Raw genomic sequence first — 461,373 nt, 5'->3', positions numbered from 1 at the left:
GTTGCCATAATGCGCGCCCGGTTCAGCAGCTTCTTCTCCGCCAAGATCATCGCCAGGGTATACGGCTCCTCGCCCGTGGAGCAGGCAGCGCTCCACAGCTTAAGCGTACCCGGGTTCTGCTCGGTAATCGAAGGCAGGATCTTCTCTTTCAAAATTTCCCACCGGTTCGGGTTCCGCCAAAACTCTGACACGTTGATCGTCATCCTGTCCAGAAATTCATGAAACAGCGGCTTGTCCTTCATCATCGCTTCATAAAATGCCGCAAAGGTCGAGTAGCCCTTCTTGTTGCGCAGCGTCGTCAGCCGCCGTTTCATCTGCGCTTCTTTGTAATCCGCCAGATTAATTCCCGTGCTCCGCTCGATGCTGCGAACAAAGCCGACATAATCCTGGTCCTCCGGCAATAATCCATGTTCCGTCATCTTATCATCCTGTTACTGTAAATTATTATAATTTGCTTAACTTCCGCTTATCGGCTACAGCCAAGGAGCAAGCGTTTTCTCATATTGAACGAGCTCCGACTCATCGAAAAAGTTGGCGATCTCGCGCTTAGCGCTTTCAGGCGAATCCGATCCGTGGATCAGATTATGCGGCGTGTGGGAGGCGAAGTCGCCGCGGATCGTTCCCGGCTGCGCTTCCTTCACATTCGTTTTGCCGATGACCTGACGGGACAGGGCAATAATGTCATCGCCTTCCCATACCATCGCGAATACCGGTCCCGACGTAATAAAGCCGACGAGGTTATCGTAAAAATCCTTACCTTCATGCTCGGCATAATGGCGCTTCGCCTGCTCGTCCGATATCTGCAGAAACTTGCCCGCGACCATTTTGAAGCCTTTATCCTCCAAACGGCCGACAATGCGGCCGATCAGTCCCCGCTGGACACCATCCGGCTTAATCATTAAAAAAGTACGTTCCATAGCCCTCATCACTTTCCTCTCCTGCCAGGATATTGAACAATCTTATCATGCTCATGTGATGTTACATGTGTACCCTTATTTTAACAGAAAGCTTCTCGTGTCGATATGACTAATATGACCGCTTGGTTATAAAATGTGCGATATCCTTCAGCTGTTTTCTCGTCTTGATGTCCGGGAGGTCCGACAAGGCGTCAAGCGCCTTCGTAATATACCGGTCCGCCAGCGCTTCCGATCTGGCGATTCCGCTGCTCGACGTCACAAGCTTAACGGCCTCGGAGACATCGCACTGGCCGTTCATCGCATGAATGCGGTCCAGCTCCTTCAGCAGCGGCTCCCTGCGCTCGGGATCCTCGAGGGCATAGATGACCGGGAGCGTAATATTCCCTTGGCGCATGTCGCTTCCCGGCGGCTTGCCGATCTGCTTCTCGCTGCCGCACAGGTCCAGCAGGTCGTCCTGGATCTGAAAAGCCATCCCGACGTTGTATCCAAAACGGTACAGACTGGCAGCGATTCTCCGGTCCGCATCGGCAGCCAGCGCTCCAAGCTGGCAGCTGATCGCGATCAGAAGAGAGGTTTTGCGCCGGATACGCAGCAGATACCTTCTGACATCCTGCGAGACGTTAAAGAAATCACGGATTTGCTCCATCTCGCCGATAGACATCTCCACCATCGCTTTCGCCAAAATCTGATGAATTTCCGGCTGCTTTAGCCGGGTGGTCAAATCCAACGCTTTGCCATATATGTAATCACCAGTGTACATAGCGATCCGATTGTCCCATTTCGCCTTCACCGTCGGCTTTCCACGGCGCGTGCTGGCATCGTCGATCACATCGTCATGCACCAGAGAAGCGCTGTGAATCAGCTCCAGGGGCACGGCGACATGCTTCAGCTTCTCAATGTCATAGCTGCCGAACTTGCCGCCCATCAGAACAAATACGGGACGAAGCCGCTTGCCGCCCGCCCGGAGCAGATGCAGCGAGGTCTCCGTCAGTTCGGGACTGTCGCCTTCGACACTGCGGTAAAGCTCTTTTTCGATGACATCCATATCTTTTTTAAGAGTTCCGAATATATCAAATCGTTTCATTTCTTCACCCGCACGCTTCGTTTCTCATTCCACAGCTCCGGCACGACGACATGATCCAGCAGGCCGAGCTCATAAGCGAATTTGAAATATAAGCGAAGTCCTTCCTGTTGTCGTTCATCAAAATCGTAGCACAGGTTCGTAAAGTAATGCTTCCAGTATGCCGCGCTTCCCCCGATCCGGCTGACAGCCTCCTCAACGATCGGGGTCAAATCGCTCAAGCTCCGCCGCTTGCTCTCAAGGAACATATCGGCGATTTCCGCCATGCCCTCCGGGTTGCGCTCCACGGCGTCCCGGTTGACCGCCCAGACGGCAAACGTCATGCTGCACCCCGTCCAATCCTTCCACCACTGGCCAAGATCCGTTCTGTAATATTCCGTATTGCTCCATGAAGCCCGGATCGCATGATCGCCGATCAGAAGGGCCGCATCCGCTTGGGCCATCATTTCGGTCAGATCCGGCTCGCAGGTGATGTAGGAGTAAGTACCGCCGAGCGATTTCTCCAATAATATTTTCAATAAGTTGATCGACGTTGCCGACGTATTCGTAAGCGCGACTTTAGCTTCCTTCAGCTGCTGAAGCGGCACCTTCGTAAACAAGAAGATCGAGTTAACCGCCCCGTCCGCGCTCACGGATAAATCCGGCAGAAGCAGCAAGCGATCCGCTACCTCCGCATAGGCGAATGAGGATAATGCGCCGATCTGGATGCTGCCCTCGCGCATTCTCCGGTTGAGCTCGGCCGGAACGGCCGCGACCATATCCGCCGGCGTGCCGAGCGCTGCAGGATCCACGTAATGAAACACGGGCCAAGCGTTGGTATAACTGATCTTGCCGATGATGGTTTTGTTGTCTTCCCCCGGCATATTAGTCACCCCATCTTTTATACAAATGATGTTCGATTCTCAAGCTGTCCAGTACTTTGCCCACCATAAAATTCACGATATCATCGAGCGTTTGCGGCCCGAAGTAAAATGCCGGCATCGCCGGAATGATCTTCACCCCGAGCCGGGCCAGCGTCAGCATGTTCTCCAGGTGGATCGCATGCAGCGGCGTTTCCCTCGGAACGAGCACGAGCGGGCGCCCTTCCTTCATCATGACGTCGGCGGCCCGTCCCATCAAATTATCGGAAGCGCCGTGGGCCACGGAAGATAATGTGCCCATGGAGCATGGCATAATGATCATGCCCTCGACCAGATAGGAGCCGCTGGCGATGGTGGCCCCGATATCAGCGATCGGATGATAAACGATCTGTCCCTCGTACCCCCCGAAACGCTCGAGAACGGCAGCCTCCCGGCTCGCCGCTTCGAAGCCCATCTCCTCCTTCAGCACACGCCATCCGGCATTCGTAATGACGAGGTGAACGTCATATCCAAGCGACAGCAGGCTTTCCGTGAGACGCACGCCGTATATGCTTCCGCTTGCGCCCGTTATTCCGACAACCCAGCTTTTTCTCCGCACGGCCTCCATCACAGGTAACGCACCACCAAATCAATCAGAGTAAAGACGAACAGGACGATGCTCAGCGTGCTGTTCATCGTAAAGAAGGCGGTCTGCAGGCGGCTCATATCGTTCGGCGACAGAATGTAATGCTGATAGAACAGAATGCCAAGAGCGATAATCATCCCGATGAGATACCACCAGCTGAGCGGTGTGATGAAAAATAGAACGATAAAGCCGACGGCAGTAACGAAATGAAAGCCGCGGGCGAACCATAACGCGTGATGCAAGCCGAAACGGGAAGGGATCGAATACAAGCCTTCCTTCTCATCGAACTCCTGGTCCTGGCACGCATAGATCACATCGAATCCGGCCGTCCAGAACGCCAGCGCGACATAGAAGAGCAGTGCCTTCCAATCCACCTGACCTGTAACGGCGACCCAGCCTCCGAGCGGAGCAAGCGCGGTGGTCAAGCCAAGCACGACATGGCACAGCCAGGTAAAGCGCTTCGTAAAGGAATAAATAATAAGCAAAAAGATAGCGATCGGCAGCAGCCGGAAAGCAAACGGGTCCAGCTCATAGGTCGCCCAGAAAAAGACGGCGAACGATAAAATAATAAAAATGATGACTTCAAACGGCTTAAGCAGTCCAGCCGGGATGGCCCGTCCTGCTGTCCGCGGGTTTTTCGCGTCAATATATTGATCGGTTAGCCGGTTGAGTCCGAACGCGGCGCTGCGCGCTCCGAACATGGCCAGAAAAATCCATCCGATGTCTCCCCAGGAAGGCAGGTGATCGAACACCACGGCCGATCCCAGAATCGCCCCCATAAATGCGAAAGGCAGAGCAAACAAGGTATGCTCCACTTTGATCATTTCCAGATAAGTCCCAATTTTCTTAAACATTCCGATTCTCCTTGATCCCAATGTGTAAGGCTGCGATGCCACCAGTCAAGGGATAGGCCTGGACCTCCTTAAGTCCGGTCTGACGGAAAGCTTCGGCTAGCTCCTCTCTGCCGGGAAACAGCTTCAGCGAGTCGGGCAGCCATTTATACTGCTCATAGCGCTTCGCCACCAGTTGTCCCATGCGTGGCAGCAGTTGTTGAAAATAGAAATAATAAAGTCCTTTGAACGGCTGCCAGGTCGGCTTGGATAGTTCCAGACATACAACCATCCCGCCCGGCTTCACCACACGCTGCATTTCGCGAAGAACCTGCATATAATCCGGAACGTTCCGCAGTCCGAAACCGATCGTCGCATAATCGAATTGATTGTCCTCGAACGGCAGTTCCATCGCATTGCCTTGCACAAGCCGGATCTGCGTCTCAAGACCGTTTCGGGCAACCTTCTCCCGGCCGACCTTCAGCATCCCCTCGCTGAAATCCAGCCCGACTATGTGTCCAGTTTCACTTGCCTGGGCCATGCTAATCGTCCAGTCGCAAGTTCCGCAGCACAAGTCAATTGCGGTATCGCCCTGGCGCATATTCATCTTCTTCATCGTAAACCTGCGCCAGGCCTTGTGTCTTCTAAAGCTGAGGATATCATTCATCATATCGTATTTGCCGGCAATGCTCTCAAATACGGAATGAACATGCTCCTCTTTCGGCGTGCTGCCGTTACGCCGGGAACCCGGCGTCATCGTTTGTTTATCCACTGACATCACCTATCCTCCCCTTACAACAGACGAAACGGTGCCAAGTCGGTGCAGGAACGGCTCCAGCAAGCAGGTGTACGGGCAATCCCCAGACCGGCCCGCAAGCAGCTGCTGCAGGGTGCCCACCGTTTCCCGCAGCTTGTCCAGGAGCCGCTCGGCTGCCTTGTACTTCAGAATCAGCTTCTTCCAATCCTTCGGGTCCGCCTTCTTCTCGACCAGCAGCCTGCGTTCCTCTTCGCTTGCCGTTTCGATCAAGTGCCAATAACTGTAGCTCCATCTTCCCGAATCCGGAGAGACGCAGCGCTTCATCTCTTGAACCAGGGTTTCGCACTGCGTGAATTCCTTCAGCAGCGTTCTCCATGTCTCGTGAACCGATTTTTCAAGCAGGGGGGTAAAAGAAAGAAACAGCTGCATATTCAGCTGTACCGTTTGCCGTAGATATTCTTCAGAAGGCACCAGCGTATCTTTCATTTTGCCATACAGGTTCATTTTCATCACATTAACACTGCTTACCGCCCGGCTCAAAAGCGAGATGACCGCAATTTCGCCCTTCTGTGCAAGAAGCTGGTAAAACCGGCTGCTGAAGTAGTCCCCGGCAAGCACCTTTAATTGACGGGAGCGCATCATGGCCTCCCCTTGGTTGCCCTCGGCAACGTCGATGCTCTCATGCGTATCAAGACCCATCTGAACCAGCGAGGCGACCAGCGCGTATAATTCTTCGAGTCCGGCAATATTTCTTCCCGAGTCCTTCAAAAATATGTATAGCAAATGAACACGGGCGTCCGGAAAGTCCGGTAGTTCCGTGTGATTCTGGATCATATCATAATTTATATATTTCTCTGCCAGTTCTGGTACGCGATACGGTTTCATCCTCAGCCTCCGTGCACTTGATGTTCTATGGTCTATTGAGCCAACAATCCAATCTATTATAACACATGTTCCGGGCACGTACATGCCTGTCACTTACTATTTTAACCGTTTCACGGACTGCTGAACTGCTTCTGCCAAAGATTCGTAAAAGTTAAATTGAGCGAGGCAGCCAAGGATGGCGGCACATCGCCGTTTCGAAGCTGGCTCAGCGCTTCTGCGTAGCGCGGCTCCCAGGATTCTCTGTTCATATTCGAAGCAAGAAGCAGATACCGCTTCCCGCCCCAGCGATCGATCGCGATCACTCTCAAGTACAGCTGCCTCACATTATCCGTTCCTTCGAACGCGAAGGACATAATGCCGGCGATATCCTCATACACGTCGCCGACGTCCTCCCCGGGATCACTCAGCTTGATATCCATCGTCAGTGAGCCGTCATCATAATCCGCCCGGCTTATTTTAAGATGAAGCGGAAGATTCATCAGCGAGTCGACCAAGCCGGCATCCGTCAGCTCACGGCTGTGATAAGGGACCGCAGCGGTTACCGTCTCGATTTTTTGGCGCGCATGCGACTTTAACTCCAGCAGGATGACAAGCATCATGAAAGCGATCGCGGCCGGTACAAGCACAGCCCGTACAATTTGCCATTGCCTCATGTCGAATACCCCCTAGCTTTAGTTTCTTCCGCTCCTATTAAGTCCATACCTCATTGTATAAAGAAAAAAAGCAGGCTATGCCTGCTGCAAAAGAAAACAATAGATGAATGTTCGATGATCTTGCCTTTAGCCCTCATCGGTCATAGCGTTCTCGAATAACCTGCCCTAAAAATCAGCTGCCGGATTCGATCTTGCCGTGCTTCGTGATGATTTCAGCTTTGCCGCGGATTTTCACCGCAGATGTATGATCCGTAAATTGGGCGATGATGACTTCGCCTTTGTCCAGCTTCTCGGTATGATGAAACCGTGTGTCCTGTCCGCGCGTAAGGCCGATCACCTGTACGCCGTGATCCAGCGCCTTGACAACGAAATAATCGCCGTTTTGAACGTTCTCCATTCCCCAGACCTCCTCGCCGTAAATCTAAAAGAAAAGGCCGTGAACGAATTCACGACCTGTGCTCTTAGGTAATATGTAGAAATCTTTATTTGATTCCGTCTTTGAGCGCTTTACCAGGTTTAAATGCAGGAATTTTGCTCGCAGGGATTTCGATTTCTTCACCTGTTTGCGGGTTGCGGCCTTTCCGTGCGGAACGCTCGCGAACCTCGAAGTTGCCGAAACCAACCAATTGGACTTTATCCCCGTTTTGCAGTGCTTCGGAAATTGCATCGAAAACGGCATCAACCGCTTTAGTCGCATCTTTCTTGGAAAGCTCAGCAGATTCAGCTACTTGAGTAATCAGATCCGATTTATTCATTCTTTCACCTCCCTAACAAGGAATGTGCTCCACTTGCTATACACTGTTTCCGTTTTACCGCAAATTATACGTGCAATCGGGTATTTTCCCCTATTTCGCGTTTCGAATGCATGACGCGGAACAAATTTATAGTAATACAGCCATCTCATAATTTCAAGCGTTTTGCTTTAGCGGACCGGAGAAAACACGAAAAACAGCCGCTAATCGGGACTTTTGGCCCGTTAGCGACTGCGTTTTCACCACCATATTGGCGCTCACTTACAGAATGATTGCGATCAGACCGCCGGAGCCCTCGTTAATAATCCGCCCCAGCGTTTCCTGAAGCTTGTATCTGGCATTGTCCGGCATCATCGCGATTTTGCCCTGGATGCCTTCCCTTACGATGGAATGGAGGGACCGGCCGAAAATATCGGATTCCCAAATTTTGATCGGATCGTTCTCGAAGTCCTGCATCAGATAGCGGACAAGCTCCTCGCTCTGCTTCTCGGTGCCGATAATCGGCGAGAACTCCGATTCGACATCGACGCGGATCATATGAATGGACGGCGCGGTCGCTTTCAGTCTGACCCCGAAGCGGGTGCCTTGGCGGATCAGCTCAGGCTCATCCAGCGCCATTTCGGCAAGGGAAGGCGCGGCAATGCCGTATCCGGTCGTCTTGACCATCTCAAGCGCCTCTGCGAACCGGTCATACTCGCGCTTCGCATGGGAGAATTCCTGCATCAGCTGCAGCAGATGATCCTTGCCGCGGATTTCTACCCCGACGACCTCCATCAAAATCCGGTCGTACAATTCGTCCGGCGCGAAGAGGTCAATCTCGGCCACACCCTGCCCCATATTCATGCCGCTAAGTCCGGCCCGGTCGATAAAGTCATATTCCATGAACTGGCTTACAACCCGGTCGACATCGCGCAGACGGCGGATATCCTTCACCGTATCCCTTACCGAGTTCTCATAGTTGCTGCGCAGCCAATGGTTCTCGTTCAGCACCATGACCCAGCTCGGCAGGTTGACATTCACTTCATGAACCGGGAATTCATACAATACTTCACGGAGAACCCCAGTGACATCATCCTCGGTCATCGTGGCCGCGCTGAGCGTCATGACCGGAATATCATATTTCTCGGCCAGCTCGTTGCGGAGCTGCAGCGCCTCCTCGCTTCGAGGGCGGGTGGAGTTGATGACGACAACGAACGGCTTGCCAACTTCCTTGAGCTCCTCAATGACCCGCTCTTCCGCCTCGACATAGGAGCTGCGCGGGATTTCCGCGATGCTTCCGTCGGTCGTGACGACGACGCCGAGCGTGGAATGCTCTTGGATGACCTTGCGGGTTCCGATTTCGGCCGCCTCCTGGAACGGAATCGGCTCCTCGAACCATGGCGTGGAAATCATTCGCGGACCGTTCTCATCCTCATACCCTTTGGCCCCTTCCACGGCATACCCGACGCAATCCACCAGTCTTACGTTGACCTCTAATCCTTCCGTTACTTTGATCTGCACCGCATTGTTCGGTACAAATTTCGGTTCGGTGGTCATGATCGTTTTTCCTGCAGCGCTTTGAGGCAGCTCATCGACAGCTCTTACTCGATCCGCCTCGTTCGTAATGTTCGGGAGTACAACCGTCTCCATAAAACGCTTGATGAAGGTTGATTTTCCCGTACGGACGGCCCCGACGACACCTAAATAAATGTCCCCTCCGGTCCGTTCGGCAATGTCCTTAAAAATGTCCACTTTTTCCAAAAGAGATCCCCTCCTCAAATTACTCCGAAGGAAAAATGCTTTAAGAGCATCCGCTTCGTGTTCCACTCATAGCCAAAGCCATTGCAACAGATGAGCAGCTTTCACCTTTGTCGCCAGCAGTCCGCCGCCGTAGATTCCATGGGTTTATGGATGGAAACGGCAAAGCGGCGTAACTCGTACATGCATTTGGACTAGTAACATCTTATGTACCGGGTCTAAAAATATGACGGTTGCCCACGATGTCTCCGTCCATTTTTTTTGCTTTGATAGATACTTCTCTTAACTCGATCATGCTATGGGCAACCGGCATCATGCCCGCACGACTCTTTCAGATTATGTGTATGTCGCGATCTTGATAGATATTCCAATAGATTGGCATTATGGATAAACTTTTTGATCGATAGAAAAAGAGCATTCCCCAGTAGGTTAACCTACGAAGGGAATGCTCTATCGAATTATTCAGGATGCCGGCTGCGCAACCGGCTGTTGATTCATCCAGGCATACGGCACGGATTTCACCGGAACGAAATAGGATTCCTTCTCCAGGAAAACCCTTAAGTCCTCGCCTTCTTTCGGCTCAGAGCCATCCTTCTGGACGGCCTGCATAATATCGAAGGCATAATCGGCATACACCTTGCCTGCCTCATCCATGATGAAGGTCATCTCCTGGCCGGAGAATACGCTCATCAGCTTCAACGATTTGGCATCGGTCTTTGACAGGTCCACCGCCTTATAGCCGGGATACAGCGTCTCACCGGCCGGCAGGGCTCCGTCATTGCCCATTTTGTACAAATTGACGGCACGCTGTACATCGTTGACCGCTTGAACTGTTGTCAAATCCATCACCTTGACGGTCGGATCACTTTCTTCATTAATGATCAGAAAATAGCCGGTTCCTCCTTTTTCAAAGGCGGTCGCCGGGATTTGATCGATATATCCGCGGTTCTTCAGCAATTCAAGGTCTACCCGGTACTTCTCATAACGCGGCACCTCTGGCCCTGCCGTAATGATAGGCAGCACCCCTTGCTCCTTAAAGTAATCATCAACCGCGGATTGAATCCGCTTAACACTCTCTCTATAAGAAACTTTATTCTCGCCAGCTCCCTCGTCAGGATACAAGCATCCGGTCATCAGCAATGAGAACAACACCAGGACCAGGGCTGCAAAAAGGGGCTTTGCGCTTTCTGCAGCAGGAATCATCCGATTGATCCTATTCAAATCAACATCATCCTTCGCTTAAATAAAGTCATCCGCATCCCGGTTTCGTGCGGCCTCCAGCTGTTTGCGGATAGCCGCCTTCAGCGGATCCTCGGGAATGCTTACCTGTAAGTTTCCAGTGATCTTCGTCTGGCAGGACAGCCGGTAGCCCTGCTCCAGCAGGGCGGAGCCCAGCTTCCTCCGCTCCTTGTCCTCAGGGGGCAGGCACGACTCGCGCTGTCCCTCCGGTATGATTACCTTGCACATCAAACAGCCGGCTTTGCCGCCGCAGCGGGTCGGGATGCGCACGCCGGCCCGGCGGGAGGCGTCCAGCACGTTCGTCAATGGACGAACCTTGACCTTCTTGCCATCCGGCTGAAACAGCACCTCGTAATCCAATGGCTAGTGCACTCCTCTCCTGCCTTGTATGTATGGGGACCGTGCAGAGCACCATCGGCACTCAAATCAAATGGTGGAGCAGACCGCCCAAGGTCGAACGGTGCTGCAAGTTGAGCCTGTTCCGGGATAAGATCTTCGAGAGCAGCGGAAGATGCTCATCCGGGTTGAGCAGGATGGCTGCGGCAATCGCTTCATACCGGTCCGGCCTGGCTCGCAGCACATTGAATACCAATTCATGCGACAGCGGCATTAAACGGACAACCGTGCCCTGAATTCGATGCTCCGGCGCCGCATGATGCAGCAGCGGACCGATTTCCACACGATATTCGGATCCCCCCGTCATGACGGTAAAGCCACCCACCAGCTCGATAGATACGCCATGCCGACCATAGTGGCTCAATATGGAGGCATACATACCTTCTTGATCCAGGTGAGGCGCGTCTTCCGCCCAATCGGCAAGCGAGGCATGCAGCTCATGGACGCTTTCCGCATCCGTATAAATATCGATATCTCTCGGCGGCTTGTCCAGCTGTACGCCTTGGAGAAGCAAGCTGCAGCTTCCTCCAAGCACCCACGGCTGACCCGTAAGGTTCAGCTTGCAGACGGTCTCGTACAGCAGGCTCTCAAGCCCTGGCAGATCACTCAGCTTCATTCGGCACCCCTTTTACCATCTCGACGCGATCCTTTCCTGTTGTTAAATAATTGAAGCCAGTCCAATGATGAAGCCCACGATCATCATCATAAAGGCTACGAACGACAAACCTCCGCGTATAAACCCCTTGGTCTTGCTTCGCGCAAGCGTAACGACGATGACGGACAGAGCCATAATCAACAATGCGACAAGGGACAGCCACATCTTTTGCATCGGATCCATGTCACGAAACTCTCCATTCTCTCATGTAATATTCAACCTATTATACCATGAAAACCGCATCCGCTCATCCAAGCGCTGCCCAAAAAGCAAAAGCCGCCACCCGAGAACGGGCGCGGCTTCGGCGCCAAACACGCTTATGCGAACCTATTTGTTCATCATCATTTTCATCAAGGCTTCCATATTGCTCGGATTCATCCCGCTCTTCTTAACAGCTGCAATAATTTCCTGAACCGTATCTTCACTGACAGGTATATTCGCCATGGACGATACCTGCTTGATCAGCTGACGGAGCTGGGCTTCATTTTGCATGGTAGACGGTTTTACCGTACTAGCCAGCTTATTGACAGCCCCTGCAGAAATTTTTTTGCCGCTTTTTTTGTTAATCGCGTTCAAAACATCCTTGTGAAAGCTTTTGCTCATTTCCACCCCTCCTCCGGGCATCCTCAACTTAATATATGAGGAAGTCCTCGGATTGGTGAATAAGCTAGGTATGCCATTGCTCCCAAGTTTCGAGCGGCATCATTTCCATCTCGGTCTTCGGCCCGCGTCCCATCAGCCCTTCCACAGCGCTTCGAGGGTCGCGGTTTTCGAACAGCACGTGATATAACTGGTCCGCAATCGGCATCTGGACGCCGTACTTTTGAGAGATGGTATAGGCTGCCTTGGTCGTCCGAACGCCTTCCACAACCATCCCCATGGAGCTTAACACCTCATCCAGGCTCTTGCCCTGTCCCAGCATGGAGCCTGCACGCCAGTTTCGGCTGTGTCGGCTCGTCGCGGTGACGACGAGATCGCCGATTCCCGCGAGGCCGGCAAAGGTTAACGGGTTCGCCCCCATCTCCATGCCGACGCGCAGCATCTCCGCAATGCCTCTCGTAATCAGCGCCGCTTTCGCATTATCCCCAAAGCCGAGCCCATCGGACATGCCCGCTCCGAGCGCGATAATGTTCTTTAAGGCACCTGCCAGCTCAACGCCCAGCATATCCCGGTTCGTGTACACCCTGAAATAGGTATTCATGAATAAATCTTGAGCGGCTTCGGCCGCGTTCGCATCCGCGGAAGCCACGACTACGGTCGTCGGACACCGTCTTACCACCTCTTCCGCGTGGCTCGGCCCCGATAACACGACGATCCGTCCTTCCTCACAGCCGAGTTCTTCGGCAATTACCGTTGACATCCGCTTTAACGAATCGAGCTCGAAGCCCTTCGTTGCATGGATGACAAGCATCTCGTCATTCCAGTGCTCCTTAAGCTGCCCGGCAACCTCACGCATGGCTGAGGATGGAGCGACGATCACGACGGCAGCTGCCGATTGAACGGCTGCTTTCATATCGGTAGTCGCTTGTATATTGGAGGGGAGTGTGATCCCCGGCAGATACCGATTGTTGGTGTGTGATTCGTTAATCTCCCGAGCCTGCTCCTCCGTTCTGGTCCAAACCCACACTTCCCGGTTGTTGGAAGCGAGAACGCTTGCCAGCGCTGTTCCCCAGCTTCCAGCAACGAGAACGGCCACTTTGTCAGACAACGCGCTTTCCTCCTTTATCCTTGCCTTTACCGCCGGAGCCGAGCTTGTTCTCGCGGCCCTGTACGATCTTCACAATGTTGCTGCGGTGTCGCCAGAAGGCGAATATGCATATTATGAGACTTGTCCAAAATACCGGCCAAGGATACCCGGCAATCAGCAAAAATATCGGTGTAAGCACAACGAAAATAAGAGACCCCAATGAAACGTACCGGGTAAATACAATCGACGAAATGGCGATGATGCCTGCATAGAGCGCAGGCAGGAAGCACAGCGTTGCAAGCACGCCGATCGCCGTCGCGATGCCTTTGCCCCCGCGAAAGCGGAAATAAAGCGGCCAATTATGGCCAATTATGGCTGCAATGCCGCAAAGACCCGGCAGCCATTCATTGTCTCCGCCCAGCCACCGGCCAATCCATACGGCTGCAATGCCTTTGAGAACGTCGAGTGCAAGCACCAGGATTGCAGGTCCCTTTCCAAGGACACGAAGGGTATTGGTCGCCCCTGCGTTGCCGCTGCCGTGCTGCCGTATGTCGATTCCCTTGAGAAACTTGGCAAACAGCACGCTAAAGCTCACCGAACCCAATAAATAACATACAAGTATCGCTACGATCTCCAGAACCAAGCTATTCTCCCCTAACTCTCATCAGACTTTCTTCGTGTAAATATCCTGATGGGTGTACCTTCAAAATCAAATGCGGCCCGGATCTTGTTCTCCAGATATCGCTCATAAGAGAAGTGCATCAATTCCGGGTCATTAACGAATACAACCATCGTCGGCGGTTTGACCGCTACCTGTGTTGAATAGTTAATGCGCAATCTTCTGCCTTTGTCTGTAGGAGGCGGGTTGATCGCAATCGCATCGGAGATAACGTCATTCAGCAGATGCGTCTGGACGCGCAGCGAGTGCTGCTCTGCCACATGCTTGACTACCGGCAGCAGCTTATGCAGCCGCTGTTTGGTCTTGGCCGACAGGAATACGATCGGCGCATAGGTCATGAACAGGAAATGGTCCCGGATCTTGCGCTCGAACTGCTGCATCGTCTTGTCATCCTTCTCGACGACATCCCATTTGTTGACAACGAACAGGGAAGCTTTTCCGGCCTCGTACGCATAGCCGGCGATATGCTTGTCCTGCTCGATAATGCCCTCTTCGCCGTTAATCAGAACCAGAACAACGTCAGCCCGCTCAATGGCGCGCATGGCGCGCATGACGCTGTATTTCTCCGTCGTCTCGTACACCTTGCCGCGTTTTCGCATGCCGGCCGTATCGATCAACACATAACGCTGACCGTCCTTCTCGAATGGGGTATCGATCGCATCGCGGGTAGTGCCGGCAATATCGCTGACGATGACCCGCTCTTCGCCTAGGATGGCGTTGACAAGCGACGATTTCCCAACGTTCGGACGACCGATCAGCGCGACACGGATCACGTCCTCATCATAGTCGTCGTCCGCCAGATCCGGCAGGTTCTCAACGACCACATCCAGCAGATCTCCGATCCCGGTGCCGTGGCTTCCGGATATGCCTACCGGATCGCCGAAGCCAAGGGAATAGAATTCATAAATATCTTCAGCGCGCTTCAAATTATCCACTTTATTAACCGCGAGAATGACCGGTTTGCCCGACCGGAACAGAATCTGTGCCACTTCCTCGTCAGATTGCGTCACACCGGTCTTCGCATCGCACATGAAAATAATGACGTCTGCTTCTTCGATTGCCAGCTCAGCCTGCATCCGGATCGACTTCAAGATCATGTCGTCTCCGTCGATCTCAATTCCCCCGGTATCGATCACGCTGAACGCTTTGCCGTTCCATTCGGCGCTTCCGTATATCCGGTCTCGGGTTATGCCCGGTTTATCTTCAACAATGGCCAGTCTATCGCCGATCAGCCTGTTAAAAATCGTTGATTTGCCAACATTTGGCCTTCCGACAATGGCCACTACGGGTCTTGCCATATTCACTCCTCCTGTCAATTCTTACGATTATCATCATAGCAAAAATCGTTTCAATTGGCTAACCTTTCATATCATTTCTATTATGCTCTTCCCCATGTTACAACATCCGCTTGCTTTCGTCCCTAACAAAAACAAACGGCGAACCCAGAAATGTGGGTTCGCCGACTCGTTATGACAGGTCAATAGACCGTACATGACAATTTTCGGGCTTACTTGAACTTGCTCAGCTTATCGCCAAAGCGCTCTCCAAGCGTTACGCTCATACCCTGATTGTTCAAAGAAACGTTCGGGTTGTCTTTCAGGTCGATTTTAGGACCTTTGGACGGTTTTTCTGCTCTAGGAGCTTGTGCCGGCGCTTCCTCTGTTTCTTTAATGCTCAAGCTTACGCGCTGCTCGGAAGGATTGATGTCAAGAACTTTCACTTGAACTTCCTGTCCTTCTTTCAGCACCTCTTGCGGAGTTCCGATGTGCTTGTGCGAGATTTGAGAAATATGAACCAGGCCTTCTACGCCAGGAGCCAATTCAACGAATGCGCCAAAGCTTACAAGACGCTTAACGACGCCTGTAACGATGTCGCCGGTGTGGAATTGCTCGCCTGCAGTTTCCCAAGGTCCTGGGCCGGCAGCCTTGATGCTGAGGCTGATTTTTCCTTTTTCAGGGTCAACCTTAAGCACCTTCACGCGAACCTGATCTCCTTCGGACAATACGTCGGAAGGCTTATCCACGTGGTTCCAAGCGATTTCGGATACGTGAACCAGTCCGTCAACGCCGCCTACGTCAACGAATGCGCCGAATTGGGTCAGACGCTGCACCGTGCCCTCGAGCACTTGACCTTCTTTAAGCTCGGCCATCACCTTTTGCTTGTTGGCTTCGAATTCCTCTTCCAGAACGTCCTTCTGGGAAAGGATCACCTTGTTGTTCTCACGGTCAAGCTCCTTCACTTTTACGCGAAGCGTGCGGCCTTTGTAGTCGCTGAAATCCTCTACAAAGTGACGCTCTACCATGGAAGCAGGGATAAAGCCGCGTGCGCCAACGTCTGCTACAAGACCGCCCTTAACGACGTCTGCAACAGTCACTTCGAACACGTCTTGTGCTTCGAAATGCTTCTCCAGTTCATCCCAAGCGTTCTCGGCGTCGATTGCGCGCTTGGACAGAACAAGGCTTTCCTTGTCGTCGTTAATGCTGACAACCTTGCACTCAACCTCTTGGCCAACCTGAACCGCATCGGATGCGTTGTCCAGCTGTACAGAAGACAGTTCGCGAACAGGAATTACGCCGTCGTATTTATATCCAATGCTTACATAAGCCTGGTTGTCCTCCAATTTGACGATCGTCCCTTTCACGGTGTCCCCTTTTTTCAAGGATACGATTTGGTCGAGCTGCTCCTGGCTTTGCATTTCAGCAGACTCTTGATTTCTTGTTTCTTCCGACATGTCAAATAACCTCCTCAATTCAAACCCCATTTATTTAAACTCGCATAGGCGAAGTTCAAAACATAATTGCTGTAGTATCTTTCCATGAAAATGGCGCTTTTTATGCATCAAACCGATTCATCCGTTCACGGTCGGCTTACCGGTTGCCCGCATTTCATGGATTTTACTCATAATGATTTCAGTTGCGGCATCGAGCGCTTCCGGCGATTTGTCGCCTTCGAAACGGGATAAGTCTACGGGTGCTCCGTAAATGATCTTAACCTTCCGAAACAGCTTGTAATCTCCGATGATCGCCGCCGGAATGACCGTCGCGCCGCTCCGGAGCGCAAAGCTTGCCGCCCCCCGCTTCGCTGCCGTTGCATCCGAATTCCGGGTGCCCTCCGGGAAAATCCCCATCACTTCACCCTGACGCAGAATGGTCAGTGCGGTCTTGATCGATTCCTTGCTGACGCCGCCGCGCTTTACCGGAAATGCGCCAAGCTTGTCAATCAGCCATCCGAATACCGGAATTTTGAACAGCTCCGCTTTCGCCATAAATTTAACCTGGCGCTTCACGTGAATGCCGACCGAAATCGGGTCGCGCACGCTGAGATGATTGCTGCAGATCAGTACGCCGCCCTCGGAAGGGATATTATGTACGCCGACAGATTCAAACCGGTACAGAATAGCGAACAAACCGCGGACTACCGCTCTGCAAAAAACGTAAATCATGCCTTCCTCTCCCCATCCAATACAGTTTCGCAATATGAAAGAATCGCTTCGACCACCTGGTTGATATCCATATGCGTCGTATCCAGAACGATGGCGTCCTCCGCACATCGAAGCGGCGATACTTCACGCTCTGCATCGAGACGGTCGCGCTCTGCGATATCATGTTCCAGCTGTTCCAGCGTAATGCTCTCGTCGCGAAGCTCATTGAACCGGCGGAGCGCTCGCTCCTTGACGCTGGCCGTCATGAAGATCTTGAGTTCAGCGTCCGGTAGAACCGTAGTGCCGATGTCGCGTCCGTCCATGACGACGCCTTTCTGTGTCGCCATTTGCTGCTGCAGATGGACAAGTTTGGTCCGCAAGCCTTCGATCCGCGCATACTTGGAAACGGATGCACTCACCTGATGCAATCGGATATACGGTGTGACATCTTCCCCATTCAACAACACCATTTGGCCTGTTTCATGCGGTTTTAATTCAATCACCATATTTTGCGCATGTTGAAGCACTTTTTCGTGATTTTCTGCATCAATTCCTTGATTCAGCATAAACCAAGTGACCGCCCGGTACATGGCGCCGGTATCCACATAGATGTATTGAAGCCTGCTGGCCACCATACGTGCTACTGTGCTTTTACCCGCCCCTGCAGGACCGTCGATGGCAATATTGATTCTGTCCTGGTAACCTGTCCCCTGCATAACCAACGGGGCATTCCTCCTCAAACGTACGTCTCCAGCCCATCTGTCGCTTCTAGCATTTTTCATGAAACGGATCAAATGACAGATGATTTTAGAGAAAATAAGATAAGAAAGTGCAAGATTAGACTCATACCTTCTTAACCTTCAAGAAAAAAGCAGGCGCCTGCCTGCGACGTGAAAATTATACCACACTAGCTGGAGTGATGCAAAAGAGAAGGGGTGTTTCCCCCCATCCAATCGTTGACATTTTGCTCGTTTACGGGGACTCCCTCCATCTGCTGAACCGGCGAAATATAGGGCCTGGCAGGCTCATAATGCAGCAGCAGCTGCATGATCACCAAAGCTGCCGCGAGACCGATCAGCACGCGGAAGAGCAGCTTTCCGGCCAGCGCTTCCAGGGCTTGTCCGATCGAATCTTGCGCTTCACCGGGCTCCATTTCCCGCTGCCCCCTGATCGATTTGCTTTGCTCCTCGGTTATGACACAACATTCCTTCCATCATGAAATTTCCGGTAGTGTGCCACAGCCTGAACGAATATATGCATCCAGGCGGTCAGAGATTATCGATTTCGCAAATCAAACTGTCTCTCGAAGCAGTACCGGATCAGTTTTTGACGTTCCATGTCCAGAATCTGGGTGAATTTCATCATAACGATGCTCCGGCCCACGGGAAGCTCTTTCAACCGGACGACTTCACCTTCGAATGGGATATGCTCAACCGATCCGTTCTTATAGGGAACCAGAATCCAGCAATCCAGAAGATCCCCCTCTTTGAGCGACTGGCCCGGCTCCAAATAAAGCGAGATGCCGCCGCCCCCGACATCCTCGGTCTTGGTTAGAAACCGGGCTCCGTCCTTTGCCGTCACGGCTACTTCCAGCTCGGATTGTACCCGTAGGAAGCCTCTTCTCTGCACCTTCGTAATCTGGTCGGACTCCGGCTTCTTGATCCGCACCAGCTTGATGACGTCCTCATGGTGGCTCAGCACATAGGAATTAAAATAATTCTTTACACCGCCTTCGGTCAGAAAGTAAGCGGATATCTCATCGCCGATATAAAGCTTCTTCAGTCTTCCTGTTCCTTCTTGAAGGGGAACCTCCATATAAATCGATTCGCCGTCCATGTCGGAAATGCGGGATTTATACAAGACCTCGGCTTCCTTCTGATCCCCCGTATCGAGCTGGATATAGAGGACCTCATTGATCTTCGGATACAAAGCGCTCACCTACTATTTCTTCATAATCAATAATTCCCATTATATCACGGGCAGGCGGTCTTTATGGGATAATTTGAACGAATTTCGCGCGGTCTGTCGAGCCTTGTCCTTCCATGTTTCTCCATCATACAAAAAGCCGCCCAAGCAATGAAGCTTGAGCGGCCCGCCCTCAAAACGTCCGTTTGTTATCTTATCGAATTCCGGCTTGCGCGTCTTTTACGACTTCAACCGTCTCTTCCAGTCCGGTATCCGCATTGATATAGATCCGATACTGCGACCCGTTGATGCGCCCTCCAAATTCATAGCACAGCACATCCTCGTTGCGGTCGTTTTTGATTAACGCCTTGCGGTTGTACAGAATTTTGTACTCCGGGTTCAGCGTTTTCTTCGCTTGGGCGAGCTTCAGCTTAGGCTGCGGAATCTCGCGCTTGATCTGGTGCTCGTACACAAAATCGCTTGCTTGAAATCCGAGGACCTCCCCGTTGTCCATGGCTGAACGGACCGTGATCTTCTCCGGATAGATGAGAACGCCGTCCTCCTCACGCACGAAGGAGAAGTTCGCCATATTGTCATATTGGTCTGCGGACACCGCCGTCATATCGGTATAGCCTTTTCTAGCAAGAAAATCCTGTGCCTTATCGATGGCATCCTGCACGGAAACTTTCTTCGCGCCTACATTGCGCTCCTTCGTGTACGCGATCAGCTGGCCGCCCTTCTCGGTGAAGTCCATGCTGATCTTGTGGCCCCGGTTTTGATTCACATGAACGGTATAGGATGACCAATCGGTCCCCTTCCCGTTTTGGGTTACCCGTACCCTGGCGTTCCCGTCCGAATCCGAGAATTTCAGCGCTTTGCGTTTGACGTCCTCTGCGGAGACAGGCATGCCGGCCAATTGCTTCACGGACCTGCGGTCGTAAATGCTGCTGACCGAAGGGCCCCAGTCCAGCTCGGGATAAGCTTCGACCTTTTTGTCAACGGTTCTGAAGCCGTCGATAATGGAGTTGTCCTGCGTATTGTTCGACACGAGCGCAGTTTCGACATCCATCCAGCGCAGCCCGCTGGCAATGACCTTGTTCTGCACCGATTGAAGATCCTTCGTAATTTCACCGGAATTGGCGTAGAGTGTTTTGAGCGTCTTGACTTCATTTTCGCTCAGCGGCTCCTTCGTCAAATCACGAACGCCTGTCTTATAGGCGAAATTAGAGATGCGGGACAGGAATTCTTCCGTCTTGTTGAACGGCAGCAGACCCAGTGGCAGCTGGTTGATCTCATTTTGAGCTTCGCTCGTAATGCGCCAAACGTTCATGAGGCCTTTCCGGTGCATTCCCTGAGAAGTGGAGCTGACGGCGAGCGTATTCCCTAACTCGGTATGCAGCCGGTCCATATGATAGGACAAATCATGAAAGGCGCGTTGATACTGGTTTTCTGCATTAATCAATATCGCGTTCTTCTCTTTGTTCTCCTGATATCCCCACACCAAAGCCCCGATCAACAAAACGGTGGCGACAGGGAACAGAATCGCGCTAAGTCGTTTATACATGATGCGTTAGTCTCCTTTCTTCTACTCACTGCCGTTAGTTTGACTAGAAAAAAGAAGTCTTATGCATCGCTGTACGATCACTTCATGTTTTAGAAATCTTCCTCAATCTCGAAATGATCACGATTGTTGCATAAGCATTGCTTAAAGCCGGTCTCGATCCGGCCGTGCTCCTTCTTTCCGCGAAGAATGAAGCGCTCGCCGCAATCCTTGCACAAAATTTTCACCTTGATACGCAAAAAAGACACCTCCAGAGCTATATTGGCGTTTATGCCGTCAGCGTAAGCGCCTATAGCCCCAGTGTGTCCTTTTTGATTACGTGTTAATCTCTTCCTCCCGGTTGATGAAACGAAAAGGCGAGCGATTGTTTGCTCTGGAGATTTTCCCCATGCCTCCGTACCACAACAGTACCATCAGCGGAACGATAAACCAGATCCACGTATGCGTCAAGAGGTTTAAAATCAAATCATACAGTCCATGCCATATCCAAGGGACGATGAACGAAAGAGCCAGATAAAACCTCTTCCGATTCTCCCCTGAAAACCTGGCGTGCCCGATATAGTAGCCCATAATCACGCCAAACATGGCGTGACCGGACACCGGGAGCAGCGCTCGAAGGAACATGGGACCGAATGCAGCCTGGCTGTACCATGCGTACAGCAAATTTTCTACTGTAGCAAAGCCCAACGAAATCGCCGCAGCATATAGAATCCCGTCGTAAGGCTCATCGAATTCCGTATGGTTGAAAATAATGTGATACATGACAAACCATTTCAAAAACTCTTCAATGCCCGCAGATACGAGCAATGATTGGACAACCGGATGATCGCCGAGCCAAAGTATCATTCCCCGCTGCAGAATCATGACAGGAAACACGATCAGAACCCCAAGCAGAAATACCTTGATGACCATATGCAAAGGTTCCTGATCATACCTGTCCTTCAGGTAAAAATACGTGAGCAACGCGAGTCCCGGCGCCAAAGCCGACGCTATGATCGAGAACACCAGCACCAAATTTCCCCTCCGTTAGTTTCGAGCCTCTAGTCCGGCACTCACGCCCACATTGTATTAATGCTGACGCTGGAAGTGACTGCAAATAACCTCAATCGCTTGCTGAGGCATGATCTTCTTCCCGTACTCCTCCAGCATAGCCTCCGTTACCGAGGAGGATTCGCCGAATTCTGCCAGAACTGCAATGATCGCCGGCAACTTGTCGCTCTGAAGCTCCTCTGGCTCCAGATACAAAAACCATCTATCCATATAGTGATAAAGCGTACCTGCTCCGTCCACGAGGTCCTTCAGCATATGCGAAGCTTCAATGAGCACTTCGAAATCCTGGAACACATAGACGATTTTATCACTTTCATCCAGCGTTACTTCCATTTCATAAATCTCGTCCGGCATATCGTCTTCGGACAAGCCGCCGAAATGATGATCGTACTTCCCTCTCGTCACAATTACCACCATGCCCTGGGCAGGCAGTGCAAACACCTCAACGGCAAGCGGTCCGGTGGCATCAAATCCGAGCTCACTGTATGCCTGATCCATCATCTCTGTAAACAGGTCATAAACTTTAGGTATTTCCTGCCACATTTCTTCCTTCTGGATCCCACGCTCACTCAGATCGTCAAACGTGAGGAAAATCCGTATCTTATCTTGACTCAAACGTTCTATTTTCATGACAGGATCCTCCTAACGTATACAAAAGTTTATAACAAATTATGATGTCTGGATTATGACGTGATAAAAATGGTTTTATATAATTGATTTTATCATTTAATACCCGTAAATGCACGTAAATATGTAGTTTAAGAAAAAAGAATCATTCACAGGGATGGAAGGATGGTTTCCCCACGGAATGATTCAAAAAGAATTGCATCGTTTACAATCCCGGTAAGACGGTATGCGTTTCTTTCAAGATTTGCTCAACCTCTTGTTTCACGTCCGGATTGCTGCGGATAAAATCCTTCAGCTGCTTCAGGTTGGCAGCCTTCGAATTAGACGATGACGATACCCCTGCAGCTCCAACGGGATTAGCGGAATCATGTCGGCTTGAACTGGGACGCACGCTTTCTTGGCTTGAGCCATTGTTATTCCCGATTCCGTTTTGAATCTTGCTTAAAGCGGTGTCGGCGAAACGGCCAACATTAACGTCTTTCATCATCGAGGCAAGCGACAAACTGCCTTTGCGGGATATCATACGGCTTGCTACCGCACCGATGATTACACCGTACAGAAATGACGAAGTCTTCACAAATGATACCTCCTTCTATGTTAAACTCAGGGTTAGTGTTCTCGCGCCGGAGGCAACTCATGCTACATAAATACAGGAAAGAGAGATGGAATCATGGTTAAAACGACAACAAAGATCATCCTGCTGGCCTGCTGCATTCTGCTCAGCGCTTGCGGAAACCAAGGAAACGGCCAGAACCATAGCGTGCCCGCTGAATCAGGCAATCCGATTAAGCCAGATACGAAAACGGCTGAGCCGGTGACGCCTCAGGAACAAGAAGCCCCTCCTGCTGCCGCCGATAAGGAGTCGAGCGGAACTGCCGGCGGTACGAAAGTACCCGGCACTGCTGATGAACAAGCCAGCGAGCAGCCGGCAGCTGATGAGAAGCCGGAACTCAAGTATCATATGAATAAGGTGTACCGCATCGTCCCGAATGACGAATCCGTGCCTTCTAAGGTCGTGCTGCTCACCTTCGACGATGGACCGAAGGATGCGGACATGATCAACCGACTGATCGACACGCTGGACAAGCACCAGGCCAAGGCTATTTTCTTCGTTAACGGATACCGTGTAAAAGCAAATCCCGAGCTGCTCAGCATCATCCATGACCGGGGGCAGATCATCGGCAATCACGCTTGGGACCATATCGACTTGAAGCAGGAGAGCCAAGCAAAGGTCCGTCAGCAAATTGAAGATGTACAGCAAATTGTGAAGGATACGATCGGTACGGAGCCTGCGTTCTTCCGACCTCCGTTCGGGTCGGGCGGAGATGCCGTCAAGGATATCGCTTCAGAGAATGACTTGCTGTACATGACATGGTCGAACGGCTCGCTGGACTGGGAGAGCAAAAATAAAAACAAGCCCGAGGCGGTCATCAACAACGTGCTGGAGCAGCTCCATCCGGGCAGCAATATTTTGATGCATGAGCTTCCCTGGACGGTCGAAGCGCTCGACGATTTGCTGACCAAGCTGGAAGCCAAAGGTTATGGTTTCGTGGATCCCCGGACGATTGAGCCTCAGATCCGCTGATTACAACACAAAAAAAGCCTTCTTCTCCTTGCTTTATCTGGAAGGAAGAATGAAGGCTTTTTCACATTTTACGCAAAGTCAGCACATGGTACTCCGCCGGGCATAACAGCCGTAGAGGGATGTGCGAGGTTCCGAAGCCCCGGCTGATCAGCATGCGCGTGTCCGGAAGCTTCTCGCTTGCAGCCCTTGGGATCGAATACCAGCCGGACTTAAAGGATTTGTAGAAACGCTCGAGCCGGACCGCGCCCGCAAGCGGAAGCACGATTTGTCCGCCGTGCGTATGGCCGGCAAGCAGCAGATCACAATTCGCCTCTTCCCTGCCCTTAAGCCAAACCGGATCATGCACGAGCAAAATATGGTATTCGTCGCCGTGCAGGCTGCCTTTGAAATGGGAATAAGGATGCCGCTTGCTCTTAGGCTGGCGAATGCCGCTAAGGGAGACGTAGTCATTCCCGATCGTGATCCGGACCGTTTTATCGCTCAGCAGGGTCACGCCGGTTTCCTTCAGCACCTTCTTCACCGCATCCTTGCCTGCGTACAAATCGTGGTTGCCGAGGACCGCATAGACGGGTGCAACCCGCCGGAGCACCTCCATGTTATGCCTCAGCCTCTCCAGGGGAACGCCTCGCTCCGTAATGTCGCCGCCAAGCAGGACGCAGTCTACAGGCTGCAGCGCAGCCATCAGCTTCCGTTCCGACAACTCCCTCCGATGGATATCGGTCAGGAACAGAATTCTGAATCCGTCAAAGGACGCCGGGATTCGCTCCGTCACCACTTCTTCCTCGCGGACCCGGTAGCCCTTCGCTTCGGCGCTCATCCAGCCTAGAACACCGACTCCCGCTGCCGCAGCACCCGACAGACACAACCATATGCTCATAATAACTCCTTTATCAGCTCGCTTACGGGCGGCGCCCCGATCAGCCCCCACCACAGCAAGCTGGCCATCAATAAAATAAATATGACGATTAATGAGTTCACAAACCATTTGCTCATCCGAACACGGTAGGAAGAATATGTATGCGTTCGCCGCGGAGCTGTGGCTTCCTCCATGTTGTCCTGGGTGGCCGATTGCTTTCTGCGGGACCGTGATAGCCCTTCTTCCGCGCTGGCTGTGTATGTCCGCCGCTCTTCGGCCATCCTCGGCTTAGACCGGCTAAGCCCGGTATATTCGGTATATTCACCAGCATCCTGTCTTGTCGGCTTTGCTGCCGGCGATGGAGGCGAGACAGAAGATGCTTTGTTCTTCCGGCCTTTGTTTCGGCTCCGGTGTCTTTCCATTCTGCTAAGTTCGTTCATTCTCCTCTTTCCTCCGAAATCGAATCAGCATTCCCGAAATGAAATCGATCAGGAAATGGCACAGGATCGGTGCCCATAATGTTCCCGTATAAATATAGACAAGACCAAGACCGTAGCTGCTCAAGAATACCCAGCCGGTCGGAAGCCAATGCTTCAGATACCTGACATGGATCAATGCAAATAAAATGCTGGTCCAATATGGCCCGAATGCATGCTGAATCGCTCCCCGAAACAGAAGCTCCTCGCATACGGAAACGACGATCGCTATAACGATAATATGCCATACTGGCCGATTCCGGAACAGCATCTCGTTGATTCCCCCGTCATCCATACTGTCCTCGGACACAAAGCGGGATAGTATCAAATCCACAACAAGCATGGCCGCTGCAAGCCCCAGCCCCCAATACAGAAACTCCAGCTCCTTCGGCACAGCGAGAAGCGCCAGTGGGTTCCGGCCCTGGAACAAAATCCAGATCAGGCCGACAATGAGCGTGAGCGCTTGGGTCAGGTACAAATTAATAAGAAGAAGTCGGTCGTTTAGCTGGTGAGCTTCGATTCTTTTCACTCTTATTTTAAATTTTTTCATAGAAGTTGTGCCTGTCTTTCATCTTTGTATTTGAACGGTTCGATGCTTCTTCACCCTAAATCCGACAAATCCAGGGCTAACGCGAAATATGGCGGGCATATGCATCATAGCAAATTCTTGGCATGACATTCAAGGCTGCCGTAAGCATAAGACCGTTTATTGCCCTATTATACCGATGATCGCCACCTATTGACACAATGTAAAAGCCATGATACATTATGAAAAAATTAATCTCGTACAAAACCGATGATGGAAATAAGAAGCTGTTACGCCTGCAGAGAGCCGATGGTTGGTGAGAATCGGCGGCGGAAGGTTATTCTTGAGCGTTCCTGAGATATTTCGCTGAAATCAATAGTAGGCGCAAATCGGATGATTCCGTTACCAATCATGGTCTGATAAGACCGCTTGAGGCTGTTCGAGTTTACGGACAGCGAATAAGGGTGGCACCACGAATAACTCTCGTCCCTTACTACGGAGGTAGTATGCGGAGTCGGGAGTTTTTATATTTCCCGGTCCTTTGCTACGACACCGCGTCAATTGCTATAAGAAACCAAGCCTTACCAAACCAACGGTATAACGGATGCGCGTTAACCGGCGCGCTCCTTATTCAATATTTGCAGCACTATTTATAGAGAATTTAAGGAGGAAGTGAAACCATGTTTAAAGTTTTGGTATCGGATCCGATCAGCGATTTGGGGATCCAGCAATTGATGGATGCAGCCGATGTGCAGGTAGACAAAAAGACAGGGCTCAGCGAAGATGAGCTCACTGCCATAATCGGAGAGTACGACGGCCTTCTGGTCCGGAGCCAGACCCGCGTAACCGAGCGTATTATGAGTGCCGGAACGAAGCTGAAAGTGGTTGGCCGCGCCGGAGTCGGAGTGGATAATATCGACCTCGAAGCCGCCACGAAGCGCGGTATTGTTGTTATCAATGCTCCAGACGGAAACACGATCACGACCGCTGAGCATACGTTTGCCATGATGATCGCTCTGGCCCGCCATATTCCGCAGGCCTATGCCAAGACGATCAACGGCGTATGGGACCGCAAATCCTTCCTCGGAGTGGAGCTGCGCAACAAAACCTTGGGCGTTATGGGGATGGGCCGGATCGGCAGCGAAGTCGCAAAGCGTGCGAAGGCATTCGGCATGAATATCATGGCATTCGACCCGTTCCTGACCGAGGAACGCGCCGACAAGCTCGGCGTTGAGCTCGCATCCGTAGACAGCATTATCCGCAGCGCCGATTTCATCACGGTTCATACGCCGCTGACTCCGGAAACCCGTCATATGATCGCCCGCCCGCAATTCGAGGTCATGAAGCGCGGCATGCGCATCGTGAACTGTGCCCGCGGGGGGATTATCGACGAACGCGCATTGGTCGAAGCGATCGACGAAGGCATTGTGGCTGGAGCCGCGTTTGACGTGTTCGAGCATGAGCCGCCTGAAAGCGACCATCCATTCCTTAGCCATCCGAAGGTCATCGTCACTCCGCATCTTGGCGCATCCACCATTGAAGCCCAAGAGAACGTGGCCATTGACGTATCGGAGCAGGTCCTTCATATTTTGCGCAACGAGCCGTTCAAAAATGCCGTCAACTTCCCGCTTGTCGCGGCTAGCGTCATGAACAAGCTGCAGCCATACTTCTCCCTCGGCGAGAAGCTGGGCAGCGTAGCGGCTCAAATTACCGCTCATGCCGTGAAAGAGATTCATGTCGATTATGCAGGCGAGCTGGCGGAAGTCGATACCCAAGCACTCACCCGCTACATTGTGAAAGGCGTGCTGGAGCGTCATCTCGGCAGCGAAGTGAACATCGTCAATTCGATGCACTTAGCAAAGAGCCGCGATCTTCATGTTGTCGTTTCTCAAACTCCGAAAACAAAGGACTTTGCGAACCTCGTTACCGTAACGCTAAAAACGCAAAACGGGCAGGAACGCATCGTTGCAGGCACCCTGCTTCTCGGATACGGCGAACGGATCGTGCGTCTCGACAAATTCCCGGTCGACGTTTCGCCTGAAGGCCATCTGATCTTGATCTCGCACAACGATAAGCCAGGCATTATCGGGCGCGTCGGCACCCTGCTCGGCGAGAACGACGTGAATATCGCCTCGATGCAGGTCGGCCGGAAGGTCATCGGCGGCGAAGCCATCATGTGCCTGACCGTTGACAAAGACGTCCCTAAGGAAGTGCTCGTGAAGCTGACCGGACTTCCAGAACTCAATACAGCTCAACAAATCGTGCTCAGCTAATCCCTATGTTCCACGTTGAACAAGATTAGCCCACGAATTTCAACAAAAAACACGCTCCGATTGGAGCGTGTTTTGTCTTTTAGGCGTTCTTTTCCTAAGATTCTGCCGCATTGATAGGAATCGTCACCGTAAACACGGTGCCTTTCCCTACTTCACTAGCTGCTGTAATCGTGCCGTGATGGGCAGTCACGATGTTTTTGACAATAGCCAGACCGATCCCCGTTCCGACGGTTTCGCCGCGGACGCGGGCTTTATCGGCCTTATAGAAACGTTCAAACACAAATGGCAAATCCCCTGCAGGTATGCCGACGCCTTGGTCGGAGACGATCACCTGCAGCGCATCGCCCTTCGGCGCTTTGACCCGGTGTGCCTGGATCTTCACCTGCTTGCCGGACGGCGTATGCCGGAAAGCGTTGTCCAACAGGTTGGTCAGCACCTGCTCGAGCTTATCCTCGTCAGCCGATTCAAGGATGAGGTCCGAATGCAGGGATAGCTGCAGATCAATCTCCTGTTCCTTGGCTCTTACGGAGAACTTACGGTAGACACGCTCGCACAGTTCGCCTGCATCAACCTGCCGCAGCGACATCTCGGCGTGTCCCGCCTCCATTCGCGTCAGATCCAGCAAGTCCTTCACCAGACGGCCCATGCGCAGCGATTCCTCATGGATGACCTGGATCAGCTCCCGGCCTTCTTCAGGCGAAGCAGCCATCCCGTCGAGCAGCGCTTCGCTGTATCCCTGCATCATCGAGAGCGGGGTGCGAATTTCATGCGATACGTTGGCGATGAAATCGGTCCGCATCTTCTCCAGCTTAACCTGTTCGGTAATATCCCGGAGCACGACGACAGCGCCCCGTATCACGTCATCCGAATAGAGCGGTGCCATGTGGGCCGACCAGATCCCCTGGTTCACATGCAGATCCGCGCTCTGATCCCGGCCTTCGTTCACCGTGCTGTAGAACAGCTCGCTCAGCGGCTTAGGCATCACGTCCGCAGCCCAGCCGCCCCCTTGCAGATCATCATCCCATTCAAGTCCCTTCCAGGTCTTCATAATTTCCTGTCCGGGGGGATTGACGAGAATAACCTGCCCGTGGTTGTCAAACGTAATCACGGCGTCGCTCATGCTTCGAAGCACGCTGGACAAATGCTCCTTCTCGTGATTAAGATTGCGGATATTCGTCTCCAGCTCGGCGGCCATATGATTGAACGTATTCGCAAGCTCGCCGATTTCATCGCTCGTCACCAGATTGAGACGGGTTCCGTACTTGCCTTTGCGGATGTCATTGGCAGCCTCAATCAGCTGCTGCATCGGCTGAGTAATTTTCGTTAACAGGAAAAGCCCGAAAAAGGTCGTCATCGAGAATCCGATGATCGACACATACGTAAACAAACGTTTGATTGCACTGGAATTGGTGAAGGTCGTATCAATGTAGGGGAGCAAAAATAATCCTAGCGTCAACAGCACGCAGGCAACCAAGCACGTAATCGTGATCCACAGCTTGCCGACAAGCGATCTCCAGAAGTTCACGTTACTTCGGAACCTCCAGCTTGTAGCCTACTCCCCATACGGTTGTGATCATCGCGGCAGCTTCCGCCGATACCTTGTTCAGCTTCTCCCGCAGCCGCTTCACATGCGTATCGACGGTGCGCAGATCACCGAAAAACTCATAATTCCAAACATCCTTCAGGAGCTCTTCCCGGGAAAAGACTTTATCCGGCGACGAGGCCAAATAATGCAGCAGCTCATACTCCTTCGGCGTAAGGCTGATTTCCTGTCCCCCCGCCGTTACCCGATGGGCGTCGTGCTCAATGACAAGATGAGGGAAGACAATGCTGTTGCTCGGGTTGGATTCTTTGCTAAGGTAAGCCGTTGCCGAAGAGCGGCGCAGAATCGCCTTGACCCGATAGATGACCTCCCGCGGGCTGAACGGCTTGACGACATAATCGTCCGCGCCGACCTCGAAGCCTTGAACACGGTTGATTTCTTCTCCCTTGGCAGTCAGCATCAGAATCGGCGTCGACTTCACCTGACGAAGACGCGTACATACCTCGACTCCGTCCATACCCGGCAGCATCACATCCAATATGACAAGTCCGTAATCCTCACCCGTTGCCTTGCGAAGGGCAGTCTCCCCGTCTTCAGCCTCTTCAATCTCATATCCTTCCTTCTCCAGGTACATCTTCAACAAACGCCGAATACGCTCTTCATCATCGACTACGAGTATGCGGTTACCATGCTCAGACATTGACAGCAGCTCCTTCATTGTTATAGGGGAAAATCAGAACGGCCCTCGAATCGTAAGGGCCCTCCTGATTTTCTAATCCATTGCTATTAAACTTCATCTTAATCCGTTCCGGCATAGGAATGCAGACCGGCAATGATCAGGTTGACGCCAACCAGCGTGAACATCACGACGATAAATCCGATAACCGACAGCCAGGACGAGTACTTGCCCTGCCATCCGCGGGACAACCGCAAATGCAGGTACACGCTGTAAAAGAGCCACGTTATCAGCGCCCATACTTCCTTCGGATCCCAGCCCCAGAAGCGACCCCATGCAATCTCCGCCCAAATCATGGCGAAGATGAGCCCGCCCAGCGTAAATACCGGGAACCCGATCGCAATCGCACGGTAGCTGATTTCGTCCAGGTCATCCGGATTCAGCTTGTTCAGCGCAGGCTGAATGAACTTCGCGATCGGTCTACGGATGAACAGCCGCAGCAATCCATACAGGATGATGCCGCTCACCAGCGACCAGATCACAGTGTTGAGCTTCCTCCCCGCGTTCACGCCATGCATCCATGACGGAGCTTCGAACAGCGGGGATTTCATGCCCAGGAATGACTGCATGCTTTCCGTCTCGCTCTGATACGGAGCTACAATCGGAGGCATATTGTACTCCACTTTTACTATTTTACTGGTTTCCGTTTTAGGGTCAATCTGCGTCTGATTGAACACGGCTTCGTAACCGGCTGTGCGGAAGCTGTAGACCGACAAAATGAAGCCGAGCAGGACGACGATCGCGAACATGCAGAGCTCGAGCCAGCGCTGCTCCCTCCGCGCGCCTTTATCCGTAGCGGTGAAGTTGACCGTCCGCAGCAGGTGCATCAGACCAGCGATAAAGCCGACGGCGAAGAACGCATCGCCGAGCGCGGCCAGTGTGACGTGAATGCCGAGCCAATACGACTGCAGCGAAGGAATCAACGGCTGCACTTCCTGAGGGAACACGGCCGCATACGCCATAATGAGTATGACGAGCGGCAGCGCGAACAGGCCGAGCAGCGATTTTTTGTAAATAAAATACAGCACCAGAAATGCAATCATGATCGCCATGGACAGGAACGACATAAACTCGTACATGTTGCTCACCGGCACATGCCCGGAGCCTGCCCATCTGGTGAAGAAGTACAGCAGATGGCCGATCAGGCCGATCGATGCTGTCACGAATGCGATCTTGCCCCATTTGGCAAGATGGGCCTCGGGCTCCCGCTTCCGGAAGCGGCGTCCCATCACCGCAATGGCATACATGATAAACGATGCGCAATATAGCAAAAAGGACACAACAAATGCATCACCGCTAAAATCGATTAGATTCATGCTTGACTCCCCCTGTTATTCTCCAGCGACTTTTCGTCGACCTCGATATTCATCTGATTCAGGATGGCGGCGACTTCCCTGCGCAGACCGAACCAGTTCTTGTTCGTGTGGGCACCGAGCGTCAGCGTTCCGTCATCGACCCGCAGCCAAATCCGGCGATGATGGAAATAGAAGCCCATAACCAGTCCGATCATGCCGATAAATGCGCCCACCCAGATGAAAGGCATCGCCTTATCCACGCGGATGTTCAAATACGTCGTTGACTCCGCGAAGTCGACGTCATCCATGCTCAGTACGTCCAGCGTTACGAGATTCTCGCCTCCGGCAAGCTGCGCATTGATCGCATCCTGCTGGAACCGCTCCTTGTCGACCTGTTTCGGGAAATAGAAATATTGAATGCCGTCCGCCGGCAGGTTCGGTCCCTTGATCAGGAACAGGAACGCGGGTGCTTTCGGGTTCGGCGACAGATTGACCGGCTTCCCGTCGTCGCCGAGGCCGAAATCCGTAAACGTCTGCGTAAGCTTCAAGGTGTAATCCCCTGCCTTGTACTCTCTTACGGGATCCTTGATCGACAGATCGATCTTTCCATATTGTTCCCCGGTTTTGCTGCCAATCAACATCGGGGATACGGTTCGGAGAATCGGAGTCAAATCATAATCGAATTGATACGCCTTCAGCCCCTTGTAGTTAAGCGGGTGGTTCACCTCGATGTTATGGCGGGTGACCTCCTTAAGCTGCGGCTCTTGGCCCGGTGTATTGCAATTGGACTCGCACACATACAGGATCGCCTCCGTTTCGAATTTCTTAGGCAGCACCTTGCCCTTGCCTTTGAATTCATTCGGCATATCCTCTTCCGTATAGAACTCTACCTTGAATCCGTCATTCATCAGATAATAACTCGTGTTCTTGATGTGCACGGGCTCGCCTTCGGGAAATGCCATATGCTCGTCCATATGAAGGCCCGGCAAATTCCGTCCAAGGACAGCTAAAAGAAAAATGATCAGGCCGATATGGAGCACATACGGCCCCCATCGGCTGAACCGCTGCTTCTCCGCAAGCAGCGTGCCCCCGTCCGTGCGGACACGGTATCCTTTTTTCTTGATCAGCGGCTTCACCCGCTCAACCCACTCGGCACCGTCTTGTTCAACCGTCCCCTGGTACACCACCCGCTGGCGGGTCAGAAACGACATATGCTTTGGTATGCGCTGTCTGCTTAGCGCCTTGTACAGCGGCAGGACGCGGTCCAGGCTGCAGATGACCAAGGATGCGCCGATCATGACCAGCAGAAGCACGAACCACCAGGATGTATATGTATGGGACAGCCCGAGCAGATAATAAATATGCCCCAGCTGTCCGTACTCCTCTTTGTAGTAGACAGAGGGGTCAATGTTAAGGAATGTGCTCTCCTGCGGCAAGATGGTTCCGAGCGACGAGCCGATCAGCGTCAGCAGGATCAAATAGATCGCAACCTTCACCGAGGAGAAGAAATTCCAGACTTTGTCGATAAAGCCGGGGTTGGCTTTCTGCGAGCGGCGGGCCACCCCGTCATAACGCATTTCCAGGATCGGCTGGGCTTCTGCTTCCTTTGTCAGCGGTTTCCCGCAGGCTTCGCACAGGACGGTTCCGGGCGGATTCTGATGTCCGCATTCACATTTCGTGTTTTGGATCAAAGGCTTGGAACCTTCACTCATTTTGCTTTCACCAACTGTTCAATTTGTTTATCCAGTGTGTCCAGATCCAGCTCGCCGATACGAATATGGTGAATCTTCCCGGAAGCCGTCACGAAGAAGGTCGTGGGCATCGGGCCAACGCCGTAGCTGGCCACCGCATCCCGGTCCGGATCCATCAGGATCGGGAACTTCACGCCGGTTTGGGCCACAAAATTTTCAACCGTCATTTTGTTCTCGCCCACATTGATCCCAACGATTTCGACCCCTTGATCCTTCCACTTCTCCCACTGTGCCTGCAGCGCCGGCATCTCCCGGACGCAAGGCGGGCAGTAGGTCCCCCAGAAATTGATAACTCTGGCTTTGCCTTCGTATTCGCTCATGGTATGTACATTGCCATCCATGCCCAGAAGCTCGAAATTCGCCGCCTTCTCACCGACCTTAGGCACCTCGTCGGAGCCGAATACAACGGTTGCAACGGCGTACACGCCGATTAGAACGATGGCAAGCAGGATAACGATCTGAATGCTTTTCTTCGATTTGCCCATAGTGCAGCAGCTTCCTTTCTATGACTTTCATCATAAATGTGCAGGCGGGTGTGAACATCCTATGAACAATTATAACGAAATTCGTCATAAACGCCGCTCGCCATTTTGAATATTATGTGTCGGGTTACCGTTTTTTCTTCGGTTTACCGCCTGGTTTCGCCGCCTTGGCCATCTGCTGCAGCTCATTGACTTCACTTGGCGTCAAGTGACGGTACAGGCCCCGCTTCAGATTCTGAAGCAGCAGATCGCCGTACGCGATCCGCTTAAGCCGGATGACCGGATGATTGATCGCCTCGAACATCCGCCGCACCTGGCGGTTGCGTCCCTCGTGAATCGTAATGGTGATGACGGACTGCTTGTTGTCCGGGTCCACGTCGCGGTATTCGACTTCGGCCGGAGCGGTCATTCCGTCCTCCAGCATGATGCCCTGACGCAGCTTGTCCAGCTCGGTTCCGTGGGGCACCCCTTTCACCGTAGCCAGGTAGGTTTTCGGCACATGATACTTGGGGTGGCTGAGCAGATTGGCGAATTCGCCGTCATTGGTCAGCAGCAGCAGCCCTTCCGTATCGTAATCCAGACGGCCGATCGGGTAGACGCGCTCCTTTACGCCCTTGAGATAGTCCGATACGATCTTCCGGCCTTCCGGATCCGATGCGCTCGTAATAACTCCCTTTGGCTTATTCAACATTAAATAGACCTTTTTCTCATGCTTGATCGGTTTCCCTGAAACCGTAATGATATCTTGGTCGGGGTCGGCCTTCGTGCCGAGCTCGGTAACGGTCTCCCCGTTCACCTGCACCTTGCCCTCCAGAATCAGTTCCTCGCACTTTCGGCGGGATGCGACTCCGGCCTGTGCCATAATTTTCTGTAATCTCTCCATGTTCGATAGGTCACCTCATCCCTAATGATAACCATCGACAGGATAAATCACAAGCGCGTTCCACGGAAAATCCGCTCCAGGGCAGCTCTCTGCATGTGGAAACAGATATAACGGGGAAATATCATGCAGTCTCGAGAGCTCCATAATGATTTTGCTGGCGGTAAACAGCTGGCTCTTCTGCTCAAGGCTCATGAGCTCGTAGCGACGGTTGAAATTGCCTTCCAGACAGATATGAATCAGTTTATGATGCAGAAGCATCGGGGAAGACGTGACCGATCCGTCCGCATGTATTGTAAAATCGAACCTCACCCGCGGCTCCTGCTCGCATACGGAATGATGGATTACAAAGCCTTCGAATTCCATATCATCATCACCTCTGCCGCACAAATTTGATTCAGCAGTATATGACATTGCGGCCCCGGCGGTATAGGCGCGTGTTCCCTTATCAAAACAAAAAATCCCCGATTATCGCGCAGGCCACACGCACGAGAATTGGGGAAATGAAGCTGGTATAATTGCAATGTCGCTATCCAAATACGAGCAGACATACGGCGATTGCGGCAATAAACCCGACCAGATCCGAAAACAGTCCGACTTTTAGCGCATATCTGCCGTTGCGGATGCCAACCGCGCCGAAATAGACAGTCAGCACGTACAAAGTCGTATCCGTGCTTCCTTGGATCGTGGAAGCGATCCGGCCGATCATCGAATCCGGCCCATAAGCGCGGATCAGCTCGGTTGTATAAGCGAGCGATCCCGTCCCAGTCAGCGGACGAAGCAGGCCGAGCGGCAAAATTTCGCCCGGGACCCCGAGGGACTGCAGAAACGGGCCCGTCCATCCCACAAAGAACTCCAGCGCCCCGGATGATCGGAAGACGCTGATCGCCACCATCATCCCGACCAAATGGGGGATGATGCCGATTGCAGTGGAGAAGCCGTCCTTGGCTCCTTCCACAAACGATTCATATACCGGTACTTTGCGAGTATAGGCATAAAGCGGGATGAACGCGACCATAATGGGAATAGACCAGGCCGAGATGACGCTAATCCATGACAGCAATGTTCATCACCCTTTCATATCCGGATTCCTTCCAGTCCCGATTCCGGACGGCTGCTTCCGCCGAATCGTACGCCTTCTATACCATCTGTCGGCGAGAATGGCTGCCGCTGTCGCGATGGCCGTAGCCAGCAGCGTCGTTCCTACGATTTCGGCCGGATTTGCCGATTCGTAATTCAAGCGGATGGCAATCAACGTTGTCGGAATCAGCGTAATACTGGCTGTGTTAAGTGCCAGCAGCGTGCACATGGCCGGTGTCGCGGTGCCTTTATCCGGATTCAGCTTCTGCAGCTCCTGCATCGCTTTGATTCCCATCGGCGTTGCCGCATTGCCGAGACCGAATAAATTCGCGCTCATATTCGATAAGATATACCCTATCGCCGGATGGTCCTTCGGCACGTCGGGGAACAGAAACCGTACGACCGGTCCAAGCATGACGGCAACCTTCTTCAGAAGCCCCGAATCCTCGGCAATCCGCATCATGCCAAGCCAAAAGACCAGGATGCTGATCAGCCCGAAGGACACGGTAACGCCTGTTTGAGCTCCATCAAACACGGCTTTGGTCACCGCGTCGATATTTCCGTTCACAGCCGCAAAGCCAAACCCGATCAGGATCATCCCCATCCAAATCATATTGATCATAGCTCTTCTACGCCCCCGTTCTTTGACTCGCCGTATCGAGAGGAGTTCCCCTCTTAGCGAAATCTAATGATGATTGGCACGCACCAGATGCTTGAACACTTCGGCGGCCGATTGCCATAACGACAAGGCAGCTCCCTGCGCGGAGGCGCTCCTGGACTTCTGCAAGGCGGACGGCGGCTCAGGAAGTCTGGCGCCTTGCTCGTATACAGGAACTTTGCCGATGCTGACACCGTCCAGCAGCAGCTCGATGTGTCCTCTGAGTCCGAAGGACACATCCGGCGAGCCTTGCTTGTGAAGAACGAGCCTTTTGACTAGCCGGGTTTCCTCGTCATGGGTAAATGCATACTTAAACGTGCTTCCGGTAACGAGCGAGTAGCCTTGTATTTTTTGCCCTTTCTCGATAACCTGCTTCAGCGGAAAATGGTTGAAGCCGTAATCAAGCATGTTCGCATGGTCATTCCAATCATTGCCGTCATTGAGCGTAACCGCAGCAATCTGCTGACCGTTTCGCGTGGCCGAGCTGACCAGGCAGCGGAACGCTTTCTTCGTAAAACCGGTTTTAACGCCGTCAGCTCCTTCGTAGAGGCGCAGCATTTTATTTTTATTATCCCATTTGTAATCCCAGGACTCGTTCGGGTTAGGCGCCCGCTTGGTCGGTGTCTTCACGATTTCTTTGAACGTCGGGTTCTGAAGCGCATAGGCTGTCATCCTGGCAACATCATTGGCGGAGGAATAGTGCTCGTCATGATCCAGCCCGTGCGGATTCATAAAATGCGTGTTGGTTAATCCGAGCTCCTGGGCCTTCTGATTCATCAGCAGGACGAAGCCTTCCTCCGTCCCTCCCACATGCTCCGCAATGGCGGTGGCGGCGTCATTGCCCGAACGGAGCATTAAGCCATAGAGCAGGTTTTCCAAGGTCATCTCCTCGCCAAGCTTCAAGAAGAGGGAGGAGCCTTCCTTGGCAAATGCGTTCTTCGAAACCGTGACCCGGTCGTTCAGCTTGCCGTGCTCGATGGCTACAATCGCCGTCATGATTTTGGTAAGGCTGGCGATCCGCAGCCGCTCGTCCCCATTTTTGCTGTACAACAGCCTGCCCGATGTAACATCGATCAACGCGGCCGCCTGGGCGTGATTCGCCGGCCCCTTCTCATGATCCGCATAGGCAGGGCCGGCCGCGGCCATCAGACAAACCACCAGCAATATGGATAACAAGGACTTGCAATTCGTCCGTTTCATTTTCATTATTTTATCCTCCGGTGTTCAGAAATCTTGTACAAGTATATGTTGTCCCTCCAGAAAGTATGTCCACATGCAAAAATCCCCAGATCGCTTCATGCGAGAGGGGATTTGCTATGCAGCGCTTAGTACGTCGACCCGTTACCGCCACCGTTGGCATTGGCGTTGCTGCCTGATTGGAACATCGCTTGGATCTGCTCCAGCAAATACGGGGTCGCATCAATGATGCGCTCGAACAGATGCGTCTGATTGTCGAGCGGAACGATGTGGACGCCCTCCTTGCCTACGACAAGGAACGCAATCGGTCTGATGGATACGCCGCCGCCGCTTCCGCCGCCAAACGGGTGCGTGTATGAATGGCCATGCGTCCCGTCTGCGGGATGGCGGGTGCCTCCGGCTTCAATGTTGTAGTCGCTTCCGCCGGCCGCAAAGCCAAACGCCACTTTACTGATTGGCAAAATTACGCTGCCGTCAGGTGTGTTTACGGGATCGCCAACGATCGTATTCACGTCCACCATTCCCTTGATGTTCTCCATCGCGGTTTGCATCAAGCCTTGAATAGGGTGTTCTGCCATGATCTAACTCCTCCTTTCACCTTTAACACGCGAACTATGAATACCAGTCCAGCAACCATAGCTTTTCCGAAGGAGATTTTCGCTATGCAGTTCAGCTCTGTGGAAAAATGCGGCGGTCCGTTAAAGCGGGGTACGACATCGACGGCCGGCTTTTCCTCCATAATCAGGCGATAGGACAACCAGCCGAGCAGGGTATGTTTAACGGCGTGCAGCAGCCCGGAAGCGACGGCCGTATCGGCGGCATGCTCAAGGGCCACCTCCGTAGACCACCGGATGTCCCGGAGATGGACGTTTGCCAACGTCTGCCTCAGCCATTTCTTAAATCCTTTGGTGGCCATTATAGCTGTTGAATACTGCCGAAACCGAATGGTACGACTTTTTTGTCTCTGATCCGCCTGTTCATCCTGTCCAAATGTCATCCCCTGCTTGAAGACCGATTCTTGATTGAATTCAATGCCGCCGTTCGCCAGATGAAAGGGCAGATCATAGATCCGCTTGATCATGCCATAGACCATCTTTACCTCGGCATGGAGCTTGTATTCATTTTTTCGCATGACCATATCCAGCCGGACCGTCACGGCCGAGTTCAACACGATGACAGCCAGCACAATGAGCAGTACTACAAGTCCGATCGCAAGATAAATCCAAATGCTCACAACGTAACCCCCAGCAACGAGCTTGATATAATACATCCGCTTGGCTTAGTATGGCAAATCGCCAGGTAAATAATGCGAACCCGCTCACCTTCGTCCTCTCCTGTCACCGGGGATAATGAATGGATTGTGCTTCCCTTAGCCATTAATCTAGGATGGTGGTGGAGCAGATCGAACGGGGTGCTAATTGGAAAGGAACCTATGCAACGCAAAAAAATCCCGAGCCAACCTCCGCTCGGGATTCGAATTTTCGTATAGAACATCCGTTTATCGATCAATTCTCCACATCATCAAATGTCAGCTGATGACCATCCAGCTTATCAAACAGCATTTGCGTCTCTTCCTCGAGCGACTCGGCATCCTCAAATTGGGACGGCTCCGGCAAATCCTTAATGCTGGCGAGCCCGAAGTAATCGAGGAATAATTTCGTCGTGCCATACAAAATCGGTCTGCCGATCGCTTCCGCACGGCCCACCTCTTCAATCAAGCCTTTGGTGGTCAGCGTATGAATCGCCCGCTCGGATTTGACACCCCGGATCTCCTCGATGTCAACCCGCGTGATCGGCTGTCTGTAAGCGACAATGGATAGCGTTTCGAGCGCCGCCTGGGACAGGGAGGAGCGCGAAGGCGAGTATGCCAGACGTTCGAAATATGGCGCATGCTCCGCAAGCGTCGCCATTTTGTAGCTGCCGGCGATTTGGACGATCTGCAATCCCCGCTCCTGGCGCGCCCATTCCTCCTTCATATCCTCAAGCGCTTCTTCCACCAGCCCCGTGGACTGTTCCGTAATTTCAGCGACCTGCTTGACCGACAGGCCTTCCTCGCCCGCCAAGAACAGCAGTCCCTCAATAATCGATTTCAGCTTCGGATAATCCATCAATGCGTTCTTCCCCTCTCCATTCCATCACAATATCCTCGAAGAGCCGCTCCTGATAGCAAACGATCTGCTTCATCTTCATCAATTCCAAAATCGCCAGGAAGGTAACCACGATTTCATGCCGCTCCATCTCCTCATGAAGCAGCTTGGAGAACAACACCCTTCCTCCCGGCCCCGCTTGCTCGAGCGTATCGATCACCTGGCGAATCCGATCCTTAACCGATATTTCATCGCGCTGTATCCGTGCGTATGAAGTTCGTCTTACGGCTTTGCTTAAGGCTTTTTGGAATGCGCGGATCAAATCGGCAACGTGGAGCCCTTCGACCGGGTTTTCCTGGGCTTCCGGCATGTAGGGCGTTAAATCCTCCGCCTCTTTCGAGTAAATCATGCTCCGCTCCCATTCTCTCTCATGGAGATGCTGAGCAATTCCCTTGTATTTACGATATTCGATCAGCCGCTGAACGAGCTCCGCTCTCGGATCCACATCTTCCTCTTCGTAAAAATCAAACTCGTCCATCTCGATAACCGGAGGCTTTGGAAGCAGCAGCTTCGATTTAATAGACAGCAGCGTCGCCGCCATCACCAGAAATTCACTTGTAATTTCAAGCTCCAATTCCTGCATGTTGTGCAGATAGGCCATGTATTGTTCGGTAATCTCGCTGACGGGGATATCCTGGATGTCGATTTCCGCTCTATCAATCAGGTGAAGCAGCAGATCGAGCGGTCCTTCAAACGTCTCCAGCTTATATAATACGCTCACGGTGAATCCTCCCGCCATAAAAATAAAATGCAGTGCTCTGATGAAAAAGAGCACTACATTAAATAAGCACTATTTTAAGCTTTTCGTCAAGTTTGCCATTTCGATCGCCGCCATCGCGGAATCCCAGCCTTTGTTGCCAGCCTTCGTTCCGGCGCGTTCAACGGCCTGCTCGATGTTCTCCGTCGTCACGACGCCGAAGATGGTTGGCACGCCGGTCTTCAGGTTGATCGCCGACACGCCCTTCGCCACTTCATTGCACACGTAATCGTAGTGGGTTGTCGATCCGCGAATGACGGTGCCCAAGGTAATGATGGCGTCGTATTTGCCGCTTTCTGCCATTTTTTGGGCGATCAGCGGAATTTCGAATGCGCCCGGCACCCATGCTACATCCACCTCATCATCCTGCACGCCGTGACGCTTCAACGCGTCGAGCGCACCGCTTAACAGCTTGCTGGTAATAAATTCATTAAACCGGCCTACTACGATTCCGTATTTCAAGCCTTCCGATACTAAATTGCCTTCAAAAATGTTTGCCATGGTTATGGTCATCCTTTCAAATGGGAGTATTGTTATTGTCGATGCATGCTGCACTTTGCGCTCGATGAGCGCTCGTTGATGCGATTCTTGCATTGTCCGCTGCGCACCGGATGCTGCTTCCGATCGCTGTTGCCACCGGATTCCCTGAATGACTCACACACAAGGTAGGAATCCGACGGCAAAGGCGAACGCTTCGCTTCTCCTGCTGCATTCCGCCGCTCCGCTGGGTTCATTCAGGTAGCAAATACGGGCTGACTCTTCGAGCTAGTCGGCGTTTGCGAATGCATCATGGACCATTACGCTTGCGGAGTTGGGGATTCGTGCCCACCCTAAATTGGTGGGCGCGTTTCGAATTGTCCGCTGCGCGTCGGATGCAGCTTCCGATCGCTGTTGTCTCCGGATTCCCCGAATGACTCACACACAAGGTAGGAATCCGACGGCAAAGGCGAACGCTTCGCTTCTCCTGCTGCATTCCGCCGCTCCGCTGGGTCCATTCTTGTAGCAAATGCGGGCTGCTGCTTCGAGGCTCGTCGGCGTTGGCGAATGCATCATGGACCATTACGCTTGCGGAGTTGGAGATTCGTGCCCACCCTAAATTGGTGGGCGCGTTTCGAATTGTCCGCTGCGCACCGGATGCTCTTCCGATCGCTGTTGCCACCGGATTCCCTGGATGACTTACACACACAAGGTAGGAATCCGGAGGCAAAGGCGAACGCTTCGCTTCTCCTGCTGCATCCCGCCGCTCCGCTGGGTCCATTCAACGATGGGGGCGCGGGCAGCTGCTTCGAACTTTTGGCCGATGCGACGGAGGCATCATCGATTGAAGCAGAGAGCGATTATTTGAAAATCGTTTCCGCCGGGGCATTTCCCTTTACGAATTAGCGCTCTCGTTCTGCTCCAAATCGTCGAACTTCAGCATATGCCCAAGCTTAGCCTGCTTTGTATGCAGGTATCCGGTATTGTCCTCGTTCTCCGGCATCTGGATCGGCACCCGCTCCACAACTTCAAGCCCATATCCCTCCAGGCCCTTGATCTTCCGCGGGTTGTTGGTAAGCAGCCGAATCTTCCGAATGCCGAGATCCTTTAGTATCTGCGCTCCAATGCCGTAATCTCTTAAATCCGCCGGGAAGCCCAGCTTCAGGTTGGCATCGACCGTATCGAAGCCCTCCTCTTGCAGCTTATATGCCTTCAGCTTGTTGATCAAGCCGATGCCGCGTCCCTCTTGGCGCATGTACAGCAGCACGCCGTTGCCGGCCTCCTCGATCTGCCGCAGTGCGGCCTCGAACTGCGGGCCGCAGTCGCAGCGGTGGGAGTGGAAGACATCCCCGGTCAGGCATTCCGAATGGACGCGAACCAGCACCGGCTCATCGCCGTTAATCTGGCCTTTGACCAACGCTACATGCTCCTTGTTGTCGACATCGTTCGTGTAAGCCACCGCCTGGAATACCCCGTAATCCGTCGGCATCCGCACCGCCACTTCCCGCTGCACCAGCTTCTCCTTCTCATTGCGGTAATGAATCAGATCCTTGATGCTGATCAGCTTCATCCCGTGCTTCTTCGATATTTCGATCAGATCCGGCAGACGCGCCATGGTTCCGTCTTCCTTGATGACTTCGCAGATGACACCGGCAGGGTAAGAGCCGCACAGCTTCGCAAGATCGACAGCCGCCTCCGTATGACCTGCCCGGCGAAGGACGCCCCCTTCTTTGGCAATCAGCGGGAACATATGGCCCGGTCTGCGGAAATCCGCTGCGGTCGCATTCGGGTCCATAATGCCGCGAACCGTTACGGAGCGCTCATAGGCCGATATGCCGGTTGTCGTATCTTTATGGTCAATGGAAACGGTGAAGGCCGTTCCATGATAGTCCGTATTTTGGCTAACCATCGGTTTCAGATCCAGCTCCTGAGCCCGCGAGGGCGTCATCGGGAGACACACCAATCCACGCCCTTCCGTAATCATGAAATTGATCACCTCGGGGGTTGCCTTTTCGGCTAGAGCGATAAAATCCCCTTCATTCTCGCGGTCTTCATCGTCAACGACGATAACGATCTTCCCTTCCTTCAAATCCTGCAAAGCTTCTTCTATGGTATGAAAAGAAAATCGCTCTTCCATTCCTACTCCTCCTTCTCGTAAGTCTAAACGTTCGGGTCAATCTGATGCTTCGATCAAGCAAATCCGTGCTCGGCTAGATAATCCCGGCTGATCCCCGCTTTGCTTCTTCTGGAGCTGTTTCCTTCACTGCCGTAATTCAGCAGATGCTCGACGTATTTGCCCAAAATATCGCACTCGATGTTAATCGTATCCCCCGGTCCCTTATAAGCCAGCACCGTTTCGGCAAGCGTGTGGGGAATGATGGAGACGGTGAAGGAATGATCCGTCGTTCGAACGACGGTCAGACTGATTCCGTCCAGCGTTACGGACCCTTTCGGAAGGATATATTTGAACACATCGTCGTTCGACGGGGCAATTTCATAGACGACCGCATTCTGATCGGATCTCACGCTTCGAATCACGCCGACCCCATCCACATGTCCCTGTACGATATGACCGCCGAATCGTCCTCCGGCTGCCATGGCCCGTTCCAGATTGACTTTGCTTCCCGGTTGTAGCTGCTTCAGATTGGTGTTTCGATACGTTTCCGGCATGACATCGACGGTAAAGCTGTCTTTATCGATCGTTGTCGCGGTCAAGCAAACCCCGTTGACAGCAACACTATCGCCTAGCTTTAGATCATCCAGGACCTTGCTTGCCGAAATGCTGAGCACCATCGCTTCGCCTTGGCGGCCGATTCGTCTCATCTCGCCGATCTCTTCAATCAGCCCTGTAAACATATCCTATCCCTCCTTTCATTCAATCGTTTACGACTTCCATACCGGCTGGCCGGTCACATAAATATTGTCGCCAAGTCTTTGGGTCTCGAGTCCTGTCAGCTCAATCGCTTCGCTCATCAGCTCATACCCGCTGAACATATAGTTTCCCGGTGCATCGAACCCTCCAATAATCTTCGGGGCAATGAATTGGATGATGCGATCCACCAGTTTGTTCTCCAGCAAGCTTCCGCTTAAGGTTCCTCCTCCTTCAACCAGGATGGAGGCGATGCCCATGCGACCAAGCTCCATAAGCGCAGCCTGCAGGTCGACTCTCGGGCCGGGACCGCAGACCAGAATCTGCACCCCCCGTTCTTCCAGCGCGGTCCGCTTCGCCTTGTCGGCCAGCTCCGTGGCCAGCACGACTGTTTTGGCAGCGCCATCACTGACTACACGACAATTCAAAGGGATGCGAAGCTGCGAATCCACGATGATTCGTACGGGCTGAAGACCTTCAACGCGGAGTCTCGTCGTCAGCGACGGATCGTCCGCAATAACGGTGGCAACCCCTGCCATGATTCCCTGGTGTCGATGCCGGAGAGTGTGCACCAGCTCCCGGGACACCTCATTGGATATCCACTTGCTGTCGCCGGTCTTTGAGGCGATTTTCCCGTCCAGCGTACTGGCTGTCTTCAAGGTGACGAACGGCAGTCCGGTCGTAATAAATTTGTTGAAGGCTTCGTTCAACCGGACGGCCCGCTCTTCGAGGACGCCTGTCGTCACTTCAATGCCCGCTGCCCGCAGCATCTGCAGACCACGGCCGGCAACCAGCGGATTGGGGTCCTGGCAGGCGACAACGACCCGTTTAACACCTTCCGCTATGAGCCTCTCGCTGCATGGAGGAGTCGCTCCGTAATGGCTGCAGGGCTCAAGGGTTACATACACGGTGCTTCCGGCCGCCTTGCTCCCGGCCATATTCAGTGCATGGACCTCAGCATGCGGCGTTCCCCGCTCCAGATGGGCGCCGACGCCCGCAAGAGCACCGTCCTTCACGACGACACAGCCGACGACGGGGTTAATGCCGGTCTGGCCTTGCGCGCGTTCCGCCATATCCAGCGCAAGCGACATATAAAATTCATCGTTGACGACTTCCATGCTACCCAAGCCCCTTTCCAGAATAAAAAAGCCCTGTTTCAGGATAAGCGATTCATCCAAAACAGGGCGTAATAAACCAGTTCACTTTACGACATCATAAATAACCGTTAGTTCCGAGGTTCTCATATAACGTCCAAAGAAGCGGCGCTTTAAAAAGCACCCCCGCTCTAGAATCGTCATATGTGAAAAGCCTCACATAACGCATGACATCAGAAAGCTAAGACAAGAGATAGCTATTGTACATGCTCTCAAGTCCACTTTCGTTCCTTCTCCCATCCAGACTATACTGTCGGTCCCGGAATTTCACCAGGTCCACCGCATACGATAACGTATCCGGGTCACGGACTAAGTCGCAGCCGGAGCTGCAATCATCACCGCCGGTAGGGAATTTCACCCTGCCCCGAAGGATTCAATATGAAATTAGCTGTTGCTTACGATGAATCTTAACACTCCATAGGCAAAAAAGCAAGATAATTAACTCACTTTTATTTAGTCAGTAACTTTTTGGTTGTATAAATTCATATCCGTTGCAGGTTCGGGAGGAAATCGGTGCGCTCAACGAGAACCAAGTAATGCGGAGGATAAACCGTGAATTGTATAGGTTAAAGGAGATCATGTAAATGAAAACCTCGCTTAACATCATCGTAAGACCGACGGAAATCGATGTGAATGGTCATGTGAATAACGCCAAATATCTGGAGTACCTGGAATGGGGAAGAGAAGAATGGTACGAGGCGGGGAATCTGCACTACGATGTACTGAAAGGATTGGGTGTGCAGACTGTCACGGTCAACATTAATATTAATTACAGGAAGGAATGCAGGCAGGGAGAGCGCCTGAACATTTCAACCGAGTCTCACAAGCTTGGACTAAGCAGCTTTGTGCTGCTTCAGCAGATCCATAACACGGACGGGGAGCTTTGCGCCGATGCCGCTGTAACGATCGTGACGATCGATATCCGCACCCGCAAGAGCCGACCGGTTCCGGAAGAACTGCGGGCGTTGTTTCTACCGGCTTCGTCTTGATCTGGAGTAAACTAATTAGCGGCTATGCTTGCGGATAACCCTTCAAGGCCTCTGGGTAACTCAAAATTCCGCATGCGGATCCCTCCTACGATCCCTGTTATTCCCGGATTTCGTTGAATTGACTTCCCAATGCCGAAATCCGGGAATATAGGGGCACGCTTCGCTTCTTCTGAGGAATTCCGCCTGCTCCGTTGATTTCTGCCTTTTAAGGGTGTCTCCGTGTTGCAGTAACCCTAGTACACCGGCTTTGCACCTCTCATGAGCAGTCTATCACCGACGGCTAGGTATTGGACAGCCGCGCACATGCTGTCCGCCAGGAAGTTCCATACATGGCCGAACCCCACGCATAAAAAAACAGGCCCCCACAAGAGTGGCCTGTCCATCCAACACTTACATGTTACGCTTCGAATACTTCGACTTTTTCCATCTTGTCGCGGCCTTTAAAAGCATCGATATGCTCCATGCCTTCAACGACCTTGCCGAATACGGTATGCTGTCCGTCCAAGTGAGGCTGCGGCTCATAGCATACATAGAACTGGCTTCCGCCCGTGTTGCGTCCGGCATGCGCCATAGCCAGGCTTCCACGCTCATGCTTGTTCGGGTTGATCTCGCAATCGATCGTGTAGCCCGGTCCGCCTGTACCTGTTCCGTTCGGGCAGCCGCCTTGAGCGACGAAGCCCGGAATGACGCGGTGGAATACTAGACCGTTATAGAAGCCGGAATTCGCAAGCTTTTCAAAATTAGCAACCGTGTTCGGCGCATCCTTCTCAAACAGATCGAGCAGTACCTCTTTGCCGTTTTCCAGTGTGATTCTCGCTTTTTTTGCCATATCGAATATCTCCTTTCGATGTACATTCCCTAAGATACGCATTTCATAAAACATGCAAGTTCTAGTTTACTATGAAATAACTTGGGACGCAAAATGAACCCGCATCTTTAGTCTTACATACTGGGAAATCTCATCTTGAGGGGGGCTTCACGCTTAGATGCTTTCAGCGTCCATCGTCCGCGAAGGCTCCGTGGTCTGTAAAAAAGCCCAACCAAACCGATCAAGCGGTCTGGCGGGCTTTTAAAGGAATCGTCGAATCCTGGCTCACACCCTGTAAGGTGTTGGTTCTGCCGATCGAAACAACTTAGCTTGTAACGGTTTCTTTGGCAATCCGGGCAGAAACGACGTCATTGCTGATAATATCCTGGAGCGACTCGCGGCGAACGACAAGCCGGCTCTGGCCATCCTTAACAAAAACGACGGCAGGTCTGCGGATGCGGTTGTAGTTGCTTGCCATGGAATAGTTATAAGCGCCTGTGCAGGATACGGCCAGCAGGTCTCCCGTGTTAACCTTAGGCAGATCCAGGTCCCAGATCAGCATGTCACCGCTCTCGCAGCACTTGCCGGCAATCGAAACCGTCTCCTCTGGCTTCTCGTTTGCACGGTTGGCCAGAATGGCCTCATATTTCGATTCGTACAGGGCCGGTCTCGGGTTGTCAGTCATTCCGCCGTCTACGGCCACGTATTTCCGCACGCCCGGAATGTCCTTGCTGGTCCCTACCGTATACAGCGTGGTGCCTGCTTCACCCACGATACTGCGGCCAGGCTCTACCCAAATCTCAGGCAGCTTGCTGTCAATGCCGGCAAAATGGGTCTTCACCGCATCCGTAATCGCTTTAACATAGTCGGAAACATGAAGCGGGGTATCTCCGTCGACATAGCGAATTCCGAATCCGCCGCCAAGATTGACAACCTTGAATGTGATGCCCAGATCTGCTTTGACCTTCGCCGCAAATTCGGCAACGCGCCCAACGGCCATCTGGAATCCTTCGACTTCGAAAATTTGCGAGCCGATATGGGAATGGATGCCGATCAATTGAATGTTATTCTGTGCCGCGGCCAGCTTCACCGCTTCAAACGCCGAGCCGTTTCCGATATCGAATCCGAATTTGGAATCGGTTTGGCCGGTCGAGATATATTCATGGGTATGCGCCTCAACGCCCGGCGTTAAACGAAGGAGAATGTTCACCTTCCGGTTCTTCTCGGCCGCGATCGCCTGCAGCATATGCAGCTCGACTACATTGTCCACGACAAAGCAGCCGATTTCGGCATCAATGGCCATTTCGATTTCTTCAGGCGTCTTGTTGTTGCCGTGAAAATGGATCCGTTGTACCGGAAAGCCGGCTTGCAGCGCCGTGTACAGCTCCCCGTCGGAAACGACGTCCAGCGACATCCCTTCCTCCTCAGCGAGCTGGCACATGGCCATCACGCAGAACGCTTTGCTGGCGTACGCGACTTGAAACTTCAAACCGGAAGCCTTAAAGGCTTCAATATATTCCCGGCAGCGATTCCGGACCGCTTGCTCGTCCACAATATATAGAGGCGTACCGTACTGGGCTTTCAAATCGGATGTGTCGCATCCGCCGATCTCCAAACGTCCCTGTTCGTTAATCTTGCTGGTACCGTGTAGAAACATGCTTACAATTCCTCCGATCGCTTTATCAAAAATAGGATAATCGAATAATTGTTCACAGTATAGCAGACAACGAAACGTAAGCAAAATGGATTTTTCAACACATCATTTGTGTTATTATCAATGCCTTCCTTTGGAATTCATTTCAGTCCCCATTTTGGTGTGATCCCTCGTCTTGTTGAGGGCCGGGCGTCTCGTTGACGTCAGCAGCGGTTTACGGAATAAAATCTCGCCCATGGCCTTTGCACTAAATGGTATAAACGGCCATAAGTACGACGAGTTATAGGAGCGATGCGTCGTCAAGGATAGAATCAGCAGCGTGCTGCCGATCACGAACCCTTTCACACCAAACAGCGCCGTCGCTACGAGCAGGACGAGCCGGACCATCCGGTTGGCGAGCCCGAGCTCGTAGCTCGGCGTGGCGAACATGCCGATAGCTGCAACGGCCATATAAAGCACCACCTCATTGACGAACAGCCCGGTCTTGACGGCAATATCGCCGATCAGAATCGCAGCGATCAAGCCCATGGCCGAGGCGAGCGGCGTCGGCGTATGAACGGCCGCCAAACGCAGCAGATCGACGCCGAATTCGACGATCAGAAATTGCCCGATAATCGGAATTTTGGCATTCTCCTGCGGCCCAAGGATATCCAGCGCCGGCGGCTTCAGCTCCGGATGGACGACAAGCAGCATCCAGAGCGGGAGCAGGAACATCGAGGCGAAGATGCCGCCAAAGCGGATCCATCTTAAATAGGTGCCCATAAACGCGGTTTGCCGGTTCTCTTCGGCATGCTGGCATAAATCGAAGAAGGTCGTCGGCATAATCATTACGCTGGGCGATGTATCGACCATGACGACGATCCGTCCCTCCAGCAAGTGGGAGGCTACCACGTCCGGCCGTTCCGAGTATCGGACGAGCGGGTACGGATGCCAGCCCTTATTCACGATTGCTTCCTCCAGCTGCTTGTCGCCAAGCGGCAGCCCTTCGAGATCAAGCTGCTTTATTTTCCGGCGAATCGCTTCTACCTGCACGCGATCGGCAATATCGTCGATAAAGAGCAGGCTCACATCCGTCTTGGTCCGTCTTCCTACCTTCATCGTCTCCACATGAAGCCCCGGGTCGCGGACCCGCCGCCGCACGAGATTGATATTGGTTACGATCGTCTCCGTGAACCCGTCCCTAGCTCCACGAACGACGCGTTCAACCGCCGGCTCTTCAAGCCCGCGCACGGGATATTTCCGGGTATCCAGCAGGATGGCGGTGCTAGCGCCCTCGATGAACAAGGCGCAGATTCCGCATAACACGTCATTGATCACCTTGCTCAGCTTCGACACCTGTTCAACCTGGACATGAGGAATATACGCCTTCATTATGTCGTTCAGCGCGTGGCCGTCCCTGACATCCTCCGGCGTCAGGTAGGTAAGACGGGTTAAGATTTCGGAAACGATGACGTCATTCGTGAAGCCGTTTAGGAACAAAAGCGCTGCCGGCCTTCCCGCAAAAGTCATCTCGCGGATGATGACGTCAAAGGAAACGCCGTAGCCCATCACTTCCTTCAGCGTCTCTTTCAGGACGCTGATCTTCTCCGGCACCCGATCCTCGCCCTGCCAGTATATGACCGATTCCTCCGTGCTGTCCGAGGTTTCCGCATTTCTCTTTTCCTTAAGCGCCTCCTCCTCCAGCTCCTTGATTTCGGATGGCGGGATTACCGGGATGTCCGGTTCTATGCCTTCGTTATAGGTTGTATTCTCGTCCATTCTATACCTCCTGATCGAGTAACTATCATTGATTGTATATAAGCCAATCGAACAGCGAGCCGGCGACCTTTCCGGCAACCATCGCCATCAGCAGCCCGAATAAATAACCGGTTAAACGAAGCCGCTTCGCCAAAATTGGCAGAACATTCAATACTTCCGTCAGTGCTGCTGCCAGCATGCCGATGAAGATGCCGCACATCAGCCCGATGATCGTGCTCACAACCGGCCCGAGCGGAACCGACCAATGCCAGAAGTCCGCAAGCGTGCCGATAAAGGAGCCGGAAATCAGCGCTCCCTCATACCAATGGACCCGGTGATAGGTCGAGGTTAACTGGGACAGCCGCGGGATGATATCGAGCACGATGATCAGGGCAATGACTCCGCCTCCGACCGCGATCCCCCCTGCCACGCCAAGCACGCACGTAAATATTCCCTGGAGCATCGAGGTCATCATGATTCATTCCCGCGCCCTTCTGCCGCCTTATTCATTTTCCGATACTCTTCGGCCACGACATACTGGTCCAGGTTTTCCTGATACAGATACATTTCGACTTCCAGCGGTGTCGGCTCCTCGTTCCACTTTTTCTTGAACAAATGATTGAAGAATACCGTCATGCCGAACCCAAGACCAAGGGAATAGGCAATTTGGAACAGGTAAGGATGCTCATCCCTTTCTCCCGTTACCATCTCGACTATTCGGATCTGCACCTCGAGCATATTGACGTCCGCATGGAAATTCATAATCGTAAGCGCCGACCCAAAAAACAGCAGCAGCCAAACGAGCGGGAACCACAGCCTGGAGCTTCTGCTCTCCGGTCCGGTGAGCTCGAGTAGCGTATGGTGGTTGCCCATCGGCTCGATATGCACGTCCGGAATGAGCTGCCGGATCCTCGGTATGATCTGGATCAAGTCCATCACCATCCGATTGCCGTCCATGTCCTTCGGCTGCACGAGGGGAAGGGCGGCAAGCCGTTCTTCCCATTCCGGATCGCAGACGATGAAAGCGACATCGCCAAGCTTGACGGTTTGGTCTTTCGGAATACGTATGCGGCTTCGCAGCTGCAGAAACACCGTCGGAGTGGGATTGACCTTCATCCAAAAACACTCCTTTACTGCTAAATTACCGTTAGTATGGGAAATCGCTGTGGATTCTACTCCATTTCTCCAAAAAGACTGCGCCCTCAAATGATCCAATAATGCTGCATTCACAAAGAAAGGAGCATAGCCTATACCTCTTCGCGAGCACGAAAAAGCGCCTCTCCATTTCGAAAGAGGCGCTCGTATCGAGCACACAGCATACCGGAATCGGCAATTGCGCTACTGCGCGATTTCATTCCGAATGCTCTGCAGTATTTTTTTCTCCAGCCTCGACACCTGTACCTGGGAAATCCCGAGCCGGCTGGCCACTTCCGATTGCGTCTGATCCCGGTAATACCGCAAATAAACGATAAGGCGTTCCCGTTCGGTCAAGCTTCCGATCGCTTCATTCAAAGCCAGCTTGTCGAACCAGCGCTCCTGCGAATCATCGGCTATCTGATCCATCAGCGTAATCGGATCCCCGTCATTCTCGAATACCGTTTCATGAATGGAGGTCGGCGGCTTGTTGGCTTCCTGGGCAAACACCACGTCCTCCGGCGTTACCCCCAGCTCCTCGGCAACCTCCTTCACCGTCGGCAGACGGTCGAGCTGCTTGGACAGCTCGTCCCGCTTCTTCCTGACTTTATTGGCCATTTCCTTGAGGGAGCGGCTGACCTTCAAGGTCCCGTCATCCCGCAGGAAGCGCTGAATCTCCCCGATAATCATCGGCACGGCATAGGTAGAGAACTTTACGTCATAACTGAGATCGAACTTGTCCACGGACTTCAGGAGACCGATACAGCCGATTTGAAAAAGATCATCCGGCTCATACCCCCGGTTCATAAACCGCTGAACGACAGACCAGACAAGCCGAATATTACAATTGACAAGCGTATCCCGGGCAACATGATCCCCGTTTTGGCTGAGTGCAATGAGTCGTTTGACCTCCGCGTCGTCCAAATAAGTCTGCGAAGTTTTTTTCACATCGGCATCCATTTGTCCAACCCCTAATTATATAAAGCTTTCTTAGATTCGATCCTCTTTTTCATTTTGATCGAGGTGCCGCTGCCCGGCTGGCTGACCACTTCAAATTCATCCATGAAGTTCTCCATAATCGTGAACCCCATACCGGATCGCTCCAGCTCAGGCTTGGACGTGTACAGCGGCTGCTTGGCCATTTCCAGATCCTCGATGCCTCTGCCGTCATCTTCAATACAGAGGGTGATGATATCTCCGTCAATCGAAGCTTCGATCTTCACGATCCCCTCCGGATTGCTGTCATATCCGTGAATGATGCAGTTGGTCACCGCTTCGGATACGACCGTCTTCAGGTCGCTCAGCTCATCCATCGTCGGATCCAGCTGGGATATGAACGCTGCCACGGCAACACGGGCAAAGGATTCGTTTTCCGACTTGGCGGCAAACTGCAGAGTCATAAAATTATGCTGCGACTTACCTTCACTCATGACACTACCTCCAAACCCGAGAGCGCCGTACCCTCGTTCTCATAGATCGGCATGATCTTGAACAAGCCCGACATTTCAAGCAGACGATAAACCTGCGGTTTGACGTCGCAGACCGCCATCTTGCCGCCTTTTTGCTTGATGAATTTATAGCGTCCCAGAATGACGCCAAGACCCGAGCTGTCCATAAACTCCAGATCCTTCAAGCTTAGCACCAAGTGCTCCGTTTGCCGCCGCTGGATGGCTTCATCCAGCTGAAGACGAACCGAATCGGCCGTATGATGGTCGAGTTCCCCGGACAAACGAACGATCAGCACATGCCTGTGATGCTCCATATCAACATGCAGATTCATGTTTGCTCACTCTCCTCCCTGACATGAACAAAGATTTCTACAATGGAAAAAGACTTTCCTGCTCCCCGACAAAACTAGAAGAAAACTCCTATCAATCTACATGAAACAACTTGCCTGTCGTCCGTTTAAAAAGCTTCCAGAATCCGGCTTTCTTCACCTCGACCGGTGACGTCAGTTCAAATTCCTTCACCAGCGCGTCCCCTTGGTAAACCGACAGCTTTCCGATCACTTGCCCGGCGGCAACCGGAGCCTTCAGACCTTCGGTCCATTGAAGCTCATGCCGGATATCCTCGGTTTTCGCATTCTTTTTGACCAGCACGTTGTACTCTTTGTCGGCCTGAATGGTAATCTCCGGCACGCTGCCCTTCTGCACCTTCAGGACCCCGAGCACTTCACCCGGCTTATAAATGGAATGCATCGCATATTGGGAGAAGGCATAATCGAATAACCGGGACACTTCATTGTTGCGCGTCTTCGTATCCGGAGCTCCCATCACCACCGCGATCGTGCGCAATCCGTCCCGCTTGGCCGTTGCCGACAAGCAAAATTTGGCCTCCGAGGTATAGCCGGTTTTCAAACCGTCCGCCCCCGTGTAAAAACGGACCAGCTTGTTCGTATTGACCAGCCAGAACGGCTTTGGCGTATCCTTTCGCAAATAATCCTGATAGGCGCCGGTATACTTCGTGATTCCCTCGTATTTCAGCAGCTCGCGGCTCATCAGGGCGATGTCATGCGCCGAAGTATAATGGTTGTCTGCCGGCAATCCGTTGCAATTGACGAAATGCGTATCCTTCATCCCGAGCTCCGCCGCTTTCTCGTTCATCAGCTTGACAAAGGCTTCCTCCGTGCCTGCAATCTTCTCTGCCATCGCAACGGAAGCGTCGTTGCCGGATGCCATAGCGATCCCCTTGAGCATTTCTTCGACGGTCATTTCTTCCCCGGGCTCGAGGAAGATTTGGGATCCCCCCATCGAAGCGGCATACTCGCTGGTGCGAACCTTATCGGTTAACTTCAAACGTCCTTCGTCGATCGCCTCCATCGTCAGCAGCATCGTCATAATTTTTGTGATGCTGGCCGGAGGCAGCTTATCATGGCTGTTTTTTTCGTAAATGATGGTTCCGGTATCCGCATCAAGCAAGATGGCGGAACGGGCACTAGGCGCCAGCTCCCCTTGGGATGATCCGCCGGTATTACTGTTTTCCTCGGCATAGCTTGGAACTGCCGCACTGGACCATCCAACAATGAAAGCAAACAGTCCAGCGATTAACGCTTTTTTCAATTCCGTCCCCTCCTGACACTCGTAATGGCATCCCGTACGTATACGGGTCTCTCTAACCATTGTCGTCAGGTTGGAAACAAATTATTCCAGTATTTAGGCTGGATGCAAAAAAAGACCCGTACTAAACGACAGCGTTATTCGCCTCGCAAGTACAGGTCTTCTGTTCTTCCGTAAGATGGATTACATTTTCGGGATAATCGCCATGACCAAACCGAGAAACTTCTCTCGTACCTTCTCCGTGGTCTCCATTACCTCGTCATGGGAAAGCGGCTGATCCAAAATTCCCGCTGCCATGTTACTGATACAGGAAATGCCAAGCACCTCTAGTCCGGCATGTCTTGCTACGATCACTTCGGAAACGGTTGACATGCCAACCGCGTCGGCGCCAAGGGTACGCAGCATCCGGATTTCGGCCGGCGTTTCATAGGTTGGACCCAGCAAGCCGGCGTAAACCCCTTCTCTGAGGACAACGCTCTGGCTCACGGCAATTTCCTTCGCCAGCTGCCGCAGTCTGCGGCTGTATGCCTCGGACATATCCGGGAACCGGACGCCCAGCGCCGGATCATTAGGTCCGATCAGTGGATTTTTTCCCGTCATATTCAGATGATCCGAGATCAGCATGAGATCTCCCGGCTCGAAGGACGTGTTGATGCCGCCGGCCGCATTGGTGACAAGCAGGCTCTGCACCCCAAGTTCCTTCATGACCCGGACAGGAAAGGCAGTCAGCTCGGGGCCGTAGCCCTCATACATGTGAAACCGGCCCTTCATCAGCACGACGCTTCGGCCGTGAATCGTTCCCAGCAGCAGCTCGCCTTCATGACCTTCAACCGTCGATACCGGAAAATGCGGGATGTCTTGATAGTTGATCGATACCGCATTCTCCATCAGATCCGCCAGGACGCCAAGACCCGAACCCAGGATGAGACCTACCTCGGGCTTGACGTCATGCTGCCGGCGGATATATTCCGCCGCTTCTTTAATGCTTGCTTGGTTTACTGAACTCATCTCGTTCTCTCCTAACTGTATGGTTATCGATTATGATTTGCAGTTCATATGCAAAGCTGTCTATATTCAAGCCCTGGGATGAAAGTGGTCGTACACTTCCTTCATGCTCTTCTTGGCCGATTGGTACATGCCCGTCGTGGAAAGTGCCGAATGCCCAAGCATTTCCTGTACCGAGCGCAGGTCAGCTCCGTTCTGCAGCAAATGGACCGCAAAGGAATGCCGGAGCGTGTGAGGCGTGATCTCTTCCTCGATACCGGCCGACTTGCCGTATTTCTTGATAATTTTCCAAAAGCCCTGCCTCGACAGCCGTTTGCCCTGCGTATTCAGGAACAGTCCGTCTTCCCCATCATCCTTGAGCAGCTTGTCCCTCATTTCATGGACATAAAACTCCACATGCCGGGCAGCGGTTCTTGTGATCGGCAGGATCCGTTCCTTACCCTCACCTGCCGCGCAGCGCAAAAATCGCATCCGTAGATCCACGTCGGCCAGGCTCAGCGACACTAGCTCCGAAACCTTAATTCCGGAGGCATAGAGAAGCTCGAGCATCGCCTTGTCCCTTGCCCCTTGCGGAGAATCGCAATCCGGAGCCGCCAGCAGCTTGTCTACCTGCTGCTCCTCAAGAGCCTTAGGAGGCCTGCGCTCCGGCTTGGGCGATTCCAGCAGCAAGGTGGGATCCTGGATGATGACGGCCCGGCGGACCAAATACTGAAAAAAAGACCGGAGCGACGCGATGCAGCGCAGCTGGGTCGAAGCCGCCCTCCCCTGCTGGCGCATTCGGCCAAGGTATATTCCGAGCAGCGCACGATTAACATCCCCTGGTTCCGTGACGTCCCTCTCGGCCGCAAACGCGATAAAGCTGGTGATGTCCGTCCGGTACGACTCAATCGTTCGCGGCGACAATCGTTTTGACTCTTCCAAATATTCTAAGTATTCATCTACATATTGAAGCATCGTTTCCACCTGACCCTGCATGCCCTTTGGAACATCTACTCGCCATACCAGTAATATAAACGGAGACGTTCCATCGGCGAATATCTAGCATCTAACGTGCTCTCCGGCTGAAATGCCTTTACGGCATGACCGGACGGCGTACGGTAAGGGTCGGATGGGGTTAACCAGTCTCCCACCCATCCAAGGATATAATAGAAAAACATCGTTAACAGGGCGAACATGGAAATGAAGCGGATCCATGCGGCGATTTTGCGGATCGATATAATCATGATCATGCGTCCCCCTTGTGTTCTTTGTACGCTTGAGCCCGAAAGCTCGTCACATTAAGACTATGATACCGGGCCGGCATATATACCGGCATCCGATAAGGGGCAAAGCGCAATTCGGCACGATTCCCGCCTGAATCGAGTATGTACTCATGTCCATTTCCTACCCAAATGAAAAGCCCTCCCGGCTGTATGCGTTAAAGAGGGCTTTGCCGTGATGAATCACCACGCCATATGATGTTGGTTATAAGTTAAGATTTATCAGGGTCGTTCTTGCCCTTCTCCTTGCAACGGTAGCATATGCCGTGGAAATCAAGCCGATGGTCGTGCACGGTGAAATTGAATTCGCGCTCCAGTCGTTCCTCTAAGGGACCGAGCCAATCCTCGCGTATTTCATCCATGCTTCCACATTGAGTGCATATTAGATGATGGTGATGATGTTTCGAAGTATCTGTTCGAAGGTCGTATCTTGCGACACCATCGCCGAAATTGATCTTCTCTACGACATGAAGCTCACTCAGCAGCTCCAGGGTACGGTATACGGTTGCCAGACCGATCTCCGGAGCTTTCTCTTTCACGAGCATAAATACATCTTCTGCGCTAAGGTGGTCGTCTTCATTCTCCAACAACACGCTAACCGTGGCTTCCCGCTGGGGCGTTAATTTGTAACCTTGGGATTGCAGCTGCTGCTTAATTTTGTCGATCCGCGCTTCCATCGTTTCCCTCCCCCTTGGAAATCACTGCACGTCATTGTCACTTCCTTCATTATAGGGGGATTTGACAAACAAAGTCAAACGCTTTTACTCTCCGCTAAAACACGCGGCATTACAGCAGCATCGGGGTTACCCACTGCATCATCGCCGGCGTTACCCACGTCTCAAAGGACGAAATGCACAGCGCCAGAACCACCATGCAGAGCGTTATCAGTGCATAGGATGTCAGCGGCCGTACCATGCTGCCTCCGCGATGCATCAAAAATCGATTTCTGATGATATATAGGGAGAACGAGATGGCTGCAACGCTGCACATCATCAGCATCGGGATAATGACCAGGTTTTGCGGCGCGATGGATACCAGTGCGAATAGCAGACCGGTCCACGAGTATTGCCCAACCAAGTATCCGACGGTAAAGCCGATCAGCACTCCCTTCAAAAAATCCAAAATGAGAATGCCCGGCAGGCCGATCACCGACAAGCCTAAAATCCATATTAGTCCGATCCATTTCAGATGAAGACCCGCTATGCTCCAGTAGGAGGACTGCATCATGGTTTCGTTGCTGTCCTGCACGTTAATGAAAAAATGGTTCAAGTGCCTGGCCATGTCCTGCTGCTGCTCCAACGACAGCGCATTGACCATCAGCGCCCCGAAGAGCACGCCGACCAGAAACAAGACAGCAACAAATACATAGAGCGGTGTCTGATCCTTTAACGTCTGGCGGAATGATTGCATAGAATAGAGTCTCCTTTCCTGTCTCTACTCTACTCTATGATCCCCTCTCGAATTCTATGACTGGAAGAAAGGTTCCGGGGACGGACCTCGGCGTGTCCTTACTTCATCACCTTGCCATAGGTGCCTCCACCGCCCGAGGACAGGGCCAGCGTTCCGTTTCTTGCCTTGACAATGCTGGCTGCAAGCATCTCCCCGGCGACCTCCGCAAGCTCCGTTTCGGTGGCTTGATGAAGAATCGCCATTTCGGTCCCGAAGGCGGCCAGCAGCTTCCCCATAGCCGATTTGCCGAGGCCGGGGATGAACTCAAGCGGAACCTGATAATGGTATGGCGGCCGGGTCGGCGGTATGCGCGGATCCTCCCGGTCTGCAATATCAAGGATCCGGTCAAGGACGCCCTGGATGAGCTTGGTGCTGCCGCAGTACGGGCATCTTGGCGGCCCGGATTCGGCAGCTAAGTGCTCCTGATCGAGGATGCTCTCGCATCCGCCGCAATAGGTCCGATGGTATTTCCCCAGCTTCGGGTTCAGGCCGTAGTTCGCCGACACCCTCCGCCCTTCCTTCATCTGAAGCGCCATTTTGAATTCCTCGAACGATGGGCCGGCCAAATCAATCCGGTTGTATTCCCTTCCGATCTTCCCCAGCGAATGCGCGTCCGAATTGGTCAGAAAGGTGTAGCGGTCGAGCTCGCTGATCAATCCCGCCATCGAGGAATCGGCGCTGAGACCAAGCTCGATGCCTGCAATCCCGTCAAGATCAAACACATCGCTCATCCGATCCGCCATGCTGCCGTACAGCCCTTTATGAGGCGTAAATACATGCGCGGGAATGAGCAGGCCGCCGCGGCCGATGATTTCCTGCTGCAGCTCCCGCGGAGACACATAGATTCGCTGCGAGCTAAGCTGGACATTTTTCATATAGCGGGACATCCAGTCCGTGAACTCGCGCATGGTGCCCAAATCCGGAAAATACGCAAGCACATGCGCCGCTCCCAGGCCCGGCTCCCGTATTTCGATCTCGCTGCCGAGAAGAATGACCGTATCCCGGTAGGCGATGCCCCCGCCCTCGATTTCTTCCATGACTCCGCTGTCCAGGCAGCGGGTGATATCGTCCTGCACGGAAGGAGAGTGGCAGTCGATAATGCCGATCATCCGGATGCCTTTCCGTTCGGAGGCTTCCGCCGCAATGTTCTCGAACGTCAGGTTGTTGCTTGCGCTAATTTTGACAGCTTGTCCGCTGTCCGTTCGGCCGATATGAATATGCATATCGCAATAGTAGCTGTGCAGGTCCTGCTGGAAGTCAAGCTTCTTACCCGAACTCATGTCAGATCGTTCCCGTCATCGTATACATTTTCCATGCATACACCGCCAGAATCGTTTTGGCATCGCTGATTCTTTCTTCTCTTATAAGATCATAGGCTTCCTCCAGCGTGACTTCCATCAATTGGAGAAATTCATCCTCATCCGGGTTCATGGCTCCACTCACAAGATCTTCGGCCAGATAGAGATGAATGATTTCGTCGGCAAAGCCCGGGGACGTGTAAAAGGAGTGCAGCTTGCGAATCGAACCGCATGCATAGCCCGTCTCCTCCTGCAGCTCCCGCTTTGCAGCTTCCATCGGCTCCTCGCCGCGCTCCAGCTTGCCGGCGGGAATCTCCACCTCGCAGCGCCCCAGCGGCTGCCTGAACTGGTCGACGACCAGCATTTTATCCCCTTTTAACGCAAGGACCGCTACGGCACCAGGATGCCTTACGACTTCCCGCGTTGCTGTCTGCCCGTCCGGAAGGCGGACGGTATCCACCTGAAGGGAAATGATCTTCCCGTCGAATACAGGCTGCGTCGATATTGTCGTTTCTTCCAGCATTTTATTTGAAGCTTCGCGGTTGCTGCTGCCGGTCACGTTCATAGATTTAGCCTCCTTAAGTTTAAAAACGGCATGACTGCCCATGCTATTGCATAAGGTGTATTATATCAAAATTTCCGAGAAAGAAGGAACGCGTGATGAAGGGCTATCAAGGGGAGCATTCGATTCATATGGTGGGACGAGCCTGGCAGATCCGCATTATGCTCAAGCAATGGCAGAATCAATGGGGGCCAGAGGCAACCATCATGGATATTATTACCGCCAAGAGATTGAATAAACACGCAAGCGCCCGGCATTACTAGGACTTTAGACTCTTTTTTCGACTTTTTTCTCTTTTTTTCGAATTTCGACCATGACTTTCACACCGGAACCTGTGTTATTACATTGGGAGGCTTCGACATGCGACATATACCATTTATTGAAACCGAACCAATTACAAGCCCGCCTTCAACGATCTATGAACGCGGGAAGTGGTACGAAAGACGCGGATATCTTGAGGAAGCGCTTGTGAGCTTCAGGGAAGCGGCGCTATCCTCTCCATTGAATAGAGACCAAGGGGCCCAGACCGAATGGAAAGATTCGGATCTGATCTGGCTTGAGTATGGTCTATTAAGCATGCGTCTTCGTTCTTTCCAAGATGCGGAGAATGCATTTCGGACCGTTCTATCGAAGAAGGGAGCATATGCACAGGAGGCCTTGAACCAGTGGGCTGCCCTCCTCCATACGCAGGGAACGGCAGATCCCGATATTTACGCTTCCCTTGCGCGGGAAGCAGGAGGCTGCACGAATTCGGAAGCAATGCTGGGCAAGGCGCTATATTATATCGGCTCCTATTCGATTGCCGCAGAATGTCTCTCTCGCCTTGACCGTTTAACCCATGAACAATGGCATATGTACATATGCAGCCTGATCCGGAGCGACCGGATCCCCGAAGCGCTGCAGCTTATGAACCAAGGCAACCAGGCGGGTCGCGGGGAAGGGCTGAATGAGCTTACGGACCGGAAGAGCAAGCATCGGATCATTCAGCTTCTCTGTGAACGGAAGCTGAAGCGTACGCAGCTGGAAGCCAGTCTCAGCTTGACCGAGCGAATCGAATGGGCTGACATCGCGGTATCGCTCGGCATGATCGATGCGGCCGAGGAATTGCTGGCTGAATATGGCGACCATGCTTATTATGCACTGATTTGCCTATTATATCAGGAAGGATATAAGTCGCTTGCAGCGGCAAAAATCCATGCGCTCGAAGAACTGCCCCTGCAGGACCCGGGCCTGTACAGCACCGATCTGATTTTTGTAGCTGCCGAGCGTCTGTACGACCAAGGCTCCTATGAAGAGTCCGCGAAGTTATTCGCGCAGCTTCGCAGCCATCGGCCCTCATATACTGCGGCAAGATTCGGCGAAGCGGCCTGTTATTTGCAGTCCACCCTGATCTCGCTCTCCGGAAGGCTGGAAAGAGTGTATGCTTCGGCTGAAGCCAGAACAGAAATCGAGGCATATCTGGGCAAAATTAATGCGGCCCTGCACGTGGTCGAGAGCACGGGGTGGCACACGTCCTGGTCCCCGGCACAGCAACGGAACGACCCCTTTGAGACTGAACGCTCGCTGGTCAATTAGCGCTCATGTAAAGACCATGTAAAGACTTCCTTCGCTCGAAAGAAGCTCTGAAATATAAAAACGCTCCACGCTCCTTGAGTCGAGGCGATGAGAGCATTATAAAAAGTCCGCAGCGGGTGATGCCCGCTGCGGACTTTATTGGTATTAGGATTTTGCTGTTTCTTGCACGATGGCCACAACGATCTGTGCGGCTTTTTCCAAGTCCTCGGCCTTAATCCGTTCCTTGGTTGTATGAATGTCGCGATACCCGATCGCCAGATTTACGGTCGGAATGCCGAGTCCGTTGAAGATGTTGGCATCACTGCCTCCTCCGGACGTAAAGGTATCCGCCTGCATGCCAAGCCCGCGGATCGCCCGCTGCGCAAGCTGCACGACTGCATCATGCTCATTAAAGCTATATGCGGGATACACAATCTCGCTAATAAACTCGCAATTTGCATTGTACTCCCGAACCGTGGTTTCAAGCGCTTCGCGCATATCGCCAACTTGCTTATCCACCTTCTCCTGCACGATGCTTCTCGCTTCGGCGTCGATCTCCACGTAATCGCACACGATGTTGGTAGCTCCGCCGCCTTGGAATTTGCCGATGTTCGCTGTCGTTTCTTTATCGATGCGCCCGAGCTTCATTTTGGATATCGCTTTGGAGGCGACTTGGATGGCACTGATGCCATCCTCCGGATTCACGCCGGCATGCGCCGATTTCCCCTTAATAATCATCTTGATCTTTGCTTGGGTCGGAGCGGCAACGACGATGGAACCCAGCTCTCCGTTTGAATCGAGCGCAAACCCCATCTCTGCTTCCAGGTATTTCGGATCGAGCGCACGAGCGCCGACCAAACCGGATTCCTCGCCGACGGTGATGACGAATTGAATCTGGCCATGCGGAATCTTGTTCTCCTGGATCACCCGGATCCCTTCGAGTAAAGCGGCGATTCCGGCCTTATCGTCCGCGCCGAGAATCGTCGTCCCGTCACTGCGAATCCAGCCGTCTTCCCCGAGCGTCGGCTTAATTCCCCGGCCGGGTGTAACGGTATCCATATGGCAGGTAAACAGTACCTTCGGCGCTTTCTCCGCGCCTTCCGCCTTCCAGGTTATGATGAGGTTGCCTGCTCCGTGCCCGGTCTTATCCTTTGCGTCGTCTTCGACGACCTCGAGGCCAAGGCTTCCGAACTTTTCCTTTAATACGCCGGATATCGCCTCTTCATGCTTCGTTTCGCTGTCCACCTGAACCAGTTCCATAAACTCTTGAATGATTCGTTCTCTTGAGATCACTGGACTTCCCTCTCTTTCGCAGTTACGATACAATGGACTTATAGCCTTCCAAACGGAATAAATGCTGCTATAATGATGTACATCATTAAACTTTTTCAAAGGAGCTGCACCATGCAACGTAAAAAATGGTTTCGAGTTTTTATCTATCTCATGCTGATCGCCATGATCGGATCCACGCTGCTTATTGTCCTGGAGCCCCTTCTTTTACGTTAAGCGACAGCTTATGTCCAGACTTTATCCGGCCAATGCGCCTTATAGGAAAATACCTTGGTGAAGTAGGGCACGATCTCCCGCGCTACTTCCTCGACTTCGAAGGTGCGGCCGGTGCAATCCTCCAGCGATGTCACGCCATATTCCTGAATCCCGCACGGAATGATTCCCGTGAAGCCGGATTCGGCGATGCCCGCTTTAATGTTAAAAGCGAAGCCGTGGCTCGTGACAAATCCCCGGTCATGCCGGCGCTTGTTGAATTTCACGCCGATCGCGCATATTTTGCGGTCGCCGACCCACACGCCCGTATACTCCGGCTTGCGGCCTGCTTCGATTTGGTGCGCGGCCAAATAATCGATAATGACCTGCTCCACGCTGCGGAGGAATCCGTGCAAATCCAGCCCCTTGCCGCCTTCAAGCACTAAGAGCGGATACCCGACCAGCTGTCCGGGTCCATGATATGTAATATCCCCGCCACGATCGATCTCGAACAGGCCAATGCCCTTCTTCTCCAGCTCTTCCTTGCTGAGCAGCAAATGCTCCGGATGACGCTGCGAGCCTATCGTATAGGTAGGCGGATGTTGGAGGAGCATCAGGCTTTCGTGACGCTCCCCTTTGTCGATTTCCGCTACATGGAGCTTTTGCAGCTCCCAGGCCATGCCGTAATCGAGCATCGGCGTGTACGAGACATTTAACGGTTTCGTCATTGTGCTCACCCTTCTCTCCACTGGGGTCCAATATCCGAATGAATGCCATGATCACAACAGCCCGTGAGCATATGCACGGGCGTTTACAGGTGTTGCTTAGTCGATTTACAGATGTTACCACCAAGAATTGTTCCAACTCAGTACAGCTTCGTATCCAGGCTGAAGCTCTCCAGGTTGTCCTTAACCCGCTGCAGGAACCGGCCGCAGATGACGCCGTCCAAAATGCGGTGATCCAATGACAGACACAGGTTCGCCATGGAACGGACTGCGATCATATCATTGATCACGACCGGTTTCTTCACGATCGATTCGAACGTCAGGATCGCTGCCTGCGGATAGTTAATAATCGGGTAAGAAAGGATGGAGCCGAAGGAGCCCGTATTGTTTACCGTAAAGGTACCGCCCTGCATGTCATCGAGAGTCAGCTTGCCTTCGCGGGTCTTGCGCGCAAGCTCGTCGATCTCTCTGGCAAGGCCGGCGATATTCTTCTGGTCAGCGCGTTGGATAACCGGTGTAAGCACCGAATCCTCCGTACCTACGGCCAGCGACAGATTGATATCCCGTTTGACAACGATTTTATCGACAGCCCAGAAGGAATTCATGATCGGGTAATCCTTGATCGCATTGACAACCGCCTTCAGCAGGAATGCCAGATAGGTGAGATTGACCCCTTCCTTCCGTTTGAATTCATCCTTCAGTTTGTTCCGCAGCAGCACGACGTTGGTCACATCCACCTCGATCATGGTCCAGGCATGCGGGATTTCGGTGACGCTTTGGCGCATATTTCTCGCAATCGCATTACGAATCGGCGTAACATCAATAAAATATTCCGAGCGCCCGTTTTCCATGCCTTCCACTTCGATGGTCGGGATCTTCGGCGTTTCGGTCAAGTGAAGCCCGGAATGACGCACATCCGGGATGGGCGTTCCGGGCGGCGGCGTCGGTGCGGCAGGCGTCTGGCGCTGCATGCCTTCGAACGGCGAAGCTGATCGTTGTGCCGCCGTCTCGGCTTCATTCGAGACCATGCCGGAAGCTGCGGTTGCGGCAGCAGCCGGTCGTCCCTGCCCGATATAGGCCAGAACGTCTTTACGTGTAATTCTGCCGCCCATTCCGGTGCCTTGTACCTGGTTTAAATCAATTTGGTGCTCTGCCGCCAGGCTTTGAACCGCAGGAGAGTACCGGTGACGCATGGATTCTCCTTCCGCCGAAACCGTACGGCTTGGGGAAGCCTGTGCGGGATAGCCCGAAGGCTGAGCGGATGGCGTACGCTCCGGAGCAGCCGCGGTAGCGATCCGGCAAATAACTTCACCTACGTTCACCGTTTGGCCTTCCTGTGCCAACCATTCTCCCATCACGCCATCCATCGTCGACGGAATCTCGGCATTCACTTTATCCGTGATGACTTCGCAGATCGGTTCATACTGCTCGATCGGATCCCCCGGCTTCTTTAACCACTTGGCAATCGTTGCGGAAACTAGGGATTCCGCGAGCTGAGGCATCGCAACATCGGTTAATTTCTGATTATCGGACATGCTCACAACTCCCTGTTCTTAGTAAAGCGCCAGCTGACGCATGGATTCTTTGACTTTATCTTTGTTCAGCATAAAAAACTTCTCCATCGGCGGACTGATCGGCATCGCCGGCACATCCGGACCGCATAAACGCATAATCGGCGCATCCAGATCGTACAGACAGTGCTCGGCAATGATCGCCGCTACTTCAGCGCCAACACCGCCGGTTTTGTTGTCCTCATGCACGATCAGCACTTTCCCCGTCTGACGGGCCGCATCCATAATCGCCTGCTGATCCAGCGGCTGCAAGGTGCGCAAATCGAGCACGTGGGCGGTGATGCCCTCTTCCTTCTCCAACTCCTCGGCAGCCTGCATCACGAAGTGCAGCGGCTGACTATAGCCGATCACCGTAATGTCGGCCCCTTCCCGAAGCAGATTCGCCTTCCCGATCGGTACGACGTAATCGTCATCCGGAACCTCGCCCTTGATCAGCTTATAGCACTTTTTATTCTCGAAGAACAGGACCGGATCCGGATCGCGTACCGCTGCCTTCAGCAATCCCTTCGCATCATACGCCGAGAAAGGGGCGACGATCTTAAGGCCCGGTGTCCCGACGAATATCGATTCCGGACACTGGGAATGGTACAGGCCGCCGAAGATTCCTCCTCCGATCGGCGCCCGGATAACCACGGGACAGCTCCAGTCGTTATTCGAGCGGTAACGGATTTTGGCTGCTTCACTGATGATCTGGTTGGTCGCGGGAAGCATGAAATCCGAGTACTGCATCTCCGCGATCGGCTTCATGCCGTACATGGCGGCTCCGATGGCTACGCCGGCGATCGCCGATTCCGAGAGCGGGGTATCCATCACGCGCATTTCTCCGAACTGTTCCATCAGGCCTTTCGTTGTGGTGAAGACGCCGCCCTTAACGCCAACGTCCTCGCCCAGCACGAATACCGATTCATCCCGCTGCATCTCTTCCTTCATTGCAAGTCGAATGGCATCAATATACTCCATTACCGCCATGCTTGAGCCCCTCCTTCATCACTGGCATATACGTGAAGAAGCGTATCTTCCGGCTTAGGGAATGGCGCATTGTCTGCGGATTCGGTCGCTTCTTTAATTTCCAGATTCAATTGTGCAATAAGATCCTGATCCCGCGCTTCATCCCATAATCCGCAATCGATCAGATAATTCTTGAACCGGACCACGCCGTCTTTCTTCCAGTTCTCTTCGACTTCCTCTTTCGTCCGATAAGCCAAATCGTTATCGGAGGTGGAATGCGGAGACAGACGATACATCATCGACTCGATCAGTGTCGGCCCTTCGCCGCGGATCGCCCGCTCACGCGCTTCCTTAACTGCTGCATATACAGCTAGCGCATCATTGCCGTCTACCCGAATGCCCGGGAAACCATATCCCAGCGCACGGTCGCTCACTTTGCCGCTGAGCTGCTTGTGAATCGGAACCGAAATCGCGTACTGATTATTCTCGCACATCAAAATAACAGGTAGCTTATGGACGCCGGCAAAGTTGCAGCCCTCATGGAAATCTCCCTGGTTGCTCGAACCTTCGCCAAACGTAACAAACGTAACAAAATCCTTCTTCTGCATCTTAGCAGCCAGCGCGATGCCTACCGCATGCGGAACCTGCGTTGTGACCGGGCTGGACCCTGTCACGATACGCAGCCGCTTGCTCCCGAAATGCCCGGGCATTTGCCGGCCGCCGCTGTTCGGATCCTCCGCCTTGGCAAATGCCGACAGCATGAGCTCTCGCGGTGTCATGCCTACAGCCATCACAAATCCGTAATCGCGGTAGTATGGCAGGAAATAATCCTTCTCCCGGTCGAGGGCAAAAGCCGCAGCGACCTGACAAGCCTCCTGTCCGATCCCGGATACGTGAAAATTAATTTTGCCGGCACGCTGCAGCAGCAGGTTGCGCTCATCGAACTTGCGCGCCAGCACCATATATTTGTACATGTCCAGAACCTGTCCGTCTGTAAGCCCAAGCTGTTCATGCCGATTGGTCTTCGAAGTCATCGTTTCTTGTTCTTTCATGGAGATCCCTCCTTTATCATGAGCCTCGCCCTCCAGGATCGGTGCAGTCGCACCGTCAACAGTAGCATATCAGAGCAAGTATTAAAACCTGGTACTAAGACTTGGCTTAATGTTATTATAATCCCTTTTTAACCAAAAAGAAATGAGGGATTCCACAAAGAATGCCTTTAGGCCTATAAACCGATCGATTTTCCGTCCACGGCCAGCATCGCTTCGCCTATGATTTCCGACAACGACGGGTGCGCATGAACCGCTGCTCCTACTTCCCAAGGCGTGGCATCCAGCACCTGCGCAAGTGCCGCTTCCCCGATCAGCTCCGTAACGTGCGGACCGATCATATGCACGCCCAAAATATCCTGCGTCTCCTGATCGGCGATCACTTTTACAAAGCCTTCCTGCGTCCCGTTGACCAGCGCTTTGCCGATCGCGGAGAATGGAAACTTGCCGACCTTGACCGCATGCCCGCGATCCCGGGCTTCCTTCTCCGTAAGGCCAACGCTGGCCGCCTCAGGACGGGAATAAATGCAGCGCGGAATCCACTCTTTGCGATAAGTCATATGGGCCTCGCCTGCCAGATGATTCACGGCCGTGATCCCCTCATGGCTGGCGGCATGTGCAAGCTGTAGACCGCCAATGCAGTCGCCGATCGCATAAATATGCGGTTCGGTCGTCTGCATGTTCGCATTCACGGCAATGACTCCGTTCTCCACGCGGACATCGGTATTTTCCAGGCCGATCTGGTCGGTATTGCCAACCCTTCCTACGGACATCAAAAGCTTGTCAGCGGTCAGCGTCCTGCTCTCGCCGTCATGCTCGAGAGTAATCGTAACGCGTCCTTCTTGAACCTCGCAGGTTTCGATCAGCAGCTTTGCGCCTGTCAGGATGTTGACGCCCCTTCCGGCAAGCTGCTTCTTAAGCTCCCGTCCGATCTCTTCATCCTCCGCTGGCACAAGATGCGTCGCCGCCTCGACCACGGTGACGTTCACGCCGAAATCATTCAGCATCGAGGCCCATTCCACGCCGATAACGCCGCCTCCGACAATGATGATGGATTCAGGGAGCTCCTCCATCTGGAGTGCATGGTCGCTGGTCAGGATATGTACGCCGTCCGGCTCAAGCCCGGGCAGATGACGTGGTCTGGAACCGGTAGCAATAATCAGATGGGTTGGAACGACCGTCTCCATCTCGCCGTCCGGAAGCTCCACAGCTACAGCCCCGCTCCGCGGCGAGAAGATGGAAGGCCCGATGACTCTCCCTTTTCCTTGGACCACGGTAATTTTATTTTTCCGCATCAAATATTGAACGCCTTGATACAGTTTATGAACGATGCCTTCTTTACGCTGCTGCACTTTGCCAAACGATAAACGGACGCCGTCTGACTCGATGCCGTAACGCTCGCTGTCCTTCATCTCTGCAAATAGCTCGGCGCTCCGAAGCAAGGCTTTACTCGGAATACATCCGCGATGCAGGCAGGTTCCTCCGAGCTTGTCCTGTTCAATGATGACCACATTTTTTCCAAGCTGGGCCGCCCGGATGGCTGCAACATATCCTCCGGTCCCCCCGCCAAGTATCGCTACATCACATGTAATTGCCACAATCGGCACCTCCAACATAAGTCCAGTTTCTCTCTCATTGTACTCTCTTTTTAGCTGAACACAAAATCGAAAGACACCTAAACCAAATAGACATCTCCTATGGAAAAAGGTATGATAAACGATAGAACTTTACATCAGTCTCAGGAAGGAATCTCCTTATGAAAATGATTATTTCCCGGTTTATCGCCATTCTTATATTGGTCGTTCCCGGCTTTATGGCGATGAAAGGCTTCTTAATGATGAAAGATGCGGTGTTCCTATATATCGCCGTCCATGGAGATGATCGCGTGACCGATCCCTCCTTCGGCTGGCTTCCATTTCTTGGCGGCCTTGCGCTCTTTGTAATCGGCATCGGCTTTCTTGGCGGCTGGATTCTGTTCCGTGACCGTAAGCGGAATTATGTCGGCCCCCGGTTTAAGAAGAAGCGTTCCGCACCGAAGCCGGGAACCTCATCCGGAAGCTGACGGAAGGCATGATCCACTGAGAAAAGGGGATGTCCTTGAGATCTATCAGATCTTTCGGGCATCCCCTTTAGCTAGTTCAACTTCGATTATGAACATTTGAGAATCGAAGTCTTCATTCCTTTTGGACTGACGTTCATATTACAGAATCAGAACCTAACTACTCCATTAGCGCATCCTTCAATTTGCTGGACATTCTCTCCTGCTTCGATACGGCCTTAAGCGCCGTCTTCCTCAGGTTCAGGTTCTGCTTGTAGGCCGTCTCAAGCTCCGCGTACATTTCGTCGATCAGCTTAGCAGCCTCGGGGGAGCATTTTCCGTCAGCCGTCAACTGCTGGATTCGCGCCTTGAAAGCTTCGATTTTGTCATTCATGCTGTTTCTTCCTTTCTGGATAGCCTCACCTGCGCTTATAAGCTACTTTAACCTCACATCGGTTGATAGCTCGGATATTAACCGGGGCATCCAATCCCTTAAATTCCAAAACCGGAAACCGGCTTCAGCCGCCTTCGTGTTGTCCATCGTCCAATTGTCCGGAATTCCGAACGGAGACATATGCTCAGGGGACGCAGACGGGATAAGCGGCGCCGATCTGCCGATCTCTTTCTCGATCATTCCCATAATCTCTCGAATCGTTATCGTTCCGTCAGAGCAGGCATTAATCGGCCCTTCGAACCGGGTTGTCCCTGCCCATTGGAGGAACTCGGCAGCCTCCTCCGCATGAATGAACGATATTTCCGCATCAGGCGCCGGCAATCCGATCGGCTCGCCGGCAGCCGCATGCTCGACATGGAACAGCAGCCGCTTGGTATAGTCGTCAGGGCCAAGCACGATCGGGAGCCGCACCGCCGTAACGTTCAGATTATGCCTCCCGAACAACACCGCTTCAGCTTGCCGCTTTCCTTCCTTATAGCTGTAGTCCTGCTGGTCGTTCATAATAATCGGATACCGGTATGGATCGAAATCCTCCTCGCGGAGCGAATGATCGGCAAAATCATAAACCGACAGCGTCGACGTGAGCACGTAATGGCCCGTTCGATCTGCAAATATATCGGCTGCTTGCCCGGCTTCCTCCGGCGTATAACATATATTATCATACACGATATCCCAATCCGCTTCACCGGCAGCCCGCTTCAGCGCGCCGGGATCTTTCCGATCCGCCGCAATCCGCCGCACATGCCGGCCGAACGGGTCCTGATGGTTGCCCCGCGTAAGAATGGTGACCTCGTCCCCGTTATCGATCAGGCGCTGGACCAGTCGTTTGCCAAAAAAACGGGTTCCGCCCAAGACCAATATATTAGCCATTGCATATTCCTCCCACACGATTTAATGAACCGAAAGTTCGCACTGTACCTTTGTTCTCCATTGCGGGGCGATATTCCTTCTAAGCTATCCGTTCAAGCTGCCGGTTTAGGCTGCTATCCCTTTATTAGCTATGTTTCGACAAGTATCGTCCAACGTCCATCGTCCAGGATAATCCTGCCCTTATCCTCTCGTTAATGCCCATTAAAACCAAAAAGCTGCCAGCATTCCATTGTACGTAGCAACGGATGTCTGGCAGCTCTTATTGTTCATGCAATCGAATCAGTCGGCGTTGACAAGCTTCGTATCCGGCCGCGGCACGCCGAAGTTCGGCGTACCGTCCTCGTTCCACCGGATCAGCTGTACCCGGGTATGGCGGTTCGGGTCATACAGCGGATCGCCTTCGATCTCTTTGTAGCTTCGCGCATGATAGACGAGAATATCCTGCGTGCCGTCTTCCGATACGGTGAAGCTGTTATGCCCGGGTCCATACAGTCCGTTGGCCTCCGAGGTAGCAAATACCGGCTCCGGCGACTTCACCCATGAAGTCGGATTCAGCAAATCACTGCTCTCATCCGCTGTTAACAACCCCATACAATAATTATGGTCAGTTGCACTTGCTGAATACGTCATGAATATCCGGCCGTTCCGCTTCAAGATCGCCGCGCCCTCATTGACCAGATATCCCTGCTTCTCCCAATCATATTCCGGCCTGGAGATAAGGACCTGCTCTCCCTTGAGTGTCCATGGATTCTCCATTTCCGAGATATACAGATTGGAGTTCCCGGGAATGCCGGGATCCTTCTGAGCCCACACATAGTACCGTGTACCGCGATGCTCGAACGTTGTGGCGTCCAAGGCAAAAGACTCCCATTTCGTCACGACCTGCCCTTTCTCGACCCACTCGCCTTCAAGGGGATTCGCAGCTTCATTCTCGAGCACAAACATGCGATGATCGAATAATCCGTCTCTAGTTTCGGATGTATGCGCAGCGGCATAATACACATACCATTTGCCGTCGATGTAATGAATTTCCGGTGCCCAGATGTTGGCGCTCATCCATCCGGTTTCGTGCTTCACCCAGATTGTCTTCCCCTCCGCTTCCGCCAAACCGGCGATGGTACGGGAGCGCCGCAGCTCAATCCGGTCGTACTCGGGAACCGAAGCCGTGAAATAATAATAACCGTCGGTATGCTTATAAATCCAAGGGTCCGCCCTCTGCTCGATGAGGGGATTGTTCAATTTCAATTCTGACATGATGATAACTCCTATCCAAGTATAATGATTTTTTATATTTATTGGCTGGGACCCAAAAGGTCTGTTTCCTTAGCCTTTAATCCCGGCATTCAGATTAATCGACTGCACAAAATACTTCTGGGCAAAAAGAAATAACAGCAAAGTCGGAATGATGGCCAGAATGGCCGACCCCATCAATTGCCCGATCATGCGATAATTTCCGTAAATATCCTGAAGCAGCAGCAGCCCCGCAGTAACCGGCATCTTCTCGACATCGGTATATACGATGACCGGCCAGAGGAAATCATTCCAGGATCCGGTAAAGGAAAACAGCCCGCACACGATCAGCACCGGTTTGATGAGCGGCAATATAACGGAATAATAGATCCGGAAATCACCGGCACCGTCAACCCTGGCGGATTCGTCGAGATCCTTCGGAATGCCTTTCATAAACTGGCGGACGAGAAAGATATTCCCCATTCCCGCAAGACCGGGAATAATCATCGCCCAGGACGTATTCACCCAGCCTAAGGCGTCAATGATTTTATAGGACGGGATGAGGTTAACGACGCCTGGAAAGAAGGAAATGCCAAGCAGCGTGAAGAACAGCGTGTCTCTTCCCTTAAAGTTCATACGGGAGTATCCGTAGCCCGTAATTGAAATCACGACAATGACCAGCAGTGTGTGCAGCGTCGCAATAAAGACCGAATTCATCAGCCAGCGCAGGATCGGCGCGGTTGACGTATTTTCCAGGATCGCAACATAGTTATCGAAGATCCAGTTCTCCGGCAGCAGCCGAAAACCGGTGGTTACGACCTCCGTTTGGGAACGGAAGGATGTCGTTATGCCGAAAATTACGGGAATGACCCATATGACGCATAGAACGATAAGAAACAAATAGGCTAAATATTTCGATATATTCAAGCTGGATGAGGATGACCGGACGCCTTTGCGGTTAGCCGCCCTTGGAGCCGTCTCCGCATCCTTCAACACCGGGTTCGACATGTACAGTACACCTACCTTTTAACGTTTGGCGTTAGATTAGCCGGCCGCAGTTTGCAAAGCGGCTATGAAGCATTCCGATTCATCACGTAATACTGGAATGCCGAGATGACGAGAATGACCAGTCCGAGCAGGACCGCCATGGCGGATGCCATACCGGCAATGGATTCCCCATGGCCGAAGGCAAGCTGACGGATGTACATCATCAACACGGTGGTGCTTTGTCTTGGCCCGCCGTCGGTCATCATTAACGGCTGCCCGAATACGTTGAACGCCCCGGCCGTTGTCATAACGAAGGTATAAATCAGCGGGAAACGGATCGACGGCAGGGTAATGCTTGAGAATCTCCGGATCGGCCCGGCTCCGTCCATTTCGGCCGACTCGTACAGATCCTTGGACACGCCGCTGATCGAAGCACGGTAGATGATCATATTGCCCCCAACTCCACCCCATACCGTGATTACGATGATAATAAGCCAGGCGTAAGGCTGATTGGCCGCCCATACCGTTTCGGAACCGAATAGATTGTTCGTAATGCCGAGCTGCTTGTTAAAGATCAAAGACCAGATCAGCGCTGCGGCTGAAATCGAGATCAAGCCGGGGATATACAGAATGGACTGCATAAGCCCTTTCATTTTCACCTTTTTATGCTCCAGCGCCACCGCGATCAAGAGCGGAATGACAATTAGAATCGGAACGCTTAAGACAACGAAAATCAACGTGTTCTTGATCCCGTTAAAAAACTGCGTGTAAAACGTAGACTCCGTATCGAACAAAATCGTTTTGTAGTTGGCCAGTCCGACCCAGACCGGATCATTGATGAGGTTCCACTGTGTGAATGATGCATAAATACCGTAGATGGTCGGCAAAAAAATAAATACGGCAAACAGAATCAAATGTGGACCTACAAAGAAATAAGGTGTCAGCGACTTCTTTTTCATACCCTTTCATTTCTCCTTTGGGAAAAGCAATGCGCCATGATCGGATGGCACATTGCTTTTTTGCTATCGGTTCATGCGCACGGCCTATTCCGCTGCCTTACTGCCCTCAGCGATTTTATCCTCGACGAACTTTTGCATCGTTTGGAGAGTTTCATCGATATCAACGTTTCCGCGCACGATATCTGCGGCGTACGTATCAACGGCTTCAGCTACGTAAGGGTAGTATTCGTAAGTATAAATGTACAAGGACTCAATTTGTTTATCGCTCGCTGTAAAGAAGGACTGGATGTATTTGTTGTATTCCGGATTTTCAATGACCTGCTTACTTGCGACGATCTGTCCTGCCTTCGCCCACTCCATCGAGTTCTGGCGAATAAACTCCAGGAACTGACCGATTCCTGCTTCCTTCTCATCCGTCCGTTTGTCGTTATTCAGCATCGCGAACAGATGCGAGGAAGCGCGGTTCGTGAACTTGTCCGCATTTGCGGAGTAGATGTTTGTCACGCCGAAATTCAGGTTCTCTACGGCTGCGTGAGCGGTCGAGCTCCAGGTTCCGTCTGTCGAGAACAGCACATTGCCGGATTGGAACATCAAGTAGCCGTCCTCGCCGAACGGTGTCATCAGACCGGCATCGGCAATCTTTTTAATCTCTTGGAACGCCTGCTTCATCACTTCCGTATTTACGGCCGGCTTGCCGTCCTGCTGAATGTCGCCACCGAGGTTCTGGATCTGTGCCAGCACCACCCAGCCTAACAAGGCATCGTTAACGACATAATCCCCTTCGTCCAGCTTACCTTGGAGCGACAGCATTTCTTCAATCGTTACGACATCATCGTCCAGGAAGCTTTCCACATTGTACTTCTTAAGCAAATCCTTGTTGTAGTACATCGCATTGCTGTGAATATCCAGGGGAACCGTGTACTGGGTGCCGTCGATATTGCCTGTGTTCCAAGCCTGCGGCAAATAATTCTCTTCCTTCAACTCTGGTTGCGCTTGCATAACACCGGTCATTGGCTCAAGGACCCCTTGCTTGACAAAGCCGGGAACACGATCCGCATGGATGATGGCCAGGTCGGGAACACCCTTGCCGGAGTTGAGAACCGTAGAGATCTTCGTATACATGTCTGATGTGATGACGTGCTTAACCTTATACTCCGGATTTGTGGCATTGTAGTCCTTCACCAGTTGATCCATGTACGCGCCGTCGTCCCCTGTGAGAGGCGTCCAGAAGGTTATCGTATTTTTGTCCCCGCTGCCGCAACCGGATAATACGGATACGGCCAACAATACAAGTATTAATGAAACCCCCATCTTTTTCTTCAACACGTTCTCCTCCTGTTACAATTCATTTCGTTAACCCTTTCATTCAAACGCTATGGAAACGATTAACTGTTGTCCAGTATACATGCACCTTGAAAACGGTGTCAATAACATTTCTATAAATGTAATTATATTATTTTCTATTTGATTAATGTTTTAGTTAATTAAATCATCATTATTTTGATTGATTATTTTGATTGATTTATGTACAGGTTAACCATAGTTGTGGTATCATTCATATTAGTTAAGAAAGTCAGGAAATGAAATCCAATTGAAAGAAGTGGGATCGATGCAGTTGGAAATAGACAAATCCTCTCTTGTCGTCTATGAAGCGCTGGCGAGCGAGGTTCGAATTCGGATTATCCAGCTTCTCTCCAAAAATAAAATGAACATCAAGGACCTTGCCCACGAGCTTCAGCTCAGCAGCGCGATTGTCACCAAGCATATCAAGAAGCTGGAGGATGCCGGAATCATCAAGACCGAGAAGGTGCCCGGAAAATCGGGTCAGCAGAAAATATCGATTTTGAAGGTCGATCATATCGAAATCAATTTTCCCAAAAAAATCTTTCATTCCTTCGCCTCTTACGAGACCTCGGTGCCGATCGGGCACTACACGGACTATGATCTTAAGCCGACCTGCGGTTTGGCAACCGATAAGGAATTTATCGGAAGAGTCGACGAACCGAAATATTTTATGGATCCGAAGCGCGTGGACGCGGAAATTCTATGGTTTACCGAGGGGTTCGTTCAATACAACATCCCGAACTTCCTCAAGAAGGACGAGAAGCTGCAGCAGTTCGAGATCAGTTTGGAAATCTCCTCTGAATTTCCGTTTTCCAATGACGTCTGGCCTTCGGACATTACGTTTTCGCTAAATGGCATCGAGCTCGGCACCTGGACGAGTCCAGGTGACTTTGCGGATACGAGAGGGAAGTTTACACCGGACTGGTGGCCGCACAATATTAACCAGTATGGGCTCCTGAAGACCATACGGATTACATCGCACGGCACTTATATTGACGGTGACCCGCTGTCCGCGATCTCCGTTCAGGACCTGGATACGACCTGTGACCGTTGGACCTTTCGGATCGAGGTTAAAGAGGATGCCGAGCATGTCGGCGGGGCTACGATCTTTGGCAAAAAATTCGGCAATCATGACCAGGATATCGAGTTTAAGCTCTACTATCTGTAATTATTGCCCGGGAAACGATGAAAAGAGGTTCTTCCTGAAGGTCTTCGGACCAAAGGAAGGACCCCTTTTTTGTTTCAAAGCTGTACTCTCGATGCCATAAGAAAAGCCCACAACACGATGTCCCTAGAACATAGAAAGGGACCCGGTTATGAGCTTCTCATTGGATGGTAAGGAAGGTTTGCAAAGTTCGTTTCGTATTTCAGCTTAAAAACATCCGATCGATAATGGCAATTGCTCAAGGTGAATACGGAAAGCTCAGGAGTTCGAACGAAACCGCATATCGGTTATCGAGACATACGAAGTCATGTCCGATAAAGGACTAACGGACACCGGTTCTAATCCCCGTCAGATTTCCGCGTTACACCATCATTTCAAGAGACCTTATGCTCGATTCTCAGCTTATCTGCAACCATCGCGATGAATTCGCTGTTGGTCGGCTTGGATTTGCTGATGTTGATCGTGTAGCCGAACAGATGCGAGATGCTGTCGATGTTGCCGCGCGTCCATGCAACCTCGATGGCATGACGAATCGCACGCTCCACGCGGGATGGCGTTGTCTTGAATTTCTCGGCGATGGCCGGATACAGCGTCTTCGTGATCGCGCCGAGAATTTCAATATTGTTGTACACCATCGTAATGGCCTCGCGCAGGTATTGATATCCCTTAATATGCGCAGGCACGCCGATTTCATGAATGATCGAGGTAATATTCGCATCCAGATTTTTGCCCTTGCCCATTGGTACGACATTGGATTTGACGTTCGTAAACGGCGTGCTGGACGACAGATTGCTTGGGGAACCGACCAGCTGGCGGATCCGGCTAGCCAGCACCTCCATATCGAACGGCTTCAAAATATAATAGGAAGCTCCCAATTGGACAGCCCGCTGGGTGATGTTCTCCTGACCGAATGCGGTCAGCATGATCACTTTCGGCTGCGGGGACAGATTCATATCACGAAGACGCTCAAGTACGCCGAGACCGTCCAAATGCGGCATAATAATATCAAGGATCAGCACATCCGGTACTTTTCCCGTTTCCTCGATCATGCTCAGTACTTCTTCCCCGTTATAAGCGATTCCGGAAACCACCATATCGGGTTGATCCGAAATGTATTCGCCGAGCAAATTCGTAAATTCACGGTTGTCGTCTGCCAATAATACTTCAATCTTTTGCAATTCGTGCTCCTCCTTTATCCGATCACTTAGGATTTTTTGGTTATTTTTCTTGTGTATATGGTTTTCGACAGACGGATTTAAATTCCTTCTGTCGAAAATTATTTTTTCTTTATTTTTTTTTGAAGTTGATTTATAATTAAATATTTTATTTCAAATTAATATGTATTTCGTCGTATTACGACAAAAAATCTCAAGGCATTAACCTGCCTTAAGATTTTGTGTTGGTTTTGATTCTGCAGAGGGTAGCACGCCGGAGTCCTGAAGCATCCACTCGATAAAGCAGCCGTAGCCGGATTTCGGATCATTCACAAACACATGGGTGACCGCCCCGATCAGCTTGCCGTCTTGAACGATTGGACTGCCGCTCATGCCTTGCACGATTCCGCCGGTCTTTTTGAGAAGCCTAGGATCCGTGATCCGGAGTACAAGCCCTTTTGTTGCGGGTGCATCCTGTTTGGAGACATGAACGATCTCAACGGTGAAACGCTCGACTTCCTGGCCTTCGACCACGGTCAGTATTTCAGCCGGCCCTTCCTTCACCTCGTGGGACATGGCGATTGGAATCGGCTCCGTGTACAGACCATGCTCCGGCAGATCCTTCATTTTGCCGAAAATGCCGAAATGGGTGTTGCGCTCAACATTACCAAGCACCTTGCCGTCTTTGGAAAAGGTCGCCCGTTTCTCGCCTGGTTCCCCTTCTTCGCTTCTTGAAATGGATGTGACATTGGATTGCACGATTTGCCCGCTCCCCACTTCAATGGGTGTCTGGGTATTCATGTCGGTAATGACGTGGCCGAGCGCGCCATACACCTTCTGGTGGGGGGCATAAAAGGTTAAGGTGCCCACCCCTGCAGCAGAATCGCGGATATAAAGCCCTAGACGCCAGGTTTTATCGTCCTCGTCGAAAGCAGGACTCAGCTTGGTCTTCATGACCTTGCCGCTGCGTTTGAACGTGATATCAAGCGGTCGTTTGGCTCTCCCCGCCTTCTCCACGATCTCGGCCACCTTCGTTACATCGGTCAGCGGTTTGCCATCCATGGCGGTGAGCAGATCTCCAAGCTTGAGACCTGCAGCTTCGCCGGGAGATACCTTTGCCCCGTTCGAAGCGCGAACGAGATGATGTCCGACCACCAGGATGCCGGAGGATTTAACCTTAACGCCGATTGTCTGTCCGCCAGGGAACACCTTCAGCTCCGGCATCACATTCACATGGACTGTCTTCAAAGGAATTTTACCGAATAATTTCAGGGTAACTTCTGCTGTGCCGCTTTGCTGGGGATATAGCTGGAGCGGCTGCTTTAATGATACTTGGAGCTTCGACGCCCGGGAGCCGTTTAACTGCACCACATCGGGACGATCGACTGAAGCGAGGGCTTGGACGGGCATCGCCACGTCCAGACGGGCCTGCCGGCCGGCAATCAACCTAAGCTCATCAGGCAATGACGCAAAAGATTGGACAGGCTCAGCAGTTCCAAGGTAACAAAGAAGGAAAGCAAGAACGAAACCGAGCAGTTTTCTCCTGAGGTTGGGCTTCAATGGCTGTCACGCTCCCTTTTTCTTCTTTCGCTTGACGAAAAGGTGGTCGCCAATTGCGTACCTTTAAGTTACCCTGCCCCCTGGCTTTTATAACTGTCAATCATTGACCCGAAGCCGTTCTGGAAGCCTTTTGCGCCGCCGCCAGATTGAGCATTTCCTGGGCATGATGAAGTGTCTTTTCGGTAATTTCGACTCCGCCGAGCATCCGTGCGAGCTCCTTGATCCGCCCCTCTTCGCTTAAATTCTGCACCTGGGTCATCGTTCTTGAAGATACGACCTTCTTCTCGATCAAGTACTGATGATCGGCCATGCATGCCACTTGCGGCAAGTGCGTGATGGAGAATACCTGGCATGTCTTGGCGAGCAGGAACAGCTTCTCCGCGATCGATTGAGCGGCCCTGCCGCTAACGCCCGTATCCACCTCGTCAAAGATCAGGACCGGAATTTGGTCATGCCGAGCGAAGATGCTCTTCATGGCGAGCATGATCCTGGACATTTCGCCGCCGGACGCAATTTTAGCGAGCGGGCGCAGCGGTTCTCCCGGATTCGCCGATATAAGAAACTCTGCTGCATCGATCCCTTGTTTCGTCAATCGGATTCGTTGTCCTTCATATTCGTAACCATCCGGCGCATCCTGAAGCTCCAGACGAACCTCAAACCGGGTTCGTTCCATTTGAAGATCCTTCAACTCACGCTCCACTTGGGTCGCCAAATCCCGCGCACACCGCTTACGGGCATCGCTCAACTTCTTGGCAGCTTCCAGAGCCACAGCGAGCAGCTCGTCCCGCCGTTTCTCCAATCCCTGGATAAATTCGTCCTTGTTCTCCAGCATGTCGGTTTCCTGCTGAATTCTCCCGTAGTATTCCAGAATTTGCTCCACATTATCCCCATATTTCCGCCGCAAACCGGAGATCATATCTAAACGAAGCTCGATTTCATTCAGCCGCTCCGGATTAAATTCAATGCCGTCCCGGTAATCCCGCAGCTGGAACACGGCATCCTCCAGCTGATAATAAGCGGATTGCAGCTGCTCCACGAGCGGCTTCAGCCCTTTCTCGTCATAGGCCGAGACATCTTCTAGCCGACTGAGCGCCCGGCTGACCGCCTCCAAGCCTGATGACCCGTACAGCAGCTCGTAGGCGCCTGCGACGGAGTCCATCATCTTCTCGCTGTGGGACAGCTTGACACGCTCCTCGGACAGCTCCTCGTCCTCTCCCGGCTTTAGCTGGGCCGCCGCAATTTCCTCCAGCTGGAACCGATACATGTCGAGCATCTGATATGCCTTTTGGCTCGTCTCTTGCAGTTCCTTGAGCTCCTGCTCCACCTTGCTGAATTCCGAATACAGCTCCTGGTATTTACGCTTGGCCGGGCCGATGATCTTCTCCCCGTACGTATCGAGCAAGCTCATGTGCTGTTCCGAACGCAGCAGGCTCTGATGCTCATGCTGGCCGTGAATGTTGATGAGCTTCTCCCCTACCTCACGGAGCATACTCAAGTTCACAAGCTGACCGTTAATGCGGGAGGTGCTTTTTCCTTGCGATGTCAGCTCTCTGCGGATCAGCAAATGCTCCTCGGTATCCGCCTCAATGCCTAAATGCGTTAGTGTTTGCCACACGGGATGTGCCGGGGGAAGATCAAACAGCGCCTCAATCTCCGCCTTATCGCAGCCGTACCGGATCAGATCCGCCGATCCGCGCCCGCCGGCAATCAGCCCAAGCGCATCGATGATGATGGATTTTCCCGCGCCTGTCTCCCCTGTAAGAACATGAAAGCCCGGGTAGAATTGTACGTCCACGCTCTCAACAACAGCCAAATTCCGAATGGATAACGTATTTAACATCCCTTTAACCCCCTAAACCCGTAAATCGGATGTATGCCTCGCGAAAACCAATCTTAAGAGATATAGCTTTTGATCTGAGATACAACGTGTTCTCCGTCCTCCTCCGTGCGGCATATCAGCAAAATGGTGTCATCCCCGCATATCGTGCCCATGATCTGGCTCCACTCCATATTGTCAAGGAGCACGGCTACCGAGTTTGCGGTGCCCGGCAAGCATTTCATCACAACCAGATTGCCGGCCCGGTCAATATATACGAAATTATCCACCAGCGCCCGCTTCAGCTTCTGCACCGGATTATAACGCTGATCCGTAGGCATCGAATATTTATACCTTCCGTCATCGGTCGGTACCTTGATCAGCAGCAATTCCTTAATATCTCTGGATATCGTAGCCTGCGTCACCTGAAAACCCTCGGCACGGAGAGCATCAACCAGCTCGTCCTGCGTTTCGATGTCCTGGTGGGTAATGATATCCCTGATTTTAATATGGCGTTGTCCCTTCATATTCGTAAGAGCCTCCCGAAATTTAGGTGTTGTATTCGTCATTTCCATTCCATTCCTCATCGGACCAATCCATGGTGAGTCGGTGCACTTCCTGCTCGTTCATATCTACATACAGGAGCCCGGCACACTCCGGGTACAGCAGCAGGTAAGGCATCAGCCGATCCCGGATACCCGCCCCTGTCCAGTCCACCGGCATCCGTTCACGTGCCAGTTTAACCATATACAGCTCCCCGTTGCTGCCGGATGCGACGTAATCAATGAATAGTCTGCTGCGAATCGGCTTGTGTCCCGTGTCAAACGACAGATTTACCTTTACTTTACCCCCGACAACCTCATATCCTTCCTGTTCAAGCAACCCAATGACTGGGTGATCCGGAATGCGGTCATTGATCGGGATTCCCGGGAGCAGGTCGGGCTGCGGTGACATCAGCCAGCGGTTGACCCTGTAGCCGATCAAGAGCACGATCACGATGCCAAGCAGCACCATCAACAATCCATCATAACGCTCATTCATCCTCTCACCTCGAATTTTGATATTCGCGGATGGGAACATAAATTCCTCTTTTTCAGCAAAAGAAACCCATCATTTCGATGAGTTTCCCGTGAATGTATGAGCTGCTTGCTTAACAATGCTGTCGATCCATTGATCCAGCTCGGAATGATCCATTTGCCGAACCGGTTCTTCCGTTTCAGCCGCGTCCTCCGGCTCAAGCCGCCAGTGGGCCAGGAATTCAATATTGCCTTCGCCGCCCGTGATGGGCGAGAAGGTCAGATTATACAGCTTGAATCCGATATCATCAGCAAAATGAAGCACCTGCGTTAGAACTTCCTTGTGTACTTTCGGGTCGCGGACAACACCGGATTTGCCGACCTTCTCCCGTCCTGCCTCGAATTGCGGCTTGATTAACGCTGCCACATCTCCGGGTCTGTCCAGAAGCGTCTTGAGCGTCGGCAAAATGATACGCAGCGAAATAAAAGATACGTCGATGCTGGCGATATCCGGCCGGGGGCCCTTCAGGTCCTCGGGTGTCATGTAACGGAAATTCGTCCGCTCCATGACACATACGCGTTCATCGTTCCGGAGCGACCAATCGAGCTGATTGTATCCGACATCGATCGCATACACGTAGCTGGCTCCGTGCTGAAGCGCACAATCGGTAAAACCGCCGGTGGATGAGCCGATATCAAGCATCGTCCTGCCCTTCATATCCAGACCGAAATGCGAGATCGCCTTCTCAAGCTTAAGGCCTCCCCGGCTTACATAAGGATGAACAGAGCCTTTTACTTTCAGCTCCGCCGTACGCGGGATTTTCATGCCGGCTTTCTCGATTCGCTCGGTTCCGGCATAGACGAGACCCGCCATAATGGCAGATTTGGCTTTCTCCCTGCTATCGTAAAATCCCTGCTCCACAAGCAGGACATCAACACGTTCCTTGTGAGATGATTCCATAAAACACTCCTGATGGTTTCTAAGACGTAAAACTTCTCTTCCCGAGCGTTGCCGTACGCGCAGATTTGAGGCTGCGGATTTCACTGCATACCGCCTCCAGCGTCAACCCGACCTCTTCCCGCTGCTCTTGGATGCTGCCGTGCTCAATGAACCTGTCCTCAATCCCCATTAACGAGACAACCGCGTCATGAATACCTTGCTCGGCAAAGTACTCCAGCACGCTGCTGCCAAGGCTGCCGGCCTGCGAAACCTCCTCCAGAACGATCATGCTCGTTCCGGACGCCGCCAGCTTCTTCAGCATATCGCCGTCAAGCGGCTTCAAGAAACGCGCATTCACAACCTCAACGGAAATGCCCTCCCGCTTGAGCAGATCGGCCGCTTCTTCGGCCAGCTGCACCATTGGACCGGCCGCCAAAATCGCGTAGCCCTCGCCGCGGCGGACTGTTTCCCATGTACCGATCGGGATCGGCTTGAGCTCCGGATCCAACGGAACGCCGCGGACATTGTTCCGCGGATAACGATAGGCGATCGGCCCGTCGTTATAGTCAAGCGCCGTCTTCATCATATGGCGAAGCTCATTCTCGTCCTTCGGCATCATGATGACGATGTTCGGAATATGGCGCATAAAGGCCACATCGTACACCCCTTGATGGGTCTCGCCGTCAGCGCCGACAAAGCCCGCACGGTCGATGGCGAACATCACGTTGGCATTGTGGCGGCAGATATCGTGGACGATTTGGTCGTATGCCCGCTGCATGAAGGTGGAATATACCGCAAATACCGGCTTCAAGCCTTCCATGGCCAGCGCGGCACAAAGCGTCGCCGCATGCTGCTCGGCAATGCCGACATCGATCATCCGGTCCGGGAACTTCTTGCCGAACGGAATCAAGCCCGAGCCGCCCGGCATTGCCGGCGTGACCGCAACGATGCGCTCATCCTGTTCGCCAAGCTCAACGAGCGTTTGTCCGAACACTTCCGTATACATCGGATTGCCTACCGCTTTCAGCACTTGGCCGGATTCGATCTTGTACGGCGTGATGCCGTGCCACTTATGGGAATCCGATTCGGCAGGGCGGTAGCCTTTGCCCTTAGTGGTTACCGCATGAATCAGCACCGGCCCGTCGACATTGTCGGCCTGCTGCAGCGTATCGATCAGCTTGCTCAAATCATGACCGTCCACAGGTCCCAAATACGTAAATCCAAGCTCCTCGAACAAAACGCCGGGAACCATCATATATTTGAGGCTGTCCTTCATTTTCTCCGCGGTCTTCGCCAGCTTGCCGCCGATTGCCGGAATTTTCTTGAGCAGCATCTCGACCTCGTCCTTCGCCCGCAAATAATAGCGGTCCGAGCGGATTTTGCTCAAATAGTTATGCATCGCCCCGACGTTCGGAGCAATCGACATTTCATTATCGTTCAGGATGACCATCAGCTTCTTCCGCTCATGGCCGATATGATTCAGGGCCTCAAACGCCATCCCGCCCGTAAGGGCGCCATCGCCGATGAGCGCGATTACCCGGTTGTTGTCGCCTTTCAAATCCCGCGCCATCGCCATGCCCATCGCTGCCGAGAGGGAAGTGCTGCTGTGGCCGGCTTCCCAGACGTCATGCTCGCTTTCCGCACGTTTCACAAAACCGCACAAGCCCTTGTATTTACGCAAGGTGTCGAATTTATCCATCCGTCCCGTCAATATCTTATGGACATAGGCTTGATGGCCCACGTCAAAAATCATCTTGTCACGAGGGCTGTCAAAGCAATAGTGCAAGGCCAGCGTGAGTTCAACCACTCCCAGATTCGGTGCAAGATGACCGCCGGTCACGGACAGCTTTTCAATCAGAAACTGACGGATTTGCACCGCCAGGTCCTCAAGTTCGTCCACCGACAGTTTTTTCAGTTGGTTGGGATGTTTGATATTTGGAAGCAGCACGAAGAATCTCCCCGCTTTCCTTGATAAAGTAAAGTTAGCAATTCATAAACCATGAAAGGCTGCGCTATCATCAGCCATTTAAAGACATTATATCACAAATAATCGGTGTGCAAGTAACCCCGCTCTAGTGGTCCCGAGCCAAGAGAAAGTCTGCAATTTCATGCAGTCTGGACGGGTCCGGAAAATTCCCTTCGGAAATGGCGCTCTTCGCTTCGGCGGTCAGACGCTCAACCTCCCGCTTGGAGGCTTCCAAGCCGATAAAAAACGGATAGGTCACCTTCTCCTGCTTCACATCGCTTTGCGTCGGCTTGCCGAGCTTGGCCTCATCGCCGATCAAGTCGAGGATATCGTCCTGGATTTGGAAGGCCAGCCCGATATGCTTGCCGAAGGAGCGAAGCGAATCGATCTGGGCTTCTGAACAGCCTGCTACCCGTCCTCCAGCCATGAGGGAGAACATGATCAGATCGCTTGTCTTATGCAGATGAATATACTCCAGCTGCTCAAGGCTGGTTAATCCCTGCTCTCCTTCCATATCGGCCACTTGGCCGCCAACCATTCCCCGGGGCCCGGCATATTCCGCAAGGTCCTCCACAATCGACAGCACCCGATCGGCAGGAATCCCGTGCTTGCGCGAGGACTGCACAATGCTGTAAAAAGCATGCGTCAGCAGCGCATCGCCCGCCAGAATCGCCGCTGCTTCACCGAACACTTTATGATTCGTAGGCTTCCCCCGCCGGAAATCATCATCGTCCATCGCAGGCAAATCGTCATGGATGAGCGAATATGTATGCACCATCTCAACGGCGCACGCCACCGGCAGAGCCGCTTCTCTGCTTCCGCCGGCTGCTTCGCAAGCCGCGATGACCAGCAGCGGACGCAGACGCTTTCCGCCTGCCATTAAGGAATACGTCATCGATCGATGAAGGGTTTCAGGAACTTTCCATCCCTCCGGAAAAAGGGCGGTAAGCTCGCTGTCCAGCCTGTCACAGATGTCATTCATATATTGCTGAAAAGGAAGTCTATTATTCACTCAATTCACCTGTCTCATCAAGTGCGCCGCCGAAGGGCTTGCGCTTGAGCTCCCCGCCTTCTTCGACGATCATCTCGATTTTCTGTTCAACCTGCTCCAGCTTTTGACTGCACATTTGAGACAGCTTCATCCCTTGCTGGAACAAGTCGATCGCCTTCTCCAAAGGGACGTCCCCGTCCTCCAGCTGCTCGACGATCTGCTCCAGCTGTGCCATCGCCTCTTCAAAGCTGATCTCCATCAAGTCTTTTGCCTCACTAGACACGTTCTTCATCCTCCTTTATTCCCCACACTTGACACTGCAGCCGGCCATCATTGACCCTCACTTGAACCAAATCGCCGAGCTGCACATCTTCCACTGATTTGATCAGCTTCTGTTCCTGCTCATCATAAACCAGGCTGTACCCTCGGGACATGATCTTAAGCGGACTAAGCGCATCCAGATGGCGGATCTCCGTCTGCAGCTGGGACAGCTTGGCTTTGCGGATCGATTGCATGGCAAGCATCAGGCGGCGTTTCGCCTGCTCCTTCCGCAGCGATGCCTGCTCGACCTGGGCGCGCGGATTGGATCTGATCAATCCCTGATGCAGCGACCGCTGGCGCTGACGGTAGAGCGACAGCTGCGATTTGAGCGTTCCTTGCAATCGGTAGGAGAGCATGTCCAAGCGCTCGGCATGCTGCAGCATGTAGCGGCGAGGATGGTTCAGCACCGGCGAGCGCTGAAGTCTCGCAAGGCGCTCCCGGCTTCGCTGAAGCCGCTGCTGAAGCCCTTGATTCAGCTGCCGCTGGCGCTGCACAATCTGTCCCTTCAGCTCCGCGCGGCTCGGAACTGCAAGCTCCGCAGCCGCTGTCGGCGTCGCTGCACGCACATCGGCTACAAAATCGGCGATCGTAAAATCCGTCTCATGGCCGACAGCCGAGATCACCGGAATATTCGATTGATGGATCGCTCTGGCGACGATCTCCTCGTTGAATGCCCATAGCTCCTCCAGCGAGCCTCCGCCCCGGCCGACAATGAGCACATCCGCTTCGCCAAGCTCGTTCATCGCACGGATTCCCTTAACAATGGAGGGTGCTGCCGACTTTCCCTGAACCAGGACCGGGTACAGCTGTACAGTCGCCTGCGGATACCGTCTCTGAATCGTTGTTATAATATCGCGAACAGCTGCCCCGGTCGGTGAGGTTATCACACCGATCGTCTTGGGATAGCTCGGAAGCGGGCGTTTAAGCTCCTGCGAAAACAAGCCCTCTTCCTCCAGCTTTGACTTGAGCTGCTCGTAAGCGAGATACAGGCTGCCGATTCCGTCCGGCTGCATCTGAATGGCGTAGAACTGATATTGACCGTCCCGCTCATAGACGGAGACATTGCCTCTGGCTATCACCCTCGAGCCTTCTCTCGGGATAAACGGCAAGCGCTGATTATGGCTCGCAAACATGATCGCCCGGATTCGGCTGCCTTCATCCTTCAACGTAAAATACATATGTCCGCTGGAATGATGCGTAAAATTCGAAATCTCCCCGCGAATCCAGACGTCGGACAGCCTGGAGTCGCCTTCCATTTTCATTCGAATATATCGGTTCAAATCCTTAACGGACAGGACGCGTCCCGGATCCACGGATTTCATATTATTCAATTCCGCTCAGCCGTTTGGCGGCCAGCAGCGTATTCTTCATCAGCATCGTGATGGTCATCGGACCGACGCCTCCGGGAACTGGCGTAATCGGACCCGAGATCTCCTTCACGCTCGCAAAATCAACGTCTCCCGCCAGCTTGCCGTTCTCCAGACGGTTCATGCCGACGTCGATAATGACGGCGCCCGGCTTGACATAGCTGGCGTCAATCATATTCGCCCGGCCGATGGCAACGACCAAAATATCGGCCTGCTTCGCGATTTCCGGCATGTTGCTCGTTCTCGAATGGCACATCGTCACGGTGGCGTTTTCCCGCTGCAGCAGCAGCGATACCGGCTTGCCCACAATATTGGATCTGCCGATAACGACGGCATGCTTGCCCGAAATTTCGACGCCTGTCCGTTTGATCAGCTCAATGACGCCCGCCGGGGTACATGGCAGCAGACTGTCATCCCCGATGACCAGGTTGCCCACATTGACCGGATGGAACCCGTCCACATCTTTTTCAACGGCAATCGCATCAATTACCGCCTTCTCTTGAATATGACCGGGGAGCGGAAGCTGAACAAGAATCCCGTGAATGGACGACTGCTTATTCAGCTTGTCCACCAGAGCTAGCACCTCTTCCTGGCTGGAATCGGCAGGAAGCCGGTGCACCTCGGAATAAAAGCCTAGATCGTGGCACGCCTTTTCCTTATTTCGGACATAAACATGGGAAGCCGGATCGTCACCCACCAGCACAACCGCCAAGCCCGGGCGCACGCCCTGTTTCGACAGCTGCTGCACCTCCAGCGCGATCCCTTCGCGAATTTCTTCGGATATCTGTTTACCATTAATGATCGTTGCTGCTGTCATCCTAATCTCTCCTCACTATGATTGAATGATCCGCCTGCCATCCTGGGCGTAGAATTATGATTGTTGCAACTTCGCTTTGACTTGATCCAGCTCCTGGATAATCCGGCCCAATACGCCGTTTACGAATTTACCCGATTCCTCGGTACCGAAATGCTTCGATAGCTCGATCGCTTCATTGACGGCCACCTTACCGGGCACGTCATCGCGGTATCCGAGCTCGTACACAGCCAGACGGAGAATCTGGCGATCCACGCGGGAAAGGCGGCTAACCTGCCAGCCTTTTAAGTAATGAGCGAGCAGCTGGTCAATCGTTTCCCTGGAATTCCATGTCCCGTTGACCAGCTGCAGCACATACTCCTTCATCTGAACCTCGTCGCCGATCACACGCTCCGTCTCATTCTCTTCGGCCGCCTCCGAGAGCAGCATCGATACAGCCTCCAGGCTGTCGACTTCGTTCATTTCCATCTGATACAGGCTTTGAACGGCGATCTCCCTAGCTACACGTCTTTTCATTTTGTTCCTCCTGTGGACCCTGCCTGAATCCATTTTTCTGATTAGTATTATCAATTTTCCATAAAGTTTTGACCAGTCTTTTGCAAAACTCGATTTTCAGCAGCTTATGAAAGCAATATATAGACGAGCTAAACCGTTAAACTCTTTATATATTGCTGATTGTACTTTAGATCTTCACCAAAATCCTCACAATAAAAAAACCTGTGAACCGCTGCTTTCTGCAAAAAAGGCATCATTAACCTGTCCTTTAGCTTTTTTGCCGAAAGAAGCATATCACAGGGTTCATTTAAACGGCCGCCAACGCTCGGACAACCAGCGCCCCCATTCCTGAAAGTGGAAGATGGAGCCTTGGTTCAAATCCTTGCGTTTGCCAAACGTATAGCCGATAAATACCACTAATGCAAAGAACAGCATATCCCAAAAACCGGATAATAGATAAATCAGTCCGCACACAAGACCGCCGGCGACACCGAAGATCCGCCCTCTGTGACTCTCCCATATTTCTTTCCAAGGCATTTGGGAAATTCACCTCTATTCCACGCGGCTCTTAAAGCTAGGCGCCTGAACCACGTTAGCGATATATACGGATACGGACGAGACTGGAATTCCCGTCGTCTCTTCAACGAAATCATGCACCTGCTTCTGCACCTCGGTCGTCAGCGCAGGAATGGATTCCTCGCCGTCCACCACGGCACGGATCGCAATCTCAAGCCCCGATTGGGACACCTTGATCCGGGACTTCAGATCCTTTACGCTTCGCACCTTGGAAGCTGCCTTCAGGCACAGATTTTCAATCGTTTCCACCGAAATCTGAATGTCTCCAAACTCCGTTCGCTGATCAATCGAATTCAGCGTGGAACGGTCGCGACGTACCGAAATGTAAAAGAACCGGATGCTGAGGAGAAACAATACGGCAGCAATGATAATCCCCGCCAGAACGAGCTGCTGCTCCTGGGCAAACGTCAAATGGTACGGAACCGCACCGCTTAACAGGAGGATGGCAACTACAGATATAACACCGATACTCAAGCTGTATATAAACAGCAGAAGTCTGTCCATGATTTTGGCCACGACCCGCACAGCCTCCTTAAATTAGATTAAACCCTCGACATTGCTGCCGGGGGCTATGAAATGATCCATTTTATTTCACGCGCTGCACCAGATCCAGATCGTCGTTCTTCTCGCTTGTCTTCATGAAATGAACATCATGAATATGTACATTGACCTCAACGACGGTAAGACCTGTCATATTCTCAATGGACCGCTTCACGTTGCGCTGGATTTCACCCGCTACTTCCGGAAGACGATGTCCGTACTCAACGATAACGGATACATCAACAGCCGCTTCGCGTTGTCCGACTTCTACCTTGACGCCTTTGGACAGATTTTTCCGGCCAAGCAGCTCAGCGATGCCGCCGGCAAAGCCGCCGCTCATTCCTGCAACCCCGCGGACTTCCACCGTTGCAAGCCCTGCGATAACTTCAATGACTTCCGGCGCAATCTGAATCTCACCGATATCCGTACGTTCAAATTCTGTAGTTGGCAATGTCTCAGCCATAGTCTCAACACACCTTTCGGGAATAAGTTTGCGGATGCTCGAGGGACTGCTTGAGGCATGCGCTCTTATTACTCATACTATACCATTCGGCCAAGTTTATGACAAACTTGGCCAAACGATTTATACCTCATTTTCTTCCAAAAACTTAATATCGAAATCGCCTTTGATAAAGGTTGGATGGTTCATCAGTTTTTGGTGGAACGGAATGGTGGAATAAATGCCTTCAATCTCGAATTCGGAAAGCGCGCGCTTCATCTTCGCAATCGCTTCGTTCCGAGTCGGCGCCCATACGATCAGCTTCGCGATCATGGAATCGTAATACGGCGAAATGGTATAGCCCGGATAAGCCGCGCTGTCCACGCGCACGCCAGGTCCTCCCGGCGGAAGGTAGAATTGAATCGTACCCGGTGCCGGCATAAAGCCTTTGTCAGGATTCTCGGCATTGATCCGGCATTCGATCGACCATCCGTTGATGACGATATCCTCTTGGGTGAAGCTGAGCGGATTCCCTTCAGCAACCGAGATCATCTCCTGAATCAAGTCAACTCCGGTTACCATCTCGGTTACCGGATGCTCCACCTGGATCCGCGTATTCATTTCCATGAAATAGAACTGCCCGTCCGGACCGAGCAAGAACTCCAGCGTACCCGCTCCGGAGTATTGGACCGCCTTGGCTGCGCGCACGGCGGCTTCTCCCATCCGGGTACGTACTTCTTCCGTAATCACCGGACAAGGCGCTTCCTCAACGAGCTTCTGTCTCCGGCGCTGAACGGAACAATCGCGCTCTCCGAGATGGACCGCGTTCCCGTGCTTGTCCGCAATAATTTGGATTTCGACGTGCTTCATGCCCGTCAAATATTTCTCCAGATAAACGCCGGCATTGCCGAAGGCTTTCTGCGCTTCCTGCTGGGCCGTCGTAATCTGCTTAATCAGCGCTTCCTCGTCCTCGGCGATCCGGATGCCCTTGCCTCCGCCGCCTGCGGTGGCTTTGATAATAACAGGATAGCCGATATCGCGGGCCAGCATAATCGCTTCGTTCAAATCCTCGATCAGCCCGTCTGAGCCAGGGATAACCGGTACGCCGGCATCCTTCATCGTCTGCTTGGCAACCGCCTTGTCACCCATGCGGTTAATGGCATCGGCAGACGGACCGATAAAGGTGATGTTGCAGGATTCGCAGATTTCGGCGAAGTCGGCATTCTCGGCAAGGAAGCCGTATCCCGGATGGATGGCATCGCATTCGGTCAATGTCGCCACGCTCATAATATTCGTAAAGTTCAGATAGCTGTCCTTCGATAACGTCGGACCGATGCAGTAAGCTTCATCGGCAAGGCGAACATGCAGAGAGTCCCGATCAGGCTCGGAATATACCGCAACCGTCGAGATGCCAAGCTCCCGGCATGCGCGGATGATGCGGACTGCAATTTCGCCGCGGTTCGCGATTAAGACTTTTTGAAATGTCATGAAGTAACCTCCTTCGGACTCATAAGACTCCCGCTCATGGCGAGTACAGCGTGCACTACTCCGGCTTCACCAGGAACAGTGGCTGCCCGAACTCGACCAGCTGGCCGTTCTCGACGAGGACTTCGACGATCTCCCCTTTAACCTCGGCCTCCAGCTCGTTCATCAGCTTCATCGCCTCAATGATGCAGACCGTTGTCTTCTCGGTTACCTTGTCCCCGGGGCTGACGAAAGAAGGCGCTTCAGGGGAAGGGGCGCGATAGAAGGTCCCTACCATCGGTGATACGATCTTATGTAATGAGCTGTTAACCTCCGCTGCTTCCTGTGGCGCTGCCGCGGCAGGAGCCTGGTTGATCGTGGCCTGCTGCTGTACAGCTTGCGGTGCCATGGCTTGAGGCGCAGGAATGTAGGCTTGCGGCGCTACTTGCTGAATAACGGCTTCGGCAGGGTTCGGCTTCTTAATGGACAAACGCGTGCCTTCATTTTCAATTTCCAATTCATGTACGGATGTTTCATCCACCAGCTTAATAAGCTCTTTAATCTCGTTTAATTTAAACATGATCAGTCGTTCACTCCTTCACTTTCTGTAGAAGCCCTGATTCGGACAGTCAGTCGATAGCTTAAAGTATTATATCACAATCGAGCGAAATAGAAAGAGTCCAGGGAAATCCCGGACTCCGCAATGTTTATCGTATAAAGGTGATTTATGTTGAAAAACAGCGGATGCTTTTACGGGGCAACATATTGAACCGTAACCTTATCCTGCGTTACTTTCAGCTCTTTCATGACGAGACCGACGATATCGGCGGCGCCTTTGGCGTCAAGCTTGTCGCTGAGCACGACGACATTGTATTTCTCGCTCTCTTCTTTAACGACGGCATTGCCGAATTGCTGCTGCAGCTGCGCCTCGATGTTGAGAATGATCTCCTCTTTTTCCTCCGCTTCTTTCAATTGCTCGGAAGCCTGTGCCGTCTCCTCCGGCTTGCTCTCATGGTTGTCGATCTTCGAAATCAAATCGTCATATAATTTCATGTTCTTCTGTTCCCGGTCCAGCTTATAGGCATCCAGCTGAGCTCGCGCCGAGGAGGCTTGGGCCGCTACTTCCTCCAGCACCTCCTGTTCGGTTTTGCCCCCTTGCGTGCTGCTTGTTTCCGCAGGCGCCTGTTCACCCTCTTTGGTCTCCGTTACCTTAGGCTCTTCCGCGCTGTCCTTGGTTCCGGCTTGCTCCTGCTCTCCTTGCTTGCCTTGCTCTCCTTCTTTGCCTTGATCTCCCTGTGCCGCTTTAGCCGGATCTTCGCTGCCGGTCTGTGCTCCAGTGTCCGTGCTCTCGGCATTCTGCTCGTTCGCGCCGGAATCTCCGTCGGTTCCTTCCTCGATCACTTCGTTTACAACCAGCTCGTCGCTTGTGCCGTTTGCGCCTTGGCCGGCTGCAGGCTTCTGGCCGTCAACCTGCGTGCTTTCGGCGACAGGCGGCGCTTTCGTGCCGGATTCATCCGTGAACAGATAGTACGCTGACAGGATCACCATTAAACTCAGCATCGAAACCAACCATATGGTTTGTCTTTTGTTATTCATTTGAACGTATCCTCCTTTGGAATAAAAAGCCTTGGTTTTGAGCCTCGTATGAGTTGCTCATTCGGGCGGTAAAACACTGCTACTGCTTTCGCGGGACAACCGATATGCGGTGGGACGGTACATTCAGCCCCCGCTGGATGGCATCCACGATCAAGTTCTTGACGATCTCGTTCTCTGCTCCCTTGGCTACGACGAGCACGCCCCGAACCTGCGGTTTAATCCGCTTAGTGACGATCGGCGTCTCTTTACCGGATGAATCATAAGTCACGATCTGCCCGTCGCGCTGATAGCTCGTGACATGGCGCCTGCCGCCGTTGGCATCGGTCTCCTCGGTCAGCTCCTGGGTGTCCTTGATGTCCTTCTGAACGACAAGCTCCTCCGTGGATTCCACGGTGACCATCACATCCACGGCACCAACCCCAACGATTTGCTCCAGCATCGTCCGCGTCCGCATCTCGAAATCCTGCTCGATGCTCTCAAACTCGCTGCTTCCGCCGGCGGGCTCGCTGCCCTGTCCGGTCGATACGGCCGCGGATTCCGGCGGCTCGCGGCCGATATTTTCATGATCCAGCTTCTTTACATTGACGAAGGAGTTGAACAGCATGATTGCGACGCCGATGAGACCGAGTATAATCAGCCAGCGGAAGGTCTGCATTTTTTTGGCTCCGCCGGCGCCGCCGCCAAGCCACTGTTCAAGCCGCTTCAGCCATTTTCCCATCATCTTCACCTCCGTTATAACTTTTTGTCATCCTGCCCATGCTCCGGCAAATGTATCGTTATCAGATCCGGGCTAAGATCCCATCTCTGGCTGATGTATTTGACGATCTGTTCCTCTCGTGCTTTGTATTCTTTGCTTACAGCCTCGCGCCCTTGAGACGGCGCTTGACTGCCATTGTTATCCGTTGTGCCGGACTCTAAATTTACTTCAATCGATTCGACAGGGGTTATCCCAATCGGCTCTTTCGCCCCGGAGCCCTCTTCGGAAACGGCAGCATCCGATGGTCCGCTTAGCTTCACATCCACGGAGCGGATATCCGCTCCCGTGTACGAGTCGTCCTCCGCCCGGGTTGCTGCCAGCACGACCTCAACCTCTTGTACCGCTTCTCCCGTCTCGGCTGCGATTTCCTCTTTCATGACGCGGGCAAGCTCGCTGCCGGCCCACTCCAGGCTCTGGCTCTGCTGCACATCCTTCAGCTTCTCGGCTTGGGCCAGAATGGATTCCAGCTGCATCTCCTGCGGGAGCCCTTTTTCCTGCCGCTCCAGTTCCTGGGCCAGCCGTTGTTCCGGCGGGTCTGTCAGCAAGCGGATGATCGGGCTGAGCAGCGTAAGTAGGATGATCAGGCTCAGAACCAGTCGCGCGTATCTCTCGAGTGCTTTCCCCGGAAGAATCAGGTCTACGAAAGCGGCGAAGAGCACGACCATGATGACATTTTTGAGCCAATCCGAAAGCCAGTCCATCGATCATCCCCCCTTACCTTGACCGGCAAGCCCGTCGTCACCGCATCATGACCGTTATATTGCCTGCGGTAAGCAGAATCGTAATCGCCAGGAAAAACATCATGCTCACGGCAGCCAGTGCGGCGAATACGTACAGCAGCGTCTTGCCGATCGCCTGCAGGCAGGTTGTGATCGGCGTGTCGCCCAGCGGCTGCATGACGGCTGCCGCCAGATTGTAGATCAGGGCAAGGGTCAAAATCTTGATCGCCGGAAATGCGCAGAGAAACAAGATGATGATGACCCCTGCCAAACCGATTGAATTTTTAACGAGCAGCGATGCCGAGATTACGGTATCTGTCGCATCCGCGAACATTTTTCCCACCACCGGAACGAAGTTGCCGGTTACGTACTTGGCCGTTCGGATCGTGACCCCGTCCGTCACGGAGCTCGTGATGCCCTGCACCGAGATGACGCCGAGGAAGACGGTCAGCATGACGCCCAGGAAGCCCATCGCGATGCCCCGGAGCAGATTGCCAAGCTGGGTCAGCTTGTACTTTACGGACAGCGAGCTGACCAAGTGCAGAAGCGCCGAGAAGAAGAGCAGCGGAAAAACGATCGTTCTAATCAAGGTTCCCACCGTATGTACCATGAAGATCACCAAGGGATGCGCGACCGAGACGGTCACCACATTGCCCATCGATGCCATGAGGGCAAAGAGCAGCGGCAGCATCGCCATCATGAAGTCGATCATGCCGGTGATCGCGTCTTTGGCGTAGCCGATCGCGACGCTGAAGCTGTTGACCGCAATGACCAGCACCACCATGTAGCAGATCGTGTACGCTACCCGGCTCACGGTGCCCTTCTCGAAGGCCGTCTGCAAGTTTTCCAGGATCAAGCTCATGATACTCAGCATGATGATCGTTACTAGCAGCTTTCCGTTATACAGCACCTCGTGCCAAAGATACTTTCCAAGGCCGGACATGATGCCTTTAAAGCTGAAGCCATCGCCGCCCGGAAGAAGCATTTCCATCAGGGACGGCGTCCTGCCCTCGGGAAAGAATCCGCCGTAATCCTTCATCAATTGCTCCCAATATTTCTCCACCTGCTCGGTCGGAAGCTGCTCCGTTTGCTCCGTTACCAAGTCCCCGGCAGGATTTTCGGCAGCGGCTGCAGGGGCGATGCTTATGAACATGCCGGACACCAGCAGCATGAGCTGCATTACGATCAGCCTGTATAAACCGGTTCTCCTCGATGATCCTGCATGTGCCACGCCCCTCCCTCCTTAATCATGCCGGGAGGAGCTTCAGGACCGTCTCGATGATGATCCCGATAATCGGTACAGCGAGTACCAATATGAGCACTTTTCCCGCCAGTTCTATTTTGGAAGCGATCGATTCCTGACCGGCATCCCTTACGATTTGCGCCCCCATTTCAGCGATGTAGGCTATCCCGATAATCTTCAGCACCGTTTTGAGATAGATCATCTGGACGCCGGAGTTCTCGGCCAAATCCTCCAGCATCCGGATCACGTCGCCGATCTTTCCGATCAGGAACAGGAAGATCATGACGGAGGTCGCCACGGCGAGCAGGAAGGCGAATAACGGCTTCTGGTCCTTGACGACCAGAATCAGTACGGTAGCGATAAGACCGAGGCCTACCACCTGGATAATTTCCATAAAGGTCCACCTACTGGAATAGAAAAATACTTTTGATTTCCTTAAGCAGATCATCGAGCAGCCTTACGACCATAAACAGCACCACCACAAAACCGATGAGAGTCACCCAGTGTGCCATATCCTCTTTGCCCATCTGTTTCAGGACCGTATGAATCATGGCGATGATGATGCCGATCCCGGCGATCTGGAAGATGGCGTTGACTTCAATGTTCATTTCCTTGGCACCTCGCTAAAAGATCAAAATGACGATCAATGCTCCAATTAACAGCCCCAGACTTTTGCTCATCTTTTCATATTTCGCCTGGTCATCCCTTGCCGCCTCTTCTTCATGCTTCAGCTGCTGGGCGGCCAGCGCAATATGCTTCATCTGGTCCTGCCTGTCACTGGTGCCAAGTACGCCGCCGAGCTGTTCCATCACTTCCCTCTCGGCGTTTCTCATGGAAGTCCGCTTCCAGTAATCCTCCAGAGCCTTGCGTATGCTGTCCTCTGCCGATAAGCCATAATCCGGCCTCATATACTGCGCGGCTTGGGCGAACAAGGATTTCAGTGGATCCCGGAGAGAGGCGCTGATTCGTTCCAGTGCATCCGGAAGCGGCGTAAAGCCATAGCTGATCTCGGTTTCAAGCCGCTGGAGCGCCAGTATCAGCTCCCGCAGCTGCCTTGGTCTGACCGCAAACTGCTGGGCCTGATAGAAGCCTGCGAGCGTTCCTGCACCAATGACGAGCAAAGCACCTACCAGTTTAAGCATAGGCATCACCGCCAGGCGGACCGCTGGCAGCGGACTGAAGCGTTCGCTGCCCTCCGTCATAAAGCTTGAACGACCTTGCATCCCCGGTGCGGCTGAGAACCGCGTACATTTCAAACATTCGATTCTCGATCAGTCCCGACAGAGCAGGACGTCCCCGCATGTCCTGGACGGAAGAGCCGTGAGCCGTGGCGATGACGCTTATGCCGGCATGGAGCGCCTCAACAACTGCCTCCGCATCCTCGGCCCGGCCGATCTCGTCCACAATGAGAACGTCCGGCGACATGGACCTGATCATCATCATCATGCCCTCTGCTTTGGGGCAACCGTCCAGCACGTCCGTCCTGGGACCGACATCGAACCCGGGAACCCCCCGCTGGCAGCCGGCGATTTCGGAGCGTTCGTCCACAATGCCCACTTTCATGCCAGGCCATCGAACGGTCCCTGCCCCCCACTGGCCATAGCTGATTTGCCGGGCCAGATCCCGAAGCAGCGTCGTCTTTCCATGCTGAGGAGGAGAAAGAATCAGAGTATGCATGACACGCTTGCGTTTGCGGTCCAGCAAATGCGGAAGCATCTCGTCGGCCGCCCCGCGGATCTCTTTGGCAATCCGAACATTAAAGCCGCTGATATCCCGAATATGCTCCACTTTCCCTCCGCTGAGAACCGTCCGCCCCGCCAGCCCGACCCGGTGCCCGCCGGGGATCGTTATGAATCCTTTCCGCAGCTCCTCTTCCATCGTGTAAAGGGAATGATTACTGATCAGATCCAGCAGCCTGTGTGTATCCTCCCGTGTTGGCTTGTACGCCTCCTCCGGCCGCAGCGTCAATCCGCCGTTTCGATCCAGGAAGTGGTATCTGCCCTGCGAATTGATTTCGAGGGGACGCTCTTCCCGGATTCGCACCTCCTCCACATGCTCCAGCAGCTCACTCGGCAAGTTCAGCAGCATTCGTTTGACGGATTCGGGAAACAGCCCCAGCCAATTCAGTGTCATATCAATTTCCCCCAAGTTGTCCTTTTTTGAAAATCTGCCTTCTGTTAAAAAGATTTCTTATCCCATGTGTATGCTTGTACCCTGCATTTATGACGGGAATCTATCATTTTTTTAAGATTCCGTATAAGAGGCAGGCAACCCCGCACAATATCCAGCCGATCTTCCCCCATGACAGCTTATCCGCCATACCTACAAGCCCGATTGTCGTGGTTAGGATCAGAATGAGCGGGCCGGTAAACGCTAGCGCGGAATTGACGGCGAGCGCTTTATCTACTTGATTCAGCCGCAGCATGACAATCGCAGCAACGATCTCGAGGCTGCCCGAGAACAGCCGAAGCGTTGCCATGCTGGCGACGAACTTGTCCAACATGAAGTTCTCCCTCCTTCTTCCATTGCGTGATGATTAAAAATATGCATTCATCCCCGAATTTATCTCTATTTTTTTATTTCATAGACACGAATCTCACAACAAAAAAAGACTGCCCCCGGGCATTTGCCCTTGAGACAGTCTTTGCTCTATGAACCGAACTAGAATGATATGAACTTAGCGGCGAACCTGCGGGCCTCCGACGCTTGCCTGCTGGTCGGTGTCCAGTCCATACGCCGTATGAAGTGCTTGAACGACGCCTTCGAGATTGCTTCCGTCAATCACGCAGGATACTTTGATCTCGGAGGTGCTGACCATCTTAATGCTGACCCCTTGACGGGAGATCACGTCGAACATTTGGGCGGCAACGCCAGGGTGGCTTACCATGCCCGCGCCGACGATCGATACCTTCACCAGATTGTCCTCGGAGGTTACGTCGCGGTACGGAAGCTCGCCACGGATCCGTTCGATGACGGACAAAGCACGCTCCCGGTCATGCAGGGATACGGTGAAGGAAAAGTCTGCTTCCCCGTTTTGGACACCGCTTTGTACGATGATATCCACGTCGATCCCTTCTTTGGCCAGTTCGCCGAACACCTGCGCCAGAATGCCAGGGGTATCGGCAACACCCATAATGCTGATTCTGGCAACGTTCTTGTCGAATGCGATACCGCTGACCACTACACCTTGTTCCATGCTCGTTTCCTCCTTAACAACCGTTCCCTCGTTATGATTAAAGCTTGATCTGACAACAAGCTTCACTTGATTGTGTTTGGCGTATTCAACTGCTCGGGGATGAAGCACCGCTGCCCCAAGGTTCGCCAGCTCCAGCATTTCATCGTATGAAATCTCAGGGAGCTTCCGTGCGCATTTTACTACGCGCGGATCGGTAGAGTATACCCCGTCCACATCCGTATAGATTTCACACACATCGGCCGAAATCGCTGCAGCCAGCGCCACCGCGGTCGTATCCGAGCCTCCGCGGCCGAGGGTCGTGATTTCGCCTTCTTCCGACATCCCCTGGAAGCCGGCAACGATGACAATATTTCCGTCATTCAGCGCCTTGTGCACGCGCTCCGGGGATATATCGGTAATACGGGCTTTGCCGTGGACGGCTTCCGTCCGGAATCCGGCCTGCCATCCCGTAAAGGACACAGCTTTGCGCCCTAGACTATGAATCGCCATCGAGAGAAGCGAGATCGAGATCTGCTCTCCGGTCGTTAACAGCATATCCATTTCCCGTGCGGGCGGGTTCTCGTTTAATAGTTTAGCTTGATCAATCAGATCGTCGGTGGTATCCCCCATCGCGGATACAACAACAACGCACTGATGGCCTTCATCCTGTTTCTCTACAATTCGTCCGGCCACGCGCTTCATGCGTTCTGTATCGCCTACAGAGCTGCCTCCGAATTTCATAACGTACAATGACAATGCCTCTTTCACTCCCCACATGATAATCAGTATGTACCAGTGCATTGGTTCATGGTTTCTCACTTTAAAACAGTATAATACGAAAGTAACACCCTCCGTCAAGGCTTTCGTCTGAAAGAAATGCCGCTCTGAGCGCCCTTCAATCTAGAAAATATAAAAAACTCCCGTACTTGACGTACAGGAGTCGCGTTGCAACAGAAGATATTGGCAGAGGCGGGGCGATTAGATCGTTTCGCCTAATAAGCCAGCCTTATGCGCGGGAGATGTATTTTCCTTCACGGGTATCGATCAGAAGCACATCGCCTTCATTGATGAACAGCGGAACTTGCACATTGAGGCCTGTTTCCACCTTCGCATTTTTTGTAGCGCCTGTCGCTGTGTTGCCTTTAATTCCCGGCTCGGTTTCCACTACCTTCAGCTCGACGCTGTTCGGCAGGTTGATCCCGAGAATTTCTCCCTGATAGCTGATGATGTTAACGTTCATGTTTTCCTTCAGGAAATTCAGTTCCCATTCCAGCTGCTCACTGGTCAAGCTGAACTGGTCATAGGTTTCGTTATCCATGAACACATGCTCCTGTCCGCTTGCATACAGGTACTGCACGCCGCGGTTGTCAATTTGCGCGCGTCCGATCGTTTCACCGGCACGGAATGTTTTCTCCACCGTGTTGCCGTTGCGCAAGTTCTTCAATTTGGAGCGTACGAATGCGGCGCCTTTACCAGGCTTAACATGCTGAAAATCCAAAACGGTAAAAATATCGCCATCCACTTCTACGGTTAATCCTGTTTTAAAATCATTGACTGAAATCACTGAATTTCCCTCCTAAAGGATACGGTTTGAATAATTCTTGTTCGTTGTTGCGGCCTTTCATTAGAGCACGGTGTAATCTTTGGACGAGCTTGTCAATATTTGAATACCCGTTTCCGTGATCACAATATCATCTTCAATACGGACACCGCCAAGACCCGGCAAGTAAATGCCCGGCTCCACGGTTACGACCATGCCCGGCTTCAAGATATCGTCGCTCGCCTTGGACAGTCGCGGCGATTCATGAACCTCCATGCCCAGTCCATGTCCCGTGCTGTGCCCGAAATACTCGCCATATCCGTACCGGGTGATGATGTCGCGTGCCAGCGCATCGGCCTCGCGTCCCGTCATGCCTGGCTTGATATGCGCAAGCGCGTGCAGCTGTGCTTCGAGCACGATGTCATAGATCTCCTTCAGCTTCGGATCCGGGCTGCCGAGGGCTACCGTCCGGGTCAGATCCGAGCAGTATCCATCCAGGAGTGCGCCGAAATCAAAGGTGACGAACTCATTGCCTTGAATCACCCGGTCGCTGGCAACGCCGTGCGGGAGCGCAGAACGTTCCCCGGAAGCGACGATGGTGTCGAAGGAGGAGGAAGTCGCGCCGCGGCTGCGCATGAACATTTCCATCTCCAGATCGATTTCGCGCTCGGTTTTGCCAGCTTGAAGCAATGTGAGCACATGGCTGAACGTTTCATCGGCCAAATCGGCAGCGCGCTGCATGATCTTCAATTCCTCGGCATCCTTGATGATACGGAGCTCCTCGACCAGACCCGATACCGGAACGAGGCTGATCGGTGCAAGCTGCTCCGTATAACCGGAATAAACCCCGTATGTAACATGGTCCTGCTCGAAACCGAGCGAGGCAATGCCTTCGGATTGAAGCAGTTCTTTTACGGTATCCATAACCTTCGCTCCGTGCTCAATGACCTTAAAGCCGGTCGCTTGCTGCGGAGCCTGTGTCATGTAACGGAAATCCGTCAGCAAATACGACTGTTCCTTCGTGATCAGCACATATCCTGCGGATCCCGTAAACCCTGTCAAATATCTGCGGTTGATCGGGCTACCGATCAGCATGGCCGACAAGCCTTTGGCCTCGAGCTTCTCGCGCAGTCCTGCTACTCGTTTGCTGCTCATTGTTCCATCTCCTCTCACCCATGCCGGGATCAAGCGGGTATCCAAACGCCGCTATGCCTCCCTGGTCTCCAGAATTTGTAAAAGGGCTGACAAGCCCAGCGTGTAGCTGGCCGCGCCGAAGCCCGCGATTTGACCGGCAGCAACAGGCGCAATGACGGAAGTATGACGGAATTCTTCCCTAGCATGAATGTTCGAAAGATGAACCTCCACGGTGGGAATCCGCGCCGAGCTGACCGCATCGCGCACAGCATAGCTGTAATGCGTCAGCGCGCCCGGATTCAGCAGTATTCCATCCGCCTGCCCGATCGCCTCATGGATCCGGTCAATGATCGCACCCTCGTGGTTAGACTGAAAGAAGGTAATCCCGATCCCCGCAGCATCCGCTTGCTTGCGCAAATTATCCTCGATCGCCTGCAGGCTGAGCGAACCGTATATCCCCGGTTCCCGGAAGCCGAGCAGGTTTAAATTCGGTCCGTTTATCACCCATATGGTTTTCATAGGGTTTCCCACCTTTTCGTCAAATAACCAAGTGCTATTTTACCATAGGCGGTATCGGATTGAGAAGTTTATTGTTTTTAACCCGTAACCTGCTTCGGCTCGCGCATCCGTTCGTCGGTAAATTCCTGGGCAGCCGTGTAACCGATAAAGAGTCCCCATAATATAAAAATGCAAAACTCGGATATGTTCGTATCCCACGTCAGCTTTTTAACCGGAGGAGTAAACCGGAGCCAAGGGTTGAGGGCGATATAAAGCACGATCCACCAAATGACGCCGTAAATGATGCCGGGCCAGGGACCTTTGAGCTTGCGGAAAAGAAACACGTAAATCAGCGAAGCGATAACGGAGAACGCGATAAACGACAGCCAGCCCGCAATCTGCCCCGCCGCGGTGACGAGAAACTCATGCTTGAAGAAGGGCTCCATCAAGAAGCCGGGCACCACCCTCGTGAATTTCAGCGTATAAAAAATCCATCTTACTGCTCCCCAAATCAGCCCAGCGTAATACCCCAGCTCCAGGGCGTACAAAAACGGATTCGTCACCTTGTTCTCCTGTCGAAATTGACCTTCGGTCATGTTGAATCCTCCTTCGCTTGGTAGTCGATGCTCATCTTCCCTTCTTTAGCAGATAGTATGCTCCGCTTCCCACGGGTCAATCCAACTAGAAATTACTTTCAAAATTCGATACAATAGTTAATAGAACGAAAAACATGTCAGGGAGGGTGAACTGGTTGTCCCAAAAGTCAACCCCGATCAGCTATGGAGGCCAAGCTGTAATCGAAGGCGTTATGTTCGGCGGCAAGCATGTCAACGTAACGGCCGTTCGTCGCAAGAATAATGAGATCAAGTTTCTAGAGGTGCCTCGCGAGGATAAGGAATGGGTACGGAAGCTGCGGAAGGTTCCGCTTCTTCGCGGCATCGTCAGTCTGATAGATTCCACCATCAAGGGCTCGAAGCATCTGAACTACTCCGCAGATGCATTCGCTGACGACAGCCTGGATCCGGAGGAGCGTGAGAAGCAGAAGGAGAAGGAAGAATCCGGCTGGAGCCTAAGCATGATCATCGGCGTTGCCGCGGTCAGCGTGCTGTCCTTTATCGTCGGCAAGCTGCTCTTTACCCTCGTGCCGGTTTTTGTTGAGGATTTCTTATTCGGGAATACATTTGATAACTATATCGTGCATAACCTGATTGAAGGTATCATTAAATTGATCCTGCTTCTTGTCTATCTATGGGCGATCTCCCAAACGCCGGTCATCAAGCGGCTGTTCCAGTATCACGGCGCCGAGCATAAGGTGATCAGCGCATATGAGGCCGGTGAAGAGCTGACCGTCAAGAACGTGCAGAAGTATACAAGGCTGCATTACCGTTGCGGCAGCAGCTTCATGATGCTGACCATCGTGCTCGGTGTCGTTGTATATTCGGTTGTCCCATGGGATACGATGACAGAACGGATCATCCAGCGAATCGCTCTTCTTCCGGTCGTGCTCGGCATTTCCTTTGAGTTCCTGAAGCTTACCAATGCCATGCGAGATATTCCCGTTCTCCGTTTCCTCGGTTACCCGGGGTTGTGGCTGCAGCTGCTCACAACTAAGGAGCCGACGGATGACCAAGTCGAAGTATCCATCGCATCCTTTAACAGAATGCGTGAATTAGATGCCCAATACGAGAATGTTCCCGTGTCGCAAACTGTGACAGGAAGTGTGCTGGATCCCGCGAAAGGGTGATGAATCCATGAGAAGGCATGCGATCATTTTTTGGACGGCTATCGGGTTAGCCGCAGTAGGCGTTTTGGGCCTGCTGATTAGCCCGAGCACAAGGATGATGGTGCTGATTCCGGCCATCATCGTCGCAATCGTCTATGTGCTGTACAAGTTTCCGCCCCGCCGCTTTAACAAGCGTCCGAAGGTGAAGCCGTCCAAGCGAACCGCGGCCAAGCTGGCGCGCAAGAGCCAACCGACGAGAAAAACAAGCCCATCCGCAACACGCAAACAGTATCCGTTCCAGGTCATCGACGGTCAGAAGGGCAAGTCTGACCCTTCCGATGATCTACCGAAATATCACTAGAAGCAAAAGCGCAGATTTCAAGGCTTCAGCAGCCTCGGAATCTGCGCTTTATTGTTTACTTATTCACATCTGTTCGGGTTTCCATCTTGAGAAGAACTGCGTGCCTGCCGTCAAGCCCGAATTGTACAGGTTCATGCTCTCCTCCTTGGTCAGGTGAAAATGGGTCGTGCCGATGCCAAGGGTCGGGATTTTGATGGTGCGGCTGCGGTTTTGCTGCTCGATATACCGCTCATCATGCGCCGACAGCATCGTCTCGAACATCGCCGTCAGCATGCTGAAGGGACCGTCAATTTCATGCGGTGAATTGCTGTTCTTCCCCACCATTTGAAAGCCGAGCACCGGCAGAGGCTTCGGGCCTCCTTTCGATTCACGGTCAAACAGCCACAGCGGAAAATTGCTAAGCAGCCCCCCGTCCACGATATATACAAATTGTTCGGCGAACGATTTCCCTTTAGCTGCTCTGCCTATGAGCCGAAGAATGACCGGGTCGAAAAAATAGGGAATGCTGCAGCTCATCCGCACCGCTTTGGCGACGGGAAACGTTGCCGGATTAATGCCGTATTGGCGCAAATCGTCCGGCAGCACCAGCAGTCTGCCGTTCGTAATATCCGAAGCAACGATGTAGAGCTTACCGGCCGGAATATCGGAGAAGGTGAATATGCCTTTGTCCAGCAAAATTTTTCGGATCCAGTTCTCCAGCGCTTCCCCAGAATACAGCCCCTTCTTGATCAACACCCTCAAAGCCGGTCCGATGATCTTTGCATTGAACACCGGTGCGCGCTGGAGGAAGGTATGAAATGGAGTCTCCTCAATGATCTTCCGGATTTCATCCGCTCGGTACCCTGCTGCAAGCACGGACGCGACGATCGATCCGGAGGACGTTCCGGCAACGCGGCTAAATTCGATCCCCGCCAATTCGGCTGCTTTAACAGCGCCGGCGAGAGAGATGCCCTTGACCCCGCCGCCTTCAAAAACCGCATTGATCTGCATACAGAAAATCCCCCGCCTCACATGGTCTAATGACTATGTATGAGGGCGGGGGATGATTCATACCTGTAGGACGTGCGCCAAATCTTATTTATAATATGATTGCAATTGCTCTTTAAGACCTAACGGATTGCTCAAAATGTTCTCCGCACGGAAGAAGATGCTGCCTTTGATCTCAGAAAATCCTCGATTGTACTTCAGCTGATTGATAATTTCCGATGCGCTCTGCCATCCGACCTCGGACGTCCCGAGCTTGTATGGGGCATGGCCGATCAACAGATCGACGCCCGTGCCTTTTACCTCGTTCACCCACCAGTCCACCAGCTTATCGTAATCAACCGTTGAATTGCTCATGCTCCAATAGATCTGCGGGGCAACGTAATCGATCCAGCCATTCTGGATCCAGGCTCTAACATCGGCATACATGCTGTCGTAGGCGGTTACGCCCGCTTTCGTATCGGACCCTGTCTTGTCCACGGAGGCGTTCCTCCACACACCGAACGGGCTGATGCCGAACTCGACGCCCGGCTTGGACTCGTGTATCGATTGGCCTAAAGAAGCTACAAAATCATTGATGTTCGCCCGCCGCCAATCGCCGATGTTCGTATACGAACCATCATTATACAAGCGGTAAGCTGCGTCGTCTTTAAAGGTCGTATTGGACGGATAGAAGTAATCGTCCAGATGCACCCCATCGATATCATATTGATCTACAACCTCCATGATCGTGTCGATAATATGTTGGCGCGCATCCGGAATTCCCGGATTGATGTACAGCTGCTTGCCGGTGTTTACGATCCAGTCCGGATGCGCAAGGGCGACATGGGACGGATCCAGCGACGCGGTCAGCACGTCGGTGTTGGCCCGGAACGGGTTAAACCACGCGTGGAAGTCCATATTCCGTTTGTGCGTCTCTTCGACCATGAAAGCAACCGGATCATAGCCCGGGTCCGCCCCTTGTATCCCCGTCAGCACCTTTGACCAAGGAACGAGCTCCGATGGATACAGGGCATCCCCGGCCGGACGAACCTGAACGTATACGGTGTTGATGCCGACTTCCTGGAGAGAATCCAGGAGCGCGATGTATTCTGCTTTCTGCTGTTCGCTCGTGCTCTTAGGCGACGGCCAGTCGAGATTAAATACCGTCGAAATCCAAGCTCCTCTTACCTCTTCGACCGTAGAGACGGGCGGGGGGGTAACCTCGGAGCCCGAGAAGAGCGAAATCCGCTGCGCCGATTGGTTCCACTCTACCTTCAAGCCAAGATTTTCGCTGATGAATCGGAGGGGTACCATAACACGGCTCTGCTTGATCTGAACCGAAGCGTCCAGCGCAACCGCTGATCCGTTCACCAATGCGGAGGTTTTGCCCGAGGTCAACTGCAGGGTGTTGCCGTCTTTACGGATCGTTACCGTCCGTTTGGACTGTTCCCAGACGACCGAAGCGCCAAGTCCTTCGCTGATGACCCGGGTCGGAACCATTGTCACGTTCACTTTTGGCAGTATGTATGGGGATACGTCACTTTCCAGCTTCACGCCGTCCAGCTGTATGCTGATACCAGCCGACTTCGCCTGTGCTGTGGAGACTACCGACGGGAGACATAATAGCAGCATGATCAATACAAGTAACCATCGCCGAAGCTTCATTTCTATTAATCCTCCGAAAATATGAAATTTGCAGGTAATGCTAACCTATGAACCCAACATCTTCAATATGCCTACCCGTTTAAAAAGACATCTGTCACAAGCGGACAGATGCCCCATTACGATTCGCTAACCAGTTCGTTATGAATGTCCCGCAGCTCCTGCAGCCGGTTCTCGTCCCGCTTGAAATACTCAACCAGCGTTTCGATACGCGTAATGGAATCCCAGCTTAAATGATGCTCGATTCCTTCAACATCCCTATAGATATTTTCATCCTGAACACCGATCATTTCGAGGAATTCCTCGAGCAGATGGTGGCGCTCCATGAGCCGCTTGCCCATCTTCTTCCCTTTGCTGGTCAGTACCAAGCCGCGATATTTTTCATATATCAAATATTCGTCTTTGTCCAGCTTCTGAATCATTTTCGTGACGGATGAGGGGTGAACCTCCAAGCCTTCGGCAATATCCGAAACGCGCGCATATCCCTTCTCGTCAATCAGTTTGTAGATGCGCTCCAAATAATCCTCCATGCTAGGTGTCGGCATCTTCTTCCCTCTCTCTTCTATAATTACATAACCTGTACCAAAACCTCAATTTACCTGCTCTTGTAATGATACATGTTTTTTAGACCTGTTGGCAAGTCCTGGCCCCCTGAATATCCCATCATTTACCAATATCCAAGAGCCTGGAGCCAAAAGGAGCCAAGCAGCATCAAAATTTCAGCCATTCAGGCGTAATGCCCTGCAGCCAAATTGTGATTTTGTACATTTGGTCCGTAAACAGCAGGATCCCCATCAGGATCATCAATATGCCGCCCACCTTCATCAAGATGCTGGAATACTTCAAAATCCACCGCGTCGATCCGATGAAAAAGGCCAGAATAAAAAACGGTACGGCAAAGCCCAGCGAGTAAGATGTGATCAGCGGAAACCATGTGCCGGGATCCGAAGCGGCAAGCGCGATAATCGCGGTCAGAATCGGTCCGACGCAAGGCGACCAGCCTGCGGCAAATCCGATTCCGAACAGAAAGGTTCCTATGTATCCGGTCGGCTTGGATTTAAAGTTGAATTTCCGGTCTTTCATCAAAAATCGGGGCTGGAAAATGCCGACCAGCATAAGCCCCATAACAATGATTAACAGCGCGGACAGCTGGCGGATCAGGTCCTGGTACTCCATGAAGAACTCCCCGAACAGCCCCGCTCCCCATCCAAGGGTGTAATAAACCGCCGAAAAACCAAGAATGAACGCAAGGGTATGCGTCATCGTCCGGAAGCGGACCTCCTTGCGGTTCTGCTCATTCTTCAAATCATTGACCGACATGCCGGTGATGATGGATAAATAAGACGGATATAACGGCAAGCAGCATGGAGATATAAAGGATGCGAATCCGGCTGCAAATGCGATGCCGACGTTAATATCAGCCATTGAATGTTAGACCTCCTTACGTCGTAAAACCCTTTTTGCCGACCAATGCGACGATGAGCAGGCCGATCAGCAGCAGTACAATCGTTGCTCCAGGCGCCAGGTTAAATACGCCGGCCAGCATCAAACCTCCGATGACGGCGATCTCCGAGATGACCACGGACAGAATGATCGAGCTCCGGAAGCTCCGTGCCAGCAGCAGGCTGATGGCAACCGGTATCGTCAGAAGCGCGGACACGAGCAGTGCGCCGACGATTTTGATCGCCGTGCTGACGACGAGCGCGGTCAATACCGTGATCACCATGTTCATCACTTTGACCGGCAGTCCGCTGACGCTGGCAGCGTCCTCCTCGAAGCTTAACAGGAAAAATTCCTTAAGCAGCAGGAAGACCACGGCAATGACGATAACGGTAACGCCGCCAACCATATATATATCCGTCGTATCCAAAGTGTAGATACTGCCGAACAGATAGCTCATGACATCCGTATTATAGCCCATTCCCAGCGTGAAGAACAGCGACGCGAGCGCTACGCCGCCTGACATGATGATCGCAATGGACAGCTCGGCATAGCTCTTGTACGCCTTTCGCAGCTTCTCAATCGCGAAGGATGCCGCAACCGCGAACACAAGCCCGGCAGCCAGCGGGTATACTTCAATCAGAAATCCGAGCGCAACGCCGGCAATCGTCACATGGGACAGCGTATCCCCGATCATGGACAGCCGGCGCAGCACAAGAAATATTCCGATGAGCGGTGCGGTGATGCCGATCAATATTCCCCCGACAAGCGCCCGCTGAAAAAAATCGCTTTGCAATATATCAAGCAATGACAACGTCTCCTTCTCTTGCATCCAATGAATTAATACCTAATTTAAACGAGAGAATGCTGAAGATCCTCGATCTCGCAGTTTTCGATCTCATGGGAATGCCGAACGAAAAACTGGATTTTTCCGTTATGCGATACCGGCGATTCTCCCAAATAATCCTTCACCATATCGAGATCATGCGTGACCATCAGAAAGGTCATGTGATGATGCGCATGCATATGGGTGATCAAGTCGAAAAAACCGGCCTGCGTCTCGGCGTCGATTCCGATTGTCGGCTCGTCCAATATGAGGAGATCCGGACGGTTGATCAGCGCGCGCGCGAGAAACACGCGCTGCTGCTGGCCGCCGGACAATGCGCCGATCCGCTTATCCGCAATATCCTGAATCCGCATAACCTCCAGGGCATCCTCGCATTTGCGGTGATCCTCGCGGCTGATGCGGCGGAACATCTTCTTACGGTTATATAATCCCGAAAGAACGACTTCCCGGACGGTAGCGGGAAAGAGCGGATTGAACGCATTTTTCTGCGGCACATAGCCGATGCGCTCCCAATCCCGGAATTTGCGGATCGGCTGGCCGAACAGCTCGATCGAGCCCTCCGCAGCCGGCAGAAGCCCGACGATCATCCGCAGCAAGGTGGTCTTGCCCGCTCCGTTCGAGCCGACAATGCCTACAAAGTCCCGCTCTTTAATTGAGAAATTCAAGTCCTTAATCACCTTCTGATCCCGGTAATTAAAGGATACATTATCGATTTGTATAATCGTTTGGTGGCAATCCTGTGCTGCCGGTTCCATAACCTGGCCGCCTTTCTATCTTTAAATTTTGCTATCAAAATTTATGCAGCTTTTATACCCTGTAATGACAGGAAGAAGAGGGGACTTAGCTCCCCCCTTCTCTATTATTGTAAGGCCTTCTTTAGATTTTGCAAATTTTTCTCCATAATCGTGAAGTAGTTCTCTCCGTTCTCCGCCTGCTCCTTCGTCAATCCCTCTACCGGGTTTAGGACAAGCGTCTCTACACCGGCCTCATTTGCAAGGGTCTTGGCCAGCTTATCCGACACAAGCTCCTCGAAGAATACGTAACGGAGTCCCTTTTCATTTACCGTTTTCGTCAAATTCACGATATCCTGCGCGCGCGGCTCGGCATCAGGGGACAATCCCATGATCGCGTGCTGCGTAAGCCCGTAGTCCCGGCATAAATATCCGAATGCTTGATGGGAGACGACGATGTCTTTCTTCGGAAGGCCGGACAATTGTTCGGTAAAATCCTGATCGAGCTTAGCAAGCTTATCCTTCAGCGCTTCATAACGCTGTTCGTACTGCGCTTTATGTTCCGGATCTGCATCGACCAGGCTGTTCTTGATATTCTCGGCCATGATCAAGGCTGACTTCGGGCTCACCCATGTATGAGGATCGGTATGATGGCTGGTTCCTTCGGCTGTGCCCGACCCTGCGGCATGCTCTTCCGCTGCGGCCTCTCCGGCCGCTTCATGGCTGTGTTCATGTCCAGCCTCGTCACTGGCTCCATGATTATGGCCGTCATCTCCCTCGGCATCAATCAGTTGAATGCCTTGGCTTACCTCGACGGCCCTCACCTCGGAATCCTTATTCAGTCCCTTGAGAAATGAAGGAACCCAGCCTTCAAATCCGGCACCGTTATATAGAAACAACTGGGCCTTGGAGGCATTGACCATGTCCTGGCTTTTCGGCGTCCAATCATGCGGCTCGACTCCGGTCGGCAGCAGATTAACGACATTAACCTCTTCACCGCCAATTTCCTTCGTAAATTCATATATGGGATAGAAGGTCGTTATGACATTGATTTTCCCTTCCACAATGCTGCCGCCGGATTTGCTGCCGCAGCCTGACACGATTAGCAGTGCCGACAGCAATGCTGCCATTCCCCATGTCCACTTCGCTTTCTTGTTCCTGCTCATGATTCCCTCACCCGCTCCGTTCTATCTAATCGTAAACATTACTAACAAGATTATAAGAGAAGAAAAACGAGATTGTCAACTACATCGTAACCGTTACTATTAATTTTTTGCTCATATCGTTCCTTCCATAGAAAAAAGGCGTACCCGTTAACAGGGTACACCCTTCTAACCTTCTTCATTCAATTTCAAGCGCTGATTATTTGACGATTGCGCCATTCGGCATACTCTCCGGCACCGTTGCGAGCGTGAGCTGATCGCCTTTCGAGGCAGCCAGGATCATGCCCTGGGACAGCTCGCCTCTGAGCTTCACCGGCTTCAAATTCGTCACACAGATGACCTTCTGCCCCACCAGCTCCTCCGGCTTGTAAAACTTCGCGATTCCGGACACGACTTGACGCTGTTCAAAGCCCAGATCGAGCTGCAGCTTTAGCAGCTTGTCGGCCTTCTTCACCGGCTCGGCTGCTGTAACCTGGGCAACACGAAGCTCGACTTTGGCGAAATCCTCAATGCCGATTTCCTCCTTCAGCTCCGGTGCTTCCTCGGCATCCGCAGCCGAAGCCGCCGGCTGCGGATCGTTCTTGGCTTCCTCAGCAGCCTTTGCACCGCCCGTCATCGCTTCGGCGATATAAGCGACCTCCTGCTCCGGATCGAGGCGAGGGAAGATCGGGTCGCCCTTCTGAAGCTTCGTTCCCGCCGGTATCGCACCGAAGTCGCGGCCGCTATCCCACGTTGTCAGATCTCCTTCCGAGAGACCGAGCTGCTCCCAGATTTTCTTCGGCGTCCGGGTCAGGAACGGCTGCAGCAGGATCGAGGCAACACGCAGCGTCTCCACCAAATGGCTCATGACGGATGCAAGCTCTTCGCGTTTGCTCTCATCCTTGGCCAGTGCCCACGGCTGGGTCTCATCGATATATTTATTGCTGCGGCTGACGAACTGGCTAATTGCCGTCAGAGCTACGGAGAACTCCATATTCTCCATCGCGGTCTCGACCTTATCATAGACCGCCTTAGCAGCTTCCTCGATGGATGAATCGTAAGGGGTCACGCCTGCCTTGAAGGCGGGAACCTCACCTTCGAAATATTTATATACCATCGCCACGGTCCGATTCAGCAGATTGCCGAGGTCATTGGCCAGATCCGAGTTCACCCGCTCGACGAAGCTTTCCGGTGTGAATGTGCCGTCCGCTCCGAAAGGAACCTCCCGCAGCAAATAATAACGGAGCGAATCCAGACCGTAGCGGTCGATCATCGTAACCGGGTCGACCACATTGCCTTTGGATTTGGACATTTTGCCGTCCTTCATCAGCAGCCATCCGTGTGCGAACACTTTTTTCGGAAGCGGCAGATCCAGCGCCATGAGAATGATCGGCCAGTAGATCGTATGGAACCGGACGATCTCTTTGCTCATCAGATGTACATCCGCCGGCCAATACCGGTCAAACAGCGAGCTGTCCTCCGAGCCGTAGCCAAGCGCCGTGATATAATTCAGCAGCGCATCGATCCATACGTAGATCACATGCTTCGGATCGCTCTTGACCTTGACGCCCCATTCATAGGTTGTACGGGAGACGGCGAGGTCCTCAAGACCCGGCTTGATGAAGTTGTTGATCATTTCATTCTTCCGGGATACCGGCTGAATGAAATCCGGGTGCTCCTCATAATACTGCAGGAGACGGTCCACGTATTTGCCCATCCGGAAGAAGTAGCTTTCCTCCTTCACGAGCTCAACCGGCCGGCCGCAATCCGGGCAGTTGCCGTTAACCAGCTGACGCTCCAGGAAGAACGATTCGCAAGGAGTACAATACCAGCCCTCGTACTCGCCTTTGTAAATGTCATCCTGCTTCAGCAGCCGCTCGAATACCTCTTGTACAACCGACGTATGGCGTTTCTCGGTTGTCCGGATGAAATCCTCATTCGAAATGTCAAGCTTCTTCCAGAGATCCTTAATGCCTGCCACGATGTCATCAACGAATTGCTGCGGCGTTTTGCCGGCTTCGGCCGCTTTCCGCTCGATCTTCTGACCATGCTCATCCGTGCCCGTCAAATAACGGACATCATATCCGCGCAGCCGCTTGTAGCGCGCCATCGCGTCGCCGGCCACCGTCGTGTACGCATGTCCGATGTGCAGCTTGTCGCTCGGATAGTAGATCGGGGTTGTAATGTAAAATGTCTTCTTGTCTGTCATTGTAATCCTTCCTTTGCCATGAAATGGAGATGCTCGAAACAACATAAAAAGCTCCCGTCCCAATGGGACGAGAGCTGATCTCACGTGTTACCACCCAATTTCCCCGCAACCTTTACAGGTTACAGGCTCATCTGCCGCTTCATTCGCGGACCGCCATTAACGCTGGCTCACGCCGCTCCTTTACGGCAGCCATCCTTGTTCAGCTGCACGCTCAAAAGCGGTTCCTCCAAGACCATTTTCCGAAATGCGCCAAGACCGGTTTGCAGCTTCCCCGGCTCTCTGGACATGGCGACAGCTCTCGTACTTATCTCTTCATTGGAAATCATTATAAGAAGGTTGATCAATAAGTTGTATCCATTTTAATCAACCATAACAACGAGTGTCAAGGTGTATCTTGCTCTTATGAACACAGCATGGGCAATTTCATAGAATTTATTCGCTCATCATCTGGCAGCTTGCAACCGCCTATTCCATCGGTGCCGGCTCCTCGCCCTTCCGGGGCGGGACAAGATCGATCCCCCCGGGATGAAACGGGTGGCATCTGGCAATCCGTTTAGCAGCCAGCCAGGAGCCCTTCAGAGCACCGTGAACTTCGATCGCTTCAAGGGCATAGGCTGAGCAAGTCGGATAGAAACGGCAGGTCGCCGGCTTTAATGGAGAGATGAATTTCCGATAGAAGTGGATCGGAACCTTCACCACCCGGCGTGCGGTGCTCATACCTGTTGCTCCTGCTTTCCTTGGCCCTTGGCCGCCTGTCCGCCGGCATCCGCCTTGCAGCAATCGCGGCAGTAGCCGAACACCTCGAATTTGTGCTGGACGACTTGAAAATCGTCCGGCGTGTCGGTCAGCTGCATCGGACAGAACGTAATCGGGTACGTTTTCTGGCATTGCAGACAGATCATGTGATGATGGTGATGATCCTCGCTGCAGCGCCCTCTGAATTTGATGCCTTCCTCAAACACAACCTGCTCCAGCAAGCCGAGCTCATACAGGACCCGCAAATTACGATATACCGTATCAAAGCTTAGCCCGCTGTACTTCCGGCCCATATATTCATAAACGTCCTTGGCTGTCAGATAGCCCTCATGCTCTCCAAACAATTTGGCAAGCGTCTTTCGCTGATCGGTAATGCGCAGCCCATGTTCCGACATGGCGTCAATAATCTGTTCCGTCGTAAGCATACGCAAGTGACCTCCTGTTCGTGTCAACTCCCTTAATAATGCCTGAAAAAACAGCCATCGTCAATGAAAGCGGTTATCCCTCCTGCCCGAACGTCGGTTTATGGCACTACGCTTGAGCCCGCAGCTGTATCCGCCATGAAGCCGGAAAGAGGCCGTCTTCGAAACCGTTATTTACGGTTCGAAAACAGCCTCCCCTGCACCAAAGAGCGGTCATGTTAGGATCGCTGTGCCCGGTGCTAACAACATTCATCGTTACAATTTCATCATCTTATCAGGATTCGTTCTTTAACTCGGGCAGCGGCTGCACAAGGAGATTGATCGGAAGGCTGCTTCCCGGCGCTGCCGTGAAGAGAAATTCCACCGTTTCCTCGTAGCTGCCTGTTCGATACAGCACGGCTGCATCGTTCGGAGCGGATACCGCTCCATTGCTCGTATTCGGCGTTTGAATAATCTTGCCGTTGACCATCATGGCACCCATGTATTTGCCGCCGCGCGGATTCAGCGTGATCAGCGTATTCGGCGCTACGCGGTGCAGCTTGATTTTGTACAGGACGCCGAAATTGCCGGCATTGGTTGTATAGGAGCCGTTAATCCCGTCGTATCCTTCCAGGTTCGGGTCATTCGTATTGTCCCCGATCGCAAGACGCCCCGGCTTGTTGCCTACAAGCTCGTAGGATTCGATGATTCTCGTCGAATCCGCATAGGATCCCCGATTATGCACACCGTCCGGCGACTGCAAAATCAGGTGAGGCAGCTTCTGGATCGGGTCTTTCGTTTCATCGATCATGATGACATCATAACGGATCGGCGCATCCGAATACAGGTCAGCGAGCATGGAAACAACCTGCCCGTTCTTCAGCGATTGGGCGCTTAGATCCTTCAGAATTACTCTGCTCTCCCCCGGAGCCATCGTGATGGACTGATAATCGGCCGATGACTGCATGGATTCCAGGTAACGAAGCACAGCCGCCTTGCCTGTTGCGGTCGGAATATTGATCGGTCCGCCCATGCCGGAATATTCGGTTGTCAGCCTTGTCGGTAAGCTGTTGATATTGGTGGCCACGACGTACATCTTCATATTTTTCCCGGTAGCGTTCATATGATGGATCATGAACCGGGTGCTGCCGTTGCCGGTCTCCCGATAAACGATCCCTTCCTGGTACACCGTCTCCGGCGAGTTGCTGCGGATCAGCATCGTCGGCTCGGAGCTTCGGGTAATCGGCAGCAAGTCCCAAGTCGGTACCACGGAGCCGTTGAATGAATAGCTATCGCCGATATCCGTAAACAATTGGTTGAACTGGTCTTGGGTATACAATACCTCGTTCGTCACGGTAATGACCTTCTCGTACGTGCTGGTCGCGCCTTTTTTATCCGTTACGATTAACCGGACTTTGTGCGAACCCGCGGTAAAGAACGCCTTTTCGTTATTTTCCCATTTGTAAGTCAGCTCATCGCCCGGGTCCTGGTCGTAGCTCTGGTCGATATAGGTGATTTTCTCACCCATCTTGTATTGTTCTTTGTCTGTCGTGAACATGGCGACCGGCGGCGTATTCGGTGCGAGGACCTGAATATTCAGCGTGTATGGATCGCTCCACTCGCCGCTTGAATCCTGAACCGAGTAGGTGACAGGGTAGGTGCCCGGCTGGCTAAACATCTCCTCCCGTCCCTCCCAGCGCTCATCCACAATGGGAAGTCCTGTCGGGGAATAGGCATTCGTCCGATACGTAACATAGGTCTCTCCGGCATAAATTTCGGCCGGCGACACGGTGAAGGACGCGATCGGCTTCGTGCTCAGGCTGAGTATAATGCGTTTGTTCGGCTGGTCCACCTTATAGGAAATATCCAGTGCCTGCGTAATGCTTGTCAGCGGTACCATGAACGTATTGTTGCTCTGATACGCAGGTCCCTTCATCGTTCTGCGTTCTCCGTTGACGGTGTACACGCTGCTGTTCGTTTTGAACCGAAGCTCGTCGCCGCCGCGGATAATAATCGTCTCCTTCGTCTTCGCGTCATAGGTAAGCTTAAGCCCTACCCGATTGACCAGCGATCGGATCGCGACGTAGGATACCCCCCGCTTTACGGCCATCGGCTGTCCGGCCTTATACATCTTGCCGCCTTGATACATAACGTCGCTGTTCATCATCAGGATCAGATCGTTAGGACCAAGATTCGGAAGGTTAGGCACCTGGCTGCCCCCGCTGCCGTCTCCCGGCTCAGGCTGCGTGCTTCCGCCGTCGCTGCTGCCTCCGTCTCCGCTGCCGCTACGGGACAGGTCAAGAATCACTTTCTTCTCGGATTGATTAACCGTATATGGAATATCAAGCGCTTGCGTAATCGAAGTTAATGGAACCATAAACACATTGTTGGAAATATAGGCCGGCCCCTTCATCGGGCGGACCTGTCCGTTTACTTTATAATTGCTGCTCCCTGTCTTAAAGCGGAGCTCATTGCCATCCTTGATGATAATGGTTTCCTTTGTCTTATTGTCAAAAGAGAGCTTAAGACCTGCACGCTCGACCATTGCCCGTACCGCTATATAAGATACGCCTTTCTTGACGGCCATCGGCTCCCCGGCCTTATAGCGCTGTCCGTTATGGTACATCACGTCACTGTTCATCAAAAGCACAAGCTCATTCTTGGAAGCCGGCGATGTTTCGGAGGTGCTCGATATGTTCGTATCGTTCCCGGTGTTACCGGAGCTATTCCCGGTCTCTCCCGAACCGTTCCCCTCTTCCTCTGCTTGCTGCTGATTCGCTGACTGTTTACTGTCTTGCTCCGTATCAACGGATGATGAAACTCCCTCGGCTTCATCCGGAATCGAATCCGCACTTTCTTGCTGTGCTGAATCCGTTTCTATTGAATCCGTTTCGACCGACTGTTCTTCTACTGACTGCTGTTCTGGCTGTACGTCTTGCTGATCCGTCTGCTGCTGCAGGCTTTGCTCACCTTGTTCCACCGCAGTGGACTGCAGCGTCGAACCGGCGGATTGGGCCGGAGCCGTCAAATCCGGTGATGCTGCCGCTGCCGGAACGGCTGCAAATACCTGTGCCGCAGCAAGGACGGTGATCAATGAGATTCTTCTGAAGTTCATCCTCTACTCCTTTAAAACTGCTTTATAGTCTCTACTGTCTCTATCAGACATACTATTAGACGCCATAAATCCTGAAAAGTTGCTATAAATGGTCAGGATAATAGTAAAACCGGAGCCCCCTCCAGGAGGATAGCTCCGGTTTTTCACGTGATTTAACGTTAATTATCGTGATTTAACGGTTTGCAACGTTCTGGTTATAGCTCCAGCCCAGCGGATAAGTCTCGCTGATTCCGACCGGGAGCCTGCCGCCCGGCTTTAGCTTACCGAGAAGCACATCCGCAGCGGCTTGCATGTAGTACGGTGTATTTTCATACGTGCACAAATACGCAGGAACCGGCGGGAGATCGATAAGATCGTACGGGTTGCGGGTCGCAACGACGATCAACGTTACGCCTTCGAGCGCGGACAGCCGCTCCACCAGCTTCTTCTGCCCCTCCGGAAGACGACTCTCGGAGGTATACGTAGCGACTACGATCTGCGTATAACCGCTCACCGCTTGAAGCGCCTGCTCTACCTCTTCATCGGTCATATTGGTGCCGACGCGCACATCATCCGCCTGGACCCCTCTACTTCTAAGCGCGTTGCCCAGCGTATAGCTCTTGCTCCATGCCTCATCAACCTGGGTTGCCTTAAGCAGCTCCGGCCAGATCACCGCTACTGGCTCCTCCGCCTGCAGCGGCAGCTGTCCCTCGTCCTTGACAAGCGTAATGCCTCTACCTGCAATATCGAACAGCAGCTGCTTCGTCTCCTCGCTCACCCGGGCTACGGGCTGAACCGGCAGCTCGGCTGCCAGCTTGGCATTACGCTCCTTCAAAGCCAGGATCCGGCCCACGGCAGCATCGATTTGCGCCATCGGAATTCTTCCGCTCCGGACAGCCTCGATGACAGCTGTAATCGCCGCGGTCTGCTCCGAGAGCGTATGGCTGACGAGCACACAGTCCGCCCCGGCCTGGATCGCGCGGATGGCGCCTTCCGGTATGCCGTATTCTTTGGAAATGGCGTGCATTTCCAGGCAATCGGTTACGATCAGTCCTTCGAAGCCCAGCTCCTCCCGGAGCAGTCCGGTCAACACCGCGCGGGACAAGGTGGCTGGCAGATCGCTCGGCTCAATCGCCGGAAAGCTGACATGGGCCGTCATAATCGCGTCTACCCCATGCTTGATCGCTTGGATGAACGGATACAGCTCCACCCGGTTCAAGCGCTCTCTGTCATGCGGAACCGACGCTCTGCCCAGATGGGAATCGACGCTCGTATCGCCGTGCCCGGGAAAATGCTTGGCCGTAGCGGATACGCCTTCTTCCTGATATCCTCTGATACTTGCCGCGCCAAGGGCTGCCACCGCTTCAGGATCCTCGCCGAAGGAACGCACCCCGATGACCGGATTGCGCGGATTATTGTTAACATCAAGGCAAGGGGCGAAGTTCATGTTTACGCCGAGGGAGCGCAGCTCGCGGGCTCCGATCCTTGCCACCTCATAGCAATCCTCCACGCTGCCTGAAGCGCCGAGCGCCATATTTCCAGGAATGCGGCTGATCCCGTCATGGTCAATGCGGGCAACCATGCCGCCCTCCTGGTCGATTGAAATCAACAGCGGGATGCTCTGCTTCTCCGCGGCCATGCGCTGGAGGGCTTCCGACAGCTCCGCAAGCTGCGGCAGGGTCTCCACATTGCGGCGGAAATAACAGATGCCGCCGATCTGATGCTGTTCGATCAATACTCTGGCATGCTCATTCGGTGTCAGCGCATTGAATCCGCAAATGAACATTTGTCCAACTTTTTGCTCCAAGGTTAAATCTGCTGCAGTCCACTTCATCGATTACGTACCTACTTTCTCTCATATTAGGGACTTCGCAGGCTAAGATGAAATCGAGCGCATGATGCATGAGCTGCCTGCAGCGTCCAGAATAAGTTCATACCGTTGCTTTGCCGGACATTTCCCGGAATTCGGACGGGGTCATGCCGGTCGCTTTCTGAAACACCTTCGTGAAATAGCGCCGCTCATGATAACCGACAAAGGAGCCGATCTGGGCAATGTTCTTATCACTGTTCACGAGGAGGAACTTGGCCGCCTCCATCCGCTGCTTCGTCAAATATTCGACAAAGGTCAGCCCCACGTGATTCTTGAACAGCAGGCAAAAGTAACTCGAGCTGATGCCCAAATGCTCCGAGAGCTCTTCAATGCCCAGGTCCTGCCCCATATTGGTATTGATATATTCCAGGGCGGAAGCGACCAGCTGCTCGGGCGTCTTCTTGGCGGTCTCCGGCCCCGGAACATCGTCGATCAGCGAAACGGTGCTGTAATACTTCTCTTTCGCCCTCTTCTTACGGATTTCCTCCCCGATCTCGCGCACCTTATTTTCCAGCTCGCCATAATGGATCGGTTTGCTGATATAATCCTTGACGCCGAGCTTAATCGCTTCCCTGGCATACTCGAATTCCTGATAGCCGGTAAGCAGTATGATTTCCGCGCGGCTCCCCTCTTCCCGAATTTTCGAAATGAATGTCAGGCCGTCCATCACGGGCATCCGAATGTCCGACAAAATCAGATCCGGCGTATACTGTTCGGCGATTTCCAATGCTTCCGTCCCGCTGCGGGCCAAACCGATCACCTTCATGCCCATCTCCTCCCACGGGAGCACCCTGTTCAGATTGTTCAAGATCGGAGCCTCGTCATCGACCAATAATACCTTCAACACGCTGCCCTTCCCCCCTATCATAATTGGGTATGACACATTGTATAACGGTGCCGCCGGGACGGCTCGAGCAGATAAACAGACCGTAATAATCGCCGTACTGAATGCGTATGCGGTCTGCTACGCTTCGCAGTCCAAGCCCGCGGCGTTCCTGATTCACCTTCAAATTCTGCAGCTTCGCCTGCTGCGACATCGAATCGTCATGCACCATATATTCAAACATCGACAGCTGCTCCGGGGTCATTCCAAGCCCGTTGTCCTCCACCCGGATGATAACATTGCCGAGTTCCTTCCATGCCGATATCCGGATGAGTCCCTTGTACGAGATTCCTTCAAATCCGTGCTGGATGCTGTTCTCCACCAGCGGCTGCAGCGTCAGCTTGAGGATGCGGCTGTGCATCAGCTCCTTCGGAATGTCGATTTCATAGTCGAACACATCCTCGAACCTGAACTTCTGGATCTCCAGATAGCTCTGCAGATGCTTGATCTCTTCCTCCAAAGTAATTTCTTCCTTGCCTTGTATGCTGATGCGCAGGATGCTCGCCAGCCGGTATACCATCTCGCTCACTTTGCGGCCTTCGTTTTGGATGGCAAGCACATTGATGGACTCCAGGGTGTTGAACAGGAAATGCGGCTTGATCTGCGCCTGCAGCACCCGCATCTCCGCTTCCGTCTTCTGCCGCTGCTCCTTCTTCACCTGCACGAACAGATCGTTGATCCGGTTCATCAGATTGTTAAAGCCTTTGGAGAGCAGCAGAAGCTCATCCTCGCCCTTCTCCTCGACTCTCGCATTCAGGTCTCCGTCCTCGACCCGGCGCATAAACCGGACAATGACGGCAATTGTCCCTGTAATCCGGTTCATGAACAGCCGGTTAAAGACGATTGCGGTGACAAGGCAAACGCCCATAATCACGAAGAACCACTTGGCAAACGACGTTACTTCCTGGGACAACGAGTTCCAATCGGTGAAGGAGACCAGATTCCAGCCGTAATCATTCAGGTGGTAAATGGAAACGATGTGCTCCTTCCCGTTGAACTTGGCCTTAAAGCTCTGGTAGCCTTGCTTGAACTCGACCTTATGCTTCATGTATTGTTTGATATTTTGTCCGTCCATGCTGTTCTCCGGATCAAACAGAACCAGTCCTTCATTATTCACGAGCATGAACGAGGTGTTTTGCAGATTGTTAGGTATCGTTAAATTGCGAAAGATCTCCTCGAACTCCCACTTCTTGATCTGGACGACCAATATGCCGAGCTTGCGCAGCGTCGTCACATCTTTGATCAGCCGAATCTGGGTAAATACCGGCTCTTCGCCTGTCAGCTCCTGAAATTCATGCGGGGCTAGCCACATGGGTCTTCCATTCAGCGCCACCACTTCATCATATAACGGGCTGCTCTTAAACTGGTCATACGGAAGCGTTCGGAAATTCTCTTTGCTGAAGATCGGAATCGGGGGAGACTCCCGGTTGAAATGATACAAAAAGGCATAGCTGATCGCAGGGTGGTTATATAGTAGATTTCGGAAGCTGCGCTGCCGGTCGTTCAATTTAAGCTGCTCCGCATTGGACTCCTTAATCAGGTTCTGATCGTTCGGATCCTTCGCATTCAGCGCCATTGCGAACACGGAGGTGGCAATCCCGTTGTCCGTGACGTATTCCATCTCCTTGAATACATTCAGAATGCTGTAGCTGATCGCCTTAAGCGAATATTCGGCTTGCTGGCTGTATTTTTCCTCAATCGAGTTATAGGTAATAAAAAAAGTAAATAGGCCCAGCAAAAACAACGGAATGATAATGAGTCCCAAAAAAGCCGTAAACAATTTGTTCCGCAGATTCATACGCATGCTCCCGCTTTCGTATTACCCCTTCACGCTTCCCGCGGTGACCCCTTCAATGATCTTCTCTTGAAGAATCGCATAGATGATCAGAACCGGCAGAACACTGAACACGATCCCCGCCGACATTTGGGCGTAGTTCATATTGTAAGCGTCCCTGAAACCGACCATCCCGACTGGAAGTGTTCGCAACTCGTCATTGGACAAGAAATAGTTAGCAAGCAAAAATTCGTTCCAATTCCCCAAGAAATTAATGATAAACACGGTTACGATAGCCGGAACGGTCAGAGGCAAGATAATTCTAGCAAACAAGCCCCCAGACCTCAATCCATCGATGACGGCGGCTTCCTCGATTTCTCCGGGCAGCGAGCGCATGAAGGCCGCAAGAATGATTACGGAGAAGGGAATCGCATTAGCCACGTAAGGCAGAATGAGCGCCATATGCGTATTCAGAATGTCCAATTGACGCATGATGCCATAGATCGGCAGCATCAAGGAGTTGTTCGGAATAAGCATGCCCAGCAGGATGCACTGAAAGAGGATGGCGCTGATCCGGTTGTAACGCATACGCGTAATGGCAAAGGCCAGCATCGCCGCGAACAGGATCGACAAGCATGCGGACAGCACGCCGATATACAAGCTGTTCCAGAAATACGTGCTGATCTTCGCGTTCACCCAAGCATTGACATAATTGTCGAGCACGAAGGTGTCGGGCAGCCCGAACGGATTGGCCGCAATCGACTGGTTATCCGTCTTTACCGACGAGAACAGAACGAACAGGAACGGATACAAAATGACGAGCAGGTAAGCCATCAGGAAAATATGCGGGATCAGTTTCTTCATCGCTCTCATTTAGTATTCAATCCTTTCGTTGCGGCGTGCGATCAGTACCTGATAGAGCGCGGTAATGATCATCGTAAAGACGAAGATCAGAACGGCAATCGAATTGCCGAAGCCGTGCTTAAAGCTCGTAATGGCATAACGGATCATATAGGTTGCCATGACGTCCGTCGAGCCGGCCGGCCCGCCCTTGGTCATTACCAGGATAATATCGGCTGCTTTCATCGCCCCGGCGATCGACAGCATGATGACAACGGAGATGATCGGCATAACCAAAGGGAGCGTAATTTTCATGGCTCGCTGCCAGCCGGTGGCCCCGTCGATTGCCGCCGCCTCATCCAGCTCCTTGGGAATGGAGATGATTGCGGCCAGCACCATCACAATGTAGAAGCCGGTCCATTGCCAAGCGTTTGTGATCAAGATCGAGAGCATCGCCCAGTTTTTGTCGGACAGCCAGTAGATCGGCTCCACGCCAAACAGCCCGAGGAGTTGATTCATCAAGCCGAAGTCCGGATTATAAATGAAGCCCCACAGAATGCCGATGACGGCCGTCGACATGATCGACGGAGCGAATACGGCGGTTTTGTACAGTCCTTTCAACCGCTTCACATTGGCGATAAGGAGCGAGAAGATGACGATCAGCGGAACCTGGACCAAACATGAGAAAAGAATGAAATAGACATTGTTCTTAACCGATTTCCAGAACGCGACGTCCGACATGGCCGTAGCATAGTTATCGAATCCAATATACTTCACGTCCTTGGAAATGCCGTTCCAGCTCGTAAAGCTGTTGTCAATCGCCGTATAGATCGGGTAAATGAAAAAAGCCAGGAACAGGATGAATGCCGGCAGGACGAACAAGATGTAGATCAGAGGATTTCTCAGCGCTTTATTCATAGTAACCTCCGTATTGATGTCTGTCGTTTAGGCGAAAAGGCACCCCCATGACAGCGGGTAGTGCCTTGACTCGCCTGCACTTGATTATTCCTCCGCAGCGTTGGCTGCTTCTTGCGCCGCTTGAACGTTCTCCAGCATCTTCTGAGCGTCAAGCTCGCCGCCGATTACCTGCTGGATGCCCATGCTCAGCGCGGTGTTCACGTCAGCCTGCACGAGCGCGTCAAAGGCAGGGAAGGATTTGCCGATCTCGCTGACCCCCTTGAAAATATCCTGCATAAGCGGATCGTCGGACGTCGAGTTCATCGTTTCCAGATCCATTTTCATTGCCGGAAGCACACCGTCTTCCTTCAGACCGCGCAGCTGCATTTCATCGGTCCACATGTTCTTGATAAATTCCTTGACGGCCTGCAGCTTACGCGGATCATTGGCCACTTCGGCCGAGAAGCCGTAACCGTTATTCGCATCCTGCATGACGACGACAGGGTCGCCCGCATTTACAGGCGGCAGGTTGAAATAACCGATCTTGCCGACCATATCGCCAGCCTGCTCCGGATCACGGAATACCGAGTTGGCCCATGAGCCGTCCATCATCATGATAGCTTCGCCGGAGAGAATCTGGTTTCTCATGTCCGCATACTCGAATCCGAGCTCGCCCTTCTTGAAATAACCTTTCTCCACCCATTCCTGATGCTTCTTCACGCCTTCGACCACTTTCGGATCGGTCCACTTCGTTTCGCCGGTCTTGAAGCCGTACGTCACTTCCGGTCCTGCGTAGTAGCTCCACAGGTTGTTGGTAGTCATCAGCGGAATCCACGCGTCCTTCGAGGATTGCGCAAACGGAATTTTGCCGTCCGCCTTGATCGCTTCCGCGATTTGCTCCAGCTCGGCCAGCGATTTCGGAACGGAGAGGCCTTTCTGCTCGAAATATTCTTTGTTATAGAAAATACCTTCGATGGAGCCACCGATCGGCAATCCGTAGATTTTGCCATCGTGGGTGAAAGGATCCAGCGTCGTAAATTTGTCTTTAATGCCAAGCTCGTCAAGGATTGGCGTCAGATCGAGCATCAGCCCTTCCTTTGCATATACGCCTGCGTCCGGGCTTCCGAACACATCGAACACTTCCGGCGGCTTGCCGGCGGCCATCTCGCCTCTAAGCTTCTCTTTGCGGTTCACCTCCGAATCGACGGCATCCAGCTTGATCTTCAGGCCAGGCACCGCCGCCTCGGTTTTGCTGACGACGTCGTTCAGCAGCGCAAGACGGAATTTCTTGGATTCGCCCACTTGCGTGTGGCGGATCGTAATCTCAAACGGTTCGTTGCCCGCTGCACCGCCCGTACCGCCTGACGGCTTCTCGGCTCCCTTGCCTCCGCAAGCGGACAACAGCGCAGACGAGACGAATAGAAGCGACATGAGTAATGCCAGACCCTTTTTCTTCATTGTCTTTGACCCTCCAAAAGGTTTGTTTGTTTTTGTTACATCTTCATTATAGAAAGCGATTCCATTCTCCGATAGGTCGACATTATTCTATCTTAGGGATAAAATCTTCCACAAAAAACAGTGACCCTTCCATATTCAGGAAAGGTCACTGTCATTTATCTTAACACATTATGTGGCATTAATTCTGCTATAAAGGGATACCGGACTAAGCAGCACCTCAGATAACTTCTCCAATCAACCGGTATGCGCGCGCCACTTCCTCCTCTGTCGGCGAAGGCACGCCTTCCAGCGGATAGGCCATCCCAAGCTCCTTCCACTTGTACACGCCCATTTGGTGATACGGCAGGATTTCGAATTTATCCACGCCCTTAAGCGTGCGTATAAACTGCCCCAGATCGGCAAGATCTTCCTCTTCGTCGTGGATGCCCGGAACGAATACATGCCTGATCCACATCTTTTTTCCGTGGTCCGACAACCATCTGGCCATCTTCAGCGTGCGCTCATTGGATTTGCCTGTAAGCGCGATATGCTTGTCGTCGCGAATATGCTTAAGGTCCAGCAGCACAAGGTCTGTATAATCCAGCAGCTCCGCAATTTTATCCGGTTCGTTGTACCCGTTACTGTCCAAGGCCGTATGCAAGTTCCAGCGTTTCTTCACTTCCTTGAACAATTCGGCCACGAACGGGTATTGCAGCGTCGGCTCCCCGCCGGAAACCGTCAGCCCTCCGCCTGAACCGCGGTAATAGCTTAAATACGGCTCGATCTCCCGGCATACCTCCTCCACCGTCATCTCCTGACCTTCGTGCAACCCCCACGTGTCCGGGTTATGGCAGTATTGGCATTTTAACAGGCAGCCCTGCATGAAGAGCACGAAGCGGATACCCGGACCGTCCACCGTTCCGAACGTTTCTATGGAGTGTACATGGCCTTTCAGCATGGGGCATCATCCTTTCTGTATCCGCTTTGTCATTCGGGACATTCTCCCGCTGCTCGTGTTCCGGCTCTACCGGCCAAGTTTCGTATTATGCCTTTATCGCCTATCATCACATCGAACCGTGGAAGGTCCGGTTGATGACATCCAGCTGCTGCTCGCGGGTAAGCTTGACGAAGTTGACCGCATATCCGGATACGCGCACCGTCAGCTGCGGGTAGTTCTCCGGATGCTCCATCGCGTCGATCAGCTGCTCTCTGTCGAATACGTTGACGTTCAAGTGGTGGGCGTCATCGCCAAAGTATCCGTCCAGCATCGCTACGAGATTGCGGATGCGGGTATCGGCGTCCTTGCCCAGCGCCTTCGGCACGATCGAGAACGTATTCGAGATACCGTCGAGGCTGTCCTCGTACGGGAGCTTTGCAACCGACGTCAGCGAGGCGAGCGCTCCCTTCTTGTCGCGGCCGTGCATCGGATTCGCCCCTGGCGCGAACGGTTCGCCCGCTTTGCGACCGTCCGGCGTCGTTCCCGTTTTCTTCCCGTAAACGACGTTCGACGTAATGGTCAGCACCGACTGCGTCGGCATGGCATCCCGGTATGCCTTGTGCTTGCGGATCATGCTCATAAACGATTCCACCAGCTCCACCGCGATGCTGTCCACCTGGTCATCGTTGTTGCCGTAGCAAGGGAAGTCCCCCTCGATCTCGAAATCCACGGCAATCCCCTGCTCATTTCGAATCGGCTTAACCTTCGCGTGCTTGATGGCGCTCAGCGAATCCGCCGCTACGGACAGGCCGGCGATCCCGCATGCCATCGTCCGTAAAATATCCCGGTCATGCAGCGCCATCTCGATCCGTTCATAGCTGTATTTGTCATGCATATAGTGGATGACGTTCAGCGTATTCATATAAAGCTTCGCCAGCCATTCCATCATCGGCTTGAACCGCTTCATGACCTCGTCGTAGCTGAGAACCTCGGCCGTGATCGCCGGATATTCCGGGCCGACCTGGGCGCCGCTCTTCTCGTCCTTGCCGCCGTTAATGGCATATAGCAGCGCTTTGGCCAAGTTCGCCCTTGCGCCGAAGAATTGCATTTGCTTGCCGATTCGCATCGCCGAAACGCAGCAGGCGATCCCGTAGTCATCCCCGTAAATCGGGCGCATCAGATCATCGTTCTCGTATTGGATCGAGCTGGTTTCGATCGAAACCTTGGCGCAATATTTCTTGAAGGCTTCCGGCAGCATCTCGGACCATAGGACAGTCAGGTTCGGTTCCGGAGCAGGTCCCAGATTATACAGGGTATGCAGGAAGCGGAAGCTGTTCTTCGTCACGCGGGTAACGCCGTTTACGGACATGCCGCCGATCGATTCCGTCACCCAAGTCGGATCTCCGCTGAACAGTTCATTGTAGTCCGGCGTACGCAGGAATTTTACGATACGCAGCTTCATGACAAAATGGTCCACCAGCTCCTGAGCCGTCTCTTCCGTCAGCTTGCCCTCGGCGAGATCGCGCTCGATGTAAATATCAAGGAAGGAAGATACCCTGCCAAGCGACATCGCGGCCCCGTTCTGCTCCTTGATCGCCGCCAGATAGCCGAAATACAGCCACTGGAACGCTTCCTTCGCCGTATTGGCCGGTTTGGAGATGTCATAACCGTGCATGGCCGCCATTTCCTTCAGCTCTTTCAGCGCCCGGATCTGCTCCGACAGCTCTTCGCGCAGACGGATAACCGGCTCATCCATCGCGTCCACTTCAAGCTCGGCCAGCTCCCTAAGCTTATCCTGCACAAGCGCGTCGACTCCGTACAAGGCCACTCGGCGGTAGTCCCCAATAATGCGTCCGCGTCCGTAAGCATCCGGAAGGCCGGTGATGATTCCGGCTTTGCGCGCTGCCCGCATTTCGGAAGTGTATGCATCGAACACACCCTGGTTATGGGTTTTGCGGATATGGGTAAACATATCCACGATGCCCTGCGGCATTTCAAAGCCGTACGCATTACATGCGTCAATCATCATCCGGATGCCGCCGAACGGCTGAATCGAGCGCTTGAACGGCTCATCGGTCTGAAGTCCGACGATCTTCTCCTTCTCTTTGTCCAAATATCCCGGCTGATGGGAGGTGATCGTCGACGGCGTATTCACATCAACGTCCAGCACCCCTCCGGCCTCACGTTCCCTGCGGGTTAAATCGGATACGATGTCCCAGAGAGCCTTTGTGTTATCCGTCGGCCCGGCAAGAAACTCCTCGTTCCCCTCATAAGGCGTTATGTTTCTGGCAATAAAATCGTTGACGTCGACTCTCCTATTCCATTTCCCTGACTTAAAACCTCTCCAGCCTGCATACTGCTCCATCACCGACATTTCGAATCCCTCCTAGTTTTAAGCTGCGGCCTGCGGCAATACGCCGGGAACCCTCCGCACCGCGGGAAGTCTCTGGCTTTCAGATTCAAGCCCTTAAATGTGATTTATTTCACTAATTGAGGCGCGCCGGTTCCGTCTTTTGCCCGCAAGCTGCATTTGTAAAGATCCGAGATTCATCTCGCTTATTTTGTACACCCTTATTGTAACCCTGGTGGATCTTTACATCTGTGATATAAGTCACAAGGATGCAGCTTTTCGTGACTTTTATCACCCAAATTTGCAGGCCGGGGTTGGAAACAAATATGCAGCCTTCTGCTATCGGCTGACGTGGCCGGCAGAAGGCTGCATCCATCCCTCTAGGGTTTACTTACCCTTCGTCTCGTATGGTTAAAACCGTCCATAGAACGCGTTGCGATATACATCCGCAAGCTCCGATACGAGCGGCAGCTTCGGATTGCTCGTCGTACACTGGTCCTCAAACGCACGGTCGGCTAGCTCGTCGACGCGATTCTCGAAATCCTGTGGATCAATGCCAAGCTGCTGGAACGATTCTTCGATGCCGAGCTTGGCATTCAATTCCCGAATCGCAAGGATCAGACTATTGACGCCCTCCTCCGTCGTCCTAGCCGGCAGACCGAGAATCCGAGCGATCTCGGCATACCGCTGATCAGCCACAAAATGGGTATATTTCGGCCAAGCGGCGAATTTTGTCGGCTTCTTCGCATTGTAGCGGATGACGTGCGGCATAAGGATCGCATTCGTCCGGCCATGTGCGGTATGGTACTGACCGCCCCATTTATGCGCAAGGCTGTGGTTGATGCCCAGGAACGCATTGGCGAAGGCCATGCCGGCCAGCGTCGAGGCATTATGCATTTTTTCCCGGGCCAGCTTGTCGCCGGTAAGCGCCGATTGCTCCAGATACTGGAATACGAGCTGAATGGCCTTGATGGCAAGCCCATCCGTATAATCGTTCGCCATGATCGAGACATAGGCTTCGATGGCATGCGTCAGCACGTCCATGCCGGTGTCGGCGACGGCGGTCTTCGGCAGCGTGTAGACAAATTCCGGATCAATGATCGCCACATCCGGCGTCAGCTCGTAATCGGCTAGCGGGTATTTGGTGTGCCCGGAAACTTTATCCGTGATTACGGCGAAGCTCGTGACCTCCGAGCCTGTGCCCGATGTGGTGGGAATGGCAACGAACTTCGCTTTCTGGCCAAGCTTCGGATACTTATACACCCGTTTGCGGATATCCATAAATTTCTGCTTCAGATCTTTGAAATCGGCATCCGGGTGCTCATAGAACAGCCACATCGCTTTCGCCGCATCCATCGGCGAACCGCCGCCGAGAGCAATGATGCAGTCTGGCTGGAACCTGTTCAGCATTTCGGTTCCCCGTTCAACCGTAGTCGTTGAAGGATCCGGTTCGACCTCCGAGAACACCTCGATCGATACGGGCGCTCTTCGCTGCCGCAAGTAATGCTCAACCCGCTCCACGTACCCGAGCTTCACCATCATCGGGTCGGTGATAATGGCAATGCGCGATATGCCCGGCATTTTGGCAAGATACTGGGTGGAGCCTTTTTCGAAGTATATTTTATCCGGGACTTTAAACCACTGCATATTCACGGTTCTGCGGTTCACCCTTTTCACGTTGATCAGATTAACGGCCGTTACGTTGGAAGAGGTTGCGTTGCGGCCATACGATCCGCACCCCAGCGTCAGGGATGGAAGATTCGTATTGTAGATATCCCCGATTCCGCCCTGCGAGGACGGCTGGTTCACCAGAATGCGGCAGGTTTTCATGCGGCTCGAGAACGCCCGGATCACATCCTCATTATGCGAATGAATGACGGACGTATGTCCCATCCCTCCGAAGGCGACCATTTCCTCCGAACGTTTGATGCCTTCCTGCGCGTTTTTGACACGGTAGCACGCCAGCACAGGGCTCAGCTTCTCCGCGGACAGGGGATAGCCCGGCCCGACGCCGTCCAGCTCGGCTACCAGAATCTTGGTGCCTGCCGGGACATCAAGGCCGCATTGCTCGGCAATCTTAACCGCCGGCTGACCGACGATCGCAGAATTGACCGCGCATTTGTCGGATATCATGGCCTTAGCCGACAGCTTCACGGTTTCTTCCTTGTTCATAAAATAGCAGCCGGCCGCCATCATTTTCTTCTTCACTTGCTCAAACACGGGCTCCTCGATAATGACAGCCTGCTCCGACGCGCAAATCATCCCGTTGTCGAACGTCTTCGATAAAATCAGGTCATTCACGGCCTGGTCGAGATCCGCCGACTTCTCGATAAAGCACGGCACGTTTCCCGGACCGACGCCGAGTGCCGGCTTGCCGCAGCTGTAAGCCGCTTTTACCATGGCGGAACCGCCGGTTGCCAATATGCACGCCACGTCCGGATGATGCATTAAAGCATGGGTCTTCTCCATGGACGGCTCCTCAATCCATTGAATGCAATCCGCCGGGGCTCCATGCTTACGCGCGGCCTCCAGCAAAATGGCAGCAGCCTCCCGGCTGCAAGCCTGTGCCGACGGATGGAATCCGAAAATGATCGGGTTGCGCGTCTTGATCGAAATCAGTGCTTTGAAGATGGTGGTTGAGGTAGGGTTCGTTACGGGGGTGATCCCCATGATGATCCCGATCGGCTCGGCGATCTTTTGGAACTGGTCGTACGGGTTATCCTCTATCACGCCCACCGTTTTGTCGTATTTAATATTGTTATGGATGTACTCTGTTGCAAACAGGTTTTTGATGATCTTGTCTTCGTATACGCCGCGTCCGGTTTCTTCGACCGCCATTTTTGCCAGCTGCATATGCTTCTCGAGCCCGGCCATCGCCATCGCATGCACGATTCGGTCGACCTGTTCTTGGTCCAGCTCCATAAACTGCGCTTGAGCCCGGTTCGCCCGGTCGATTAAGCCCTGTACGTATTGTTCAGCCGTTTGTTCTTTGACTTTGGTTTCTGCGGATGCTTTGGTTTCTCCAGATGCTTTGCTTACAGCCATCTCTCTCATCCTCCCATGATTTTCTGTTTGGTTGCTTTCGCGGTTGTTTATTGGTTTCTGTTGTCTACGGTTCGATCGTAACATAGCGTCTCATAATATTATGTGAATTATTTCACATAATATTGGTTCGGCTATATATTTTTATGATTCATGACATCCTCTTCGGAATTGGCTATCCGATATCTGTCGCGACCGGAGTGGCGCAAGGCCGAGAAAAGGTTAAGAGGATCCTCCCTATACGTGAACTAGATCACAAAGTTTGAAAATTCGCCACTATTTTCCTCCCAAATACCCTTTCAAGTGATTTTTTTCACGTTATAATGGAGGTAACAAATCATTCAAGATTGAACTGATCAAATTTAAAGATGTTAGGAGATACCGACATGAATACTGTAGACAACGTTTTAGAACTAGAAAGCTTAGGGAATATCCAGTGCTTCTCGGAACAAAATCGAAACCGTCTGCTGGTTACCATGAAGGAACGCGCCCTCCCTGAAGGCTCGCATTTGTTCTGGGAAGGCGACTTGGCCGACAAGCTTTACTATGTAAAGCAGGGACGGATCAAATTAACGAAAACGACCGATGAAGGCAAAGAGCTTATTCTATATATGTATCATCCGGGTGATCTGATCGGGCATGCCGATCCGTTCATCAGCAGCAACCACAGCTACTCGGCTGAAGTGCTGGAAAGCAGCGTGGTCGGCGTCATCGAGAACAAGGATCTGGAGCTGCTGGTTTGCCAGCATTGCGACTTCGCGATTGATTTCATGAAGTGGATGGGCGTCCACCACCGGATTACCCAGACCAAATTTCGGGATCTGATGATGTACGGCAAACCAGGGGCGCTGTGCTCGACGCTGATCCGTCTTGGCAATACGTACGGGCAGGAGCAGGCTGACGGAAGCACCTTGATCAACAAAAAAATTACCCATACGGACCTATCGAACATGATCGGAGCCACGCGCGAGAGTGTCAACCGCATGCTAAGCGATCTCCGCAAAAAAGAAGCGATCGAGTATGCAGGCGGGCTGATCGTCATTAAAGACTTGTCGATGCTGCAGGAAATCTGCCACTGCGAGCTGTGTCCGAAGGAAATCTGCCGGATCTAGGGTGACTTGGTCACCCTGCGTGGCATGCGCTGCGCCTCCACAAGTCCCTTTTCGGGACTTGTTTGCGCCTGTGGCGCGCTTTACGCTCCCCCAAGTCCCCTTTCGGGACTTGTTCACTGGCGCGGCTCCCTCTTCGATCCTCCCATCCCCACCGCCGTGCATAATCTGCCTGTCTTTGCCCACAATAATCCCTGTCTTTCCAAAACCATTTCAAAGGGAGTGTAACGCATGCGTGAAGGTTTGATTCCTGCTGTTCTCGGAACTGTAGTTTCTGCTTCAGGCGCCGCTCTGCTTTGCAGCAAGTATAAGCTTGCCGCAACCGGTATTCTTGGCTTCGGACTGGCCCATGTCGTGCTGGGTGCGATTGACCTGGTGGAACACCGGTAAGGATTTGGAGGACATTACGCGCAGCAATCCTGCCTGACATCTTCTGCCGCGAGGGACTTCAAGGCAAGAGACGGGCAGGGCTGCGCACTTTGCACTGCATACAAAAGCGGACTCCGCCCTTTGGCGTAGAGTCCGCTTTTTTACGTTACCGGATGTTTATATGAGACGCAATAGAAAAGATATCAGATTCGGCCTGCTTTAAACCCTTGGTGCACTTTGATTACTTCTACTTTTGTTATACTACAAGTGACTGTTTGAAATACTTGAGGCTACTTTTTAAAAACCCGGTATTTTCGTTTAGCCTGAAGCTTGCTGCTTCTTGCTTCCTTTCGGAGTCGAAATAAACCAATACGCGCTGCCGACAAACAGCCCGCCCCCAACAATATTGCCGAGCGTTACCGGAACCATGTTGCTGATCCAGCCGGCGACGGACACCGTCTCCGGATGTCCCGGCAGAATATTGGCAAGTGTAAGCAGCGTCATGTTTGCAACGCTGTGCTCGTAGCCCGTAGCAATAAAGGCAAACAAGCACCACCAGATCAAGATCAGTCTGGCAACCTCGTTTTTCGCTCTCATGCCCGTCCAGATGGCCAAGCAAACCAGCCAGTTGCACAGGATTCCCCGGAAAAACAGCTCCAAGAACGGGTCGTTCATTTTCTTAGCTGCCGCCGTAAAGATGAGGTGATCGGCCGGAATGCCCTTGAAAAGACCGGTGGCCGCAACCAGATAACTAAGCAGCACTGCCCCTGCTATATTACCGATGAACACGATCCCCCAGTTTTTAAGCGTATCCAGGGTGGTTGTTTTTCCGGATAACGTGCTCATGGTGAATACCATATGATTGCCGGTAAAAAGCTCCGATCCGGCGAATACGACCAGCGTCAGCGCGATGCCGAACGCAGCCCCCATAACGAGAGATTGAAACGGCGAGCCTTCCGCGGCGAGCGGAGCCCCCAGCTTAAATATCAGCACAATGCCGATGCCGACATAGGCGCCGGCAAGCATGGTTGAGACGATATAGCGCAGCAGGCTTTCATTCATCATTTCTTTCTTCTTTACCGCTGTCTGGACGACGGCTTCCACGTCGCTTGCGAACATGGGACAACACCTCTTATTCTGTCGGTTTGATGATGCGATGGAGAATTACCGCTTCGTGAGGCAAAGCTCGACCCTTCCTTCCCGTTCCCGGACAGGATAGGTTCGCACGTTCCCTGAATCGGGCGCCTGAACGTTACCTGTCGCCAGCTCGATTTTCCAATCGTACAGCGGGTCGTAAATATAATGCCCGGACAGTATTGCCTCCGCCAGCGGGCCCCCTTTCGGGTGCGGATTATGGTTGTCCAGCGCGAACCAGCGATGATCCGAGGTCCGGAAGACAGCGATCTCCTGATCTCCGAACTTAACGACTCTGCCGATCTGGGGCAGGAAATCCTCAGCCTGCCCGATAACTACGTATTGACCACTTTCCATATAGGATCAACCTCCATGTACAACGTTTGCCATGTATGCATGAGCACGAATAGCCGGACCAATATTCCGAAGACCCATGCAACTGTGAAACATCTCTATAAAAAACTTATAACATTCTGCTGCGCCGGAACATGCGACGCGTTTCTTACGTCAATCCGGTGCTTCAACTGCGATTAACCCATCCCCCAGGTCTGATCGAGCACGAGGCCATGACGCTGATCCGGCGTTTGGCCGAGTGCAGGCAGCGGTATAGACCTGCTTGCACGGCCCTGCTCACCCGGATACCGAACCAAGGGTTCAACGGGAATGTCTGGGGCGATAAGCGCTAGTGTACTCAAGTTACTCGCCCCATGCCGGACTCGCCCGAATCGCAGCGGCTATGTCGTGACGACCGGCTGCACGTCGCGGTACAATACATCCCGAAGCTTGTCATCTTCCAGCACTTTTTTCCAAGGATCCGACAGCTGCGACAACGCCAGCTCGATTCGCTCCACGAGCTCCTTGCGCTGTTCCGTGTTATGAAGGACCGCCTCGCGAATCGCCTCAAGACCAAGCCGTTCGACCCATTCCGAAGTCCGCTCCAGATAATTTCCCGTCTCTCGGTAATACTGCATGAGGGCTGCGCATATTTCGATCAGCTCTTCATCGGTCTTCACCTTGCAGAACGAATCAGCGAGCCGCGCCTTCGTTCCCCCGTTGCCGCCGACAAAGATTTCCCAGCCGCCGTCATTGCCTACAATGCCGATGTCCTTCGTGCAAGCTTCGGCACAGTTGCGGGGACATCCGTTCACCGCCATTTTGAATTTGGCCGGAAAGTCCAGCCGCTCGAACTTCCGTTCGAGGTAAGCGCCCATTCCCATCGAGTCCTGCGTGCCGAATCGGCAAAATTGCGAGCCGACGCAGGTCTTGACGGTCCGGAGCGATTTGGCATAGGCATAACCGGAAGGCATATCCAGCTCCTCCCACACCTTCGGCAAGTCCTCTTTCTTGACGCCGACCAAGTCCAGACGCTGTCCTCCCGTCACCTTGACGACCTTGACATTATACTTTAAGGATACGTCCGCAATTTTCTTCAGCGCCTCCGGAGTTGTCACGCCGCCGTACATACGAGGGACAACCGTATACGTGCCGTCCTTCTGGATGTTGGCGTTCATCCGCTCATTCACAAACCTCGACTCGCGCTCCTCCCGGTGCGTCAGCGGGTTCAGCATGGTCAGGTAGTAGTTTAGCGCCGGACGGCATTTCGAGCACCCTTCCGGATTGCTCCAATCCAGAACATGCATGACCTCTTTCGTGGTGGTCAAGCCTTTGGCCCGGATCTCCGCAACGATGGTATCCCGGTCGAGCGTCGTGCACGGGCAGATTCCCTGCTTGGCTGCCGTCGTAAAGCCGTCTCCCAATACGCTCTGGAGAATCTGCTCTACCACAGGCTTACAACCGCCGCAAGACCGCGTCGCCCCGGTGCATGCCTTGATCTCATCCACGGTGGTCATTCCCTGAACCGTGATGGCGTCCACGATCGCTTTCTTTGTCACGCCGTTGCAGCCGCACACGATTTCGTCGTCAGGCATTTGCGCGATGCGCGTCGCCGCGTCCGCCCCTTTTCCGGCACAGCCGCCGCCCATAATCGAGTGATAGATGTCGTCGGTCATCTGCGCCTTTTTTCGTATCAAAGACTGCAGATTGGCTGATTCGCTCACATCCCCGAACAAAATGGCACCAACGATCATTCCGTCCCTGAGCAGGATTTTCTTATAGGTTTTCTTCCAATCATCCTTGGCGAGAACAACGTCATGCTCCGGCTGCTCGATAAATTCCCCGGCCGAGAATACGTCTACTCCGCTAACCTTTAATTTGGTCGACACAATCGACCCTTCATAAGGAGGGGTGTCCACGCCGCATAACCGCTTGGCCAGCACTTGTCCTTGCTCGAATAACGGCGCAACAAGCCCGTAGCATACGCCGCGGTGCTCGCAGCATTCGCCGACGGCGTACACATCCTGCATCGAAGTTCGCAGATGGTCGTCCACGACGATGCCCCGCCGGACCTCGATCCCGCTCGCCTGCGCTACCTCCGTATTGGCACGGATGCCGACAGCCATGACGACCAAATCCGCGTCCAGCTCATCGCCGTCCTTGAAACGAAGACCGGTTACCCGCGTATCCCCCAATACCTCAACCGTCTGTTTTCCTAATAAAAAGCGGATGCCCTGCTGCTCAAGCTCATGCTGCAGCATCTGCGCCGCCACGGAATCGAGCTGGCTCTCCATAAGATCGTTCATCAGATGCACAACGGTCACGTCCATGCCGAGACTCACGAGGCCTTTGGCAGCCTCCAATCCCAGTAATCCCCCTCCGATGACCGCAGCTTTCCGGTACGTTTTCGCTGCCTGAAGCATCCGGGTGCAGTCGGCGATATTTCGAAAGCCGATAACGCCTTCTTTGTCGCTGCCGGGTACCGGCAATATGAAGGGCTTGGATCCCGTTGCGATTATGACATGATCATAGGGAACAGCCATCCCGTTGTCCGTCATGACAACCTTGGCGGCTTCATCAATCCGCTGCGCGCTTGTTCCCGTATGCAGCGTAATTCCGTTATCTTCATACCATTTCCAATCATTCAAGACGATGTCATCCAGCGTTTTGCTGCCTTCAAGCACATAAGAGAGCATAATCCGGTTGTAATTCGGGTGCGGCTCCTGGCCGATCACGGTAATATCGAATGCCCCGCTAAGCTTTAAAATTTGCTCGACCGTGCTGATTCCTGCGATCCCGTTGCCGATGACCACTAGCTTTTGTTTTTTTGCTGCTGGCATGGTTATTCCTCCCACACTGTATTGTTGCGTTATCCCCATCCAATCCTTTCAAATTGATTATATCGTCTTATGCCCGAATTATTTGTGATATATTTCACACTCTTAGTTAAAATTTTTAATACTCAGCAAAAATAACCCCGCCTCAACAGGAAGGCAAGGTTTCATCCTTTCGAATGCCTATATCATGCGGGCTTCCATGAACTCCCGTCTTCCGTTCGTTTTCAAATAGGGCATAATCCCCGCATATCCGGCAGCGTTCAGGTTCACTCCGGTCACCCAATTGCCTGCAAGCTCTTCCCCCTGGGCCCCGGCGATGACCACCGGTGCGGGAATCAGCTCCTGATACAGCGGAATCCCCGCCCGGATCGCCTTAAATGCTTTCCCGCTCTGCAAGAAGGGAATTGCACTGCTGTACGTAGGCACGAAATACTTGCCGATCACTTCAAGCTCCTCTCCGTCATAAAAGGGCTCCCCGCCTATAAACGGATGCAGCATGAGGATATTTTCATAATGCGACCAGATGAGCATCTGCAGCAATCGCCTCGCCCCGCTGCCTTCCAGTCTGTCTCCGATCTGCACGCCGTACTTCTCATAATCGATAAATTTCCAGCCGCGCGGACCCTTCACCCATTTCTGAAACATGCCTCCACCCTCTCCGCTCCGTCCGGGTTGATCTGGGCTTGTTCCTTTTAAAACCGTCAACCGCTCCTCAACGGCATGCTGGCCCAGCATATGGCGAGTCTTCTCCACAATATGCCTAACCTTGAGCGAAGCGTTTGCAAGCTCGGCGATGTCTTCTTGTCCATATTGAAAATAGGAAATATAACCGCGTTCCATCATTAAGATCGCCTCCTTCGACTGGCGTCAAGCGGATCTACTGACATCATATAAACGAACGGCGGGGTTGGTGCATGTCCGGTTAGGTTTTCCCGTTTTTTTCTTTCCAATCCCCCATCTAGCCGCATAAGAATAACGTCTACCGACGCACGCTCAAAGGAGACAGACCGCGTTTCGCGGTCGTTTCTCTTGTGATATCAGCCAGCAAATCCTCCGGAACGTTTATAGATCTGATATTAAATAAAAAAAGAACCCTGATATGAGTTGTTCTCATGTCAGGGTTCCGCTAGTGATGGGAACGCCGCCGATGGATCATTTCTCGACCCATTGTTCAGCCCAGGAAGCAATCTGCTCCATGACCGGGCGAAGCGCTTTGCCTTTCTCCGTAAGCTCGTATTCAATACGAACCGGCGTTTCGGGGTACACATGACGAATCAAAATTCCTTCGCATTCCAGATCCTTCATCCGCTCCGACAGCATCTTGTCACTCATGGACGGAATCAGATTGGAGATGTCTTTAAAACGCTTCGGACCGCTCATCAACGTCTGGATAATCAATCCGTTCCACCGTTTACCCAGAAAAGAAAACGCGGATTCAAAGCGGGGACACAGCGAAATGTTTGTAACTTCCATATCCTTTCACCTCTTTACGAAGTCACCTTGTGTTCAAAAAGTTATTCGTTTATCGTGAGATCGAAAAACTTACGATTAGTTAGTATGTTTCATTTTAACACATTTTCGGGAAGCTGAAAACCACCTGGCCCCTTTTTCCCATAAATTCAGCACTTATTCCGTTAATATCCGTGCCAAAATATCCAGATCGGATTCGATGGTCCGGGACAATTTTCGGTTATACAGGACGGCAGCCGGATGGAACAATGGAAAAATGTTATAGGTTTCCAGCGAAAATCGATAGCCGGCAGCGGGATTGTCACGTTCTGCCGCCTGCTGAACGGGCCCTTCGATCATTTTCCCGTGCAGCGAAGTGACGGTTTCATGGCTCCCGATCAACCGGTGCAGCGCAATATTCCCCATCGGGATCAGGAATTGCGGGCGAACCAAACGGATTTCCTCGTCCAGAATCGGCGCATGGGCCAAGATTTCGGCTTTCGTGGGCGTTCGGTTCGAACGGCTGACCACCCTTTCGCCGGAAGCCCGGGTGATGATGCGTTCCTTGAACGGTCGGCTCCTTACCGTGCTTGTAATATAGACCTCGCTGCGGGAGAGACCCAGCCGCTCCAAATAGGCGTCCATCTCCCGGCCGGCTTGGCCGGTAAAAGGCATGCCTTCCTGAATCTCGGTAGCCCCGGGCGCTTCCCCGACGAACATGACTTTGGCCGGCACGGCCCCACTCCCCAGCAAAAATCCTTCGACAGGCTCATGCGCAAGCCTGGATCTGCATAAGGCGATCGTCTCCGGACTTACAGGCGCGCTTCGGGTATCCTTCATCCGTCATCCCCTCCCTTGCACTCTCATCCGCGATGCGTGAAATTTCGATATTCTACCTAGTATTTAAAATACCCCATGCTTCAGTATATTGTATCCTTTACCCATAAAAAAATGAATGGCATCACTTCGGCTATAAAGTAGAAAACGAGCCGTTCAAGGCAGATGCCTTGCTCGGCTCGTTTTGCGATGATCGGGATTTATGCCAGCACCGGCAGCGGACGAACCGGCTGACTGTTGCCGAATGTCTGCTTGCCTGCTGTGGAGTAAGCCCAACGGATCGCGTTCGTAATGACTTTCAGCACTTCAGGGTTGTAGTAGGTCGGATACGTCTCATGCCCTGGACGGAAGTAGAAAATGTTCCCGTGGCCGCGCTTGAACGTGCACCCGCTGCGGAATACCTCGCCGCCTTCGAAGTTGCTGACAAAGACCAGCTCATCCGGTGCCGGAATATCGAAGAATTCCCCGTACATCTCCTCATGCTCAATGATGATCGGACCTGTAAGGCCCGCAGCGATCGGATGCGTCGGATTCACGCTCCAAATGATTTCCTGCTCTCCCGCCTCGCGCCACTTCAAATCGCAGCTTGTTCCCATCAGGGCTTTGAACGGCTTCGAAAAATGTCCCGAATGCAGGACGATCAGACCCATACCGTCCAATACCCGCTTGACGACCTTGCTGACGATTTCGTCGCTGACCTGGTCATGAGCCATATGCCCCCACCATAACAGCACATCGGTTGAGTCCAGTACATCATCCGTCAATCCGTGCTGCGGCTGATCCAGCGTTGCCGTGCGGATGATAAAATCCGGATTTTGCAGACCCTCCGCCAAAGCCGTATGGATCCCGCTTGGGTATACGGTGCGGACCTCATCGTGGATTTTCTCGTGTACGAACTCATTCCAAATGGTTACATTAAGCATGCTGCTGTTCCCCCTAATTGCGTATTCGCTTGCTGCTGTACGATGTTAGACCCACCACATTTCTCCAAGCGGCTCTTCGATCAGCACTTGCTGAAGGTTTTGCACGGCTTTGGAGAAGCCTTCCTCAACGGACATCAGTCCGTCTTCATGCTCAATGCTCACCACGTAGTCATATCCGACAAGGCGAAGGGCGCTCATCATATCGGCCCATTCCTTCACATCATGCCCGAAGCCGACGCTGCGGAACTGCCAAGCGCGGTCCAGCATATTCGCGTAGGACTGCATGTCGGTCAATCCGTGTTTGTTCACGTTGATCGGATCAATGCTGGTATCCTTCGCATGGAAGTGATGGATGGCTCCGGCGCGTCCCAGAATGTGGATCGCTTGAACAGGATCGATGCCCTGCCACCACATATGGCTCGGATCAAGATTCGCCCCGATCACTTCACCTGCCGCCTCGCGAAGGCGGAGCAGCGTTCCCGGCGTATGCACGGAGAATCCGCCATGAAGCTCGAGTCCGATTTTTACGTTGCGGTCAGAAGCGTATTTGCCCCACTCGGTCCAGTATGGAATGACTTTGTTCTCCCACTGCCAAGTCAGAATTTCTTGATAATCATTAGGCCACGGGGCTACCGGCCAGTTCGGATATTTGGCATCCTCGTGGTCCCCCGGACATCCCGAGAAGGTGTTAACGACCGGTACTTCCAGCTTCTCTGCAAGCTCAACGGTTTTAACGAATACGTCATGGAACTCCTTTGCTACCGCTTTCTGTGGGTGAAGCGGGTTGCCGTGGCAGCTGAGCGCGCTTATGATCAAGCCGCGGGATTCTACGGCATTCTTGAAGTTTTTCAGCGCAGTTTCGTTCTCGAGAAGCTCGGCCGGATTGCAGTGAGCATTGCCCGGGTATCCGCCCGTGCCGATCTCAACCGCCTTCAGGCCTTTGGAAGCCACGTAATCCAGTGCATCCTCAAATTTACGTCCGCTCAGCAATACCATAAATACGCCTAGTTTCATTGTATACCTCCTGTTTTTTCAAAAAGTATTAAGTATGTGGTGATCATTTAGAACTTAGTTGTCGAAGTAAACCGCTTTGCCGGTCTTCGCCGACTCATAGATAGCTTCCAAGATTTGCGTGACCACGAAGGCTTGCTCCGGCTTAACGACAGGATCCTTGTCTTCGATGATCGCTTCAAGCCACATTCTCGCTTCACGATCGGCATCGCTTTCGCTGGTGCCGGAATAGAATGCCACTCCGCCGGCGTTCAGGTCGATTTTCGTTTCGTACAGTCTGCTCATTTTCTCGCCGTTAATGCGAAGGCCGTCCTGCATATCAGCGCCGCCTTCCGTGCCGGCAAGAATCGTCTTGGCTTCCCCGAATTCCACCACGTTGAGCGCCCAGCTGGATTCCAATTGGATGGTTGCGCCATTCTCCATGGTGATGAAGCCGAATGCGGAGTCCTCGACCGTGAATTGCTTCGGATCCCAAGGACCGAAGGCGTTGGCTGCATTCTCGCGCTGTCCCAGCTTGTGGAAGGTCGAACCGAGCACGCTCTTCGGCTTGTAGTTGTCCATCAGCCACAGCGTCAAGTCAAGCGCATGGGTGCCGATATCGATCAGCGGCCCTCCGCCTTGCTTCTCTTCATCAAGGAATACGCCCCAGGTCGGAACAGCGCGGCGGCGAAGGGCAAGCGCTTTGCCGTAATAGATATCGCCAAGCTCGCCATTCTCGCAGATTCCCTTAAGATACATGCTGTCGTTGCGGAAGCGGTTGTTATAACCGATCGTCAGCTTCTTGCCCGTACGCTCCGCGGCCTCCAGCATCAGCTTCGCCTCGGCAACGGTCTTCGCCATCGGCTTCTCGCACATCACGTGCTTGCCGGCTTCCAGGGACGCTACCGTGATCTCGGAGTGGGAATCATTCGGCGTGCACACATGAATAACGTCGATGCTTTCGTCTTTCAGAAGCTCCCGGTAGTCGGAATAGACTTTGGCTCCTTCAGCGCCGTACTCGGCAGCCGCTTTCTCGGCACGCTCGACCAGAATGTCGCAGAAGGCAACCATCTCGGCCTGCGCCTGCTTTTTCAAGCTTGGCATATGCTTGCCGTTGGCAATCCCGCCGCAGCCGATAATACCGATTCGTAATGTTTTCGACATGTCCGTTTCCTCCCCTGTGAATTCATCTTAGAAAATAATGATAGCGATGGTGTAACGCTTACATTCGGTGATTGCGCGGGTGAAGCTCTTTCGCGCATGCGCCTTCATAAGCTTATATGCTTGCTTCATGACCAAGTGTACAGGATGATGGGCCGGGATTCCAGTTCACGATGGACTCATTGGACACAAAGGGACCATCGGCCCTCCTGGATGAAGCAAACCATATCATGGTCCTAAGCCTTTCAGGCCGTTATTCGGCGGATTCGGCCTGCTGCGGAGCCGGAAGGCTGCCGTAACGGTACGTGCTCTTCAGAACGATATGTCTTCCTTCGAGCGAGGACTGCTGGAACGACTGCATAATCTCCAGCACATGATAGGCCATACGGCCGCTGGAGCGATGGTCCTTCTGCTCATGAATCGATTGGATCATGTCGTTGATGCCAAGCCCGCGCTCGTTCGTGCCGCATTCAAAGACCGGTTCCAGCACTTCCCATGCGTCAGAGCCGTGTCTCTTCAGCTTCACTTCACCGTTGAAGAAGTTCGGATCGCCAAGGCTGAGCGTGCCCTGGGTTCCATAAATTTCGATCCAAGGCAGATTAGAACCGCCGAAGATATCGAAGCTTGTGATCATCGTGCCGATGGCACCGTTCTCAAAATCAAGCGTTCCCGCCAAATGCGTCGGCGTCTGCACGTGGATAGGCTTGCCTTGAAGCGGGCCCGAGCCAACCGTCCGATCCGGGATTTGGATGCCGGTCGAAGCGCTGACACGGCGTGCAGGACCAAGCAGCTCGACCAATGCCGATACGTAATAAGGTCCCATATCCATCATCGGGCCTCCGCCCGCAGCATAGAAAAATTCCGGGTTCGGGTGCCAGGCTTCCGGCCCGGATCCCATCATGAATGCCGTAGCGGCGATCGGCCGTCCGATCTTTCCGGACTCAATAGCCGCCTTGGCTGTTTGAACCCCGGAGCCAAGGAACGTGTCCGGCGCGCAGCCAACGCGAAGCCCCCGCTCATCGGCAAGGTTCAGCACCCGCCGGCCTTCCTCCAGCGTTATGGCCAGCGGTTTCTCGCTGTACACATGCTTGCCCGCTTCCAAAGCGGCGATATCCACATTCGCGTGGCTGGCCGGTATCGTCAGATTGATAATAAATTCAATGTCGGGCTGTGCGAGCATCTCCTCGACGGTATAAACATTCGGGATGTTGAATTCTTCCGCTTTCGCTTTAGCGTTCTCCATAATCAAATCGGCACATGCCACGATCTCGATCCACGGGCTGTTCTTCAAGTTCGTGAAGTAAATGCCGCTGATGTTGCCGCAGCCGATAATGCCTGCTTTCATTTTGTTCATCGATGTCACTCCTTGAGTGTAAGATGTGCCCCGGACTAGTACCATGGTATTCTTTAATGCTTTCGTTTAAAATGAATAATATGATCGAAACATGAACAATCTGGTCATTATTTTCTTCATTTCTTTGTGTGATTCAGAAGGGGACGTAAGCAATGGATTCCAATTTAACGAACCAAGTCGTAGCAGCCGATTTTTCATTTCATCGCAAGCCCTTTAACATGACGATGCCGGACGGATTTGACACCTACCTGATGCGGTGGCAGACCGACGGCCGCTGCCGGGCCCGCATTGATGACGAGCTTGCGCTCGTCGAAGCCGGCGATTTGCTGATTTTTCCTCCGGGCCAATTCTACGAGCTCCGTATTGACGATGAAGTCAATGCCATGGGAGAGCTGACGATTGAGAGCGGAGATTATCATATTTTTTTCAAGGGGCCTTGGGCGGATGCCTGGTGGAAATCGAAGAAGCGTCCTTCCAAAATCCGCGTCCCGATCGAAGAGCGGTACTTGAGCCTGTTCCGCCAGATCGTTCTGGAGCAGCGCCGGGTCTCGAACCCTTATCCGGAAATATCGGACTACACGGCTAGAATTCTCTGCCTGGAGGTCGACCGTCTGCTCTCCGAGCAGCCGACCACCACGCCGAAGACCTATCTGGCCTACCGCATGAAAAATTATATCGAAGAGAACGCATCCTCCATGTTCAAGCTGGAGGACGTCGCCGCGCATGTGGGCATCAGCGTTTCCCGAGCCGTGCACCTGTTCAAGGAAACCTTCGGAACCACCATCATGCAGTATACGATGGATGTCCGCCTGAACATGGCCAAGGAGAGAATCGTATTCAGCCCGCTGTCGCTGGAGGACGTCGCTGAAACGTCGGGCTTTGCCAACTACACCTATTTTCACCGGGTGTTCCGCTCCCGATTCGGCCAATCGCCGAAGCAGTTCCGGATGAACAGCCGGACGCCGACTTAAAGCAGCGATCGATTGCGAGCGACACAAAAAGGACCGGCCAAGGATTTGCTCCTTGCCGGTCCTTCCATTTTAGTTACATAGACGAGAAACGCGCTATCGTCCCTCAAGGGCTGCGATTTACGGCCGAGCGTCCCGCGCGGCCGCCGCTTCGGCAACGACCACTGCCAAATCGTCATTGCCGTACATCGACAGCACGCCAAGAACCGTCTGGTCCGGGATATCCCCAGCCTCCTCCTTCGGCACCGTCAGCTCCAGGACGCGGCCCAGCCGTTCGTTCTCCGGCTGTCCGGGATACGCCTTCCGGTACAGCTCCGCCGGATCCAGGCCGTGATTGACGCACCACTGCGCAAACACAAGGATCATCATATCCTCGTCCTGCCGGTAGGATTCCACGATCCGGTCTTCCATGGATTTTCCTTCAGCATCCATTCTCTCTCTCCCCCTCACCCGAGAAGCAGCCATGCCCATGGCCGCCTTCTACATCATGAGGACATTATAACGCTTCAAGGCCATGTAAACAAAGCGGGGGTTTAAATCGATTTCGTAATTACCTTATGCTTCCCAGCCGCCACTTTAAGGGATCAGCCGTCCGCGACAGGAAGGTCCCCGAGATGATTTCTTCTTTTACTGGCATTAGCTTTTCGGTCCGTCCATTTGTTTGTTATCATATTCCTATTCCTGTTGTCTGTTAAAGCGAGGTTATACATTTATGAAAACATGGAGCCGATGGATGATTCCCGCGATTTATGCCGGAATCCTCGCAGCCGGTCTTGCGTTCCGCCACGAGCTGCTGGATTGGCTTCAGCAGAACCGTTCCCTCCCGCTCATGACGCTGCTGGCCGCTCTTCTGGCCCTGATTCCCATCGTCCCCTATAAAGCCGTCATTGCCTTGCTCGGATACGCTTATGGTCCTGTATGGGCATCGATCGTTACATGGCTCGGTACGACGGCGGCGGCCTGCATCGTTTATTTTGGCGTTCGGACGCTGTACCGGGAATCCGGCAGGCGCCTGCTCGGCAAGTATAAGATGCTGCACGCCTTTACGGAAGCCGTGGAGCGGCATCCCTTTCGGGCGGTATTCCTGGCACGGCTGCTTCCGATCATCCCACAGATGGGTGTGAACCTATACGCCGGGGTTGCTTCGGTTCCGTTCTGGACCTTTACGGCCGCTTCGGCGCTCGGCAAGATCCCTGCAATAGTTCTGTATGCCTGGCTCGGAAGCGGCCTCGCGGACCGGCCTCTTCTGTTCGCCTTGCTAGCAGCAGCCATTATGCTGGCAGCAGCTTCCGGTCTGGTCCTTTACCGATACATGAAACGGCGCCGTGCGAACGTTTGACGAAATTTTGGTTTCACCGGGTAAAAAAGATTATAATAGAACATAAGGTTTCATCATCTTGTAATGAACGCATGGAGGGATAAAATATGGATAATCGTACAGCCCCAAGTCAACTGGCCACGTTTGCCGGAGGGTGCTTTTGGTGCATGGTCTCTCCGTTTGACGAACTGCCAGGCATCCTGAAGGTGGTGTCCGGCTATACCGGCGGCCACACCGAGAACCCGACCTACGAGGAGGTCTGCTCCGATACGACCGGCCATTACGAGGCCGTCCAAATTACGTATGATCCGGAGGTCTTCCCATATGAGAAGCTGCTGGAGCTGTTCTGGCAGCAGATTGACCCGACCGATGAAGGCGGGCAGTTCTATGATCGCGGAACGTCCTACCGTACCGCTATTTTCTATCATACCGAGGAGCAGCGCGAGCTCGCCGAGCAATCCAAGGCAGCGCTTGCGGCAAGCGGTAGATTCGATAAGCCGATCGTAACGCCGATTATTCCGGCCAGCACGTTTTACGAGGCGGAAGAGTACCATCAGGATTATTACAAAAAAAATCCGGGCCATTACAAGCGGTATCGTAAAGGCTCCGGCAGGGAGGATTTCATCGAGCGCCATTGGTCCGAGCCGATCGATAAAGAGGAGCTTAAGCAGCGCTTGACCCCGATCCAATATGAGGTCACCCAGAATAACGCGACCGAGCCGCCGTTCCGCAACGAGTTCTGGGACCATGACGGCGAAGGCATCTATGTGGATATCGTCTCCGGCGAGCCGCTTTTCAGCTCGACCGACAAATATGATGCCGGCTGCGGCTGGCCGAGCTTCACGCGGCCGATCCGCGAGCACAACATCAAGGAGAAGCTCGACCTTAGCCACATGATGGTGCGCACCGAGGTAAGAAGCAAGAAAGCCGATTCCCATCTGGGGCATGTGTTTGACGACGGTCCAGGGCCGAACGGCCTTCGCTACTGCATCAATTCGGCCGCGCTTCGATTCGTTCCGAAGGAGGATCTGGAGAAGGAAGGCTACGGCGAATACCTGCAGCTGTTTGAGAAGTAAGCGGGTCTTCGGTCTTTGCATCCGATTAATATCGGGCCCGACCGGGTAATATGACAGTAATCGAACATATAAATGGAGGGATTTCACGATGCCTTGGAGCAAGCATGACTATCCGCCGTCCATGAAAAACCTCGAGCCCCGGGTCCGGAACAAAGCCGTGGAAATCGCGAACGCCCTGCTGGAGGAAGATTACGATGAAGGCCGCGCGATTGCCATCGCCACGGCCAAAGCCCAGGAGTGGGACGAGAACCATCCGGATGAGAAGGAGTAGCCTGATGGTTTACGCTACCTATATCATTTATAGAAAAACAAGTCCTGAGAACGGGACTTGTTTTTTTTCATATTGGTTGTGTCTATCGAATCCCGCTAATATTCTAGGAAAAGCTAAACACTCACTACCCAAGCCACTGGTTTCATTCATGAAATGGAAATTAATCTGCTCGTATCGTGATTGTTTGGCCTGTTGGTTTATTCGAGAAGGGTCTGCTGAACTCACTGAAAATGAATTCCATCCCTTGGATTTGATCAGGAAGCGGCGGGGATATGATGTAGTTAAACGAGGAATGACCAGAGGTACTGCGTCCGGTATCCATGCTGCAGTCGTATTCATCCCCCACATATAATTCGAAATGCTTCAGTTCATATGATTGTTCCGATTCGTTTGTTACGTCCCAATCCATATTGAAGGTGACTACGCTTGCATTGTCATATTGCCGTACAGAGGTCACGGTATAGAAGAATTCCCCTTGTTCCACGGATTTCAGCACGGGAATATGCTTTCTGAATCCGGTCGGCTTTACGACGGGTTTAAAATATTGTTCGTTTAACAATGCACCAAACACCAATTTTAAATAATCCGGATAGAAATCATAATCAGCTGCCCATTTCTCTATGTATTCAAATGGCGGATAACCTGGATTTTGGTTTGAGAGCTTCTTACGTTCTTTTAGCAGCTTGCAAATTTGTTCATCAATGTGATAAACCCCCTCATCGTAATGCTCGGTAGGACGCTCAAATGGCATTCGTTTCATATTTGTCCTCCTATTCCATAATGTTTTGCCCCATATCGGATGTTCAGGATGAAGCTCAGGTTTGCCGCAGCTTTAGACCGGTCTTCTTTTTTATCGTAAGCAGACCAAGATCCGATCGGCATGGTTGTGTTTCTTATTCGGTGCAGTATTCGCATTTTCCTTGCCTCTAAGACGCCAATATAACGCCAGTACAAGTTAAACGGCCTTCCCCCCGATCACATTCAGGAAAAAGGCCGTTTTGCTTGTATGATGGATTCGCTTATTGAACAAGTGCATTTCACACTGGGGCTCAAGCATAGACCGCCCCTTCCTCTCGTACACCCAGATCATCACCGGCCGCTTACCGTATGCTGCGCAGGTTTCGGCGCAACGGCGGCTCGCTGGGAGCGCGCTGGCTTCGGGCCTTGCTTCTTGCCGGTTCTCTCCGTACCGAAGGTTACCGTCAACGTGATGATATGCCCCGCAATGGATACGGCTAATATGGTATACAAGGTTTCAACCAGCGGCATATAGAACAGGGAAAGGAGAAGCACGATCGCATCCATTAGGAAAAAGACCGTTCCTACCTTCAGTCCGCTCCATTCGCTGAACAGAACAGAGATCACGTCATCTCCACCCGTAGCTCCGCCGAATCGGAGGACGATGCCGGCACCAAAGCCGGTCAACACCCCGGACAGCAGCGCAGCTGCCAATAGATTATTCCCAAGATCGATGACGAGCGTCGAGTATCGCTCCATCAACGCGTAGAAGAGCGTGAACATGCTCGCTGCCGCAACCGTATGAATGATGAATTTTCTTCCCTTTACAAACCAAGCGATCAGCAATACCGGAATATCCATCAGGATCATGCTGAGCGCAGGCGGAATATCCAGCACATACTTGCCGAGCAGCGCCAGGCCAACAAATCCGCCTTCCGTCAAATGATTATAAAAATTAATGTGGTAATACGCAAATGCCATTAAAAACGTTCCGAACATCATCGCCGACATGGCGATAATCGACTCTTGATTTTTCCTCATACAGGATCCCTCTTGTCGTAGTAGATTGGTCAGACACAGGCCAATCTCTACGCAGAGGCAACCGTGAGGAGTTCATCCTTCGAACCATAGTTCCCATTCCTTTCGTAGAGACCGTCCTGGTCTTCAGACGTCCGACTTCGCTCTACGAAGGAAGCTATGTGTATGAGAGATCATAACGTTTCCAAATCGTCCTTTGGGGATTCGTCCTTCGGGGACTCATGGTATCCTGATCCTTTCTCTTTTAGTTGACTGCTAACAGTATTATAACACAAAAGAGCAGCAAGCTAAACAGACAGCATTCAATTAATGGAAATCACATAAACTTTTGTAAAAATCAAGCGGTTTTGATGCCTTCGATGCCGCCCCTCCCTTCTGGCAAAAATTATGGATTGCAGGAAGCATACGATTGGCATACCATGGGTATAATAGAACATATGTTCCCTGTTGAATCTATTGTTGAGGATGTGTCGCTCATGAAACGGTCGGCTCCCCCCCTTCCCACCCGGGAGGACGAAGCCCTCATTCAAGACTACATGCTGCATGCGGTCCTTGAATCCGTGCTTAAACGCGATATTCGTCTGCTGCCAACCCTCGAGCTCAAGCTGGCTGACCTGTATGCTCTCCTCCTCCGGCATGCCGGCAAAGACAACGCGGACCGGCTCTGGGCGGCCCGACAGCAGATGCGGCGCCGCGGCATACGCATCCTGGGCCGCAGCCGTACCGCCGCCGGATTCGAAATCAAGTATTTGTGCAGAGGATACGAGTGCATGCTGGCATTCGATTCGGCTGCCTTTATTCAGGATCTCGCTTCACGGATCGGGGCGGTATCCCAAAATCGTTTATAAGCCATACTAAGCTCCAAATACGGACAAGGCAGGAGCTTTTATGAAGAATATCTTCCATATCTATGCAGCCGATCTCAGGAGAATAACCCGAAACTGGGCCGCATCCGTCATCATTCTCGGGCTTGCGGTCCTTCCCTCGCTGTACGCATGGTTTAACATCCTTGCCTCATGGGATCCCTACGCCCAGACATCGGGCATTTCGATTGCCGTAGCCAATCTGGATAAAGGCACCACATTGCGCGATCAGCCGATTAATCTCGGTAAAGAAATCGTTGCATCCCTGAAAACCAACGAAAAGCTGGGATGGAGGTTCACGGAGGACAGCGAAAAGGCGGTTCAAGGCGTGCGCCGCGGCGATGACTACGCAGCCATCGTCATACCCGAGAATTTTTCAGCACGCATTGGAACCGTCCTTGGGGATGAACCGATCAAAGCCGAAATTCTGTATTATACGAATGAAAAGATCAATGCCATTTCCCCAAAAGTGACCGCACAGGGCGCATCGGGCGTCGTGGAGGAGATTAGTAAAAACTTCATCAAAACGGCCAACGGAACCATCTTTGAAATTTTCAACCGGCTGGGCATCGAAATCAAGAACGAGCTGCCGACCATTAACAGGGTCCGGGACCTGCTGTTCCGTTTGGAGGACAGTTTCCCTGAGCTGAATCAAGCGGTCAAGACGGCTGAAGAGGATATCAAGCTCGCCAGCCGCCTTGTTAAGGAGGCCGATGCCGCGCTGCCACGCCTCAAGGATATCGCGCAGACAGGAGAGCAGATGGCTGGGGCGCTGGCTGAATTTGCAGATCGCGCAGCCGAGGCCTCCGCTTCGCTTGATCCCGCGATCCGGCAGGATCTGGAGGTGCTCGAGCAAGTATCGGGTACCATATCGCAAGCCGCGGATGCGCTCGGGCAGACCGATATCGATCCCGAAGAGCTCAAACGCCGGATCCGAGCCGCCACAGAGCGGGCCAAGGTCGGATCAGAGGCAGCCAAGCGACTCGGCGCATTGTTCCAGCGGCTCGGCAGCATCTCCCCTGCAGCCGCCTCGGGGGCGGAACGGCTGAATGAAATCGCCGCTCGGCTTGCCTCCGCCGAGTCCGTTCTTACCGTAATCGGAGAGGCGCTTGAGAAAGGAGACACGCCGCCGCAAGAGTCGATCGACAAGCTGAAGAAGCTGGCAGATGACATTCACACAGTGACCGGCACTCTGCTCACGCGGTATGACAGCGAGATCGGCCCGGCGATTCGAGGTGCCTTCAACAAAGGCGAAGACACGGCGAAGCGGGTAAAGAGCGAGCTCAATAAGGCGCTGGCAAGCGTTCCGGATATCCAGAAGCTTCTAAAGGATGCCGGGGCCGGCCTGAAGCTCGGCGGTCAAGAAGTACAGCTCGCGAAAAGCCGGCTCCCGGAGGCGGAGCAGCGCATCACGAATTTGGCCAATAAAATACGCGAGCTGGAGGCAGGCGGGGATATTCAGGAGATTATCGATTTGTTGCAAAACAACTTCGAGCTCGAAAGCCAATTTTTTGCCGAGCCTGTTGTCTTGAAGGAAAATCGGCTGTATCCGATTCCCAATTACGGCTCGGCCATGTCCCCCTTCTTCACCACCTTATCGCTGTGGGTCGGGGCGCTGCTGCTCGTTTCGCTGCTCACGGTCGACGTTCATGATGAGGAAAGGAGTCCTCGCAGTGTGGAGGTGTATTTCGGACGATACCTGACGTTTCTCACCATCGCGCTTTTGCAGGCGCTGTTCGTCACGGTTGGCGATCTGTATCTGCTGAAAACCTACGTTGCCGATCCGAACTGGTTCATCGTATTCGCTCTTCTGGTCAGCACTGTATTCATGCTGATCGTCTATACGCTTGTTTCAGTGTTCGGAAATGTCGGCAAGGCGCTGGCGATCGTGCTGCTCGTTCTGCAGCTGGCCGGCGCGGGGGGCACGTTCCCCATCCAGATGACGCCGCCCTTCTTCCAGGCGCTGCACCCATATCTGCCATTCACCTATGCCATCAGCATGATGCGTGAAGCCGTTGGCGGCATCCTATGGGATGTCGTCATTCAGGATTTGCTGATGCTGCTAATATTCGCCGCCATTGCCCTTGTAATCGGCATCGTCCTTAAGAAGCCGATCAACCGGGCGAGCAGCGGACTGGTCCGCAAGGCTAGGGAATCCAAGCTGATTCATTGATCCTTGATGGCAAAAATGCGCAGTACCAGCTGTGACTCTCCAGATGGAAAAAGCGCGCCTATCGCCTGTGATTGCTCAGATGGAAAAATACGCGCGGCTATCGCCTGTGACTCTCACGTTGGTAAGTATGCGCGTATCTGCGCTTTAACGTGTATTAAGAAGAAAACAGCCCCATAAGTAGGTCAGCTTACGTTTTCTCCCTAATTCAAAACAAAAAATGGCGGCGCACGGGATGTGATCTGTGCGCTGCCACTTTTATTTTTGATCGATTGCCACGTTCTTTTGCAAATTTAAACGGTAGCTACTGAGTTCGCATTTTTGCCAAACCTCTTTGCCCCTTTAACAGAGGAGCTCCGGTTCCTCCACAAGTCCCCTAAAGAGACTTGCTCGAGCTTTTGCCTGCTACGTTAGCTCCTCAAGTCCTCAAAAGGGACTTGATCGGGCTTTTACCTGCTACTTTGGCTCCTCAAGTCCCCCAAAGGGACTTGTTCTGACGTTTACCTGCCACTTTAGCTCCACAAGTCCTCAAAAGGGACTTGCTCAGGCTCTTACTTGCAACTTCGGCTCCACAAGTCCCCCAAAGGGACTTGTTCAGGCTTTTACCTGCCACTTTAGCTCCACAAGTCCTCAAAAGGGACTTGATCGGGCTTTTACCTGCCACTTTAGCTCCACAAGTCCTCAAAAGGGACTTGATCGGGCTTTTACCTGCCACTTTAGCTCCACAAGTCCTCAAAAGGGACTTGATCGGGCTTTTACCTGCTACTTTGGCTCCACAAGTCCTCAAAAGGGACTTGCTCAGGCTCTTACCTGCAACTTCGGCTCCACAAGTCCCCCAAAGGGACTTGCTCAGGCTCTTACCTGCAACTTCGGCTCCACAAGTCCCCCAAAGGGACTTGTTCAGGCTTTTACCTGCAACTTTAGCTCCACAAGTCCCTATTAGGGACTTGCTCCGGTGCTTACCTGCCATCTTGGCTCCCACAAGTCCCTAAAAAGGACTTGTTCTGACGTTTACCTGCCACTTTAGCTCCACAAGTCCTCAAAAAGGACTTGCTCGGGCTTTTACCTGCTACTTTGGCTCCTTCAAGCTGATCAACTGCCCGCCTCCTCCCTCAACCGCTTCAGCGTATCGGGCTCGAGCTCGCCCAGACGCCATATAGCGATGTCCGAAATGCCGGCGCTCATCGCCGTTGCCATCCAGCCTGCAAGCGTGGTCCCGTCCGCATACCACACGGTATGACGGACACCTGCATCGTCCGTATACTCGAAGTGCAAAGCGCCGCTATCGGCATCCCTTTGCGGAGCGGCGGAGCTTGAGGCCGCCAGCTCGGCTGCCCGTTTCTCGGTCAGCGAGACGACCTTGCCGCCATCCGGCCAATCGAATCCTCCCACCGACAGCGCCAAGGAGGTGTTTCCGGGAAACCGGCGCAGCTTGTCGGCTAAATTCCGGATCATCCGGTGGTCGGCCTTCGGTCCCGGCCCGCTGTGGCCGCCGTACAGATTATAGGCCATCATGACATAAGATGGCCCCTCCGGAAAATCCAATCCTTCCGTCTTCATGCCGGGCTCGATCACGATGCGAAGGCTCAATCCTTCTGCCTGAAGGCGCTCGTACAGCTCGCCATAGAACAAAGTCAGCTTGCCAAGATCACGCTTATGAACCTTCTCGTAGTCGATCTCTACCCCGCCGAATCCGGATTCCTTCGCCGTCTCGACGATCTGATTGATATGCGCCTCCCGTGCCGTGTCCGTAGCTACGAGCCTTGACACCAGGTCCGGGTCCTTCTGAATCGCCGTTCCATCCTCGCCAAACCGATCATTGACGATGGTCAGCAGCATGCGCTCCACGCCGGCTGCTGCCGCAGCCTCTCGGACTTCAGGCAGCGCCTCCCCGTACTGTTCCGTAAAATGAAGCTCATCCCGGTGATTAAAATAAGCCGCGAACATGCTAAGCTCCTTGACGCTCCCGCCAAGCTGCTCCAGATCTAGCACCCCGGGCTTCCACTGCCAATCCGCAATCCACGCGGACAGGCGAATCCCGGACGACGGCTGTGGCGGCGGTTCATCCGCTCCGCTTCTCCATTCGCGCCACAGAAAAAACGCAGCAGCGAGAACAGTGACGGCCGCCGCCCAGATCCATTTTTTGTTGAGGCTCATAATTACCGCCACCTTCTGATCATGTTCCATCCATCTGGAGCTCATCTAGGATGTTCTGGGTCATCTAAACTCACCTGAGTGCCTTAACAGACCGGGTCTTACTCAAGAAGCCTCGACCGGTCTCACACAGGATGTCTTGTCCATCTGGATCTCTCATCTAGAGTGTCTCGTCCATCTATGATCTTACCTAGGATGTCCCGACCACCTGGTCTCTCCATCTAGAGTGTGTGACCGCCTAAACTTCACCTGGGGTGTCACTACCTCCTGGATCTCACTTAAGAAGATTTCAACGGCTCGATCCATTTAGAAAGTTTCGATTGCCCAATTCACAGCCGTATCGAATGCCCGGCGAACGCGCCAAACGACGCCTTCCAGGCCTGAAGGCTTGTTCGTATACCGTACGTCCTTGCCGCCATCCGCGTCCATGGCAGTTACCGTTACGTTCTCGAAGATCCCGTCATAAATGTCATCCTTTTTGTTCTGCTCATGATACATCGATCCTAGAGCCACACCTCCTCCACGGATTGCGCTGTCCACCGTCTGATTGTCAAGGATAACCTGGCCGTCAATACTAACCTTTAGCGTATCGCCCAGTGCCGTCATCTCAAGCTTCCTGTTGCCGAGAATATTGATCGGATATTCTTCATCATCGTCCCGATCCCCTGATAAAGTCTGCTCCTTCGTGTATACGGATGCTTTATCGAACCTTAAGTCCTCTTCGCCCCATTTCACGTCTGGCAGCGTCTGCTCGAACAGCTCTTCCGGCTCTTGGCCCGGTGCTTTTTGTTCTATCCGCAGCACGTTATTTTCCAGAACAAGCCGCAGGAACGATTCTTCCTGCTCGTCCAAACGAACATAGATCGATTGCCGCCCGACCACGTTGCCGAGCAGGTTGGCCGTTACGGTCGTATCAGCGCCGGGATCCTGGCTAAGCCGAATGCGTCCCTCCGCGGATGGAGGAGAGGTTACGGTGATGCGGCTGCCGTCAAATTCGGCCGCTCCGCTCTCCAATGCCCAGCGGGCTGCCTCTTTTTCGTCGCCTGTCACGAACGTCATATCCTGCCCCGAATCCTTGCGCAGCTTCATGATCAGATGGTTGGTGGACCAGTAAGGCGCCGGCTGGACACGCGTCAAGTTGTACAGATCGCCCTGCTTGTCGTTCATCGCCGTCCCCTCGCGGCTGAAATTCATGGTGAACGTTTGGCGGATCTGCTCTGTATTCGCCTTGTCCACCAGCGCATTCATCCCTTCGCCAAGGGCATTCGCATGCATGATCATATAGACGCCCGGCACGTAACCGAGCTTGCTGCTGTACACGTCGCGCATCGCCGCATAATCGGCGCCGATCCGCGCTTCCATCTCCACGCGGTTCTCGAGCGGAATCATATTCTCGTCGCGGATAAAATCCATCAAATAATGGTTGTAATACTCCACGTTCGATTTGTCGGTCAAATCCTTTTCGTCCTTGACGCCCATGTAGTGGCCGTCCTCATCGAAAATATTAATATAGCTCAGGCGGTAACCGTTCGTCCCAAGCTCCCAATAGCCGGTCCGGGTCATTTTCAGCATGTCCTTCGGCTGCAGGAATTTTCGTTCGCTGTTGCCCATTTTGTCCGCATAGGACAAGAAGGTTGCTTTGAAATTGTATTTCTCCAAAATCGGCTGCGCGAACAACGCGGAATCGTTCCGTCCGTCTTCAAACGACAGGAACAATGCTTTATCCGGCAGCGGCGCGCCTTTCTCGTAATAATCGATCACGTCTTGCTGCGAGATCGTCTCGTAGCCTTGATCGTGCAGCGCCTTGAGCTGGGCATCCAGCTGGTCTTGCGACACCAGCTTGGACGTTCCGCTGCGGCCGACTCCGAAGTAGGACAAGGCGATGAAGCCTTTGTCCTGGCGCCATTTTGACTTATCCGGCTCCTGGTAGGTTTGAAGGTCGAAGACCGCGTTGACCAAAACGACGGCCGCCACCGCCAGGAGTATGATTTGGCCGATGACCTTTATGACTTTCCTGCGATTTTTCCTCTTAACGTTGAGGGCAGGGTTACGCTTCTTACTCATTTTTGCGCCATCCTCATTTCAACATCGGCAGCTGCCTTTACTGCGGCAGCCCGAATTTTTTGCCTTTGCGCCTGCGCGCTTCCTTCTTCAGCTTCGCCTCGACGTCCTGCGGCGTTTCCCGCGTGCCCCAGGTCGATTTCCAGAACGTGAACCAGGCGACCGGCATTTGCCATAACAGCACGAACTCATAGAACAAGCAGAACACGAAGCCGAACACCCACAGCCTGCTCTTCCGGAGCAGCAGATGCGCAAGGCTCATGAGCAGGGCCATCATCAGGAGTCCCATCAGGAAGGTCCCCGGGAAAATCCCGTGAACGATCGGAACATACATCAGGTTATAAACAACGACGACCGGCGCGGCGATCGGCACGATCAAGCCGATATAAAAGAACAGGGCCATAAACGGCTCTTTGCGCCAAATGAATCCTCCGGCCCGCAGCGATTCCCGCAGCCAGGAGCGCTTCCAGCGCATTTGCTGCTTCAGGAACACCTTTGTCCGGGAAGGCACGATCGTCGAGCAAATCGCCGAATCCTGATAGGTCGTACGATGCGTCTTCAAAATGAAGTTCGTCATGCTCCGGTCATCCCCGAACGTAGCCGGACGCCCCAGAAACTTCTGGTTAAGCCACGCGTCCGCATGCTGGAGGATCAGCTCTTTCCGGTAACAGGACAGCGGTCCGGACAGGCAGGTTACGCTGTCAAACCACGACTCCGCTGCCTTCATGATCCGAAACGCGATATAATAACGAACCGTTTGCAGCTTGGTAATGGCATTCGTATACTTGTTCTCGACGTCGGTCCGGCCGGCAACGCCGCCCATCTTCGGATCCTGAAACGGCTGCACGAGATGGCGAATCGCCGACGGGTCAAGGAAACTGTCCGAATCGACGAACACGACCAGATCATGCTTGGCCATCTCCACGCCCTTCACCAGCGCGACCCGCTTACCGGCATTTTCAGGCAGAACCGTGTACGTGAGCCTGTCCCGGGTCGAGTACCGCTCCGCTTCGTTATGGATGAGCTGAATCATCTCCTCGATTTGCTCCACAGACTGGTCCGTCGACCGGTCGTCAACGACAATGACCTCCAGCTTATCGACCGGATAATCCTGATTCATGCAGCTGAGGATCGTACGCTTGATCCATTCCGCCTCGTTAAAGCATGGGATGATGATCGACACGCCCGGCGTATATTCCGGATTGATCGGCACATCCCGGTAAAGCGCGCCGAACAGATACCGGGTCAGAAGAAACAGCGCGGCGATCAAGCTGTACAAATACAGAACCATATTATATTTGAAATAGATGATGCTCTCCGCCCGCATGAGCATGATGAAGAGCACGGCTCCCAGCAGCAGCGCGCTGGCTGAGTATACGGAGTAGCCCCAGCGCTTGCGCTTCATGTATTCCGTCAGCGGCTTATCGAATTCGATAGCCAGCATGTGGACTTGGCCCCCGCCAGTCGTGTCTACGAAGGTACGGACGACGGTAGCGTCGATATGGACGCCCGATTCAAACCCTTCGGGCATGGCGCCGGGTGGAATTCGGAATTTCGCCCGCACTTTGTCCCCGACTTTAACGGCAGGATTAGCTGCAGGCAGCTTCAACAGCATGCCTGTGGCCGATATGTCTGAAGAGGTCCCTTGAATGGCTGCTTTTCGCCCCTGTCCGCCAGGAAAAATCCGCACATCGAACTCGGCGACATAGCGCAGGCTGAGGGTTCGCAGCTGGTTCAGGTAATCCGGATCGGCTCCCTCGTTCCCGTTCTTCATCGCATGCTTGCCTCTTCGGTCGGCGGTTATCCGGATCTGTTCAGGATCGGGCACGTAGGACAGGGTACGGCGGTCGGCTCGGGGTTCCGTCAGAACCTCCTTGATCCTCTTGTCTTTTTTTCTAAATTTCAACATTGAGCTCTCCCATCCATCGTCACAGGCTCCAGTAATGGAAGCCGTTATTCTCGAATAAACTTCTCGGATATATGCCCTTTACATCAATCATGATGTTTGCTTGGCCGGAGCCGAACATCCCGGTGTACTCCGTAATTCCAAGCTGCTTGAACTCGCTGTGCGCAACCGCTACGATCGCAACCTGAATATCCTGCAGCTCTTCCAGGGCGGTCAACTCGATCCCGTATTCCTTATAGGCCTGCTTGCCATCGGCGCAAGGGTCGACCACCAGCGGCTGCACGCCGTAGTCCTGCAGCTCCCGGATAATATCGATCACCTTGGAGTTGCGGATATCGCGGCAATCCTCTTTAAAGGTAAGCCCCATCACAGCCACCTTGGCGTGGCTAATGTCCAGCCCTTTCTGAACGGCCAGCTTGATAACCTGCTGCGCGATGTATTTGCCCATGCCGTCGTTAATATGCCTTCCGGCCAAAATAATCTTTGAATGATACCCGGTATCCTCTGCTTTGTAAGTCAGGTAGTACGGATCGATTCCGATGCAGTGTCCGCCGACCAGCCCAGGCCGGAACGGCAGGAAATTCCACTTTGTCCCGGCTGCCCGCAGTACGGCGTTCGTATCGATATCCATCTCGTTGAACAGCATCGACAGCTCGTTCATGAGGCGATGTTGATGTCCCGCTGGGCATTCTCGATCACCTTGGCCGCCTCAGCGACTTTGATGCTCTCGGCCCGGTGCACGCCTGCCTCGATAATCAGCTCGTAGAGCCGGGCTACCGTCTCCAGCGCTTCCGGGTCGCTGCCCGACACGATCTTTACGATATTCTCCAGCCGATGCACCCGATCCCCCGGATTGATGCGCTCCGGAGAGTAGCCGACCTTGAAATCCGTTCCGAAGGCAAGCCCCGACTCCTCTTCCAGGATCGGGATGCACACGTCCTCGGTGACCCCCGGATAGACGGTCGATTCATACACAACGATCGATCCCGGTGCCAGCACGCGGCCGATCAAACGGCTCGCATCGCGCACGAATTTCAGATCGGGCACGTTCCCGCTCTTGACCGGTGTCGGGACCGCAACGATGAAACAGCGGGCCTCCTTCAGTTTATCCGGATCGGATGTAAACTCCGCCGTGCATCCAGCCAGCTCAAGCTCCAGTTCCCCGGTCGCGTCGATGCCGTTTCGGTACTGCATGACCTTCTCCGAATTCAGGTCGAAGCCGATAACGTCGACCTTCTTGGCAAAGGCCACGGCCAGCGGCAGCCCGACGTATCCGAGCCCCACCACCGCCAATTTATCAACACGGTCCGCAATCTTCTGATAAATTTCCATTATACTCCATCCCCATTTTGCAAATTGTTATTCCTGGATCATGTCCGCCATCTTCACGAACGTATAGCCCTTCTCCTTGAGCCCTTCGAGCACCCTTGGCAGTGCTTCGATCGTATGGATGTCATCGAGCATATGGAGCAGGATGACGCTTCCCGGCTCCGTCTTCGTCATGACCCCGTGGACGATGTCGTCCGCGCTGTTGCTCACGTCCCAATCCAGCGTCGTGACATCGTACATGGCGATGACCGGGTATCCGGTTGCCGCCAGCGCCTTGGCGCGGATATCGTCAACGACGCCCGTCGGCGGCCGGAACAGCATGACAGGCTGCTCCTGAATGGCTTCCGTGATGACTTGGTGAGCTTTGACGACATCCTCTTGCAGTTCCTCTGGAGTAAGGGTAGTTACAACAGGATGGCTGTAGGAATGGTTGGCTACATCATGTCCGCCCTCCACCATGGCCCGGGCCAGGTTCGGGTTGGACTCGACGCCCTTGGCCCGGAGGAAGAAGGTTGCCTTGACATCATGCTCCTCCAGGATGTCCAGAATCTTGGTCACCGTTTTGTCGCTGCCAAAGTCGTCAAACGTCAGCGCCACCTCTTTGCGATTCGTATCAGCTTTGTAGACCAGCTCGTACTTCGAATTTTTATAATCAGGATCGATCTTGGCCGCGTCGTAGCCCGGAATTTGCTCCAGTGGCTTCCGCACGCCGCCGTTGTTCACCAGCTCGTCCAGTGTTATAAGCGAATACCCGATGTCGCCGGCAGCCTCGGCAATATACTTCACGGAACCGACCACTTCCGGATTGATGTCCGTGTTCAGCGAAATAATTCCGCCCCTGGACATATACCTTGCGATATACTCGCCAAGCTCTTTAGCACTTTGCATGTTGCGATCCTTCGGATTAATGTTGTAGCTTACGACGGCCTTCATCCCCAGATGCGCGGCCGCCAGCGGGACATCCTCAGGGTAGTCGCCGGAACGGGTCCGAATATACTTCGGCTGAACGCCCGTTTCTCGCTGGATCACATCGTTCGCCAGATGAATCTCCTTATACACCCCGTCATAATCGAGCTTGCTCATATCGAGCGCGTTGAGCGTATTGTTCTCGATCTCATGTCCTCTGGCCAAAATCTCCTTCGCGATATCAGGCTCCTCCGCGACTCTCATCCCGGGAAGAAAAAAGGTCGCCTTGATATTGTATGTGTCGAGCTCGTTCAGCAGTGCCTGCATCGTCTGTTTGTCCCCCATGCCGTTAAAGGTCAAGGACAGCTCTTTTCGCGCCGTATACACGAAATCGATCTCCCGGCTTTTCTCGCCGGTGAACCGTTCGACCTTGGCTGCAGGCTCCACCGGGCCGGGCTCCTCCTTGGTTGCAGCAGATCCTCCGAAGAGGCTGCACGCAGGCAGCAGCAACAGAACGACGACGATCAGGATACTGCGTAACACGGCCCGTGATTTTGTAGATATTCCATTCATATTTATACTCCTTCTATTCATTGCGGGACCTTAGTCTCCCTTCTAATTTCCTAATTAGAATATAGATTATTTTTTCTAATTGCGACAGCTTTTCTCAATTTTTTTCATCAATTACTTTCATTTTCAAAGAAACTCGACATGAAAATCCCGCTTCACCTGTTCTTTTGCGAGCGATAGTTGATCGATCCAGCCGCATGCCATTGATCAGTATATAGAGGCACTCTAAATAAAATCTGAATAAGTCGGAATATGCAGAAGGACGCCATAGGTCGAAGGAAAGCCGCTATCGGCCCGTAATCCGCGTCTCCACCCACTTTATCCGTTCAAAAAAATTTTTCCGAAAAATTTTGGCAGCGACTCAAATCCCCCAGGATTTTTTTCGTAGCGCATCGATTTTGACGGCATCCGCAGCTGGTTATAGAGAACAAATAATATAGAAACAAAAAAATTAGAAACAAAAAAACACCTTCGCCCGTCTATATAGACGTCGAAGGTGTCTTAGCGAAACACGAAGTCTCTATCATTAACATACCGCTTCCGGTTCATTGATGCAAATCATTTATCGTCGAGAATCAAAGCCTATTATTCACGGATCGGAGCAAGGGATGAATGTCCGGATAGTTGCCTCTCTACTGCTCATCCTCAGCCATCGCCATGTTCTTGTGCACCCAAGCCTGATAATGATGGACCGCGATGCCGGCAAATGACGGATGCTCGCTTCCGAGCGAGGCGGCCCGTTTCGCTTCGTCCTCCATTTCTCCCCGGCTCTTGGCATAGAAGGTGAGATGCTCTCCTTCATCCGTATTGGCAAGCTCCATCCCGATCCAAACCGATTTGCCAAGCTCATCCGCCTGCTCCAGCTCCTCCTTGGACAGCTCGTACATCTGCTCGCCGCTGTCACGGTAAGCCATGATTGCGATCGAATCCGTACGCTCGATCATCCAGCGACTGAAAGAGCCCACTTGGTTGCCTTCCGGCCCCGGTACGGAATCCAGCCAGAAAGGAACCGCCGCGCTAAGGGGAAGGGCGATGCGCTCGGCCTCCTGCACCCAGGCTTCCAGGTTGGCGCTCCACTCCTTCACCACCTGCGCCTGCTCGCGATCCCAACGCTTCAGCACGTAAGGCTCCACATCCAGCTGCACACCCTGAAACCGCTCCTCCGGCGAGGCTGCTTGGTTGTAGGCCTCAAGCCAAGACAACAGCTTAAGCCCTTCTTCGCGGCCGTTTTCGTAAGCCCACTCCGGGTGGCCGTCCAGCGCGTGAACCTGGATGCCCTGACGCGATGCCGCCGATATAAAGCGGCGATACTCCTCCTCCTGCACATCCTGCTGGATCTGCAGGAAGATCGTCGTTATTCCGTGATTCACGCTGAACGCGACAATTTCCTCCGTCTCGTTCCGAATCAGACTTGCATCCCACAGCCAGGTCGCCTTGTTCTGATTCACCTTCTCGGAATGGGGAAGAAAGAGGATCAGCAGCAAAAGACCGATGAGGACCGCAAGGATGCCGTACTTTGCTTTTGCGTGGTTCAACCTCATTCCTCTCCTTTCGATGTCTTTAGATCAGAACCGCTTCGTCCGGCTCGGTCACATGCTGGACGGAATGGCCGATTTTATAGATATGCGGACGCGCGTAATCCTTAAACGCATTTCGCGTATCCAGAATCGGAACACCAAGGGATGCAATGGTGCCGTAGTCCAGCTTGCTGTGATTCGTGATCAGCACGATGCAATCGTAGCTGCGGAATCTGGCCAGATCGTATTCCACGCTGCGGACCGTCACCCCGTTCTTGTCGACAAAGCTGCTGGCGTACGGATCGTAGTACTCCACCTTGGCCCCGTTTTCCTTGAACAGCTCATATACCTCAAGCCCCGGTGACTCCCGCAGGTCGCTGATATCCGGTTTATAGGCCATTCCCAGCAGCAAAATGTTGGAGCGCTTGACCGATTTCGCATATTCGTTCAGTATCGTTGCCGTCTTGTTGATGACGTAGTAAGGCATATTGTCGTTGGTCGATTGGGCCAGCTCGATGAATTTGCTGTAGAAGCGGAAGCCCTTCGCCTTCCAGGACAGATACATCGGATCTAGCGGAATGCAGTGTCCGCCGATGCCCGGTCCCGGGTAGAACGGCATGAATCCGAACGGCTTCGTAGCGGCGGCATTGATGACTTCCCAGACATCGATCCCCATCCGGTCGCACATCATCGCCATCTCATTCACGAAGGCAATGTTCACGCTGCGGAACGTATTCTCCAGCAGCTTCGACATTTCGGCTACTTTCGGGTTGCTGACCGGAACCACCGTCTCGACATACTGACGGTAAAGCGCAACGCCCAGCTTAAGGCAAGCTTCGGTCGTGCCGCCGATCACCTTCGGGGTATTCCGCGTATTGAACTTGCTGTTGGAGGGATCCACCCGCTCCGGCGAGAAGCACAGGTAAAAGTCCTTGCCGACCTTGAACCCGAGCTTCTCGATCTCATGCTGGATCAGCTCCTCCGTCGTTCCCGGATAGGTTGTGCTCTCCAGCGTAATGAGCAGATTAGGTTTCATGAATCGCTTGATTTGATCGACCACCATCGTAATATAAGACGTATCCGGGTCCTGGTTTTCGCTGAGCGGAGTCGGTACGCAGATGCTGACTGCGTCGATCACCGCGATCATGCTGTAGTCGGTCGTCGGCTTGAAGCGTCCGGTCTCCATGCATGCGGCTAGCTCCTCTGACGAAATGTCGGTAATATACGAATCGCCGCGGTAAATCCGGTCAATCTTGTTCGGATCAAGATCGATCCCGACAACCGTGAAACCCTGCTTGACCATTTCTACAGCCAGCGGCAGTCCCACATAGCCCAGTCCCACAACACCTAATACCGCCTTTTTATTCTCAATGGCGTTCAATAAAGTTTCGTATTCTTCGTTCACAAGCATTCAACCTCCATCGGATGTATAGTCTGTTCGGTCTGCCTGAAATCCTTCATTTTGAAGGATCTCAAAAAAATACAGTAGGTCTCTCTTTCTTATGGGAGGCACGGCAATGATGCAGCTTGCAGCCTAAAAAGCTCGATTTCCCGCTCCCATGAACATTTCGCCTGCGGTGAGTGAACCGTTGAAGTCCACCCGCTTTAGTGAAGGCAGCGCCGGATGCGGGCATCCAGCTCCACCGGCGAGAATGGCTTCGTCACATAATCATCCACCCCGCTCTGGAAGCATTGACTAATCGTTTGCTCGACGCGCTTCTCCGTCAGCACAACGATTTTGGGCGGATGTTTCATATCAAGCTGCTGGATATGATGAATGAACGGAAGGCCGTCAATCCCATACAGGTTCAGCTCGGTCAGCACCAGATCCGGCTCCCATTTCGGGATGAGCTCCAATGCTTCCAGACCGTCCACGGCCTCCAGCGTTTCATAACCCTGCATCGTAAGCCGAATTTGGAGAAATTCCCTAACCGCTTTGTCCTGATCCACGATCAGGATGCGGCTTTGAGCGCCGCCTGTATCCTCTTCCGTGAATATATGAATGTCGGAGGATATGCTGAGACGCGCGGTCTCAGCCATCTGCTTCATCGTCTGCATCGACGGCGCCTCCTGTATGGCCGCCAGCGTAATCCGCGGATCCGCCTGCTGAAGCCGGCTTTGCAAGTGCTGCTTCAGCAGCAGCGCCTGATAGTGGGCCGCATCGAGCGTGAATCCCGGCATAACGACGGCAAGCACGCCCGTGCTCTCGTCCCGAAGCACCTCCGTTTCCACGCCCGGCAGCTGATCCACGAATTGCTGAACGCAGGACTCCGTTCCGGGCTGGCCTTCGCAGTACAGAAACAGCAAGGCTGCGCCGCTTTGGTGTTCTCTCACTTCCTCCTCCAGACGGCCGTAAAAATCAACCGCCTGTCCACGTTGCAATGTTACGGATTGAGACATAACTGCTAGTCCCACCTCTCTTTATTTTTTGATGTGAACTTTGGGCCTGATGTCATGCCGCTTCCTTCTTATCTTTCCAGCTCTGCCGCGTCATGGTCCCCCATGAATTGTTGTTTTGCAGGTATTGGATATGGCCCTGTACTCTCCACAGCACACCCAGTTGATGATAACCGACGAATTTCAGCGCCGAGAACAGAAGCATTTTCACCAGGTCGGACAGCTTCGTGTAGCGGCGGAAGGCGATTTCCTCAAGCAGGAGTGCGCCGATGCTGAGCAGATAACCACTCAGGAAATTCACCAATCCGAATACCAGCAGCACGTGCCAATTGGTCATATCCAGCATGACATATCCAAGCAGAGCCAGAAGGCCCGTAATTCTGAAGTAAGGGTTTAACGCTTCAAAAATAACGTTGTAGGGCATCGTCAGGAGCCCCATGACTTTGTACTTCGGATTGAATACCATATCGCGGTTCTCAATCATGTTCTTCAGGTTACCGCGTCCCCAGCGCTTGCGCTGGTTGGACAGAATGTTGTACGTGTCCGGCGCCTGCGTCCAGCACACCGCTTCCGGACAAAAAGCGACGCGGTATCGGATTTTATTCTCAAGCATATAGCGGTGCAGCTTGATGATGATGTTCATATCCTCGCCGGGATAGCCGCCCCGGTAGCCGCCTACAGCGATTACGTAGTCTTTGCGGAACATGCCGAAGGCGCCGGAGACGATAATCAGGCCATTGATCTGACTCCAACCGATCCGTCCGCCCAGGAAGGCTTTCATATATTCGATCGATTGGAACATCGGCCACATTTTGCGCGGCAGGGATACGTTCTTGACCGCTCCGTTCTCGATCACGCAGCCGTTCGCGATCCGAACGTCGCCGCCGATGGCCACCGTCTCCTCCGGATTCTCCATGAACATCCGAGCCATTCGGATCAATGCATCCTTCTCCAGCAGGGAATCCGCATCAATCGAGGAAATGAGCGGGTAACGCGAAAGATTAATGCCCGCATTCAAGGAATCGGCCTTGCCGCCGTTCTCCTTGTCGATGACGTACAGATGCGGATACTGCGGGTTGTAATAGACCCCTCGCACTGGTTTGGTCTCGAGCCTTCCGCGAACTTCCGGATTAGGCAGCAGCGTCAGCTCGTATTCCTTAATCAGCACATCGAGCGTCCGGTCCGAGGAGCCGTCGTTGATCACGATTACCTCATAGGTCGGATAATTGAGCGTCATGAGACAGCGGACGTTCTCCGTGATGGTCAACTCCTCGTTATATGCAGGAACCAGCAGCGAAACCGACGGGACGAGCTCCGACCCCGAGAGCGTATTATATTTGGAATAGGACGCCCGTCTGTAAATATCCCAGATGTTTCTGAAAGAAAGCATAATTATTACAAAATATAGCGCGCTGACGGCCATGACGTAGTAAATCGCCACCGTGCCGTAAGTGAGCAGGATATCCCTAAGCAGTGTAATCCCCTCCTACTCCTGCAACTGTTCCGATCCGTTTACTTGGTTGAATGCCGAAGTAACGGTCATAAACAAGCTTTTTCTTATTGAATGCCACCATTTGCTCGACCTCTTCATGGTCGCCTTCCTTCGCCATGATCCGTTCAATCCGGTACAGCGCCGTCTCTCTCGCAGGACCTGTGCCCGTAAGAGCGGCCTGGCACAGCGTTTCGAAGCCCTGCTCGCCCAGCATCGCCAAGCTTTCCGCACTATTGTTGCGGACATGCCAGTTCTCGTCCTTCAGCGCCTCAGCCAGTAGCGGAATGCTTCCGGCCGCATGAAGCCTTCCGAGCGCTTTGGCTGCCGCTGCCCGGACCTCCCAAGCATGATCGCGCATGAGCGCAGCGATCGTATCGTCTTTAAGCGCCGGATTGGAGCCCAGATACAGCTTTACCGCCTCGGCCCGCACATCCTTCTCCTCAGAGCCGACCAGCCGGTTCAATGTAGGAACGGCTGCCGGAACAGCCTGTCCCCACATCGCAACGAGCGCCACCTTGACGAGTCCCGGGTCCTGATCATCCAGCAGCTTGCGCATCAAGCTTGGAGCGTCCAGCCGAGTCTCAAGCAAAATGTCGGCGGCCATATGATGAATGGCCTTGCCGTACGACAGCAACCGCGACAGCATTTCACGGATTTGCCGCTGCTCATTCGCGCTCTTGGCAATGGCTCTGGCCAAGATGATGGTCTGCGGTCCGTAACGGGTCCGGTTCATCAGCTGCTGAAGCTGTGGTACCGCCTCTTCGGCACGCATGCCCCCAAGCCGGTACGCCGCTTCAATGCGGCGTCCTTTGCGCGGGTTGGACAACGCCCGCAGATCCTCTTCCACGAAGCCTGCTTCCCTGCACAGGTGAAGGAGCTTCTCCCTCGCTTCTCCCTTGAACTGCTCGATCCATTCGATGAATTTTGCCTGGATGACCCTGCGCTCGGCACGGGTCAGCTTCCCTGGCGGCAGCTCAAGCTTGATATCATCATGCAGATGGGCCTGAACATAAACAAAGTAATCGTGATGCTTGGCAGCATAATGCTCCATTTCCCGCTGCTCGGCATTATGCTTGATCTTCATGTAGAACAGCACAATGATTCCGGCTGCAATCAGGCCAAGGCAAACATAGATAAATCCGTAGGCCAAGGCTAAATTTGAAAACATAATCGAGTGCCTCCTCTTTGTATTTAGCATCTGGCCGCCCTCGAGAACTTAAGGCAGACGAGTGAATATTTCCTGCATATCGTAATAGCTTTGCTTCAAGCGCTCACTGTACACAGGCGTTTCCCACAGCTCCCAGGTGTACGGCTGAATCTTCCCGAGATCGATCTCCCGGGTGTCCGCCGCAGGGTCTGCCGACCCGTCAAGCTCCGACAGCTTCGCGATCCATGGAGCAAGTTTTATTCCTTCGGTTGTCACGGTCGAAAACTCCCGTTTATTTTTGAGCGGACTGTAATCGACCACCTGAAGAGAGCTAGGGTCTCCGAAGCCCAGCAGCATCCAAGGAATGCGCATCTCCACGAATCGGTCCTTGGACTGCCAAGCAGTCAGAGAGTTGAAATCATGGGACTCCGGATCACTGCTGCCCCGCTTGAGCATGCCCACCGTCTCGTCAATGAACGGGTGTGCAAACCGTGTGTCCGGCGGGTTCATCATCAGACTGATCGCCAGCTTCCAGGCATGGAACGTGCCGCCTGGGACGATCGGATCATCCTTGCTCCCGGCTTTCGGTTTATCCGGCAGCATCCAATATCCGTCCTTGCCGTACAAACGGCTGTGGAAATCATAGGACGGCGCGATGCTTACCTGGGATTCGTCATCCTGACCAAGCTGGATGAGCGTCTCCAGTTCGCCCCCTGTAAGCGATCTTCCAGCAAGCTCCTTTTTGGGAATATCCCCGCCGGGAATCGTATCCGCTCCGATGAACAGCTTGGAATCTTCCGGATCGAAGGCTTCCTCAAGCTCCATCCCGATATACAGGTATGCTTCATCATGCGTAAGCTTCATTCCCTTAACGCCCGGGGCCGTCCCTTCCCACTGTTTGACCTCTCCCTCAGGAAGCTTATCCCAATCGGCCAAATCGCCGTCAATGGAAATCTGCCCTTCTTTTCCCGGCTGCATGGCGAGAACGCCGAACATCTTCTCGTTCGTCAGCACATTCAACCAGAATGCCCGCCGGTCTGCCGGTATTTCAAAAGGCATCGTATTCCATGTTTTCTTAAACCATTCGTCCTGCCACATGAACAATATCGCCCCGGAATAGCCTTCATCGAATATCTCCTGGGTCAGTGAGGCATTAATTTCGCCCTGCTCGGCTTCATCATGCCCCCCTTGATCCCGACCGCCGGGGCCGTGGTGCGAGACGCCGATCGATGATGGCACGCCGTACTCGGTAACCATGATCGGCATATCGTCATATTCCGCTTTCAGCTTGCGGAGGTAGGCCTTGTAGGTGTTATATCCTCCATTCCCGTCCGGAATCGTCTGCAAGGTTTTGTCGGTACGGAAGAAATCCGGATAGTAAGGATACACGTGATAGGCCGCAAAGTATCCGGCACTCCAGTTAACCGGTTCAATATGCCGGGCATCGACGGACACCAGATCCTCTTCAAACAGCGGCTCACCCGGATGTTCCAGCACATCGGTCGTGACCCAATTCGTAAAGGTCATCGGATGCTGCCAGCCGTACTTTTGCTCTTGCTGAGCCGTATAATCCAGCAATGAGGCCAGCCAGTTCTCGAAGGGACTCGCATCCTTTGTGCCGGAGAAGAATGCCCCGTCGTATCTTGGAGCATCCTTATGTACCCTGTTCGTGTTGTCGACCATGGACGGATCCCATTCGGTTCCCAAATGCCAGGCCATCAAATATTTGCCCGCATTCGTCTTATACTCGCCGCTTGACTGTCCATGCTTCGGCTCTACGGTAATATCGCCGTATACAGCCGCAACCGCCTTGGAAATCTCGGCTTTAAACGTCTGCACAATCTCTTCGTCGTATGCATCCCGACGCTCGATCAGCTGCTCTTCCGGAGACCATATCCCCTGCATGAAATAGAGGGGATCCTCACCCTTGTCCCGGTTGTACTTCACCAGGGCCGAGTAGAAGACCGGATTGTGTACGGTGTAGACCCTAATGACGTTTGCTCCCATATCATCAATCTGTTTGAACCAACGCAAGTAGTCTTCTTCGGTTGCCGGCAACGCACCCGGAAAATGTCCCGGAACGGTCGCGCCGAGATTGACGCCCTTGGCGAATATCTCACGCCAGCTCTCATCTTCCCCGTACACAAGGAAAGAAGTGCCTTCCGTTTTGAATTTCATCTTCACACCGTCCGCTCCCGCATACGTCGTTATGACCGGACGGAAGTTTCCGAGTATTACAGCGGCACCGCTCAGAAGCACTATAGTGCACAGTGCTGCGGCAACCCACCATTTTCGTCTGCTCATCGTCTTCTTCGTTCACCTGCCCTTTCAATCCATAATGATTGCGTACCGGCTTGTTCGTGAAGACGGAGCTGCTACTCGTCATTCTACGGCCGATACACGCCCGATACCATATTTCTTCTTTACTAACTTTTCCCATTGGAATAGTAGTCATAAAGAAGTAAAACCTTCAATCATTCGTGGTTCTCCCCCGAAGCATGCTTTGCTCTTCTCTCAGCCGTGCTGTTTGACAAGATTGCATCCGAATGTTAGCTCGCTGCGTGTCTAAAAAATTGGACGCTGTTTAACCCGAAGAATCCCTATACAGCAGTACATGAGATGAGTTCAGCGTAATCACGAAGGTTTTCTGAAAATTTTCGTGAATCGTTAATATAAACGCAGAAAAATTGCTAAAGTTCCGGTCGTTTTTACATCTTTATCCATAGTTATTACAAAATTGATACCTTAGTCTTATAAAAAAACGGCTGAGAACCGCATTCCATCAAGGTTTGTAAATATTATCCATATCTACAAAATAAGAATAGAGTCCCGTACCGGGTTGGTTTTTATTCTATAGTTTTACAACTCAGGTTCAAGTGGTAATCCTATCCTATTTTTCCGGGATGCTGTTTCGAAATCCGCTTTTTATGGTATATGTATTAGTTACAAATTCTTAATTATCGCCGCCGCAACAAAGAAAGGATCCATTCCCGGTCGCCGCATGTCCATGGAACTGATCCTCCAATATAAAGATATATATTGCCTGTGCATCCATTAATTTTACAAAGCAAAAAAAGGATGTATCCTCAAAAAGCTGGATATCTCCGCTGCTTTACCGCATGATTGGCCAGAAGGGCAACCGGCACAATGATGATTGCTCCGGCCAGCACCGAGGTCAGCAGAAACGACCAGCCGCTTCCGGCCTTCATGACGACCAGCGGGGCAACGCTTGCCGAAGGATGGGCCGTACGGTCGGGAGCGGGGCGGCGGCCTATGAAGCAGAGGCCCTCTCTCCTAGAAAGCTAAGCGATTTCCTATGAAGCAGGAGAGAAGCAGTGAGCATCTGCTCATGGACCTTTCGGGCCAATGACGTCCTTTTCATCCCGAAAATGGACCTAAAAAAAAAGCCCACGCCGGCAAGATTGTCATCTTGAGCGCGAGGGCTTACGAGCCTTTACCTTTATTCTTTATCTGCGATTCTCCGATATGTCGCCTCATCCGAAACGATATAGAGCCGTGCATCCCCGGGAATCGGCTGTCCCAGCTTGCGGTTGATTCCCAGATCGCTCCGGTCGGCGATCAGCGTTGCGCCCTGACGGAGCAAATCCTGGAAAGCATCGCCATAGGTCTTCCAGACGCTGCTCACCGGAATCTCGTAAATGTCATCGCCAAACGAGCGGCTCAGCAGCTGCATCAGTACATCCGAGTTGCCTTCCTGCAGCGCGGCGCGGACCGCTAACCGGGAAACGGCATCGTGCGACAGCACAAATTCATTCACATCAATATGACGAAAATTCTGAACATTCTGCTCCTGCACGATCTCAACCGTCGTATGCACTTTGGGCGCAAGCCGCTCGATGCTCGAGGCGATGAGAAGCGACTTCCCATCGATCAGCGAAGCCTCGTCAATCCGCGAATCGGCAAAGATGATCGCCGCTTTCGCCTCATGGATATTGGCTCTGGATAACGTATCATCTGCAGCCGGGTCCCCGCTAACAAAATGCACCTGCTCGAGATGCTCAACCGGATGACGTCCGGATTCGTCGATAACGACGATGCCCGGTGCCGAATCATAGGACAATATTTCATCGATGGCGGACTGTGCCTTTTTGCTCCAATTGATAATGATGACATGATCTTTGCCGCGATAATTCAATCTGCCCGCTCCTCTCTGTCGCTGCATGCTGCCGAAAGCTTCTACGATCTTCCCGATCACCAGGCTGAGGAGCCCGATGCCGAAAATATACAAAAATATCGTCAGCACCTTACCCGGTACGGTGACGGCATAATAATCGCCATAACCTACCGTTGCCATCGTGGTCAGCACCCAGTACAGCGCGTTGAACCACGTTTTATAGGTATCCGGCTCCAGCAAATAGGCGGCGGTTGCGCTCAATGCGACAAACAGCACCACGATGCAGGTGATGGTGGTTTTGCGCAGACGCATCATTTTTAAAGACCATTTTAGGATAAAATGCACCCACTACTGCTCCTCTCCCGCATTTGCTGTACGAAGCTTTAGATGATCAGGCTGCTTACAGCAAAAGCCGTGCCGATAAACACCATCGCAAGCAAAATGCCGATGGCCATATTCCCCTTCTGCAAATGCTCGGAAATATTCAGGCCCGGCGTTACGAGCTCAAACACCCAATAGACGACGATCAGGCACACATACCCGACGGCAAACCACAGCATCATGTGCCAGATCGATGAATTCGTATAGGCGGAGACGCCCAAGATGATCGCCGTTCCCATAAACTTGCCGCCGAAGGCCAGCCCTACGGCCGCGTTCCCCTTCTTCAGCTCTTCCATGTCGTTAAACCGGGTCATCCAGCTGAATACTAGCATCCCCAGCAATTGAAGCAGAATCATGCACACCACGCTAACTGCGATATTGATAACAACCGTCACTCCGCCCACCCCCGAAATTTTGCATAGGCCAAGTCGTAATCGGCGAAGTCATGTACTTCCTCCAATACAACATCAACCGTCTTCTCTTTTTCCATTGCTGTATAACGCTTCTCGTCGATCGGCTGCTTGATCCGGTTCCCCGTCGGCAGCTCGATTACGGCAAAGCGTCTTGTTTCGTTTTTATGCGTCGTTGCGTACACGCCCACCAGTTCCACATCCGTTTTGACGATGACTTTGAGGTTGGTCAGATCTGCCTGGGCCGATTTCTCATCCTTGTAGGATTTGATCGTCTGCCAAGAGGATAAGCGGATATTATTCCGCTGGTTCTCGTCGGTCGTCAGCTCGGCGTCCATAAACTGCAGCGTCCAGATCTTGTCCCCGGTCGCATAGTTGCCGTCGTTGGGCAGCAGCTCATTATCCGGCAGCACGGTCATATCCCCGCCGATCAGATCACCCACGGTGCCCTCGACAATCCGGTAATCCCAAGGCACTCTTGCCGTAGAAATGGATTCCTCCCCCGAGCTCCCGGTATGAAACACCGTCTGGCTGCTGGAGCACGCGCTCAGCACGAATAAAAGCATCAGGCTTGCCGCCAGCCATCCGTATGCGGCAAGCGAGAATCTGCGTTTCCTGCGAGGCGCAGCTTGGTGCTCCTTTCCTTCATTCCATTCCATTTACTTCACTCCTATTGCGATAAAATGGCTCGTATTTCCCGTAATCAGACCGCCCGCCCGTCCCAGCAGCCCGCAAGGCGTGCCATTCAGGATGAACAAGCCTGTTAATAGATGAAACTCGCCCTCCGCTGTGCGGATTCGGGCCAGCTCGGCTCGCTGCTGATAGACCGTCGGGAACATTACACTGGTGTCGTAACCGTCCTGATCCTCTACCTCCAGCTCCCCCGAGTTATCGTACAGCTTTACCGAGCCGCCTTCCCTGCCGAACATCGACTTGGAGACGAAATTGCCGGAGAATACCGGTTTGTTATAGGTCGGGAGCATGTATTTCTCAATGGCCTCCCGTTCCTCCGGACCGAACAGCAGTCCCAGCTCGAACATTCCCCAGATCGCGGCCATCAGACCTTTGGACTGCATCAGAATGCTGTGCGGCGGATTAAACAGCGCAAGGTTTCCGGTCTCAATCGCGTAGGCCAGTGCGTCACCGCCCTCATCGACGGACATCCACTCCTTTGGATACAAGGCAAACATCCTGCGGATTTCCCGGTTGTCGCCGTCCCTCAAAACGCCTTCGTCCACCCACAGATCCAGGCAATCCACCAATCGGACGTCCAATCCGCTGTGCCGGACCAAAGCCTCAATCGTACCGGAATCCTCCAGGTGCTCGCCATAGCCGATGCAGGCTGCCGTATCCGGCCGCTCCACGCCCCAAGCCTCTGCAACCAGTCCAGCCATCCGGTCATTCACGGATCGGATGCCTGCTTGACGGCATAGCCAAGGGGTGGCAATGGAGGCCTCCACATAACCGGTAGGCGTGTCGGCATTCAGCTCGAGCAGCTTGATCGCACCGTCATGCGAAACCGCAAAATCGAATCGGGCATAGCGGCTGATCAGCCCTTCTTCCGGTATGGGGCATCGATCGAGCATTTCCCATAGAATTGCCGGGATGCCGATCAGATGGTAAATATGATGATTGCCGTGAATATAGCGAACGGTCTTGTCCACGATCCGCCACAGCATGGAGGCCGCAGCCTCGAGCTCATTGTAAACGTCTTCGTTCATCGTCACGATCTGGTCGATCCAGTACGGCTCCTCTTCCAGATCGGCCCACATGAACCCCAGCTCGGCAAGCTGCTTCACTCGCTCGCTCCGGTTATGGGCCGGCTGTCCTGCGACTTCAAACACGCCCGAATCGGTCATCCGCCGAACCCGCCCGATCTTGAGCTGGATTTCGAGCTGGACGACGAGCTGAAGCCGCTGGACTTGCCTCCGATTCCTCCGGATTTGGAAGAGGTCGAGCGCCGAACGATCGTCCCGGAAGACGAGGTCGAGGTCTTAGGACGTACGTTGGAGTTGACCACCGGCTTGTTCTGAAAGGCGCCGCTTGTGTACGTGCGTGGCTTGTATGGCTTGCCGGTGTTGGCATAATAGCCGCGGTGATTATCGTACCAGCCTCTGGATGAGTAATAGGACCCGTTGTTAAACAGCATATGGTAGAGCAGCAGATCGTCCCAGCCGAAGCCGGCATTGTATCCGCTGTAGTTATTGATGACCGTCGTGCCGCCGGAGCCCGACCCCGTCGAGCCTTCCTCGGCTTTCTGGAAATCCTCCTCTTCCGGGAACGGGATGTTCCAGTCGGTATGCTTATCGAAATATTTCTTCACTTCCTCGGTCGACCATGAGACCAGCTTCGGCTCATCGGCCGAAGATACGCCTTCCGAGGCCAGTTCGTTCGGGTTGCCGGCTGCGGTGGCTCCGGATACCAGAAACGCATTGGCGAGCAGCGCGATGCCGAGCGAGCTCGACAGGACGCGAATCGGCTTGCCTTCCGGCGTCAGCCATTTGGATGCCGGCGATTCCTGTTTGTCTTTTTCATTACTCAACATGATTGCTCCTTTCGGACAAAGATTCACACATTCCGCATCGGAACGAGCAGCAGCTCCAATTTTCCGGAATCTACATTCAGCCTGCCTTCAATCGTCTCATATTCCTGGCCACCCGCTACGATATAATTCACGTGTTCGAGCGCCGTCACCATGTTCATCGTCCATGTCCGCTCCTCAATCTGCCGGAGCTCTCCGTCCGGCTTCTTCTCGAACAGAATGACATTCATGCCGTTATCCAACATAATCTCCCTCCTTCAAAGCTTGGTGAATATTGATACGTGACATATCTCCGATCGTTTCATGATTCCTCTCGATCCATGATCAATCGCCGTTTTCCTAAGAAAGACACAAACCATATAATAACACCCCTACTGATTTTTGACACCTGTGAATTTGGATTAAACTTCGAAAAATTTTCCCGGCGGTAAGCACGAAAGCGACCGCTCCATCTGCTCCGGCGCAACGAAAAAAAGCGCGGCAATCCTTGTAGGATCGCCTGCGCTTCTTCCCCCACCAGCCATGGGTGAAACAGTTTTTTTATGGAATCAGCTTTCGAATCTCGTCCAGGTTGTCGGCAAAGCCGATAAACACCCGGCCGTTGATCACGATCGTCGGTACAATTGATTTTCCGGTCAGCTCCCGTACTTCCTCGGCGTAAGCCGGATTTTCCTCACAATTGTATTCCGTATACGGGACGTTCCGTTCCTTCAAATAACGTTTGGCAAAATTGCAGTCGCTGCACGTTGGTATCGTATATATTTTTACCGCTTCGGACATATCGATCACTCCTTGATTCATTGGATTTCTACCACAAACGCAGTCGTAAAGACCTCGTTCTTATGCTGAAATTGTCCCCAGATTTTGTAGATGCCGCTATTCGGAAAGATTGTGGCGAACTCCGCCTTCGGTCCGGTTCCGTCTTCATCCACCGGATGCACGTGAATGTATTCCTCCGCATCGGCCGACAAAATAACGACATGGCCGATTGCGCCCAGGTACGGCTCCAAATTATCGATGCCTTGCTTGGTTGCCGCATCCTGAAATTCGAAGGCGAGCACAGCCTCTTCATTCGAAAGCGTGTTGCTGAGCGATAGCTCGACCCGCTTGCCGTCCACTTGCTGCACGAGGTTTGTCGGCTTGATCGGTGCATGCGCCTGTTCCTCTCCTGCGACCGTTACCCACTCGCTAAGTGTTGCCCCATGAGCGCCCTGGGGAACGAAATCCGCGAACAGCTTATACTTCCCGCCTGCCGGAAATGTTGTGTTCACGGTAAAGACGCCGTTCTCCAGATAATCGGGATGAATGTGCTCAAAGTACGACAGATCGTGGTTGACGATGATCAGATGCATCAGCTTCTCATGATTAACATCGAATTGCTGCACCGGCTGCCCATCCTTGTTGGTAATCTTGATGGTCAGCTCCGTGTCGCTGCCTGCGTTCAGCGCACCGTTGAATTGGAAGGCCGCCTTGTAGTCGTCCGACGAAACTCCATGCCCTGCCCCATGCTCTGCATGTGCTCCATGTCCTGTATGTGCTCCATGTGATGCGTTTGCCGTATGCGTTCCATGAGCCTCTTGTGTTCCATGATTTCCACGCGCCTCGTGCGGCTCTTGCACATCTTGTATGCCGTGTGCTGAAGCTTCTTCGGCTTCATGCGCTCCATGCTCGCCTTGCCCGTCAAGCTGCGCCTCACGGCCGGCCTTATCCTGCGGGGATCGTTGGTTTCCGGAACTTGAGTCTCCCCCTTTCGGATCATCACATCCCGTGAAGAAACCGAAAGCCAGCAGGGTTGTTAATGTTAGAAAAGCCATTTTCTTACTCATCCGCGATCACTCCAATCCTGTAGGTGTCCACTTGCATGAATGTTTCTTTGCTTGTAATTAGTATACCCCCCTATCCTATATTTAATCAAGGGTAATGTTCATTTGGGGAGCAAAAAATTGAAAATCGACGCAAAATAACACCATGCCGTCGGCATGGTGCCACTCCAACTTTATTATTTATATTCCCGTTTGAAAATCCATTTATTCCTGGATGACCCGCTGCCTTAATCCGCTCATCGCATAGATTTTGTCCATATCCAGATGGCTTCGCACGATGCCCGCTACCCGGTCGAATTCCTCTAGCTTGCGGCTGCGCGCGTTGAAGGTTTCCCCGATCGGGGCCAGCCCTTTCTTCAGCCGGATGCCGTTCAGCCATGCCCTGCGCAGCTCGTCATTGTCAAACAGGCCGTGCAAATAACTGCCCCATACCGAACCGTCCGCAGTGCCCAGTCCCTCCGAGTGACCTTCCATCGGATAAGAATCGGCGTTCCCATCGGGGCCGGGTCCCATGATGAACAGCGGTGCATACGCTCCATCCTCGCTTGACCCGCTCCATTCACTGATCCCCATATGAATCTCGTACGCTTCAATGGGCGTATCGGCAGCGGGAACCGGAGTGCCCAGTGCTAAGGGATGCCCCTGCGCCAGCTTTCCCCGGACCCGAACGGTTCTCTTCTCTTTCCTGAAGATCGTCGTCAGCGGCAGCAGCCCGAGCCCCTCCGCTTCACGTGCGCCTCCTTCCACCGCATCCGGGTCGGAAAGACGCTTGCCCATCATCTGGTAGCCGCCGCAAATGCCGACAATCTGTACATTTCTCTCCCGCGCCCGGTCCATAATGCACTGTGCCAAGCCTTGCTCCCTCAAAAATTCCAGATCGCCGATCGTATCCTTCGAGCCCGGCAGGATGATGACATCCGGCTCGCCCAAATCATCCGCCGAGCTTACAAAGCGGACTTGGACGTCCTGTTCGCCGGCCAATGCATCCGCATCGGTAAAATTCGAGATCCGCGGATACCGGATGACCGCGATATCGAGCTCTTTCCGCGGTCCTGAGCGAAGCGCAAGCTTCTCCAGCACGACGGAATCCTCCGCCTCAATGCGCATGTCCGGAATGTAGGGCAGAACCCCGAGCACCGGAATGCCTGTGCGCTCTTCGAGCCAATCGAGGCCCGGCTTAAGCAAGGCAACATCCCCTCGGAACTTGTTGATGATGAAGCCCTTCACCCGCGCTGCCTCATGGGGCTCCAGCAGCTCGAGCGTACCGACGATAGAGGCAAACACGCCCCCGCGGTCGATGTCCGCAACGAGGATTACCGGGGCGTCGGCCCAGCCCGCTAAATTCATATTGACGATGTCCCGGTCCTTCAGGTTGATCTCTGCCGGACTCCCAGCTCCCTCCATCACGACAATGTCATGCTGCCGGCGCAGTCGTTCAAGTGCCTCGAGCACAATGTCCTTTGCTTTCGGCAGGAACCGATTCCTATAATCCATCGCGCTCATCTGCATTTCAGGCACGCCATGAATGACGATTTGGGACGTCATGTCCTTCACCGGCTTGATCAAAATCGGATTCATATCGGTCGTGGCAGCGATGCCGCAGGCTTCAGCCTGAACGCCCTGTGCCCGCCCAATCTCTTTTCCGTCTGGCGTTACGTACGAATTAAGCGCCATGTTTTGCGATTTGTATGGAGCCGGCCGGTAGCCGTCCTGGAGAAAAATGCGGCACAATGCCGTCGTGACAATGCTTTTCCCGACATCCGAGGCCGTTCCCTGCAGCATAAGCACGGCTCCCCGCTCTTCACGCCCCTTCATGGGCGTACCCGCTGCTTCCGTTATGTATTTGAGATCGCCGCTCTCATGCTGTGTCTCGGGATGATCGTAATCACGGCGAGTCTTGTCCTCGAACGGTCGAGGTCCTCCCACATCGCTTTGCTTCATCTGCGTCACTCTTTTCCTTTATTAAACTTAGGTTAGGACCATTATAACAAAACAGCGTTTAGGATCGCTCCATCTTTCGCGTCTGAAGAAACGATAGGTTCGGCCGTCTGACCGTTCTTTATGGGATAAATTTTTCACAAGGAGGGATACATTCGTCCAGAATATACTTTTTAAGTTAATTTTGTATTATCTTGGATAGGTGATTAGAGTGGTTAAGGGAGGAACATAGTGAATGGTAATGCATTTCTCCAAGATTAGCAACTTCTATGTGCACGTAAAATGGTTTACGGATAGCTTCGAATGGGACCCCCTGCCTTTCTCCCGCATCGTCACCCCGTCCTTCCTGTTCTGGCTAGCGTTTACCGTCCTAATGCTCTGGCTCGCCTGCGCCGTATCCGGGCCGATCAGCCGTGCGCGTCCGATCCTGCGAATTCATACATGGCTGTGCCGAATGAAGCAGCACACCCAGCTCATCCTGCGAACCGGCCTTGGCATCGGGCTTCTGCTGCAGTTATTCAGCGGGTCTTACCTTGCCCCCGAATTCACCATCAAATCGATGTGGATCGTCCTTGGGCTATTCATTGCCGCCGCCTGTCTGGCCAATACGAAAACGTTAAAAGTAAGCGGTGCCATTCTGTTCTTGCTGTATATCCAAGCTTCGCTGGAATACGGAGTTTTTCACGCCTTGGATTATTTGATGTATGTGGGGATCGTTTATTGCCTGTTCGTTTATGACACGCCTTTCATGAGAACCGCTCCCGCCGTCCTCTATATATGTATGGGGTTCTCGCTGTCCTGGCTCGCCATGGAAAAGCTGACCATGCCAGCGCTTGCCTGCTCCGTCATGGGCAGCTACGGACTTCCCACCTTCGGTTTTACCCTCGAGCAATTCGTGTTGATCAGCGCCTTCGTTGAGATCGGCTTGGCATGGGCCTTTATCATGGGAATTATGAACCGCTTTACCGCACTGCTCGTCACCGGAATCTTCTTCATGACAAGCCTTGTATTCGGTCACATCGAGGTGATCGGCCATACGATCATCCACACGCTGCTGATCCTGTTCGTGATCGAGGGCACCGGAGGTTTACGCACACCTGTGGAATTCCACCGTAAGCCCATACTCAGATACCTTTTTGTAACCGTTAACTTTTGCTTGTTCCTGTTTGTTTTAATGCCACTGTATATCTGGATGGGGAAAGCATGGTGAGCGGGCATCAGCGCACGATAAGTCACACACGCTTAAACCGGTCGGGATACGCTCAATCCGCCCTAAGCCGCACGGCAGACTTGGACTCGCTTGCTCTTACGACGGCATCCAGCACCTCCTGGTTCCGGTACCCGTCCATAAAGCCGGGCGCGCCGTCTGCCGGGGTCCCTCTTAAAACGGCGGCAAAATCGGCATACTGCGTGACCTTGCAATGAGCCGGCACCTCGACGAGTGCTCTCGCCAGCTGTCCGCCCTCTTCCTCACGGATCCACACGATGTGGTCCGGGTCAAGCGTTCCCGCATGAACCGTCCCCAAATCGCCGTAGATCGTTACTTCATGCTGGTTGCCCGAGCCGAATGCATTGCGCGACGTTTGGAACACGCCCATAACGTCCCCTGTCATCCGGGCCTGAAAGCTTGCGAAATCATCGACCTCAATCTTCGCCATCGCTCCCGTGACCGGATCGCGGCGTTCCGGAACGATCGTCTGCAGCTGGGCGGTCAGCTCCTCGAACTCTCCGAATAGAAAGCGCGCCATGTCGATCATATGCGAGCCGAGATCGCCCAGAGCCCCCGTCCCGGTGACGGCCTTGTTATACCTCCACATATACGGGACCTGTTGATGCGGGACGCCAAAGCCCTGGAGGTATTGGTGGGAGAAATGCCGGACCGTGCCCAGTTTCCCGGAACGCACGATCTCCCGGGCATAGCGGAATGCCGGCGTATAACGATACGTAAAGCCGATCATGACCGGGACCGGATGTTTCTCGTACAATTCCAGCAAGGGCACAGCCTCCTCGAAGATCCGCGTAAACGGCTTCTCCGCCAAAAAGGGTTTTCCCGCATGAAGGCATGCACTCATGATGTCGGCATGCACGTTATTCGGCGTCACCGAGACGACCGCGTCCACATCCGGGTCTTCGATCAGTCCCTTATAATTCGCGTAGCGCTTGCCGTCTTCGATGCCGAGCTGATCGCCGACTCTCGCCATCGCGTCCCCGTTCACATCGCTGACGGCAACAAACTCATACACATTCTCTGCTTTCATCCAGCGGATATGCTCTTGCGCCATGCCGCCGAGTCCAATCAAACCGATCCGAAACTTGTTCATGCCTAACGCTCTCCTCTTGTTCTTAAAATGTAGATTGCCCCAAGCAAAACGGCGGCGGCCCTGCCTATTCGCATCTGCAGGGCCGCATTCGCCTTATACTGGCATCACTTTGCGCTGGTATACCGTTTATAAGCATCCTTGCGAATCTGGAGCAGCCGCTCCAGTCCCATTTCGTTCAGCTTATTCACATAAGCGTCCCATTCCTGATCAATGTTGCCCTCCGTAATCCATTTTGCCCGGGTTGTGCTGACATAACCGTCGATATCGGTCGTCAGCGTAGGCAGCTCCTGGAATTCCTCCGCACTGTACATGACGTTCGGGAACGGGGTGGTCACATAATCGCTGCCCAGCTTATCGATGACCAGCTTCAAGCCGTCTCCTGTCGTTTCGTCCAGGATGATATTGCGCTCAAAGCTCGGACTGACGTACTTCGGTCCAAAATCGCGAACCGACTGCTCCCAGTACCAAGCATCCGCGCTCGTTCCCTCCGGCGGATTCATCAGCGTGTACGTACCGTCGTCGTTTTTCTTAATGACGGTGCCGATCGCGCCCCAGAAATTCTGGATGCTGGCTTCATTGGTATAGAACTGGTCCGCCCAGCGCGCCGATACCTCCGGATGCTCGTTGGAGGTCGTAATGAGCAGCTGGTTCCGCCGCAGGCTCAAGCCGCCCGGCTCTCCGCCCTGATAGCGTTTTCCGTCAGGACCGGCGATCGGTGGAATGGCGATGTATTGATCCTTCCACTTCCCGAACACGGCATCGGGTACCCACTGATTGGAGAAGCCGATCAGCGGAGCATCGGGATTCTGCTGCTTGGCCGTCAGCATGGTGTTGTCCTGGGTGAACACCTCCTGGTCGATCAGACCTTCGGCGTACAACTGATGCGCCCATTTTATCGCTTCTTTATAATTTTCCGTAATCGGATAGTACACGGGCTCCCCGTCCACCACCATCATGCTGTTGGCATTGATGTCGGTGATGCCGAACGGATTGTATAAATCCACGCTGATATCCCCGGAACCGCTGACCGGGATTTCATCGGCTTTTCCGTTCCCGTTCGGATCCTGTTCCTTGAACGCTTTGAACACCTGGTACAGCTCTTCGGTATTGTCCGGTACGTCCAATCCAAGCTTGTCAAGCCAGGTCTTGTTGATGATCGGCTGGATCGACGATTCCGGTCTGGACGGCAGCCGTGCCGGAAGGGAGTAGATCTTTCCGTCCGGGAAGGTGCTCATCTGTTTCATCTCCGGCGTCTCTTCCATCGCTGCCTTTAAATTGGGCATGTACCGGTCGATGTAGTCGTCGAGCGGCCGGAAGTAGGACAGATTATTGACGATATCGGAATCGCTGAACACAATGTCCCCGAAAATGATGTCCGGGAGCGTCCCGCTTGCCAGCATGATCGATTTCTGTTCGCCCCAGTCGTTCGAGGACATGATCTGCCAGTTGATTTTCACGTTGGTTTGCTTCTCCAGATCTTTCAGCCATTGATTCTGAAGAAACGTATCCCCCATATTCCCCCATCGAACGGTCAACACGTCCAGCGTGATCGGTTCATTCACGATCGGCAGCCCTTCTTCATTAAAAGCCGCATCCGGCTCCGCCGCCGGTTCCTTGCCGCCGCCGCTGCACCCCGCCAGATTAAACACCAGCATCAGAGCCAGCAGCATCGAAACCGCCGTCTTGACCGGAAATGCCTTAAGCTTCAAGCCCTTTACCATTCCATAATCCCCCCAAGCTTTTTGATGACAGGACATGCATTGAATCGAACATTATTGCTTTACGGCTCCGATCATCACCCCCTGGTTGAAATATTTCTGCACAAACGGGTAAATGCACATGATCGGAACCGTAGCGACAATGATGACCGCATACCGCATCAGGTTAGCTAAGCGCAGCGCGACGGCTGCGGCTTCCCCCGTTCCGAGGGCCGATTGCATCTGGTTCGTCACCAGAATGTTTCGGAGGATAAGCTGCAGCGGATACAGATTCGAATCTTTCAAATAAATCAGCGCGTTGAAATATGAATTCCAATGGCCGACGGCCGTCCATAAGGCGATGACCGAGATTACCGCTTTCGAGAGCGGGATGACGATCTGGACAAAATACCTCAGATTCCCGCATCCGTCGATCTGGGCCGCCTCCCATAAATCCTCGGGGATGCTCGTCTTGAAGAACGTCCGCGCTACGATAATGTTGAATACCGCCACCGAGAACGGCAGCACCATGACGAGAAACGTATCGTACAGCTGGAAATCCCGGATCGTCATGAAGGTAGGGATCAGGCCGCCGTTAAAGAACATCGTGAATATAAAAAGCAGGGAAATGTACTTGCCGCCGACCAAATCCCGTCTGGACAGCGCGTAGGCTGCCGAAATGTTGACCGCCAGGCCGATCGCCGTTCCCACGATGGTATACAGGATCGTATTACGGTACCCCACCCATATATTAGAATGCTTCAGCAATTCCTGATAGCCCGCCAGCGTAAAATCTTTCGGAAACAGCCACACCTGCCCGTTCGCAACGGCTGCCGGATCGCTGAATGAGGCAATGACGATAAAATAGATCGGATAGATCAGAACGATCAACAAGAGGACGGCGAAGATGTACATGGCAATCTCCAGGATGCGGTCAGAGGAACGGGTGTAGACGGCGCGCGCCCCTTTTTTCGTTTTTGCTTCCATTCCGCTCATTGAAACCCTCCTCTCTCTACCATAAGCTGTTCTCGCTGTACTTCTTGGAAATGTAGTTCACCATGATCAGGAGCACGAAATTAATGACCGTGTTAAACAGGTTGATGGCCGAGGAAAAGCTGTACTGGCTGCTCAGCATCCCGATTTTGTACACATAGGTCGCGATCACCTCGCTGGACGTGATATTGAGGTTGTTTTGCATCAGATACACCTTCTCGAAGCCGACGCCAAGCAGATTTCCGATTCGAAGGATCAATAGCGTGATCATGGTCGGCATCAGCATCGGGATATCGATGTACCGGATCTTCTGCCAACGGCTCGCGCCATCCATCGTCGCCGCCTCGTACAGGCTGGGATTGACGGCCGACAGGGCCGCGATATAAATGATGCTGTCCCAGCCCATGTGCTGCCACACGTCGGACCACACATAGACGCTGCTGAACCACCCGGCCGAGCCCATCAGATTCGGCGCCTCGGCACCGAAGAGGCGGAACAGGTTGCCGATCAAGCCCGTGCTGGGCGAGAACAGGATGAGCATCAGGCCGACCATGACCACCGTCGATATGAAGTGCGGCATGTAGGTCACCGTCTGGAAAAACCGCTTGAACCGGTTGGGACGCATCTGGTTGACCATCAATGCGAGCATGATCGGAATCGGAAACGTAGCCACGCTGTAGAGGCTGATGACGACCGTGTTTTTGATCGTGCTCTCAAATTGATAGGAGCGGAAAAATTTCTCGAAGTATTTCAGCCCCGCCCACGGGCTGTCCATAATGCCTGCCGCAGGACTGTAATCTTTAAAGGCGATCAGGATGCCGTACATCGGCACGTAGGAAAACAACAGGACCAGCACCACCGCGGGCAGCAGCAGCAGGTACAGCCCCCAATTTTTCTTGATTCTCGAAATAAGCTGCCGGGAGTCGTTCAGTTGGCCTGCTTTCAATGGAATCCCCCTTTCTCTCCCGCCGCTTCCAAAGCGTTAGGTTGAATCGAACAGCTTCAGTATACTCCGGCGGAGCAGCGTTAACCGGACCTTGTGAAACGCTAATCGGACCTTTCTTTTACCCTTACCGAGACTTGGGGCCCCGGTTTCGGCAATGTCCTGCCGTTATCCGGACTTAAACCGGCAATATCCGGACTTTATCGCGGGAGGCCTCCAGGAACGCCATGTTTTTTTGCGTCTTTCGTTTTATAATAGCCTTACTATCCTTAAAACGCTTTCATTTCAAGGCGTTCGCGAAAGGAACTGGAGAATTCCGATGGTCAAGTCGCTTTATAACAAGCCTTATCCGATTCGGCATTATGTCAAAATCATGCTCTTCATCTCGATCTTCGCCCTTGTCGTCGATCTCGTGATCAGCTTCGCTTCGATCTTCATCGTCAAGCAGCAGTCCACGCGGTATTTGCAGGATACGGCGAATTTGTATATCCAGCAGATCAACCATGACTTCGCTTATATCAATCATTACATGGGATGGACGCTGGCTAACGACGAAAGCGTGAAGACGCTGGATGACAAGGATACCGAATACGTCGATTTCATTGAAGCAAGCGAACGCGTTCATAAACGATTTAACGAGCTGCAAAAAAATTACGGCCAGGGCTACAATTTCTTTTTTTATCTGAAGGAGCAGGACTTCTTCCAAAACTACGCCCCGATGTCCGTGACGTATTCGGAGTTTCTTGAGATCAAGGAGCAGATCGTTTCCTTAACCGATAGCAAAAACGTCTATGAGACCTTCTACTCCAATTGGAAGCCGATCCGCGTCCGGGATACCCACTACATCGTGAATATCGTACCCTATCATAACCGCTACTTGATCTGCCTCATTTCCGCCGACGACCTGATCCGGCCCTTGCGCGAGCTGAACCTGGGCGAGGAAGGCTACGTTTCCTTGATCGGATCAAACGGAGAAGCTATATCGGGCCCGGCAGCGGACGATGATCCGCGTACCCGCGTCAGCGGCGCGGCCGCTTCCTTGCTGAGGTTCCCGCCCTCAACAACCACTGTGACCAAAGCGTTCTCCAATGCGTCCTTTCATGTGCAGCTGGTGATCCAATTCGGCATGTTCGAGAAAATCATGATCGCCCAGCTGCTCATCATGCTGCTGTTCGTTGTGCTGACCTGCACGCTCAGCGTCGTCATGCTGTACTTCAAGAAAAAGGTGCTGAAGCCCATTCAGAATTTCTCGGAAAATCTGAGGCGCATTCATGAGGACAGCGAAAGCCTCGATTTTCGAAGCAGCGAGATCACCGAGCTGGAACAGGTCAATTCCCAGTTCAAGCATCTGATTGAACAGATCAAGAAATTCAAGATCGAAATGTACGAGCAAGAGCTGGAGAAGCAGCGGATCCAGCTGAACTATATGAAGCTGCAGATCAACCCTCATTTTTTCCTGAATTGCTTGACGAATATTTACAGTATGGCGCAGATGCAGATGCATAAGGAGATCGAGTACATGTCCTTGTCCACATCGAAATACTTCCGCTATATCTTTCAAAGCGGCGATGACTTGGTCAGGCTGGGCGACGAGATTGAGCATGTCCGCATTTATTTGGAAATCCAAAAGCATCGTTACCAGGACGCGTTCATGTACCGGATTACCGGAATGACCGATGATTTGAGCGGGCTGAAAATCCCGCCGTTGCTGCTTCAAACCTTCATTGAAAATGCCGTCAAATATGCCGTATCCCGCACCCAGACGCTGTTAATAAGCCTTGACGTTTCTCTGCTAACGGAGGGAGAGCATCCCCGGCTCTGCATCGAAATTTCCGATACCGGGCCCGGGTTCCCGCCGGACATCCTCGAGCAGCTTCAGAACGGGCGGCCGCTTAAGCAAGCTGGCGGAAAACGCATTGGCATCATGAACACCCTGCAGCGGCTGGAGCTCCTCTACCAGCGCCGGGCCCGGACGTTTTTCGATAACCGCGAGGACGGCGGCGCCCGGATCATCCTTGAGCTGCCGCTGCTGCTATCCAACGCAACCCTGAAAGGAGCCGAACGATGAACGTATTGCTTGTGGATGATGATGTATTTGTCGTAGCCGCCCTGCAGCAGAAGATCGATTGGAATGCGCTCTCGATTGAGGGGGTGTTTACCGCATATAATGTCGCCCAGGCCCGGGAGATCCTGCAGCAGCATGCCGTGCAGATCCTCATCTGCGATATCGAAATGCCGCAGGGCAGCGGCCTTGAGCTGTTAGGCTGGATCCGGGAGGAGCGGTACGCCGTGCAGACCATCTTCCTGACCAATTACGCGGACTTCAACTACGCGCAGAAAGCGATCGAGCTGCAGAGCTTCGATTATTTCCTGAAGCCGATCGAGTTCGATAAGCTCACCTTGATCATCTCCAAAGCGATATACAAAGCAAAGGAGCAGCAAAGCTATCAGGAGGCGCTGAAGGAAGGACAGCTGTGGAAAAAAAATCAGCGTAAGCTGCAGGAGCAATTCTGGCGCAAATGGATACACGAGAAAAGGCCTTCGGTGGACGCCGCCGCCATCGCGGAATCAGCCGCCGAGCATGATGTGTCTTATCTCACGTCCGATCTGTTTACTCCGGTCCACCTGACCATTTTCCCGTACGATCGGAGCCTCGGGAAGGAAGACAAGGATCTGTTCGACTACGCGCTGCTCAATGTGCTTAGCGAGCTGCTGGATGATCCTCGCTTCTCGGTGGAGACGATCCAGGAGTTTAGGGATTATAACTGGATCCTTGTGCTGAAATGGAGCCAGGCTTCGGATCCTGCGGCGATCGAGTCGGCGTTCCTCTCGTTCATTCAGCAAGCCAACAAATTCCTCAAGAGCGATGCCTGCTGCTGCATCGCCGATACCGCGGAGCTTGGACGCGTTCCAGGCTCCATCCGGGAGCTGCTGCAGATGAACGAGGATCTGATCAAGAAGCGCAATCAAATCATGTTCCTGGCGCATCATCCGCTGGAGGAAACCGCTTATTCTCCGCCCGATTCGGCTTCATGGGAGGCGCTCCTGCACCAGAATGACCCGGCGGCGTTTCTGAATGAGATTCGCGGTTATTTGCGGAATCTTGCCCGCCAAGGCGTCTGCAATGCCTCCGTGCTGAGGCAGTTCCGGATTGACATCGTGCAGCTGGTGTACGCCTATCTGAAGAGCCGGGAAATCCAGGCGCACAAGCTGTACAGCGGCAAGACGCATGACCAGCTGTTCCTGCAATCGCTGAACTCGATCGAGGATATGGAGAAATATATCGCGTATCTGGTGCAAACCGCGGCGGACTATCACTTTTTCGGCGATCCCTCTCCTACGGTCGTTGAGGAAATCCGGCAGTACATCCACCGCCATTACGGGGACGATCTGACACGCGCCAGCCTCGCGGAAATCGTCTATCTGAATCCGGATTACTTGGCCCGCGTATTCAAGAAGGAAACCGGCGTATCGCTCGGCACCTACATCATTCAGGTCCGCATCAAAGCGGCCCGGCAGCTGCTGGAAACGACTTCGCTCTCGGTCTATCAGATCGCGGCCAAAGTCGGGTATTCGAACTATTCTTATTTCTCGAAGCTGTTCAAGCAGGATACCGGCTGGTCGCCGAGCGACTACCGCCGGGCGGTGGCCGAGGGGCAGCGCGTGTTGGGGTGAGGGCGAAGAGCATGCTGCGCGGCAGCTCCATGTCCTATAAAAAGTATGCGGGTCATGCTTCCTTCCGTGTGTCATCACTCCGCATGCGGATCATGCCTCCTTCTGTGAGCCATTACTCCGCATGCGGATCATACCGCCTTCTGTGTGCCATCACTCCGCATGCGGATCATACCGCCTTCTGTGTGCCATTACTCCGCATGCGGATCTTGTCTCCTCTTGTGTGTCATCACTCCGCATGCGGATCATACCGCCTTCTGTGTGCCATCACTCCGCATGCGGATCATGCCTCCTCCTGTATGCCATTACTCCGCACGCGGAACATGCCTTCTCTTGTGTGTCATCACTCCGCATGCGGATCATACCTTCTCTTGTTTGCCATTACTCTGCATGCGGATCTTGTCTCCTCTTGTGTGTCATCACTCCGCATGCGGATCATGCCTCCAATCTCTGTTGTCCTCTAATTTTCTGGAATGATCTTATCTGTAGTTAAAATTAGAGGACAAAGGAGAACGCTCCGCTTTTCCGGCATGATTCCGCCTGCTCCGTTGAAGCCTTTTTGCGGGATTGAAGGATGGATCAGTGACTTTATGGCAGCTCAGATACGCTGCCTGCACGCAGCTCACACGTACCTTTTGGGGACTTGCTCCCCCTTCTCAGGCTCGGTCGCGCTCCACACGTCCCTTTTCGGAACTTGCTCGCCCTTTTTGCGCTCGTTTGCGCTCCACACGTCCCTTTTCGGGACTTGCTCGCCCTTTTTGCGCTCGTTTGCGCTCGACACGTACTTTTTCGGGACTTGCTCGCCCTTCTCAGGCTCGGTCGCGCTCCACAAGTACTTTTTCGGGACTTGCTCGCCCTTCTCAGGCTCGGTCGCGCTCCACAAGTACTTTTCCGGGACTTGTTCGCCCCTCTTACGCTCGTTTGCGCTCCACACGTCCCTTTTCGGGACTTGCTCGCCCTTCTTGCGCTCGTTATCGCTTCACACGTCCCTTTTCGGGACTTGTTCGCCCTTCTCAGGCTCGGTCGCGCTCCACACTTGCTCGCCCTTCTTGCGCTCGTTATCGCTTCACATGTCCCTTTTCGGGACTTGTTCGCCCTTCTTGCGCTCGTTTGCGCTCCACACGTCCCTTTTCGGGACTTGTTCGCCCCTCTTACGCTCGTTTGCGCTCCACACGTCCCTTTTCGGGACTTGTTCGCCCTTCTCAGGCTCGTTTTGCGCTCCACAAGTACTTTTCCGGGACTTGTTCGCTCCTTCCGGACTCACCCTCGCCCTGCAGCGAGCATTCATAGCGACTTTACCGACCGATTCTCCCTAACTGCGGCCAAACGATCCTCTCAGAAGGCCTCTCATTGGAAAAAGCCAATAAAAAAACGCGGCTCCCGGCTTTTCAACCAGGACCGCGTTAAATCTATATTCCTTCTTTGAGCCAGATCTGTGAGCCGCGTTCGTTCTGTCCTAATTTCTTAAAGATCAGTTTCTGCGGCCCTCGCTCCTTATGCCTTCAAACCCACTTGAGCTGGCCATGCTTCTTTCTAATCCTTCAGCACAGCGGCATTATACGCACACCAAGCTTTAGCCAGCCACGCGTATTGCACAACTACTCCTTCACGACCATTTTCAGCGGAGCGGCGATGTTTTTCTCCACCTCTTTGCCTTGCAGCACATCCTTCGCCGCTTGAACCGCAAGCTGACCGATCAGCTCCGGCTGCTGCGCCACCGTTGCCGTCATGTTGCCGGCCTCGATCGATTTCAACGCATCCTCGTTACCGTCAAAGCCGATGACCATAATATCCTTGCCGGAGCTTTGGATCGCTTCGATTGCGCCGAGCGCCATCTCGTCGTTATGGGCGAAAATCGCTTTTGCATCCGGATTGCCCTGCAGCAGGTTTTCGGTTACGGTCAGACCTTTCGTCCGGTCGAAATCAGCTGCCTGCTTCGCAACTACGTTCAGCTGCTCATCCGCGATGACGTGGAAGCCTTTGCCGCGCTCACGCGTTGCCGATGCTCCCGGAACGCCTTCCAGCTCAATGACTTTGGCGTCCTTGCCCAGCTGCTCCACGATAAATTCCGCAGCCATCTGTCCGCCCTTCACGTTATCGGATGCGACCAGCGCCGCTACCTCGCCTTTATCCGCAGAGCGGTCCAGCGTTACGACCGGTATGTCAAGGCTGTTCGCCGTCTGCACCACCGTGGAGATGGCGGAAGAATCCGTCGGATTGATCAGCAGCGCGTCGACCCCTTGCTGAATCAGATCGTCCACGTCGTTGCTCTGCTTGGCGGAGTCGTTCTGCGCATCCACGACAACGACCTCGATTCCCTGCTTGGCCGCTTCTTCCACGACTCCGTCCTTCAACGATACGAAGAACGGATTGTTCAACGTGGAGATCGACAGGCCGATCTTCATATCTTCAATGTTTCCACTCCGCTTCGGCTTCGCCCATTCCGGCGGCTCCAGGGAACAGCCGGTGATGAAGACCAGCATGAGCGACATGAGCAATAGCGTTATTTTTTTCATAGTTCCTCTCTCCCTTAAGCCGATTTCTTCCGGTCGAGCAGAACGGCAATCGCAATGACGACGCCCTTCACGACCATCTGATAGAAGGAATTGACACCGAGCAAGTTGAGTCCGTTATTCAGGATACCGATGATCAGCACACCGATCAGGGTGCCGACGATCCGTCCCCGTCCGCCGGTCAAGCTCGTACCGCCAAGCACGACTGCGGCGATGGCATCAAGCTCGTACGATGTTCCTGCCGTCGGCTGGGCGGAGTTCAGACGGGATGTCAGAATCGCACCCGCCAGGGCGGACAGCATGCCTGCCAGGGAATATATCATAATTTTCACTCGTGAAACCTTAATACCGGATACAAGCGAAGCTTTTTCGTTGCCGCCAATCGCATAGGTTTTGCGTCCGAACGATGTCTTATGCAAAATTACCCACAGTACAGCAAACGTGATGATCATGGTAATGGCCGGCACCGGAATGCCCAGCAAATAACCGCGGCCGAACAGCTGGAACGCCAGGCTGTCGCCTAGACCCGTGATCGGATTCCCATTGGTATAGACGAGCGTCAGCCCCCGGAAAATCGTCATGGTCGCCAATGTTGCAATAAACGGAGCCATTTTTCCTTTCGTGATCATGAGGCCGTTAATCATCCCCATGACACCGCCGAGTGCCACCCCGATAATAATCGACAGAATCGGGTCGAAGCCCGCCACCATCATATTGGCGACAAATGCGCTGGACAGTGCCAGAATGGAGCCGACCGACAAGTCGATGCCTCCCGTCAGAATGACGAACGTCATCCCGAATGCAATCAGGGCGTTAATGGATACCTGGCGCAGCAGGTTCAGAATATTGAGCGGTTCCAAAAAACTCGGATTCAGAACCGAAACGATGACGATGAGAATGATCAGTCCGAGCAGCGGCCCGAGCTTTTGCGTGAAGCCTGAGACATTAAAGCCTTTTCCCGCCTTCGCATCATGAATGGTTGTCATATTATTGTCCTCCTGTAGCTAGAGTCATGATCTGTTCCTGCGTTGCGTTCTCTCCGCTCACTTCTCCGGAAATCCGGCCCTCGTGAACGACAAGGATTCGGTCGCTCATGCCGAGCACCTCCGGCAGCTCTGAAGAAACCATCAGAATGGCTACGCCGCGTTCGGTCAACTCATTCATCAGCTGGTATATTTCCCGCTTGGCTCCGACGTCCACTCCCCGTGTCGGCTCGTCCAGGATGAGCACGCTCGGACCAATGCCGATCCACTTGGCGATGACGACCTTCTGCTGATTGCCCCCCGACAGGTTCCGGGCCGGCGTCTCGGTCGTATGGGTCTTGATCTGTAGGCGCTTGGTCAGCGTGTCCACAAAATCCAGCTCTTTCTTCGCCGATATGAACCCCTTGGACGAGAAGCTGAACAGATTCGTCAGCGCCATATTTTCGCGGACGGAGAAGTCCAGCACTAGGCCCTCATCCTTTCGGTCCTCGGTAATAAAACCGATCCCGTGCTTAACCGCGTCATCCGGTTTTCGGATATTGACTTTCTTGCCGCGCACCCAGATCTCGCCGCTATCAAGCCGATCCAGTCCGAAGATGGCCCGCATCATTTCGGTGCGTCCTGCGCCCATCAGTCCCGACATTCCGACGATTTCGCCGGCTCTTACCGAGAAGCTTACGTTCTCGAATTTACCTTTGCTGCTGATGTTTTTCACTTCCAGCACCACATCGCCTGGAACGGGATGCCGGGCCGGATAGCGCTCGGTCAGCTCCCGTCCGACCATCTTGCGAACAACCTCGTCGAAGTTCGTATCTGGAATCGGCTTCGTATCAACGGATTTGCCATCGCGCATGACCGTAATCCGGTCGCATATCGTAAAGATCTCTTCCATCCGGTGCGAGATATAGACGATGGAGACGCCTTCCTTCTTGAGCGAACGGATGACCTCGAACAGCTTCTCGATTTCCCGTTCCGTCAGCGCCGCCGTCGGTTCGTCCATGATAATGACTTTCGCCTTGGTCATCAGCGCTTTGGCGATCTCGATCATTTGCTGCTGGCCGACGGAGCATTCACCGGCCTCCTGGGTCAGTGGAATCTTCACGGATAATTTGCCGAACTGCTCCTTCGCAAGCGCCTTCATTTGCTTCATGTTCAAAAACCCAAGACCCGACGTCGGCTCCTTGCCGATAAACAGGTTGTCCAGCACCGTCATCTCAGGCCAGATGTTCAGCTCTTGATGAATGAAAGCGATGCCCTTCTCTTCCGCTTCCTTCGGGCTGCTGAAGTACGTCTCCTGGCCATCGATGACGATCGTGCCTTCGTCCCGGCTGTGCAGCCCGGTCAGGATGTTCATTAGTGTCGATTTACCCGCACCATTCTCTCCCATCAGGGCATGGACCTCTCCTTCCCGGAGATCAAAGTCCACGCCTGCCAGCACCCGGTTTGTCCCGAAAGACTTATGAATATTCTTCATCTCAATGTTCATGGTGCAACCTCCTTATTAGCCGAAATGAACCCCCGCCTGTAAAATGCAATTCGCATACGGCTTCGCTTCACCCGTGCGGATGACCGCCTTCGCGTCTCCCATCAGCTGCTTGAACCGCTCATGCGGGCAAGCTTCAATCTCGCAATCCCGGAATGTATCATGTATATATTGCAGTGTTTCCTTATTTTCAGCCTTCATCTCTTCGGCGATCACTACCTTCTCGATGACCATGTCCTCCGCGATGGCATCCACGACCTCCTTGAAGCCCGGGGTGCCTAGACGCAAGGCCAGATCGATCTTCGGAACTCCCGGCGGCACCGGAAGTCCGACATCGCCGATAACGATACGGTCCGTATGTCCCAGATCGGCCAGCACCTTCGCAATATGGCTGTTCAGCATGCCGTTCTTCTTCATCGCAAGCTGCCCCCTTCCACTTCGCGGCGGGTCGGCATGCCGCCCTGTGCCCCGAACTTCGTTACCGACAAGGCAGCCGCCCGATTGGCAAAATCCAGGCTGTCCGAAAGGCTCATGCCTTCGGCAAGGGCCACCGCGAACGCCCCGTTAAACGTGTCGCCCGCGCCCGTCGTGTCGACCGCTTCGACCTTGTAGCCGGGAACAACAACCTCCTGCGAACCGTCGTAATAGCGTACGCCCTTCTTCCCTTCGGTCACAATCAGCTTGTTCGGATAACGCCGCAGCACCTCGCCAAGAGGCTCTTCGCCAAACAGAACCAACGCTTCATGCTCGTTCGGCGTAATATAAGCAGCTTTCTCGATGACCGACTGCGGCACCGGCCGGGCTGGCGCTGGATTAAGGATAAGCGGTACGCCGTATTTCGCACACAAATCGCTTACATGCACGACCGTTTCCTCCGGAATTTCCTGCTGGATCAGCACGATATCCGATCCTTGAATAACCTCGGCGGCCCGGTCAACGTAGTCCGGCGTTACCAAATCATTCGCTGCCTTCACAAAAACGATGCTGTTATCCCCTTCGGCCAAAATAATGTGAGCCGTTCCGCTCTCCATATCTGTAACCGGTTCCACATAGTCGGCAACAATACCATTCGCTTTCAAATTGTTCAAAATGACCTGGCCGAACGAATCGTCGCCTACGCGGCCGATCATGGTCACCTCGGCGCCAAGCCTTGCTGCAGCAACCGCTTGATTCGCTCCCTTTCCGCCGGGGACCGTCTTGAAACTGTCCCCGAGCACGGTTTCGCCTGCTCTCGGACGCTTGGCGGACGTTACCACCAGGTCCATGGATGCGCTTCCGATTACCGTTATTTTAGCCATTATGATTCCACCTTTCTCGTTGTCTGGCGCTCCATAAATGTGACGGAAAACTCGACGCTGCTTCGCTCCATCCGTTCTCCCTCAATCAGTCCGATCAGCAGCTTGGCCGCCTCCCGGCCCATTTCATAAGCAGGCTGATGAATGGTCGACAGCGAAGGGTACAGCAGGCTGCTGAGCAAAATATCGTCAAAGCCGATGATCTGCACGTCCTCCGGCACTCTCTTTCCCAGCCGATGCGCTTCCTTTAATACGGCGGATGCCAGGATATCATTACTTGCAATGACGCCGTCCGTATCGGGATACTGCCGGAACACTTCCTGGGCAAAGCCTTCTGCGCGGGATAACGAAAAGGATGTCGTCTTCAGCACCTGAAACGATGCGCCTTGCTCCGCCAATGCTTCGGCTGCCCCCTCAAAGCGTTCCTGCGCCGGCCGCACGTTCGCCGGACCTTGCATCAAGGTGATTGCCTTGCTGCCGCGGCGCACGATTTCCCTTGCCGCAATCCGTCCGCCCTCACGTCCATCGGCATATACCGACGGCCGGTCATTGGATGTCCGGTCCAAAAATACGACCGGTATGTTCAAATCCTGATACATGTCGGCGTCAGGATCATTGGTTGAGGAAATGACCCCCACCACGTTGTTCTGGATAAAGGTCTGGATGTACTCCATTTCCTTCTTCTTGCTTTCATCGCTGTTCCCGAAAATCAACCGGTAGTCGTTCTCCTGCATCTCATCCTCGACACCGCGGGCGAGCTGCGGGAAATACGGGTTCATAATATCCGGAAGCAGCAATCCGATTAGTTTCGATTTTCGTTTATATAAAGACCTTGCCACCTCATTGGGCGTATAATTCAACTCGCGGATCGCCTGCTCCACCTTGGAGCGGGTATCCTCATGTACGTAACCGTTTCCATTTAAAACCCGTGAAACGGTAGCGACCGAAACACCAGCGTGCTTGGCCACATCTCGAATGGTCGTCATCTGCGTCATCACCTCATCCATGTAAACCGATGTGTAACCGGTTACAGGTATAGATTATCACAAACGCTTTCATGGCGCAAGCATTTTAACTCCGGGATTTTTTTACAGCGATTTCAGTCTATTGGAAATGTACTATTTCCCGCATTGCTTCACTCACCATTGTTTATTTGCAATCATCTCACGTCCTGCTTCCTCTCCATGGATTACCGGCAGTCGCCTTCCGTCTTGTTCCCTCATCATCGCCTATCGGCAATCGCCTTCTGTCTTGCTCCCCACCGTCGCCTATCTGCGATGTCGCCAACTTCGATCGTCCTTTAGGCTGTCGCCATATTTGTCCTTTCGCCTGACTAACCGCCCAAGCCATACAGCTAGGCCAAAGCATATGATGCATGACAGGCAGCATTCCATCCCGCTCTTGCATCCCCGTCCCATTTCCGTGACTGCTCGTCTGCTCGCATGTACCACCTTACTCATTTTTTCGGATTCGCTTCGAGCGAACAGGAGGATGACCGAATCAAACGACGCAGGGGCGCTTAAATTTCTGCTGCGGGATGCGGGCTTGGTGCAGCATCCGTATGCTACCCGACGTTGGGCCGCAGCATGCCGCTGCCAAGGCTGGTCATCGCGGGGTGCAAACAGCGATCAAGGCGTCTTGACCCTCAGAACCAGCCAAAACCAAAAACCGTATCACTCATGACGGGAGGTGAGCATTGAATGACAAATCATCGATTCTCCCAAGTATCCGTCTTTTCCGTTCCGTTCGACCGGGGTGCCGCACGCAGGGGCGCCGCCCAGGGACCGGAGGCCCTGTTCCGGGCAGGCTTGGCGCGCAAGCTCCAGGCGCTTGGCGTCCAATATATCGCCGAACGGCTTGCTCCGCCGCCGCATGCTAAAGGCACGGCACGAGACGCCCGGCTAAAAAATCTACACGAGGTCCTCGCCGTAAACGAAGCGCTGGCCGCTAGAATCCACGCTGCCGCGGAAGCCGGCCACTTCCCCCTTGTGCTCGGCGGCGACCACAGCATCGCAATCGGCACCCTTGCCGGATTAACCCGGCACTATCATCAGCTGGGGGTCATCTGGATGGATGCGCATTCCGATCTGAACACGCCGGACACAACGCCCTCGGGCAATATTCACGGCATGTCGCTGGCTGTCGGCCTTGGGAAAGGCGACGCCCGGCTGACCGGAATCAGCGGCTACGGCTCTTTTATATCGCCTGAGCATGTTGTGCTTATCGGAGCACGGTCTCTTGACCAGGGCGAGCGGGAGCTGATCCGCCGCGAGGGCATCACCTGCTACACGATGCAGGATATCGACCGTCTGGGCATGTTTCGTGTCATGGAGGAATCGATTCGCATCGCATCTTCCGGAACGGATGGCGTCCATCTCTCCTTTGACATTGACAGCGTCGACCCATCAATCGCTCCGGGAACCGGGACGCCGGTGCCGGGCGGCCTCAGCTACCGGGAGGCACATCTTGCGCTGGAAACGCTGCATGAAGCCGGAATCCTCGTCTCCGCCGAGTTCGTGGAGAGTAATCCCCTGCTGGACTCCGGCCAGCGTACGTCCCGGCTCCTGGTTGGACTCATATCCTCCCTGCTGGGGGAACGAATTCTATAAGCTTTACGACGTATTACACGGGAGAAGTAAGTGTATGCAGGCTGGCACTGACCGTCTGCATGCTCTTTATGGCCCGAAGGAGGACGAAAAAGCATGCACCGCAGTATATCCCATATCGAGCGGTCCGAAAGGTTCGGCGCCCGGAACTACCACCCGCTTCCCGTCGTCGTGACGAAAGCGGAAGGCGTTCACGTCACCGATGCCGATGGCAATACCTATATCGATATGCTTAGCGCATACTCCGCCCTTAATGCCGGTCACCGCCATCCCCGGATCATTCAGGCGCTTAAGGACCAAGCGGATCAAGTGACTCTGACCTCGCGCGCATTTTATAATGATCAGCTCGGCTTCTTCTATGAACGTTTGTCTAGCTATACCGGCAAAGACTTGATTCTTCCGATGAATACCGGAGCGGAAGCGGTGGAAACGGCCCTTAAGGCAGCCCGCCGTTACGCGTACCGGAACAAGGGCATCCCCGAGGATCAGGCCGAGGTCATCGTCTGTGAAGGCAATTTCCACGGCCGGACGATCACCATCACCTCCTTCTCCTCGTCGGAGGAATACCGGAAGGAGTTCGGCCCGTTTACGCCGGGCTTTAAGCCGGTACCCTACGGCGACCTGAATGCCTTGGAGCAGGCCATCACGCCGAATACCGCCGCATTTCTGGTGGAACCGATCCAGGGCGAATCCGGCATCATCATCCCGCCGGACGGCTACTTAAGGGAAGCACGGGAGCTATGCAGCCGCCATCGCGTCCTTCTGCTCGCCGATGAGATCCAGACCGGCTTCGGCCGGACGGGCAAGCGGTTTGCCTGCGACTGGGAGCAGGTGGAGCCGGATCTTTACATCCTGGGCAAAGCGTTAGGCGGCGGCGTGTTTCCCGTCTCAGCCGTTGCAGCGGATCAAGACGTGCTTGGCGTCTTTGAGCCCGGCTCCCATGGCTCAACCTTCGGCGGAAATCCGCTGGGCTGCGCCGTGGCGATCGCTGCGCTGGATGTCCTTGAACAGGAAGAGCTCGCGGAAAGGTCACGGGAGCTTGGCGAATATTTTGCCGGCAGGCTGCGCACAATCCAGCATCCCGATTTAAAGGAAGTACGGGGAAGAGGCCTGTTCATCGGCATGGAGCTTAACGTTCCTGCACGGCCGTACTGTGAACGGCTCATGAAGCTTGGCATTCTGTGCAAGGAAACCCATGAGCATACCATCCGCTTCGCTCCGCCGCTCATCATACGAAAGTCCGAGCTGGATCAGGCATTTGAATGTGTCAGACAGGCCTTTCAGGATACGACTCCATAATTTGAAGGCGCACCGCCAAGCTTTGCCGATAGCGCGTCACGCCTTTGCCTTTTGCCTTTGCAAAATGCAGCCCGTTCGCAAGTAACCTCGCCGACCTAACGGGCTGGCGGACGGGCCTGCCGCGGTTGATTGCATCCCCGCCGTCATCTATGATGAAATCAGATCGATAAGGGTCAGATGAAGGAGGCGGAAATTCATGCGTTATGCAATATGCGGAGGCACCGGCTTTATCGGGCAAGCGTTATCCAGACGCTGGTTAAGCCAAGGACATGAGGTTATCATCGTTACGAGATCGCTCCCTGACGCGGGACGCCAGCTACCGATTCAGCACAATCAAGGGCAATTGTCTTATCTCACCTGGGATAATATGAAGGACAGCCCGGAGCGGTTCGAGCATCTGGATGCGCTGATTAATCTGGCCGGAGCATCGCTCAGCCAGCGCTGGACGGAACGCGGGAAGAAACGGATTATGGATTCCCGGCAGCAGACCGTCTTGACCGTGGCTGAACTTTTGCACCGCCTGAAGCATAAGCCGTCCGTCGTTGTCCAAGCCTCGGCCATGGCCATTTACGGCACATCTGAAACGTTGACATTCGATGAAACCAGCGCTGCTGCCGTTCAGGATTTCCCGTCCCGTGTCGTACAGCAATGGGAAGCAGCAGCGGACCGCATGCCTGCCGAGCGCTTGATCAAGCTTCGCATCAGCGTCGTTCTCGGCAATGAAGGCGGCGCTTTTCCGAAGATGCTGCTTCCCTATAAGCTCGGGGCAGGCGGCAAAATCGGAAACGGCAAGCAGTGGTTCTCCTGGATTCATATTGACGACATGGTTGGCTTGATTGATTACTGCATCCGCCATGACGATATATCAGGCCCGGTTAATGCCGCCTCGCCGCATGCCGTCACGAATGACCAGTTCGGGCGAACGGTCGCCAGCGTGTACCGCCGGCCGCATTGGTTTCCCCTCCCTGCTGTTCTGCTTAAGGGGGCCCTCGGCGAAATGTCGCTCATTTTGCTCAAGGGCCAGCGCATCGTACCGGCAAAAGCGCTGAACCACGGCTTCCGATTCCGGTATCCCGAGCTTAAAGCGGCCCTAACGCAGTTAAAGGCGCAGAAATAGCTTCCTCCCTGCTCATCGTCTAACTTACCAAGCGCGTACCTATGAGGCCAGCCAATATGCAGCAACCTATATGGAATTTGTCATCATTATGTTACATATTGAAAAGCGATGAGGCTTGCGAAGGATGGTATGATAACAAAAGCGCCGCAACCATCTTTAACCGAAAGGATGAACAATTTGTGGGAACTTGATCGGACCAGTGCCAAACCTCTCTATAAACAGATCGCCGATGAACTGGAGCAAAAAATCGCTTACGGCGAGTTCCCGGCCGGCAGCGTGCTTCCGTCGGAACGAAAGCTGGCGGATCAGCTCGGTGTCAACCGCAGCACCGTGGTCTTGGCCTATTCGGAGCTTCGCTCGCTGGGAATTCTGGAGAGCCGTCCAGGCAGCGGCACGCGAGTCAGCGTCACGAAGTGGGGCGTCACGCCAAAGCATACGCCGAATTGGCACCGTTATGCCGAAGGCGGCAGCTTTCTTCCAAGCCCGCCCTTTTTGCGCAGAATCCGCGAGGCGCTTGAGCTCGATCCTTCGATGATCGATTTTGCAGGCGGCGAGCTTGCCGCCGAATTGTCGCCGCTCGAGGAGCTTCATGCCATCATGAGCGAGAAATGGCCCGTGATGTATCTTGGATACGACAACCCGCAGGGCTATGAGCCGCTGCGGGATACGCTCGTTTCATTTTTGCGGGAATACCGGGGCATCCATACGGCGGCATCGTCCATTTTAATTACATCAGGGTCCCAGCAATCGCTGTATCTCATTACGCAATGCTTGCTGTCGCCGGGGGATGCGGTTGCTATCGAAGATCCTTCGTACTGCTACTCCCTGCCTATGTTCCAATCGGCCGGGCTGCGCTTGTTCCGGCTTCCCGTCGACGAACAGGGCATCCATCCGGATGACATTTACGAGCTGTATCATAAACACCGCATCAAAATGATTTTTCTCAATCCAAACTTCCAGAATCCGACGGGGGCCCTGCTCTCTCCGGAAAGAAGGGAGCGTCTGCTGCATATTGCAGGCGAGCTCGGACTGCCGATCGTTGAGGATGATCCGTTTAGCATGACAGCTTATGACGGAAAGCCAGCGCCCTCTTTGAAATCTGCCGACCGCGCCGGCTCCGTTCTCTACATCGGCTCCTTCTCGAAAATGGCGGCGTCCGGACTGCGCGTCGGCTGGATGGTGGCCCCCCATTCGATCGTCAAACGGCTCTCCGACGCGAGGCAGCAGATGGATTTCGGATTAAGCGTCGTCCCCCAACAGGTAGCGGCCCAATTTTTGAACTCCCGCTATTTCCTCCCCCACATCGACCGGCTGAGGTCCAGATTGCGCCATAAACGCAATTTAACGATCGCCGCACTGGAGCGTGAGCTCCCCGGTATGATTCGCTGGAGACACCCGGAGGGCGGACTGCATCTGTGGTGCACCATCGCGCCTGAGGTGAATGACGGCAAGCTCCTTGAAGCCTGCATTCAGCGCGGCATGGTTTTCGTTCCGGGCAGTGTCTACGGATCTGCCTCCGGCCACGTGCGCTTCACATACGGCCGGGCGAATACGGAGGATATCCCGGAGGGCATCTCCCGGTTCGCCGCTGCCTTAAGGTCCATCTTAAACTGAGACCCCGCCTACTACGCTGACCACGCATTACTGTAACCGCGCAATGATGTAACCAACGCAACGATGTAACCAACGCAATGATGTAACCACGCAATGATGTAACCACGCAAAAGGCTCCCGGTGCTTGACCGGGAGCCTTGCGCGCCTATCGTCATTTAAAGATCAGCCATATCGCGATGAACGCAATGATGGAAGCCAGATAGATAATAAGCAGCTTCGTTAGATTTTTTCGGGTTTTGCGCATATAGTTCGGATTTTCTTTCTGGTTTTCCTTGGACAATCCCACCAGCAGCGTGGATACGCCCCCGATGATTGCCAGGGCGATCACGATGATGTACATAACCAATCCCCATACAACCCCATTCGATTATTCATTGTGACCTAACACCCCATGGAGCGGCTCCATGAGTTGATCCGGCGATTTACTTTCAAGTTTCATTATAATGAACAAACGGGACCCGCACACCATCCAATTGCCAGGCAGTTGCTCCCATCCAATTGTGCCCGGCCTACCGTGCTCACCGTCCCCATGCATCCAGCGCTCTGCTTCCTTGGGATTTTTCGTTTCGGCCCGGCAGCAGATAAATACCAGCCCCGGAAGAATACATGCTCAACCCCAAGAAATTAAAGAGCCGAGGTCGTCTTTCCATGCCTGGGAGAAGCTGCAAGGGGCTATTTCCGAAAAGACTCAGAGAGCGCCGTAAATATGACGCCGAGCGCATGGGCACCAGCGTCGGGATACCCGATGCTCCGCTCGCCGACCGTGCCGGCCCGTCCCATCCGCGCTGCGAAAGTTTCCGTCCGCTTCGCGCCTTCCACCGCAGCCCGGGCCGCATTCACGCCGGCTTCGATCAAATCCTCGCCGGAGCCTGCGCTCGCCTTCCAGGACTCCGCATAAGGGATCAGGGCATCCATCAGCGTCTTGTCGCCGACGACGGCTCCTCTGCCGAAGGATCGTTCCCCCGTCTCCTGGATGCCCTGAACGACCGCAGCCAGCATATCGGCGATTTCCGATACGGTCAGCTCCGTACGGCTGCCGGCGTATTTGCCCGCTGCGCGGAAGGCGGAGCCCCATATCGGACCGGATGCTCCTCCGCAGTGCTCCATAATGACCAGCGAGCATGCCCCCAAGAAGCTTCCCATATCTTTCGCCTGGGATAGCAGATCGTCCCATTCGGTTTTGAGCTGCTTGAAGCCTTTGGCCACGCTCATGCCGAAGTCGCCGTCACCTGCATGGGCATCCAGCTCGCAGAACGGAACTTCATTCTCAATAATGATTTCGCTCATTTTATCGATTGCATAGATCAGATTGTGAAGCGACAGACGGTCTTCTTGAATCACCGCATATGCCTCGTCGGTTATCGTCCGGAACGATACCGGCTTCGTGCTGTCCTTCTCCGCCGCTTCTCCGATGTAACGGACCGGATAATGATCATGCAGCTCCCGGACGACGAGGGCCGGCGTGCTGCATTCCGCGCTCAGCCAGCGCTTCCGTTCATCATTTAAGTTCATGATGGATAGCGAAGCGCCTGCCATATCAATGCTGGTCATATAGTTCCCGACAAAAACCCGGTATACCGCCACATTCAGGCGATGCAATTCCCGCATAACCGCATGGTTCAGCAAGTAAAGCTCCTGGACCGGGGTTCCCCCGAATCCGTTGACCAGCACGGCAACCTCTTTCACGGAAGCGCCCCCGGCCTGCAGGCTTTCCAGCAGCTCCGCTACCATCCGCTTCGCCAGCTCATCGGCGGACAGCATCTTTTCCCGCCGGATCCCCGGCTCGCCATGGATGCCGACTCCATATTCCATCTCCTCACCGCCAATGGAGAAGGTCGGAGTGCCTTTGGCAGGCACCGTGCATGAGGTGAGCGCGAAGCCGATGCTTTTGACGTTGGCAATCGCGCTTTGCGCCGCGGCCTTGACCTCTTCCAGAGACAGCCCGGCCTCAGCGGCTGCACCGGCGATTTTATGTACCAGCACCGTTCCTGCCACGCCTCGCCGCCCTACGGTATACAGGCTGTCCTCCACGGCGATGTCGTCATCAACCTTGACGTAATCGACCTGAAGACCGTCCTCGCCGGCCAGATGAGCGGCATTCTTGAAATTCATCATGTCTCCGCTGTAATTTTTAATGATCATAAGCGTTCCCTTGCGGCTTGCCGTTGACTTGAGCGCCTGATATACCTGAATCTGGGATGGCGAAGCAAACACGTCGCCGCAGACGGCCGCGTCCAGCATTCCCTTCCCTACAAAGCCGGCATGCGCCGGTTCATGGCCGCTGCCCCCGCCGCTGATCAGGGTGACTTTATCCTGATTAAGCTCCCTTTTCTTAATGAACGTATATTTCGGGTCAAACTCCAGCTCCGGATGAGCCATGACAAAACCGCTGCACATTTCCTTGACGAGGTTCTCCGGTTTGTTCATGATCTTTTTCATTGTATCGCATCCTTTTCTATCGAAATTCAGCTGCTCCAAGCGACATGACCATACTGTCATTATACATAAAGTATACCTGAAGTGCGTGCAGGCCCAGGGAACCCTTCACGACTTTGCGTCATTTTCGGATGACGGATTCGAAAACATGCGGGCATTCAACCTCACACCCGGATATGCGACAGCACGGCTTTCGGCTGGCGGCCTGCAATGAGCTTCCGGCCATCCGTATAGCCCTCTTCGCGCCCTTCCAGCTCCCGAACCAGGACGGATCGCCAATGATTGATGCGCTCCTGATACGGTTCATCCCGGATTGCGTTGTGCAGCTCCTCCGAATCATGCTCCAAATCAAAGAACTGCTCCTCGCCGGTTTGGGAATACCAGATGAACTTCTCCTTCCCGTCCGTGACCCAGTGGCTCGACTGAAGCCCTTGAGCATGCTCGCCATGCAGGTGGCTGCGCCAGGCCACGGCTCCTTCCTTCCCTCCCTGTTCTGCCGATGCGAGCCCCCAGATGCTCTGTCCTTCCACCGTATCCGGGACAGGCGCACCGGCTGCTTCAAGCAGCGATGGCATGATATCCCGCAGCTCCACCAGTTGATCCGCCACCAGGCCGCGTTTTAATCCCAACCGGTTCCCCGGATCGTTTACGATAAACGGCACATGGGCGCTTCCTTCGTACGGCAGAGATTTTCGGAACAAATGGTGGTCCCCGAGCAGCTCGCCATGGTCGGAGGTGAACACAATCACCGTATTGTTCAGCTCCCCATATTCATGCAGCGCCTGAAGGAAACGGCCGATCTGATGATCCAAATGCGTGATCAGGGCGTAATAGGCCGCCATTGCTTTACGCAGACGCCGTTTGGGCACGATTCCCCGCCCCGTGACCGGGGAAAGCCCCGCCTGAGAGACATCCTCCTTCTCTGCCCAATCTCCAACCGGCGGCTCCGGTATTTCGGCTTCCTCATACAGGTCCAGATAGGCCTGCGGGGGATCGAATGGCGGATGCGGGCGCACGAAGGACATCCACAGGAAGAACGGCTTCCCGGGGTCCCGGCGCCGGAGGAAATCAATGGATTGCGTGACCGTCCAATTGGTCGGATGCAGCATTTCGGGCAGATGCCAAGGCCGGGCGACCGTCGATGCGTTGCAGTCAAGGCCGAGATCGATCAGATCCGCACCGGGTACCCGCTCGCGAAGCCACGGAACATAATCGTCGACTTGATCGTAGTGCTCCCGCATCGGAATGCTGTGATTGTTGCGGTTATGGTGCAGATACCCGTCGTGGAGGACTACGTTATGAAATCCCATCAAGCTGCGCGCAGGATACACATGCATTTTACCGACGCACTGCGTATGATAACCCGCTCTCGCCAGTTCTCCAGGCAAGGTTCTCTCATAATTCCAAGGGACACGGTCCTGATATCCGACGCGGCCGTGAGTTCGCTGCGATTGTCCGGTAAAGATGGCTGCACGTGCAGGCACGCAGGTCGGCGTAGCGGAATAGGCGCGGCTGAACCGTACGCCGTTTCGGGCGAGCTCGTCCAGATTGGGCGTCTCGACGATGGGGTGGCCTGCAATGCTAAGACAATCAAAACGCATCTGATCTACCGTAATCAACAAAATATTAGGTCTTTCTTGGCTTTGGCTCGAATGCATTCCATTACCTCCCTCGCGTATGCACTTCTAAAACGCTTTCAATTTCATTCACCTTCATTAAACCTTCGTTTGGATGAAAAGTAAACCTATATTCCTGATCTTGCCGTGACCTAGGGTGCTTCCTGATCTTTTCGTGACGCAGCAGCTGTTTGGTTTGGTTCCATCCTCGTCCGGCGTCTAGCTTCCAACGGCCTCCGGAAATATCGGCTTTAAGGTGACGGACTCGGGAGGTGTCAACGAGCTGGTAAACGAACAAAACGGACACGCCGCAGCGAGCCCGTTCCTAGAGCGTGGGCGTGCAAATGACTGCAATTGACTGCAATGACAACCCATTTGCCACGCCCTTACTATCGATGACTTCCATTCAGGAATACATATTACCTCATCACATGTCGGGACTTCCGCCATGCTTCTGAGCATGCCAAATCATGATTGGACCGGCGATAATTCGCTTTCCGTCACCCATTTATGATTCTTCACTTCCTCGCCGCCTGTCGTTGGCGTGAAGTCAACCATATACACCGTCGTTTGCTCGGCCGAATCGATCCTCGCGGTTGCGCCCTTCATCCCTTCCATGTGGTCTGCATTGACAACGACTTCCGTGCCTGGCTGCAAAGGTGGCGCTCCCGGGTTCTGCAATTCTTCGTGAATGACCCACTTATGATTCTTGACTTCTTCTCCGCCGGTGGTCGGCGTGTACGAAATCGTATAAACCGTTGTGTCGTAAGCACCGACAATCGTTGCCGTTGCTCCCTTCATGCCCGCCATGTGATCGGAGTCTATCACGGCTTGCGTTCCTATGCCATAAGTCGGATTCTTGGCTTCCTTCAAGCCTTCAGGCACCTCGCCGGAACCGGAATGGTTCATTTTGCTGTGGTCCATCTCCCCCGCATGGTCTTGCTTTCCTGCATTGCTCGTTTCGCCGTTCGTATTTGCGTTGCCGCAAGCTCCCAGGGCCAAGAGCAAGAAAGCGGCAATGAGCCCTACAATCATCGGTTTTAATCCTTTTTTGAACATGGTTCCAAAAACTCCTTTCGATCCGTGATGCTTACGATCATATCAACCAGTTGTGAAGAACCTGTGTAGCTCGTTCAATTTCATTTCTGCCCGCTATAATTCTAGTCATACCCAAAACGGCGGAAGGTAATCTGCCGCCGTCCCAAACCAACCTATCTGACGGATACGATCTCATCGATCTTTATCCATTCCCACTCCCCGGGTCCGAGGGCCAGCTTGATCTCCCGTCTTTGAGTCAGCACGGTTGTAACGACTCCGGTGAGCTCAACATCCTCGTATTCATCGTAAAGCTGTAACGTAATGGTCCGGTGCTCATGGAAAGACTCGGCCAGCATGCGCTCGATCAGCTCCATTTCCTGCGGATCCAGGTTTGGCTTATCCTTTCTTCCCTCTTCAAGCTGCTGCCGAATAATCGTCGCTTTGTGCTCGGGCAGCATCATGCGGCTGGATTCCCACAGCCCGTTGCCTTCCAGCTTTTTTCGTGTTGTCATTTAAAGTGTCCTCCTATCTTAGCTGAACGATCCAGCGCTTGGCCCGCCTCCGTTTTGGAGACGGCCCGAATGACGATGCTATCCCCATACTTGCGCTTTAAGGCATCGGTCACCCGCTCAAGCGCCATCGATTTCTCGCGCCCCATATCGAACAGGGACAATTGATATTCCGTATCCGGGGTAAGCTGCGATAAACTGACGCCCACCCTGCGGATCGGCAGGCCGTCCCAATACTTCTCCAGCAGCCTGCACGCCCAGCGGTAAACTTGATTCGTAATGTTGGAGGGATCCTCCATCTTCATTTGCCGCGAAAATCCCGTAGGGCGGTCAAAGTCCGCTCCCATGCAGCCGACGGTTACGACATGGCCCATAAAGCCGAGTCCGCGGCATCGCTGGCATACAAGCTCCGTCAGCTCGAGCAGCACGACCTTAATCTCCTCCAGCCTGCCGTAATCGCGGGGCAGGGTCATCATATGACCAACCGACTTAGGATCAACCTGATGCGTCCCCGGACGTACGGGACTATCATCGATCCCGTTGGCAATTCTCCAGTACAATTCAGCCTGGATATCCGAGTTTTTCCCGAACTTCCGCCGCATCATCTGCTTGAGCTTAGGGAGAGGGGTCTGGGCAACGCTGCCGATCGTCGGCAGCCCCATGACATTGAAATGCCGGGTCATCCTGCTGCCGGCCATAAACATCTGGTTTACGGGAAGCTTCCACAGCGTTTCGGCAAGATTTTCTTTAGGCAGGGTGTAGATTCCGGATGCGGATTTTTTCGCGTAATTGTCGCAGGCGGTCTTGGCGAGGATTTTCGTTTCGGAAATTCCAAAGCGTGTATACACCCCTGTCGCATCCTGGACATGATCCTGAATCATTCGGGCAAGCTCCTCCGGCGTACAGCCGTATAAATGCAAGCTGCCCGTCACGTCAAGGAACTGCTCGTCGATGCTGTACGGCTCGACCAAATCGGTATAGGACTTATAGATCTCCGTGATCTGCATGGAGACATCGATATACCTCTGCATCCGCGGCTTGATAACGACGACGTCCGGACATTTCGCGAGCGCCTCTCCGAGCCTCTCGGCTGTCGTTATGCCTCTCTTCTTAGCAAGCGGGCATGCCGCCAGCACGATGCCGGACCGTCTTTCCGGATCGCCGGCAACGACTAGAGGTCGGTCTTTATATTCCGGATGCTCCGCCTTCTCCACGCTCGCGTAAAACGACTGGCAGTCCGCCAACATGACAACCCGTTTGGCCGGCTTCATGACAGACACCCCTTGTCTGCGATTTTCAAGCCCAGGTAGCTGTACGACCGTTCCTCGATTTCCGCCTCGATCAGCCCCCACAGCATGGACAGCTTATGTCGGTACCCTCTGCACATAAATTCCACTTCAATCCCGAGTCGGGTCTTTCGGTTGTCGTACACCTTTAAGCCGATCTCCCGCATATTCCTTCGAGCTGCCGTTAAATCGGCCAATGCCGCCCTCTCTATGCGCTCGATCATAACCTTGGTCAGCTCTGAGGTCTTTAGATCCGACCGGAACAGAATGTCCCGGTCATGTTCCAGCACATCGAGCAATAACGGCAATAGAGCGTAGTCCTTTACCAGCTTGGTTTCGTCTGACTTTAGCCCAATACTCAACATCACTATCCACCTCGTAACGGGAACGTTTGTTTGTATTATATGCGAACATTCGTTCTTTTATCAATGTAAATTTAACCCTGTTGTCCCCGAAGCGCCCCGGAACTTTAGCGGGATATATTAAACTTTCGCAACGAACGAAGCCCCTCCGGCGCGCAAGGCCGAAGGGGCTTGGTTAAGACAAACGGACCATCAAGCAAGGTGGTCCTGCCGGGCAAGAAGTCAATGCGGAACAAAAACAAGCTGCAGGACAAACAGCACGGCAAAAATATACATAAGCGGGTGAACGGCTTTCCACTTGCCCTTTACGATTTTCATCAGCGGGTACGAAATGAACCCGAACGCAATGCCGGTCGCAATGCTGGACGTGAGCGGCATCGTGAGAATAACGAGGAAGGCCGGGAACGCCTCGTCAAAGTCCTTCCAATCGATATGGCGGACATTGCTCAGCATCAGGCATCCGACCACGATCAGCGAAGGCGCCGTAATCGCGGACAAGCCGGCGACGGCACCGATGAGCGGGCTGAAGAAGGCCGCCACCACGAACAGGAGCGCCACGACCACGGACGTAAGGCCGGTCCGCCCCCCTGCGCCAACGCCTGCAGCCGACTCGATATAGGCGGTTGTCGGACTGGTGCCGACCATCGAGCCGGCAACGGTCGCCACGGAGTCCGAGAACATCGCACGCTCGGCACGGGGCAGCTTGTTATCCTTCATAAAGCCGGCCTGTTCGGCAACGCCGACGACCGTTCCGGTCGTATCGAACAGCGTGACGAGCAGGAAGGAGAATACGACTGCATACAGGCTGTGGGAAATAACATCGGAAGCCGCCGTGATCGGGTTCCATACGAGAATCCCTTCAGGGAGCGAAGGCGCTGACACGACACCGTTCGTAAACGACAGCATTTCCGCAAAATAAGCAATGATTCCCGTAATAATCATCCCGATAAACAAAGCGCCCTTCACATCGCGGGACAACAGCACCAAAGTTACGACCAAACCAACCAGTGCGAGCACCACGCTGGGTTGATGCAGGTCACCGAGCGCCACCAGATTATCCGGATGCGCTGTAATGATACCGCTCATCCGCAAGCCGAGAAAGGCAATGAACAACCCGATTCCGACGGTTATCGCATGCTTCAGATTCGCCGGGATCATCTCGATCAGCCTGCGCCGAAGAGTCGTCATGGACAGCAGCAGGAACAGGATGCCGGCAATGAACACCGCCGAGAACGCTTCGATGTACCCAAGTCCCGCATGCCCCTGAACGACCGAGTATGTAAAATACGCATTCAGCCCCATCCCGGGTGCAACAGCGATCGGATAGCGCGCAACAAGCCCCATCAGCAGGGTACCGATCACGGCAGCAATGATCGTCGCCGTAAAGCTCTGCTCAAACGGCACACCGGCCTCAGACAATATGAGCGGGTTCACCACCGTAATATAAGCCATTGTAAAAAAGGTCGTAATACCGGCAACCACTTCGGTCTTTACCGAGGTGCCGTTAGCTTTTAAATCAAACACAAAATATCCTCCATTTCTAATGCTCGTAACATGAGAGAAGCCGGAGCTTCTTGGGAATGCGATCCCTGCATGGTATACTCAACTCAAACCGATGAATTCGCTAGTTGAGGAGGCCGAAATAACCAATGTGCGGACGTTTTACGCTCACCGTCACCTGGGAAGAGCTGATGATGAGGTATATGCTCGATCCCGAGTCCGTCTCTCCCTTTCACATGCCGCGCTACAATATTGCCCCGACGCAAATGGTAACGGCCATCATCCATGACGGGCGGTCCAACCGGATCGGCCAGCTGCAATGGGGGCTCGTCCCATCGTGGGCGAAGGACCCCTCCGCCGGCAGCAAGATGATCAATGCGCGGAGTGAAACGCTTGAGGAGAAGCCTGCTTATAGGATACCCTTTTATCGGAAAAGATGCCTCATCCCTGCCGACGGATTTTACGAATGGCAGAAAACCGGCGAAGGAAAGCAGCCGCTTCGCATCAGCATGCGCAGCGGCCGCATCTTCAGCATGGCCGGGCTCTACGACACGTGGATCACGCCGGACGGGCAGAAATTAAGCACCTGCACCATCATTACAACAGAGCCCAACACGCTGATGGAGCCCATTCATAACCGGATGCCTGTCATTCTCCGCCAAGAAGACGAAGCGCTATGGCTTGACCGGAGCGCCGCCCCGGAGGGAAGCGATGCAGGCGCATCCTCCGCGCTCCAATCGCTTCGTGCGCTCCTGAGGCCCTATCCCGCTGAGGAGATGGAGGCCCATCCCGTCAGCACCATCGTCAACTCCGTCAAGAATGATACGGAGGAATGCATCCGCTCGATAACAAGCAGCTGACATCCCCGCAGCGTATGGATCCAAACGCGCAAGAAGCCCCCGGCTCAGGAGGAGACCCTCCTGCGGGGGCTTCGTCTTATGCTGAAATCTCCCGATGCACGCTCAGTTTTTAACGGAACATCCCCCACAGCTTGATTAAATGAAATGTATTGTTCGGATCGATGCGCTGTGCAAGCACGAATTGAACGATCTGCTGTTCCTGTACGGAGCTCAGCTTTTCATTTAAGATGCCGCTGGCGGTTCGCACCAATTGATGCACCTTCATGCTGTTCTGCAGATCCGCTTTGGTCAAGCCCTGCGTCAGGCCCTTGATTCTTTCTTTGACGAGCGGGTTTTTCATCTTAAGCTTGATGCGTTCCACCAGCTGCGGACTAATCCCGTACTGCTGATAACTCAATGGTAAGGCACCTCCCGTAATAATTGCTGTCGCCTTTTTTGAGTATATGACGAAGGCCCGTCCATTGTGCCAACGGATTCCCGCATCCTGCTCCTGCTCCCGCTCCCGGCCGGGGCTGCTTCTCTTCTTCGAGCTTGTAAGCTCTTAGGATTAATCCATAATATCGCCTTGAAAAATCTTCTCCTGCTGCAAATAATCTCGCAGCGGCTCGTACTCGGGGGAGGTCCAGAAGGAGCTGTCGCTCACCAGAGCGGCCGCATCATCCCTTGCCTCCTCCACGACTTTGAAATCGGCCACCATGTCGGCCAGACGGAATTCCGGCAGACCGCTCTGCTTCGTTCCGAAGAAATCCCCCGGACCCCGCAGCTCCAAGTCCCGCCGCGACACCTCGAAGCCGTCCTCCGTTTCGGTCATCACCTGCATCCGCTCCTGCCCTACCTCGGACTTCGGATCCGCGACCAGCACGCAGTACGACGCATGCTGACCACGGCCGACCCGGCCCCGCAACTGGTGCAGCTGCGACAAGCCGAAGCGGTCGGCGTCCATGATGACCATCAGGGTGGCGTTCGGCACATCGACGCCGACCTCCACGACCGTGGTCGAAATTAACAGCTGCACTTCATTCTCATAGAACTGGCGCATCACTTCATCCTTCTCGGCGGGCGTCATCCGCCCGTGCAGCAAGCCGACCCGATAGCGCGGGAACGCCTGCTGCATCTGGACATGCAGATCGATCGCATTTTGCACATCCAGCTTATCCGACTCCTCGATCAACGGCGCGATCAGATACGCCTGCCGGCCCTGATCCACTTCCCTGGAGATAAAGCCAAGCACACGGTCCATCAGATCATGCTTGACCCAATACGTGGTGATCGGAATACGCCCTTTCGGACGCTCCGACAGCGTCGACACATCCATATCGCCGAAGGCGGTAATAGCCAGCGTCCGCGGTATCGGCGTTGCGGTCATCGTAAGCACATCGGGATTGTAGCCTTTACGGCGCAGGATGCTCCGCTGATTGACCCCAAACCGGTGCTGCTCATCGGTGACGACAAGACCCAGCTGCCGGAAAAATACATCGTCCTGGATGAGAGCATGCGTGCCGACAACGACATCCGTCAATCCCATCTGGAGCGAGGCCAGCAGATCCTTGCGCTTTTTCCCCGTCACGCTTCCGGTAAGCAGGCCTACCGTAATGCCGAACGGCTCGAACAGCTTCTGCAGGGAGCGCATATGCTGCTCCGCCAAAATTTCGGTCGGCACCATCAAGGCCCCCTGAAAGCCGGATCGCACGGTCGTATACAAGGCGATAGCCGCAACGACCGTCTTTCCCGAGCCGACATCTCCTTGAAGAAGACGGTTCATGCAATAAGGAGAGCGCATGTCATGCAAAATCTCCAGCTCCACCTTCTTCTGCGCATCGGTCAGCTCGAACGGCAGACTGCGCACGAATTCCCGGATGGTGGCATTATCGGCCGTATGAACCACCCCGTCCATCCGGCCGCGGTTCAATGCGCGGAACGCCTGCATCTTCAGCTGGAACAGAAACAGCTCCTCATATACCATCCGGCGCCGGCCTTCCTGTCCTTCCCTGGAATCGACCGGCTGATGGATCGTCATAATCGCACGCTTCCGCGGCATCAGATCGTACTTCTGCAGCAGCGATTTCGGCAAAATTTCAGGGATCATCTCCCCGTACTGCTCCAATGCCTGTCCCATCGTCTTGCGGATCCAGGACTGCGTAATTTTCCCGCCGATGGAATAGACGGGCTGCAGTGTGCCGCTGCGGAATGCCCCTTTATCAGGGAATTCGGACTCGGAGACGGTCAGCTGCATTCTCCGTTGATCCCACTTCCCGGTCAGCACGATTTCCCGCCCGGCGGTCAGCTGGTCCTTCAGAAAATGCCGATTGAACCAGGTCGCCGTAAACATCCAGCTCTCAGCCAGCATTTTGCAGGTCAGACGGGACTTTCGCCCGTAACGCTGCAGAACGGGAACGCTGGCGACTTTCGCCTGGATCGTGATTTTATCCCCGTCCTTCACTTCGCTTAAACTCCGGAGCCGGTAATCCTCATACCGGAACGGATAATATTCGAGCAAATCCTTAACCGTATAGACGCCAAAGGCGTGAAGCTCCCCTTCTTTCAGAGCGCTCACGCCGTTGATCTGTCTGACGGATATGGAATCGAGTTTGAGACTCATATCTATCATCTACCTCACTTAAGCAGGCCAAATATAAGCTGCAATCGTTCCCGGCCCGACATGCGTGCCGATCACGGGGCCGATTTCGGAATATACGACATCCTCCACCGTGAACACCGCTGATAGCTGCTGCAGGAAATCCTCCACCAGAGACCGGTCGGCCGTATGTCCCACAGCCACCTTGATATGACGAACTCCCGGCAGATCCTGCTGAAACAGCTCGATCATGCGGGCGGTCGCTTTCTTGCGTCCGCGAACCTTCTCTACCGGAAAAATAATGCCTTCATCATCAATGGAAAGGATCGGTTTGATGTTAAGCAGCGTACCGAGCACCGCCGAAGCCTTGCCGATCCTTCCGCCCTTCTGTAAGTACTCCAGCGTATCGACCAGGAAATACAGTCTCCGTTTGCTGCGCAGCTCCTCCAAGGAGGCCACGATATCCGCAGCCGCCGCTCCCTCTTCGGCAAGCCTTGCCGCATGTACGACAAACAGGCCGAAGCCGTAGGAGGCGGACTTGGTATCCCATACGGTTATATCCGCATCCCGCTCAATGAGCGAGGTCGCGAGCAAAGCGGACTGGTAGGTGCCGCTCAGTCCCGATGAAATGTGTATTGATATAATCGAGCAGCCCGGATACCGGTCCAGAATGGATTCATACACGGCAACGAAATCCGCCGGCGACGGCTGGGAGGTGGTCGGCAGCTGCGTTGATTGTATCAGCTTCTTGTAGAATTCCCCTGCCGATATTTCAACACCGTCCAAATAGGTCTCTTCCCCGAACATCAGTCTCAGCGGCACGATATGAATGTTGTGCTGCTTCACCAGGTCTGCCGGAATATCCGCTGTGCTGTCTGTCACAATCACGGTCTTATTCACCGGAACCCCTCCTAAAAAATACCTTTAAATTAACACCGGTCCAATTGATCAAGATTCTACGGAGAACAGATAGGCATAGATCGGCTGTCCGCCGTAATGCACCTCAACCTCCGCATCCGGATACTGCTCTTCAAGCCAGCTCGTCAATGCGTTCGTTGATTCCTCCGACGCGTCCGCTCCCGTAAGCAGCGTGACGATCTCGTCTCCGGATTGAAGCATCTTGCCAAGCAGCTCCTGGGACGTCGTAATCAGATCAGGGGTCGCTGCCACAATGCTGGAGTTGCGGATTCCGATGAACTGTCCCGCCTTAATCTCCAAATCGTCGATCGTCGTGTCGCGTACCGCATAAGTCACCTGCCCGGATTGCACACGGGAAATCGCATCCAGCATGTTGTCCGTGTTCACGTCCGTGCTCTCATCCTCTTGGAAAGCAAACGCGGCCGCAATGCCCTGCGGAATCGTCTTGCTTGGAATAACCGTCACTTGACGCTCGCCCTCCAGCAGCTCTCGAGCCTGCTGGGCAGCCAGCACGATATTGGAATTGTTCGGCAAAATATAGATTTGCTGTGCCGAGATCGAGGAGATCGCGTTCACGAAATCCTCCGTGCTCGGATTCATCGTCTGTCCGCCGGACAGCACGACGTCAACGCCCAAGCTCTTGAAGATGTCCGAGATGCCGTCCCCCGAGGATACGGCAATGAATCCGTACGGCGCAATCTCATCCGCCGGCGGCACGGCCGGAGCTTCCGGAGTCTTCGGCTCGGCCGGGATATCGGCAAACAGCTCCGGCATCGGCGCGATATCCATGCCGGTCGTCAGCAGCTCGCGATGCTGCTCACGCATGTTCAAAATATGAATCTGGGTGATCTCGCCATAAAGCAGTGCCAAATTCAGCACATCACCTGGAGCTTTGGAGTGAACATGAACCTTAATCGTTTCGTCATCGGAGATGACGATGATCGAATCCCCATTAACAGCAAGCGCTTTCCGGAACTGATCCTCATCAAATTCGGCACGTGCTCCATCACCAAGCTGACGATTGATGAAAAATTCCATATCATACAAGAACTCGATATCTTCCGTCGACAACTGGGATTGAGCGGATGACGGAGGTGCGGTAACCGTCTGCAGGCTCGGAGCCGGGGTGCTGATAGGCTCAGCCTTGGCTGCGACCGTTGCGGCTTGTCCCCCTGCGGCAGCGAACGTGCCGGGTGCATCCTCTCTACGGAGCGCTTCCAAGAATCCTTCATAAATATACACAAGACCCTGTCCGCCCGAATCTACGACGCCGACCTGCTTCAGCACCGGAAGCATTTCCGGAGTTTGCGACAACGTCTCTTTCGCCTTAGCCAGCACTTGCTCCATCAGCTCGATGATGTCGCTGCTGCGGCGGGAATAATAGACGGCATGCTTGGCCGCTTCCTTGGCAACGGTAAGGATCGTTCCTTCAACGGGTTTGACTACGGCTTTATAGGCAGCTTCGACCCCGGTCTGTAATGCAGCCGCGAACTGATGCGCGTTCAGCTCTGTATAAGGCGCCGCATACCGGCTGAAGCCGCGAAATAACTGGGACAGAATAACCCCCGAATTCCCCCGCGCGCCCATTAGAAGCCCCTTGGACAGTACACCGGCGCTGTGTCCGACGGATTCCGAGTGCTTGCTCTTTAATTCGGCAACCCCAGCGGTCATGGTCAAATTCATGTTCGTTCCCGTGTCGCCGTCCGGCACCGGAAACACGTTCAGCGAGTTGACATGTTCCGCATGCTGCTGCAGCTGCTCCGCTCCGGCTAGGACCATCGCGGTAAATTCTGTTCCATTCAAAGAACGCTTACTCAATGAGAATTCCCCTTCCTGGCTTGATACCCTTTAAACCTTCTTACGAAAACTGTTATCTCTATTTGATAGCTAATAGCCGACGAAATGCCCAAAGCGATAAATAATAGACTTTCTATGATTAAACCGATCGCAACATGCTGATGGGCTGATCTCGTCTCCTCTCGTCTCGGGCAGTCTCCAGATGCTTACGGAGTCATGCCGACCAGCCCACAATACACTGTCTTTCGAATATTATGGACTAATCAACATTGTACTATAAGAAGAAAGAGAAATAAATGTTTTTAGGGCAGTTGACGCGGCAATTTTTACTGTGATATTATATTTAAGTATTGTTTCATGCAGGGTTTAGGAACAAGGAGGTGTAATTGATGGCTCGCAAATGTTATGTAACTGGCAAGAAACCAAGCAGCGGTAACCATGTTTCCCATGCTAATAACCACAACAAGCGTACTTGGGGCGTTAACGTTCAGAAGGTTCGCATCCTCGTGGATGGCAAGCCTAAGCGTGTATACGTCAGCACTCGCGCATTGAAATCCGGTAAAGTGACTCGCGTATAATCATCTCATGTTATATGAAGAAAAACTTCTGTAATCTCCAAGGCGCTCCAAAGATATGGGCGGCATCGGGACAAGGAAGTTTTTCTTGCGTTTACGATACATATATGCTCCTAAACAAAAAGCACCTTCAGCGGATCGCAGGTGCTTTTTTTAGTGGGAGAAAGCAGCTCCTCCCCGTCTGTATCGCGAAATCCCCGTTAGCAAGCCTTCAGCGGCAAAGATAAGCGAATGCCCTTAATGCCGGGTCTTCCGAAAGATATGCATTCTGTTCTGTATGCAAGAAAAACTTCCGGTTTAGGTACGGGCTCCATATGGCGTTCATTATGTCCTGGGCCTCTTTAACCGCGCATAAGAAGCTAAGGCCGGCCCGCTGCCAAGCCTGCACTCCTTTGCGCCGCGCAAGAACAGCCCCTTAAGCTGCAGTATGTCTTGTTCGCTCGGGCACTTCCATCGGTTTGCATCCTGCCTGTTCCCCTACCGGCATGGCGCGGCCGTCCCGGGCGGAGGTTTTGTGTTACGCCGGGACAAGCTGTCAGCTCTTGTGAAACGTGTTGAGAATCGCCTTCACAAAACCTCCCAGAAACTTCGGCAGCTTGAACGTATAGAATTTCATGTCTCACCCTCCCCATCATTCTCATGCCTTCCTAGACTATGTTATGCACCAAGCCCATAGATGTGAACACAGACAAAAAAGGCTACATGAGAACCCAGCTCATGTAACCATATTTATGCGGAAATTCTCCGCCCTATGACATTCGGACTGCCGCTTCCGGATTAAGATGTTGCGCTGTTCCGGATTCGGGCAATCGCCTCGGCCCGGTCGGCCTTGCCGAATACCGCGCTTCCCGCCACCAGCACATCCGCACCCGCGCCCGCTACCAGCGGCGCCGTCTCCGCCGTGATGCCGCCGTCCACTTCGATATGAAGGGAAGACAGGCCGAGTTCATTGGCGCGTGCCCGCAGCTGCGAGATTTTGCCTACCGTCCGTTCGATAAAGGCTTGTCCGCCAAAGCCCGGATTGACGGTCATGACCAGCACGAGGTCGAGATCCGGAAGAATTTCCTCCAGAACATGCGCCGGTGTGGCCGGGTTAATGGCAACCCCAGCTTTTACCCCCTGCTCCTTGATTAGGTGAACGACGCGGTGAAGATGCGGACAGGCTTCGGCATGAACCGTGATCAAATCCGCTCCGGCCTTGGCAAAATCGGCAACGTAGCGCTCCGGCTGCTCAATCATCAAATGCACGTCGAGCGTCAGCGTCGTATGCGGCCGGATCGCCTGAACGATCGGTGGCCCGAGCGTAATATTGGGAACAAAATGGCCGTCCATGACGTCCACATGAATCCAGTCCGCTCCGGCTGCCTCCGCCTCCCTGATTTCGGACCCTAGCTTGGCAAAATCGGCCGACAATATCGATGGCGCTATTTTAATCATATCGCTTAATACCTCCGCTTCTTGTCTTTCATCTCCGTAAAAAACTCCACATAGTGCTCGTAGCGGCCGGCTTGGATGGTTCCATCCTCTACGGCCTGGATCACCCGGCAGCCTGGCTCATGCAGATGGCTGCAGCCTCTGAATTTGCATTCCGCCGCATGCGGAGCGAATTCCCGGAAGCAGCTGGACAGTTCCTCGACGCCAAGCTCCAGAAAGTCCAGCTGGCTAAAGCCCGGCGTATCCGCTACATACCCGCCGTTATCCAGCTCGATCAGTTCGACGTGCCGCGTCGTATGGCGGCCGCGCCCGAGGCGCAGGCTGATTTCGCTCGTTTCCAGCGCCAGCCCCGGCATCAGGGCATTGAGCAAAGTCGACTTGCCGACCCCGGATTGCCCCGAGAACACGCTGATCTCGCCTGCCAGGCGATCCTTCACCTGCTGGACGCCAATGCCTTGGAGCGAGCTGGTGATCATCACCTCGTAGCCGATCTCTTCGTACATCCGCTTCACCTTTTCCGCGGATTCGTCCGAAGCGTCCGTCAGATCCTGCTTGGTCAGAACGATGACGGCGTCAAGCCCCGCATGCTCAATATGCACGAGGAACTTGTCCAGCAGGAGCAGGTTCAGATCCGGCTCCTTAACCGAAAACAAGAGCACCGCCAAGTCGACATTAGCGACAGGCGGGCGAATTAATTCGGAAGACCGTGGAAGAATTTCATCCACGGTCCCCTCTCCATTCTCAGTCAATGAATACATGACGCGGTCTCCAACGAGCGGAGAGATGCCTCTCTTTTTGAAAATGCCGCGGGCTCTGCATTGAACCGCTTGGTCCTCCCCGGATATCAACTGGTTATCTCGCAATGGTTTCACATAGTAATATCCGCTTAGTGCCTTCACGATCAGTCCCTCGAGCATAAAATAGGCCTCACCTTTCTTGTTGAAATTTGGATGTATTTCATTTGGTTTTCACGATGGTATATTCCAGACCGGCTGCTATCGAATAACCGTTTGATCATTCATTGCCCTTGCCCCGGCCATGACCATTTCCATTGCCGTTGCCCGGCTCCCACTCGTAAGCGGAATCGTCTTCCGCGTCCGAGCCTTCCTCACCGCCATCGGTTCCTTCGGTGCCTTCATCCGGATTCGTATCAACCTGCATATCCGGCGGTAAAGGCGGCTGTTCCATCGTCGGCTGCGGCACGGTTCCGTTCTTGACGTCGCTGTAGCTGACGCTGTACGTTTCCACCTGACGGCCATCCCGGAAAATTTGGACGGTTGCGTGCTTATCCGGTGCGAGCAGCAGCTTCACCGATACCCATTCCGAGGTCGTAATCGTTTTGTTTACGGCCTCTTGGTTGTCGCCCAGCGCGTCCGAGAACACGATGCGAATTTTGCTCTCCTGCCCTTCGTAAGCCGGAGAAATCGGAACGCTGTAATTGTATTCCAGCGCCTCGGGCGGATAGCCGGAGCTGACGAAAAATGTAATTTTCTCCCCAGGGGCGACTTCTGCGTTCGCCTCGTAAGGCCACTGCTCCATCACGATGCCCTGTTTGACTTCGAAGCTCGGTTTTTGCTTGACCGCATCAACGACCAGGCCCCGCGATTCGATCGCATCTCTGGCCTGCTCTTCGGTCATGCCGACGAGAGCCGGCATCTTGACAAATTTTTTGCCTTTGCTGACGACCAGACTGACTGCGGCCTTATCAGGATCGAGGTCCGTATCGGGAGATGGATTTTGGCTGATGATCATACCCGCTTCGATCTCGTCATGGTTTTCTTCAGACTTATTTATTGCCTCAGCGGCAATGCCCAACGCGGTCAAAGCCTCGACGGCTTGCTCATACGTTTTCCCGCTAAGGTTCGGCATTTTCTCAAGCGGCTTCGCCGCCCCTACGGACAACTGAATCGGAGAGTCTTTCTTCACCTTCGTGCCCTCCGGCTTACTCTGGTCAAATACTTCGCCTTCCGTAACGTTCGGCTTGTATTCGCGGATCACTTCCGGATCCACCGTCAATCCTTCGCCCTCCAGCGTCCGGATGGCTTCCTCCTCGGTCATGCCAATTACCCCAGGTACAGTAACCTCCGGAACCTCAAGCATGTTGTTCACATACATGACCACACCGGCCATGATTCCCAGGAACAGCAGCACCGAAGCGACGATGACCGTCGGCTTCACCCATTTCTTCTTCGGCTTGCCCGGCGTCCGGTCCTCATCATCATCCTCTTCGTCATCCTCATCCGGCTCATCGTCCGGATGATGGCTGCTGCGCTGCATCGTCTTGAGTGCCGGCATCACCCGCGTGGAATCCTCGTCCTCCTCGAACTCCATCTTCGGCTCGTTCAAGCGGGAAGGCAGAAGGCAAGTCTCCAGGTCAGCCATCATTTCTTGAGCGGACTGGTAGCGCTCCTCCGGATTTTTGCGCATCGATTTCAGAATGACGTTCTCCACGCTTTGCGGAATGAGCGGATTGACCTCCCGCGGCTCGTCGAACTCCTCCTGCAGATGCTTCAGCGCAACGCTGATCGGACTCTCGCCGAGAAACGGCAGACGGGCGGTCAGCATTTGATATAACACGATACCTAAGGAATATAAATCCGATTTTTCACCCGTCACGACGCCTTTGGCGTGCTCGGGCGAAAAATAATGCACGGATCCGACAACCGATCCGGTTTGCGTAATCGTCGTCGACGTCACGGCCCGGGCAATCCCGAAATCGGTCACCTTCACCCGTCCGTTCCGTCCGATCAGAATGTTATGCGGCTTGATGTCCCGATGAATAATCTGGTTATGATGGGCATGATCCAGCGCATCACAGATCTGGGTGGCGATCCGCACTGCTTCGTCCACCTGCAGCGGCGCCCGCTCTTTAATGATCTCGTTCAAATTCTGACCTTCGATATATTCCATGACGATATAGTGCACGTCTTCCTCTTGGCCGACATCGTAAATGCTGACCACATTGGAATGGGACAGCGATGCGGCCGATTGCGCCTCGCGCCGGAATCTGCGAATAAATTCCTCGTCATGGACGAACTGCTGGCGCAGCACCTTGATCGCTACATTCCGGTTCAGCAGGATATCCTGAGCCTTGTAGACGAGCGCCATGCCGCCTCCGCCGATGCGTTCTATAATTTTGTAACGACCAGCCAATTCATGCCCGATCATGAATCCCACCCCTTTTTACGTTGCCCGACAACCTCTTCTTGATGCTCAAACATAGCGACTGTAATGTTGTCCTCGCCGCCGGCGAGAAGCGCCAGTTGAAGCAGGCGATCCGCCCGTTCCTCCAGAGGAAGGTCAAGGGAGCCGGAAATTTGACCAATCAGGTCGCGGCTTACCCGGTTGCTGAGTCCATCGCTGCACAGAAGCAGCACTTCGCCGTCCGAAATGGATACCGGCGTAAGCTCAACCGTCACATCCTCATCCGTTCCGAGCGCACGGCTCAGCACATTTTTTCGGGGATGGGTCTCCAGCTGATCTTCGGTGATCTGTCCGCTTTTATACAGCTCGTTCACCAGTGTGTGATCATCCGTAAGGCGCGTCACTTGCCCGGAAGCAACCTTATAAGCTCTGCTGTCCCCGATGTGCCCGATATAGCCTTCGGAGCCGCTGAGCAGCACCGCTACAATCGTCGTGCCCATATTGTGAAGCCGCTCATCGGACGAAGCCTCTTGATAGATCACTTCGTTGGCATGCAGAATCGCATCCCCGAGGGCGGCACGAATCCCTTCCAAAGGAATCCCCGGCTCGAGGGAGGATAAATCCGCGGCTACCGTATCGACCGCAAGCCGGCTGGCCGTGTCGCCTGCCAAATGGCCTCCCATGCCGTCAGCGACCACACCCAGCGTATAACCGTGCTCCAGCGTGCTCACAAACACAGAATCTTCATTGACAGGACGAACGCGTCCGACATGGCTGACATGAACCGTTCTGATCAAAGCTTCTCACCTCAACTCCATATGCTTGGCCCGGAGCTGTCCGCAAGCGGCAGCGATATCGTGGCCTTGTTCACGACGGATGGTCACATTGACCCCCTTGTCTGCTAACGCACGTTGAAACTTGAAAATGTCATTGCGCGATGTTCGAACGTATTTGCGTTCCGGCACATGGTTGACCGGAATCAGGTTGACGAAGCAGTTCATATCCTTGATGACGTCCGCCAGCTCCTCGGCATGCTCGACCTGGTCGTTCACGCCGCCGATCAGCGCGTACTCAAACGTAATGCGCCGTCCGGTCTTGGCCTGATAGAAGCGCAGCGCTTCAATGACGTCGTCGAACGGGAAGCGGCGGTTAACCGGCATCAGCTTCGAGCGCAGCTTATCGTTCGGCGCATGAATCGAAATCGCCAGATTGATCTGCGTATCCTCTTCGGCGAATTTATAAATGTTCGGCACGATGCCGCTCGTCGACACGGTAATGTGGCGCTGTCCGATGTTCAGTCCTTTCTCGTGAATCATCGTGCGCAAAAACTTCATCGTTGCATCATAGTTCTCGAACGGCTCGCCCGAGCCCATAATCACGATGCTGGAGACGCGCTCGCCCGTCTTGTCCAGAATTTTCTGCGCCTGAACCACCTGGGCGACGATCTCCCCGGACGTCAGGTTCCGCTTCAGGCCGCCCAGCGTCGATGCGCAGAACGTGCAGCCGATCCGGCAGCCCACCTGCGTCGTAACACAAATGCTGTTGCCGTAGTTGTGCTTCATGATGACCGTTTCAATCGCATGATCATCATGAAGGCCGAACAGAAATTTGACCGTGCCGTCCTTCGACTCAAGCTTGGTAATCTCCGTCAAGGTTACAAAGCTGAACGACGCATCCAGCTTCGAGCGAAGCTCCTTGGAGAGATTCGTCATCTCCTCGAAGGAATCGACGCGCTTAACGTACAGCCAATCGTAAATCTGGGAGCCGCGAAACGCGGGCTCGCCTTGCTCCTGGGCCCATGCCTGAAGCTCTTCCAACGAAAAATCGTATATAAAGGGTTTCATTTCACCACACCTGTCTATTTCATTCATATGCAACTCTTTTTTCATTCTTCCTATTTTACCATAAATAAAAGAGACGGTAAAAGAGAAAACCCGCCGGAGAGCACGGCGGGCGGGATACGGCTGCAGGGCCTCTTGCCGGGCTGGCGCGCGGGTTCGTTTTAGCGTCTTCGCAGTCTTGCGATGTAGAAGCCGTCGCTATGATAGTGCTGCGGCAGAATCTGAATGCCGCCGCCGCGGACAAGCGCGTTGTCCTTGAGCCGGGACAGGCTGCCCGTTTCATCGAGCTCGAATTCGGGATGACGGTTCACGAAGGACGTCACCACGCCTTCATTCTCCTGCGGCTCGATCGTGCAGGTGCTGTAGACCAGCACCCCGCCGGGGCGAAGCAATGCCGAGACGGAATCCAGCAGCCTTGACTGCAGCGCCGCGATCTCGCGGATATCCTCCTCCGTCTTCCCCCATTTCAGGTCGGGCTTCCGGCGGATCACGCCCAGCCCCGAGCACGGGGCATCCAGCAGAATCCGGTCAAAGGAAGCCGGCTCGAACCGGGCGGGGAGCTCAATCGCATCGCCCGTTACCGTTCGGATGCAGTCCAGCCCCAGCCGGGCCGCCTGATCTGCGATCAGCTTGCCTTTGTGGGAATGGATGTCGTTCGCTACAATGGAGCCTTCGTCCTTCATCAATTCCCCCATGTGGGCGCTTTTCCCCCCAGGGGCGGCACAGCAGTCCAGCACCCGCATGCCGGGCTCCGGACCGACCGCTTCGGCGACCAGCATCGAGCTTTCATCCTGGATGGAGATCATGCCTTCACGATACCAGTCGGTCAGGGCCATATTGCCGGCGCCCTTCACGACGATGCCGTACGGGCTAAGGGAGGATGGGGCGGCCTGCAAGCCGTGGCCCTCCATCTCCTTCAGCATCTCCTCCCGGCTGATCATCGTCGTATTTACTCTGACGCTGACCGCCGGCGGTTCATTGTTGGCCGAGCAGATCGCCTCCGCCGTCTCCCGGCCATATTGGGAAATCCAGCGCTCGACCAGCCACTCCGGGTGCGAATGCTGAAGCGAGATCCGCTTCGCGGCCGGCAGATCGGCAGGGATCGCCAAGCTTTCCTTCTGGCGCAGTATATTTCTGAGCACGCCGTTGACCATCCCGGAGATGCCCTGGTGCCCCCGGCGCTTCGCCAGATTGACCGCTTCGCTCACCACCGCATGATCCGGGATTCGGTCCAGGTAGATAATCTGGTACAGGCTCAGCCGCAGCAAGGCCCTCACCCAAGGCTGGAGCTTGCGGGTGCCTTTATTCACATACTTGTCCAAAAAATAATCCAGCGTGTTCAGCCGGGAAATCGTCCCGTAGATCAGCTCTGTGGCCAGACCCGCATCGCTCTTGGACAGGGCTGCTTTCTGCAAAGCGGTGTTGAGCAGAAGGTTGCTGTACGCTCCCTCCTGCTCAACCTGTGTCAGCACATGCATCGCCAGCTCCCGCGGCGACGCCGGACGTCCCTTCGGGCTGCCGCTCACGTCAGCACCGTCCCCGGCGCAAGGCTCGTCCCCCGCGCGAATTGGGCTGCGTCCATCGCCTTCTTGCCGCTTGGCTGCACCGTCAATAGGGTCAACACGCCGTCGCCGGTCTTGACCACAATGCCGTTCTCACTAACTTCCAGTACGGTTCCAGGCTCTCCATCGCCCTTGCCTTGGTCGCCTTTATCCGGCTTGGCGCAGGCCCACACCTTGAACACGTCCCCGTTCCACAGCGTGAAGCCGCCCGAATACGGAACCAGGCCGCGGATTTGATCATAGATTTGACGGGAGGTTTTCGACCAATCGATCTTTTCGTCCTCCCGGGTCAGGTTCGGTGCATAGGTCGCCTTGGACTCGTCCTGCGGCTCGGCCGCAACCTTGCCTTGAACCAAAGTCGGCAGCTGCTCCTTCAGCAGTCTCGCGCCGGCTATGCTCAGCTTGTCGAACATCGTCCCGGCCGTATCTTCATCCTCGATCGGAACCTCGACTTTGGCGATCATATCGCCGGTATCCAGCCCTTCAGCCATGTACATCAGCGTGATGCCCGTAACCTTCTCGCCGTTGATTATGCTGCGCTGAATCGGCGCGCCTCCCCGGTAAGCCGGGAGCAGCGAGCCGTGCACGTTAAGGCAGCCGAGCGGCGGCAAATCGAGCACCGATTTCGGCAAAATTTGGCCGTACGCCGCCGTAACGATCAGATCCGGCTTATACTCCGCCAGCTCCGCTACAGCCTCAGGGTTCCGCAAGCGCTGCGGCTGCAGCACCGGGATGCCGTGGCGAAGCGCGGCTTCCTTGACCGGCGTCGGCGTCAGCACCTTTTTGCGGCCTTGGGGACGATCCGGCTGGGTAACGACGGCTGCGACGTTATACCCTTCCTCGATCAGCATCTCAAGGCTCGGTACGGCAAATGCAGGGGTTCCCATAAATACGATATTCATCGGTTTTCCAGCTCTTTTCTCGGCTGCTCCGGCGTATATTCATACACCCGTTCGGCGATATCGGTAAACAACACCCCGTTCAGATGATCAATCTCATGCTGGAACGCGCGAGCCAAAAGCCCGGTTCCGGTCACGACGAGCTCATTGCCTTCCCGGTCCAGTCCTTTGACGGTAACCTTCTCCGCGCGGCGCACATCCCCGTTCCAGCCCGGAATGCTGAGGCAGCCTTCAGGACCGAACTGTTCGCCTTCGCTCTCGATGATTTCCGGGTTGATCATCTTGATCAATCCATGCTCATCGCCTGCGTCCACAACGATCAGCCGTTTCAGAATGCCGACCTGGGGAGCTGCCAAGCCGACGCCGTCCGCGTCATACATCGTATCGGCCATGTCGTCCAGCAGCTTCTGAACGTTCGGCGTAATTTTCGTAATTTCTTTAGCTCTTTTATGAAGAACCTCATCCGGTTCCTTTACGATCAAGCGAATTGCCATCTCAACGACACCATCCTTGTGCTTTTCATCAGTATATGCGGGTTTACATTAACATTTGCGGATCGACATCAATGCTGATCTGAAGCGTACTGTCCCGAGCCGAGTCCTGAAGCTGCTCGGCCACGGACCGCGTCAGCGAGACGGCGTCCATCGTTCCCCGCCATTTTATCATACATTGAAATCGGTATCTATTTTTAAGCCTTGGGATCGGCGAAGCCACCGGTCCGAGAATGTCGAGCGCGCTTGCGTCGAAGCGGTCCAGGCTCCCGAACCACCCGCGCCGGTCGGCTTCGGCCTTGATCCCCGCGGCAAAATTTTCAGCCATGCGCACGAGCAGCGGCAGCTGCTCATGGGACAGCGTCACCAGAATAAGCCTGCAGTAAGGCGGATAATGAAGCGCTTTGCGGTGCTTCAGCTCGTCCTTGACGAAGGATAAATAATCATGACCGCTTGCATGAACGATCGAATAATGCTCCGGTGTGTAGGACTGTATGACCACCTCGCCCGGCAGCTGATGCCGACCCGCGCGTCCGGCAACCTGCGTAAGCAGCTGGAACGTTTTCTCCGCCGCCCGGAAATCGGGCAGATTCAGCGCGGAATCGGCGGTTATGACGCCAACCAGCGTCACATCGGGAAAATCGAGCCCCTTTGCTACCATTTGGGTGCCAAGCAGCACGTCGGCTTTCTTCTCCCTAAACTGCTTCAGCAGCTTCTCGTGCGAGCCTTTCTCGGTCGTTGTGTCCACGTCCATGCGGATAACGCGAATGCCGGGAAAGAGCTTAGCCAGCTCTTCCTCCACGCGCTGCGTGCCCGTTCCGAAGTAGCGGATATGCTCGCTGCCGCAATCCGGGCACACTTCCGGCGTCTTGGCGGCATATCCGCAGTAATGACACCGCAGATTGTTCGATTTCTGGTGATACGTCAGCGAGATGTCGCACTCCGGACAGCCCGCCACATATCCGCAGCTCCGGCACATCACGAAGGTGGAGTATCCCCGCCGGTTCAGGAGCAGCACCGTCTGCTCTCCCCGTTCAAGTCGACCGGCAATCGCCTCGTGCAGCGGCCGGCTGAACATGGAGCGATTGCCTTCGCGAAGCTCTTCGCGCATGTCGATCACGCGGACCGCCGGCAGCTTGTTCCCGAGCGCCCGGGCCCGCATTTCCAGCAGAACCGGGGCAAATTCATCCTGCGCCTGCGATCTCGCCGCATGATAGCTCTCCAGCGAAGGCGTCGCCGAGCCCAGAATGACGGCGGCGCCGGTGCGACGGGCCCTGTGGATCGCCACGTCTCTCGCATGGTATTTCGGCGTTTCCTCCTGTTTATAGGAAGTTTCGTGCTCCTCGTCCATGATGATGAGTCCGAGATTATCGAACGGAGCAAACACCGCGGATCTTGCCCCGACCACGACCGAAGCCCGGCCTTCCCGGATTTTGCGCCACTCGTCGTAGCGCTCCCCGTCCGAGAGGCGGCTATGCATGACGGCTACACGGTCTCCGAAGCGCCCCTTGAAGCGCTCGACCATCTGCGGCGTCAACGAAATTTCAGGCACCAGGACGATCGCCTGGCGCCCCTGATCGAGGCATCTGGCAATCGTCTGAAGGTAGATTTCCGTCTTGCCGCTGCCGGTTACCCCGTGCAGCAGGAACACGCCGTGCGCACGCTCATCCAGCGTACGAACAATTCTGTCGTAAACATGCTGCTGCTCGGACGTCAGCGCCAGCGGCTCGCTCGGCTTGAAATTCCGTCCCCGGTAAGGGTCGCGGAACACCTCCACATCCTCCAGCGTGACCCAGCCCTTATCGGCAAGCGACTTGACCGTCCCCGCCGTAACGCCAAGCGTCTGCAGCAGGTCTTTCAGCGGGAGCGGCAGGAAGGGCTCCATTTCAAGCAAATGCTGCAGAATCTCCTTCTGCCTCCGAGCCTTTGCCGGAAACGAAGCCAGGATCCCTTCCGCCTCCTCTGCCGTAACGGCAAGACCAACCGCCTTCAATGTTTTCTTCTGCAATTTATCTTTAATCTGCTGATGCTCGCTCAGCCTTCCGCGTTCAATCAGCCCCTTGATGGCTTGGGCGGCATCCGGGAACGCGCGGGTGAGCTGCTGCAGGGACACTTCGCCCCGCTGGGATACAAAAGCGATCAGCTGCTGCTCCAGCTCACTCTCCGGCAGCAGCGCAAACAGGCTGTCCGGCTGCTCGGCTTCCAGCCCGCTGCCGTCCCCAAGCGAGATATACCTTTCCGCTTTCCCCTTCAGTGCCGTCGGGAGCATGGATTGCAGCGCCGTAATCAGCCGGCAGGCGTAGCGCTCCTTCATCCATTCGCCAAGCTCGATCAGCTCTGGCGACAGGGGCGGCATAACGTCCAATATTTCCTGGATCGGCTTCATCTTCGACGTCTCCATTTCCGGACGCGGATGAAGGGATACGACGAAGCCCTGCAGCGTCCGGTGGCCGAATGGGACGCCGACCCTGCTGCCGACCTCGATCCATGGACGGAGCCGCTCCGGAATCAAATAGTCGAATGGACGGTCCGTATCCTTGGACGGCACGTCCACAATAACCCGTGCCATTTCCATTAAGAAAACCTCCCGGACAGCCGCTCGGCCGCCAGCGTCAGCAGCCGCCGGCCCACTTCCTCCTTGGACATGAGCGGAAGCCGCTCGACGAGCCCCTCTGCGTCATAAATCTGGACGAGGTTGGTGTCCGTGCCGAATCCCGCGCCCGCTGCCGTGACGTCATTGGCTACGAGCAAATCGCAATTTTTCCGCTTCAGCTTCTCTCTGGCATACTGCTCTACGGAGTCGGTTTCGGCTGCAAAGCCGATCAGGAATTGGGTCGTCTTTCGGCGTCCCAAATTCTCCAAAATATCCGTTGTCTTCACCAGCTCCAGCGTCATCGTATCGCCGCGCTTCTTGATTTTGGACGAAGCCGCCTCCCGTGGACGGTAATCGGCAACGGCCGCCGCCTTTACCACGATATCGCTGTCAGGAAACGCGCGCAGCACCGCCTGGTACATATCCTCCGCGGATTCCACCCTTTCCGTCTCGATCCCTTCGGGCGGCGCCTCGTCGGTATGAGCAGCGATCAAATGGACCTCGGCTCCAAGCTCTTTCGCGGCTTTGGCAATCGCAAATCCCATTTTGCCGGAAGAATCATTCGTAATATATCGGACCGGATCAATCCGCTCGATCGTGCCGCCCGCCGTAACGACGACTTTCTTGCCGCTCAGCAAGCCATGCGATCCGTTCGCTGCATGGTCGGCTGAAGACCCGGGCATTCCGTCAACCCTTAAGGATGGGCCGCCCTGCTTGTCCTGTTCTTGGAAAAAACGCTCCACGACCTCCACGATCGTATCCGGCTCCTCCATCCTTCCCTTGCCGACATAGCCGCAAGCCAGAAGCCCTTCGCCCGGCTCGATCATGCCAACGCCGCGGGAAGCCAGCGTCTCCAAATTTGCCATAACCGCCGGATGCGTATACATATGGACGTTCATCGCCGGCGAGATCATGACAGGCGCCGTCGTGGCGAGCAGCGTCGTTGTCAGCATATCGTCCGCCAGGCCGTGGGCCATCTTGCCGATCACGTTGGCCGTCGCCGGCGCAACGAGGAAGAGGTCCGCCATATCGGCGAGATGGATATGCGAAACGACCGAAGGATCCCTCTCGTCGAAGGTATCGGAATATACCGGGTTTTTGGTCAGGGATTGGAGCGTCAATTCCGTAATGAACTGCTTCGCGGACTCCGTCATTATGACATGCACGTCCGCTCCCCTTTGAACAAGCCGGCTGCACAGCGTGGCCGCTTTATAAGCGGCAATGCCGCCGGTTACGCCAAGGACGATGACTTTCCCGTTCAACATGACAATTCCCCCGCTTTCGATTGGTCTGAAGGTACCCTATCATCGCTCCCGCAAAAAAATAACAACCTTTCGGTTGTCACATTTTTTTGCGCGAACGCATTCCTATTCAGATGTAGGAGAAGCCGTTTAAGCTTCTTCCCGTTCAATCTTCACATAATCGCCGTAGATTTCCTCAAGCGCAACGCCTACGAATTTATGTGATTTCGGATTTTGGAGTTCGCTCGGTTGACCCTCGCGGAGCTGACGTGCACGGCGGGAAGCCGCAACAACGAGCGAGTACTTGCTGTCGACTTTGTTCATCATTTCATCAATGGATGGGTATAACATAGCTCTAACACCTCTTCTTTCTATACTAGAAATCTCGCAGCCGATATGGGCTGGCAAGATTTATTTTCTCACTTTACAATGCTCGGCTATAATAATAGCTTCTATTCTCTCGCATGCGAGATTAATCTCGTCATTTACGACCGCATAGTCATAATGCTGAAGCAAATTGATCTCATCGACGGCAACGGACATGCGATGCTCGATGGTTGCCTGGTTTTCCGTGCCTCGGCCCTGAATTCGGTCCTTCAGCTCCTCAAGCGACGGCGGCATCAGGAACACAAAGATTCCGTCCGGAAATTTCTCCTTCACCTTCAGAGCGCCCTGGACCTCAATCTCCAGGATGATGTCTTTGCCCTGGGCGAGCGTCTCCTCCACGAAATCCCGCGGAGTACCATAGTAGTTCCCGACATATTCCGCATACTCCAGAAGCTGATCGTTCTCAATCATCTCCATGAACTGCTCGCGGGTTTTGAAAAAATAGTTTACGCCGTTTACCTCGCCGAGGCGAGGCGAACGTGTCGTGGCCGACACGGAATAGACCAATTCCGGAACACGGCTCCGAAGAGCGGTGCAGACGGTTCCCTTCCCTACCCCGGATGGACCGGATAATACAATCAATAATCCTCTAGACATAGTACTCCTCATCTTATTCGTCGTTGTCGTCATCTTTGCTGGATAGACGGTGCGCCACGGTTTCTGGCTGCACGGCCGATAAAATCACGTGGTCGCTGTCGGTAATAATAACAGCCCGCGTTCTTCGGCCGTATGTAGCGTCAATCAGCATATGACGGTCCCGTGCTTCTTGGATAATTCTCTTGATCGGCGCCGATTCAGGGCTCACGATCGAAATGATCCGATTGGCCGATACGATGTTTCCGAAGCCAATATTAATAAGTTTGATTGCCATAGTGCGACTGCTCCCCCTATACATTTGACTCTATTTGCCGATTAAGCCGAGTTCATTCCACGTTGGCGGCTTGTTCACGAATCTTCTCCAGTTCCGCTTTCATTTCGACAACACGGTTTACCAGAGTCAGATGATTGGCCTTCGATCCAATCGTATTGACTTCTCGGTTCATTTCCTGAATCAGAAAATCAAGTTTGCGGCCAACAGGGCCTTTCTGATTAAGCAATTCCCTGCATTGCTCCAAATGGCTGCGAAGACGGATCAGCTCCTCCTCGACGTTGCAGCGTTCGGCAAACAAAGCCACTTCCATACCGAATATATGTTCATCAACGGCAAGCGACCCGTCATCGAGCGACTCAATGCGCTGTCTCAGACGCTTCCGGTATTCCTCCGGCACTTCGGGCGCCAGCTCGGCCATTTCGCTGTGAAGCGATTCAAGACGGCCAAGCCGCTCCTCGATGTCCTTCACCAGGAATGCCCCTTCCTTGCTCCGCATCTGCACCAAGCCGTCAAGCGCCTTGTTGAGACCTTGAAGAAGCGCATCATGCCACTCCTGCTGCTGCGCTTCATCCATTGGAAGCCCCCCGGGACTGACGAGGACATCCGGCAGGGACAGCATGTCGCGTACCGTCAATTCTCCTTGAATACCGTAAGGTTTCAATTCCTCTGCAGCCTGCAAGTATGCTTTGACCATGGCATGATTCAGCACCGCATCCGGGGACTCGCCGTTATTTTCCTTGTTAATGTAAACATCAACCCGTCCGCGGCCGATCCGGGTCTGCACGGCCCTCCGAAGCGAATCCTCAAAGCGGGACCATTCACGAGGCATTCTGAACACGACTTCACAATACCTGTGATTGACCGACTTCACTTCTATTGACACATGATACCCTTGAAAATCGACGGCGGACTGTCCATATCCGGTCATACTCAATGACATCGGAATCACATCCATTACACTATTGTAATTGATAATTATTAATGAAACAAGGGGGACAGTCGGCGGCCCGATATCTCCCAGACGTACTCCATTAATTGCACGCTCATTTCGTAGAACATAAACGGCGTCATCAGGTAAATGCCGTTGAAATGCTTGGTTGCGACATCCAGCAGCTCCTTGCCGATTTGGACGCCCATCGCTCGTCCGGCTTCCCCTTCCAGCCCTGCCATGCGGCTGCGTACTTCATCGGACAACTGAATGCCCGGCACCTCATTGTGCAGATACTCTGCGTTCCGTCCGCTGGCCAGCGGCATAATGCCGATAAAAATCGGGATATCCAGATGAGCGGTTGCTTCTCTTAGCCGAACGATCAGCTCCGGATCATATACCGGCTGCGTCATTACATAGTCCGCGCCGGACGCAATCTTCTTCTCCAGGCGCGCAACCGCCTTATCCAAATGGCGCACATTCGGATTAAACGCAGCCCCGACAACGAACTTGGCTTTTTGCTTCAAGGGCTTGCCGGAGAAGGCGATGCCTTCGTTCAGCTGCTTGATCATCCGAATGATCTCGAACGAGGTCATATCGTAAACCGAGCTCGAGCCCGGAAGGTCGCCGAAACGGGCCGGGTCGCCCGTAACTGCAAGCACATGGTCGATGCCAAGCGCGTCAAAGCCCATCATATGGGATTGGGTCCCGATCAGGTTCCGGTCGCGGCAGGCGATATGAATCAACGGCCGAAGGCCGATTCTGGCTTGTACAAGATGCCCCAGCGCCATGTTGCTCATCCGGGTGACCGCGAGGGAGTTGTCGGCTAGCGTCAGCGCATCCGCTCCCGCGTTCTTCAGCGCCTCGGCCCCCTTCATAAACTTCGTGATGTCGAGGTCGCGCGGCGGATCCAGCTCCACAATGACGGTGTGACGTTCCTTCACAAGATCGACGAGGGAAGGCTCGGAAGAGCGCTCCGGCTGATTGCCTTCCGCAGGCTCCTGAATCACGATCCGGTTGATTTCGGCCGGTTCAACCTCCGGCAGAGGCGATGGCACGTAACCGGATAACGTCGAAGCGATCTCCGCGATATGAGCCGGCGTCGTTCCGCAGCATCCGCCGATAATCCGGGCGCCGAGGTCCGCGAACGGCACCGCCATTTGACCGAAATACTCAGGGCTGGCGCCGTAACGGAATTCCCCGTCCACGTAATCGGCGATCCCAGCATTAGGATAGACCGATGCCGGCAGATTCATAACCCCGCTTAGCGTTTCCAATGCGCGCATGATCCCGTTCGGTCCCGTCCGGCAGTTGAAACCGATCACGTCGGCTCCTTCCTGGCTGAGAATCCGGTAAGCGTCCTGCATCGAGAAGCCGTCGAGCGTCCGGGCGATATTCTCGACCGCGAACTGGCAAATGACGGGCAGGTCGGTCAGCTTGCGGACCTGCTGCAGCGCCAGCTGGATTTCTTCGACATCATAGAAGGTTTCCAGCAGGATGCCGTCGACGCCCTCGGATAATAGAACGCTGAGCTGCTCCTCAAAGTACCGCTTCAGCTCGCCAGTCGATATGTTGCTTCTGCGGCCGGCCCGAATGGAGCCAACAGCGCCGACGACATAGCCGTCGCGGCCTGCGGCCTCGCGGGCAATGCGCACGCCTGCCCGGTTGATCTCCCCGACCTTGGACTCCAGGCCGTATTTGGACAGCTTGTCGTAGTTGGCCGAAAATGTATTCGTTTCGATCAACTGCGCGCCGGCGTCAACATACTGCCGGTGAACGTTTCCGATAACCTCCGGAGAGGTCAGGTTCAGCTCCTCATATGATATCCCTACGGGGAACCCTAGTTGATATAGATAGGTACCTATGGCGCCGTCCCCGATCAGTACCTGATTCTCCCACGCCTGCCTTAGATCCGGTTTCACTGTGCCTTCCCTCCACCTGACTAATATTTTCACTAATGTATCACAAAACCTTCCTAAAGATAAAGAGACAAAGAGGAGACCCGTTCAGGTCTCCTTCAGGTCTCCTTCTTGTAATTCCAGGCAATGGACAGATAATGCCGCAAATACCGGTATATCCAGTTCGATCTAACGATTCCGATATCAACGCTTCAGCAGCCTTTCAGGAATCATATTACAGGACAACGGTTCCTGTATACACAACTTCGGCAGGCCCGGTCATATATACGTGATTGTCACGCTCATCCCATTCGATGAACAAGTCTCCCCCTTTAAGGGAAATGGTCGCGCTGCGGTCAGCCGCACCGTTCAGGACGGAGGCTACAAGCGTGGCGCAGGCGCCGGTGCCGCAAGCAAGCGTTGGTCCTGCCCCGCGCTCCCATACCCGCATATCGATCTGATTCCGGGAGTTGACCGTCGCGAATTCGACGTTCGTCTTCCGCGGGAACAGCGGGTGAACCTCCAGCTTCGGCCCCCAGGTGCCGAGATCGAAGCTGACAGCGTCGTCTACGTAGATTACGCAGTGCGGGTTCCCCATCGACACGGCCGTAAAGCGAAATTCCCGCCCGTCAACCTCGATCGGATGGTTCACCACCGGATGCTGATCCACCGTTGTCGGCACGCGAAGTCCATCCAGGATCGGCTCGCCCATATCGACCCGCACGCTGGCGACCCTTTCTGCCTCGACGGTAAGGCGCAGCTTCTGCACGCCCGCGCCCAGCGTCTCAATCGTCATCTCCGTGCGGTCGATCAGGCCATGATCGTAAACGTACTTCGCAACGCAGCGGATCGCGTTGCCGCATTGCTCCGCTTCGGATCCGTCGGAGTTCATGATCCGCATCGTGAAATCCGCCTTGGCTGAAGGCAATATATATACGAGTCCGTCCGCGCCGATGCCGAAGAAGCGGTCACACAGCTTCACAGCCAGCTCGGAGGCGTTCGAAGGCAATTCCTGTTCTCCGTACACGACAACGAAGTCGTTGCCGAGTCCGTGCATTTTTGTAAATTCCATCGTCAAACCCATCTCCTCTGCAATAGCAAAACTTGAGTTTAGCATATACTAGATCGGATGGGCTCACCCATTGACTTTATGCCGAAATATTTGCACTCTTCGGCATCATGCTGCGGCGGCTGCGGTTGCGGTTTCTTCGTCCACCCCATACGCTGCCGGCTCCCATCAGGAAGGTCGGGATTCCGGCGGCGACAAGCACCAGCGCCCATTCCTTCAGTCCGAGCGGAACCGTCTTGAAGATCGGCTGGAATACCTCGATGTACATAACCCCCAGCATCAGAAGGATCGAAGAGAGCACTGCCAGTACCAGCGCTTTGTTTTGCAGCGGATTACGGTGGAAAATGGAGCGTGAGCTGCGGCAGTCGAACACGTGGATCAGCTGCGCCATCACAAGCGTGGCAAAGGCGACCGATTGGGCTTTCACCAAATCGTCTGGCGAGCCGGACAGCGTAATCCAGAAGGCTCCAAGCGTACAAAGGCCGATCAAAACGCCGCGGCTGATAATTTTCCAGCCGAGCCGGCGGGCGAAAATGTTCTCCTTGGCCCCTCTCGGCTTGTGCTCCATCAGGTCCTTCTCCGGCTGGTCCACGCCAAGCGCCATCGCTGGAAGCCCGTCGGTCACGAGGTTTACCCATAGAATCTGAATCGGCACGAGCGGAAGCGGCAGGCCAAGCATCATCGCGAAGAACATCGTCAGAATTTCCCCGACATTCGATGCCAGCAAATAGCGAATGAACTTGCGTATGTTCTCATAGATGCTCCGGCCTTCCTCTATGGCCGACACGATGGTCGAGAAGTTGTCGTCGCTGAGCACGAGCGATGAGGCTTCCTTGGTCACATCCGTGCCAGTGATGCCCATCGCGATGCCGATATCCGACGCCTTGATGGCCGGCGCATCATTGACCCCGTCGCCGGTCATCGCTACCACATGGCCCTTGCGCTGCAGCGATTTGACGATTCGGAGCTTATGCTCCGGGGATACGCGGGCGTAGACGAAGGTCTGGTCCACTTTGGCGTCCAGCTCCTTGTCATCCATCCGAGACAGCTCCTGCCCGGTCAAGGACAAGCCGTTCCTCGGCATGATGCCAAGCTGGCCGGCAATCGCTTCGGCGGTGGTCCTGTGGTCGCCGGTAATCATCACGGTCTTGATGCCCGCCCGGCGGCAGGTTGCAATCGCGTCGCGCACCTCGCGTCGAGGCGGATCGATCATCCCTGCCAATCCGACGAAGATCAGCTGGCCCTCCGCCTCCTTGTCCGTTTCCGGCTTGTCGTAAGGCCGGAGATCGCGGTATGCAAGGCCGAGCACCCGGAGCGCTTCGGAAGCCATGCCTTCGTTCGCGGCCAGCACCTTCTGGCGCAGCGTCGGTGTAAGCGGCACGACGTTTCCGTCCCATAAAATATACGTGCAGGCTTCAAGCAGCACATCCGGCGCGCCCTTCGTGCAGAGCAGGCGTCCCCCCTGATGGCTGACGATGACGGACATCAGCTTCCGTTCCGAATCGAACGGAAATTCCTTATCCCGCTGGTACACGGATGCCAAGCTTGCTTTGGTCAAACCCATCTTGGACGACAGGGTCAGCAGGGCGCCTTCGGTCGGGTCCCCTTTCAATTCCCAAGCGGAAGGGGCCGCAGGCTCCTCCTTGCCTTTGCGCTTGTTACGCGTATCTTGCTGTATAGTCTCGACGATTTCGGCGTTGTTGCACAGTCCCCCGATCTGCAGGAGCCGGCGCAGCGCCTGATCGGACCGCAGCTCGACCGGCTTGCCCTTATGGAGGATTTGTCCAGTCGGATCATAGCCTTGTCCGGTCACCTCCAAGATGCGGCCCCCAAGCCAGATCCGGGTGACGGTCATTTTATTCTGGGTCAGCGTGCCCGTCTTGTCGGAGCAGATGACGGAGGCGCAGCCAAGCGTCTCGACCGAAGGCAGCTTCCGCACAATGGCCTTGCGCTTGATCATCCGCTGGACGCCGAGCGCCAGGGCGATCGTTACGATGGCCGGAAGCCCCTCCGGAATGGCTGCAACCGCAAGGCTGACGCCTGCCAGGAACATGCCTGCCGCCGGCTGCCCGTGGAGGATGCCCGCCACGACGACCAGAACCGTGAGCGCGAGCGAAACGCCGATCAATATTTTCCCTAGCTGCTCCAAACGATGCTGCAGCGGCGTTTCCTGGGATTCGGTGCTCTGGATCAGATCGGCGATCTTGCCCATTTCGGTATCCATTCCAGTCCGGATGACAACGCCCTTGGCGGAACCGCGGGTGACCATCGTGCCCATAAAGCCGATATTTTTGCGGTCGCCAAGCGGCACATCCGCCTCGGGGATCGGCTCGGCATGCTTGTTCACCGGCATCGACTCCCCGGTTAATGCCGACTCCTCAACGCTGCAGCTGCTCGTCTCCAGCCAGCGGACGTCGGCCGGAATGCGGTCGCCGCTCTCCACCAGCACCACGTCTCCAGGCACCAGCTCCCTGGCCGCCAGATGCACCACTTTACCGTCCCGCAGCACTTTGGAGGACGGGGCGGACAGCTGCTTCAGAGCCCGCAGCGACCGCTCCGCTTTAAACTCTTGGACAAAACCGAGTATCCCGTTTATCAGTATAATCGCCACGATGGTTACGGCATCCAGATACTCCCCAAGCAATCCGGAGATCAGGGTCGCCCCAAGGAGCACGAGCACCATGAAATCCTTGAATTGGTTCAAAAACAGAACAAGCGGGGAAATTTTCGCCCCCTCGGAGAGCTCGTTATAACCGCTGGTTTTCCGTCTTTCCCCGGCTTCCTCTTCCGTGAGGCCCTGCTCCGGACGCAAATGCAGCACCTGCTGCAATTCATCCACATCCATCTGGTGCCATTGCTTTTGTTCCATGCTTCCTTTCCCTCCCGGTTGTTTTACGCAAGTTCCGGCGGATTGACAGCTTTTCCACCCCTGCTACGTAAATGTATTCGGACAAAACCTGAATTATCACAGAAGGGGCTATTAAGTTTTTACGGGAAATATGGCATCATAGAGAAGTACGATAGGAAGGGTAAGAGACAGAAGGAGAATGTATTCATGGCACTGGACGGAATCGTTACACGTGCGCTCGTGCATGAGCTTCAATCATGCCGGGGCGCGCGGATCAATAAAATATATCAACCGAATGAGAGGGACATCGTCCTGCATATCCGCACGCAGCAAGGCAATGCGAAGCTGCTGCTGTCCGCGAACCCGACGTATCCCCGGGTGCATCTTACCGGCGAAGCGTTCGTCAATCCGGCGGAAGCGCCCATGTTCTGCATGGTGATGCGGAAGCACTGCGAGAGCGGCATCATTGAGGACATAACGCAGGTCGGCATGGAGCGGATTATCGAGATCACGGTCCGGCAGCGCGACGAGCTGGGCGATGTATCCACCAAAAAAATCATCGTTGAGCTGATGGGCAGGCACAGCAACATCATTCTGCTCGATCCGGCCACGGGCACGATCCTGGACGGCATTCACCATGTCACGCCGGCGATCAGCAGCTACAGAGTTGTCATGCCGGGCTTTGCCTACACGAGCCCGCCCGAGCAGTTCAAGCAGAATCCGCTTGAAACGGGACAAGACGCTTTCCGTGAGGCATGCCTGCTCAGCGAGGAGCCGGCAGTTTCATGGCTTGTGGGCACCTTCAGCGGTTTGAGCCCGCTCGCCGCCCAAGAGATCACGCACCGGGCCGGAGCGGAAGATGCCTCCGGCGGAGAGTCCGAGAAAAATTGCGGCAGCCTGTGGAGCGCATTCAACGAGGTGATGGATATGGTGCGCCATCATCGGTACAGCCCCGTATCCGGACTTAATGCAAAGGGAAAGTCGGTGTTCTCGGTCATTCCGCTCACCCACTTGGCGGAAGAGACCAAGACCTATGGCTCGGTGAGCGAGTGCATGGAGGATTATTACGGCGATAAAGCCCAGCGCGACGCCGTGAAGCAGAAGGTAAGCGATCTTCTGCGTTTTCTGCAGAACGAGCGGACCAAGAATATCAAGAAGCTCGATAAACTGCATGAGGATTTGGAGGAAGCCGGCGATGCGGACCGTTACCGGATCTTCGGCGAGCTTCTGTTCGCCTCGCTGCACCAAATTCAGAAGGGGGACCGGGAAGTCCGGCTCGTCAACTATTACGATGAAGAGCAGGCGCTCGTCACCATTCCGCTGGACCCTCTCCTGACGCCATCGGATAATGCCCAGCGCTATTTTAAAAAATATAACAAATATAAAAACAGCCTGGCCGTCATTAACGAGCAGCTGATCAAAACCCGCGAGGAAATCGGCTATCTCGACAATCTCCTTCAGCAGCTGGACCATGCCACCTTGAACGACATTGACGAAATACGGGAAGAATTGATCCAGCAAGGGTACCTCCGGGACCGAAGCCGCAAGACGAAGAAAAAGAAGAAGAACGACAAGCCTACGCTTCATGTCTACACATCATCGGAGGGCATCGAGCTGTACGTCGGGAAGAACAATCTGCAGAACGAGTACCTGACCAACCGCCTTGCATCCCCTAACGATACTTGGCTTCACACGAAGGATATTCCGGGGTCGCACGTCGTGATCCGCAGCAGCGAATTCGGGGAGGCGACGCTGCAGGAAGCGGCGCAGCTGGCGGCCTACCACAGCCAGGCCAAGGAGTCCAGCAGCGTGCCTGTCGACTACACCTTGATCCGGCATGTCCGCAAGCCAAGCGGGGCGAAGCCGGGATATGTGATCTACGACAATCAGAAGACGTTGTTCGTCACGCCGGATGAACAGCTGATCAAGGGACTGCCGAGCACCGTGAAAAACAACCGATAGCGCCGGTCCTTATCTGGGCTGCCTGGAACAAATAAGAACCAAGAACAAATAAAAACCAAGACAATAAAAAAACGGGTATCCCCCATGAAAACGAAAATCGGGGATGCCCGTTTTTATTTATATGTCTGATCCATGTCCGTTCACTGTACGGATCCCTGCGAATTCCGCAGCTGCTCCAGCACCTCGGCCGCTACGCGCCTTGCACCGATGTCTCCGTGAAACACCTCGCCCTGCCTCACGCCATGATAGTCCGAGCCGCCGGTCACGATGAGGCTGTATTGCTGGGCCATGGCCAGGTAGCGGGTTTCATCGTCCGCTCCGTGGTCGGAGTGGTACACCTCGATTCCCCTCGGCCCGGCCTCCCGAATGATCATTTCCACCAGTTCATCGTCCTCATAAATGCCCGGGTGGGCGAGCACGGGCACGCCTCCGGCATCGCGAATCCAATCGCAAGCCACCGACGGATGAATCCGCTCCTGGGGCACATAGGCTGCCGCTCCTTGCGCAAGATAGCGGTCAAACGCCTCGCGCATGCTGCCGGCATGTCCCTTGCGGACTAGCGCATCGGCGATATGAGGTCGGCCGATGCTCTCATCGGGAGCAAGCTCCCGCCCCAATCCTCGAATGACTTCATCCATCGTGATGCTGATCCCGAGCTCCTTAAGCTTCGCTAAAATCTTCTCATTGCGCAGCTCCCTCGTTCGCCGGAGCTCCGCCAGCCGTCCGAGAAAGACTTCGTCATGGATATCCACATAATACCCCAGGATATGAATGTCCTTGCCGCCGGCCATGGTACTGATTTCCACGCCGGGCACAACCTCAATGCCGTGACGTTGTCCGGCAAGGAGAGCTTCTTCGACGCCGGCGACCGTGTCATGATCCGTAATGGCCAGCGCGTTTAAGCCGCGCTCGAATGCGAGCTGTACATTTTCAGAGGGACGATTCATTCCATCCGAAGCCTGTGTGTGCGTATGCAAATCACAGCCTCCCTTTACGTCATCCGGTAATCGTATGGGCATTTCCATTCTCCTTTCGCGTTTGACCATAACCACAAAGCTTGCAGCCGCTCTCAACAAGCCTCTGGTTACTGCCGCTGCTCTTTCAAATAAGTCAGGAAGGTTGTCGCGGACATCGGCAGCAGGGCGGACCGCAGCTGAATCGCATAGAAATTGCGTTTGAACGATGCATCCGCGATATCAATCATCTTGACCAGCCCAAGCGCGGTTTCGTGCTTGACGGTTGAGGTGGAGAGCATAGTGATCCCCAGCCCCTCCTCCACGGCCGATTTGACCGCGCCGGTGCTGCCGAGCTCCATGACGGTCCGAATCGCCCCGGGGTCAATTCCCCGCTCTATCAACACATCCTCCATCACCTTCCGGGTACCGGAGCCTTTCTCTCGAAGCACAAACGGATAAGTCAGCACTTCACTCAGCTCGATTGGATCCGGTCTCTCCGCAATCGGATGCCCCGATGGGACAATCAGCTTCAGCTCGTCCTCCATGACCGGCTCAAGCACCATATCCGGATGCTCCACCGGTGCTTCGATCAGCCCGAAATTCAATTGATGGCCCGCGATCTCCTCGAGAATCTGCGATGTGTTCATCACCTTCAGCATAATCGATATGTCGGGATACGCCCGCCCGAACGGTCCAAGGAGGCGCGGCAGCACATATTCGCCGATGGTCAGGCTTGCGCCGAGCTGGAGCCTTCCGAGCAGCATATTGGAAAAGGCCGCCATCGCCGCATCCGTTTCCCGCGAGAGCTCGAGGATCTTCCGGGCATAGGGCAGCAGAATCCGACCGGCCTCGCTTAGTTCGATGCGCTTCGTGGAGCGGTTCAGCAGCTTCGTGCCGAAATGCTCCTCCAGAGCCTGGATCTGCATCGTGACCGCAGGCTGGCTCATGTGGAGCGCCTGAGCGGCCGCCGAGAAGCTCCCCCGCTCCGCCACCGTATAAAAAATATGTAGCTGATGAAAATTCATAACGATCGTTACCCCTCTCGCTGCCTGGCTCAACACCATTGTAGCCGATTGCCGGCAAACCCACAAAAAAGACATCCGCGCAGATCGCTCGCATGCCAATGTGGATTTCTATCTATTATTTTTTAAAATTATTTTCGTTTACGACTGTTCTTGATCAAGGTCATGCGCCGCGAATGGCGCAGCCACGAATAATATGACTTCAGGTCGCGAAGCTCAATCGTCTCCGACATGCGCCCCAAAAAAGTCACGATAATCATCCGATGCAGCGGGTTGCCGATAAGATCACGCTCATCCTCCAGCTCCGAAAACTCCGCTACCACGACCAAATCGTCGTCAATTAAATAAACGTCCTGTTCATTGCGATAGTACGGCACGATCCGGTTCTGCTTCAGGCATTCCCACATCCAGGCCCCGATTTCCTCATGGGTCGTGTCGTCGCCCTTTACCCGATCCGTATACCGGCTTCTCGCATGATTGGTAACGACGATGTCAGCCACTTTTTTATCATTCAATGTAATATAAAACGGCTCGTATGTGCTCCAACGCTCAGTCCCTTTGTCGCGCATGGAATATCACTCTCCACCAAATGGGTCTTTATATCTATGTATATATACCCAACATATTACATCATTCCACTAGGATTCACAAGATTGAAACCTTGCTTCTTGTGAACATTTACCGAAAATTTAGTAATTCCTCTAGTTGTATCTATATTATCGCCGGAGATTCCGATTTATTCCAATTGATTTCTAGCTTTTGCCGATAATTTTTATAAAAATGAAAACGCGGGTTCACGTCGGATCATCGTCTTCCCCGCCGGACAATAAAAAAAACGGCCCCGGAGGGCCGCTAATCCGCGCTGTTGCAACCAGTGGTTGCCTTATGTCGTTTCTGTCCTCAAACTGCGCCTGCAAGCTTCGTCTCCGGTCTATGGACCGTAGAACTTCGCCTTGTCAGGACCTTTGCTGTTATATTCCGTCTTTATCTCGTTCCGGTAAGAGCGCTCGATCTTACGTACGTAAGATAATCTCCGGATATTCTTCATCGTTTCCTCGGCACGGTCCGCGTTGACGTACATCACAACGTAATGCATCCGGCGTGAAATATAATGCACGCTGCCGTACTTCTCCAGATTCCTCGCTGCCTTGACATCGCTGACCCATATAATAAAACCGGTACGTTCCGCCAACATCCTAAGGTCCTCGCCTCGCTTTCATTCTCTTATCGGCTCGCAGCGCTTTAGCCGCACTGGCAGGCGCCACCGCTGCCGCAGCCCTTCTTCGGAAGAGGATCGTTGCTAGGGACCTTGATGCTGCTCGAAACCGAGAAGGCAATTCGCTCGGACATTGAGTGCAGAAGATCATCCAGATTCTTCTCCGCCTGTTTGAACCGGGCGACCGGCTCAAAGGCTTCCAGCTCCGCCTCCACCTTGCTGACCTCATCCTTCGCCGAATGGTAGTTCGGATGGAAGTGACCGAACCGCTGCGTCTCCTCGAACAGCTCCTTCTTGGCTTCCAGCTTCTTGATCAGGCTCTGGATGGCCGGGTCTCGCTCAACCGCCTGCTTCCAATATAAGTAATCCGCCACTTCGACGGAAGCATTAATCATATCGCCGATCTCGTAGGCATAGGTGAGCACCTCGGCCATATCGATCGTGTTTATTTCCGATACGCTCATGAACTCATCCCGCTTCTCTATTAGATTCGTCCCTTGCTTGTGCATTCGTGGACTCTTCCATCATAGCATAACGTGCGTCTCTTAAGAAGGGGGAATTCATACGCTTTCAGGGATAAGCAAGCGCATTTCTCTCCATTGTCCTTCGCTAAGCTGCACGATCGACTCCGGGCCGTCAGCGCCAGGGGGAAACAGGGCGCCTGTTATTGTCCAGGGGTTTCGCCCCAGCTCGCGCGGAATGAATTCCATTCGTCTGCCGTTGATCGAAATTTCCAGTTTTACGGATAAAGCGAGTGCCTGCTCCATCATTTGCTTGGCCGTCGAGCTGTGGTAAGCCCGCCAATCCTTCGTCCACATGGCAGGAATCCGCGTCAAATCCGGGAGCAGAGAGCGAATATCCGGCAACCGCTCATCCACCTCGTTAGGCTCGTTCTCCGCTTCGCCAGTGCTGCCAGCCCGCTCCGTGATCACAGCCGCTGCGGAATCAAAGGACCAAGGCAGCGGATATCGACTGCTCCCACCATCGGCACCATCGGCAAGGTCCGCGTTACCCAGCTGAAGCCGGTGGCCCGGGCGGTTTTCCGAATCGTCCGCTCCCATGCCCCACTGGACGATCGCGGTCCGGACATGGTCAGGGAATCCGGCCGCCGCCCCTTTCTCGAGCAGCTGGATGATCTGCTCCGGGCCGATGCCTGCCCTTGCGGCCTCCATGACCGAGTCGCGGGTCAGCCGATAAACGGACATGACGTCATCCGATAACCGTTCCGTAAACAGCGCAGCCTGAAATCTAAGCGTATAAGGAACGTCGGGCGGGATCAGGATGTCGAAATCGGGCTGAATATACAACCGGCCGCTTCCTGCCTCGCTGTTTGCGAAACCTCCGAATAACGCCGGGAGCGGCGTCATGCGCCACCGAAACACGATCCTTCCGTCATCATTCTCTCCGAGGTCGATGTACCCGCAGCCTGCCAGCAAACGAAGCCATGGGAAGGCTTCCCCGGCGTGTAAACGGCTAATGGTGCCGGCACTATCTTCCTTCTGACTGCCGTCATGGCTGTCCGACAGCAGCAGGCCCGGATCGATCCACCGCCCGCAAGTCAAGGACGGATCGCACAGACGCCAGACGAAATGCTGGTAGGCCGGATTCTCCGGAGTGCAGCGCTCCATAAGAATGAAGAGGATCCTGTTATCCATCGCTTCGCGCGAAAGCTCCAGCCATTCTCCAAGAGCCCGGCGATCAATGATCAGCCCGTGCCGCTGGATGGCGGCAAGCCCGAGAGACTGGAGCAGGTCAAGAATAAGCGCTATTTGAGGCGGATACGCTTCATGCTGAGTGAACCGGAGCACTGCTGGATCCAAATCGTTTGGAGAAAGGGCTGCGATCTCCTCCAGCCGCCGGATATGCTTTTTGTGCAGCACGCCACGGGAAGTAACGGCCAAAGAGGTTTTCTCCGCATATACCAGCGTATTGAATACATCAAGCGATATGCCGGCTCTTCCTTCCTGCAGCAGCTTGGAAGGTTCTCCCGCGGACGGAACTGCCTGCAAACCGCCAAACGACGATTGAAGGAATCCGAGCTTATGAAACGGAATGCAGTACTCCCACTCGTTCCATCCTTTGCTTGCCGCCTTAATCCATCCCCGCCTCCGTAAGAGCAGCACCCCAAGCTGCACCTCCGCGCCGCTCAAACGCGGAATGATCAGCGTGCGCAAATGGCCGTCGCTAAATGGCCTCCCGGCGAACCTGCGCCAAATGAAGGAAAGCACTGTGCGCTCCAGGGGACGCAGCTGATCCAGGCTGGCCGTTCCTCCCCTTTCATGATCCCCCATCGCCGTCATGGGCTTGACGCCTCCCTTCTGCCCGCCGGTCTCGGTTCTTTGCGACCCGAAGTCTGCTTCGCATGCACAGGGGCGGGGACCGCCCCCTCCATGACGGTCATCGTCCGATACTCGTAGCCCTGCTCAATCAAGAACATACGGCGGCGCAGCGCAAAAAACTCCTCACGGCTGTCCTCCGTTACGAGCGTATAGAAATGCGCCTTATTCTCACCTTGCTTGGGCCGCAGCAGTCTCCCTAAACGCTGGGCTTCTTCCTGACGCGAGCCGTAGCTGCCGGAAACCTCGATAGCCACCGACGCATCCGGCAGATCCACCGCAAAATTGGCAACCTTGGAGACGACGAGCAGCCGGGTCTCCCCGCTGCGAAAAGCGGCATACCAGGCATGCCGTTCGTTCTGCGCCATCCGCCCGGTAATGAGCGGCGCTTGCAGCCGATCGGCAATGGCTTTCAGCTGATCCAGGTACTGGCCGATGATGAGGATCTGTGCCCCCGGATGGCGCTCGACAAGCCGGATAAGCGTTGACAGCTTGGACGGATTCTCGGCCGCGAGCCGATACTGCTCTCTCTTTCCTGCAGCCAGGTATTTCTCTTTCAGATGCGAAGTCATCGGCACCTTAACCTCCAGGCAGTCCACCTCGGCGATCCACCCCTGATCCTCGAGCTCCTTCCACGGCATCTCATACCGCTTCGGACCGATCAGTGAAAATACATCATGCTCCCGTCCATCCTCCCGAATCAGCGTAGCGGTCAGACCCAGACGGCGTGTGGCCTGGATATCGGCGGTAGCTCGAAATACCGGGGCGGGCAGCAGATGAACCTCATCGTATATGATCAGCCCCCAGCGGCGCTCATTGAACAGCTTCATATGGAGCTGCTCGTCCCCCTTGCCCCGCCGGTGTGTCAATATCTGATACGTGGCGACGGTGACAGGCCGGACTTCTTTCCGATGTCCGGAATATTCGCCGATGTCCTCCGGGGTCAGCGTCGTTTTCCTTAACAGCTCATCGACCCACTGCCTGACCGAGGTTGTATTGGACGTGAGGATCAGCGTCTCGCACTGCAGCTCGCGCATTGCCGCCATGCCGATCACCGTCTTCCCCGCCCCGCAAGGCAGCACGATCACGCCGCTGCCGCCTGAACCCCCGGCATCCCGAATGGATGCGGCCGCCTCACGCTGGTAATCGCGAAGCCGAAAGCCTTGCACCTTCTCCTCCTTCCGGGGATCGGAAGCTTCCGGCAGGCTTTCGTTGCCTGGAGTTGCGGCCAACGGATCGGTTTCTCCCCGCCACCGGATGTCCAAATACTGCCCGTCCTGATACCCCGCATGGTCCAGGACAGGATAGCCGAGACGCGTCAGCTCCTGCTTCAATAAGCCCCGCCGGTCCGCCGGGACCTCCGCCTCCTTGGATGAACGGAAGACGAGCCCGATGTCCGCCAGCGTGCGCAGGCTCCGCAGCTCGTTCAGCAGCGACTCACTGTCACTGCGCAGAAGCAGGTGCTGCTCCTTGTCCGGATGCGGCAGCAGCGACAGCTGCCCGTAACGGCTGACAAGCTGACGAATTTCGGCCAGAACCTGTACCGGAACCTCCCATCTGGCCAGCCCCTGCAGGCTGGAGCAGATCGTTTCGGCGCTCATTCCGCTGGCGGCGGCATTCCAGAGCGATAAGGGGGTAATGCGATATGTATGAAACGACGAAGGACTTTTGACCAGATCGGCATACTGCGACAGCTGCCGGCGGGCCTGCTCGAATTCGGGGTGTGCGGTCTCAAGCAGAATGGTCCGATCCCTTTGGACGATGCATGGCTTTGGGTTCATCGTCTACTCCTCCTTTTGCATGAATTTGCGGCAAGGGTCTTCCGGCTCCTAAAAAAAGGAAGTCCACATCCAAACAAACATTGGATCTGAACTTCCCCTTATAATCTATAGGATTGCCAAAAAACGTCCATTCATGCGCCTGCCGTCAAAGAAGGCAGATTCTCTAGCCTTCCTCCCGGCAGCTTGATACCATCTCCACGAGCAGCCGAACGCCGTACCGCATCGCCTCTTCATCGAAATCAAACATCGGATGGTGATGCGGGTATACCGCTTCCTTCTGCGGGTTCCCTGCGCCCACGAACATGAAGCAGCCCGGAAGCTCTTGTAGGTAGTAAGCAAAATCCTCGGCCGGCATCAGCTTCGGCGACAGCTGCACAAACTCGTCTCCGAACACCTTCGGCGCCGTACGGAAGAATCGGGCCGTCTCCTGCTCATCATTCACCAGGGCCGGATAGCCAATCAGATAACGGACCGACGATTCCGTGCCATAGGTCTCGGATACGGTGCGGGCCATCATTTCGATCCGCTCACGGATCAGCGTCCGCGTAGCCTCGTCGAACGTGCGCACCGTTCCCGTAATCCGGCAGGACGATGCGATCACATTCTGCGCTGTGCCTGCCTGCATCGTACCGATCGTGACGACCGCAGGCTGAAGCGGATCGACCGTTCGGCTCACGATCGTCTGCAGCTGCATGACAAGCGCGGCCCCGGCTACAAGCGCATCAGCTGTTACATGCGGCATCCCGCCGTGACCGCCGCGACCGGTAATATCGATGAAGAATTCATCGGCTGCGGCCATGAGCGGACCCGGAGCACTCGCTGCGGTGCCGACCGGGAGCGGTGTCCACAGGTGAAGCCCGTAGACCACATCGGCGCCTTCGATGGCGCCGTCCTTGATCATCTCGATCGCCCCGCCGGGGCACACCTCCTCCGCAGGCTGGAACATGAACCGGATTTCGCCCGGAAGCTCCTCCCGGTACGTGCTGTAGTAAGCGGCCGCTCCAAGCAGCATGGAGGTATGGCCGTCATGCCCGCAGGCATGCATTACCCCCGGAACTCTGGATTTATATTCACAGCTCTTGCCGTCCTCGATCGGCAGGGCGTCCATGTCCGCCCGCAGCACGATCGTTTTTCCCGGCTTGTCGCCTCTTAAAATGCCAATGACGCCGTGACCGCCGACATCGGTCTTTACCTCGAGGCCGAGCTCCCGCAGCCGGTCCGCAACAAATCTCGAGGTTTCCTTCTCATGAAACGATACTTCCGGATTCATATGTAAATGACGTCGCCACTCTACCATTCGCGGAAACCACTGTTCCCAAAATGCTTCCTTCATCAAGCTTCATCATCCTCCCCGAACTATGAACGATCATTCGATCGAAAAATAACCGTTAAGGCTCCCCAGAAGCAGGCCATGTCCGACCATGGCGTCTACGCCGCCTTGCTGAACCTTTCGGAACACGTCCCGAAGCGGAACCCATGCGGCGGCCACATCGTCATCGTCCGGACGGCGGTCCAAAGCTCCTGCCGGCTTCAACACATCCGTAAAATAATAATGCACCTTCCGGTTCGCAAGCGAAGCCATCGGGTAAGCGCTGCCCATATAGCTAAGATCCTTGCATCGTATGCCCGCTTCCTCTTCCAGTTCGCGCCGGGCGGCCGCAGCAGCCTCTTCCCCGGGACGGACGGTCCCTCCGGGAAGCTCCCAGGTTATCTCGTCCACCGCTTCCCGATACTGGCGAACCAGCAGCAGGCAGCCTTCATGCATCGCTACCACCGAGGCTGACTCCGGCAGCTGGTCGAATACAACGATTTCGTGCTGCTCGTTCACCTCGACTGCATAATATTCCGTCTTGTACACGGTCCGGTTCATTTGGCCCTCCGCCTTTCGCTGTATGATATAAACCATATGAATATATAACCGCGCGGATGGAAAGCGTACATTTCAAAACCGATTTGCTCCTCGTTTTATTCTAACAGAAAAGAGGAATGCCTGTCGTCACCAAAATATCTTCTGGATACATGGTCTCAAATTGAGGCCGGACGGGCGCTACAGGCTTGCAGAAGTTCCTGAAACATACTATCATATTAAAGAACTTTGCTAGGAATATTAAGGGGGTTTATGACCACATGATTTTTGAAAATACAGGCTTAGACGGTTTAAACAGCGATTTGGCTTACCTCGACGAATGTGCGGAAAAGGTAGGGTTCATTCGCTGGCAGTGGGAATACTACCGCGCTACATACGATTTGAAAATCGAAGATAAAAAGAACCAGGCAGAATACTTCCTGCGCATCAACACCCGCGCCGTGGAAGGCAAGCTGGAGAAGCCTGACACCATTCTTAAGATTGAAGCGGTCTACATGGGCAAGGCTACCTTCCCTCACGGTCTGGAGTATGAGAGCATGGCTCCTCAGCCGGTTATGAATGTGGCCACCAAGAAGATTCAGGAGCTGAAAGCTCTGCTGGAAGCGTAGTGGTTACGCCATGAATACGACCAAACCTCAGCCGAAGAGAGGCACTCCTGATTTCCAGCTGCTCATCATGACCTTGCTGCTGGTGGGATTCGGACTGATTATGGTGTTCAGTTCCAGCTCCAGCTTGACCGTCTTCAATGAGAAATTCAACAACGATCCGCTTTACTTCACGAAGCGTCAGGCCGCCTTTGCCGTTCTGGGTACCTTTGTCATGTTCGTGGCAATGAACATCAACTACAAGAAATACAAGAAGCTGTTTCTTCCTGTATTTTTTCTAACACTGATCCTGCTTATCTTGGTCGTAATGCTCGGTAAGACGACCAACGGCGCCGTCAGCTGGTTCCAGCTCGGATCGCTGGGCATTCAGCCTACCGAGCTTGCCAAGATCGCTACGATCGTGTATCTGTCCGCCTTGATCACGAAGAAAGGGGAACGCATCCGTCAATGGAAGGGCGGATTCTTCCCCGTCCTGATCATCGTGGGCATCGTCGCAGGACTCATCATGCTGCAGCCGGATCTCGGCTCCTGCTTCATTCTGGTCGCGACCTGCGGGCTGCTTATCTATGCGGGCGGAGCCAACCTCAAGCATATTCTCGGCTGTATTTCGCTCGTCGCGCTCGGTTTGGTGCTTACGCTCGGCGTCGGCTCGCTCTTTAACTCGGACGATACTCCCGAGCAAGCCTCCAAGAACTATAAGGTCGGACGGATCGAGGCGTTTCTGGATCCCTTCAAGGATGAATCGAGTACGGGCTACAACCTGGTTCAATCCCTGATTGCCATCGGCCAAGGCGGTGTCACCGGAGCAGGTTTCGGCGAGAGCGTGCAGAAGCTGCATTACTTGCCGAACCCCTACAACGACTTTATTTTCTCCGTCATCGGCGAGGAATTCGGCTTTATCGGCACGGCATTATTTTTACTGTTCTACTTGTATTTCATTATCCGAGGCATTATCGTCTCGCTCCGATGCTCCGATCCTTTCGGGACGCTGACGGGCGTGGGCATCATGGGCCTCATCGCCATTCAGGCCTTCATCAATATCGGCGGCGTGACCAACACGATTCCGATTACCGGCGTGACCCTTCCGTTTATCAGTTACGGCGGCTCATCCCTGCTCGTCATGATGCTCAGCATGGGGATTGTCCTCAGCATCTCAAGGGACAGCAACCGGCCGGCGAAGCAGGAACAGGTCAAATCCGTCATTAAAAAAGACTACCGGACAGCCCGGTAGTCTTTTTTATGTACAATCCATTGTGTTCATTGCTGCAGGGAGAGCCGCTTCCCCTCCCAAGCGTATCGACTTATTTCGCGCGCTGCGGAAGATCGTCGATTTCGTCATCCTTGAACGCCACGCCTTCGACCTTGACGTTGACCTCAACGACACGAAGGCCGGTCATGCTCTCGACCGCTTCGCGGACGTTCTGCTGAAGCATGCGGCACACTTCATGTATAGGCGTCTCATAGAGCACGATGATGCGCAAATCGATTGCGGCCTCGAGCTGCCCTACCTCTACCGTAACACCCTTCTGCACATTTTTACCGCTAAGCCGCTTGGCCCAGCCCTCCGACAATCCGCCGGACATCGCTGCAATTCCTGGTGTCTCCAAGGCTGCCAGTCCGGCAATTTTCGATACGACATCATCCGATATCCGAATTAAACCGTTATCCAGTTGAAGTTGTTCCGTCATGCCAAATCCTCCTTCACCTCATTATCCGTTATTGTAAATCCTAACAGGCCCAAAAAGCAAATGCCCGCATCACAAACACCGGATAATTTTTCAAACAAAATGGGTATATTGTAAAAAGAACCCCGAGAATCGTCGTTTCGGCTCGTACGATCGCTTCTTCGAATGACAATACAAAAGGCAGGTGTACATTATGAAAAAATGGTTGAGCCCGGCGCTTCTCATCGTGACCTTTCTGCTCAGCGCAATCGGTCATTATGCAGGGTGGAATTTTACCCTCCAGTTCATCCTTTCTTCCATTTCGGTCATCTTTGTCGCCGGCTTTCTGGGCAAAGCGACCGAAAGCGTCGCCCATTATGCCGGCCAGCGCCTTGGCGGCTTCCTGAACGCCACCTTCGGCAATGCCGCCGAGCTGATCATCGCGATCTTGCTGATTCGTGAAGGCCTGTACGACATGGTTAAGGCGAGCATCACCGGCTCGATCATCGGCAATTTGCTGCTTGTACTCGGTCTGAGCCTGTTTGCGGGAGGGCTCAAGTTTAAAATCCAGAAATTCAACATGACGCTGGCAGGGCTGAACGGCTCCCTTATGACGCTGGCCATCATCGCACTATTCGTTCCCGCTGTCTTCTTGAATACCCATTCGATTACGGAAGACGAAACGAAGCTGCTCAGCCTGATCGTCGCAGGAATTCTGATCGTCTCCTACATAGCATGGCTCGGCTTCTCCATGATCACGCATAAGGAGTACTTGGCGGATGTCAGCGAAGATAAGAGCGATCAGGATGCGCTTGCACATGAACAAGAACCGACCTGGTCGAAGGGACGCTCCGTTCTGTATCTCATCATTGCAACGGTTATGGTCGCCTTCGTCAGTGAATGGCTTGTCGGCGTGCTGGAGCCGATCAGCCACGAATACGGTCTCAGCGAGCTGTTTATCGGTGCATTTCTGGTAGCCATCATCGGTAACGCGGCTGAGCACAGCGCAGCGATCATGCTGGCACTGAAGAACAAGATCAGCGCCGCCGTGGAAATTGCGGTCGGCAGCAGCCTGCAAATCGCCCTATTTGTCGCCCCTGTCCTTGTGTTCGTCAGCTTCTTTATGGGCGACACCATGGATCTCGTATTCACGACGCTCGAGCTTGTGGCCATCGGCGTTGCCGTATTCATAGCCAGATCCATCACCCAGGACGGCGCCTCCAACTGGTACGAGGGCTTGCTGCTATTAGCTGTCTATATCATCCTTGGCGTGTCCTTCTTCCTAGTATAGCCTTTGGGACGCGTCATTTGATTGGCCGCAGGATTCTCCGCCGTTAACTAACGTCCCATAACATACCAAGAGGCTGTCCGGGTCAATAGACCATTCGGACAGCCTCTTCTATGTATGCGCCTGTACAAGTACAGGCTATTCGGATTGATTCATGGCTTCGTACAGGAGCGCCAGATTGCGTTCGAGCTTGCTGATCAGCTGCTTCCCTGTACTTTCCGGAAGAAGTCCGGCCCGTACCGCAAAATCGACCTCTTTCGAAAAACCGTACATTTGGGTATCCAGCACTTCCTCATAGAGAGGGCAATAACGGGTCGCCAGATTCTCCATCTGTACTTCAATAAGCTTTAGGATTTTATCTGCATCTTCATGTAGAAGACTGATCGCTTTAAGATTCAGCTGTTCCTGTAGATCAGATGAAGTCATGATCTTCCCCCCTATGTCCAAAATCACAGCACAGTTACTATCTTTAATATTAGTCGAAATCGCGGAGCAATACAAGGACCTGAAAAAAATAGACCCCCTGCTAACGAAAAAACACCCTTCCATTCGGTGGAAGGGTGTTTTTCGGCTGTTATTCAGCCACGACGGAGACATTCAAGCCATGCTTGTTAAATACGTCGATCATTGCTTGTTTAGCTTCGTCAGCATCAGGTCCGTGTACATGCAGCTCGTAGCTTTGGTTGCTCACCAGCGTGGTGAACAGGCCCAAAATACTCTTCACGTCGATGTACTTGTTCTCCGCCTGCAAGACGATGGAGGACGAGAACTTACTGGCCGTTTGCGAAATTTCTACGATCGCTGTGTTGTTATTGGACATACGAATCCCTCCGTAACTTTTAGGATCTGAAAAAATATCTCACATTGCACCTTCATGATACATTGAATCCGTTTTCTTATGCAACCTATTTTCCAATCTATTTAAGATTTTCCGGATTTAGCGCCTCCAGCTCCGGAATGACGAACAATCCGTCTTTGCGGATCAGCCGATCGTCGAAATAGATTTCACCGCCGCCGTACTCCGGACGCTGTATCAGCACAAGGTCCCAGTGAATGGAGGAACGGTTGCCGTTGTCTGTTACATCATATGCCTGCCCCGGCGTAAAATGCAGGCTGCCGGCGATTTTCTCGTCGAACAGAATATCCTTCATCGGCGTTAAAATATACGGATTGAAGCCGATGGCGAATTCTCCGATGTATCTCGCCCCTTCATCCGAATCCAGAATCTCGTTCAGGCGTTTCGTGTCGCTGCCCGTCGCCTCTACGATTTTACCGTTTTCGAAACGGAATTTGATGTTTTCAAAGGTGACGCCGTTATACAGCGTCGGAGTATTGTATGCGATCGTCCCGTTTACCGAATCCCGTACGGGCGCGGTATATACTTCTCCGTCCGGAATGTTCTTCTGGCCGGAGCACTTTTCGGCACCGATATTTTTGATGGAGAAGGTAAGATCCGTGCCCGGACCAACGATGCGGACCTTATCGGTCTTTCTCATCAGCTCTGCAAGCGGGTCCTGGGCGCGGTCCATTTTGGAATAATCCAGGTTGCAGACGTCGAAATAGAAGTCCTCAAACGCCTCGGTGCTGGTGTTGGCTAGCTGCGCCATGCTGGCGTTCGGATATCGGAGCACCACCCACTTCGTGTGCTTGACGCGCTCTTCGCTATGTACCGGATGTGAATATAGTGCGTTATAGAGCTTCATATTCTCTTCAGGCACATCGGCCAAGTCGTTCACGTTCTCGCCTGCCCGAATCCCGATGTAGCAGTCCATCTTCTTCATACGGGCGACATCGAACTCCGCCCACAGCTCAAGCTGCTCCTTGCTTGCATGTTTCAGCATGGCGCGCTGAACGGTACGGTCGGTCAATTGCACGAACGGACGTCCACCATGCTTGGATACCTCTTCGATGATTGCATTCAGCAAATCCCGTTCCGAGCCGATCATTTCGATCAGCACATTTTCACCCGGCTGCATGTCGACCGAGTAGGTCACGAGATTATGAGCCAGCTTCTGAATTCTGGGGTCACGCATATGTCTAGTCCTCCTTATGTTGAGACCGCTGCCAAAAATTGAACAGCGGTAAATTTATACCTCATTGTAGCACGCACTGCCGCCCTCCGTCAGCTAAAGGATGCAGAATTGCTGCTCTCCCCGCTTATCAATAGCCAATAAATGTAACGTCGGATAAGAGCGCCTCGGTTCTCGCCTTGCCGGACCGGTCCACATAGGACACCGACCTCTCCATCGTCATGCGGATCGGCAGCTGTGACCGCTTATCGATCGTCAGATGACAGATAGAGGCAGCCTCCGCTTGATCAAGCATTCGGGTCAATTCCTCATGGTCCCGCTCCCATACGGCTTTCAGCCGGGCCCGGACTTTGGGGTCCTCACTGTACAGCGGGTCACCCTTCCGCTGCATTCGCTCGAGAAGCAGTTTCATCTGTCCTTGAAGCGATCGCTTCGTCATATTGGCCGCGGCCTCCGGCGACAGCTCAATCCGGAGCACCTTCGTCCCCCTGGCCGCGCCCAGCTCCGCGGATATTTTCTTATCCGATTCTCCAATATATTCAAGCTGCTCCAGCGGATTGAGCCGGGTCATCCACAACTCCTCCGCCTGCCCGGAGGTAAGCGCATTCCATTTGCCCTCCTTGCGCTTCAGTGAGACGGTCATTCCATCCGTCGAATAAACCGAATCGCCTGTCGCCTGCTGTAGACTCCCTTTCGAAGTCTTATCCTGTATCGTACGCCCCGGTGTTCTCGAGGACAACGTTAAATTCGTATGGTTCTGCAGCTTGCCTTCGAAAGCAAGCGTCTGCTGGAACAAGCCGCTCTCCTCCGTCCGGATCGCAGCCTCCCCTTTAAAAGCGAAATTATCAACCCCGGATAACCCAGCCAATGCCCGTTTGAAAGAATCCTCCGGACTTAGACTATCCTGCCATGCGCAGGCAGGCAGGCTTAACAGCAACAGGGCGGTACAGAGCATGCCCCGCACGACCCGCAGTTTTTTCCACATGATCATCAGCCTTTCATTTGTCATGCTCTTAGGCTATCTTGCAGGGCACGACATTATGCAGCCGTGAATCAAAAGCGCAGCCTTGCATCTTATTAACAGACCGGTATACCCATTAGCGGCCGGCTTGTTAAAAGGAGCTTTCGGGACCGTTGGTCTGGGCCTGAACTTCCTGAATGTCAGGAGGATAATAAAACGAGGCTATCCCCTCTTACGGGACAGCCTCGTTCATACCGTTTCGGCTTTCTCGACAACAATGCGATTCCTGCCGTTCTTCTTGGCTTCATACAAAGCCATATCCGCTCTATAAAACAATGATTCCACGCTGATCTTGTTGTTCGTCCAGTTCCATTCCGAAATTCCGCAGGATACCGTCACTCTCGGATCCGTTTCCTCGGCAACCCTGGTGCGTATCCGCTCCGCCACCTGCACGGCTTGTTGAATTTCGATGCCGGGCAGATATACCGCCAGCTCCTCTCCGCCCCAACGGGCCGGAATGTCGCTGTGACGGATCGTGCTCTTGACGATGTTGCTGACCTGCTTCAATATTTTGTCGCCCCGCTGGTGGCCGAATGTATCATTCACCTGTTTGAACTGGTCGATATCAATAACGATGAGGGCTCCGCAAAAATCACGGTTCTGGCATTCATAGATCACTTCATCGAGATAATGCCTTGCATACAGCTCGGTCAGCATGTCCCGGTTCGCCATTCTGCGGACCTCGGCGTGCAGGAAGGCATTCCCGATCGCCAGGCCGATGTGGCTGGTCAGCGCCTGAAGCAGGCGGTAGCTGTCATAGGAAAAATAATGCCGTTTGGCATGGGTCAGCAGCACGACGCCCCGAACCTCGCCGTTCACCGTTAGCGGCGTCGCAATCATCGAGCTCGAGTTCGTGGTCTCCATCAGCTTCGATTCGGCCGGCCGCTCTTCATTGTAATCCGATAGAATCAGCGGCTCCTTCGAATGATATACGAGGCCACCGAGGCCATAATCCTTCTCGAAGACTTCCTTCGCCAGCCATTCCGCATTGCAGGACACCACTTCAAGGCCGCCGAGCTCCGCATTGTATATTAGAATGCAGCAATAGTCCGCCTCAAGGATCTTAAGCAGCTCATGGTTCGCGAATTGGAATATCTCCGCCAAATGCAGGCTTTTGTTCAGCCTCTGCGTCAGCTCATTGATCATCCGCAGCTCATGGATCATCAGGTTGGACTGCTCATACAGCTTAGCATTCTCAAACGCGGTCCCCGCAGCGTCGGCCATCATCCCCAGCAGCTCAAGGTCCATATCCGGCAGCACCGGCTTGTCCACCTCGATATGCAGAACCCCGTAAACCCCCTGCTTGCCGCCCATCGGTATTCCGATCTCGACGGTGTTCTGCGGCTCGGGATGCTCGCGGATCGTTAGGGTGCCCTCCATAAAGGTCCGGACATATACATCCTCCTGCCAATGCTGAAGAAGCAGGGGTCGGACGAGCGGATGGCTGCTCTCATGGTCCTGGGACATGAACAGCTCCACTTTCGCTTCCGGATACAACGCAAGCACGCTTTCGATCGCCTCGCTTAACACGCTGTGAACATCGATCTGGACATGCATGCGCTTCACGTACTGAAACAGCACCGAACGACGGTAAGCTTCAAGCTTGGCATGGTCATGAACCCGCACAAGATCATTAACAAACATGGATTCGAATTTCCGGTAGAAGCATGTCCGAAACAGAAGCGCCTGGGACTCCGTCACCATCAGCGCCAGTTCTTCCCCCGCAGAGCCGGGCGACACGCTGACCATCACAGCAAACAAGTCGCCCTCGCTTCGTGTAAACAGCGGCACCGAGCATACGACACTGCCTTCGTACAGGCCGGGATTCATTCCGGATGCGGGCATCTTGTCGCTCAATGACCGGTGCACGGCTCCGTCTTCCCCGGCAGCAAAATATTGCCTTAGCCCAGAATCCCCTGACAGCCATGCCCCTTGATGAGACAGAACGGCCCACCTGAACTTCTTTAATGCTTCTGCACCTGCGTTCTCCTTCTGCCACTCCGAATAGCTCTTTTCGATTAGCGTTTGAAGATAGGGATAATCATAAGCGGTTATATCCAATCCCTGAAGGGACAGACCGGACTTGCTTCCAGCGTTACGCCCGGCATCATTGAACATGTCCGCATAACCGGGCGGTCTTTCGTACACTTTCGGTTGTTCCTCTGACATATTGGGCGCTCCTTTGTACCATTATAAAGGCCTGTCTAAGACATTGGCGTCCATAAATTGTATTTAATATATGTAAGGATTCCATTCTTGCTGAAAGACATCTAGATATAAACGACTACATAATCCAATCTTATATTACTCTTTTCTACCCATTTTTGCATTAACTTTTCTGCATTCATCGCAATATTTTTAGGTCCATGGTCCTATCGACAAAATTAGACAAACTCCATTCAACCTTTTCGATAGGTTAAGCTTGACTTTAAGTCATTACTTCATATAATATTTATTGTTGAGTAAGAATGCAATGCATTCGATGAATTTGGGCGGAAACGTTGTGTCACCCTCACGTTATTTGTTACTGTCGGGACAGCGGCTGAACTTTCCTGTCAGATCTTCCGGGCTTAACTGGTTAGAGCAAACAAATACGGCGCAAATAGAGCCCTAATGAAATTTATTTAAAAAAGGAGTCTATATAACAATGGCACGTTACACCGGTCCTAAATTTAAATTGAGCCGCCGTCTGGGAATCTCCCTGAGCGGTACAGGTAAAGAATTAGCAAAACGCCCTTTCCCTCCTGGACAACATGGTCCTAACCAACGGAGAAAAGTCAGCAACTACGGCATGCAGCTTCAAGAAAAGCAAAAGCTGCGCCACATGTACGGCTTGGGCGAGAAGCAATTCCGCACCCTGTTCGATAAAGCAACCAGCATGAAAGGGATCGCGGGTGAGAACTTCATGTTCCTGCTTGAAAGCCGTTTGGACAACCTCGTGTATCGTCTTGGCTTCAGCAATTCCCGTGCAGGTGCCCGTCAGCTCGTTGCTCACGGTCATGTAACTGTAAACGGCAAGAAAGTTGATATCGCCTCTTACTCCGTAAGCATCGGCGATGTAATCGGTCTTCGTGAAAGAAGCCGCAACCTTACTTCCGTTAAAGAAGCACTGGCTAACCGCGTACATTTGCCTGCTTACCTTGAGTTCGACGAAACTGCATTGGAAGGGAAATATATCCGTCTTCCAGAGCGTTCCGAGCTTTCCCAAGATATCGACGAGAAGCAAATCGTCGAATTCTACAACCGCTAAGATTCTGCGGAGCCCAAGAAACCTGAAAGCCATAGCGGCCTTCAGGTTTCTTTTTTTGTTGACGGCTTTCCCATCATTACCTCAATATGCAGCGTCGAAGCTGGGAGCGCCCCACAATCCTCTCGAGCCTTCCCCTGCCCTCCCCGTCCCTGCTGGTTTCGATTCCATCCTTGATTCCAATTCATGCTTGTTTCCAATCCACTTGTTTCGCGTCCATGCTTGTTCCCCTCCCCTCTCCGTCCGTATTTTGAGCCAGGAGCTGTTGATTGGCGGTTCATGCCGCCTGACGCGACTGCTCGCGTTAACCGTTTTCCCCGTCTGTTTGCTCCGCGATCGGCCGCTAGCAGCGCCTCCTTGAAGCCTCCTTGGTGTGGTAATAAATGCATCCAGCATTTAAGCATTCCAAAATAAATCATTCTTCTTTAAAAAAGGACATTCTATAAAGGACAAATGATTCAAACCCTTCGATTTATGCTATAATAGGTGCGTTAAAAAGGAGGAGTATCATTCATGGTTGAGGAGAAAAAACAGGGTTCCGGAAAACAGAAAAAACCGCGAAAACGTTCCTTTCTGCGGGTTTTCGGATCTGTCATCGGATGGCTTTTTATTATAGGCCTGACAGGTGTGTTGTTCGCCGGAGGAGCCGTTGCGGGCTATGTCACCTCGATCGTTAAGGATGAGCCTGTAAGGTCGCGGGCACTCATCGAGAAGACGATGAACGATAATGCCATTACCGGGTTTGCCTACTTCCGTGACGGCTCGCCGATCGGGCAGCTCAGGACGGAAGAAGACAGACGACCTGTCGAATTTGAAGAAATTCCCCAAATCGTTAAAGATGCCGTCATATCCATAGAAGACAACCGTTTTTATACACATAAGGGTGTTGACATAAAAGGCACTGCGCGCGCAGTTAAAGAACGTTTGCTGAACGAGCCGGTCCAGACCGGGGGAAGCACGCTGACCCAACAGCTTGCAAGACTGACCTTCCTCAGCCGTGACCGCACGGATAACCGGAAGGTGAAGGAAATGCTGCTGGCGATGCGTATGGAGCGGTTTCTAAGCAAGGATCAGATTTTGACCGCCTATTTGAACAAGGTGCCTTACGGCAACGGTTCAAGCGGTTACCAGGTGTTCGGTATCAAAGCTGCCGCTAAAGGGATATTCAACATCAACAAGCTGGAGGACCTGAATATCGCCCAGGCTGCTTATCTTGCCGGCCTGCCGCAGCTTCCATCCTCCTACTCTGCCTTTAACGGGAAGGGCGAATTTGATGAAAAGGCCTTCAAACGGGCGATAGATCGCCAGCATCGGGTGCTGGACAGCATGCTCAAGGAAGGCAAAATTACGCAGGCGGAATATCGCGAAGCGCTGGACTTCGATATTAAGGGAGCGCTGGCACCGCGGACGCAGAAGGCTTATGTGACTTATCCGTATCTCATGATGGAAGTGGAACGCCAGGCATCCGATATTTTGGCACAGCTGGAACTCGAGGGTTCTGCCAATGACCGCAAAGAGAAAAAAGATGAGGAAACACCGGATTTGCTGACCGGCGGGTATCGAGTATATACAACGATTGACCGCACGGTATACCGCACGATGCGCGCCATTGCGGAAGATGACAGCAACTTCTTCCCGGACAGCGAGAAGGGCGTGGAGCAAACGGGCGCGATGATGATCGACAACAAAACCGGAGCCATCCTCGGCATGATCGAAGGGCGTGATTTCAACATCGAGCAGATGAACCACGCCACCCAGATGAAACGACAGCCGGGCTCGGCCATGAAGCCGATCGCCGCTTATTTGCCGGCGCTTGAATCCGGAGCGATTCAGCCGGCCAGCGTTGTGGATGACTCACCCATCATTTTGAAAGATTACTCGAAAGTGTATCATATACCGAAGAACGCATACACCGGCTACAGAGGCCTGATGACGGCCCGGCAAGCGCTGAACGATTCCACCAACACGGTCGCGTTGAAACTGTTCAACAACACCGTCGGTATCGACAATGCCTGGGCATTCTCCAAAAAGCTCGGCATCACCACGCTGGAGGAGAAGGATTACTCCGCAGCGACGGGCGTACTGGGCGGCCTTAGTCGGGGCGTAACCGTCGAAGAGCTGACGAATGCATACAGCTCCATCGGCAATAAAGGAAGATTCAACGATGCTTTTATGATCGAGAAGATCGTCGATTCCAAAGGGAATATCGTCTACAAGCACGAAGTGAAGCCGGAGCAAGTGTTCTCCGAGCAAACAGCCTATCTCATGACCGACATGATGCGTACCGTCATTACGAACGGTACCGGAAGCAAGGTCCGGGATACGTATAAGAAATTCAATGAAATTCCGATTGTCGGCAAAACCGGCTCTACGCAGAACTACGGTGATGTCTGGTTCATGGGCTATTCGCCTGACATCACGCTGGGCGTCTGGGTCGGCTACAAGGAGCAAAAGCATGTGCTCGTCGGAGATCAGCGGAAGCATGCCCAGAGCATCTGGGCGAAAATTATGAATGAGGTCACCGACGTTAAGCCTGAGCTGTTCCCGACGAAGAGCTTTGAGAAGCCGGAGGGTATCATCTCCAAGACCGTATCCGCGTACAGCGGGAAAGTGCCTACGGCGCTAACCGACCGATTCGTTACGGATATTTTCAACGCCAAATATGTACCGACCGAGCCGGACGATGGCATTGCCAAGGCTAAATACATTACCTATCGCGGCGTGAATTACATTCCGCAGGAAGCAACTCCGCTCGATATGCTCAAAGAGCAGATCGTCGTTAAACGGGAGAAGCCGATCGATGAGCTGATCCAAGAGCTCGAGAATGCGCTGAAGGTCATGAAGGGAGAACGCAGACCGCTGGAATACTATCTTCCGCAAGACGCCAAGAAAGGCATGCCGACCAAGATCGATCCGAGAAAAGATGACGGCAGGGCGCCTACGCCGCCGAAAAACGTTCATTACAACATCGGCAGCGGATCGATCAGCTTCAGCGCGAGCGGCTCGCCGGACGTCGTAGGCTATCGCCTCTATAAATCGGTCAACGGCAGCCCGTTCACCCATCAAGGCCAGGTTGTTCTGGCCGATGGCAATTACGTCTTCTCCGGCCTGGGATCCGACGGCCTGTTTGCCTCGTATTACGTAGTGGCGGTGGATGTGGCCGGTAATGCTTCCGAGCCTAGCACGATCGTAGGTACCGGCGCACCGGGCTTTACCACCTCGGAAGAGGCGGATCCGGAAGAAGACCTCGGCACGGATGAAGGGCTAACCGAAGAGGTTCCGGAGGATGACCTGGGCTCCGAAGGCGTTACTGCTCCTCCGGCAGCTCCCGGGCAGCCAACGATAACCGCTACGCCGGATGGCTTCACGGCCAAATGGAGCGGCAATGCGCCGGAGGAAGAGGTCATCGCCTATAACATTTACTACAGTCCGAACAGTGACGGGAACTATCAAGTTCTCGGCACAAGCAAAAGCACCGACTATTATTACGTAGGCGGGCCGATGAGCGGTACGTTTCGAGTGACTGCCGTGAATTCGGCCGGGGAATCAGCCCCTTCGCCAACCGTCTATTTCGAGAAAACCGAATAAAGACATCAACGAAGCCGCTTCTTTCGAAAGAACCGCATCCTTCCGGGTGCGCTTTCGTTAGAAGCGGTTTTTTTATGCTGTGCAATGTGTCTTGATGACTGCTGCACGATGCTCAGCGTCTCGCTTGGACGACAAGCCTAGACGTTGTTACAGCAGACAGCGAACCACATTTCAATTCATTTGCCTCGGGGCGCCTCCTTTTTTTCATGCAATCACCTCCCCGTTCCTCCGTTCGGGACGCGATAATTCGGCATCCATTTGCCGATTCACGGTGTTCACATTAAAAAAAGCTGACCCCCACTGTTGGATCAGTGGCAAGTCAGCTTGCTTGTGCATAAGGTTAGGTTATTAATCCTCGATGGTGGACAAATCCCCGGTCGGCAGATCCAGCTCCCAGGCTTTCAGTACCCGGCGCATAATTTTGCCTGACCGTGTCTTCGGCAGCTTATCCTTAAACTCAATCTCGCGCGGAGCGGCATGAGCGGACAGTCCCTCTTTTACAAAACGGTAGATTTCATCCTTAAGCTCCTGGGAAGGCGTATATCCTTCGCGCAGGGAGATAAACGCTTTAATGATTTCGCCGCGGGTTACGTCCGGCTTCCCGATGACGCCCGCCTCCGCTACGGCCGGATGCTCAACCAGCTTGCTCTCGACCTCGAACGGCCCGATGCGCTCGCCGGAAGAATTGATGACATCATCGATTCGGCCTTGGAACCAGAAGTAGCCTTCTTCGTCCATATACGCCGTATCGCCGGAGATATACCAGCCCGGAATGCGGAAGTATTCTTCATACTTGGCCGGGTTGTTCCAGACCTTTCTCATCATGGACGGCCAAGGCGTCTTGATGGCCAGATTGCCCATCGTATATGGAGCAACCTCGTTCCCCTGATCATCCAGAATCGCGGCTGTAATGCCTGGAAGCGGACGCCCCATGGATCCCGGCTTGATCGCCATGCTCGGATAGTTGCAGATCAGCTGCCCGCCGGTCTCGGTCATCCACCATGTATCGTGTATCCGCTGCTTGTAAGCTTTATAGCCCCACCGTACCACCTCAGGGTTCAGCGGCTCTCCTACGGACAATACGTGCCGCAGATGGCTCAGGTCGAATTGGTCGATGAGATCCGAACCTGCTCCCATGAGCATCCGAAAGGCGGTCGGGGCGCTGTACCACACCGTCACCTTGTTCTTCTCCAGCGTGCCGTACCAGTCCTGCGGACTGAACCGGCCGCCGCGGATCACATTCGTAACGCCGTGCAGCCACGGTGCAAAAATGCCGTACGAGGTACCTGTTACCCAGCCCGGGTCAGCCGTACACCAGTATATATCGTCTTCTCTCAGATCCAGAACGACCTTGCCGGTATAATAATGCTGAATCATGGCATTCTGCACATGATAGACGCCCTTTGGTTTCCCCGTCGAGCCCGAAGTATAATGCATGATCAATCCGTCTTCCCGCTCCAGCCACTCGAGCTCGAGCTCACTGGACGCGGATTCCATCTCCCGGAAATAAGAGATCAGCTGCGGATCCTCTTCCTCCAGATCCCCAACCACGAAGATATGCTTCAGCTCAGGCAGCTCGTCACGCTTTACGCGCGGCAGAAGGGCAGGCGTCGTGACCAAGGCTACGGCACCGCTGTCCTCCAGCCGGTCCTTCACCGCCGTCTCCATAAAGGCTTCGAACAATGGCCCTACTACGGCGCCGACCTTGAGAATTCCCAGCAGACTCGCGTAGAGCTCCGGGCTCCGCGGCATGAAAATAAAGACTCTGTCGCCTTTTCCGATCCCGTACTTACGAAGTACATTGCCAAATTTGTCGGACTGCTCTTTCATCTCGGAATAGGTAATCGCTTCGTCTCTTGTCGCATCGCTGTACAAAAGCGCGATCTTATCCCCTTTTCCCTCCGCTACATGACGGTCGATGGCTTCATAAGCCATGTTGACTTTCCCCGTCTCGTACCATGTAAAATGTCTCTCGATCGTATCCCATGAAAACTCGGAACGTGCTTCCTCGTAGCTCTTCATATTGGAATGCGAGACTTCACTTGGTAAAATTTCGCTATGCGTCTGATTCATCATAACATCCTCCTCATTCTCAAATCAGTCTCGTCCTGGTGGACAGCGCTTTCAAATTGAATTGAATGAAACATTGGAAGTTGCACATTGCGCTTGCGGCGGGTCGTCACGTTGCCTCCGATTATCGAGCAATTAACCCTAGGGATTCGTTAAGCCAACTCCTGTTGTCAATGTTATAATTGTGAAGGTTTTATGTCGAAGTGATTATATCATATGTTATGTTTTCCTGTCATTGCTTTTCATTTTTTTATTTTTTTGCTATAAGTAGGGTATGGAAATGAAAGGAGCGTAACGGATGGAACACTGCAAGCTTTACCAGTCTCATGTTTTGTTTCCTGAAGACCGCCGCCTGATCATCGAAGGACCTGTACCTCCCGAGCAGTTATCCAAGCTTACGATGCACCCTGATCTAAAGGCGTTTCGCCGTCCTGCGGAGCAGCATGAGGCATTGGTGGAAATTGCAGGCCTCCCCGAGGGCAGAATTATTATCACGCGGGACCGCGATAGGATTGTAGGATATGTAACCTTCCATTACCCCGATGAGCAAGAACGGTGGTCTGAAGGGAAGATGGAAGATTTAATTGAGCTGGGGGCGATCGAAGTCGCTAGTGACTATCGCTCGATGGGCCTCGGCCAGCAGATGATCAAAACCGCATTCGAGGAAGACCAGATGGAGCGGTATATCGTATTTACGACCGAATATTACTGGCATTGGGATCTTAAGGGGAGCGGCTTGAACGTATGGGACTACCGCAAAATGATGGAACGGCTGATGAAGGTAGTGGATATGGAATGGTACGCGACCGACGATCCGGAAATATGCTCCCATCCTGCCAACTGTCTTATGGTAAGGATCGGCCGACAAGTCCCGCTGTCATCGCAGGAGCAGTTCGACCGCATTCGCTTCAGGCAGCGCTTTATGTACTAAGAAACCAATATATCCCCGGGGGCTTACCCTCGGGGATATTGATTCTGCGGGCAGGTCCGCTGCGTTCATCCTAGCCTAAGCTAAGAGACCTCACGCTTCTTAAAGCCTCGACAGCATATGATTTACAATCTCGTGGGATCGCTTGGAAGCTTTCACCGTAAACTCCGGGAAATTGACGTGGGCCGAGCCGTCGGCTTTGTCCGACATCGATCTAATGACAACATACGGCACCGCATTCATGTGGCATACTTGAGCTACCGCAGAGCCCTCCATTTCCGCACACGCCCCGTTAAGCTCGCTGTACAGCATCTGCACGGTATCCCGGCTTGCGATAAACTGGTCGCCGGACAGGACTTTGCCGACGATATAATGCCCGCCCGCCAGCTCCTTGCACGCTTCCTCGGCAAGCGTTATCAGCGCTTGATCCGCCGGGAAATCGGACACCTCCTGGTAAGGGATGACCCCTTTCGAATAACCGAGCGGCGTCACATCCATATCATGCTGCATGCATGAGGACGAAATGACGATATCGCCTATGTTAAGCTCCGGGTGGAGGGCACCGGCAACACCGGTAAACACAATCTTCGACACGCCAAAGGCATCGATTAAGATTTGGGTTGTAACCGCAGCGTTCACCTTGCCGACGCCGCTCTTGCATACGACCACCTGCTTGCCGTGAATGGTCCCGGCGGCATAGGAAACGCCTGCTTTCACCGTTGTATCCTTATTCTCCAGCTGCTGCAGCAGCAATTCGATTTCTTCGTCCATGGCCCCGATCAGGCCGATTACCTGTGTTGACATTCCTGTACCCCTCCGCAAATGATATTCGAAAATGCTTTCAGCAGAAAAAAGCCCCTTGATTTCAGGAGCTTTTTTTCAAATTTATGGATGCTTCGATCCGATGCATCCATTTCAAGCCTACTCGTTTACATGGCTTACCGACAGACGCAGAATCGTCTCGTGCGGCAAAATCACGCGTGGATTCTCCACATTTTCCTTTTTCATCAGTTTGGTCAGCAGCCGCATCGCCACCGCACCAAGATCATACATCGGTTGAGCCACGGTTGTCAGCTGAGGACGAACCATGGAGGCCATACGGATATTGTCCACGCTGATGATCGAGAAATCATCCGGAACCTTGTAGCCTTCATCCTGGATGCTGTGGATGGCGCCGATCGCCATCTCATCGGTAGCCGCAAAAATAGCCGTCGGCTTCTTCTTCAGCCCGAGGAAATATTTCATCGCTTCAACGCCGGATTCATAGCGATAGTTGCCGATACGGACCAAATCCTCTTGATATTCGATACCGGCAGCTTCCAGCGCCTTCTTGTATCCCTGGAAGCGGGCATAGCCGTTCGCTGGATCCTGAAGGGTGCCGCTGATCATCGCGATCTCACGATGTCCGTGCCGGATCAAGGTGTTCACCGCATCAAATGCAGCCTGCTCATGGTCGATATCTACCGACGGATAGGAGCCCTTCTCATCGCTGGTGGCACACAGGACAATCGGAACAGCGGAGGTCTGGAACGCCTGGATATGCTCGTCCGTCACGGTTCCGCCCATGAACAGGAGCCCGTCCACTTGCTTCTCGAGCAAGGTGTTAATGACGCGGATCTCCTTCTCCTTCCGCTTATCGGCATTACACAAGATGATATTATAGTGGTACATATTCGCAATATCCTCGATACCGCGGGCAATTTCCGCAAAGATCGAGTTCGAAATATCAGGGATTACAACGCCTACGGTTGTCGTCTTCTTGCTCGCCAGGCCTCTGGCTACCGCATTCGGACGATATCCCAAACGTTCAATCGCTTCGTAAACTTTCTTCCGGGTCTGAGGCTTTACGTTCGGGTTATTGTTAACAACCCGGGATACCGTCGCCATGGAAACGCCTGCTTCGCGCGCAACATCGTAAATGGTTACCGTCAAATTCCTTCTCTCCATTGCCAATAGATTTTCATTCGTTCAATACCAATTGAATTTATGATACGACAAATTACTGCTTCATGCAATGACACGGCAATTCATGCCGTTTCAATCGGGTGGTCAGCGCTTCAGTCGTAATATGGGAATGGATGTATGCCAGACTGGCGCTCCTTCTACACAAGTATAACTTGAACTTGAGGCGATTCATGTCGGATGCCAAGATCCTCTGCTGCCTGATACGATACCGGACGGATCGCGGGTGGCCTAGTCAAAACATAGCCATGCTGCCCGCTGGGACGCTAAAGCAAGACTGCCTCCGCTTCCCGTAGATTCACGCACACAATTGGGCATCCGGTACTATGCTTGAACAATAGCAAGGGTCTTCTATCCGTAGAATCAAGCGCGGCGCGTAATTGTTTAATAGTAGTCATTTTCGACAACGACGCCGTAGGATATACATTCCCTATCATTGTATTGAAGTTCCTACCCTCTATCCTAACAAAAAGTGCGTGAAAAATCCAACAACCACGAAAATTTTCTGAAAATTATCTGGCGAAATAGCCTGAATTTTCAGGAATCAGCGTTTTCAAAGCGCTAAGTTGCTCCAAACGTCCCTCGATTTGCTTCATCCACTCCTCATCCTTCATTCCTTGCGCACAGCAAAACAGGTCCAGCAGCATATTGATCCTTTCGTCAAAAGCCTCCCTGCAGCGTGCTTGCAGCTCTTGGTCCTCTTCATCCACCGTTGATTCATCCACGTATGTACGGAACACCTCCCGCAGAACGTAAGCCGCTTCATTAACGTCCGCGAACGAAACCCTTAGTCTCTCGGCGCCATGGCCCAGTGATGCAATATATCGAAGCAGATGCGGTTTAATCAGTGGAAGCAGCTCATACTTCTTGCAGGCCTGGCAGGAGTATACTGGTACATGGCATATTCGGATCCTTTTTTCATGAATCAGCTTTCGCAGTTCCAACCTCATCGATTGTCCGCAGTTACAGGTTTTGAACAAATCGCCCACCCCAAATCTAACAACATAATCTTTTTCAAACTCTATTGTCACAAATCTGTCACCTAAATTAGTTCTATTCGACTATCATACCAGAGATTCCTTCAAAAATGTGATAATGCTTTATTTACCAAATATGTATCCGATTTCTTAATCGGTGTGCGGACGTGATGGTTTCCATGAAACCTCAGCCGATCTTTGTTACAATGATGAAGAGATCGCAGCCTGTGCTGAAGTCAAGAGGTGCACACGGGAAAGGAGCTTATAACGATGACAAGACTATCAGGAAAAAAAGTCATTGCGCTTGTGGATGAAGAATTCGAGGATCTGGAATTATGGTACCCGGTATACCGGGTTCGTGAGGAAGGGGCCGAGGTCCATCTTGCCGGTGCCGAAAAAGGAAAAACGTATATCGGCAAATATGGCGTGCCTGCCACAGCCGAATACGGTTTCGATGAGCTGGACAGCAGCGATTACGACGGAATCCTCGTACCGGGCGGATGGGCGCCGGACAAGCTGCGCCGTTATGGAAAAGTGCTCCAGCTGGTTCAGGAAATGCATGCGGCCAAGAAACCGATCGGCCAGATCTGCCATGCGGGCTGGGTCCTCATTTCTGCCAAAATATTAAACGGCGTCACCGTCACGTCCACGCCGGGGATCCGGGATGATATGGAGAACGCCGGCGCGATCTGGAAGGATGAAGCGGTCGTGACTGACGGCCACATCATATCCGCCCGCCGCCCGCCGGATTTGCCGCCATACGGCAAGGCCTTTTGCGATGCGCTCGCCGAACGCGGGTAAGCTTCGTCCATCTATCCCTAAACACTAAAGCCGCCTGTTTCGAATGCGATTCCCTTCTTGAAAATCGCATGAAACAGGCGGCTTTTGATTATTATAGCCGCGATATACTCGTTTTGATCGGATATGCTCTAATGACTCCATTTGCTTCTATATCCTGGACTACGCTCCCTATGCCCTAAGGTTTCCGTATGTCCGTTATAGCTTGTCCTTTGAAAAAAGAGTCGCACGATAGAGCCGGACAACGTGCAGGGAAGCTCCTATGAAGCCGAACTGTCGGTGCCGCTGCCTCCGCTTGCAAAGCTGCATCGCTCGGCAAATGCATTCAGCCGTTCCTCCACAGCCGTGTTGGTCCGCAGCTTGAAGCAGGCAGCCGCCTCCTTCTTCGCCTCCGCCGCATTGGTATTCAGAATACGGTGCTTCACGCGCAGCAGCGATTGCGGCGACATGCTGAGGTCTTTAACGCCCAGCTCCAGCCAGATTGGGATCGCCCGCTCATCTCCGGCAAGCTCCCCGCATACGCTGACCGGAATCCCCGCCTGATGCGCCGCTTCAACCGTCGTCCGGAGCATGCGCAAGACAGCCGGATGAAACGGATGGTACATATGGGCGATCTGCTCGTTCATCCGGTCCACGGCCAACACATATTGAACCAAATCATTCGTGCCGATGCTGAAGAAGTCCGCTTCCTCCGCCAACAGATCCGCAATGGCCACCGCTGCCGGCACTTCGATCATGATGCCTACTTTGATATTCGGATCATAAGCGATGCCACGGCGGTCAAGATCCGCCATCGCTTGATGGAGAATCCCGTTGGCCTGACGGATCTCTTCGACCGACGAAATCATCGGATACATGATTTTGACATTGCCGAAGGCGCTGGCCCGAAGAATCGCAGCCAGCTGGGTTTGAAACAGCTCCGTGCGATCCAGGCAGATCCGGATGGCGCGGTAGCCCAGGAACGGATTATCCTCCTCCGGCAGCGAGAAATAATCAAGCTGCTTGTCACCGCCGATATCAAAGGTGCGAATGACGACGGAGGACTGCCCGGCCTTCTCCACAACATGACGGTAGACCTCGAACTGCTCCTCCTCCGTCGGGAAGCTGTGGCGGTCCATATACAGAAATTCCGTCCGGAACAAGCCCACTCCTTTAGCCCCGTTCTGCAGAGCGATATCAAGCTCCTTCACCGAGCTCATGTTGGCAGCCAGGTTAAAGAACGTCCCGTCTTTGGTGACGGCATCCACCGTGGCCAGCAGCTGGAGCTGCTCTTTACGCTTCCGCTGCTCGTCGCGAATGCCTTCATAACGCTCCAAAGTCAGCGGATCCGGTTCAAGGTAAAGATGCCCTGCATCCCCATCCACAATAAGCAGCTCACCGGTCTGGATCGGCTTCTCCAGCTTGTTCTCGATGCCGGATACCATCGGGATGCCGAGGGCACGGGCCATAATTGCAGAATGGGAGGTTTTGCCCCCGTTCAAGGTGACAATCCCGAGAACATGGGACGGATTGAGATGAACCAGCTGGGACGGCGAGAGCTCCTTGGCAACCAGGATATAAGGCTGCGTGTCGGAAGGCAGCTTAACCTCCGGCGCACCGAGCAGATGCTTCAGCAGCCGGTTGCCTACATCCTTGATATCCAGCGCCCGTTCCTTCATGTATTCGTCGTCAAGCAAATCGAACATGGAGACAAAATGGTCAATCGCCTCTTTAACCGCCACTTCGGCCGCCTTGTACTGACGTTCGATGATCCCTTGGATTTCGTTCATGAACACCGGATCGTCCAGGATGGCCAGATGCGCGTCAAATATTTGCGACTCCTCGTGCCCCACCATTTCTTTGAATTCATTCTTGATGTATTCGATTTCGTTCTTGGAGGTTCGTATGCCTTCATATAGACGCTCGAACTCTTTGGCCAAATCGACGGCGTCCAATTCGGAATCCGGAAGATCCAGCTCCCAATGCGGCAATACGAAAGCCTTTCCGATCGCTACGCCTGTTGCTGCGCCAATGCCTTGTATCATGTTTCTCTACCCCCAGCGTTACTCTCATTTAATACGACGGACATGACGGATGACTGTCCTTTCTTGACCGATTTGAACGGAGCATAGCTCCAGGATCTGACCTTATCCGGATTCGTGATCACCATCGGCGTAGCCAGCGATGCGGCGTGCGCCTTCAGATACGCCAGGTCGAATTTGACCAGCAGCTGGCCGGGCTCGACCGTATCCCCTTCGCTGACGACAGCCGTAAACGGCCCTTTCAGCTGGGAGGTATCGATGCCGATATGGATCAACACCTCAAGACCATCCGGGGTGGATATCCCGATGGCATGCATCGTCGGATACACATGCATCACCGTACCGTATACCGGAGAGACGAGCTCCCCCTTCTCGGGTATAAATGCCACCCCGTTGCCAACCAGCTTGGCAGCGAAAATATCGTCCGGCACTTCGTCAATCGGCAGCATGCGTCCTTGTACCGGAGCGCTGAACAGCACCCGCGGCAGATCCTGCTGCATCAGCTTGTTAATTTCCTCGCGGATCAGCTCGGAGTAGGTCCCGAACACCACTTGCACATTGCCCCCGCCAAGCTTGATAATGCCTGCCGAGCCAAGCAGCTTGAGCGCGTCGGAATCGATCTGGCGGTCATTATACACGGTCAATCTTAACCGGGTCATGCAGGACTGCACCTGAACAATATTGTCCTTGCCCCCCAGCGCTTCCAGAATGAGCGGCGCCTGATACGGAATATCTCCGGCCCGTCCTTCCAGAGCCGAGCCTTCCTCGCGCCCCGGCGTCGGAATTTCGAAGGTGCGAATCGCCCAGCGGAACAGAAAATAATAGACCAGCCCGTATACGATGCCGATCGGTATGATCATCCAGGCATTCTGTGACAGGTGGTAGTTGAGCACATAGTCGATGAAGCCTGCCGAATACGAAAAGCCGTGATGGATATCAAACATGTACGTAAGCACCATGGCGAAGCCCGCCATCAGTGCGTGCAGCACATACAGATAAGGAGAGGCGAATAAAAACGCGAACTCGATCTGCTCCGATACCCCGGTCAAAAAACAGACGAGGGCCGAACGCATAAACGTTTTCTTTACCTTCGGCTTTAAATCCTCGCGCGCCTCCTGGATGATTGCGAATGCGATAGCCGGCAGCGCAAACATCATGATCGGAAACAGTCCGGCCATGAAATCGCCTGCCGTCGGATCGCCGGCGAAGAACCGCGGCAGATCCCCCTGAACAATCGTGCCGTCACTGGTCTCGTACGTTCCAAGCTGGAACCAATATACATTATTCAGCAAATGGTGCAGGCCGAATGCCGTTAGCACCCGGTACAGGATGCCGTACAGGAACAAACCGAAAGCGCCCATATGCACCGTCAGCTCGTAGAAGGAGTCCAGACCGCGCTGCACGATCGGAGCCATCCCCAGCATGAACCATGCGAACACGGCGGAGAACAGCCCCATGAACAACAGCACGAAGCGGGATCCTCCGAAGAATTGGATCGCCTCAGGCAATTTAATATGCTTGAAGCGGTTATAGACATATCCGGATAGCACACCAAAAATGATCCCGATCAAGGTGGAGGGCTGAACGCCTCCATCCCCCAGACGGGAAATCACCTGATCATATATAAACATGCCGGCCAGAGCCGCAAGACCTGCAGGCCCTCCCTGGTTCGAGAGCCCCCAGGCAACCCCGATGGCAAATAAATACGGCATATAATAAAACACGCCGTGTCCCGCCGCTTGGGCAATCTCGCCCAAAGTTCCGAAGCCCCAGGCCGCCCACGGCAGACTGCCCACGCTAAGCAGGAGAGCTGCGGCCGGAAGCGCCATTGTAGGGAGCATAACGGCTCTGCCCAGCTGCTGCAACGATCCCAACCAATTCAAGGCGAGCCCTCCTTTCTATCCTTGATGGTAAGCGTTCCACCTCTTTTTGTCAAAAAGAAAACCTCACCCCCACACGAAAAAGCAAGTCCTGCTTGATTGAACCAAAAACAATCAGGATTCGCGATTGTGCCGCATCCTTGACTGCCGGTTACTCTCTCGCAAGACTTGCCCTTCTTCCATCCACTCGAAATAAAAAAATTATTTGCCGCGCAGGGCGATCGAATCCTCTACCTTAATGCAGCGGTCCATGACCGCGATCATGCCGTTCTCCTCGGCGATCGCTGCCGCCTCCTCGCTGATGATGCCCTGCTGCAGCCAGAGCACTTTGGCGCCGATCTCTGCAGCTTCCCGTGCCACGTCGGCGCAATATTCGCTCCGCCGGAATACATTCACGATCGTTACAGGCTCCGGTATGTCCTTCAAGGAAGGATAGCATTTCTCCCCAAGAATTTCGTCTGCTCCGGGATTTACCGGAATGATCCGGTACCCCCGGCTTTGCATAGCCGCAGCTACCATATGGGAAGTGCGGTCCGGGCGGTCGGACAGGCCGACTACGGCGATGTTGCCTGCATTTTTCAAGATATCCGCAATTTGCTCGCGGCTCGGATTTTCAAATGCCATGGGATGGTTACCACCTTTCGGAGTTTTTCGAATGGCTCTTTGCTACCCTTATTTTACCCATTCCACATCGGCCCCAAGCGCCTTCAGATGATCGAAATACTGCGGGTAGGATTTGGCGACATGATGCGCGTCCCGAATTCGCAGCGGCTGCTTGGAGCGAAGCCCCACCACCGTCAAAGCCATAATTACGCGGTGATCATAGTGGGCATTAATTTCGACACCGCCCTCGACGCCTTCCGGACGGCCGTGAACGATAATCTCAGCTTGACGTTCTTCCACATTAGCGCCTGCCTTTCGCAGCTCCGTCAAATAATCCGTAATTCGGTCACATTCCTTGTACCGAAGATTCTCAACATTGTAAAAACGGGAGGTGCCTTCAGCAAACACGGCGGCCGCCACCATCGCCAGCACCGCGTCCGTCGCCGTGTCCCCGTCAAATTCCAGCGCTTTGAGCCGCCCGTTCCCTTGGACGCGCACATTGCCGTTCTCGTGCGTAAGAGGAACCTGCATCATGCGGAGCACGTCGATGATCGCGCGCTCCCCTTGCTTGCTGTCCTCCGCGAGGTTGCGGATCGTTACGTCCGATTCCGTTACTGCTGCTGCGGCAAGGACTGCGGCGGAACCCGGATAGTCGCCTTGAACCGTGTAGATCTGCGCTTTGTAGGACTGGCCGCCCGGAACCCGGAAGAACATGTAGTCCTCGTCCGCATGGATCATAATCCCGGCCTGCTCCAGCACTTCCAGCGTCTGACCGACAACCACCTTCGACTTCAGATCCCCGGTCACCGTAATCTCGCTGTCCTCGGTAAGCAGCGGCGTCAGGAACAGCAGGGCGCTCAAATACTGCGAGCTGACCTCGCCGGAGACGGTAATGCGTCCGCCCTTCGGGCTGCCTCCGCGAATCGTGATCGGCAGCTTCCCGTCATTATGCTCCACCTGTACGCCCAGTTGCCCGAGCGCATCGATCAAGTCATCATGCGGACGCTTCCCTAGCGATTCCGGATATGTGTTTACAAACGTAACCTCTTCGGACAAAGCCGCTACGCCCATTAAGAAACGCAGCACCGCTCCGGCATTCCCTACATTCAATTCCTTCACGTTTCGCGGCGATTTGCCGAAGCCGGTAATGACCGCCTTCTCATCGTCCTCCTCGAGGACGGCTCCAAGATCTTGGATGCAGCGTCTCATCGCATCGCTGTCCTCGCTGTGAGCCGGATAATAAACCGTGCTCGTTCCTTCGGCCAGCGCGGCTGCAAGCAGGTAGCGCGTCGTGTAGTTTTTGGACGACAACGCCCCGATCTCGCCTTGTAGTTTGGGAGTAGGCCTTACAATGATATCCATAATATGTATCTCTCCTTGTATATAGTATAGCGCTTGTACGCTGTTTTCCAAATGATCCTAAGGCAGTCGATTGACAGAGAAATCGCCGCTTGGTTATCATTGTTCATATCACTTTTAAATTTTCCGGCGGCCCGTTTGCTCGGGACGTTATCATTTTGCAGAAAAGAGGTCAACTGATGAAACCGATTCCCCAGATGGAAACTTCTGAGCTTAGACGCCGTCTTCACAACGGCGAGCAAGTGTACATGATCGATGTCCGGGAAGACGAGGAAGTGGCAGCCGGCATGATCAACGGCGCCAAGCATATCCCGATGGGCGAAATCCCCGCCAGGCTCGATGAGATCCCTCGAAATGAAGAGGTCGTCATTATATGCCGCAGCGGCGGACGCAGCCAGCATGTGTGCGAATTTCTGAGCCATCAAGGAATTCATAATGTGATCAACCTGAAAGGCGGCATGCTTCAGTGGCATGAAGAGGAGTAGCCGCTCATTGTCTGCAGGAAGGCGGGGGAAGCTACAGTTTCCCCCGCCTTGTTGTCTCTCCCGCTAGAACAGTTCACATTTTCCCTGGAACAGGCTCTTTATCATCCGACCAGCACTGATCATCTTAGCCGCGGTAATGCATTAAAATCTCAGCCGCGACTTCATCCGCCGTCAGCCCTGCGGTATCCACCATCAGATCGGCAAAACGATATTTATCGGCTCTTTCCATTAGGATGCTCTGCACTCGCTCCTCTACATTGCCCGCAAGCAGCGGCCGGTTGGCATCGCCCCGGACCCGTTCCACAATCGTATCGGCATCCGCCGTCAATGCGACGACCCAGCCTCCCCGCTTCATCGCCTCGCAATTCTCGGGACGGAGCACCGCTCCCCCTCCGGTCGCGATGATCTGGCTCGTCCGATGCAGCACCTCGCGAAGCGCCGCCGTCTCGATATCCCGGAAACAGCCCTCTCCGTCCGCTGCGAATATATCCGGAATGCTTTTACCGGCCATTCTCTCAATCTCGGCATCAAGATCGACCAGCGAATAGTTCAGATGATCGGCGACGAGACGCCCTACGGTTGACTTCCCCGTTCCCATCATCCCGATCAAGATGATGTTCCCGCTCCTTGTATTCAATGCTACACCCCATTTGCTGCTTCACTATAAAGTTGTTCATATCATACCATAGCCCGAAAACTTTCGACAATGGATCTGACTTACTGGCTTACTGGCTTACTGAACAACACGCCGCTTTAGTAAGGGTAACTGATAAATCTAACAGAAAGTCTAGTTTGGACATCCGGATCATATACTGAAATGGAAGAATACAAGAATGAAAGAAAGGAGGAACCGCGTCCATATGTCCGATCACCGTTCCTCGATCGCCTCGGCGCCCTTGCGTATCCGCCGGATCCTCGATCCCTCCTATCCTCTATGCAGAGAGGATGTGGTTTGGGTGCTGCATTTTGTACAAAAAAAAGTGGCTTCGAAGGATCCAGCCCTGCTGGATCTTTCAAAGCCACGATTGCTGCAAAACTTCTACAGCTATTGCGAAGCCGCACTGCTCCTGTTTGGAAGCGGAAGCCATGTCCACGCCCAAAGCGGCGACATTCGCACTTGCCTGCTGGAGGCCATGCACGGACTTTCGGAGCTGCAGGAGGCGTTAGCCCCCTCTCCGGTCCGCAAACCTCAGCTTCTCCCTCCGGCGGAGGAGGGGAATTGACCTCCTCCTGGTGAGACGACAAGCTCATCTTGCCATGGACAATTACTCCATCCAGTTGTAGTGGAACGTTCCTTCCTTGTCTACACGCTTGAACGTATGCGCCCCGAAGTAATCGCGCTGAGCCTGAAGCAGGTTCGCCGGAAGGTTCGCCGTACGGTAGCTGTCGTAGTAAGCCAGCGCACTGGAGAAGCCAGGAACAGGAATACCGAGCGATACCGCGGATGCCACGACTTTACGCCATGCATCTTGGTACGATTCGATAATTTCTTTGAAGAACGGATCGAGCAGAAGGTTCTTCAGCTCCGGATTGTTCTCATAAGCGTCCGTGATGTTCTGCAGGAAGCGGGAGCGGATAATGCAGCCGCCGCGCCAGATTTTAGCAAGATTGCCGTACTGCAGATTCCAGCCGTACTCATCGGATGCAACGCGGAGCTGAGCGAAGCCTTGCGCGTAAGATACGATTTTGCTTGCGAACAGCGCTTTGCGGACATTTTCGATAAATTCCGCTTTGTCGCCGTCGAATGGAGCGGTTTTCGGACCATTCAAAATTTTGCTTGCCGCAACGCGCTCGTCCTTCATCGCGGAAAGGAAGCGGGAGAATACGGATTCCGTAATCATAGAGAGCGGCACGCCAAGATCCAGGGAGCTTTGGCTTGTCCATTTGCCCGTGCCTTTTTGTCCGGCTGTATCCAGGATGACATCCACCATCGGCTTGCCTGTTTCTTCGTCGTATTTGGAGAAAATGTCGGCGGTAATCTCGATCAGATAGCTGTCGAGCTCGCCTTTATTCCATTCCGTGAAGATTTCATGAAGATCCTTCGCATTCAGACCAAGCACGTCTTTCAGCAATTGGTATGCTTCACAAATCAGCTGCATATCTCCATACTCGATGCCGTTGTGAACCATCTTCACATAATGTCCGGCACCGTCAGGACCGATATATGTACAGCAAGGTTCATCGTTCACTTTAGCGGAAATGGCCGTCAGGATCGGCTCAACCAGCTTGTATGCACTTTCTTGTCCGCCAGGCATGATCGATGGACCTTTCAGGGCGCCTTCTTCGCCGCCGGATACCCCAGCACCGATGAAGTTAAAGCCTTTCTCGGCCAATTCCTTGCTGCGGCGCTGCGTGTCCGGGAAGTAGGCGTTACCGCCGTCGATAATGATATCGCCTTTGTCCAAGTGCGGGATCAGCTGCTCGATGGTAGCATCCGTAGCTTGTCCGGCTTGAACCATAATCAGAATTTTGCGGGGCTTCTCAAGGGAATCCACGAATTCCTCGATCGAATAGGTGCCTTTAACCTGCTTGCCGACGGTTTCCTTCAGCATGTCCTCCGTTTTTTGCGGAGAGCGGTTATATACAGAAACGGTAAAACCTTTGCTTTCGATGTTCAAGGCCAGGTTTTTACCCATGACAGCAAGGCCGATGACACCGATTTGTTGTTTTGACATCTGGTTCTCCATCCTTTACTCCAGTATATTTTATAAGCAACCCAATCCCTATCGGGATGATTACATTATTCTCATTTTAACGTTTTTCTGTGGAGAAGTGAACCCCTGTAACAAAAACGTCGATCGCCGGCTTCAAGGGGATCACCTGCGAACGCGCGCGAAAACACCCCTTTTGACTCGGAGTGTTGTTCGTGCTTTTGGCATGGAACTATGAAAATGGGACTTACCACTCAAGCCTCATCAGCTCTAAGGCAAGCTCCTTCAATCTCTGCTTGCAGCTCATGATCTTCTCCTTGTCGCCCGCTTGCATCGCTTCATACAGCTTCTCCAGCTCATCATCGGTCTCCAGCCTGCACAGCAGCAGTCTTCGTTCCCCTTCGTCCGATTCGAATAATCGCATCATTTCCTGCTCTGTCATCGGCGTCCCCTTCTGGAACAGGACGCGCTGGCGATAGCCCGTAATCTCCACAAGGCGGATAACTTCGCCGAACAGTATATTTTCGATTAAAATTTGCCGGTCCTTGAAGCGTTTGACGACAGCGTGCCCTCGGGTATTCTCGATCAGCTTCTCCATCCATTCCGCCAGCCTCGGATCCCGGATCATGTAATCGCCGACCAGTTTAAACCCGCTGCCTGTGCGCTGAAACCGAAGCTTTACCAGCTTGCGTCCTGTCCGGATTGATATGATAAACTGCGACTCATTCTCGCTCCAATACAGTGAGTATCCTTCTTGGATCAGTTCCTTGATCAGGTCCTGGATATGCCGGCGATCAAACCGGAGCTCCAGGTTGCAATACTCCACTTCCTCGCTCTTATTCACGGCACTCCCTCCTCCGGTTTACTACCGATCACAAAACGACGGTGAAGATTCCCCCTCTTGCACAGCTTTTTGACGTTGTCTTATCTATATCTTATACTCCATCTTATGTAACGGTAACTTGGTTTATTGACTATTTTTCCCCAGATGAAATTACAGTGAAGCTTATGCCCATCATGCGGGAAGTACGGGTCAGCTATGGTATAATAAGGTATTGGAAAGAGCTAGTATAGGTCATATGAAGATACTTAACAGGAGGATTTCACATAGATGACAACAGCGTTCACAGGATTTAACGATCAAGATTTCGACGTATTCTCCGTCCCTGGGCTCGAAGCTCGAATGGAAGCGCTCATCGAGCACGTTCGGCCAAAGCTGGAGTTGATCGGAGCGGAGCTGGCCCCCCTTGTTTCCGCTCTCGCAGGCGAGGACATGTTCGTTCATGTTGCGAAGCATGCCAGACGCAAGGTTAACCCCCCGATCGATACATGGGTCGCCTGGGCTGCCAATAAGCGCGGCTACAAAGCGCTCCCTCATTTTGAAGTGGGTCTCTTCGGCACGCATCTGTTTGTTATTTTTGCGATCATTTACGAAAGCCCGAACAAAGCCGTGTTCGCAGCCAACCTTGAAGCGAAGCTGAAGAAGACGATCAAAGCGCTGCCGGGTCATTTCTATTGGTCTATGGACCATATGAACCCCGAGGGAACGCCCCATCAAGCGATGAGCCAAGGCGACTTCGAGAAGCTTATTCATAAGCTGAAGGAGGTCAAGAAGGCTGAAGTGATGTGCGGACTTCGCATCCCGCGCGAGGAAGCGGTCAAGCTGAGCGGGGACAAGCTGCTGGAGAAGGTCCAGGAGACCTTCGAGACGCTTCTGCCGCTTTACAAAATGTCGTTTTGATCGCAGGATCATCATTTGAAAGGGCTGCTTGAGCAGCTCTTTTTTTCGTGCTTGAAAATTTCTTGCATTCCCCCCCCATTTTGCTATACTCAATTTTGCTTATATAAAAGCAGTAACCGACAAATATTAACCATACACATAAGGAAAGGTTGTGACAGCGTCAATGGACCATAGCCGTACACCGCTCTTCACCGCACTCAAGGAACACGCGGCCAAAAACCCGGTTCAATTTCACATTCCGGGGCATAAGAAGGGCTTAGGCACCGATGCCGAGTTTCGAGAGTTTATAGGGGATAACGCCCTTTCCATAGATCTGATCAACATTGCGCCGCTGGACGATCTGCATCAGCCTACCGGCGTGATCGAAGAGGCCCAGAAGCTGGCCGCCGACGCCTTTGGCGCGGACCATACGTTTTTTAGCGTACAGGGGACAAGCGGGGCGATCATGACCATGATCATGTCCGTATGTGCCCCGGGGGATAAAATTATCGTTCCCCGCAACGTGCATAAATCCGTTTTGTCCGCCATCATTTTCACCGGGGCCAAGCCCGTATTCGTATCCCCGGCTCAGGACCCCAACGTCGGGATCGACCACGGGATTACGATCAGCTCGGTGCGCAAAGCACTGAAGCGCCATCCGGACGCCAAAGCCGTCTTAGTCATCAACCCGACCTATTTCGGCGTCAGCGCCAATCTGAAGGAAATTGTCGATCTTGCCCACAGCTACAACGTGCCGGTTCTGGTGGACGAAGCACATGGCGTGCTGATCCATTTCCATGAAGAGCTTCCGATGTCCGCTATGGAAGCAGGCGCCGACATGGCTGCGACCAGCGTCCATAAGCTCGGCGGCTCCATGACGCAAAGCTCGGTGCTGAACGTCAACACGAAGAACGGCTATATTAATCCGTATCGGGTGCAGACCATCATCAGCATGCTGACGACGACCTCGACCTCCTATATCCTGCTTGCATCGCTGGATACGTCACGCCGCAATTTGGCGCTGCACGGGAAGGAAATGGCTGCGAGAACGATCGAGCTCGCACAGTATGCCCGTCGTCAGATCAACGAGATTGAGGGGCTATATTGCTTCGGGGATGAAATTCTGGGCAGCGAGGCGACTTACTCCTATGACCCGACCAAGCTGACGATCCATGTCCGCCATCTGGGCATTACCGGGTACGAGACCGAGAACTGGCTCCGCGATCATTATAATATCGAAGTAGAGCTCAGCGATATGTACAACATCCTGTGCCTCATTACCCCGGGGGATAACCGGGATACGATCGATACGCTGCTGACCGCTCTGCGCGAGCTGTCCAACGAATATATTCATGTGAATGAAATCAATGAGCTTGTTGTGAAGACACCGGAGATTCCGCAGCTGTCGCTTATCCCGCGCGATGCCTTCTACGGGGACACCGAGATCATTCCATTTAAAGAATCGGCCGGACGGATCATCGCCGAATTTATTTATGTCTATCCGCCGGGAATCCCGATCCTGCTGCCGGGTGAAGTTATTTCCCAGGAAAACATCGACTACATTATCGATCACGTCGAGGTCGGACTCCCGGTGAAAGGCCCTGAGGACCGCAGCATTCAGAATGTTAAGGTTATTGTAGAAGCCGATCCGATCTTCTAATGAAACTTATTTTACGCTAGTCTAACCCGGAGCAGGTTTGCTCCGGGTTTTTGTCCTTTACCATCCATTTAACCAGCGTGATCAGGGACCATAGTCTCTCCTTTTTGCAAATAACACGGGCTAATGACACTGGCCGTTTGAATCACCCGAGGGCTTTGCTTAACGGAAGGCTATGTCCTTCTCCTCAATTTTCCCCTCCCTCTATCCAATTTCATCCGGCATTTACAGTAGCGATGTATAATAAGTTTGGAACCGCTTCATCCATCCATATCATGGTTATTTGTTCTTCCAGCATCTATTCATAGAAGGGAGATTTGTTGATGAAAAAACAAGTAGTTTCGCTCTTCACTGCCCTGCTGCTTATGTCCATGCTTCCATTCGGCGCTCAGGCCGCGGACAACGGATATGGAGGCAAGGTGCCGGCAACCGTTATGTCGTACAACATCCACCATGGCGTCGGCCTGGATAATCAATTAAGTCTCGAACGGATTGCAGGAGTCATCCGGGATGCCGGAGCGGACATCGTCGGTCTGCAGGAAGTGGACCGGTTCTATGGGGAGCGAAGCGGCTTCCAGGATCAAGCCAAAGAATTGGCTGAATTGCTTGGCTATCATTATGCTTACGGGGCAAACCTGGATTTGGCTCCAGCCGAAGGACAGACTGAGAACCGTCAGTACGGAACCGCGATTCTTAGCAAATATCCGATCCTGAAGTCCGAAAACGTATGGCTTAGCAGCTTCGGCAAGGAGCAACGCGGTGTATTGCATGCCGTGATCAATGTACGAGGAGTCCATGTCAATGTATATAACACGCACCTTGGCCTTGATGTAACGAGCCGTTTGGCGCAGGCGCAGGAAATCGTCGATCTCGCTTCGACCTCCGCCTCCGATGGTCCGGCCCTGCTGCTTGGTGATCTGAACGCCGAGCCTGCAAGCGAGGAAGTTGGGCTATTGCTGAACAGCGGCTTATTCGTCGACAGCTTCCAAGGCATCGAGGACGCCTATACTTTTCCGGTTCGCAACCCGTCGGTGACGATTGACTATATTTTAACCTCTCCCGGCGTTTCGCACGCAAACCAGCGTGTCATCCACACAGAGGCATCAGATCATTTGCCGATCGTGACGGAGGTCGTCTTCGCAAGAAAGGGCGGCCATTAACGATACTGTAATCTGGAGGTGTGGCACAAATACTTATCACTAACCTGATGGAGTGAACGCATAGAGCGGCGCATACCAGGATGAAATCCGGTTCCTTTATCGAACGCAAAAACAGGCCGCTTCCGGGAGATCTCCCAGAGGCAGCCTGCTTTCTTGCTCCTATGCGGATATTATTCCTGATTCGCTGCAGCGACCAGCTCGTTATAAGCGGCCTCTACTTCGTTCCATTCCGCTTCGTCCTCGATATTGTAAAGAACCATTTCCTCGTTCTCTTCTTCCATACGCAGGATGACGCCGTCCGCTTCCGGATTGTCGCGCTCAAGCAGCAGTGCATAAAGCTTCTCGCCCACATCAAAGGTTTCTACGAGAACCATTTCCACTTCTTTGCCCTGCTCATCCGTCAATGTAAGCACAAACTCCTCATGATCATGGTCGTGGTCATGATCGTGACCGCAGCCGCAAGCATCTCCGTGTTCGTGTTTGTGTTCGCTCATTGAAAAAACCTCACTTCGGGTTAAATTATCATACTTTCGTATCGTATCACGTAAGGCTTCTTCAGGTCAATTTTTCCTGAGGCGGCCACAACCTGCGTTTAGTTCAGCGCCGTGATCACCTTTTCGGCAACCTTGACGAAGCCGGAATCGGGTTTAACCTGGACATAAAAGCCGACCGAGTATTTGCCTGACGTTTTAAAGTCATACGTAAAATCATAGGTGCGGAACCAAAAATTGTCCTTCCGGTCTTGAACGACCTGGGATTGAATATCCTTGACATGACCGGATGGGTCTTCGATCGCAACCTTCACCGCATGGATATCGTTATTCAGGCTGTCGACCTGGCTGAATACGTTGAATTTCAGCTTGCCCCTGTTGACGTTCCCGAATACAGTGTCCCCTTTGAACAGGAAAATATGCACATTAGGTTTAATCACTTCGACATTACCTGTCTTCGAATTCCAGTCCACGGCACCGTCAAACTCCCGCACCGGCACGTAGGTTTTGCCGTCGATCACATAACCGCCGTCCTTTAATTCGCGTCCGTTGAGCCATACCCGGACACGCTCTTGTACGGAATCCGCAAATAAAAGCGTACTGCCACCCATTAACGAAAGGACCAGAACGCACGCCATCACTTTCTTCCACTTCATCTTATCCGTTCCCCCCAATAGCTCATCATGTTGTTATATGTGTATACTACAACCCAAATAACAAGTTGCGCTCTGTCCAGCAGTTTGTGGAAAAAAATTTGTCTAATTTTGTTGATGAAACTACCGCCTAAGAAGGTATTTAAAGACCGTGTACTTCCGCCCTGGTTTCGGTACAATATAAAGTAGCTTGCCAGGATTTTCACATCATACATCAGGAGGTTACGCACATTGACTTTGAAATTGCAAATGCTTGGCACCGGCGGTGCGTTTGCCAAGCAGTACTACAACAATAACGCGCTGATTGATGACAACGGGTATACGCTGATGGTCGATTGCGGGATTACAGCCCCTATGGCGTTGCACCAGCTCGGGGCTACGTTCAATGACATCGATGCGGTGCTGATCACCCACATTCATGGGGACCATGTCGGCGGTTTGGAGGAGCTTGCTTTTATCACAAAGCTGCAATACAAGCGCAAGCTTCCGCTCTACATCGGCGAAGCGCTTGTCCAGCCGCTGTGGGAGAACACCTTGCGGGGCGGCATGTATCAAGAAGGTCAAATCACCTCGCTGGACGATATCTTTGACGTCCATCCGCTGAAGCCGGGGGTAAAGACGGATATTTCGTCCGGATTGTCCGTGGAGCTGATTCAAACCCGGCATATCCCGGGGAAGAGCAGCTATTCGCTTTATTTGAATGAACGGATTTTTTACAGCGCCGATATGGTATTCGATCCTGCGCTGCTTCGTACACTGGTACAGGACCGGGGGTGCGAGGTAATTCTGCATGAGTGTCAGCTGCAGGGGCCGGGCGAGGTCCACACCACGCTGGAGGAGCTGCTTAGTCTGCCGGAGAATATTCAAGAACGCACTTATCTAATGCACTATGGGGACAATGCCAAAGATTATATCGGCAAGACCGGATTGATGGAATTTCTGGAGCAGCAGCGCATCTACGAGTTATAGGTCGAAACGGGAAAAGAGATTCCAAGCTGTCTGAGGCTTGAATATCCGCAGCAGACCGACGGAAGATTCAGAATACTGCATGGTTTTGGGGTGCATAGATAGGATCGGACCCGGGAACTCTATACCCGGGAGGCGATATATCATGGAAAACAATTCTCAAGAAGTCGTAGGCGTACGGAAAAACGGCGATGGCGATATCGTCGAGCTGAAGCTCGAGGACGGAACGGTCGTCGATTACAAAACAGCCCAGCAAATGGCGAAGAATAAACAAATCAAGAATGTGAATGTATTTCGCGGACGTGACGGTGACGAGCATCTCCGTTCGAATGCCGATGGCGATCCAAGCAACAATTTGGACAATCTGCCGACATTCTAAAAGATCGATAAAGAGGCCCTGCGATCCAACGCTGGGCCTCTTCTTCATGCCAGGGATGAGCAGGATTACAGCTCTTTTTTCATCCGAACATGGGGAATCCCCGCATCGTCGAACGGTTCATCCGATATCGTCTCGTATCCGAGCTTACGGTAAAACGGCTCTGCCTGTACTTGGGCATCCAGCACTGCATAAGGCAGCTTCAGCTCCCGAGCCTGCGTTTCTAATGCCATCATCAGCACCCGGCCGATGCCTTTGGAGCGGAACGGCTTGCGGACGGCGATCCGCTGCATTTTCGCCGAATCCTTATTATAGTAGGTCAAACGGCCGGTTGCGGCATACTGCCCTTCCGATTTGATCAATACATGCCAGGCCTCCGCATCCAACCGGTCATAATCGTCAATCTCCAGATCAATCGGCACCTTCTGCTCCAGCACGAACACATCTTTACGGATGTCCAGTGCTTGCTCCAGCTGCTCCTCGGTCGTCACATTAATAATCTCTGCTGCCACTTGATTCACACCTCTTTATGTAGATTCGTCTATCGGAACCCTCTATCTTTATCAGATCGAAATATTATACAAAAGATTTGATTTCCTGTATAGTAGAAGCTAACGTCTTCTTAGAAAGGAGCTAGGCCGAGCATGGGAATCGGAGGCACGATTTTTGTAGCCGCTATCATTGCCGTCCTCATCATTTTTCCAGTATTCTGGGCAATAAAGAAGGGTTACTCCCGCAAATGGGATGAGGAATAGATAACTTGGTTAAATTGCGGCCGCCAGCCTTGTGGCCGGCGGTTACCGAACATCCGCGCTTGCACGTTATGACAAGGAACCGATCGAGTAGCGGGACTACCGCTCCTCTGATGAACGATTGATGCCAAACGGAATCAATGGGTCAGCTCGGGCAGCGTTGGATCGGATTCAAGCGTTGACATCGGTTCGGGACGAGACAGCTCCCCATCCCTTGAATATACTTCGTTTTGAACCGAACGGCTGTATACATCCAGCAGAACGGGAGCCGAAGGCGAGTTCAAGGGCTCAAGCTGAACCGACGTCCGTTCCGGAACGCTGCATCCGCTGACGACTGCGATGGTGGTTAGGGTTACAGCAGCAACCGCGATTCGATTCATGCTGAAGTAAGCTGCTTGTTTCATGGAATTCACGCTCCTGTTTATGGAAAAATGGCACTTTTCCTAGTCTGAACCGAAACGTCCTATTTTATAACGAAAAAACCGTTGACAGCCAGCTTGTCTGCTGGTAATATATGAATTACCTCAATTTTTTATTTTATTTCTGATCTGTTAGCTCAGCTGGGAGAGCACCATCTTGACAGGGTGGGGGTCAGTGGTTCGAGCCCACTACAGATCATAGGCCTTACAGTGAAAGGGATTGAGCCTACTCAGTCCCTTTTATTTTTATTGTGGTCACTAACGAACACGTTTCCGAATGGTTTAACCACTATCTATTGTTTGAAAATAACATTAGATTGGTGGTTTTTTTCATGCTTTTAAAGTTTAGTTTGAATGAGTTCAAATCAGATCGGGAGTACAGGAACATTTCAAGTCGAACCTTGGAATCTTATATGGCAACATTGAACGAGTTCCACGCATATTGTATTGACCAAGGTATTGTTAATCTAGAGGATTGTACTTCCTCTTTGGTTAAAGGATATCTCATCTATTGCAGTAAAGAGCGAAAGAATAATCCCACTACCGTAAATAGTAAACTTCATGTGCTTAAAATTTTCTTTAACTACTTTGAATCTGAAATGGATATTTTCACAACAAAAACAAACCCAACTAAACGGATTCCATTTGCAAAAGAAGAGATAAAAATAGAAGTGTTTTCAGATGAACAAATAAAACAAATGCTTAATTACTATCAGCGGCTCAAATACCGTGATAAGACTCTGTACAGTTACCGTGATTACTTCCTGATCATCTTTCTTCTTGGTTCGGCTTGTCGGTTAGGTGAAACGGTAAACTTGCGCTGGAGTGATGTAGATTTGCACAATCAAGTCATCACTGTCACAGGTAAAAAACGTATGGCAAGCAGTTTGCCAATGACCGATAAACTCAAAAAGGAGTTTTTGGAGTATAAGTTGTTTGTTGAAAAATACTTTAACGGACTCCCTGAGTTTGTCTTTACAGACCGAAAAGGTGAACAATTAACCGATAATGCTATAAAGTGTATTTTTAAACATTTGAAGGCACATATGAATTTTAAGAACGTTCGCTTATCTGCCCATACATTCCGACATACTGCTGCACATCGTATGTTAATGGCAGGAGCCGATGTAGGAACCATCCAGAAAATTCTGAGACATTCAAATATTGCAATGACTCTCCGTTACTTCTCTTTATGGGGAACTGCACTCAAAGAACAAAATGATAAATTTAACGCATTGAATAAACTGTTATAAGTAAAGTATGCCCCCTTCATCATTGGGGGCATTTTTATTTATAACGCACTTCTAATCCTAATTCTGTACCAAGCGTGAACAGACGGATCAACTACCAAACTAGCCTTCAGTTGTACATATCCTAAATTATCCCCACTTACAATACACGATGTTCCTGTTTGACTTGTAATCTTTGCAAACGTTGTTGTGCTTGTTTGATCGTCTGCATATATCGCCCAGGTAACAGGTTCTATTACTGTTGCTGAACCCTGAGTTACAATGGCTTCGTATGTTTTAGTCCGTCCTTTATAAATTTCGCCCGGGCTACTACTACTTGTGATTGTAACAGTGTAGTCCACTGGAATATCTTCGACGGTAACCATAACTGTGTCTTTAATCCACTCCAATTGAGCATGATAAGCCGTAATTGTCACCGAACCAATATTAAGCCCTGTTACAAGGCCATGAGCGTCAACAGTGGCAATTGAGTCATCTGAGGAACTAAATTTAACTGGTGCGTTATTCGTACTTGTCCATGTAAGTTGATAAGTTGAGCCAATAGAAAGGTTAAAATCACCGCTTGTTATATCTACTTTAATCCCTAAACCACCAGCAATACCGTTCACAAGATCATCCGTTGAATCAATCGTATCCTTAGTACATGTTAAAGCAACTGTCCCAGGCTTGCTATAATCATCAATTCCTGTTACTTTCCATGCCCGACCATTAAGCAAGAACCTAGCATCCAATTTAAGGCCAGAATCTAATGAGTAATTACTACAATTTACTGTTATCTCCCCATCAGCAAGGGTAAGTACCTTACCAGAGGTTAAACCTAAATCTGTTGTATTTATATAGCAATCCAGAGTGTAGAATCGACTTTCGGAATTAACAATGATTCTGTGCGGAAGATGTCTTATGATTGCTTTGTATTTGTTATATCGCTTATCATTTATTTCGCTGACAATTAAATATTTTTTACCGTTGTAAACAACAATATCACCACGGTTAAATGGTGACATGGAAGTGATTTTTCTATCATCATAATTTTCATTCAAACTTTTGTTAGTGACTAGTACCCTGACAGGATTGTTATTTATGGTAACTTCTTTACCCATCTGATCGAGCAGGAAAGCAAAGTCATCAGTACTACTTTCAAATAGATTAATCATAAACTCACTCCTTAGCGGCTAAACAGCATAAACGTATTTGAAGCGTTGTCTGATTGATTAATGGACATGGATCTAATCTTGCGCTCTAATTGGTCAATCCGATTTTGAAGCGATTCCGCAAAATCAGAAACGGTCAGATCATCCTCTTTATAGGATTTCATTAATGTTGGGTTATTTGCTACACTATTTAAGATGGATAATGCTGCAGAATAGATTCTACGTTTATCACTGGCTGAAGAAGCATCATATTCAATTTCTGGATTACTGATTCCCTCTTCAGCAAGGTAAATAGTTAATTCGTTCGGCGTTAAGGTGATGCCTTTTGTTTCAAGTTGAAGTCGTTCTGTATAATTCATTTTCATCGCTCCTTTATTATTCTGGATAAGAAAAGACCCACCAAAAGGTAGGTCGTTTAGGAAAGCATTTAGTAAGTTGAAATTGAATGTAAAACATCATTTACAAAGTACAAATATTTATCACCGCCAATTGATTGTTCATATACCCACATATCAGTAGTCCCCCATGAATAGGTATCCTTACTGTGACGGTCATATAATCCCCAAGACAAGTAAACCATGTCGGAGGTCATTCCAATACTAATACTCATGTTCTCTATCTGATTCCAATGTTTTTGTGAATATTTGTATTGTTTGTATGGACTAACTGTATAAAATACAAATCTGAAATCAGATTCCTTTATATTTGCTTTATAGGTCTTTCCCTTATTAACAAAATAAACATTCAACCAATCCCCGTAATTTGTATCTCTTTCTACTTTTGTTATTTTAACTTGGGCAAGGTTTTTAACTTTATCATATACATATTTATGTTTACGCTGAAGCATAATGCCCGAAAGCTGACGGTGTTGCCTGTCCGGGGATTGACGAATATAATGTCCGTATCACAGAAAAGGAAAAGGATGCCTCCATATAGCGTGAGCCTGTTCGCGCAAGCTCACTGGAGACATCCCCTCACAAAACGTATGATCATTGTATCAAATTACGAGCTGGTTGAGAAGATCCCCGGCGTTTTTTGTTAGGTGTGCAGAAATTGTTCCTAGTCCTTGTTGCATTGCGAGTTTGACGGTGATCGGGAGCCGAAAACGGAAGCTTGTACATGCTACGGGAGAAAAGAGCGTCTTGGTCATCCGAAGACTACGTTGTACGGCTTGCCGGAAGATTCATCATGAGTTACCGGACTGCATTGTGCCTTACAAGCGTTACGAATCAGAATGTGTGGAGAATGTCATTGCGTCTGAACCCACGGAAGTAGATGTTGCCGCAGACAACTCCACACTGTACCGTTGGCGGACTTGGCTTTGCTCAATGGCTACCTACTGGTTAGGGTGCCTAGAGTCCATCGCCATTCGCTTTCATCTAGATGTTGTGAAGGAACCGTCCGCACCTTCACAAACTGCACACCATAGATTCGGACGTTATGTCGGAGATGCCGATGGATGGCTAGCAAGAGTTGTCCGACCTGTTGTGAATTCAAAATTGTGGGTACATACCCGTTCTGCATTCTTGTCCGAAGCCCTCTGAGATAGACTCGTAAACGAATCTACCAAAAGAGGTGTAAACGGATGAAAGATCAGAAGAAAGCGGAACAGATCGCTGCGGATCGTGTGCAGCTCCTTGCCCCGTTGCTTACGGAAGGGCTCGACCCGGCAAAGGCGAGGGAAATCAAGCAAAGAATTTGCGAGCAAATCGGAATATCGGAGAGAACGCTGCGGCGGTATTTAGCAGCCTACCGGCAAGATGGCTTTGGCGGATTAAAGCCGAAGAGCAAAGGAAAACAACCCACAGCCCCCGCCATTCCACCGGAGGTCTTGGAGCAAGCGATCTTGCTGCGGCGGGAAGTGCCAAGTCGCAGTGTTGCCCAGATCATTCAGATCTTGGAATGGGAAGGCCGCGTTAAGCCAGGTCAAATCAAACGGAGCACGCTTCAAGAGAAGCTCACTGAACGTGGTTATAGCACAAGGCATATGCGAATGTATGCAAACTCAGGTGTAGCGGCTCGACGATTCCAACAGCCACACCGCAATCGTCTATGGCACTCGGACATAAAGTACGGTCCGTATCTGCCCATTGGACCGGACGGAGCGATGAAACAAGTGTTTCTCGTTACCTTTATCGACGACGCGACGAGGTTTGTCCTGCACGGTGAGTTTTACCCGGTCATGGACAAGACGATCATTGAAGACAGCTTCCGAAAGGCCATTCAGAAGTACGGTGTTCCGGAAGCCGTGTACTTCGACAACGGGAAGCAGTATCGAACTAAGTGGATGACGCGAACGTGCTCCAAGCTCGGCATTCGCCTTCTGTTTGCTAGGCCATACTCGCCCGAATCAACCGGGAAAGTTGAACGCTTCAACCGGGTGGTAGATTCTTTCCTTAGCGAAGCAGCACTTGAAAAACCAAAGACGCTTGACCGCCTGAATGAATTGTTCGAAGTTTGGCTTTCGGAATGCTACCAGAACAAGCCGCATTCAGCACTTGACAAACGAAGCCCTGAAACCGCCTTTCGAAGTGACAAGAAGGCGCTTCGGTTTGTGGAACTAGAGATACTCGCCAATGCATTCCTTCATTGCGAAACCCGCAAAGTCGACAAAACCGGGTGCATCAGCTTCTTGGAGCGTAAATATGAAGTGGGGCTTCCGTTCATCGGATGTACCGTGGATGTCGTGTATGACCCGGCGGACATCACCGAGCTCGTGATCGAGTACGAAGGTCACGAACCATGGAAGGTAAAGGAACTCGTAATCGGGGAACGTGTCGGGAAACGTCCTCCACTGCCGGATCAACTTCAGCCGCTGCCGGCAGATTCATCGCGGCTGTTAAGCGTTGCTGAAGTACAAAGTCGCGGGCGCCGCGCTGAGCAAGTGCCGGCCATCAGCTTCCGTAAGAAAGGCAAGGTGAATGGCAATGTTTGAGGCATTCTATGAGCTTAGCCGTTCACCGTTCTCCAGGGACATTCTGCCTAGTGAGTTATATGAGTCGGAAATTTTGGAGGAGACGCTGGGGCGGCTAGAATATGCGGCAGAACGGCAATGGTTTGCGGTCGTGACCGGTGACTGCGGAACCGGAAAGACAACAACGATTCGGCGGTTTGCCGAAGAACTGGATCCTGCGAAGTTCAAGGTGCTCTATCTGTCGGATTCAAAACTGACACCGCGGCACTTCTACAAGGGGCTGCTGGAACAACTCGGTTGTGAATCGAAGTTTTATCGCGGGGATGCGAAACGTCAGCTGCATCGAGAGATCGAGCTCATGCGGGGAATTCATGGACTGCAGCCCGTCGTGGTCGTGGATGAAAGTCATCTTTTGGACCGAGAGATGCTGGAGGAAGTTCGCTTTCTACTAAATTTCAAGATGGATGCTCAAAGCCCAATGGCCCTCATCCTCGTCGGGCAAAGTGAATTGTGGGATCGCATTAACCTACAAGCCTACGCTGCGATTCGTCAACGCATCGATCTTCAATGCAAACTTCCGCATTATGACCGGGCCCAAACAGGAGCCTACATCGAGAGACACATGACTTATGCCGGTGCGGAACGAGACATCTTCACTGACGGAGCTATTGACGACATCTATCGTTACTCTGGCGGAGCAGCTAGGCTAATTAACAAAGTATGTACTCATTGCATGCTCTACGGCGCACAGAACAAACACCGCATTATCGACGATCATATGGTTAAGCGCGTCATTCAGGGAGAATTATCATAATTCTCCCTCTCGTATATCCGGATGCGGTCAGATTAACCGTCAATAGCAGGATAACTTACACCATCAATCTCCGGACATTATGCGTTAGCAATAACAATATTTACCAGATAAATCCTTTACTATAACCTGAGGTGTATTTATCCAGGCTGTTTTGCCATAATAACTTTTATAGGATTCATAGAGGTCATTTACTGGAACTGTTAGTTTGGTTGTATCAGATAAAAGTGTAACTGATTCAATATATGTTGAATCGTAGCCATATTCACCTTTATTAACCGTAACGGTCACTTTAAAGAGGTCTTTTAATAATTGCACTGGAACCATTAACTTACCATCAATGATCTGTGGAGCAACTGCATATGAACTTTTAGTATTGTTAATCTGTATGTATTTGGAATTTAGTTTTGATTTGATTGTAATATTGCCAATTTTAAATGTAATGTCTTTAGTGTTATTGTTCAATTGAACACTTCCACCTAAGTTTTTAAAAACTTGCGCTGCTGGAAGCATTGTATTATTTTTTAAAATTACCCCTGTATCCTTGATGCTGATTGATTTAACTTTTGGATTTGAATTGTTAGTTTTATTTTTTTCGTGATCATCTTTTGGTTTATCGTTAGTAGATTTATTTTTCCATGGTGTTAAGTTCGAACTTCCTTGCTCAAAAGTCTGTAGCGATATAGATGAATCATTAGTATTATAGGTCGTTTCGCCAACAGCATACACTTCATTGTTAAATATAACCAAAATATAGCACACACTTACACCTAGATAATCGCCCCAATTAGATTGTGCAAGTTTGTTCATTACCTTCTTTTTTCCGTCAACTGACAAGGCTTTAAACAATTCATATTCTGCTTGTTTTAAAGTAATAATTATCGCACCTTCATCGGATTCCAGACCAGATGAGGAATCAAAAACTCCATCCATTGTTTTTATTGATGCACTTTCAATTATCCTAGTAGTTGTTTCTTGTTCATCAATTGATGAAGCGTTGATACTCAGAGACAAAGTACCACTTACTACAAAGATAAACACTAACAAAATCAATACTCTCTTCAATTCCATATTCCTCCAGTGGTTTTTTAATTTATATTATCATCAACATCCACATAGGTATATAGAATTACAAAAATCATATAGATAGTGGTCTTGTAGTCACAAAGAAAGCACCCTTCGTAAAGGATGCTTTCTTGAATTATAAATCTGATAATTGCTTATACGTTTCATCAAACATTTCCTTATTAACAACCATTACATTTTCTTTTCCATTTTCATAAAACGTCATAGCATATAGTTCTCCGTTATCATTAATAAATTCCAAAACAGTCTCGCGGGGGATATCATCACCTACTACCCAGTTAAGAATACTATATCCATTGAATGGATGTATCATATGGACAGTAACTACTTCTTCTTCGACTTTTGCGATCTTCCCTTCCTTGATCATTTGGTCATACCATTTCTTTGTTACAGTTCTCTTAACAACTTGCCCATCATATGGAATTTCTAATTCAATTTTTTCACCAAATAACCTATCAAATAATCCTACAGAAAAAGACATGATAAATTCTCTCCTTATCGATTCACACAGTTATGATGATGGTAAATTCGACAAACGGAATTATTTTCCTCTATTTTTTTATTTTTTGTTCATGTGTAATTGCATATGCTGCCGGAAAATTTTCCAGATTAGGGGTATCCAATCCACCATGCTAGCCTACAAATTGCAAATTAATATGCAGATTAGTACAAATAATCACCGGATTTACTTCAAATGACTCCAAATCGCCCAAAAATAGACCATAATCTACACAAGTTAGTGGTCTAACTGACACATAATATATCTTATATACCATTTATGAAGTGGAACAGAATAATGGTCAAAATGCTTAAAAAAAAGCAACGAAAATACAAGAAAATCAGCCACATTTACCCGAATAACCATTATTATATGGCACCTGCCACTACAATTTATATAATAACAGGTGCGTGTTGGCGAACATACTCCCACCGCTAATTTATCAGTATTTTAACTATGTTTTTATAATATCATCAATCATCACCCCTGCTTACTTTTAGTTAACATTATAATCATTAACTTAACTATCCACTCTAACCTTTGCTCCTTCACTACTCAATCTAACCATCTCACTGTTCACATCCGTTGTGTACGGACTATGCACTAATATGCTCTCAATACTGATTGCACCCATTTCTTTCAACTTAGTCAAATTATCAATGATATCCTTTTCTGATTGTGGCATAGCATATTGGAATGTAATATCTAATGTATCCCATTCTTGATCTTTAAACCGTTTACCCTGCATTTCTAACAACCGTCTAAACTTGTCATGTCTTTGCTTCATGCCTTCTTTGATAAACTTCTCGCTTATCATTGCTCTAATGTTGGCTAATGAGAACAACAATTTAATGCTTACCTCAGACAGATTACTAATATCAACTTTCCCCATACTTACTGCAGGTGTACAACTCACGTCTAATAAACTAGTCATTAAATGCTTATACAATGTTTCAAATGCTGCATGATCAAACTTGTTTTGTGCATAATAGAAATCCGCATCTGAATCTAAATTAATGCCTGCTCCAACCGTTTCAGTAGGTAGTTCCCCTTTTAATTGTTGTCCTTTAATAATCGGAATACCCGTTATGTATTTGTAAAAAGCATCCACGCTTTTACTAATCAAATCCTCCATGCTATCCAATATTGTTATGTAATCCTCTAGATCACTCCGTCCGAATACATCATCAATAGGATTATCATTCCTATATATCACTGGCAAACCAGTTAAATTATTATACGTTCCCTTTAAATGCAACTCGCCGCCAGCATCACTATATTTTTCAACTCTGTCCTGATAATAAACATTATAGAAACTCACATTATTAATCGTGTAACTCTCTACGAATGCAATGTATTCATTATCACTATCAATCACAGGATAACTGTCTGCTGCATCAATTAATTTGCTTGTAATCTTGCCATCCTTAACATATGTATATTCGTATGAGTTCCCGAACCTATTTACATTATGTACAATGTCAAAATCAATTTTATCGTAACCATTCTTATAGATCGCTGTTACAGCATCCACGACTTTCTCATTGCCTGTTAGTGTAATCTTATTCCCAATTAGATAAGCGGTCGAAAACTCTAACAACCGTTTAGCGTATTGAAGAACTATTTTTCTAGGAATGAACGGTTTATTATTGAACATCTCTGGAGGACGTTTATTTATTGCATGTTCACCAGCAAGGTATGTACCTCTGTCAATAGAGTAGACACAAAGAATCGAGAAAATTATGCGGCAGATCGGTACATACGTTCGCACTCATTGGGCGTAGAATACCCAATCGCGGAATGGATTCGTTTTCCATTGTAGAAGCAGGTAATATATTCAAAAATGCGTTTCTTGGCTTGCTTGCGTGTTTTGAACTTCTCCAAGTAGACAAGTTCTTTCTTAAGCACACTGTGGAACGATTCAATACACGCATTATCGTAGCAGTTCCCTTTGCGGCTCATACTGCCTTTCATCTTGTAGGTGCGCAGCCGCGCCTGGTAGTCATGAGAAGCGTACTGGCTGCCGCGATCCGAATGATGCAGAACCTCTTCGCACGGTCGCTGCTGGCTGTGGGCGCGGTCCAGCGCCGTTAACACGAGTTCTTTCGTCATTCGCTCATCCATGTGAAATCCAACGATTTTACGACTGTACAGGTCCATGATGCTTGCCAGGTATAGCCACCCCTCATCGGTCGGGATATACGTAATATCAGCCACCCAGGCCTTGTTTGGAGCGGACGGATTAAACTCGCGGTTCAACACGTTCTCTTGGACAGGCAGGTTGTGCTTCGAGTTGGTTGTGGCCTTGTATTTCTTCACCGTGCGAGAACGTAAACCCAGCTCCTTCATGATCCGAGCGACTGTTTTCTCGGACACTCGTATGCCCTGCTTGTGCAGTTCTTTTGCTACTTTGGGGCTTCCATATAATCGACGGGATTCTAGAAAGATACGACGGATCCGCCGCTCCAGCTTGCGACGTCGCTTTTCACGTTTGCTGGCTTTTCGCTGGGTCCATTTGTAATAGCCGCTTCGGGATACTTCAAAGGCTTCGCACATCTTCGAGACTCGGCACTTGAAGCGATGATCGTGGATGAAGGCATAGATCAGCGCCGGTCTTTGGCGAAGTAGTGCATCGCCTTTTTTAAGATGTCGTTCTCCTCTTCCAGATCACGAAGGCGTTTCTGAAGATCTCTCATTGCTTTATCGTCGGCTTTCAGTTGCCCACTGCCTGGAAAGGCCTGTGCGCCGTCTTTCTTGTATTCCGCCATCCAACGATACAGGGTGTTGTCGCTGATCCCCAGTTCGCGGGCGACCTGCGCCACCGCTTTCCCTTCTTCCTGGATCATCTGAATCGTTTGCAGTTTAAATTCTTTATCGTATTTTTTCGTCATGGTAGCACCTCGAATTTGGATAGATTCATTTTACCCGATTCTCGGTTCTCCATGTCTACTTTTTAGTCTAGCAGCAGTATTCCTTAATATCTAACACTTTCATAATTCGTTGTTGATTGACAGTATCATTTACAAACTCAACGAACCAATTGTTGTTATATCCATACTCGCTAATAAACTCATTTATAGTTCCCATTTTGACAACTCCTTTTTATACATACCACTTATTATTTTTCCGTGCTTGGACTGCTAAAGCCGCTGCTATAACCATGTCATCATGATTATTGATCCCTTTTTTGTTGCCCATCTTCCCGTTTATCTCAATAAAAAGAATCATTTGCTGTAGGGTTTCCTTATCATTAACAAGGATTAATCCCTTTTCAAATGATTCCTTATAGTCGCTTATCATTATTGCTTTAGTCTTATCGGTAGTAAGCCAACCAAGGGCAAACTTCTTATTCCCCTTCTGATCAAATGTCTTATGTTTATATAGATTCATATATTGATGATCATTTCTAAGGCGCTCAATCACTGGCAAACCGTAGGAGTTTTTCTCGATACAGAGGAACGCATAGTTATAATACCTTCCAATCAGATTCAGCAGTTCTGCAAACTCGTACACACTCACTTTGTTATGGTTAAACGCTAATACCTGGACACCCTCAGCATCCATTAGCGATAGGGTAGAACTATCACCGCCTGAACCACTTGATACGTCACTTCCACCGTAGTATCTAATACCACGTTTAGGCAAACGGTAGACAATCAAACCTTTACCTATATATTTATGTAACGCTTCAGGCAATTCAGTCATTAATTCATCTTTACTTAGAGGGTTAGGGACACATTCTAAACGTTCAAGGATTTTTGATTGATCGAAAACATTTTGTCCACTCGTCTTAAATGCTTCTTCTGGATATGAAGGAAATTCAGTTTGGAAATCTGATAAAGACATAGATGATATCTTCCATTGTCTCCACATCAACATTCTTAAGTTAGCACCCATATCCATAATGCGCTTTTCTTCTTCTGTTAGATCATTCTTGCTTAGGCGTTGTCCCTTATTCTGTGCTTTATACCATTCTTCTGCTATATCATGTTCAAACTTAAACTGGTCTTTATATGCATTACTTGTCCAGCCGTAGAAGAACGCTTTATAGTTTGTTCTGCCTTTCCATGAACGCATAAACAGATCATAATAATAGTTGCCTGTTCCGTTAGCCGTTGTCTCAATAACTAATTTACTTGTTGGATTCTTGGCTAACGCTTGTTCCAAACTTGTTAATACCTTTGATTGGTCGCCTTGATAAAAAGCGAACTCAGATAACAAAACAAATTGATATGTATTACCACGTCCAATCTGTTTACCATCACTGGCTGCTATCTGAACCCGTGAACCATTGCTCAAACACAGTTCACCTCTATTATCTCTATCCGTTTTAGGGAATGGATACTTTGTTCTCGGCAGGTTATCATTCATGAATTTCAACCGCTCAAACAATGCCGTTACTGATTCACCTGATAATGAAACAATCATATAACTTGTGTTTGGATATTTGACCGCATTATACAGACAATAAGCCAAACTCATTGTGCTAAATCCAATTTGGCGTGACTTAGCAATGATATTAAACTTCTGCATCTGATCTATAAAATCAGATTGTTCCTTATTCAGCACAAACGGAACAGCATTCCCCTCATTGTCAACGATCTTCACAAAGTTCTTGGCAAATGCCTTAAAATCATCCATAACCAAATCAAATTTGCTTTTCTTCTTTGCTGTTGCTACTACCATTTAATCTCCTTTCTGAACGCAAAAAAGACGCTCCTGAAAGTTGAAAGAGCGCCATTTACAAATACTTCCTTATGTATTATCATTAATCAAAACCGAAAGCATCGGTGACTCAAACCGCTGGAAAGCATCCAGGGTTTTTGTATGTCTATGTATTTGCGTCCTGCTTTTCTTTATTTTTTAAAACAAGAATAATATCCTTTACCTTGTCTGGTAGAGGGATACCCAATTTTCCGCCATTTTCGGTTAAACTTACAAACTCAATTACACAAAAAGCGCCTGAAACCCCATCTGTTACTATTCCATTGCTTTTTAATATTGCAACCTCAATTAGGTATACGGCTCCAATCAAAAGGATTATATATAACTTCTTGATTAATCCTTTTGTTCCAATCCTGCTATTTACTTTCTTTTCACAAATACCAACCAGAATACCTGTGATAAAGTCTATAGCCATCAGAGCAATAAGAACTGTAAATACTAATCCAAATCCTCCAACCATCCAAGATACTATTCCAGTGAATGCACCAGCAATAAATTTAATGAAAATATCTATACGTTCCAATTTGTCACCTCCTTACATCAGTTTGGAACATTCACAAAATTCGGGATAGTTCATCCAGAACCAGCGGAAATTTTTCGCATATTCAAATAAGCGGTGAGCAATCACCATGAGTCCATTTAAAAAGGAGCAGGAGAACATGAGCCCTACAAAATGTGTTGAATGTGGATCAACTAATCTAACCAATATCCTTCACACAATGGAACACCAGGAGAACGGTAAAACGCTAGTCATCGAAAATATCCCAGCCATTCAATGTAATTCATGTAAAGGGATTTTCCTTAGCCCTCAAGCGAGTAAATACATTGATAAACAAATTGCAATCTTTAGAACCTCATAGAAGCCCTCACCTTCTCGACAATGGATCAGAACTATAAAGGTGAAGTTCACTATGGACTTCACCCCTTGGTAACCGTCATCGTGACGGTCTGTTAAACTACCATTTCCTTCAATATGCAGGTGAGGTTCTACAACTCTAAATCATCATCCTCATCTTCTTCATCATTCTTAGCAAAAAATTTCTCTGCTTCTTTGTTATGCAGATTTATTTCCTTCATCAGTTTTAGCATCATCTCAATATCCTTGGGATTAGGATTTGATTCAACTTTAATTTTCAGTTGCTCATATATCTCTAAAAGATCATTTGCCTGTTTTGTAGCCAGAACAATTGAAGTAATGTGCTTAAATTCAGGAGTCCGCTCCCAACGGTAATACGTCCCCATTGTTTTCAAATCAACTTGCTTTAGAAATTCCTCTTCGGACATCTCCCGTTCTCTGTCCATCCACAAGTTGAATTTATACTTAACATATAACTGCTTTTTGTAAGGAAGTTTTTTCAACACATCATATATTGTCATTTACCTAACCTCCAAAACAAATATGGTATACAGACTTGATAAGTTCACCCATGACTAAATAAAGAATGTATGTCATATACCCAAGCAACACATAAACACCCATCATTGCCAATTTGTTTAACAAGTTACCCATCATTTTTTTCATTTAGATTATCTCCTTTGATTAAATTCCCTGTTCACTTACTTTTATATAGTTGTACATTTTTACCTACAATAGATTATTTATTATTTTAGTATGGGTTTAGGGGGTAAAGCCCTTGACCTATAAGGAACTAGAAGTATTAAACGGCAAAATCAATTAAGCAATGATGCTTTCATATTGTCGTCTAGGTAACATCTTCTTTAATTCTTTATCTGTGAAATAGAACTTCAAACACTGCCTAAAGTCAGTGCCGATGTTCGTAATGAATGTATCTGCAGATGAGTCAACTGGAACATCAATATTAATTCGGTACAAATTCGGCAAATTGTATTTACCGTCACTGACTTTACCTTTTGCTTTTCTGTTTCGCTCCACGGCTTCAATTACACCTAACTCAATCAATTTATTTACTTGCGTTCTAACTGTTTTCTCCGTAAGCCCTGTAGAACTTGCAATACTGTTAAAGGTAAAATAAAAAACGCCTTGCATATTCGCATGACGTTTCGAGTGTAACAACATGGCATATGTAATTAGTTTTTGATTCTTATCAGGACAATTTTCCATAATCCATTTGATTTCGTTAAATGAAACCGTCAAATCTTTATTCGTTGCCGCTAAGTTATAATTACGTTCGAATATATCCTTCACAACTTGGTCAATGTCTTTATGACATTCCTCTAAACTAGATGAATAATTCTCCGTGTTCTGCCGATCCATCCATGAATGTAGTTCCTGCTTGCATTCCTCTTCATCTAGGCCACTATATTTGAGATACATGCCAATCAATAATATTGAATTGTGTCGGCTGCCTTGAATCTTTAAACCGTTCTGTAACAAATCAATAGCCCTACTGATGGAATAATCCTCTGACTGGTTATGATTTTCAGGTGCTACATAACTACTTATTGCCTTTTCTGTTTTAATAATCGTTTCACTATCAAAGTCAATCTCATCTTCCATGTCAAGAATATCTAAAACCTGCTGTCGTTGTATCTTCTTAACGGTGAATAGGTATTCATGGCTCTCTGTTACGTCCATTACCTTTAAACCATCTTCAACCTTACAGAAGCCACAATAGTTACCACTCAGTTGATGCTTGCCTAGAGGTAACTTAACTCCTAACTTATCCGTTACACGAAATTCCACTTTGTTTCCAGCATCAAATACGCTAGGTAAATCTGCATAGTTGATAACAAAGTTAAAGAATTTCTTTGCTTGCTCAATGGAAATTAAGTCCTCAAAGAAAATATCGATGTGATAACCTTTATTGCCGCTGAAACTAATGTAATGTTCGTTAATGCCGAGATTATCCAGAGCATGAGAAACTTTATATGTAACCCACTTGGCTTGATACGCATCATGAAAGTCAACATCAAAGGTCATGAACTTACTAAAGAACCTACTGAATGTTCCAACTGTCATTATTCCTTCTAAATGCTTCTCAAACTGCCAATCCAGCAAAGGTTTAACCTTTCTTCCCTTATCATCTACTTGTCCCTGTGTGTATTGCTTATATCCAAAAGGATATTGAATCAAATAATGTCCTCGCTGGATTATATACAAATCATTTAATTGCTTAATTACATCCTTCATTTAATCCCTCCATTAAAAGCCATTCCATTAAAAATTAATCACTTGCTTTTTCGTTGTTGCATAAAAGCCGTTACTGCTTGATAAAGTGCTTCGGATTTAGTAAATTGCCAAAACTGATCTTTAGACTTGATATTCAAACCCGTACAGTTAAATTCAATTCCTTTGTCATAGCGTAGATGCTTTACTAATCCCTTGTCGTACACATAAAAAAAGTTGTTATCACGTTCCATAGCGTTATCTCCTTTTGTTAGCAGAAGAAAAGACAGCCATTAGACTGTCTTACTTCCTGCTGTATATTTGAATTTGTTTTTATGAGTAAGTGCGATACTGTATAGACCTCTAATATCGTGTTTACTGTATTCTCTTCCTTTGGTTAACTCATATCGTCCTGTTCTCTTGAATGTGTGAGTTATATTAAATTTCTCTGCTGATAAACATAACGGAAACGCAAATAAACCCTGCATGGCTGCAAGGTCGATGTTTGTAGATAATATTCCGTTATCATTCACCTGAATCTGTGAGTCTAAGTTGTATTGCTTTTTCACTCGATAAAACTCTGCTTTGGTTGGTTCAGATTCCAATACATCCAACAGTTCATACAGTTGTAGTTGCTCTAACCAATTGTGATTAATCTGTTTAAAATCATTACTGTAGTAACCAAGAAAGGTGCTATCAATTGCAAGCAGTATTAACTTGGCTTCTCTACTCTTAGGCATTGGAACTTTATAATAACTAAGAATTTGAAGCAATGTGGAGCCGCAAAACTTCTGATAGTAATTATCCCTGCTAATTCCTGTTACTGCGTTTACGTTAGCCGCATTTTGATTTACCTGATCTGACTTATGTAATTTAGTAATGTGATTGTCCCACACCATCCCATGCTCTAATGCCATGTCAACCCCAATTACTTTCTTGCCTGTATCGTTGGCTTTGAAAATACGATTAAAGTCATAAAAGTAATTCACCTTATAACCTTTTAACTGTTCAAGATATAAACAAGACAATAATGAATCTAAATCGTTGGATAAACACAAATCATATTTCCCTTGTTCTGTATCATTTGTCCATGTTGGAAATTTATTTCTTAAAACTTCTTGCATATTAGATGATATAGATTTCATCTAACTCTTACATTTTGATTACTCCCTAATAATAGTGGCTTTAAATCTGCCAATTATCAAAAGGGAGTTAAAATCAATCTATTCATTTTTACACCTGCCTTATTGGTTATAGTTATTGCTTTCAATAAATTGTTTGTATCTTGCTATAAACTCTGGTGACATTTCACCCTTATTATTTTCGTACAAACTTATTAAGGTGCTGCTACATTTGAGATGTGTCGCAACGTCTATTTGTTTAATGTTGCGTTGGATTCTTTTTATCTTCCATTCCATCCGCTCAGACATAAGATTATCTCCCTAAAAAAATTTATTAGAAAAAGAGTGGAGGAAATCCCCCACCCTTTAGAATGTATTAGGCTTTAAGAGTATATTGTGCTACGGCTTTCTTACTTGCTACTTTCAGCGTACCCTCTGCGATTACTTGACCTTTGACGCTATCACCTGTTTTGGCAAGTGCTTCGAATTGTGCTTCACGAAGGAATGCCAGGGACAAAGCATTGACATCAAATACAGTCATCTTATCAGCGGAAGCATGACGAGAAAGAAGAATATTCAGGTTGCCATAGTTTGTGCGAATAACATCAACGATAATGCTGTTATTGCTAACGCATAATGTCCGGAGATTGATGGTGTAAGTTATCCTGCTATTGACGGTTAATCTGACCGCATCCGGATATACGAGAGGGAGAATTATGATAATTCTCCCTGAATGACGCGCTTAACCATATGATCGTCGATAATGCGGTGTTTGTTCTGTGCGCCGTAGAGCATGCAATGAGTACATACTTTGTTAATTAGCCTAGCTGCTCCGCCAGAGTAACGATAGATGTCGTCAATAGCTCCGTCAGTGAAGATGTCTCGTTCCGCACCGGCATAAGTCATGTGTCTCTCGATGTAGGCTCCTGTTTGGGCCCGGTCATAATGCGGAAGTTTGCATTGAAGATCGATGCGTTGACGAATCGCAGCGTAGGCTTGTAGGTTAATGCGATCCCACAATTCACTTTGCCCGACGAGGATGAGGGCCATTGGGCTTTGAGCATCCATCTTGAAATTTAGTAGAAAGCGAACTTCCTCCAGCATCTCTCGGTCCAAAAGATGACTTTCATCCACGACCACGACGGGCTGCAGTCCATGAATTCCCCGCATGAGCTCGATCTCTCGATGCAGCTGACGTTTCGCATCCCCGCGATAAAACTTCGATTCACAACCGAGTTGTTCCAGCAGCCCCTTGTAGAAGTGCCGCGGTGTCAGTTTTGAATCCGACAGATAGAGCACCTTGAACTTCGCAGGATCCAGTTCTTCGGCAAACCGCCGAATCGTTGTTGTCTTTCCGGTTCCGCAGTCACCGGTCACGACCGCAAACCATTGCCGTTCTGCCGCATATTCTAGCCGCCCCAGCGTCTCCTCCAAAATTTCCGACTCATATAACTCACTAGGCAGAATGTCCCTGGAGAACGGTGAACGGCTAAGCTCATAGAATGCCTCAAACATTGCCATTCACCTTGCCTTTCTTACGGAAGCTGATGGCCGGCACTTGCTCAGCGCGGCGCCCGCGACTTTGTACTTCAGCAACGCTTAACAGCCGCGATGAATCTGCCGGCAGCGGCTGAAGTTGATCCGGCAGTGGAGGACGTTTCCCGACACGTTCCCCGATTACGAGTTCCTTTACCTTCCATGGTTCGTGACCTTCGTACTCGATCACGAGCTCGGTGATGTCCGCCGGGTCATACACGACATCCACGGTACATCCGATGAACGGAAGCCCCACTTCATATTTACGCTCCAAGAAGCTGATGCACCCGGTTTTGTCGACTTTGCGGGTTTCGCAATGAAGGAATGCATTGGCGAGTATCTCTAGTTCCACAAACCGAAGCGCCTTCTTGTCACTTCGAAAGGCGGTTTCAGGGCTTCGTTTGTCAAGTGCTGAATGCGGCTTGTTCTGGTAGCATTCCGAAAGCCAAACTTCGAACAATTCATTCAGGCGGTCAAGCGTCTTTGGTTTTTCAAGTGCTGCTTCGCTAAGGAAAGAATCTACCACCCGGTTGAAGCGTTCAACTTTCCCGGTTGATTCGGGCGAGTATGGCCTAGCAAACAGAAGGCGAATGCCGAGCTTGGAGCACGTTCGCGTCATCCACTTAGTTCGATACTGCTTCCCGTTGTCGAAGTACACGGCTTCCGGAACACCGTACTTCTGAATGGCCTTTCGGAAGCTGTCTTCAATGATCGTCTTGTCCATGACCGGGTAAAACTCACCGTGCAGGACAAACCTCGTCGCGTCGTCGATAAAGGTAACGAGAAACACTTGTTTCATCGCTCCGTCCGGTCCAATGGGCAGATACGGACCGTACTTTATGTCCGAGTGCCATAGACGATTGCGGTGTGGCTGTTGGAATCGTCGAGCCGCTACACCTGAGTTTGCATACATTCGCATATGCCTTGTGCTATAACCACGTTCAGTGAGCTTCTCTTGAAGCGTGCTCCGTTTGATTTGACCTGGCTTAACGCGGCCTTCCCATTCCAAGATCTGAATGATCTGGGCAACACTGCGACTTGGCACTTCCCGCCGCAGCAAGATCGCTTGCTCCAAGACCTCCGGTGGAATGGCGGGGGCTGTGGGTTGTTTTCCTTTGCTCTTCGGCTTTAATCCGCCAAAGCCATCTTGCCGGTAGGCTGCTAAATACCGCCGCAGCGTTCTCTCCGATATTCCGATTTGCTCGCAAATTCTTTGCTTGATTTCCCTCGCCTTTGCCGGGTCGAGCCCTTCCGTAAGCAACGGGGCAAGGAGCTGCACACGATCCGCAGCGATCTGTTCCGCTTTCTTCTGATCTTTCATCCGTTTACACCTCTTTTGGTAGATTCGTTTACGAGTCTATCTCAGAGGGCTTCGGACAAGAATGCAGAACGGGTATGTACCCACAATTTTGAATTCACAACAGGTCGGACAACTCTTGCTAGCCATCCATCGGCATCTCCGACATAACGTCCGAATCTATGGTGTGCAGTTTGTGAAGGTGCGGACGGTTCCTTCACAACATCTAGATGAAAGCGAATGGCGATGGACTCTAGGCACCCTAACCAGTAGGTAGCCATTGAGCAAAGCCAAGTCCGCCAACGGTACAGTGTGGAGTTGTCTGCGGCAACATCTACTTCCGTGGGTTCAGACGCAATGACATTCTCCACACATTCTGATTCGTAACGCTTGTAAGGCACAATGCAGTCCGGTAACTCATGATGAATCTTCCGGCAAGCCGTACAACGTAGTCTTCGGATGACCAAGACGCTCTTTTCTCCCGTAGCATGTACAAGCTTCCGTTTTCGGCTCCCGATCACCGTCAAACTCGCAATGCAACAAGGACTAGGAACAATTTCTGCACACCTAACAAAAAACGCCGGGGATCTTCTCAACCAGCTCGTAATTTGATACAATGATCATACGTTTTGTGAGGGGATGTCTCCAGTGAGCTTGCGCGAACAGGCTCACGCTATATGGAGGCATCCTTTTCCTTTTCTGTGATACGGACATTATATTCGTCAATCCCCGGACAGGCAACACCGTCAGCTTTCGGGCATTATGCTTCAGCGTAAACAATAATGCCGAACACGTTAGTTTGAGCAATATAGTTATACTTGTCTTTATACAAAGCATCAATTTGTTCTTTAAGATCAGCATTAACCAATGCAAAGTATTCTCCTGTTGGCAGTCCTTGATCCCAAAGTTTCTTTACAGTTGCTTTTACCTCAGTTTCTGAAATCACTCCACTTGCTGCCCCAGTGACAAGGTTAGATGCATCAGCCCACGTTTCAAGTCCAGCCATACGACGAACAAAAGGAGTTGCAGAACCATCGTTCTTAACACCTTTGGTTACTTGTTTTTCGATGTTCACTTTAAGTTCTGTTAGACGGTCAGCAACCTCACTAGAGAAGATATTACCTTGACCCTGTGCATTGATTGCATTTGCCGTTCCACTCACAGAAACACCTTTCTGGAACAGTTCAAGCACGTTATTCATCTCAGCACGACCGCTTTGATAGAATGTCGGGTTGTCGTTACCTTCAACAACGGACACATCTTCAGTGTTGTCATACGTCTTTTCTCGCCAAGTATGTACTGTGCCATTTGCTTTTTCAGTAAGACCTTTAGCCAAAATCAGAGAAGTTAGAGGAGTATCAGTAATACCAATTTTAATAATTTCTTTTGAAAGTGAAATAGATTCGCTGTTTGTTAGGTTAGTAGATTTAAACATTGTTTTATCATTCTCCTTAGATTTGTTTTAGTTAAATAGTTTAGATAATTTTGCACTAATCATGCCAGTAACATCATTCTTGGATGCTGCTTGATCATATGCTGTTGTTTGCTTGTGGTCATCGGGTATATATGACGAGTTTACTTTCCTTGCTTCTAAGATTTTGTTCAATGACTCAATCTTAGACTTCAGTTCATCGACTTTTTCGACATTAATAAAATCAGCAAAGTCCTCCAAGCCATGTGCCTTCAACTCAATCGACATTTCTTTCTTGAACAATTCCTGTTCACGTTGTTCAAGCGCCTTTTCTGCATCTGATTTCTCCACTGGCTTGAACTGAAGCAGGTCATTACGTTCAGTCATCACTGGTTGAAGAATTTCAGTTTCCCATTTCGCTTTCTCGGCTGTAATAAATTCAGCAACCTGTTCCTGCGTAAATGTTTGGTCTGACATTTAATTCATCCTCTCTTGATTTCTCCAAGTAAAATATTTTACAAAAAAGAGACACCCCATAATGGAGTGCCTCAAGTTGGAGGTATATAAATATTGTAAAAAGTGAAGGGTGATCAGTCCTTCATTCATCCTACAGGTAAGGTGAACTGCAGAATCAATGAAAGATTGATAGTCTTCTATCACTATATAAACTTTTTAGAGAAAGCCGCAAACCCTTGGTACATATTTTCAGTCAGTTCTATTTCTTATTTTTATTTTTATCCCTATATCTTCTTGAAGCCTCTTTAACTTTGGATATTAGGGCAAGACATGCTCTCCCTTAAAGACTATTATGCATTTTGTTTATATTTATTAAACAAATCAAAAAAGCCAATGTTTATAAGGTTTTTTGAGTTATATATATATTTATGATTTGTTTACTTTACATAAAAATAGTCAAAAAGATCAATGTTTATAAGGGAAAATAGATCATCCTATTTTGTCGACACTTTAGAGCGCTTTTTTTGTATCCATATTCTCTGTTGTTCTAAGCGATGGTTTTTAAAGCATGCCTGACAAAACTTTTTTGTTTTATAATGTGTTATTCTTACACCACAAATCTCACATTGCATATATCCAAAGCCTAGTTCCTTATCAATATTTCGTTTAAGGTTATCAACAATAACATCACCAAAACTTGACCATAATGTAGTTTTGAAACTATTTTCAGTTTTGGCAGATGACACTCTCTCCCTAAAAGACCATTTTGCTGTTTGAGGTCGAACATGAAAAAGTCCAATGTTTATAAGGGGAATTTCGACTTTTAAGGAAGACACGAGTAGAACAATTAAGAGTTTTCATTTTAACTGTTGGTGAAAAACACTTACTGCATAAGGAAAATCGTATTAAGACAGACAATTTCTATTTTCCTAACACGTTTTGCTTTACCCCTATCATATGTATTACTTTGGGGTAGTCAAAAACACATTTGTTTATAAGGGTTTTTTTGACCTTTTTTAAAAAAAGTGTGACGTTTTTAGCGATTTTTACACTCCTATCATATGGAGACCTTTCGGGTCCTCAAAAACCACTTATTTTATATAGGTTTTTTGCATGTTTTCATTTTAAAAGTGTGCAAGTTTTGGCTATAATGCTCCATCAACCTATAAAGTTGTAACGAACGATATTATTTTCAGTTTTGGCAGATGACTCGCTCTCCCTTAAAGACCATTTTACATAATATGGAATTTTCTCAAAAGTCCATATAAAATAAGGGGATTTTCTATCTTTACACTAGCGGTGCTAGAAGTTTTTAAATTTTTTCGTTATAAAACTTTAATGTTCATATGGGAAAATGAGTTTAGTGATTTTTATCGCCTATTTTTCATCTTCTCTTTCACTATATAAAACGATCAATCACTCCCTTAAAGACCATCTGGATTTTAGGAAAAGTGTTATTCTATAAGGCATTATTGCATTTGCTCATCTCGTTACCACTTGAAAAAGAGTGAAAAAAGTCAATGTTTAAAAGGGATTATGAAATAGTTCCAAAAGGTTAGACTTTTTCTTCCAATTCAACATTACCCATTCCCTTAAAGACCATCTAGTTTTTGGGAAAAACTCAATGTTTATAAGGAAAGAGAGTATTCCCGTAACTTTGAAACAGTGAAAAACACCAATGTTTATAAGGGTTAATGAAAAATTCTAAGTGTGGACATATTTCTTTCCTCTTTAACCTATCGATAAACAGATTCTGAATTGATGAGATCAAGTTCAGCATTAACCAGTTATTATTGACAAACTAGAATAAGTATGCGATTTTACCATTGAGATGTAATAGTTTGGTATGAGGGGTATCGTAATGAATGATTACCAATTATTTTGGATAATGCTATCCGTTTCATTAGTGTGTTTCATTGCTAGTTATCTTGCCATCTTTACTAATAAACTGAAATTTATCAGATATATATTGCGTTTTTATGCTTTCTTTTCGGCAATTGGAGTTTTCGCTACTTCAATTGAGAATAAGACATTTCGAGAAGTTACATATACTTCATTGTTTTTCTTACTGTGCTATATCTTAGTAATTGGGTATCTCAAGCGGCGTAATTTAAAGAATAACCTATTCACAATCCTTGAGGTTATAGGTGGCGTATTTAAAGTTGTTTTGATAATTGGATCTTTATGCTTTGGAGGATATTTACTCTCTTTAATCCCTAACAGTAATGACGACAGCACTGTTCATAAACAAGAAAATATCTACTTTGAAAATTGTACAGATGCTTTTTACAGAGGATACTCCAACATAACGGTAAATGAGCCAGGATATGAATCTAGACTTGATCGAGATAAAGATGGAGTAGCATGTGAACGATAACTCTTATCGTAAAATTAGAAAATCCATATTATATTTGAATTTTGGTGAAATTAGGTAAAGGCCTGTCACTGAAATCTAAGTGACCACTTTACTTTTTAATGTGACTACTTTATAATTCGAGTTAATCAAATAATTAGATTGTGGTTAAACACAATGAAACGTGAAAAATCCCTTTAATGCTCAATACATTGATTCAATACTCTTGACAGGGTGGGGGTCAGTGGTTCGAGCCCACTACAGATCATCACCGAGAGCCCTTGCGTAGCAAGGGTTCTTTTGTTTTATCTCATTCACTCACCAGTCCAGAAATGTCGAATTGGTGCCGAAAGGGTTTTATTGAGGGTAAAGTAAATCTGTTGTTCATTGGGCTTTACCCCATATCTCAAACAAATTTGTCGATCCGGGTGAATGGCAGGTTCTTTTCCTGATATGTTTGCGCGGTAAGTTGACACATCACTCATCCCGTTAATCAAATCCCATAAAAAAAGCACCCGATTAGGTGCTTTTCGTATATGACACACGATTTCCCGTCAAGGAGTAGAAGGGCACTAGATAAAGCTAAAGTTGTACTTCCTTTGTATTTACAAATTCAGCACTCGTAAGTATAGCGCAGCTCTTTCTGGTGCATACAGACTCTCAATATATAATCTGATAAGTAGGCACGATCACTCCGCTTTCATAAGACTTGATGTCAGTTAATTTCAAATTGATTTTCTTCTTGCTGGCTCCAAACAACGGAATGCCTTCACCAAGAATGATGGGATTGACCTTCAAAATCAACGTGTCAATCAATTGGTGGTCGAGGAGCTTTCCGGCCAGATTTCCTCCTCCGCATAACCATATTTTTTTCTGCTGATCCGTAGTTTCCTGTTTTAGCCTCGTACAAAACGACACCACATCCTCTTTGACAAGCTCCACTTGCTCATTGGATTCAAATTCCATTTGATTCGAGAAAATATAATGCTTCAGTCCAGGATGAGCCGCCTGCGCAATTCCGGAAGGTTCACCCGGCTTCAATCCATATTGAAATCCATATTCATATGTTTTTCTACCCATCAATACAGCATGATACTGCCGGACACTTTCGAAGAAATCACCGCCGTCATCCGCATACAGAAATACGGAATCATCCGCAACGCCATTTTTGTCCGCAATGAACAGATCAGCAGTTACGGCAACATGATACACCAGTTCAATCATAGGATACCACCCTTCTAATGGTCAGTACTTCCACAACATGGAGCCGATTTGATTCTCACTCATTGGTATTTGGTATTTCGACATCGAGAAGTCGATCCCTGCATTTCCCAAATAAATTATAAACCCAACGCTCTTCGGCAACGGAATCATATCATACACCTTCTTCCTGCGTTCTTATGTAAAAGAAAAAGCCGCCTAAGGGCAGCTTTTTATCCTTTCAATCTCCTTCAGTTGTATCTCCGTTATAAGTTATTTCAGGTCAAGTAATCCCTTCTATTTTTCCTTACAGCCATAGGTTTGATAAGAAGAGGGGATTTTCCTTCTGCTATTCAAATGACAAATTCAACAAACGCCGGCGACCGCAGCATGCCTGCCTTGGTCCAGTTCCGGGTTTTCACCTTCGCCCGGATCCGTGGTTTCAGGTGAACGAAATTTTTATCCTCACCCGTTACAAGCTGCTGGCTCACTCCGTAAAAGGCTCGTTTGGCCTTCGGCGGCACGCCCAGCTCGACAATACCAGTCGGCCGCAGACGCCCGTTTTCCGTCATCACAGTCGTTAACCAACCGAATTCTTCTTTCCGGTAGCCGGTGATAAACACTTCGGCATAGGTCCAATTGATGACCTTCTGCCAGGCTGGTGATCGGCGACTCTCGTACCGGCTGCCCTGAAGCTTCCCGACCATCCCCTCGAGCTCCTGGGCCCTCATTTGCCCAAACAGTGCCTCTCCTGCTCCCTCCACAAAGGGTATGATACCGAAGTGTCTGTTCGGCATGCTGATGCCTGCCAGAATCTCTTTACGCCTCAGCAGGGGCAACTCTCGAAGGTCCTGCCCCTTGTATCTCAGGATGTCGAACGCAACATAGGTCACTGGCGATATGTCCATTAGCTGCCGGATACGCTGCTCCTTCTTGGCCTGGAACCGGGTCATGACGTTTTCGAAGTCAACCAGCCCCGTCTGCGGATCGGTACAAGCAACCTCACCATCCAGAAGGATATCATGTTCAAACGGCTTCAGAAGCTCGGGATACTGCCGCGTGCAGCATGTCTCATGCCGGGTATACAACTGGATTCGGCCGTCCTCCTGGGAGAACAGGAGCCGGTGCCCGTCGATTTTGGGCTCAAATATATAATCATTGTGGCTAAATGGGCCACTTGCTGTCTCTAATAACATCGGGCTAATAAACATAGGAACACCTCTCCATCGATTATACCTTTTGGCATGTTCTATGAGAGGCGGTAAGTATTGTAAATCACAACATGAATATCATCCAAAACTCTTTGTTCGGGAACAGCACGAATGGACGACAATCTTTAACCAATCCTTTCAGCGGGGGGGATCAAGTATAAAGAGGCTAGACCGTCATTCTCACACCACACTTGCAGCAGGAAACTGAAGAAGTATTCGGAGTTAAGTTTATACATTAATGATCACAAAGATTTGTTGGCACGTGCTCATATCCCCCATTTCACAGTTGATAGGGATTTAGGGACAAGAGGGTAACAAAAGACGGCTCTGCTCTCCTTTTTGATCCATTTTCTTTGGACTCATCTGCCCTCATTCCTATGCGTCTAGTATCATACCGAATGCCGTATATACCTTCGTAGCTGTTATAATTACCTTATAGTAATTGAATCCGAATCCAAAGATAATTCTGGAGGTTTCTCAAAATGAAACTTATCACTCTGGTTTTTCCATTTATAGCCACGATACTGCTCGTATGGATTGTTATGATCCTCTTAAAGCGCATGAAAAAATAAAAAACTCACAACTGAACCATCCCGACGGGGTACTTATTCGTATGTAGCTATGACCATGAACTATTTCTTTGTCCTGTACAGCTCTCCAAAAGTGACTCCTTTCTATCCCTCCGATGGGTCAATAATTAGAAGAACAATCCCATGCAAAACCGTTTCTTAAACGCTCTAACCCTTATCCCCCTTCTTATAGCTTCCTAATCCTTATTCTTCTTCCTTCACATCGCCCTTCCTCAAGAAATCTGACGGCAAGGCTGCATCCATTATTAATCACCGAAACAACTTCCTCAAAAATGCATAACCAATCCCGCTTAACAGGCGTTCTAAACGATAAAGAGTATGGCGGGAGGAACTCAATCATGGATCTGCTCTTATATGCAGGTATTGCTTGCATCCTGGTAACGGGGCTCTTATCTGGCGCATGGACGACGGGATACCAGCAAAGGGGGAACTTTTATGCGGATTCGAAGGATGATCGGACATCAAAAAAGAAAGCGGCCAATGGGTTCTTTATAGCCGAGCCGGGATCGTATTACTATCAGCGGCCGGGATTGTGTATCTTTTTAAATGATCATAAAAGCACCCCCGCTTCCACATAACCATTTAATGTTCCAACGATCCTGCTCCTCACCTACTTTCCAGCCTATTATGGATCCTTCAAAAAAAGATTGTTAGGTGTATCCATAACAAACAGGAGCCGGATACATGCATCCGGCTCCTTGTCAGGATGTTTCAAGGGGAGACAGCAGGAGTCCCCTGCCGTCACTTCATTTCAGCAATTCTTCCGGTGTCTCGCCGCGGTACACAAATAAAGGGCTTGCGGAATTGACAACAAACACCGAAACCATCGTCAGGGCCGATGCGACACCGCTATAGAAGCGGTGTTTCGCTTTGCCGATCCGGGACATAAGAGCCTCCTCCTCTCCATTGAACTAAACTGACCGCTTGGATGAAAAATACGATCGCTAACGTTGGAGATTGAATCACAATATTCACCGCCACAATCAAACAGCTGATCAGGCGAAGTTTAGGGTAATGCACGCTGGATATACGGGATTGGTCCTTAATTCGGCTCGGGGCAAAGCGGATGACAAGCAGCAAGCTTGCCAAGTTCAGAAGTTGTATGTATAAAAGGCCCGGCTCGAGAAAGGACACCAGGGTGAACAATCCGGTTGTCACGGCAATGCATGCGGCTCCGGATTTCAAATGCATCCCTCCCGAGAACTGCCGCAGGACGGCAAAGCCGATCAGGGATAGAGCCGCCTGCCCCGTATTGCCGGTCAACCATGCGATCAGCATCGTTAGCGATACGATCAGCACCACATTTAACACAATGGCAACAGCATGTGCCAAGACGGGGAGAGTCGATTTATGGTCGGGTACTTGTCGTTTGATCCTCTCTGCGATCCGTTTGGCGGTTTCCTCTAACAACATGGCGATCCCGCTCCTCCGATTGGATGGCATAGTACAAGAAGATTCCAAAAGTACTGGCAAAGAAAACAAAATGAAGCCACAAATGGTTCAGATAAAACAAGATGGCGACCAAGACGAGCACGATCGCGATGAGGACAATCAAGAGAACATGCTCGAATTTCAAACGTGTCCTCTCGATATTAAAATGAAAGCCGATACCGAGTTTATACATGACCCAGGCGGCCAACAGTCCTGTTCCTGCACTCAGCACCTGAAGAATGTATCCGTCAACATGATCGGTTTGCACAGTCTCAACCGAGCCGAATATCAAGGACAAATAGGCAACCTGAATCACGGCATACAGCATGTAACCGATCATCGTGCAAACGGCAGACCAGATGACAGGAATCTTGATAATGGTCGAGTATAAGAACAGGAAGATCAGAAGGGTAATTAACGGAACTAGAAAATCCAAATGATACTCATTGCGCAAGATCAGGCTTTGAACATTCGCCAAGGTCATAACCAGCAGAGCTTGACCCAGGTGCTGGGATATGGGGATCCGCAGCAGGCTCATGATCAGCCAATGAATCGCCAGTGTTTCTAATGTTGAAAAAAACATAAATAAGACAGCTTCCATACAGGACAATTCCTCCTTGCAGCTTAAGAATGGTTAAATGATTCTACGCCACTCCTCAACCCGAACCCTGGAGCCTGCCAACAATCCCACCACCGAATTCGTGATGCCGGCTGAAGAAAAGACATGTGGATATCGAATCGAGACGTCACATATGATGCATGTTCTTGAGGCCTATTCCGGTGGCGACTACCGCTTTCTTAAAAATGCCGGGAATCTCTGATGGAAAGCACAAATCAATAAACATGTATCGATGTTGAAGTTTGGCATAAATGTTAGCTTGTCCAGAACATATTCCATTGAACTGACCCTGACGACCCTCACTTCATTCACTGTGAAAATCTAAGTATGATTATATAAGGCAATGCTGCAGATTTAACAGGTAATTTAATACAAATGTGGCGTCAGAAGAGCAATCTGTAGAAATGTATCCCTCTCGGAAGACGAAGAAGATGATTTCGTGAAGGCTGAAACCATGGAGCGTGAAATGATGTTGGTAAATATAAAAGATGCAAACCGGTTGCAAGAGACTTAGCAGGATATCCTTATACCTATTATACAAGAACATGTGTTCCCATTCAATCCTATTCAATCTTTTTGCACGAACAATTTCACATCTGGAAAATACCGTATCTGCACAATAACTACCGCCGAGATGGGCTTCTCGGCTTGCGTTCAGCCCGGTGGATAGGAGATAGCTTAGTATCGCTTATCCCATTTATCAGTTACGATATAAAGAAAAAGTGCCCTGAAGCACGACTCTGCTTCTAGGACACCCGATTTCATTTGAAAGGCGTGTTCATATATGCGTTTCCGAAAATCCGCCGCCATCCTTTTTCTCTTGGCCATTCTCCTGTCCGGCATCGGAACAAGCTATGCCATGGATTCCCGCCCGATCGACAACGAAACGGAACAGAGGCTCCGTGACGCCTATAACCTGGAGGCACCGACAGAGGACCTGTTGCCCAGCTTCCGGAGCGAGGGTGACTTCGGATTTACTCCGGATGCTCCCCTCTTCCTGCCCGAACTCATGAAATATACCTTCCATCCCATTCTGATCTTCATTCAAGAATGCTTGTTCGGCCGGCCTTGGTGAAAAGCTTCGTCCACAGCCATCCGTTCGCGAACAGCAGCAGAAGGATATAGGCCGGAGCTCCGAACGGAACCGTGCTGCTGGCATAATGCAATCCTCCAAGTCCGCCCAGCACCGGAAATGACAGCAACACGATCCAGCCGTCTTTTTGCTGGGTAACGCTAAAGGCTCTCGCAAACGGCGGCGTCCGCAGCATGGCTTTGGCAGCTACAGGAATGAGCGCAAGCCCGGTCAGCAGGATGATGACCAAATCCCAAACGATCCGCATGCCGAACAGGCTCAGGAAGATCGCAGCATTGACCGCAAACAGCGGCAAAAACATTTTCACGGCATACGCCTTGAGCGTTCCCCTGTAGAGAGGTCCCAGCGATGAGAGCGGTGCTGCGCGAAATAGCCAGAACGCTTTTGGTTTACCGGAGTATTTCAGCATCATCACGGTCGTTATGACCATGACCAGCATAGCGTATAGGACGTAAAAGGATGACCCCGACCGGATTTCCGCCAGTGTCGAGCCCCTGAGCGCCGTAAAGAAAAACAAATAGGGCAAAATCATCGATAAGCCGAGCGAAGGATAAACCTTAAGCTTAAATTCCCGTTCGCTCTTCATCATGCTGGCCGACAATCGGAAGCATGCCTGTTCTTCACGCGTCCTGCAGAACCATCTGGCAAGCGCCCGGTCCGCGCGTCCCCGTTCCTTTCCCGATCCCGCGTCACTGTGCGACAGCTTCTCCAGAAATAATTCAAATGACGGGATATAGCGGAGATAGATAAGCAGCAGCGCGACAGGGCCGGCTACGGCCATAAGCGAGAAAGCGATAATCCAAGGGTCCGTTTCCCCGCCAAGCAGCCACGCAAACGGGGCCGCGAACCAAACCGGTGGAAGCAGCAGCTGCCACCAAGCCGGCGTAAATGAAATATTGAAATCAACCAGCTCGAACGAACGGATCACGAACTGATAACCGATGGCTATGACCGCGGACAGGCCAATCTGAACGTAATTGATCAAATCCTTGAGCTTTTCCCCGTCCCAGTACTTGAGCAGCAGCAGATAAACAAGCGTCGTAACCGCCAAGATGAGGAGATTCATCAGAATAAGCTCGATAAGATAAATCAGGAAGAACATCACGCCGTTGATCAATAAGCCGGTCACGAGCGAAGCGGCCGACAGCGAGGCTGTGAGCAGCAGCATATATATGCCCGCATGGATGGATCTTGCAAGACCGACCGTACGCCCGTCTACCGGCTTCGTCATGAGTATGCTCCGGTCGCGCACATCCAGCAGCACCGACGAAAAGTCCGAAATCATGGAGGTCATAATGAAAAACATGAGGATGGCAGCCACGACACTCATTGCCATCATATAGTTTGGATCGCTAATGTACACGAACGGCGCGAGTACGATCCCCATCAAGCCGTACAGCCACAGGGATCGAATGAACAGGTTCTTATCCGCATCTTCCTCCTTCCGGTTCGTATTCGATAAGATGATGGGCACCCGGCGCGAATCCATCAGCAGCTTCACCTGCAAAATGCGGCGCAGCATCCCGTAATCGGCACCCATTCGGGTCAGGATCCCTTTGAATTTATCCAGCAGCAGCAGCGTCCGAAAGGACGGTTCCTGCGGCAGCATATCAAGAGCCCTCCCGAATGATCGAAACGAACCGGTCCGCAATCGCTCCATGGTTATGGAATCCGGTCAGCTGGTTGAACACCTCTTCCAAGGAACCTTCCTGCGACTGCTGCTGCAGCTCCTTAAACGTTCCGTCCGCTACAACGCGGCTATCGGCAAGCAGCACGATCCGGCTGCTGATCTTCTCCACGACGTCCATAATGTGAGAGGAGTAAAATATCGTTGTGCCCGCGGCCGACAGCTTGGCCAAAATTTCTTTGACCACCATGACGCTGTTCGCATCCAAGCCGCTCAGCGGCTCATCCAGAAACAACAGATCCGGGTCATGAAGAAGGCTGGATATGAGCAGCACCTTCTGGCGCATCCCTTTGGAAAAGGTAGCAATCCGCGAGTGATAGACCTTTCCCAGATCAAAACACTCCATCAACCTTTCTGCCTTCTCATAGGCTTCCTCGTACGAAAGCCCGTACAGCTCGCCGGTAAACGTCAAATACTCCGCCGGCGTCAGCTGATCGTACAGCTCCGCGACCTCGGGCACATATCCGATTCTCCGCTTGTACTCGACGCTGCCATCGGCAATATCCTGCCCAAAGATCCGGACCGTTCCGGTATATCCCTCCACCAAGCCAAGCATAATCTTGACGGTAGTGCTCTTCCCGGCCCCGTTCGGACCGATATACCCGATCATCTCGCCCCGGCGCACATGAAGATCAATTCCGTTAAGCACGTAGCGTCCATCATATTTCATCCTCAGATCCTGAATCGACAGCACTTCTTCCGTAGACATGATTTTTCGTTCTCCTGTTCCCCCATAATTTTTAACGCATGCCTTTACCTTATTATGGAAGATGATCAAAATCAACCTTTCTTGACATATTCGCTTTGCAAAATTCCCATATAGATGATGTCATGCCAGCTCCCGCCCCGGAACAGGCTCTGTCTCGCACTGCCTTCACGCGTGAAGCCAGCCTTCTCGTACAAACGAATCGCCCGTTGATTAAACGAGAATACGCGCAATCCCAGCCGGTGCAGATTCATTTCAAGGAAGGCATAATCCAGCAGGAGCCGCATCGCTTCGGCGCCGTACCCCTGCCCCCAGCAGTCTTTGTCTCCGATGTCGAGGATGCATTCCGCGTTGCGGTTCTTGAGGTCGATCTGGATAAGCGACATGATGCCGATCGGCTTGCCCGACTCCTTCAGCAGGAGCAGATAGCTTTTCGACGAGGCTGAGCCCATGATGACATGCTGCACAAAATCTCTGGTTTCCTCCATCGTGTACGCGTCCAGGAATGGACTCGTCGATTCCATAACCTCCTGGTCGTTTCTCCATGCATGATAGAGCTCGGCATCTTCCATGGTCATTTTTCGGCAAACCAAACGTTCGGATTGGAATAGCATTTTTTCACTCTCCTATGGATAAATCGCGATAACCATCCGTACTCGAGGGCTTCAGCATTAGCTTCAGTGTGTTCCGGAACACATCCAGCTGCTGTTCCGCCCAGGTCGCATCCGGTCCAAGCTGATACGTATCCAGCATCAGGCCGTTGAGAAAAGAGAGGATATACCCCGCAAGGCTCCGCGCATCCTGCAGCGGCTGGAACTCCCCCCGCTCCTCCCCGGCCCGAATCACCCGGCTGATCGCATCGACGGCATTCTCGTAACGCTGCCGGATATACGGATAATGCTTCTTGTCCTTCACATAGGCGGAGGAGAGAAAGAACTCTGCCCGCGCCCGCACCAGCGAATGCTGAAGCTTCATCAGATCCTGCTCGATTTCACCCAGCCACTTCATGAGCATCCCCCACACCGGGGACTGCAGTTCCGGCCCGGTCCACTGAAACAGCTCCTCATCGTCATATCGCAGCACTTCCATGAAGACATGCTCAAGATTGTCAAAATAAGCATACAGCGCACCGCGCGATATGCCGGCCTCATCCATAATGTCCTGCATGACGGCATGGGCGAAGCCTTTCCGGATGAAGACGCGTCTTGCGGCAGCCGCGATCTCCCGCTTCTTCGTTTCTTTGTACTCGTCGCTAACCCTCGGGCACATGGGCATTTCATCTCCATTTTTTAAAATAGACATTATTGTCGTTATTAGCATTCAGTATAAACGACATTGATGTCGTTTTCAATCAAGAACGGACCATTCTTTGAAAACGGCTTGTTCTATGAATGGCTTCCGACAAATCCGTCAACATTCGCGAAATGCTGCATATATATGGGGGAGAGCGAAAAGAGGTGATGCAACATCATAAGGGGGATCTACCGCGTACTCGTGTTTGCGCTTCTGCTGATTTTTCTTCTCCCGTCAGGAGCCCACGCCGCTTCCGGACAGAAGCTGGACAGCAAATACACCCGGTACGCACAGTTCATCGTCATTGACAAATCCAGCAACAAACTGATGTATTACGAAAAAGGCAAGCTGATTAAATCGTTTTCCGTAGCCACAGGAAAAAAGCCCTCCTATACGCCGGAAGGCCTGTTCAAGATTCACGAGAAGGTGAAGAACCGCCCCTATTACAAGGAACGCATCAAGGGCGGCGATCCGCGGAATCCGCTCGGAGCCCGCTGGCTTGGCATTAATGTAAAAATAAACGGAAAAGTCAGCTATGCATACGCGATTCATGGAACGAATAACCCCGGCTCCATAGGCAAGTACGTCTCCGCAGGCTGCATCCGCATGCATAATAAAGACGTCATCTGGCTGTATGACCGGGTTAAGATGAGCACGCCCGTCCTCATTCAAAAATAATACCGTTTTTACCCCAAAGCCGGACGTGACCTGTAATCGCGTACGGCTTTTTAAATATGTTGAATGCTGCTTTGCCCGCTTCGCATTCCAGGCTGGTGCCTAGGAGCCGTATTCGGCTCCGAATTCGATGATATTCCGGTCCGGGTCCAATACGAAGATTTGGGCAAAACCTGCTACGCTGTCGGGGCTAGCCACATATTCAACGCCCATCCGGTCAAGCCACGTCTTCGTTTCGCTGTAGCTCTTCACCCAGATCGAAAAATGACCGTCCGTCGTATCGATTCCCCGTTCCCGCAGCGTGTCGCTGATCGGATGCTCCAGCAAATGCAGCTGCTGATCGCCAACCTCATACCATATTCCCTTCGATTGAAACGGCGGACGCGGGATTTCCCGGAACTTCAGGATATCCGAGTAGAATGCCCTTGCCTTGTCCAAATCCCTGACCGCCAAGCTGACATGATGAATTCGCTCGAATTGAATCATGAATGATATCCCCTCCTTGCAATTGTGCATTTGATTGTATGATTGTTCATTGTACAGGAAAACTTATATAACGTTAATGACCCGCAAAGGAATTACAGAGGAGGAGCGAGTAGATGGATATTCACACGAATGAATATAAAATCGCTGCGTTAAACGGAAACGAAGGCACCTTGAAGGCGATTGAAGATGCGGAAACGAAAATTGCGGAGCTCACCGGCAAGGAGATTACGCTGATCGCCTACGAGAAAAAGCAGGACGGCAGCGAACAGCAGTAGGCTTATTTTGTCCTAAGAGACGAGCTGAACCATAAGAGCTTTTGAAAAATCCGTCCCGTTTAACGAATAAGGAGCTGCCCCTAAGCCAGGTTTTACGAAACCCGGATAGGCACAGCTCCTTTATTCATATGCGGCAAAGCCCGAGCTACTGCATTCGCAGACGGGCCTTGCCCTTGACAACGCATCGCTTCATGCTCAACGGTGAGTTTCTTGCTTAGCGGGCGGTCTTTATGCCCAAAGTGACGATTTCATAAGGTTTGACCGTCATGGAATAGCTTCCGTCTGTGCTGAAGGCTTGAACATCGCCCTCATCCTCCAGAATCGTACTCTTATAGACGCCTTCGCAAGCCAGTTCGGATTGCAGCCCGAGCTCTGCTTGCGTACCGGCCATGTTGAACCAGCGCAGCATCAGGTCGCCCGTCCGTTCGCTGATCTTCATCGAAGAGAAGGCCAGCTCCCGGTCGCTGCGGCTCCAGCCGAGCGGCGCGTACGTCGTCGGAATCGATCCTTCATGAATGCCGGTCTGTGCGGCCGTCCAAGGCACCTGGAACTGGTATGCTTCGGCGTAGGCGCCGGAGCCGATGCCATCGCCCTGATGCGGGATGACCTCCATGCGAACGGTGAATTCGCCGATGCACTGGGCTTCCGGCGTAGGGAAGTAGCCCCAGTCGCCAAGCTCGCCTACGGAACGAAGCAGCGTCACCGCAATCGTGTTGCGCCCGTCGCGCAGCACCTCGTATTCATTCAAGCCCTGATTCGCCACGGTAAGTCCGGCCTCCGAAGTGCTTACATCGACAAATGCCTGCTGGTGGGCCGTATTGCTCGGATTGGTCCACTCCTCTGCCGGCACATTGCTGCGCTCGGCAACCTCGAACATCGAGTCGACCAAATGGGTCTTCGTCTCTAGATCGGTCGGGAACAAGGCGCGCACGCGATGATCCTTCGCCCGGTTATCGAGGGTGGCCTCAATTTCAACCCCGCGGCCGCTCTTGTTCAGAGCAACGACGGTACGAATCTTCACCGGAACCGTCTCGGTGACCCGCTGTGCCTTGCGCTGCGGGTAGTATACAAGCTCGATCTGCTCCGCTTCCAATCTGCTGTCCGCCGATGCCGGGACTTCCCAGTCATGCACAATCTCGATGGCAGCCCGGTACGGCGTATCCTCTACCACCCGGATCTGCGCAGGTAGACCTTTCGTCGTAAGCGCTGCTTCGCCGTTCGGCTGTTTGTACATGTATTCGTTGCCGATGTCCCCGGTATCCTCATAAACGCCGAGGTCGCGGTACACCTGTCCGCCCTTTTTATCGGTCAAGGTAAAGGATCCGTCTGCAGCAATTTCAACCTTCAGCCATGCGTTCTCCAATACGTTCTCTCCGCTGATCAGCGAAGCTCCCTCCGGAGCGGCTGCACCGCTCTTGACCCAAGCGTACGTAGCGAAGCCGACAGCTGGCACTTCACTTGCCTCGAAGGTCAATCTGACCCTGCGCGCCATGTACGGCTGACGGAACCGGTCGTCCGGCAAATCGTAGCCGAACTGCACGCCGAGATCCTCCACCGTGCAAGGCAATGCCTCGCCCTTGTCATTAACGAGTACGCGGCCCGACAGGTCCAGTTCCTTCATCCGGCGGCTCGTTTCTTCCAGCGTAAAGCCTTCGCGGAAATAGAGGCGCCCCGCGTCAAGCTCGATCGTAACCGTTCCGCTGCGGCTCCAGCCGGTCGTATTCCATACGACCAGCGGCAGTGCATCCTCGCCATACTGCGTGAAAGCCGATGTATCCACCGAATCCGCAATCACGCGCACGCTGTCCGCTACGATCGATTCCGCCACGTGACGGCTCTTCTCAAAGCGCGTCACCATTTCGCGGTGAACCTCGTCCACGCTGCAGCCGCAGATGCTGTCATGCGGATGATTCTGCATCAGCGTCTTCCAGGCATACGTGAACAGGTGGTGCGGGTACTCCAGGCCGAGCAGGCTTGCATGGGATGCAAGCGGCTCCGCAACCTTCTCAAGCAAAGTCTGCCCTCGCTGGTTCATCTGCTTCAGGTAGACGCGCGCCGAGGCAGTGTTGACCAGGGTGCCCCAGCCGTCCGTCCGCTGGCTGCGCAGCTCGCCCTTCACGGAGGACAAATCCTCAGGCAGCTTGTCCCGCAATGCCTTCAAATAATCGTCGAAGTTCGAATGGATGAACTCCGTGTCCGGATACAGCTTTCTTGCCGTGCGGATCGCTTCCGCAAGATCGCGCTGGATCGGCTGATGGTCGCACCCGTTCATGTATAGCAGCTCCGGCGTCGATGCATATTTCTCGGCATCTGCCAGCTTGCGGTCCCAGAATTTGCGGGCTTCCTCTTCATCCACGGGAACCTCGTTTCCGTTGCTGTACCAGTTCGCGAACAGAATGCCCAGCACCTTGGAGCCGTCCGGGCTCTCCCACATTAATTCGGAGAACGACGACTCATAGCCGCCGTCGGAGACGGTGTTATTGAAGCCCGTCGGCTTCACGCCGCGTCCGAAAAAGGCATTGTCGATCCCGGATTGACGCATCAGCTGCGGGATTTGTCCCGTCAGCCCGAACGTATCCGGGAAGTAACCGATTTTCGCCACGGAGCCGTAGCGTGCCGCATCCTGGTGCCCGATCTGCATGTTCCGCACGTTGGCTTCGCTGCTTGTCAGGAACGCATCCTGCAGAATATACCACGGGCCGATGATGATGCGGCCGTCCGCGATCAGCTTCAGCAGCTGCTCCTTCTTCTCGGGTCTAACCTGCAGATAGTCCTCGATGATGATGGTCTGGCCGTCAAGGAAGAAGCTGCGGTACTCGGAATCCTTCTCCATCGTCTCCAGCAGGCTGTCCATCAGCTGAATCAGCCGGACGTGATGCTTCTCATACGGCAGATACCACTCTCGATCCCAGTGCGTATGTGAAATGATATGTGCTTTTCTCGATTGTTCCATCTCTCGCGTCCCCCTTGTTACCGCTAGGATACGGTAATTTCAACTTCACGTTCCCGATAGACTGCCAGCAGCGCGCCGGCTGCATCGACCGCGAACAATACCGAACGATCCGCCTCAAGCGTAAACGAATAGCTGCGTCCCGTCGCCGGATCCATCACTTCAACCGGAGCGTCCCACGACTGCTCCGACCCGAATACGAAGAGCGCACCTTTATCAAACGATAGCTTCCGGCCATAAACGCCGGACCACTCGCCGCCCTGCTTCCATACCAGTCCCGTATCCGGACCGGACAGCTCCAGCGCATATCGGTACAGCGCAACGAGCGTATCGGTTCGGTCATTCAGTTCTACCGGCAGCGGACACCAGAGGAGTTGTCCCTGTCCGAGCTTCACTTCCTGCACCGGATATCCGGCAGCCGAACCTGAAGCGCTGCCCGCAATGCCTGCGGCCGGCACTTCCTTCGCCAGCTCGGCAATCTTTCGGTGGCCGTAGGATACGGCCATCAGCCGATCGCCGATGCGGACGCTTTCCTCGCGGCGGACGTTAGCCAGCTCACGTACACCGAGCTCGTCGGCTAGACGGTTCACGGGATGCCAATATGCGTCCAGCCCGATCGGACCGGTTACCAGAAGCGTTGCACCCGTACTTTTAACGATGTCGATCAGCTCGTCGAAAGCCTGGTCCTCCACATTATGGGCGCTTGGCAGAATGATCAGCTTCACCGGCTGATCCCGCAGGGAGCTAAGATCGTATTCGCCGACGGCGCGGAACGGCGCGTTCAGCTCATAAGCCAGTGCCCGCGTCGCCTTGGTCGTTGCCTCGAAGGCCAGCTTGCGGTTCGAGAAATCGTTCGAGTACGGGAATACCACGGCGGTCTCCTCCAGCTTCCGGCCGGTAAACAGATCCCGGATTCCGGCCATGAACGCTCCGAAGTCATAGGAGACGTCCGCCTCCGGCTTCTCCGTGCCGTCAGCGCGCAGCGCCCCGATATGGGATTCATTCGCATTATCCATATAGAAGTTCGTATTCCAGATCCAGTGGATCGCCCCCGCACCTCCCGTGGAGAATGCGTATGCGTATTTACGCTCAAGCAGGTTCCGCAGCTCGGCTTCGCTCCGCTTCGCCCGGCCGTCAGGGGTTTCCACATACATAATGCCCGTTTCCTGAATCAGATTGGGCTTATCCGGCGTTTTGGCAAAAATGCCGTCCCAAATCAAATAATCGTTCAGCCACCAGGAATGCACCGTGGTGTAATCCACCGCTTCCGCATAGAAGAACGGGGACGGCCGCTGCGCGCCGAGGGCCTCGTCCTGCCCCACGGTCACCATATGGTTCGGGCATACATCCTTGATCGTCAAATACAGCTCCTTGGCCCAGCGATTGTGCATCTCCATGGAGAACAGCACATAATCGAGCCAGCGCGTGCCCTTCTTGCCTTGGTGCATATCCTGCACATCGAAGTTGATCTCCTCGGGCTCCGGCACAGCCGCCGCTTCGAATGAAGGAAGCTGCTCAGGCGTCATATTCCAACGCTCCTGAAGCCGATTGATCGAGCCGTGACGCGCCTTCAACCATTCGGCAAAGGCCTGCCGCTCATAGGAATCCCGCGCGGAACGCGGCCCATCCGAGAAGATGCGCGGAGGATCGAACATGGACGGCTCGTTGATCAAGTCCCAATCCACGTTCTTCGTATTCTTGTGTCTTGACACAATCGAGCGGATAAACCGTTTCTGCGCTTCAACGCTGCGCGGATCCAAATAAGGATTCTTGCCTTCCCATGTCTCCGGCGTAAAGGAGAAGAAGGTGAAGGTCACCTGCAAATCATGCTTTTTCGCCGTCATCAAAAATGCGTCGATCGAGCGCAGCACCTCTTCGGATGCATGTCCGTCGACCTGCATCACGTTCCGGTAGGCCGTCCAGATGCCCGTGCGAATCCAGTTAATGCCGGCCTTGCTCATCTGCGCCATATCCCGGTCCCAGACGTCGGTATTCGGTAGGAACAGGAATTTCCGCGCCACATCGGAGGTCATGTAGGTCATGCCCACCACAGGCAGCGGACGTCCGTCCTTGATAAAATAATCCCGGTTGCAGCTGACCGGCGTTCCTGCCTGAAGCAGCTCCGCATCCGCTCCCCAGAAGCCCTGTTTCAGCCTGCGAACCTCACCGTCCGGACCTTGGGCTTCACATACGACGCGATAAGCGCCCGGCTTGATATCAAGCGGAACCGAAATCCGCTCCACATGGAACTGACCGTTAACGCCTGCTTGATGATCCCGGGTCCAGCGCAATGCTTCATCCTGCTCATGGGTCACCGTAATGCGGAATGTCCAATCCTGCGGCTCGGCGATAGGCAGAGCGCGTCCCAGTCTCTGCGTCTGCAGTGTAAGGACGGCGCGCTCGCCGGCTTCATACGAAGCGTAGTTCGGTTTGATCCACAGCTCCGTCACGCCGGCAGCCGTGAATGCAGCCCACCGACGTACCTCCTCTCCCCCGCCCTCTTCCCAGAAGCGAGGGGAGAGGGGCTGGTTCACCAGAAGCCAGCGGCCGCCGGCGTACGGGCCGCCTACATGCTCCCACAGCACCGCAGGAGCGGCGACATCGCGGCCCTCGGCCGTCATTCCCTTAAGCAGCGCATAAATGCGGGTGTCCATCGGGCCTGCCGAACCCATTTGATGCGGAAGGTCGCTGCTCTTGGTTACGTGCGGAACCAGGTTCCATGTATCCGCTACCTGCAGCAGCTCCCGGCTGTTCTCCATCAAGGGAATCTCGTCGCTGGCTTCCAAACGGTCCACGCGCCCGCAATCGACCGGCAGCGCTTCATGGATATGCAGCTGCTGATGATAGGCCGTCTGCTCATGCTCGATTATCCAGCGGCCGTCCTCGAAACGTACCGGGCGCTTGAAAGGCGCGCCCCCGATGCTTACGAGACCGTCTCCGTTCCGAAGGAAATCCAGGATGGAGCGCCATGCGGATTTCGGAAAATACGGAGCGTGCAGGTTGACCAGGCTTGCCCCCGGTCCCGCTGCAGACAACGCTTCCGCAAGCTCATCGGCACGGCACACGAGGCCGAACGATTCCAGAACTGCGGCAGAAGCCGGCAGCCCGGCGGCTTCCGCCGCCGGAAATGCCGGATCATACAATACGATCAGACGCCCGCTCATAGAATCCCCGCCTTCATCGCCTGATAGACCAACTGCGAGAAGAGGCTGTTGGACCAGGCGAACCATGATCTGGTGAATTCGGACGGATTATCGGCATGGAAGCCTTCGTGCATGAAGCCCGTATCGGCATCCGTCGCTTCAAGAAGCGCGATCATCTCCAGCTTCTCTTCGGCGGTCTGTGCCGTCAGCCCCTGCATCGATAATGCCATATGCCAGATGTAGCCCGGCGGCGTATGCGGACTGCCGATGCCTTTGGCCGCGGTGCCCTCGTAATAGAACGGGTTTTCTTTGCTAAGCGCGAACCGGCGGGTGTTCTGATAGATCGGATCATCCGCCGTAACGTATCCAAGATACGGAATCGACATCAAGCCCGGCGTTCCCGCATCGTCCATGAGGCAGTAATTGCCGAATCCGTCGGTTTCGTAGGCGTAGATCGGCCCAAACTCCGGATGACGGTAAATCCCGTACAGCTGAATACCGTGGTCAACGTCGGCTTCAAGGCGCTTCAGCTCGTCCAGGAGCGCCATATCCCGGAACACCCACTCGGCGAACTCCTGCATTTGGCGCAGGGCAACGACCGCGAACATATTGCCCGGAATATTGTAGTGGAAATCGCATGCGTCATCGCTGGAGCGGAAGCCGGACCAGATCATGCCCGTATAATTGACCGGCATGCCGAGGCCATCATTGCGAAGAGAATCCGTCGGGATGCCGTTGTTGCGGGTAAACCGGTACGGCGACTTTTCGAAATGGCGCTGCTCGGTTTTGAACAGCTCCACGATTTTCAGCATTGCGGATTTAAAGTTCGCGTCGAACACGTCCGTAAGTCCCGTTTCTTTCCAATACAGATAGGCCAGGCGGACGGAGAAGCAAAGCGAGTCGATCTCGAATTTCCGTTCCCACACCCATGGCGACATGTCGGTTACGTCCGTCGTGTTCCAATGCCAGTCGTTGGCCGACTCATTAAAAGCATTCGCGTAAGGATCGATATGAATATATTGAAAATGACGTTTGATCAACCCGCTCAATATACGCTGGAGCTGCGGATCTTCCTTCGCAAACGGGATATAGTGGACGACCTGCTCCACCGAATCGCGCAGCCACATCGCAGGGATATCGCCAGTGATGACGAAGGTCGTGCCGTCGTCCATCAGCTTCGTGGTCGTCTCCAGCGTGTTCGGAAAGCAGTTCTTGAAGAGACGCAGCAGCTTCGGACGGTGCGCCAGCTTCTCCTCGGCTTCCTCTAGCACGGCCTGGATTGATGCCGGCAGCTCGAGTGCAGGCATCGGGATTTTGGGGAGTCTGAATTGTTCCATGTTGTTCTGGCTCCTTCTTGTTCAGTAATGTGTCGTTCCTAGTTCATAGTTCTAAATTTGATCGTTCGGATCTCGTACGGCTTAAATTCAAGCTTCAAGCTGCCGGCTTCGCAAACGATCGGTTCAAGCTCCTCTTCAAGCGCATTGGAAAGGTACGCCGCTTCATAAGCGTGAGGCCATTCAAGCCTCACTTCCTCCCGGCCTCCGGCTGATTCGTAGAGACGCAGAATATAACCGCTGCCGTCCTCTGCCGGCTTAACCGTATCCAGCACGACATGCACGCTTTCCAGCTCGATCCATGAATGAACCGGCGCAAGGGTGCCTTTCTTCGGACTCGTCTTCAAGCAAGGGAGCTCGTGATTCAGTTCGGCAGCCTTGCGTACAACTCCTGCTTGTCTCCAGTCTCCTTCATGCGGATAGAGCGAATAAGTGAATACATGCTCGCCCAGATCGGCCGTCTGATCCGGCCATTTCGGTGCTCTTAGGAGCGACAGCCGAATGGTGCTGTCCTGGATGTCATAGCCGTACTTGCAGTCATTGATCAAGCTGACGCCGTATCCATGCTCGGATACGTCCGCAAACCGGTGGCCGCACACCTCATATTGAGCCTGTTCCCAGCTCGTATTCCGGTGGGTCGGGCGTTCGATCGTGCCGAACGGGATTTCATAGGTCGCCTTGTCGGCCACGACGTCGATCGGAAAGCCGACCTTCAGCAGCTTGTGCGATTCGTTCCAGCTGACATGCGTCTGAAAATCGATTCGCTTGTCATGGTGATACAGGATCATGTCCTGCGTGATGACAGATTCATGGATGCGCCAGCTAAAGCGCAGCACGTCCTGAACGTCACCTTGATGTGCCAGCTGCTTTCCGATCAGTTCGGCGTCGCCGGCCGGCTGATCTTCATAGCGGGTATCGATATCCCACGCATCCCACAGCGTCGGACGGTCATGGAAGAAATGGAAGCGGTTCGCCGACTCGCCCGGCTTCACGATTTCACGCTGCGCTTCCTTGTCCCACAGACTCGTAATTTCGCCGCGGTGATTGAACCGGATCCGGTAATATTTCGTCTCCCAAACGTCGCCAAGCTGAATCTGCGCTATTGCAAGCGCCGAACCCGCATCTCCACCATCCGGTCCATCGTTCGGCTTGTCGTTCCGATCATCGTTCCGTCCATTGATCAAGTCATCATTCGAGCCTTCGCCGGATCCGCTAGCGCCGGTAGCCTTGAGCCAAATCGTTGTGTATCCAAAGCCCGGAATGGCGGGAACGTAAACATGCATGCTCTTCGGTTCTGCATCCGACTCCCCGGGGATCATATCGTACAGAAGCGGCGTTCCGTCCGCATCATGCGGCGCAAATCCGGCAAGCCCCTGATCCTCCGTCAAGGATATGACGGCATTCCGGGTCCATCCGAGTCCGTTAAATACAACGTAAGGGATTCCTTCCCCTTCGGTATTGATCTGTTCCGCTACCGCCTTCACAGCTGTATGAAGGCTTGTCTGTCCGAGCTTGAATACCTCTTTGTATTCCTTCTCCGACGTGACATATGATTCCGTTATCGCCGACCCCGGAATAATATCGTGGAACTGGTTAAGCAGAATCAGCTTCCAGCCTTCATGCAGCGCGCGGATCATGCCCTTGCGCTCGCCTGAATTCAGTGCAGGGAATGCCATGGTGCCCCACAGCTCCGCCTCCCGGTACAGGATTTCGGCTTTGCGGTTATGCCGCTTGTTGCGGGCATGCGTCGTGTACGTACCGCGATGGAGCTCAAGATACAGATCTCCCCGCCATTTCGGGAGCTTCGGCTGCCGCTCTTCGATACCATTGAAAAATTCCGCTGCCGTGCTGTACTTGCTGGCAGGCTGCCCGACCATCAGGTCGGCTCGCTGAATGTTCTCCAGCATCTCGCGGGTTACGCCGCCTCCGCCGTCGCCATGCCCGTAGAGCAGCATCTGCTCGGGATGAACGGCCTTCTGCCGGTAGGACTGCCAATGATCGTGCACGTCCTTCGGCAGCGTGTTCTCGTTCACGCCGTGATTCAGATAGGACAGCATCGGCGTTCCGTCAATGCCGACCCAGTGGAACAGGTCATACGGGAAAACGTTCGTATCATTCCAGCCGAGCTTCGTTGTCATGAAGTAACGGATGCCGCCATGCTTCAAAATCTGAGGCAAGGAGGCGCAGTAACCGAACGTGTCCGGGAGCCATTCGATATGCGAGCGTCTGCCGAACTCCTCCTGGTAAAAGAGCTGGCCGTACAGCATCTGCCGCATCAGCGACTCCCCGCTCGGAATGTTGAGATCGGGCTCGACCCACATTCCGCCGACAAGCTCCCAGCGTCCTTCCTTAATTCTGGCCTTCACCCGCTCGTACAGCTCGGGATCATGATCCTTCAGGAACTGATAGAGCAGCGGCTGGCTCTGGGCGTAACGATACTCCGGATATTCGTTCATAAGCGCATCGACCGTCGAGAAGGTCCGGCTCGTCTTACGCACCGTTTCGCGGACCGGCCACAGCCAGGCGATGTCGATGTGCGACTGTCCGACCATATGCTCGGTGCCCTCACTGTTCCCTCCGATGAGCTTGACCCTCCGGACAAGCTCCTGCTCCAGCTCGGTTACCGCGGCACCTTCCCGGATTGAGCCTTCATCCATGCTGACGAAGGCGTCCATGGACGCATGCAGCGCTTCCATAAGCCGGATGCGCCGCATATCGGACTCCGGCAGCAGCCTGAGCGAATCTCTCACGATGGTAACGGTGTACATCAAGCTTTGGACCGGCCGGTTCACCTTCACGAGCTGGCTTGAAACGCGCGTAATCGGCGGCTGAATAACCGCCTGCTGATTCAGCGGGTCAACCGGCTCCGGAATCGGATCGTACAGCTCGATTTCGAGCTCCATCCGGGTGCCCGTCCGCTGGGGATCAAGGGTGACAAAGGTATGGTTGCGATCCAGGCCTTGATAAGACGCTCCATTTACGCGCAGCAGGCCCTCACCGCCGGACTCGAATATAAGCCCTACCGTTCCCGCTTCCTCCAGCCACTCCTTCGGCAGCTCCAGTCTGCGGCGGAAGAAATACGTCGTTCCCTGCTTGCTCGGAAACCGATCGAAGTCCTCACCTTCCGTGTAAGGCGCCGAATTCTCGTACACCCCCGGCACCACGTAGGTGGACCGGGTGATGCTCCATTCTCTCAACGAAACGGATTCCAGCCATTGCCGCTCCGACAATTCGCGAATAAACCGTCTGATTCTTTCCATGGGCATCAGTCCTCCTGCACGGTCAAATCCGCGCTGAGCGTGTCGTTCACATGCTTTCCGACCATGACCCGGAACAAGCCGGGCTCAACGACGGGTTGATAGTTTTGCCCGATATACTGAAGCTGCTCGGGGCCGACAGTGAATTCGATTCGCTGTTTCTCACCGGGTTCAAGGTATATTTTACGGAAGCCCTTGAGCTCCTTGGCCGGTCTTGTAAATCGGCTTGCCGCATCATTAATGTATAGCTGCACGACTTCGGCTCCGGCTACGCTGCCGCTGTTCTCCACATTCACCGTGACGACCGCGGTTTCGCCCGTTCTAATCGTTTGCGGGGTCACCTGAAGATCGGAATACCGGAACTCCGTATAGCTGAGTCCGTAACCGAACGGGTATTGCGGCTGTGAATCCTCCTCAAGGTATCGCTTGCCGCGGGACCGCTTGCCGTTATAGTACACGGGAAGCTGCCCGACATGCTTCGGAATCGAAATCGTGAGCTTTCCGGACGGATTCACGTCCCCGAACAGAATGTCCGCGACCGCGTGGCCGCCTTCCTGTCCCGGATACCAAGCCTCCAGAATGGCATCTGCATGCCGGTCGATCCACGGCTCGGCAATCGGCCGCCCGTTGATGTAAACGACAACCAGACGCTTCCCAAGCTTGTGGATCTCCCGGGCCAGCTCCAGCTGGACGCCGGACAGCTGGAGCGTCATCCGGTCGATGCCTTCCCCGCAGTCCATATCGCTCCAGTCATTGCCGGTAACCTTGGAGGCACCTGTCCGCAGATCGATGGTGCCTTCGCCGAAATCGCGGGCGCTTGAGCCCCCGAGCACCAATACAACCGTATCGGCCTGCCCGGCGCAGGAAAGCGCCAGCTCGAAGCCTTCGCGGGAATCCCCGTTGATCCGGCAGCCGGGCGCATACAGCACGCGCCCTTTGTCCCCTCCAAGCTTCGCGCGGATGCCCTCCAGCACCGTTACGACGCGGGACGGAGGCTGAGGCGAGGTGTAATCCCCGAGCTGATTATAGCCCTGGTCGGCATTCGGTCCGATGACGGCAATAACGCCGTCTTCTTTGGAGAGCGGCAGCGTGCTGCCTTCATTCTTAAGCAGCACGATTCCTTCGGCCGCGAGCTGTCTGGCCATCTCCCGGTGACGGGAGCAGCCGATCACCTGCTCCGCCCGCGCCGGGTCAGCATAAGGATTTTCGAACAAGCCAAGCTTGAACTTCAGCGTCAATACCCGTCGCACAGCCTCATCCAGCACCGAAACGTCCAGCCGCTTCTCTTGGACCGCACGCTCAAGATACATGCCGAACATCTCGCCGGACATCTCCATATCGATGCCGGCCGATATCGCCGAAACGGCCGCGTCCATGCCATCCTCGGCCGTATCATGTCCCGCAGCCAGCATATTGATCGCGCCGCAGTCCGTAATGACCATGCCGTCGAAGCCCCACTCCTTGCGGAGCACGCCATCCAGCAGCTCCTCGTTCACGGTGCAAGGAACGCCGTCAATTTCGTTATAAGCCGGCATGATGGAGGCAGCGCCAGCTTCAACGGCCTTCTTGAACGGATACATGTCCACTTCCATCAGCTCGCGCGTTCCCATATGGACAGGGCCGGCATTTCTGCCGCCTTCCGAGCTTCCGTAGCCGACGAAATGTTTCAGGGTGGCTGCCACGCTGGCCTCTCCGTCAAGAGATTCGCCCTGCAGCCCTTCAACCGATGCGGCAGCGAATTCCCCGATCAGATACGGATCTTCGCCGAAGCACTCCTCCGTACGTCCCCATCTCGGATCACGCACGACGTCAAGCACCGGCGAGTACGTCACCGCCCCACCCTGGCTGCGCGTTTCAAGCGCTACGGCGCGGCACATCTCGCGATACAGCTCGGTGTTCCACGTGCTGCCGAGCGACAGCGGAACAGGGAATACCGTCGCCCCGATCGCCATATGCCCATGCGAGCATTCCTCCCCGATCAGGATCGGAATGCCGAGCCGGGAATGCTCGACCGCATAGCGCTGGATTTCGTTCACAGCCTCTGCTCCTTCACGCGGGGACAGGCCCGTATCCAGCGTGACGCCGGTCCATGGGTCGGCACGCAGCGTGCCGTATAAGGAACCGACGCCCCCTTCCTTCACCTGCTCCTTGAACGACTCGGCCAGCGTGATCTTGCCATCCTTCGACTCATACGTTTTCCAGCCGAAGGGCTGGACCAGCTGACCGACCTTTTCCTTCACCGTCATAAGGCTTAGTAGATGCTCTACCCGCTGGGCAATAGGCTTGCTGGGATCTTTATAACTCATCTTATCTCCTCCGCTCGCGTCCAGTAGTTTACTCTTTCACCGCGCCGATCGTCAGACCTTGAATGAAGTAACGCTGGAAGAAAGGATAGGCGAGAATGATCGGGCCCGTGGCCAGTACGACCATCGCCATCCGCGACGTATCCTGCGGCATGCTCTGAAGTGCAGCCATGCTCAGCGATGAATTTTGGGAATTTTGCAAAATGAACTGCATGCTGGTTTCGATCCGCATCAGCATCGATTGCAGCGGAACCAGATTCGGGTCATCGATATACAGAAGCGCATTGAACCAGTCGTTCCAATAGCCCAGTGTGCTGAACAGGCCGATGGTGGCCAAGCCCGGCAAGGACAACGGCAGCACCAGTTTATAGAATATTTTAAACTCGCTTGCACCGTCAATTTTTCCGGATTCAATGATGGCGTCCGGAACGCTCGTGCTGTAGAACGTACGGAGAATCATAATATAGAAGGCGTTCAGCGCCAGCGGCAGAATCAGCGCCCAGATCGTGTCCTTCAGGTTCAGCAGCTGGGTCGCCACGATATAGGTCGGCACCAGGCCGCCGTTAAACAGCATCGTGAAAAATGCGAAGAACGAGAAGAAATTACGGTATCTGAAGCTCTTGCGGGAAATGGCATAGGCATAGAGCGAAATAATGAACAAGCTGATCAGCGTGCCCACAACGGTTACGAAGATCGTTACGCCGTAGGAACGGAGCAGCGTATCCCCTGTTTGGAATACGTACTTGTAGGCTTCCAGGCTCCATTTTTCCGGCCAAATCTGATAACCGTTCCGCGCCAGCGACGCCTCGTCCGTGAACGAAATGATCATGACGAACAGGAACGGGAACACGCACAGGAACGAGAAGATGCCGGCGATCAAGTTGAACACAACGTTCCATCCGGTGGACAGGTGGTGGAAATCCTTCATCTTGCTTCTTGCTTTAAACACATTACATACCTCCTTCTTTGAAAGCTGCGAGTCTTAGAACAATGCGTTATCCCGGTCATATTTCCGTACGATATAGTTGGATACGAGGACGAGGATGAATCCGACAACCGATTGGTACAGGCCTGCAGCCGTACTCATTCCGATCTCTCCGGTCGTCTTCAGACCGCGGTATACATACGTATCGATTACGTTCGTTACCGAATACAAGGTTCCGGAATCTCTCGGCACCTGGTAGAACAGACCGAAGTCGGCGTAGAATATTTTGCCGATCGCAAGAAGCGTCAGAATGGTCATCAGCGGCTTCAGCATCGGGATCGTGATCGCCTTGATCTGCTGCCACTTGTTCGCGCCGTCAATCATGGCTGCTTCGTACAGAGACTTGTCAATCCCCATGATCGCAGCGAGATACACGACGCTGTTATATCCTACCGATTTCCACAAGCTGATCAGCGTCAGGAAGATCGGCCAATACTTGGCCTCGGAGTACCATTGCACCGGTTCCATGCCGAACCAGCCGAGAATTTGGTTGAGCATCCCTTTGTCCATGCTCAGGAAGCTGAACGCAAAGTATCCTACGATAACCCAGGACAGGAAGTATGGCAGGAACATGCCGGTCTGGTACACCTTCGCCAGACGCTTGTTGACGATTTCGGACAACACGATGGCCAGCGCCACCGAGAAGAGCAGCCCAAGAATGATAAAGACAAAGTTATACAGCACCGTGTTCCGTGTAATAATGTACGCATCGTTTGTGCTGAACAAAAATTTAAAGTTCTGGAATCCGACCCATTCGCTGTTTACGATACTGGCCCAAAAGCCGTCCCGGCTGAAGCGGTATTCCTTAAACGCAATAATCGTCCCGAACATGGGCAAATATGAGAATAAGAGGAACCACAGCGTCCCCGGCAAAACCATGAACAGCATGGCTTTGTTTGTCATAAGATTTTTGAAAAACTGTCCGATTGCTCTCACGCTTACCCCTCCTCGTGAAGTATGAAATGACAAAAGAAGGGCGGTCATATTCCGCCGCCCCGTCCAGTGTTTCGGCCCTTAAGGCCGGCCTGCCGCCCATCAAGGGGCGAACAGCAGGCCGGAAGGCCGAGGGAATTCTATTACTTGTTGTTTGCTTTCCATGCATCGATTTGGCTTTGCGCCTCGGCGATGATTTTATCCAGACCCGCAGCTTTCAGCTTCTCGTTCGCTTTAGGCAGGTACTCTTCAGGGTTAACCGTGCCTGTCATCAGCGGCGCCCAGAACTCTTCTTTTACGTTGTTGACCGCAGCGAGCTCTGTGGACACTTTGGTTGGGTCGAAGTTGAAACCAAGCAGCGGTGCAGGCTTACCGGACTCGTTGAACTTCTTGAACTCTTCCCATTTGTTCTCAGGATCTTCAGGGTTCAGGTACGTCAGCATGACGTTACCGAGGGAGAAGGTCGGCATGTCGTAGTTTTTCGACTCTGGCAGGTTCTCCATTACGTTCTCGCTAAGCTTCTTGTAGTGAACGCCTTCAATACCGGAATCCACCAGGTTGCGAAGATATACGTCGGTGTTGAGCAGGTTCAGGAACTCCATCGCTTTCTCAGGATGCTCGGAGTTGGCCGAGATCGCCTGCATGGAGCCCATAACGGACCAGTTGAAGATCGTGGCATCGCCGGCAGGCGTCGATACGACCGGATAGCCGTAGCTTTGGCTCCACAGGTTGTCCGCGAACGGCTGTGTAGCGGCACGGTCGGCGAACCAGTTGCCCGATGTCATCAGATCCTGCGTAGAAGTCGTTGTTGCTGCTTCAGGGGAGATGTATCCCGCTTTGTAGTACTTGTTCATCAATTTGAGCGTTTCCAACGTTTCCGGCATTTCAAGGAAGTTTACAACCTTCAGCTCTTCCTTGTCATCCAGGTAAACGGCCATCGGCATTTTCTCGATGATGTAGTCGAATGGAAGCAGTGGTCCGAAGTCTTTGCTGATCGCCAGCGGAACGACGTTCGGCTCGTTCTCCTTGATCGTTTTGAGCAGCGGCTCAAGGCTTTCCATCGATCTTACGTTGGAGATATCGAGATTGTATTTATCAAGCAGCGTTTTGTTGAAGCGCCATGCCTCTTGTGCTGGAAGCTCTTTGTTGGCAGGGATCGCGTAGTTGTGGCCATCGACCTTGGAGCCTTCCAGGAACGCAGGGTCAATCGTTTCTTTGATGCCTTTTCCATGGGTTTCCAGAAGCTCGTCGAGCTCAAGGAATGCGCCTTTACGCGCGTTTTGCACGTAATCGAATGCCCAGGAGCTTGTGAACAGGATGTCCATCGGTTCGCCGGATGCTGCCATAACCTGCATCTTCTGGTTGTAGTCACCGAAATCGATCATTTTCATGTCGATCGTAACGCCGATTTTTTCAGCTGTATATTTGTTGATCTCAGCTTCAACCTTGTCGACGTCCTTCTGCGGCGTTCCGATCGTGTACCAGATCAGCTCAACCGGCTTTTCGGCCGTTCCTTCAGTGCTGCCAGCGCTTCCTTCTTTCTTGCCTCCGCATGCCGACAACAGCATTGAAGCGGATAACAAAAGCGTCAGCGGCAAGAGCCATTTTTTCTTCGATTTACTCATGTGAATCCTCCCTTTTGAATCTCAGTATCTCTACACCATTAAGATTATCTGATGAAAGCAGTTTCATATAGGCGAAAAATTAAAGGATTACTGGTGAAAATAAAGAAAAAGCTCTGATTCGATCAATCAGAGCATTCCTCTAAAATCTCTTGGCGATACGCCAACGAATTTTTTGAATTGTTTATAGAAGTAACCGGTTTCCCAATAGCCCACCTGCTTCGCAATATCCTGGACTTTCATCGGGGTTGTCCGCAGCAGCTCCTTCGCTCTGTCGATCCGGTACCGGTTAATATACTCGGTAAAGCTGTCACCCGTCTCCTTATGGAATAGGTGGCCCAAATAAACGGGATGAATGTGGTACTGGGCACCGAGCACCTTGAGGGACAGATCCTCATTGTACCGCAGCTGGATATGATGAAGAATCTGCTGGATGACCGGACTCTTCACATCATTCGTAAGCGAATCGACGAGACCGCCGACTCCGCCCTTGACGGCCGCGATCAGATCATCGATCGAGATGGACTCCATAATTTCATGGACCGTATTCTTCACAAAATCGGGTGCAGCGGTATATTGAATATCGTTCAGCTCCAGCTTGAGCCGAATGACCATCTCGACAGCAATGCTCTTCAAAATTGCCGGATTCATTCCCTGCGTGTGACGGAGCCCTTCAAAATCCGTGTCGATCAGACGGAACAGCGTATCCTTATCCCTTGCCGCGATGCCCTTGGCATACTCCGGCCACTGCACGTTATAAGATTCGGAGGCCTCTCCTTTCTTCAGCTGAACATCCACGTAGTCCACATAAGCCGGCTGCTCCAGCAGCAAATAGTATTCCTGCGCCTCCTTGGCATGGAGATAGCTGTCCGGGTAATTTGCGCCGAGGCTTTGCACGCTCCCGAGCGAGATGCAGATTTCCTCGTCGTAGCATTGCTCCCGCACCTGCTGAAGCAGCCGGACCGCCCTTGCCTTTTCCGTATCCGGGTCTCTCATCATGAAGATCAAGACATGGTCCCCGTCATTGTCGCGGAAGTACATCACGCCCTGTTCCCGTTCCATCAAATCGCGAAGCATCGTCTCCAGCGGAGGGAAATCCGCCCTTAGGATGGATACCATCAGGTAAGGCATATTCAGGTTCAAACCGAGCAGGGTTGCCCGCTCGTTTAGCTCCTCCGGCTCGATGCGATCCGTAATCCAGCGATACAATATATTGCTTCGCAGGATGTTCATATCATATTCGTCAAGCCGCATCTCCCTGCGGGCGTTGTTCATCTTGTCGATCGTGCTGGCAATCGTCTCCTCCAGCTCCTTCAGATTGATCGGCTTCAGCAAGTAGTTTTCGATGCCGAGCCGCATCCCTTCCTTCAAGTAAGCGAAATCGTCAAAGCCGCTTAGGATGATGACTTTCAGATTGCGATTGAGCTTTCTGGCCTCCTCGATGAGCTGAAGTCCGGTCATGACGGGCATGGATATGTCCGTGATCAGGATGTCGACCGGGATAATCATCATTTTGTCCAGCGCTTGGCGCCCGTTCTCCGCATGCCCTACAATCTCAATTCCATACTTCGACCAATCCACGACATCATATAATCCTTCAATAATAAACGGCTCATCATCGACGATAAAAACTTTATACAACTCGGTTCAGCTCCTCTTCTGTAACCGGAATACGGATCGTTACGACCGTACCTTCGTCCGGCTCGCTTTGGATGTCCACTTCGTAGGCTTGTCCATACGTCAGCTTCAAACGATCGTTCACGCTCCGCAGACCGAATGACTCCCCGCTCGATTCGGCCAGCGCAAGCCGGGATCTGATCTCCTCGAGCTGCTCCGGCTCTATTCCTTTACCGTTATCCCGAATCTCGATCCAAATCTCCTGATCCTTCAGCTCCGCGGATATTGAGAGGACATTGTCGTCCCGCTCGCTCCGGAGGCCGTGGACAATATAATTTTCGATCAGCGGCTGCAGCGACATTTTGATCATCGGCACATCCTTGATCTGCTCGTCACAGTACATTTTATAAATGTATTTGTCCTTGTACCGTATGCGGAACAGCTCCAGATAGAGCCGGCATGCCTCCAATTCATCCTTGAGCGTGTATCTGGTTTTATGCTGAACGATATTCTTGAACAGCATAGACAGGCTGTAGATCATGTCCCCGACATCCTGAGCCCCTTGCGACAAGGCCCTCATCCGGATCACTTCAAGCGTATTGTATAGAAAATGCGGATTGATTCTCGCCTGCAGCGCCGACAGCTCGGCGTTCTTCTGGTTGATCTCCGCTTTATAGACCTGGTCGATATACCTCGTCAGCTTGTCTAGCATTTCGTTGAAGCTGCTGGAAATCTGTCCGAGCTGATCCTCCTTCGCATCCTGGATCCGGGCCACAAAATCGCCCTTCTCGACCTTGCGCATGAACCGGATGATGTTATTGGTGCGCTTCGAGTAGTTGACGATCATGAGCGACGGAATGGACACGGCAACCACAATGCACAGCAGCGCCGTCGCAATGATCGTGTTCCGCAGTCCTTCGAAGGCACCGGCAATTTCGCGTTTGGGCGTAATGCCGACGACCGTGTATCCCGCTTGACTGTGCACGGCTGTGGTCACATACGATTCCTCTTCCAGCGCAGCGGTATCTTTCACTTTCCCCAATTGGTCCGTGTAAGGATATTTCTGTCCGTAATATTTTCCCGAAGAGTCGAACATGACCTGGCCGTCCCCCGACAGGATCATGACATAGCCCTTCATCTCGGTTTCATTGCTTCGCAGGACCTTATCCAGCGCCTCTGTCCGATACAGCACAAGCAGCTGGCCCAGATTCTTGTACGTCGTCATGTCATTGATCGGACTGCGAATGGATATCAAAGGCACGCTGGCATCTCCGGTCAGCTTCCGCAGCCACAGATTCGGCAGCGTGACGCTCTGGGTCTCCATCGCCATCACATCAGGAATATAGGATCGCGTAGCGTTGGCTTGATATAGCCGGGTCATGCTACCCTGCTTGTAGACGTATACATACTGCTCCTCGGCACTGTACAGCATGATGTTCTGGATATCCGGATCATCGTCGAGCCTCTGCTTGAAGTATGCCAGCACGCTGTCCGTATTGGACTGGGTGCTGTCGACGATCCGGTCCATCCGCTTCGCCATATACTCGTTAAACGAACTCATGAGGAAATAGGAAGCGTCCAGACCGAGCGAGCTGTTCCGGTACAGCTCATTAACATAGGACTGCACGTTCTCGTACTTTTGATCGACATACCGCTCGACCCGCTCCACAGCTCCACGCTGAACGTCCAGCTCGCTGCGGACAGCAGACTGAAACAAGAAATAGTACATTAAATAAGATAAGGCCACGATCGTAATGACCGCAATCACGGCGATCAGCAGCAATATTTTGGTGAACATATTGTTTTTAATATATTTCCGGTACAATCCTGCAGGAGACATGAGGTGATCCCCTTCCTGTGAAATTAGCGCCTTTGCATGGTCTATCTGTACTTACTATAACATCGGCAGGGAAAGCGCAATAATTGAAATATTCGCCAATTCGGTGAAGTCAGCATTTGCCTATTTTGGGGCTTCGAGGGGCGGATGCACCCTTGCTCTCATAGCATGATCAGAAGAAAGGAGAATGCTGATGCCGAAATATCGCATTATCGTGGATATATCCGATTACCGGCTGCATCTGCTGGACGGAGATATCGTCGTGCATACGTACCCGGTGGCTCTCGGAAAGCTGGCAACCCAGACGCCCCCGGGCAATTATACGATCGTGAACAAGCAGCCCAATCCCGGCGGGCCCTATGGCGCCTACTGGCTCGGACTGTCCAAGCCGCATTACGGCATCCACGGGACGAACGATCCCTCATCCATCGGCAGATCGGTTTCCCACGGCTGTGTGCGTATGTATAACAAGGATGTGCTTGAGCTCGCTTCCCTCGTGCCTGTCCATACCCGTGTCACCATTCGAAAATAGCTTACGAATAACAAGCGGCAATCCTCCGATGATTTCAAATCCCGCCAAATGGGTTAAATACAACTGTTAAACGGTACTTTACCTTAACTATTATTCGCCGTTATGGAGGGATTGCCATGATGCAGAGCAAATATTTTCGTACATGCCTCGGTATAATCGCCCTGCTCTTGATCATTTACTTGGGCTCCAAAGTCAGCTTCCTGTTCCGCCCGATCGTTTCCATGTTCAATATGCTGATCTTTCCGGTGGCAATCGCCGGCTTCTTCTACTACCTGCTTAGGCCGATTGTGGACTACCTGGAACGGCGCAAAATCAAACGATCGATCGGCGTGCTCATGCTGTACTTCGTATTCGCCGGCCTGATGGCCATCTTCGGCATCGTCGTATGGCCGACATTGCGGGAGCAGATCGAGAATTTCATCAGCCATATGCCGTTTCTGGTCGAGGACATGCAGGATCAGCTTGACCAGCTGCAGCAGGCGCCGTACTGGTCCCGCTTTATCCCGACCGAATCGGAGCTCGCGACATCCTTGACCGAATACATGAACCGAATCATTAATTGGGTCAGCAATTCTGTCAATCATCTGGTTACCGTTGTGTCCAGCGTGCTTGTCATCATTGCAACGATCCCGATTATTCTGTATTACATGCTGAAGGAAGGCGGGAAGCTCCCCCCTAAACTGCTCAGCGTGCTGCCAAGACGCTACCGGCGCGACGGGCAGGAGGTTCTCGTCGAGATCGACGGCGCGCTCAGCAGCTTTATTATCGGTAAAGTGATTTTGAATCTTATTCTGAGCCTGCTCATGTATATCGGATTTTTGATCATCGGTCTTCCTTATTCGCTGCTCTTGACGGTCGTTTCGTTCTTCCTGAATTTCATTCCATACATCGGCGCGGTGCTTGCAAGCATCCCCGTCGTCATTATCGGGTTTATCGAATCGCCCTCCATTGCCATCTGGTCCCTTGTCGTCATTATTATTGCTCAACAGATTCAGGATAATATTTTGACGCCGGTGATCTATGGCAAGCAGCTCGATATCCATCCGCTGACAACCATTGTTCTTATACTCGTCGGCGGCGACTTCTTCGGCATCCTCGGCATTCTGCTCGCCATCCCAGCCTATATGATCATCAAGATCATTGTGGTGCGGATTTATGAAATGTTCTTGGCCGAGAAAGTGGATGAATTATAGAGCCCCGCGCACGCAAAAAAAGATGTCCTCAGGTCTTATTCCACTTAGGAAATCAGGGCCTGGGGGACATCTTTTCGTTTCATTTCGTAATCTGCGTACCGCTTACGCGTTGCCCCGGAGAGAGCGGACAACGAAGTGATGCTCGTCCTTGCGGAGCCGCTGTCCGCTTGTGAGCGTCACGGTTTCCTCGTCATGGGATGCGAGAACGGCCTTCGGATGGATCAGCCGGTTCCCTCTCCACACCATGACGCATGATCCGAAGTATACGGCATTATCGAATTGAATGGTATGATGCACCGAATACCCGATGGAATTCAACACCGGATAAGCTGTTTTGGGCATGATACGGTGAATGGCGCGAAACGGAATCGCGAGCTCGTCCGGTCCAAGGATCGCCTTCTCCTGCACCGGATCCCACCCCTTCAGAATGCCTTCCACCGTCGTTCTGCCCCCATCTAAACGCTCAATGACTACATGACGGCCAATCCAATGCTTCATGAAGGTCACCTCTTCATCTCTTACGGATTATTCATCCCCAATGTCCGTGGTGCTAGGAATGACCCAATCGACCGGGGCCATCCCGTGCTGGATTAAATATGCGTTTGAAGCTGAGAATGGACGGCTACCGAAAAAACCTTTACGTGCAGCAAAGGGGCTCGGATGGGCGCTCTCCAGAACGAGGTGCCGGCTTCGGTCGATAAACGCCCCTTTCTTCTGCGCATAGCTTCCCCAAAGAATGAAAACCGTTGGCTGCTCCCGTTCATTCAATTTCGAAATGACCGCGTCCGTGAACTGTTCCCAACCTAGCCCTTTATGGGAGTTGGGCTCTCCTTCCTTGACTGTGAGCACGGCGTTCAACAATAGAACGCCCTGCTTGGCCCAAGCGATCAGGGATCCATGATCCGGAATCGGGGCATCCAGATCGGCTGCCAGCTCTTTGTAAATGTTGCGCAGTGATGGGGGGATTGTAACTCCTGGCCGGACCGAAAAGCTAAGTCCTTGCGCCTGTCCCCGTCCGTGATATGGATCTTGTCCGAGAATGACCACTTTGGTGGACTGATATGGCGTCTCCTGAAGAGCACGAAAAATTTCATCCCTCGGCGGATAGACCGTATGCAGCCGATACTCCTCGTCGATCCGTTCAAGCAGTTCTTTGAAATACGGCTTGTCCGTCTCTTCCTGCAGGATCAGGTCCCAATCATTATTAAACAACCGCATGCTCCTACTCTCCCTACATCCCTGGGCTGGACTTCGAAATATGTGTATGGGTATCTTAAAAAATAAGCCGGCACCCTGCAGGGGGCCGACTTATTCTCATAAATACTCGGGCGTTGAGTCATAATGCCGAGGACGGGGGTCGAACCCGTACGGTAGTCACCTACCGCAGGATTTTAAGTCCTGTGCGTCTGCCAATTCCGCCACCCCGGCAAATATTGCTGCGCTGTCAAGCGATTTAACTTCGCTTAATGCCGAATCACCGCATGGGATTCATGCCGAACAACGGAAGTTTCATACATTATTCGTGCGAGTTTTTCGTCTCAGCGACAAAAATGATAATACCATGCCTAACCATATGATGTCAATATATGAACTCTATTATTTTACGCATCACCTGCTTTTCAACGATGTTTTCCTTATAATATGTCTGTTCCCCGTTTAAGCGACTCGATGCGTCTCTCCTGTGCCTCAATCCGCTGCCGCAGCTCGCGCAGCAGCCGGTTCACCAGAACGGCTGCCTCTTCACGCGTCATCGGGTCACCGGGACGGGCATCGTCGAAAAAGCCGTTCTCCACCGCTTCCCGCCAGCTCGCTTCAGCCCAAGGACTGACTTCACGAATCCCTCCAAACGAGCCTGCCGCGCCATTTCCAGTGTTCCCCTGGGAGGCGTACGCTTTCAGATCTGACAAGGTGCCGGCATAAACATTGAGGTCGACCTTTCCCGTTATGCCGTTAATCCGTCCGGAATCGGTGTATTGCCAGAAGGTCCACTTGTTCCAAGCGGGACGGTCATCCGGGACTCGGGTTTCACTGTACCTTGCAATCCACAGGTCATACCTGCCCAAAGACTCATCGAAATTGGCCGCAAACGCGTTGCCGGTATATAGAATGGGCTGCCTTCCTGTCAATCGTTCCACTTCTTCAAGGAAGGCAGCGGCAGCTTGATTGATGGCTGCGCGGCTGATCCCTGCCGGATTATTCTCATAATCAAGCACCGGCGGGAGATCGAACCAGGCTAGCGGGCCTGCTTTTTTCATCGTTTCCACAAAATGCTTCGCCTCCTGCCTTGCCGCCGCAGCGCTCGCCGCCCCTAGAAAATGATAGGCACCGACCAGCAAGCCCGCGGCCTTAGCTCCCTGCACATTTTCTGCAAATTTCGGGTCCTCCAGCGAGCTCCCTTGAGAGGCCTTGATGAAAACAAATGATATCCCAGCTTCCCGAACCTGCTTCCAATCAATGCTTCCCTGCCACCGGCTTACATCGATTCCTCGCGCATGCGAAACGCTTCTGGATTGCATCGGTCATCACTCCTTCTCTCCTATTACCATATGCTGAAGCACCGGATAGGGCGAGCACCATTCGGGATTTTTTGCCGCCGGGTTATGACGGGTGCCGGAATATTTTGAGCAGATTCTCCAAAGGATAAGGAGGAATTGCAGCCCGCTGCCAGATGCCAAGAATACATGCATAGAAAAGGAAACGGGACATCATGAACAGACAAGCCATTGCTTTACTTCTAACCTTGATCGCAGCATTCGGCGTTATTCACGGTCATGCCGATGCCAATCAAATGCCTTCCTCGGCCAAGAAGAGGGATTACTACGAGGAGCGCGGCGATATTGTATGGGAGGTGCCGACCAGCAATAAAGTAATCGCCCTTACCTTTGACGACGGCCCTGATAAGGAGCATACGGAACAAATTCTCAACCTGCTCAAGCAGTACGATGCCAGAGCGACATTTTTCGTGGTGGGCAGCCGCGTCGAGAAGCATCCCGAAATCGTTGCCCGTGCGCTGGATGAAGGTCATGAGATCGGCAACCATTCCTACTCCCATCCTCCGTTCTATAATATTGGGGCAGATGCCTTGAGGAAGGAATTGACCAAGACACAGGATGCCATTTATCAAGCGACGGGGATCCGCTCTGTCTTGTTTCGCCCGCCCGGAGGACGATATAACGATGCAATCGTCAGCGCGAGCAAGGAGGTCGGAATGCTTACCGTCCTGTGGTCCTGGCATCAGGATACGCTGGATTGGCGCAAACCTGGCGCGAATGCCATCGTGCGGACAGTCTTGAAGAACGCCCGCAACGGCGACATCGTACTCATGCATGATTTCGTACCGGGCAGCGACCAGACGGTCGAAGCGCTCAAAAAGATTCTGCCGGAGCTTAAGGAACGGGGCTTTTCGTTTGTTACTGTAACCGAGCTGTTGTCCTACCACGAAAAATCGCATAAGCATATTGAGGTAAACCATTAAGTCCAAGGACGATATGCCGCAATCCGTGACGCTGCCATCCATGATGGCGGTTTTTTACATTCGGGACGCTGGCCGCACACTTTTCTCTTGAATGTCCCCGTACCTCGTGATAAGATACAGAACGAACGTTCAGTATAATAAAATAATCGTTGAATTCATACAGGGAGGCGCCAATGAACAAAAAGCAGCAGCAAAGCGAAGATACCAAGCGACGGATTGCGGAAGCCGCAAAAGCCCTGTTTATGCAAAAAGGATATAAATCCACGTCCATCGAGGATATTGTTGACGCGACCGGAAGCAGCAAAGGAAATATCTATTATCATTTCAAGAGCAAGGAAGGCCTCTTTCTTCATCTTATAGAGGAATGGGACTTGGAATGGTTTCAGAAATGGATGAGCACGGAAGAGCAGTACACGACCACCATGGATAAACTGTTCCGCATGGCGGAGCAGCTGGTGAAGGATGACCTTAACCATCCCTTCACCAAGGCGCTCGATGAATTTATAACGAATAATGAAGCTGCGACCGAAGACGTTGAACAGAAGATTTCCGATATTTTCAATAAGCGGCTGGAATTCAATCAACAATTGCTGCTGCAGGGAATTGAGTCGGGCGAGTTCGAGAAACATAATGTCGAGCATCTGTCCATCATTTTCGAAAGCCTGCTCGCCGGCTTGTGCCAGTTAACCCGCATCACCAAGCTGTCCGACGCGCTTCCGGTATATCACTCGGCCATGCATGTATTTCTGCACGGAATTGCCAAAAAATAGCTCTGCCGCTGCGGCGATCCGTCAAACAGGCGGGCTGCTTCCCCTGTCTCTTACAAGCACAGTCGGTTTATTTCAGGCACCCGGTTACACATTCATACAAACCGAACAGTCAGTATATAAAAAGGAACCATTTTATGCACACTGGAATTTTCAACTTTTGGAGGAAATGTCATCATGTCATTGTTACTACGTCATAATGGAGCCATTCTGCTCCTCATGTTTAATATCTTTCTTGTTTTTACCGGCATCGGGCTTGTCATCCCGATCATGCCGACCTACATGTCGGAGCTGCATATCAGCGGAGGCACGGTAGGCATGCTCGTTGCCGCCTTCTCACTCACACAGCTGCTGTTCTCTCCGCTCGCCGGAAGGCTGTCCGACAATATGGGCCGCAAAAGAATCATTATTGCCGGAATGCTCGTGTTCGCCCTTTCGGAATGGCTGTTCGGGGTCGCAAATTCGCCTGTATTGCTGTTTGCTTCGAGAATGCTGGGGGGGATTGGCGCAGCGCTGATTATGCCTGCCGTTATGGCTTATACGGCCGATGTTACATCGAAAGAAGAACGGGCTAAAGGCATGGGCTTCATCAACGCTGCCATTACGACCGGATTCATCATCGGTCCCGGCATCGGCGGCTTTATCGCCGAATTCGGCATTCGCGTACCATTCTATGCCGCTGCCGTTGCAGGCGCGGTTGCCGCCTTGATCACGTTGCTGATGCTGCCGGAATCGGCCGCTCAGAAGCAGGTACAAGCCTCGCCTGGGCAAAAGCAGCCTAGCCTTGCGGTCCAGTTGGCGCGTTCCTACCGGGAGCCGTATTTCCTGAGTCTTATCATCGTATTCGTACTGTCTTTTGGTCTTGCCAACTACGAAACGGTATTCGGATTGTTCGTCGACCATAAGTTCGGCTTCACGCCGACGGATATCGCCATGATCATTACATTCGGATCGATCTCAGGGGCTGTTGTCCAGGCGACCATCTTCGGCTGGATTCTGAACCGGTTCGGCGAGAAGAGAGTTATTACGATCAGTCTGATTACAGCCGGCATCTGCATCCTGCTCACGCTGTTTGTGCACAAGTACTGGCTCATTTTCCTGGTGACGTTCCTTGTATTCCTGTCCATCGATATTTTGCGTCCGGCCATCGGAACGCAGATGTCGAAGCTGGCCGGCGACCAGCAAGGCTATGTGGCCGGTCTGAACTCGGCCTACACCAGTCTCGGCAATATTGCAGGGCCTCTGGTCGCAGGTTATTTATTCGACCTTGATATCAATTATCCGTATATTTCGGCATCGATTGTCCTGATCCTATGCTTCATTCTTGCTATGAGAGCCGGAAGAGCCTGGACGGCGACAGAAACCGCAGTTCAGGAACGCGGATGACTCAGGCTAGGCTTCCTGTCGGGAGCTTTGGGGTACCCGAAGCGAAATAACATCAAACCTAAGCAAGCTGCCGAGGACAAATCCTCAGGCAGCTTGCTTTTTTTTGCAACGATATGATCTTGATCGGACAACCGAACAACCTAGAAATAAAATAAAACAAATAAGGCCAAGCCTGCGACTACCGCAAACACTACCGCCATCCCGAGCTCAAATCGTTTCTTCTCCTTAAAGGCCTTGATGGCCTTCCTTATCTCGAACACCAGCACAACCGCCAGGAAAGCCGCCAATACCGGCAGCCCCCACGATTGATTAAGCAGCCATTCTGACACGCTTGATCCCCCGTCCCGTTCATTGAATGATTTTCCATTTTCCCTTTTAAAATGTAACGTAAGCTGTCCACAATTTCAAATTTTTGGGGGTATCGGCGAGCGGATGAAACACCCGTTATTCCTTACCCATGATAACAATAAGAAAAGTTGCGACAGGTCCCAGGAATAAGGATAAAAGAAACCAGTTCAGGCCGCTTCGGTTTTTCCCTTGGGCCAGTCCGGCGTTGATCAAGGCGAGCGTGCCCCAGCCTACATAAAACTCATTGCCCATCAAAGTCTCCTCCCTCAGGCTTCTTTATGGTTTATACGCAGTATTGGGATCAACCGTTGCATCGGGCGGCAGGATTTCGATTCATAGACGACCCGCTTGTCACGAAAGCTCCGCGGGGCTTCCAGATCATGGTATAATTTCAGATAAGAAATGCGCTTGGGTTTTGTATTGCCGTTATGTAGGCTAAAGCTGCATTTTATATAGAGAGGTGAACCATGTCTGTTATCGCGATGATTCTGTTTGCCATCTTTTTTATCGCTCGCGGTTGGTTGGGAATATGGCGCCCCGCCTGGAGCACGAGGTATAAAGCATGGAAGCTGAAGCAGGGGGACACGTCGCCAGACCCGGAATATATCCTAATGATTAGAAGGATCGGCTGGCTGTATCTTATCGTGGGATGCGGTATTTTGGCTTACGGATTACTTAATATTTGTTCAAATACAAACTAACCCATCATATACAGAATAAAATCTTGGCTTCAAAAAGTAGGTCTTCTCGATCCCTTTCGCCCATTGCCTTCCTTGCTTGTATCCTGCAAAGGCCAACACGTCAGTCCATGAATGTTATCTGTGTAAATAGAAAAAAACCCTTGCTGCGCAAGGGTTTTGTGTGAGTGGGCCCTACAGGACTCGAACCTGTGACCAATCGGTTATGAGCCGACCGCTCTAACCAACTGAGCTAAGGGCCCTGAGTAATCATGTACACGTATTCATAAGGACGTCATACATCGAATGAAATAAATTGGTTGCGGGGGCAGGATTTGAACCTGCGGCCTTCGGGTTATGAGCCCGACGAGCTACCGGACTGCTCCACCCCGCGACAATGCTGTCATAAACAGCGACAAGAATAAATATACACTATTTCACTGGTGCTCGTCAAGTATGTTTTGGTGGAATTTTCATTAAGGGAGGAAGCGAACCCCATAGCGGCCTTTTTTGGATCGATACACTTCAACGATACGGGGATCATTATAGCCGAACAGCCATGCATCCTGCTCCAGCCGTTTGGCAAAGCAGCCGGCCTGAAATTTGCTCGTATAGAGCTTTCCATAATATACCCAGTTCATCTCCGCTTGCTCCTTTTCCCAAGATCATCTAGACAAAGTATATTATGTCCAGTATTCCTGTAAAAAACCGCTTTACCGCCAAAAGCGAGTGCATGGACAAAACCATCATCACATCAACCGCTGCACATGCCTTACTGCGCGATTATTGGATGACGGCTGCAATTCAGGACTTTTCCATTAGTTTACGCTATCGCTGACCGTCAGCCTCGGCAAAACCAGGCTTCTATGCTCATCAGCTCCTGTTCCACGGACGCAACATGCTATCAAATTCATCGGCTCCGCCTTCGCCTTCCTTCAAAATGACGATAGAGCCGTTCGGAAGCAGCGATTGCTCCTTCATCTCGATCCCCTCCTTTTTTTGCGTGTACGATGAGCCGGCTGCTGACCGCTCCCGCCGTTCATCTTCGTCAAATGCGCCGCCGTGCGCTGCTCTTTCGGCATTCCCAGAACGGGGTAGTGGGCTTTCAGCTTATCCATATGCTGCCGGATAAAGAGATAGCGGTGAATAAAGACGACCGCCATATAGATGCCAAGGACCAGCAGCACCGTGAAGGCGGCCATCCCCATCACAAAGCTGCCGATATCCCCGATGACAGCGACTGCGATATAGTAAGCCGCATAGCCGATGCCCGCACACAGCAGAGCCACTCTCCCCGCCTTGCCGACTCCGCCCTTTCGTTCCATCGATTGGTAAGCACCTTTCTGTAGAGCCCTGAAGTGCAGCGTATAGAACACGCCGAACAGCAGCACCATACCGCCAAGCGAACTTGCGCCATAACCGATGCCGGTCAATCCGGCCAGATCGTACATCATTTTAAGAACAGCAATTTGACAGGTAAACGCCAGCGCCAGGCTGAATACGCCCATGAAAAGCACAAACGCGACCTCCGATCGGTAAGGATTGCTCCCGATCCCGATTCCCCATATGAGCATCACAGCCCAGATCGCACAAGCCGCATAGAAGTAAGGCGACATTATCGGCGACGCCAGCGTTACGAGAGCCGGAATAAGCAGAATGAACAGAAAGCATACGATGCCTCCACGGATCTGCTCTGCCGGAATGAGCCGAAAATGAAACCGTTCCTCCTCTGAAATGTTCATCTCCTCATCCACTCCCCATAGTTATTTGAACCAGCCGGCCATCGTTGAACCGATCTTCTCCGCCCCCCTCTTCAAGCCTTCGGTCACGGTATCTTCTTCCCGTCTCCGCCCCTTGCCGGCTTAATATTTCAGGCCCTACACGTATTTTCGCCATCTCGGACAATCCTCCAAGGAAACTAGCATTTCACTCGGTCGATTAACGAGCCCAGCGCGAGACGCCGCGAAACAACATCCCGTGAAGAGTACCTACCCGGAATATGTTTGCTCGTTCAATGTTCTTGCGGCCCGTCTCTCTGAATGATTCCGTAATACAGAATCGTCATCAGCTGCTCGCTGATCGCGTTCAAGCTGCCCAGACCGGCGTACCACTCCGTACGGGCGGAGAACTCCTTAATGAAGGCCAGAAAAGCAACAAGCACCTGCGGCGAGATATCCTTCCGAATCTGTCCCAGCTGCTGGCCTTTAAAGATCAGCATTTCAAACTCCGGCACAACATGCTTCTCATTGAATTTCCTCAGCTTCTCCATTTGATCCGGAAACTTGGCCAGGTCGGTCACAAACTTCTGCGAGGCAATCTTCCGGAATGCCTCCTGATCCTGATACAAGCTTGTCAACGCCTCTAGTGGATTCTCCGCCTGGTCCATCACGCCGCGGTATAATGTCATCATCTCCTCAATCAGCCGGTCTACGACTTGATCCAGAAGCCCCTCTTTGCTGTGGTAATAGTTATAGAGGGTCATTTTGGACACCGGAACGGCTTCGGCAATTTGCTCCATGCTCGTCTGCAAGATCCCCTGTTCTAAAAATAACCGCTTCCCCGCTTCAAGCACAGCTTCTTTCTTCGCCTTCATAAAGTGGCTTGTCCTCCTCTTTCGTAATGCGCTTTAAAATACTCCCCGTAGTTAACGCCTTCAGTGACCTCTAGGTACCCAGATATCATCTGGCTGTGCTTATCGCGGATTCGCCCGGATGGAGTCTACATCTGAAGAGACGGCCCCCGTGCCGAGCCAGCCGTCAACGACATGGTTAAACAGCTCGGGATTGGCGAGCGGTATGCCGTGCCCGATGCCGGGAAACACGACGCCGACAGCACGGTCGGAGTGCCCTACCAGATCCTCCGCCGATTTTCTCATGATGCCCCGCTCCTTCTCCCCGACGGTAACCAGCAGCCTCGCATTCGACTCCGCGATCTGCGGCGAGAGCGAATAGGACATATTCTCCGTCAGCACGGAAACGAGCAGCTTCTGGTTCATCTGAAGCGATTCGGCGTAGTAGTGCTCGAAATCATCCTCGCCAACGTAGAGCGTACCGGCCTGCAGCTTGGAAAACCATCTTCTTCTCATCAACGGGAAACTGAGCCGGACGGACGGTACGATCATCCGAAGGGCTGCCGGCATCGGACGCAGCAATGCGCTGTTTACGACGGCATAATGGATAAGCTCAGGGTTCTGGCACATCATATCCACAAGGATCTGCGCACCTAATGAAAAGCCGACAACAACAACCTCTCTGCCGTCCGCCTTTGCCGAAATGAGATCACAGATCTGTTCCGCGGTTTCTTTTATGGAAAAAGAGACATGATCTCCGCTGCTCCGGCCATGGCCGGGCAAATCAGGGACCAAGCACCAGCTGTCCTTAAAAAAAGATACCTGCTTGTTCCACATCCACCCGCTTACGCCGCCCCCATGTAAGAACACCATCATCCGCGAAGCGTCTTGGTTGCCGCTTTCCTTAACGTACAGGTTCAGACTCCCCACCCCCATATCCAACTCCAAAAATGTACTTATAACTCAATTATAGTACAATTATTTCGAATAATCATCGAGTGATTACAATTATTTTATACTTCTTTAAATAGGATAGTCTATTTTTTGCTAGCTATAAAATACTCCAACAAGGGTAGATCAACGTTGAAACAGAGGAGCTCAATATCGTGAAAGCAAAAGAAAGGGCTGCCCCCAAGTCTACTGACCCGGAACAGCCCCTGAAGGCATTAACGATTGCATTTATACTCCGAAGGACGACGGATTCGCTCTCCAAGACTTGAGCAGCTCCACATCTTCCTTTTGAATCCGATTCTCGCTAAGCGCTACATCGATCAGCGCCGTGTAGTTCGATAAGCTCTGCATCGGAATGTCTGCCTCGGCGAAGGCTTGTACCGCTTTATCCAGCTGATAGCTGAAGATAGCCAGTACAGCCAGCGGCTGTGCGCCTGCATCTTTCACCGCTTGCGCAGCTTTCAGCGAGCTGCCGCCGGTGGAGATGAGGTCTTCGATGACAACGATCTTTTGGCCGGGCTTGATCAGGCCTTCGATCAGATTCTCCTTGCCATGGCCTTTCGCTTTGTCGCGAATATAGGACATGGGGAGATTCAGCTTCTGGGACACCCATGCTGCGTGAGGAATGCCTGCCGTTGCGGTTCCCGCGATCGCTTCCGCCTCCGGATACTGCTCCCGGATGACCGCCGCGAATGACTCAGCAATGGTTTCGCGAATCTCTGGATAGGACATCGTCAGCCGGTTGTCGCAGTAGATCGGGGATTTGATGCCCGATGTCCATGTGAACGGCTGATGCGGACGAAGCGATACCGCCTCGATCTTCAGCAAATAGGATGCGATCTGTTGTGGAATATTCGCGAGTGTACTCATGCTTGAATCATCTCCTCTATAATTTGTTCGGCGGCTTGCCGCGGATCTGAAGCAGCCGTAATCGGACGGCCGACAACCAGATAGTGGCTGCCCTTGCGGATCGCCTCTCCCGGTGTCAGCACCCGCTTCTGATCGCCCACATCCGAGCCTGCGGGCCGGATGCCCGGAATCACGGTCTTAAACGCCTTCCCGCAGGCTGCGGCGATGGCCTCTACTTCGAGCGAAGAAGCCACAACGCCGTGAAGTCCGGCTTGGCGGGCAAGCTCTGCGTATCGGACGACGGTGTCTTCCACCGAACCTGCGATACCGATCTCTTCGTTCATCACCTGACGGCTCGTGCTCGTTAATTGCGTAACCGCGATGACCGTAGGCATGGCAAGGCCCGGGGTGTCCGCCACTGCGGCCTCCGCCGCGGCTATTGCCGCCTGCATCATCGCCAGCCCGCCGCCGGCATGGACGTTAAACATATCCACGCCAAGCCGGGTAACGCTGTGCGAGCCGCCTTTTACGGTATTCGGAATATCATGCATCTTGACATCCAGGAACACGGAGTATCCTGCTGCCTTCAGCTCTCTTATGAAGTCCGGACCTGCAGCGTAGAAGAGCTGCATGCCCACCTTCATGTAACATGGAATTCCCTCTAACCGCCGCACCAGTTCCATCGCGCGGGCGGCATCCGGAAAATCCAGGGCCACCATCAGGCGGCCCGCCATTTCTTGATAGCTGGCGTTCATCTAGTTCCTCCTCCCGACTTAAACCGGCATCGCTTCAGAGGAGAAGTTGATCGTCTCCAGCATCGTCAGAAGCTCGCGAACCGTATCAAGCGAGGTCATGCATACTACGCCGTTCTCAACGGCTTCCCGACGGATCCGGAATCCGTCACGTTCCGGTGTCTTACCCTTTGTCAGTGTGTTGAAGACGAAGTTCGCTTCGCCCGTCCGGATCATGTCAAGGATATTCGGATTGCCTTCGGACAGCTTATTGATGGTCGTCACATCAAGTCCGGCTTCCTTCAGTGCGGCTGCCGTGCCTCCGGTAGCCACAATCTTGTAACCTAGCTTATGGAAGCCCTTCAGAAGATCTACCGCTTCGGCTTTGTCCTTGTCTGCAATCGTTGCGATGATCGCGCCGGTGGACGGAATCTTCATTCCGGCTCCGATCAAGCCTTTGTACAGCGCTTTGGCATACTTCACGTCCCGGCCCATCACCTCGCCGGTCGACTTCATCTCCGGACCGAGCGTAGGCTCAACCCGGCGCAGCTTCGCGAAGGAGAAGACCGGTACCTTAACGGATACATGCTCGCTCTCCGGCCACATGCCTTCCTCGTAGCCGAGATCCTTCAGCTTGCCGCCCAAGATAGCCTGGGTTGCAAGGTTAGCCATCGGGATGCCGGTTACCTTGCTCAGGAAAGGCACCGTTCTTGAAGAGCGCGGATTCACTTCGATGACGTACACATCGTTTTTATAGATAACGAACTGGATGTTTACCAATCCGCGGGTATTCAATTCTTTCGCGATCTTGATCGTAATTTCCGCAATCTTATCCTTCAGTTCCTGCGTCAAATATTGCGGCGGGTAAACCGCGATCGAGTCGCCGGAGTGAACGCCTGCGCGCTCCACATGCTCCATGATTCCCGGAATCAGTACCGTGTCGCCGTCGCAGATCGCGTCCACTTCGACTTCCTTGCCGAGCATGTAGCGGTCGATCAGAACCGGATGCTCCGGATTGATCTTCACGGCCTGCTCCATGTAGCTCAGCAGCTCGCTGTCGGAGTAAACGATCTCCATCGCGCGTCCGCCTAGTACATACGATGGTCGAACAAGAACCGGATATCCAAGGGATTGGGCAGTTCCTACAGCTTCATCCACCGACGTTACCGTGCTGCCTTTCGGCTGGGCAATGTTCAGTCTGGACAGCAGCGCCTCGAATTTCTTGCGGTCCTCGGCCTCATCGATGCTCTCGAGGCTTGTGCCGAGAATTTTGACGCCGGCTTTCGCGAGCGGAGCAGCCAGGTTGATCGCCGTTTGTCCGCCGAACTGCACGATAACGCCGACCGGCTTCTCCTGCTCGATGACATTCATGACATCCTCGAAGAAGAGCGGCTCGAAGTAGAGACGGTCGGACGTGTTGAAGTCCGTGGATACCGTTTCCGGGTTGTTGTTGATAATGACGGCTTCGTAACCGGCCTTTTGGATCGCCCATACGGCGTGCACCGTGGAGTAGTCAAACTCGATGCCTTGACCGATACGGATCGGGCCGGAGCCCAGAACGACTACCTTCTCTTTGGAGGATTCGATCACTTCGTTCTCCGTCTCGTACGTCGAGTAATAGTAAGGTGTCGATGCTTCGAACTCGGCTGCGCAGGTGTCAACCATCTTGTATACCGGACGCAGTCCGTGCTCACGGCGCAGGAAGCGGATCGATTCCTCGGTCGTATGCATGCTCGCCTTGCCTTCGGCGCGAAGCTCTGCAATCGCGCGGTCCGTGAAGCCGAGACGCTTCGCTTCAAACAAGGTTTCGTAGGTCAGCGCAGCCTCCTGGCGGATATGGTCTTCGTATTTGATCAAGCGCTCGATTTTGTCCAGGAACCACCAGTCGACATGGGTCAGATCCTGAATTTCCTGCAGCCCGTAGCCGCGGCGGAACGCTTCCGCGATCAGGAATATACGTTCATCATCGGCCTTGACGAGGCGCTGCTTCAGGACATCGTCGCTCAGCTCGTCCGCACCCTTCAGGTAGAGGCGGTGAACGCCGATCTCAAGCGAGCGGACCGCTTTATGAATCGACTCCTCGAAGGTACGGCCGATCGCCATGACCTCACCCGTTGCTTTCATCTGCGTTCCAAGCTTCCGGTTCGCTTGCGTGAATTTATCGAAAGGCCAGCGCGGAATTTTGCTGACGATGTAGTCAAGCGTCGGCTCGAAGCAGGCATAGGTTTGTCCTGTTACCGGATTGACGATCTCATCCAGCGTATAACCCATGGCAATTTTGGCCGCCATCTTCGCGATCGGATAGCCCGTCGCTTTCGAAGCCAGCGCCGAGGAGCGGCTGACCCGCGGGTTAACCTCGATGACATAGTATTGGTAGCTGTTCGGGTCAAGCGCGAACTGTACGTTACATCCGCCTTCAATGTTCAAGGCGCGGATGATTTTAAGCGAAGCGGATCTGAGCATTTGATACTCGCGGTCTGACAATGTCTGGCTCGGCGCAACTACGATGCTGTCTCCCGTATGAACGCCGACCGGGTCGAAGTTCTCCATGTTGCAGACGACGATGCAGTTATCGTTCGCATCGCGCATAACCTCATACTCCACTTCCTTCATGCCGGCGATGCTCTTCTCGATCAGGCACTGGCTGATCGGGCTGTAGCGAAGACCGGAGCTCACCGTTTCCCGCAGCTCCTCCTCATTCGCGCAGATCCCGCCGCCCGTGCCGCCCAGCGTATAAGCCGGACGTACGATGACCGGGTATCCGATCTCGTCGGCAAATGCCAGCGCTTCTTCAAGCGTCGTGACGATCGTGCTTTCCGGCACCGGCTGCTCCAGCTCGCGCATCAGCTCGCGGAACAGGTCGCGGTCCTCCGCTTTCTCGATCGATTCCAGCTGCGTTCCAAGCAGCTTCACGTTCTCCTGTTCCAAAATACCGGCGCGTGCAAGCTCCACTGCCATGTTAAGGCCGGTCTGGCCGCCCAGCGTTGGCAGCAGGCCGTCCGGACGCTCCTGGCGGATGATTTGGGTTACAAAATCCAGCGTGATCGGCTCGATGTATACTTTATCCGCCATGTTGGTATCCGTCATGATCGTGGCCGGGTTGCTGTTAATCAGCACAACCTCGATGCCCTCTTCCTTTAACGCCTGGCAAGCTTGTGTGCCGGCATAGTCGAATTCTGCGGCCTGACCGATTACGATCGGACCGGAGCCGATGACGAGTATTTTTTTCAAGGATTCATTTTTTGGCATATTAGCGAGCTCCTTTCACGGCTGCGGCCAGAACCGCCTGGCGCGGTTTCCGGACTTCGTTCTGCTTGTGCTCTCGAATCATCTCAAGAAACTGATCGAATAAGTAGCTGCTGTCGTGCGGTCCAGGTGCAGCTTCCGGGTGATATTGTACGGAGAAAGCCGGGAATTTCTTATGCTTCAAGCCTTCAATCGTCTTGTCGTTATTGTTGATGTGAGTCACTTCGAGCTCCGTGCTCTTGACGGATTCTTCATTCACCGTGTAGCCATGGTTCTGCGATGTGATGTAGCAGCGGCCGCTGGCGAGATCTTTTACCGGGTGGTTGCCGCCGCGATGCCCGAACTTCAGCTTCTCGGTATCGGCGCCGGCTGCCAGCGCGAACAGCTGATGACCCAGGCAGATGCCGAAGATCGGATATTCGCCGAGCAGCTCCTTCACCATGTTCACGGCATAAGGAACGTCTTTCGGGTCCCCAGGACCGTTGGACAGCTGAATTCCGTCCGGGTGCAGTCTGCGGATCTCCTCGGCGGTCGTGTCATGAGGGACCACGATCACATCGCAGCCGCGGGAGGTCAGCTCGCGCAGGATCCCGCTTTTTGCCCCAAAGTCGACCAGGACGATCCGCTCCTTGGAGCCCGGGCTCGAGAACATTTGCGGCGTGGATGTTCTGGCTACCTGATTCCGCAGTTCATCGATCGTGGTGAGTCCGAGCATTTCCTTCAGCTCTTCCACCGATTTGCTGGACGTGGTCAGAATCCCTTTCATCGTACCGTGGTGGCGGATAATCCGGGTCAGCATCCGGGTGTCGATATCGCTGATCCCTGGGATGCCGTATTCCTTCAGCAGATTATCGACGCTGTACTCTGCACGCCAGTTGCTGGGAACAGGCTCATGTCGGCGAACGACGAATCCGTGCACGAACGGCCGAATGGATTCAAAGTCATCCCGCGTTATGCCGTAGTTTCCGATCAGTGGGTACGTCATCGTAACGATCTGTCCGCAGTACGAAGGATCGCTCAGCACCTCCTGATATCCTGTAATTCCTGTATTGAATACGACCTCTCCGGTCATCTCAGCATCCGCGCCGAAGGACTTCCCGACGAACAGCGTTCCATCCTCCAGTAACAATCTTGCCTGCATCCCGATCACTCCTGTCATCTATGTGTAATATATTTTATAGGTCAATTGCCTAAGTGTTACTAAAACCCGCCTTGTTCGGACCACTTCACTTCGCCGTCGACCCAAGTCATAACCGGCCAGCCCTTCAGCTTCCATCCGGTAAACGGGGTGTTGCGGCCTTTCGTCGCAAACGTTTCAGGGTTCACTTCCTTCTCCGCATTCAGATCAATCATGGTCAGGTCCGCAGCGGCGCCGGCTTTCAGCACGCCGCTGTCCAGTCCGAACACGCGAGCCGGGTCGCTGGTCATCCGGCGTACCAGGAGCGACAGATCCCATTTCCCCGTGGCGACGAACTTCGTGTAGAGCAGCGGGAAGGCTGTTTCGAATCCGACGATGCCGAACGGTGCCAACTCCATCCCCTTCGCTTTCTCCTCGGCGCTGTGCGGCGCATGATCGGTTACGATCATGTCCAGCGTTCCATCCAGAAGCCCTTCGATGCAAGCCTCTACATCGCGCGGCGAGCGCAGCGGGGGATTCATTTTCCAGTTCGCGTCAAGGCCCGGAATATCTTCATCCGACAGCACCAGATGGTGCGGGCAGACCTCGGCCGTTACCGAAATGCCGATCGCTTTCGCCTGGCGGATCAATCTGACCGATTGCTCCGTGCTCACGTGGCACACATGGTAGTGCACGCCCGTAGCTTCCGTCAGCAAAATGTCGCGCCCGACGTGAATCGCCTCCGATTCGTTCGGGATTCCCTTCAACCCGTGGCGCTCAGCGAACTCCCCTTCGGTTACGCAAGCGCCTTTCACCAGCGAGTCATCCTCGCAGTGGGCGATGACCGGCATGCCGAGCACCTTGGCCTTTCTCATCGCATCCTTCATCATTTGCGCATTCTGAACGCCGACGCCGTCATCCGTAAATCCGATGGCCCCGGCTTCCTTCAAGGCTTCGAAATCCGTCAGCTCGCGTCCAAGCTCGTTCTTCGTGATGGCCGCGTATGGCAGCACCTTCGCCAGATTCGCTTCGCGCGCTTTATCGAGGATCAGCTTCACCGTCTCCGGCGTATCGGTTACCGGTCTTGTATTCGGCATGCAGGCGATCGTCGTGAATCCGCCCTTAACCGCCGAGCGGCTGCCGGTTTCGATCGTTTCCTTATGCTCATAGCCCGGCTCTCTTAAGTGCACATGCATATCGATGAATCCCGGCGTGACCAGCTTGCCCTCCGCATCGATGATTTGTGCGCGGGAATCTTGCGGCAGATCCGCCAGTTCACTGACCACCGCTTCAATCAACCCGCCTGCAATTACGATATGTTTAAGTTCCAGCTGCCCCTGCTCATTGATCACATTTGCATTTTTAATGACTTGCATCTGCATCTTAAGATTCCCCTCCGAAAGCGAAGCTTCGATTCGCTTCTTTGTATATTGTATAATAAAAATTCATATTTGTGTATATTTATTAATCCCGATTTCATTTCTTACCGTTTTATGCCGCTTCAATTACCCTTTCATCGCCCGTTCCATAACCGCCATCCGGATCGGAACCCCGTTGGACATCTGCTTGAAAATCATCGATCTCGGGCTTTCCACCACCGCATCGTCGATCTCCACATTCCGGTTGACCGGTGCCGGGTGCATGATAATGGTGTGGCCGGCCAGCTGCGCGGCCCGCTCTTCCGTCAGCCCGTATTGCTCCCGGTATTCGCTGCTCGACTTGAACAGCCCTTCATTGTGGCGCTCCAGCTGAACCCGCAGCATCATGACCACGTCGGCCTTCAGCGCCGTTTCCATCGAAACGTAAGGCGCATATTGCGCAAGCTCCGGAGCCTGCATCGACTCGGGTGCGCAGAACTGTACGCTCGCGCCGAATTTTTGCAGGGCCCATAGGTCGGAGCGGGCCACCCGGCTGTGCTTGATGTCGCCGATGATCGATACGGTCAGCCCTCTCAGCTCGCCGAAGCACTTTCGCATCGTATACAGATCCAGCAGAGCCTGCGTCGGATGCTCATTGTTTCCGTCGCCGGCATTGACGAGCGGGATCGATACCCGCTCGGCCAGCTCCTGCAGAACGCCTGCAGGCTTCAGCCGGATCACCCCCGCGTCGACGCCCATCGACTCCAGCGTGCGTACCGTATCGTAGATGGATTCTCCCTTCTCGACGCTCGAAGCGGCCGCCGCGAAGTTCATCACCTCGGCCCCAAGACGCTTCTCGGCCATTTCGAAGGAAAATCTCGTTCTCGTGCTGTTTTCGAAGAACATGTTCACTGCAAATTTCGATTGGAGAACCGGAATCACTTTGTCCGTTTGCGCTTCCCAGTAAGCTGCACGGTCCAGGATCGATGCGATCTCATCCCGGCTGATATCCTTTAATCCCAGCAGGCTGCGTTCTTTCAAAGAAATGGCCGTTGTCGTCATATTATCGTTCCTCTCTGTGGCTGATGGTCACTTCGTCCTTGCCGTCGATTTCGCTCAGCGACACCGTAATTTCCTCCTGCTTGGAGGTCGGAACATTCTTCCCGATATAATCCGGTCTAATCGGCAGCTCGCGATGACCGCGGTCTGCCAGCACCGCCAGCTGGATCATTCTCGGACGGCCGCAATCCATCAAGGCGTCCATCGCCGCCCGGATCGTCCGTCCGGTGTACAGCACATCGTCAAACAGAATCACTTTCTTGTCGTGAATGTCCAGATGCGCCAAACTTTGCTTGGCCCCTTCGCCTGCGCCGGCAGCCGCTCCTTTGCTGTCACGGTCATCCCGGTAAGAGGTTACGTCGATCTCCCCCCAAGGGATCGGGGTGCCTTCAATGTCGTTCATCCGCTCAGCAATTCGCTGGGCCAGGAAAACGCCGCGCGTACGGATACCGACCAGCACGCAATCCTCAATCCCCTTGTTCTTTTCCAATATTTCATGGGCAATTCTTGTCAGCGCACGGCGGATCGCCGTCTCGTCCATAATGACATGCTGTTCACTGCTCATCCTTGTTTCCTCCTTATTCACTTCTTGGATTAGCCCTTAACCAGTCTGTTGAAATCAACCAGATTCATACACACAAAAAAACTCCTTGCCCGCTGGGCAAGGAGTTGATCTCACAGAGATAGGCAGGCAGCAGCAACCGTCCGCAGACAGAGCTATGCCTCCACAAAAATGAACCTCGGTTCACGTTACCTTGCCAGCCTCACGGGACTGATTTAAAGGTGCTATTCGATTGATCTCATTATGACAGACCCCATAAGAGTTGTCAACTGCGATCATGTCGAATAAAGTCATGAACCAAACCCAAAATTTTACCAATCAGAATTCAAACTCGACGTCGCTGAGCCTTCTGCGGATTTCAGAGATGACGCGCCGTTCCTCCTCTTCCCCGTTCGCGATAAAGGTTACGGAAAACCGTACGAAATGGCCGGCATCATCCCAAGGTACCGTCGAGATCAGCTTTTCGCGGATCAAGTATTGTGAGAAGTCTTCGCCGGATTCAAAGCGGCGTCCGCCTTTAATGCCTTTAGGGGCTTCAACATATAGGAAGAAGGAGCCCTTCGGCTTCTCGGCCGTAAAGCCAAGCTCGTTCAGCATCTCCACCAGCATATCGTGACGGCGGGAATACTTCTCTGCGATCTTCTCCGTAATTTGCGGATTGTCCAGGCCGTAAGCGGCAGCCTTCTGAATCGCGATGAACTGGCCGGAGTCGTTGTTGTCCTTTACATCGCCGAACGCTTTGACGACAAGCGGGTTACCGGCAACAAAGCCGATGCGCCAGCCGGTCATGTTATAGGATTTGGACAAGGAATGCAGCTCCACACCGACATCCTTCGCCCCGGGCACCGACAAGAAGCTGAGCGGCTTCAGGCCATCAAAGGTCAGCGCAGCATATGGAGCGTCATGCACCACGACAACGCCGTATTTGCGGGCCCACTCAACGACCTCGGCGAAAAATTCGTAGGTTGCGCTTGCCCCCGTCGGATTATTCGGGTAATTCAGATAAAGCAGCTTCGCCCGGCGTGCGATATCTTCCGGAATGGAGCTGAGGTCCGGCAAGAAATCATTCTCCTTCTTCAGCTCCACATTATATACTTCGCCGCCCAAATATTTAGTATGCGTACCGAGCACAGGGTATCCCGGAACGGTCATAATCGTGACGTCGCCGGGATTGATAAAGCATGACGGCAGCATGGCAAGCGCCGGCTTGGAGCCGATGGAATGGAGCACCTCCGTGGCCGGATTGATCCCTTCCACACCGAATACGTTTTTCAAATAGCGGACAGCGGCTTCCTTGAACTCGGCAATTCCGTTATCGGCGTAACCGCGGTTTTCCGGCTTAGCCGCTTCTTCGGCCAGCTTCGCTACGATCCCGGCGTCAGCCATCTCGTCCGGTTCGCCGACGCCCATATCGATCAGCTCCGTATCGGGATGCTCCAGCTTCGCGGCAGCTTTGGCTCTTTTGATCTTCTCGAATTTATAAATGGCTGTGTCTTTACCGTAGTTAGCACCGCCGATTCGATCGGCAAAGTTCTGTTGAATATACGTTTCCTGATATTTATCGATGCTCATCGTTTGTACTCATCTCCTGCTTATACAATCCAATTTTTAATTTAAATATGCCGTAAATGGACTGCTGGAGCCATGTATTTTGTATCAGATGATTTGTACTTTTTCTAATTGGGAAAATGCGTCAGCATCACGAGAGCTCAAGCCATTCTGCCAGCAGACGGTCATGCATCGCCGATAAAGACTCCCGCTCCTTCCAGCGTTCCTCCAATGTTGCGAAGTCCTCCTCGCTCTCCGGATTAGCTTCTCCTTCAATCGCTTCATCCAGACGCTGGATTCGCGTTTCGAGCTCCGCGATTTCCTTCTCCAACCGCTTCATTCGGTCCATAGCAGACGGCTCTATAATTGAATCAGCCGTTGAAGCTTTCTTTCTGCGCCGATCCTCGGCGGACAGCTGCTGCGCCAGCTGCTTCACCGGATCGCTTGCCTCTGTCTTTGAGGTTCCTTCCGCTTTTACCAAAGCAAGCTGCTCCTTCTTGGCACGGAAATCATCGTAGCTCCCTAAGTAGGCAGTCAAACGGCCTTTTTCCAGCTCCCATATCTTCTCGCCGATCCGATTGACGAAATACCGGTCGTGGGAGATGACAAGAATGGTGCCCGTGAATTCCTGCAGAGCATCCTCCAGCGCCTCCCGGGATTCGATATCGAGGTGATTGGTCGGCTCATCCAAGAGCAGCAGATTCGGCTTTCGATGGATCAGCACAGCCAGCCTCAGCCTCGTCCATTCCCCGCCGGATAACTGGCCCACCGCCTTGAAAACCGCCGGACCGTAGAACAGGAAACGGGCCAGCTTGCCGCGTGCCTCCCCTTCACCGATCCCGGCATGCTGCCGGAAGAATTCGAGGACGCTTTCCTGCGGATTCTCCGGCTTCTCTTCCTGGGCAAGATAACCTGCGTCCACGCGGGCGCCCAACTCAACGGAGCCCTGAGCAGGCGTGAGTTTGCCGAGCAGCACCTGGAACAGTGTCGTTTTTCCGCTGCCGTTCGCCCCCATGAGCACGATTTTCTCCCCAAATTCCAACAGCCCCGATACGCCATGCAGTACAGGCTCATCACCATAAGCGTGAACAACCTGCTCAAAGCTCACCACCCGGCGTCCCGTCCGTTCCTCAGGATTCAGGTCAAAATCGGCCGATCTGCGCTGCAGTACCGGCCGTTTGACCGGCTCCATCCGCTCCAGTGCCTTGCGCATCGAGGCAGCCCGCTTGAAGAACTTCTCGTTTCCGCCGATCCGTCCCCACTCTTCCAGCTGCCGAATCGATTCCCTCATCTTCTTGACGATCTTTTGCTGCTCTTGGTACTGCTCAAACTGCTGGAGCAGCCTTGCCTCCTTCGCTTCCATATAAGCCGTATAGCCGCCAGCGGCCGTAAAGGCCTCCCCGTCTTCCAGCTCTATGGTTCGCGTCGCCACGCGGTCCAAAAAGTACCGATCATGCGAGATGACGACACAGGTGCCGGAATAATCACGCAAAAATGATTCAAGCCATTCGGTGCGCCGCAAATCCAGGTGATTGGTCGGCTCGTCAAGCAGGAGCAAATCAGGCTTCACGATAAGCTGGGAAGCCAGCATCACCCGGGTCTTCTCCCCGCCCGATAAGGCACTGAATGGAAGATCATAAATCGACTGGGAAATATCGAGCCCCGATGCGATTCTGTCGATGCTCGCCTCCATCTCATAGCCTCCCCCGCGTTCAAACTGCTCCTGGAGCACCGCATACCGCCGGAGCAGCCGCTCCAGCTCTTGGGCATCCCCGGCAGCCGCCGGATCGCTCATCCGAGACTCCAGCTCGGCCATCGCCGACTTGCATTCCTTCAAAGACCGCAAGCCGTAGGACAGGACATCCCACACCGTCCAATCCTTCGTATCCTTTGGAATCTGCTCCAGGTATCCTACCTTTGCATCCTTCTTGATCGCTAAACGCCCTTCACTCGGCTGCTCGATTCCGGCCAGAAGACGCATCAGGGTTGTCTTCCCGCTGCCGTTTCGTCCGATCAGCGCTAATTTCTCGCCTTCGCGGACTTCAAACGATATATGGTCCAGCACCAGATTGGCGCCGTGGTAATAAGTTAACTGTTGTGCATCAATCATATTCATTCTAGGCTTCCTCCTGTACCGGCATGACCTGTAATGATAAAGCCATGCCGAATCCGTATTTTGGAGAAGACCTCGCCCGGAATGCAAAAAGGTCCCGCAGAGCAAGCTCCGCGAGACCTAAGGATACTAAACAGCCCGATTAATCAGGCTTCATCCGTACAGGCAGGCAGGTGACTTCTCGATGGTGAATTCCGTATGCTTAAAAATGGACAGACCTCTCCCGTTGTCGGAAAAAGCATGAACAATGCCAGCCATTGCCATAGGTAGCTGGCTAATACGGTTGTTCACCATCTCGATATTCATCCTGCCTCACCTCCTTCATTCAAGTTATCGACAATATACCATATTGCCAAATGATAGCGCAAGTCTGTGTATGAACGGCTGCCCGAATAGGGTAAAAAGCCTGGACACTGACCCCGGCAGCGTCTGTACTGTCATTGACCTTTTGATCTTTTTTTGGGAGCACCGCAGGAACCAACAAAAAAAGAACCGCTAACGGCTCTTTAAAATCGTCAGCAGTTCTTCCATGTCCTCCGGCATAGGTGCCGAGAACTCCAAATATTGTCCGCTTGCAGGGTGGACGAAGCCGAGCACGGCCGCATGCAGCGCTTGTCCGTTCAGCTTGATTCCCTTGCTCTTGCCATATACCGGATCTCCAACAAGGGGATGGCCGATATATTTCATATGCACCCGGATTTGGTGCGTTCTCCCCGTCTCCAGCTTCAGCTCGAGCAGGCTGTAATCGCCGAATCGCTCAACAACGGTAAAGTGCGTCACCGCATGCTTGCTGTTCCGGTCCGTGACTGTATACATTTTGCGATCCTGCGGATCCCGGCCGATCGGCGCATCGATCGTTCCCTGATCGTGGCTGATGTTGCCATGCACCAGTGCCAGATAGCGCCGGTTCACGCTATGCTCCTTCAGCTGGGCGGCCAGAGACGCGTGCGCCTTATCATTCTTGGCGGCCATGATCAGCCCTGTGGTGTCCTTATCGATCCGATGGACGATCCCCGGACGGAGCTCGCCGTTAATGCCGGATAGATCCTTGCAGTGATGCATCAGTGCGTTCACCAAGGTCCCTGATACATGGCCGGGGGCCGGATGAACCACCATCCCTCTTGGCTTGTTGACCACGATAACGTCACGGTCTTCATATGCAATGTCGAGCGGAATATCCTCCGGAACAATCTCGACGACCGATGGGGCCGGTATGGTCAGCGCAATCCGGTCTCCTTGGCTTACCTTGTAATTGGCTTTCACCGGCGAATCATTGACTAGGACATGCCCATCGGCAATCCACAACTGGACCTGAGATCGCGACACATCTTCAGCCAGTCCATCGGTGATGTATTTATCGATCCGGGTCTTGGCGGACTCGGCGTCGACGATCCATTCCTGAACGTCCTGCTCCTGCTCGTCCGAATCTACCACATGATCTGTACGCTGCCCGTCCTGCAACATTACTCATTCCCTTCCGTGCCAGAAACTTCTCTTGATGTATTGAGCTTATTGAGCTTCTCCCGTCTTCCATCCAGAATGGTATCCAGAATAATCAGGCCAACGCCAATCACGATACAGGAATCGGCAATGTTGAATATCGGGAAGGTGTAGCTGCCGAAATTGAATTGCAGAAAATCGACAACCTCGCCCATCAGCAGACGGTCGATAAAATTCCCCAAGGCACCGCCGAGCACAAGCGCAAGCGCTGTCGGCAGCAATTTGCGGCCTTCCTTCGTCATTTTGCGCAGATACCATACAATACCGGCCACGACAGCTATCGTTACGACGATAAAAAACCACAGCTGGTCCTGTAGAATACCGAATGCGGCTCCACGGTTCCGGCTGGATGTAATCAAGAAGAAATTGCCGATAACCGGGATCTGCTCATACATTTCCAGCCTCGAGGCGATCAGATATTTAGTGCCCTGATCGATAAGAAACATTACCAATGCAATCAAATAATATACCACTCGTTTATGTCACTCCGATCTTTACATCTGCCGGTTCGTCCCCGAGTCAACAAGCTCCCCGCAGGACCGGACAGTAACTCGTCTTATTGTAGCACAGGGGCTCGGACAACGTCCATTCCTCTCCAATGGGGTGAACATTTTCCGTCAGTAAAACGAACCCACACAGCGCACTATATAGGTAAGAACAAGAAGGTCAACTTCGGACCGGAGAGGAGCCTAACATGTCGCATCTTACTCAGGAACAACTAAGGACCCTGCAGCAGAAACTGATGGAACGGAAGGCTGAGCTCGAATCACGGATGGTACACAACGACCAGCATGGGCTCGGCGAATCGGAGCGGGATAATACGGGCGAGTTATCCCATATCGACAACCATCCCGGAGACTTGGGCACCGAGGTCTACGAAAGGGGGAAGGACCTTGCGCTTCAGGACAGGGTGGATCTTGAGCTGCAGCGCGTCATTTTCGCGCTAGAAGCCATCCATCACGGGCGATACGGTACTTGCGAGACCTGCGGTCAGCCGATTCCGTATGAACGGCTTGAAGTGCTTCCCGATACCAAATATTGCGTTGAGCATACACCGAAAACGGAAATTTCCAGAGACCGCCCGGTTGAAGAAGAGGTGCTGGCTCCCGCCTTCGGCAAGTCCAGCATGGACGAGCATGAGTATGCGGCCTTCGACGGCGAGGACGCCTGGCAGATTGTTGAGAGCTGGGGGAACTCAAACTCGCCGGCTTTAGCGGAAGGGAATAATATTGACAGTTATAACGAAATGGATATTGAGCATGAGGATGATTTGGGCGGTTTTGTTGAAGTGTATGAAAACTTTGTGGCCACCAACATCGACGGGTCGGAAGTGTTCATCGTCCGCAGTCCGCAGTACATCGACTACCTGAATCGGGGCGAAGGAAGCTACCTGCTGGATCCTCATGCGGAGTCCGACGACGATTCGCTTATCTAATTGCTCGTGAGCGGGACCGGCAGCAAGCTTACGGAATACCTCTGGCTGCCGGTCTGTACATACGCCCAAGCCTCCTAATGCCCGGCCGCCTTACCGAAGCTCCAGCTGCCGCTGCACAATGCGCACAATATCCGCTATATAGTCCCCGATAATCGGGAGATTTAGCGCGCCAAGGGCTTGAAGCACATAAATGATCGTAGCGGCGAAAAATGTAAACCCAAGCGCAATTCCCACCCCGCGTGCCGTCCCCGCCAGCAAGTTGGTTCCGATCAGCCGCCATGGCCGATTCAGAAGCTGCGTATAATCCGCGATCCTCGACTTTTCAAGTTGCTGTGCGATATCCGTAAGCATCCGGTGGATGGCGTTCAAGCGCTCCTCCTCGTTCATTTCCGCATGCTCCGCTGGATCCTTCGTATCCTTGCGTTCCGCCATGACACCGCTACCTCCTTATACACTGGACAGCCTCGGCTATTGCGGGCTTAGTCGTTTCCCTTGTTCCCAAAATAGTGCATAACATGCTCGTCGTATTCGTCGCATCCCACAAAAAATACATGGATAGTATACGTCCGCTGCAACCGTATCATTCTTCAAAGATTGCCGGCAGCGAACCAAAACAAGAGGTTACTTCTGGAGGGGAAAACCGCCTTCGTTGTTCGAGCAAGTCCCTTTTAGGCTTCTGGTGCAAAAACTGCCCTCTTTAGACCAAACAAGTCCCTTTTAGGTACGTCTGGTGCGAAAACCGCCCTCTCTGGACCGAGCAAGTCCCTTTTAGGTACTTCTGGTGCGCAAACCGCCCTCTCTGACCGGAACAAGTCCCTTTTAGGTACTTCCGGTGCGGAAACCGCCCTCTCTGACCGGAACAAGTCCCTTTTAGGTACTTCTGGTGCGGAAACCGCCCTCTCTGACCGGAACAAGTCCCTTTTAGGTACTTCTGGTGCGAAAACCGCCCTCTTTGGACCGAGCAAGTCCCTTTTAGGTACTTCTGGTGCGAAAACTGCCCTCTCTGGACCGAGCAAGTCCCTTTTAGGTACTTCTGGTGCGAAAACTGCCCTCTCTGACCGGAACAAGTCCCTTTTAGGTACTTCTGGTGCGGAAACCGCCCTCTCTGACCGGTACAAGTCCCTTTTAGGTACTTCTGGTGCGGAAACCGCCCTCTCTGACCGGAGCAAGTCCCTTTTAGGTACTTCTGGTGCGGAAACCGCCCTCTCTGACCGGAACAAGTCCCTTTTAGGTACTTCTGGTACGGAAACCGCCCTCTCTGACCGGAACAAGTCCCTTTTAGGTACTTCTGGTGCGGAAACCGCCCTCTCTGACCGGAACAAGTCCCTTTTAGGTACTTCTGGTGCGGAAACCGCCCTCTCTGACAGGAACAAGTCCCTTTTAGGTACTTCTGGTTCGGAAACCGCCCTCTCTGACCGGAACAAGTCCCTTTTTGCAGCTAGAATAAAAAGTGGACACCCCTTAGTGATAAAACGATAATGAAACAAAGCAGACGAGAGGGTGTCAAAAAAAATGAGTGGCAATAGACAACATTACAACGAGACATTTAAGCGTGAAACCGTAAAGTACGTGCAAGAACAGTCGAAGACGCTGGAGCAGATCGCCGATGAGTTGAACATTAATCCAGGCACATTACGCAACTGGGTCAAAAAGTATCGAACATTCGAGCACGAGCCTGTCAATCATGGGGAAACCTTACGTCAGCAAACCCAACTTATCGAAGATCAGAAACGCGAAATTGATGATTTGAGAGAAGAAATTGCGATCCTAAAAAAGGCCATGCACATCTTCAGCAAAGAAAAGAACTAAGGTTCCAGTTTATCGAAGATCATCGCTCCGAGTTTCGATTGGAGAAGATGTGCGTTCTCTTTCACGTGTCTCGGAGCGGTTATTACAAATGGCGTACCTCTGAAGCTTCTGAACGGGAAAAACGTAAGGCAACGCTGGCTGAACGTGTGAAATGGCACTTCTATGACTCCGATGAAACCTACGGCAGTCCCCGAATACGAAACGAGCTGGTGAAGGAAGGATGGACGGTATCGGAACGTACGGTGGGCCTCATTATGCGCGAACATGGCCTTCGTTCATGCATGGCCCGTAAGTTCCGAGTGGTTACGACCGATTCCAAGCATGATCTCCCGATTGCCCCTAACGTGTTGGAACAAAATTTCAAAGCCACAAAGCCCAACGAAAAGTGGGTCGCTGACATCACGTACATCCCCTGCCGCCAAGGGAAACTCTACCTTGCGAGCATCCTGGATCTGTACACCAAACAAATCGTCGGTTGGAAGCTAAGCGATCGGATGACCACAGACCTTACCCTCGATGTCCTAAAGATGGCGTATGCTGCTAAGAAGCCTCCGAAGGGATTGATTCACCATTCCGACCGCGGTTCGCAATATGCCGCTAAAGAGTACCGTGAACAGTTGAAGCAATTTAACATGAAGCCCAGTATGAGCCGCAAAGGAAACTGCTACGACAACGCCTGTATTGAAGCGTTTCACAGTATCCTAAAGCGAGAATTCATTTACAGCAAACCTAAGTTTAAAACAAAAGAGGAAGCCGGGCAGAAGCTGTACCGGTACCTTGAATTTTTTTACAACCGAAAACGTTCTAACAGTACGATTGGGTATATGTCCCCGGTGCGTTTTGAGCAGTGCTATTACGAGTGCATAGCTTAGCTTAGAGGTGTCTACTTTCTTGACAGAAGAGCATTTAGGTACTTCTGGTGCGGAAACCGCCCTCCCTGGACCGAGCAAGTCCCTTTTAGGTACTTCTGGTGCGAACAATCGCTCACATTTGCCCAGTTCAGCCAATACAAGTTCTTTTAGGCTCCAATATAAAAAAGACCATGGAGGCCGCTTTGCCGCTCCATGGTCTTGTCGTTCTTATAAAGATTCGCGTTCAGGATTATAAGCTCTTGGCGATACTGCCCTGTCTTATTGATCCGAATTTAAGCAATCATCCCGAATTTCGTAATCATCCGGAATCTCGCAATCATCAGGACTTTCGCCTTCATACCGGATTTAAGCAATGGAAATCCCGATTGTCTTTCCACCGAGCTCAACCCGTTCCATATCGCCCGCTTTGCCGAAATGCAGCTCATTGACGAGCACATTCTCGCGCAGCACTTGTTCGAATGCCGTAATCGCCGCCTTCAGTTCCTCATCCGTATCCAGCGTCAGATTGACACGCTTCTCGATCGCGAGGTCCAGCTTCTTCCGGGTGTCTTGCACGGCCCGCACGACCTCGCGCACCCAGCCTTCCTGCTCAAGCTCAGGCGTAATGTCGGTGTTGAGGGCTACCGTCAATCCATAGCCGGACGCGGAAGCGAAGCCTTCCTTCGCTTTTTTCTCGATCAGCAGCTCTTCCGACGTAATCTGCAGCTCTTCCCCATCCGGCGAAGTGACGTTCACGCCGCCGTTCTGAACGACCGCACGCGTTTCATCGCTGCTCATGCCCTTCAGGAAGCCTTGCAGGAAGCCGACATTTTTACCGTACTTTTTGCCCGCCACCTTCAGGTTCATCTTCAAGGTAAAATCAACAAAGCCGCTGTCGCTCGTTTCCACGATGATTGACTTCACATTGATTTCGTCCCTGATGATCGCCTCATACCCGGCAAGATCAAATTGGCGATCCATCGAGATAATCAGCTCGGAGAGCGGTTGACGTGTCTTAATGCCGGTCTCGTTGCGGACATTGCGGGCAAGCTCGACGATCTGTCTTGCCGTCTCCATGTCCTGCTCGAGCGACTTGTCGATCAACGCTTCGTCCGCTTCAGGGAAGTCGGCCAAATGCACACTCTCTCCGCCGCCAAGGTTTACGAAAATATCCTCTGACAGCATCGGCGTAAACGGAGCCATCAGTTTGGCAACCGTCAGCAGCACATGGGTCAGCGTTCCGTAGGCGGCCAGCTTATCTTCACCGAGGCCGCTGCCCCAGAAGCGGTCCCGCGAACGACGGATATACCAGTTGCTCAGCTCATCGACAAACGCTTCGATCGCTTTCGCCGCATTCAAGAAGTCGTTCACCGACAGCCCTTTGTCCACGACTTGAATCAAGCTGTTCAGGCGGGACAGAATCCAGCGGTCGAGCTTGTTGTCCGAGCCCTTGAATGGATGCTCCGCCGGATTGTAGCCATCGATTCCGGCATACAACGTCAGGAAGGCATGGGTGTTCACAAGGGTATCGATGACCTTCGACTTGGCTTCCCCTACGATGCCCTTGGAGAAGCGTTTGCTGTTCCATGGCGCACTGTCGGCAAGCAGTGCCCAGCGGAACGCGTCGGTGCCGTATTCCTCGATGATTTCCCAAGGATCGATGACGTTTCCTTTGGATTTGGACATTTTTTGCCCGTTCTCGTCCAGGATATGCCCCGTAGCCATAACCGCCTTATATGGCGCCTTGCCCGTAAACAGCGTCGATACCGCGAGCAAGCTGTAGAACCAGCCCCGTGTCTGGTCAATCCCTTCGCAGATCATATCGGCAGGGAACTGCTGCGCGAATTTCTCATTATCCTCGAACGGATAATGGTACTGCGCGAACGGCATCGATCCACTGTCAAACCAGACGTCGATCACTTCGGAGGTCCGTTCCATGACGCCGCCGTCGCAATGCGGGCATTTCACCTTGACTTCATCCACGTACGGCTTATGCAGCTCCAGATCCTCGGAGACCTCGCCTACCGCTTGGGCACGAAGCTCCGCGATGCTGTGCGGCGCAAATTGTCCGTCGCATGTTCCGCACACCCACACGTTCAGCGGCGTTCCCCAATACCGGTTCCGGCTGATATTCCAATCCACCAGATCCTCAAGGAACTTGCCAAAGCGGCCTTCGCGCACATGGCCAGGATACCAGGTCACCTCGTTGTTGTTCGCGATGAGCTGATCCTTGACCGCGGTCGTTTCGATAAACCAGCTTTCCATTGCATAGTAGAGCAGCGGCGATTTGCAGCGCCAGCAGAACGGATAGCTGTGCTCGTACTTCTCTTTGCTGTACAGCAGCCCCTTCTCCGAAAGGGTCTTCACGATGTCCAGATCGCAATCCTTCACGAAGCGTCCGGCAAAATCCGTGACCTCGTCCGTATACCGTCCCTGACCGTTTACGACGCTTACGAAGCTGATGCCGTTCTCACGGCATACGCGGTAGTCGTCTTCCCCGTGGGCCGGAGCCATGTGCACGATCCCCGTACCGCTTGCATCCGTAACAAACGATGCTCCGACAACGATATTCGCCTTTTCGGCCTTCACATAGGTGAAAGGAGGTGTATAAGATTGGCCGACCAGCTCGGAGCCTTGGAGCGTAGACAGGACGGTGTACTCGCCCTTCATGACGTCTTCCACCAGGTTTTTCGCCACGATGTAGATGCCGTCCTCCTGCTGGACACGTGCATATTCCATATTCGGGTTCACCGCAAGCGCGACGTGGGATGGCAGGGTCCATGGCGTCGTCGTCCATGCAAGGATGTACTCACCGCTGTCATGCAGCTTGAACTTCGCCGTTGCACTCAAATCCTTCACATCTTCATAGCCCTGGGCCACTTCGTGGGAGCTCAGCGTCGTCTGGCAGCAAGGGCAGTACGGGCTCACGCGGTGGCCGCGGTACAGCAGCCCCTTGTCATGAATCGTCGCCAAAATATTCCATACGCTCTCGATATAGTTGTTCTCCAGCGTAATGTAAGGGTGGTCCAGATCGGTCCAGTAGGCAATCGCTTCAGTCAGCTCGCGCCACTTATGCTCATATTCGAACACGCTGGCTTTACATTTCTTGATGAACGCCTCTACGCCGTAATTCTCGATCTCCTGCTTGCCGGAAATGCCAAGCTGCTTCTCAACGCCCAATTCAACCGGAAGCCCGTGCGTATCCCAGCCCGCTTTGCGGACAACATGGAAGCCCTTCATCGTTTGGTATCGGCCTACGAAATCCTTGATTACCCGGCCTAACACATGGCCGATATGCGGTGCACCGTTAGCTGTCGGCGGCCCTTCATAGAAAACATAGTTCGGCTTGCCCGCCCGGCGCTCGATCGACTTCTTGAACGTGTTCTCCTTATTCCATTTGTCGAGGATGCGAAGCTCTCTGGCCCGCGCCTTCTCTTTCACGTCTACTCTGTTCATTGCAGATCTTCCTTTCACTAATGTGAGTAAAGTTCCTCAAGGGAATAAAAAAAGGCCCTCATCCCGAAAGGGACGAGAACCTGTTCTCGCGCTACCACCCTAATTCCGCCCGCAAACCCAGCCGTGAACGACTGTCCCGGGCGACACCTCAATGTCCATGCCTATAACTACCGGCACGGTCCGATATAACGTTCGGCGGACGGCTCAGCTTACGCACGTTACGATCACGCTTCAGCTTCGCTTCTCCGGGATGATCTTCAGCCCAGGACTGACCGCCGACTCTCAGCAAATGCCGGCTCTCTGAAGGACAATTCCTCTGCCTACTGTTCCCATCAACAAATTTTCATCATAATCAAGAATATGATATTAGTTATAGACGACTTCAGGGGAAAAGTCAAGGCCGCCCCGCCTAGTACACCTCTTTAGGCTCCAGGCTCGGTTCGCGGCTTTCTAAGGTCTCCCATCCGTCCTGCTTCAGCAGCTCCAGCTGAGCCTCCACAAGAGAACGGAACCGGGTGCGGTAGATCGACGCCTGCTTCTTGAGCTCTTCTACTTCCAACGCAATTTTACGGGATTTTCCGAGCGCCTCGTTAATGATCCGGTCCGCGTTCTTCTCCGCTTCCTTCACGATAAGCTGCGCTTCCTTCTTCGCATTATTCTTTACCTCATCGGCAGCCTCTTGGGCTACGATGATTGTCTTGGACAAGGTTTCTTCGATGTTGGCGAAATGATCCAGCTTCTCCTGCATCGCCATCAGCTGATTTCCGAGCTCTTTATTCTCCCGAATGACGCTCTCGTAATCTTTAATGACCTGGTCCAAAAACTCGTTGACCTCGTCCTCATCATAACCGCGAATTCGACGGGCAAATTCTTTGTTATGTATATCAAGCGGTGTCAATGGCATGGTGTGCACCTCCTAAATATATGGGCCTCACAAGACGGTTTATCCGCTGTATAAGCCAGACCACCCGTCCATGAGGACAATAGCGGTCATTCTGATTTATCGGCAATTCATTCCGCATTTTGAATGTACGTCCTAAATGATTTCGACAAAAAAACGGCAATTCCTTCAAAGGTCAGACATATTTACCAACCTTGACACGGTACCGCCCTTTCTTCGTCAGGCCGCCGATCTCCAGTACGGCAAATCTGCCCATTCCCTGTATGGAGACGACATCGCCTTCTTTTAAATTGGTTGACGGATCCTCTTCTACCTTCCAGTTCACCCGGCACCGTCCGGCTTTGATCGGAACGACGATCTTCGTCCGGCTGATCCGGTGTGCATCGCTGGCAATGCCGTCGAGTCTAAGCGAGGATACCGTAATGTCCATCGTTTCAAGCTTCGTCTCGGCTGCCTGCAGCTTGTCCATCGGCAGAAGCTCAGTCATCACATGCACCCTGTGCACCTGGCTCAGGTTCAAGTTCAGGAAAGAGCCGATCTCCTCCGATACGACGGCATGGCATCCGCTTTCGATGACATGAATATCTCCAATTTTCGAACGCTTGATGCCGAGGCCGAGAATCGAGCCCATATAATCCCCGTGCTCGAGCTCCAGGAGCTTCTGATCTCCCGACGTGATGCTGAGCACCTTGATTTTGAAGTCTTCGCCGTCCAGCTCGCGGTAATCGGGCGCAATGATTGCGCGTACCCGCTCGGCATCCGCATAGCCGCCCTCAAAAGCGGCATGGACGTCAGGGTGCCGGTTCACAAGCGTCTCCAGAATGAAGCGTTGGCGAGGGTCGAGAAAGTCCGTCAGCTTCACCTCGTGATACTGTCCTGCGTTGGCGACCCATTCCCAGGCCCGGTCGACGAACTCGCGCTCGTCTTGGTGAAAATGCTCATAGATGCCCGGTTTCATCGTTCGTCACCTGCTAAGAAAGAATTCCAGAATAGCATAAACTCCCCGCTCGGCTAGCTGCAGGACGAATAATGCAATGATCGGGGAGATGTCGATCATGCCCATGATCGGCGGAATAAACCGGCGAAACGGGGACAGATACGGCTCCACGAGCTTGCCCAGGAGCTCCCCGACAAAGCTCTCCCTCACATTCGGAAGCCATGACATTAACACATAGATCAAAATCATATAAAAATAGATTTGGAACAGCGTACGTACAATTTGGAAAATTTCCACTGACAAAGTCTAGGTCACCTCATTCTCGTATAGTCATGCTCGTCTGCCAATATCTCCGAGATGGAGCCCTGGATTTCAACCGTATCCGGGGTGCACAGAAAAATATTGCCGCCTACCTTCGATATGCCTCCGCCCAGCGCGTACACCGTCCCGCTAAGAAAATCAATGATGCGCAGCGCTTGATCGTTGCGGACGCGCTGCAGGTTCACGACGACGGTCCGGAAGGATCGGAGATGGTCTGCAATCTCCTGTGCTTCATCATATGAACGAGGCTCGACTAATACTACCTTAACATTCTTCTGGGAATGGATGCTGACGATATTGCCGCCCTTTTGGCTTTTGCGCTGCTCGAACGGCGTCGGCTCCACCGGCTCGTCCTGTGCGGCAAGCACTTCACGCTCCACAACCTCTTCCTCATCCTGCAATCCCAAGAAATTCATAAACCGGTTCATCACGCCCATCCCTCACTCCTCCTCTTTCCCTACTAAAATCGAGCCGAGACGCACCCAGGTCGCCCCTTCCTCAACAGCCACTTCAAAATCGTTTGACATGCCCATAGACAATTCCGTCAACGGCTCCTTCGTCAGCGCCTGCCGATTCAGCTCATCTCTTAGTTGTCTTAAGCCGCGGAATACGGGACGCGTATGCTCCGCCAATGATTCATAGGGAGCCATTGTCATCAATCCGATGACCTTTACATGGGACAAATCCGCGATCCCCTTCAAGAAATCTGCCGCTTGCTCGGGAGGAAGGCCGTATTTCGATTCCTCGCCCGAGATATTCACCTGCATGAACGCAGATACCTGAAGATCCAGGGCTGCAGCCCTCTTGTTAAGCTCCTTCGCCAGCGATAAGCGGTCCAGTGAATGAATATATTGAAATTTATCGATCACGTCTTTGACCTTGTTCGTCTGGAGATGGCCGATAAAATGCCATGTACCGCGGTCTCCAAGGGCCTGCCATTTGTGCTGGGCATCCTGCCAGCGGTTCTCGCCGATATGCCGGAGCCCCTGATCCAGTACCGAAGCTGTCGTATCCAAGGAGACATACTTCGTTACGGCGATGACATTGACCTCACTCCGGTCCCGGCCGCTGCGCGCGCATGCCTCCGTGATTCGCTGTTCTACCTGATCGATACGTTCCTTCAAACTCAAGGGACGACTCACCTCTTTCTCATCCCGATCCAGCTTGCCATACGACCTGTCGTTCCCCCGTCCTTGCGATACGAGAAGAACAAGTCGTTATTACAGCTTGTACACCATGTTGTACATTCGATATGTTCCGCCAATATTCCTGCCTTAATCATAATGCGTCTGTTTATTTCTTTCAAGTTCAGCATGTATTTCCCGTTTCCCTTGTCGATATACATGGCAGATTGCGGGTTCTCCTCGGAATCCTGCGGCGACAGGAGCAGCTGTCTTACGCGCTCCATGACGCGATCATCGACCTCATAACAGCAGGCTCCAATCGAGGGGCCGATCGCAGCCCGAATCTGGCTCGGATCGCTGCCATATTCGCTTGTCATCGCGCTGACCATGTTCCCGGCAATGCCGGCGACCGTACCCTTCCAACCGGCATGGGCAAGACCGACCGCCTCCGTTGCCGGGTCCCAGAAATACAGCGGTACGCAATCCGCGTAAAAGGATGTCAATAGAATGCCCGGCACGTTCGTGACCAGTCCATCCGTATCCTGAAAGGCGGAATCACGGTCGAGGCTGCCTCTTCCCCGATCCCCTGCCCGCACAATCGCGACATCCCCGCTGTGGACCTGCTCGCCGCACGTCCAGTCTTCCAGGGAGAAGCCAAGCGCTCCGGCTATCCGCCTCCGGTTCTCAATGACATGTTCGGGAACGTCCCCTACATGAAATGCCAAATTCAGGCTGTCATAGGGCTTCGCGCTGACCCCGCCATGCCGCCCGGTAAACCCCGCGGCGAGCCTACCATCCGGCGCACCGCGCTCCCAGCTTTCCAGCACAAACCGTCCGCATTCCTGCTGATGTTGTTTTACGAAAGGTTCCATCGAATCACTCACCTCTATCCCAGTGTAACAGAAAACGCAGCCCGGAGACACCGCTATCCGTTGCTGCATTTGCAAATCGCTGGATAGGATAATCCATTATCCTTTCTGACATGTTCAAAAATTTCTTCTGTCATGCCCGTTCGGCCGGTCCAAATATTCCACCGCGCCCTCTTCCTCCGGCACGCGTCTAAGCTCCTCCATTTTAACCAGGACAACGTCCGACCCGATCTTTACGATATTGCGCCAAGGAATGATCAGATCGCTTCCGCCCCCGAACAACCCCATAAACTTTCCGTAGCTGGGCACCACGATCGCCTCGATCCGTCCTTGACGCAGGTCAAGCTCCAGATCGCTGATCTGGCCGAGCCGCTTCCCGTCGATAATATTAATAACATCCTTCGTTTGAAAATCGGATATTTTCATCTTTTTCCCCACCATCTGATTATCTGGTATCATCCGCATCACACCTTAGATGTATTTAATCGGAGCTCAATCAAAGCCTTCTGGAATCCCTTGGTATACTATATGAGCAAAACGCGTAAAATAGCTTATTTTCATTAAAAAAACGATCCCGTAAATGGGGATCGTTATGTTTTGGGTTTGATAGCGGTACAACTTTAAGTTTTTACATGCTTCTGCATCTGTTTGATCGCTGACTTCTCCAGTCTGGACACCTGCGCCTGCGAGATGCCGATTTCGTCGGCGACCTCCATCTGGGTTTTCCCTTCGTAGAAACGCATGGACAAAATCATTTTCTCGCGCTGTCCGAGCTTATGCATCGCTTCCCGGAGCGCGATTTCCTCGATCCAGGAAATATCCTTGTTCTTGTCGTCGCTAATCTGGTCCATCACATAAATCGGGTCGCCGCCGTCATGGTAGATCGGCTCGAACAAGGAGACAGGATCTTGAATGGCATCAAGTGCAAATACAACATCTTCCTTGGGCACGTTCAGCGCTTCGGAAATTTCAAAAATGGTCGGTTCGCGCGAATTCGCATTCGTCAGCTGGTCTCTGACCTGCAGCGCCTTGTAGGCGATATCACGCAGGGAGCGCGAGACGCGAATCGGATTGTTATCCCTTAAGTAACGGCGTATTTCTCCGATAATCATCGGTACGGCATACGTGGAAAATTTTACGTTTTGCGACAAATCGAAATTGTCGATGGCTTTCATCAGACCGATGCAGCCGACCTGAAACAGATCGTCAACAAATTCCCCCCGATTGTTAAAACGCTGGATGACGCTGAGGACCAGCCTCAAATTTCCATTCACCAATTTTTCTCGAGCTGACCGTTCGTTGTTCTGCTGCAGATCATGGAACAGCTCCCTCATTTCCACATTCGTCAAAACCGGCAGCTTCGACGTATCCACACCACAAATTTCAACTTTGTTTCGCGTCATGATGACTAACCTCCCAAGGAGAAACATTACTGTACATTATCTCCGAGGGGGGTTATTTTATTCCTTGCCTTTTCCAGTTACACCATCTTGTTGAATTCCTTCCGGAGCCGCTTTATAATTCTCTTCTCCAATCGGGAAATGTAGGATTGCGAGATGCCAAGCAGGTCGGCAACGTCCTTTTGCGTCTTTTCCTCCCCGTCCTGGAGGCCAAATCGAAGCTCCATAATCATCCGCTCCCGGTCGCTCAGCTTATCCAGCGCCTTTTGCAGCAGCTTTCGGTCAACCTGCTCCTCGATGTTGCGGTAGATGGTATCATTCTCGGTGCCGAGCACGTCGGAGAGCAGCAGCTCATTGCCGTCCCAGTCAATATTGAGCGGCTCGTCAAAGGATACCTCGCTCCGCGTTTTATTGTTGCGCCTCAAATACATCAAAATCTCGTTTTCGATGCAGCGGGAGGCGTAAGTGGCCAGCTTGATTTTTTTCTCGGGATCGAATGTATTGACCGCTTTAATCAATCCGATGGCGCCGATCGACACCAAATCCTCGATATTGATGCCCGTGTTCTCGAATTTGCGGGCAATATACACGACAAGACGAAGATTGCGTTCGATCAGCATGGCCCGGGTTGCCGCATCGCCTGACGGCAGCTTTTTCAGCAGGTATTCTTCTTCCTCTTTCGTAAGCGGAGGCGGAAGGGCCTCGCTTCCTCCGATATAGTAGATTTCCTGACTTTTCAAGCCTAGCAAAAACAATACGCGATAATATTGAAGCTGCAGCGCTAATCTCCATTTTACGGGCATCTCTTATCCTCCTAAAAGTTTTCCTGATGGGAAACGAACGTTTGATACTATGCCTGCGGGCTTTCCCGAAGGGAAAACGGACATGAATCATAGGTTTCATAGAAAGCGGTATACACCCAAGTTTTCAAAGACTCCTTCATAAGCTCATCCTGCCGGCTTGGCTTGCTCCGGTCCTGCGCCATGGGTGCTCCCTACCGCTGCTGCCGCATCTGCTGCGGCATTCGAAGAAGTATTCGGAGCTCCCTCACCTTCCGTTAGCGCCGGGTGGATAATAGCCCGATAGGCTCTGTCCCCGGACAGGGTGCCTCCGTCTACACCGATCAGTACTTTGGTAGTCGTATATTCGATGCCGCCGAGCTCAATTCGGACTGCATCCGGTTTCAAGGCGAGCATGAAGGCTGCTCCGCGGTTCACGCCGCGATAAGGAACGAGCCGCAGGCGATCCTGCCATTCAAATTCCTCCATCCCCAGATCCATAATCAGCCGGTCAGGCTCTCCTTCTACCAGCCGCTCGCTCCATCCCTCCGGCAGGAACGATTCCCAGAGCGAGGCCTCCATGACCATTACGGGTGTACGAGTCAAAGGATCGCTGAGCTGATTGCCGGTATCCAGTAGGCCTCTGCAGCTTATTTTCACGCTTCCGATCCATACCGTTACCTCTCCCAGGAGCGTTTCCCTGCTCTCCATTTTGCGTTTCGTGGTCTGAACGGCCTTAAACCCGAATACAACTACAAAAAAGGTAATACACGCAGCCCAAAACCCCACTTTCAGCTCGAACGATAATCCCCCGGTTGCCGTATACCATATCCCGCTAAACAGCTCCCCCGAATTCTGAACCAAATAATGAACGCCGATAATTCCCCCGGCCGCAGCGAAATTGACCATGTAAAAGGCGCCTAAATGGTGAATATAGCTTTGCAGGCTGGTAAAGCCGAATGCGATCCACAGCATCAGCAGGGACAGTCCAAATTTGATCAGAAAGGTGTACAGAAAGGAAAGCTCCGGGACAAACATCATGACGACATAGAGAGCCCCTGCCGCGGATGACAAGGCAAGCCTCCACCACTTGAGCTTGGTCCTTCGCATCCAGGCCGTCAGCGCCAGCAGGACCCCGTCAATCAGCAGGTTCACGATAAAAATCAGATCGATATAAACAACCAGGATCTTCACCCGCCTAGTCTGAATTCCTTTTTCGCTCTTTGTTCGCTCGGATGCGTCTGTTCTTTTCAAGGCTTTGGGAGATGCTACTAGTATAAGAAGAATAGGGATCAAAGTCTGTCTAAACCTGTGGGCCGTTCGCAGACTTTTTTTGTCGATGGAGGGCAGTTTTTAGAGACAGGGGAACGGTGCACGGGAAGCCCGCCCCGCCAATGCCGGGTGGACGGCGTTACAAGCTGCTCTGGGACGGCGCTTTGAGCCGGATGATCTCGTATAAGCGATATTCGCGAAAGTCTGACACTGGAGGGCTCTTCCTAAAACTTGCGGCGGATTTCATAACAAAAAAAACCTGCGCTTTAGCCGCAGGGGCAACAAGCGCAGGCTTATTCGTATTAATCATTATTACGCGAACGATTGCGAAGGAATGTAGGAATATCAAGCTGGTCATTGGTGCTCTGATTCCCGAATGGTCTCAGATTCACATTGCCCTTGTCGGAGGCCGGCTGCTGTTCGCTTTGCGGCATCGCTGGGCGCCGTCCCGGCGGTGTCGGCATCGGCTTGCTCTCAAAACCGGTCGCAATCACCGTTACCTTGATTTCTTCCTTCATGCTATCATCGATGATGGCACCGAAGATCATGTTCACTTCCGGATCCGAAGCGGAGGTTACGATCTCGGCCGCTTCATTGACCTCGTACAAGGAGAGATTGTTTCCTCCGGTAATATTCATGATGACGCCGCGTGCGCCCTCGATGGACGTTTCCAGCAGCGGGCTCATGATGGCCTTGCGGGCCGCCTCGGATGCGCGGTTCTCGCCGGTCGCCATTCCGATTCCCATCAGGGCTGATCCGCGTTCTGTCATAATCGTCTTCACGTCGGCAAAGTCGAGGTTGATGAGACCCGGTACCGCGATCAAGTCGGAAATACCTTGAACCGCTTGGCGGAGAACGTTGTCCGCTTCACGGAACGCTTCCAGCATCGGAGTCTTCTTGTCTACAATCTCGAGAAGCCGGTCGTTTGGAATGACAATAAGCGTATCCACCTTCTCCTTCAAAGCCTCGATGCCCAGCTCTGCATGAGAGGAACGCTTGCGTCCTTCAAATGTGAAAGGGCGGGTTACGACGCCGACCGTCAATGCTCCGCATTCCTTAGCGATTTCAGCAATGACAGGAGCAGCTCCGGTACCCGTGCCTCCGCCCATACCGGCGGTCACGAATACCATATCCGCACCTTTTAAGGTGTTCATAATCAAATCGCGGGATTCCTCAGCGGCTTTTTTGCCTACTTCCGGGTTGGCTCCGGCTCCGAGTCCTCGAGTCAGCTTGTCCCCGATTTGCAGCTTGTGTTCGGATTTAGCAAGATGGAGCGCTTGGGCATCCGTATTTACCGTAATAAACTCAACGCCCTGCACGCCGTTTTCAATCATTCGGTTGACGGCATTGCTTCCGCCGCCGCCAACACCGATTACTTTAATTTGAGCTAAGCTCTCCATTTCGAAATCAAATTCCAACATCTATTCCATCTCCCCCTCAATGTGCGTGGATGGCACGTCCACAGTCAAATGAATCCGCTATATAAACTCGCTGAACATTTTTTTCAAGCGTTCAATAAATCCCGGCTTCTGGCTGGTCTCCTGAGTTGCTGCGACAGGATTTTGCGGCTTAGCGCGGTTCACCGGTTTCTTGCTATTTCCGCTGTTGCTGCTTCCTCCTGCACTGCTGCGCACTCGGACATTCCGGATTGCATTATGGAGGATGCCGACTCCGCTGCAGTATCCCGGATCACGCACGCCGATAAAATCGGGAACGGCAATCCGAACGGAAGTCGCCAGCTCGTTCTGTGCCACCTGCAGCACACCAGGCATGGACATCGTGCCCCCGGTAAGTATATAACCACCCGGAAGCTCATTGTAACCCAGGCGTTTGATTTCCTGACGCACCAGCTGGAATATTTCCTGAACCCGAGGCTCGATGATGGCGGCCAGGTCCTCTTGGTTAAACTCCTTGTCCACATTGCTTCCGATCCTCGTTACTTTAAACGTAACTTCAGGCGCAGCGCTCTCCATGAGCGCACAGCCGTATTTCAGCTTGACCTTCTCCGCCTGATCAGTTAACGTCCGCAATCCGTACGCAATGTCATTCGTCACGAAATCTCCGCCTACCGGCAGCGTGGAGGTCGCTGCAATGCTTCCCTCTTCAAACACCGCAAGCGTCGTTGATCCTGCGCCTACGTCCACGAGCACCGAGCCCATCGTCTTCTCGTCCTTCGAGAGAGCCAATTGGCCGGCGCCTAGCGGAATCAGCACAAGATCCTTGACCTTCAAGCCTGATTTCTCCACGCATCGGAGCAGATTATGTATTGCCGTCTTCGCGCCGGTAATGATCGTCGCTTCAACCTCAAGCCTTACACCAATCATGCCTCGAGGGTCGGAGATTCCTTCTAACCCGTCTACTACGAATTGCTTTGCCACTACATCGATTATTTCCCGATCGGGAGGAAGCGCCACAACCTCCGCGGCTTTCAGCACGCGGTCGATGTCTTCTTCCCCAATCTCGCGATCCTCGTTCGATACTGCCACAACGCCGTGGCTGGATTGAAGTCCGATATGATTACCGGATATGCCGACATATACTTCGGATATTTGAATACCGACCATACGCTCCGCATGATCAACAGCGTTGCGAATGGATTGTACGGTCTGGTCGATATCTACGATTGCACCCTTACGAATTCCCTCCGAGTCGGCAGATCCAACTCCAATAATATTAAAGGTTCCATTATTAACTTCCCCAATAATAGCACGAACTTTGGATGTACCGATGTCCAAACTAACAATGATGTCATTGTTGCTCAAGCTCTGGCACCTCCTGTTTAACAAAATAAAGTCGTCATTCAAGATTTACATTTTTACTTATTCAACATGGAAGGGGCTATCCCTCTTTTTTCTACATTATTTTTACTGCCAACATTTACTATTGAGAGCCGTAAAACACATAAAATATAAATGAGAGCCCAATGTTGTCAATACTTTCAATTGTACCATTTATTCCTACGCCTGAGTAGGGGGTTATTCCCCTTCCGGAGCCTCTTCTTCAACTTCTTCCTCGAAAGGCACGTAGGAGTCAGCTTCCAGCATCGTTATGATACCCGGCTGTTCCAATTCCGTCACTTGATTGAGATACTCCACCTTATCCCGAAGCAGCGAAATGGAGGTGATGACTTCGAACTTGGAGCGCGTGTACAGCTTGATCCTGTCCGGGAAGGAAAGCGTGGGCGAAGGCATAATCTCCGAAATGTCGGAGGTCATGCTGCTCGGTATTTCGGCCAGCACCTGGCTGAGCTTCGCCTTGTTCGGATCGGCCGGGTCCCACTTGGTCAGAATCGGCTTCTCTACGGCGATTCCGCTGGCCGCAACGGGAACCGAAGTCCCGCTGGACAGGATAGCTTGAAAATCGCCGTCGGCGGACAGCTCATAGGCGACTGTAGGATACTCGGTGATCACGATGCTGATTTCGCCGGGAAAGCTCTTATTCACCTCAGCGGATTTAATCGTGCCGAGCTCGGCTAATCGCTGCTTGACCTCATCGGGATCGACTCCGAAATACTGCTCTCCGATCCGGAGTCCGCTTTGCTCCATCAGCTGCTCTTTGGTATTCAGTGTATTGCCCTTGATTTGAATCTCAGAAACCTGGCTGATCGGCGAGCGAAAGAATAGAATCGTCAGCAGGGCTATGAACAATAGCAGCAGAATCCATATAATCTTTCTCGCCGCCCTCGGTTTGGGCTTGTCCTGTTTCAGGACAGGTATATGAGTATTAGACATATCCTCTCTCTCCATAAAGACCTGCCACCCCCTCCGCAAGGAGGGGATGACCAGGACCTCAATTGGCTAAATCAAGCGGCTTCGGTACGGAAGTCTGGCGGTAAATACGCGCTCCCAAGCCTTGGAACATGTTTTCAATCCGATCATAACCGCGGTCGATGTGGTGCACTTGCTCAACCACCGTCGTCCCCTGCGCAGCCAATCCGGCGATGACTAGAGCCGCACCTGCCCGCAGGTCGGTTGCCTCTACGGTCGCTCCATAAATTCGCTGAACACCGCGTATAAAGGCATAGTTCATATCCGTGGAGATATCGGCTCCCATCCGGGAAAGCTCCTCCACATGCTTAAATCGTCCTTCAAATACCGTTTCTTTCATCACGCTGAAACCATCCGCTACAGACAGCAGCACCATCACCTGGGACTGCAGGTCGGTAGGAAAGGAAGGGTACGGCGAAGTCACGATTCGTTCCACCGCTTTTGGACGGCTCATGCAGCTTATGTTTATTATATCATTGCATACACTGGTTTGAACACCGGCGCGCTTCAGCACATGCATAAGGGAGGTCAGATGGGACGGATTCGTCTTCGTCAGCGTTACGCTCCCCCGGGTGACGGCAGCGGCGATCATAACGGTTCCCGCCACGATCCGGTCGGGAATAATCTCGTATTCGCAAGGCGTCAGGCGCTCCACGCCGTGGATCGTAATGGTATCGGTTCCCGCCCCGATGATGTTAGCACCCATTTTGTTCAGAAAATGCTGAAGATCCTGAATTTCCGGTTCCCTTGCGGCATTCGAAATGACCGTTGTGCCGTGCGCCGTTGCCGCTGCCATCATGATATTCTCGGTTGCTCCGACGCTGGCAAAATCCAGATGAATATCCGTTCCGACCAGCCGGCTGGCTCTGCAATGGATTTTATCGCTGCTTTCCTCGATTTGCGCACCCAGCGCCTGGAGCCCTTGCAGGTGAAGGTCGATCTTCCGCTCCCCGATCGCGCAGCCGCCTGGCTGATAAATGGTAACTTCACCGAAACGGGCCAGCAGAGGTCCCATCAAGAAGATGGAGGATCGCATCTGCTTCATTAAATCTTCCGGGACATGAAACGAATTGGCAGACGAGGTATCCACGGTAACCGTCTCCAGCTCGTGCTTGCATTTGGAACCGAGACGGCTGAGAATGCTGAGCATCACTTCAATGTCCAGCAGATGCGGGACGTTGCTTAATTTCACGGTCCCCTCTGCAAGCAGACTTGCGGCCAAAATAGGCAAAGCTGCATTTTTCGCACCATGGATACGTATGGTTCCTGATAGGGGCCTTCCACCCTCAATCACCAATTTGTCCAATGTATCACCTCCGAGTTTACCGCTCGCCTAGAACATACACCTCGGGTACCATATGAATTCCGTTCTTCTTCGCAATGGTCTCCTTGATATGCTCAATCAAGGCGAGCACGTCCTCTGCTGTCGCTTGACCGGTGTTTTCGATGAAATTGGCATGCTGCAACGAAATTTCCGCCCCTCCGATCCGCAGCCCCTTAAGACCCGCTTCTTCGATCAACCTCGCGGCATGGTCGCCGGGCGGGTTGCGAAATACACTGCCTGCCGTTGCCGATTGGAGCGGCTGCGTGCGCCGGCGGCGGTCCTTATAGGAAGCCATCCGAGCTGAAATTTCTTTGCGGTCCCCATACTGGAGCTCAAATACCGCTTCCGTCACAATCCCTTTTCGTTCGTGCAGAATGGAGTGCCGGTAATCGAACGCCATATCTTTGGTAGCATACGTAACCAATTCCCCTGTTTCCAGTACAATGTCAGCGGACTTAAATATGCGTGACACATCAGACCCGTGAGCGCCTGCATTCATGTAAACGGCCCCTCCGACCGATCCTGGGATGCCTCCGGCGAATTCAAGACCCGATAATCCTTGTTTCCCGGCCAGAACACTGAGCTTGACGAGCGACAGGCCGCCGCCTGCCGTCACCGTCTCCCCCTCGAAACGAAACTCCTCGAAGCCCTGACCCAGCTTGATCACCGCTCCCCGAATGCCCTTATCGGATACCAGCATGTTCGAGCCGCGTCCCAGTTGTGTCCAAGGAATGCGATGGGCATGGAGAAGGGCGACCAGCTCAGCGAGCTGCTCTTTATTCTCGGGAACAACTAGGCAATCGGCTGGTCCGCCTATTTTCCAAGTTGTGTATTTGGCCAGCGGTTCATTCCATAAGACGGCTCCGACATTGGCTTCAGATAGTAGCGATTTCCACTGCTGCATTGTAAATAAACCTCCCTTGACTTTCAAAACAAAAGGCCATTCCCCCGAAACTGGCGGGAAGATGGCCGCTGTCTGTAATGCCGGCCTCATGGGTGTGTCACGATTATAGAGTATCTTATGTCAGGCTCCATAGGTGTGTGACAATCGCCCAGCCGATTTAGCGTTTGCCGGTAAGCCGGCGGATTTCCTCCACAATGACGGCAGCGGAATCCGGTTTCCCGAGCTTTCGGGAAGCCTCGGACATCGACTTCCGGACATCGGGGCTTGTCATGATTTCCTCAAGCCGCCCAAACAAAGTTTCCGCGGTAAGGTCCTTCTCAAGGATCATCCTCGACGCGCCTGCATCCTCCAATTGTCTGGCATTGGCCTCCTGATGATTGTTGGTCACATTGGGTGACGGTATGAGGACCGAAGGAATGCCGAGCGAAGTGATTTCGGCCAGAAAGGAAGCTCCGGCACGGTTTACAATCAGGGAAGTTGCAGCAAGCACTTCCGGCATGTTATGAACATAAGGCATGATATGAAGATGGTTCGGCATCGTGCCGAGGCGGCTGCGTATCTCCTCGCGCGTGCGCTCAAAATAAGTATCGCCCGTTACGAACACAAAATGAATACCTGGCAGACGGCCGATATGAGAGGCCATGCCGATCATGGCATCATTGATCGCCTTGGCCCCCCGGCTTCCGCCGACGATCAGAACGACCTGACTGTCCATCGGGATGCCAAGCGAAGCAAATCCACGCTCACGATTGGCGGATTGGACCGTCGTCGCGCGTGGATTCCCTGTATACACCGCTCTTTTAGCTTTGGGGAAGGCCTTTTCGGAGCCCTCGAAGCTCACCGCTACCGTATCCGCGTAGCGGCTCAAAAACTGATTCGTCAGCCCGGGAATCGCATTCTGCTCATGGATCATGGTCGGAATCCCTAATTTTGCAGCTGCGTATACGACCGGTCCGCATACGTAGCCGCCGGTGCCGATCACAACATCAGGCTTAAACTGCGATAGCAGCGCTTTCGATCGATGGACGCCTTTGAAAAAGCGCATGATCGTTTTCACATTTTCAAACGACAGCTTGCGCCGAAAGCCCGTAATATCAATGCTTTCAAACGGGAGCTTCTCCTGGGGCACCAGCTTGCTTTCCAGGCCCCGCTCCCCGCCGATATATAAAAATTCCGTCTTCGGATCTTCCAATTCACATTGCCTTGCAATGGCGACAGCCGGGTAGATATGCCCACCCGTCCCGCCGCCTGTTAATACGACACGCATACTGTTCACCTCGCATAACGGGAAATATTTAATAGAATGCCGAGCGCGGTCAGCATCAGTGTCAACGAGCTTCCTCCGTAGCTGATCAGCGGCAGCGTAATGCCGGTTACCGGCATCATTCCGATGACAACGCCGATATTAATGACAACCTGAATCGCGACCATTCCGACAATCCCTACGGAGAGCAGGCTGCCGAAGCCGTCCGGAACCGTCATGGCGACCCTCATGCCTCGCCATACCAAAGCCGCGAACAACAGCAGCACGATCAGCCCGCCAATGAAGCCGAGCTCTTCGGCCAAGATGGAAAAGATAAAGTCGGTTTGCGGTTCAGGCACATAAGCATATTTCTGGCGGCTCATGCCAAGACCGAGGCCGCCAAGGCCGCCGGGGCCGATTGCATACAGCGACTGAATGATCTGGTAGCCGGTCCCGAGCGGATCCGACCATGGATCGAGAAAGCCCGTAATCCGCTTCAACCGGTACGGAGCCGTAAGGATTAGTCCGGCAAAGCCCGCGACACCGCCTAAAGCAAGAAATCCCAGATGCTTCATTCGCGCACCGGCCGTGAACACGATCATCATGGCAGCCCCGAGCATAACCGCGCCGGTGCCGAGATCCGGCTGCAGCATGATCAATCCGAAAGCAAGGCCGATCAAACCTAGCGGCGGGAGCAGTCCCTTGCTGAATGAAGTAATATCATAGTCTTGTTTGCTGAGCCACCGAGATAGAAACAGAATCATCCCTAGTTTCATAAACTCGGAAGGCTGAATGCCGAACGAGCTGATGCCGAGCCAGCTTCTCGCGCCGCCGCGAACGACCCCTATCCCCGGGATCAGAACGATAACGAGCAGAAAGAAGCAGCCGAGCAGCACCAGCTTGCTGTATTTCATCCATACTTTATAGTCGATTTTGGAAGTGAAATACATGGCCGCAAGCCCGAGGCAAGCAAAAAACGCCTGCCGTTTCACAAAATAAAACTTATCGCCGTAATCATGGAAGGCGAGCACGGAGCCTGCGCTGTATACCATTACGATCCCGATGGCCAGCAGGGCCAAAATGCATATAAGCAGCCACAGATCGGGCGCCTGGCGGTTCTTGTTCATGGAAAGGCCACCTCGTACATCCTTAGTAGGGGCTTATCCACCCCCCTACTTAAAGGTTATGCACCGCCTCTTTAAAAATGCGTCCTCTGACTTCAAAGGAAGGGAACATGTCCCAGCTGGCGCATGCCGGCGACAGAAGAACAATATCGCCGGGCTCGGCAAGCCGGGCCGCCTCCTGGACAGCCATAGTCAATGTATCGGCGGCGTCCTTTCCATTATCGACGAGGATAATTTGCTTTAACCCGGCTTTTTCCGCCGCAGCCGCGATTTTCTCCTTCGTCTGGCCTAGGAGGACGACAGCCTTCACCCGCTCTCTAAGAGAAGGCACGAGCTCCTCGTAATCCGAGCCGCGGTCAAGACCGCCTGCAATGAGCACGATGGGCTCCTTGAACGAGGTTAGCGCCATGTTGGTTGCTTTGGAGTTTGTCGCCTTGGAGTTATTGTAATAGGCAATGCCGTCCCGCTCGTCAACGAATTCAAGCCGATGCTCTACGCCGCGGAAGCTGGACAATACCGGCTCGAGTCTATCCGGACTCACGCCGGCCGTAATTGCGATTGCCGAAGCCGCGAGCGCGTTCCCGACATTGAATCTGCCGGGCAATCCGATGTTCTCCACACGGATGATCTCATGCGTAAAGCCTTTGTCGTCCGTATAGACGACAGTCCTCTCCGGCTCCTCGCCGCCCGGCATTTGACCCTCAGCCCCGTATGGCGGCATCACGTAAACACCTTCACGAAGGACTTCGTTCATCGAGAATGGCAAAATGCGGGCCTTGATATACGGGACGAGGCTCCTGCACACGGGATCATCCCAATTGAGCACAGCGGTATCGTCCGCCGTCTGATTCGCGAACAGCTTGGCTTTGGATGCGATATAATCGTCCATCCCGCCATGATAGTCAAGATGCGTTTCAGCTATATTCAGCAGCGCGGCGATGCGCGGCCGGAAATCCTCGATTCCTTTGAGCTGGAAGCTGCTGAGCTCCACGACCATCCAATTGTCCGGATTCGCCTCCTGGGCGGCCTCCGACAGCGGTGTGCCGATATTGCCCGCAACGATCGGGGACAGACCGGCGTCCTCCAGCAGCTGACCGACCCAGGTCGTCGTCGTTGTCTTGCCGTTGGAGCCGGTGATACCGATCATCGGCGCTGCACAAATATGATAGGCGACCTCTACCTCGGTTACGACCGGAACTCCCAGCTCCATTGCCTTCTGAACAGGAGGAACGGAATAAGGAATGCCGGGATTTTTGACGAGGAGCGCCACGCCGGGATGAATCAAGTCATCCGGATGCCCCCCGCAAATAACAGAAATGCCCAAAGCTTCGAGCTCCGACGCTTCGGGACACTGCTCTCTTTCTTTTCGATCATTCACCGTGACCTCCGCCCCGGCTTTATGCAGTACTTTGGCTACTTGGACGCCGCTTCTGGCAAGTCCGAGTACAACGACGGTCTTTCCCCGGTATTCATCTGGATGCTTCATATGCTACAACCCCTTGTTGATATAGAGCCCGAGTCCCGCCAATACCAGTCCCACGGCCCAAAATGTGATGACGACGCGCCACTCCGACCATCCGGACAGCTCAAAGTGATGGTGGATCGGGCTCATCTTGAAGATGCGTTTGCCTCTTGTTTTGAACGAGATGACCTGGAGCACGACGGAAAGCATCTCGATGACGAATACGCCTCCGAGGATAAGGAACAACAGCTCGCTTTTCGTCACGATGGCGATGGCTGCGATCGCGCCCCCGATCCCCAGCGAGCCTGTATCTCCCATGAACACCTTGGCCGGATGCGCGTTAAACACCAGAAACCCGAGCACCGCGCCGATCATCGCCGCCGCGCAGAAGGCCGCCGCGAACGAAGTCGACTGGATCGCCACAATGGCATAGGCTCCGAAAGCAATCGCACTGACGCCGGATAACAGTCCGTCCACACCGTCCGTGAAATTGACCGCGTTGCTGATGGCCATCATCATCAGAACGATGAACGGATAATAGAACCACGGCCCCCAGTCGAATGACCAGTTCATCCCCGGTACCCCGATCGCCGTGCTGTGTCCGTTGGAAATGAGCAGCCAGCACATGATCCCCGAGAACAGAAGCTGTCCGAACAGCTTCTGCCGAGGGGTCAGTCCCAACGATCGGCGGAATACGATTTTAGTATAATCATCCAGAAATCCGATCAGGCCAAAGCCCAATGTTGCCACTAGAAGCACATAAAAGTCGGTATCGACCGGCGAAAACTTGATAAACGTCAGCGTGAACGCAAGCAGAATGACGACGCCGCCCATTGTCGGCGTACCTGCTTTTTTGAGGTGGCTTTGAGGACCGTCGTTTCGCACTTGCTGTCCGAACTTCAACCTGCGAAGCAGCGGAATCAGCAGCGGGGCCGAAATGACAGCCAGTATAAACGCTACACCGATGGTCAATAACAGCAGCTGAAAGTCCATAAGCTCACCCCCTCACTCCGTTGTTGCCGCCAGGCAGGGCTTTAAGCGCATCGACCACATGCTCCAGCTTCATTCCCCGCGAAGCCTTCACCAATACGATGTCCTTCTCGGTCACCCGCTTCAGCAGCTCCGTTATAAGCTGTTCCTTGTCCGTGAACGCAAGAACAGCCCCGTCCGGGTAATTCGCCTTTGCCGCCTCCGCCGTGTGCTGAGACAATGGACCGTAGGTCAATACGAGCTCCACTTGATCCGGCGAAAGGTAGCGTCCGATCTCTTCGTGGAATTCCCGCTCGCGCTGCCCAAGTTCAAGCATGTCCCCAAGAACGGCAATGCGGCACCGGTATCCCTTCATGTCGCCCAGCACATCGATCGCAGCCTTCGCGGCCGTCGGGCTGGAATTGTAGGCATCGTTCAGCACCGTCACCCCATGGTTCGTCTCAATCGCCTCGATCCGCATGCTCGTCAGCTTGAGACCGGCGAAGCCGCGGCGAATCTCCTCGTCGCTGACGCCCAGATGGGTCGCTACCGCCATGGCAGCCAGAGCGTTGATGACATTATGGCGTCCGAGCAGCGGAAGGCTGAAGCCCTCGCCCTCATACCGGTTCGAGGTGAACACAATGCCGCGGGCGTGAAACATCATGCCTGTCGGATAAGCGTCATTGGTGTCCCGGCTGCCGAACGTAAAGGTGTTCATGGACGCCGGCTTGACCGTTCCCGGCTCCTGCAGCACCTGATCGATCAGCGGCTCATCACCATGGTATACCAGCAATCCGCCGGGCTTCATGCCGCTCACGATTTCAAGCTTGGCCCGGGCAATCTCTTCCCGCGAGCCGAGCTGAAGCAAATGCGCTTCGCCGATATTCGTGATAACCGCGATATCCGGGCGCGCAATCGAAGAGAGCAGCTCAATCTCATGCCGGCCGCTCATCCCCATCTCGAGCACCGCGATATCCGTATCTTCCTTCATCGCAAGCACCGTTAACGGAAGACCGATATGATTGTTATAATTGCCCTGCGTCTTATGAACTTTGTAACGGGTTTCGAGGAGCGCGGTCACCATGTCCTTCACGGTTGTCTTGCCGTTGCTGCCAGTGATGCCGACCACCTTGGCGCGGCTCTCTGCCAAATAAGCGGCTGCAAGTTTCTGGAGAGCCGACAGCGTGTCATCCACAAGGATGACAGGACCGTCAGGGACCGGCCCATGATCCCGCTGCCATAGCAGCGCGCCGGCGCCGGCTGCAAGCACAGCCGCCTCGAATTGATGTCCGTCGAATTTTTCGCCGACAATCGGAACAAACAGATTGCCCGGCTGTATCGTGCGGGAGTCGGTTGCGACTCCTTGAATTACAATATCGTCGTCTTGGTTTCGTGAGAGCGTACCGCCGCACATGTCGGCAATGCTCCGCAATGATTTATGGATCACTATTGTCTGCCCCTTATCGCGTCTTTGGCTACGATGCGGTCGTCAAAATCAAGCACTTCGCCCGCAATCAGCTGGTAGGTCTCATGACCTTTCCCCGCAATCAATACTACATCGCCCGGGCTTGCCATTTCAATAGCCTTTTGAATGGCTTCGCGGCGGTCGACAATGAGCTTGTAGCGGTCTTCGGACACGCCGTCCTCAACCAATCCCGCCTCAATATCCTTAAGGATCGCTCCCGGGTCCTCGGTTCGCGGATTATCCGAAGTAACAAGCACGATATCGCTGTATTTGGCAGCGATCTTACCCATGATCGGCCGTTTGGTGCGGTCACGGTCGCCGCCGCAGCCAAACACGGTCAGCACCCGTCCTTCCGCAAATTCATTGACCGTCCGCAGCACGTTTTCGAGCCCGTCGGGCGTATGCGCATAATCGACGATCACCGCATACGGCTGGCCCTCATCGACAACCTCAACCCGGCCGTCGACACCTGGAACGGATTCCAGGCTGCTCTTAATGTCCTCAAGCGGAACGCCTTCAAGCAGCGCTGCAGCAATGGCAGCCATCGCGTTATATACATTGAACTTCCCTACCATCTTGATGGATATATCCGTGCTTCCTCGGAAGGTATCCACATGGAACGACGTGCCCTGCGCCGTAATCGCGATGTTGCTGGCCCGCACATCCGCCTGCTCGCCGAGGCCGTAATAGATGACTTCCGCAGCCGTCTGCTTGGCAAAATATGCGGAAGCCTCGTCATCGGCATTCAGGACCGCATATTTGCGGGACTGTTCGTCCTTGGGAAAAGCGTTGCCAAGGCGGGAGAAAAATAACCCTTTGGCCGCCCGGTATTCTTCCATCGTATGATGATAGTCAAGATGATCCTGCGTCAGGTTCGTAAATATCGCGGTGCGGAAATCCGTGCCCTTGACGCGTCCCTGCTCCAGCGCATGGGAGGAAACCTCCATCACGCAGCACTGCATGCCTGCTTCGGCCATCTCGTTCAGGTTCCGCTGAAGCTCCAGCGCTTCAGGCGTCGTGCGCGGCATTGGGAACGACTTGCCGGCGTATCGCATCTGAATGGTTCCGATCAATCCGGTCTTTAAACCATGATCGTTCATGATTTTCTCGATCAAATAGGTGGTCGTTGTCTTGCCGTTCGTTCCTGTCACGCCGATGATCTTCATCCGCGAGCTAGGCTGATTGAAGAACGCATTAGCAAGCCGGGCCATCGCGAACCGGCTGTCCTTTACGATGATCTGGGGAAGGTGGATGTCAAGCTTCCGCTCCACGACCAGGGCAACTGCGCCCCGCTCGGCAGCCTGGGCGGCAAAGTCATGGCCGTCCACGGTATGACCCGGAAGGCATATAAACAGATCGCCCGGCTTTACTTCCCGAGAATCAACTTGGATTCCGGTAATTTCAACGTCACCGGCACCGTCGATCACGGCGGCTGCCAGCACGGATGATAATTCGTTCAATTTCATGGATATCCCTCTCTCTATATATCCGTATCATCCGGCACGGCGTCTATCCGGATGATACGGCTTAATGTTCGTGTTTCGCTTCGTCCGGAGCCTCGCCCATGTAGATACGGATCGTGGATCCCCGCTCCACTCGGCTTCCCGGCTTCGGCGCCTGGGAAATGACCGTGTTGCCGGTCCCCGACTTGGCCAGGTTAAAGTTCATGTTCAAGTCCTCGTAGAGCTCCTGAACCGTCGCTCCAACCAGATCCGGCACGGTTACGGTCGGCACTTCCCCATATTTGTAATCGCGGGGAAGCTGATCCTTCCGCGGCGGAATATTCATATAGTGCAGCGCATCCTCCAAGATGTTCTGCACGATCGGAGCCGCAACCACGCCCCCGAATTGAATTCCCTTCGGATTGTCGACCGCGGTATACACAACGATCTCAGGATCGTCCGCCGGCGCGAAGCCGATAAAGGATACGATATGCTCGGTGGAGGAATAACGTCCGTTCACGACCTTCTGGGCCGTCCCGGTCTTCCCGCCGACGCGGTAGCCGTCGATGAAGGCAGGCCGTCCGGTTCCTTTGGCCACGACGCTTTCCAGCGCTTCGCGGACCTGCTTGGACGTCTCTTCCGAGATGACCTGCCTCACCATCTGCGGCTTCACTTCCTCCACCACCTCGCCGGTTTCCGGATGGATCCATGCCTTGGCCACATAAGGTTTGTAGAGCTTGCCTCCGTTAATGGCGGCAGATACTGCGGCCACCTGCTGGATCGGAGTCACCGAGACCCCCTGGCCGAAGGCCGTCGTCGCAAGCTCAACGGGCCCGACGTTGTCCAGCTTGAACAGGATGCCGTTCTCCTCCCCGTTCAAATCGATCCCCGTCTTCGAGCCGAAGCCGAAATCGCGGATATATTGGAACAGGCTTTCCTTGCCGAGCTTCTGGCCGAGTGCCACAAAGCCCGGGTTGCAGGAGTTCTGGACGACTTCCAAATAGGTCTGGCTGCCATGTCCGCCCCGCTTCCAGCAGCGGAGGCGAGCGCCCCCAACTTCGACTGCGCCTGAATCAAAGAAATGATCATGTTTCAGATCCACCTTCCCCTCTTCCAGCGCTGCGGCCAGCGTGATGATCTTGAAGGTCGACCCCGGCTCGTACGTCATCCAGATCGGAAGATTCCGATTGTACGTCTCGGGGGAGAATTCCTGATAATTCGCTGGCGAGTAGCTCGGACGGCTGGCCATGGCCAAAATCTCGCCCGTCTTCGGATTCATGGCGATGGACCAAGCCCCATTGGCCTGGTATTTCACCATCGCCTGATCAAGCTCCCGTTCCATAATGGACTGAATCGATTTATCGATCGTCAGCTCCAGATTCAAGCCGTTACGCGGTTCCTTATACGTCTCGGTGGAGCCCGGCATCAGCCTGCCCCCCGCATCCGACAGGTACGAGATATTCCCGTTGAACCCTTTCAGCTTATCGTCATGCTTCGCTTCCAAGCCGGTAAGTCCCTGATTGTCAATTCCCGCAAATCCCAGAATATGTGCGGCAAGATCGCCGTATGGATAATAACGCTTGTTGTCTTCGGCAACAACGATACCCGGCAGCTTCAAATCACGAATTTCCTGCGCCAGCTCCATCGTAATTTTACGCCCTCCGGGTTTGATTTGTTCCACCATGGATTTCCGTTTGGTAATGGCCTTCTTCACATCGGCTTCGCCTACCCCCAACATCCCGGAGAGCGTCTTGGCTGTTTCATCGGGGTTTTGGATCTGCGCCGGAATGGCCCATATGGTCGGCGTCGTGATGTTGGTTACAAGCGCGGTGCCGTTTCTATCGAGAATCTCGCCCCGCTTCGCCGAAAACGGAATGGCCCGGCGCCACAGCTCCTCTGCTTTCGCTGACAGCTCCGCGCCCTTTCCGATTTGGACATACCCCAGCCTGACGATCAATGCCGAGAACAGCAGGAGCAGCAGCAGCAGGCTCCAGAGCAGACGGCGCCGCTGTGATACCTTGGATACTTTCACCTTAAGCTTCCCTCCCCGTTTGAACCCGAAAGCTCATGAAATGCCTTCATCACATGAGTATTCGGGACAAACCGGGGATAGAACAAGCTATTCCTTGTCCTCTTCGCTTCCCGCCGCCTGGTCGGCGGCATCGGTTGCCTTCTCTTCTTGAGTTGCGGTTCCGGATTCAGCTTCGTTTTCGGTTTCGTTTTCGATTTCAGCTCCGGTTTCGCTGTCGCTTGCCTCCGACTTATCCTCGGCAGGCGTCAGTGTCAGATGCACGGTCCGCTGGCCGTTCTCACTCGTTTCCATTTGCTTGGTAACGTAGCCTTCGCCCTGGACCATGACCTTGACCCGCATCAAGGTCAGGACCTCCATCGCATCGCGAAGTGACTCGCCCTGCAAATTCGGAACTGACATCGTCGCTTCATCCTCGGTCAAGAGATAGATGCGCTGCGCGCCGCTGATCGGCGTGCCGGGCTCCGGAAACTGCTTCTTTACGGTGCTTCCGCTGCCGAGCGTCTCGAATACAACGCCCTCCTCAAGCAGCTTCGCCTTCGCTTCGCTTACCTTCATGCCCGTCATTTTCGGAGCTTCATAGGACCCGTCGGGAAGTACGGTCTCTTTCGATTTCCCCTTATCTTCGGCATTCGACTTCGGAACGCCCCAGTAAGTCAGCGTCTTGGATACGATCTCTTTGAAGATCGGTGCCGCGAGCGCGCCTCCGCCTTTCTCCTCATTCGGTTCGTCAATGATGACCAGCACAGCGATCTTCGGATCCTCCACCGGCGCGTAACCGATAAAGGAAACAACCTGTTTGGTCGTATCCTTATAGCCGCCGCTGGATTTGACGGCAGTACCCGTCTTCCCCGCTACCCGGTAACCGTCGATATATGCCGCGTGCCCTGTACCTTTGTCAGCGTCGGCAACGACCTGCTCGAGATATTTGCCGGTTTCCCTGGCTGACTCGGGCGAGATGACCTGGCGGACCATTTTTGGCTCGATTTTCTTGGTCTTGCCGGTGTTCGGATCCTCGATCTCCTTCACCAAATGCGGCTTCATCAGCTTGCCGCCGTTCGCAACGGCCGAGATGGCCGCAATTTGCTGGATCGGCGACACCGAAACGGCATAGCCGTAGGTCATGGAGGCGATATCCGGATCGTAAGTCATGTTCAGGATACTGGACGTTTCGCCCGGAAGGTCGATACCGGTCTTTTCCGCAAAGCCGAATTGCTTGATATAGTTGGTGAGCCGCTCCTTGCCAAGCATTTCGTACCCCAGCTTGACAAAGGCCACGTTACTCGACCGCTTCACGCCTTCGAGATAGGTTATCGTCCCCCAACCCTCAGGACGTATGTCTCTGTGGGTTCGGTTCCCGATCCGGAGGGTGCCCGACTGGTAGGCTGCATTCGGGTTGAACAGCTTCTCCTGGATGGCGCTGGCCAAGGTGACGATCTTGAAGGTCGATCCCGGCTCGTACCGCGATCTTACCGCATGATTGTAAAAGTTCTTGTATTCCGATTCCCAGTATGTATTGGGATTATAGGTCGGCAGGTTCGCCATGCCGAGGATTTCTCCGGTCTTCGGATCCGCCGCGATCACCGTCATGCTGATCGGCTTGTATTTGTCAAACGTTTCTCGCATCGCGTCCTCGATATAATACTGGATTGTATCATCGATCGTCAGCAATAAATTTTTCCCATTTATGGCAGGCTGGTATAAATCATCCTGGCTCGGCAGCTTGACGCCCTTCTTGTCGCTCTTGTAGGAGGCAAACCCGTCCTTTCCCCGCAGGTAGTCGTCGTAAAAGGCCTCAATGCCGCCAATCGCTTCTCCCTGGAGATCCGTATATCCAACGACATGCGCTGCCAGCGAATCTTTCGGATAGTAGCGCTTCTGTTCCAGCCGGAGGTCGATGCCCGAATCGGGGATCTTACCGTCTTTCTTTAGCCTCTGCTCCAGGCTCTTCTTCAGCTCTTCAACCTTGTCCTTGGTCTCCTCGTCGATCTTCCAGCCCTCGCTGCGGACCTCGCGCCCCTGCAGATATTCTCCCTTATCGTTCTTGGCCCGGACCATTTCCCGAAGCTCGTCCTCATCCTTGCCGAGAATGTCATGCAGCCCCTTAACGACATCCTCCTCCAGGCCGTTCGCCTGAATGACCTTCGGATTGACGACCACGGTATAGGCTGGCGCATCCATGGCCAGAATATCGCCGTCCCGGTCCATGATCGTCCCCCGGGATGCAGGGAGATCCTGCGAGCGGGACCAGCGCTTCATCGCTTCAGCCTTCCAGAAATCGTTGTCGATGACCTGCAGCCAGAACACCCGACCAATTAATAAAGCAAAAAAGAGGGTTATACATCCCCCTATTAGCACGGTGCGCAGTTTGATTTTTTTAACCATTGGCGTAACCTCACACTTTAATCATTTTGTCCGGATTTCGAAGCCTCTGTTCCGGATTGTCCGGAAACCGGTGACAAATGAATGGCGTCTGTTTCATCAATGGGCACGTAACCAAGCTCTTTTGCCTTCTCCAAAATTTGCATCTCCAGCGTCTGCTTCTCGACTTGAAGCTGTGTGACCGTCCGTTTCCCTTTTTCAATCTTATTCTCCGTTACATGGATCTGCCGATTCAGGTCATAGGAATGAACATGGCTCATGCCGACCACGCCCATGACGACAACCATGAGCACCACGGACAACAAATACAGAAGCTTTTCTTTCTGGGGTAACTGGGAACGGCGTTTGATGACTTTCGTCTTCTCGAGATAGGCGGACTGCGTTTCCTTCTGTCTCTCCTGTACAGCCAAATTACCGCGTGTGTATGCCATGGCGATTCTCCTTCTTCAGGTATAATGTGTGCTACTGCTTTTCTGCAATTCGCAGCTTCGCCGATCTTGCTCTCGGGTTGCCCTCGATTTCCTCCGCCGACGGTATGATCGGCTTGCGGTTCACCAGCTTCAAATCCCCCTGGCCGCCTCCGCATACGCACATTGGAAAATCCGGAGGGCAAGTGCATTTAGGAATATACGAATTGAAAATCTGCTTACATATCCGGTCTTCCAGCGAATGGAACGTGATCACGGACACTCTCCCCCCCGGGGCAAGGCATCTCACCGCCTGGTGCAGCGCATCCTGGAATGCGCCAAGCTCATCATTGACCGCAATCCGGAACGCCTGAAAGCTGCGCTTCGCCGGATGGCCGCCCGTACGTCTTGCTGCTGCCGGAATTCCTTCCTTAATTAATTCGACAAGCTCCCCGGTTGTCTGAATAGGTCGCTGTGCCCTTCTTTCCGCAATGACCTTGGCGATGCGGCGTGAAAACTTCTCCTCGCCGTATTCGTGTAGAATTCGCGAAATCTCCTGCTCCGGCCACTCGTTGACGATCGTTGCAGCGGTCAGCTCGGCGGATTGATCCATCCGCATATCCAGCGGCGCATCGTGATTGTAGCTGAACCCTCTCTCTCCCTCATCGAATTGGGGAGAAGACACGCCCAAATCAAAGAGTATACCGTCAACTTGCGGCTGTTCGTTCCCGCCTGGCGTCGTTTCGCTCCGGAGCACCTCCTCCAGATCCCGAAAATTCGTCTTGACGAGCGTAATCCGGTCTGCGTAAGGCTTCATTACTTCCCGGGCATTATTCAATGCCCAATCGTCCTGATCCAATGCGATCAACCGGCCTTTCGAACTTAGCTGGGAAGCAATGAGCGAGCTATGCCCCGCGCCTCCAAGCGTACAGTCAACGTATATACCATCTGGTTTGATGCGCAGCCCTTCTGTCGCTTCTTGCTTAAGCACCGTGATGTGATGGAACAAAGCTGCAGCCCTCCATTGTGTCTGAATTCAACATTCTAGTCGTTTACATTTGCTGCTCAATCGTCAAGTACTACTGCAAGCCGTTTAAAGATCGAAATCAAAATCGACCAGCTTCTCGGCGATGTCGTTGAATGTCTCCTCCGACTGCTCGTAGTACTTCTGCCACTGCTCCTTGCTCCAGATCTCCACGCGGTTGGATACGCCGATAACGACGCACTCCTTCTCCAGCTTGGCGAACTCGCGCAAATTGCCCGGCAAATTTACCCTTCCCTGTTTATCCCATTCGCATTCGGTTGCCCCGGAAAAGAAAAACCGGGTGAATGCGCGGGCATCCGACTTCATGAGCGGCAGGGATTTGAGCTTCTGCTCCATAATGGACCATTCTTCTCTGGGGTATACAAATAGGCATTGGTCCAATCCGCGGGTAACAACAAACGAGGCGCCTAAGAGCTCCCGAAATTTAGCGGGGATGATGATTCTTCCCTTGTCATCAATGCTATGCTGAAACTCCCCCATAAACATCAGGCATTCCACCCCTTAACCCCGTTTCCCCACTTTGCACCACTTTCCACCACTTTAGGATAATAGATTCGGCGTCAAGAATCAAATTCCTTCAAGCGGGATTTTGTTTTTTTGGTTATTTCTCTCAAGATGACCGCACCAAAAAACCTCCTTCCAAATCCCTGCCGGGAATGGAAGGAGGTTCTCAAGTGTTAAGGTGCCGTATAGGTTTAATGCTGGGCCCAGCTATCCAAGTAAGCTTTCTGCTCAGCGCTCAAGCTGTCGATTTGAATGCCTAGACTTTCCAGCTTATAAAGTGCCACTTGCTCATCCAACTCATAAGGAACGTTCAGCACCCGCGTACCGATCTGCTGATATTGTTCATTTACATACTTCAGAGACAGCGCCTGAAGCGCAAAGGTCATATCCATAATTTCAGCCGGATGGCCGTCGCCCGCTGCCAGATTGACGAGGCGGCCTTCGGCCAGCAAGTAAATTTTGCGTCCGTCTTTCAGATGATATTCCTCAATATTGCGGCGAACGGTGCGAACCGACTGGGCGCGCTCGGCCAAATCCGGCTTGTTGACCTCCACATCGAAATGTCCCGCATTCGATAGGATGGCTCCGTCCTTCATAACATCGAAGTCCTCGCCGCTGATTACGTCGCGGTTGCCGGTTACGGTAACGAAGAAATCCCCCAGCTTCGCCGCTTCGCGCATCGGCATCACCCGGAAGCCGTCCATATAGGCTTCAACCGCTTTAATCGCATCCACCTCGGTAACAATGACATTGGCACCAAGACCTTTGGCCCGCATCGCAACCCCTTTGCCGCACCAGCCGTAGCCGACGACAACCACTGTTTTTCCAGCCACGACCAGATTCGTCGTCCGATTAATGCCGTCCCATACGGATTGGCCCGTACCGTAGCGGTTATCGAATAAATATTTGCAGTATGCATCATTGACGGCCACCATCGGGAATTTTAGCGCCCCTTCTTTCTCCAGGGACTTTAGTCGCAGAATGCCGGTCGTTGTTTCTTCCGCCCCGCCGCGAACCCCTTCAAGCAGGTCTGTGCGCTCAGCATGCAAAATCGTAACGAGATCGCCGCCGTCATCAATAATGAGATCGGGTCTCGTCTCCAATGTCGAGATGAGATGCTGTTTATATTCTTCCGGATCGGGATTATATTTCGCGAACACGGTAATGCCGTCCTCCACCAAAGCCGCGCATACATCGTCCTGTGTGGACAGCGGGTTGCTGCCGGTGATGGTCACTTCGGCTCCCCCGGCCTGAATGACTTTTGCAAGATAGGCGGTCTTCGCTTCCAGATGCAAGGAGATGGCGACCTTCAAGCCTTTGAACGGAAGCTCCCGTTCGAACTGCTCCCGCACCCGGTTCAGTACCGGCATGTGCGCCTTCACCCAGTCAATCTTCAAATGACCCTCCGGCGCCAACTTGACGTCGGCGATGCTGCTGTTCTGTAATGCAGATGAGCTCATACAACTAACCTCCTATGGTCTGTTTAATGCATACCGGCTTATTATATGAATACGACACGATGGGTGCCCGAACCTTCATACGGGATTTCCATCAGGCGGTCCACCAGATTCAGCCCGTAGCGGTTCATGTATTCTACGATGTTGTACACCCTTTCCTGCGGGCTGCCCTCAGGCAGAAGCGACACTTCGATCCGCTTCCACTGCGCCAAAGCTGCTTCATGCTGCTGGGCCAATGCGCTTTTTGATCTGCTGAGCAGGAAATCCATCTGCTCCAAGATTTTCTCGCGGTTCGTTTCCCCTAATTTTAACAGCCCCGCCTGCATTTTACCAAGATCTTCTATCAAAGGCTGGTACAGCGTCTCAAACGCGGCCTTCGTTTGGGCAAACCGTTCATCCAAATTCAGCTTGTCTTGGCCAGCCAGCCACGCATCCCGCTTCTCCGCTAGATTGAGCAGCACGTCCTGGAAGGTCAGCTCATACTTATCCATGTATTTATGAACGGTCCCGTCCAGAAGCGTAAAGGACATTCTCGGGATGATCAGCGGCATTCGCAATCCCAGATCGGCAAAAGCGTCGCGGGTGATCGCCCAATACGAAATCTCGCCTGGGCCGAGAATGGTTCCGAGTACGGGGAGCAGTGAGTCCTGCATGATCGGACGGGTCAGCACATTGTTGCTGAACCGGGCCGGATGCTTATGCAGCTCGTCGAGAAGCTCCTGCCGTGTAAAGGATACGAGGCCCTTCCGGTCCGTGTAGACATCCCCCTCGCGGAACAGCAGAAGCCGTCTGCCTTCATGCACGTAGAAGAGATTCGCCCCATTCTCCGCGACCTCCGCCTGAACTTCATAGCCCCGTCCGGCGATTTCTTTAGCCGCAGCCTGGTAGGAGCGGCATACATCTTCATTACGCTTGATCATCGCTTCGAACACGGGAACCTCCAGCTCCCGCAGCGCAGGGTCGGCGGAATCGAGTAAAATCAATCCGTATTTGCCGAACATCCCGCCGAGCAGCCTTGCAAAAGCATCGCTTAAACAGGGTGCATCCTGGACCGATTCGCTGACCAGCCTCAACAACTCGCCCTTGTGTTCGCTGTCAAGCAGCTGCTGCTGCAGCTCGTTCAGCAGCCCGTCCCAATCCGCACGGTCTACTTTCGTATAGCTGACAGAGGTTCTCAGTGCATCCTTCGGATCCAGCTTCACCTTGGCAAGGCTCTGATCCGGGGACAAGAAATACGTGTGATTCACCTCGTCCCAATCATGATCTTCCCCAGCGATCCAAAATACAGGCACCACCGGCCGGTTGAGCCGCCGCTGTGCTTCCCGGGCAGACTGGATGATCGTGATGGCCTTGTATACAACGAGCAGCGGACCTGTAAACAACCCGCTTTGCTGCCCGCCGACCATCACCAGCGTACCCTGCTGCTCCAGTGAATCCAGCGACGTATGTACTGCAGGATGATTATTGTGCTTCTTATTATATGCCCGAAGACAACTGACCAGCGCCTTGCGCGGCGTGCGCTTGTCTTCCGAAAGGTCCAGCCATGCTGCCCGCTCGGCAAAACTTCGCTCGCTGCGGTAATCTCCACCGTATAATCCGCTGACTTGATCGAAACGGTGAATATAGTCCTGAGCAAGACGCGAGGCGAGGTGTAATGGTTCCGGAACGATATTCATGAGGTCGCCTCCTATTCTTTCGTCGCCAAAATATCCAATATGTGTACGATCATTTATTCTAACCTAATAAAACCTTTCTTGATTGTACCGAATGTTGGTATTGTGCGTCAAAGGAAAAGAATAGCCGCCGGCATGATTGCCTGCGGCTATTTCTACTTGTCAAGGCCGAATTATGCGTAAGCCTTGGCAACCCAATGGCCCTTGGATACCTCGACCAGTTCGGTATCATCCACATCCAGCTGAACCGTTCCGTCCTCTCCTTTGGCGGCCGAAATCGGTCCCTGCATGTCATTTTCCATTTTAAGACGCGTTTTGTTCGCCTCGATTTCCGGATCCGGAATCGGAATGGCGGACAGCAGCGTTTTGGTGTAAGGATGGATCGGGTTGGCGTACAGCTCTTCACTGTCCGCCAGCTCGACCATTTTCCCAAGATACATCACCGCTACGCGGTCGCTGATATGCTTGACCATCGACAGGTCGTGAGCGATGAAGAGGTACGTCAATCCGAGACGGTTCTGCAAATCCTTCAGCAGGTTGACCACCTGAGCCTGAATGGATACGTCGAGCGCCGAGATCGGCTCGTCGCATATGATGAATTTCGGATTGACCGCAAGCGCGCGCGCAATGCCGATCCGCTGCCGCTGACCGCCCGAGAACTCGTGGGGATAACGCGTTGCATGATCGCTGTTCAGGCCGACCATGTCAAGCAGCTCCTCAATCCGCTTCTTGCGCTCTGCGCGGCTTCCGGCCATGCCGTGAATATCCAGCGCTTCACCGATAATATCGGAAACCGTAAATCTCGGATTCAGCGATGCATACGGATCCTGGAAGATCATCTGCATATCGCGCCGCATCGCCTTCATTTTCTTCGGAGACAGCTTGTAAATGTCCGTACCATTAAAGTTAACGCTGCCTGCCGTCGGCTCGTACAAACGCAGAATCGTCCGACCCGCCGTAGATTTGCCGCAGCCGGATTCCCCGACCATGCCGAGCGTTTCGCCTTCGCGGATATAGAAGTTCAGGTTGTCGACCGCCTTGAGCACATTGCCCCCGCCGACATTAAAGTATTTCTTGAGGCCTTTCACTTCAATCAGATGGTTATCCTTCATGAGCTTTGCGCCTCCTTCGCCATCGGATGCAAATTCCAGCAGCGCGCCATATGCGTGTCGCTGAATTCCGTCGCTCCCGGGTCGATCCGTTCGCAAATCTTCATCGCCTCATCGCAGCGGGCGCAGAAAGGACAGCCGACAGGCGGCTTGATCAGATCCGGCGGCGTTCCGATGATCGGAATGAGCGGCTCGTCCTTCTTCTGATCCAGGCGCGGCATGGAACGAAGCAGACCTTTCGTGTAGGGGTGCTGGGGATTTTTAAAGATCTCCCATTTCGTTCCGGTCTCTACCACTTCGCCCGCATACATAACGATCACGCGATCGCACATGCCGGCCACGACCCCAAGGTCATGGGTGATCAGAATAATCGACGTGCCGAGACGCTGCTGCATTTCTTTCATGACATCCATGATTTGAGCTTGGATCGTCACGTCCAGCGCCGTTGTCGGTTCGTCCGCAATAAGCAGCGTCGGCTTGCAGGCAAGCGCGATCGCGATCATCGCACGTTGACGCATGCCGCCCGAAAATTCATGCGGGTATTGATCAAACCGTTCCTCGGCATTCTTGATGCCGACGAGCTTCAGCATTTCGATCGCCTGCTTCTTCGCTTCGGAGAACGACATGCGCTGATGCTTCACGAGCACCTCGGTTATCTGCTTGCCGATTTTAATGGTCGGATTCAGCGAGGTCATCGGATCCTGGAAGATCATCCCGATATCCTTGCCGCGGATCGCTTCCATCTGTTTATTCGTTTTTTTGAGAAGGTCCTGTCCTTGGAAAATGACCTCTCCTTTTTTGATCTCTGAGGGCGGCGACGGAATCAAACGCATAATGGTCTGGGCGGTAACGCTTTTACCGCTGCCGGACTCACCAACGATGGCAACCGTCTCCCCCTTGCCGACTTCAAAATTCACGCCGCGCACAGCCTTTACCTCGCCGCCTCGGACACGAAACGATACGTTGAGGTCTTTAACCTGCAAGATCGGTTCCATACCTTCCCACCTCCTATTTTTTCAATTTCGGATCCAGCGCATCGCGCAAACCGTCACCGAAAATGTTGAATGCAAGCATTGTCAAGCTGATAAACAGAGCCGGGAACAGCATCCGCCAAGGATAGTACATCCATCCCGACAGAGCGTCGTTAATCATGGAGCCCCACGAAGCGACAGGAGCTTGTACGCCAAGACCCAAGAAGCTCAGGAACGCTTCGGAGAAAATCGCGCTCGGCACCGACAACGTCAATGTAACGATGATCGGTCCCATCGCATTCGGAATCAAGTGCCGGAACAACAGCCGCGGCGCGCTTGCGCCCATCGACCGGGAAGCCAGCACGAATTCCCTGTTTTTCAGCTGCATAATTTCGCCTCGCACGATCCAGGACATGTTGATCCATCCTGTAATCGTCAAGGCAAGTATGATCGTCCCAAGACTCGGCTCAAACACGACCAGAAGCAAAATCGTTACCAGCAAATAAGGAATGGAATACAGAATTTCTGCAAATTTATTCATGAATTCGTCGACGCGCCCGCCGAAGTAACCCATAATGCCGCCGTAAATAACGCCGATCATCAGGTCAATGGCTGCCGCCGCAAGGCCAACCGTCAAAGATATGCGAGCTCCCATCCAGGTGCGGACAAACACGTCGCGGCCCAGATCGTCCGTACCGAACCAATGCTCGGCGGAAGGCGGAGCGTTCGTATTCATCAAATCATTGGTTTCATAGTCATAATTCGAAATCATCGGTCCGATGATCGCCATGATGACAATCAGGATCATGACAACGAGGCCCGTCATCGCAAGCTTATTCTTGCGCAATCGTTCCCAGGAATCCCGCCAGGAAGACAAGCTTTCCCGCTGGATGACTTCGGACTGCTTCTCATCCGGACCGATCTTCCGGAAGTCTTCAGGCGTTAATTGCTGAGCGGCCGGATGAGGCATTCCCTGTTCTGTCGCCATGTTTATCCCTCCTTCCCGCCGGATAGTTTAATGCGCGGATCCACAAATACGTATACGATGTCTGTAACGAAACGCGCCAGCATCAGCAGGATGCCGTAGAAAATCGTAATCCCCATGATCACCGTATAGTCACGGTTCGTAATGCTCTCCACAAACTGCTTGCCGATGCCGCCGATACCAAAAATTTGCTCGATAACGACAGAACCGGTAATGATATTGGCAGTCATTGGACCGACATACGTAACCACCGGCAGGATGCCGTTGCGGATGACATGGCGGAACATGATTGCAAACCAGTTAAGTCCTTTGGCTTTTGCTGTCTTGATATAATCCGAATGAAGCACTTCCAGCATGCTGGAGCGTGTCAAACGGGCGATAAACGCGATCGGCTGTGCGGACAAAGCCATGACAGGCAGGACATAATCGAGCGGACCGTCAAAGCCCATGACATTGAACAGGCCGGCTTTCTCCGCCAATACGAACTGCAGCATGGATGCCAGGACGAAGCTCGGAACCGCGATCCCGAGAACCGAGATAATCATCGCTAGATTGTCAATCAGCTTCCGGTGATAAAGAGCTGCCAGCATCCCCAGCAGTACACCGACGATTACGGAGACGACAATCGCGATCAGACCCAACCGAAGCGAAGGTCCGAACGTATCTACTATAATATCGGTGACCGATTGCCCCTGATGCTTCATAGACAAACCGAAATCACCTTGAATGATATTACCTAAATATTTCGTGTATTGTTGAAAAACCGGTTTATCCAAATCATACTGCTCCATCAGCCTCGCCAAGATTTCAGGCGATGGTTTTTTCTCTCCCATAAACGGATCTCCCGGTATGGCCTTCATAAGAAAAAAAGTGGCTGAGATCAGTATGAACAAGGATACAAGCATGTAAAAAAACTTACTCGCCACATACCTCAGCATTCTTGTCGTCCTCCTGCTCCTGTTGTTCTATACCAAGCCGTCTATTTCATTGTAGTCTTCCCTAATCAAATGAGCATCCAATAAGTTTCACCAAGGGACACAGGATTTGGTAACCGGGCGCTCATACAAAAAATCGGGATATATATGAGGTGTTAGAAGCCCCACATATATATCCCGAACTGCAACCTTTTAGAGGTTGTTCAAAAAGTCGTCTTTTAAACCGACTTTTTGAACATGCACTTTTATAAAGGAATTACAGAAGACTACTCGATATACGCACGTGTGAAATCGATATCGCCTTTATAATCAAGATGGAGGTTCTTCACCCAAGGTTTAACCAGGGAAACGCTAGAGTAGTAGTAGATCGGCATAACAACCTGGTTGTCCTGAACGAGAATCTTCTCCGCTTGAGACATCAATTCCATGCGCTTCGCATTGTCGCTGGTAGCATAAGCTTCCTTGACAAGCTTGTCATACTCTTCGCTCTTGAAGCCGGTATCGTTGTTGCCGCCGGTCGATGTCCACATGTCGATATAGGTCATCGGGTCGTTGTAGTCGGCTCCCCATCCGGAACGTGCAATTTGGTAGTTGAGATCCGTGCGGTTCTTCAAGAATACGCCCCACTCTTGGTTTTGAACCTTAACCGTTACGCCAAGGTTGTTCTTCCACATATCCGCGATGGCCAGCGCAATCTTCTTGTGGTTGTCATCGGAGTTGTGGATCAGCGTAACCTCCGGCAAAGTCGTATAGCCTTTTTCCTTCATGCCTTGTTCGAGCAGCTTCTTCGCTTCTTCCAGATTCTCATTGAAGTAGTTGTCCGGAACTTCTTTACGGTATTCATCCTTCTCGCCTTTAATGCCCGGAGGAACGAAGCCGTAAGCCGGGAGCTGTCCGCCTTGCGTAATTTTCTCTACGATCGCCTTGCGGTCGATTGCCATCGCAAAGGCTTTACGAATGTTTACGTTATCAAACGGTTCTTCCGTTGTATTGAAGATATAGAAGTACGTCGAGGCGATCCCCTTGATCACAAGCTCATCGCCAAGCTCTTTCTTCACCGCATTCAGCTGGTCTGTCGGAATGTTTCCTGTCGGATGTCCGGCATAATCCAGCTCGTCGTTACGGTAGCTTGCAAGCTCGGTCGCAGAGCTGTTAACGATGCTCATTTGTACTTTCTCAAGCTTGATGGAAGCTTTGTCCCAATACTGGTCGTTCTTCACAAGCTCGATCTTTTGGCCCTTCGTCATTTGTGAAACTTTGAACGGACCATTCCCGATCAACGTATCCGGTTTCGTCGCCCAAGAAGCGTTGCCTTCAACGGATTTATGAACCGGGAAATACGTTTGGAAGGACATGAGGCTCAGGAAGTATGGCGTCGGGTTCTCCAGCGTTACTTCCAGCGTGTAGTCATCGGTTGCTTTTACACCGACTTCGTTAGCGTCTTTCATTTCTCCTTTGTTATACGCTTCAGCGTTCTTGATGTAGTACAGCTGGTAAGCGTAAGGGGATGCAGGAGTAAAGTTAGGATCGAGCACGCGCTTCCACGCGAATTCGAAATCCTTGGCCGTTACCGGATCGCCGTTGCTCCATTTGGCGTCCTTGCGAAGGGTGAAAACATATTTGAGGCCATCTTCGGAGATGTCCCATTTTTCCGCTACGCCAGGTTCTTCCGTGCCGTCGGCACCTTTGCGAACCAGACCTTCAAACACAGCGTTGATAACCGTATTCGATGTATTGTCCTGGGACAATCCTGGATCCAATGTCGGAGGGTCGGAGGCAAGGTTCATGCGAAAGACTTGTTCTTTCGGCTTGTTCCCTGTTCCGCTGTTGGCACTTTGATCATTCTTGTCAGCTCCGCATGCGGCCAACACTGAACTGAAGGCAAGAATCAGTGTCATGAGAAGCAGCAGTTTCTTGTGTTTCTTCATCTTGCGTTATCCCCCTCATAAAATAGGTATATGCTTATCGATTATACAACCAGTGGTCAAAAAAATCCATAAATCAGAAAATTGAAAAATCTGCCTGATCCTAGATCTGGCAGATTCCCCAAGTGTTATCTTAACGATTAAGTTGTCCCTATGTAACCTTAATTATGTATGTAAGCAGTCCAAAAAATGTAAAAAGTAAGTATCCAGCGCTTAAGGCGACAAACCCCAGGCGCCACACCGCCCTGACGAGTCTCTTCCCATTGACCCGGCCCTTCCAGCGGTTTTGCGCACTCCCGATCAACCCTGCCGCAATGAGCAGCAGGAGCAAAACCAGATAAAAACCAAATTTTGACTGGAATATAATGTTAAACAAAGCCGAAACCGAGAATATCAAAAAGAAGGTCGTCACATCCATGGCGAGCTCAATCGCCTGCTTACGGCTGTTCCCCTTTCGAATGACGATGAAGTATACCAGGAAAAACGGAATGAATGGAATTACACTCAACCAAAAGAGCAGATTGTTCAAGAAACCCATACTATCGTACCTCCTATATAGTCATTCCCTCAATAAGCTGTAAAATGAGCTCGTGGTGTGGTGTAGCTACTCTATATCTTCTGCCCATGCGGACGATACTTCCGTTAATCCAGGCCGCTTCCGTCGTGCGTCCCTCGAGAACATCCTTCAGCATCGAGGAGGTGTTGTCCGAGGTAGACCGGCAGACTTGCTCGATCTGCTCCCATAAATGGCTCCCGCACGGGATATTACCCGCCTTATATACCGCCATTCCTTCATCGTAAAGCGCCCTCATGATCGCCACCCGCTGCGGCGAGGCCAGCAGCTCTCCGTTTCGAACCCGCCACAAAGCCGTCAGCGGATTGATGACAGCATTCATGAGCAGCTTCCGGTAGATCATCTCTTCCATTTCTTTCGACAAAAACGACTCGAATCCTGCACGGTTAAGCTGTTTCACCAGCTCGATTTCGGCTTCGTCTTCCTGCTCCTGCCCACTGGACCCCTCAGCTTGAGGCAGCCTCCCGATCGTCGTCGTTCCATGTCCTGCATGAAGCACCGAGGCCGGACCCGTACGCTTGGCGCCCTCCGTCGTTATCGCTGCGTAAAGCTCCCAGGCCGGAAGGTAGCGGTTAAGAAGCTCCATATGGCCGGTTCCGTTTTGAAAGCAAATCAACCGGCGTTTCGCATGCCCGAACGGAAGAAGCACTTGCTTTGCCATATCCTCGATGCCCTGCTGTTTTAACATAAGAAAAAGAACATCTGCTCCTTCCGCCCCGCCCCGAGCCGAAAAGGCAGACAGCGGATACGCCTTGATCCGGTCCGGCTGGACCAGCGTCCGTTCGCCGGCCGTATTATCCAATGATATCCCCTCTGTCCCGATTCTCTCCGCCTGCTGAGCGCCGCGGCACCATAATGTGATGTCATTTCCGGCTGCCGCAAGCTTGGCGGCATATAACAGGCCCAAGGAACCGGCCCCCAAAATATGTATGTTCATCCTTACCTCCATCATCGCTAGAAATAACAAAATGCTGTACTAGCTCTAGTATATATCAGAAAGAATTCATATACGCACAAATAACCCGCCAAAGCGCATGAAATGCACTAATGCGGGTTACGGCTGCTAGGCACTGGATGTCTAGCCTGTTTCTATTCGATTCGTTCCAGATTTCCGTTGGCGTCCATTTTGAAGCGAGTTTTCAGCTCCTCGTCCTCTTCATTCAGGAAAGCCAGTCTTCGCGCCCGATCCATGATCTGGATCAGCGCCTTATAGTCATCATTGACGACATGGTAATCGGTTTTCACTTCACTGACTTCCTTCAAGAGACGCTCATTCTCGCTGCGAAGTCTTGCAAGCTCTTCCTCTTTCTCGCGCAGATTTTTCTCCAGCAGCTTATACTGGCGTGAGCTTTCCTGCAACCCGCCCTTCCATTGACGAAGGAAACGGATGACGGCATCAATGGACAGCGTTTCTTCCGTGGCTCCGTCGTTTTTATAGGCATCCTGTTCCAGTTCCTGGGCAGCTACGCCTGCAACCTGCGGGCCGCTAAGCGGCGACTGCTTCTTATAATAACTTCTTTTCTGGCGCTGGGATTTCGCCAAGCTGATTGCTTCCTCGTATTTTTTGCGCACACAGCTGTTCCATCGAAATCCGCAGGCGGCCGAAGTGCGGCCGATCCGCTCCCCTACTTCCTCAAAGGCAGCCAATTGGGTGCTGCCCTCCCGAATATGGCGCAGGGTCACCTCCGCTAAAATCAGATCATCCTCTGCGCTCCAAGCATCCTGTCTTACTGCTGACATACCATAAAACCCTCCTAACGACATCCTAAAATAACCGTCTTCAATACCGTAAATCGGCTGCTGAATAGGGTATAAAAACTGCTTAATTCATTCCTATGCCTCTCATAGAGTTCATAGAATCTATTTGATACTAAAATGTATTTCCATTTTGAATACAGATCATACGCTTAAGCGGGGAAATGGTGCGAAACCTTAGAAAAACTTCCTGATTATTTCGGGACCTTCTCGGCACATAATAAAAATAAAGCAGGTTTTTCTTGAGTTAGGCGTTTACACCATTTTCCCGTAACGCTATAATGGGAATAGCGGCATTATGTGCGTACATACGAGAGGAGGATATATCGTGGCACGGATGTTTCGAGTGCTGGGCTTTTTTACCCTAACGATCGGGTTGATGGCCTTCGCCGGTGATCTTATTGAAATGGCTCTGCTGTTCTTCCTGCAGACGGCATTTTTCGTGATCCTGGGATATTTGAAATTCACGGAGAGAACCTATATTCTTCTCTTCTGGGCTTATATGATCGTGACCTTCACAGGCTTCAGCTACTGGACGGTCTTCGTTATGGGCAAGCCGCTCTAATGAATGCCAACAAACCAAGCAGGCGAATATCCGCTCCCGCTGGCGCTTGAACTTGGACAACCCGGCTAAGCGGACGGGTGCGGATGGTTTCCTTGCGATTCGTGAACAGTGTCTTTAAAAAAAAGCGATCCGGAGCATTTGCTGCGGGTCGTTTTTTTTCAGTTTCCAAAAGGTTGATATTTATAACGTCATCATCATATATTGGTTAACAGCGAAGGGACAGCGGACGGATTCCTTTCGTCTAAACAACCATTCAAGGAGGACTCCTGTTGATTGAACGATTAAAAACGCCGATCCTCCCGTTCATGCTCACGCTGCTTCTGTTGTTCTGTTTCATGTTTACTCCAGCGGTTTACTCCGAGCAGGATGCAAGCCCCGTCATGCCGGACTCGGAAGAGGCGCGCCGCATCTTGCAGGACAGTCTGTCCATTGTCGAGATCGATGAGGAGATTTCCCGGATTTCGAGCCGGATTGTGGAGCTTGAAGCGCTGCAGGACGAGCTTCAAGGGAAGATCGGAGAATTGGAGCTGACGATTCGTGACCGCCAGGAGCGCGCCGGAGCTGTGCTGCGTTCCTATTACATGGGCGAGCGCGAGCAGTTATATTACATGCTGTTATCTGCTAAAAGCTTGGCCGGGTTTTTCCGTGTACTGGATTTTTACGATTTGATCATTCAGAATGACCGGGACGTGTTAACGGCCTATAACAACCAATACCAGGAGCTTGCCTCCTCCAAGGCTGAGGCTGCTCGGAATGCGTCGGCGCTTGTTGAAGTGAAGGATAATCTGGTCAGGCAGCGGGAACGTGTGCTTGCGCTGGAGAAGCAGGTGGACAGCGCCGTATCGACAAGCAGCAATCCTGAAGCCATGAAAAAGCTGATTGAGGAGTTTACTTTATATTGGGAGAACGTCGGCCTCTACGAGGTGAAACGCCATTTCCGGGCCCTGGCAAACGCAATGGAGAATCTTCCGGATTTCGTTCAGGGCAGCAAGAACATATTGAAGACAAACGGGAAAGTGTATACGATAAACATTCATGAAGATGAGCTTAATGCCTTCCTCCGGTCCGAGGACGAGCTCTTCAACTCGTTCGCATTTCATTTCAATGACGGCAAAGTGATTGCATCCGGAGAAAGCGGCAATTTATCCCTTTTGATCGAAGGCCGGTATACGGTTGTCGAAGATCCGCAGAACGCCATTATGTTCCATGTCGACAAGCTTGTATTCAACCGGATCGAGCTGCCGGACACAACGCGCCAGGCGCTCCAGGAAGAATTCGACATGAACTTCTATCCGAAACAGCTGGTGTCCTTTCTGAAAGCAACAGAGGTTTCAAGCGCCAATCAGAGGCTCATGGTTACGATGGAGCTGGATTTATAGCTTGCTATAGCTTGTTTAACTTAAGAAACCACTGCAATTAAGCGCAGTACCGATAGTCCCGCCCCCCGGTCACTATCATCTTTAAGGCTGTATGGATTAACTGCCATTAGATTGACGCCTCTATTATCCACTACATAGGATGAACAAAAAAACAGCTGCCCGGAACATTCGCAATCTAACGTTCCGGGCAGCTGTTTGACGTGCTGATCCTAATTATGCGTTTCACTTCGCCTCAGGAGGATGCAGCTCCAGGTACTTCTCCATGGTTATTTCTCCGCTCAACAGGCTCCGGGCCGATTCGGCATAGGCCTGGAAGTTCACCGGCTCCCCAAAATCGAGCACCGAAGCTTCGTTCTCCGCAAGCAGCAGCTGAACCGGAACGGCGGCCTTTTGCCAGATGCCTTGGTCATGAAGCAAGTGACTGCTGGTCACGTAAAGCTCTGACAAAACAGGCAGCGTTCCTGCCGACTTGCTCCATTCGCGCTGCTGCTCTTTTTCCGTCATGTACGTTATCCATTTCATGGCGAGTGCGGAAGATTCCGTTTGGGCCGCAACGGCAAGACATCGTGTGCGAACGACAGGGGACTTTGGATGATTATTCCCCATCGCGAGAGCAAGAGTCCTACCGTCGGTGTCTTGATCGACAAAGGCTGAATAGGGCCCGATCTGAACGGTTCCCGGCTCGTCACTCGGTTCCGAATTTTCCCCGGGAACCTGCTGCTCGCCGCTCATTGACTCCGAAGCAGGTCTGATGCCCCGCAGCAGCAAGTCCAGAACATCCCGATCCGGACTGGACGGATCTCCTTCCATGAGGTGAACCGCAGCTGCAAAGGCGTAGGGGTCCCTTAAGTCAAAGGACAGCACCGCACCGGATGTATGTACGCCGAAATATTCTTTCCATTCTTTCCGGCTTCGGGGCAGCTTCTTGGAGGGTTCGTCCTTCCCTTGCCCGTTCCAGACCATGACATAGGGATCGATGTCGAAAGGCAAGCCCCATTGGTATCCGTTCCACTGCAGCGGCGTGAGCAGGCCATTCAAGGCCTCGCCGTCCGGCATAACCGCTTGGGAGGCATCGACCGGGAGCAAATAACCGTTCATTGCAAGCGCTTTTATATAATGCGAATCTGTCAAAAGGATATCCGGCCCTTCTCCCAGGCTCAACTGCATCATAAAGGAATCCAGGGATTCCTCCCCGTCTGGATCATTCGATTCCAGAGGAACTATCTTAACCTCGGCGCCGTACTCCTGCATAAACTGTTCGTTCAGCTCATTCAGCTTCCTCAGCTCGGCGCCGCTTAACTGAACCCCGACCTGAATCGGGCCCTGGTCGGCTTCCGGCGTTTCCGGCCGCTGTTCGGGCGGAATCGGCTCATCTCCGGGCGGCTCCCGCTTGGTATAATGAGTGAAGTCGAAGCTGGGAGATAAACTGGATAAAGACAATAATAAGACCGCAAAGAGGAACCAATATTTTTTCCGTTTCATATCCCCACTTCACTCCTTTAGCCACTTGCCCTTATTTTACCAAACCTCTAGTGCTCTTGTCCTATCTCATTTATAGATTATACCACCGGTTTGCAAGAACAGACAGATAGAACTATACGAAACCGTACCCTGCGCAGCTGTATAGTATGTTGTCAAGTGAATGCAGAACGCATTAAGCAAGCTCACTGCCCCGGAGTCTCTATACGGCATGAACCCAATACAAGCAAGAGTGAGGGATCCCTTCTTGCACCGCACTCAAGTGCTGCGGAAGATATTAGAAAAGACGGTCCGGAAATGATAAAGATTTCCGAACCGCCCCTTTTTCAAATATGAGATGTCGTTTGTTCCCTTTTTCTTTATTTCTCGGGAAATATCAGCTACAGCAAATCTGCCGCCAGTTGAGCCAGCTTGGAACGCTCGCCCTTCGTTAATGTGATATGACCGCTCAGGCGCTCCTGCTTAAACCGCTCTACCACATAGGTCAGGCCATTGCTCACCGCATCCAGATACGGATGATCGATCTGCTCCGGATCTCCCATAAGAATGACTTTGCTTCCTTCTCCGGCCCTAGACACAATGGTCTTGACTTCGTGCCGCGATAAGTTTTGCGCTTCATCCACAATAATGAATTGCCCTGGAATGGACCGGCCGCGAATGTAAGTCAACGCTTCGACCTGAATACTGCCGAGCCCCATGAGTATTTTATCGATATCGCCCGATTTCTTGGTATCGAACAAAAATTCCAGATTATCATATATCGGCTGCATCCAAGGTCTCAGCTTATCTTCCTTCTCGCCGGGCAAATAACCGATATCCTTGCCCATCGGAACGACAGGCCGGGCAATCAGCAGCTTTTTATATCGGTGCTCATCCTCGACTTTGGACAGACCGGCTGCAAGCGCCAGCAATGTTTTCCCTGTTCCCGCCTTCCCCGTGATCGTCACGAGCGGGATATCGTCGTTAAGCAGCAGCTCGATCGCCATTCGCTGCTGGGCATTGCGGGCGCTTATTCCCCATACCGGTTCATTGCTCAAGTGCAGCGGCTCAAGCCGTGTAGCATCCTCATTGACGCGAAGCAATGCCGACTTGGCCGAGCCCATTTCATCCTTCAAAATGACGAATTCGTGCGGGTACAACAGATAAGGCAGCTGCAGCGGTTTGATCGGAAGATAACGGTAGCTGTAAAACTCGTCGATGACCGACGGGTGTACCTTGATCGTCGAATATCCGGGAAACAATTCGCTCGGATCGGCCGTCCGGTCGGACAAGTAGTCCTGTGTCGTTAATCCAAGCACATCCGCCTTGATCCGGACCAATACGTCCTTGCTGACGAGCACGACAGCCTTGCCGTCCTCCTTCGGTTCCTCCTCCAATTTATAATTTAACGCGACAGCCAAAATTCGATTGTCGTTGGTAGCCTCACTAAACAGTTCTTGTACCTTGACGAAGCTGCGATGATTCAGCTCGACCTTCAGTGTCCCGCCATTCTCCAGAAGCACCCCGTCATGCAGGTGCCCCCGTTCCCGTAATCCATCCAACAGCCGGGACACGGTGCGGGCATTTCGGCCGATCTCATCGGCATTACGCTTCTTCGAATCGATCTCCTCAAGAACCACCGCAGGAATGATGACCTCATGCTCCTCAAAAGCATAAATGGATTGAGGATCATGCAGCAGTACGTTCGTATCCAGCACAAAAATTTTACTCATCTTATCCCTCCACTGCTTCTTCATCATCAGGTACACATTAAACCATTTCGTCCCGGACATAATAAGCTTAGCCTCTGGAGTAATCGAATGAAATTTACGACGAAAGGACAGATTCATATGAAAGCTGCTCTATCCCTAGTGCTGACGATGGTGCTTCTCGCAGGCTGCGGGACTGCCAATAACAATGCATCACCCTCTCCTCGTAATCAAACGAATGGACAGACGAATAACACGACAGCCCAAAGCTTGAATGGTAACAGAGGCCTTGCCACCAACAATGTAGATGGCTGGGGCCCGGGTATCACGAACAGGGGGGACGCGGCTGACAATACCCAAGGTAATGCGCGTGTGGATACGTCGACCGCCAATCATTTGAAAGCGTTGGCCGAAAGTGTACCAGGCGTCAAGAATGCCAATTGTGTGGTCATGGGCAATACGGCCGTTGTGGGACTAAATGTCGATGGAAATCTCGACCGTGCTGAAGTGGGTACCATCAAATACACGGTCGCCGAAGCTCTACAGAAGGATCCTGCCGGAGCCAACGCGCTCGTTACAGCCGATTTGGACATTACCAACCGCATTGCCGATCTTGGCCGACATATTCAGGAGGGTCACCCGATAGCCGGACTGGCCAGCGAGCTTGCCGATATCGTCGGACGCATCATTCCGCAGCTGCCTAAAGATGTCACGCCTAGAAACGGTAATGCCCAAGATCACGGAGGACGCACGGTACAGCCGAACAGTCCTCAAGGGAATGCACCGCAAAACACCAACCGCAGCAGATAGACATTACATGACGGCAATCGATTCGTGACTAGGACGAAGATCCGTGTTTGTCCGCCAAGACTCCACATTTTTCATACAAAAAAGCCCAGTGAAATCCCACTGGGCTTTTTACATGGCCATAGCTTCCCCGTCTTCAGTAAAACCGCCGATCGAGGAGAACGGCCAGCGTATTCAAGAAACGGCAGCGAAAATCCGCCCGTTTCGATATCCAATTCCGACCCATGCGGCGGAAGGAGCTTCGAAACGGAGCAGATGCCGTCTTCTGCGGAGTGTATACGGATGGAAGTTGACCGCACAAATCCCCAAGCTGCTTCAGCAGCCTGATCAAGCCGGATCGGCGCGCGTGTCGTGTGCATCATTGGGTAGGACATAAATGAGGCCTCCTGTACAATGATCTCCATCTGTTACATTGTATTATATCACACGGTAAAACTTGCCTTCAATTGTCACGGTGAGACAGGAGTTGTACCTTCTTCCCCTGCTGTCCCGGCTTTATGATTGCCGGCCAGCTCCTCCTGCAGCGCTTGCTTCGCCTTCTCGAGCTCAGCCGAACTGATATACACATTCGGGCTTCGCCATTCGCCGGTCACCGGCATAAACCGTACGTCATCCTTCTTAATATCATAATACGTTGCGATCAGGTTGCGGATCTGATCCTGCTCCAGATCGGTGATCATATTGTCCGATACCGCATCCAGCGCGTTGCCGACCTTGGTAACCCCGCCTAAAGACTTCATGCGGTCCAGCAAGGAGTGAAGCACCTCGCTCTGACGGGCATTGCGGTCGAAATCGTTGGATTCCTTGGTTTTCGGGTTGCAGTTCATCGATTTCCGGTAGCGTACATAATCCAGCGCCTTAGCGCCGTCCAGCTTCTGCGGGCCTGCCTTCAGGTTGATATCCGTGCCATCGGCGGAGTCCCTGTGGCACATATTGTATTTTACGTTGACATCAACGCCGCCAAAGGTATCAACAATATCACGGAAGCCCTGGAAATCGATCACAGTGACGTAATCGATGTTCACTCCCATGTATTTGCTCATCATGACCTTCATCTCATCCTCAGGCTTAATTCCGCTGCCCGGCTGCTTCTTCTCGGCCTTGTTGAAGGCAGCTTTGAACTTCGGATAATACGAGTTTAGCTTGTTCGGCACATATCCTTCAAGCTCGATGAGCGTATCCCTTGGGAGCGATACCAGCGTCGCCGTATTCGTATCGGGATGCATCGAAACCACCATGACAACATCCGTCAAATAAGTTCCGGTTTTCGGACGGTAGTCCGTTCCGAGAAGCAGCATCGTGATCGGCTTTTCCTTGGCGGATTGCCCTGGAGGCACCGGCTTGTCGATTCCGCTCTTCTCGATAACTTCATTGCCTTTAAAGAACAAAAATCCTGCATAGCCTGCGGCGGATAGGATTGCGATCAGTAAAATAATCAGAATCGTTTTAAAAAATGTTTTTACACCGCTTTTTTTTCGCTTTGGAGCAGAGGTTTTCTTGCCCTTCCCCCCGCTTTTTGATCTTGGAGGGAGATTGGTATGATTAGAATTCATATCATTGCACCTGATTTCATTCAAATTAGATGAATGTCCGATGAACGCTCAGACCTTAGGACTGAGCATTCATCGGACCATGGGTTACTTCTCTCTCTTATTAAACGACGGGGACTGACAAAAGGTTGCCGAAATCAGCGTAAAATCGCGCGAATGTTCACTCGTTTTTTACGATTTGGATTCCGCCTGCGTCTTTTTCTTCTGGCGTTCCTCCACAAAATAGCGTATCCGAACCATGAACATCAAGGCGACCGCTACAAGCAGACATTGGATGATCGGCAGCTTATCGATTTGGAACACGAGCAGAATAGCCGATCCGAGCAGCATCAGGAAGTACAACAGAATCTCCTTAAGCAAGGGGAGCTTCTGTTTAACCCGAAACACCTTGTTGTACACGTAGGTAATCATCACAAAGATCAAAATATACGAGATGAGCGGATGCGCGGCCAACCATTCCTGCATGACAGGCTCACTCCTTTAAGGACAAGTAATCTTTAGCATATTCTCTATTATAGATTCGCTTGCGCCATTTTACGATGTTTTTCTGCACGCTCGCGTTCGCTCTTGTTCAAGATCTTCTTCCGCAGACGCACAGACTTCGGCGTAATTTCGCAATATTCGTCATCATTCAGATATTCGAGCGCCTGCTCCAAAGAGAAGATGCGAGGCGTCTTCAGCTTCACCGTGTCGTCCTTCGTTGCGGAGCGGACGTTCGTCAGCTGCTTTTCCTTACAGATGTTAACGACGATGTCATTGTCACGGGTATGCTCCCCGACGATCATGCCCTCATAAATTTCAGTACCCGGCTCAAGGAACAGTGTTCCGCGATCTTCTACAGACAGCATGCCATAGAAGGTCGACGTTCCGTTCTCCGTCGATACGAGCACGCCTTGGTGGCGTCCGCCGACCTGGCCGCCCACTAGCGGGCCATAGCTGTCAAATGCGTGGTTCATCACGCCGTAGCCGCGAGTCAGCGTCAAGAAATGGGTGCGGTATCCAATCAATCCGCGGGCCGGGATCAGGAATTCCAATCGAACCTGTCCGTTGCCGCTGTTCACCATATTCACCATTTCTGCCTTGCGTGTTCCAAGGCTTTCCATGACCGCACCCATGCTTTCTTCCGGCACGTCGATCATCAAGCGTTCGATCGGCTCCATTTTGACGCCGTCGATTTCGCGGACGATAACTTCCGGCTTGGATACTTGAAGCTCGTAGCCTTCACGGCGCATGTTCTCGATCAAGATGCCAAGATGGAGCTCACCGCGTCCGGAGACGATATATGCATCCGGGCTGTCGGTTTCTTCCACTCTCAAGCTGACGTCAGTCTCAAGCTCTTTGAACAGCCGGTCGCGCAGCTTGCGGGACGTTACCCATTTGCCTTCACGTCCGGCGAAAGGACTGTTGTTCACGAGGAATGTCATTTGGAGTGTCGGTTCATCGATTTTCAGCACCGGCAGTGCCTCCGGATGCTGAGGATCGGCGATCGTCTCTCCGATGTTGATATCCTTGATACCGGCAATGGCAACGATATCGCCTGCGCCGGCTTCCGAAACCTCGATCCGCTTCAAGCCTTGGAAGCCGAACAGCTTCTCGATCCGGGCATTCTTGCTTGATCCGTCGCGCATGATGACCGTAACGGATTGTCCCTGCTTGATAATGCCGCGGTTCACGCGGCCAATCGCGATGCGGCCCAGGTATTCGTTGTAATCCATCAAGGTAACGAGGAACTGAAGCGGCTCGTCCACTTTCTCCGTTGGGGAAGGAATGTGCTCGATGATCGTTTCGTACATGGCGAGCATATTGTCATCCTGCTTGTCCGGATCCTTGCTTGAGGTTCCGTTCAAGCCCGATGCATAAACGACCGGAAAATCGAGTTGATCGTCGTTTGCGCCGAGCTCGATGAACAGATCAAGCACTTCATCGATAACTTCAGCCGGACGGGCGGCCGGACGGTCGATTTTGTTAACAACGACGATTGGCGTCAAATTATGTGCGAGCGCTTTGCCGAGCACAAATTTGGTTTGAGGCATGCAGCCTTCATAGGCATCGACGACGAGCAGAACGCCGTCAACCATTTTCATGATCCGTTCCACTTCACCGCCGAAATCGGCGTGTCCCGGTGTATCTACAATATTGATCAGATAATCTTTATACGTGATAGCCGTATTTTTGGCCAAGATGGTAATCCCGCGTTCGCGCTCCAGGTCGTTGGAGTCCATCGCGCGCTCCTGCAGCGTCTCATGCTCCCGGAAAATACCGGATTGCTTCAGCAGCTGGTCTACAAGTGTTGTTTTGCCATGGTCAACGTGTGCAATAATGGCAATGTTGCGAATCTGATCTCTTGATTGCATAAATGTATCTCAAATCCCTTCTGTTCGAATGAGCCACAAAGAAAGCGCCGGACGACATGCCGACGCTTCAACATACTCCTAATAATATAGGGAAACGAATGGTGAAATCAAGTCTTTTCAGAAAACTTCCAATAATACTTACCATCCCCGACTCCACTTATTGTTTCGTCCCGAGCTATTCCGCCTGACAATCATCCATACGCCTGAAGCAATCAACAAAAATGCGATAATGTAGAGTGCCGCAGACGACAGCCATGTAAAGAAGAGGATAAGCACAGACAGCGCGGTTAGTCCGAGCGCAATCGGAAGCGCTCCTCCCGGCCGCGGAATTTCAAACAAATAATATTCAAACAAGCCGACCCCTACGCCCAAAATCAAGATCGGCCACAAGGATGACATGAGCCCCCATCCTGCAAAGTTGCAGATCAGGAACAGCAGACCATATACGGTCAAGATCCCGCCTGGAATAAGAATGCCGGCCGTCGCACGGCGGCTGAAATACAGAAAATGCAGAAATATGCCCGGCAGCAGCACGATCAGCGGCCATAACGTTCGGCCTAGAAAGCCGAATACGCCGAGTTTTCCAAGGAATATGACAACTCCGGCCCCGACGATGAACAAGCCCAGCGCCAAATCTTTTCTTGAGGACATCTGATCACCCTCTCTTCAGTATGTATCATTCATTACATCAGCGTGTTTTATTAGTCGTTCGATACGTTAATTTTAGCCCAAACCGACAAAAAAAACTATATCCCGAGCTTGTTCCATTTAAATATTAACCAGATTCGCGGTTTTCAACAAAAAAATGGATGACGGTCCATTACCGGACCCGTCACCCATCGTTATTCGTGCTTTCGCAAGCCGATTCAACCTTTACATCCACCAACGCTAGGCTCTATGCCTCTTGCCCATTGTCTGCATACCGCCGATCAGGATGACGGCGCCCGCAAGAAATATCGGGATCAGGTTGTGGCCGTGCGGCAGCCAGTAGGCGAGCAGCAAGCCGACACGCGCGTCCTGCGTCAGCATTTCCCCTGCGGTAAAAGCCAATATCCCTGCCCCGATATACAGCAGGAGCGGAAACTTATGAAGCATCGAAGAAATCAAGCCGCTCCCCCAAACCACGATTGGAATACTCAGTAATATGCCGATCGCGATCAATGCCAAATCGCCGTTAGCCAAACCGGCAATCGCGAGCACATTGTCCAGGCTCATCACAAAATCAGCTACCAGGATCGTATTGATTGCCGACCAGAGCGTAAGCGAAACGGATATCGAAACGTCATCGTCCGTTTTAGGGGCCATCAGCTTGATAGCGATCCAAACGAGGAGCAGGGCGCCTCCAGCCTGCAGAAAGGGGATCTTCAGCAGCAATACCGCTGCCAGGGTCAGCACGCATCTCATCAGGACAGCCGCAACGGTTCCGATCCATACGGCCCGCTTGCGGTGTTTATCGGGAAGATCCTTGCTGGCCATGGCTATAACCAGTGCGTTGTCGCCGCTTAATACCAGATTGATCATTAGAATTTGTCCAAGCAGAAGCATCGTCTCCATGCATGTCACACCCCCACTCTAACACATATGAGTCAGGTGGCCAGGCTATGCTTGCACAACCGGAAAAATAGGCATATAATGAATCGGCTTTCTGTTATTGTGGAACCGTATACGAAGAGGAGTGACATTCATGGAAACCACCGCCGAATTTTTTCTGGCCCTAATCAACATCGTTTTTCTCGATCTCATTCTAGCCGGAGACAACGCCATCGTCATTGGGCTCGCGGCAAGGAATCTTCCGCCGACCACCCAGAAGAAGGCGATCATATACGGAACGGGCGGAGCCGTCGTGCTCCGGATTATAGCCACCATTCTCGTTGTCTGGCTGCTCAATATTCCTTGGCTCCTGCTGGTCGGGGGCATTCTTTTGATCGGCATTGCGTACAAGCTGCTGACCGATGATAACAGCGACCATAACGATATTAAGGCAGGAAAAAGCCTGGGCTCTGCCATACGCACCATCATCGTGGCGGATGCCGCCATGGGTCTGGACAACGTCATCGCTGTAGCGGGCGCTTCCAAGCACAATATGGTGCTGGTTACGATCGGGCTGTTGATCAGCGTACCGATCGTGGTATGGGGCAGTACCCTTTTTATTAAACTGATCAATCGTTTTCCATGGATTATTTACCTCGGCTCGGCCGTACTCGCCTACACGGCTTCGTCCATGATTACCGACGAGAAGCACTTCCATGCTTATTTTGAAGGCCATCAGATCATCAAATATCTGTTCATTGCCCTCATTATCGTTGGAGTGCTTACGGCAGGCCATCTGAAGAAAAAGTCGCAGCAACGGCAATCGTCAACGATGTCCTAGTTTTCGGTTGCAGAAGAGGCGACCTTACAGAAGTTTAAACCCACGGTGGCCAAAAACCCTCCAAAGTCAAAAAAAGCAAGCAGCCAAGGAAAGCCTTAGCCGCTTGCTTTTTTTCGAAATGTGGCGGGAGCCCGCAGCGGTCCCCATGATAACCATGCTGACGCCAACAGCTGAGCTGCTGAAACACAAAACCACCTGCAGCCCTAGAACCAGTCCTCGTTTACAACCGCCCCGTCATCATTCGAAGAACCGGCGCTGATGTTCGTGTCAGGTTTAATGATCAGCGTCTCGGTTCCGGCCACGGCCGCCTCAATTCTTGCAGCCAGATGCTCTAACGATGCCTCCACTCTCTCCACGACATGCAGGTTCGGATTGGTTGTCGGGGATTTGGGAACAAACAGCGTACAGCAGTCCTCATAAGGAAGAATGGACGTTTCATATGTGCCGATATCAATCGCCGTCCGAATAATCTCGTTCTTATCGGATGTAACAAGCGGACGCAGAATCGGCAGGTCGGTCGCCCGGCCGATGACGTTCATGCTCGCCAGCGTCTGGCTCGCTACCTGGCCCAGGCTGTCCCCGGTAACAATCGCAAGCGCCCCCTCCTTCTCTGCAAGGGTGGTCGCTATTCTCAGCATGGCCCTGCGCATGAGGGTGATGATCAGATTATCCTGCCCGATCCCGACGAAGGACGTCTGCACATCCGTAAACGGAACGAGATGGAGCTTCAGCCTGCCGGCATACCCTGATAAAATCCTGGTCAATTCCATGACTTTCTCCTTGGCGAGTTGGCTTGTGTAAGGGTAGCTGTAAAAATGAACGCACTGAATTTCAAGCCCTCGGCGCATCGCCTCCCAACCGGCCACCGGACTGTCGATTCCGCCGGACAAGAGCAGCATCGCTTTGCCGTTCGTTCCGAGCGGAAATCCGCCGACACCCGGGATCACCTCATAGAACAGATAGGTTCTTTCTTGCCGAATCTCAATCCGTAGCTCGATCTCCGGATTCTTGACCTGAACCTTCAACTGAGGGTAGGCCCGCAGCAGCGGGGAGCCGACCAGATGATTCATCTCCTGGGAGGAGTGGGGGAATGGCTTCCACACCCGTCTGGCGGTCACTTTAAAGGTTGTCTCCTTCGTCAATACCTTCTGCCCTACAAATTCAACAGCGGTCTTGATAATGCTGTCCAGCTCGGAGGGGCATACTCGGACGGGGCTGATCGATACGAGGCCGAATACCTTCTTAAGCGCTCCGGCAAGCGCCTCTGGGGACTCCCCGTTCAGTTCCACGTACAACCTGCCGTATTCCTTTATGATGTTCGCCTTGGGAAACGGCCGCAGCACGCTCTTGATATGGTTATGCACCGATCTCTCGAACCGGCTGCGGTTTTTTCCTTTTAACGTAAATTCGCCGAAGCGAAGCAGCAGCATATCGTATGTCATTCTCGTTGTCCCTCTCTTTCCATAATCGGGCGCAGCTTGCCGCACACCACGCGGAGCGCCTGCGCCAAAGAAGCCGCATCCTCAGGCTGATGCTCCTTGCCGAGGCTGATGCGGATACCCGAGGATGCATGGGCCGCATCCTTGCCCATGGCGAGCAGCACCCGGCTCGGCTCGCTTAATTTGGAGGAGCATGCCGACTTGGTCGACACGAGCATCCCGAGCTCTTCCAAGGCATGCACCATTACTTCCGGCTTCAATCCCGGACAGGAGAAATGAACGATATGCGGCGCGCTCCGTTCGCTGCTGTTCAGCTCCAGTCCCGGGATTTGGCGAATTTCGCGAAGCAGGATATCCCTGATTTCGGTCAAGCGGGCATGCAATTCAGGCTGGCCCTCCTGTGCAAGTCGCATCGCCTTGGACATCGCGACGGCACCGGCAACATTTTCGGTACCGGCCCGGTGGCCGCTTTCTTGCGATCCGCCCGACAGAATCGGAAACAGCTGTACACCCTGTTTTACGTACAGCAGGCCCATTCCTCTTGGACCGTTGAATTTATGTGCGGACAAGCTGTACAGGTCAGCCTGCCATGCGGACAGCTCAACCGGGAGCTTTCCGAAGCCTTGAACGCCGTCCACATGCAGCATTGTTCGCGGATTCCGCTCCTTCACGATCCGGCCGATATCGGCAAGCGGGGAGATGGCTCCCATTTCGTTGTTGACATGCATGATGCTTACAAGCACCGTATCTTTCCGTATGGCTGCCGCCAGCGCAGCCAGATCGACAATGCCCTCCGCATCCACCGGCAGATAGGTAACCTCCCAGCCCAGAGATTCGAGCTGCTTGCAGCATTCGTATACGGAGGGATGCTCGGTTCCGGTCGTAATGATATGCTGTCCTCTGCTGCGATACTTCATCGCTGCACCCTTAATCGCCATATTGTTGCTTTCCGTTGCCCCCGAAGTCAGGACGATCTCACCGGGCTGCACCTGCAGCGCGGCCGCACACACCTCTCTTGCGCGCTTCAGAAGCTTCCCGGCGGCCTCGCCTGAGCGATGAAGGGCTGACGGGTTCGCGTAATGCATCTTCATAATCTCGGACATCGTATCCACCACCTGCTCCAATGGAGGCGTCGTAGCGGCGTGATCCCAATATATCAAGGTCATATCCCCTTTCCATACCCACTAACGGCAATTCATTGTAACCCAGACTTTTATATTTACACAAAAAGATCAAACGGTAAAGCCGCCGTCCATGAATCGGACATCCTTAAGCTTACCGTTTGATCCTCAAGCGAGCGAGCGTGATGATTCCATCTTCGTTACGCCATATACTTCGTGCGTGCATTCATTACTTTGCCGATGTAGGCCTGGGTCTCTTTCGGGAGGACATGAAGCATGGACATGAGCTCCTCGTCGCTCGAAACGCCAAGCCCCGCAATTCGGGTTGGACCCGCATTGTAGGCGGCCAGCACCATCGCCAGCTCCCCGCCGAAACGCTGAAGCAGATTGGCCAAATACTTCGTGCCGCCCTCAATATTTTGCGCCGGGTCGAACGGATTGCTTACACCAAGGCCCCGTGCGGTACCGTCCATAAGCTGCATCAATCCTTTGGCGCCGGCCGATGAAACCGCATCGGGATTGAAGGAGGACTCCGCGTCAATCACGGCTTTGATCAATGAGACCGGTACACCATAGCGTTCCCCTGCCGCGGCGATTAAATCCTCAAAGCTTGTCTTGACGGTAGATCCCGTATCCTCGATTGAATAATCCTGAGTCCCAATATCCGCGTACTTTTCGCTGACAGGCCCGAGCTGCTGCCACAGCAAACCGTCCTCCCAAGTCACGCCGGGCGGCAGCGCGCTTATCGTTCGGCCTTGCGGCACGGTTGTCGGCTCCTCCGTCAACAGCTGGCTCAGCACATCGCTAAACCCTGACACGGCCTCCCCCGAGCCGGTGTGCATCCGCTGCACATTGGTCGCGCTCTGCGACCAGAGAATCGGATCAATTTGCATGGTTCTAACTCACTTTCCTCCGTAAAATTCAATGTTCTGGTCCTATTCTACCATGGCTTTGGAACAATCTGCTAGGCCTATTCGACAAAAAAAGACGAATCCCCTTGTTTCCCGGATGGATTCGCCCAGTGTTGCTCCTGTTTAAGCGGCCTAAGATTTATCTGGCGAACGGAATCAGAATAAAATAACTGATCGTTGCCAGAATGCCAAGACCGATCGACCATGCGCCGGTCGTTCTGCTTCCTTTATTGTAAGCGTAGTAACCGACTACAGCCGCAATCGGCCCCAAAATAACAGACCACATGAACAAGGAAAGGATGCCGATCCCGAGCCCGACATATCCGGCGGTCCGGCCGGCAGTCGCCTCCCTGCCGGCATCATCGGTGCGCTTGACGGTAACGTCGCTTGGAGGGGCAACCTCAGCCGCATATTCCTCCCGGTGATCCTTGCGCGGAAAATCTACGCGGCTTCGTTTTCCATTGACCACTTTCATCTTGTTTCGTCCCTGTTTCTTATCCAAAGCATACACCTCCTGATTGAATAATCTTAAAGAGCGGACAGCTGCCAAATTTTAAGGATGAGACCATAGATCATTCCTGCAGTAGTCCCGAAGCATTATGCCCGAGGCTTGAAGGTCAAGCAGCAGGTTTCGGAGGATTTGTTCGCAACATCCTGGTGGTCATTCGTATACGCCTCTGCCCCGTATTCCTCATTCAGCTTCATGTGAGCATGGCGGTCAATTTCGATCATGATCATTTCGGCTTTGCACACGTTTTGTTCTCCCCAATAATGACAATTGCTTACACTGCATTTCACTAATGGTTTGGCTTCGTTGGCCATTTAGCATCACCTCGTCAACATTTTTTCCTGAGTTCAGCGGCGGTATGCACCGTTACGACTGTCAGTTGGTGTCAGGACGAAGGAGCCTCGGTTTTCGTCAAGGTATTCATTTCATCGCGAATTTACCCGCGGACGAAGTCCAAAATTACGAAGCAAGATCAGCTTCAATGCTTGATCTGAAGGGTCAAAAAAGAGCCGTCCCCCGCTGTAGAAAAACTACATAGGGGCAGCTCTTTGTCAGGTTAAGGATGCTTCATCAACCAAGGAATGGCGTTCAGGCTTGCAGCATCTTATGTTTAGGCGTGGCTCTTCTCGGAATGCATCCGGCGCTCCGTCAAATAATCACTCTCGTAATAAGCCAGATCGTCACGGAGCTCTTCGTAGATCTTCGTAATGTTCATAATAACGTCGCGTGCCGGGCGCACCGGCTTCTTCCGGAAACGAATCGCGTCCTGACCGGTGTAGGCATAACGGCCGTCTTCGGAGTAGCTTTCGTTGACCGGATAAAAAAAGCTGTTTACGCAGCGGTGGTACACATTATACAAAGCCTTCTCGGCAAAATCGGCATCAAAATTAGGGCGACGCTGCACAACGCCAAGCTTCTCATACGAAACTTCTGAAAATACGAGCAGATGACGAACATCGGACAGAAATCCCTTATAAAAATGTACGGTCTCTTCATCGCGTTCCTCGACCAGCTGCGGTAAAGCATACTCGTTCAAAAACGCTTCCATAATCGAAATAGCAGATTTCAACTTGTCTCTGGACTCCGAACATAATTTCTGAAGATTGTCTGCTGGCATTACGATAGATCCCCCTTAATGGTGTGACCGCCAGGCTAATAACCTTGGACGCTAACGGTCGTACTAATATGTACTATCCTAACACAAATTTGGAGAGAGCGAAATCCCTTCTGAATGCACTTACAAGGATATTTATGGTGCGCCCCTTTGCGCAAGTTCTTCCACTTTTCACAAGCCCCTCATCGCGAATAAAATAGGTGCCCATTTCCCACGCTAACCATATCAAATCCGTCTTAGGCGGTGAGGAGGAATACATGTGAAATCACGTCAACTGTGGACTTGGATCGCTGCAGGGTCGGTTCTGGGAGTGCTTCTGGTGCTCCTGTTCATTCCAGGCTCCAAGGAGCCCGGCCAGACCGCACAGCCCCCACAGCCGCTGAAGCCTCAGGTCGAGCATAAAGCGAAGCATATGACCCTGCTCAGCGATATCGAATCAACCGACCGATTGAACCGGGTTGATGCGAAGGGGCATTTGCGGGCGATGCTGAACAACGATAAACTGCGCAACGCCGGGCAAGTGAAATCCTATGCCCTCAAGGAGCAAAAATCCCATCAACATTTCGAGCAGGTTAGATGGTATCAGCTCCGGAACAACCAAAGCACGGAAATTAACGGAAAGCTGCCGCCTATGAGTAAAAAGGATAAAGCTTTGATCGCCCACCATTTCCAGATGGCGCTGCAGAAGCTAAAGCAGGGTAAGCCTTACGATTCCCCGAAATTCTACGCGGCCGGGAAGCCTTACTTCGTTGTGGCCGAGCCCTCCAAGGACGGCAAGCATGGCGCCGCAGCCCTGGTGAATCAAGCGGTGCTGCATGAGGTGTCCAACCACCAAAAGCGAAATCTTCGCATGATTCCCTATCCGAAGGAGGGGAAATTCAAGGTCGAATCGATTCACGCGGATACGTTATCGGACATTACCGTCAAGACTGGGCATGACAACGAAAAGGCCAGCCATTATTACGAGAACGAAATCGTGGTGTCGTTTAAGTCTGAACCGACAAAGGAGGACCTCAGCCTCATCGAGCGTGATATCTCTGCCGAATCCTCCCGCAAACTTGGCTATGCCTATGTATTTCGTTCCAAACAGATGGACTACAACAGACTCCGTAGCTATTTCGAAAGACGGTGGAGCATTAACTACACCGAGCCCCACTATATTTATTTAACCAATGACCGGCAGGCTAAATCCGGCGCAGCCTCGGAGTCCATGCCCGAAGGTCCCGACGGTCAGGTTAACATCCCGAATGATCTGCTCTTCTCTGAGTATCAATGGAATCTGCCGGTCATCGAGACGAACCGCGGCTGGGATATATCCAAAGGGAGCGAGGATGTGATCATCGCGGTGATCGACACCGGCGTAGATCTGGCCCATACCGATCTGGACGGACAGTTGGTCGAAGGCTACAACATCGTGGACAAGGAGGCGAAGCCTCAGGACGATGTCGGTCACGGAACGCATGTAGCCGGTATTATCGCCGCACTTGTCAACAACGGCGAGGGCGTTGCCGGCGTCAGCTGGTACAATAAGATCATGCCGGTCAAAGCACTTGACGGCACAGGTTCAGGTACAACCTATGCCGTCGCCGAAGGCATTATATGGGCAACCGACCACGGGGCCAAGGTCATTAATATGAGCCTCGGCAATTATGCCGATTCGCAATTTCTGCACGATGCTGTAAAATACGCCTATGATCGTGACGTTGTGCTTGTAGCCGCCTCCGGCAACGACAATACCGAGCGTCCAGGCTACCCGGCCGCTTATCCGGAGGTGCTGGCCGTTGCTGCCATCGATGCAGACCAAAAGCGTGCCGAATATTCGAACTACGGCGATTACATCGACGTATCGGCTCCCGGCACGAATATCGCCAGCACCTTTCCGGGCAATCAGTACGCCGCGCTCTCGGGAACTTCGATGGCCAGTCCGCATGCGGCTGCCATGGCGGGCCTAATCCGTTCCCTGAACCCCGAGCTGACCAACCAGGAGGTCATGGACCTCATGATCAACCATGCCGTTGATCTGGGGGATAAAGGAAAGGACAAATATTACGGTCATGGCCAGATCGATATTTTCCAATCGCTAAAGGCAGCCGGCAATTCCGAGGTCCCGCTCCAAATGTGGCCGAGCCAGGCGCTCCGCCATCTCGAAGACGAGCTTCGGAAGCTCGGCGGAACGAAGAAATAAGCTGTCTGCACCTGATATAAAGGACCCGCAGGGGTTGGTCGAAGCGTCTGTTAGCGGCCATTCCTTGCGGGTCAATTTCTTATATACGGCAGGTGAACTGCTCAGTCAGTAGTTAGACAGCTCTCCAAGGCGCGGGATGAGGTTATCTCTTGCGGCGAGAGCGGGCGCGTTCGGAGCGCTTCTTGGACGACTTGCCGGAAACGGCAACGTTTCTGACACCGGCACCGCCGCCGTAAACGCCGTCCTCAACTTCCTGCGAATACGTATAAATATGCTTCTCGACAGGGCAGCAATGAATTTTGTCCACCACTTTAATCGGATGGATGACAGGGACAATTTGCGGAACATAATGATCTCTTACGATGACGATCGGGTCGCATACGATTGGCGAAACTTCAGGACATGGTCCATGGTGATGACATGACATAATTTTTCGCATCTCCTTTCCGTTGATGATTATAGCTTATTAACAGAAGGACATTATGGTATGGACGACTGTCCTTTACAGGCAAATGTTATCGAAAAAAATATCCCGAACATGAAAAAACGCGCATGCTCTCTGCGTCCCGAAGGGAAGCGAAAGATTATGCGCGTTTATACGGTTGGTTTACATATGAAAATAACGGTTGTTCAGTTTGGAAAGTTTTCCGTAAGCCGGGTTCTGTGCTCTTCGTGGTCATCTCGGGAACTACCCTGCCACTATAAGCGACAATCATCTATCTAGGCCGATTATTACTAAACGGCTCAAGCGACCAACCCAGACGCGCCTCGGGCAAAGGCTGTCTCCTCAAGGGAGACTCGCGTCCCATTAGGTCTTGCTCCAGGTGGGGTTTACCAGGAACGAAGTCACCAGCGTTCCTCGGGGTCTCTTACACCTCGGTTCCACCCTTGCCTGTGCTGTGAATCCACAGCCATCGGCGGTCCATTTCTGTGGCACTATCCTTCAGCTCGCGCTGACTGGACGTTATCCAGCACCCTGCCCTATGGAGCCCGGACTTTCCTCTCGCGGCTTTTCGCCGCCAGCGATTGTCTGTCAAACTTTCCGGACAACATTACATATTATATCTTGATTTATGTCCATGCACAACCCTTAAAACATTAGCAGTCGATGATGAAATTACCAGAGCAGCCGTCATGATCATGCCTAAATATCAGCCGCCCGCCTTGTGCCATCTCCTACCTTGATAACGGCCGATAAACCTAAGCTTACATAAATTGAAACGGCTCCGTGTTGACCGACGAAGCGACGACCTTGGTATCATACTTGTTCTCCTGCAGCTTCTGCTGCATCCATTCGGCGACCTTGCCCTTCATGATTTTCTCGGCATTATGTCCTGGATCAATTAGGGTTAGGCCGGCGGCAAGCGCGTCCTGTGCCGTATGGTAATCAATGTCCCCCGTTACGAGCACATCGGCGCCCCGGAACAACGCCTGGGGATAGAAGCGCCCCCCGGAGCCTCCGATGACCGCCGCCTTGCGGAGCGTCCGGTTCAGATCGCCCACGACCCGGACGTTCGGAACGTCCAGCTTCTCCTTGACGACTTCAGCCATCTCCGCCAGCGTCAGCGGCTCCTTCAGCTTGCCGACCCGTCCGAGTCCCAGCGACCGTCCCTTAAGATCCATGGAATACAGATCGTAGGCAACTTCCTCGTACGGATGGGCCTTAAGCATCGCCTGGATGACTTTGTTCCGGATCGTATGCGGCACGATCGTCTCGATCCGCACTTCCTCGGCCCGTTCCATCTTGCCGGCTTTGCCTTGATACGGGTTGCTTCCTTCTCTCGGGATAAACGTACCGAATCCTTCAATGTTAAAGCTACAATGGCTGTAGTTTCCGATCCAGCCCGCACCGGCGTCCAGCACGGCGTTCAGCACTTCCTCGTGATGGCTCTTCGGCACGAATACTACCAGCTTGGACAGCTGCTCATTATGCAGATCATGAATCGGCGAAGTATTCTCGATTCCGAGCGCTTCGGCCATCCAGTCGTTCATCCCACCTTCGGTTACGTCAAGATTCGTATGGCTGACGTAGACGGCAATATCATGCTTGATCAGCTTCTCGTACACCTTGCCCATCGGCGTGTCGGTCTGAAGCTGCTTCAGCGGCCGGTAGATAATGGCGTGATGGGCAATAATCAAATCGGCTCCAAGGCGAATCGCCTCGTCAACCACTTCATCATTGACATCCAGCGCAACCAGCACTGTACGGATTTCCTTCTGAAGGGTACCGAGCTGAAGTCCGATCCGGTCCTCCGGCTCAGCCACATGCTTCGGAGCAAGCTGCTCCATATATTGTATTACGGTTTGTCCTTTGGCAAGCATGCCAGCACCTCCTCGATAAACTCGATATCCGCCCGAATCTCCGCCGCCTTGCCTTTAGCCGTATCCTGATCCGAGCGCGACAGCGACTTCAGAATTTGATTCATCTTCCCGATCTCCGATTTCCATTTATCATGGAACACGGTGCCTGCATCCCGGATTAACCACGGCCCCATGCGCAGCAGCCATTCGGCGGATAGGGATACCTTTCCGGCAATGGCCCGCTGCGAGTATATTTCCTCATTCGTCACGGGGCCCCCTGGTCGCTCGGGCTCGGCCACAAGCACCTCATAAATCTTTCCGTCTTCCTCCAGAATAAACTCGTCGATCAGCACCCACTCATGGGCAAGCAGCCATTTGCGCAAAATATCCTCACCGACGTTCGGCTGCAATACGAGCCGGCGCACCCCTTCAAGCTTGCCGATGCCCCGATCCAGAATCGCAGCGATTAGACTCCCGCCCATGCCTGCAATCGTAATGACATCCGCTTCGCCTGCGGACAGAACTTCAAGACCGTCTCCTCTCCGGACCTGAATGCAGTCCTCCATCCCGGATTCCTTCACCTGCTTTGCGGCAGCCTCGAACGGGCCCTGATTCACTTCGCCTGCAATCGCTTGGACGGCTGCGCCGCATTCTACGGCTGCAACCGGCAGCAGCGCATGGTCAGACCCTATATCGGCCAGCCGGCTGCCTTGGGGGATTTGGTCCAGGATTAGCTGTAACCTTTTTGATAATTTCACGATGACACTCCTACATCCATTATAGTTGCATGCGACACTACATTTTAACGTAACAGACCGCATGATAAACTGCAAATCCACTCTGGATATTGGGACCATCCATTCATTCCATCGCCATTTGGAAGTGATGCTATTCTCAGGTTTAGGGCTCGTCCATCATTTGCATTGATCTTGGAAAAGAGATAAAATAAAGACCGATACAACAAATACAGGCAGAAATTCCAGAACCAAGGAAAACAAGCCTTCCGGCGGCAGACCGCATTGCGATGGAACTCTAATATCCAATTGCCCAGAGCTTGTAAGCAGCGTACCTTCATCTCAGAAAAAAAGACCTTGCTGCCGGAAAATGCAGAAGGTCCCTTGATCACTCTATTCGAGAAAATCCTTCAGCCGCTTGCTGCGGCTCGGATGACGAAGCTTCCGAAGCGCCTTGGCCTCAATCTGCCGGATCCGTTCACGCGTAACGCCGAACACTTTGCCTACTTCTTCAAGCGTTCTTGTGCGCCCGTCGTCAAGGCCGAACCGGAGACGAAGCACGTTCTCTTCCCGCTCCGTCAGCGTATCGAGCACGTCTTCAAGCTGTTCCTTAAGAAGCTCGTATGCTGCGGCATCAGCTGGAGCGAGAGCCTCCTGATCCTCGATAAAATCGCCGAGATGGGAATCGTCCTCTTCGCCGATCGGCGTTTCCAAGGACACCGGTTCCTGGGCGATCTTCATAATTTCCCGAACCTTCTCCACGCTAAGCTCCATCTCTGCCGCGATTTCTTCCGGCGATGGCTCGCGACCCAGCTCCTGCAGCAGCTGTCTGGATACACGGATCAGCTTATTGATCGTCTCAACCATATGCACCGGAATCCGGATCGTACGGGCTTGGTCGGCAATCGCGCGCGTAATGGCCTGCCGGATCCACCATGTGGCATACGTACTGAATTTAAAGCCTTTTTTGTAATCGAACTTCTCCACCGCTTTAATAAGGCCCATATTGCCTTCCTGGATCAGATCCAAGAACAGCATGCCGCGACCGACATACCGCTTCGCGATGCTGACAACCAGCCGCAGATTCGCCTCGGCCAGACGGCGCTTGGCCTCCTCATCCCCTTGCTCGATCCGGTTCGCAAGCTCAATCTCGTCGTCCGCGGACAAGAGCGGTACACGTCCGATTTCTTTCAAATACATTCTCACCGGATCGTTGATTTTGATGCCCGGCGGCAGCGACAAATCGTCATCGAAGCCGAAATCCTCATTGTCATGGGATTCGTGATCTTCCGATGCCCGGTGGCTGACCTCATCGTCGCTTTCGTTCACCACATCGATGCCGAGGTCGGCAAGCTGCTCGTAGAACTCCTCCATCTGCTCCGTATCCTGATCGAATGGCGACAGTTTCTCCATAATATCTTTATAGCTTAATACGGATCTCTTTTTACCCTGCTCAATCAATTGATCTTTGACTTGATCCAGCGTAAATTCCGTTTCTAGTTCAGTATGCTGATCATTCGCCATTTTTCGACTCCCTCCTCCCTAGAAGCAGCAATGTGCGGACATCATTGTCTTTCTAGGGCGATAATCTCACTTGCAATTTGTGCGGCCCGCAAAAAATCTCCCGAGCGCTCTGCTTTCATCATTTCTTCCTTCTTCTGCTCGATCTCTCGCTGCTGCGGATATTTCAGTACCTCCCGGATGCAGTCGTCAAGCACTTGAACATTCCACTCCGCGGGTGCCTCCATCATCATAATGGAGCTGACGGTCTTTTCCAGACGATCATCATGGAGAGATGACATGAAACGGCTAATATCCGGAGATTTGCCTTGTGCATAATAAGCATATAGATAAACAGCTATCGCCGCATGATCTTCGATATTAAACGCTTCTCCCAGCCGTTCGCCTACGTATCGCGCGGCTTCCGCATCCTGCAGCATCAGCGACAGCAGCCGCCGTTCAGCCGCATGATAGGCAGGCAGCAGCGCCGGGGCGGGCTGACGCCCGTTAATATGCCTACCATTATTCCACCTTTTTTCCTTATTATCCCCATCGCCCCTCTTTTTTTGCATGGACTGCCTGAGCAAATTGCAATCCTGCTTAAGGCTCTCGTAGGAAAGGTTCAGCTCCGAGGATAATTCCCTCAAATAAACTTCCCGCTCGGTTGAGGAATGAAGTGCGGCGATAATCGGCAGCGCTTCTTTCGTATACGCGATCTTGCCATCTTCTTCTAGCAGTATATGGTTTTTCTTCAGATATATAAGTTTAAATTTTGTGGTTGAAACAGCTGTTTCCACTACATGCCTGAATCGCTCGGCACCGAATTTGCGGATGTATTCATCCGGATCCAGGCCTTCGCTGACAAGCGCAATCTTCACCCGAAGTCCGGCGCCCTCCAGCATCGGGATGACCTTCATCGCGGCTGCCATACCGGCCCTGTCGCCGTCATAGATGACAACAACCTCTTCGGCCATGGATTTCATAATCGCTACTTGATTTTCCGTAAGGGACGTGCCCATCGTTGCCACGCCGTTCTGAAGTCCAGCCTCCCAAGACGAGATCACATCACCGTAACCTTCGAATAATAGGATCTGACGCAATTTGCGTATGGATGTCTTCGCCTGGTGCAGGTTGTACAACGTACGGCTTTTGTTAAACAAAAGAGTTTCCGGGGAATTCAAGTACTTCGGCTGACCATCCCCGAGGATCCTTCCGGCGAACGCAATCACTTTGCCGCTGCGGTCATGGATCGGAAACATGATACGTCCCCGAAACCGGTCGAGATAGCCTTCCTGTTCATGTCTTGCGGACAACAAACCGCCCTTCTCCATCTCTTTCAGGTCAAATGACCGCTTGGTAAGAAATTGAACCAGCGTATCCCAGCGATCCGGCGCATAGCCGATCTGAAACTGATCGATCATCTTGTCGCTCATGCCGCGGGACCGTAAGTACTTCATCGCCTCGGTGCCATGCTCCGTATTCTTCAGCAGAAAATGATACAGCTTGGCGCTCAGCTCATAAGCTTCAAGTAAACGTTCTTTCTCCGGATTGCGAGGAATTACGGGAACCCCTTGACCTTCCGGTAACGAGATATCGTTCTCTTCGGCCATGGTTCTTACGGCTTCGGGGAAGGAAAATCCTTCGATTTCCATTCTGAATTTAATGGCGTTACCGCCCTTGCCGCAGCCATAGCAGTAGAAGATTTGGCGTTCCGGTGTAACCGTAAAGGATGGGGTCTTTTCCGAATGAAAAGGGCACAGGCCCTTTAAATACTTCCCCTGTTTCGTAAGATGCACGTATTTGCTGACCGTATCCACGATATCGCTTTTGGCCAGCACCGCCTCAATGACATCATCCGGAATATTGCCTTGTCCGGTACTCATCCAAACCACCTTCATCTCATTTGGCACGTAAATAGTATTCGCTACGGGTGGACATTCTCCTGCAATTCAAGCAAAAGTTTTGTCAGTTTATGTTGAAAAAAAACCCGGTCTTCGTCAAGCAGCTTTTTCGGTCCTTTGCCGTACTTCCCCTGCCTTCTTGCTTTGGCTTGATGGTGGCGCGAATCCAGCATGAAATCGATATCGGAATTGCGGAATATCCGGCCGCGGAACGAGATGACATAGCAGGATTTCGCTAACGCCAGCGCAGCCAAACCATAGTCCTGGGTGACCACGATATCCCCTTTCGATATATGGTTCGCAATATAGAGATCAGCGCTTTGGTCGCTCCGGTCCACTTGAATCGTCACGACGCCTTCCTCGGCCTGCTGCATATGATCATAGGAAGAAACGAGCAGCACCGGCACATGGAATGTACGGGCAGTTTCTGCGATTTCCTTCTTGACGGGACAGGCGTCGCCGTCAACCACGATCCGGCAGGAGGAACCTTCAATCATTGATATCACCGGCTTTTCCTGTACTCTTGGAACCATCCTGTGCTGTTTACTATTATATACGTCTTGAACCGATTAAAATCCTGCTTCCCAAAAAACAATGAGCTGCAGTCTGCCTTACTGTACGGCCATTGATTCTTACTCACAGCGAAAGCGCCATCCTGTGCCTTGACACGGGCTGTCGCTTTCGCTGAACAAACCATTATAACATTTGCAAAATCATCATGTCACTACGCTTACCACACTAATTTTGAAAAATCGGCGTACCGCTTCAAATCCCCATCGATGCCGGAGAGCAGTGCAAGGCGGTTAGCCCGCACCGATTCGTCCTCGGCCATGACCATGACGGAGTCAAAGAAGCCGGTAATCGGCGCCTTCAGTCCACTGAGCAAGGACAATGCGCGTTCGCCGTCCGCAGCATCCAGTGCCGCTTCGTAATCGCTCCGGATCGCCTGCCAGGCTTCATAAAGCTCGCCTTCCGCAGACTCCGTGAACAGCTCCCGGTTCACCGCAGCTTTCCCTGCCTTGGCCGCAAGGTTGCTGACGCGGTTCAAGGATTCCACCGTCGTCTTGAAGTCCTCGGCGGACTCAACCGCATGCATCAGCGCCTGTCCCCGGTTCACAACGGATACCACGGAATCGAAGCCGGCCGAAATCACCGCATCGACAACGTCATACCGCTGGTTCTCGGACAGCAGCTTCTTCACGCGAAGTCCGAAGAATTCCTGGAGATCCTTCCGGATTTCACCGGCGGACCGTTTGAGCGCCCGGATGTTCTCATGAACGTCCAGCGCAATGCCGAACACGTCGGACAAGGTAATCGGAAGCTTGTGCTCCAGAATGATCTGCACGATGCCTTGCGCCTGGCGGCGCAGTGCGTATGGATCCTGGGAGCCGGTCGGAATGATGCCGATGGAGAAGCAGCCGGTAATCGTGTCGATTTTGTCCGCTATGCTTATGATGGAGCCGACCTGCGTCGAAGGAACGGCATCGCCGGCAAAGCGCGGCTGGTAATGCTCGAATACCGCTTTGGCCACCTCTTCCTTCTCTCCCGCTTTACGCGCGTAATCCTCGCCCATAACCCCCTGAAGCTCAGGGAATTCATACACCATTTGGGTTACAAGATCGAATTTGCAGATATCGGCGGCGCGGCTGACGGAATCCGCTGCATCAGCGGCGATTCCAAGCTTGACGGCCAGCTGATCGGAAATGCGGCGGATGCGGCGCACCTTGTCCCCGATCGTTCCGAGCTCCTCATGGAAGACGATGCTTTCCAGCTTGGACAGCGCGTCCTTGATCTGGAGCTTCTGATCTTCCTCATAGAAAAACTTCGCATCCGACAAGCGTGCCCGCAGCACCTTTTCATTCCCTTTGGCAATAACATCAAGCGAACGGGAATCGCCGTTGCGCACCGTCACGAAATAAGGAAGCAGCTGCCCCTTGTCGTCCAAAACCGGGAAGTAGCGCTGATGCTCGCGCATCGAGGTGATCAGCACATCCTGCGGGATATGAAGGAACGAGGAATCGAAGGTTCCGTAGAGCACGGTAGGCGTCTCAACAAGGAACAATACCTCTTCCAGCAGATCATCCTTGATTGCGATATTCCAGCCCTTCTCTTTGGCGAGTGCCTGAATTTGCGAAACGATCATTTCTTGACGCTCATTCACGTCCACGATGACATGCTGTTCGCGAAGGATATCCCGATATGCCGACGCTTCCGGAATAACGGCATCAGATCCCAGGAAGCGGTGCCCTCTCGTGACATTGCCCGCCTGCACGCCGGCAACCTCAAGCGTGATCGTCTCGCTGCCCAGCAGCGCAACGATCCATTTGATCGGACGTACGAACTTGAACTCATGCGCACCCCAGCGCATATTTTTCGGGAACGTCATCGCTGTCAGTATGCCGTGAAGCCCCTCGGACAGAATCGACTGGGTATCGACGCCGACGCTGCTCTTGGTGACGTAGATATACTCGACGCCTCCAAGCTCCTTAAAGGTGAAGCTCTCCGGATCGACGCCTTGGCTTCGGGCGAAGCCGAGCGCCGCCTTGCTCCACTGACCGTTCTCGTCCAGCGCGATCTTCCGCGAAGGTCCTTTAACCTCCTCGCTGACATCCTCCTGCTTATCCGCAACATCCTTGACCCATACGGCAAGGCGACGCGGCGTTGCATAGGCGGTTACTTCCCCGTGCCCGATTCTGGATGCTTCCAGCCATTTCACGAGGCGGTCCTCCAGCTGTTCCATCGCTGCACGCAGAAATCTTGCCGGGACTTCCTCCAGCCCGATCTCAAACAATAAATCCTTAGGCATGTTCTGCGCCCCCTTTCTTAATCAACGGGAAGCCAAGCTTCTCGCGTTCCTCCAAATACGTAGCCGCCACCTGGCGCGCGAGATTGCGCACGCGCATGATGTAGCCTGTTCTCTCGGTCACGCTGATCGCTCCTCTGGCGTCAAGAAGGTTAAACGTATGGGAGCACTTCAGCACATAGTCGTACGCCGGGAAGACCAGATGTTGATTCATCGCCTTGTTGGCTTCCTCTTCATACATGTTGAACAGCGTAAACAGCATCTTCACATCCGACACTTCAAACGTGTACTTGGAATGCTCAAATTCCGGCTGATGGAACACGTCGCCATACGTAATGCCGTCCACCCATTCGAGGTCGAATACATTCTCTTTATCTTGAATATACGACGCAAGCCGCTCCATGCCGTAGGTAATCTCAACCGCAACGGGATTGGCATCGATGCCCCCGACCTGCTGGAAATACGTAAACTGCGTAATTTCCATGCCGTCGAGCCACACTTCCCATCCGAGGCCCCAGGCGCCAAGGGTCGGAGCTTCCCAGTTATCTTCGACAAAGCGGATGTCGTGATCGAGCGGGTCAATGCCAAGACGCTTCAGGCTCTCCAGATACAGCTCCTGGATATTGTCCGGGGAAGGCTTCAGAATGACCTGAAACTGATGGTGCTGGTACAACCGGTTCGGGTTTTCCCCGTAACGGCCGTCTGCCGGACGACGGGAAGGCTCAACGTAAGCGACATTCCACGGCTCCGGACCGATCGAGCGCAAGTAGGTCATCGGGTTCATGGTGCCTGCACCCTTTTCCGTGTCATACGGCTGCACGATGATACAATTCTGTTCTGCCCAGAACTGCTGCAGCGTCAAAATCATCTGTTGGAAATTCATGATTTTTAGCTCCTTTGCTTTCATTTTCATAATAAAACATCCGACAATCCAGTCTGTACAACGCAAAAAAGCTCTCGCCCCATGCCTGATGTACAGACATAGGGACGAGAGCTGTCGCTTCCCGCGGTTCCACCCTACTTGGCCAGCCTTCCCGCAGCTGCCGTGCAGCAGCGCTGTAGCTAAACCCACTTTATCGTTTCAAGAATGCTCCCGGGTGCCATGTTCATGAATGCTTCGTACCGGACTCCCACCGCCGCCGGCTCGCTATAACGAATGGCCATTCATTACTTTCCCGTTCAACGCATGTCAATATGCAATAACTCATAAACTGATAAATATAATACCTTAATCCGAACCTTACGTCAAATGTTGTATTTGTCCATCTGGTCCAGGAAGTTTTGGGATTTGAGCCGGAGGCCCAGCTGCATATCCATTAACGCCCTCATTACCTTCTTGAGCTCGTCCTTCGTCTCCGCCTTAACGTCCACATTACCGAGCCGCCTGAGATCCAGCCTGGCGAACAGGCGCAGCAGCTTCAAGGTCCGGACCGACACGGCCATCGCCGGCGGATCCAAATGCTTGCAATAACGGCATAGAACACCTCCGAGACGCGGGCTGACCAGCATATCCTCGTCATTTCTCGGCTGATTGCACGAAATGCATACCTCCAGCTCCGGTCCATACCCTGCCGCCTGCAGGATTTTCATCTCATAGAGATTGATAATAATCTGAGGATCCTTGTCTTCTTGAAGGGAGGTCAGGCATGCCTTCAGCTGATGGAACCAAAAAGCCCCCGTCTCCTCATCCTGCAGCACCCGATCCAAGAGCTCGCAGGCATAGGAAGCATAGGCGGCTTTGATCAAATCTTCCCGCAGTTCATGATGGGATTCTATAATCTCGCCTGCGTTCAGGGTTCCAAGCCCCGTATTGCGAAAAAACACATACTCCCCATACGTAAAAGGCTGGGTCAGAGCAGCATGCCGGCTCTTGACCTTTTTTGCTCCTCTGACCAGCACCCCTACCTTGCCCGATTCTTTGGTGCAAAGCGTAATGATTTTGTTCCCTTCACCGTAGTCCATGCTGCGGATGACAATTCCTTCCGCCCGATATAGCATGCATTATCCCCCAACCATTCTTGGAACAACCAATAATTACTCGTCCTCTTCATGCTGGGCCGCCTCATCTTCTGCGGATGCAGCTGCAAGAACCCGTTCACCGTCGGTTTCTTTATACAGCAAATAAGCATCGACATCTCCAGTCATCGCAAAATACTTCCACGAAAAATTTCGCATTCGTATTCATCCTTTCTTCGGAAATGACGTCTGCATCTACGAAAATAGGATGTGCGTACCGTGCGGATTTATGAATTGCAATTGTTGGCAGGCTGCCTGAGCAGCAACCGGCGGCACCAATCCCCCAGAAAGCTTCTTTCGGTACGGGTCAATTACTCCCCGCGGTGAAATCCAAGGTCACGAAGAACACGCTCCTGGTTGCGCCAATCTTTTTTTACCTTAACCCATAGCTCCAGGAAAATCTTGGAGCCGAGAAGCCGCTGAATGTCCTGGCGGGCCTGCTTGCCGACTTCCTTGAGCAGGGCGCCCTGCTTCCCGATAATAATGCCCTTCTGTGAATCGCGCTCGACAAAAATGACGGCGGATATATAGACGGTTCCGTTCTCCTCCTTGCGCATATCCTCAATCGTGACGGCGATGGAGTGCGGCACCTCCTCCCGGGTCATGTGCAGGATTTTCTCCCGGATGAGCTCGGCGCAGACAAACTGCTCGGGATGATCCGTCACTTGGTCCTCCGGATAATACTGCGGGCCCGGCGGCAAATATTTCTGGATTTGATCCAGCAGCGTGTCGACGTTGCTGCCAAGCTTGGCCGAAATCGGAACGATCTCCGCAAAGTCATGGAGCTTCCGGTATTCTTCAATAAGCGGCAGCAGCGCCGGCGGCTCGATCTTATCGATCTTGTTCATCACCAGCATGACCGGGGTCTTGATTTTGCTCAGCTGCTCGGCAATAAAGCGGTCGCCTCCGCCAATCCCTTCGGATGCGTCCACCAGAAACAATACGGCTTCCACTTCACCCAGCGTGCCGAGCGCCGTCTGATTCATGTAATCGCCGAGCTTGGATTGACGCTTGTGAATCCCCGGCGTATCCAGAAATACAACCTGGGAGTCCGGCGTTGTGTACACCCCGTGGATTTTATTTCTTGTTGTCTGCGGTTTATCCGACATAATGGCAATCTTCTGACCGATGACCTGATTCATCAGCGTAGATTTCCCTACATTGGGTCTGCCGATGATCGCCACAAAACCTGATTTAAACTGTTTTTTCTGCATACCATTCCTCCAGCTAACGTTACTAACACCTTAAGGCGAATGGGACTATGGCTGCTTCTTTTCGTCCCACACCGAGATACCATCATCAAGGGTCTTGGCCGCAATGGCCGTGGGTGACACGTCAGCTTGCCGGTCCTTCATCCGCCTTAACGTCGCTCATGATAACCTAATTTTCAGTCTGAACTTGTGCGAAGATTATTCCTTGTTCAGATCCCAAGGGCCAAACGCGCCGGGAAGCAGCTCGCTTACCGTCGTTTCGCGAATGTCTCCCTTCATATTCCCCAAAATGACCGTCATATCCGGCTTGCACAGCTCTACCAGCACCTGCCGGCATACCCCGCACGGCGTGCAGGGTCCTTCGGTGTCGGCGACGATCGCAATCGCCTTGAAGCTTCCCGGCTCATGTCCGTCGGCAATCGCGCGGAAGAGTGCGGTTCGTTCGGCGCAGTTGGTCGGCCCGTAGGCAGCATTCTCCACGTTGCAGCCATGGTGTACCTTCCCGCCCGTATCCAAGAGAGCAGCGCCTACACCAAATTTCGAGTAAGGTATGTAAGCCCGTGTGCGCGCCTTAATCGCTTCCTGCATCAATAACCCTGTATCCATACCGAATTCCTCCCTTTCGTCAGCCTGTTATGGACCTAACCCACTGCATGAGCGGTTCCCAAAAAATGAGGATGCCGACAGCCGCAGCATATATCGCAGCAACCAGCGATGCACCCGCAGCCGTATCCTTCGCCACCCGGGCAAGCGGATGCTCCGCCGGGGATACGAGATCAATAACGGCTTCGACCGCCGTATTCACCAGCTCCGCAATGAACACCGCCGCAACGGCGGATATTAGAAACAGCCAGCTGATTTTGTCCAACTGCAGCAAAGCTGCTGCGATGAAGCAACTCACGGCAGCAGCAATGTGAATCTTCATATTTCGTTCACGCTGTACGGCGGTCCATATGCCCGTCATCGCGTAACCAAAAGCTCTAAGCAAAGTAGATCTGTACGGCTTCACTATCTCGTCAGACCCACTTCGGCTAGGACGGCCTCCTGCTTGCCCATCATCTCAGCCTCGCTCGCCTCGTCCTGATGATCATAGCCGAGCAAATGCAGGAAACCATGGACGAATAGAAATCCGATCTCGCGCTCAAGCGAGTGGCCGTACTCTTCACTCTGCAGCTTCGCACGCGGGACCGAGATAATGATGTCCCCCAGCACGTCCGGGACGTTCCCAAGCTCTTCGCCTTCCTCCAGCTCATAAATGATCTCCAGCTCATCATTCGTGACTTCATGCATGGCGAAGGACAATACGTCGGTTGGACGGTCGATCCCGCGATATTCCCGGTTTAATTCGTGGATGGCTTCATCATCGACAAAGGTCAGGTCCACCTCTCCGCCCTCGATCCCTTCGGCCTCACCGGCCTTCTGCAGGATCGTTTCAAGCAAAGCGATGAGCTCCTCCGTAATCTCAAATTGCTCTTGTTCATTATTCCATACAAGCTCAAGGCTCATTCCTTAAACGCTCCTTCTCTGATCCGCTTCAGGCGCGGATGAATCTGCATGCTTGGTCGAATCTCCCGAAGACGCGCTCGAATCAGGCTTCGGCCGCTTGACCTCCTCCGGATACTCGATGCGTGAGTGGAATATCCCCATGACCGTTTCCTTCAAGGTTTTCGCAATGGTATCAAGCTCTTTCATCGTCAGGTCGCAGTCGTTAAACTGATGGTCATCCAATCGACCCTTAATGATCTTCTCGATCATCGATTCAACCTGCTCCACGGTCGGCTTGCGGAGGGAGCGGACCGCCGCCTCCACACTGTCGGCGATGCCGACGATCGCTGCCTCCTTGGACTGGGCTTTCGGACCGTGATACCTGAAATCGTCTTCCGTAAAATCAGGCTCGATCCCCTGCTCCTCAGCCTGTCGGATGGCTTTATGGTAAAAATAATGGAGGAAGGTCGTACCATGATGCTGCTCGGCGATATCCCGAATCGGCTTCGGCAGCTTGTACTCCTTCAGCATTTCAACCCCATCCCTAGCGTGAGCCACAATGATGGACTTGCTGAGCTTCGGCTCGATGGAATCATGCGGGTTCTCCATATTGTTCTGGTTCTCGATGAAGTAGATTGGCCGCTTCGTCTTCCCGATATCATGGTAATAGGATCCCACGCGGCACAGCAAGCCGTTGGCGCCGATCGCTTCGGCAGCGGCCTCCGACAGATTGCCGACCATTACGCTGTGGTGATACGTTCCCGGCGTCTCCGTCAGCAGCTTGCGCAGCAGAGGATGGTTCGGGTTCGATAATTCCACGAGCTTCAAAGCCGACAAGATGCCGAACGTAACCTCGAAGAATGGCATCAGCCCGATCACCAGAACGGCTGTAAGCAGGCCTCCGGCAATCGCAAACCCGATCGCATAGAGCGTTTCCGTCGTCGTCCAGGAATCGTCGTCGATCAGCAGCATGATCAATACGATCAATGCGCCGAACAAGGAGGCCATAATCCCGCCCTTCAGCATGGTGGAGCGCTGGCTCGCACGGTGAATCGAGAAGATGGCCACGCATGACGTCACTGCGGCGAACAGCCCGAACTGGAAGTCGAACATTTCACCCTGGACATTCAGGATGACGCTGGCCATGATGCTGAATATAATGACGCTGAAATAGGCAAGCGACATTTCCAGAAGCAGCGTCACCAGAATCGCACCGATGGCTACAGGAGCCAGGTACCCGACATAAATCCGCGAGTCGCTTTGCAAAATGGATGTCAAGTGCATCGTAATAAGCGTGATCACATAGATCAGCACGAGCATAAGCAGCTGGGAGTTATTGTATTTAAACTTCCCGGCATTCGACTGGCGGATGAACATCAGGATCCCGAGCGATAATAAAACGGACAGCAGCAGCACGCCGAGCTCAGGCCAATAGTTTACATCATCCTTGAGCAAACCATTCTTTCCAAGCAGCTCATACATCTCCGGCGTAATGACCTGCCCTTTCTTAACGAGAATATCTCCTTGCTTAATGAACACAGGCGGCGTATTCTCGCGTTCCTCGACGCGTGCTTCCTTGGTCGCTTCCTCATCCCTGAATTTGTTGGCCGTTATCGTTGCCCGGGCCAGTTCCTGAACGACCTCTCTGGCAACGCGATCATCCAGCGAGCTCGTGCTCACCATTTCCGCAACCCGCGCCCGGGCCGTCTGCGCGTCCACGATTTCGTTCATGGTCAGCTTGGAGACGATATCGCGGGCTACCGGCTTCATCGCATTGATGTCCTCGGCGCTTAATCTAGGTATTTTGATATAAGTTTCCTCCGGGATCCGGTAGGTCTGCTGGTCGATGACGCGCAGCATTTCCTCCAGCAGCTCGTTGGAGTAACCTTCATTGTCCCGATTGGCGGATACGAAATTTTGGACGAACTCGTCAATCCTGCGAGGGATTTCCTCGCGATAGATATTGACCTTCTCCTGGGTCGAGATATCCACATCCTGGTTCAGTCGCTCAATCCGGTCCAGGATCTGCGTCACCAGAACGTCGTTCCTCACATTGAGGTTGGTATAAATCGTCTGAACCCGCTCGGCCGCCTGCTCCTGCGCCTTCAGCGTCGCTTTGCTGTCCTCGATTTGGACGGGAGCGACGATATTCTTCTCGCTTTTCGTATTGACCTGAATGTCATAGCGTTCAGGCACCAGCTTCGATGCTAGACTGATATAAAAGAGCAGCGCAAGCAGCAAAAACAGAATATAGCGTGTTGCCACGCTATATTTCCAACCGCTGTGCCTGCCCCATATGGACTTGTCCGTCGATGGTTCTTTGGAGGCCATATCGACAATCCCCTTTAATCTTGGTTTTCTGCAGCTTGATCATAGGCAACGATGATTTTTTGTACTAAAGAGTGCCGTACAACATCCTGCTCAGCAAAATAAACGAATCCGATTTCCTCAATTCCGCTTAAAATGGCTTTCGCTTCGATCAGCCCGGATTTTTTGCCGCGCGGCAGGTCAATCTGCGTCACATCTCCGGTAATGACCATCTTGGATCCGAAGCCAAGCCGCGTCAGGAACATCTTCATCTGCTCCGGCGTGGTATTCTGCGCTTCGTCTAAAATAATAAACGAGTCATCCAGCGTCCGCCCGCGCATGTAGGCGAGAGGCGCGATTTCGATCAGTCCCCGTTCAAGCGCCTTCGCGACTTGCTCGGGACCCATAACATCATATAATGCATCGTACAGCGGTCTGAGATAAGGGTCTACCTTCTCTTGCAGATCTCCGGGCAGAAAGCCCAAGTTCTCTCCGGCTTCAACCGCCGGTCTCGTAAGGACGATCCGTTTCACAGAGCCTTCTTTAAGTGCAGCAACAGCCAGCACAACCGCCAAGTAGGTCTTCCCCGTCCCCGCAGGACCGATACCGAATACGACATCCCGTTTCTTGATCGTTGTCACGTAATGCTTCTGTCCGATCGTCTTGACGCGAATCGGCTTGCCTCTGTATGTTGACGTAATTTCACCCTTGAACAGATCAAGCAGCTGATCCGCTCGCATATCCTTGGCCAGCTCTACGGCGTACAGAATATCCCGTTCGGTCAAAGTATACCCGTTGCGGATGAGCTCTAGCAGCACTTCGAACAGCTGCTGAAGACGCTCGACGCTGCGGTGTTCTCCGCGGATCGTAATGACGGCTTCCCGCGAATCGATGGTGGCAGGGATTTCCGCTTCGATCAATTTCAGGAAGGCATCTTGCGGTCCGAATAAGGCCAAGCCTTCTGACGCACTTTGTAATAAAATTTGAATGCTGGTCGTTTGCTGTGGCAAATAGTCTCATTCTCCTTGATTGTATACTATGGGAAGTTCTTTCGCGATGGTCTCTTCCACCTCGAAAAGCACTTTCATATAAACTTTACCATTCTCTTTCTTCTCATGCAAAATTTTTTGGCTCACAAATCGGGAATCGGTGCCGTATTTCGCTAAAATATCGCGTCTTGCGCCCTCTATTCCTTCTTTTTTGGCCTCCTCCTCCGTGATCGTATGCTGAACCTCGGTGACCTCCATGATCTTCTCGGTCATCCATCCAAACGGGAGCGCACGTGATCGCCAGGTGAGAGGATCATAATAGGTGAGCATTTCCTGCTGCGAGTAAGGCACCTCCCCGTATCCCCACAGCTGGACGGCACGGTCGCCGAGAACGAGATATGACCGTTTCTTGCCTTCGCCCGTATACACCTTCCTTGTTTTAACGAGCGGAACCTCGATATCGTACTCATGCCAGACCAGTCCTTTAACCTCGCCTTTGGCAACGATCATCTCCGAATTTTCCTCATCGCCTAAAATGCCGGAGATCAGCACGTCGCCTTTCTTCACGCGGCTGTTGATCTGGACCTTGGGCAGCCCTTTTTCCGCGTAGATATAAGTAATGACCGCATCCTGCGTACTGATCAGATGCCTCGGGCTTTGCAAAGGCGGCTTCTTAGGAACGGAGGCCTCAACGACCTGGATCCGGATCCGTGTCCCATTCCGCTCCACGCCGACCCAGGACACGCCGTCGAGTCTGGATGCCAGGCTGCCGGACAGCTTGTCCATCGATTGCAGCTTGAAAATCCATTGATACGGGTAGATTCCTTCCTGCTTGGCGGCATCCAGAATGTCTTCCGTAGCAATGCTCTCATTTCCTTCTACCTCAATGTTCCATACCATGGAGGAGAGGGCGGTCAAAATAGCAAAAAACAATACTATCCCGAGAACGAACGCTTTGCGTTTCCACAAGCGCCTCAGTTTGAAAGGATAGCCGCTGCGCTCCTTGATCCGCGTCCGGCAGCCTGTCCGTTTCAAGAAGGGACGAAGGCCCTTAAAGTCTCTAAGCAGCAGCTTAAACTCCGCAGACTGCGTCCCGGTCGGTATCACATCCCACACCGGGATCCCCGCGTCCACTACGGAATTGATGAATGCTTCCACATGCTCACCGCGCACGGTGAGCGTCAAATAGCCTCGAAGCTGGATCATGGTTGGGATGTTCACGCTTTCTCCTCCGTTCCTATGTATTGAATATGATGGATTGTACCAATAATGGTCACTTCTTGACTTTGAATGGCCTGAATCGCGAGATCCGACCCCGATATCTCCAAGGAGCCCTGTGTTAGGGACAGCACAAGCCGCTTCTCGGAGAAATGCCGAACTCCTCGATGGTTTTCAATATGAAGCTCTTTATTGCCGATCAGGGTCAACCGCGGTAAATCAAACAACAGGTCCTGTGGCAAATCAAGCATTTCTTGGGTCCATTTCTGCAGCTTGCGGCTGATGCGGGACATATGGAGACTTTCCCCCTTCCTGTACTGTACACCATATGCCCCGGAATCCTGATTTATGAAATGTACAGCCAGAAACATGCGAAGATTTGTTCAGATAAGGGGCGGAGCGTATAACCCAATAGAAAAAGAGGCTGTACCAAAGTCGATTGACCTGGTACAGCCTCTTGGTATGTGGTGTAGACCCAGCGGGAATGAACCCTTACTTCCATTCGCTGCGGTCACCAAATGCAGGGCCATTGTTCATAGCCTGCAAACTCTCAAATATGGTCTCTTAACGGCGATAATTTAATGGGCGTCTGGAACGGGGCGGCCCCAAAATTTCGGACCACACGATGCCGTTTCGAGCCTGCTCCGCCATATTCGAATGGCTTCGACGTTCCGGTCCATGGTCCTCTTCGGTGAGCTTAACGACCGTTTCCGGAATATCGACCGTCATCCGGTTTAACTGCGCATGGATCCGGTCCAAATCCGACTCCATCATCGCCATCCGGTGATCCATGCTGTCCGGCTTCCGCTCCATCTCCTGGTAGCTGGGCGATCGGTTCAGCTCCTCATGCTCCAGCGAATACCCGTTTCCGGTGTTCAGCTCCTCTTCATCGTTAAAATCCGAACCGGCACTTTGCTGAACGGGGGCAGGGTGCTCAGCCTGCGGAAAGGGCTGTGGCCTTCCCCCTTGCGTTCTGCGGAGCTCCGGCTGTTGCGGCCCCCGGCCTTGACGATGACCGTCGCCGCCGAACGACGGCATGCGGGGCTGCCCCTTCTCCCCCGCATTCTTGCCACGCCTTCCCAGAGCGGAAATGATGAAGAAGCCTATAACAACTACGATATAAAAATTCTCGATTAACCAGCCCACTATAGGCTCACCTCATCATCATTTGTTATTGTTCGGATTGTCTCCCGGGTTGCCTGTATTATCGCCCATCTTGCCGATCGAGCCTCTCATCTGCGTATCGGCCTCAAGGTTCTTCAGGTTCATGTAATCCATCACCCCGAGCTGGCCGCTGCGAAGCGCTTCAGCCATTGCAAGCGGAACCTGGGATTCGGATTCGACAACCCGCGCTCTCATTTCGACGACGCGAGCCTTCATCTCCTGCTCTTGCGCTACCGCCATCGCACGGCGCTCTTCCGCTTTGGCCTGAGCGATGCGCTTGTCGGCTTCCGCCTGCTCGGTCTGCAGGTAGGCCCCGATGTTCTTGCCTACATCGACGTCGGCGATATCGATCGACAGAATTTCAAACGCCGTTCCGGCATCAAGCCCTTTCGCAAGAACGGTTCTGGAGATCAAATCCGGATTCTCCAGGACGTCCTTATGGGAGTTACTGGAACCTACCGTGGTAACAATCCCTTCACCTACACGGGCAATGATCGTTTCTTCACCAGCACCCCCGACGAGGCGGTCAATATTCGCGCGAACGGTTACCCGGGCTTTTACCTTAACCTCGATGCCGTCTCTTGCTACGGCAGCGACAACCGGCGTCTCGATGACACGCGGATTAACGCTCATCTGCACGGCCTGAAGAACGTCCCGGCCGGCAAGGTCAATCGCTGCGGCCCGTTCAAATTCAAGCGGAATATTCGCCCGCTGTGCAGCGATCAGCGCATTGACGACGCGGTCTACGTTACCGCCTGCCAGATAGTGGCTCTCGAGCTGGTTAATATTCAGTCCCAGCCCTGCCTTTGTCGCCTTGATCAGCGGATTGACGATCCGGCTAGGCGTTACGCGCCGCAGCCGCATGGCCACGAGCGTAATGATTCCGATGCGCACGCCGGAAGCGAGCGCCGAAATCCAGAGCATCAGCGGGAAGAAGCTGAAAAACACGCTAAGTGCGATGATCGCAACGACCGCGATCAGCAAAATTGTCACCAAGGAACCATCCAAATCCATTGTTACTTCACCCTCCATCTTTTGAATAACGAATGTAATCAGGTACTGCTGTTAACCAAGCTTAACTTCACTTCTCTATCCCATACTACACATTTCCTGATGAAGCTTCACCCTTTTTCTTCCTCGACGACAATCCGCGTTCCATCGGTCTTCACCACGCGGACCCGGCTGCCGGATTCAATATACCCTCCGAGCGTGACGACATCCAGCCGTCTTCCTTCCAGCTCCATCGTACCGGCCGGACGGAGTGGCGTTATAGCTGTTCCGATAAGACCTATCAGGCTGTCCCGGTCCTCATTCGGAATATAGCCCTGCTCTTTCGTCAAGCTGTCGTTCAGGATGAACTTTCGCCATATTCCCCGCTCCTTGAACACCAAGGCCACAACCACGATGGCGACTAATGCTGACGCCACCGCGATTCCGAGAGACAACGCGACATGCGAGGTGCTGTACGCAGCCCGGACCACACCGGTTATCAGACTGATCGAGCCGATGATCCCAAGTATGCCGAAGCTCGGAACGAACAGCTCCATCGCCAGCATCAGAATTCCGATAATGAATAAGAGCCAGGTCTCCCAGCCTGCAAAGCCGGCCACGTAGTTCCCGAAGAAATACAGCACGAAGGCGGCGATGCCAAGAATGCCCGGAACACCGAAGCCCGGTACAAGCACCTCAATAATGACGCCCGCAATACCGATGAACAAGAGCAGCGTCATGACGCCGGGATGCGTCAGAAACGTCGCCAGCTTCTCAGAAAAGGTTGGCTCCATCCGGAACACATCCTGGGTGGAAAAGTCCATCCAGGTAATCACTTCCTCTGTGCTGCTAGCGATCGTATCTGCATACCCTGTCTTCAACGCTTCCTCGTTGGTTAACGAGATGATTTCCCCCGGTCCCTTCGTCCGGCCGATCTCCGGCATCTCCACCTGGATGTTGACATCCGCCATCCCCATGGCGATCTCCTTGTTCCGGCCGCCGGCTTCAGCCGCACTGGCCATCGTCGTCTTCCACCAGGACACGAGCTTGGCATCTTCAATCGGGTTGCCGCTGCCGTCCACCATCGCTGCGGCTCCGATCATGGTTCCCGGCGCCATGGCAATCTTGTCGGCGTTAAGGGCGATATAGCTTCCGGCCGAAGCCGCCTCGCCCGTAACGAAGGCTACGATCGGCATATTACTCTCTTTCATCAGCTTGGCGATTTCCCCCGCCTGATCAACAAGTCCGCCCGGCGTATCGATCTCAAGGATAATGAGCCCGGCCTTCATCTTCTCGGCTTCCTTGAAACCGCGTTCCATAAAGCTGGTCAAGCCGCGTTCAATCGGCTGTTTGACCGGTATTACGTATACTGAGCCGGTGTTGGCTCCCGAAGCCGGCTGTGACGGGGACACCCACATCAAGGCGGTTATGAACAAAATAGCGGCAGCGGCCGTCATCGCGATCCTTTGGCGCAGCCCATTCATGATTTTCATCGTATTCCTCCTTTCTCTTCGACTTATACGGACATCCTTCTTCTGTCTTCGACATGAAGGAGAGGATGACCTTCCTGCATAAGCATATGTATCAAGTCACTCTCCTATGGTTATATTTACGGATCAGCCGCGATTTCGTTTCAAGAAAGTATACCCTGACCGCAATATTCCATCACGCTTCGCTCAACAAGCCCGAAAACAAGAAAAAACACCCCCTGAAATCAAGGGGTGTTTCACTTATGTTGTTACAGAAATTGTTGAACAACTTGATTGACAAGCTTTCCGTCCGCACGCCCTTTAACCTTCGGCATGAGAGCGCTCATTACTTTACCCATCTCGGCTTTTGAAGAAGCACCGGTTTCCTGGATGGTCTGCTGTACAATGACTTTAATTTCTTCTTCAGTAAGCTGTTCCGGGAGGTAGGCGCTTAGGAGCTCAATTTCTGCTTTCGCATCGGCGGCAAGATCGTCGCGTCCCGCTTTTTCAAATTCTTGGAGGGCATCTTTTCGCTGTTTGATTTCACGACTTAAAATATCAAGCACTTCGTTGTCATCCAAACTTCTTTTCAAATCTATTTCAAGATTTTTTATCGTCGAACGAACCATCCGAATCGTAGAGAGTTTGAACTTGTCCTTACTCTTCATCGCTTGCTTCATATCTTCGTTCAATCGTTCGCTAAGATTCATGCTAGTTCAGATCCTCCTAAAACTTTCTCTTACGAGCAGCCTCGGACTTTTTCTTGCGCTTTACGCTTGGCTTTTCATAATGCTTGCGTTTCTTCACTTCAGCCAATACGCCATCTTTAGCGATGGAACGCTTGAAGCGACGAAGTGCAGCATCAATTGTCTCGTTTTTGCGAACTTTAGTTTCAGACACCAGTTTTCCCTCCCTCCGACCAGACCGTCCAAGAGCAATAACACGGTTCATCAAACTTCATTATAGGGCAAACGGAAATATGGTGTCAACCTTGACGGCAACTAAAAAAAGTCAGGCAAGCAAAAGCAGCCCCGCCGGCTTAAAATGCCGCGAAGCTGCAGTGTATCGGCTGGTCCAGCCGTTATGTATGCGATGGCGAGATTCCTGTCAACGCACCCAGCCGTTTGCCACCCATCAAATGGTAATGCAGGTGAAACACTGTCTGTTCTCCATTTGGGCCGCAATTGTTGATTAGGCGGTATCCGCTCTCGGCGATGCCGAGCTGGGCGGCAGCCTCTTGCGCAGCGCGGTGCATCTCGCCGATCAGGGCCAAATCCTCCTCCTGAACATCGTTCATCGAGGCGATATGCTTCTTCGGAATGATGAGCACATGGACCGGCGCCTCCGGATTGATATTTTGGAATACCAGCACCTTATCGTTCTCAAGCACCTTGGTGGAAGGGAGATCTCCATTTACGATTTTGCAGAAAATACAATCCATCACATCATTACCCCTTTCATAGAGTCTCATGCTCCCATCATATAAGAAAAGGGGGGATTCGTCCATTATGCCGCCTTTTATGATAAAAAAAGAGAAGCACCCGCCAAGGACGAAAAGTCCGGCATGGCAGGCCAAGCCTCGCAGGGGAAGGGAAGAGCGTGCCCGCTGGAAGGCATTAGCACTGTCAGGTGCTTCTATTGCATGTCGGCTTGACTGTATTATAACAGTGCCATATAGCTGTATCTGTGATCCCCGTCACATTGAAAGAATCCTTCTGCAGCCTGAAATTTACATAGATTCGATTAGGATTTGCGAGCCTTCGCCTGCCTGCTCCGCAGGCCGTACCACCAGCTTACGCGGAAGACGGGCCCGGAGCTCCGGCACGTGGCTGATGATTCCGACGGTCAGTTTATCGGTATGCAGACGCTCCAGTGCTGTAATAACGGTCTCCAGCAGCTCCGGATCAAGCGTGCCGAAGCCTTCGTCCAAGAAGAAGAACTGCAGCGGATACTGCCCTCTCAATTGAATCTGAGCCGATAGAGCCAAGGCCAAGGCCAATGAGGTGAGGAACGTTTCGCCGCCGGACAGCGTCGAGACCGGACGCCGGACGCCGCCGTTGGCATCGTCCCGGATCACAAACCCGCCGCCGGAATCCACCTCGAGCGAGTAACGCTGTTTGGTGAGATACCGCAGCCGCTGGGAGGCCGCCTGGCTGACCTGCATCAGCTGCTCCTCGGCAATATACTCCACAAATGCGTTTCCGCGCAGACAGGACTGGAGCTTCGACAGCCGGTCGCTTTCGCTCTGGAGCTCTGCCCGTTTGGCCTCAAGCTCCATATAGCGGATATGGCGCTTACTAAGATCCTCCAGATCCCGCTCTGCCCTCGCTTTCGCCTGAAGGGCCTCCTCGTCGGCCGAACGGGCAGACGCAAGCTCCGAGCTGCACAGCTGCCAGTCCTCCTCATTGTAGGGGCTCGCTCCAAGCTTCTGCATAACATCGCCGAGCCGGACCGTCCATTCCCGCTGTCCCTCGCGATGCGCTTTGACGGCTCCGGAGATCCGTTCGATTTCTTCGCCAGTCAGACAAGCGTCCCGAACGTCGCCCTCCGTGGCGAACGGCGAAGCGCCAAGCTGCTTCTCCCAAGTCAGCTTCGCTGCCTCATGGTGCTCCTCCGCGGAGCGGGCGGCCTGCCCGGCGATGGCTGCCTCTTTAGCGGCTTGCTGCGCCGCTTCCTCGGTCTTCCGGCGCTGCATTATGGCCTGCTCGGCGGCTTCTCTGAGCTGCTTCAGCCTGGAGCGGCACTCCTGGATCAGCTCCTCGGCCGAGCGGTCTCCGATCCATACGGACAGCCGCTCTTCTTTCTCCTTCAGCACTTCCGCCTTGCCTTCCCGCTGGGTGTCCGCCAGAATGAGGTTTTTCTCGAGCTCGCGCAGCTTGCCCTCGAGCTCTTGCACGGCCTGCTGCTTCTGCTCCAGAAACGGAACGCTTCGCTCAAGTCCCTCCTTGATCTTCTCGGCTTCGGCATCGCTGGCCTGCATATGCTTGAAGCGGATTTCAGCCTCCTCAAGCGGCAAATCCGGGCGGGTGCCGGACCACGCCTTGACGATTTCGGCGGCTTCAGCTTCCAGTCCGGCAAGCTTATCCCGAAGCTGCCGGACGGACAGGGCTCTGCTGTCCACGGCCGCCCCCTGCTTCGCCAGCTCTTGCCGGCACTGCAGCAGCTGCTGCTGCAGCTTCGAAGCATCGTTACGGCACTGCGCCATCGCAGCCGCTTGTGAATCGGCGGCCTGCTCAAGCCGCTTGGTCTCTTCTGCAAGCTGCATCAAGTCATACGGCGGGCGGGTATCCGGCACGGCGGCTACAGCCGCTTCGAGCATGCTGCTGCCTGCCTCGTCGTGGACGGCCTCCAAAGCGGCCGCCCCGCCCCCTTGACGGGCTGCCGCTTCGGCACCGATTTGCCGGAGCAGCGCCTCGCTCTCGCTCAGCTGCTGCCTTAATTGCATGCGAGTCTCCTGAATTCGATGCATGACATCATTCAGCTGCTCCATCGCCTCATCATCGGAAGCCTCGCCTTCAGCAGGCCGCGCGGCCGGATGGGGATGGTCCTTGCTGCCGCATACGGGACAAGGTTCGCCCTCCCGCAGCTCGGCAGCCAATGAGAGCGACAGCGCATGAAGCTCCCTCTCGCGCCGGGCTCCCTCCATCGACTTGCCCAGCGCGGATGCGGCCGCCGCGATACGCTCTGCCGCTGCGGAAGCTTCAGCGGCGCTGCTCTTTACATGATCAGCGTGGCCTGCCAATCGAGCATGGTGCTGCAGCAGCTCCTGCTCCTGAGACTCTAATTCTGCCAGCTTCAGGCGCAGCTCCTGCTCGGAGCCCTCCTGCTCCTTCAGTTCCTGTCCGGCCTGGGCCTTCAGCTTCTCCACGGCACGCAGCGATTGAAGCTGCTGCATCGCTTCATGCAGCGCCTGCCGGTCCCCAGAGCGCGTCTCAAGCCCCTTCAGCTGCTCCTGAAGCTCATCCCTGCGGCTCCGTCCGCGAAGAAGCAGCTCCTGCTCCTTCTGGAGCTGGGCATTCACTTCCTCCAGCTCCTTCCGGAGCGCTGCCCGAAGCTCGTCCAGCCTCTTCAGCTCTTCGCGCAGGGAATCCCGCTCCCGCTGCAGCAGAACGGCCTGGCCCAGCTGCTCCTCACGCTGCAGCAGCTTCGGTTCTTCAGCCGCAAGCGCGGCCTGGGCCGCTTCATCAGCCTCGGCGGCCTGGGCGGCTGTCTTTTGCATAACGTCCGCCTGGGCCGCTTGCGCTTCGGCCGTACGCCGACGCTGCTCCCACTGTCTGCCGGTCTCGCGCCAGGCCTCAAGCGCAGGAAGCACCGCCGCTGCCGCTCCGGTCAGCTCCAGCTTGCGCTCAAGCAGCCGAATTTCTTCTTCATGCGCCGCAAGCTCATCCAGCTTGCTCTGAAGCCGCTGTCGCTCCAAGTCCAATTCCCGGAGCTTGGACAGCGACTCGTGACGCTCCTGGATCGACTGAAGCCGCCGTCTCGATGCCTCGGCGTGCTTCTTGGCATGCTCCAGGGCCAGCTCTGCCTCCGCAAGCGCCTCCTTGCCTGCACTTCCAAGTCCCTGCTGCTCGGCCTCCACGGATTTCAAAACACCTTCCGTTTCCTTGACCCTTCGACTCAGCTTGATCGCAAGCTGATCGCCGTACCGTTCAAGGTGAAACAGGCGCTGCAGCATTTGTCTGCGCTCGCTTCCCTTCAGCGACAGAAATTCCGCAAACTTGCCTTGAGGCAGAACGACCGCGCGGGTAAAGTCATCCATTTTCAGGCCGATTTTTTCCTCAACGCAGCGCGTGACTTCCGCCAGTTTGTCCGCCATGACCTGTTCGCCGTCTGCGGTGACGTGTATGAACCGGCTGACCGTATTGCTGATCGACAGCTCATTAACCCGCTTAAACCGCCGTTCTACCCGGTAACGCTCCGACCCGGCCGGCGAGCTGAGCTCAAACGTAAAGGACACAAACAAGCTGTCCTCCGAATGATTCATGATGCCCTGCGTGCCGTTGACCGCACGCTCCACCTTGCCGTACATGGCAAGCGTGATGG

The 461,373-nt window shown here is 52.7% G+C and carries 440 protein-coding genes, 4 tRNA genes, 1 other RNA gene, 1 pseudogene, 1 riboswitch and 2 other annotated features (2 of these 449 running past the window's edge); of the genes and pseudogenes, 67 read left to right on the top strand and 379 right to left on the bottom strand.

Going from position 1 to position 461,373, the window contains the following annotated elements; translation table 11 throughout:
• The 30 genes from NST08_RS10995 to NST08_RS10850 all read right to left on the bottom strand — a co-directional run.
• A protein-coding gene (locus NST08_RS10995; RefSeq protein ID WP_007129825.1) for a CheR family methyltransferase crosses the window boundary here: on the bottom strand, positions 1 to 419 show its 5' portion. 382 nt of this gene lie to the left of the window's left edge; the window shows 419 of its 801 coding nt (coding positions 1-419); its start codon is at positions 417 to 419; its stop codon lies off the left edge, out of view.
• A gap of 54 nt (positions 420 to 473) precedes the next feature.
• Positions 474 to 917, bottom strand: coding sequence for a nucleoside-diphosphate kinase (ndk, locus tag NST08_RS10990; protein ID WP_028403634.1), 444 nt, complete (start codon positions 915 to 917; stop codon positions 474 to 476).
• A gap of 109 nt (positions 918 to 1,026) precedes the next feature.
• A complete protein-coding gene (locus tag NST08_RS10985) occupies positions 1,027 to 2,001 on the bottom strand; it encodes a polyprenyl synthetase family protein (protein WP_007129823.1) in 975 nt (324 codons plus the stop codon).
• Complete coding sequence (locus tag NST08_RS10980) at positions 1,998 to 2,861, bottom strand: menaquinone biosynthesis protein (protein ID WP_341341746.1); 864 nt, start codon at positions 2,859 to 2,861, stop codon at positions 1,998 to 2,000. The genes NST08_RS10985 and NST08_RS10980 overlap by 4 nt, the downstream gene beginning before the upstream one ends.
• A gap of 1 nt (position 2,862) precedes the next feature.
• The gene (locus NST08_RS10975) at positions 2,863 to 3,465 is read right to left on the bottom strand and encodes a UbiX family flavin prenyltransferase (protein WP_007129821.1); all 603 of its coding nucleotides are present in this window, start codon (positions 3,463 to 3,465) and stop codon (positions 2,863 to 2,865) included.
• On the bottom strand, positions 3,465 to 4,337 hold the full coding sequence (locus NST08_RS10970; RefSeq protein WP_213615237.1) for a UbiA-like polyprenyltransferase: 873 nt from the start codon (positions 4,335 to 4,337) through the stop codon (positions 3,465 to 3,467). The genes NST08_RS10975 and NST08_RS10970 overlap by 1 nt, the downstream gene beginning before the upstream one ends.
• Positions 4,330 to 5,091, bottom strand: coding sequence for a demethylmenaquinone methyltransferase (locus tag NST08_RS10965; RefSeq protein ID WP_244869204.1), 762 nt, complete (start codon positions 5,089 to 5,091; stop codon positions 4,330 to 4,332). Before NST08_RS10965 ends, NST08_RS10970 begins: the two co-directional genes overlap by 8 nt.
• Before the next feature lie 3 nt (positions 5,092 to 5,094).
• On the bottom strand, positions 5,095 to 5,955 hold the full coding sequence (locus NST08_RS10960; RefSeq protein ID WP_213615239.1) for a heptaprenyl diphosphate synthase component 1: 861 nt from the start codon (positions 5,953 to 5,955) through the stop codon (positions 5,095 to 5,097).
• Between the two features lie 110 nt (positions 5,956 to 6,065).
• A complete protein-coding gene (locus NST08_RS10955) occupies positions 6,066 to 6,608 on the bottom strand; it encodes a hypothetical protein (protein WP_007129817.1) in 543 nt (180 codons plus the stop codon).
• A 172-nt stretch (positions 6,609 to 6,780) separates the two neighbouring features.
• A complete protein-coding gene (gene mtrB / locus NST08_RS10950) occupies positions 6,781 to 7,005 on the bottom strand; it encodes a trp RNA-binding attenuation protein MtrB (protein ID WP_007129816.1) in 225 nt (74 codons plus the stop codon).
• An 85-nt stretch (positions 7,006 to 7,090) separates the two neighbouring features.
• Entirely contained in the window at positions 7,091 to 7,363 is a 273-nt protein-coding gene (locus NST08_RS10945; protein ID WP_007129815.1) for an HU family DNA-binding protein, read from the bottom strand.
• Between the two features lie 258 nt (positions 7,364 to 7,621).
• On the bottom strand, positions 7,622 to 9,100 hold the full coding sequence (gene spoIVA / locus NST08_RS10940) for a stage IV sporulation protein A (RefSeq protein WP_007129814.1): 1,479 nt from the start codon (positions 9,098 to 9,100) through the stop codon (positions 7,622 to 7,624).
• A gap of 459 nt (positions 9,101 to 9,559) precedes the next feature.
• Positions 9,560 to 10,318, bottom strand: a complete 759-nt coding sequence (locus NST08_RS10935; RefSeq protein ID WP_379400303.1) for a hypothetical protein — start codon at positions 10,316 to 10,318, stop codon at positions 9,560 to 9,562.
• An 18-nt stretch (positions 10,319 to 10,336) separates the two neighbouring features.
• Positions 10,337 to 10,696 (bottom strand): 2Fe-2S iron-sulfur cluster-binding protein, encoded by a 360-nt coding sequence (locus NST08_RS10930; protein ID WP_028403638.1) that lies wholly within the window; start codon positions 10,694 to 10,696, stop codon positions 10,337 to 10,339.
• Positions 10,697 to 10,757: 61 nt separating this feature from the next.
• Positions 10,758 to 11,348, bottom strand: coding sequence for a hypothetical protein (locus tag NST08_RS10925; RefSeq protein ID WP_028403639.1), 591 nt, complete (start codon positions 11,346 to 11,348; stop codon positions 10,758 to 10,760).
• A 42-nt stretch (positions 11,349 to 11,390) separates the two neighbouring features.
• Positions 11,391 to 11,570 carry a DUF2768 family protein gene (locus tag NST08_RS10920; RefSeq protein WP_007129810.1) on the bottom strand — a complete coding sequence of 60 codons (180 nt, stop codon included), beginning with the start codon at positions 11,568 to 11,570 and terminating at the stop codon, positions 11,391 to 11,393.
• 144 nt (positions 11,571 to 11,714) lie between these two features.
• Entirely contained in the window at positions 11,715 to 11,990 is a 276-nt protein-coding gene (locus NST08_RS10915) for a stage VI sporulation protein F (protein WP_007129809.1), read from the bottom strand.
• A 64-nt stretch (positions 11,991 to 12,054) separates the two neighbouring features.
• On the bottom strand, positions 12,055 to 13,095 hold the full coding sequence (locus tag NST08_RS10910; RefSeq protein ID WP_007129808.1) for an NAD(P)H-dependent glycerol-3-phosphate dehydrogenase: 1,041 nt from the start codon (positions 13,093 to 13,095) through the stop codon (positions 12,055 to 12,057).
• Positions 13,088 to 13,717 (bottom strand): glycerol-3-phosphate 1-O-acyltransferase PlsY, encoded by a 630-nt coding sequence (plsY, locus tag NST08_RS10905; RefSeq protein WP_007129807.1) that lies wholly within the window; start codon positions 13,715 to 13,717, stop codon positions 13,088 to 13,090. Before plsY ends, NST08_RS10910 begins: the two co-directional genes overlap by 8 nt.
• Positions 13,718 to 13,728: 11 nt before the next feature.
• Positions 13,729 to 15,051, bottom strand: a complete 1,323-nt coding sequence (der, locus tag NST08_RS10900) for a ribosome biogenesis GTPase Der (RefSeq protein WP_007129806.1) — start codon at positions 15,049 to 15,051, stop codon at positions 13,729 to 13,731.
• 209 nt (positions 15,052 to 15,260) lie between these two features.
• On the bottom strand, positions 15,261 to 16,484 hold the full coding sequence (rpsA, locus tag NST08_RS10895) for a 30S ribosomal protein S1 (RefSeq protein ID WP_007129805.1): 1,224 nt from the start codon (positions 16,482 to 16,484) through the stop codon (positions 15,261 to 15,263).
• Positions 16,485 to 16,601: 117 nt separating this feature from the next.
• Entirely contained in the window at positions 16,602 to 17,195 is a 594-nt protein-coding gene (locus tag NST08_RS10890; RefSeq protein ID WP_007129804.1) for a lysophospholipid acyltransferase family protein, read from the bottom strand.
• The gene (gene cmk, locus NST08_RS10885) at positions 17,192 to 17,896 is read right to left on the bottom strand and encodes a (d)CMP kinase (RefSeq protein WP_007129803.1); all 705 of its coding nucleotides are present in this window, start codon (positions 17,894 to 17,896) and stop codon (positions 17,192 to 17,194) included. Before cmk ends, NST08_RS10890 begins: the two co-directional genes overlap by 4 nt.
• 185 nt (positions 17,897 to 18,081) lie before the next feature.
• Positions 18,082 to 18,327, bottom strand: coding sequence for a DUF5359 family protein (locus tag NST08_RS10880; protein ID WP_034272109.1), 246 nt, complete (start codon positions 18,325 to 18,327; stop codon positions 18,082 to 18,084).
• A gap of 122 nt (positions 18,328 to 18,449) precedes the next feature.
• Entirely contained in the window at positions 18,450 to 19,112 is a 663-nt protein-coding gene (locus NST08_RS10875) for a flagellar brake protein (RefSeq protein ID WP_040738555.1), read from the bottom strand.
• Positions 19,113 to 19,293: 181 nt separating this feature from the next.
• The gene (ypeB, locus tag NST08_RS10870) at positions 19,294 to 20,643 is read right to left on the bottom strand and encodes a germination protein YpeB (protein ID WP_028403646.1); all 1,350 of its coding nucleotides are present in this window, start codon (positions 20,641 to 20,643) and stop codon (positions 19,294 to 19,296) included.
• Positions 20,644 to 20,732: 89 nt separating this feature from the next.
• A complete protein-coding gene (locus tag NST08_RS10865; protein WP_007129800.1) occupies positions 20,733 to 20,879 on the bottom strand; it encodes a hypothetical protein in 147 nt (48 codons plus the stop codon).
• A 76-nt stretch (positions 20,880 to 20,955) separates the two neighbouring features.
• A complete protein-coding gene (prsW, locus tag NST08_RS10860; RefSeq protein WP_007129799.1) occupies positions 20,956 to 21,651 on the bottom strand; it encodes a glutamic-type intramembrane protease PrsW in 696 nt (231 codons plus the stop codon).
• 57 nt (positions 21,652 to 21,708) lie between these two features.
• A complete protein-coding gene (locus tag NST08_RS10855) occupies positions 21,709 to 22,320 on the bottom strand; it encodes a genetic competence negative regulator (RefSeq protein ID WP_007129798.1) in 612 nt (203 codons plus the stop codon).
• Between the two features lie 202 nt (positions 22,321 to 22,522).
• A complete protein-coding gene (locus NST08_RS10850) occupies positions 22,523 to 22,894 on the bottom strand; it encodes a hypothetical protein (RefSeq protein ID WP_007129797.1) in 372 nt (123 codons plus the stop codon).
• A 93-nt stretch (positions 22,895 to 22,987) separates the two neighbouring features.
• Between NST08_RS10850 and NST08_RS10845 the strand changes: the two genes are divergently transcribed.
• Positions 22,988 to 23,902: a polysaccharide deacetylase family protein gene (locus NST08_RS10845; protein ID WP_213615247.1), complete on the top strand. Its 915-nt coding sequence runs from the start codon at positions 22,988 to 22,990 to the stop codon at positions 23,900 to 23,902.
• A gap of 61 nt (positions 23,903 to 23,963) precedes the next feature.
• On the opposite strand, the gene NST08_RS10840 is transcribed toward NST08_RS10845, so the two are convergent.
• The 3 genes from NST08_RS10840 to NST08_RS10830 are packed head-to-tail and all read right to left on the bottom strand — an operon-like array spanning position 23,964 to position 25,784.
• Positions 23,964 to 24,779, bottom strand: coding sequence for a metallophosphoesterase (locus NST08_RS10840; protein WP_341341745.1), 816 nt, complete (start codon positions 24,777 to 24,779; stop codon positions 23,964 to 23,966).
• Positions 24,776 to 25,198, bottom strand: coding sequence for a hypothetical protein (locus NST08_RS10835; RefSeq protein WP_007129794.1), 423 nt, complete (start codon positions 25,196 to 25,198; stop codon positions 24,776 to 24,778). Before NST08_RS10835 ends, NST08_RS10840 begins: the two co-directional genes overlap by 4 nt.
• Entirely contained in the window at positions 25,185 to 25,784 is a 600-nt protein-coding gene (locus NST08_RS10830) for a CPBP family intramembrane glutamic endopeptidase (RefSeq protein ID WP_213615251.1), read from the bottom strand. Before NST08_RS10830 ends, NST08_RS10835 begins: the two co-directional genes overlap by 14 nt.
• Before the next feature lie 237 nt (positions 25,785 to 26,021).
• Positions 26,022 to 26,254, top strand: a binding site (T-box leader).
• A gap of 186 nt (positions 26,255 to 26,440) precedes the next feature.
• Between NST08_RS10830 and serA the strand changes: the two genes are divergently transcribed.
• On the top strand, positions 26,441 to 28,033 hold the full coding sequence (gene serA, locus NST08_RS10825) for a phosphoglycerate dehydrogenase (RefSeq protein ID WP_028403649.1): 1,593 nt from the start codon (positions 26,441 to 26,443) through the stop codon (positions 28,031 to 28,033).
• A 94-nt stretch (positions 28,034 to 28,127) separates the two neighbouring features.
• Here the strand turns inward: serA and NST08_RS10820 are convergent, their stop codons facing one another.
• The 15 genes from NST08_RS10820 to ribH form a co-directional block, all read right to left on the bottom strand.
• A complete protein-coding gene (locus NST08_RS10820; RefSeq protein ID WP_007129791.1) occupies positions 28,128 to 29,558 on the bottom strand; it encodes a HAMP domain-containing sensor histidine kinase in 1,431 nt (476 codons plus the stop codon).
• Between the two features lies 1 nt (position 29,559).
• Positions 29,560 to 30,276, bottom strand: coding sequence for a response regulator transcription factor (locus NST08_RS10815; protein WP_007129790.1), 717 nt, complete (start codon positions 30,274 to 30,276; stop codon positions 29,560 to 29,562).
• Positions 30,277 to 30,374: 98 nt separating this feature from the next.
• Entirely contained in the window at positions 30,375 to 31,628 is a 1,254-nt protein-coding gene (gene ccsB, locus NST08_RS10810) for a c-type cytochrome biogenesis protein CcsB (protein ID WP_007129789.1), read from the bottom strand.
• Entirely contained in the window at positions 31,625 to 33,319 is a 1,695-nt protein-coding gene (locus NST08_RS10805; RefSeq protein ID WP_341341744.1) for a cytochrome c biogenesis protein ResB, read from the bottom strand. Before NST08_RS10805 ends, ccsB begins: the two co-directional genes overlap by 4 nt.
• Positions 33,316 to 33,843: a redoxin domain-containing protein gene (locus NST08_RS10800; protein ID WP_007129787.1), complete on the bottom strand. Its 528-nt coding sequence runs from the start codon at positions 33,841 to 33,843 to the stop codon at positions 33,316 to 33,318. The genes NST08_RS10805 and NST08_RS10800 overlap by 4 nt, the downstream gene beginning before the upstream one ends.
• Before the next feature lie 124 nt (positions 33,844 to 33,967).
• Positions 33,968 to 34,723 carry a pseudouridine synthase gene (locus NST08_RS10795; protein WP_007129786.1) on the bottom strand — a complete coding sequence of 252 codons (756 nt, stop codon included), beginning with the start codon at positions 34,721 to 34,723 and terminating at the stop codon, positions 33,968 to 33,970.
• Between the two features lie 21 nt (positions 34,724 to 34,744).
• On the bottom strand, positions 34,745 to 35,086 hold the full coding sequence (locus tag NST08_RS10790) for an N-acetylmuramoyl-L-alanine amidase (protein WP_251536870.1): 342 nt from the start codon (positions 35,084 to 35,086) through the stop codon (positions 34,745 to 34,747).
• Between the two features lie 163 nt (positions 35,087 to 35,249).
• The gene (locus NST08_RS10785) at positions 35,250 to 35,783 is read right to left on the bottom strand and encodes a spore maturation protein (protein WP_007129784.1); all 534 of its coding nucleotides are present in this window, start codon (positions 35,781 to 35,783) and stop codon (positions 35,250 to 35,252) included.
• A 6-nt stretch (positions 35,784 to 35,789) separates the two neighbouring features.
• Complete coding sequence (locus NST08_RS10780; RefSeq protein ID WP_341341743.1) at positions 35,790 to 36,422, bottom strand: nucleoside recognition domain-containing protein; 633 nt, start codon at positions 36,420 to 36,422, stop codon at positions 35,790 to 35,792.
• A gap of 63 nt (positions 36,423 to 36,485) precedes the next feature.
• Positions 36,486 to 37,664 (bottom strand): D-alanyl-D-alanine carboxypeptidase family protein, encoded by a 1,179-nt coding sequence (locus NST08_RS10775; protein WP_186311074.1) that lies wholly within the window; start codon positions 37,662 to 37,664, stop codon positions 36,486 to 36,488.
• A 119-nt stretch (positions 37,665 to 37,783) separates the two neighbouring features.
• The gene (gene ytfJ, locus NST08_RS10770) at positions 37,784 to 38,233 is read right to left on the bottom strand and encodes a GerW family sporulation protein (protein ID WP_007129781.1); all 450 of its coding nucleotides are present in this window, start codon (positions 38,231 to 38,233) and stop codon (positions 37,784 to 37,786) included.
• A complete protein-coding gene (locus NST08_RS10765) occupies positions 38,206 to 38,889 on the bottom strand; it encodes a DUF2953 domain-containing protein (RefSeq protein ID WP_210094618.1) in 684 nt (227 codons plus the stop codon). Before NST08_RS10765 ends, ytfJ begins: the two co-directional genes overlap by 28 nt.
• Before the next feature lie 271 nt (positions 38,890 to 39,160).
• A complete protein-coding gene (scpB, locus tag NST08_RS10760; RefSeq protein WP_007129779.1) occupies positions 39,161 to 39,763 on the bottom strand; it encodes an SMC-Scp complex subunit ScpB in 603 nt (200 codons plus the stop codon).
• Complete coding sequence (locus tag NST08_RS10755; protein ID WP_186311073.1) at positions 39,732 to 40,541, bottom strand: segregation and condensation protein A; 810 nt, start codon at positions 40,539 to 40,541, stop codon at positions 39,732 to 39,734. Before NST08_RS10755 ends, scpB begins: the two co-directional genes overlap by 32 nt.
• Before the next feature lie 51 nt (positions 40,542 to 40,592).
• Positions 40,593 to 41,060 (bottom strand): 6,7-dimethyl-8-ribityllumazine synthase, encoded by a 468-nt coding sequence (gene ribH, locus NST08_RS10750; RefSeq protein WP_007129777.1) that lies wholly within the window; start codon positions 41,058 to 41,060, stop codon positions 40,593 to 40,595.
• A 582-nt stretch (positions 41,061 to 41,642) separates the two neighbouring features.
• On the opposite strand from ribH, the gene NST08_RS10745 reads away from it, so the two are divergent.
• Positions 41,643 to 41,942 carry a hypothetical protein gene (locus NST08_RS10745; RefSeq protein ID WP_144866776.1) on the top strand — a complete coding sequence of 100 codons (300 nt, stop codon included), beginning with the start codon at positions 41,643 to 41,645 and terminating at the stop codon, positions 41,940 to 41,942.
• On the opposite strand, the gene NST08_RS10740 is transcribed toward NST08_RS10745, so the two are convergent.
• From NST08_RS10740 to ribD, 3 genes are read right to left on the bottom strand one after another with little or no spacing between them, the layout of a single operon-like run.
• Positions 41,932 to 43,173, bottom strand: coding sequence for a bifunctional 3,4-dihydroxy-2-butanone-4-phosphate synthase/GTP cyclohydrolase II (locus NST08_RS10740; protein WP_007129775.1), 1,242 nt, complete (start codon positions 43,171 to 43,173; stop codon positions 41,932 to 41,934). The two genes, NST08_RS10745 and NST08_RS10740, sit on opposite strands and share 11 nt — an antisense overlap.
• A gap of 53 nt (positions 43,174 to 43,226) precedes the next feature.
• Positions 43,227 to 43,892, bottom strand: coding sequence for a riboflavin synthase (gene ribE / locus NST08_RS10735; RefSeq protein WP_007129774.1), 666 nt, complete (start codon positions 43,890 to 43,892; stop codon positions 43,227 to 43,229).
• 27 nt (positions 43,893 to 43,919) lie between these two features.
• Entirely contained in the window at positions 43,920 to 45,023 is a 1,104-nt protein-coding gene (ribD, locus tag NST08_RS10730) for a bifunctional diaminohydroxyphosphoribosylaminopyrimidine deaminase/5-amino-6-(5-phosphoribosylamino)uracil reductase RibD (RefSeq protein WP_007129773.1), read from the bottom strand.
• 260 nt (positions 45,024 to 45,283) lie between these two features.
• Positions 45,284 to 45,435, bottom strand: a riboswitch (FMN riboswitch).
• 208 nt (positions 45,436 to 45,643) lie between these two features.
• Between ribD and NST08_RS10725 the strand changes: the two genes are divergently transcribed.
• Positions 45,644 to 46,048, top strand: coding sequence for an acyl-CoA thioesterase (locus tag NST08_RS10725; RefSeq protein ID WP_007129771.1), 405 nt, complete (start codon positions 45,644 to 45,646; stop codon positions 46,046 to 46,048).
• A gap of 397 nt (positions 46,049 to 46,445) precedes the next feature.
• On the opposite strand, the gene NST08_RS10720 is transcribed toward NST08_RS10725, so the two are convergent.
• The 16 genes from NST08_RS10720 to NST08_RS10645 form a co-directional block, all read right to left on the bottom strand.
• Positions 46,446 to 46,877: a peptidylprolyl isomerase gene (locus NST08_RS10720; RefSeq protein ID WP_007129770.1), complete on the bottom strand. Its 432-nt coding sequence runs from the start codon at positions 46,875 to 46,877 to the stop codon at positions 46,446 to 46,448.
• Positions 46,878 to 47,181: 304 nt separating this feature from the next.
• Positions 47,182 to 48,513 (bottom strand): diaminopimelate decarboxylase, encoded by a 1,332-nt coding sequence (gene lysA, locus NST08_RS10715; RefSeq protein WP_341341742.1) that lies wholly within the window; start codon positions 48,511 to 48,513, stop codon positions 47,182 to 47,184.
• Positions 48,514 to 48,630: 117 nt separating this feature from the next.
• Positions 48,631 to 50,268, bottom strand: coding sequence for a spore germination protein (locus NST08_RS10710; protein WP_341341741.1), 1,638 nt, complete (start codon positions 50,266 to 50,268; stop codon positions 48,631 to 48,633).
• 25 nt (positions 50,269 to 50,293) lie between these two features.
• Positions 50,294 to 50,722 (bottom strand): stage V sporulation protein AB, encoded by a 429-nt coding sequence (locus NST08_RS10705; protein WP_007129767.1) that lies wholly within the window; start codon positions 50,720 to 50,722, stop codon positions 50,294 to 50,296.
• Entirely contained in the window at positions 50,719 to 51,363 is a 645-nt protein-coding gene (locus NST08_RS10700) for a stage V sporulation protein AA (RefSeq protein ID WP_007129766.1), read from the bottom strand. Before NST08_RS10700 ends, NST08_RS10705 begins: the two co-directional genes overlap by 4 nt.
• Before the next feature lie 222 nt (positions 51,364 to 51,585).
• Entirely contained in the window at positions 51,586 to 52,341 is a 756-nt protein-coding gene (gene sigF, locus NST08_RS10695) for an RNA polymerase sporulation sigma factor SigF (protein ID WP_007129765.1), read from the bottom strand.
• A gap of 11 nt (positions 52,342 to 52,352) precedes the next feature.
• Positions 52,353 to 52,811 carry an anti-sigma F factor gene (gene spoIIAB / locus NST08_RS10690; RefSeq protein WP_007129764.1) on the bottom strand — a complete coding sequence of 153 codons (459 nt, stop codon included), beginning with the start codon at positions 52,809 to 52,811 and terminating at the stop codon, positions 52,353 to 52,355.
• Positions 52,808 to 53,161, bottom strand: a complete 354-nt coding sequence (gene spoIIAA, locus NST08_RS10685; RefSeq protein WP_007129763.1) for an anti-sigma F factor antagonist — start codon at positions 53,159 to 53,161, stop codon at positions 52,808 to 52,810. Before spoIIAA ends, spoIIAB begins: the two co-directional genes overlap by 4 nt.
• A 91-nt stretch (positions 53,162 to 53,252) precedes the next feature.
• Complete coding sequence (locus NST08_RS10680) at positions 53,253 to 54,440, bottom strand: D-alanyl-D-alanine carboxypeptidase family protein (protein ID WP_341033855.1); 1,188 nt, start codon at positions 54,438 to 54,440, stop codon at positions 53,253 to 53,255.
• 180 nt (positions 54,441 to 54,620) lie between these two features.
• Entirely contained in the window at positions 54,621 to 55,445 is an 825-nt protein-coding gene (locus NST08_RS10675) for a purine-nucleoside phosphorylase (protein ID WP_341033856.1), read from the bottom strand.
• A gap of 66 nt (positions 55,446 to 55,511) precedes the next feature.
• Positions 55,512 to 56,396, bottom strand: a complete 885-nt coding sequence (locus NST08_RS10670) for a site-specific tyrosine recombinase (protein ID WP_340900937.1) — start codon at positions 56,394 to 56,396, stop codon at positions 55,512 to 55,514.
• Between the two features lie 35 nt (positions 56,397 to 56,431).
• Positions 56,432 to 56,665 (bottom strand): YqzK family protein, encoded by a 234-nt coding sequence (locus NST08_RS10665; RefSeq protein WP_341033857.1) that lies wholly within the window; start codon positions 56,663 to 56,665, stop codon positions 56,432 to 56,434.
• Between the two features lie 248 nt (positions 56,666 to 56,913).
• The gene (fur, locus tag NST08_RS10660) at positions 56,914 to 57,378 is read right to left on the bottom strand and encodes a ferric iron uptake transcriptional regulator (RefSeq protein ID WP_007129758.1); all 465 of its coding nucleotides are present in this window, start codon (positions 57,376 to 57,378) and stop codon (positions 56,914 to 56,916) included.
• 109 nt (positions 57,379 to 57,487) lie between these two features.
• Complete coding sequence (gene spoIIM / locus NST08_RS10655) at positions 57,488 to 58,111, bottom strand: stage II sporulation protein M (RefSeq protein ID WP_028403667.1); 624 nt, start codon at positions 58,109 to 58,111, stop codon at positions 57,488 to 57,490.
• Between the two features lie 98 nt (positions 58,112 to 58,209).
• Positions 58,210 to 59,430 carry an endonuclease Q family protein gene (locus NST08_RS10650; RefSeq protein ID WP_341341740.1) on the bottom strand — a complete coding sequence of 407 codons (1,221 nt, stop codon included), beginning with the start codon at positions 59,428 to 59,430 and terminating at the stop codon, positions 58,210 to 58,212.
• 1 nt (position 59,431) lies between these two features.
• Positions 59,432 to 60,013 carry an NUDIX hydrolase gene (locus tag NST08_RS10645; protein WP_341341739.1) on the bottom strand — a complete coding sequence of 194 codons (582 nt, stop codon included), beginning with the start codon at positions 60,011 to 60,013 and terminating at the stop codon, positions 59,432 to 59,434.
• A gap of 95 nt (positions 60,014 to 60,108) precedes the next feature.
• On the opposite strand from NST08_RS10645, the gene mciZ reads away from it, so the two are divergent.
• Together mciZ and NST08_RS10635 are read left to right on the top strand one after the other, a co-directional pair.
• A complete protein-coding gene (mciZ, locus tag NST08_RS10640) occupies positions 60,109 to 60,273 on the top strand; it encodes a Z-ring formation inhibitor MciZ (RefSeq protein ID WP_341341738.1) in 165 nt (54 codons plus the stop codon).
• A gap of 97 nt (positions 60,274 to 60,370) precedes the next feature.
• A complete protein-coding gene (locus tag NST08_RS10635; protein ID WP_341341737.1) occupies positions 60,371 to 61,585 on the top strand; it encodes a tetratricopeptide repeat protein in 1,215 nt (404 codons plus the stop codon).
• A gap of 144 nt (positions 61,586 to 61,729) precedes the next feature.
• Here the strand turns inward: NST08_RS10635 and NST08_RS10630 are convergent, their stop codons facing one another.
• Positions 61,730 to 62,857, bottom strand: coding sequence for a tripeptidase T (locus tag NST08_RS10630; protein ID WP_341033860.1), 1,128 nt, complete (start codon positions 62,855 to 62,857; stop codon positions 61,730 to 61,732).
• A 111-nt stretch (positions 62,858 to 62,968) separates the two neighbouring features.
• On the opposite strand from NST08_RS10630, the gene prli42 reads away from it, so the two are divergent.
• Complete coding sequence (gene prli42, locus NST08_RS10625) at positions 62,969 to 63,070, top strand: stressosome-associated protein Prli42 (RefSeq protein WP_007129751.1); 102 nt, start codon at positions 62,969 to 62,971, stop codon at positions 63,068 to 63,070.
• Between the two features lie 8 nt (positions 63,071 to 63,078).
• Here the strand turns inward: prli42 and lipB are convergent, their stop codons facing one another.
• From lipB to lpdA, 5 genes are all read right to left on the bottom strand, one after another.
• Positions 63,079 to 63,774: a lipoyl(octanoyl) transferase LipB gene (gene lipB, locus NST08_RS10620; RefSeq protein ID WP_007129750.1), complete on the bottom strand. Its 696-nt coding sequence runs from the start codon at positions 63,772 to 63,774 to the stop codon at positions 63,079 to 63,081.
• A 137-nt stretch (positions 63,775 to 63,911) separates the two neighbouring features.
• Positions 63,912 to 65,306, bottom strand: a complete 1,395-nt coding sequence (locus NST08_RS10615) for a dihydrolipoamide acetyltransferase family protein (RefSeq protein WP_007129749.1) — start codon at positions 65,304 to 65,306, stop codon at positions 63,912 to 63,914.
• A gap of 18 nt (positions 65,307 to 65,324) precedes the next feature.
• The gene (locus NST08_RS10610; RefSeq protein WP_007129748.1) at positions 65,325 to 66,311 is read right to left on the bottom strand and encodes an alpha-ketoacid dehydrogenase subunit beta; all 987 of its coding nucleotides are present in this window, start codon (positions 66,309 to 66,311) and stop codon (positions 65,325 to 65,327) included.
• Entirely contained in the window at positions 66,302 to 67,342 is a 1,041-nt protein-coding gene (locus tag NST08_RS10605) for a thiamine pyrophosphate-dependent dehydrogenase E1 component subunit alpha (protein ID WP_007129747.1), read from the bottom strand. Before NST08_RS10605 ends, NST08_RS10610 begins: the two co-directional genes overlap by 10 nt.
• A gap of 173 nt (positions 67,343 to 67,515) precedes the next feature.
• Positions 67,516 to 68,937 carry a dihydrolipoyl dehydrogenase gene (gene lpdA / locus NST08_RS10600; protein WP_341341736.1) on the bottom strand — a complete coding sequence of 474 codons (1,422 nt, stop codon included), beginning with the start codon at positions 68,935 to 68,937 and terminating at the stop codon, positions 67,516 to 67,518.
• Positions 68,938 to 69,095: 158 nt separating this feature from the next.
• Here lpdA and NST08_RS10595 point away from each other — a divergent pair, with 158 nt between their 5' ends.
• Positions 69,096 to 69,401 (top strand): DUF2627 domain-containing protein, encoded by a 306-nt coding sequence (locus NST08_RS10595; protein WP_028403675.1) that lies wholly within the window; start codon positions 69,096 to 69,098, stop codon positions 69,399 to 69,401.
• Positions 69,402 to 69,558: 157 nt separating this feature from the next.
• On the opposite strand, the gene NST08_RS10590 is transcribed toward NST08_RS10595, so the two are convergent.
• From NST08_RS10590 to NST08_RS10565, 6 genes are all read right to left on the bottom strand, one after another.
• A complete protein-coding gene (locus NST08_RS10590) occupies positions 69,559 to 69,771 on the bottom strand; it encodes a hypothetical protein (RefSeq protein ID WP_028403676.1) in 213 nt (70 codons plus the stop codon).
• Between the two features lie 42 nt (positions 69,772 to 69,813).
• A complete protein-coding gene (locus NST08_RS10585; RefSeq protein WP_028403677.1) occupies positions 69,814 to 70,701 on the bottom strand; it encodes an NAD-dependent epimerase/dehydratase family protein in 888 nt (295 codons plus the stop codon).
• 279 nt (positions 70,702 to 70,980) lie between these two features.
• A complete protein-coding gene (locus NST08_RS10580; RefSeq protein WP_341341735.1) occupies positions 70,981 to 71,955 on the bottom strand; it encodes a glycoside hydrolase family 43 protein in 975 nt (324 codons plus the stop codon).
• 69 nt (positions 71,956 to 72,024) lie between these two features.
• Positions 72,025 to 72,939 carry a carbohydrate ABC transporter permease gene (locus tag NST08_RS10575; protein ID WP_007129741.1) on the bottom strand — a complete coding sequence of 305 codons (915 nt, stop codon included), beginning with the start codon at positions 72,937 to 72,939 and terminating at the stop codon, positions 72,025 to 72,027.
• 62 nt (positions 72,940 to 73,001) lie between these two features.
• Positions 73,002 to 73,877 carry a carbohydrate ABC transporter permease gene (locus tag NST08_RS10570; RefSeq protein ID WP_007129740.1) on the bottom strand — a complete coding sequence of 292 codons (876 nt, stop codon included), beginning with the start codon at positions 73,875 to 73,877 and terminating at the stop codon, positions 73,002 to 73,004.
• A gap of 84 nt (positions 73,878 to 73,961) precedes the next feature.
• Positions 73,962 to 75,203 (bottom strand): extracellular solute-binding protein, encoded by a 1,242-nt coding sequence (locus NST08_RS10565; protein ID WP_007129739.1) that lies wholly within the window; start codon positions 75,201 to 75,203, stop codon positions 73,962 to 73,964.
• Positions 75,204 to 75,486: 283 nt separating this feature from the next.
• On the opposite strand from NST08_RS10565, the gene NST08_RS10560 reads away from it, so the two are divergent.
• Positions 75,487 to 76,389 (top strand): ArsR/SmtB family transcription factor, encoded by a 903-nt coding sequence (locus tag NST08_RS10560; protein ID WP_028403680.1) that lies wholly within the window; start codon positions 75,487 to 75,489, stop codon positions 76,387 to 76,389.
• Between the two features lie 371 nt (positions 76,390 to 76,760).
• Here NST08_RS10560 and spo0A read toward each other — a convergent pair whose 3' ends face one another.
• The 31 genes from spo0A to NST08_RS10405 form a co-directional block, all read right to left on the bottom strand.
• Positions 76,761 to 77,564 (bottom strand): sporulation transcription factor Spo0A, encoded by an 804-nt coding sequence (gene spo0A / locus NST08_RS10555; protein ID WP_007129737.1) that lies wholly within the window; start codon positions 77,562 to 77,564, stop codon positions 76,761 to 76,763.
• 198 nt (positions 77,565 to 77,762) lie between these two features.
• Positions 77,763 to 79,100, bottom strand: coding sequence for a SpoIVB peptidase (spoIVB, locus tag NST08_RS10550; RefSeq protein ID WP_007129736.1), 1,338 nt, complete (start codon positions 79,098 to 79,100; stop codon positions 77,763 to 77,765).
• 100 nt (positions 79,101 to 79,200) lie between these two features.
• Entirely contained in the window at positions 79,201 to 80,940 is a 1,740-nt protein-coding gene (recN, locus tag NST08_RS10545) for a DNA repair protein RecN (RefSeq protein WP_007129735.1), read from the bottom strand.
• A 53-nt stretch (positions 80,941 to 80,993) separates the two neighbouring features.
• On the bottom strand, positions 80,994 to 81,443 hold the full coding sequence (gene ahrC, locus NST08_RS10540) for a transcriptional regulator AhrC/ArgR (protein ID WP_007129734.1): 450 nt from the start codon (positions 81,441 to 81,443) through the stop codon (positions 80,994 to 80,996).
• 22 nt (positions 81,444 to 81,465) lie between these two features.
• A complete protein-coding gene (locus NST08_RS10535; RefSeq protein WP_007129733.1) occupies positions 81,466 to 81,957 on the bottom strand; it encodes a hypothetical protein in 492 nt (163 codons plus the stop codon).
• Between the two features lie 69 nt (positions 81,958 to 82,026).
• Positions 82,027 to 82,893 carry a TlyA family RNA methyltransferase gene (locus NST08_RS10530; RefSeq protein WP_341341734.1) on the bottom strand — a complete coding sequence of 289 codons (867 nt, stop codon included), beginning with the start codon at positions 82,891 to 82,893 and terminating at the stop codon, positions 82,027 to 82,029.
• Positions 82,894 to 82,912: 19 nt separating this feature from the next.
• Complete coding sequence (gene dxs / locus NST08_RS10525) at positions 82,913 to 84,820, bottom strand: 1-deoxy-D-xylulose-5-phosphate synthase (protein WP_213615279.1); 1,908 nt, start codon at positions 84,818 to 84,820, stop codon at positions 82,913 to 82,915.
• A gap of 124 nt (positions 84,821 to 84,944) precedes the next feature.
• Complete coding sequence (locus tag NST08_RS10520) at positions 84,945 to 85,820, bottom strand: polyprenyl synthetase family protein (RefSeq protein WP_186311077.1); 876 nt, start codon at positions 85,818 to 85,820, stop codon at positions 84,945 to 84,947.
• A 22-nt stretch (positions 85,821 to 85,842) separates the two neighbouring features.
• A complete protein-coding gene (gene xseB / locus NST08_RS10515; protein WP_050954023.1) occupies positions 85,843 to 86,121 on the bottom strand; it encodes an exodeoxyribonuclease VII small subunit in 279 nt (92 codons plus the stop codon).
• Positions 86,105 to 87,472, bottom strand: a complete 1,368-nt coding sequence (gene xseA, locus NST08_RS10510) for an exodeoxyribonuclease VII large subunit (RefSeq protein ID WP_007129728.1) — start codon at positions 87,470 to 87,472, stop codon at positions 86,105 to 86,107. Before xseA ends, xseB begins: the two co-directional genes overlap by 17 nt.
• A gap of 1 nt (position 87,473) precedes the next feature.
• Positions 87,474 to 88,334 carry a bifunctional methylenetetrahydrofolate dehydrogenase/methenyltetrahydrofolate cyclohydrolase FolD gene (gene folD / locus NST08_RS10505; protein ID WP_007129727.1) on the bottom strand — a complete coding sequence of 287 codons (861 nt, stop codon included), beginning with the start codon at positions 88,332 to 88,334 and terminating at the stop codon, positions 87,474 to 87,476.
• Positions 88,335 to 88,388: 54 nt separating this feature from the next.
• Positions 88,389 to 88,847, bottom strand: a complete 459-nt coding sequence (nusB, locus tag NST08_RS10500; protein WP_007129726.1) for a transcription antitermination factor NusB — start codon at positions 88,845 to 88,847, stop codon at positions 88,389 to 88,391.
• A 282-nt stretch (positions 88,848 to 89,129) separates the two neighbouring features.
• Positions 89,130 to 89,363 (bottom strand): DUF2273 domain-containing protein, encoded by a 234-nt coding sequence (locus tag NST08_RS10495; protein ID WP_007129725.1) that lies wholly within the window; start codon positions 89,361 to 89,363, stop codon positions 89,130 to 89,132.
• A gap of 15 nt (positions 89,364 to 89,378) precedes the next feature.
• Complete coding sequence (gene amaP, locus NST08_RS10490) at positions 89,379 to 89,918, bottom strand: alkaline shock response membrane anchor protein AmaP (protein WP_007129724.1); 540 nt, start codon at positions 89,916 to 89,918, stop codon at positions 89,379 to 89,381.
• Between the two features lie 70 nt (positions 89,919 to 89,988).
• Complete coding sequence (locus NST08_RS10485; RefSeq protein WP_007129723.1) at positions 89,989 to 90,405, bottom strand: Asp23/Gls24 family envelope stress response protein; 417 nt, start codon at positions 90,403 to 90,405, stop codon at positions 89,989 to 89,991.
• Positions 90,406 to 90,525: 120 nt separating this feature from the next.
• Positions 90,526 to 91,869 carry an acetyl-CoA carboxylase biotin carboxylase subunit gene (accC, locus tag NST08_RS10480; RefSeq protein WP_028403687.1) on the bottom strand — a complete coding sequence of 448 codons (1,344 nt, stop codon included), beginning with the start codon at positions 91,867 to 91,869 and terminating at the stop codon, positions 90,526 to 90,528.
• A gap of 55 nt (positions 91,870 to 91,924) precedes the next feature.
• Positions 91,925 to 92,425, bottom strand: coding sequence for an acetyl-CoA carboxylase biotin carboxyl carrier protein (accB, locus tag NST08_RS10475; RefSeq protein WP_341341733.1), 501 nt, complete (start codon positions 92,423 to 92,425; stop codon positions 91,925 to 91,927).
• Between the two features lie 170 nt (positions 92,426 to 92,595).
• On the bottom strand, positions 92,596 to 93,441 hold the full coding sequence (locus tag NST08_RS10470; RefSeq protein ID WP_341341732.1) for a SpoIIIAH-like family protein: 846 nt from the start codon (positions 93,439 to 93,441) through the stop codon (positions 92,596 to 92,598).
• A 79-nt stretch (positions 93,442 to 93,520) separates the two neighbouring features.
• Positions 93,521 to 94,159: a stage III sporulation protein AG gene (gene spoIIIAG / locus NST08_RS10465; RefSeq protein ID WP_007129719.1), complete on the bottom strand. Its 639-nt coding sequence runs from the start codon at positions 94,157 to 94,159 to the stop codon at positions 93,521 to 93,523.
• A 14-nt stretch (positions 94,160 to 94,173) separates the two neighbouring features.
• Positions 94,174 to 94,899 carry a stage III sporulation protein AF gene (gene spoIIIAF / locus NST08_RS10460; protein ID WP_028403690.1) on the bottom strand — a complete coding sequence of 242 codons (726 nt, stop codon included), beginning with the start codon at positions 94,897 to 94,899 and terminating at the stop codon, positions 94,174 to 94,176.
• A gap of 37 nt (positions 94,900 to 94,936) precedes the next feature.
• Positions 94,937 to 96,097 carry a stage III sporulation protein AE gene (gene spoIIIAE / locus NST08_RS10455; RefSeq protein ID WP_050954025.1) on the bottom strand — a complete coding sequence of 387 codons (1,161 nt, stop codon included), beginning with the start codon at positions 96,095 to 96,097 and terminating at the stop codon, positions 94,937 to 94,939.
• Between the two features lie 67 nt (positions 96,098 to 96,164).
• Positions 96,165 to 96,554 (bottom strand): stage III sporulation protein AD, encoded by a 390-nt coding sequence (spoIIIAD, locus tag NST08_RS10450; protein WP_007129716.1) that lies wholly within the window; start codon positions 96,552 to 96,554, stop codon positions 96,165 to 96,167.
• Positions 96,555 to 96,564: 10 nt separating this feature from the next.
• Positions 96,565 to 96,768 carry a stage III sporulation protein AC gene (gene spoIIIAC, locus NST08_RS10445; RefSeq protein WP_007129715.1) on the bottom strand — a complete coding sequence of 68 codons (204 nt, stop codon included), beginning with the start codon at positions 96,766 to 96,768 and terminating at the stop codon, positions 96,565 to 96,567.
• Between the two features lie 15 nt (positions 96,769 to 96,783).
• Positions 96,784 to 97,302, bottom strand: a complete 519-nt coding sequence (gene spoIIIAB, locus NST08_RS10440) for a stage III sporulation protein SpoIIIAB (protein ID WP_341341731.1) — start codon at positions 97,300 to 97,302, stop codon at positions 96,784 to 96,786.
• Positions 97,295 to 98,293, bottom strand: coding sequence for a stage III sporulation protein AA (gene spoIIIAA, locus NST08_RS10435; protein WP_007129713.1), 999 nt, complete (start codon positions 98,291 to 98,293; stop codon positions 97,295 to 97,297). Before spoIIIAA ends, spoIIIAB begins: the two co-directional genes overlap by 8 nt.
• 103 nt (positions 98,294 to 98,396) lie before the next feature.
• On the bottom strand, positions 98,397 to 98,663 hold the full coding sequence (locus tag NST08_RS10430; protein WP_007129712.1) for a YqhV family protein: 267 nt from the start codon (positions 98,661 to 98,663) through the stop codon (positions 98,397 to 98,399).
• Positions 98,664 to 98,837: 174 nt separating this feature from the next.
• Positions 98,838 to 100,091, bottom strand: a complete 1,254-nt coding sequence (locus NST08_RS10425) for an aspartate kinase (RefSeq protein WP_028403693.1) — start codon at positions 100,089 to 100,091, stop codon at positions 98,838 to 98,840.
• A 250-nt stretch (positions 100,092 to 100,341) separates the two neighbouring features.
• Positions 100,342 to 100,899 (bottom strand): elongation factor P, encoded by a 558-nt coding sequence (gene efp / locus NST08_RS10420; RefSeq protein WP_007129710.1) that lies wholly within the window; start codon positions 100,897 to 100,899, stop codon positions 100,342 to 100,344.
• 60 nt (positions 100,900 to 100,959) lie between these two features.
• A complete protein-coding gene (locus tag NST08_RS10415; RefSeq protein ID WP_007129709.1) occupies positions 100,960 to 102,030 on the bottom strand; it encodes a M24 family metallopeptidase in 1,071 nt (356 codons plus the stop codon).
• A 51-nt stretch (positions 102,031 to 102,081) separates the two neighbouring features.
• Entirely contained in the window at positions 102,082 to 102,528 is a 447-nt protein-coding gene (aroQ, locus tag NST08_RS10410; RefSeq protein ID WP_007129708.1) for a type II 3-dehydroquinate dehydratase, read from the bottom strand.
• Between the two features lie 77 nt (positions 102,529 to 102,605).
• On the bottom strand, positions 102,606 to 103,103 hold the full coding sequence (locus NST08_RS10405; protein ID WP_341341730.1) for a YqhR family membrane protein: 498 nt from the start codon (positions 103,101 to 103,103) through the stop codon (positions 102,606 to 102,608).
• A gap of 155 nt (positions 103,104 to 103,258) precedes the next feature.
• On the opposite strand from NST08_RS10405, the gene NST08_RS10400 reads away from it, so the two are divergent.
• Together NST08_RS10400 and NST08_RS10395 are read left to right on the top strand one after the other, a co-directional pair.
• Positions 103,259 to 104,251, top strand: a complete 993-nt coding sequence (locus tag NST08_RS10400; RefSeq protein WP_007129706.1) for a DUF1385 domain-containing protein — start codon at positions 103,259 to 103,261, stop codon at positions 104,249 to 104,251.
• A gap of 7 nt (positions 104,252 to 104,258) precedes the next feature.
• Positions 104,259 to 104,591, top strand: a complete 333-nt coding sequence (locus NST08_RS10395) for a hypothetical protein (RefSeq protein ID WP_007129705.1) — start codon at positions 104,259 to 104,261, stop codon at positions 104,589 to 104,591.
• A gap of 63 nt (positions 104,592 to 104,654) precedes the next feature.
• Here the strand turns inward: NST08_RS10395 and NST08_RS10390 are convergent, their stop codons facing one another.
• The 20 genes from NST08_RS10390 to adhE all read right to left on the bottom strand — a co-directional run bounded on the left by NST08_RS10390 (position 104,655) and on the right by adhE (position 131,872).
• A complete protein-coding gene (locus NST08_RS10390; protein WP_007129704.1) occupies positions 104,655 to 105,581 on the bottom strand; it encodes a patatin-like phospholipase family protein in 927 nt (308 codons plus the stop codon).
• A gap of 84 nt (positions 105,582 to 105,665) precedes the next feature.
• Positions 105,666 to 107,222, bottom strand: a complete 1,557-nt coding sequence (locus NST08_RS10385) for a family 10 glycosylhydrolase (RefSeq protein ID WP_007129703.1) — start codon at positions 107,220 to 107,222, stop codon at positions 105,666 to 105,668.
• A gap of 116 nt (positions 107,223 to 107,338) precedes the next feature.
• Positions 107,339 to 107,764, bottom strand: coding sequence for a transcriptional regulator MntR (gene mntR, locus NST08_RS10380; RefSeq protein ID WP_007129702.1), 426 nt, complete (start codon positions 107,762 to 107,764; stop codon positions 107,339 to 107,341).
• A 166-nt stretch (positions 107,765 to 107,930) separates the two neighbouring features.
• Positions 107,931 to 108,644, bottom strand: a complete 714-nt coding sequence (locus NST08_RS10375) for a cytochrome c biogenesis CcdA family protein (protein WP_007129701.1) — start codon at positions 108,642 to 108,644, stop codon at positions 107,931 to 107,933.
• A 16-nt stretch (positions 108,645 to 108,660) separates the two neighbouring features.
• The gene (locus NST08_RS10370; protein ID WP_186311071.1) at positions 108,661 to 109,491 is read right to left on the bottom strand and encodes a metal ABC transporter permease; all 831 of its coding nucleotides are present in this window, start codon (positions 109,489 to 109,491) and stop codon (positions 108,661 to 108,663) included.
• A gap of 20 nt (positions 109,492 to 109,511) precedes the next feature.
• Entirely contained in the window at positions 109,512 to 110,261 is a 750-nt protein-coding gene (locus NST08_RS10365; RefSeq protein WP_007129699.1) for a metal ABC transporter ATP-binding protein, read from the bottom strand.
• A 104-nt stretch (positions 110,262 to 110,365) separates the two neighbouring features.
• Positions 110,366 to 111,403 (bottom strand): metal ABC transporter solute-binding protein, Zn/Mn family, encoded by a 1,038-nt coding sequence (locus tag NST08_RS10360; RefSeq protein WP_341341729.1) that lies wholly within the window; start codon positions 111,401 to 111,403, stop codon positions 110,366 to 110,368.
• A 196-nt stretch (positions 111,404 to 111,599) separates the two neighbouring features.
• Positions 111,600 to 113,588 carry a methionine--tRNA ligase gene (gene metG / locus NST08_RS10355; protein WP_341341728.1) on the bottom strand — a complete coding sequence of 663 codons (1,989 nt, stop codon included), beginning with the start codon at positions 113,586 to 113,588 and terminating at the stop codon, positions 111,600 to 111,602.
• Positions 113,589 to 114,053: 465 nt separating this feature from the next.
• Entirely contained in the window at positions 114,054 to 114,305 is a 252-nt protein-coding gene (gene yidD, locus NST08_RS10350; protein ID WP_007129696.1) for a membrane protein insertion efficiency factor YidD, read from the bottom strand.
• Positions 114,302 to 114,769, bottom strand: a complete 468-nt coding sequence (locus NST08_RS10345; protein WP_341341727.1) for a Fur family transcriptional regulator — start codon at positions 114,767 to 114,769, stop codon at positions 114,302 to 114,304. The genes yidD and NST08_RS10345 overlap by 4 nt, the downstream gene beginning before the upstream one ends.
• 271 nt (positions 114,770 to 115,040) lie before the next feature.
• On the bottom strand, positions 115,041 to 117,860 hold the full coding sequence (locus NST08_RS10340) for a stalk domain-containing protein (RefSeq protein ID WP_028403699.1): 2,820 nt from the start codon (positions 117,858 to 117,860) through the stop codon (positions 115,041 to 115,043).
• Positions 117,861 to 118,032: 172 nt separating this feature from the next.
• Positions 118,033 to 119,673: a glycoside hydrolase family 3 protein gene (locus NST08_RS10335; protein ID WP_028403700.1), complete on the bottom strand. Its 1,641-nt coding sequence runs from the start codon at positions 119,671 to 119,673 to the stop codon at positions 118,033 to 118,035.
• 97 nt (positions 119,674 to 119,770) lie between these two features.
• A complete protein-coding gene (locus NST08_RS10330; RefSeq protein WP_007129692.1) occupies positions 119,771 to 120,556 on the bottom strand; it encodes a response regulator transcription factor in 786 nt (261 codons plus the stop codon).
• Positions 120,531 to 122,390 (bottom strand): cache domain-containing sensor histidine kinase, encoded by a 1,860-nt coding sequence (locus tag NST08_RS10325; RefSeq protein ID WP_210094694.1) that lies wholly within the window; start codon positions 122,388 to 122,390, stop codon positions 120,531 to 120,533. The genes NST08_RS10330 and NST08_RS10325 overlap by 26 nt, the downstream gene beginning before the upstream one ends.
• Positions 122,391 to 122,411: 21 nt before the next feature.
• Entirely contained in the window at positions 122,412 to 123,239 is an 828-nt protein-coding gene (locus tag NST08_RS10320; RefSeq protein ID WP_007129690.1) for a carbohydrate ABC transporter permease, read from the bottom strand.
• The gene (locus NST08_RS10315) at positions 123,240 to 124,124 is read right to left on the bottom strand and encodes a carbohydrate ABC transporter permease (protein ID WP_007129689.1); all 885 of its coding nucleotides are present in this window, start codon (positions 124,122 to 124,124) and stop codon (positions 123,240 to 123,242) included.
• A gap of 84 nt (positions 124,125 to 124,208) precedes the next feature.
• Positions 124,209 to 125,561: an ABC transporter substrate-binding protein gene (locus NST08_RS10310; RefSeq protein ID WP_007129688.1), complete on the bottom strand. Its 1,353-nt coding sequence runs from the start codon at positions 125,559 to 125,561 to the stop codon at positions 124,209 to 124,211.
• A 217-nt stretch (positions 125,562 to 125,778) separates the two neighbouring features.
• A complete protein-coding gene (gene pflA / locus NST08_RS10305; RefSeq protein WP_007129687.1) occupies positions 125,779 to 126,498 on the bottom strand; it encodes a pyruvate formate-lyase-activating protein in 720 nt (239 codons plus the stop codon).
• A gap of 106 nt (positions 126,499 to 126,604) precedes the next feature.
• Positions 126,605 to 128,851 carry a formate C-acetyltransferase gene (gene pflB / locus NST08_RS10300; RefSeq protein ID WP_285852556.1) on the bottom strand — a complete coding sequence of 749 codons (2,247 nt, stop codon included), beginning with the start codon at positions 128,849 to 128,851 and terminating at the stop codon, positions 126,605 to 126,607.
• Positions 128,852 to 129,238: 387 nt separating this feature from the next.
• Positions 129,239 to 131,872 (bottom strand): bifunctional acetaldehyde-CoA/alcohol dehydrogenase, encoded by a 2,634-nt coding sequence (gene adhE / locus NST08_RS10295; RefSeq protein ID WP_341341726.1) that lies wholly within the window; start codon positions 131,870 to 131,872, stop codon positions 129,239 to 129,241.
• Between the two features lie 383 nt (positions 131,873 to 132,255).
• Here adhE and NST08_RS10290 point away from each other — a divergent pair, with 383 nt between their 5' ends.
• The gene (locus NST08_RS10290; RefSeq protein ID WP_007129684.1) at positions 132,256 to 132,981 is read left to right on the top strand and encodes a Crp/Fnr family transcriptional regulator; all 726 of its coding nucleotides are present in this window, start codon (positions 132,256 to 132,258) and stop codon (positions 132,979 to 132,981) included.
• A 228-nt stretch (positions 132,982 to 133,209) separates the two neighbouring features.
• Entirely contained in the window at positions 133,210 to 133,368 is a 159-nt protein-coding gene (locus tag NST08_RS10285) for a hypothetical protein (RefSeq protein WP_007133071.1), read from the top strand.
• A gap of 297 nt (positions 133,369 to 133,665) precedes the next feature.
• Here the strand turns inward: NST08_RS10285 and NST08_RS10280 are convergent, their stop codons facing one another.
• The 11 genes from NST08_RS10280 to NST08_RS10230 all read right to left on the bottom strand — a co-directional run bounded on the left by NST08_RS10280 (position 133,666) and on the right by NST08_RS10230 (position 144,365).
• Positions 133,666 to 134,466: a formate/nitrite transporter family protein gene (locus tag NST08_RS10280; RefSeq protein ID WP_007133072.1), complete on the bottom strand. Its 801-nt coding sequence runs from the start codon at positions 134,464 to 134,466 to the stop codon at positions 133,666 to 133,668.
• Between the two features lie 45 nt (positions 134,467 to 134,511).
• The gene (gene nirD / locus NST08_RS10275; RefSeq protein WP_007133073.1) at positions 134,512 to 134,838 is read right to left on the bottom strand and encodes a nitrite reductase small subunit NirD; all 327 of its coding nucleotides are present in this window, start codon (positions 134,836 to 134,838) and stop codon (positions 134,512 to 134,514) included.
• 173 nt (positions 134,839 to 135,011) lie between these two features.
• The gene (locus NST08_RS10270) at positions 135,012 to 135,176 is read right to left on the bottom strand and encodes a hypothetical protein (protein ID WP_157462209.1); all 165 of its coding nucleotides are present in this window, start codon (positions 135,174 to 135,176) and stop codon (positions 135,012 to 135,014) included.
• 39 nt (positions 135,177 to 135,215) lie between these two features.
• Positions 135,216 to 137,654: a nitrite reductase large subunit NirB gene (nirB, locus tag NST08_RS10265; protein WP_007133074.1), complete on the bottom strand. Its 2,439-nt coding sequence runs from the start codon at positions 137,652 to 137,654 to the stop codon at positions 135,216 to 135,218.
• A gap of 177 nt (positions 137,655 to 137,831) precedes the next feature.
• A complete protein-coding gene (locus tag NST08_RS10260; RefSeq protein ID WP_007133075.1) occupies positions 137,832 to 138,494 on the bottom strand; it encodes a hypothetical protein in 663 nt (220 codons plus the stop codon).
• A gap of 309 nt (positions 138,495 to 138,803) precedes the next feature.
• Positions 138,804 to 139,124 carry a winged helix-turn-helix transcriptional regulator gene (locus tag NST08_RS10255; protein ID WP_007133076.1) on the bottom strand — a complete coding sequence of 107 codons (321 nt, stop codon included), beginning with the start codon at positions 139,122 to 139,124 and terminating at the stop codon, positions 138,804 to 138,806.
• A gap of 153 nt (positions 139,125 to 139,277) precedes the next feature.
• On the bottom strand, positions 139,278 to 139,940 hold the full coding sequence (locus NST08_RS10250; RefSeq protein WP_007133077.1) for a uracil-DNA glycosylase: 663 nt from the start codon (positions 139,938 to 139,940) through the stop codon (positions 139,278 to 139,280).
• A 197-nt stretch (positions 139,941 to 140,137) separates the two neighbouring features.
• The gene (locus tag NST08_RS10245; protein WP_007133078.1) at positions 140,138 to 140,860 is read right to left on the bottom strand and encodes a ThuA domain-containing protein; all 723 of its coding nucleotides are present in this window, start codon (positions 140,858 to 140,860) and stop codon (positions 140,138 to 140,140) included.
• A gap of 45 nt (positions 140,861 to 140,905) precedes the next feature.
• The gene (locus tag NST08_RS10240) at positions 140,906 to 141,874 is read right to left on the bottom strand and encodes a sugar phosphate isomerase/epimerase family protein (protein ID WP_007133079.1); all 969 of its coding nucleotides are present in this window, start codon (positions 141,872 to 141,874) and stop codon (positions 140,906 to 140,908) included.
• A 54-nt stretch (positions 141,875 to 141,928) separates the two neighbouring features.
• The gene (locus NST08_RS10235; protein WP_007133080.1) at positions 141,929 to 143,014 is read right to left on the bottom strand and encodes a Gfo/Idh/MocA family protein; all 1,086 of its coding nucleotides are present in this window, start codon (positions 143,012 to 143,014) and stop codon (positions 141,929 to 141,931) included.
• Positions 143,015 to 143,264: 250 nt separating this feature from the next.
• Positions 143,265 to 144,365, bottom strand: coding sequence for a Gfo/Idh/MocA family protein (locus tag NST08_RS10230; RefSeq protein WP_210095756.1), 1,101 nt, complete (start codon positions 144,363 to 144,365; stop codon positions 143,265 to 143,267).
• 152 nt (positions 144,366 to 144,517) lie between these two features.
• Between NST08_RS10230 and NST08_RS10225 the strand changes: the two genes are divergently transcribed.
• Positions 144,518 to 145,336: a helix-turn-helix transcriptional regulator gene (locus NST08_RS10225; RefSeq protein ID WP_007133082.1), complete on the top strand. Its 819-nt coding sequence runs from the start codon at positions 144,518 to 144,520 to the stop codon at positions 145,334 to 145,336.
• 117 nt (positions 145,337 to 145,453) lie between these two features.
• On the opposite strand, the gene NST08_RS10220 is transcribed toward NST08_RS10225, so the two are convergent.
• The gene (locus NST08_RS10220) at positions 145,454 to 145,765 is read right to left on the bottom strand and encodes a hypothetical protein (protein ID WP_210095757.1); all 312 of its coding nucleotides are present in this window, start codon (positions 145,763 to 145,765) and stop codon (positions 145,454 to 145,456) included.
• Between the two features lie 280 nt (positions 145,766 to 146,045).
• Between NST08_RS10220 and NST08_RS10215 the strand changes: the two genes are divergently transcribed.
• The 3 genes from NST08_RS10215 (at position 146,046) to NST08_RS10205 (ending at position 147,998) form a co-directional block, all read left to right on the top strand.
• Complete coding sequence (locus NST08_RS10215; RefSeq protein ID WP_245256268.1) at positions 146,046 to 146,672, top strand: TVP38/TMEM64 family protein; 627 nt, start codon at positions 146,046 to 146,048, stop codon at positions 146,670 to 146,672.
• Between the two features lie 86 nt (positions 146,673 to 146,758).
• A complete protein-coding gene (msrA, locus tag NST08_RS10210; RefSeq protein WP_007133085.1) occupies positions 146,759 to 147,727 on the top strand; it encodes a peptide-methionine (S)-S-oxide reductase MsrA in 969 nt (322 codons plus the stop codon).
• Between the two features lie 88 nt (positions 147,728 to 147,815).
• Positions 147,816 to 147,998 (top strand): hypothetical protein, encoded by a 183-nt coding sequence (locus NST08_RS10205; protein ID WP_028407302.1) that lies wholly within the window; start codon positions 147,816 to 147,818, stop codon positions 147,996 to 147,998.
• A gap of 160 nt (positions 147,999 to 148,158) precedes the next feature.
• On the opposite strand, the gene NST08_RS10200 is transcribed toward NST08_RS10205, so the two are convergent.
• Both NST08_RS10200 and NST08_RS10195 read right to left on the bottom strand, forming a co-directional pair.
• Positions 148,159 to 148,758 carry a hypothetical protein gene (locus NST08_RS10200; protein ID WP_007133087.1) on the bottom strand — a complete coding sequence of 200 codons (600 nt, stop codon included), beginning with the start codon at positions 148,756 to 148,758 and terminating at the stop codon, positions 148,159 to 148,161.
• A 329-nt stretch (positions 148,759 to 149,087) separates the two neighbouring features.
• A complete protein-coding gene (locus NST08_RS10195; protein WP_007133089.1) occupies positions 149,088 to 149,777 on the bottom strand; it encodes a YitT family protein in 690 nt (229 codons plus the stop codon).
• 473 nt (positions 149,778 to 150,250) lie between these two features.
• Here NST08_RS10195 and NST08_RS10190 point away from each other — a divergent pair, with 473 nt between their 5' ends.
• Positions 150,251 to 150,622 (top strand): hypothetical protein, encoded by a 372-nt coding sequence (locus NST08_RS10190; RefSeq protein WP_007133090.1) that lies wholly within the window; start codon positions 150,251 to 150,253, stop codon positions 150,620 to 150,622.
• 40 nt (positions 150,623 to 150,662) lie between these two features.
• Positions 150,663 to 152,810, top strand: a complete 2,148-nt coding sequence (locus tag NST08_RS10185; protein WP_251536912.1) for a YhgE/Pip domain-containing protein — start codon at positions 150,663 to 150,665, stop codon at positions 152,808 to 152,810.
• A gap of 1,089 nt (positions 152,811 to 153,899) precedes the next feature.
• Here the strand turns inward: NST08_RS10185 and NST08_RS10180 are convergent.
• The 21 genes and pseudogenes from NST08_RS10180 to NST08_RS10080 form a co-directional block, all read right to left on the bottom strand.
• Positions 153,900 to 154,964: a glycosyhydrolase gene (locus tag NST08_RS10180; protein ID WP_007133095.1), complete on the bottom strand. Its 1,065-nt coding sequence runs from the start codon at positions 154,962 to 154,964 to the stop codon at positions 153,900 to 153,902.
• Positions 154,965 to 155,267: 303 nt separating this feature from the next.
• Positions 155,268 to 157,025 (bottom strand): polysaccharide deacetylase family protein, encoded by a 1,758-nt coding sequence (locus NST08_RS10175; RefSeq protein ID WP_210095747.1) that lies wholly within the window; start codon positions 157,023 to 157,025, stop codon positions 155,268 to 155,270.
• 37 nt (positions 157,026 to 157,062) lie between these two features.
• The gene (locus tag NST08_RS10170) at positions 157,063 to 158,931 is read right to left on the bottom strand and encodes a glycosyltransferase (protein ID WP_341341725.1); all 1,869 of its coding nucleotides are present in this window, start codon (positions 158,929 to 158,931) and stop codon (positions 157,063 to 157,065) included.
• A 19-nt stretch (positions 158,932 to 158,950) separates the two neighbouring features.
• Positions 158,951 to 160,260: pseudogene (locus NST08_RS10165) on the bottom strand (nucleotide sugar dehydrogenase).
• Positions 160,261 to 160,287: 27 nt separating this feature from the next.
• Positions 160,288 to 161,736, bottom strand: a complete 1,449-nt coding sequence (locus tag NST08_RS10160; RefSeq protein WP_007133099.1) for a polysaccharide deacetylase family protein — start codon at positions 161,734 to 161,736, stop codon at positions 160,288 to 160,290.
• 629 nt (positions 161,737 to 162,365) lie between these two features.
• Positions 162,366 to 163,274: a hypothetical protein gene (locus NST08_RS10155; RefSeq protein WP_040740381.1), complete on the bottom strand. Its 909-nt coding sequence runs from the start codon at positions 163,272 to 163,274 to the stop codon at positions 162,366 to 162,368.
• A 19-nt stretch (positions 163,275 to 163,293) separates the two neighbouring features.
• Positions 163,294 to 164,655, bottom strand: coding sequence for a nucleotide sugar dehydrogenase (locus NST08_RS10150; RefSeq protein ID WP_040740382.1), 1,362 nt, complete (start codon positions 164,653 to 164,655; stop codon positions 163,294 to 163,296).
• A gap of 200 nt (positions 164,656 to 164,855) precedes the next feature.
• Positions 164,856 to 165,650, bottom strand: a complete 795-nt coding sequence (locus NST08_RS10145; protein WP_007133102.1) for a response regulator transcription factor — start codon at positions 165,648 to 165,650, stop codon at positions 164,856 to 164,858.
• A gap of 52 nt (positions 165,651 to 165,702) precedes the next feature.
• Positions 165,703 to 167,070 (bottom strand): glycosyltransferase family 2 protein, encoded by a 1,368-nt coding sequence (locus NST08_RS10140; protein WP_007133103.1) that lies wholly within the window; start codon positions 167,068 to 167,070, stop codon positions 165,703 to 165,705.
• A gap of 43 nt (positions 167,071 to 167,113) precedes the next feature.
• Positions 167,114 to 168,307, bottom strand: a complete 1,194-nt coding sequence (locus tag NST08_RS10135) for a HEAT repeat domain-containing protein (RefSeq protein WP_007133104.1) — start codon at positions 168,305 to 168,307, stop codon at positions 167,114 to 167,116.
• Between the two features lie 48 nt (positions 168,308 to 168,355).
• A complete protein-coding gene (locus tag NST08_RS10130; protein WP_007133105.1) occupies positions 168,356 to 170,590 on the bottom strand; it encodes a hypothetical protein in 2,235 nt (744 codons plus the stop codon).
• Positions 170,591 to 171,372: 782 nt separating this feature from the next.
• Complete coding sequence (locus NST08_RS10125; RefSeq protein ID WP_083832690.1) at positions 171,373 to 171,495, bottom strand: HPP family protein; 123 nt, start codon at positions 171,493 to 171,495, stop codon at positions 171,373 to 171,375.
• 251 nt (positions 171,496 to 171,746) lie between these two features.
• Positions 171,747 to 172,766 carry a potassium channel protein gene (locus NST08_RS10120; RefSeq protein WP_007133106.1) on the bottom strand — a complete coding sequence of 340 codons (1,020 nt, stop codon included), beginning with the start codon at positions 172,764 to 172,766 and terminating at the stop codon, positions 171,747 to 171,749.
• A gap of 38 nt (positions 172,767 to 172,804) precedes the next feature.
• Entirely contained in the window at positions 172,805 to 173,197 is a 393-nt protein-coding gene (locus NST08_RS10115; protein WP_007133107.1) for a DUF350 domain-containing protein, read from the bottom strand.
• On the bottom strand, positions 173,194 to 173,871 hold the full coding sequence (locus tag NST08_RS10110; protein ID WP_007133108.1) for a hypothetical protein: 678 nt from the start codon (positions 173,869 to 173,871) through the stop codon (positions 173,194 to 173,196). Before NST08_RS10110 ends, NST08_RS10115 begins: the two co-directional genes overlap by 4 nt.
• Entirely contained in the window at positions 173,872 to 175,071 is a 1,200-nt protein-coding gene (locus NST08_RS10105) for a glutathionylspermidine synthase family protein (protein WP_210095750.1), read from the bottom strand. It lies immediately after the preceding gene.
• A complete protein-coding gene (locus tag NST08_RS10100; RefSeq protein WP_210095751.1) occupies positions 175,068 to 175,757 on the bottom strand; it encodes a hypothetical protein in 690 nt (229 codons plus the stop codon). The genes NST08_RS10105 and NST08_RS10100 overlap by 4 nt, the downstream gene beginning before the upstream one ends.
• A 23-nt stretch (positions 175,758 to 175,780) precedes the next feature.
• A complete protein-coding gene (locus tag NST08_RS10095; protein WP_007133111.1) occupies positions 175,781 to 175,999 on the bottom strand; it encodes a hypothetical protein in 219 nt (72 codons plus the stop codon).
• A gap of 295 nt (positions 176,000 to 176,294) precedes the next feature.
• A complete protein-coding gene (locus NST08_RS10090; RefSeq protein WP_007133112.1) occupies positions 176,295 to 176,534 on the bottom strand; it encodes a glutaredoxin family protein in 240 nt (79 codons plus the stop codon).
• Positions 176,535 to 176,551: 17 nt separating this feature from the next.
• Positions 176,552 to 177,580, bottom strand: coding sequence for a hypothetical protein (locus NST08_RS10085; protein WP_007133113.1), 1,029 nt, complete (start codon positions 177,578 to 177,580; stop codon positions 176,552 to 176,554).
• Positions 177,581 to 177,781: 201 nt separating this feature from the next.
• The gene (locus tag NST08_RS10080; RefSeq protein ID WP_100085321.1) at positions 177,782 to 179,359 is read right to left on the bottom strand and encodes a cobyric acid synthase; all 1,578 of its coding nucleotides are present in this window, start codon (positions 179,357 to 179,359) and stop codon (positions 177,782 to 177,784) included.
• A gap of 391 nt (positions 179,360 to 179,750) precedes the next feature.
• Here NST08_RS10080 and NST08_RS10075 point away from each other — a divergent pair, with 391 nt between their 5' ends.
• Positions 179,751 to 180,725: a hypothetical protein gene (locus NST08_RS10075; protein WP_007133115.1), complete on the top strand. Its 975-nt coding sequence runs from the start codon at positions 179,751 to 179,753 to the stop codon at positions 180,723 to 180,725.
• 52 nt (positions 180,726 to 180,777) lie between these two features.
• On the opposite strand, the gene NST08_RS10070 is transcribed toward NST08_RS10075, so the two are convergent.
• The 4 genes from NST08_RS10070 to NST08_RS10055 all read right to left on the bottom strand — a co-directional run bounded on the left by NST08_RS10070 (position 180,778) and on the right by NST08_RS10055 (position 185,472).
• Complete coding sequence (locus NST08_RS10070; RefSeq protein WP_007133116.1) at positions 180,778 to 181,836, bottom strand: Gfo/Idh/MocA family protein; 1,059 nt, start codon at positions 181,834 to 181,836, stop codon at positions 180,778 to 180,780.
• 104 nt (positions 181,837 to 181,940) lie between these two features.
• Entirely contained in the window at positions 181,941 to 183,506 is a 1,566-nt protein-coding gene (locus NST08_RS10065; RefSeq protein WP_373872069.1) for an extracellular solute-binding protein, read from the bottom strand.
• A gap of 102 nt (positions 183,507 to 183,608) precedes the next feature.
• Positions 183,609 to 184,529: a carbohydrate ABC transporter permease gene (locus NST08_RS10060; RefSeq protein WP_007133118.1), complete on the bottom strand. Its 921-nt coding sequence runs from the start codon at positions 184,527 to 184,529 to the stop codon at positions 183,609 to 183,611.
• A gap of 16 nt (positions 184,530 to 184,545) precedes the next feature.
• Positions 184,546 to 185,472: an ABC transporter permease gene (locus NST08_RS10055; protein ID WP_007133119.1), complete on the bottom strand. Its 927-nt coding sequence runs from the start codon at positions 185,470 to 185,472 to the stop codon at positions 184,546 to 184,548.
• Positions 185,473 to 185,788: 316 nt separating this feature from the next.
• On the opposite strand from NST08_RS10055, the gene NST08_RS10050 reads away from it, so the two are divergent.
• Positions 185,789 to 187,537 (top strand): sensor histidine kinase, encoded by a 1,749-nt coding sequence (locus NST08_RS10050; RefSeq protein ID WP_007133120.1) that lies wholly within the window; start codon positions 185,789 to 185,791, stop codon positions 187,535 to 187,537.
• On the top strand, positions 187,534 to 189,144 hold the full coding sequence (locus tag NST08_RS10045; RefSeq protein ID WP_007133121.1) for a helix-turn-helix domain-containing protein: 1,611 nt from the start codon (positions 187,534 to 187,536) through the stop codon (positions 189,142 to 189,144). The genes NST08_RS10050 and NST08_RS10045 overlap by 4 nt, the downstream gene beginning before the upstream one ends.
• Positions 189,145 to 189,763: 619 nt before the next feature.
• Here NST08_RS10045 and NST08_RS10040 read toward each other — a convergent pair.
• The 7 genes from NST08_RS10040 to NST08_RS10010 form a co-directional block, all read right to left on the bottom strand.
• Positions 189,764 to 190,075, bottom strand: a complete 312-nt coding sequence (locus NST08_RS10040) for a hypothetical protein (protein WP_213617041.1) — start codon at positions 190,073 to 190,075, stop codon at positions 189,764 to 189,766.
• Between the two features lie 664 nt (positions 190,076 to 190,739).
• The gene (gene rbsB, locus NST08_RS10035) at positions 190,740 to 191,657 is read right to left on the bottom strand and encodes a ribose ABC transporter substrate-binding protein RbsB (RefSeq protein WP_210095682.1); all 918 of its coding nucleotides are present in this window, start codon (positions 191,655 to 191,657) and stop codon (positions 190,740 to 190,742) included.
• A 14-nt stretch (positions 191,658 to 191,671) separates the two neighbouring features.
• Entirely contained in the window at positions 191,672 to 192,640 is a 969-nt protein-coding gene (gene rbsC, locus NST08_RS10030) for a ribose ABC transporter permease RbsC (protein ID WP_007129681.1), read from the bottom strand.
• A gap of 1 nt (position 192,641) precedes the next feature.
• Positions 192,642 to 194,123 (bottom strand): sugar ABC transporter ATP-binding protein, encoded by a 1,482-nt coding sequence (locus NST08_RS10025; protein ID WP_251536940.1) that lies wholly within the window; start codon positions 194,121 to 194,123, stop codon positions 192,642 to 192,644.
• A gap of 15 nt (positions 194,124 to 194,138) precedes the next feature.
• A complete protein-coding gene (rbsD, locus tag NST08_RS10020; RefSeq protein ID WP_007129679.1) occupies positions 194,139 to 194,537 on the bottom strand; it encodes a D-ribose pyranase in 399 nt (132 codons plus the stop codon).
• The gene (gene rbsK, locus NST08_RS10015) at positions 194,534 to 195,418 is read right to left on the bottom strand and encodes a ribokinase (protein ID WP_007129678.1); all 885 of its coding nucleotides are present in this window, start codon (positions 195,416 to 195,418) and stop codon (positions 194,534 to 194,536) included. The genes rbsD and rbsK overlap by 4 nt, the downstream gene beginning before the upstream one ends.
• Positions 195,418 to 196,401, bottom strand: a complete 984-nt coding sequence (locus tag NST08_RS10010) for a LacI family DNA-binding transcriptional regulator (RefSeq protein ID WP_007129677.1) — start codon at positions 196,399 to 196,401, stop codon at positions 195,418 to 195,420. Before NST08_RS10010 ends, rbsK begins: the two co-directional genes overlap by 1 nt.
• Positions 196,402 to 197,115: 714 nt before the next feature.
• On the opposite strand from NST08_RS10010, the gene rocF reads away from it, so the two are divergent.
• From rocF to pdxR, 4 genes are all read left to right on the top strand, one after another.
• Positions 197,116 to 198,024, top strand: a complete 909-nt coding sequence (gene rocF, locus NST08_RS10005; RefSeq protein WP_007129676.1) for an arginase — start codon at positions 197,116 to 197,118, stop codon at positions 198,022 to 198,024.
• 93 nt (positions 198,025 to 198,117) lie between these two features.
• Positions 198,118 to 199,320 carry an ornithine--oxo-acid transaminase gene (locus NST08_RS10000; protein ID WP_007129675.1) on the top strand — a complete coding sequence of 401 codons (1,203 nt, stop codon included), beginning with the start codon at positions 198,118 to 198,120 and terminating at the stop codon, positions 199,318 to 199,320.
• 196 nt (positions 199,321 to 199,516) lie between these two features.
• A complete protein-coding gene (locus NST08_RS09995) occupies positions 199,517 to 200,437 on the top strand; it encodes a TIGR01777 family oxidoreductase (RefSeq protein WP_210095681.1) in 921 nt (306 codons plus the stop codon).
• Positions 200,438 to 200,614: 177 nt separating this feature from the next.
• Entirely contained in the window at positions 200,615 to 202,051 is a 1,437-nt protein-coding gene (pdxR, locus tag NST08_RS09990) for a MocR-like pyridoxine biosynthesis transcription factor PdxR (protein ID WP_245256245.1), read from the top strand.
• Between the two features lie 151 nt (positions 202,052 to 202,202).
• Here the strand turns inward: pdxR and NST08_RS09985 are convergent, their stop codons facing one another.
• From NST08_RS09985 to NST08_RS09950, 8 genes are all read right to left on the bottom strand, one after another.
• Positions 202,203 to 202,391: a hypothetical protein gene (locus NST08_RS09985; RefSeq protein WP_007129672.1), complete on the bottom strand. Its 189-nt coding sequence runs from the start codon at positions 202,389 to 202,391 to the stop codon at positions 202,203 to 202,205.
• 332 nt (positions 202,392 to 202,723) lie between these two features.
• Entirely contained in the window at positions 202,724 to 204,490 is a 1,767-nt protein-coding gene (gene dhaK, locus NST08_RS09980; RefSeq protein WP_028405246.1) for a dihydroxyacetone kinase subunit DhaK, read from the bottom strand.
• Positions 204,491 to 204,651: 161 nt separating this feature from the next.
• The gene (locus NST08_RS09975; RefSeq protein WP_028405245.1) at positions 204,652 to 206,145 is read right to left on the bottom strand and encodes an arylsulfatase; all 1,494 of its coding nucleotides are present in this window, start codon (positions 206,143 to 206,145) and stop codon (positions 204,652 to 204,654) included.
• A 426-nt stretch (positions 206,146 to 206,571) separates the two neighbouring features.
• Complete coding sequence (locus NST08_RS09970; protein WP_341341724.1) at positions 206,572 to 207,162, bottom strand: YdhK family protein; 591 nt, start codon at positions 207,160 to 207,162, stop codon at positions 206,572 to 206,574.
• Between the two features lie 152 nt (positions 207,163 to 207,314).
• Positions 207,315 to 207,653: a YolD-like family protein gene (locus NST08_RS09965; protein ID WP_341341723.1), complete on the bottom strand. Its 339-nt coding sequence runs from the start codon at positions 207,651 to 207,653 to the stop codon at positions 207,315 to 207,317.
• Positions 207,650 to 208,921 (bottom strand): DNA polymerase IV, encoded by a 1,272-nt coding sequence (locus NST08_RS09960; protein ID WP_341341722.1) that lies wholly within the window; start codon positions 208,919 to 208,921, stop codon positions 207,650 to 207,652. Before NST08_RS09960 ends, NST08_RS09965 begins: the two co-directional genes overlap by 4 nt.
• Positions 208,918 to 209,301, bottom strand: a complete 384-nt coding sequence (locus NST08_RS09955) for a hypothetical protein (protein WP_007129666.1) — start codon at positions 209,299 to 209,301, stop codon at positions 208,918 to 208,920. Before NST08_RS09955 ends, NST08_RS09960 begins: the two co-directional genes overlap by 4 nt.
• A 219-nt stretch (positions 209,302 to 209,520) precedes the next feature.
• The gene (locus NST08_RS09950; protein WP_007129665.1) at positions 209,521 to 210,822 is read right to left on the bottom strand and encodes an NCS2 family permease; all 1,302 of its coding nucleotides are present in this window, start codon (positions 210,820 to 210,822) and stop codon (positions 209,521 to 209,523) included.
• A 125-nt stretch (positions 210,823 to 210,947) separates the two neighbouring features.
• Here NST08_RS09950 and NST08_RS09945 point away from each other — a divergent pair, with 125 nt between their 5' ends.
• A complete protein-coding gene (locus tag NST08_RS09945) occupies positions 210,948 to 211,658 on the top strand; it encodes an SOS response-associated peptidase (protein ID WP_028405240.1) in 711 nt (236 codons plus the stop codon).
• 109 nt (positions 211,659 to 211,767) lie between these two features.
• Here the strand turns inward: NST08_RS09945 and NST08_RS09940 are convergent, their stop codons facing one another.
• The 4 genes from NST08_RS09940 to NST08_RS09925 all read right to left on the bottom strand — a co-directional run bounded on the left by NST08_RS09940 (position 211,768) and on the right by NST08_RS09925 (position 216,969).
• The gene (locus NST08_RS09940; protein WP_007129663.1) at positions 211,768 to 212,055 is read right to left on the bottom strand and encodes a stage VI sporulation protein F; all 288 of its coding nucleotides are present in this window, start codon (positions 212,053 to 212,055) and stop codon (positions 211,768 to 211,770) included.
• 150 nt (positions 212,056 to 212,205) lie between these two features.
• Positions 212,206 to 214,257 (bottom strand): ATP-dependent DNA helicase RecG, encoded by a 2,052-nt coding sequence (recG, locus tag NST08_RS09935; protein WP_007129662.1) that lies wholly within the window; start codon positions 214,255 to 214,257, stop codon positions 212,206 to 212,208.
• An 18-nt stretch (positions 214,258 to 214,275) separates the two neighbouring features.
• On the bottom strand, positions 214,276 to 215,133 hold the full coding sequence (locus tag NST08_RS09930) for a DegV family protein (RefSeq protein ID WP_341341721.1): 858 nt from the start codon (positions 215,131 to 215,133) through the stop codon (positions 214,276 to 214,278).
• Between the two features lie 48 nt (positions 215,134 to 215,181).
• On the bottom strand, positions 215,182 to 216,969 hold the full coding sequence (locus tag NST08_RS09925) for a DAK2 domain-containing protein (protein WP_040738474.1): 1,788 nt from the start codon (positions 216,967 to 216,969) through the stop codon (positions 215,182 to 215,184).
• A 368-nt stretch (positions 216,970 to 217,337) separates the two neighbouring features.
• Here NST08_RS09925 and rpmB point away from each other — a divergent pair, with 368 nt between their 5' ends.
• Positions 217,338 to 217,526, top strand: a complete 189-nt coding sequence (gene rpmB / locus NST08_RS09920; RefSeq protein WP_007129659.1) for a 50S ribosomal protein L28 — start codon at positions 217,338 to 217,340, stop codon at positions 217,524 to 217,526.
• A 532-nt stretch (positions 217,527 to 218,058) separates the two neighbouring features.
• Here the strand turns inward: rpmB and spoVM are convergent.
• The 18 genes from spoVM to NST08_RS09830 form a co-directional block, all read right to left on the bottom strand.
• Positions 218,059 to 218,139 (bottom strand): stage V sporulation protein SpoVM, encoded by an 81-nt coding sequence (spoVM, locus tag NST08_RS09915; protein ID WP_034273235.1) that lies wholly within the window; start codon positions 218,137 to 218,139, stop codon positions 218,059 to 218,061.
• Between the two features lie 161 nt (positions 218,140 to 218,300).
• Complete coding sequence (rpe, locus tag NST08_RS09910; protein ID WP_007129658.1) at positions 218,301 to 218,960, bottom strand: ribulose-phosphate 3-epimerase; 660 nt, start codon at positions 218,958 to 218,960, stop codon at positions 218,301 to 218,303.
• A 5-nt stretch (positions 218,961 to 218,965) separates the two neighbouring features.
• Positions 218,966 to 219,874, bottom strand: coding sequence for a ribosome small subunit-dependent GTPase A (rsgA, locus tag NST08_RS09905; RefSeq protein WP_007129657.1), 909 nt, complete (start codon positions 219,872 to 219,874; stop codon positions 218,966 to 218,968).
• A 97-nt stretch (positions 219,875 to 219,971) separates the two neighbouring features.
• Positions 219,972 to 222,125 (bottom strand): Stk1 family PASTA domain-containing Ser/Thr kinase, encoded by a 2,154-nt coding sequence (gene pknB, locus NST08_RS09900; RefSeq protein ID WP_007129656.1) that lies wholly within the window; start codon positions 222,123 to 222,125, stop codon positions 219,972 to 219,974.
• Positions 222,122 to 222,898, bottom strand: a complete 777-nt coding sequence (locus NST08_RS09895; protein ID WP_007129655.1) for a Stp1/IreP family PP2C-type Ser/Thr phosphatase — start codon at positions 222,896 to 222,898, stop codon at positions 222,122 to 222,124. The genes pknB and NST08_RS09895 overlap by 4 nt, the downstream gene beginning before the upstream one ends.
• Positions 222,899 to 222,904: 6 nt before the next feature.
• The gene (gene rlmN, locus NST08_RS09890; RefSeq protein ID WP_007129654.1) at positions 222,905 to 223,945 is read right to left on the bottom strand and encodes a 23S rRNA (adenine(2503)-C(2))-methyltransferase RlmN; all 1,041 of its coding nucleotides are present in this window, start codon (positions 223,943 to 223,945) and stop codon (positions 222,905 to 222,907) included.
• 158 nt (positions 223,946 to 224,103) lie between these two features.
• Positions 224,104 to 225,468 carry a 16S rRNA (cytosine(967)-C(5))-methyltransferase RsmB gene (gene rsmB, locus NST08_RS09885; protein ID WP_007129653.1) on the bottom strand — a complete coding sequence of 455 codons (1,365 nt, stop codon included), beginning with the start codon at positions 225,466 to 225,468 and terminating at the stop codon, positions 224,104 to 224,106.
• Entirely contained in the window at positions 225,465 to 226,406 is a 942-nt protein-coding gene (gene fmt / locus NST08_RS09880; RefSeq protein WP_007129652.1) for a methionyl-tRNA formyltransferase, read from the bottom strand. Before fmt ends, rsmB begins: the two co-directional genes overlap by 4 nt.
• Positions 226,403 to 226,897 carry a peptide deformylase gene (def, locus tag NST08_RS09875; protein ID WP_007129651.1) on the bottom strand — a complete coding sequence of 165 codons (495 nt, stop codon included), beginning with the start codon at positions 226,895 to 226,897 and terminating at the stop codon, positions 226,403 to 226,405. Before def ends, fmt begins: the two co-directional genes overlap by 4 nt.
• 43 nt (positions 226,898 to 226,940) lie before the next feature.
• Positions 226,941 to 229,469 carry a primosomal protein N' gene (gene priA, locus NST08_RS09870; RefSeq protein WP_341033919.1) on the bottom strand — a complete coding sequence of 843 codons (2,529 nt, stop codon included), beginning with the start codon at positions 229,467 to 229,469 and terminating at the stop codon, positions 226,941 to 226,943.
• Positions 229,469 to 230,752: a bifunctional phosphopantothenoylcysteine decarboxylase/phosphopantothenate--cysteine ligase CoaBC gene (coaBC, locus tag NST08_RS09865; protein WP_007129649.1), complete on the bottom strand. Its 1,284-nt coding sequence runs from the start codon at positions 230,750 to 230,752 to the stop codon at positions 229,469 to 229,471. Before coaBC ends, priA begins: the two co-directional genes overlap by 1 nt.
• A 126-nt stretch (positions 230,753 to 230,878) precedes the next feature.
• Positions 230,879 to 231,079 (bottom strand): DNA-directed RNA polymerase subunit omega, encoded by a 201-nt coding sequence (gene rpoZ, locus NST08_RS09860; RefSeq protein ID WP_007129648.1) that lies wholly within the window; start codon positions 231,077 to 231,079, stop codon positions 230,879 to 230,881.
• A gap of 60 nt (positions 231,080 to 231,139) precedes the next feature.
• Positions 231,140 to 231,712: a guanylate kinase gene (gmk, locus tag NST08_RS09855; RefSeq protein WP_007129647.1), complete on the bottom strand. Its 573-nt coding sequence runs from the start codon at positions 231,710 to 231,712 to the stop codon at positions 231,140 to 231,142.
• A 13-nt stretch (positions 231,713 to 231,725) separates the two neighbouring features.
• Complete coding sequence (remA, locus tag NST08_RS09850; RefSeq protein ID WP_006209218.1) at positions 231,726 to 231,986, bottom strand: extracellular matrix/biofilm regulator RemA; 261 nt, start codon at positions 231,984 to 231,986, stop codon at positions 231,726 to 231,728.
• Between the two features lie 52 nt (positions 231,987 to 232,038).
• Positions 232,039 to 232,926 carry a YicC/YloC family endoribonuclease gene (locus NST08_RS09845; protein ID WP_028405229.1) on the bottom strand — a complete coding sequence of 296 codons (888 nt, stop codon included), beginning with the start codon at positions 232,924 to 232,926 and terminating at the stop codon, positions 232,039 to 232,041.
• Between the two features lie 38 nt (positions 232,927 to 232,964).
• Positions 232,965 to 234,836, bottom strand: a complete 1,872-nt coding sequence (locus NST08_RS09840; protein ID WP_341033920.1) for a bifunctional homocysteine S-methyltransferase/methylenetetrahydrofolate reductase — start codon at positions 234,834 to 234,836, stop codon at positions 232,965 to 232,967.
• A gap of 211 nt (positions 234,837 to 235,047) precedes the next feature.
• Positions 235,048 to 235,884 carry a diaminopimelate epimerase gene (gene dapF / locus NST08_RS09835; RefSeq protein ID WP_007129644.1) on the bottom strand — a complete coding sequence of 279 codons (837 nt, stop codon included), beginning with the start codon at positions 235,882 to 235,884 and terminating at the stop codon, positions 235,048 to 235,050.
• Positions 235,885 to 235,960: 76 nt separating this feature from the next.
• Entirely contained in the window at positions 235,961 to 238,750 is a 2,790-nt protein-coding gene (locus tag NST08_RS09830) for a calcium-translocating P-type ATPase, SERCA-type (RefSeq protein ID WP_007129643.1), read from the bottom strand.
• A 186-nt stretch (positions 238,751 to 238,936) separates the two neighbouring features.
• Here NST08_RS09830 and NST08_RS09825 point away from each other — a divergent pair, with 186 nt between their 5' ends.
• On the top strand, positions 238,937 to 240,691 hold the full coding sequence (locus tag NST08_RS09825) for an Rqc2 family fibronectin-binding protein (RefSeq protein ID WP_251536952.1): 1,755 nt from the start codon (positions 238,937 to 238,939) through the stop codon (positions 240,689 to 240,691).
• A 140-nt stretch (positions 240,692 to 240,831) separates the two neighbouring features.
• Here the strand turns inward: NST08_RS09825 and NST08_RS09820 are convergent, their stop codons facing one another.
• From NST08_RS09820 to NST08_RS09780, 9 genes are all read right to left on the bottom strand, one after another.
• Entirely contained in the window at positions 240,832 to 241,710 is an 879-nt protein-coding gene (locus NST08_RS09820) for a PHP domain-containing protein (protein ID WP_007129641.1), read from the bottom strand.
• A gap of 65 nt (positions 241,711 to 241,775) precedes the next feature.
• The gene (locus tag NST08_RS09815; RefSeq protein WP_040738469.1) at positions 241,776 to 242,672 is read right to left on the bottom strand and encodes a selenium metabolism-associated LysR family transcriptional regulator; all 897 of its coding nucleotides are present in this window, start codon (positions 242,670 to 242,672) and stop codon (positions 241,776 to 241,778) included.
• A gap of 128 nt (positions 242,673 to 242,800) precedes the next feature.
• Positions 242,801 to 243,238, bottom strand: a complete 438-nt coding sequence (locus NST08_RS09810; protein WP_007129639.1) for a hypothetical protein — start codon at positions 243,236 to 243,238, stop codon at positions 242,801 to 242,803.
• 362 nt (positions 243,239 to 243,600) lie between these two features.
• A complete protein-coding gene (locus NST08_RS09805; RefSeq protein WP_007129638.1) occupies positions 243,601 to 243,864 on the bottom strand; it encodes a YlbG family protein in 264 nt (87 codons plus the stop codon).
• 47 nt (positions 243,865 to 243,911) lie between these two features.
• Complete coding sequence (locus NST08_RS09800; RefSeq protein ID WP_028405222.1) at positions 243,912 to 244,349, bottom strand: YlbF family regulator; 438 nt, start codon at positions 244,347 to 244,349, stop codon at positions 243,912 to 243,914.
• 96 nt (positions 244,350 to 244,445) lie between these two features.
• Entirely contained in the window at positions 244,446 to 246,185 is a 1,740-nt protein-coding gene (locus NST08_RS09795; RefSeq protein WP_260985692.1) for a helicase-associated domain-containing protein, read from the bottom strand.
• The gene (locus NST08_RS09790) at positions 246,182 to 248,002 is read right to left on the bottom strand and encodes a DNA repair helicase XPB (RefSeq protein WP_341341720.1); all 1,821 of its coding nucleotides are present in this window, start codon (positions 248,000 to 248,002) and stop codon (positions 246,182 to 246,184) included. The genes NST08_RS09795 and NST08_RS09790 overlap by 4 nt, the downstream gene beginning before the upstream one ends.
• Positions 248,003 to 248,165: 163 nt before the next feature.
• Entirely contained in the window at positions 248,166 to 249,335 is a 1,170-nt protein-coding gene (locus NST08_RS09785) for an amidohydrolase (protein ID WP_144866596.1), read from the bottom strand.
• Between the two features lie 33 nt (positions 249,336 to 249,368).
• Positions 249,369 to 249,872, bottom strand: a complete 504-nt coding sequence (locus NST08_RS09780; RefSeq protein ID WP_341033927.1) for an NUDIX domain-containing protein — start codon at positions 249,870 to 249,872, stop codon at positions 249,369 to 249,371.
• Positions 249,873 to 250,129: 257 nt separating this feature from the next.
• Between NST08_RS09780 and NST08_RS09775 the strand changes: the two genes are divergently transcribed.
• Positions 250,130 to 250,477, top strand: coding sequence for a YugN family protein (locus NST08_RS09775; RefSeq protein ID WP_341341719.1), 348 nt, complete (start codon positions 250,130 to 250,132; stop codon positions 250,475 to 250,477).
• Between the two features lie 10 nt (positions 250,478 to 250,487).
• A complete protein-coding gene (ftsW, locus tag NST08_RS09770; RefSeq protein ID WP_028405217.1) occupies positions 250,488 to 251,705 on the top strand; it encodes a putative lipid II flippase FtsW in 1,218 nt (405 codons plus the stop codon).
• Between the two features lie 70 nt (positions 251,706 to 251,775).
• On the opposite strand, the gene NST08_RS09765 is transcribed toward ftsW, so the two are convergent.
• On the bottom strand, positions 251,776 to 252,162 hold the full coding sequence (locus NST08_RS09765; RefSeq protein WP_007129630.1) for an Asp23/Gls24 family envelope stress response protein: 387 nt from the start codon (positions 252,160 to 252,162) through the stop codon (positions 251,776 to 251,778).
• A gap of 187 nt (positions 252,163 to 252,349) precedes the next feature.
• Here NST08_RS09765 and cax point away from each other — a divergent pair, with 187 nt between their 5' ends.
• Positions 252,350 to 253,429 carry a calcium/proton exchanger gene (gene cax / locus NST08_RS09760; RefSeq protein ID WP_312889674.1) on the top strand — a complete coding sequence of 360 codons (1,080 nt, stop codon included), beginning with the start codon at positions 252,350 to 252,352 and terminating at the stop codon, positions 253,427 to 253,429.
• A 135-nt stretch (positions 253,430 to 253,564) separates the two neighbouring features.
• Here the strand turns inward: cax and NST08_RS09755 are convergent, their stop codons facing one another.
• The 5 genes from NST08_RS09755 to NST08_RS09735 all read right to left on the bottom strand — a co-directional run bounded on the left by NST08_RS09755 (position 253,565) and on the right by NST08_RS09735 (position 258,646).
• Positions 253,565 to 253,852, bottom strand: coding sequence for a YlaN family protein (locus NST08_RS09755; protein ID WP_007129628.1), 288 nt, complete (start codon positions 253,850 to 253,852; stop codon positions 253,565 to 253,567).
• 148 nt (positions 253,853 to 254,000) lie between these two features.
• Entirely contained in the window at positions 254,001 to 254,246 is a 246-nt protein-coding gene (locus NST08_RS09750) for an HPr family phosphocarrier protein (protein WP_007129627.1), read from the bottom strand.
• Between the two features lie 97 nt (positions 254,247 to 254,343).
• Complete coding sequence (locus tag NST08_RS09745) at positions 254,344 to 255,459, bottom strand: aminopeptidase (protein ID WP_007129626.1); 1,116 nt, start codon at positions 255,457 to 255,459, stop codon at positions 254,344 to 254,346.
• A 127-nt stretch (positions 255,460 to 255,586) separates the two neighbouring features.
• Entirely contained in the window at positions 255,587 to 256,441 is an 855-nt protein-coding gene (locus tag NST08_RS09740; protein ID WP_210095529.1) for a hypothetical protein, read from the bottom strand.
• A gap of 225 nt (positions 256,442 to 256,666) precedes the next feature.
• A complete protein-coding gene (locus NST08_RS09735; protein WP_213614198.1) occupies positions 256,667 to 258,646 on the bottom strand; it encodes a sensor domain-containing diguanylate cyclase in 1,980 nt (659 codons plus the stop codon).
• Positions 258,647 to 259,124: 478 nt separating this feature from the next.
• On the opposite strand from NST08_RS09735, the gene rpsD reads away from it, so the two are divergent.
• Together rpsD and NST08_RS09725 are read left to right on the top strand one after the other, a co-directional pair.
• Positions 259,125 to 259,727: a 30S ribosomal protein S4 gene (gene rpsD, locus NST08_RS09730; RefSeq protein ID WP_007129623.1), complete on the top strand. Its 603-nt coding sequence runs from the start codon at positions 259,125 to 259,127 to the stop codon at positions 259,725 to 259,727.
• A 510-nt stretch (positions 259,728 to 260,237) separates the two neighbouring features.
• The gene (locus NST08_RS09725) at positions 260,238 to 263,312 is read left to right on the top strand and encodes a transglycosylase domain-containing protein (RefSeq protein WP_340901048.1); all 3,075 of its coding nucleotides are present in this window, start codon (positions 260,238 to 260,240) and stop codon (positions 263,310 to 263,312) included.
• 348 nt (positions 263,313 to 263,660) lie between these two features.
• Here NST08_RS09725 and acsA read toward each other — a convergent pair whose 3' ends face one another.
• Positions 263,661 to 265,385, bottom strand: coding sequence for an acetate--CoA ligase (gene acsA, locus NST08_RS09720; protein WP_028405213.1), 1,725 nt, complete (start codon positions 265,383 to 265,385; stop codon positions 263,661 to 263,663).
• A 295-nt stretch (positions 265,386 to 265,680) separates the two neighbouring features.
• On the opposite strand from acsA, the gene NST08_RS09715 reads away from it, so the two are divergent.
• A complete protein-coding gene (locus NST08_RS09715; protein WP_007129620.1) occupies positions 265,681 to 266,313 on the top strand; it encodes a GNAT family N-acetyltransferase in 633 nt (210 codons plus the stop codon).
• Between the two features lie 99 nt (positions 266,314 to 266,412).
• On the opposite strand, the gene NST08_RS09710 is transcribed toward NST08_RS09715, so the two are convergent.
• The 3 genes from NST08_RS09710 to NST08_RS09695 form a co-directional block, all read right to left on the bottom strand.
• On the bottom strand, positions 266,413 to 267,114 hold the full coding sequence (locus NST08_RS09710) for a 5'-methylthioadenosine/adenosylhomocysteine nucleosidase (protein WP_210095532.1): 702 nt from the start codon (positions 267,112 to 267,114) through the stop codon (positions 266,413 to 266,415).
• A 117-nt stretch (positions 267,115 to 267,231) separates the two neighbouring features.
• Positions 267,232 to 268,242 (bottom strand): catabolite control protein A, encoded by a 1,011-nt coding sequence (gene ccpA / locus NST08_RS09705; RefSeq protein WP_007129617.1) that lies wholly within the window; start codon positions 268,240 to 268,242, stop codon positions 267,232 to 267,234.
• Between the two features lie 542 nt (positions 268,243 to 268,784).
• Positions 268,785 to 269,222 (bottom strand): hypothetical protein, encoded by a 438-nt coding sequence (locus tag NST08_RS09695; RefSeq protein WP_244152689.1) that lies wholly within the window; start codon positions 269,220 to 269,222, stop codon positions 268,785 to 268,787.
• A 297-nt stretch (positions 269,223 to 269,519) separates the two neighbouring features.
• Between NST08_RS09695 and NST08_RS09690 the strand changes: the two genes are divergently transcribed.
• Positions 269,520 to 270,050 carry a type 1 glutamine amidotransferase domain-containing protein gene (locus NST08_RS09690; RefSeq protein ID WP_210095533.1) on the top strand — a complete coding sequence of 177 codons (531 nt, stop codon included), beginning with the start codon at positions 269,520 to 269,522 and terminating at the stop codon, positions 270,048 to 270,050.
• A gap of 257 nt (positions 270,051 to 270,307) precedes the next feature.
• Here NST08_RS09690 and ptsP read toward each other — a convergent pair whose 3' ends face one another.
• The 4 genes from ptsP to aroA form a co-directional block, all read right to left on the bottom strand.
• Positions 270,308 to 272,071, bottom strand: coding sequence for a phosphoenolpyruvate--protein phosphotransferase (ptsP, locus tag NST08_RS09685; RefSeq protein WP_007129614.1), 1,764 nt, complete (start codon positions 272,069 to 272,071; stop codon positions 270,308 to 270,310).
• A complete protein-coding gene (locus NST08_RS09680; RefSeq protein WP_007129613.1) occupies positions 272,068 to 273,951 on the bottom strand; it encodes a glucose PTS transporter subunit IIA in 1,884 nt (627 codons plus the stop codon). Before NST08_RS09680 ends, ptsP begins: the two co-directional genes overlap by 4 nt.
• Positions 273,952 to 274,149: 198 nt before the next feature.
• Positions 274,150 to 274,572 carry a CoA-binding protein gene (locus tag NST08_RS09675; RefSeq protein ID WP_007129612.1) on the bottom strand — a complete coding sequence of 141 codons (423 nt, stop codon included), beginning with the start codon at positions 274,570 to 274,572 and terminating at the stop codon, positions 274,150 to 274,152.
• A gap of 48 nt (positions 274,573 to 274,620) precedes the next feature.
• The gene (gene aroA, locus NST08_RS09670) at positions 274,621 to 275,913 is read right to left on the bottom strand and encodes a 3-phosphoshikimate 1-carboxyvinyltransferase (protein WP_007129611.1); all 1,293 of its coding nucleotides are present in this window, start codon (positions 275,911 to 275,913) and stop codon (positions 274,621 to 274,623) included.
• 176 nt (positions 275,914 to 276,089) lie between these two features.
• On the opposite strand from aroA, the gene NST08_RS09665 reads away from it, so the two are divergent.
• The gene (locus tag NST08_RS09665; protein WP_007129610.1) at positions 276,090 to 276,395 is read left to right on the top strand and encodes a rhodanese-like domain-containing protein; all 306 of its coding nucleotides are present in this window, start codon (positions 276,090 to 276,092) and stop codon (positions 276,393 to 276,395) included.
• 124 nt (positions 276,396 to 276,519) lie between these two features.
• On the opposite strand, the gene NST08_RS09660 is transcribed toward NST08_RS09665, so the two are convergent.
• Entirely contained in the window at positions 276,520 to 277,032 is a 513-nt protein-coding gene (locus NST08_RS09660; protein WP_028405209.1) for a shikimate kinase, read from the bottom strand.
• Between the two features lie 223 nt (positions 277,033 to 277,255).
• Here NST08_RS09660 and NST08_RS09655 point away from each other — a divergent pair, with 223 nt between their 5' ends.
• Positions 277,256 to 277,618 (top strand): hypothetical protein, encoded by a 363-nt coding sequence (locus tag NST08_RS09655; protein WP_007129608.1) that lies wholly within the window; start codon positions 277,256 to 277,258, stop codon positions 277,616 to 277,618.
• Positions 277,619 to 277,660: 42 nt separating this feature from the next.
• On the opposite strand, the gene gndA is transcribed toward NST08_RS09655, so the two are convergent.
• On the bottom strand, positions 277,661 to 279,070 hold the full coding sequence (gene gndA / locus NST08_RS09650) for an NADP-dependent phosphogluconate dehydrogenase (RefSeq protein WP_028405207.1): 1,410 nt from the start codon (positions 279,068 to 279,070) through the stop codon (positions 277,661 to 277,663).
• 223 nt (positions 279,071 to 279,293) lie between these two features.
• Positions 279,294 to 279,890, bottom strand: a complete 597-nt coding sequence (locus tag NST08_RS09645; RefSeq protein WP_007129606.1) for a hypothetical protein — start codon at positions 279,888 to 279,890, stop codon at positions 279,294 to 279,296.
• Positions 279,891 to 280,157: 267 nt separating this feature from the next.
• On the opposite strand from NST08_RS09645, the gene NST08_RS09640 reads away from it, so the two are divergent.
• The 3 genes from NST08_RS09640 to NST08_RS09630 all read left to right on the top strand — a co-directional run bounded on the left by NST08_RS09640 (position 280,158) and on the right by NST08_RS09630 (position 283,583).
• Positions 280,158 to 280,787, top strand: a complete 630-nt coding sequence (locus tag NST08_RS09640; RefSeq protein WP_341033935.1) for a YktB family protein — start codon at positions 280,158 to 280,160, stop codon at positions 280,785 to 280,787.
• Positions 280,788 to 280,950: 163 nt separating this feature from the next.
• Positions 280,951 to 282,426, top strand: a complete 1,476-nt coding sequence (locus tag NST08_RS09635; RefSeq protein WP_040738464.1) for an aminotransferase class I/II-fold pyridoxal phosphate-dependent enzyme — start codon at positions 280,951 to 280,953, stop codon at positions 282,424 to 282,426.
• A 320-nt stretch (positions 282,427 to 282,746) separates the two neighbouring features.
• On the top strand, positions 282,747 to 283,583 hold the full coding sequence (locus tag NST08_RS09630; protein WP_007129603.1) for an endonuclease/exonuclease/phosphatase family protein: 837 nt from the start codon (positions 282,747 to 282,749) through the stop codon (positions 283,581 to 283,583).
• A gap of 170 nt (positions 283,584 to 283,753) precedes the next feature.
• Here the strand turns inward: NST08_RS09630 and NST08_RS09625 are convergent, their stop codons facing one another.
• Together NST08_RS09625 and NST08_RS09620 are read right to left on the bottom strand one after the other, a co-directional pair.
• Positions 283,754 to 284,077, bottom strand: a complete 324-nt coding sequence (locus NST08_RS09625) for a DUF1292 domain-containing protein (protein WP_007129602.1) — start codon at positions 284,075 to 284,077, stop codon at positions 283,754 to 283,756.
• Between the two features lie 98 nt (positions 284,078 to 284,175).
• Positions 284,176 to 284,730 (bottom strand): hypothetical protein, encoded by a 555-nt coding sequence (locus NST08_RS09620; protein WP_007129601.1) that lies wholly within the window; start codon positions 284,728 to 284,730, stop codon positions 284,176 to 284,178.
• 228 nt (positions 284,731 to 284,958) lie between these two features.
• Here NST08_RS09620 and NST08_RS09615 point away from each other — a divergent pair, with 228 nt between their 5' ends.
• Positions 284,959 to 285,696 carry an MBL fold metallo-hydrolase gene (locus NST08_RS09615; RefSeq protein WP_007129600.1) on the top strand — a complete coding sequence of 246 codons (738 nt, stop codon included), beginning with the start codon at positions 284,959 to 284,961 and terminating at the stop codon, positions 285,694 to 285,696.
• A 142-nt stretch (positions 285,697 to 285,838) separates the two neighbouring features.
• Positions 285,839 to 286,072 carry a DUF3892 domain-containing protein gene (locus NST08_RS09610; RefSeq protein ID WP_007129599.1) on the top strand — a complete coding sequence of 78 codons (234 nt, stop codon included), beginning with the start codon at positions 285,839 to 285,841 and terminating at the stop codon, positions 286,070 to 286,072.
• Positions 286,073 to 286,137: 65 nt separating this feature from the next.
• On the opposite strand, the gene NST08_RS09605 is transcribed toward NST08_RS09610, so the two are convergent.
• Both NST08_RS09605 and NST08_RS09600 read right to left on the bottom strand, forming a co-directional pair.
• A complete protein-coding gene (locus NST08_RS09605) occupies positions 286,138 to 286,581 on the bottom strand; it encodes a GNAT family N-acetyltransferase (RefSeq protein WP_007129598.1) in 444 nt (147 codons plus the stop codon).
• Between the two features lie 377 nt (positions 286,582 to 286,958).
• Entirely contained in the window at positions 286,959 to 287,225 is a 267-nt protein-coding gene (locus NST08_RS09600; protein ID WP_341341717.1) for a hypothetical protein, read from the bottom strand.
• 141 nt (positions 287,226 to 287,366) lie between these two features.
• Between NST08_RS09600 and NST08_RS09595 the strand changes: the two genes are divergently transcribed.
• Both NST08_RS09595 and NST08_RS09590 read left to right on the top strand, forming a co-directional pair.
• Positions 287,367 to 287,439 (top strand) — tRNA-Val (locus NST08_RS09595).
• 133 nt (positions 287,440 to 287,572) lie between these two features.
• A complete protein-coding gene (locus tag NST08_RS09590) occupies positions 287,573 to 288,493 on the top strand; it encodes a tyrosine-type recombinase/integrase (protein ID WP_053489014.1) in 921 nt (306 codons plus the stop codon).
• Positions 288,494 to 288,531: 38 nt separating this feature from the next.
• On the opposite strand, the gene NST08_RS09585 is transcribed toward NST08_RS09590, so the two are convergent.
• The 3 genes from NST08_RS09585 to NST08_RS09575 form a co-directional block, all read right to left on the bottom strand.
• A complete protein-coding gene (locus NST08_RS09585) occupies positions 288,532 to 289,644 on the bottom strand; it encodes an Ig-like domain-containing protein (protein ID WP_341341716.1) in 1,113 nt (370 codons plus the stop codon).
• An 11-nt stretch (positions 289,645 to 289,655) separates the two neighbouring features.
• The gene (locus tag NST08_RS09580) at positions 289,656 to 290,000 is read right to left on the bottom strand and encodes a hypothetical protein (RefSeq protein ID WP_341341715.1); all 345 of its coding nucleotides are present in this window, start codon (positions 289,998 to 290,000) and stop codon (positions 289,656 to 289,658) included.
• Between the two features lie 68 nt (positions 290,001 to 290,068).
• Complete coding sequence (locus NST08_RS09575; protein WP_341341714.1) at positions 290,069 to 290,488, bottom strand: hypothetical protein; 420 nt, start codon at positions 290,486 to 290,488, stop codon at positions 290,069 to 290,071.
• 145 nt (positions 290,489 to 290,633) lie between these two features.
• Here NST08_RS09575 and NST08_RS09570 point away from each other — a divergent pair, with 145 nt between their 5' ends.
• Genes NST08_RS09570 through NST08_RS09560 form a run of 3 tightly spaced genes read left to right on the top strand, consistent with a single transcriptional unit; the run spans position 290,634 to position 293,369 of the window.
• Positions 290,634 to 291,185, top strand: a complete 552-nt coding sequence (locus tag NST08_RS09570) for a DUF6431 domain-containing protein (protein ID WP_341341391.1) — start codon at positions 290,634 to 290,636, stop codon at positions 291,183 to 291,185.
• A gap of 41 nt (positions 291,186 to 291,226) precedes the next feature.
• Positions 291,227 to 292,576, top strand: a complete 1,350-nt coding sequence (locus NST08_RS09565; RefSeq protein WP_251537694.1) for a DDE-type integrase/transposase/recombinase — start codon at positions 291,227 to 291,229, stop codon at positions 292,574 to 292,576.
• A complete protein-coding gene (locus NST08_RS09560; RefSeq protein WP_251537695.1) occupies positions 292,569 to 293,369 on the top strand; it encodes an ExeA family protein in 801 nt (266 codons plus the stop codon). The genes NST08_RS09565 and NST08_RS09560 overlap by 8 nt, the downstream gene beginning before the upstream one ends.
• 84 nt (positions 293,370 to 293,453) lie before the next feature.
• Here NST08_RS09560 and NST08_RS09555 read toward each other — a convergent pair whose 3' ends face one another.
• The 6 genes from NST08_RS09555 to NST08_RS09530 all read right to left on the bottom strand — a co-directional run bounded on the left by NST08_RS09555 (position 293,454) and on the right by NST08_RS09530 (position 300,199).
• On the bottom strand, positions 293,454 to 294,431 hold the full coding sequence (locus NST08_RS09555; RefSeq protein WP_341341713.1) for a copper amine oxidase N-terminal domain-containing protein: 978 nt from the start codon (positions 294,429 to 294,431) through the stop codon (positions 293,454 to 293,456).
• A 136-nt stretch (positions 294,432 to 294,567) separates the two neighbouring features.
• Positions 294,568 to 294,933: a hypothetical protein gene (locus NST08_RS09550; RefSeq protein ID WP_341341712.1), complete on the bottom strand. Its 366-nt coding sequence runs from the start codon at positions 294,931 to 294,933 to the stop codon at positions 294,568 to 294,570.
• A 538-nt stretch (positions 294,934 to 295,471) separates the two neighbouring features.
• A complete protein-coding gene (locus NST08_RS09545) occupies positions 295,472 to 296,722 on the bottom strand; it encodes a phage portal protein (protein WP_341341711.1) in 1,251 nt (416 codons plus the stop codon).
• A protein-coding gene (locus tag NST08_RS09540) for an IS3 family transposase (RefSeq protein WP_248931314.1) occupies positions 296,692 to 297,842 on the bottom strand; the annotation gives its coding sequence in 2 pieces (ribosomal slippage) (positions 296,692 to 297,587 and positions 297,587 to 297,842; 1,152 coding nt in all). The genes NST08_RS09545 and NST08_RS09540 overlap by 31 nt, the downstream gene beginning before the upstream one ends.
• 211 nt (positions 297,843 to 298,053) lie before the next feature.
• Positions 298,054 to 299,637 (bottom strand): phage terminase large subunit family protein, encoded by a 1,584-nt coding sequence (locus tag NST08_RS09535; RefSeq protein ID WP_341341710.1) that lies wholly within the window; start codon positions 299,635 to 299,637, stop codon positions 298,054 to 298,056.
• Between the two features lie 145 nt (positions 299,638 to 299,782).
• Positions 299,783 to 300,199 carry a phage holin family protein gene (locus tag NST08_RS09530; RefSeq protein ID WP_341341709.1) on the bottom strand — a complete coding sequence of 139 codons (417 nt, stop codon included), beginning with the start codon at positions 300,197 to 300,199 and terminating at the stop codon, positions 299,783 to 299,785.
• Between the two features lie 106 nt (positions 300,200 to 300,305).
• On the opposite strand from NST08_RS09530, the gene NST08_RS29905 reads away from it, so the two are divergent.
• Positions 300,306 to 300,536 carry a YgiT-type zinc finger protein gene (locus NST08_RS29905; RefSeq protein WP_445933631.1) on the top strand — a complete coding sequence of 77 codons (231 nt, stop codon included), beginning with the start codon at positions 300,306 to 300,308 and terminating at the stop codon, positions 300,534 to 300,536.
• A gap of 127 nt (positions 300,537 to 300,663) precedes the next feature.
• On the opposite strand, the gene NST08_RS09525 is transcribed toward NST08_RS29905, so the two are convergent.
• From NST08_RS09525 to NST08_RS09475, 11 genes are all read right to left on the bottom strand, one after another.
• Positions 300,664 to 301,053: a hypothetical protein gene (locus NST08_RS09525; RefSeq protein ID WP_341341708.1), complete on the bottom strand. Its 390-nt coding sequence runs from the start codon at positions 301,051 to 301,053 to the stop codon at positions 300,664 to 300,666.
• Positions 301,054 to 301,057: 4 nt separating this feature from the next.
• Positions 301,058 to 301,198: a hypothetical protein gene (locus NST08_RS09520; RefSeq protein ID WP_341341707.1), complete on the bottom strand. Its 141-nt coding sequence runs from the start codon at positions 301,196 to 301,198 to the stop codon at positions 301,058 to 301,060.
• Positions 301,199 to 301,351: 153 nt separating this feature from the next.
• The gene (locus NST08_RS09515; protein WP_341341706.1) at positions 301,352 to 302,788 is read right to left on the bottom strand and encodes a TOTE conflict system archaeo-eukaryotic primase domain-containing protein; all 1,437 of its coding nucleotides are present in this window, start codon (positions 302,786 to 302,788) and stop codon (positions 301,352 to 301,354) included.
• Positions 302,789 to 302,826: 38 nt separating this feature from the next.
• The gene (locus NST08_RS09510) at positions 302,827 to 303,018 is read right to left on the bottom strand and encodes a hypothetical protein (protein ID WP_341341705.1); all 192 of its coding nucleotides are present in this window, start codon (positions 303,016 to 303,018) and stop codon (positions 302,827 to 302,829) included.
• 39 nt (positions 303,019 to 303,057) lie between these two features.
• Positions 303,058 to 303,909 carry a hypothetical protein gene (locus NST08_RS09505; RefSeq protein ID WP_341341704.1) on the bottom strand — a complete coding sequence of 284 codons (852 nt, stop codon included), beginning with the start codon at positions 303,907 to 303,909 and terminating at the stop codon, positions 303,058 to 303,060.
• 352 nt (positions 303,910 to 304,261) lie between these two features.
• A complete protein-coding gene (locus NST08_RS09500; RefSeq protein ID WP_341342623.1) occupies positions 304,262 to 304,498 on the bottom strand; it encodes an SU10 major capsid protein in 237 nt (78 codons plus the stop codon).
• A gap of 101 nt (positions 304,499 to 304,599) precedes the next feature.
• Positions 304,600 to 305,400: an ExeA family protein gene (locus NST08_RS09495; RefSeq protein WP_251537695.1), complete on the bottom strand. Its 801-nt coding sequence runs from the start codon at positions 305,398 to 305,400 to the stop codon at positions 304,600 to 304,602.
• Entirely contained in the window at positions 305,393 to 306,742 is a 1,350-nt protein-coding gene (locus NST08_RS09490) for a DDE-type integrase/transposase/recombinase (protein ID WP_251537694.1), read from the bottom strand. Before NST08_RS09490 ends, NST08_RS09495 begins: the two co-directional genes overlap by 8 nt.
• A 41-nt stretch (positions 306,743 to 306,783) precedes the next feature.
• On the bottom strand, positions 306,784 to 307,314 hold the full coding sequence (locus NST08_RS09485; RefSeq protein WP_285852639.1) for a DUF6431 domain-containing protein: 531 nt from the start codon (positions 307,312 to 307,314) through the stop codon (positions 306,784 to 306,786).
• A 164-nt stretch (positions 307,315 to 307,478) separates the two neighbouring features.
• Positions 307,479 to 308,153 (bottom strand): SU10 major capsid protein, encoded by a 675-nt coding sequence (locus NST08_RS09480; RefSeq protein WP_341341703.1) that lies wholly within the window; start codon positions 308,151 to 308,153, stop codon positions 307,479 to 307,481.
• Between the two features lie 27 nt (positions 308,154 to 308,180).
• On the bottom strand, positions 308,181 to 308,606 hold the full coding sequence (locus NST08_RS09475; protein WP_341341702.1) for a hypothetical protein: 426 nt from the start codon (positions 308,604 to 308,606) through the stop codon (positions 308,181 to 308,183).
• Between the two features lie 1,840 nt (positions 308,607 to 310,446).
• Between NST08_RS09475 and NST08_RS09470 the strand changes: the two genes are divergently transcribed.
• On the top strand, positions 310,447 to 310,962 hold the full coding sequence (locus NST08_RS09470) for an excalibur calcium-binding domain-containing protein (protein ID WP_341341701.1): 516 nt from the start codon (positions 310,447 to 310,449) through the stop codon (positions 310,960 to 310,962).
• 636 nt (positions 310,963 to 311,598) lie between these two features.
• Here NST08_RS09470 and NST08_RS09465 read toward each other — a convergent pair.
• On the bottom strand, positions 311,599 to 312,162 hold the full coding sequence (locus tag NST08_RS09465) for a dihydrofolate reductase family protein (RefSeq protein WP_007129541.1): 564 nt from the start codon (positions 312,160 to 312,162) through the stop codon (positions 311,599 to 311,601).
• 329 nt (positions 312,163 to 312,491) lie between these two features.
• Positions 312,492 to 313,349 (bottom strand): ATP-dependent DNA ligase, encoded by an 858-nt coding sequence (locus NST08_RS09460; protein ID WP_144866493.1) that lies wholly within the window; start codon positions 313,347 to 313,349, stop codon positions 312,492 to 312,494.
• A gap of 862 nt (positions 313,350 to 314,211) precedes the next feature.
• On the opposite strand from NST08_RS09460, the gene NST08_RS09455 reads away from it, so the two are divergent.
• Entirely contained in the window at positions 314,212 to 314,517 is a 306-nt protein-coding gene (locus NST08_RS09455) for a DUF5316 family protein (RefSeq protein WP_321184925.1), read from the top strand.
• 168 nt (positions 314,518 to 314,685) lie between these two features.
• Here NST08_RS09455 and NST08_RS09450 read toward each other — a convergent pair whose 3' ends face one another.
• The 3 genes from NST08_RS09450 to NST08_RS09440 are packed head-to-tail and all read right to left on the bottom strand — an operon-like array spanning position 314,686 to position 315,971.
• Positions 314,686 to 314,826: a cyclic lactone autoinducer peptide gene (locus NST08_RS09450; RefSeq protein WP_144878386.1), complete on the bottom strand. Its 141-nt coding sequence runs from the start codon at positions 314,824 to 314,826 to the stop codon at positions 314,686 to 314,688.
• A complete protein-coding gene (locus tag NST08_RS09445; RefSeq protein WP_186311185.1) occupies positions 314,789 to 315,352 on the bottom strand; it encodes an accessory gene regulator ArgB-like protein in 564 nt (187 codons plus the stop codon). Before NST08_RS09445 ends, NST08_RS09450 begins: the two co-directional genes overlap by 38 nt.
• Complete coding sequence (locus tag NST08_RS09440; protein WP_144878385.1) at positions 315,288 to 315,971, bottom strand: hypothetical protein; 684 nt, start codon at positions 315,969 to 315,971, stop codon at positions 315,288 to 315,290. The genes NST08_RS09445 and NST08_RS09440 overlap by 65 nt, the downstream gene beginning before the upstream one ends.
• An 802-nt stretch (positions 315,972 to 316,773) precedes the next feature.
• Here NST08_RS09440 and NST08_RS09435 point away from each other — a divergent pair.
• Positions 316,774 to 317,064, top strand: coding sequence for a hypothetical protein (locus NST08_RS09435; RefSeq protein ID WP_007129532.1), 291 nt, complete (start codon positions 316,774 to 316,776; stop codon positions 317,062 to 317,064).
• Here the strand turns inward: NST08_RS09435 and NST08_RS09430 are convergent.
• The 4 genes from NST08_RS09430 to NST08_RS09415 form a co-directional block, all read right to left on the bottom strand.
• Entirely contained in the window at positions 317,030 to 318,691 is a 1,662-nt protein-coding gene (locus NST08_RS09430) for a hypothetical protein (protein WP_210095538.1), read from the bottom strand. The genes NST08_RS09435 and NST08_RS09430 overlap by 35 nt on opposite strands.
• Position 318,692: 1 nt before the next feature.
• The gene (locus tag NST08_RS09425; protein ID WP_007129530.1) at positions 318,693 to 319,478 is read right to left on the bottom strand and encodes an ABC transporter ATP-binding protein; all 786 of its coding nucleotides are present in this window, start codon (positions 319,476 to 319,478) and stop codon (positions 318,693 to 318,695) included.
• Between the two features lie 71 nt (positions 319,479 to 319,549).
• The gene (locus NST08_RS09420) at positions 319,550 to 320,089 is read right to left on the bottom strand and encodes a GNAT family N-acetyltransferase (RefSeq protein WP_007129529.1); all 540 of its coding nucleotides are present in this window, start codon (positions 320,087 to 320,089) and stop codon (positions 319,550 to 319,552) included.
• Between the two features lie 4 nt (positions 320,090 to 320,093).
• The gene (locus NST08_RS09415) at positions 320,094 to 320,744 is read right to left on the bottom strand and encodes a TetR family transcriptional regulator (protein ID WP_028406154.1); all 651 of its coding nucleotides are present in this window, start codon (positions 320,742 to 320,744) and stop codon (positions 320,094 to 320,096) included.
• Between the two features lie 225 nt (positions 320,745 to 320,969).
• On the opposite strand from NST08_RS09415, the gene NST08_RS09410 reads away from it, so the two are divergent.
• Complete coding sequence (locus NST08_RS09410) at positions 320,970 to 321,446, top strand: L,D-transpeptidase (RefSeq protein ID WP_007129527.1); 477 nt, start codon at positions 320,970 to 320,972, stop codon at positions 321,444 to 321,446.
• Positions 321,447 to 321,545: 99 nt separating this feature from the next.
• Here NST08_RS09410 and NST08_RS09405 read toward each other — a convergent pair whose 3' ends face one another.
• A complete protein-coding gene (locus tag NST08_RS09405; RefSeq protein WP_007129526.1) occupies positions 321,546 to 321,929 on the bottom strand; it encodes a VOC family protein in 384 nt (127 codons plus the stop codon).
• A 113-nt stretch (positions 321,930 to 322,042) separates the two neighbouring features.
• Here NST08_RS09405 and NST08_RS09400 point away from each other — a divergent pair, with 113 nt between their 5' ends.
• The gene (locus tag NST08_RS09400; RefSeq protein ID WP_007129525.1) at positions 322,043 to 322,204 is read left to right on the top strand and encodes a hypothetical protein; all 162 of its coding nucleotides are present in this window, start codon (positions 322,043 to 322,045) and stop codon (positions 322,202 to 322,204) included.
• Positions 322,205 to 322,418: 214 nt separating this feature from the next.
• On the opposite strand, the gene NST08_RS09395 is transcribed toward NST08_RS09400, so the two are convergent.
• The 10 genes from NST08_RS09395 to NST08_RS09350 all read right to left on the bottom strand — a co-directional run bounded on the left by NST08_RS09395 (position 322,419) and on the right by NST08_RS09350 (position 342,188).
• Complete coding sequence (locus NST08_RS09395) at positions 322,419 to 325,157, bottom strand: alpha-mannosidase (RefSeq protein WP_210095539.1); 2,739 nt, start codon at positions 325,155 to 325,157, stop codon at positions 322,419 to 322,421.
• A gap of 23 nt (positions 325,158 to 325,180) precedes the next feature.
• On the bottom strand, positions 325,181 to 328,318 hold the full coding sequence (locus NST08_RS09390; RefSeq protein WP_210095540.1) for an alpha-amylase family protein: 3,138 nt from the start codon (positions 328,316 to 328,318) through the stop codon (positions 325,181 to 325,183).
• On the bottom strand, positions 328,315 to 329,634 hold the full coding sequence (locus NST08_RS09385) for a glycoside hydrolase family 125 protein (protein ID WP_007129522.1): 1,320 nt from the start codon (positions 329,632 to 329,634) through the stop codon (positions 328,315 to 328,317). The genes NST08_RS09390 and NST08_RS09385 overlap by 4 nt, the downstream gene beginning before the upstream one ends.
• A 38-nt stretch (positions 329,635 to 329,672) precedes the next feature.
• Positions 329,673 to 332,891 (bottom strand): alpha-mannosidase, encoded by a 3,219-nt coding sequence (locus NST08_RS09380; protein WP_210095541.1) that lies wholly within the window; start codon positions 332,889 to 332,891, stop codon positions 329,673 to 329,675.
• 5 nt (positions 332,892 to 332,896) lie between these two features.
• On the bottom strand, positions 332,897 to 335,194 hold the full coding sequence (locus NST08_RS09375) for a glycoside hydrolase family 3 N-terminal domain-containing protein (RefSeq protein WP_007129520.1): 2,298 nt from the start codon (positions 335,192 to 335,194) through the stop codon (positions 332,897 to 332,899).
• 28 nt (positions 335,195 to 335,222) lie between these two features.
• A complete protein-coding gene (locus NST08_RS09370; RefSeq protein ID WP_034273797.1) occupies positions 335,223 to 336,119 on the bottom strand; it encodes a carbohydrate ABC transporter permease in 897 nt (298 codons plus the stop codon).
• A gap of 54 nt (positions 336,120 to 336,173) precedes the next feature.
• Positions 336,174 to 337,103, bottom strand: a complete 930-nt coding sequence (locus NST08_RS09365) for an ABC transporter permease (RefSeq protein ID WP_167324103.1) — start codon at positions 337,101 to 337,103, stop codon at positions 336,174 to 336,176.
• Between the two features lie 149 nt (positions 337,104 to 337,252).
• Positions 337,253 to 338,734, bottom strand: coding sequence for an ABC transporter substrate-binding protein (locus NST08_RS09360; RefSeq protein WP_007129517.1), 1,482 nt, complete (start codon positions 338,732 to 338,734; stop codon positions 337,253 to 337,255).
• A gap of 126 nt (positions 338,735 to 338,860) precedes the next feature.
• The gene (locus NST08_RS09355) at positions 338,861 to 340,372 is read right to left on the bottom strand and encodes a response regulator transcription factor (RefSeq protein WP_007129516.1); all 1,512 of its coding nucleotides are present in this window, start codon (positions 340,370 to 340,372) and stop codon (positions 338,861 to 338,863) included.
• Positions 340,365 to 342,188, bottom strand: a complete 1,824-nt coding sequence (locus NST08_RS09350; RefSeq protein ID WP_210095542.1) for a cache domain-containing sensor histidine kinase — start codon at positions 342,186 to 342,188, stop codon at positions 340,365 to 340,367. Before NST08_RS09350 ends, NST08_RS09355 begins: the two co-directional genes overlap by 8 nt.
• A 190-nt stretch (positions 342,189 to 342,378) precedes the next feature.
• Between NST08_RS09350 and NST08_RS09345 the strand changes: the two genes are divergently transcribed.
• Positions 342,379 to 342,717 (top strand): L,D-transpeptidase, encoded by a 339-nt coding sequence (locus tag NST08_RS09345; protein WP_007129514.1) that lies wholly within the window; start codon positions 342,379 to 342,381, stop codon positions 342,715 to 342,717.
• Between the two features lie 116 nt (positions 342,718 to 342,833).
• On the top strand, positions 342,834 to 343,910 hold the full coding sequence (locus tag NST08_RS09340; RefSeq protein ID WP_007129513.1) for an AI-2E family transporter: 1,077 nt from the start codon (positions 342,834 to 342,836) through the stop codon (positions 343,908 to 343,910).
• Positions 343,911 to 344,012: 102 nt separating this feature from the next.
• Here the strand turns inward: NST08_RS09340 and NST08_RS09335 are convergent, their stop codons facing one another.
• From NST08_RS09335 to NST08_RS09320, 4 genes are all read right to left on the bottom strand, one after another.
• Entirely contained in the window at positions 344,013 to 344,408 is a 396-nt protein-coding gene (locus NST08_RS09335; protein ID WP_007129512.1) for a hypothetical protein, read from the bottom strand.
• Positions 344,409 to 344,435: 27 nt separating this feature from the next.
• Positions 344,436 to 345,122 carry a uracil-DNA glycosylase gene (locus NST08_RS09330; protein ID WP_028406163.1) on the bottom strand — a complete coding sequence of 229 codons (687 nt, stop codon included), beginning with the start codon at positions 345,120 to 345,122 and terminating at the stop codon, positions 344,436 to 344,438.
• Positions 345,123 to 345,252: 130 nt separating this feature from the next.
• Positions 345,253 to 345,338 (bottom strand) — tRNA-Leu (locus NST08_RS09325).
• A 206-nt stretch (positions 345,339 to 345,544) separates the two neighbouring features.
• Positions 345,545 to 346,426, bottom strand: a complete 882-nt coding sequence (locus NST08_RS09320; RefSeq protein WP_210095543.1) for a glycoside hydrolase family 25 protein — start codon at positions 346,424 to 346,426, stop codon at positions 345,545 to 345,547.
• A gap of 191 nt (positions 346,427 to 346,617) precedes the next feature.
• Between NST08_RS09320 and NST08_RS09315 the strand changes: the two genes are divergently transcribed.
• From NST08_RS09315 to NST08_RS09305, 3 genes are all read left to right on the top strand, one after another.
• On the top strand, positions 346,618 to 347,385 hold the full coding sequence (locus tag NST08_RS09315; RefSeq protein ID WP_028406164.1) for a polysaccharide deacetylase family protein: 768 nt from the start codon (positions 346,618 to 346,620) through the stop codon (positions 347,383 to 347,385).
• A 173-nt stretch (positions 347,386 to 347,558) separates the two neighbouring features.
• Positions 347,559 to 348,155, top strand: coding sequence for a TetR/AcrR family transcriptional regulator (locus NST08_RS09310; RefSeq protein ID WP_007129508.1), 597 nt, complete (start codon positions 347,559 to 347,561; stop codon positions 348,153 to 348,155).
• A gap of 174 nt (positions 348,156 to 348,329) precedes the next feature.
• Positions 348,330 to 349,538, top strand: a complete 1,209-nt coding sequence (locus NST08_RS09305; protein ID WP_007129507.1) for an MFS transporter — start codon at positions 348,330 to 348,332, stop codon at positions 349,536 to 349,538.
• A 140-nt stretch (positions 349,539 to 349,678) separates the two neighbouring features.
• Here the strand turns inward: NST08_RS09305 and NST08_RS09300 are convergent, their stop codons facing one another.
• From NST08_RS09300 to lspA, 21 genes are all read right to left on the bottom strand, one after another.
• Positions 349,679 to 349,867, bottom strand: coding sequence for a hypothetical protein (locus tag NST08_RS09300; RefSeq protein WP_028406165.1), 189 nt, complete (start codon positions 349,865 to 349,867; stop codon positions 349,679 to 349,681).
• Between the two features lie 115 nt (positions 349,868 to 349,982).
• A complete protein-coding gene (locus tag NST08_RS09295) occupies positions 349,983 to 350,138 on the bottom strand; it encodes a hypothetical protein (RefSeq protein ID WP_007129505.1) in 156 nt (51 codons plus the stop codon).
• Positions 350,139 to 350,752: 614 nt separating this feature from the next.
• Positions 350,753 to 350,826, bottom strand: a tRNA-Ile gene (locus NST08_RS09290).
• A gap of 54 nt (positions 350,827 to 350,880) precedes the next feature.
• Positions 350,881 to 350,957, bottom strand: a tRNA-Met gene (locus tag NST08_RS09285).
• Positions 350,958 to 351,039: 82 nt separating this feature from the next.
• Positions 351,040 to 351,204, bottom strand: coding sequence for a hypothetical protein (locus NST08_RS09280; protein WP_007129503.1), 165 nt, complete (start codon positions 351,202 to 351,204; stop codon positions 351,040 to 351,042).
• A 336-nt stretch (positions 351,205 to 351,540) separates the two neighbouring features.
• Positions 351,541 to 352,305, bottom strand: coding sequence for a hypothetical protein (locus NST08_RS09275; RefSeq protein WP_210095544.1), 765 nt, complete (start codon positions 352,303 to 352,305; stop codon positions 351,541 to 351,543).
• A 4-nt stretch (positions 352,306 to 352,309) separates the two neighbouring features.
• Complete coding sequence (locus NST08_RS09270) at positions 352,310 to 352,459, bottom strand: hypothetical protein (RefSeq protein ID WP_210095545.1); 150 nt, start codon at positions 352,457 to 352,459, stop codon at positions 352,310 to 352,312.
• A gap of 115 nt (positions 352,460 to 352,574) precedes the next feature.
• Positions 352,575 to 353,156 carry a TetR/AcrR family transcriptional regulator gene (locus tag NST08_RS09265; RefSeq protein ID WP_028406168.1) on the bottom strand — a complete coding sequence of 194 codons (582 nt, stop codon included), beginning with the start codon at positions 353,154 to 353,156 and terminating at the stop codon, positions 352,575 to 352,577.
• A 99-nt stretch (positions 353,157 to 353,255) separates the two neighbouring features.
• Positions 353,256 to 354,068, bottom strand: coding sequence for an alpha/beta fold hydrolase (locus NST08_RS09260; RefSeq protein ID WP_210095546.1), 813 nt, complete (start codon positions 354,066 to 354,068; stop codon positions 353,256 to 353,258).
• Positions 354,069 to 354,311: 243 nt separating this feature from the next.
• The gene (pyrE, locus tag NST08_RS09255; protein ID WP_007129498.1) at positions 354,312 to 354,953 is read right to left on the bottom strand and encodes an orotate phosphoribosyltransferase; all 642 of its coding nucleotides are present in this window, start codon (positions 354,951 to 354,953) and stop codon (positions 354,312 to 354,314) included.
• On the bottom strand, positions 354,950 to 355,687 hold the full coding sequence (gene pyrF, locus NST08_RS09250; RefSeq protein ID WP_341341700.1) for an orotidine-5'-phosphate decarboxylase: 738 nt from the start codon (positions 355,685 to 355,687) through the stop codon (positions 354,950 to 354,952). Before pyrF ends, pyrE begins: the two co-directional genes overlap by 4 nt.
• A gap of 18 nt (positions 355,688 to 355,705) precedes the next feature.
• Entirely contained in the window at positions 355,706 to 358,912 is a 3,207-nt protein-coding gene (gene carB, locus NST08_RS09245) for a carbamoyl-phosphate synthase large subunit (protein ID WP_341341699.1), read from the bottom strand.
• Between the two features lies 1 nt (position 358,913).
• A complete protein-coding gene (locus tag NST08_RS09240) occupies positions 358,914 to 360,050 on the bottom strand; it encodes a carbamoyl phosphate synthase small subunit (protein ID WP_007129495.1) in 1,137 nt (378 codons plus the stop codon).
• A gap of 59 nt (positions 360,051 to 360,109) precedes the next feature.
• Positions 360,110 to 361,408: a dihydroorotase gene (locus NST08_RS09235; RefSeq protein WP_341341698.1), complete on the bottom strand. Its 1,299-nt coding sequence runs from the start codon at positions 361,406 to 361,408 to the stop codon at positions 360,110 to 360,112.
• A gap of 123 nt (positions 361,409 to 361,531) precedes the next feature.
• Positions 361,532 to 362,446: an aspartate carbamoyltransferase catalytic subunit gene (locus NST08_RS09230; RefSeq protein WP_007129493.1), complete on the bottom strand. Its 915-nt coding sequence runs from the start codon at positions 362,444 to 362,446 to the stop codon at positions 361,532 to 361,534.
• A gap of 1 nt (position 362,447) precedes the next feature.
• The gene (gene pyrR, locus NST08_RS09225; RefSeq protein ID WP_007129492.1) at positions 362,448 to 363,008 is read right to left on the bottom strand and encodes a bifunctional pyr operon transcriptional regulator/uracil phosphoribosyltransferase PyrR; all 561 of its coding nucleotides are present in this window, start codon (positions 363,006 to 363,008) and stop codon (positions 362,448 to 362,450) included.
• Between the two features lie 315 nt (positions 363,009 to 363,323).
• Positions 363,324 to 364,577, bottom strand: coding sequence for an LL-diaminopimelate aminotransferase (locus NST08_RS09220; protein ID WP_213614216.1), 1,254 nt, complete (start codon positions 364,575 to 364,577; stop codon positions 363,324 to 363,326).
• 127 nt (positions 364,578 to 364,704) lie between these two features.
• Positions 364,705 to 366,669, bottom strand: a complete 1,965-nt coding sequence (gene abc-f, locus NST08_RS09215; protein WP_007129490.1) for a ribosomal protection-like ABC-F family protein — start codon at positions 366,667 to 366,669, stop codon at positions 364,705 to 364,707.
• A 150-nt stretch (positions 366,670 to 366,819) separates the two neighbouring features.
• Complete coding sequence (locus tag NST08_RS09210; protein WP_007129489.1) at positions 366,820 to 366,972, bottom strand: RAxF-45 family protein; 153 nt, start codon at positions 366,970 to 366,972, stop codon at positions 366,820 to 366,822.
• Between the two features lie 189 nt (positions 366,973 to 367,161).
• Positions 367,162 to 368,130 (bottom strand): RluA family pseudouridine synthase, encoded by a 969-nt coding sequence (locus NST08_RS09205; RefSeq protein ID WP_007129488.1) that lies wholly within the window; start codon positions 368,128 to 368,130, stop codon positions 367,162 to 367,164.
• Positions 368,130 to 368,639, bottom strand: a complete 510-nt coding sequence (gene lspA / locus NST08_RS09200; protein ID WP_007129487.1) for a signal peptidase II — start codon at positions 368,637 to 368,639, stop codon at positions 368,130 to 368,132. The genes NST08_RS09205 and lspA overlap by 1 nt, the downstream gene beginning before the upstream one ends.
• 221 nt (positions 368,640 to 368,860) lie before the next feature.
• Between lspA and NST08_RS09195 the strand changes: the two genes are divergently transcribed.
• Positions 368,861 to 369,601 carry a TraR/DksA C4-type zinc finger protein gene (locus NST08_RS09195; protein ID WP_007129486.1) on the top strand — a complete coding sequence of 247 codons (741 nt, stop codon included), beginning with the start codon at positions 368,861 to 368,863 and terminating at the stop codon, positions 369,599 to 369,601.
• Positions 369,602 to 369,691: 90 nt separating this feature from the next.
• Here NST08_RS09195 and NST08_RS09190 read toward each other — a convergent pair whose 3' ends face one another.
• The gene (locus tag NST08_RS09190) at positions 369,692 to 370,033 is read right to left on the bottom strand and encodes a DUF5665 domain-containing protein (protein WP_007129485.1); all 342 of its coding nucleotides are present in this window, start codon (positions 370,031 to 370,033) and stop codon (positions 369,692 to 369,694) included.
• Positions 370,034 to 371,113: 1,080 nt separating this feature from the next.
• On the opposite strand from NST08_RS09190, the gene NST08_RS09185 reads away from it, so the two are divergent.
• Positions 371,114 to 371,410 carry a transposase gene (locus tag NST08_RS09185; RefSeq protein WP_007131733.1) on the top strand — a complete coding sequence of 99 codons (297 nt, stop codon included), beginning with the start codon at positions 371,114 to 371,116 and terminating at the stop codon, positions 371,408 to 371,410.
• Positions 371,411 to 371,421: 11 nt separating this feature from the next.
• Positions 371,422 to 372,282 carry an IS3 family transposase gene (locus NST08_RS09180; RefSeq protein ID WP_341342622.1) on the top strand — a complete coding sequence of 287 codons (861 nt, stop codon included), beginning with the start codon at positions 371,422 to 371,424 and terminating at the stop codon, positions 372,280 to 372,282.
• Positions 372,283 to 372,627: 345 nt separating this feature from the next.
• Here NST08_RS09180 and ileS read toward each other — a convergent pair whose 3' ends face one another.
• The 37 genes from ileS to NST08_RS08995 all read right to left on the bottom strand — a co-directional run bounded on the left by ileS (position 372,628) and on the right by NST08_RS08995 (position 414,756).
• Complete coding sequence (gene ileS, locus NST08_RS09175) at positions 372,628 to 375,717, bottom strand: isoleucine--tRNA ligase (RefSeq protein WP_007129484.1); 3,090 nt, start codon at positions 375,715 to 375,717, stop codon at positions 372,628 to 372,630.
• 65 nt (positions 375,718 to 375,782) lie between these two features.
• Positions 375,783 to 376,062, bottom strand: a binding site (T-box leader).
• A 64-nt stretch (positions 376,063 to 376,126) separates the two neighbouring features.
• On the bottom strand, positions 376,127 to 376,621 hold the full coding sequence (locus tag NST08_RS09170; protein WP_007129483.1) for a DivIVA domain-containing protein: 495 nt from the start codon (positions 376,619 to 376,621) through the stop codon (positions 376,127 to 376,129).
• 172 nt (positions 376,622 to 376,793) lie between these two features.
• Positions 376,794 to 377,576 (bottom strand): YlmH family RNA-binding protein, encoded by a 783-nt coding sequence (locus NST08_RS09165; RefSeq protein WP_007129482.1) that lies wholly within the window; start codon positions 377,574 to 377,576, stop codon positions 376,794 to 376,796.
• A gap of 6 nt (positions 377,577 to 377,582) precedes the next feature.
• Positions 377,583 to 377,858 carry a YggT family protein gene (locus tag NST08_RS09160; protein ID WP_007129481.1) on the bottom strand — a complete coding sequence of 92 codons (276 nt, stop codon included), beginning with the start codon at positions 377,856 to 377,858 and terminating at the stop codon, positions 377,583 to 377,585.
• Between the two features lie 8 nt (positions 377,859 to 377,866).
• Positions 377,867 to 378,313 (bottom strand): cell division protein SepF, encoded by a 447-nt coding sequence (locus tag NST08_RS09155; RefSeq protein WP_341341697.1) that lies wholly within the window; start codon positions 378,311 to 378,313, stop codon positions 377,867 to 377,869.
• A gap of 3 nt (positions 378,314 to 378,316) precedes the next feature.
• Positions 378,317 to 379,006: a YggS family pyridoxal phosphate-dependent enzyme gene (locus tag NST08_RS09150; protein WP_040738455.1), complete on the bottom strand. Its 690-nt coding sequence runs from the start codon at positions 379,004 to 379,006 to the stop codon at positions 378,317 to 378,319.
• 8 nt (positions 379,007 to 379,014) lie between these two features.
• Positions 379,015 to 379,872 carry a peptidoglycan editing factor PgeF gene (pgeF, locus tag NST08_RS09145; protein ID WP_007129478.1) on the bottom strand — a complete coding sequence of 286 codons (858 nt, stop codon included), beginning with the start codon at positions 379,870 to 379,872 and terminating at the stop codon, positions 379,015 to 379,017.
• 114 nt (positions 379,873 to 379,986) lie between these two features.
• Positions 379,987 to 380,328 carry a YlmC/YmxH family sporulation protein gene (locus tag NST08_RS09140; RefSeq protein ID WP_028406598.1) on the bottom strand — a complete coding sequence of 114 codons (342 nt, stop codon included), beginning with the start codon at positions 380,326 to 380,328 and terminating at the stop codon, positions 379,987 to 379,989.
• Positions 380,329 to 380,489: 161 nt separating this feature from the next.
• A complete protein-coding gene (gene sigG / locus NST08_RS09135; protein WP_007129476.1) occupies positions 380,490 to 381,272 on the bottom strand; it encodes an RNA polymerase sporulation sigma factor SigG in 783 nt (260 codons plus the stop codon).
• Between the two features lie 77 nt (positions 381,273 to 381,349).
• Positions 381,350 to 382,072 (bottom strand): RNA polymerase sporulation sigma factor SigE, encoded by a 723-nt coding sequence (gene sigE, locus NST08_RS09130; RefSeq protein ID WP_007129475.1) that lies wholly within the window; start codon positions 382,070 to 382,072, stop codon positions 381,350 to 381,352.
• Positions 382,073 to 382,216: 144 nt separating this feature from the next.
• Positions 382,217 to 383,233 carry a sigma-E processing peptidase SpoIIGA gene (gene spoIIGA, locus NST08_RS09125; protein WP_251537011.1) on the bottom strand — a complete coding sequence of 339 codons (1,017 nt, stop codon included), beginning with the start codon at positions 383,231 to 383,233 and terminating at the stop codon, positions 382,217 to 382,219.
• 389 nt (positions 383,234 to 383,622) lie between these two features.
• Complete coding sequence (gene ftsZ, locus NST08_RS09120) at positions 383,623 to 384,741, bottom strand: cell division protein FtsZ (RefSeq protein ID WP_007129473.1); 1,119 nt, start codon at positions 384,739 to 384,741, stop codon at positions 383,623 to 383,625.
• A gap of 57 nt (positions 384,742 to 384,798) precedes the next feature.
• Positions 384,799 to 386,082: a cell division protein FtsA gene (gene ftsA, locus NST08_RS09115; RefSeq protein WP_007129472.1), complete on the bottom strand. Its 1,284-nt coding sequence runs from the start codon at positions 386,080 to 386,082 to the stop codon at positions 384,799 to 384,801.
• A 213-nt stretch (positions 386,083 to 386,295) separates the two neighbouring features.
• Positions 386,296 to 387,051 carry a cell division protein FtsQ/DivIB gene (locus NST08_RS09110; protein ID WP_007129471.1) on the bottom strand — a complete coding sequence of 252 codons (756 nt, stop codon included), beginning with the start codon at positions 387,049 to 387,051 and terminating at the stop codon, positions 386,296 to 386,298.
• A gap of 58 nt (positions 387,052 to 387,109) precedes the next feature.
• Positions 387,110 to 388,393 (bottom strand): UDP-N-acetylglucosamine 1-carboxyvinyltransferase, encoded by a 1,284-nt coding sequence (gene murA / locus NST08_RS09105; protein ID WP_007129470.1) that lies wholly within the window; start codon positions 388,391 to 388,393, stop codon positions 387,110 to 387,112.
• Between the two features lie 16 nt (positions 388,394 to 388,409).
• The gene (gene murB / locus NST08_RS09100; protein WP_007129469.1) at positions 388,410 to 389,315 is read right to left on the bottom strand and encodes a UDP-N-acetylmuramate dehydrogenase; all 906 of its coding nucleotides are present in this window, start codon (positions 389,313 to 389,315) and stop codon (positions 388,410 to 388,412) included.
• A 157-nt stretch (positions 389,316 to 389,472) separates the two neighbouring features.
• The gene (gene murG, locus NST08_RS09095; RefSeq protein WP_007129468.1) at positions 389,473 to 390,582 is read right to left on the bottom strand and encodes an undecaprenyldiphospho-muramoylpentapeptide beta-N-acetylglucosaminyltransferase; all 1,110 of its coding nucleotides are present in this window, start codon (positions 390,580 to 390,582) and stop codon (positions 389,473 to 389,475) included.
• Between the two features lie 5 nt (positions 390,583 to 390,587).
• Entirely contained in the window at positions 390,588 to 391,685 is a 1,098-nt protein-coding gene (gene spoVE / locus NST08_RS09090) for a stage V sporulation protein E (RefSeq protein WP_007129467.1), read from the bottom strand.
• A gap of 49 nt (positions 391,686 to 391,734) precedes the next feature.
• Positions 391,735 to 393,168, bottom strand: a complete 1,434-nt coding sequence (murD, locus tag NST08_RS09085) for a UDP-N-acetylmuramoyl-L-alanine--D-glutamate ligase (protein ID WP_341033974.1) — start codon at positions 393,166 to 393,168, stop codon at positions 391,735 to 391,737.
• A gap of 3 nt (positions 393,169 to 393,171) precedes the next feature.
• Positions 393,172 to 394,137, bottom strand: a complete 966-nt coding sequence (gene mraY / locus NST08_RS09080) for a phospho-N-acetylmuramoyl-pentapeptide-transferase (RefSeq protein WP_341033975.1) — start codon at positions 394,135 to 394,137, stop codon at positions 393,172 to 393,174.
• A 4-nt stretch (positions 394,138 to 394,141) separates the two neighbouring features.
• Positions 394,142 to 395,560 carry a UDP-N-acetylmuramoyl-tripeptide--D-alanyl-D-alanine ligase gene (locus tag NST08_RS09075; RefSeq protein ID WP_341033977.1) on the bottom strand — a complete coding sequence of 473 codons (1,419 nt, stop codon included), beginning with the start codon at positions 395,558 to 395,560 and terminating at the stop codon, positions 394,142 to 394,144.
• Positions 395,560 to 397,044: a UDP-N-acetylmuramoyl-L-alanyl-D-glutamate--2,6-diaminopimelate ligase gene (locus tag NST08_RS09070; protein WP_341033978.1), complete on the bottom strand. Its 1,485-nt coding sequence runs from the start codon at positions 397,042 to 397,044 to the stop codon at positions 395,560 to 395,562. Before NST08_RS09070 ends, NST08_RS09075 begins: the two co-directional genes overlap by 1 nt.
• Positions 397,045 to 397,105: 61 nt before the next feature.
• Positions 397,106 to 399,052 carry a stage V sporulation protein D gene (locus NST08_RS09065; protein ID WP_007129462.1) on the bottom strand — a complete coding sequence of 649 codons (1,947 nt, stop codon included), beginning with the start codon at positions 399,050 to 399,052 and terminating at the stop codon, positions 397,106 to 397,108.
• A gap of 87 nt (positions 399,053 to 399,139) precedes the next feature.
• Entirely contained in the window at positions 399,140 to 401,434 is a 2,295-nt protein-coding gene (locus NST08_RS09060; protein ID WP_341341695.1) for a penicillin-binding transpeptidase domain-containing protein, read from the bottom strand.
• Between the two features lie 17 nt (positions 401,435 to 401,451).
• Positions 401,452 to 401,862 carry a cell division protein FtsL gene (locus NST08_RS09055; protein WP_341033980.1) on the bottom strand — a complete coding sequence of 137 codons (411 nt, stop codon included), beginning with the start codon at positions 401,860 to 401,862 and terminating at the stop codon, positions 401,452 to 401,454.
• A gap of 31 nt (positions 401,863 to 401,893) precedes the next feature.
• Positions 401,894 to 402,847 carry a 16S rRNA (cytosine(1402)-N(4))-methyltransferase RsmH gene (gene rsmH / locus NST08_RS09050; protein WP_007129459.1) on the bottom strand — a complete coding sequence of 318 codons (954 nt, stop codon included), beginning with the start codon at positions 402,845 to 402,847 and terminating at the stop codon, positions 401,894 to 401,896.
• 84 nt (positions 402,848 to 402,931) lie between these two features.
• Complete coding sequence (gene mraZ, locus NST08_RS09045) at positions 402,932 to 403,369, bottom strand: division/cell wall cluster transcriptional repressor MraZ (RefSeq protein WP_007129458.1); 438 nt, start codon at positions 403,367 to 403,369, stop codon at positions 402,932 to 402,934.
• Between the two features lie 209 nt (positions 403,370 to 403,578).
• A complete protein-coding gene (locus NST08_RS09040) occupies positions 403,579 to 404,847 on the bottom strand; it encodes an adenosylhomocysteinase (protein WP_144878354.1) in 1,269 nt (422 codons plus the stop codon).
• 41 nt (positions 404,848 to 404,888) lie between these two features.
• On the bottom strand, positions 404,889 to 406,520 hold the full coding sequence (gene bshC / locus NST08_RS09035) for a bacillithiol biosynthesis cysteine-adding enzyme BshC (RefSeq protein WP_341033981.1): 1,632 nt from the start codon (positions 406,518 to 406,520) through the stop codon (positions 404,889 to 404,891).
• 170 nt (positions 406,521 to 406,690) lie between these two features.
• Positions 406,691 to 407,629 (bottom strand): ABC transporter ATP-binding protein, encoded by a 939-nt coding sequence (locus NST08_RS09030; protein WP_007129455.1) that lies wholly within the window; start codon positions 407,627 to 407,629, stop codon positions 406,691 to 406,693.
• Positions 407,626 to 408,621, bottom strand: coding sequence for an ABC transporter ATP-binding protein (locus NST08_RS09025; RefSeq protein ID WP_007129454.1), 996 nt, complete (start codon positions 408,619 to 408,621; stop codon positions 407,626 to 407,628). Before NST08_RS09025 ends, NST08_RS09030 begins: the two co-directional genes overlap by 4 nt.
• A 13-nt stretch (positions 408,622 to 408,634) precedes the next feature.
• Complete coding sequence (locus NST08_RS09020) at positions 408,635 to 409,585, bottom strand: ABC transporter permease (protein WP_007129453.1); 951 nt, start codon at positions 409,583 to 409,585, stop codon at positions 408,635 to 408,637.
• A 2-nt stretch (positions 409,586 to 409,587) separates the two neighbouring features.
• Positions 409,588 to 410,520 (bottom strand): ABC transporter permease, encoded by a 933-nt coding sequence (locus NST08_RS09015; RefSeq protein ID WP_007129452.1) that lies wholly within the window; start codon positions 410,518 to 410,520, stop codon positions 409,588 to 409,590.
• Between the two features lie 263 nt (positions 410,521 to 410,783).
• The gene (locus NST08_RS09010) at positions 410,784 to 412,445 is read right to left on the bottom strand and encodes a peptide ABC transporter substrate-binding protein (protein ID WP_007129451.1); all 1,662 of its coding nucleotides are present in this window, start codon (positions 412,443 to 412,445) and stop codon (positions 410,784 to 410,786) included.
• A gap of 148 nt (positions 412,446 to 412,593) precedes the next feature.
• Entirely contained in the window at positions 412,594 to 412,980 is a 387-nt protein-coding gene (locus tag NST08_RS09005) for a DUF3397 domain-containing protein (protein WP_007129450.1), read from the bottom strand.
• Between the two features lie 13 nt (positions 412,981 to 412,993).
• The gene (locus NST08_RS09000; RefSeq protein WP_007129449.1) at positions 412,994 to 413,953 is read right to left on the bottom strand and encodes a ketopantoate reductase family protein; all 960 of its coding nucleotides are present in this window, start codon (positions 413,951 to 413,953) and stop codon (positions 412,994 to 412,996) included.
• Positions 413,954 to 414,105: 152 nt separating this feature from the next.
• A complete protein-coding gene (locus tag NST08_RS08995) occupies positions 414,106 to 414,756 on the bottom strand; it encodes an RsfA family transcriptional regulator (RefSeq protein WP_007129448.1) in 651 nt (216 codons plus the stop codon).
• A 343-nt stretch (positions 414,757 to 415,099) separates the two neighbouring features.
• Between NST08_RS08995 and NST08_RS08990 the strand changes: the two genes are divergently transcribed.
• On the top strand, positions 415,100 to 415,336 hold the full coding sequence (locus NST08_RS08990) for a DUF2626 domain-containing protein (protein ID WP_007129447.1): 237 nt from the start codon (positions 415,100 to 415,102) through the stop codon (positions 415,334 to 415,336).
• A gap of 269 nt (positions 415,337 to 415,605) precedes the next feature.
• Positions 415,606 to 416,715: a coiled-coil domain-containing protein gene (locus NST08_RS08985; protein WP_007129446.1), complete on the top strand. Its 1,110-nt coding sequence runs from the start codon at positions 415,606 to 415,608 to the stop codon at positions 416,713 to 416,715.
• Between the two features lie 222 nt (positions 416,716 to 416,937).
• Here the strand turns inward: NST08_RS08985 and NST08_RS08980 are convergent, their stop codons facing one another.
• Together NST08_RS08980 and NST08_RS08975 are read right to left on the bottom strand one after the other, a co-directional pair.
• Positions 416,938 to 418,197, bottom strand: a complete 1,260-nt coding sequence (locus NST08_RS08980; protein ID WP_210095265.1) for an extracellular solute-binding protein — start codon at positions 418,195 to 418,197, stop codon at positions 416,938 to 416,940.
• 377 nt (positions 418,198 to 418,574) lie between these two features.
• Positions 418,575 to 419,906, bottom strand: coding sequence for a PhoH family protein (locus NST08_RS08975; RefSeq protein ID WP_040738501.1), 1,332 nt, complete (start codon positions 419,904 to 419,906; stop codon positions 418,575 to 418,577).
• A gap of 87 nt (positions 419,907 to 419,993) precedes the next feature.
• On the opposite strand from NST08_RS08975, the gene NST08_RS08970 reads away from it, so the two are divergent.
• On the top strand, positions 419,994 to 420,692 hold the full coding sequence (locus NST08_RS08970) for a YhcN/YlaJ family sporulation lipoprotein (protein WP_007129443.1): 699 nt from the start codon (positions 419,994 to 419,996) through the stop codon (positions 420,690 to 420,692).
• 71 nt (positions 420,693 to 420,763) lie between these two features.
• Here NST08_RS08970 and NST08_RS08965 read toward each other — a convergent pair whose 3' ends face one another.
• The 6 genes from NST08_RS08965 to NST08_RS08940 all read right to left on the bottom strand — a co-directional run bounded on the left by NST08_RS08965 (position 420,764) and on the right by NST08_RS08940 (position 426,147).
• Positions 420,764 to 421,063, bottom strand: a complete 300-nt coding sequence (locus tag NST08_RS08965; RefSeq protein WP_007129442.1) for a hypothetical protein — start codon at positions 421,061 to 421,063, stop codon at positions 420,764 to 420,766.
• Positions 421,064 to 421,138: 75 nt separating this feature from the next.
• Positions 421,139 to 422,242 (bottom strand): LCP family protein, encoded by a 1,104-nt coding sequence (locus tag NST08_RS08960; RefSeq protein ID WP_007129441.1) that lies wholly within the window; start codon positions 422,240 to 422,242, stop codon positions 421,139 to 421,141.
• A gap of 168 nt (positions 422,243 to 422,410) precedes the next feature.
• On the bottom strand, positions 422,411 to 422,704 hold the full coding sequence (locus NST08_RS08955; RefSeq protein ID WP_007129440.1) for a YlaH-like family protein: 294 nt from the start codon (positions 422,702 to 422,704) through the stop codon (positions 422,411 to 422,413).
• 47 nt (positions 422,705 to 422,751) lie between these two features.
• Positions 422,752 to 424,593 (bottom strand): translational GTPase TypA, encoded by a 1,842-nt coding sequence (gene typA, locus NST08_RS08950; protein ID WP_007129439.1) that lies wholly within the window; start codon positions 424,591 to 424,593, stop codon positions 422,752 to 422,754.
• Positions 424,594 to 424,731: 138 nt separating this feature from the next.
• Positions 424,732 to 425,244: a hypothetical protein gene (locus NST08_RS08945; RefSeq protein ID WP_028404311.1), complete on the bottom strand. Its 513-nt coding sequence runs from the start codon at positions 425,242 to 425,244 to the stop codon at positions 424,732 to 424,734.
• A gap of 237 nt (positions 425,245 to 425,481) precedes the next feature.
• Positions 425,482 to 426,147, bottom strand: coding sequence for a TerC family protein (locus NST08_RS08940; RefSeq protein ID WP_007129437.1), 666 nt, complete (start codon positions 426,145 to 426,147; stop codon positions 425,482 to 425,484).
• 130 nt (positions 426,148 to 426,277) lie between these two features.
• Between NST08_RS08940 and NST08_RS08935 the strand changes: the two genes are divergently transcribed.
• The gene (locus NST08_RS08935; protein ID WP_007129436.1) at positions 426,278 to 426,964 is read left to right on the top strand and encodes a TerC family protein; all 687 of its coding nucleotides are present in this window, start codon (positions 426,278 to 426,280) and stop codon (positions 426,962 to 426,964) included.
• Between the two features lie 203 nt (positions 426,965 to 427,167).
• Here the strand turns inward: NST08_RS08935 and thiI are convergent, their stop codons facing one another.
• From thiI to NST08_RS08905, 6 genes are all read right to left on the bottom strand, one after another.
• Positions 427,168 to 428,406 (bottom strand): tRNA uracil 4-sulfurtransferase ThiI, encoded by a 1,239-nt coding sequence (gene thiI, locus NST08_RS08930; protein ID WP_340901080.1) that lies wholly within the window; start codon positions 428,404 to 428,406, stop codon positions 427,168 to 427,170.
• Positions 428,403 to 429,563: a cysteine desulfurase family protein gene (locus NST08_RS08925; protein WP_340901082.1), complete on the bottom strand. Its 1,161-nt coding sequence runs from the start codon at positions 429,561 to 429,563 to the stop codon at positions 428,403 to 428,405. Before NST08_RS08925 ends, thiI begins: the two co-directional genes overlap by 4 nt.
• 161 nt (positions 429,564 to 429,724) lie before the next feature.
• Positions 429,725 to 430,417, bottom strand: a complete 693-nt coding sequence (locus NST08_RS08920) for a lytic transglycosylase domain-containing protein (protein WP_340901083.1) — start codon at positions 430,415 to 430,417, stop codon at positions 429,725 to 429,727.
• 157 nt (positions 430,418 to 430,574) lie between these two features.
• Positions 430,575 to 430,937 (bottom strand): hypothetical protein, encoded by a 363-nt coding sequence (locus tag NST08_RS08915; RefSeq protein ID WP_007129432.1) that lies wholly within the window; start codon positions 430,935 to 430,937, stop codon positions 430,575 to 430,577.
• 95 nt (positions 430,938 to 431,032) lie between these two features.
• Positions 431,033 to 431,257, bottom strand: a complete 225-nt coding sequence (locus NST08_RS08910; protein WP_340901084.1) for a DUF1540 domain-containing protein — start codon at positions 431,255 to 431,257, stop codon at positions 431,033 to 431,035.
• A gap of 296 nt (positions 431,258 to 431,553) precedes the next feature.
• On the bottom strand, positions 431,554 to 432,060 hold the full coding sequence (locus NST08_RS08905) for a YpuI family protein (protein WP_007129430.1): 507 nt from the start codon (positions 432,058 to 432,060) through the stop codon (positions 431,554 to 431,556).
• A gap of 256 nt (positions 432,061 to 432,316) precedes the next feature.
• Between NST08_RS08905 and NST08_RS08900 the strand changes: the two genes are divergently transcribed.
• The gene (locus NST08_RS08900; protein WP_028404317.1) at positions 432,317 to 434,242 is read left to right on the top strand and encodes a S8 family peptidase; all 1,926 of its coding nucleotides are present in this window, start codon (positions 432,317 to 432,319) and stop codon (positions 434,240 to 434,242) included.
• A gap of 142 nt (positions 434,243 to 434,384) precedes the next feature.
• On the opposite strand, the gene NST08_RS08895 is transcribed toward NST08_RS08900, so the two are convergent.
• From NST08_RS08895 to NST08_RS08770, 26 genes are all read right to left on the bottom strand, one after another.
• Positions 434,385 to 434,669, bottom strand: a complete 285-nt coding sequence (locus NST08_RS08895; protein ID WP_007129428.1) for a hypothetical protein — start codon at positions 434,667 to 434,669, stop codon at positions 434,385 to 434,387.
• A gap of 208 nt (positions 434,670 to 434,877) precedes the next feature.
• Positions 434,878 to 435,284: RNase P RNA component class A (rnpB, locus tag NST08_RS08890), an RNA gene on the bottom strand.
• A 164-nt stretch (positions 435,285 to 435,448) separates the two neighbouring features.
• Positions 435,449 to 436,564: a Nif3-like dinuclear metal center hexameric protein gene (locus NST08_RS08885; protein WP_210095262.1), complete on the bottom strand. Its 1,116-nt coding sequence runs from the start codon at positions 436,562 to 436,564 to the stop codon at positions 435,449 to 435,451.
• Positions 436,540 to 437,301: a tRNA (adenine(22)-N(1))-methyltransferase TrmK gene (locus tag NST08_RS08880; protein ID WP_210095261.1), complete on the bottom strand. Its 762-nt coding sequence runs from the start codon at positions 437,299 to 437,301 to the stop codon at positions 436,540 to 436,542. The genes NST08_RS08885 and NST08_RS08880 overlap by 25 nt, the downstream gene beginning before the upstream one ends.
• Positions 437,302 to 437,670: 369 nt before the next feature.
• Positions 437,671 to 438,801 carry an RNA polymerase sigma factor RpoD gene (rpoD, locus tag NST08_RS08875; RefSeq protein WP_007129424.1) on the bottom strand — a complete coding sequence of 377 codons (1,131 nt, stop codon included), beginning with the start codon at positions 438,799 to 438,801 and terminating at the stop codon, positions 437,671 to 437,673.
• A 41-nt stretch (positions 438,802 to 438,842) separates the two neighbouring features.
• Positions 438,843 to 440,660 carry a DNA primase gene (gene dnaG, locus NST08_RS08870; protein ID WP_007129423.1) on the bottom strand — a complete coding sequence of 606 codons (1,818 nt, stop codon included), beginning with the start codon at positions 440,658 to 440,660 and terminating at the stop codon, positions 438,843 to 438,845.
• A gap of 41 nt (positions 440,661 to 440,701) precedes the next feature.
• Entirely contained in the window at positions 440,702 to 441,175 is a 474-nt protein-coding gene (locus NST08_RS08865) for a YaiI/YqxD family protein (RefSeq protein WP_210095278.1), read from the bottom strand.
• Between the two features lie 233 nt (positions 441,176 to 441,408).
• Positions 441,409 to 443,484: a glycine--tRNA ligase subunit beta gene (glyS, locus tag NST08_RS08860; protein WP_007129421.1), complete on the bottom strand. Its 2,076-nt coding sequence runs from the start codon at positions 443,482 to 443,484 to the stop codon at positions 441,409 to 441,411.
• Positions 443,477 to 444,364 (bottom strand): glycine--tRNA ligase subunit alpha, encoded by an 888-nt coding sequence (gene glyQ, locus NST08_RS08855; RefSeq protein ID WP_007129420.1) that lies wholly within the window; start codon positions 444,362 to 444,364, stop codon positions 443,477 to 443,479. Before glyQ ends, glyS begins: the two co-directional genes overlap by 8 nt.
• 362 nt (positions 444,365 to 444,726) lie before the next feature.
• Complete coding sequence (recO, locus tag NST08_RS08850) at positions 444,727 to 445,479, bottom strand: DNA repair protein RecO (protein ID WP_007129419.1); 753 nt, start codon at positions 445,477 to 445,479, stop codon at positions 444,727 to 444,729.
• 36 nt (positions 445,480 to 445,515) lie between these two features.
• Complete coding sequence (locus tag NST08_RS08845; protein WP_210095260.1) at positions 445,516 to 445,656, bottom strand: YqzL family protein; 141 nt, start codon at positions 445,654 to 445,656, stop codon at positions 445,516 to 445,518.
• Positions 445,657 to 445,808: 152 nt separating this feature from the next.
• A complete protein-coding gene (era, locus tag NST08_RS08840; RefSeq protein WP_007129417.1) occupies positions 445,809 to 446,711 on the bottom strand; it encodes a GTPase Era in 903 nt (300 codons plus the stop codon).
• A 195-nt stretch (positions 446,712 to 446,906) separates the two neighbouring features.
• The gene (gene cdd, locus NST08_RS08835) at positions 446,907 to 447,314 is read right to left on the bottom strand and encodes a cytidine deaminase (RefSeq protein WP_007129416.1); all 408 of its coding nucleotides are present in this window, start codon (positions 447,312 to 447,314) and stop codon (positions 446,907 to 446,909) included.
• A 19-nt stretch (positions 447,315 to 447,333) separates the two neighbouring features.
• On the bottom strand, positions 447,334 to 447,672 hold the full coding sequence (locus NST08_RS08830; protein WP_244869129.1) for a diacylglycerol kinase family protein: 339 nt from the start codon (positions 447,670 to 447,672) through the stop codon (positions 447,334 to 447,336).
• A 44-nt stretch (positions 447,673 to 447,716) separates the two neighbouring features.
• Positions 447,717 to 448,214, bottom strand: coding sequence for an rRNA maturation RNase YbeY (ybeY, locus tag NST08_RS08825; RefSeq protein WP_007129414.1), 498 nt, complete (start codon positions 448,212 to 448,214; stop codon positions 447,717 to 447,719).
• A gap of 3 nt (positions 448,215 to 448,217) precedes the next feature.
• Positions 448,218 to 450,524, bottom strand: coding sequence for an HD family phosphohydrolase (locus tag NST08_RS08820; protein ID WP_007129413.1), 2,307 nt, complete (start codon positions 450,522 to 450,524; stop codon positions 448,218 to 448,220).
• Between the two features lie 14 nt (positions 450,525 to 450,538).
• A complete protein-coding gene (locus NST08_RS08815) occupies positions 450,539 to 451,510 on the bottom strand; it encodes a PhoH family protein (protein ID WP_007129412.1) in 972 nt (323 codons plus the stop codon).
• Positions 451,511 to 451,516: 6 nt separating this feature from the next.
• Positions 451,517 to 452,710 carry a sporulation protein YqfD gene (yqfD, locus tag NST08_RS08810; RefSeq protein WP_144867004.1) on the bottom strand — a complete coding sequence of 398 codons (1,194 nt, stop codon included), beginning with the start codon at positions 452,708 to 452,710 and terminating at the stop codon, positions 451,517 to 451,519.
• Entirely contained in the window at positions 452,707 to 453,000 is a 294-nt protein-coding gene (yqfC, locus tag NST08_RS08805; protein WP_007129410.1) for a sporulation protein YqfC, read from the bottom strand. Before yqfC ends, yqfD begins: the two co-directional genes overlap by 4 nt.
• Positions 453,001 to 453,271: 271 nt before the next feature.
• Positions 453,272 to 453,853: a hypothetical protein gene (locus tag NST08_RS08800; RefSeq protein ID WP_144867002.1), complete on the bottom strand. Its 582-nt coding sequence runs from the start codon at positions 453,851 to 453,853 to the stop codon at positions 453,272 to 453,274.
• 18 nt (positions 453,854 to 453,871) lie between these two features.
• Positions 453,872 to 454,885 carry a flotillin-like protein FloA gene (floA, locus tag NST08_RS08795; protein WP_007129408.1) on the bottom strand — a complete coding sequence of 338 codons (1,014 nt, stop codon included), beginning with the start codon at positions 454,883 to 454,885 and terminating at the stop codon, positions 453,872 to 453,874.
• A 107-nt stretch (positions 454,886 to 454,992) separates the two neighbouring features.
• Positions 454,993 to 456,354, bottom strand: a complete 1,362-nt coding sequence (locus NST08_RS08790) for an NfeD family protein (protein ID WP_210095259.1) — start codon at positions 456,352 to 456,354, stop codon at positions 454,993 to 454,995.
• A 245-nt stretch (positions 456,355 to 456,599) separates the two neighbouring features.
• A complete protein-coding gene (locus tag NST08_RS08785; RefSeq protein ID WP_007129405.1) occupies positions 456,600 to 457,040 on the bottom strand; it encodes a GatB/YqeY domain-containing protein in 441 nt (146 codons plus the stop codon).
• A gap of 16 nt (positions 457,041 to 457,056) precedes the next feature.
• Entirely contained in the window at positions 457,057 to 457,230 is a 174-nt protein-coding gene (rpsU, locus tag NST08_RS08780) for a 30S ribosomal protein S21 (RefSeq protein WP_005547957.1), read from the bottom strand.
• 181 nt (positions 457,231 to 457,411) lie between these two features.
• The gene (locus NST08_RS08775; RefSeq protein WP_144866998.1) at positions 457,412 to 457,771 is read right to left on the bottom strand and encodes a histidine triad nucleotide-binding protein; all 360 of its coding nucleotides are present in this window, start codon (positions 457,769 to 457,771) and stop codon (positions 457,412 to 457,414) included.
• Positions 457,772 to 458,059: 288 nt separating this feature from the next.
• Positions 458,060 to 461,373 carry the 3' portion of an AAA family ATPase gene (locus NST08_RS08770; protein ID WP_341341694.1) on the bottom strand. It continues 139 nt past the right edge of the window, so 3,314 of the gene's 3,453 nt are visible here — the last part of the coding sequence; its start codon lies off the right edge, out of view; its stop codon occupies positions 458,060 to 458,062.

This window comes from Paenibacillus sp. FSL K6-1566 (genome assembly GCF_038050475.1).
GTDB classification, from domain to species: Bacteria; Bacillota; Bacilli; order Paenibacillales; family Paenibacillaceae; genus Paenibacillus_AQ; species Paenibacillus_AQ lactis.
This window is presented reverse-complemented; position numbering and strand designations above follow the sequence as displayed.

What these genes read in the sequence shown, in the direction of transcription:
- ndk (WP_028403634.1), bottom strand. Translation starts at nt 917, where the DNA reads ATGGAACGTACTTTTTTAATGATTAAGCCGGATGGTGTCCAGCGGGGA.
- NST08_RS10985 (WP_007129823.1), bottom strand. Translation starts at nt 2,001, where the DNA reads ATGAAACGATTTGATATATTCGGAACTCTTAAAAAAGATATGGATGTC.
- NST08_RS10980 (WP_341341746.1), bottom strand. Translation starts at nt 2,861, where the DNA reads ATGCCGGGGGAAGACAACAAAACCATCATCGGCAAGATCAGTTATACC.
- NST08_RS10975 (WP_007129821.1), bottom strand. Translation starts at nt 3,465, where the DNA reads ATGGAGGCCGTGCGGAGAAAAAGCTGGGTTGTCGGAATAACGGGCGCA.
- NST08_RS10970 (WP_213615237.1), bottom strand. Translation starts at nt 4,337, where the DNA reads ATGTTTAAGAAAATTGGGACTTATCTGGAAATGATCAAAGTGGAGCAT.
- NST08_RS10965 (WP_244869204.1), bottom strand. Translation starts at nt 5,091, where the DNA reads ATGTCAGTGGATAAACAAACGATGACGCCGGGTTCCCGGCGTAACGGC.
- NST08_RS10960 (WP_213615239.1), bottom strand. Translation starts at nt 5,955, where the DNA reads ATGAAACCGTATCGCGTACCAGAACTGGCAGAGAAATATATAAATTAT.
- NST08_RS10955 (WP_007129817.1), bottom strand. Translation starts at nt 6,608, where the DNA reads ATGAGGCAATGGCAAATTGTACGGGCTGTGCTTGTACCGGCCGCGATC.
- mtrB (WP_007129816.1), bottom strand. Translation starts at nt 7,005, where the DNA reads ATGGAGAACGTTCAAAACGGCGATTATTTCGTTGTCAAGGCGCTGGAT.
- NST08_RS10945 (WP_007129815.1), bottom strand. Translation starts at nt 7,363, where the DNA reads ATGAATAAATCGGATCTGATTACTCAAGTAGCTGAATCTGCTGAGCTT.
- NST08_RS10925 (WP_028403639.1), bottom strand. Translation starts at nt 11,348, where the DNA reads ATGAAGCTGAGTGATCTGCCAGGGCTTGAGAGCCTGCTGTACGAGACC.
- NST08_RS10920 (WP_007129810.1), bottom strand. Translation starts at nt 11,570, where the DNA reads ATGGATCCGATGCAAAAGATGTGGCTGTCCCTTGTCGCATTGTTGATT.
- NST08_RS10915 (WP_007129809.1), bottom strand. Translation starts at nt 11,990, where the DNA reads ATGAGCAAAAGCTTTCACAAGGATGTTTTGAACGCGATTAACAAAAAA.
- der (WP_007129806.1), bottom strand. Translation starts at nt 15,051, where the DNA reads ATGGCAAGACCCGTAGTGGCCATTGTCGGAAGGCCAAATGTTGGCAAA.
- rpsA (WP_007129805.1), bottom strand. Translation starts at nt 16,484, where the DNA reads ATGTCGGAAGAAACAAGAAATCAAGAGTCTGCTGAAATGCAAAGCCAG.
- NST08_RS10890 (WP_007129804.1), bottom strand. Translation starts at nt 17,195, where the DNA reads ATGATTTACGTTTTTTGCAGAGCGGTAGTCCGCGGTTTGTTCGCTATT.
- NST08_RS10880 (WP_034272109.1), bottom strand. Translation starts at nt 18,327, where the DNA reads ATGGAGCCCGGTGAAGCGCAAGATTCGATCGGACAAGCCCTGGAAGCG.
- ypeB (WP_028403646.1), bottom strand. Translation starts at nt 20,643, where the DNA reads ATGTATAAACGACTTAGCGCGATTCTGTTCCCTGTCGCCACCGTTTTG.
- NST08_RS10855 (WP_007129798.1), bottom strand. Translation starts at nt 22,320, where the DNA reads ATGAAAATAGAACGTTTGAGTCAAGATAAGATACGGATTTTCCTCACG.
- NST08_RS10845 (WP_213615247.1), top strand. Translation starts at nt 22,988, where the DNA reads ATGGTTAAAACGACAACAAAGATCATCCTGCTGGCCTGCTGCATTCTG.
- NST08_RS10840 (WP_341341745.1), bottom strand. Translation starts at nt 24,779, where the DNA reads ATGAGCATATGGTTGTGTCTGTCGGGTGCTGCGGCAGCGGGAGTCGGT.
- NST08_RS10835 (WP_007129794.1), bottom strand. Translation starts at nt 25,198, where the DNA reads ATGAACGAACTTAGCAGAATGGAAAGACACCGGAGCCGAAACAAAGGC.
- NST08_RS10830 (WP_213615251.1), bottom strand. Translation starts at nt 25,784, where the DNA reads ATGAAAAAATTTAAAATAAGAGTGAAAAGAATCGAAGCTCACCAGCTA.
- serA (WP_028403649.1), top strand. Translation starts at nt 26,441, where the DNA reads ATGTTTAAAGTTTTGGTATCGGATCCGATCAGCGATTTGGGGATCCAG.
- NST08_RS10815 (WP_007129790.1), bottom strand. Translation starts at nt 30,276, where the DNA reads ATGTCTGAGCATGGTAACCGCATACTCGTAGTCGATGATGAAGAGCGT.
- ccsB (WP_007129789.1), bottom strand. Translation starts at nt 31,628, where the DNA reads ATGAATCTAATCGATTTTAGCGGTGATGCATTTGTTGTGTCCTTTTTG.
- NST08_RS10805 (WP_341341744.1), bottom strand. Translation starts at nt 33,319, where the DNA reads ATGAGTGAAGGTTCCAAGCCTTTGATCCAAAACACGAAATGTGAATGC.
- NST08_RS10800 (WP_007129787.1), bottom strand. Translation starts at nt 33,843, where the DNA reads ATGGGCAAATCGAAGAAAAGCATTCAGATCGTTATCCTGCTTGCCATC.
- NST08_RS10795 (WP_007129786.1), bottom strand. Translation starts at nt 34,723, where the DNA reads ATGGAGAGATTACAGAAAATTATGGCACAGGCCGGAGTCGCATCCCGC.
- NST08_RS10790 (WP_251536870.1), bottom strand. Translation starts at nt 35,086, where the DNA reads ATGGAATTCGAAGGCTTTGTAATCCATCATTCCGTATGCGAGCAGGAG.
- NST08_RS10780 (WP_341341743.1), bottom strand. Translation starts at nt 36,422, where the DNA reads ATGATCAATATGATTTGGATGGGGATGATCCTGATCGGGTTTGGCTTT.
- NST08_RS10775 (WP_186311074.1), bottom strand. Translation starts at nt 37,664, where the DNA reads ATGAAAATGAAACGGACGAATTGCAAGTCCTTGTTATCCATATTGCTG.
- ytfJ (WP_007129781.1), bottom strand. Translation starts at nt 38,233, where the DNA reads ATGGCAGAACACCCTATTCAAGGCTTGATGCAAACCGCGATGGAGAAC.
- scpB (WP_007129779.1), bottom strand. Translation starts at nt 39,763, where the DNA reads ATGGATTATCCGAAGCTGAAATCGATTATTGAGGGACTGCTGTTCTTG.
- NST08_RS10755 (WP_186311073.1), bottom strand. Translation starts at nt 40,541, where the DNA reads ATGGCGGGAGGATTCACCGTGAGCGTATTATATAAGCTGGAGACGTTT.
- ribH (WP_007129777.1), bottom strand. Translation starts at nt 41,060, where the DNA reads ATGGCAAACATTTTTGAAGGCAATTTAGTATCGGAAGGCTTGAAATAC.
- NST08_RS10740 (WP_007129775.1), bottom strand. Translation starts at nt 43,173, where the DNA reads ATGGAAGAGCGATTTTCTTTTCATACCATAGAAGAAGCTTTGCAGGAT.
- ribE (WP_007129774.1), bottom strand. Translation starts at nt 43,892, where the DNA reads ATGTTTACAGGGCTGATTGAAGAGATCGGCGAGATGAGACGAATCGGC.
- ribD (WP_007129773.1), bottom strand. Translation starts at nt 45,023, where the DNA reads ATGGAAGTCGTCAACGATGAATTTTATATGTCGCTTGCGCTGGATATG.
- NST08_RS10725 (WP_007129771.1), top strand. Translation starts at nt 45,644, where the DNA reads ATGAAAACCTCGCTTAACATCATCGTAAGACCGACGGAAATCGATGTG.
- NST08_RS10720 (WP_007129770.1), bottom strand. Translation starts at nt 46,877, where the DNA reads ATGGCAAAAAAAGCGAGAATCACACTGGAAAACGGCAAAGAGGTACTG.
- lysA (WP_341341742.1), bottom strand. Translation starts at nt 48,513, where the DNA reads ATGTTTCTACACGGTACCAGCAAGATTAACGAACAGGGACGTTTGGAG.
- NST08_RS10710 (WP_341341741.1), bottom strand. Translation starts at nt 50,268, where the DNA reads ATGGACGAGAATACAACCTATAACGAAGGCATAGAACCGGACATCCCG.
- NST08_RS10705 (WP_007129767.1), bottom strand. Translation starts at nt 50,722, where the DNA reads ATGATGACCTCGATGCTCCAGGGAATATTTACGTGCGTGCTTGGCGTG.
- NST08_RS10700 (WP_007129766.1), bottom strand. Translation starts at nt 51,363, where the DNA reads ATGAAGGTCAATCCCACTCCGACGGTGTTTCTGCAGCTGCGAAGCCGC.
- sigF (WP_007129765.1), bottom strand. Translation starts at nt 52,341, where the DNA reads ATGGATGCCGATGTGAAAAAAACTTCGCAGACTTATTTGGACGACGCG.
- spoIIAB (WP_007129764.1), bottom strand. Translation starts at nt 52,811, where the DNA reads ATGAGTGAAGGTAAGTCGCAGCATAATTTTATGACTCTGCAGTTTGCC.
- spoIIAA (WP_007129763.1), bottom strand. Translation starts at nt 53,161, where the DNA reads ATGAATCTGCATGTTGATATGGAGCATCACAGGCATGTGCTGATCGTT.
- NST08_RS10675 (WP_341033856.1), bottom strand. Translation starts at nt 55,445, where the DNA reads ATGAGTTCAGTAAACCAAGCAAGCATTAAAGAAGCGGCGGAATATATC.
- NST08_RS10670 (WP_340900937.1), bottom strand. Translation starts at nt 56,396, where the DNA reads ATGCTTCAATATGTAGATGAATACTTAGAATATTTGGAAGAGTCAAAA.
- NST08_RS10665 (WP_341033857.1), bottom strand. Translation starts at nt 56,665, where the DNA reads ATGATTATATCGATCCGCAAAATCGCCGCATGGATCCGCTTCATTTCC.
- fur (WP_007129758.1), bottom strand. Translation starts at nt 57,378, where the DNA reads ATGGAAGCGCGGATCGACAAAATTAAGCAGCAGCTGCAATCCCAAGGT.
- spoIIM (WP_028403667.1), bottom strand. Translation starts at nt 58,111, where the DNA reads ATGCAATCATTCCGCCAGACGTTAAAGGATCAGACACCGCTCTATGTA.
- NST08_RS10650 (WP_341341740.1), bottom strand. Translation starts at nt 59,430, where the DNA reads ATGAGTTCGGGTAAGAAGCTTGACTTCCAGCAGGACCTGCACAGCTAC.
- NST08_RS10645 (WP_341341739.1), bottom strand. Translation starts at nt 60,013, where the DNA reads ATGAACGTGACCGGCAGCAGCAACCGCGAAGCTTCAAATAAAATGCTG.
- mciZ (WP_341341738.1), top strand. Translation starts at nt 60,109, where the DNA reads ATGAAGGGCTATCAAGGGGAGCATTCGATTCATATGGTGGGACGAGCC.
- NST08_RS10635 (WP_341341737.1), top strand. Translation starts at nt 60,371, where the DNA reads ATGCGACATATACCATTTATTGAAACCGAACCAATTACAAGCCCGCCT.
- prli42 (WP_007129751.1), top strand. Translation starts at nt 62,969, where the DNA reads ATGCAACGTAAAAAATGGTTTCGAGTTTTTATCTATCTCATGCTGATC.
- lipB (WP_007129750.1), bottom strand. Translation starts at nt 63,774, where the DNA reads ATGACGAAACCGTTAAATGTCTCGTACACGCCGATGCTCGATTACGGC.
- NST08_RS10615 (WP_007129749.1), bottom strand. Translation starts at nt 65,306, where the DNA reads ATGTCCGATAATCAGAAATTAACCGATGTTGCGATGCCTCAGCTCGCG.
- NST08_RS10610 (WP_007129748.1), bottom strand. Translation starts at nt 66,311, where the DNA reads ATGGCGGTAATGGAGTATATTGATGCCATTCGACTTGCAATGAAGGAA.
- NST08_RS10605 (WP_007129747.1), bottom strand. Translation starts at nt 67,342, where the DNA reads ATGAAAGAACAAGAAACGATGACTTCGAAGACCAATCGGCATGAACAG.
- NST08_RS10595 (WP_028403675.1), top strand. Translation starts at nt 69,096, where the DNA reads ATGAAAATGATTATTTCCCGGTTTATCGCCATTCTTATATTGGTCGTT.
- NST08_RS10590 (WP_028403676.1), bottom strand. Translation starts at nt 69,771, where the DNA reads ATGAATGACAAAATCGAAGCTTTCAAGGCGCGAATCCAGCAGTTGACG.
- NST08_RS10585 (WP_028403677.1), bottom strand. Translation starts at nt 70,701, where the DNA reads ATGGCTAATATATTGGTCTTGGGCGGAACCCGTTTTTTTGGCAAACGA.
- NST08_RS10580 (WP_341341735.1), bottom strand. Translation starts at nt 71,955, where the DNA reads ATGTCAGAATTGAAATTGAACAATCCCCTCATCGAGCAGAGGGCGGAC.
- NST08_RS10575 (WP_007129741.1), bottom strand. Translation starts at nt 72,939, where the DNA reads ATGTCGAACCCGGTGTTGAAGGATGCGGAGACGGCTCCAAGGGCGGCT.
- NST08_RS10570 (WP_007129740.1), bottom strand. Translation starts at nt 73,877, where the DNA reads ATGAAAAAGAAGTCGCTGACACCTTATTTCTTTGTAGGTCCACATTTG.
- NST08_RS10560 (WP_028403680.1), top strand. Translation starts at nt 75,487, where the DNA reads ATGCAGTTGGAAATAGACAAATCCTCTCTTGTCGTCTATGAAGCGCTG.
- recN (WP_007129735.1), bottom strand. Translation starts at nt 80,940, where the DNA reads ATGTTAAATACGTTATCCATTCGGAATTTGGCTGTTGTTGAGAGCGTG.
- ahrC (WP_007129734.1), bottom strand. Translation starts at nt 81,443, where the DNA reads ATGAAGGGACAACGCCATATTAAAATCAGGGATATCATTACCCACCAG.
- NST08_RS10535 (WP_007129733.1), bottom strand. Translation starts at nt 81,957, where the DNA reads ATGAATGAGCGTTATGATGGATTGTTGATGGTGCTGCTTGGCATCGTG.
- NST08_RS10530 (WP_341341734.1), bottom strand. Translation starts at nt 82,893, where the DNA reads ATGGAATCATCTCACAAGGAACGTGTTGATGTCCTGCTTGTGGAGCAG.
- NST08_RS10520 (WP_186311077.1), bottom strand. Translation starts at nt 85,820, where the DNA reads ATGAATGACATCTGTGACAGGCTGGACAGCGAGCTTACCGCCCTTTTT.
- xseB (WP_050954023.1), bottom strand. Translation starts at nt 86,121, where the DNA reads ATGAAGAACGTGTCTAGTGAGGCAAAAGACTTGATGGAGATCAGCTTT.
- xseA (WP_007129728.1), bottom strand. Translation starts at nt 87,472, where the DNA reads ATGAAATCCGTGGATCCGGGACGCGTCCTGTCCGTTAAGGATTTGAAC.
- folD (WP_007129727.1), bottom strand. Translation starts at nt 88,334, where the DNA reads ATGACAGCAGCAACGATCATTAATGGTAAACAGATATCCGAAGAAATT.
- nusB (WP_007129726.1), bottom strand. Translation starts at nt 88,847, where the DNA reads ATGAAAAGACGTGTAGCTAGGGAGATCGCCGTTCAAAGCCTGTATCAG.
- NST08_RS10495 (WP_007129725.1), bottom strand. Translation starts at nt 89,363, where the DNA reads ATGCCTTGGAAAGAAATATGGGAGAGTCACAGAGGGCGGATCTTCGGT.
- NST08_RS10485 (WP_007129723.1), bottom strand. Translation starts at nt 90,405, where the DNA reads ATGGCTGAGACATTGCCAACTACAGAATTTGAACGTACGGATATCGGT.
- accC (WP_028403687.1), bottom strand. Translation starts at nt 91,869, where the DNA reads ATGACATTTCAAAAAGTCTTAATCGCGAACCGCGGCGAAATTGCAGTC.
- accB (WP_341341733.1), bottom strand. Translation starts at nt 92,425, where the DNA reads ATGTTTAAATTAAACGAGATTAAAGAGCTTATTAAGCTGGTGGATGAA.
- NST08_RS10470 (WP_341341732.1), bottom strand. Translation starts at nt 93,441, where the DNA reads ATGAATAACAAAAGACAAACCATATGGTTGGTTTCGATGCTGAGTTTA.
- spoIIIAG (WP_007129719.1), bottom strand. Translation starts at nt 94,159, where the DNA reads ATGGGAAAATGGCTGAAGCGGCTTGAACAGTGGCTTGGCGGCGGCGCC.
- spoIIIAF (WP_028403690.1), bottom strand. Translation starts at nt 94,899, where the DNA reads ATGGACTGGCTTTCGGATTGGCTCAAAAATGTCATCATGGTCGTGCTC.
- spoIIIAE (WP_050954025.1), bottom strand. Translation starts at nt 96,097, where the DNA reads ATGCAGCTCATGCTGCTGGTGTCCGGCATGTTCATAAGCATCGCCCCT.
- spoIIIAD (WP_007129716.1), bottom strand. Translation starts at nt 96,554, where the DNA reads ATGGAAATTATCCAGGTGGTAGGCCTCGGTCTTATCGCTACCGTACTG.
- spoIIIAC (WP_007129715.1), bottom strand. Translation starts at nt 96,768, where the DNA reads ATGAACATTGAAGTCAACGCCATCTTCCAGATCGCCGGGATCGGCATC.
- spoIIIAB (WP_341341731.1), bottom strand. Translation starts at nt 97,302, where the DNA reads ATGCTTAAACTGGTAGGTGCTTTGCTCGTCATTGGTGCAGGAACGCTC.
- spoIIIAA (WP_007129713.1), bottom strand. Translation starts at nt 98,293, where the DNA reads ATGACACTGAATTGGCTGGGGCTGTTTCCCGAATCCGTCAAACGAATG.
- NST08_RS10430 (WP_007129712.1), bottom strand. Translation starts at nt 98,663, where the DNA reads ATGTTGGACAAGTTCGTCGCCAGCATGGCAACGCTTCGGCTGTTCTCG.
- NST08_RS10415 (WP_007129709.1), bottom strand. Translation starts at nt 102,030, where the DNA reads ATGAGCAGCAAACGAGTAGCAGGACTGCGCGAGAAGCTCGAGGCCAAA.
- aroQ (WP_007129708.1), bottom strand. Translation starts at nt 102,528, where the DNA reads ATGAAAACCATATGGGTGATAAACGGACCGAATTTAAACCTGCTCGGC.
- NST08_RS10405 (WP_341341730.1), bottom strand. Translation starts at nt 103,103, where the DNA reads ATGACCGAAGGTCAATTTCGACAGGAGAACAAGGTGACGAATCCGTTT.
- NST08_RS10395 (WP_007129705.1), top strand. Translation starts at nt 104,259, where the DNA reads ATGAGAAGGCATGCGATCATTTTTTGGACGGCTATCGGGTTAGCCGCA.
- NST08_RS10390 (WP_007129704.1), bottom strand. Translation starts at nt 105,581, where the DNA reads ATGCAGATCAATGCGGTTTTTGAAGGCGGCGGGGTCAAGGGCATCTCT.
- NST08_RS10385 (WP_007129703.1), bottom strand. Translation starts at nt 107,222, where the DNA reads ATGAAGCTTCGGCGATGGTTACTTGTATTGATCATGCTGCTATTATGT.
- mntR (WP_007129702.1), bottom strand. Translation starts at nt 107,764, where the DNA reads ATGCCGACACCTAGCATGGAGGATTATTTGGAGCGCATCTACAAACTG.
- NST08_RS10375 (WP_007129701.1), bottom strand. Translation starts at nt 108,644, where the DNA reads ATGGCTGATATTAACGTCGGCATCGCATTTGCAGCCGGATTCGCATCC.
- NST08_RS10370 (WP_186311071.1), bottom strand. Translation starts at nt 109,491, where the DNA reads ATGCAAGAGAAGGAGACGTTGTCATTGCTTGATATATTGCAAAGCGAT.
- NST08_RS10365 (WP_007129699.1), bottom strand. Translation starts at nt 110,261, where the DNA reads ATGGAACCGGCAGCACAGGATTGCCACCAAACGATTATACAAATCGAT.
- NST08_RS10360 (WP_341341729.1), bottom strand. Translation starts at nt 111,403, where the DNA reads ATGAGCAGGAACAAGAAAGCGAAGTGGACATGGGGAATGGCAGCATTG.
- metG (WP_341341728.1), bottom strand. Translation starts at nt 113,588, where the DNA reads ATGACAGACAAGAAGACATTTTACATTACAACCCCGATCTACTATCCG.
- yidD (WP_007129696.1), bottom strand. Translation starts at nt 114,305, where the DNA reads ATGAGCACCGCACGCCGGGTGGTGAAGGTTCCGATCCACTTCTATCGG.
- NST08_RS10345 (WP_341341727.1), bottom strand. Translation starts at nt 114,769, where the DNA reads ATGCTTACGACGGAACAGATTATTGACGCCATGTCGGAACATGGGCTG.
- NST08_RS10340 (WP_028403699.1), bottom strand. Translation starts at nt 117,860, where the DNA reads ATGAACTTCAGAAGAATCTCATTGATCACCGTCCTTGCTGCGGCACAG.
- NST08_RS10335 (WP_028403700.1), bottom strand. Translation starts at nt 119,673, where the DNA reads ATGAAGTGGACTGCAGCAGATTTAACCTTGGAGCAAAAAGTTGGACAA.
- NST08_RS10325 (WP_210094694.1), bottom strand. Translation starts at nt 122,390, where the DNA reads ATGAATCTGCGGAACAAATTGTTTACGGCTTTTTTGGGACTCATTATC.
- NST08_RS10320 (WP_007129690.1), bottom strand. Translation starts at nt 123,239, where the DNA reads ATGAGAGCGATGAAGAAACTGATCCCGCATATTTTCCTGATGGCTTAC.
- NST08_RS10315 (WP_007129689.1), bottom strand. Translation starts at nt 124,124, where the DNA reads ATGAATAAAGCGCTGAGAAATCCTCTGATCTACATCTTGTTCGTCCTG.
- NST08_RS10310 (WP_007129688.1), bottom strand. Translation starts at nt 125,561, where the DNA reads ATGAAGAAAAAGGGTCTGGCATTACTCATGTCGCTTCTATTCGTCTCG.
- pflA (WP_007129687.1), bottom strand. Translation starts at nt 126,498, where the DNA reads ATGCTGAAAGGCCATGTACACTCCATAGAAACGTTCGGAACGGTGGAC.
- pflB (WP_285852556.1), bottom strand. Translation starts at nt 128,851, where the DNA reads ATGTCGGTGATGGAGCAGTATGCAGGCTGGAGAGGTTTTAAGTCAGGG.
- adhE (WP_341341726.1), bottom strand. Translation starts at nt 131,872, where the DNA reads ATGGCTGTAAGCAAAGCATCTGGAGAAACCAAAGCATCCGCAGAAACC.
- NST08_RS10290 (WP_007129684.1), top strand. Translation starts at nt 132,256, where the DNA reads ATGAATACTGTAGACAACGTTTTAGAACTAGAAAGCTTAGGGAATATC.
- NST08_RS10285 (WP_007133071.1), top strand. Translation starts at nt 133,210, where the DNA reads ATGCGTGAAGGTTTGATTCCTGCTGTTCTCGGAACTGTAGTTTCTGCT.
- NST08_RS10280 (WP_007133072.1), bottom strand. Translation starts at nt 134,466, where the DNA reads ATGTTCGCAAGCGACGTGGAAGCCGTCGTCCAGACAGCGGTAAAGAAG.
- nirD (WP_007133073.1), bottom strand. Translation starts at nt 134,838, where the DNA reads ATGGAAAGTGGTCAATACGTAGTTATCGGGCAGGCTGAGGATTTCCTG.
- nirB (WP_007133074.1), bottom strand. Translation starts at nt 137,654, where the DNA reads ATGCCAGCAGCAAAAAAACAAAAGCTAGTGGTCATCGGCAACGGGATC.
- NST08_RS10260 (WP_007133075.1), bottom strand. Translation starts at nt 138,494, where the DNA reads ATGATGGAACGCGGTTATATTTCCTATTTTCAATATGGACAAGAAGAC.
- NST08_RS10255 (WP_007133076.1), bottom strand. Translation starts at nt 139,124, where the DNA reads ATGGAAGTTACAAACATTTCGCTGTGTCCCCGCTTTGAATCCGCGTTT.
- NST08_RS10250 (WP_007133077.1), bottom strand. Translation starts at nt 139,940, where the DNA reads ATGAAGGATACCCGAAGCGCGCCTGTAAGTCCGGAGACGATCGCCTTA.
- NST08_RS10245 (WP_007133078.1), bottom strand. Translation starts at nt 140,860, where the DNA reads ATGCTTAATGTAACCATTTGGAATGAGTTCGTACACGAGAAAATCCAC.
- NST08_RS10240 (WP_007133079.1), bottom strand. Translation starts at nt 141,874, where the DNA reads ATGAAACTAGGCGTATTTATGGTATTGCTGAGCGGACGTAAATTTGAG.
- NST08_RS10235 (WP_007133080.1), bottom strand. Translation starts at nt 143,014, where the DNA reads ATGTCGAAAACATTACGAATCGGTATTATCGGCTGCGGCGGGATTGCC.
- NST08_RS10230 (WP_210095756.1), bottom strand. Translation starts at nt 144,365, where the DNA reads ATGAACAAAATGAAAGCAGGCATTATCGGCTGCGGCAACATCAGCGGC.
- NST08_RS10225 (WP_007133082.1), top strand. Translation starts at nt 144,518, where the DNA reads ATGGATTCCAATTTAACGAACCAAGTCGTAGCAGCCGATTTTTCATTT.
- NST08_RS10220 (WP_210095757.1), bottom strand. Translation starts at nt 145,765, where the DNA reads ATGGATGCTGAAGGAAAATCCATGGAAGACCGGATCGTGGAATCCTAC.
- NST08_RS10215 (WP_245256268.1), top strand. Translation starts at nt 146,046, where the DNA reads ATGAAAACATGGAGCCGATGGATGATTCCCGCGATTTATGCCGGAATC.
- msrA (WP_007133085.1), top strand. Translation starts at nt 146,759, where the DNA reads ATGGATAATCGTACAGCCCCAAGTCAACTGGCCACGTTTGCCGGAGGG.
- NST08_RS10205 (WP_028407302.1), top strand. Translation starts at nt 147,816, where the DNA reads ATGCCTTGGAGCAAGCATGACTATCCGCCGTCCATGAAAAACCTCGAG.
- NST08_RS10200 (WP_007133087.1), bottom strand. Translation starts at nt 148,758, where the DNA reads ATGAAACGAATGCCATTTGAGCGTCCTACCGAGCATTACGATGAGGGG.
- NST08_RS10195 (WP_007133089.1), bottom strand. Translation starts at nt 149,777, where the DNA reads ATGAGGAAAAATCAAGAGTCGATTATCGCCATGTCGGCGATGATGTTC.
- NST08_RS10190 (WP_007133090.1), top strand. Translation starts at nt 150,251, where the DNA reads ATGAAACGGTCGGCTCCCCCCCTTCCCACCCGGGAGGACGAAGCCCTC.
- NST08_RS10185 (WP_251536912.1), top strand. Translation starts at nt 150,663, where the DNA reads ATGAAGAATATCTTCCATATCTATGCAGCCGATCTCAGGAGAATAACC.
- NST08_RS10180 (WP_007133095.1), bottom strand. Translation starts at nt 154,964, where the DNA reads ATGAGCCTCAACAAAAAATGGATCTGGGCGGCGGCCGTCACTGTTCTC.
- NST08_RS10175 (WP_210095747.1), bottom strand. Translation starts at nt 157,025, where the DNA reads ATGAGTAAGAAGCGTAACCCTGCCCTCAACGTTAAGAGGAAAAATCGC.
- NST08_RS10170 (WP_341341725.1), bottom strand. Translation starts at nt 158,931, where the DNA reads ATGTTGAAATTTAGAAAAAAAGACAAGAGGATCAAGGAGGTTCTGACG.
- NST08_RS10160 (WP_007133099.1), bottom strand. Translation starts at nt 161,736, where the DNA reads ATGAATGGAATATCTACAAAATCACGGGCCGTGTTACGCAGTATCCTG.
- NST08_RS10155 (WP_040740381.1), bottom strand. Translation starts at nt 163,274, where the DNA reads ATGAGGTTGAACCACGCAAAAGCAAAGTACGGCATCCTTGCGGTCCTC.
- NST08_RS10145 (WP_007133102.1), bottom strand. Translation starts at nt 165,650, where the DNA reads ATGTCTCAATCCGTAACATTGCAACGTGGACAGGCGGTTGATTTTTAC.
- NST08_RS10140 (WP_007133103.1), bottom strand. Translation starts at nt 167,070, where the DNA reads ATGGCCGTCAGCGCGCTATATTTTGTAATAATTATGCTTTCTTTCAGA.
- NST08_RS10135 (WP_007133104.1), bottom strand. Translation starts at nt 168,307, where the DNA reads ATGTTTTCAAATTTAGCCTTGGCCTACGGATTTATCTATGTTTGCCTT.
- NST08_RS10130 (WP_007133105.1), bottom strand. Translation starts at nt 170,590, where the DNA reads ATGAGCAGACGAAAATGGTGGGTTGCCGCAGCACTGTGCACTATAGTG.
- NST08_RS10125 (WP_083832690.1), bottom strand. Translation starts at nt 171,495, where the DNA reads ATGAAGGCCGGAAGCGGCTGGTCGTTTCTGCTGACCTCGGTGCTGGCC.
- NST08_RS10110 (WP_007133108.1), bottom strand. Translation starts at nt 173,871, where the DNA reads ATGGAATGGAATGAAGGAAAGGAGCACCAAGCTGCGCCTCGCAGGAAA.
- NST08_RS10105 (WP_210095750.1), bottom strand. Translation starts at nt 175,071, where the DNA reads ATGACCGATTCGGGCGTGTTTGAAGTCGCAGGACAGCCGGCCCATAAC.
- NST08_RS10100 (WP_210095751.1), bottom strand. Translation starts at nt 175,757, where the DNA reads ATGTTGAGTAATGAAAAAGACAAACAGGAATCGCCGGCATCCAAATGG.
- NST08_RS10095 (WP_007133111.1), bottom strand. Translation starts at nt 175,999, where the DNA reads ATGTTGGATAACGGCATGAATGTCATTCTGTTCGAGAAGAAGCCGGAC.
- NST08_RS10090 (WP_007133112.1), bottom strand. Translation starts at nt 176,534, where the DNA reads ATGTCCGAAGCGGTAAAAATATATACGATACCAACGTGCAGCGACTGC.
- NST08_RS10085 (WP_007133113.1), bottom strand. Translation starts at nt 177,580, where the DNA reads ATGAGTAAGAAAATGGCTTTTCTAACATTAACAACCCTGCTGGCTTTC.
- NST08_RS10080 (WP_100085321.1), bottom strand. Translation starts at nt 179,359, where the DNA reads ATGCTGCAGGGAACGGCCTCGGATGTCGGGAAAAGCATTGTCACGACG.
- NST08_RS10075 (WP_007133115.1), top strand. Translation starts at nt 179,751, where the DNA reads ATGGTAATGCATTTCTCCAAGATTAGCAACTTCTATGTGCACGTAAAA.
- NST08_RS10070 (WP_007133116.1), bottom strand. Translation starts at nt 181,836, where the DNA reads ATGAACAAGTTTCGGATCGGTTTGATTGGACTCGGCGGCATGGCGCAA.
- NST08_RS10065 (WP_373872069.1), bottom strand. Translation starts at nt 183,506, where the DNA reads ATGCTGCTGGCTCTGATGCTGGTGTTTAATCTGGCGGGGTGCAGCGGC.
- NST08_RS10060 (WP_007133118.1), bottom strand. Translation starts at nt 184,529, where the DNA reads ATGAGCGGAATGGAAGCAAAAACGAAAAAAGGGGCGCGCGCCGTCTAC.
- NST08_RS10050 (WP_007133120.1), top strand. Translation starts at nt 185,789, where the DNA reads ATGGTCAAGTCGCTTTATAACAAGCCTTATCCGATTCGGCATTATGTC.
- NST08_RS10045 (WP_007133121.1), top strand. Translation starts at nt 187,534, where the DNA reads ATGAACGTATTGCTTGTGGATGATGATGTATTTGTCGTAGCCGCCCTG.
- rbsB (WP_210095682.1), bottom strand. Translation starts at nt 191,657, where the DNA reads ATGAAAAAAATAACGCTATTGCTCATGTCGCTCATGCTGGTCTTCATC.
- rbsC (WP_007129681.1), bottom strand. Translation starts at nt 192,640, where the DNA reads ATGACAACCATTCATGATGCGAAGGCGGGAAAAGGCTTTAATGTCTCA.
- NST08_RS10025 (WP_251536940.1), bottom strand. Translation starts at nt 194,123, where the DNA reads ATGAACATTGAGATGAAGAATATTCATAAGTCTTTCGGGACAAACCGG.
- rbsD (WP_007129679.1), bottom strand. Translation starts at nt 194,537, where the DNA reads ATGAAGAAGAACGGCATGCTGAACAGCCATATTGCGAAGGTGCTGGCC.
- rbsK (WP_007129678.1), bottom strand. Translation starts at nt 195,418, where the DNA reads ATGGCTAAAATAACGGTAATCGGAAGCGCATCCATGGACCTGGTGGTA.
- NST08_RS10010 (WP_007129677.1), bottom strand. Translation starts at nt 196,401, where the DNA reads ATGACGACCATTCGAGATGTGGCCAAGCACGCTGGTGTTTCGGTCGCT.
- rocF (WP_007129676.1), top strand. Translation starts at nt 197,116, where the DNA reads ATGACAAATCATCGATTCTCCCAAGTATCCGTCTTTTCCGTTCCGTTC.
- NST08_RS10000 (WP_007129675.1), top strand. Translation starts at nt 198,118, where the DNA reads ATGCACCGCAGTATATCCCATATCGAGCGGTCCGAAAGGTTCGGCGCC.
- NST08_RS09995 (WP_210095681.1), top strand. Translation starts at nt 199,517, where the DNA reads ATGCGTTATGCAATATGCGGAGGCACCGGCTTTATCGGGCAAGCGTTA.
- NST08_RS09985 (WP_007129672.1), bottom strand. Translation starts at nt 202,391, where the DNA reads ATGTACATCATCGTGATCGCCCTGGCAATCATCGGGGGCGTATCCACG.
- dhaK (WP_028405246.1), bottom strand. Translation starts at nt 204,490, where the DNA reads ATGAAAAAGATCATGAACAAACCGGAGAACCTCGTCAAGGAAATGTGC.
- NST08_RS09975 (WP_028405245.1), bottom strand. Translation starts at nt 206,145, where the DNA reads ATGCATTCGAGCCAAAGCCAAGAAAGACCTAATATTTTGTTGATTACG.
- NST08_RS09970 (WP_341341724.1), bottom strand. Translation starts at nt 207,162, where the DNA reads ATGTTCAAAAAAGGATTAAAACCGATGATTGTAGGGCTCATTGCCGCT.
- NST08_RS09965 (WP_341341723.1), bottom strand. Translation starts at nt 207,653, where the DNA reads ATGACAACACGAAAAAAGCTGGAAGGCAACGGGCTGTGGGAATCCAGC.
- NST08_RS09960 (WP_341341722.1), bottom strand. Translation starts at nt 208,921, where the DNA reads ATGAAGCCGGCCAAACGGGTTGTCATGTTGGCGGACTGCCAGTCGTTT.
- NST08_RS09955 (WP_007129666.1), bottom strand. Translation starts at nt 209,301, where the DNA reads ATGTTGAGTATTGGGCTAAAGTCAGACGAAACCAAGCTGGTAAAGGAC.
- NST08_RS09945 (WP_028405240.1), top strand. Translation starts at nt 210,948, where the DNA reads ATGTGCGGACGTTTTACGCTCACCGTCACCTGGGAAGAGCTGATGATG.
- recG (WP_007129662.1), bottom strand. Translation starts at nt 214,257, where the DNA reads ATGAGTCTCAAACTCGATTCCATATCCGTCAGACAGATCAACGGCGTG.
- rpmB (WP_007129659.1), top strand. Translation starts at nt 217,338, where the DNA reads ATGGCTCGCAAATGTTATGTAACTGGCAAGAAACCAAGCAGCGGTAAC.
- spoVM (WP_034273235.1), bottom strand. Translation starts at nt 218,139, where the DNA reads ATGAAATTCTATACGTTCAAGCTGCCGAAGTTTCTGGGAGGTTTTGTG.
- rpe (WP_007129658.1), bottom strand. Translation starts at nt 218,960, where the DNA reads ATGATTAAAATAGCGCCATCGATATTGTCGGCCGATTTTGCCAAGCTA.
- rsgA (WP_007129657.1), bottom strand. Translation starts at nt 219,874, where the DNA reads ATGCTCGAGGGACTGATCGTGAAGGCACTAAGCGGATATTACTATGTG.
- pknB (WP_007129656.1), bottom strand. Translation starts at nt 222,125, where the DNA reads ATGATCGGGCATGAATTGGCTGGTCGTTACAAAATTATAGAACGCATC.
- rlmN (WP_007129654.1), bottom strand. Translation starts at nt 223,945, where the DNA reads ATGAAACCCTTTATATACGATTTTTCGTTGGAAGAGCTTCAGGCATGG.
- fmt (WP_007129652.1), bottom strand. Translation starts at nt 226,406, where the DNA reads ATGAATATCGTATTTATGGGAACCCCTGCATTTGCCGTACCGAGCCTT.
- def (WP_007129651.1), bottom strand. Translation starts at nt 226,897, where the DNA reads ATGGCAATTCGCTTGATCGTAAAGGAACCGGATGAGGTTCTTCATAAA.
- priA (WP_341033919.1), bottom strand. Translation starts at nt 229,469, where the DNA reads ATGGAAATGGCACGGGTTATTGTGGACGTGCCGTCCAAGGATACGGAC.
- coaBC (WP_007129649.1), bottom strand. Translation starts at nt 230,752, where the DNA reads ATGTTGAACGGGAAAGTCATCGTCCTTGGCGTAACCGGCGGCATTGCC.
- rpoZ (WP_007129648.1), bottom strand. Translation starts at nt 231,079, where the DNA reads ATGTTATACCCATCCATTGATGAAATGATGAACAAAGTCGACAGCAAG.
- gmk (WP_007129647.1), bottom strand. Translation starts at nt 231,712, where the DNA reads ATGTCTAGAGGATTATTGATTGTATTATCCGGTCCATCCGGGGTAGGG.
- remA (WP_006209218.1), bottom strand. Translation starts at nt 231,986, where the DNA reads ATGGCAATCAAACTTATTAATATTGGCTTCGGAAACATCGTATCGGCC.
- NST08_RS09845 (WP_028405229.1), bottom strand. Translation starts at nt 232,926, where the DNA reads ATGTCATTGAGTATGACCGGATATGGACAGTCCGCCGTCGATTTTCAA.
- dapF (WP_007129644.1), bottom strand. Translation starts at nt 235,884, where the DNA reads ATGGAATTTACAAAAATGCACGGACTCGGCAACGACTTCGTTGTCGTG.
- NST08_RS09830 (WP_007129643.1), bottom strand. Translation starts at nt 238,750, where the DNA reads ATGGAACAAAAGCAATGGCACCAGATGGATGTGGATGAATTGCAGCAG.
- NST08_RS09825 (WP_251536952.1), top strand. Translation starts at nt 238,937, where the DNA reads ATGGCACTGGACGGAATCGTTACACGTGCGCTCGTGCATGAGCTTCAA.
- NST08_RS09820 (WP_007129641.1), bottom strand. Translation starts at nt 241,710, where the DNA reads ATGCCCATACGATTACCGGATGACGTAAAGGGAGGCTGTGATTTGCAT.
- NST08_RS09815 (WP_040738469.1), bottom strand. Translation starts at nt 242,672, where the DNA reads ATGAATTTTCATCAGCTACATATTTTTTATACGGTGGCGGAGCGGGGG.
- NST08_RS09810 (WP_007129639.1), bottom strand. Translation starts at nt 243,238, where the DNA reads ATGCGCGACAAAGGGACTGAGCGTTGGAGCACATACGAGCCGTTTTAT.
- NST08_RS09805 (WP_007129638.1), bottom strand. Translation starts at nt 243,864, where the DNA reads ATGTTGGCGGAACGTACCGGTTTTATTATATGGGTCAGCGATGTCAAG.
- NST08_RS09800 (WP_028405222.1), bottom strand. Translation starts at nt 244,349, where the DNA reads ATGAGCGTATCGGAAATAAACACGATCGATATGGCCGAGGTGCTCACC.
- NST08_RS09795 (WP_260985692.1), bottom strand. Translation starts at nt 246,185, where the DNA reads ATGACGGCGATGGGGGATCATGAAAGGGGAGGAACGGCCAGCCTGGAT.
- NST08_RS09790 (WP_341341720.1), bottom strand. Translation starts at nt 248,002, where the DNA reads ATGAACCCAAAGCCATGCATCGTCCAAAGGGATCGGACCATTCTGCTT.
- NST08_RS09785 (WP_144866596.1), bottom strand. Translation starts at nt 249,335, where the DNA reads ATGAAGGAAGCATTTTGGGAACAGTGGTTTCCGCGAATGGTAGAGTGG.
- NST08_RS09780 (WP_341033927.1), bottom strand. Translation starts at nt 249,872, where the DNA reads ATGAACCGGACCGTGTACAAGACGGAATATTATGCAGTCGAGGTGAAC.
- NST08_RS09775 (WP_341341719.1), top strand. Translation starts at nt 250,130, where the DNA reads ATGATTTTTGAAAATACAGGCTTAGACGGTTTAAACAGCGATTTGGCT.
- ftsW (WP_028405217.1), top strand. Translation starts at nt 250,488, where the DNA reads ATGAATACGACCAAACCTCAGCCGAAGAGAGGCACTCCTGATTTCCAG.
- NST08_RS09765 (WP_007129630.1), bottom strand. Translation starts at nt 252,162, where the DNA reads ATGACGGAACAACTTCAACTGGATAACGGTTTAATTCGGATATCGGAT.
- NST08_RS09755 (WP_007129628.1), bottom strand. Translation starts at nt 253,852, where the DNA reads ATGACTTCATCTGATCTACAGGAACAGCTGAATCTTAAAGCGATCAGT.
- NST08_RS09750 (WP_007129627.1), bottom strand. Translation starts at nt 254,246, where the DNA reads ATGTCCAATAACAACACAGCGATCGTAGAAATTTCGCAAACGGCCAGT.
- NST08_RS09745 (WP_007129626.1), bottom strand. Translation starts at nt 255,459, where the DNA reads ATGCGTGACCCCAGAATTCAGAAGCTGGCTCATAATCTCGTGACCTAC.
- NST08_RS09740 (WP_210095529.1), bottom strand. Translation starts at nt 256,441, where the DNA reads ATGTGGAAAAAACTGCGGGTCGTGCGGGGCATGCTCTGTACCGCCCTG.
- NST08_RS09735 (WP_213614198.1), bottom strand. Translation starts at nt 258,646, where the DNA reads ATGTCAGAGGAACAACCGAAAGTGTACGAAAGACCGCCCGGTTATGCG.
- rpsD (WP_007129623.1), top strand. Translation starts at nt 259,125, where the DNA reads ATGGCACGTTACACCGGTCCTAAATTTAAATTGAGCCGCCGTCTGGGA.
- NST08_RS09725 (WP_340901048.1), top strand. Translation starts at nt 260,238, where the DNA reads ATGGTTGAGGAGAAAAAACAGGGTTCCGGAAAACAGAAAAAACCGCGA.
- acsA (WP_028405213.1), bottom strand. Translation starts at nt 265,385, where the DNA reads ATGAATCAGACGCATAGCGAAATTTTACCAAGTGAAGTCTCGCATTCC.
- NST08_RS09715 (WP_007129620.1), top strand. Translation starts at nt 265,681, where the DNA reads ATGGAACACTGCAAGCTTTACCAGTCTCATGTTTTGTTTCCTGAAGAC.
- NST08_RS09710 (WP_210095532.1), bottom strand. Translation starts at nt 267,114, where the DNA reads ATGTCAACACAGGTAATCGGCCTGATCGGGGCCATGGACGAAGAAATC.
- NST08_RS09695 (WP_244152689.1), bottom strand. Translation starts at nt 269,222, where the DNA reads ATGAGGTTGGAACTGCGAAAGCTGATTCATGAAAAAAGGATCCGAATA.
- NST08_RS09690 (WP_210095533.1), top strand. Translation starts at nt 269,520, where the DNA reads ATGACAAGACTATCAGGAAAAAAAGTCATTGCGCTTGTGGATGAAGAA.
- ptsP (WP_007129614.1), bottom strand. Translation starts at nt 272,071, where the DNA reads ATGATACAAGGCATTGGCGCAGCAACAGGCGTAGCGATCGGAAAGGCT.
- NST08_RS09675 (WP_007129612.1), bottom strand. Translation starts at nt 274,572, where the DNA reads ATGGCATTTGAAAATCCGAGCCGCGAGCAAATTGCGGATATCTTGAAA.
- aroA (WP_007129611.1), bottom strand. Translation starts at nt 275,913, where the DNA reads ATGGATATCATTGTAAGGCCTACTCCCAAACTACAAGGCGAGATCGGG.
- NST08_RS09665 (WP_007129610.1), top strand. Translation starts at nt 276,090, where the DNA reads ATGAAACCGATTCCCCAGATGGAAACTTCTGAGCTTAGACGCCGTCTT.
- NST08_RS09655 (WP_007129608.1), top strand. Translation starts at nt 277,256, where the DNA reads ATGTCCGATCACCGTTCCTCGATCGCCTCGGCGCCCTTGCGTATCCGC.
- gndA (WP_028405207.1), bottom strand. Translation starts at nt 279,070, where the DNA reads ATGTCAAAACAACAAATCGGTGTCATCGGCCTTGCTGTCATGGGTAAA.
- NST08_RS09640 (WP_341033935.1), top strand. Translation starts at nt 280,158, where the DNA reads ATGACAACAGCGTTCACAGGATTTAACGATCAAGATTTCGACGTATTC.
- NST08_RS09635 (WP_040738464.1), top strand. Translation starts at nt 280,951, where the DNA reads ATGGACCATAGCCGTACACCGCTCTTCACCGCACTCAAGGAACACGCG.
- NST08_RS09630 (WP_007129603.1), top strand. Translation starts at nt 282,747, where the DNA reads ATGAAAAAACAAGTAGTTTCGCTCTTCACTGCCCTGCTGCTTATGTCC.
- NST08_RS09625 (WP_007129602.1), bottom strand. Translation starts at nt 284,077, where the DNA reads ATGAGCGAACACAAACACGAACACGGAGATGCTTGCGGCTGCGGTCAC.
- NST08_RS09620 (WP_007129601.1), bottom strand. Translation starts at nt 284,730, where the DNA reads ATGAAGTGGAAGAAAGTGATGGCGTGCGTTCTGGTCCTTTCGTTAATG.
- NST08_RS09610 (WP_007129599.1), top strand. Translation starts at nt 285,839, where the DNA reads ATGGAAAACAATTCTCAAGAAGTCGTAGGCGTACGGAAAAACGGCGAT.
- NST08_RS09600 (WP_341341717.1), bottom strand. Translation starts at nt 287,225, where the DNA reads ATGAAACAAGCAGCTTACTTCAGCATGAATCGAATCGCGGTTGCTGCT.
- NST08_RS09590 (WP_053489014.1), top strand. Translation starts at nt 287,573, where the DNA reads ATGCTTTTAAAGTTTAGTTTGAATGAGTTCAAATCAGATCGGGAGTAC.
- NST08_RS09585 (WP_341341716.1), bottom strand. Translation starts at nt 289,644, where the DNA reads ATGATTAATCTATTTGAAAGTAGTACTGATGACTTTGCTTTCCTGCTC.
- NST08_RS09580 (WP_341341715.1), bottom strand. Translation starts at nt 290,000, where the DNA reads ATGAATTATACAGAACGACTTCAACTTGAAACAAAAGGCATCACCTTA.
- NST08_RS09575 (WP_341341714.1), bottom strand. Translation starts at nt 290,488, where the DNA reads ATGCTTCAGCGTAAACATAAATATGTATATGATAAAGTTAAAAACCTT.
- NST08_RS09565 (WP_251537694.1), top strand. Translation starts at nt 291,227, where the DNA reads ATGAAAGATCAGAAGAAAGCGGAACAGATCGCTGCGGATCGTGTGCAG.
- NST08_RS09560 (WP_251537695.1), top strand. Translation starts at nt 292,569, where the DNA reads ATGTTTGAGGCATTCTATGAGCTTAGCCGTTCACCGTTCTCCAGGGAC.
- NST08_RS09550 (WP_341341712.1), bottom strand. Translation starts at nt 294,933, where the DNA reads ATGTCTTTTTCTGTAGGATTATTTGATAGGTTATTTGGTGAAAAAATT.
- NST08_RS09535 (WP_341341710.1), bottom strand. Translation starts at nt 299,637, where the DNA reads ATGGTAGTAGCAACAGCAAAGAAGAAAAGCAAATTTGATTTGGTTATG.
- NST08_RS29905 (WP_445933631.1), top strand. Translation starts at nt 300,306, where the DNA reads ATGAGTCCATTTAAAAAGGAGCAGGAGAACATGAGCCCTACAAAATGT.
- NST08_RS09525 (WP_341341708.1), bottom strand. Translation starts at nt 301,053, where the DNA reads ATGACAATATATGATGTGTTGAAAAAACTTCCTTACAAAAAGCAGTTA.
- NST08_RS09520 (WP_341341707.1), bottom strand. Translation starts at nt 301,198, where the DNA reads ATGAAAAAAATGATGGGTAACTTGTTAAACAAATTGGCAATGATGGGT.
- NST08_RS09515 (WP_341341706.1), bottom strand. Translation starts at nt 302,788, where the DNA reads ATGAAGGATGTAATTAAGCAATTAAATGATTTGTATATAATCCAGCGA.
- NST08_RS09510 (WP_341341705.1), bottom strand. Translation starts at nt 303,018, where the DNA reads ATGGAACGTGATAACAACTTTTTTTATGTGTACGACAAGGGATTAGTA.
- NST08_RS09505 (WP_341341704.1), bottom strand. Translation starts at nt 303,909, where the DNA reads ATGAAATCTATATCATCTAATATGCAAGAAGTTTTAAGAAATAAATTT.
- NST08_RS09495 (WP_251537695.1), bottom strand. Translation starts at nt 305,400, where the DNA reads ATGTTTGAGGCATTCTATGAGCTTAGCCGTTCACCGTTCTCCAGGGAC.
- NST08_RS09490 (WP_251537694.1), bottom strand. Translation starts at nt 306,742, where the DNA reads ATGAAAGATCAGAAGAAAGCGGAACAGATCGCTGCGGATCGTGTGCAG.
- NST08_RS09480 (WP_341341703.1), bottom strand. Translation starts at nt 308,153, where the DNA reads ATGTTTAAATCTACTAACCTAACAAACAGCGAATCTATTTCACTTTCA.
- NST08_RS09475 (WP_341341702.1), bottom strand. Translation starts at nt 308,606, where the DNA reads ATGTCAGACCAAACATTTACGCAGGAACAGGTTGCTGAATTTATTACA.
- NST08_RS09470 (WP_341341701.1), top strand. Translation starts at nt 310,447, where the DNA reads ATGAATGATTACCAATTATTTTGGATAATGCTATCCGTTTCATTAGTG.
- NST08_RS09465 (WP_007129541.1), bottom strand. Translation starts at nt 312,162, where the DNA reads ATGATTGAACTGGTGTATCATGTTGCCGTAACTGCTGATCTGTTCATT.
- NST08_RS09460 (WP_144866493.1), bottom strand. Translation starts at nt 313,349, where the DNA reads ATGTTTATTAGCCCGATGTTATTAGAGACAGCAAGTGGCCCATTTAGC.
- NST08_RS09455 (WP_321184925.1), top strand. Translation starts at nt 314,212, where the DNA reads ATGCATAACCAATCCCGCTTAACAGGCGTTCTAAACGATAAAGAGTAT.
- NST08_RS09450 (WP_144878386.1), bottom strand. Translation starts at nt 314,826, where the DNA reads ATGTCCCGGATCGGCAAAGCGAAACACCGCTTCTATAGCGGTGTCGCA.
- NST08_RS09445 (WP_186311185.1), bottom strand. Translation starts at nt 315,352, where the DNA reads ATGTTGTTAGAGGAAACCGCCAAACGGATCGCAGAGAGGATCAAACGA.
- NST08_RS09440 (WP_144878385.1), bottom strand. Translation starts at nt 315,971, where the DNA reads ATGGAAGCTGTCTTATTTATGTTTTTTTCAACATTAGAAACACTGGCG.
- NST08_RS09435 (WP_007129532.1), top strand. Translation starts at nt 316,774, where the DNA reads ATGCGTTTCCGAAAATCCGCCGCCATCCTTTTTCTCTTGGCCATTCTC.
- NST08_RS09430 (WP_210095538.1), bottom strand. Translation starts at nt 318,691, where the DNA reads ATGCTGCCGCAGGAACCGTCCTTTCGGACGCTGCTGCTGCTGGATAAA.
- NST08_RS09425 (WP_007129530.1), bottom strand. Translation starts at nt 319,478, where the DNA reads ATGTCTACGGAAGAAGTGCTGTCGATTCAGGATCTGAGGATGAAATAT.
- NST08_RS09420 (WP_007129529.1), bottom strand. Translation starts at nt 320,089, where the DNA reads ATGCTATTCCAATCCGAACGTTTGGTTTGCCGAAAAATGACCATGGAA.
- NST08_RS09415 (WP_028406154.1), bottom strand. Translation starts at nt 320,744, where the DNA reads ATGTGCCCGAGGGTTAGCGACGAGTACAAAGAAACGAAGAAGCGGGAG.
- NST08_RS09405 (WP_007129526.1), bottom strand. Translation starts at nt 321,929, where the DNA reads ATGATTCAATTCGAGCGAATTCATCATGTCAGCTTGGCGGTCAGGGAT.
- NST08_RS09400 (WP_007129525.1), top strand. Translation starts at nt 322,043, where the DNA reads ATGGATATTCACACGAATGAATATAAAATCGCTGCGTTAAACGGAAAC.
- NST08_RS09395 (WP_210095539.1), bottom strand. Translation starts at nt 325,157, where the DNA reads ATGGAACAATCGAGAAAAGCACATATCATTTCACATACGCACTGGGAT.
- NST08_RS09390 (WP_210095540.1), bottom strand. Translation starts at nt 328,318, where the DNA reads ATGAGCGGGCGTCTGATCGTATTGTATGATCCGGCATTTCCGGCGGCG.
- NST08_RS09385 (WP_007129522.1), bottom strand. Translation starts at nt 329,634, where the DNA reads ATGGAACAATTCAGACTCCCCAAAATCCCGATGCCTGCACTCGAGCTG.
- NST08_RS09380 (WP_210095541.1), bottom strand. Translation starts at nt 332,891, where the DNA reads ATGGAAAGAATCAGACGGTTTATTCGCGAATTGTCGGAGCGGCAATGG.
- NST08_RS09375 (WP_007129520.1), bottom strand. Translation starts at nt 335,194, where the DNA reads ATGAGTTATAAAGATCCCAGCAAGCCTATTGCCCAGCGGGTAGAGCAT.
- NST08_RS09370 (WP_034273797.1), bottom strand. Translation starts at nt 336,119, where the DNA reads ATGAAGGATTTCCACCACCTGTCCACCGGATGGAACGTTGTGTTCAAC.
- NST08_RS09360 (WP_007129517.1), bottom strand. Translation starts at nt 338,734, where the DNA reads ATGAGTAAATCGAAGAAAAAATGGCTCTTGCCGCTGACGCTTTTGTTA.
- NST08_RS09350 (WP_210095542.1), bottom strand. Translation starts at nt 342,188, where the DNA reads ATGTCTCCTGCAGGATTGTACCGGAAATATATTAAAAACAATATGTTC.
- NST08_RS09345 (WP_007129514.1), top strand. Translation starts at nt 342,379, where the DNA reads ATGCCGAAATATCGCATTATCGTGGATATATCCGATTACCGGCTGCAT.
- NST08_RS09340 (WP_007129513.1), top strand. Translation starts at nt 342,834, where the DNA reads ATGATGCAGAGCAAATATTTTCGTACATGCCTCGGTATAATCGCCCTG.
- NST08_RS09335 (WP_007129512.1), bottom strand. Translation starts at nt 344,408, where the DNA reads ATGAAGCATTGGATTGGCCGTCATGTAGTCATTGAGCGTTTAGATGGG.
- NST08_RS09320 (WP_210095543.1), bottom strand. Translation starts at nt 346,426, where the DNA reads ATGCAATCCAGAAGCGTTTCGCATGCGCGAGGAATCGATGTAAGCCGG.
- NST08_RS09315 (WP_028406164.1), top strand. Translation starts at nt 346,618, where the DNA reads ATGAACAGACAAGCCATTGCTTTACTTCTAACCTTGATCGCAGCATTC.
- NST08_RS09310 (WP_007129508.1), top strand. Translation starts at nt 347,559, where the DNA reads ATGAACAAAAAGCAGCAGCAAAGCGAAGATACCAAGCGACGGATTGCG.
- NST08_RS09305 (WP_007129507.1), top strand. Translation starts at nt 348,330, where the DNA reads ATGTCATTGTTACTACGTCATAATGGAGCCATTCTGCTCCTCATGTTT.
- NST08_RS09295 (WP_007129505.1), bottom strand. Translation starts at nt 350,138, where the DNA reads ATGGGCAATGAGTTTTATGTAGGCTGGGGCACGCTCGCCTTGATCAAC.
- NST08_RS09280 (WP_007129503.1), bottom strand. Translation starts at nt 351,204, where the DNA reads ATGAACTGGGTATATTATGGAAAGCTCTATACGAGCAAATTTCAGGCC.
- NST08_RS09275 (WP_210095544.1), bottom strand. Translation starts at nt 352,305, where the DNA reads ATGAACATTTCAGAGGAGGAACGGTTTCATTTTCGGCTCATTCCGGCA.
- NST08_RS09270 (WP_210095545.1), bottom strand. Translation starts at nt 352,459, where the DNA reads ATGGCGAAAATACGTGTAGGGCCTGAAATATTAAGCCGGCAAGGGGCG.
- NST08_RS09265 (WP_028406168.1), bottom strand. Translation starts at nt 353,156, where the DNA reads ATGAAGGCGAAGAAAGAAGCTGTGCTTGAAGCGGGGAAGCGGTTATTT.
- NST08_RS09260 (WP_210095546.1), bottom strand. Translation starts at nt 354,068, where the DNA reads ATGGGGGTGGGGAGTCTGAACCTGTACGTTAAGGAAAGCGGCAACCAA.
- pyrE (WP_007129498.1), bottom strand. Translation starts at nt 354,953, where the DNA reads ATGAGTACACTCGCGAATATTCCACAACAGATCGCATCCTATTTGCTG.
- pyrF (WP_341341700.1), bottom strand. Translation starts at nt 355,687, where the DNA reads ATGAACGCCAGCTATCAAGAAATGGCGGGCCGCCTGATGGTGGCCCTG.
- carB (WP_341341699.1), bottom strand. Translation starts at nt 358,912, where the DNA reads ATGCCAAAAAATGAATCCTTGAAAAAAATACTCGTCATCGGCTCCGGT.
- NST08_RS09240 (WP_007129495.1), bottom strand. Translation starts at nt 360,050, where the DNA reads ATGCAGGCAAGATTGTTACTGGAGGATGGAACGCTGTTCGTCGGGAAG.
- NST08_RS09235 (WP_341341698.1), bottom strand. Translation starts at nt 361,408, where the DNA reads ATGCAGATGCAAGTCATTAAAAATGCAAATGTGATCAATGAGCAGGGG.
- NST08_RS09230 (WP_007129493.1), bottom strand. Translation starts at nt 362,446, where the DNA reads ATGACGACAACGGCCATTTCTTTGAAAGAACGCAGCCTGCTGGGATTA.
- pyrR (WP_007129492.1), bottom strand. Translation starts at nt 363,008, where the DNA reads ATGAGCAGTGAACAGCATGTCATTATGGACGAGACGGCGATCCGCCGT.
- NST08_RS09220 (WP_213614216.1), bottom strand. Translation starts at nt 364,577, where the DNA reads ATGAGCATCGATAAATATCAGGAAACGTATATTCAACAGAACTTTGCC.
- abc-f (WP_007129490.1), bottom strand. Translation starts at nt 366,669, where the DNA reads ATGAATATGATTGATGCACAACAGTTAACTTATTACCACGGCGCCAAT.
- NST08_RS09210 (WP_007129489.1), bottom strand. Translation starts at nt 366,972, where the DNA reads ATGAATATCGAGATGGTGAACAACCGTATTAGCCAGCTACCTATGGCA.
- NST08_RS09205 (WP_007129488.1), bottom strand. Translation starts at nt 368,130, where the DNA reads ATGTTGCAGGACGGGCAGCGTACAGATCATGTGGTAGATTCGGACGAG.
- NST08_RS09195 (WP_007129486.1), top strand. Translation starts at nt 368,861, where the DNA reads ATGTCGCATCTTACTCAGGAACAACTAAGGACCCTGCAGCAGAAACTG.
- NST08_RS09190 (WP_007129485.1), bottom strand. Translation starts at nt 370,033, where the DNA reads ATGGCGGAACGCAAGGATACGAAGGATCCAGCGGAGCATGCGGAAATG.
- NST08_RS09185 (WP_007131733.1), top strand. Translation starts at nt 371,114, where the DNA reads ATGAGTGGCAATAGACAACATTACAACGAGACATTTAAGCGTGAAACC.
- ileS (WP_007129484.1), bottom strand. Translation starts at nt 375,717, where the DNA reads ATGAACAGAGTAGACGTGAAAGAGAAGGCGCGGGCCAGAGAGCTTCGC.
- NST08_RS09170 (WP_007129483.1), bottom strand. Translation starts at nt 376,621, where the DNA reads ATGCCATTGACACCGCTTGATATACATAACAAAGAATTTGCCCGTCGA.
- NST08_RS09165 (WP_007129482.1), bottom strand. Translation starts at nt 377,576, where the DNA reads ATGAAACCGGGCATCTATGAGCATTTTCACCAAGACGAGCGCGAGTTC.
- NST08_RS09155 (WP_341341697.1), bottom strand. Translation starts at nt 378,313, where the DNA reads ATGGGCGTGATGAACCGGTTTATGAATTTCTTGGGATTGCAGGATGAG.
- pgeF (WP_007129478.1), bottom strand. Translation starts at nt 379,872, where the DNA reads ATGGAACCTTTCGTAAAACAACATCAGCAGGAATGCGGACGGTTTGTG.
- NST08_RS09140 (WP_028406598.1), bottom strand. Translation starts at nt 380,328, where the DNA reads ATGATACCAGATAATCAGATGGTGGGGAAAAAGATGAAAATATCCGAT.
- sigG (WP_007129476.1), bottom strand. Translation starts at nt 381,272, where the DNA reads ATGACGCGAAACAAAGTTGAAATTTGTGGTGTGGATACGTCGAAGCTG.
- sigE (WP_007129475.1), bottom strand. Translation starts at nt 382,072, where the DNA reads ATGCCCGTAAAATGGAGATTAGCGCTGCAGCTTCAATATTATCGCGTA.
- ftsZ (WP_007129473.1), bottom strand. Translation starts at nt 384,741, where the DNA reads ATGTTGGAATTTGATTTCGAAATGGAGAGCTTAGCTCAAATTAAAGTA.
- NST08_RS09110 (WP_007129471.1), bottom strand. Translation starts at nt 387,051, where the DNA reads ATGTCTAATACTCATATACCTGTCCTGAAACAGGACAAGCCCAAACCG.
- murB (WP_007129469.1), bottom strand. Translation starts at nt 389,315, where the DNA reads ATGCAGCAGTGGAAATCGCTACTATCTGAAGCCAATGTCGGAGCCGTC.
- murG (WP_007129468.1), bottom strand. Translation starts at nt 390,582, where the DNA reads ATGCGTGTCGTATTAACAGGCGGCGGGACGGGTGGGCATATCTACCCG.
- spoVE (WP_007129467.1), bottom strand. Translation starts at nt 391,685, where the DNA reads ATGAACAAGAACCGCCAGGCGCCCGATCTGTGGCTGCTTATATGCATT.
- murD (WP_341033974.1), bottom strand. Translation starts at nt 393,168, where the DNA reads ATGAAGCATCCAGATGAATACCGGGGAAAGACCGTCGTTGTACTCGGA.
- mraY (WP_341033975.1), bottom strand. Translation starts at nt 394,137, where the DNA reads ATGGACTTTCAGCTGCTGTTATTGACCATCGGTGTAGCGTTTATACTG.
- NST08_RS09070 (WP_341033978.1), bottom strand. Translation starts at nt 397,044, where the DNA reads ATGAAATTGAACGAATTATCATCCGTGCTGGCAGCCGCCGTGATCGAC.
- NST08_RS09060 (WP_341341695.1), bottom strand. Translation starts at nt 401,434, where the DNA reads ATGGTTAAAAAAATCAAACTGCGCACCGTGCTAATAGGGGGATGTATA.
- NST08_RS09055 (WP_341033980.1), bottom strand. Translation starts at nt 401,862, where the DNA reads ATGGCATACACACGCGGTAATTTGGCTGTACAGGAGAGACAGAAGGAA.
- mraZ (WP_007129458.1), bottom strand. Translation starts at nt 403,369, where the DNA reads ATGTTTATGGGGGAGTTTCAGCATAGCATTGATGACAAGGGAAGAATC.
- NST08_RS09040 (WP_144878354.1), bottom strand. Translation starts at nt 404,847, where the DNA reads ATGAGCTCATCTGCATTACAGAACAGCAGCATCGCCGACGTCAAGTTG.
- bshC (WP_341033981.1), bottom strand. Translation starts at nt 406,520, where the DNA reads ATGAATATCGTTCCGGAACCATTACACCTCGCCTCGCGTCTTGCTCAG.
- NST08_RS09030 (WP_007129455.1), bottom strand. Translation starts at nt 407,629, where the DNA reads ATGAAGGATAACCATCTGATTGAAGTGAAAGGCCTCAAGAAATACTTT.
- NST08_RS09025 (WP_007129454.1), bottom strand. Translation starts at nt 408,621, where the DNA reads ATGGAACCGATCTTGCAGGTTAAAGACCTCAACGTATCGTTTCGTGTC.
- NST08_RS09020 (WP_007129453.1), bottom strand. Translation starts at nt 409,585, where the DNA reads ATGGCGACAGAACAGGGAATGCCTCATCCGGCCGCTCAGCAATTAACG.
- NST08_RS09015 (WP_007129452.1), bottom strand. Translation starts at nt 410,520, where the DNA reads ATGCTGAGGTATGTGGCGAGTAAGTTTTTTTACATGCTTGTATCCTTG.
- NST08_RS09010 (WP_007129451.1), bottom strand. Translation starts at nt 412,445, where the DNA reads ATGAAGAAACACAAGAAACTGCTGCTTCTCATGACACTGATTCTTGCC.
- NST08_RS09005 (WP_007129450.1), bottom strand. Translation starts at nt 412,980, where the DNA reads ATGGGTTTCTTGAACAATCTGCTCTTTTGGTTGAGTGTAATTCCATTC.
- NST08_RS09000 (WP_007129449.1), bottom strand. Translation starts at nt 413,953, where the DNA reads ATGAACATACATATTTTGGGGGCCGGTTCCTTGGGCCTGTTATATGCC.
- NST08_RS08995 (WP_007129448.1), bottom strand. Translation starts at nt 414,756, where the DNA reads ATGTCAGCAGTAAGACAGGATGCTTGGAGCGCAGAGGATGATCTGATT.
- NST08_RS08980 (WP_210095265.1), bottom strand. Translation starts at nt 418,197, where the DNA reads ATGAAACGGAAAAAATATTGGTTCCTCTTTGCGGTCTTATTATTGTCT.
- NST08_RS08975 (WP_040738501.1), bottom strand. Translation starts at nt 419,906, where the DNA reads ATGAGTAAAATTTTTGTGCTGGATACGAACGTACTGCTGCATGATCCT.
- NST08_RS08970 (WP_007129443.1), top strand. Translation starts at nt 419,994, where the DNA reads ATGAAATTTACGACGAAAGGACAGATTCATATGAAAGCTGCTCTATCC.
- NST08_RS08965 (WP_007129442.1), bottom strand. Translation starts at nt 421,063, where the DNA reads ATGTCCTACCCAATGATGCACACGACACGCGCGCCGATCCGGCTTGAT.
- NST08_RS08960 (WP_007129441.1), bottom strand. Translation starts at nt 422,242, where the DNA reads ATGAATTCTAATCATACCAATCTCCCTCCAAGATCAAAAAGCGGGGGG.
- NST08_RS08955 (WP_007129440.1), bottom strand. Translation starts at nt 422,704, where the DNA reads ATGCAGGAATGGTTGGCCGCGCATCCGCTCATCTCGTATATTTTGATC.
- typA (WP_007129439.1), bottom strand. Translation starts at nt 424,593, where the DNA reads ATGCAATCAAGAGATCAGATTCGCAACATTGCCATTATTGCACACGTT.
- NST08_RS08945 (WP_028404311.1), bottom strand. Translation starts at nt 425,244, where the DNA reads ATGTCCTCAAGAAAAGATTTGGCGCTGGGCTTGTTCATCGTCGGGGCC.
- NST08_RS08940 (WP_007129437.1), bottom strand. Translation starts at nt 426,147, where the DNA reads ATGGAGACGATGCTTCTGCTTGGACAAATTCTAATGATCAATCTGGTA.
- NST08_RS08935 (WP_007129436.1), top strand. Translation starts at nt 426,278, where the DNA reads ATGGAAACCACCGCCGAATTTTTTCTGGCCCTAATCAACATCGTTTTT.
- thiI (WP_340901080.1), bottom strand. Translation starts at nt 428,406, where the DNA reads ATGACATACGATATGCTGCTGCTTCGCTTCGGCGAATTTACGTTAAAA.
- NST08_RS08920 (WP_340901083.1), bottom strand. Translation starts at nt 430,417, where the DNA reads ATGCAAATTGATCCGATTCTCTGGTCGCAGAGCGCGACCAATGTGCAG.
- NST08_RS08910 (WP_340901084.1), bottom strand. Translation starts at nt 431,257, where the DNA reads ATGGCCAACGAAGCCAAACCATTAGTGAAATGCAGTGTAAGCAATTGT.
- NST08_RS08905 (WP_007129430.1), bottom strand. Translation starts at nt 432,060, where the DNA reads ATGCCAGCAGACAATCTTCAGAAATTATGTTCGGAGTCCAGAGACAAG.
- NST08_RS08895 (WP_007129428.1), bottom strand. Translation starts at nt 434,669, where the DNA reads ATGTCATGTCATCACCATGGACCATGTCCTGAAGTTTCGCCAATCGTA.
- NST08_RS08885 (WP_210095262.1), bottom strand. Translation starts at nt 436,564, where the DNA reads ATGCTTGCCAAAGGACAAACCGTAATACAATATATGGAGCAGCTTGCT.
- rpoD (WP_007129424.1), bottom strand. Translation starts at nt 438,801, where the DNA reads ATGGCGAATGATCAGCATACTGAACTAGAAACGGAATTTACGCTGGAT.
- dnaG (WP_007129423.1), bottom strand. Translation starts at nt 440,660, where the DNA reads ATGAGTACCGGACAAGGCAATATTCCGGATGATGTCATTGAGGCGGTG.
- NST08_RS08865 (WP_210095278.1), bottom strand. Translation starts at nt 441,175, where the DNA reads ATGATTGAAGGTTCCTCCTGCCGGATCGTGGTTGACGGCGACGCCTGT.
- glyS (WP_007129421.1), bottom strand. Translation starts at nt 443,484, where the DNA reads ATGCCTAAGGATTTATTGTTTGAGATCGGGCTGGAGGAAGTCCCGGCA.
- glyQ (WP_007129420.1), bottom strand. Translation starts at nt 444,364, where the DNA reads ATGAATTTCCAACAGATGATTTTGACGCTGCAGCAGTTCTGGGCAGAA.
- recO (WP_007129419.1), bottom strand. Translation starts at nt 445,479, where the DNA reads ATGCTATATCGGGCGGAAGGAATTGTCATCCGCAGCATGGACTACGGT.
- NST08_RS08845 (WP_210095260.1), bottom strand. Translation starts at nt 445,656, where the DNA reads ATGCGAAATTTTTCGTGGAAGTATTTTGCGATGACTGGAGATGTCGAT.
- era (WP_007129417.1), bottom strand. Translation starts at nt 446,711, where the DNA reads ATGCAGAAAAAACAGTTTAAATCAGGTTTTGTGGCGATCATCGGCAGA.
- cdd (WP_007129416.1), bottom strand. Translation starts at nt 447,314, where the DNA reads ATGGATACAGGGTTATTGATGCAGGAAGCGATTAAGGCGCGCACACGG.
- NST08_RS08830 (WP_244869129.1), bottom strand. Translation starts at nt 447,672, where the DNA reads ATGACGGGCATATGGACCGCCGTACAGCGTGAACGAAATATGAAGATT.
- ybeY (WP_007129414.1), bottom strand. Translation starts at nt 448,214, where the DNA reads ATGAGCCTTGAGCTTGTATGGAATAATGAACAAGAGCAATTTGAGATT.
- NST08_RS08820 (WP_007129413.1), bottom strand. Translation starts at nt 450,524, where the DNA reads ATGGCCTCCAAAGAACCATCGACGGACAAGTCCATATGGGGCAGGCAC.
- yqfC (WP_007129410.1), bottom strand. Translation starts at nt 453,000, where the DNA reads ATGTCCCGCATCAGCCGCAAGCTGCAGAAATGGACCCAAGAAATGCTT.
- floA (WP_007129408.1), bottom strand. Translation starts at nt 454,885, where the DNA reads ATGGATTTGGATGGTTCCTTGGTGACAATTTTGCTGATCGCGGTCGTT.
- NST08_RS08790 (WP_210095259.1), bottom strand. Translation starts at nt 456,354, where the DNA reads ATGAAAATCATGAATGGGCTGCGCCAAAGGATCGCGATGACGGCCGCT.
- NST08_RS08785 (WP_007129405.1), bottom strand. Translation starts at nt 457,040, where the DNA reads ATGAATCTTAGCGAACGATTGAACGAAGATATGAAGCAAGCGATGAAG.
- NST08_RS08775 (WP_144866998.1), bottom strand. Translation starts at nt 457,771, where the DNA reads ATGGATTGTATTTTCTGCAAAATCGTAAATGGAGATCTCCCTTCCACC.